This is a genomic window from Leptotrichia sp. oral taxon 218, from assembly GCF_018128225.1.
GTDB lineage: Bacteria > Fusobacteriota > Fusobacteriia > Fusobacteriales > Leptotrichiaceae > Leptotrichia.
This window is the reverse complement of the sequence record NZ_CP072377.1, coordinates 922,744-1,384,116: the sequence shown is the minus strand read 5'-3', so window position 1 is coordinate 1,384,116 and position 461,373 is coordinate 922,744. Positions and strand designations below refer to the sequence as shown.

At 28.7% G+C, this 461,373-nt stretch carries 423 protein-coding genes, 1 other RNA gene, 11 pseudogenes and 1 CRISPR repeat array (1 of these 436 only partly in view); of the genes and pseudogenes, 289 read left to right on the top strand and 146 right to left on the bottom strand.

Annotated elements, in window-relative coordinates; genetic code table 11:
• Positions 1 to 33 precede the first annotated feature (33 nt).
• The 34 genes and pseudogenes from leuD to lgt all read left to right on the top strand — a co-directional run bounded on the left by leuD (position 34) and on the right by lgt (position 34,648).
• Positions 34 to 609 (top strand): 3-isopropylmalate dehydratase small subunit, encoded by a 576-nt coding sequence (gene leuD / locus J5A73_RS06385; protein ID WP_211614088.1) that lies wholly within the window; start codon positions 34 to 36, stop codon positions 607 to 609.
• A 17-nt stretch (positions 610 to 626) separates the two neighbouring features.
• Positions 627 to 1,163: a hypothetical protein gene (locus tag J5A73_RS06380; RefSeq protein ID WP_211614086.1), complete on the top strand. Its 537-nt coding sequence runs from the start codon at positions 627 to 629 to the stop codon at positions 1,161 to 1,163.
• 34 nt (positions 1,164 to 1,197) lie between these two features.
• Positions 1,198 to 2,004, top strand: coding sequence for a DUF2262 domain-containing protein (locus J5A73_RS06375; protein WP_211614084.1), 807 nt, complete (start codon positions 1,198 to 1,200; stop codon positions 2,002 to 2,004).
• A 54-nt stretch (positions 2,005 to 2,058) separates the two neighbouring features.
• Entirely contained in the window at positions 2,059 to 2,331 is a 273-nt protein-coding gene (locus J5A73_RS06370; protein ID WP_211614082.1) for a hypothetical protein, read from the top strand.
• A 363-nt stretch (positions 2,332 to 2,694) separates the two neighbouring features.
• Positions 2,695 to 3,240 (top strand): DUF2262 domain-containing protein, encoded by a 546-nt coding sequence (locus J5A73_RS06365; protein WP_211614080.1) that lies wholly within the window; start codon positions 2,695 to 2,697, stop codon positions 3,238 to 3,240.
• A 79-nt stretch (positions 3,241 to 3,319) separates the two neighbouring features.
• Positions 3,320 to 3,424: pseudogene (locus J5A73_RS06360) on the top strand (type II toxin-antitoxin system mRNA interferase toxin, RelE/StbE family); the annotation flags it as partial.
• A gap of 14 nt (positions 3,425 to 3,438) precedes the next feature.
• Positions 3,439 to 3,885: an OmpA family protein gene (locus J5A73_RS06355; RefSeq protein WP_211614078.1), complete on the top strand. Its 447-nt coding sequence runs from the start codon at positions 3,439 to 3,441 to the stop codon at positions 3,883 to 3,885.
• Between the two features lie 142 nt (positions 3,886 to 4,027).
• Positions 4,028 to 4,468 (top strand): DUF2262 domain-containing protein, encoded by a 441-nt coding sequence (locus J5A73_RS06350; RefSeq protein WP_211617353.1) that lies wholly within the window; start codon positions 4,028 to 4,030, stop codon positions 4,466 to 4,468.
• An 84-nt stretch (positions 4,469 to 4,552) separates the two neighbouring features.
• Positions 4,553 to 4,930 (top strand): type II toxin-antitoxin system RelB/DinJ family antitoxin, encoded by a 378-nt coding sequence (locus J5A73_RS06345; protein WP_249069181.1) that lies wholly within the window; start codon positions 4,553 to 4,555, stop codon positions 4,928 to 4,930.
• Positions 4,931 to 4,933: 3 nt separating this feature from the next.
• Positions 4,934 to 5,209 (top strand): type II toxin-antitoxin system YafQ family toxin, encoded by a 276-nt coding sequence (locus tag J5A73_RS06340; RefSeq protein ID WP_211614076.1) that lies wholly within the window; start codon positions 4,934 to 4,936, stop codon positions 5,207 to 5,209.
• Between the two features lie 13 nt (positions 5,210 to 5,222).
• Positions 5,223 to 5,417, top strand: a complete 195-nt coding sequence (locus tag J5A73_RS10485) for a hypothetical protein (RefSeq protein WP_249069179.1) — start codon at positions 5,223 to 5,225, stop codon at positions 5,415 to 5,417.
• 83 nt (positions 5,418 to 5,500) lie between these two features.
• Positions 5,501 to 5,857: a hypothetical protein gene (locus tag J5A73_RS10480; RefSeq protein WP_249069177.1), complete on the top strand. Its 357-nt coding sequence runs from the start codon at positions 5,501 to 5,503 to the stop codon at positions 5,855 to 5,857.
• 22 nt (positions 5,858 to 5,879) lie between these two features.
• Positions 5,880 to 6,938, top strand: coding sequence for a 3-isopropylmalate dehydrogenase (gene leuB / locus J5A73_RS06330; protein ID WP_211614074.1), 1,059 nt, complete (start codon positions 5,880 to 5,882; stop codon positions 6,936 to 6,938).
• A gap of 130 nt (positions 6,939 to 7,068) precedes the next feature.
• Positions 7,069 to 7,854, top strand: coding sequence for an ABC transporter ATP-binding protein (locus J5A73_RS06325; RefSeq protein ID WP_178938160.1), 786 nt, complete (start codon positions 7,069 to 7,071; stop codon positions 7,852 to 7,854).
• Positions 7,855 to 8,208: 354 nt separating this feature from the next.
• Entirely contained in the window at positions 8,209 to 9,219 is a 1,011-nt protein-coding gene (ilvC, locus tag J5A73_RS06320) for a ketol-acid reductoisomerase (protein ID WP_211614072.1), read from the top strand.
• Positions 9,220 to 9,362: 143 nt separating this feature from the next.
• An RNA gene (rnpB, locus tag J5A73_RS06315) (RNase P RNA component class A) lies at positions 9,363 to 9,706 on the top strand.
• Between the two features lie 119 nt (positions 9,707 to 9,825).
• A complete protein-coding gene (locus J5A73_RS06310; RefSeq protein WP_249069175.1) occupies positions 9,826 to 10,638 on the top strand; it encodes an NAD(+)/NADH kinase in 813 nt (270 codons plus the stop codon).
• A 23-nt stretch (positions 10,639 to 10,661) separates the two neighbouring features.
• Positions 10,662 to 12,326 carry a DNA repair protein RecN gene (recN, locus tag J5A73_RS06305; RefSeq protein ID WP_211614068.1) on the top strand — a complete coding sequence of 555 codons (1,665 nt, stop codon included), beginning with the start codon at positions 10,662 to 10,664 and terminating at the stop codon, positions 12,324 to 12,326.
• A 26-nt stretch (positions 12,327 to 12,352) separates the two neighbouring features.
• Complete coding sequence (locus tag J5A73_RS06300; RefSeq protein ID WP_211614066.1) at positions 12,353 to 12,799, top strand: site-specific integrase; 447 nt, start codon at positions 12,353 to 12,355, stop codon at positions 12,797 to 12,799.
• A gap of 41 nt (positions 12,800 to 12,840) precedes the next feature.
• Positions 12,841 to 13,269 carry a phospholipid phosphatase gene (locus tag J5A73_RS06295; RefSeq protein ID WP_211614064.1) on the top strand — a complete coding sequence of 143 codons (429 nt, stop codon included), beginning with the start codon at positions 12,841 to 12,843 and terminating at the stop codon, positions 13,267 to 13,269.
• A gap of 93 nt (positions 13,270 to 13,362) precedes the next feature.
• Complete coding sequence (locus J5A73_RS06290) at positions 13,363 to 13,812, top strand: CopY/TcrY family copper transport repressor (RefSeq protein WP_211614062.1); 450 nt, start codon at positions 13,363 to 13,365, stop codon at positions 13,810 to 13,812.
• A 29-nt stretch (positions 13,813 to 13,841) separates the two neighbouring features.
• A complete protein-coding gene (locus J5A73_RS06285) occupies positions 13,842 to 16,121 on the top strand; it encodes a heavy metal translocating P-type ATPase (protein WP_211614060.1) in 2,280 nt (759 codons plus the stop codon).
• Between the two features lie 356 nt (positions 16,122 to 16,477).
• A complete protein-coding gene (locus tag J5A73_RS06280) occupies positions 16,478 to 23,482 on the top strand; it encodes an autotransporter-associated N-terminal domain-containing protein (protein ID WP_211614058.1) in 7,005 nt (2,334 codons plus the stop codon).
• 198 nt (positions 23,483 to 23,680) lie between these two features.
• The gene (locus tag J5A73_RS10475; protein WP_249069172.1) at positions 23,681 to 25,066 is read left to right on the top strand and encodes an ATP-dependent DNA helicase; all 1,386 of its coding nucleotides are present in this window, start codon (positions 23,681 to 23,683) and stop codon (positions 25,064 to 25,066) included.
• Positions 25,012 to 26,151 carry an ATP-dependent DNA helicase gene (locus J5A73_RS10470; RefSeq protein ID WP_249069171.1) on the top strand — a complete coding sequence of 380 codons (1,140 nt, stop codon included), beginning with the start codon at positions 25,012 to 25,014 and terminating at the stop codon, positions 26,149 to 26,151. The genes J5A73_RS10475 and J5A73_RS10470 overlap by 55 nt, the downstream gene beginning before the upstream one ends.
• A 26-nt stretch (positions 26,152 to 26,177) precedes the next feature.
• Positions 26,178 to 28,220, top strand: a complete 2,043-nt coding sequence (locus tag J5A73_RS06270; protein WP_211614056.1) for an HD family phosphohydrolase — start codon at positions 26,178 to 26,180, stop codon at positions 28,218 to 28,220.
• Positions 28,221 to 28,348: 128 nt separating this feature from the next.
• A complete protein-coding gene (ybeY, locus tag J5A73_RS06265) occupies positions 28,349 to 28,813 on the top strand; it encodes an rRNA maturation RNase YbeY (protein ID WP_211614054.1) in 465 nt (154 codons plus the stop codon).
• A 31-nt stretch (positions 28,814 to 28,844) separates the two neighbouring features.
• Positions 28,845 to 28,979, top strand: coding sequence for a hypothetical protein (locus J5A73_RS10675; protein ID WP_256438632.1), 135 nt, complete (start codon positions 28,845 to 28,847; stop codon positions 28,977 to 28,979).
• Between the two features lie 20 nt (positions 28,980 to 28,999).
• Positions 29,000 to 29,839 (top strand): diacylglycerol kinase, encoded by an 840-nt coding sequence (locus J5A73_RS06260; protein WP_371813428.1) that lies wholly within the window; start codon positions 29,000 to 29,002, stop codon positions 29,837 to 29,839.
• A 101-nt stretch (positions 29,840 to 29,940) separates the two neighbouring features.
• Positions 29,941 to 30,210 carry a 30S ribosomal protein S16 gene (gene rpsP / locus J5A73_RS06255; RefSeq protein ID WP_211614046.1) on the top strand — a complete coding sequence of 90 codons (270 nt, stop codon included), beginning with the start codon at positions 29,941 to 29,943 and terminating at the stop codon, positions 30,208 to 30,210.
• 40 nt (positions 30,211 to 30,250) lie between these two features.
• A complete protein-coding gene (locus J5A73_RS06250; protein WP_211614044.1) occupies positions 30,251 to 31,528 on the top strand; it encodes a folylpolyglutamate synthase/dihydrofolate synthase family protein in 1,278 nt (425 codons plus the stop codon).
• Positions 31,529 to 31,654: 126 nt separating this feature from the next.
• Entirely contained in the window at positions 31,655 to 32,491 is an 837-nt protein-coding gene (kdsA, locus tag J5A73_RS06245; protein ID WP_211614042.1) for a 3-deoxy-8-phosphooctulonate synthase, read from the top strand.
• Positions 32,492 to 32,518: 27 nt separating this feature from the next.
• Positions 32,519 to 33,610 carry an alanine--glyoxylate aminotransferase family protein gene (locus J5A73_RS06240; protein WP_211614040.1) on the top strand — a complete coding sequence of 364 codons (1,092 nt, stop codon included), beginning with the start codon at positions 32,519 to 32,521 and terminating at the stop codon, positions 33,608 to 33,610.
• A gap of 27 nt (positions 33,611 to 33,637) precedes the next feature.
• Positions 33,638 to 34,648: a prolipoprotein diacylglyceryl transferase gene (gene lgt / locus J5A73_RS06235; RefSeq protein WP_211614037.1), complete on the top strand. Its 1,011-nt coding sequence runs from the start codon at positions 33,638 to 33,640 to the stop codon at positions 34,646 to 34,648.
• A gap of 154 nt (positions 34,649 to 34,802) precedes the next feature.
• On the opposite strand, the gene J5A73_RS06230 is transcribed toward lgt, so the two are convergent.
• Both J5A73_RS06230 and J5A73_RS06225 read right to left on the bottom strand, forming a co-directional pair.
• Positions 34,803 to 35,384 (bottom strand): helix-turn-helix domain-containing protein, encoded by a 582-nt coding sequence (locus tag J5A73_RS06230; protein WP_211614035.1) that lies wholly within the window; start codon positions 35,382 to 35,384, stop codon positions 34,803 to 34,805.
• Positions 35,385 to 35,476: 92 nt separating this feature from the next.
• Positions 35,477 to 36,154: a hemolysin III family protein gene (locus J5A73_RS06225; protein WP_211614033.1), complete on the bottom strand. Its 678-nt coding sequence runs from the start codon at positions 36,152 to 36,154 to the stop codon at positions 35,477 to 35,479.
• A 287-nt stretch (positions 36,155 to 36,441) separates the two neighbouring features.
• On the opposite strand from J5A73_RS06225, the pseudogene J5A73_RS06220 reads away from it, so the two are divergent.
• Positions 36,442 to 37,539, top strand: a pseudogene (locus J5A73_RS06220) (RNA-guided endonuclease TnpB family protein).
• 136 nt (positions 37,540 to 37,675) lie between these two features.
• On the top strand, positions 37,676 to 37,906 hold the full coding sequence (locus J5A73_RS06215) for a hypothetical protein (RefSeq protein ID WP_249069170.1): 231 nt from the start codon (positions 37,676 to 37,678) through the stop codon (positions 37,904 to 37,906).
• Positions 37,907 to 37,973: 67 nt separating this feature from the next.
• Here J5A73_RS06215 and typA read toward each other — a convergent pair whose 3' ends face one another.
• Positions 37,974 to 39,794, bottom strand: coding sequence for a translational GTPase TypA (gene typA / locus J5A73_RS06210; RefSeq protein WP_211614031.1), 1,821 nt, complete (start codon positions 39,792 to 39,794; stop codon positions 37,974 to 37,976).
• A 115-nt stretch (positions 39,795 to 39,909) separates the two neighbouring features.
• Positions 39,910 to 40,983: an aminopeptidase P family protein gene (locus J5A73_RS06205; RefSeq protein ID WP_211617349.1), complete on the bottom strand. Its 1,074-nt coding sequence runs from the start codon at positions 40,981 to 40,983 to the stop codon at positions 39,910 to 39,912.
• Positions 40,984 to 41,164: 181 nt separating this feature from the next.
• Between J5A73_RS06205 and J5A73_RS06200 the strand changes: the two genes are divergently transcribed.
• The 5 genes from J5A73_RS06200 to J5A73_RS06180 all read left to right on the top strand — a co-directional run bounded on the left by J5A73_RS06200 (position 41,165) and on the right by J5A73_RS06180 (position 46,962).
• Positions 41,165 to 42,367: an argininosuccinate synthase gene (locus J5A73_RS06200; protein ID WP_211614022.1), complete on the top strand. Its 1,203-nt coding sequence runs from the start codon at positions 41,165 to 41,167 to the stop codon at positions 42,365 to 42,367.
• Positions 42,368 to 42,551: 184 nt separating this feature from the next.
• The gene (locus tag J5A73_RS06195; protein WP_211614020.1) at positions 42,552 to 43,802 is read left to right on the top strand and encodes a glucose-1-phosphate adenylyltransferase; all 1,251 of its coding nucleotides are present in this window, start codon (positions 42,552 to 42,554) and stop codon (positions 43,800 to 43,802) included.
• Positions 43,803 to 43,884: 82 nt separating this feature from the next.
• On the top strand, positions 43,885 to 45,273 hold the full coding sequence (locus tag J5A73_RS06190) for a glycogen synthase (protein WP_211614018.1): 1,389 nt from the start codon (positions 43,885 to 43,887) through the stop codon (positions 45,271 to 45,273).
• A 142-nt stretch (positions 45,274 to 45,415) separates the two neighbouring features.
• On the top strand, positions 45,416 to 46,180 hold the full coding sequence (locus J5A73_RS06185; RefSeq protein ID WP_211614017.1) for a nitroreductase family protein: 765 nt from the start codon (positions 45,416 to 45,418) through the stop codon (positions 46,178 to 46,180).
• A 203-nt stretch (positions 46,181 to 46,383) separates the two neighbouring features.
• On the top strand, positions 46,384 to 46,962 hold the full coding sequence (locus J5A73_RS06180; protein WP_211614015.1) for a hypothetical protein: 579 nt from the start codon (positions 46,384 to 46,386) through the stop codon (positions 46,960 to 46,962).
• A gap of 83 nt (positions 46,963 to 47,045) precedes the next feature.
• Here the strand turns inward: J5A73_RS06180 and J5A73_RS06175 are convergent, their stop codons facing one another.
• From J5A73_RS06175 to gltS, 8 genes are all read right to left on the bottom strand, one after another.
• A complete protein-coding gene (locus tag J5A73_RS06175; RefSeq protein WP_211614013.1) occupies positions 47,046 to 47,738 on the bottom strand; it encodes a ribonuclease HII in 693 nt (230 codons plus the stop codon).
• Positions 47,739 to 47,741: 3 nt separating this feature from the next.
• Positions 47,742 to 48,677 (bottom strand): RluA family pseudouridine synthase, encoded by a 936-nt coding sequence (locus J5A73_RS06170; protein WP_211614011.1) that lies wholly within the window; start codon positions 48,675 to 48,677, stop codon positions 47,742 to 47,744.
• A gap of 54 nt (positions 48,678 to 48,731) precedes the next feature.
• Positions 48,732 to 49,148, bottom strand: a complete 417-nt coding sequence (locus J5A73_RS06165) for an HD domain-containing protein (RefSeq protein ID WP_211614009.1) — start codon at positions 49,146 to 49,148, stop codon at positions 48,732 to 48,734.
• Positions 49,149 to 49,208: 60 nt separating this feature from the next.
• Entirely contained in the window at positions 49,209 to 50,129 is a 921-nt protein-coding gene (locus J5A73_RS06160; RefSeq protein WP_249069169.1) for a pseudouridylate synthase, read from the bottom strand.
• 29 nt (positions 50,130 to 50,158) lie between these two features.
• The gene (locus J5A73_RS06155) at positions 50,159 to 50,818 is read right to left on the bottom strand and encodes an HAD family hydrolase (protein WP_211614006.1); all 660 of its coding nucleotides are present in this window, start codon (positions 50,816 to 50,818) and stop codon (positions 50,159 to 50,161) included.
• A 140-nt stretch (positions 50,819 to 50,958) separates the two neighbouring features.
• Positions 50,959 to 51,180, bottom strand: a complete 222-nt coding sequence (locus J5A73_RS06150; protein WP_211614004.1) for a DUF896 domain-containing protein — start codon at positions 51,178 to 51,180, stop codon at positions 50,959 to 50,961.
• 79 nt (positions 51,181 to 51,259) lie between these two features.
• Entirely contained in the window at positions 51,260 to 52,150 is an 891-nt protein-coding gene (era, locus tag J5A73_RS06145) for a GTPase Era (RefSeq protein ID WP_211613989.1), read from the bottom strand.
• A 99-nt stretch (positions 52,151 to 52,249) separates the two neighbouring features.
• Entirely contained in the window at positions 52,250 to 53,467 is a 1,218-nt protein-coding gene (gene gltS, locus J5A73_RS06140) for a sodium/glutamate symporter (RefSeq protein ID WP_211613987.1), read from the bottom strand.
• Between the two features lie 168 nt (positions 53,468 to 53,635).
• Between gltS and J5A73_RS06135 the strand changes: the two genes are divergently transcribed.
• The 5 genes and pseudogenes from J5A73_RS06135 to J5A73_RS06120 all read left to right on the top strand — a co-directional run bounded on the left by J5A73_RS06135 (position 53,636) and on the right by J5A73_RS06120 (position 59,043).
• On the top strand, positions 53,636 to 55,096 hold the full coding sequence (locus tag J5A73_RS06135; RefSeq protein WP_211613985.1) for a sucrose-6-phosphate hydrolase: 1,461 nt from the start codon (positions 53,636 to 53,638) through the stop codon (positions 55,094 to 55,096).
• 118 nt (positions 55,097 to 55,214) lie between these two features.
• Positions 55,215 to 56,084: pseudogene (locus tag J5A73_RS06130) on the top strand (transcription antitermination factor NusB); the annotation flags it as partial.
• Between the two features lie 92 nt (positions 56,085 to 56,176).
• The gene (locus tag J5A73_RS10765) at positions 56,177 to 56,542 is read left to right on the top strand and encodes a hypothetical protein (RefSeq protein WP_371813380.1); all 366 of its coding nucleotides are present in this window, start codon (positions 56,177 to 56,179) and stop codon (positions 56,540 to 56,542) included.
• Positions 56,543 to 56,568: 26 nt separating this feature from the next.
• The gene (locus J5A73_RS06125) at positions 56,569 to 58,338 is read left to right on the top strand and encodes an NUDIX domain-containing protein (RefSeq protein ID WP_211613983.1); all 1,770 of its coding nucleotides are present in this window, start codon (positions 56,569 to 56,571) and stop codon (positions 58,336 to 58,338) included.
• Positions 58,339 to 58,341: 3 nt separating this feature from the next.
• Positions 58,342 to 59,043: a M48 family metallopeptidase gene (locus J5A73_RS06120; protein WP_211613981.1), complete on the top strand. Its 702-nt coding sequence runs from the start codon at positions 58,342 to 58,344 to the stop codon at positions 59,041 to 59,043.
• Positions 59,044 to 59,098: 55 nt separating this feature from the next.
• Here J5A73_RS06120 and J5A73_RS06115 read toward each other — a convergent pair whose 3' ends face one another.
• Both J5A73_RS06115 and J5A73_RS06110 read right to left on the bottom strand, forming a co-directional pair.
• Complete coding sequence (locus J5A73_RS06115) at positions 59,099 to 59,479, bottom strand: carbonic anhydrase (RefSeq protein ID WP_249069168.1); 381 nt, start codon at positions 59,477 to 59,479, stop codon at positions 59,099 to 59,101.
• A gap of 256 nt (positions 59,480 to 59,735) precedes the next feature.
• On the bottom strand, positions 59,736 to 60,500 hold the full coding sequence (locus J5A73_RS06110) for a molybdopterin-binding protein (protein WP_211613979.1): 765 nt from the start codon (positions 60,498 to 60,500) through the stop codon (positions 59,736 to 59,738).
• A 185-nt stretch (positions 60,501 to 60,685) separates the two neighbouring features.
• Between J5A73_RS06110 and J5A73_RS06105 the strand changes: the two genes are divergently transcribed.
• The 22 genes from J5A73_RS06105 (at position 60,686) to hpf (ending at position 85,429) form a co-directional block, all read left to right on the top strand.
• Positions 60,686 to 61,603 (top strand): LysR family transcriptional regulator, encoded by a 918-nt coding sequence (locus tag J5A73_RS06105; RefSeq protein ID WP_211613977.1) that lies wholly within the window; start codon positions 60,686 to 60,688, stop codon positions 61,601 to 61,603.
• A 161-nt stretch (positions 61,604 to 61,764) separates the two neighbouring features.
• The gene (gene gmhA / locus J5A73_RS06100) at positions 61,765 to 62,349 is read left to right on the top strand and encodes a D-sedoheptulose 7-phosphate isomerase (protein WP_211613975.1); all 585 of its coding nucleotides are present in this window, start codon (positions 61,765 to 61,767) and stop codon (positions 62,347 to 62,349) included.
• 509 nt (positions 62,350 to 62,858) lie between these two features.
• A complete protein-coding gene (gene argC, locus J5A73_RS06095) occupies positions 62,859 to 63,908 on the top strand; it encodes an N-acetyl-gamma-glutamyl-phosphate reductase (protein WP_211613973.1) in 1,050 nt (349 codons plus the stop codon).
• Between the two features lie 114 nt (positions 63,909 to 64,022).
• The gene (gene argJ, locus J5A73_RS06090) at positions 64,023 to 65,243 is read left to right on the top strand and encodes a bifunctional glutamate N-acetyltransferase/amino-acid acetyltransferase ArgJ (protein ID WP_211613971.1); all 1,221 of its coding nucleotides are present in this window, start codon (positions 64,023 to 64,025) and stop codon (positions 65,241 to 65,243) included.
• Positions 65,244 to 65,385: 142 nt separating this feature from the next.
• A complete protein-coding gene (gene argB, locus J5A73_RS06085) occupies positions 65,386 to 66,276 on the top strand; it encodes an acetylglutamate kinase (protein WP_147003210.1) in 891 nt (296 codons plus the stop codon).
• 115 nt (positions 66,277 to 66,391) lie between these two features.
• Positions 66,392 to 67,585 carry an aspartate aminotransferase family protein gene (locus tag J5A73_RS06080; RefSeq protein WP_211613969.1) on the top strand — a complete coding sequence of 398 codons (1,194 nt, stop codon included), beginning with the start codon at positions 66,392 to 66,394 and terminating at the stop codon, positions 67,583 to 67,585.
• 89 nt (positions 67,586 to 67,674) lie between these two features.
• Positions 67,675 to 68,217: a hypothetical protein gene (locus tag J5A73_RS06075; protein WP_211613967.1), complete on the top strand. Its 543-nt coding sequence runs from the start codon at positions 67,675 to 67,677 to the stop codon at positions 68,215 to 68,217.
• 97 nt (positions 68,218 to 68,314) lie between these two features.
• Positions 68,315 to 69,310, top strand: a complete 996-nt coding sequence (argF, locus tag J5A73_RS06070; RefSeq protein WP_211613965.1) for an ornithine carbamoyltransferase — start codon at positions 68,315 to 68,317, stop codon at positions 69,308 to 69,310.
• 232 nt (positions 69,311 to 69,542) lie between these two features.
• On the top strand, positions 69,543 to 70,421 hold the full coding sequence (gene rapZ, locus J5A73_RS06065) for an RNase adapter RapZ (protein ID WP_211613963.1): 879 nt from the start codon (positions 69,543 to 69,545) through the stop codon (positions 70,419 to 70,421).
• A gap of 93 nt (positions 70,422 to 70,514) precedes the next feature.
• A complete protein-coding gene (gene uvrC, locus J5A73_RS06060) occupies positions 70,515 to 72,296 on the top strand; it encodes an excinuclease ABC subunit UvrC (RefSeq protein WP_211613961.1) in 1,782 nt (593 codons plus the stop codon).
• 92 nt (positions 72,297 to 72,388) lie between these two features.
• Positions 72,389 to 73,450, top strand: a complete 1,062-nt coding sequence (locus J5A73_RS06055; protein ID WP_211613959.1) for a hypothetical protein — start codon at positions 72,389 to 72,391, stop codon at positions 73,448 to 73,450.
• Between the two features lie 46 nt (positions 73,451 to 73,496).
• The gene (locus J5A73_RS06050; RefSeq protein WP_211613957.1) at positions 73,497 to 75,035 is read left to right on the top strand and encodes an ABC transporter ATP-binding protein; all 1,539 of its coding nucleotides are present in this window, start codon (positions 73,497 to 73,499) and stop codon (positions 75,033 to 75,035) included.
• Positions 75,022 to 76,104: an ABC transporter permease gene (locus tag J5A73_RS06045; protein WP_249069167.1), complete on the top strand. Its 1,083-nt coding sequence runs from the start codon at positions 75,022 to 75,024 to the stop codon at positions 76,102 to 76,104. The genes J5A73_RS06050 and J5A73_RS06045 overlap by 14 nt, the downstream gene beginning before the upstream one ends.
• A gap of 58 nt (positions 76,105 to 76,162) precedes the next feature.
• Entirely contained in the window at positions 76,163 to 77,041 is an 879-nt protein-coding gene (locus J5A73_RS06040; RefSeq protein ID WP_211613955.1) for an ABC transporter permease, read from the top strand.
• A 19-nt stretch (positions 77,042 to 77,060) separates the two neighbouring features.
• Positions 77,061 to 77,459: a hypothetical protein gene (locus tag J5A73_RS06035; RefSeq protein WP_211613953.1), complete on the top strand. Its 399-nt coding sequence runs from the start codon at positions 77,061 to 77,063 to the stop codon at positions 77,457 to 77,459.
• A 95-nt stretch (positions 77,460 to 77,554) separates the two neighbouring features.
• Positions 77,555 to 78,034, top strand: coding sequence for a DUF2716 domain-containing protein (locus J5A73_RS06030; RefSeq protein WP_249069166.1), 480 nt, complete (start codon positions 77,555 to 77,557; stop codon positions 78,032 to 78,034).
• Positions 78,035 to 78,111: 77 nt separating this feature from the next.
• Positions 78,112 to 80,937, top strand: a complete 2,826-nt coding sequence (gene uvrA / locus J5A73_RS06025) for an excinuclease ABC subunit UvrA (protein ID WP_211613951.1) — start codon at positions 78,112 to 78,114, stop codon at positions 80,935 to 80,937.
• 140 nt (positions 80,938 to 81,077) lie between these two features.
• A complete protein-coding gene (locus tag J5A73_RS06020; protein WP_211613942.1) occupies positions 81,078 to 81,593 on the top strand; it encodes a DUF1439 domain-containing protein in 516 nt (171 codons plus the stop codon).
• 131 nt (positions 81,594 to 81,724) lie between these two features.
• On the top strand, positions 81,725 to 83,041 hold the full coding sequence (locus J5A73_RS06015) for a TIGR00341 family protein (protein ID WP_211613940.1): 1,317 nt from the start codon (positions 81,725 to 81,727) through the stop codon (positions 83,039 to 83,041).
• Between the two features lie 282 nt (positions 83,042 to 83,323).
• Complete coding sequence (locus J5A73_RS06010; protein WP_211613938.1) at positions 83,324 to 83,833, top strand: DUF1439 domain-containing protein; 510 nt, start codon at positions 83,324 to 83,326, stop codon at positions 83,831 to 83,833.
• Between the two features lie 464 nt (positions 83,834 to 84,297).
• Entirely contained in the window at positions 84,298 to 85,008 is a 711-nt protein-coding gene (locus J5A73_RS06005; RefSeq protein ID WP_249069164.1) for an endonuclease/exonuclease/phosphatase family protein, read from the top strand.
• Positions 85,009 to 85,108: 100 nt separating this feature from the next.
• On the top strand, positions 85,109 to 85,429 hold the full coding sequence (hpf, locus tag J5A73_RS06000; RefSeq protein ID WP_211613927.1) for a ribosome hibernation-promoting factor, HPF/YfiA family: 321 nt from the start codon (positions 85,109 to 85,111) through the stop codon (positions 85,427 to 85,429).
• 101 nt (positions 85,430 to 85,530) lie between these two features.
• On the opposite strand, the gene rnmV is transcribed toward hpf, so the two are convergent.
• The 4 genes from rnmV to deoD form a co-directional block, all read right to left on the bottom strand.
• The gene (gene rnmV / locus J5A73_RS05995; RefSeq protein WP_249069163.1) at positions 85,531 to 86,082 is read right to left on the bottom strand and encodes a ribonuclease M5; all 552 of its coding nucleotides are present in this window, start codon (positions 86,080 to 86,082) and stop codon (positions 85,531 to 85,533) included.
• A gap of 118 nt (positions 86,083 to 86,200) precedes the next feature.
• Entirely contained in the window at positions 86,201 to 87,673 is a 1,473-nt protein-coding gene (locus J5A73_RS05990; RefSeq protein ID WP_211613925.1) for an aminoacyl-histidine dipeptidase, read from the bottom strand.
• A gap of 26 nt (positions 87,674 to 87,699) precedes the next feature.
• The gene (locus J5A73_RS05985) at positions 87,700 to 87,849 is read right to left on the bottom strand and encodes a hypothetical protein (protein WP_211613923.1); all 150 of its coding nucleotides are present in this window, start codon (positions 87,847 to 87,849) and stop codon (positions 87,700 to 87,702) included.
• A gap of 35 nt (positions 87,850 to 87,884) precedes the next feature.
• Positions 87,885 to 88,595 (bottom strand): purine-nucleoside phosphorylase, encoded by a 711-nt coding sequence (gene deoD, locus J5A73_RS05980; RefSeq protein WP_211613921.1) that lies wholly within the window; start codon positions 88,593 to 88,595, stop codon positions 87,885 to 87,887.
• A gap of 520 nt (positions 88,596 to 89,115) precedes the next feature.
• Between deoD and J5A73_RS05975 the strand changes: the two genes are divergently transcribed.
• From J5A73_RS05975 to purD, 11 genes are all read left to right on the top strand, one after another.
• Positions 89,116 to 92,937, top strand: a complete 3,822-nt coding sequence (locus tag J5A73_RS05975; protein ID WP_211613919.1) for a phosphoribosylformylglycinamidine synthase — start codon at positions 89,116 to 89,118, stop codon at positions 92,935 to 92,937.
• A gap of 38 nt (positions 92,938 to 92,975) precedes the next feature.
• Positions 92,976 to 94,049, top strand: coding sequence for a DUF3829 domain-containing protein (locus J5A73_RS05970; RefSeq protein WP_211613917.1), 1,074 nt, complete (start codon positions 92,976 to 92,978; stop codon positions 94,047 to 94,049).
• Between the two features lie 23 nt (positions 94,050 to 94,072).
• On the top strand, positions 94,073 to 94,552 hold the full coding sequence (gene purE, locus J5A73_RS05965) for a 5-(carboxyamino)imidazole ribonucleotide mutase (protein WP_147003913.1): 480 nt from the start codon (positions 94,073 to 94,075) through the stop codon (positions 94,550 to 94,552).
• 158 nt (positions 94,553 to 94,710) lie between these two features.
• Positions 94,711 to 95,427 carry a phosphoribosylaminoimidazolesuccinocarboxamide synthase gene (gene purC / locus J5A73_RS05960; RefSeq protein ID WP_178937971.1) on the top strand — a complete coding sequence of 239 codons (717 nt, stop codon included), beginning with the start codon at positions 94,711 to 94,713 and terminating at the stop codon, positions 95,425 to 95,427.
• Between the two features lie 128 nt (positions 95,428 to 95,555).
• Positions 95,556 to 96,989, top strand: coding sequence for an amidophosphoribosyltransferase (purF, locus tag J5A73_RS05955; RefSeq protein ID WP_249069162.1), 1,434 nt, complete (start codon positions 95,556 to 95,558; stop codon positions 96,987 to 96,989).
• 26 nt (positions 96,990 to 97,015) lie between these two features.
• Positions 97,016 to 97,303: a YciI family protein gene (locus J5A73_RS05950; protein ID WP_147003907.1), complete on the top strand. Its 288-nt coding sequence runs from the start codon at positions 97,016 to 97,018 to the stop codon at positions 97,301 to 97,303.
• A 36-nt stretch (positions 97,304 to 97,339) separates the two neighbouring features.
• On the top strand, positions 97,340 to 98,338 hold the full coding sequence (gene purM, locus J5A73_RS05945; RefSeq protein ID WP_211613915.1) for a phosphoribosylformylglycinamidine cyclo-ligase: 999 nt from the start codon (positions 97,340 to 97,342) through the stop codon (positions 98,336 to 98,338).
• Between the two features lie 40 nt (positions 98,339 to 98,378).
• On the top strand, positions 98,379 to 98,972 hold the full coding sequence (gene purN / locus J5A73_RS05940) for a phosphoribosylglycinamide formyltransferase (RefSeq protein ID WP_211617341.1): 594 nt from the start codon (positions 98,379 to 98,381) through the stop codon (positions 98,970 to 98,972).
• A 110-nt stretch (positions 98,973 to 99,082) separates the two neighbouring features.
• Complete coding sequence (gene purH, locus J5A73_RS05935; RefSeq protein ID WP_211613913.1) at positions 99,083 to 100,606, top strand: bifunctional phosphoribosylaminoimidazolecarboxamide formyltransferase/IMP cyclohydrolase; 1,524 nt, start codon at positions 99,083 to 99,085, stop codon at positions 100,604 to 100,606.
• A gap of 142 nt (positions 100,607 to 100,748) precedes the next feature.
• Positions 100,749 to 101,111 (top strand): PH domain-containing protein, encoded by a 363-nt coding sequence (locus tag J5A73_RS05930; protein WP_211613911.1) that lies wholly within the window; start codon positions 100,749 to 100,751, stop codon positions 101,109 to 101,111.
• 96 nt (positions 101,112 to 101,207) lie between these two features.
• A complete protein-coding gene (gene purD, locus J5A73_RS05925; RefSeq protein WP_211613909.1) occupies positions 101,208 to 102,470 on the top strand; it encodes a phosphoribosylamine--glycine ligase in 1,263 nt (420 codons plus the stop codon).
• A gap of 67 nt (positions 102,471 to 102,537) precedes the next feature.
• Here the strand turns inward: purD and J5A73_RS05920 are convergent, their stop codons facing one another.
• From J5A73_RS05920 to J5A73_RS05895, 6 genes are all read right to left on the bottom strand, one after another.
• Complete coding sequence (locus J5A73_RS05920; RefSeq protein WP_211613907.1) at positions 102,538 to 103,977, bottom strand: LlaJI family restriction endonuclease; 1,440 nt, start codon at positions 103,975 to 103,977, stop codon at positions 102,538 to 102,540.
• Positions 103,978 to 103,988: 11 nt separating this feature from the next.
• Positions 103,989 to 104,234 carry a hypothetical protein gene (locus J5A73_RS05915; RefSeq protein WP_211613905.1) on the bottom strand — a complete coding sequence of 82 codons (246 nt, stop codon included), beginning with the start codon at positions 104,232 to 104,234 and terminating at the stop codon, positions 103,989 to 103,991.
• Between the two features lie 155 nt (positions 104,235 to 104,389).
• The gene (locus J5A73_RS05910) at positions 104,390 to 105,634 is read right to left on the bottom strand and encodes an AAA family ATPase (RefSeq protein WP_211613903.1); all 1,245 of its coding nucleotides are present in this window, start codon (positions 105,632 to 105,634) and stop codon (positions 104,390 to 104,392) included.
• Position 105,635: 1 nt separating this feature from the next.
• Entirely contained in the window at positions 105,636 to 106,706 is a 1,071-nt protein-coding gene (locus J5A73_RS05905) for a DNA cytosine methyltransferase (protein ID WP_211613902.1), read from the bottom strand.
• The gene (locus tag J5A73_RS05900; RefSeq protein WP_211613894.1) at positions 106,696 to 107,766 is read right to left on the bottom strand and encodes a DNA cytosine methyltransferase; all 1,071 of its coding nucleotides are present in this window, start codon (positions 107,764 to 107,766) and stop codon (positions 106,696 to 106,698) included. The genes J5A73_RS05905 and J5A73_RS05900 overlap by 11 nt, the downstream gene beginning before the upstream one ends.
• A gap of 3 nt (positions 107,767 to 107,769) precedes the next feature.
• On the bottom strand, positions 107,770 to 107,976 hold the full coding sequence (locus J5A73_RS05895) for a helix-turn-helix transcriptional regulator (RefSeq protein ID WP_211613892.1): 207 nt from the start codon (positions 107,974 to 107,976) through the stop codon (positions 107,770 to 107,772).
• 207 nt (positions 107,977 to 108,183) lie between these two features.
• Here J5A73_RS05895 and J5A73_RS05890 point away from each other — a divergent pair, with 207 nt between their 5' ends.
• The 24 genes from J5A73_RS05890 (at position 108,184) to groL (ending at position 132,757) form a co-directional block, all read left to right on the top strand.
• Complete coding sequence (locus J5A73_RS05890) at positions 108,184 to 109,194, top strand: hypothetical protein (protein ID WP_211613890.1); 1,011 nt, start codon at positions 108,184 to 108,186, stop codon at positions 109,192 to 109,194.
• Positions 109,195 to 109,321: 127 nt separating this feature from the next.
• The gene (gene mltG / locus J5A73_RS05885) at positions 109,322 to 110,269 is read left to right on the top strand and encodes an endolytic transglycosylase MltG (protein ID WP_211613888.1); all 948 of its coding nucleotides are present in this window, start codon (positions 109,322 to 109,324) and stop codon (positions 110,267 to 110,269) included.
• A 93-nt stretch (positions 110,270 to 110,362) separates the two neighbouring features.
• Positions 110,363 to 111,772, top strand: a complete 1,410-nt coding sequence (tilS, locus tag J5A73_RS05880; RefSeq protein WP_211613886.1) for a tRNA lysidine(34) synthetase TilS — start codon at positions 110,363 to 110,365, stop codon at positions 111,770 to 111,772.
• Positions 111,745 to 114,120: an ATP-dependent zinc metalloprotease FtsH gene (gene ftsH / locus J5A73_RS05875; protein ID WP_211613884.1), complete on the top strand. Its 2,376-nt coding sequence runs from the start codon at positions 111,745 to 111,747 to the stop codon at positions 114,118 to 114,120. The genes tilS and ftsH overlap by 28 nt, the downstream gene beginning before the upstream one ends.
• 116 nt (positions 114,121 to 114,236) lie before the next feature.
• Positions 114,237 to 114,980, top strand: a complete 744-nt coding sequence (locus J5A73_RS05870; RefSeq protein WP_211613876.1) for an ankyrin repeat domain-containing protein — start codon at positions 114,237 to 114,239, stop codon at positions 114,978 to 114,980.
• A 63-nt stretch (positions 114,981 to 115,043) separates the two neighbouring features.
• Entirely contained in the window at positions 115,044 to 116,750 is a 1,707-nt protein-coding gene (gene ptsP / locus J5A73_RS05865; protein ID WP_211613873.1) for a phosphoenolpyruvate--protein phosphotransferase, read from the top strand.
• Positions 116,751 to 116,877: 127 nt separating this feature from the next.
• Positions 116,878 to 117,435 carry a DJ-1 family glyoxalase III gene (locus tag J5A73_RS05860; RefSeq protein ID WP_211613871.1) on the top strand — a complete coding sequence of 186 codons (558 nt, stop codon included), beginning with the start codon at positions 116,878 to 116,880 and terminating at the stop codon, positions 117,433 to 117,435.
• A gap of 268 nt (positions 117,436 to 117,703) precedes the next feature.
• On the top strand, positions 117,704 to 118,639 hold the full coding sequence (gene rsmH, locus J5A73_RS05855) for a 16S rRNA (cytosine(1402)-N(4))-methyltransferase RsmH (protein ID WP_211613869.1): 936 nt from the start codon (positions 117,704 to 117,706) through the stop codon (positions 118,637 to 118,639).
• Positions 118,632 to 119,054, top strand: coding sequence for a cell division protein FtsL (locus J5A73_RS05850; protein WP_211613860.1), 423 nt, complete (start codon positions 118,632 to 118,634; stop codon positions 119,052 to 119,054). The genes rsmH and J5A73_RS05850 overlap by 8 nt, the downstream gene beginning before the upstream one ends.
• Before the next feature lie 204 nt (positions 119,055 to 119,258).
• On the top strand, positions 119,259 to 119,660 hold the full coding sequence (locus J5A73_RS05845) for a hypothetical protein (protein WP_211613858.1): 402 nt from the start codon (positions 119,259 to 119,261) through the stop codon (positions 119,658 to 119,660).
• A gap of 12 nt (positions 119,661 to 119,672) precedes the next feature.
• On the top strand, positions 119,673 to 121,253 hold the full coding sequence (rny, locus tag J5A73_RS05840) for a ribonuclease Y (protein WP_211613856.1): 1,581 nt from the start codon (positions 119,673 to 119,675) through the stop codon (positions 121,251 to 121,253).
• An 84-nt stretch (positions 121,254 to 121,337) separates the two neighbouring features.
• On the top strand, positions 121,338 to 121,814 hold the full coding sequence (locus J5A73_RS05835) for a GNAT family N-acetyltransferase (protein WP_211613854.1): 477 nt from the start codon (positions 121,338 to 121,340) through the stop codon (positions 121,812 to 121,814).
• 18 nt (positions 121,815 to 121,832) lie between these two features.
• A complete protein-coding gene (locus J5A73_RS05830; RefSeq protein ID WP_211613852.1) occupies positions 121,833 to 122,612 on the top strand; it encodes a TIGR00282 family metallophosphoesterase in 780 nt (259 codons plus the stop codon).
• Positions 122,613 to 122,685: 73 nt separating this feature from the next.
• Positions 122,686 to 123,609 carry a 50S ribosomal protein L11 methyltransferase gene (gene prmA, locus J5A73_RS05825; protein ID WP_211613850.1) on the top strand — a complete coding sequence of 308 codons (924 nt, stop codon included), beginning with the start codon at positions 122,686 to 122,688 and terminating at the stop codon, positions 123,607 to 123,609.
• A 73-nt stretch (positions 123,610 to 123,682) separates the two neighbouring features.
• A complete protein-coding gene (locus tag J5A73_RS05820; RefSeq protein ID WP_211613848.1) occupies positions 123,683 to 124,114 on the top strand; it encodes a glycosyltransferase in 432 nt (143 codons plus the stop codon).
• Positions 124,115 to 124,142: 28 nt separating this feature from the next.
• Complete coding sequence (locus J5A73_RS05815) at positions 124,143 to 124,769, top strand: GtrA family protein (protein WP_211613846.1); 627 nt, start codon at positions 124,143 to 124,145, stop codon at positions 124,767 to 124,769.
• Entirely contained in the window at positions 124,757 to 126,538 is a 1,782-nt protein-coding gene (locus J5A73_RS05810) for a DUF6056 family protein (RefSeq protein WP_211613838.1), read from the top strand. The genes J5A73_RS05815 and J5A73_RS05810 overlap by 13 nt, the downstream gene beginning before the upstream one ends.
• Positions 126,535 to 127,242, top strand: coding sequence for a (d)CMP kinase (gene cmk, locus J5A73_RS05805; protein ID WP_211613836.1), 708 nt, complete (start codon positions 126,535 to 126,537; stop codon positions 127,240 to 127,242). The genes J5A73_RS05810 and cmk overlap by 4 nt, the downstream gene beginning before the upstream one ends.
• Positions 127,243 to 127,395: 153 nt before the next feature.
• Positions 127,396 to 127,677 (top strand): HU family DNA-binding protein, encoded by a 282-nt coding sequence (locus tag J5A73_RS05800; RefSeq protein ID WP_211613834.1) that lies wholly within the window; start codon positions 127,396 to 127,398, stop codon positions 127,675 to 127,677.
• Between the two features lie 139 nt (positions 127,678 to 127,816).
• Complete coding sequence (locus tag J5A73_RS05795; protein WP_211613832.1) at positions 127,817 to 129,001, top strand: 3-deoxy-D-manno-octulosonic acid transferase; 1,185 nt, start codon at positions 127,817 to 127,819, stop codon at positions 128,999 to 129,001.
• 15 nt (positions 129,002 to 129,016) lie between these two features.
• On the top strand, positions 129,017 to 129,859 hold the full coding sequence (trmB, locus tag J5A73_RS05790) for a tRNA (guanosine(46)-N7)-methyltransferase TrmB (protein ID WP_211613830.1): 843 nt from the start codon (positions 129,017 to 129,019) through the stop codon (positions 129,857 to 129,859).
• Positions 129,860 to 130,006: 147 nt separating this feature from the next.
• Positions 130,007 to 130,636, top strand: coding sequence for a hypothetical protein (locus tag J5A73_RS05785; protein ID WP_211613828.1), 630 nt, complete (start codon positions 130,007 to 130,009; stop codon positions 130,634 to 130,636).
• 175 nt (positions 130,637 to 130,811) lie between these two features.
• Positions 130,812 to 131,075, top strand: coding sequence for a co-chaperone GroES (locus J5A73_RS05780; RefSeq protein ID WP_211613826.1), 264 nt, complete (start codon positions 130,812 to 130,814; stop codon positions 131,073 to 131,075).
• A 59-nt stretch (positions 131,076 to 131,134) separates the two neighbouring features.
• Positions 131,135 to 132,757 (top strand): chaperonin GroEL, encoded by a 1,623-nt coding sequence (gene groL / locus J5A73_RS05775; protein WP_211613819.1) that lies wholly within the window; start codon positions 131,135 to 131,137, stop codon positions 132,755 to 132,757.
• 77 nt (positions 132,758 to 132,834) lie between these two features.
• Here the strand turns inward: groL and J5A73_RS05770 are convergent, their stop codons facing one another.
• From J5A73_RS05770 to fucO, 4 genes are all read right to left on the bottom strand, one after another.
• Complete coding sequence (locus J5A73_RS05770; RefSeq protein WP_211613812.1) at positions 132,835 to 134,118, bottom strand: hydroxymethylglutaryl-CoA reductase, degradative; 1,284 nt, start codon at positions 134,116 to 134,118, stop codon at positions 132,835 to 132,837.
• Between the two features lies 1 nt (position 134,119).
• Entirely contained in the window at positions 134,120 to 135,298 is a 1,179-nt protein-coding gene (locus J5A73_RS05765; protein WP_211613810.1) for a hydroxymethylglutaryl-CoA synthase, read from the bottom strand.
• Between the two features lie 147 nt (positions 135,299 to 135,445).
• Positions 135,446 to 136,234: a PhzF family phenazine biosynthesis protein gene (locus tag J5A73_RS05760; RefSeq protein ID WP_211613808.1), complete on the bottom strand. Its 789-nt coding sequence runs from the start codon at positions 136,232 to 136,234 to the stop codon at positions 135,446 to 135,448.
• Positions 136,235 to 136,541: 307 nt separating this feature from the next.
• The gene (fucO, locus tag J5A73_RS05755) at positions 136,542 to 137,690 is read right to left on the bottom strand and encodes a lactaldehyde reductase (protein WP_211613806.1); all 1,149 of its coding nucleotides are present in this window, start codon (positions 137,688 to 137,690) and stop codon (positions 136,542 to 136,544) included.
• A gap of 220 nt (positions 137,691 to 137,910) precedes the next feature.
• Between fucO and J5A73_RS05750 the strand changes: the two genes are divergently transcribed.
• From J5A73_RS05750 to J5A73_RS05730, 5 genes are all read left to right on the top strand, one after another.
• Complete coding sequence (locus J5A73_RS05750) at positions 137,911 to 139,041, top strand: hypothetical protein (RefSeq protein WP_211613804.1); 1,131 nt, start codon at positions 137,911 to 137,913, stop codon at positions 139,039 to 139,041.
• Positions 139,042 to 139,115: 74 nt separating this feature from the next.
• Positions 139,116 to 140,057, top strand: a complete 942-nt coding sequence (locus tag J5A73_RS05745; protein WP_211613801.1) for a YafY family protein — start codon at positions 139,116 to 139,118, stop codon at positions 140,055 to 140,057.
• A 24-nt stretch (positions 140,058 to 140,081) separates the two neighbouring features.
• Positions 140,082 to 140,789, top strand: a complete 708-nt coding sequence (locus tag J5A73_RS05740) for a hypothetical protein (RefSeq protein ID WP_018498995.1) — start codon at positions 140,082 to 140,084, stop codon at positions 140,787 to 140,789.
• A 37-nt stretch (positions 140,790 to 140,826) separates the two neighbouring features.
• A complete protein-coding gene (locus J5A73_RS05735) occupies positions 140,827 to 141,519 on the top strand; it encodes a hypothetical protein (RefSeq protein ID WP_211613799.1) in 693 nt (230 codons plus the stop codon).
• A 10-nt stretch (positions 141,520 to 141,529) separates the two neighbouring features.
• Positions 141,530 to 141,988 carry a hypothetical protein gene (locus J5A73_RS05730; protein WP_211613797.1) on the top strand — a complete coding sequence of 153 codons (459 nt, stop codon included), beginning with the start codon at positions 141,530 to 141,532 and terminating at the stop codon, positions 141,986 to 141,988.
• 244 nt (positions 141,989 to 142,232) lie between these two features.
• On the opposite strand, the gene pcp is transcribed toward J5A73_RS05730, so the two are convergent.
• The 3 genes from pcp to J5A73_RS05715 all read right to left on the bottom strand — a co-directional run bounded on the left by pcp (position 142,233) and on the right by J5A73_RS05715 (position 144,623).
• A complete protein-coding gene (gene pcp / locus J5A73_RS05725; protein ID WP_211613795.1) occupies positions 142,233 to 142,874 on the bottom strand; it encodes a pyroglutamyl-peptidase I in 642 nt (213 codons plus the stop codon).
• Positions 142,875 to 143,001: 127 nt separating this feature from the next.
• On the bottom strand, positions 143,002 to 143,943 hold the full coding sequence (locus J5A73_RS05720; protein WP_211613793.1) for a DUF979 domain-containing protein: 942 nt from the start codon (positions 143,941 to 143,943) through the stop codon (positions 143,002 to 143,004).
• Positions 143,943 to 144,623 carry a DUF969 domain-containing protein gene (locus J5A73_RS05715; protein ID WP_147003461.1) on the bottom strand — a complete coding sequence of 227 codons (681 nt, stop codon included), beginning with the start codon at positions 144,621 to 144,623 and terminating at the stop codon, positions 143,943 to 143,945. Before J5A73_RS05715 ends, J5A73_RS05720 begins: the two co-directional genes overlap by 1 nt.
• Before the next feature lie 305 nt (positions 144,624 to 144,928).
• On the opposite strand from J5A73_RS05715, the gene J5A73_RS05710 reads away from it, so the two are divergent.
• The 7 genes from J5A73_RS05710 to J5A73_RS05685 all read left to right on the top strand — a co-directional run bounded on the left by J5A73_RS05710 (position 144,929) and on the right by J5A73_RS05685 (position 154,133).
• Positions 144,929 to 146,506: a type I restriction-modification system subunit M gene (locus J5A73_RS05710; RefSeq protein ID WP_249069161.1), complete on the top strand. Its 1,578-nt coding sequence runs from the start codon at positions 144,929 to 144,931 to the stop codon at positions 146,504 to 146,506.
• A 127-nt stretch (positions 146,507 to 146,633) separates the two neighbouring features.
• On the top strand, positions 146,634 to 147,893 hold the full coding sequence (locus J5A73_RS05705) for a restriction endonuclease subunit S (protein WP_211613788.1): 1,260 nt from the start codon (positions 146,634 to 146,636) through the stop codon (positions 147,891 to 147,893).
• Positions 147,894 to 147,934: 41 nt separating this feature from the next.
• Positions 147,935 to 148,531: a restriction endonuclease subunit S gene (locus tag J5A73_RS05700; protein ID WP_211613786.1), complete on the top strand. Its 597-nt coding sequence runs from the start codon at positions 147,935 to 147,937 to the stop codon at positions 148,529 to 148,531.
• 37 nt (positions 148,532 to 148,568) lie between these two features.
• Complete coding sequence (locus J5A73_RS05695; RefSeq protein WP_211613784.1) at positions 148,569 to 151,595, top strand: type I restriction endonuclease subunit R; 3,027 nt, start codon at positions 148,569 to 148,571, stop codon at positions 151,593 to 151,595.
• A gap of 272 nt (positions 151,596 to 151,867) precedes the next feature.
• Positions 151,868 to 152,965, top strand: coding sequence for an RNA-guided endonuclease TnpB family protein (locus J5A73_RS05690; protein ID WP_211613782.1), 1,098 nt, complete (start codon positions 151,868 to 151,870; stop codon positions 152,963 to 152,965).
• 117 nt (positions 152,966 to 153,082) lie between these two features.
• Complete coding sequence (locus tag J5A73_RS10670; RefSeq protein WP_256438631.1) at positions 153,083 to 153,217, top strand: hypothetical protein; 135 nt, start codon at positions 153,083 to 153,085, stop codon at positions 153,215 to 153,217.
• Positions 153,218 to 153,290: 73 nt separating this feature from the next.
• Positions 153,291 to 154,133 (top strand): aldo/keto reductase, encoded by an 843-nt coding sequence (locus J5A73_RS05685; RefSeq protein WP_211613780.1) that lies wholly within the window; start codon positions 153,291 to 153,293, stop codon positions 154,131 to 154,133.
• A 28-nt stretch (positions 154,134 to 154,161) separates the two neighbouring features.
• Here the strand turns inward: J5A73_RS05685 and J5A73_RS05680 are convergent, their stop codons facing one another.
• Entirely contained in the window at positions 154,162 to 155,019 is an 858-nt protein-coding gene (locus tag J5A73_RS05680; protein WP_249069160.1) for a LysR family transcriptional regulator, read from the bottom strand.
• A 229-nt stretch (positions 155,020 to 155,248) separates the two neighbouring features.
• On the opposite strand from J5A73_RS05680, the gene J5A73_RS05675 reads away from it, so the two are divergent.
• From J5A73_RS05675 to J5A73_RS05665, 3 genes are all read left to right on the top strand, one after another.
• The gene (locus tag J5A73_RS05675) at positions 155,249 to 155,842 is read left to right on the top strand and encodes a TMEM175 family protein (protein ID WP_036099590.1); all 594 of its coding nucleotides are present in this window, start codon (positions 155,249 to 155,251) and stop codon (positions 155,840 to 155,842) included.
• The gene (locus J5A73_RS05670; protein ID WP_156894235.1) at positions 155,763 to 155,948 is read left to right on the top strand and encodes a helix-turn-helix domain-containing protein; all 186 of its coding nucleotides are present in this window, start codon (positions 155,763 to 155,765) and stop codon (positions 155,946 to 155,948) included. Before J5A73_RS05675 ends, J5A73_RS05670 begins: the two co-directional genes overlap by 80 nt.
• Before the next feature lie 156 nt (positions 155,949 to 156,104).
• Positions 156,105 to 157,376, top strand: coding sequence for an RNA-binding domain-containing protein (locus tag J5A73_RS05665; protein ID WP_211613778.1), 1,272 nt, complete (start codon positions 156,105 to 156,107; stop codon positions 157,374 to 157,376).
• Positions 157,377 to 158,124: 748 nt separating this feature from the next.
• On the opposite strand, the gene J5A73_RS05660 is transcribed toward J5A73_RS05665, so the two are convergent.
• The 6 genes from J5A73_RS05660 to J5A73_RS05635 form a co-directional block, all read right to left on the bottom strand.
• On the bottom strand, positions 158,125 to 158,439 hold the full coding sequence (locus tag J5A73_RS05660) for a helix-turn-helix domain-containing protein (RefSeq protein ID WP_211617339.1): 315 nt from the start codon (positions 158,437 to 158,439) through the stop codon (positions 158,125 to 158,127).
• Between the two features lie 146 nt (positions 158,440 to 158,585).
• A complete protein-coding gene (locus tag J5A73_RS05655) occupies positions 158,586 to 158,936 on the bottom strand; it encodes a cupin domain-containing protein (protein ID WP_094080280.1) in 351 nt (116 codons plus the stop codon).
• A gap of 196 nt (positions 158,937 to 159,132) precedes the next feature.
• Positions 159,133 to 162,378 carry a type I restriction endonuclease subunit R gene (locus J5A73_RS05650; protein WP_211613776.1) on the bottom strand — a complete coding sequence of 1,082 codons (3,246 nt, stop codon included), beginning with the start codon at positions 162,376 to 162,378 and terminating at the stop codon, positions 159,133 to 159,135.
• A 12-nt stretch (positions 162,379 to 162,390) separates the two neighbouring features.
• A complete protein-coding gene (locus tag J5A73_RS05645) occupies positions 162,391 to 163,590 on the bottom strand; it encodes a restriction endonuclease subunit S (RefSeq protein ID WP_256438662.1) in 1,200 nt (399 codons plus the stop codon).
• Position 163,591: 1 nt separating this feature from the next.
• Positions 163,592 to 165,331 (bottom strand): class I SAM-dependent DNA methyltransferase, encoded by a 1,740-nt coding sequence (locus J5A73_RS05640; RefSeq protein WP_211613772.1) that lies wholly within the window; start codon positions 165,329 to 165,331, stop codon positions 163,592 to 163,594.
• A gap of 493 nt (positions 165,332 to 165,824) precedes the next feature.
• On the bottom strand, positions 165,825 to 166,898 hold the full coding sequence (locus tag J5A73_RS05635) for a transposase (RefSeq protein ID WP_256438630.1): 1,074 nt from the start codon (positions 166,896 to 166,898) through the stop codon (positions 165,825 to 165,827).
• Positions 166,899 to 166,977: 79 nt separating this feature from the next.
• Here J5A73_RS05635 and J5A73_RS05630 point away from each other — a divergent pair, with 79 nt between their 5' ends.
• The 5 genes from J5A73_RS05630 to J5A73_RS05615 all read left to right on the top strand — a co-directional run bounded on the left by J5A73_RS05630 (position 166,978) and on the right by J5A73_RS05615 (position 169,992).
• Positions 166,978 to 167,487 carry an SDR family NAD(P)-dependent oxidoreductase gene (locus tag J5A73_RS05630; protein ID WP_371813427.1) on the top strand — a complete coding sequence of 170 codons (510 nt, stop codon included), beginning with the start codon at positions 166,978 to 166,980 and terminating at the stop codon, positions 167,485 to 167,487.
• A gap of 5 nt (positions 167,488 to 167,492) precedes the next feature.
• Positions 167,493 to 168,062, top strand: a complete 570-nt coding sequence (locus J5A73_RS10455) for a hypothetical protein (RefSeq protein ID WP_249069501.1) — start codon at positions 167,493 to 167,495, stop codon at positions 168,060 to 168,062.
• Positions 167,968 to 168,165, top strand: a complete 198-nt coding sequence (locus J5A73_RS05625) for an AraC family transcriptional regulator (protein ID WP_249069479.1) — start codon at positions 167,968 to 167,970, stop codon at positions 168,163 to 168,165. The genes J5A73_RS10455 and J5A73_RS05625 overlap by 95 nt, the downstream gene beginning before the upstream one ends.
• Positions 168,166 to 168,257: 92 nt before the next feature.
• Positions 168,258 to 169,511, top strand: coding sequence for an RNA-binding domain-containing protein (locus J5A73_RS05620; RefSeq protein WP_211613768.1), 1,254 nt, complete (start codon positions 168,258 to 168,260; stop codon positions 169,509 to 169,511).
• Between the two features lie 136 nt (positions 169,512 to 169,647).
• A complete protein-coding gene (locus J5A73_RS05615) occupies positions 169,648 to 169,992 on the top strand; it encodes a hypothetical protein (RefSeq protein ID WP_211613766.1) in 345 nt (114 codons plus the stop codon).
• A 139-nt stretch (positions 169,993 to 170,131) separates the two neighbouring features.
• Here J5A73_RS05615 and J5A73_RS05610 read toward each other — a convergent pair whose 3' ends face one another.
• Complete coding sequence (locus J5A73_RS05610) at positions 170,132 to 171,520, bottom strand: MATE family efflux transporter (RefSeq protein ID WP_211613764.1); 1,389 nt, start codon at positions 171,518 to 171,520, stop codon at positions 170,132 to 170,134.
• 320 nt (positions 171,521 to 171,840) lie between these two features.
• Here J5A73_RS05610 and J5A73_RS05605 point away from each other — a divergent pair, with 320 nt between their 5' ends.
• The 5 genes from J5A73_RS05605 (at position 171,841) to J5A73_RS05585 (ending at position 176,213) form a co-directional block, all read left to right on the top strand.
• On the top strand, positions 171,841 to 172,098 hold the full coding sequence (locus J5A73_RS05605; RefSeq protein ID WP_021766441.1) for a type II toxin-antitoxin system Phd/YefM family antitoxin: 258 nt from the start codon (positions 171,841 to 171,843) through the stop codon (positions 172,096 to 172,098).
• A complete protein-coding gene (locus tag J5A73_RS05600) occupies positions 172,098 to 172,355 on the top strand; it encodes a Txe/YoeB family addiction module toxin (RefSeq protein ID WP_211613762.1) in 258 nt (85 codons plus the stop codon). The genes J5A73_RS05605 and J5A73_RS05600 overlap by 1 nt, the downstream gene beginning before the upstream one ends.
• A 350-nt stretch (positions 172,356 to 172,705) precedes the next feature.
• On the top strand, positions 172,706 to 173,854 hold the full coding sequence (locus tag J5A73_RS05595; RefSeq protein WP_211613760.1) for a hypothetical protein: 1,149 nt from the start codon (positions 172,706 to 172,708) through the stop codon (positions 173,852 to 173,854).
• Between the two features lie 22 nt (positions 173,855 to 173,876).
• Entirely contained in the window at positions 173,877 to 175,667 is a 1,791-nt protein-coding gene (locus tag J5A73_RS05590; protein ID WP_211613757.1) for a tetratricopeptide repeat protein, read from the top strand.
• Positions 175,668 to 175,793: 126 nt separating this feature from the next.
• A complete protein-coding gene (locus tag J5A73_RS05585; RefSeq protein ID WP_256438629.1) occupies positions 175,794 to 176,213 on the top strand; it encodes a transposase in 420 nt (139 codons plus the stop codon).
• Between the two features lie 174 nt (positions 176,214 to 176,387).
• On the opposite strand, the gene J5A73_RS05580 is transcribed toward J5A73_RS05585, so the two are convergent.
• Positions 176,388 to 178,622, bottom strand: coding sequence for a P-loop NTPase fold protein (locus J5A73_RS05580; RefSeq protein WP_211613753.1), 2,235 nt, complete (start codon positions 178,620 to 178,622; stop codon positions 176,388 to 176,390).
• Positions 178,623 to 179,160: 538 nt separating this feature from the next.
• Between J5A73_RS05580 and J5A73_RS05575 the strand changes: the two genes are divergently transcribed.
• The 25 genes from J5A73_RS05575 to J5A73_RS05455 all read left to right on the top strand — a co-directional run bounded on the left by J5A73_RS05575 (position 179,161) and on the right by J5A73_RS05455 (position 202,308).
• Positions 179,161 to 180,534: an FAD-dependent oxidoreductase gene (locus tag J5A73_RS05575; protein WP_211613751.1), complete on the top strand. Its 1,374-nt coding sequence runs from the start codon at positions 179,161 to 179,163 to the stop codon at positions 180,532 to 180,534.
• Positions 180,535 to 180,783: 249 nt separating this feature from the next.
• Positions 180,784 to 181,227, top strand: a complete 444-nt coding sequence (locus J5A73_RS05570; protein WP_211613749.1) for a DUF3290 family protein — start codon at positions 180,784 to 180,786, stop codon at positions 181,225 to 181,227.
• Between the two features lie 6 nt (positions 181,228 to 181,233).
• The gene (locus J5A73_RS05565; protein ID WP_249069159.1) at positions 181,234 to 181,911 is read left to right on the top strand and encodes a DUF421 domain-containing protein; all 678 of its coding nucleotides are present in this window, start codon (positions 181,234 to 181,236) and stop codon (positions 181,909 to 181,911) included.
• A gap of 395 nt (positions 181,912 to 182,306) precedes the next feature.
• The gene (gene mgtE / locus J5A73_RS05560; protein ID WP_211613747.1) at positions 182,307 to 183,653 is read left to right on the top strand and encodes a magnesium transporter; all 1,347 of its coding nucleotides are present in this window, start codon (positions 182,307 to 182,309) and stop codon (positions 183,651 to 183,653) included.
• 89 nt (positions 183,654 to 183,742) lie between these two features.
• Entirely contained in the window at positions 183,743 to 185,092 is a 1,350-nt protein-coding gene (mgtE, locus tag J5A73_RS05555; protein ID WP_211613745.1) for a magnesium transporter, read from the top strand.
• A gap of 266 nt (positions 185,093 to 185,358) precedes the next feature.
• Entirely contained in the window at positions 185,359 to 186,279 is a 921-nt protein-coding gene (gene mreC / locus J5A73_RS05550) for a rod shape-determining protein MreC (RefSeq protein WP_211613743.1), read from the top strand.
• A 45-nt stretch (positions 186,280 to 186,324) separates the two neighbouring features.
• The gene (locus J5A73_RS05545; RefSeq protein WP_211613741.1) at positions 186,325 to 186,864 is read left to right on the top strand and encodes a hypothetical protein; all 540 of its coding nucleotides are present in this window, start codon (positions 186,325 to 186,327) and stop codon (positions 186,862 to 186,864) included.
• Positions 186,865 to 186,872: 8 nt separating this feature from the next.
• On the top strand, positions 186,873 to 187,547 hold the full coding sequence (gene recO, locus J5A73_RS05540) for a DNA repair protein RecO (RefSeq protein WP_211613739.1): 675 nt from the start codon (positions 186,873 to 186,875) through the stop codon (positions 187,545 to 187,547).
• Positions 187,537 to 188,001 (top strand): PTS sugar transporter subunit IIA, encoded by a 465-nt coding sequence (locus J5A73_RS05535; RefSeq protein ID WP_211613737.1) that lies wholly within the window; start codon positions 187,537 to 187,539, stop codon positions 187,999 to 188,001. The genes recO and J5A73_RS05535 overlap by 11 nt, the downstream gene beginning before the upstream one ends.
• A gap of 8 nt (positions 188,002 to 188,009) precedes the next feature.
• Positions 188,010 to 188,477, top strand: coding sequence for a transcriptional regulator NrdR (gene nrdR / locus J5A73_RS05530; RefSeq protein WP_211613735.1), 468 nt, complete (start codon positions 188,010 to 188,012; stop codon positions 188,475 to 188,477).
• Between the two features lie 65 nt (positions 188,478 to 188,542).
• Positions 188,543 to 188,806, top strand: a complete 264-nt coding sequence (locus J5A73_RS05525) for a hypothetical protein (RefSeq protein ID WP_211613733.1) — start codon at positions 188,543 to 188,545, stop codon at positions 188,804 to 188,806.
• A 15-nt stretch (positions 188,807 to 188,821) separates the two neighbouring features.
• The gene (locus tag J5A73_RS05520) at positions 188,822 to 189,322 is read left to right on the top strand and encodes a hypothetical protein (RefSeq protein WP_211613731.1); all 501 of its coding nucleotides are present in this window, start codon (positions 188,822 to 188,824) and stop codon (positions 189,320 to 189,322) included.
• 73 nt (positions 189,323 to 189,395) lie between these two features.
• Positions 189,396 to 190,565 (top strand): ABC transporter permease, encoded by a 1,170-nt coding sequence (locus tag J5A73_RS05515; protein ID WP_211613729.1) that lies wholly within the window; start codon positions 189,396 to 189,398, stop codon positions 190,563 to 190,565.
• On the top strand, positions 190,558 to 191,256 hold the full coding sequence (locus J5A73_RS05510) for an ABC transporter ATP-binding protein (RefSeq protein ID WP_211613727.1): 699 nt from the start codon (positions 190,558 to 190,560) through the stop codon (positions 191,254 to 191,256). Before J5A73_RS05515 ends, J5A73_RS05510 begins: the two co-directional genes overlap by 8 nt.
• An 18-nt stretch (positions 191,257 to 191,274) precedes the next feature.
• Positions 191,275 to 192,363 (top strand): DNA polymerase IV, encoded by a 1,089-nt coding sequence (gene dinB / locus J5A73_RS05505; protein ID WP_211613725.1) that lies wholly within the window; start codon positions 191,275 to 191,277, stop codon positions 192,361 to 192,363.
• Positions 192,364 to 192,500: 137 nt separating this feature from the next.
• Positions 192,501 to 192,812, top strand: a complete 312-nt coding sequence (locus J5A73_RS05500; protein WP_211613723.1) for a hypothetical protein — start codon at positions 192,501 to 192,503, stop codon at positions 192,810 to 192,812.
• Positions 192,812 to 194,821 (top strand): V-type ATP synthase subunit I, encoded by a 2,010-nt coding sequence (locus tag J5A73_RS05495; RefSeq protein WP_211613721.1) that lies wholly within the window; start codon positions 192,812 to 192,814, stop codon positions 194,819 to 194,821. The genes J5A73_RS05500 and J5A73_RS05495 overlap by 1 nt, the downstream gene beginning before the upstream one ends.
• Positions 194,822 to 194,916: 95 nt before the next feature.
• Positions 194,917 to 195,396, top strand: a complete 480-nt coding sequence (locus J5A73_RS05490; RefSeq protein ID WP_211613719.1) for a V-type ATP synthase subunit K — start codon at positions 194,917 to 194,919, stop codon at positions 195,394 to 195,396.
• A gap of 48 nt (positions 195,397 to 195,444) precedes the next feature.
• Positions 195,445 to 195,996 carry a V-type ATP synthase subunit E gene (locus tag J5A73_RS05485; RefSeq protein ID WP_211613717.1) on the top strand — a complete coding sequence of 184 codons (552 nt, stop codon included), beginning with the start codon at positions 195,445 to 195,447 and terminating at the stop codon, positions 195,994 to 195,996.
• Between the two features lie 85 nt (positions 195,997 to 196,081).
• Complete coding sequence (locus J5A73_RS05480; RefSeq protein ID WP_211613715.1) at positions 196,082 to 197,074, top strand: V-type ATP synthase subunit C; 993 nt, start codon at positions 196,082 to 196,084, stop codon at positions 197,072 to 197,074.
• Positions 197,067 to 197,375, top strand: a complete 309-nt coding sequence (locus J5A73_RS05475) for a V-type ATP synthase subunit F (protein WP_211613713.1) — start codon at positions 197,067 to 197,069, stop codon at positions 197,373 to 197,375. Before J5A73_RS05480 ends, J5A73_RS05475 begins: the two co-directional genes overlap by 8 nt.
• 58 nt (positions 197,376 to 197,433) lie before the next feature.
• On the top strand, positions 197,434 to 199,206 hold the full coding sequence (locus tag J5A73_RS05470) for a V-type ATP synthase subunit A (protein WP_211613711.1): 1,773 nt from the start codon (positions 197,434 to 197,436) through the stop codon (positions 199,204 to 199,206).
• Positions 199,199 to 200,578, top strand: a complete 1,380-nt coding sequence (locus J5A73_RS05465; protein ID WP_211613709.1) for a V-type ATP synthase subunit B — start codon at positions 199,199 to 199,201, stop codon at positions 200,576 to 200,578. Before J5A73_RS05470 ends, J5A73_RS05465 begins: the two co-directional genes overlap by 8 nt.
• Before the next feature lie 2 nt (positions 200,579 to 200,580).
• Entirely contained in the window at positions 200,581 to 201,222 is a 642-nt protein-coding gene (locus J5A73_RS05460) for a V-type ATP synthase subunit D (RefSeq protein WP_211613707.1), read from the top strand.
• Positions 201,223 to 201,489: 267 nt separating this feature from the next.
• Entirely contained in the window at positions 201,490 to 202,308 is an 819-nt protein-coding gene (locus J5A73_RS05455; RefSeq protein ID WP_211613705.1) for a Cof-type HAD-IIB family hydrolase, read from the top strand.
• Positions 202,309 to 202,318: 10 nt separating this feature from the next.
• Here J5A73_RS05455 and prfB read toward each other — a convergent pair.
• Positions 202,319 to 203,417 (bottom strand): peptide chain release factor 2 gene (gene prfB / locus J5A73_RS05450; protein WP_211613703.1). Its coding sequence is split into 2 segments (ribosomal slippage): positions 202,319 to 203,353 and positions 203,355 to 203,417, totalling 1,098 coding nucleotides; the frame shifts between segments, so codons are not numbered across the junction.
• Positions 203,418 to 203,575: 158 nt separating this feature from the next.
• A complete protein-coding gene (locus tag J5A73_RS05445) occupies positions 203,576 to 204,610 on the bottom strand; it encodes a 2-hydroxyacid dehydrogenase (RefSeq protein WP_211613701.1) in 1,035 nt (344 codons plus the stop codon).
• Between the two features lie 174 nt (positions 204,611 to 204,784).
• Between J5A73_RS05445 and J5A73_RS05440 the strand changes: the two genes are divergently transcribed.
• A complete protein-coding gene (locus J5A73_RS05440; RefSeq protein WP_211613699.1) occupies positions 204,785 to 205,639 on the top strand; it encodes a histidinol-phosphatase in 855 nt (284 codons plus the stop codon).
• 268 nt (positions 205,640 to 205,907) lie between these two features.
• Here J5A73_RS05440 and polA read toward each other — a convergent pair whose 3' ends face one another.
• Positions 205,908 to 208,943, bottom strand: a complete 3,036-nt coding sequence (gene polA, locus J5A73_RS05435) for a DNA polymerase I (RefSeq protein WP_211613697.1) — start codon at positions 208,941 to 208,943, stop codon at positions 205,908 to 205,910.
• A 15-nt stretch (positions 208,944 to 208,958) separates the two neighbouring features.
• On the bottom strand, positions 208,959 to 209,888 hold the full coding sequence (locus J5A73_RS05430) for a bifunctional helix-turn-helix transcriptional regulator/GNAT family N-acetyltransferase (RefSeq protein WP_211613695.1): 930 nt from the start codon (positions 209,886 to 209,888) through the stop codon (positions 208,959 to 208,961).
• 282 nt (positions 209,889 to 210,170) lie between these two features.
• Between J5A73_RS05430 and pnp the strand changes: the two genes are divergently transcribed.
• From pnp to J5A73_RS05405, 5 genes are all read left to right on the top strand, one after another.
• On the top strand, positions 210,171 to 212,294 hold the full coding sequence (gene pnp / locus J5A73_RS05425; protein ID WP_211613693.1) for a polyribonucleotide nucleotidyltransferase: 2,124 nt from the start codon (positions 210,171 to 210,173) through the stop codon (positions 212,292 to 212,294).
• Positions 212,295 to 212,324: 30 nt separating this feature from the next.
• A complete protein-coding gene (gene pgsA, locus J5A73_RS05420; protein WP_211613691.1) occupies positions 212,325 to 212,870 on the top strand; it encodes a CDP-diacylglycerol--glycerol-3-phosphate 3-phosphatidyltransferase in 546 nt (181 codons plus the stop codon).
• 13 nt (positions 212,871 to 212,883) lie between these two features.
• Positions 212,884 to 213,144 (top strand): YggT family protein, encoded by a 261-nt coding sequence (locus J5A73_RS05415; RefSeq protein WP_249069157.1) that lies wholly within the window; start codon positions 212,884 to 212,886, stop codon positions 213,142 to 213,144.
• A 120-nt stretch (positions 213,145 to 213,264) separates the two neighbouring features.
• The gene (locus J5A73_RS05410; protein WP_249069155.1) at positions 213,265 to 213,972 is read left to right on the top strand and encodes a UTRA domain-containing protein; all 708 of its coding nucleotides are present in this window, start codon (positions 213,265 to 213,267) and stop codon (positions 213,970 to 213,972) included.
• A 42-nt stretch (positions 213,973 to 214,014) separates the two neighbouring features.
• Positions 214,015 to 214,299 carry a PepSY domain-containing protein gene (locus tag J5A73_RS05405; protein ID WP_211613689.1) on the top strand — a complete coding sequence of 95 codons (285 nt, stop codon included), beginning with the start codon at positions 214,015 to 214,017 and terminating at the stop codon, positions 214,297 to 214,299.
• A gap of 60 nt (positions 214,300 to 214,359) precedes the next feature.
• On the opposite strand, the gene J5A73_RS05400 is transcribed toward J5A73_RS05405, so the two are convergent.
• Positions 214,360 to 215,307, bottom strand: coding sequence for an ROK family protein (locus J5A73_RS05400; protein WP_211613687.1), 948 nt, complete (start codon positions 215,305 to 215,307; stop codon positions 214,360 to 214,362).
• 370 nt (positions 215,308 to 215,677) lie between these two features.
• Here J5A73_RS05400 and J5A73_RS05395 point away from each other — a divergent pair, with 370 nt between their 5' ends.
• The 7 genes from J5A73_RS05395 to trmD all read left to right on the top strand — a co-directional run bounded on the left by J5A73_RS05395 (position 215,678) and on the right by trmD (position 222,963).
• On the top strand, positions 215,678 to 216,817 hold the full coding sequence (locus J5A73_RS05395) for a S1C family serine protease (protein ID WP_211613685.1): 1,140 nt from the start codon (positions 215,678 to 215,680) through the stop codon (positions 216,815 to 216,817).
• 148 nt (positions 216,818 to 216,965) lie between these two features.
• Complete coding sequence (locus tag J5A73_RS05390; RefSeq protein WP_211613682.1) at positions 216,966 to 219,158, top strand: U32 family peptidase; 2,193 nt, start codon at positions 216,966 to 216,968, stop codon at positions 219,156 to 219,158.
• Positions 219,159 to 219,182: 24 nt separating this feature from the next.
• Positions 219,183 to 220,283 carry an O-antigen ligase gene (locus J5A73_RS05385; protein WP_211613675.1) on the top strand — a complete coding sequence of 367 codons (1,101 nt, stop codon included), beginning with the start codon at positions 219,183 to 219,185 and terminating at the stop codon, positions 220,281 to 220,283.
• Between the two features lie 329 nt (positions 220,284 to 220,612).
• Positions 220,613 to 221,176, top strand: a complete 564-nt coding sequence (locus J5A73_RS05380; protein ID WP_211613673.1) for an RNA methyltransferase — start codon at positions 220,613 to 220,615, stop codon at positions 221,174 to 221,176.
• A 36-nt stretch (positions 221,177 to 221,212) separates the two neighbouring features.
• Entirely contained in the window at positions 221,213 to 221,641 is a 429-nt protein-coding gene (locus J5A73_RS05375; protein ID WP_249069154.1) for a PTS-dependent dihydroxyacetone kinase phosphotransferase subunit DhaM, read from the top strand.
• Positions 221,642 to 221,679: 38 nt separating this feature from the next.
• Complete coding sequence (gene rimM, locus J5A73_RS05370; RefSeq protein ID WP_211613671.1) at positions 221,680 to 222,186, top strand: ribosome maturation factor RimM; 507 nt, start codon at positions 221,680 to 221,682, stop codon at positions 222,184 to 222,186.
• Positions 222,187 to 222,210: 24 nt separating this feature from the next.
• On the top strand, positions 222,211 to 222,963 hold the full coding sequence (trmD, locus tag J5A73_RS05365; protein WP_211613669.1) for a tRNA (guanosine(37)-N1)-methyltransferase TrmD: 753 nt from the start codon (positions 222,211 to 222,213) through the stop codon (positions 222,961 to 222,963).
• Positions 222,964 to 223,025: 62 nt separating this feature from the next.
• On the opposite strand, the gene J5A73_RS05360 is transcribed toward trmD, so the two are convergent.
• The 5 genes and pseudogenes from J5A73_RS05360 to trpS form a co-directional block, all read right to left on the bottom strand.
• A complete protein-coding gene (locus tag J5A73_RS05360) occupies positions 223,026 to 223,697 on the bottom strand; it encodes a hypothetical protein (RefSeq protein ID WP_211613667.1) in 672 nt (223 codons plus the stop codon).
• A gap of 39 nt (positions 223,698 to 223,736) precedes the next feature.
• Positions 223,737 to 223,874 (bottom strand): hypothetical protein, encoded by a 138-nt coding sequence (locus tag J5A73_RS05355; RefSeq protein ID WP_211613666.1) that lies wholly within the window; start codon positions 223,872 to 223,874, stop codon positions 223,737 to 223,739.
• Positions 223,875 to 223,894: 20 nt separating this feature from the next.
• Positions 223,895 to 224,365, bottom strand: coding sequence for a YARHG domain-containing protein (locus J5A73_RS05350; protein WP_211613663.1), 471 nt, complete (start codon positions 224,363 to 224,365; stop codon positions 223,895 to 223,897).
• 333 nt (positions 224,366 to 224,698) lie between these two features.
• A pseudogene (locus tag J5A73_RS10450) lies at positions 224,699 to 224,902 on the bottom strand (helix-turn-helix domain-containing protein); the annotation flags it as partial.
• Positions 224,903 to 225,028: 126 nt separating this feature from the next.
• On the bottom strand, positions 225,029 to 226,006 hold the full coding sequence (gene trpS / locus J5A73_RS05340) for a tryptophan--tRNA ligase (protein WP_211613661.1): 978 nt from the start codon (positions 226,004 to 226,006) through the stop codon (positions 225,029 to 225,031).
• Positions 226,007 to 226,207: 201 nt separating this feature from the next.
• Here trpS and J5A73_RS05335 point away from each other — a divergent pair, with 201 nt between their 5' ends.
• The 27 genes from J5A73_RS05335 to J5A73_RS05210 all read left to right on the top strand — a co-directional run bounded on the left by J5A73_RS05335 (position 226,208) and on the right by J5A73_RS05210 (position 253,880).
• Positions 226,208 to 228,559, top strand: a complete 2,352-nt coding sequence (locus J5A73_RS05335) for a patatin-like phospholipase family protein (protein WP_249069153.1) — start codon at positions 226,208 to 226,210, stop codon at positions 228,557 to 228,559.
• Between the two features lie 41 nt (positions 228,560 to 228,600).
• A complete protein-coding gene (gene cbiD / locus J5A73_RS05330) occupies positions 228,601 to 229,707 on the top strand; it encodes a cobalt-precorrin-5B (C(1))-methyltransferase CbiD (RefSeq protein ID WP_211613659.1) in 1,107 nt (368 codons plus the stop codon).
• Positions 229,708 to 229,767: 60 nt separating this feature from the next.
• Positions 229,768 to 230,394, top strand: a complete 627-nt coding sequence (gene cbiE, locus J5A73_RS05325) for a precorrin-6y C5,15-methyltransferase (decarboxylating) subunit CbiE (protein WP_211613657.1) — start codon at positions 229,768 to 229,770, stop codon at positions 230,392 to 230,394.
• A gap of 77 nt (positions 230,395 to 230,471) precedes the next feature.
• The gene (cbiT, locus tag J5A73_RS05320) at positions 230,472 to 231,038 is read left to right on the top strand and encodes a precorrin-6Y C5,15-methyltransferase (decarboxylating) subunit CbiT (RefSeq protein ID WP_146964998.1); all 567 of its coding nucleotides are present in this window, start codon (positions 230,472 to 230,474) and stop codon (positions 231,036 to 231,038) included.
• A 325-nt stretch (positions 231,039 to 231,363) separates the two neighbouring features.
• Complete coding sequence (locus J5A73_RS05315) at positions 231,364 to 231,627, top strand: NAD(P)-binding domain-containing protein (protein WP_371813426.1); 264 nt, start codon at positions 231,364 to 231,366, stop codon at positions 231,625 to 231,627.
• A 324-nt stretch (positions 231,628 to 231,951) separates the two neighbouring features.
• A complete protein-coding gene (locus J5A73_RS05310) occupies positions 231,952 to 235,068 on the top strand; it encodes an autotransporter domain-containing protein (protein ID WP_211613653.1) in 3,117 nt (1,038 codons plus the stop codon).
• Positions 235,069 to 235,141: 73 nt separating this feature from the next.
• Positions 235,142 to 236,290 carry an N-acetylglucosamine-6-phosphate deacetylase gene (gene nagA / locus J5A73_RS05305; RefSeq protein WP_211613652.1) on the top strand — a complete coding sequence of 383 codons (1,149 nt, stop codon included), beginning with the start codon at positions 235,142 to 235,144 and terminating at the stop codon, positions 236,288 to 236,290.
• Between the two features lie 98 nt (positions 236,291 to 236,388).
• On the top strand, positions 236,389 to 237,381 hold the full coding sequence (locus tag J5A73_RS05300) for a mannose/fructose/sorbose PTS transporter subunit IIB (protein WP_211613651.1): 993 nt from the start codon (positions 236,389 to 236,391) through the stop codon (positions 237,379 to 237,381).
• 26 nt (positions 237,382 to 237,407) lie between these two features.
• The gene (locus tag J5A73_RS05295; RefSeq protein ID WP_211613650.1) at positions 237,408 to 238,229 is read left to right on the top strand and encodes a PTS mannose/fructose/sorbose transporter subunit IIC; all 822 of its coding nucleotides are present in this window, start codon (positions 237,408 to 237,410) and stop codon (positions 238,227 to 238,229) included.
• Positions 238,230 to 238,245: 16 nt separating this feature from the next.
• Positions 238,246 to 239,160, top strand: coding sequence for a PTS system mannose/fructose/sorbose family transporter subunit IID (locus J5A73_RS05290; RefSeq protein ID WP_211613649.1), 915 nt, complete (start codon positions 238,246 to 238,248; stop codon positions 239,158 to 239,160).
• Positions 239,161 to 239,305: 145 nt separating this feature from the next.
• On the top strand, positions 239,306 to 239,674 hold the full coding sequence (locus J5A73_RS05285) for a DUF956 family protein (protein WP_211613648.1): 369 nt from the start codon (positions 239,306 to 239,308) through the stop codon (positions 239,672 to 239,674).
• A gap of 123 nt (positions 239,675 to 239,797) precedes the next feature.
• Positions 239,798 to 240,163 carry a Rid family detoxifying hydrolase gene (locus J5A73_RS05280; RefSeq protein WP_211613647.1) on the top strand — a complete coding sequence of 122 codons (366 nt, stop codon included), beginning with the start codon at positions 239,798 to 239,800 and terminating at the stop codon, positions 240,161 to 240,163.
• 89 nt (positions 240,164 to 240,252) lie between these two features.
• Complete coding sequence (cls, locus tag J5A73_RS05275) at positions 240,253 to 241,863, top strand: cardiolipin synthase (RefSeq protein ID WP_211613646.1); 1,611 nt, start codon at positions 240,253 to 240,255, stop codon at positions 241,861 to 241,863.
• 32 nt (positions 241,864 to 241,895) lie between these two features.
• Positions 241,896 to 242,912, top strand: coding sequence for a tRNA pseudouridine(55) synthase TruB (truB, locus tag J5A73_RS05270; protein WP_211613645.1), 1,017 nt, complete (start codon positions 241,896 to 241,898; stop codon positions 242,910 to 242,912).
• A 17-nt stretch (positions 242,913 to 242,929) separates the two neighbouring features.
• Positions 242,930 to 244,519: a hypothetical protein gene (locus tag J5A73_RS05265; RefSeq protein WP_211613644.1), complete on the top strand. Its 1,590-nt coding sequence runs from the start codon at positions 242,930 to 242,932 to the stop codon at positions 244,517 to 244,519.
• Between the two features lie 40 nt (positions 244,520 to 244,559).
• Positions 244,560 to 245,132, top strand: coding sequence for a crossover junction endodeoxyribonuclease RuvC (gene ruvC, locus J5A73_RS05260; RefSeq protein WP_211613643.1), 573 nt, complete (start codon positions 244,560 to 244,562; stop codon positions 245,130 to 245,132).
• 50 nt (positions 245,133 to 245,182) lie between these two features.
• Complete coding sequence (locus tag J5A73_RS05255) at positions 245,183 to 245,650, top strand: tRNA (cytidine(34)-2'-O)-methyltransferase (RefSeq protein ID WP_211613642.1); 468 nt, start codon at positions 245,183 to 245,185, stop codon at positions 245,648 to 245,650.
• Positions 245,651 to 245,865: 215 nt separating this feature from the next.
• Entirely contained in the window at positions 245,866 to 246,735 is an 870-nt protein-coding gene (thyA, locus tag J5A73_RS05250; protein ID WP_211613641.1) for a thymidylate synthase, read from the top strand.
• Positions 246,736 to 246,753: 18 nt separating this feature from the next.
• Positions 246,754 to 247,251: a dihydrofolate reductase gene (locus tag J5A73_RS05245; protein WP_211613640.1), complete on the top strand. Its 498-nt coding sequence runs from the start codon at positions 246,754 to 246,756 to the stop codon at positions 247,249 to 247,251.
• Positions 247,252 to 247,253: 2 nt separating this feature from the next.
• On the top strand, positions 247,254 to 247,820 hold the full coding sequence (locus J5A73_RS05240) for a TetR/AcrR family transcriptional regulator (protein WP_211613639.1): 567 nt from the start codon (positions 247,254 to 247,256) through the stop codon (positions 247,818 to 247,820).
• Between the two features lie 19 nt (positions 247,821 to 247,839).
• Entirely contained in the window at positions 247,840 to 248,517 is a 678-nt protein-coding gene (locus tag J5A73_RS05235; RefSeq protein ID WP_211613638.1) for a lysophospholipid acyltransferase family protein, read from the top strand.
• Between the two features lie 67 nt (positions 248,518 to 248,584).
• Positions 248,585 to 250,492 (top strand): methionine--tRNA ligase, encoded by a 1,908-nt coding sequence (gene metG, locus J5A73_RS05230; RefSeq protein WP_211613636.1) that lies wholly within the window; start codon positions 248,585 to 248,587, stop codon positions 250,490 to 250,492.
• Positions 250,493 to 250,556: 64 nt separating this feature from the next.
• Positions 250,557 to 251,939, top strand: a complete 1,383-nt coding sequence (locus J5A73_RS05225) for a tetratricopeptide repeat protein (RefSeq protein WP_211613634.1) — start codon at positions 250,557 to 250,559, stop codon at positions 251,937 to 251,939.
• Positions 251,940 to 252,010: 71 nt separating this feature from the next.
• The gene (locus J5A73_RS05220; protein ID WP_211613632.1) at positions 252,011 to 252,526 is read left to right on the top strand and encodes a TlpA disulfide reductase family protein; all 516 of its coding nucleotides are present in this window, start codon (positions 252,011 to 252,013) and stop codon (positions 252,524 to 252,526) included.
• Between the two features lie 111 nt (positions 252,527 to 252,637).
• Positions 252,638 to 252,901 (top strand): 30S ribosomal protein S15, encoded by a 264-nt coding sequence (gene rpsO / locus J5A73_RS05215; protein WP_211613629.1) that lies wholly within the window; start codon positions 252,638 to 252,640, stop codon positions 252,899 to 252,901.
• Positions 252,902 to 253,038: 137 nt separating this feature from the next.
• On the top strand, positions 253,039 to 253,326 hold the full coding sequence (locus tag J5A73_RS10445; protein WP_249069151.1) for a hypothetical protein: 288 nt from the start codon (positions 253,039 to 253,041) through the stop codon (positions 253,324 to 253,326).
• Complete coding sequence (locus J5A73_RS05210; protein ID WP_249069150.1) at positions 253,275 to 253,880, top strand: lysophospholipid acyltransferase family protein; 606 nt, start codon at positions 253,275 to 253,277, stop codon at positions 253,878 to 253,880. The genes J5A73_RS10445 and J5A73_RS05210 overlap by 52 nt, the downstream gene beginning before the upstream one ends.
• A gap of 57 nt (positions 253,881 to 253,937) precedes the next feature.
• Here J5A73_RS05210 and J5A73_RS05205 read toward each other — a convergent pair whose 3' ends face one another.
• From J5A73_RS05205 to udk, 3 genes are all read right to left on the bottom strand, one after another.
• A complete protein-coding gene (locus tag J5A73_RS05205) occupies positions 253,938 to 254,732 on the bottom strand; it encodes a potassium channel family protein (RefSeq protein ID WP_249069149.1) in 795 nt (264 codons plus the stop codon).
• A gap of 87 nt (positions 254,733 to 254,819) precedes the next feature.
• Positions 254,820 to 256,157 (bottom strand): FAD-dependent oxidoreductase, encoded by a 1,338-nt coding sequence (locus tag J5A73_RS05200; protein ID WP_211613627.1) that lies wholly within the window; start codon positions 256,155 to 256,157, stop codon positions 254,820 to 254,822.
• A 31-nt stretch (positions 256,158 to 256,188) separates the two neighbouring features.
• Positions 256,189 to 256,830, bottom strand: a complete 642-nt coding sequence (gene udk / locus J5A73_RS05195; protein WP_211613626.1) for a uridine kinase — start codon at positions 256,828 to 256,830, stop codon at positions 256,189 to 256,191.
• A 210-nt stretch (positions 256,831 to 257,040) separates the two neighbouring features.
• On the opposite strand from udk, the gene J5A73_RS05190 reads away from it, so the two are divergent.
• Together J5A73_RS05190 and J5A73_RS05185 are read left to right on the top strand one after the other, a co-directional pair.
• Complete coding sequence (locus J5A73_RS05190) at positions 257,041 to 259,716, top strand: cation-translocating P-type ATPase (RefSeq protein ID WP_305798692.1); 2,676 nt, start codon at positions 257,041 to 257,043, stop codon at positions 259,714 to 259,716.
• Positions 259,717 to 259,803: 87 nt separating this feature from the next.
• Entirely contained in the window at positions 259,804 to 260,079 is a 276-nt protein-coding gene (locus J5A73_RS05185) for an HU family DNA-binding protein (RefSeq protein ID WP_211613622.1), read from the top strand.
• A gap of 101 nt (positions 260,080 to 260,180) precedes the next feature.
• Here the strand turns inward: J5A73_RS05185 and J5A73_RS05180 are convergent, their stop codons facing one another.
• Both J5A73_RS05180 and J5A73_RS05175 read right to left on the bottom strand, forming a co-directional pair.
• Positions 260,181 to 260,738, bottom strand: a complete 558-nt coding sequence (locus J5A73_RS05180) for a hypothetical protein (RefSeq protein ID WP_211613620.1) — start codon at positions 260,736 to 260,738, stop codon at positions 260,181 to 260,183.
• A gap of 173 nt (positions 260,739 to 260,911) precedes the next feature.
• Positions 260,912 to 261,658 (bottom strand): lipopolysaccharide biosynthesis protein, encoded by a 747-nt coding sequence (locus tag J5A73_RS05175; protein WP_211613618.1) that lies wholly within the window; start codon positions 261,656 to 261,658, stop codon positions 260,912 to 260,914.
• Positions 261,659 to 261,863: 205 nt separating this feature from the next.
• On the opposite strand from J5A73_RS05175, the gene J5A73_RS05170 reads away from it, so the two are divergent.
• Positions 261,864 to 263,105 carry a Fic family protein gene (locus J5A73_RS05170; protein ID WP_211613616.1) on the top strand — a complete coding sequence of 414 codons (1,242 nt, stop codon included), beginning with the start codon at positions 261,864 to 261,866 and terminating at the stop codon, positions 263,103 to 263,105.
• Between the two features lie 127 nt (positions 263,106 to 263,232).
• On the opposite strand, the gene J5A73_RS05165 is transcribed toward J5A73_RS05170, so the two are convergent.
• The 4 genes from J5A73_RS05165 to J5A73_RS05150 all read right to left on the bottom strand — a co-directional run bounded on the left by J5A73_RS05165 (position 263,233) and on the right by J5A73_RS05150 (position 267,297).
• Positions 263,233 to 264,018 carry an ABC transporter ATP-binding protein gene (locus J5A73_RS05165; protein ID WP_211613614.1) on the bottom strand — a complete coding sequence of 262 codons (786 nt, stop codon included), beginning with the start codon at positions 264,016 to 264,018 and terminating at the stop codon, positions 263,233 to 263,235.
• 3 nt (positions 264,019 to 264,021) lie between these two features.
• A complete protein-coding gene (locus J5A73_RS05160) occupies positions 264,022 to 265,158 on the bottom strand; it encodes an ABC transporter permease (RefSeq protein ID WP_211613612.1) in 1,137 nt (378 codons plus the stop codon).
• A 37-nt stretch (positions 265,159 to 265,195) separates the two neighbouring features.
• Entirely contained in the window at positions 265,196 to 266,167 is a 972-nt protein-coding gene (locus tag J5A73_RS05155) for an ABC transporter substrate-binding protein (protein WP_211613610.1), read from the bottom strand.
• Positions 266,168 to 266,328: 161 nt separating this feature from the next.
• The gene (locus J5A73_RS05150; protein WP_211613608.1) at positions 266,329 to 267,297 is read right to left on the bottom strand and encodes an ABC transporter substrate-binding protein; all 969 of its coding nucleotides are present in this window, start codon (positions 267,295 to 267,297) and stop codon (positions 266,329 to 266,331) included.
• 357 nt (positions 267,298 to 267,654) lie between these two features.
• Between J5A73_RS05150 and J5A73_RS05145 the strand changes: the two genes are divergently transcribed.
• The 35 genes and pseudogenes from J5A73_RS05145 (at position 267,655) to J5A73_RS04980 (ending at position 314,718) form a co-directional block, all read left to right on the top strand.
• Positions 267,655 to 274,494, top strand: coding sequence for an autotransporter-associated N-terminal domain-containing protein (locus J5A73_RS05145; protein WP_211613606.1), 6,840 nt, complete (start codon positions 267,655 to 267,657; stop codon positions 274,492 to 274,494).
• 226 nt (positions 274,495 to 274,720) lie between these two features.
• The gene (asnS, locus tag J5A73_RS05140; RefSeq protein WP_211613604.1) at positions 274,721 to 276,109 is read left to right on the top strand and encodes an asparagine--tRNA ligase; all 1,389 of its coding nucleotides are present in this window, start codon (positions 274,721 to 274,723) and stop codon (positions 276,107 to 276,109) included.
• Positions 276,110 to 276,143: 34 nt separating this feature from the next.
• Positions 276,144 to 276,353 carry a hypothetical protein gene (locus J5A73_RS05135; protein WP_211613602.1) on the top strand — a complete coding sequence of 70 codons (210 nt, stop codon included), beginning with the start codon at positions 276,144 to 276,146 and terminating at the stop codon, positions 276,351 to 276,353.
• Between the two features lie 25 nt (positions 276,354 to 276,378).
• The gene (locus tag J5A73_RS05130) at positions 276,379 to 276,816 is read left to right on the top strand and encodes a lipopolysaccharide assembly protein LapB (protein ID WP_211613600.1); all 438 of its coding nucleotides are present in this window, start codon (positions 276,379 to 276,381) and stop codon (positions 276,814 to 276,816) included.
• Between the two features lie 61 nt (positions 276,817 to 276,877).
• On the top strand, positions 276,878 to 277,198 hold the full coding sequence (locus J5A73_RS05125) for a hypothetical protein (protein ID WP_249069147.1): 321 nt from the start codon (positions 276,878 to 276,880) through the stop codon (positions 277,196 to 277,198).
• Positions 277,199 to 277,759: 561 nt separating this feature from the next.
• Positions 277,760 to 278,863: an IS200/IS605 family element RNA-guided endonuclease TnpB gene (tnpB, locus tag J5A73_RS05120; RefSeq protein WP_211613598.1), complete on the top strand. Its 1,104-nt coding sequence runs from the start codon at positions 277,760 to 277,762 to the stop codon at positions 278,861 to 278,863.
• A gap of 121 nt (positions 278,864 to 278,984) precedes the next feature.
• Complete coding sequence (locus J5A73_RS05115) at positions 278,985 to 279,749, top strand: DNA-processing protein DprA (RefSeq protein WP_211617326.1); 765 nt, start codon at positions 278,985 to 278,987, stop codon at positions 279,747 to 279,749.
• A 17-nt stretch (positions 279,750 to 279,766) separates the two neighbouring features.
• Positions 279,767 to 280,417: pseudogene (locus tag J5A73_RS05110) on the top strand (toprim domain-containing protein); the annotation flags it as partial.
• Between the two features lie 564 nt (positions 280,418 to 280,981).
• Positions 280,982 to 282,085, top strand: a pseudogene (tnpB, locus tag J5A73_RS05105) (IS200/IS605 family element RNA-guided endonuclease TnpB).
• 118 nt (positions 282,086 to 282,203) lie between these two features.
• Complete coding sequence (locus J5A73_RS05100; RefSeq protein ID WP_371813425.1) at positions 282,204 to 283,982, top strand: DNA topoisomerase; 1,779 nt, start codon at positions 282,204 to 282,206, stop codon at positions 283,980 to 283,982.
• A gap of 85 nt (positions 283,983 to 284,067) precedes the next feature.
• Positions 284,068 to 285,045: a tyrosine-type recombinase/integrase gene (locus J5A73_RS05095; protein ID WP_249069144.1), complete on the top strand. Its 978-nt coding sequence runs from the start codon at positions 284,068 to 284,070 to the stop codon at positions 285,043 to 285,045.
• 59 nt (positions 285,046 to 285,104) lie between these two features.
• A complete protein-coding gene (locus J5A73_RS05090) occupies positions 285,105 to 285,464 on the top strand; it encodes a DUF4870 domain-containing protein (RefSeq protein WP_211613596.1) in 360 nt (119 codons plus the stop codon).
• Positions 285,465 to 285,881: 417 nt separating this feature from the next.
• A complete protein-coding gene (locus J5A73_RS05085) occupies positions 285,882 to 285,998 on the top strand; it encodes a MarR family transcriptional regulator (RefSeq protein ID WP_211617465.1) in 117 nt (38 codons plus the stop codon).
• A gap of 404 nt (positions 285,999 to 286,402) precedes the next feature.
• Positions 286,403 to 287,650 carry an RNA-guided endonuclease TnpB family protein gene (locus J5A73_RS05080; protein WP_211613594.1) on the top strand — a complete coding sequence of 416 codons (1,248 nt, stop codon included), beginning with the start codon at positions 286,403 to 286,405 and terminating at the stop codon, positions 287,648 to 287,650.
• 100 nt (positions 287,651 to 287,750) lie between these two features.
• The gene (locus tag J5A73_RS05075; protein ID WP_211613592.1) at positions 287,751 to 294,407 is read left to right on the top strand and encodes an autotransporter-associated N-terminal domain-containing protein; all 6,657 of its coding nucleotides are present in this window, start codon (positions 287,751 to 287,753) and stop codon (positions 294,405 to 294,407) included.
• Positions 294,408 to 294,602: 195 nt separating this feature from the next.
• A pseudogene (locus J5A73_RS05070) lies at positions 294,603 to 294,953 on the top strand (sugar phosphate nucleotidyltransferase); the annotation flags it as partial.
• A 559-nt stretch (positions 294,954 to 295,512) separates the two neighbouring features.
• The gene (gene tnpB / locus J5A73_RS05065; protein ID WP_211613590.1) at positions 295,513 to 296,616 is read left to right on the top strand and encodes an IS200/IS605 family element RNA-guided endonuclease TnpB; all 1,104 of its coding nucleotides are present in this window, start codon (positions 295,513 to 295,515) and stop codon (positions 296,614 to 296,616) included.
• A gap of 134 nt (positions 296,617 to 296,750) precedes the next feature.
• Positions 296,751 to 297,263 (top strand): annotated as a pseudogene (locus J5A73_RS10665) (sugar phosphate nucleotidyltransferase); the annotation flags it as partial.
• Entirely contained in the window at positions 297,249 to 297,485 is a 237-nt protein-coding gene (locus tag J5A73_RS10660) for a hypothetical protein (RefSeq protein WP_256438659.1), read from the top strand. The pseudogene J5A73_RS10665 and the gene J5A73_RS10660, both read left to right, overlap by 15 nt.
• Positions 297,486 to 297,500: 15 nt before the next feature.
• Complete coding sequence (locus J5A73_RS05055) at positions 297,501 to 298,505, top strand: SIS domain-containing protein (protein ID WP_211617197.1); 1,005 nt, start codon at positions 297,501 to 297,503, stop codon at positions 298,503 to 298,505.
• Positions 298,506 to 298,583: 78 nt separating this feature from the next.
• Positions 298,584 to 300,032 (top strand): lipopolysaccharide biosynthesis protein, encoded by a 1,449-nt coding sequence (locus tag J5A73_RS05050; RefSeq protein WP_211617195.1) that lies wholly within the window; start codon positions 298,584 to 298,586, stop codon positions 300,030 to 300,032.
• A gap of 18 nt (positions 300,033 to 300,050) precedes the next feature.
• A complete protein-coding gene (locus J5A73_RS05045; RefSeq protein ID WP_211617193.1) occupies positions 300,051 to 300,929 on the top strand; it encodes a glycosyltransferase family A protein in 879 nt (292 codons plus the stop codon).
• A gap of 125 nt (positions 300,930 to 301,054) precedes the next feature.
• On the top strand, positions 301,055 to 302,461 hold the full coding sequence (gene wzy / locus J5A73_RS05040; protein ID WP_211617191.1) for an O-antigen polysaccharide polymerase Wzy: 1,407 nt from the start codon (positions 301,055 to 301,057) through the stop codon (positions 302,459 to 302,461).
• A gap of 83 nt (positions 302,462 to 302,544) precedes the next feature.
• Positions 302,545 to 303,342, top strand: a complete 798-nt coding sequence (locus J5A73_RS05035) for a glycosyltransferase (RefSeq protein WP_371813419.1) — start codon at positions 302,545 to 302,547, stop codon at positions 303,340 to 303,342.
• 228 nt (positions 303,343 to 303,570) lie between these two features.
• Entirely contained in the window at positions 303,571 to 304,521 is a 951-nt protein-coding gene (locus tag J5A73_RS05030; protein ID WP_211617189.1) for a M48 family metallopeptidase, read from the top strand.
• A 74-nt stretch (positions 304,522 to 304,595) separates the two neighbouring features.
• On the top strand, positions 304,596 to 305,744 hold the full coding sequence (locus tag J5A73_RS05025) for a pyridoxal phosphate-dependent aminotransferase (RefSeq protein ID WP_211617187.1): 1,149 nt from the start codon (positions 304,596 to 304,598) through the stop codon (positions 305,742 to 305,744).
• 119 nt (positions 305,745 to 305,863) lie between these two features.
• Positions 305,864 to 307,294 carry a 23S rRNA (uracil(1939)-C(5))-methyltransferase RlmD gene (gene rlmD / locus J5A73_RS05020; RefSeq protein ID WP_211617185.1) on the top strand — a complete coding sequence of 477 codons (1,431 nt, stop codon included), beginning with the start codon at positions 305,864 to 305,866 and terminating at the stop codon, positions 307,292 to 307,294.
• Positions 307,295 to 307,661: 367 nt separating this feature from the next.
• Positions 307,662 to 307,901, top strand: coding sequence for a glutaredoxin domain-containing protein (locus J5A73_RS05015; RefSeq protein WP_211617183.1), 240 nt, complete (start codon positions 307,662 to 307,664; stop codon positions 307,899 to 307,901).
• A gap of 105 nt (positions 307,902 to 308,006) precedes the next feature.
• Complete coding sequence (nrdI, locus tag J5A73_RS05010; protein WP_211617182.1) at positions 308,007 to 308,378, top strand: class Ib ribonucleoside-diphosphate reductase assembly flavoprotein NrdI; 372 nt, start codon at positions 308,007 to 308,009, stop codon at positions 308,376 to 308,378.
• A gap of 90 nt (positions 308,379 to 308,468) precedes the next feature.
• Positions 308,469 to 311,573 carry a ribonucleotide reductase N-terminal alpha domain-containing protein gene (locus tag J5A73_RS05005; RefSeq protein ID WP_211617180.1) on the top strand — a complete coding sequence of 1,035 codons (3,105 nt, stop codon included), beginning with the start codon at positions 308,469 to 308,471 and terminating at the stop codon, positions 311,571 to 311,573.
• Between the two features lie 22 nt (positions 311,574 to 311,595).
• A complete protein-coding gene (locus tag J5A73_RS05000; protein ID WP_211617178.1) occupies positions 311,596 to 312,453 on the top strand; it encodes a Fic family protein in 858 nt (285 codons plus the stop codon).
• 75 nt (positions 312,454 to 312,528) lie between these two features.
• A complete protein-coding gene (locus J5A73_RS04995) occupies positions 312,529 to 312,819 on the top strand; it encodes a type II toxin-antitoxin system RelB/DinJ family antitoxin (RefSeq protein WP_211617176.1) in 291 nt (96 codons plus the stop codon).
• Positions 312,809 to 313,129 (top strand): type II toxin-antitoxin system YafQ family toxin, encoded by a 321-nt coding sequence (locus tag J5A73_RS04990; protein WP_211617174.1) that lies wholly within the window; start codon positions 312,809 to 312,811, stop codon positions 313,127 to 313,129. The genes J5A73_RS04995 and J5A73_RS04990 overlap by 11 nt, the downstream gene beginning before the upstream one ends.
• The gene (gene nrdF / locus J5A73_RS04985; protein WP_211617172.1) at positions 313,102 to 314,109 is read left to right on the top strand and encodes a class 1b ribonucleoside-diphosphate reductase subunit beta; all 1,008 of its coding nucleotides are present in this window, start codon (positions 313,102 to 313,104) and stop codon (positions 314,107 to 314,109) included. The genes J5A73_RS04990 and nrdF overlap by 28 nt, the downstream gene beginning before the upstream one ends.
• Positions 314,110 to 314,232: 123 nt before the next feature.
• Positions 314,233 to 314,718 carry a hypothetical protein gene (locus J5A73_RS04980; RefSeq protein ID WP_211617170.1) on the top strand — a complete coding sequence of 162 codons (486 nt, stop codon included), beginning with the start codon at positions 314,233 to 314,235 and terminating at the stop codon, positions 314,716 to 314,718.
• Between the two features lie 220 nt (positions 314,719 to 314,938).
• Here J5A73_RS04980 and ligA read toward each other — a convergent pair whose 3' ends face one another.
• Positions 314,939 to 316,957 (bottom strand): NAD-dependent DNA ligase LigA, encoded by a 2,019-nt coding sequence (gene ligA, locus J5A73_RS04975; RefSeq protein WP_211617168.1) that lies wholly within the window; start codon positions 316,955 to 316,957, stop codon positions 314,939 to 314,941.
• A 394-nt stretch (positions 316,958 to 317,351) separates the two neighbouring features.
• A CRISPR array of direct repeats spans positions 317,352 to 318,212; the repeat unit is 37 nt; unit sequence GTTGAAGTAGTGTATCCATTAAAACAAGGATTGAAAC.
• Between the two features lie 98 nt (positions 318,213 to 318,310).
• On the opposite strand from ligA, the gene J5A73_RS04970 reads away from it, so the two are divergent.
• The 3 genes from J5A73_RS04970 (at position 318,311) to metH (ending at position 323,117) form a co-directional block, all read left to right on the top strand.
• Positions 318,311 to 318,952: a chromate transporter gene (locus tag J5A73_RS04970; RefSeq protein WP_211617166.1), complete on the top strand. Its 642-nt coding sequence runs from the start codon at positions 318,311 to 318,313 to the stop codon at positions 318,950 to 318,952.
• Positions 318,949 to 319,524, top strand: a complete 576-nt coding sequence (locus J5A73_RS04965) for a chromate transporter (protein ID WP_211617164.1) — start codon at positions 318,949 to 318,951, stop codon at positions 319,522 to 319,524. The genes J5A73_RS04970 and J5A73_RS04965 overlap by 4 nt, the downstream gene beginning before the upstream one ends.
• Positions 319,525 to 319,607: 83 nt before the next feature.
• Entirely contained in the window at positions 319,608 to 323,117 is a 3,510-nt protein-coding gene (gene metH, locus J5A73_RS04960; protein ID WP_211617162.1) for a methionine synthase, read from the top strand.
• Positions 323,118 to 323,235: 118 nt separating this feature from the next.
• On the opposite strand, the gene J5A73_RS04955 is transcribed toward metH, so the two are convergent.
• The 7 genes from J5A73_RS04955 to J5A73_RS10440 form a co-directional block, all read right to left on the bottom strand.
• Positions 323,236 to 324,108 carry a hypothetical protein gene (locus tag J5A73_RS04955; protein WP_249069430.1) on the bottom strand — a complete coding sequence of 291 codons (873 nt, stop codon included), beginning with the start codon at positions 324,106 to 324,108 and terminating at the stop codon, positions 323,236 to 323,238.
• Positions 324,109 to 324,124: 16 nt separating this feature from the next.
• Positions 324,125 to 324,430: a cupin domain-containing protein gene (locus J5A73_RS04950; RefSeq protein ID WP_211617160.1), complete on the bottom strand. Its 306-nt coding sequence runs from the start codon at positions 324,428 to 324,430 to the stop codon at positions 324,125 to 324,127.
• 7 nt (positions 324,431 to 324,437) lie between these two features.
• Positions 324,438 to 325,040 carry a DUF1003 domain-containing protein gene (locus tag J5A73_RS04945; RefSeq protein ID WP_249069429.1) on the bottom strand — a complete coding sequence of 201 codons (603 nt, stop codon included), beginning with the start codon at positions 325,038 to 325,040 and terminating at the stop codon, positions 324,438 to 324,440.
• Between the two features lie 323 nt (positions 325,041 to 325,363).
• The gene (locus tag J5A73_RS04940; RefSeq protein WP_211617157.1) at positions 325,364 to 326,749 is read right to left on the bottom strand and encodes a hypothetical protein; all 1,386 of its coding nucleotides are present in this window, start codon (positions 326,747 to 326,749) and stop codon (positions 325,364 to 325,366) included.
• A 59-nt stretch (positions 326,750 to 326,808) separates the two neighbouring features.
• Complete coding sequence (locus J5A73_RS04935; RefSeq protein WP_211617155.1) at positions 326,809 to 327,807, bottom strand: hypothetical protein; 999 nt, start codon at positions 327,805 to 327,807, stop codon at positions 326,809 to 326,811.
• Positions 327,808 to 327,809: 2 nt separating this feature from the next.
• A complete protein-coding gene (locus tag J5A73_RS04930; protein ID WP_249069423.1) occupies positions 327,810 to 329,033 on the bottom strand; it encodes a hypothetical protein in 1,224 nt (407 codons plus the stop codon).
• An 11-nt stretch (positions 329,034 to 329,044) separates the two neighbouring features.
• On the bottom strand, positions 329,045 to 329,212 hold the full coding sequence (locus J5A73_RS10440; protein WP_249069421.1) for a hypothetical protein: 168 nt from the start codon (positions 329,210 to 329,212) through the stop codon (positions 329,045 to 329,047).
• 166 nt (positions 329,213 to 329,378) lie between these two features.
• Between J5A73_RS10440 and thrC the strand changes: the two genes are divergently transcribed.
• Positions 329,379 to 330,881 (top strand): threonine synthase, encoded by a 1,503-nt coding sequence (gene thrC, locus J5A73_RS04925; protein ID WP_211617153.1) that lies wholly within the window; start codon positions 329,379 to 329,381, stop codon positions 330,879 to 330,881.
• Positions 330,882 to 330,976: 95 nt separating this feature from the next.
• Here thrC and recR read toward each other — a convergent pair whose 3' ends face one another.
• From recR to pfkA, 6 genes are all read right to left on the bottom strand, one after another.
• Positions 330,977 to 331,564 carry a recombination mediator RecR gene (gene recR / locus J5A73_RS04920; protein WP_094080560.1) on the bottom strand — a complete coding sequence of 196 codons (588 nt, stop codon included), beginning with the start codon at positions 331,562 to 331,564 and terminating at the stop codon, positions 330,977 to 330,979.
• A gap of 45 nt (positions 331,565 to 331,609) precedes the next feature.
• Entirely contained in the window at positions 331,610 to 332,200 is a 591-nt protein-coding gene (locus J5A73_RS04915; RefSeq protein ID WP_211617151.1) for a YigZ family protein, read from the bottom strand.
• A 61-nt stretch (positions 332,201 to 332,261) separates the two neighbouring features.
• Positions 332,262 to 333,296 carry a hypothetical protein gene (locus J5A73_RS04910; protein ID WP_211617149.1) on the bottom strand — a complete coding sequence of 345 codons (1,035 nt, stop codon included), beginning with the start codon at positions 333,294 to 333,296 and terminating at the stop codon, positions 332,262 to 332,264.
• Between the two features lie 127 nt (positions 333,297 to 333,423).
• On the bottom strand, positions 333,424 to 334,305 hold the full coding sequence (locus J5A73_RS04905; protein ID WP_211617147.1) for a hypothetical protein: 882 nt from the start codon (positions 334,303 to 334,305) through the stop codon (positions 333,424 to 333,426).
• Positions 334,306 to 334,508: 203 nt separating this feature from the next.
• The gene (gene pykF, locus J5A73_RS04900) at positions 334,509 to 335,933 is read right to left on the bottom strand and encodes a pyruvate kinase PykF (protein ID WP_211617145.1); all 1,425 of its coding nucleotides are present in this window, start codon (positions 335,931 to 335,933) and stop codon (positions 334,509 to 334,511) included.
• 84 nt (positions 335,934 to 336,017) lie between these two features.
• Positions 336,018 to 336,980, bottom strand: coding sequence for a 6-phosphofructokinase (gene pfkA / locus J5A73_RS04895; protein WP_211617143.1), 963 nt, complete (start codon positions 336,978 to 336,980; stop codon positions 336,018 to 336,020).
• 376 nt (positions 336,981 to 337,356) lie between these two features.
• On the opposite strand from pfkA, the gene rplU reads away from it, so the two are divergent.
• From rplU to rpmA, 3 genes are read left to right on the top strand one after another with little or no spacing between them, the layout of a single operon-like run.
• The gene (rplU, locus tag J5A73_RS04890; protein WP_211617141.1) at positions 337,357 to 337,659 is read left to right on the top strand and encodes a 50S ribosomal protein L21; all 303 of its coding nucleotides are present in this window, start codon (positions 337,357 to 337,359) and stop codon (positions 337,657 to 337,659) included.
• 19 nt (positions 337,660 to 337,678) lie between these two features.
• On the top strand, positions 337,679 to 338,008 hold the full coding sequence (locus J5A73_RS04885; protein ID WP_211617139.1) for a ribosomal-processing cysteine protease Prp: 330 nt from the start codon (positions 337,679 to 337,681) through the stop codon (positions 338,006 to 338,008).
• 45 nt (positions 338,009 to 338,053) lie between these two features.
• Positions 338,054 to 338,347 carry a 50S ribosomal protein L27 gene (gene rpmA, locus J5A73_RS04880; protein WP_094080553.1) on the top strand — a complete coding sequence of 98 codons (294 nt, stop codon included), beginning with the start codon at positions 338,054 to 338,056 and terminating at the stop codon, positions 338,345 to 338,347.
• A gap of 97 nt (positions 338,348 to 338,444) precedes the next feature.
• Here rpmA and J5A73_RS04875 read toward each other — a convergent pair whose 3' ends face one another.
• Positions 338,445 to 340,064 (bottom strand): ABC-F family ATP-binding cassette domain-containing protein, encoded by a 1,620-nt coding sequence (locus J5A73_RS04875; protein ID WP_211617137.1) that lies wholly within the window; start codon positions 340,062 to 340,064, stop codon positions 338,445 to 338,447.
• A gap of 361 nt (positions 340,065 to 340,425) precedes the next feature.
• Between J5A73_RS04875 and J5A73_RS04870 the strand changes: the two genes are divergently transcribed.
• The 5 genes from J5A73_RS04870 (at position 340,426) to J5A73_RS04850 (ending at position 344,199) form a co-directional block, all read left to right on the top strand.
• Positions 340,426 to 340,923 (top strand): NUDIX hydrolase, encoded by a 498-nt coding sequence (locus J5A73_RS04870; protein ID WP_211617135.1) that lies wholly within the window; start codon positions 340,426 to 340,428, stop codon positions 340,921 to 340,923.
• A 37-nt stretch (positions 340,924 to 340,960) separates the two neighbouring features.
• A complete protein-coding gene (gene mgtE, locus J5A73_RS04865; RefSeq protein WP_211617133.1) occupies positions 340,961 to 342,520 on the top strand; it encodes a magnesium transporter in 1,560 nt (519 codons plus the stop codon).
• 14 nt (positions 342,521 to 342,534) lie between these two features.
• A complete protein-coding gene (locus J5A73_RS04860; RefSeq protein WP_211617131.1) occupies positions 342,535 to 342,945 on the top strand; it encodes a hypothetical protein in 411 nt (136 codons plus the stop codon).
• Positions 342,946 to 343,183: 238 nt separating this feature from the next.
• On the top strand, positions 343,184 to 343,417 hold the full coding sequence (locus tag J5A73_RS04855; RefSeq protein WP_211617129.1) for a hypothetical protein: 234 nt from the start codon (positions 343,184 to 343,186) through the stop codon (positions 343,415 to 343,417).
• Positions 343,418 to 343,428: 11 nt separating this feature from the next.
• Positions 343,429 to 344,199 (top strand): DUF4272 domain-containing protein, encoded by a 771-nt coding sequence (locus J5A73_RS04850; RefSeq protein WP_211617127.1) that lies wholly within the window; start codon positions 343,429 to 343,431, stop codon positions 344,197 to 344,199.
• A gap of 44 nt (positions 344,200 to 344,243) precedes the next feature.
• Here the strand turns inward: J5A73_RS04850 and J5A73_RS04845 are convergent, their stop codons facing one another.
• The 4 genes from J5A73_RS04845 to J5A73_RS04830 form a co-directional block, all read right to left on the bottom strand.
• Complete coding sequence (locus J5A73_RS04845) at positions 344,244 to 344,573, bottom strand: AzlD domain-containing protein (protein WP_211617125.1); 330 nt, start codon at positions 344,571 to 344,573, stop codon at positions 344,244 to 344,246.
• Complete coding sequence (locus tag J5A73_RS04840) at positions 344,566 to 345,279, bottom strand: AzlC family ABC transporter permease (protein ID WP_211617123.1); 714 nt, start codon at positions 345,277 to 345,279, stop codon at positions 344,566 to 344,568. Before J5A73_RS04840 ends, J5A73_RS04845 begins: the two co-directional genes overlap by 8 nt.
• 362 nt (positions 345,280 to 345,641) lie before the next feature.
• Complete coding sequence (locus J5A73_RS04835; protein ID WP_147003524.1) at positions 345,642 to 345,980, bottom strand: P-II family nitrogen regulator; 339 nt, start codon at positions 345,978 to 345,980, stop codon at positions 345,642 to 345,644.
• A 16-nt stretch (positions 345,981 to 345,996) separates the two neighbouring features.
• On the bottom strand, positions 345,997 to 347,232 hold the full coding sequence (locus J5A73_RS04830) for an ammonium transporter (RefSeq protein WP_211617121.1): 1,236 nt from the start codon (positions 347,230 to 347,232) through the stop codon (positions 345,997 to 345,999).
• Positions 347,233 to 347,482: 250 nt separating this feature from the next.
• On the opposite strand from J5A73_RS04830, the gene J5A73_RS04825 reads away from it, so the two are divergent.
• Entirely contained in the window at positions 347,483 to 348,784 is a 1,302-nt protein-coding gene (locus tag J5A73_RS04825; protein WP_211617119.1) for a dihydroorotase family protein, read from the top strand.
• Positions 348,777 to 349,412, top strand: a complete 636-nt coding sequence (gene pyrE, locus J5A73_RS04820) for an orotate phosphoribosyltransferase (protein WP_211617117.1) — start codon at positions 348,777 to 348,779, stop codon at positions 349,410 to 349,412. Before J5A73_RS04825 ends, pyrE begins: the two co-directional genes overlap by 8 nt.
• A 127-nt stretch (positions 349,413 to 349,539) precedes the next feature.
• On the opposite strand, the gene fabV is transcribed toward pyrE, so the two are convergent.
• Positions 349,540 to 350,733: an enoyl-ACP reductase FabV gene (fabV, locus tag J5A73_RS04815; protein ID WP_211617115.1), complete on the bottom strand. Its 1,194-nt coding sequence runs from the start codon at positions 350,731 to 350,733 to the stop codon at positions 349,540 to 349,542.
• Positions 350,734 to 351,070: 337 nt separating this feature from the next.
• On the opposite strand from fabV, the gene rlmN reads away from it, so the two are divergent.
• Complete coding sequence (gene rlmN, locus J5A73_RS04810; RefSeq protein WP_211617113.1) at positions 351,071 to 352,123, top strand: 23S rRNA (adenine(2503)-C(2))-methyltransferase RlmN; 1,053 nt, start codon at positions 351,071 to 351,073, stop codon at positions 352,121 to 352,123.
• 24 nt (positions 352,124 to 352,147) lie between these two features.
• Positions 352,148 to 354,199 (top strand): transglycosylase domain-containing protein, encoded by a 2,052-nt coding sequence (locus J5A73_RS04805; RefSeq protein WP_211617111.1) that lies wholly within the window; start codon positions 352,148 to 352,150, stop codon positions 354,197 to 354,199.
• Between the two features lie 61 nt (positions 354,200 to 354,260).
• Here the strand turns inward: J5A73_RS04805 and J5A73_RS04800 are convergent, their stop codons facing one another.
• The 5 genes from J5A73_RS04800 to J5A73_RS10735 form a co-directional block, all read right to left on the bottom strand.
• A complete protein-coding gene (locus J5A73_RS04800; protein ID WP_211617315.1) occupies positions 354,261 to 355,649 on the bottom strand; it encodes an NCS2 family permease in 1,389 nt (462 codons plus the stop codon).
• Complete coding sequence (locus J5A73_RS04795; RefSeq protein ID WP_211617109.1) at positions 355,642 to 357,051, bottom strand: hemolysin family protein; 1,410 nt, start codon at positions 357,049 to 357,051, stop codon at positions 355,642 to 355,644. Before J5A73_RS04795 ends, J5A73_RS04800 begins: the two co-directional genes overlap by 8 nt.
• Positions 357,052 to 357,199: 148 nt before the next feature.
• Entirely contained in the window at positions 357,200 to 358,579 is a 1,380-nt protein-coding gene (gene argH / locus J5A73_RS04790) for an argininosuccinate lyase (protein ID WP_211617107.1), read from the bottom strand.
• 307 nt (positions 358,580 to 358,886) lie between these two features.
• Positions 358,887 to 360,005, bottom strand: a complete 1,119-nt coding sequence (locus J5A73_RS04785) for an FAD-dependent oxidoreductase (protein ID WP_371813418.1) — start codon at positions 360,003 to 360,005, stop codon at positions 358,887 to 358,889.
• Positions 360,002 to 360,226, bottom strand: coding sequence for an FAD/NAD(P)-binding oxidoreductase (locus J5A73_RS10735; protein ID WP_305798726.1), 225 nt, complete (start codon positions 360,224 to 360,226; stop codon positions 360,002 to 360,004). The genes J5A73_RS04785 and J5A73_RS10735 overlap by 4 nt, the downstream gene beginning before the upstream one ends.
• A gap of 257 nt (positions 360,227 to 360,483) precedes the next feature.
• On the opposite strand from J5A73_RS10735, the pseudogene lpxC reads away from it, so the two are divergent.
• The 11 genes and pseudogenes from lpxC (at position 360,484) to metA (ending at position 370,999) form a co-directional block, all read left to right on the top strand.
• Positions 360,484 to 361,331, top strand: a pseudogene (gene lpxC / locus J5A73_RS04780) (UDP-3-O-acyl-N-acetylglucosamine deacetylase).
• Between the two features lie 131 nt (positions 361,332 to 361,462).
• Positions 361,463 to 361,888 carry a 3-hydroxyacyl-ACP dehydratase FabZ gene (gene fabZ, locus J5A73_RS04775; RefSeq protein WP_094080535.1) on the top strand — a complete coding sequence of 142 codons (426 nt, stop codon included), beginning with the start codon at positions 361,463 to 361,465 and terminating at the stop codon, positions 361,886 to 361,888.
• Positions 361,889 to 361,919: 31 nt separating this feature from the next.
• Positions 361,920 to 362,699 (top strand): acyl-ACP--UDP-N-acetylglucosamine O-acyltransferase, encoded by a 780-nt coding sequence (lpxA, locus tag J5A73_RS04770; RefSeq protein ID WP_211617105.1) that lies wholly within the window; start codon positions 361,920 to 361,922, stop codon positions 362,697 to 362,699.
• 196 nt (positions 362,700 to 362,895) lie between these two features.
• On the top strand, positions 362,896 to 363,699 hold the full coding sequence (locus tag J5A73_RS04765; protein WP_211617103.1) for an LpxI family protein: 804 nt from the start codon (positions 362,896 to 362,898) through the stop codon (positions 363,697 to 363,699).
• A 60-nt stretch (positions 363,700 to 363,759) separates the two neighbouring features.
• Positions 363,760 to 364,896 carry a lipid-A-disaccharide synthase gene (lpxB, locus tag J5A73_RS04760; RefSeq protein ID WP_211617101.1) on the top strand — a complete coding sequence of 379 codons (1,137 nt, stop codon included), beginning with the start codon at positions 363,760 to 363,762 and terminating at the stop codon, positions 364,894 to 364,896.
• A gap of 43 nt (positions 364,897 to 364,939) precedes the next feature.
• A pseudogene (locus tag J5A73_RS04755) lies at positions 364,940 to 366,226 on the top strand (MATE family efflux transporter); the annotation flags it as partial.
• A 129-nt stretch (positions 366,227 to 366,355) separates the two neighbouring features.
• Positions 366,356 to 366,988, top strand: coding sequence for a glycerol-3-phosphate 1-O-acyltransferase PlsY (gene plsY / locus J5A73_RS04750; protein ID WP_211617313.1), 633 nt, complete (start codon positions 366,356 to 366,358; stop codon positions 366,986 to 366,988).
• A 9-nt stretch (positions 366,989 to 366,997) separates the two neighbouring features.
• Positions 366,998 to 368,032 (top strand): NAD(P)H-dependent glycerol-3-phosphate dehydrogenase, encoded by a 1,035-nt coding sequence (locus tag J5A73_RS04745; protein WP_211617099.1) that lies wholly within the window; start codon positions 366,998 to 367,000, stop codon positions 368,030 to 368,032.
• Between the two features lie 18 nt (positions 368,033 to 368,050).
• Positions 368,051 to 368,875, top strand: coding sequence for an RNA polymerase sigma factor RpoD/SigA (locus J5A73_RS04740; protein ID WP_211617097.1), 825 nt, complete (start codon positions 368,051 to 368,053; stop codon positions 368,873 to 368,875).
• Between the two features lie 22 nt (positions 368,876 to 368,897).
• Complete coding sequence (gene dnaN / locus J5A73_RS04735; protein WP_211617095.1) at positions 368,898 to 370,025, top strand: DNA polymerase III subunit beta; 1,128 nt, start codon at positions 368,898 to 368,900, stop codon at positions 370,023 to 370,025.
• Between the two features lie 50 nt (positions 370,026 to 370,075).
• Entirely contained in the window at positions 370,076 to 370,999 is a 924-nt protein-coding gene (gene metA, locus J5A73_RS04730) for a homoserine O-succinyltransferase (protein WP_211617093.1), read from the top strand.
• A 65-nt stretch (positions 371,000 to 371,064) separates the two neighbouring features.
• On the opposite strand, the gene J5A73_RS04725 is transcribed toward metA, so the two are convergent.
• Complete coding sequence (locus tag J5A73_RS04725) at positions 371,065 to 371,643, bottom strand: YiiX/YebB-like N1pC/P60 family cysteine hydrolase (RefSeq protein ID WP_211617091.1); 579 nt, start codon at positions 371,641 to 371,643, stop codon at positions 371,065 to 371,067.
• Between the two features lie 252 nt (positions 371,644 to 371,895).
• Here J5A73_RS04725 and J5A73_RS04720 point away from each other — a divergent pair, with 252 nt between their 5' ends.
• The 5 genes from J5A73_RS04720 to J5A73_RS04700 all read left to right on the top strand — a co-directional run bounded on the left by J5A73_RS04720 (position 371,896) and on the right by J5A73_RS04700 (position 375,968).
• Positions 371,896 to 372,696: an Mrp/NBP35 family ATP-binding protein gene (locus J5A73_RS04720; protein WP_249069416.1), complete on the top strand. Its 801-nt coding sequence runs from the start codon at positions 371,896 to 371,898 to the stop codon at positions 372,694 to 372,696.
• Between the two features lie 78 nt (positions 372,697 to 372,774).
• A complete protein-coding gene (locus J5A73_RS04715; protein ID WP_211617089.1) occupies positions 372,775 to 373,413 on the top strand; it encodes a response regulator transcription factor in 639 nt (212 codons plus the stop codon).
• A 127-nt stretch (positions 373,414 to 373,540) separates the two neighbouring features.
• Positions 373,541 to 374,179 (top strand): superoxide dismutase, encoded by a 639-nt coding sequence (locus J5A73_RS04710; protein ID WP_211617087.1) that lies wholly within the window; start codon positions 373,541 to 373,543, stop codon positions 374,177 to 374,179.
• A 237-nt stretch (positions 374,180 to 374,416) separates the two neighbouring features.
• Positions 374,417 to 375,514, top strand: coding sequence for an RNA-guided endonuclease TnpB family protein (locus J5A73_RS04705; protein ID WP_211617085.1), 1,098 nt, complete (start codon positions 374,417 to 374,419; stop codon positions 375,512 to 375,514).
• Positions 375,515 to 375,749: 235 nt separating this feature from the next.
• Positions 375,750 to 375,968 carry a DUF1858 domain-containing protein gene (locus tag J5A73_RS04700; protein ID WP_211617083.1) on the top strand — a complete coding sequence of 73 codons (219 nt, stop codon included), beginning with the start codon at positions 375,750 to 375,752 and terminating at the stop codon, positions 375,966 to 375,968.
• A 495-nt stretch (positions 375,969 to 376,463) separates the two neighbouring features.
• Here the strand turns inward: J5A73_RS04700 and htpX are convergent, their stop codons facing one another.
• The 3 genes from htpX to J5A73_RS04685 all read right to left on the bottom strand — a co-directional run bounded on the left by htpX (position 376,464) and on the right by J5A73_RS04685 (position 379,139).
• Complete coding sequence (htpX, locus tag J5A73_RS04695; RefSeq protein ID WP_211617081.1) at positions 376,464 to 377,324, bottom strand: zinc metalloprotease HtpX; 861 nt, start codon at positions 377,322 to 377,324, stop codon at positions 376,464 to 376,466.
• A gap of 143 nt (positions 377,325 to 377,467) precedes the next feature.
• A complete protein-coding gene (locus J5A73_RS04690) occupies positions 377,468 to 378,349 on the bottom strand; it encodes a hypothetical protein (RefSeq protein ID WP_249069414.1) in 882 nt (293 codons plus the stop codon).
• Positions 378,350 to 378,383: 34 nt separating this feature from the next.
• Positions 378,384 to 379,139 carry a ThiF family adenylyltransferase gene (locus J5A73_RS04685; RefSeq protein ID WP_211617079.1) on the bottom strand — a complete coding sequence of 252 codons (756 nt, stop codon included), beginning with the start codon at positions 379,137 to 379,139 and terminating at the stop codon, positions 378,384 to 378,386.
• 385 nt (positions 379,140 to 379,524) lie between these two features.
• Between J5A73_RS04685 and infC the strand changes: the two genes are divergently transcribed.
• The 5 genes from infC to rsmA all read left to right on the top strand — a co-directional run bounded on the left by infC (position 379,525) and on the right by rsmA (position 382,279).
• A complete protein-coding gene (infC, locus tag J5A73_RS04680; RefSeq protein WP_249069413.1) occupies positions 379,525 to 380,058 on the top strand; it encodes a translation initiation factor IF-3 in 534 nt (177 codons plus the stop codon).
• A gap of 45 nt (positions 380,059 to 380,103) precedes the next feature.
• Positions 380,104 to 380,310 carry a 50S ribosomal protein L35 gene (gene rpmI / locus J5A73_RS04675; RefSeq protein ID WP_094080515.1) on the top strand — a complete coding sequence of 69 codons (207 nt, stop codon included), beginning with the start codon at positions 380,104 to 380,106 and terminating at the stop codon, positions 380,308 to 380,310.
• 63 nt (positions 380,311 to 380,373) lie between these two features.
• A complete protein-coding gene (gene rplT / locus J5A73_RS04670) occupies positions 380,374 to 380,718 on the top strand; it encodes a 50S ribosomal protein L20 (RefSeq protein WP_211617077.1) in 345 nt (114 codons plus the stop codon).
• A 121-nt stretch (positions 380,719 to 380,839) separates the two neighbouring features.
• Positions 380,840 to 381,394 (top strand): hypoxanthine phosphoribosyltransferase, encoded by a 555-nt coding sequence (gene hpt / locus J5A73_RS04665; protein ID WP_211617075.1) that lies wholly within the window; start codon positions 380,840 to 380,842, stop codon positions 381,392 to 381,394.
• 39 nt (positions 381,395 to 381,433) lie between these two features.
• Positions 381,434 to 382,279, top strand: a complete 846-nt coding sequence (rsmA, locus tag J5A73_RS04660; protein WP_371813424.1) for a 16S rRNA (adenine(1518)-N(6)/adenine(1519)-N(6))-dimethyltransferase RsmA — start codon at positions 381,434 to 381,436, stop codon at positions 382,277 to 382,279.
• 37 nt (positions 382,280 to 382,316) lie between these two features.
• Here rsmA and J5A73_RS04655 read toward each other — a convergent pair whose 3' ends face one another.
• The 5 genes from J5A73_RS04655 to J5A73_RS04635 all read right to left on the bottom strand — a co-directional run bounded on the left by J5A73_RS04655 (position 382,317) and on the right by J5A73_RS04635 (position 386,023).
• Positions 382,317 to 382,559, bottom strand: a complete 243-nt coding sequence (locus tag J5A73_RS04655) for a DUF4911 domain-containing protein (RefSeq protein WP_211617306.1) — start codon at positions 382,557 to 382,559, stop codon at positions 382,317 to 382,319.
• Positions 382,560 to 382,704: 145 nt separating this feature from the next.
• On the bottom strand, positions 382,705 to 383,610 hold the full coding sequence (locus tag J5A73_RS04650) for an ATP-binding protein (protein ID WP_211617071.1): 906 nt from the start codon (positions 383,608 to 383,610) through the stop codon (positions 382,705 to 382,707).
• Between the two features lie 42 nt (positions 383,611 to 383,652).
• Entirely contained in the window at positions 383,653 to 384,003 is a 351-nt protein-coding gene (locus J5A73_RS04645; RefSeq protein WP_211617069.1) for a pheromone cAD1 o protein, read from the bottom strand.
• A gap of 130 nt (positions 384,004 to 384,133) precedes the next feature.
• Entirely contained in the window at positions 384,134 to 385,045 is a 912-nt protein-coding gene (locus tag J5A73_RS04640; protein ID WP_211617067.1) for a toxin-antitoxin system YwqK family antitoxin, read from the bottom strand.
• A 168-nt stretch (positions 385,046 to 385,213) separates the two neighbouring features.
• On the bottom strand, positions 385,214 to 386,023 hold the full coding sequence (locus tag J5A73_RS04635) for a hypothetical protein (RefSeq protein ID WP_211617065.1): 810 nt from the start codon (positions 386,021 to 386,023) through the stop codon (positions 385,214 to 385,216).
• Between the two features lie 318 nt (positions 386,024 to 386,341).
• On the opposite strand from J5A73_RS04635, the gene J5A73_RS04630 reads away from it, so the two are divergent.
• The 9 genes from J5A73_RS04630 to hisB all read left to right on the top strand — a co-directional run bounded on the left by J5A73_RS04630 (position 386,342) and on the right by hisB (position 400,893).
• A complete protein-coding gene (locus J5A73_RS04630) occupies positions 386,342 to 392,932 on the top strand; it encodes an autotransporter-associated N-terminal domain-containing protein (protein ID WP_211617063.1) in 6,591 nt (2,196 codons plus the stop codon).
• 348 nt (positions 392,933 to 393,280) lie between these two features.
• Positions 393,281 to 394,204, top strand: coding sequence for a cell division protein FtsZ (locus J5A73_RS04625; RefSeq protein ID WP_249069411.1), 924 nt, complete (start codon positions 393,281 to 393,283; stop codon positions 394,202 to 394,204).
• A gap of 314 nt (positions 394,205 to 394,518) precedes the next feature.
• Complete coding sequence (locus J5A73_RS04620) at positions 394,519 to 395,649, top strand: ATP phosphoribosyltransferase regulatory subunit (RefSeq protein WP_211617061.1); 1,131 nt, start codon at positions 394,519 to 394,521, stop codon at positions 395,647 to 395,649.
• 24 nt (positions 395,650 to 395,673) lie between these two features.
• Positions 395,674 to 396,327, top strand: a complete 654-nt coding sequence (gene hisG, locus J5A73_RS04615; RefSeq protein WP_211617059.1) for an ATP phosphoribosyltransferase — start codon at positions 395,674 to 395,676, stop codon at positions 396,325 to 396,327.
• A 43-nt stretch (positions 396,328 to 396,370) separates the two neighbouring features.
• Positions 396,371 to 397,651 carry a histidinol dehydrogenase gene (gene hisD, locus J5A73_RS04610; RefSeq protein ID WP_211617057.1) on the top strand — a complete coding sequence of 427 codons (1,281 nt, stop codon included), beginning with the start codon at positions 396,371 to 396,373 and terminating at the stop codon, positions 397,649 to 397,651.
• Positions 397,652 to 397,829: 178 nt separating this feature from the next.
• Positions 397,830 to 398,558: a hypothetical protein gene (locus J5A73_RS04605; RefSeq protein WP_211617055.1), complete on the top strand. Its 729-nt coding sequence runs from the start codon at positions 397,830 to 397,832 to the stop codon at positions 398,556 to 398,558.
• A gap of 64 nt (positions 398,559 to 398,622) precedes the next feature.
• Entirely contained in the window at positions 398,623 to 399,696 is a 1,074-nt protein-coding gene (gene hisC / locus J5A73_RS04600; protein ID WP_211617053.1) for a histidinol-phosphate transaminase, read from the top strand.
• 107 nt (positions 399,697 to 399,803) lie between these two features.
• Positions 399,804 to 400,007, top strand: coding sequence for a hypothetical protein (locus J5A73_RS04595; protein WP_211617051.1), 204 nt, complete (start codon positions 399,804 to 399,806; stop codon positions 400,005 to 400,007).
• Between the two features lie 295 nt (positions 400,008 to 400,302).
• The gene (hisB, locus tag J5A73_RS04590) at positions 400,303 to 400,893 is read left to right on the top strand and encodes an imidazoleglycerol-phosphate dehydratase HisB (protein ID WP_211617049.1); all 591 of its coding nucleotides are present in this window, start codon (positions 400,303 to 400,305) and stop codon (positions 400,891 to 400,893) included.
• Positions 400,894 to 401,129: 236 nt separating this feature from the next.
• Here hisB and J5A73_RS04585 read toward each other — a convergent pair whose 3' ends face one another.
• Positions 401,130 to 401,798 carry an MIP/aquaporin family protein gene (locus J5A73_RS04585; protein WP_211617047.1) on the bottom strand — a complete coding sequence of 223 codons (669 nt, stop codon included), beginning with the start codon at positions 401,796 to 401,798 and terminating at the stop codon, positions 401,130 to 401,132.
• A gap of 282 nt (positions 401,799 to 402,080) precedes the next feature.
• Between J5A73_RS04585 and J5A73_RS04580 the strand changes: the two genes are divergently transcribed.
• The 11 genes from J5A73_RS04580 to hisIE all read left to right on the top strand — a co-directional run bounded on the left by J5A73_RS04580 (position 402,081) and on the right by hisIE (position 412,208).
• A complete protein-coding gene (locus J5A73_RS04580; RefSeq protein WP_211617045.1) occupies positions 402,081 to 402,791 on the top strand; it encodes a hypothetical protein in 711 nt (236 codons plus the stop codon).
• Positions 402,792 to 402,815: 24 nt separating this feature from the next.
• Positions 402,816 to 403,502: a DNA alkylation repair protein gene (locus J5A73_RS04575; protein WP_211617043.1), complete on the top strand. Its 687-nt coding sequence runs from the start codon at positions 402,816 to 402,818 to the stop codon at positions 403,500 to 403,502.
• A 40-nt stretch (positions 403,503 to 403,542) separates the two neighbouring features.
• Positions 403,543 to 405,861 carry a phospholipase D-like domain-containing protein gene (locus J5A73_RS04570; RefSeq protein WP_211617041.1) on the top strand — a complete coding sequence of 773 codons (2,319 nt, stop codon included), beginning with the start codon at positions 403,543 to 403,545 and terminating at the stop codon, positions 405,859 to 405,861.
• A gap of 67 nt (positions 405,862 to 405,928) precedes the next feature.
• Complete coding sequence (locus J5A73_RS04565) at positions 405,929 to 407,578, top strand: AAA family ATPase (protein ID WP_211617039.1); 1,650 nt, start codon at positions 405,929 to 405,931, stop codon at positions 407,576 to 407,578.
• Between the two features lie 219 nt (positions 407,579 to 407,797).
• Complete coding sequence (hisH, locus tag J5A73_RS04560) at positions 407,798 to 408,433, top strand: imidazole glycerol phosphate synthase subunit HisH (protein WP_211617037.1); 636 nt, start codon at positions 407,798 to 407,800, stop codon at positions 408,431 to 408,433.
• Between the two features lie 27 nt (positions 408,434 to 408,460).
• A complete protein-coding gene (locus tag J5A73_RS04555; protein ID WP_211617035.1) occupies positions 408,461 to 409,153 on the top strand; it encodes a hypothetical protein in 693 nt (230 codons plus the stop codon).
• Positions 409,154 to 409,170: 17 nt separating this feature from the next.
• Entirely contained in the window at positions 409,171 to 409,887 is a 717-nt protein-coding gene (hisA, locus tag J5A73_RS04550; protein WP_211617033.1) for a 1-(5-phosphoribosyl)-5-[(5-phosphoribosylamino)methylideneamino]imidazole-4-carboxamide isomerase, read from the top strand.
• Between the two features lie 150 nt (positions 409,888 to 410,037).
• Complete coding sequence (hisF, locus tag J5A73_RS04545) at positions 410,038 to 410,793, top strand: imidazole glycerol phosphate synthase subunit HisF (protein ID WP_211617031.1); 756 nt, start codon at positions 410,038 to 410,040, stop codon at positions 410,791 to 410,793.
• A gap of 48 nt (positions 410,794 to 410,841) precedes the next feature.
• Positions 410,842 to 411,162, top strand: coding sequence for a nucleotidyltransferase family protein (locus J5A73_RS04540; protein ID WP_218974997.1), 321 nt, complete (start codon positions 410,842 to 410,844; stop codon positions 411,160 to 411,162).
• Positions 411,155 to 411,523 (top strand): DUF86 domain-containing protein, encoded by a 369-nt coding sequence (locus J5A73_RS04535; RefSeq protein ID WP_211617029.1) that lies wholly within the window; start codon positions 411,155 to 411,157, stop codon positions 411,521 to 411,523. Before J5A73_RS04540 ends, J5A73_RS04535 begins: the two co-directional genes overlap by 8 nt.
• Before the next feature lie 28 nt (positions 411,524 to 411,551).
• A complete protein-coding gene (gene hisIE, locus J5A73_RS04530) occupies positions 411,552 to 412,208 on the top strand; it encodes a bifunctional phosphoribosyl-AMP cyclohydrolase/phosphoribosyl-ATP diphosphatase HisIE (RefSeq protein WP_211617027.1) in 657 nt (218 codons plus the stop codon).
• 43 nt (positions 412,209 to 412,251) lie between these two features.
• Here the strand turns inward: hisIE and J5A73_RS04525 are convergent, their stop codons facing one another.
• From J5A73_RS04525 to J5A73_RS04275, 52 genes and pseudogenes are all read right to left on the bottom strand, one after another.
• A complete protein-coding gene (locus tag J5A73_RS04525) occupies positions 412,252 to 413,007 on the bottom strand; it encodes a biotin--[acetyl-CoA-carboxylase] ligase (RefSeq protein WP_211617025.1) in 756 nt (251 codons plus the stop codon).
• Between the two features lie 41 nt (positions 413,008 to 413,048).
• Positions 413,049 to 414,167 carry a sodium ion-translocating decarboxylase subunit beta gene (locus tag J5A73_RS04520; RefSeq protein ID WP_211617023.1) on the bottom strand — a complete coding sequence of 373 codons (1,119 nt, stop codon included), beginning with the start codon at positions 414,165 to 414,167 and terminating at the stop codon, positions 413,049 to 413,051.
• 115 nt (positions 414,168 to 414,282) lie between these two features.
• Complete coding sequence (locus J5A73_RS10435; protein ID WP_249069408.1) at positions 414,283 to 414,477, bottom strand: biotin/lipoyl-containing protein; 195 nt, start codon at positions 414,475 to 414,477, stop codon at positions 414,283 to 414,285.
• 17 nt (positions 414,478 to 414,494) lie between these two features.
• Positions 414,495 to 414,671, bottom strand: coding sequence for a hypothetical protein (locus J5A73_RS10430; RefSeq protein WP_249069406.1), 177 nt, complete (start codon positions 414,669 to 414,671; stop codon positions 414,495 to 414,497).
• 25 nt (positions 414,672 to 414,696) lie between these two features.
• Complete coding sequence (locus J5A73_RS04510; protein WP_211617021.1) at positions 414,697 to 415,065, bottom strand: OadG family protein; 369 nt, start codon at positions 415,063 to 415,065, stop codon at positions 414,697 to 414,699.
• A gap of 56 nt (positions 415,066 to 415,121) precedes the next feature.
• A complete protein-coding gene (locus tag J5A73_RS04505; protein WP_211617019.1) occupies positions 415,122 to 416,561 on the bottom strand; it encodes an oxaloacetate decarboxylase subunit alpha in 1,440 nt (479 codons plus the stop codon).
• Between the two features lie 170 nt (positions 416,562 to 416,731).
• Positions 416,732 to 418,327 carry a phosphoenolpyruvate carboxykinase (ATP) gene (pckA, locus tag J5A73_RS04500; RefSeq protein WP_211617017.1) on the bottom strand — a complete coding sequence of 532 codons (1,596 nt, stop codon included), beginning with the start codon at positions 418,325 to 418,327 and terminating at the stop codon, positions 416,732 to 416,734.
• Positions 418,328 to 418,914: 587 nt separating this feature from the next.
• Positions 418,915 to 420,027, bottom strand: coding sequence for a site-specific integrase (locus J5A73_RS04495; RefSeq protein ID WP_211617015.1), 1,113 nt, complete (start codon positions 420,025 to 420,027; stop codon positions 418,915 to 418,917).
• Positions 420,028 to 420,291: 264 nt separating this feature from the next.
• Complete coding sequence (locus J5A73_RS04490) at positions 420,292 to 423,390, bottom strand: DUF3427 domain-containing protein (protein WP_211617013.1); 3,099 nt, start codon at positions 423,388 to 423,390, stop codon at positions 420,292 to 420,294.
• A gap of 75 nt (positions 423,391 to 423,465) precedes the next feature.
• Positions 423,466 to 424,095, bottom strand: a complete 630-nt coding sequence (locus tag J5A73_RS04485) for a 3'-5' exonuclease (protein WP_211617011.1) — start codon at positions 424,093 to 424,095, stop codon at positions 423,466 to 423,468.
• A 176-nt stretch (positions 424,096 to 424,271) separates the two neighbouring features.
• Complete coding sequence (lepA, locus tag J5A73_RS04480; protein ID WP_211617009.1) at positions 424,272 to 426,068, bottom strand: translation elongation factor 4; 1,797 nt, start codon at positions 426,066 to 426,068, stop codon at positions 424,272 to 424,274.
• 176 nt (positions 426,069 to 426,244) lie between these two features.
• Positions 426,245 to 426,626, bottom strand: a pseudogene (gene mscL, locus J5A73_RS04475) (large conductance mechanosensitive channel protein MscL).
• Positions 426,627 to 426,743: 117 nt separating this feature from the next.
• Positions 426,744 to 427,112, bottom strand: coding sequence for a helicase (locus J5A73_RS04470; protein ID WP_211617007.1), 369 nt, complete (start codon positions 427,110 to 427,112; stop codon positions 426,744 to 426,746).
• A gap of 4 nt (positions 427,113 to 427,116) precedes the next feature.
• The gene (gene murJ, locus J5A73_RS04465) at positions 427,117 to 428,619 is read right to left on the bottom strand and encodes a murein biosynthesis integral membrane protein MurJ (RefSeq protein ID WP_211617005.1); all 1,503 of its coding nucleotides are present in this window, start codon (positions 428,617 to 428,619) and stop codon (positions 427,117 to 427,119) included.
• Between the two features lie 82 nt (positions 428,620 to 428,701).
• A complete protein-coding gene (locus J5A73_RS04460) occupies positions 428,702 to 429,412 on the bottom strand; it encodes a ScpA family protein (protein WP_211617003.1) in 711 nt (236 codons plus the stop codon).
• Between the two features lie 92 nt (positions 429,413 to 429,504).
• Complete coding sequence (locus tag J5A73_RS04455; protein WP_249069404.1) at positions 429,505 to 430,506, bottom strand: bifunctional riboflavin kinase/FAD synthetase; 1,002 nt, start codon at positions 430,504 to 430,506, stop codon at positions 429,505 to 429,507.
• Between the two features lie 110 nt (positions 430,507 to 430,616).
• Complete coding sequence (locus J5A73_RS04450) at positions 430,617 to 431,225, bottom strand: hypothetical protein (RefSeq protein ID WP_211617001.1); 609 nt, start codon at positions 431,223 to 431,225, stop codon at positions 430,617 to 430,619.
• A 16-nt stretch (positions 431,226 to 431,241) separates the two neighbouring features.
• Positions 431,242 to 431,469 (bottom strand): hypothetical protein, encoded by a 228-nt coding sequence (locus tag J5A73_RS04445; RefSeq protein ID WP_211616999.1) that lies wholly within the window; start codon positions 431,467 to 431,469, stop codon positions 431,242 to 431,244.
• Between the two features lie 25 nt (positions 431,470 to 431,494).
• The gene (locus J5A73_RS04440) at positions 431,495 to 433,027 is read right to left on the bottom strand and encodes an NAD(P)H-hydrate dehydratase (protein ID WP_211616997.1); all 1,533 of its coding nucleotides are present in this window, start codon (positions 433,025 to 433,027) and stop codon (positions 431,495 to 431,497) included.
• 127 nt (positions 433,028 to 433,154) lie between these two features.
• A complete protein-coding gene (locus J5A73_RS04435; protein WP_211616995.1) occupies positions 433,155 to 433,913 on the bottom strand; it encodes an SDR family NAD(P)-dependent oxidoreductase in 759 nt (252 codons plus the stop codon).
• 138 nt (positions 433,914 to 434,051) lie between these two features.
• On the bottom strand, positions 434,052 to 434,918 hold the full coding sequence (locus J5A73_RS04430; protein ID WP_249069402.1) for a histidinol-phosphatase: 867 nt from the start codon (positions 434,916 to 434,918) through the stop codon (positions 434,052 to 434,054).
• A 131-nt stretch (positions 434,919 to 435,049) separates the two neighbouring features.
• The gene (locus tag J5A73_RS04425) at positions 435,050 to 436,282 is read right to left on the bottom strand and encodes a chloride channel protein (protein WP_211616991.1); all 1,233 of its coding nucleotides are present in this window, start codon (positions 436,280 to 436,282) and stop codon (positions 435,050 to 435,052) included.
• Between the two features lie 227 nt (positions 436,283 to 436,509).
• Positions 436,510 to 438,030, bottom strand: coding sequence for a glutamate--tRNA ligase (gltX, locus tag J5A73_RS04420; protein ID WP_211616988.1), 1,521 nt, complete (start codon positions 438,028 to 438,030; stop codon positions 436,510 to 436,512).
• A 117-nt stretch (positions 438,031 to 438,147) separates the two neighbouring features.
• Positions 438,148 to 438,699 carry an ankyrin repeat domain-containing protein gene (locus J5A73_RS04415; RefSeq protein WP_211616987.1) on the bottom strand — a complete coding sequence of 184 codons (552 nt, stop codon included), beginning with the start codon at positions 438,697 to 438,699 and terminating at the stop codon, positions 438,148 to 438,150.
• A 275-nt stretch (positions 438,700 to 438,974) separates the two neighbouring features.
• Positions 438,975 to 439,412: a hypothetical protein gene (locus J5A73_RS04410; protein ID WP_249069399.1), complete on the bottom strand. Its 438-nt coding sequence runs from the start codon at positions 439,410 to 439,412 to the stop codon at positions 438,975 to 438,977.
• Between the two features lie 120 nt (positions 439,413 to 439,532).
• Positions 439,533 to 439,808 (bottom strand): hypothetical protein, encoded by a 276-nt coding sequence (locus tag J5A73_RS04405; protein WP_211616985.1) that lies wholly within the window; start codon positions 439,806 to 439,808, stop codon positions 439,533 to 439,535.
• 339 nt (positions 439,809 to 440,147) lie between these two features.
• A complete protein-coding gene (locus J5A73_RS04400) occupies positions 440,148 to 440,687 on the bottom strand; it encodes an ankyrin repeat domain-containing protein (RefSeq protein ID WP_211616983.1) in 540 nt (179 codons plus the stop codon).
• Positions 440,688 to 441,037: 350 nt separating this feature from the next.
• Positions 441,038 to 441,430, bottom strand: coding sequence for a hypothetical protein (locus J5A73_RS04395; protein ID WP_211616980.1), 393 nt, complete (start codon positions 441,428 to 441,430; stop codon positions 441,038 to 441,040).
• 318 nt (positions 441,431 to 441,748) lie between these two features.
• A complete protein-coding gene (locus J5A73_RS04390) occupies positions 441,749 to 442,072 on the bottom strand; it encodes a type II toxin-antitoxin system RelE/ParE family toxin (RefSeq protein WP_211616978.1) in 324 nt (107 codons plus the stop codon).
• Positions 442,072 to 442,299 (bottom strand): DUF6290 family protein, encoded by a 228-nt coding sequence (locus tag J5A73_RS04385; RefSeq protein ID WP_211616976.1) that lies wholly within the window; start codon positions 442,297 to 442,299, stop codon positions 442,072 to 442,074. Before J5A73_RS04385 ends, J5A73_RS04390 begins: the two co-directional genes overlap by 1 nt.
• A 339-nt stretch (positions 442,300 to 442,638) precedes the next feature.
• Positions 442,639 to 443,736, bottom strand: coding sequence for an RNA-guided endonuclease TnpB family protein (locus tag J5A73_RS04380; protein WP_211616974.1), 1,098 nt, complete (start codon positions 443,734 to 443,736; stop codon positions 442,639 to 442,641).
• A gap of 4 nt (positions 443,737 to 443,740) precedes the next feature.
• Positions 443,741 to 444,139: an IS200/IS605 family transposase gene (tnpA, locus tag J5A73_RS04375; protein WP_211615521.1), complete on the bottom strand. Its 399-nt coding sequence runs from the start codon at positions 444,137 to 444,139 to the stop codon at positions 443,741 to 443,743.
• 249 nt (positions 444,140 to 444,388) lie between these two features.
• Complete coding sequence (locus tag J5A73_RS04370) at positions 444,389 to 445,075, bottom strand: helicase (RefSeq protein WP_211616973.1); 687 nt, start codon at positions 445,073 to 445,075, stop codon at positions 444,389 to 444,391.
• Positions 445,076 to 445,180: 105 nt separating this feature from the next.
• Positions 445,181 to 446,110 carry a hypothetical protein gene (locus tag J5A73_RS04365; RefSeq protein ID WP_211616971.1) on the bottom strand — a complete coding sequence of 310 codons (930 nt, stop codon included), beginning with the start codon at positions 446,108 to 446,110 and terminating at the stop codon, positions 445,181 to 445,183.
• A 26-nt stretch (positions 446,111 to 446,136) separates the two neighbouring features.
• A complete protein-coding gene (locus J5A73_RS04360; protein WP_211616969.1) occupies positions 446,137 to 447,789 on the bottom strand; it encodes an AAA family ATPase in 1,653 nt (550 codons plus the stop codon).
• Between the two features lie 378 nt (positions 447,790 to 448,167).
• Complete coding sequence (locus J5A73_RS04355) at positions 448,168 to 448,560, bottom strand: hypothetical protein (RefSeq protein WP_211616967.1); 393 nt, start codon at positions 448,558 to 448,560, stop codon at positions 448,168 to 448,170.
• A 7-nt stretch (positions 448,561 to 448,567) separates the two neighbouring features.
• On the bottom strand, positions 448,568 to 449,251 hold the full coding sequence (locus J5A73_RS04350) for an SMI1/KNR4 family protein (protein WP_211616965.1): 684 nt from the start codon (positions 449,249 to 449,251) through the stop codon (positions 448,568 to 448,570).
• Between the two features lie 194 nt (positions 449,252 to 449,445).
• Positions 449,446 to 449,625, bottom strand: coding sequence for a hypothetical protein (locus J5A73_RS04345; RefSeq protein WP_211616963.1), 180 nt, complete (start codon positions 449,623 to 449,625; stop codon positions 449,446 to 449,448).
• 108 nt (positions 449,626 to 449,733) lie between these two features.
• Complete coding sequence (locus tag J5A73_RS04340; protein ID WP_211616961.1) at positions 449,734 to 450,120, bottom strand: hypothetical protein; 387 nt, start codon at positions 450,118 to 450,120, stop codon at positions 449,734 to 449,736.
• Positions 450,121 to 450,138: 18 nt separating this feature from the next.
• The gene (locus J5A73_RS04335) at positions 450,139 to 451,794 is read right to left on the bottom strand and encodes an AAA family ATPase (protein ID WP_211616959.1); all 1,656 of its coding nucleotides are present in this window, start codon (positions 451,792 to 451,794) and stop codon (positions 450,139 to 450,141) included.
• Between the two features lie 292 nt (positions 451,795 to 452,086).
• Positions 452,087 to 452,845: a hypothetical protein gene (locus tag J5A73_RS04330; protein WP_211616957.1), complete on the bottom strand. Its 759-nt coding sequence runs from the start codon at positions 452,843 to 452,845 to the stop codon at positions 452,087 to 452,089.
• A 1,031-nt stretch (positions 452,846 to 453,876) separates the two neighbouring features.
• Complete coding sequence (locus J5A73_RS04325; RefSeq protein ID WP_211616955.1) at positions 453,877 to 454,107, bottom strand: hypothetical protein; 231 nt, start codon at positions 454,105 to 454,107, stop codon at positions 453,877 to 453,879.
• 105 nt (positions 454,108 to 454,212) lie between these two features.
• Positions 454,213 to 454,785: a hypothetical protein gene (locus J5A73_RS04320; RefSeq protein ID WP_211616953.1), complete on the bottom strand. Its 573-nt coding sequence runs from the start codon at positions 454,783 to 454,785 to the stop codon at positions 454,213 to 454,215.
• Between the two features lies 1 nt (position 454,786).
• Positions 454,787 to 455,476 (bottom strand): hypothetical protein, encoded by a 690-nt coding sequence (locus J5A73_RS04315; RefSeq protein ID WP_211616951.1) that lies wholly within the window; start codon positions 455,474 to 455,476, stop codon positions 454,787 to 454,789.
• Between the two features lie 6 nt (positions 455,477 to 455,482).
• Positions 455,483 to 456,046: a hypothetical protein gene (locus J5A73_RS04310; RefSeq protein WP_211616949.1), complete on the bottom strand. Its 564-nt coding sequence runs from the start codon at positions 456,044 to 456,046 to the stop codon at positions 455,483 to 455,485.
• 1 nt (position 456,047) lies between these two features.
• On the bottom strand, positions 456,048 to 456,338 hold the full coding sequence (locus tag J5A73_RS04305) for a hypothetical protein (protein ID WP_211616947.1): 291 nt from the start codon (positions 456,336 to 456,338) through the stop codon (positions 456,048 to 456,050).
• A 7-nt stretch (positions 456,339 to 456,345) separates the two neighbouring features.
• Positions 456,346 to 456,936 carry a zeta toxin family protein gene (locus J5A73_RS04300; RefSeq protein ID WP_060918192.1) on the bottom strand — a complete coding sequence of 197 codons (591 nt, stop codon included), beginning with the start codon at positions 456,934 to 456,936 and terminating at the stop codon, positions 456,346 to 456,348.
• Positions 456,936 to 457,109: a GNAT family acetyltransferase gene (locus tag J5A73_RS04295; protein ID WP_146960340.1), complete on the bottom strand. Its 174-nt coding sequence runs from the start codon at positions 457,107 to 457,109 to the stop codon at positions 456,936 to 456,938. Before J5A73_RS04295 ends, J5A73_RS04300 begins: the two co-directional genes overlap by 1 nt.
• A 61-nt stretch (positions 457,110 to 457,170) precedes the next feature.
• Positions 457,171 to 457,503, bottom strand: a complete 333-nt coding sequence (locus J5A73_RS04290) for a YjdF family protein (protein WP_249069397.1) — start codon at positions 457,501 to 457,503, stop codon at positions 457,171 to 457,173.
• Positions 457,504 to 457,737: 234 nt separating this feature from the next.
• Entirely contained in the window at positions 457,738 to 458,397 is a 660-nt protein-coding gene (locus tag J5A73_RS04285; protein ID WP_211617296.1) for an NAD(P)H-dependent oxidoreductase, read from the bottom strand.
• Between the two features lie 60 nt (positions 458,398 to 458,457).
• Positions 458,458 to 459,381, bottom strand: coding sequence for a deoxyribonuclease IV (locus J5A73_RS04280; protein ID WP_211616945.1), 924 nt, complete (start codon positions 459,379 to 459,381; stop codon positions 458,458 to 458,460).
• 234 nt (positions 459,382 to 459,615) lie between these two features.
• Entirely contained in the window at positions 459,616 to 460,251 is a 636-nt protein-coding gene (locus tag J5A73_RS04275; protein WP_211616943.1) for a hypothetical protein, read from the bottom strand.
• Between the two features lie 320 nt (positions 460,252 to 460,571).
• Here J5A73_RS04275 and J5A73_RS04270 point away from each other — a divergent pair, with 320 nt between their 5' ends.
• Positions 460,572 to 461,373: the 5' portion of an MATE family efflux transporter gene (locus J5A73_RS04270; protein ID WP_211616941.1), read on the top strand. 551 nt of this gene lie beyond the right edge of the window; 802 of the gene's 1,353 nt are visible here — the first part of the coding sequence; its start codon is at positions 460,572 to 460,574; its stop codon lies beyond the right edge, outside the window.

The window sequence follows — 461,373 nt, the reverse complement described above, 5'->3', positions numbered from 1 at the left end:
TAAAATAAAAATGCAAGATAAGGAGAATAAAATATGAAACCATTTACAAAATATGAAGGAACAATTGTTCCAATAATGAATAACAACATAGATACAGATCAATTAATTCCAAAACAATATTTGAAAAGTGTTGAAAAAACAGGATTTGGAAAACATGTTTTCGATGAGTGGAGATATAACGAAGACGGATCTGACAATATGGATTTTAATTTGAATAAGCCAGAATACAAAAATGGAACAATTTTGATTACTGGAGAAAATTTTGGTTGTGGATCGAGTAGAGAACACGCTGCTTGGGCATTGCAAGACTACGGAATTCATGTAATTGTGGCTGGAGGATATTCAGGAATTTTTTACATGAACTGGTTAAACAATGGGCATCTGCCAATAACTTTGCCAGAAGCAGACAGAATCGAATTATCAAAATTGCCTGGAGATGCGAAAGTTACAGTTGATTTGGAAAATAACAAATTGATTGCGAATGGGAAAGAATATGTTTTTGAGCTGGAAGAAAGTTGGAAACAAAGACTACTTAAGGGACTGGATTCAATTGGATTGACTTTACAGCATGAAGATGAGATTAGGAAGTATGAGGAAAGTCATAAGTAGTTAAAAAAGGAGTAAAAATGAAAAATTGGGAAGTCATAGATGGAGAGCATATTCGTAAAGTGATGTGGATAAATCATGAAATAGAAATGAAATTGTATTGTAATGGTGAAGATGACATTGATGAAGAGGAAATTGATGAAATAAAAGTCGAAGAAATGGTTGAAAAAATTTTAGAAAAGAAAGAATATTGGGATACAAAGTGTAAAGATTTATTTGCTGATGAATTTGTTGACTGGTTTAATGAAGAAAAATGGGTAAAACCAGAATATGCTGAAATTTATTATGAAACAAAGAGTATTGATGAAGTGGAGAAAAAATTACTTAAAATTATTGGAAAAGAAGATACAGAAAAAATTATGAAGAATAATTTTCTTACAAAAGAAGCATTTAAAAAGTTACTTGATAATGAAGATATGGAAATAACAATTGATTTAACTGACGATGATGAAAATAGTTTTTCTATTACTATGTACGAAAGATTGTTTTTTATTGATAAAATATTTTATGCTGAGTGTAATTTTAATGGTGAAATAGACGAGTTTTATATGGATTAATTTTCTTAGATTTTTTCAGAAAGGAAAATCAGATATGGAAATTCAGGATTTTGTTGAAAATACATGTATGGGAAATTTTAAAGAGTGGGACGGAAAAATTATTTGGAAAGGTAAAGAAACATTAGTAAGACTTACGATTTATAAAGAATGTGATAATGTTGAACTTGAAAAAGAAAAAATGCTTAAAATTTTGGAAGAATTGTATCTTAATCAGGATGAATGGAATAAAAAAGTGAAAGATACGATGGTTAAGTATTTTTATGATGTGCTGAATGATGATTTTTTTGATGATGGAGTATTTCCAGAGTATCCAACTTGCTATGATATGTTATTTGAAATTTTAAAAGACGATTTTACAAAAGAAGAAGCAGAAAGAATATGGAAAACAAAAGTATTTCCATTGGATAAGTATAGAAATTATATTTTTGTTGATAATATTCAGATAACAAATGAAGGAAATTTTTATTTTGAAGTAGCTGATGATTATACAGTTGTGGGGGATAACTGGATTTGGTTAAAAGGGAATATTGATAAGGGATTTTTTGCTGCAAGTTTTGATGATCTTTTTGAATTTGTCACTGACTTAGAATTAAATGACGAGTTTTCTTCAATTCTTCGTGAAAAATTTAAAATAGGTTATGCAGATGCTAGTAGTTTTTTTGTATCAAGAAGAGAAGGATTGACAAAACTTTATTATAAGAAGAATCACAAATTAGCGGCAATTGGAAATTATAAATCTGGAAAAAAAGAGGGAATTTGGAAATTCTATGATGAGGATGGGAAATTGACTAAGAAGGTTAGTTATGTTAATGATGTTGCTGAGAAAGAAGTTGTTTGTTGAAAAATTAAAATATAAATTTAAAAAAACATTCTTTATAATAGACCTACTCTTTTATTGTCAATGGCTGCATTTGGAATTGGAATTAAGGGAATTTCGCAAAAAGGTGACTACTGTAATTTTAAAACTACACCTAAAGCATATGAAATTTCGTATACTATTTCTTATGCTGAATATGTTAAGGAATTAGACTATGCTGTTTCAGATTCAAATTCTGATTTTCATTATAAAAATTATAAGGAAGAAAAAATTGATGTTCCGATGATATTTTTTAAATTAACGAAAAAATATGATCTCAAAAAAATATTAATGATTAGACCTGTTCGATAATTATACATTAGAATCTAATAAAATAAATATTCTGAAGCAAGGGGTCTTGACCCCTTGTGTAGATAAAAAACTAAGGTTACCGAACATATTTATTAGAAAATATACTTTAACTCAATTAAAATAGAACTATTAAAAATTATATAACTTTAGGTTTTGAGTAAAATAGTCATAATTTTTGAGTTTAGCTTTGAGGCGGTTATGTATTTGAGAACTGTAAAATAATAGAAAAATTAAAAAAAAAGAAAATGTAATTTTTGTAAAATTTGTTGAATTAAATATTTTGAGTTTTTAGACACATTTTTTTTAAAGAATTAATTTTTTGAATAAAAAAATAAATAATATGAAAAGAAGGAGAATTTAAATTTGAAAAATAAAATTTTAAAAGAGATAAATGTTGAGGAAATAATGGAGGAAATTAAAAAAAATCCAGAAGAAAATAGCGAATTCAAAGTTTTGTGGAATGGTGAGGAAATTGAAGTATACTTGGATTATTATGATTTTGAAAAAGAAGTTGATGAAGTTCGAGAAAAATTAAAGAATTTGAAAATATTGGTTGAAAATGCGAAAGAATGGGACAAGAAAATAAAAGATGCAGCGGGAGAAGATTTTTTTGAAATAATAGAAGGTGATAATTGGCCTAAGTCAGATTTTGAAGAAGAAGATATACCAAATTTAATTAATTATATAGAAAAATATATTGGGAAAGAAGAAGCTGATAATTTGAGAAATGGAAATTTTACAAGAGAAGCATTTAAAAATTTACTTTATGTAAGTTCAATTACGATGGATAATAATGATTGTTTTAATGTTGGATTATTTGATATAGATTATATAATGTTTGGAGGTCATATTTTATTTATTGATGGAAATATAAATGGAGAATTTTATGGTGGAGATATGGCAGGATAAATTTTTAATAAAAATATTGATTTTTACGCTATTTTAGTAATACAATTACATTGTATAGCAAAAGTATTACAAAAAATTTAGGGAATGTCATATTCAACCTGATTGGCTCTTAATTTATAAAATTGAAAAAAATATCTTGGTTTTGATATTGTTGAGAATGGGGACACATTCGGATTTATTTTGAGTTGGAGGAATTTTATGAAAAAAATTATTATTTTTTGTATATTTACAATTGTGAGTATCTCTTTTTCAATGTTAGGAGGACCTTGTAGTACGACAGAGAAAAAATGTGTTTTAAGAGGTTTTAAAGTTGATGGAAAAATAATAAACGAGAATGAAATATCAGAACTCAAAGAAATTGTGAGTGTATTAAATGAATTTGGAGAAAGTGGAACTGTAGATTTTATAGGGCACACTGATTCAAATGGGACAAAAAAATATAATCAAAAATTATCATTGATAAGAGCTAGAAATGTTGCTAGATTGTTTAGAGAATTTGGTTTAAAAGATGCTATTTCAATTGGAAAAATAAGTGGTAAAGGAGAAGAGGATCCAGTTGATTTAAATGAGACAGATCAAGGGAAATATAGTAACAGAAGAGTAGAGATTTTATTTAATAATTTAAAATGGAAAAAATTTGAATAAAAAATATAAAATATAACAAGAAGGAGAATTTGAATTTGAAAAATAAAATTTTAAAAGAGATAAATGTTGAGGAAATAGTGGAGGAAATTAAAAAAATCCAAAAGAAAATAGACGATTCAAAGTTTTTTGGAATGGTAAAAAAATTGAAGTAGATTTAGAATATTACGATTTTGAGAAAGAAATTGATGAAATTAAAGAAAAATTGGAAAATTTGAAAACATTGGTTGAGAATGCTGAAGAGTGGGATAAGAAGATAAAAGATGCGGCAGGAGAATATATTCTTGAAGATGCTCAGTATTGGTGGGAGCCGTCGGCAGATTATGAAGATGAAGATATGCCTGGTTTAATTGAAGATTTAGCTGAAATAGTTGGAAAAGAAGAAGCTGAAAAAATGGTAAATGATGAAGAATTGTCACTAGAAGTATTTAAAAAATTGATTTATGTAGATTCTATAACATTAAATGAAGATGGCAATTTCGATGTTTCGTTGTTTGATATAGATGAATTAATATTTAGCGGACATATAATGTTTGTATATGGAAATATAAATGGAGAATTTTCAGGTGGAGATTTTGCAGGATAAATTTTTAATAAAAAAATTGATTTTTATACCATTTAGTAATATAATTACATTGTATAACAAAAGTATTACAAAGGAGTGGTAAAAATGGCTACAGTAACAGCGAGAGTTGATGAAAATGTGAAAAAGGAAGCGGAAACTTTGTTTAAGAAAATGGGGCTTAATATGAGTACAGCGATGAATTTATTTTTAAAGAAGTGTATTTTGGAGCAAGGGATTCCGTTTGAATTGAAAGTGCCGAATAGAGAAACTAGAAAGATTTTGGATGAAGTTGAAAAAGGTGTTGGATTAAGCAAAACTTTTGGCAGCATAGATGAGTTGACGGAAGATTTAGAAAATAATGAGAAAACACCAAATAAAGAAACTTTAAAGGCAATACAGGAAACTGAAGATATTTTGAGTGGTAAAATTGAAAGAAAAGGGTATAATAGTGCTGAAGAATTATTTGAGGATTTAGGGATTTAGTGGATGAAATTGACAACAAAGACGACCAAAAGGTTTGATAAGGACTTAAAAAAATTAAAGAAAAGAAAATATGATTTAATATTACTGGCACAGGTTATTAATAAATTATCTGATAGTGAAATTTTGCCTGAAAAATATAGAGATCATTATCTTACTGGTGATTATAAAGGATTTAGAGAATGTCATATTCAGCCTGACTGGCTCTTAATTTATAAAATTGATAAAAATATCTTGGTTTTGACATTGTCGAGAACTGGGAAATATTCAGATTTGTTTTAAGTTGGAGGGAGAAATGTACGATAATAAATTATTAGAGATAAATTTTTATAAAAATTCAAAAACTCATAGACTTATGCTACCATATATTGGAAGTGAGTATGAAAAATATAAAGTATTAATAGTTGGTGAAAGCCATTATCTTGGAGAAGATAATGATAGAGAAAAAGTAAAAAATTTTAAAAATGGCTTACAGATAAAAATGAAATAAAATTAATAAAACCAGAATATATAAATACAAGATGCGTAGTAAAAGAACATTGCAATAATAACAACAAACAGCCATTTTTTTCAATGATAAAAAAAGAAATTATTAATGTAGAAAACTTTTGGAATAAAGTTTCTTTTATGAACTTTTTTATTGTTCCTTCAATAAATGGAAGTAGAGGAATAGAAGTTTCAAAAGATATAGAGGAAAAATCTTTAGAAAATTTTGAAAATGTACTTGACGTTATAAAACCTAATTATATATTATTTTTAAGTAAAAAAAGTTATTGTATTTTTGAAAAATCTAATTCAAAATATTTAAAAAATACATTTGGCTTTGGACATCCATCTTCGCCTTGGTGGAGTAGAAAAAGAAAAGATGGCAAAAAATATAAAGAAGAATTTAAAGAAAAAATAGAAGAAATATTTGATAAAAAAATTTAAAAATTAGAAAGGAAGTAAAAAAATGAACTACAAAATTGCATTATTAAAAGGGGACGGAATTGGTCCAGAAATTGTTGATGAAGCGGTAAAAGTTTTGGATAAAATTGGAGAAAAATTTGGACATAAATTTGAGTATACGCAAGGATATTTGGGAGGAGAATCTATTGATAAATATGGGATTCCTTATTCTGAAGAAACTGCGAAAATTTGTAAAGAGAGTGACTCAATTTTGTTGGGATCAGTTGGAGGGCCTAAATGGGATAATGTTGATCCTGATAAAAGACCTGAAAAAGGACTTCTTGCGATAAGAAAAGACTTGGGAGTTTACACAAATTTAAGACCAGCGGTTTTGTTTAAGCAATTGAAAAGTGCTAGTCCATTGAAGGATGAAATAATTGGAGAAGGGCTAGATGTAATGATAGTTAGAGAGCTTACAGGAGGAATTTATTTCGGTCCTAGAGAATATTCTGATGAAAAAGCTATCGACACATTGCCATATACAAAAGGGGAAATTGAAAGAATAGCAAAAAAAGCGTTTGAAATTGCAAAATTAAGAGGGAAAAAAATTACAAGTGTGGATAAACATAATGTTTTAGATACTTCAAAATTGTGGAGAAAAACAGTAAATGAACTTGCAAAAGATTATCCAGAAGTGGAAGTTTCCCACATGTATGTGGATAACGCTGCAATGCAATTAATTGCAAATCCAAGACAATTTGATGTAATTTTGACAGACAATATGTTTGGAGATATTTTATCAGATGAAGCTTCAATGCTTACAGGATCACTTGGAATGTTGCCATCAGCAAGTTTAGGAGACGGAAAAGTTGGACTTTATGAACCAAGCCACGGTTCAGCACCAGACATCGCAGGACAAAACATCGCAAACCCAATCGCAACAATCTTATCAGCAGCAATGATGTTAAGATACGCATTTAACTTGACAAAAGAAGCAGATGCAGTTGAAAAAGCAATCGAAGAAGTGCTAGAAGATGGATTCAGAACAGCTGATATTTATACTGATGGAATGAAAAAAGTTGGAACGGCTGAAATGGGAACTGAAATTGCTAATAGAATATAATTTACTTTTTTGAATTATAAATTTTGACATTAAATTCAAAAAATTTTTAAATTTTCTCAAAATTAATTTTATGTAAATAATTGAAAAATAATTTTTATAAACAATAACAAAAAAGAAAGGATGGTTTTTTATGGAAGAAATTTTACATTACGAAAACATAACTTTCAGACGAGAAGGAAGAGAAATTTTAAAAGGTGTCGACTGGCACATAAATAAAGGAGAAAACTGGGCTTTGTTAGGATTAAATGGTTCTGGGAAATCTACCCTTTTGGGAATGATTCCAGCCTACACTTTTCCAACTTCAGGAGAAGTGCGAGTTTTTGGGCATAAATTTGGAAATTATGCTTGGACAAAAATTCGAGATAGAGTTGGTTTTGTGAGTTCTACTTTGAATAATTTTTTGAGTACATTAAATTCGCAAAAATTAAAAGATATTGTAATTTCTGGGAAATTTAATTCGATTGGAATTTATCAGGAAGTGACGGATGAAGATAGGAAAAAAGCTGAAAAAATAATTGAAGATTTTGGGATAACTTACATTAAGGATAAATATTTTGCAACATTGTCACAAGGTGAGCAAAGACGGACATTACTTGCACGGGCATTTATGAATGAGCCAGATTTATTGATTTTAGACGAACCTTGTTCAGGATTGGATGTAAAATCTCGAGAATATTTGTTGTCTGTTTTGGAAAAAAATTCTAAAAATGAAAATGCGATTCCATTTATTTATGTGACACATCAAATCGAGGAAGTGATTCCAGCGATAACTCATGTGACACTTTTAAAGGATGGTAAAGTTTTTGCAAAAGGTAGAAAAAAAGACATTTTGACAGATGAAGTTTTATCGGAAATGTTTGAGATGCCAGTAAAAGTTGTTTGGGAAAATGATAGACCTTGGTTGATTGTGAAATAATAAAAAAATTGCTGTGTGTATTGTTCGTTTCGAGGGACTCGAACCCACAAGGAGAAAACTCCACAGCTAGTTTAGAAGTAGGAACAATTTATTGACAGCAATTTTTTGTAAATATTTTTCAAAATATAAACTGATAATTATTAAGACTACCAGCAAATCTACTTTAATAATATCATAAAAATTGATAAATATCAAATGAAGTTTTTAGAAAATTATTTTTATTTATTCTTAAAATATAAATATTAAATAAATTTAAAAATATATAAAATATATTGTTATATTAAAAAAAAATATTTGCAAATATTTTCAAAAAGTGTATAATATACACATAAAAAAATTTAGGAGGATTTAAAAATGGCAGGAAACATTTTAGGAACAACAGTTTATTATGACGCTGATTGCGATTTAAGTAAATTGGAAGGTAAAAAAATTACAGTTTTAGGGTATGGATCTCAAGGACATGCTCATTCATTAAACTTAAAAGAAGGTGGATTTGATGTAACTGTTGGACTTAGAAAAGGTTCTAAATCTTGGGATGCAGCTACAGAAGCTGGATTTACAGTTAAAGAAACTGCAGATGCTGTAAAAGGTGCAGATATAGTTATGATCTTAATTCCAGATGAATTACAAGCAGAAGTTTATGCAAAAGACATCGCACCAAACTTAAAAGAAGGAGCATATATTGCATTCGGACACGGATTTAACATTCACTTCAAAAAAATAGTTCCAAGAGAAGATATAAGTGTATTCATGGTTGCACCTAAAGGACCTGGACACTTAGTAAGAAGAACTTTCCAAGAAGGAAGTGGAGTACCTTGTTTAGTAGCAGTAGAAAAAGATCCAGCAGGAGATGCTATGGAAGTTGCTAAAGCTTGGGCATCAGCAATTGGTGGAGGAAGAAGTGGAATTCTTGAAACTACATTCAGACAAGAAACAGAAACTGACTTATTCGGAGAACAAGTAGTATTATGTGGTGGAGTTGTAGAACTTATGAAAGTTGGATTTGAAGTATTGACAGAAGCTGGATATGACCCAGTAAATGCTTACTTTGAATGTATTCACGAAATGAAACTTATCGTAGACTTAATTTACGAAGGTGGACTTGCAACAATGAGAAATTCAATTTCAAATACAGCTGAATACGGAGACTACTTAACTGGACCAAAAATTATTACGCCTGAAACTAAAGAAGCTATGAGAGGTGTTTTAAAAGATATTCAATCAGGAAAATTTGCTGATGACTTCTTAGCTGACTACAAAGCAGGACAACCATTCTTAAAAGAAAAAAGAAAAGAATTTGCTAATCACGGCGTAGAAAAAGTTGGAGCAGAATTAAGAAAACTTATGCCTTGGATTAAAAAATAATTATTTAATCAATTAATTTTGAAAGATAATAAATAATAAAGCACTCTAAATTTAGGGTGTTTTATTTTTTGTAAAAAAAATATTTTGAAAGTACTAAATTTATTGACAAAAAGTGATAAAAAATGATAAAATAATTTTATATAAAGGTTTCGGAGTTGATCGCTTGAAAAAAATTTTTTAAGAGGAAAGTCCGGACTTCACAGGGGAAGGAGACAGTTAACGACTGTTAAGAGAAATCTTAAGGAAAGTGCCACAGAAAATAGACCGCCATTTTAGGTAAGGGTGAAAAGGTAGTGTAAGAGACTACCGGTAATTTAAGCAATTAAATTAGCCTGGTAAACCCCTCCTGAAGCAAGAATAAGTAGAAAAGTGATAAAAGGTTCCCCGCCTTTACTTTGAAGGGTAATTCGCTAAAGTTAATAAGTGATTATTAATTTAGATAAATGATTGACTAATACAGAATCCGGCTTATACCGAGACCTAATTTTTGAAATAGTTTATAAAATAGCTACTCAAAGGAAATATAGTGAAAAAGTGACTATATCTTTGGGTTATTTTTTTAGTTTTTACAGGAAATAAATTTTTAGAAAAAATAGGCGGATGATTATGGAAAAAAAAGAAAATGTAGTAAAAAAAGTAAAAATTGTAAAAAGTGAATATGCGAATGAAAAATTGCTTGAAAATTTTTATAATTATTTGAGAGAAAGTAAAATAGAAGAAGTTGAAGATGTGAAAAATGCAGATTTGATAATTTCGCTAGGTGGAGACGGGACAATGTTGAAAGCCTCAAAAGAAGCTATTGTGTCTGATACTCCAATTCTTGCAATTAATCTTGGTTCGCTTGGATATTTAGTCGAAATAAATCCAGAAAATGCGGTTGAAATGTTAAAAAATTATCAAAAAAATGAGAATTATAAGATAGAAAACCGTTCACTTTTGGAAGTAAAATACAAGGGAAATACATTTTATGCGTTAAATGAGCTTGTTATAACAAAAGGTGGACATGAAGCGCACTTGATTCAAGTGGAAGTTTTCTCAGATGGAGTTTTTGTTAATAAATATCGTGCAGACGGAATTATTGTTGCAACACCAACTGGTTCAACTGCTTATTCTCTGTCAGCTGGTGGCTCAATTGTCCATCCAAATTTAAATGCTTTGACAATAACGCCACTTTCTCCACAAAGTTTGACTGCTAGACCTATTATTATAAATGGTTGTGAAATATTGAGCTTTAAGACATTTTCCAGAGAAGCAGAGGTTCATTTGAATATCGACGGAAATTTGTGGTTTGGAATTAAGCCAGAAGATGAGCTTTTGGCAACTTTATCGAATAAGAAAATAAAGATTATTAAACCTTTGAATAGCGATTATTTTAGTATTTTAAGGGAAAAATTGAAATGGGGAGATTTTGTTTTATAAAATTATCGAATGAAAGGAAAAGGATGTTAAGAGAGTTAAGATTGAATAATTTGGCAATAATAAAAAATTTGGATTTAGAATTTAGTAGAAATTTTGTTGCGCTGACTGGAGAAACTGGAGCTGGAAAATCTATTATTTTGGATGGAATATCGCTTTTAATCGGTGAGAGAAGTCATTTGGAAATGATTAGAAATGGGGAAGACAGTCTTTTTGCCGAAGGAATTTTTGAAATTACTGAAAAACAAAAAAAAAGATTGAATGAACTTGGCTTTGAAATAAATGATGACGAAATTATCGTGACTAGAACTTTTGATAAAAATTCAAAATCTAAAATTACAGTGAACGGGACAAGATTTACATTGTCGAAATTGAAGGAAATGATGGCAAACATAATAGACTTGGTCGGACAGCATGAACATCAGTCACTTTTGAATAGCGAGTTTCATTTAAACTTACTGGACAGGTTTTTGGACATTGAAGGAAAAAATTTGTTAAAAGAAGTTAAGAAAAGTGTGGAAGAAATAAAAAAAATAAACTTAAAAATTGAAGAAATTGAAGAGCAAAGGACAAAACTTTTGGAAAAAAAAGATGTTTTAGAATTTCAGTTTAACGAAATAAATGATTTAGATTTAAAAATAAATGAAGATAACGAATTGGAAGAAGAATATAAAATTTTGTTTAATTCAGGAAAAATTAGTGAAAAGCTGGAAGAGTCTTCACAGTGGTTAAAAGAAGGAGATTTTTCAATTTTGTCGGCTCTTGGGAAAGTGAAAAGAAATTTGGAGCAATTGTCAGATTTGTCAGAAATTTATGGAGAACTTTCAGAAAAAGTGGAATCCATCGTCTATGAAGTAGAAGAAGTTTCATATTCAATTGAAAACTTTATTGGAGATGTGGAAGAAGTTAATGACACGAAACTTGAAAAAGTTGTAAAAAGAATTGACAAAATTAATAAATTAAAATTAAAATATGGAGCAACGATTGAAGAAATTTTGGAATATAAAGATAAAATTTTAAAAGATTTAAATTTTATAAATTTTGAAAATGATGAACTTGAAAATTTAAAAAGTGAAAAGAAAGAACTTATAAAAAAATACTTTGAAGATGGCGAAAAATTGAGCAAAATGCGAGAAAATATAGCTGGTGCGCTTCAAAATACGATTGATATTCAACTTTGTGATTTAAATATGGAAAGTGCTAAATTTCAAGTGTCAATTCAAAAGAATGATGAAATTACACTAAACGGAATAAATAAAGTTGAATTTTTGATTAAGACAAATGTCGGGGAAAATTTTAAGCCACTTGTAAAAATTGCGTCTGGTGGGGAAGTTTCTCGGATAATGTTGGCTCTAAAAACGGTATTTTCAGAAGTTGATAATATTTCGGTACTTATTTTTGATGAGATTGATACAGGAATTTCTGGCGAAACAGTGAGAAAAGTGGCACAAAAATTAAAAGAACTTTCAAAAAATACGCAAATTATCTGTGTCACACATTCCCCACAAATTGCTGGGTCTGCAAATCAGCAGTTTTTGATAAAAAAAGAAATTGAAAATAATTTTACTGAAACTAAAGTGCGAGAACTTGATGAAAACGAGAGAATTCGTGAAATAGCAAGAATAATTTCGGGAGATAATATAACGCAAGTTTCGATTAATCATGCAAAAGAAATAATGGAAATACAATAAAAAATAAAAAAGACGGATATTTAAAAATGGAAAAAGATTTAAAAAAAGAAACAAAATTTGAAAATAAAGAAAAATTAAAGCTAAAAAAAAAGAATGACATTTTGATAAAAGAATTTTTAAATTTTTTGGAATTTGAAAAAGGCGATTCTGAACGAACATTGGTTGGATATAAAAGGGATTTGAGTCAATTTCTTGATTTTTTTTCAAAAGATTTTGACGAAATTTTGGAAGAAGATGTGATTAAATTTGTTGAAAGAATTTCAGAAAAATTAAAAAAAAGTTCGGTTTTGAGAAAAGTGTCAGTTGTAAAATCATTTTATAAATTTTGCTACTTAAATAATTTTGTCACAAGTGACCCAACTTGTACAATTAAAAATTTGAAAAAATTGGATTATTTAAACGATAAAAATAAAAATGAAAACAAAAACGAAAAAAAAATAAAGTTTTTACAAACGAAAAAAAATCTAAATTAAAAAAAATTTATGACGACATAAAATTGGGAGATGATTAAAAGATGAACACAAAAAAAGAAATAAATAAAAATAGAAATGAAAAAGCTAGGATTTTAATGATGTCAATTATCGCATATTTTGCAGTTTTTGTACTAAAAAAAATTGATATTGTATCAAATTATATGGGAATTGTACTTATGATTTTATTATATGTATATGCAAATTACAATCTTATAAATATATTTTTTATAAGCAAAAGAACGACATTTAAAATATATATTTTTCTGTTTTTAGAAGTAATTTACTTTTTTACAGGAACATTTTCATTGTCAAGTATAGCGATATATCTAATTTTACTATGGATTTTAGACTATTCCATTATAAAAGATGAAGGGCGTGAAGAAACTCCTAGAATAAATAGATTTTTTCAAATTTATATAGTGTTTAAAGTAGTTTTTATAATTACAATGATATTTTATATAACAAAATAAAAATTTTGACTTGACAAAAAACGATTACTATTGTAAACTATTAACATAGGTTACAAATGTAGTCGTTTTATATTTAAAAAAGGTGGGATTCTTATGGAAGAAAAGTATCATATAACTGACTCAGAGTGGGAAATAATGAGAGTTGTATGGGCAAATAATGAAGTTACGAGCAACTTTGTTTTTGAAGTGCTGGGAAAAAAGATGAACTGGAAGCGGACGACGGTTAAGACGCTGCTTAATAGACTTTTGGAGCGAAAAATTTTGAAGAAGCGGGAAATTGGAAATAAATATCTTTATTCCACGGAATACACAGAAGAGGAAGTAGCTAAAATTTATATTTTAGGAACTTTTAAAAAGATTTGCAATACAAAAGTTGGAAAAATGATAGCTTATGTGATTGAAAATAGTGAGCTAAGTTTTAACGATTTAGAAATTATTTTAAAAGCGGTGGAAGTAAAAAAAGAAAGTGCAGTTTCAAAAGTTTTGTGCAAATGTTTGAAGGGACAGTGTAATTGTGAAAAAAATGGGCATTTGCATATTTAGAAAATTTTTAAAATAAAGGAGATGGAAAAATGGAAAATTCAGAAAAAACAAAAAAAGTTTACACAGTCACTGGAATGAATTGTGCGGCGTGTGCTTTGACAGTTGAAAAAGCGGTAAATAAATGCGATGGACTTGATGCGACTGTAAATTTGGCAACTGAAAAAATGACTGTGAACTTTGATGAAAATAAATATAATTTTGCAAAAATTAGAGAAATAGTTGAAAAGAGCGGATATGGACTTATTGAGAATCTCTCTGAAGAAGAAAAAGTTAAGATGTATCAGGATAAAATAAAAGAAATGAAAAATAAATTGATTCTTGCAATTATTTTTTCTGTACCGCTACTTTACATTTCGATGGGACATCATATGATGGGAGCGCCAGTTCCAAGATTTTTAAATCACAAGGAACATCCACTAAATTTTGCATTGGCACAATTGGTATTTGTTATACCGATTATATATGCAGGAAGAGATTTTTTCACACACGGAATAAAAAATATTTTTAGAAAATCTCCAAATATGGATTCGCTTATTGCAATGGGTTCAGGAGCAGCTTTGGTTTATAGTTTAATTTCGACAGCTGCAGCGATATTGGATCCCAAAAATGCACATCATTACGCAATGGACTTGCACTATGAGTCAGCTGGGATTATAATAACTTTAATTTCACTAGGAAAATTATTGGAAGCTAGAACGAAAGGTCAAACTTCGTCAGCAATAAAAAAACTGATTGGATTGCAGCCAAAAAAAGCAAAAATTATTGAAAATGGTGTGGAAAAAGAAGTTATGATAGAAAATTTGAATGTTGGAAATATTGTTGTTGTAAAACCGGGAGAAAAAATAGCAGTTGATGGAATTATAACGGAAGGAACTACATCGGTTGATGAATCAATGTTGACTGGAGAAAGTTTGCCAGTTACAAAAAATGTGGGAGATAAAGTTGTTGGCGGAAGTATAAATAAAAATGGAAGCATTAAATTTGAAGCGACAGAAATTGGGAAAAATACAATGTTGTCACAAATAATAAAATTAGTGGAAGAAGCTCAAGGATCAAAAGCACCGATTTCACGAATGGCTGATACTGTCGCTGGATATTTTGTTCCGATAGTTATAGGAATTGCGGTAGTTACTGGACTTGCGTGGTACATTTTTGATGCGGGATTAGTTACATCACTTTCGTTTTTTATTTCAGTTTTAGTAATTGCCTGTCCGTGTGCATTGGGACTTGCTACACCTACATCTATAATGGTTGGAACTGGAAAAGGAGCTGAAAACGGAATACTTATTAAAAGTGGAGAAGCTTTGGAAACAACTCATAAAATAAAAACGGTCGTATTTGATAAAACTGGGACAATTACTGAAGGAAAACCTGTTTTGACGGATTTTGTAACTTTTGGTAAAAATTATTCGGAAAAAGAGCTACAAAAAATTGCGGCTAGTGTGGAAAGAAAATCGGAACATCCGTTGGCACAAGCTGTGGTAAATGGAATTTTGGAAAAAAATGAGTTTTTGGAAAATGAATTTTTTGATTGTGAAAGTTTTCGTGCGATGCCGGGATATGGGATTAGAGTGAAAGTGAAAATTGATGGAGAAGTTAAAGAAGTGCAAATTGGGAATAAAAAATTGATGGATAACAGAAAAATTGATACAGAAATTGCACAGAAAGATTACAATGAGTTTTCTGGCGAAGGAAAGACGCCGATGTATATGTCGATTGAAAAAGAACTTGTGGCGCTTGTGGCAGTTGCCGATGTGATTAAAAAAACAAGTGCTGATGCAATTTTTGAACTTCATAAAATGGGAATAAAGACAATAATGCTCACAGGAGACAATGAAAAAACAGCAAAATTTATTGCAAAACAAGCTGGAATAGATGAAGTGATTTCAGATGTACTGCCACACCAAAAGGCTTCTAAAATTAAGGAGTTACAGGAAAATGGTGAGTTTGTAGCAATGGTGGGAGATGGAATAAATGATTCTCCGGCACTGGCTCAAGCAAATGTTGGAATTGCAATTGGAAGTGGAACGGATGTTGCGATAGAATCGGCGGATATTGTGCTTATTAAAAATGATTTAAAAGATGTGGCAAGAGCTATGAAATTAAGTAAAGCTACGATTATAAATATAAAGCAAAATTTATTCTGGGCCTTTTTTTACAATGTGATTGGAATCCCAATTGCGACAGGAATTTTTTACGCTTTATTTAATGGACCTAAATTAGATCCAATGATTGCAGCTTTTGCGATGTCATTTAGCTCGGTTTCAGTTTTGGCAAATGCATTGCGATTGAAATTTTTAAAATTATAAATAATCATAGTTAATCAAAAAATTAGTAATTAACAAGAGGTTAAGACCTCTTGTTATTTTTTTGCTAAGAATATTAAAATAAATAAAAAAATTATCTTTACTTTATCTAAATAATTGTTGGATTATTGTTTGTTTTTTCTTTATTAAATAAAAAAAAAATTGAAGATAACTAAAAAGTTTTTAAAAAAATTTAAGAAGTTTCTTGTTTTTCTCCAATTCTTAGGTTATAATACTAATAAAAATAAAAACAAATAAAATTGAAAAACTGAAAAATCTATTATCCGCTCGCTCATTTAAAACTATTCTTGATAATTTTTATGGATTTTTTAATTTTTAAGAAAAGAGAGGTAAGAATTATGACAAATGATTTGAGAATTATGAAAAAAGAATTAAAATCGTTTGCAAAAAGAGTTAAAGATTTTAAATATACCGATTCAGCATGTATCACTTTCCTGCTTACTGGGCTAATAATGCTTAGCGGTATTTCATTTAATCTTTACTCAGATGAAATCAAGACACAACAGGAAGCGATAAACACATCAATATTCAAGCTGCAAAAGGACTTTAGGCATGCAAGGCAGGAAAACAATAAACTTTTGAGAAATACGAATTTAGAATTGGTTCAGTTAATGGAACAGGGGGATCATGTAGTAAAATCACCTTGGGGCAGTTTTCAGTTCGGCTCAAACTACATGTATAACGACTGGAAAGGGACTTATAAAGGTCGTGGAGATAAAAGGGAAGCAGTGAAGTATGCCAGGGAAAATGACAAGTTCAGGACTTATGCAGGAGCAAAGCAGGGGACTACTGAGTTGAAAAGGGTTATTGAACCAATTTCAGCGGTACCTGTGGATGCTGCGGTTAGACCTAAAGATATTCATAAAACTGCTTTGAGTATTAATTTACCGAAGATTGGAGCACCACAAAAATCGGATTTGAATGTTCATGTGGAAGATCCTTTGGAAATACCGAGAGTTAATATAAAAGATCCAAATAGAATTATAAATGTAATTTCACCTAATGCTCGTCCATTTTCTGCGTTTAGTTGGGGATGGAGAGATGTAATTAGAGGTACTTATATACATCAATCAAGTTACGGTACTATACCAAATGCTCATGATAGTACATTTGATGATGCAATTACTGAAAATATTAATATAAATGGTGGTACTTATTGGACAGGAGTTGATCCAGACACAAAACAGGCTGCTAATATTACTAAATGGTCAAATGCTACACAATTTACTGCTTCTCCTCTTCCAACAATTCCTTCTAATTTTCCTACTAGTGGATTAATACGATACTTTCCTGATTTTTATAATAGTGATTTTCAAAATAGTAATGGGTTAATTAACAGTCGTCATGCCGCTATAGCAACTAATTATGGTGGACGTTGGACCAATGAAAGACCTGGTGGAGGAACTCCAGGAAATATATTTTATGATTCGACATATTATATAAAGGGAGATTCTAGTAAAGGTTCTGAAGCATTTCATGTAGTAGGAGATGTTCATTTTTCCAATGTAAAAGTTTATTTATATGGTTATGCTGCTTTTATTAATGCTGAATCTTTTCGTGGTGGAATAACAACGATGGATAATGTTAGAATTAAGTTGTTAGAAGATAATAATACAGTATTTAATATACAAGGACCTGGTTATCAAAATGATATTCAAGATGGGTATGAAGGTAAAAAATATGCTACTAAATTTTTTGGAAATGCAGATATTACAGTTGATAGTAAAGGAAATACAATTTATGCTGTCAATAATTATAGTACAGGAACAGAAATTTCAAATACAGGTAAGCTAGTATTTAATGGAGCTTCAAATATTGGATTTTCGTTTTTAACATATGTTCCAGATAAATCAAAATTTATTGATACTATTGTTCCGAATTGGAGGACTAATCCTGGAATAACAGGTGAAAAAGGTGATATTGATGCTTATAAACCTTGGGTAAGAACATCAGTAGATAATCCAATAAAAATGTATGGTGATGAAAATGTGGGTATATTCTTTAGTAAGAGAGCTTATAATGGGAATGGGAATGTAAATGTAGGTTTACACCAAGGAACTTTTGAATTATATATGACTATAGGTGATCAATTAAATTCATCAGGAAATCCTGAACAATTACCTGCTGGTCAGTTAAAAAAAGATGGTTATACATCGACAACTGTAGATGGGAATGTTGGAGTTTTTGCTAAATCGGGTCAAAGAAAAGGAATAGAAATAGTAGGAACTGCTACTGAAAATATTATTCCTACAACTCCTGTAATATGGGACTATACATTGAATAAGTTAATTCCTATGGCTATGAGATCTGGATTGTCTACTCAAGATATCTATTCATTTGATGCTATTCATGATTTAGAAATGGAAAAATTTAATATAACATTTGGAAGATATGCTAAAAATGGATTTATGTTTTTAGCTGATAATGGAACAGTTATTGATATTAAAAATGGTAGTCAAACTGATTTTTCTGATGGGGTGAATGGGGCAACAACCAATCAAGATAATACAGGAACAGGAACAATAGTGGGTTATGCAAATGGTCTTTGGAAAACAGCCGATACTTTATTGAAGAGTGATTCGGGCTATTCACTAGAAGGATTGCCAACAGAAATTAAAGTTGCTCAAAATTTAACAATGGTAAGTGATAAAGGTATTGCATACTATGCGGATAATGGTGGATTAATAAATGTAAATAGTGCGACTACAACAGCGAAAGGTTATGGTTCTGTAATTGGATATGCAAGTGGTACAGGTACATCAGGAACTAGTACTAAAAAAAGTACTGTTAATTTTTCAGGAGCGATTACTGCAGACGATAGTATTTCAAGTCCATTGGCTAAAAAAATTACTGAAAAATATACTAATATTGGTGCTTATGCAAAAAATGGTGGTGTTGTTAATGTAACTGGAAAAGCAACCATAAACGGTATTGGTGGATTTGCAGATAACGGAGAAGTTAATTTATTAAATACAGATAATACAATAAAAACTGTGAAAAATGCTGGATTAGTAGCTAAAAATGGCGGAAAAGTAAATTTCAATGGTGGAACTATTACGATAGACAATGATGCTTCGGTAACAGGTATGACAAATACTAATGCTACGCCATTCTACGCAAAGGCTTCAGGAGGTACATCAGGAACTATAGTTTTCCAAAATAATCCACTAAAATCAAATAAATATGATACAACAATAATCAAAATGTTCGATGGAGTGGTAATAGCTGATGATCCTAGCACTTATTCGAAAACAATCGATGGAACAAGTAGATATCAAGGATTAGAAAATGTAACAGTAGAAGTAAATAGCAATGATGTAATTATGGGAGTTTATGACGATAATGGAAAAGCTACTCGTACTTGGTATAATAGCGCTGATACAGGAACACCAACATTTACTGACGGATTAGAAGGAGCAAACCAATTTGGTAAGATAACATATGCAAATGGTGCAACATTCTATACAGTAGTATTAAAAAATGGTAAATTAGATGTGCAGGCACCAACAGTATCATTAGACAACATAGGTGATAAATACAACGGAATAAAAATGGCAAATGAGCTTGTAACGATAAGTAATGCAACAACAGTATCAGGAAATATAGCTGGAACAAACCTTAAAGGACAAGGATTATCTATGGGAAATATTTCCAAAGCCACACAAGTAGCGGCTGGGATAACACCAACTAACACAACTTCAGGATTCATCAACAAAGGAACGATAAATGTAACAGGTGGTACAACAGCAGCAGGAATAGCTGGAATAAATGTAAGCTATGGAACAATTAATAATGACAAAACTGGAAAAGTAACGGTAGACAATGGTGCAGGACTTTATGCAACAAATGGAAGTAAAATTGTAAATGATGGTACAGTAACTGTAAGCGGAAAAGGAGTAGGAATAGCAGGACTTGGAACAGGACAGACAAAACAAGATTACGGTACTGATGTTGCAGATGGAACTGCTGTGGAAATAGTAAATAACGGTACATTAAATGTAGCAGGAGATGAAGCAATTGGCATTTATGCAGAAAATAATACTGGAACAGCGAGAGCAAATGTAAAAATAGATAACACTTCTCCAATTACAGTTGGAACAAAAGGAGTGGGAATTGCATTGGTGTCAACAGCGCCAACAACTGTTTCTTATGGTGCAGAACAAGGTGGTACGATTACATTGACACCTTCAGGAGCAACTGACATTACAACAGGAGTTCAAGGAACAGGAATTTATGCAGAAGATTCCGATGTTAATTTAGGCAGTGGAGATTATGTAATTGAAACTAAAGAAAAAGGAGTAGGAATTTTCGCATCAGGCAACATAAAAGTAAACGGAACACTTGAGTACAAATACAACGGAAGTTCAACAGGAACAGGAATGGGAGTTGTCTACGACCAAGACAAAGCTCCTACTTTAACAAACTACGCCAATGTAAAACTTATAAATTCTACAAATACAACGGGTGGAATGGTAGGACTTTACACAACAGCGGCAGCGGGTAACAAGTTTGTAAATAATGGAAATGTAGAAGGAAAATCAACAGCGCTTGAATTTGGAATAGTTACAAATGGAGCAGATGTGGAAAATACTGGAAAAATAACATTGGGAGATGCGACAAAACAGGCGGAAGCAAATGTTGGTATTTATGCGAAAGCTAAAAATAAGATAACTAATGGCGAAACAATTACAGTTGGAAACAATGCAATTGGAATTTATGGATACAATGTTGATAACAATGGCACAATTAAAGCGGGAGATGATGGAGTAGCCATTTACACTCAAGATGAAGGAACTATAAATTTAAACGGTGGTTCTACAGTTAAAGTAGGCGAAAATCAAGCAGTAGGTGTCTATGCAGTTGGAACTAACCAAAATCTTAATGCAAATGCAGGCTCTACATTTAACATAGGAAATGATTCATTCGGATTTGTAGATGCAGGAAAAGGAAACATAATAACATCATATGCAAATCCAGTAACTCTTGGAAGCGATGCGATTTATGCTTACCAAAATGACAATACAGGAAAAATAATAAACTACACTCCATTGACATCAGCAGGAGATAGAAACTACGGAATTTATGGAAATGGTGCTACTGAAAATTATGGAACAATAGACTTCTCAAATGGAAATGGTAATGTAGGAATTTATTCAACAAACGGCGGAGTAGCGACAAACTTTGGAACAATTAAGGTTGGACCTTCAAACACAAGTGCAAAAGAATACGGTGTAGGTATGGCAACGGGATACTACGATGAAACAACAAATAAAATTTCAAATGAAGGAACAATCATAAACAGAGGAACAATAGAAGTAAGCAAATCCAACACAATGGGAATGTATGCAGTTGGATCTAACTCGAAGGCGATAAACTATGGAACTATAAACCTATCAGGAAGAGATACAATCGGAATGTACCTTGACAGAGGTGCACATGGTGAAAACTGGGGAACAATTCAAACGACAGTATCAGGACTTAGAGGAGTAAAAGGAATTTATCTTTCAAATGGAAGCTACATCAAGAACTATGGAACAATAAATATAGCAGCTTCAGATATTAAGAGTGCAGGAATCTGGTCAGATATGCAATCACAGGAAAATGCAAAAGAAAATGCAAGTGATAAAAATCCGATAACAGGAGTAAATCAGACAGGAACATCAACACCACTAATGAAAGTAGTTACAGCGGATGACATGAAAGAAATGGGAGGAGTGACAATAAAAGTTCCACCTAGAATGACACCTGTAACAGTGACAGATGCACAAGGAAATGTGATACCAATAGTAAAAGTTGATACAAATGTTTCAACACCAAATCCAGTGTCAGTAACAGTGACATCGCCATCAGGAATAACAATATTGGATTTGGCAGTAAACAACATGCAAAAATTTCCATCAGCTTCAGAAGCAACAAGTCTTGGAATGTATGTGGATACTTCAGGAGTAAACTATACAAATCCGATACAAGGACTTAATAATTTAGTAGGACTTGAAGATATAAGTTTGTATTTTGGATCGGAAGCCTCGAGATATACAACATCTAAAGTGATAGAAATAGGAGATAATATTTTAAAACCTTACAATGCTGCACTAAGAGGATTTGTTACGGCAGGAACAACATTGTATGTAACTTCACCGAGTCTTACTTGGATGACACAACCAACGAAAGACCTATCAACAGGACTTTTGGATAAAGTATACTTAGTAAAAGTTCCGTATACGGCGTTTGTAAAAGATGGAGATGACCAGACATATAACTTCCTTGCAGGACTTGAAAAGAGATATGGAGTCGAAGGATTGGGAACTCAAGAAAAATTGATATTTGACAAGATAAGTAGTTTAACTGGCGGAGAAGGACACATACTGGCTCAAGCATTTGATGAAATGAAAGGTCACCAGTATTCAAATATTCAGCAGAGAACAAAGGAAACAGGAGATATTTTAAGCAACGAATTCAGTTATTTACAAAATGAATGGAAAAATCCTACAAAGAATAATAGCAAAATAAAAGCATTTGGTCGAAGAGGAGAATACAAGACAGATACGGCAGGAGTAGTTGACTATACAAATAATGCCTACGGAGTGGCTTATGTGCATGAAAAAGAAGAAGTGATGCTTGGAAATAAATCAGGATGGTATGCAGGAGCAGTTACAAATAGATATGAATTTAGAGATTTAGGAAAATCAAAAGAAGATCAGACAATGATAAAAGCAGGAATCTTTAAGACAATATCGCCAGCAAGTGACCACAACGGTTCATTGACTTGGACAATTTCAGGGGAAGCGTTTGCAGGAATAAACCATATGAAACGAAGATACTGGATTGTAGACGATACATTTGAAGCAAAATCAAACTACGCAACATATGGAGCTGCACTAAGAAATGAACTTGGAAAAGACTTTAGAACAAGTGAGAGAACAAGCATAAGACCATATGGAGCACTAAATTTGGAATATGGAAGATACACAGGAATAAAGGAATATGGACCAGTGGCATTAGAAATAAAAGGAAATGATTACATTTCAGTACAGCCGGAAGCAGGAGTTTCATTCAACTACAGACAGCCTGTGGGAGCAAGAAGCAGCATAAATGCAAGTTTAGCAGCTGCATATACAAATGAGCTTGGAGAAGTAAACGATGTTAAGAACAAGGCTAAATTGAGAGGAACGGATGGACCATATTATGAATTACGAGGAGATAAGGAAAATCGTAAGGGAAGTGGAAAATTTGATTTGAATTTAGGATTTGAGAACACAAGATTTGGAGTGACAGTAAATGCAGGATACGATACGAAAGGAGAAAATGTAAGAGGAGGTATCGGATTTAGAGTGATTTACTAATTTAGATAAAAAGTAGATTGAGTTCTATTTTAGAAAAATAGCTTAAATTGTTTGTCATAATATTTAACAAGAAAATAACTCTTGTAGATTAAAAAATTTATGGGAGTTATTTTTTTATTTAAAAATTAAAAAAAAAATCAAACTAATTTATTGAAAAAAAAATCTATATATAGTAAAATCTTTAGTATAGGAGGAAAAATGAAAATTTCAGAGTTTATTAGTGAGAGTGCAATTGAGATCCTAAAGTGGAAGGCGCAAAATTTGGAAGAAGATATGATTTTTCGTGGAATACCTGATGAAAATGGGGTTGTTTGTGAAGTACAAAGCGTAGTTATGGGAGATCTTGATTCTGTTGCGACTGTGTTAGGAAAAATGAAAAAAAATGAAGTTATAATAAGAATTTATCCGACAAATTTATTGCCGTCTGATGTCGATGTCAAAATTGCGCAAGTTTATGGGGAAGCTGGGGGAGCGTTTTATATTGTTAATGTTGATGTCAGTGAAATAAATGTGGTTGTTTCCCTGAAAAAATTTGAAAAAATAAATATAGATAGTTTTTTTGATAAAAAAGGTGTTATTGAAAAAAATGTTGCAAACTTTGAATTGCGGCATGAACAATTTGAGATGGCTAAGTGTATTGAAAAAAGTGTGAATGAAAATAGAAAGCTGATAGTCGAAGCGGGGACTGGAACTGGAAAGACAATTGCTTATTTATTGCCGACATTGATGTTTGCGATAGAAAATAATTTAAAAGTAATTGTTTCAACGAATACGATTAATTTACAGGAGCAGCTTTTGAATAAAGATATTCCGTTGATAAAAAAAATCTTGGGAGAAGATTTTACTTATCAAATCGTAAAGGGGCGTGGAAATTATCTTTGCAAGAGAAAGCTGTATAACATTGATATTTCTGAAATAGAAAACGAATCAGAAGAGATAAAAAACGAAAAGAAAATAATAAGAGACTTGATAGAATGGGATAAAAATATTGCAAAAAATGGAGATAAAGGTGAATTAAAATATGAAGTTTCAAGCAAAATTTGGGAAAAAGTGAACAGTGAAGCTGATATGTGTAAAGGTGCAAAATGTCCATATCATTCAAAATGTTATTTTTTTGCAGCTAGAAAAAATATTTCTAATGCGACACTTTTAATCGTAAATCATCATATGTTTTTTGCAGATCTTGCTATACGAAATCAGTCGGGATTTTATACGAACTATTCGATTTTACCAAATTACGATATAGTAGTTTTTGATGAAGCACATAATATCGAAGATACAGCTAGAAATTATTTCACGATAGAAACTTCAAAAATATCTTTTGGAAGACTTATAGGACAAATTTTTAACAGAAAGTCGACAGGAGTGAATAATGCTGGAGTAATTCCCAAATTGTCGGCGTACTTAAATGAAAACTTGGATTTTAATGAATATGAAAAAATCGACGAATTAAAAGAAGATGTCATTTCAGAATTAAATAAATTTTATGATAAAGGAATGGAAATTTTTAATGCTCTTACTGAGTTTTTTTGCAAGGAAAAGATAAAAACGATGTTAAAGCTAAAATTGACAGAAAAAGTTTAATTTCTGATAAAAATTTTAAGAAAATAGTTAAAATGAATGTAAGTTTTAGAGAAAAAAATGGAAATTTGAGTTTAAAAATAAATAAATTTTTAAATGCTGTTAATAAATATAAATTGGAAGATAATGAAGGATATATATTTGAATTTACGAGATATTTTGAAAGATTGAAACAGTTTTTTAAAAAGTTTGAATTTATTTTTGAAGGAGAGGAAGAAGGTTATGTCTATTGGACTGAAATTACAACAAAGCGTTCAAATATCAAATTGTATGCGACACCTTTTGACATATCGAAAGAATTAAATGAAAATTTGATTTCAAAACTTGATAGAATGATATTTACTTCGGCAACTCTTGCTGTTGACAATAAATTTGATTATTACAAAAAAAATATTGGACTAAATGGACTGAATAATGAAAAAGATAAAAAAATCAATGAAAGGATAATAAAATCGCCATTTAATTATGAAAAACAAATGAAAGTTTTTATTCCTGAAGATGCACTTGATCCATCGAACTTGGAGTTTATGCGAGATTTACACGATTTTATTGTAAAAAGCGTGAAAGCGACGAGAGGACATTGCTTTTTGCTGTTTACTTCTTACAGTGCTTTAAATTATTTATTCAATAGTTTAAAAAATTATTTTCCAAAAGAAGATTATACTTTGATTAAGCAAAATGATCATCCTAGACACGAGATGATAAGACTTTTTAAAACTTCTAAAAATCCAGTATTGTTTGGGACAGATAGTTTTTGGGAGGGAGTGGATGTGCAAGGAAATCAGCTAAAAATGGTAATGATAACTAAATTACCATTTAAAGTGCCAAGCGACCCAGTCACGGAAGCTATTATTGAAAATATTAAGAAAAATGGTCAAAATGCATTTATCGAATATCAAGTTCCACAAGCTGTCATAAAATTTAAGCAAGGAATTGGAAGACTTATAAGAAGTAAAACTGATACAGGAAATATAATAATTTTAGATAATAGAGTTATAAAAAAAAGATATGGAAGCTATTTTTTAAAAACTTTGCCTAAAAATATTGTAATAGATAAAAGAAAAGAGTTGATAAAAATAATTAAATAATTTAAGAAAGGAGAAAAAGAAAAAATATGAAAATAAAAATTTTGAGCCGAGAATTTGTATTTGAAATGAAAAAATTGAAAAAGAAAAAAAAAGTTAAGAGAAGTCATTTTGAAAAAAGATTTTTGGGACTTGTTTTGCTTTTTTTCTGCTTTGGTTTTTTTATAGAATATTCAAAGTTAAAAGTTGATTACAAAATTGGAAGCGTGGCATCTTCTGACATCATCGCACCAAAAGATGTGATTTATTTGACGGATTTGGTCGATGATATTCTTCAAGATAGAATACTTCAGACGACAACACCTGAATTTGACAGGATTTCGGGAATGAATAAGCAAACTTTGGTTAATATAAATAAATTTTTTAGGGAAATTAATCTTCTGCAAAATGCTCCAGATGACGAAATACAGAGTTATGTTCACAGAAATAAATATAACTTTACTCCTGAAGATATTAGAAATTTAATAAAAAGAAATGAAAATGTCGAATATACTGGAAATATTGCCGATTATCTCTCAAAAATTTATAGTACAGGAATATTAAAAAAAGAAGATTTGGAAAAAATTGTGAGAAAAAAAGATCTAGAAATAGATTATTTAGATATGAAATTACTTGAAAATTTTGTGAAGCCAAATTTAAAAATTAATGATAAAGAAACTGAAAAAAAAGTAGCAGACAGCATTGATTTTTTGCGAAATAGAGAAATTAAAATTTACAAAGGGGACATTATTTTAAGAAAAGGCGAAATTATTGATGCCAATACTTATTTGAAATTAAAAAAATTAAATCTTGTAAGAACGGAAGATAAAGTAAAAAAAGTGGTTGGATTAGTTTGTACATTTTTAATTGCAACAACTTTACTTTATTATGTTTTGAAAAAAAATTCGAGAAAGGTTGTTGAGTCAAATGTGTATTTTGCAGTCTGTATAACGCTTATTATATTAAATTTAGTATATGTTTATTCATTTAATAAATTTCCGCTTATCGTGTATTTAATTCCATTTTCAACTTTGCCAATTATAGCGACAATTTTAGGAGATAGGATGTTTGCAGCAATAATTACATTTATGGATATGATAATTTTGTCAAGAGAAGAATTTTGGCTATTTATAATGATAGCGATGACTCTTGCGGCAATTTATAAAGCGGACAAATTGGCAAATAGAAGCAATATAATAAAAATTAGTCTATTTTTAGGGATTTTTCAGTCAATAATTACTTTTAGTTATGGAATGGTCAATCAGATGGAAATAACTCTTATAGGAGTTTTAATAATAGAATCTGTCGGTTCTGGTATTTTAACAGGAGTTTTGACTGTGGGACTTCTTCCATATTTTGAAAATACTTTTGATATTTTGACCGATATGAAATTGCTGGAATTAAGCGATTTTTCGCATACTTTGTTAAAACAGCTGCTGCTTAAAGCGTCTGGGACATTTCATCACAGTATAATGGTCGGAGCTCTTGCAGAAAGTGCCGCAGAATCAATTGGTGCAAATGCGACATTTGCCAGAATAGCTTCGTATTATCACGACATCGGAAAGATGAAAAGACCAGAATTTTTTGTGGAAAATCAAGGTGGCGGAATAAATCCACACAATAAGATAAAACCGTCATTAAGTGCATTAATTTTAACTTCTCATACAAAAGACGGCTACATTATGGGAAAAGAAAACAAACTTCCAAAAGAGATATTAAATGTGATATTGGAACATCACGGAACGACTTTGACTCAATATTTTTATTATAAAGCGTTAGAAAATGGAGAAGATGTTGTTGAGAGCAACTTTAGATACAGCGGACCAAAGCCATCGACAAAAGAATCTGGAATAATACTTTTGGCAGATACTGTGGAAGCCGCAACTCGTACGCTTGAAAATAAAAGTAAAGAAAATATTGAGCGTTTTATCAGATATTTAGTAAAAACTAAAATTGAAGATAATCAGCTGTCAGACGCAAATCTTACATTGGGAGAAATTGAAAAAATAATTCAATCATTCGTTGTGACACTAAAAGGTGTGTATCACGAAAGAATTAAATACCCAAAAATGGATGAAAAAATCAAAAAGTAAAGTTAAAGAGAAAAAGATAAAGATAAAGAAGAAGAAAAAAAAAGAAAAAAAAAAGAAAAAAAAGAAAAGATAGTGATAAAGATAAATAAAAAATTAAAAAAAATAAAAAAAAAGAAAAGAGAGAAAAAATGTTAGATGTAGATATAAGTTATGATATACCAGAAATAGATGATTTTTTTGATGAAGAAAAAATAAAAGAATTTGTGAATTATATTTTAAAAGATGAAAAAAAAGAAGAATATGATAAAAACGAGTATTATTTGTCAATTCTAGTTACGACGAATGAAGAAATTCAAAAGATTAACCATGAATACAGAAATAAAGATATGCCAACAGATGTGATTTCTTTTGCATACAATGAAACGGAGAATTTTGGAGAAATAAATATGCTTGGAGATATTGTAATTTCAATTGACAGAGTAAAAGAACAGTCAAGCGAGTATGGACATTCTGACAAAAGAGAGTTTTTTTATGTGTTGTGTCACGGAATGCTTCATTTATTGGGTTATGATCATATTGATCCAGATGATAAAGTTATTATGAGAAAAAGAGAAGAAGAAATTTTAGCTGCATTCAATTATGAAAGAGATTAAGATCTAAAAAATGGGAAGAAGGTGTAATTTTATGGCAGATGAGAGAGAAAACAAAACAACAAAAGATGACGAAAAAAAAGAAAAAAATTTAAATAAAGAAAGTAAAAAAAGTAAAGAAAATAAAAAAAAGAAGAAAATAGAGAAAATAAAGAGAATAAAGAAATAAAAAGAGAGAATAAAGAAAAAATAGAAGAAGAAAAAGTAAAAGAAGAAAAAATAAAAAAAACAGAAAGAAAAAAAGGAATTTTTTCATTTTTTCATAAAAAAGATAGATACAACTGGGACATAAGAAAAGAGCGTGAACACGACAAACGCCTTGTTGAGAGCTTTAATTATGCGATAGAAGGACTAACTTCTGCACTGCAAAATGAAAAGCATATGAAATTTCACATACTTTCTGCAATTTTAATAGTAATTCTTGCAATTTTGACAAATGCGAGTAAAGTTGAAATTTTACTAGTTTCAATATCCGTTGCTTTTGTAATTATTACAGAACTTATAAATACTGCAGTTGAAGCACTTGTAGATTTGATTTCGCCAGAACGCCATCCACTTGCAAAATTAGCCAAAGATGTCGCAGCAGGAGCGGTTTTGGTCGCAGCAATAAATGCGATTTGTGTTGGATATTTACTATTTTATGACAAATTACTCGATATTTTTGATACTCAGAATAGGTTGCACATAATTGCTGGAAGAAAAGGAAATATTTCGATTTTAATTTTAATTTTGGTTTCAATTCTTGTGATAGTCATAAAGTCGTTTTATAACAAAGGAACTCCGCTTGAGGGTGGAATGCCAAGTGGACATAGTGCGATAGCTTTTGCAACTTTTGGAATTTTAATTTTTATGATAAGCGATGTGAGAGTTTTAATTTTGGTGCTATTTATGGCGGGACTTGTTGCTCAAAGTCGTGTAAAAGCTGGAATTCATAGCATAAAGGAAGTTGTTGCAGGTGGAATATTAGGATTTTTGGTCGCATTTGCAATAATGTTTGTTATGATAAAATTTGGAATTTTATATAATTAAAGTTTTTTTAAAAATTATTTTTTTGTAAAGAAAAAATACTTGACATAAATTGATTTTTTTTGTATAATCTTTTTAGTAAATAAAAATTTGGAGGAATATTAATGTTAAAATTAAGATTAACTAGATTAGGAAGAAAAAAAGTACCTTTTTATAGAATAGCTGCAATGGAAAATTTATCTAAAAGAGATGGAAAAGCAGTTGCTTACTTAGGAACTTACAATCCACTTGCTGAAGATGACAAACAAGTTGTTTTAAAAGAAGAAGAAATTTTAAAATATTTAACAAATGGAGCTCAACCAACAGAAACAGTAAGAAGCATTTTAACTAAAGCAGGTGTGTGGGAAAAATTCCAAGAAACTAAGAAAAAATAGTAAAAGAGCGTAAAGCTCTTTTTTTGTATAAAGGAAAAATATGAAAATAGAAAAAATTTTAGAAGAAATTTTTAGTTTAAGAAATAAAAATCGTAGAGAAAATATTGACGATTTAAAAAGAATTTATAAACTTTTGGGAGAACCTTGCAAAGATAAAAAAATAATTCATATTGCTGGAACGAATGGAAAAGGTTCAACGAGTGCTTTTTTAGAAAATATATTTTTTTATTCGGGTCATGCTGTGGGAAAATTTACTTCACCACATATTTTAAAATATAATGAGAGAATTATTTCAAATAAAAAGATGATTTCTGATGAAAAAATACAAGAATATTATGAAATTGTAAAAAAAATTTTAAATAATTTAGAATTAAAAATCAATTTTTTTGAAATCACAACTTTTATTGCACTTTTATTTTTTGAAGAAGAAAATTTGGAATTTATAATTTTGGAAACTGGATTAGGTGGCAGACTTGATGCGACAAATGTTGTAAATTCAACAATTTGTGCCATAACAAATGTGAGTTTTGACCACATGGCAATTCTTGGGAATACGCTGAAAGAAATTGCTTTTGAAAAGGCTGGGATTATAAAAAATGGAGAGATTTGCATTTTTTCACAAAATTTATCTGAACTTGAGAACGAAATAAATAAAAAAACTAAAAAATCTATTAATGTTTTGAAAAAATATAAAAATATTGATATTGAACTTGATAAAAAAAATTTTATAACAACTGTAAAATTTGAAGATGATAAAAAAACTAAAAAATTTGAATTGCCACTTTTTGGTAAATTTCAAGGAAATAATTTTTTGCTCTCTTATGAAATTGCAAAACAGTTTGGAATTTCTGACGAAAATATTCAAAATGGAATTAATCATTTAAAATTATTTGGAAGATTTGAAATTTTTTCAAAAAATCCGTTTGTAATTTTGGATGTGGCGCACAACGAAGATTCTATGAAAGTTTTGTTTGAAAACTTGTCTTTTTTATATAAAAAAAATGAAGTGATTTTTATAACTTCAATATTGAAGACAAAGGATTTTGTGCCAATTTTTGAGAAAATTCAAGAATTTTCAGATAAAATTTTTATAACTTCGCTAAAAGATGTGACTTACGGAATGTCTTCTTGCGAAATAAAAAAAGAAATCGAAAAGTTTGAAAATAAAGAGAATTTTTTAAAAAAAATTATTTTTGAAGACGACATTTTAGATGCTTATAAAAAGGCAAAAAAATTGGAAAAATATAAAGCAATTGTTATTTGTGGTTCGTTTTATGAAATTGCAAAATTTAAAAAATTGTTTGAAAATAAAAATTAAAAGAATTTGAAATTAAAAGAATTTGAAAAAAGTAAAATTTTTATTTTTTAAAAATTAAAAAAAATTAGCAAAAAAATTAATGTTGTGGTAAAATATAAAAGAAGTTTTTTAGAAAGGATAAAAGTTATGTTGATAGATAAAGTAAAAGAAGTAAAAATTACTGATAAAATAACAGTTGGTAATGGAAAAATATTTCTTATTGCGGGACCTTGCGTGATTGAATCTGAAGATTTGGTCATGGAAGTCGCAAAAAAAATGAAAGAAATTACTGACAAATTAGGTATTAACTACATTTTCAAAGCATCTTTTGACAAGGCTAACCGTTCTTCAATTTCATCTTTTCGTGGACCAGGCATAGACAAAGGCTTAGAAATTTTAGCGAGAGTTAAAGAAAAATATGGCGTGGCATTGGCGACGGACATTCACGAACCTTGGCAGTGCAAACAAGCTAAAGAAGTTATTGATTTATTGCAAATTCCGGCATTTTTATGCAGACAGACAGATTTGCTTGTAGCAGCGGCAGAAACTGGAAAAGCTGTAAATATAAAAAAAGGACAGTTTTTGGCACCTTGGGATATGAAAAATGTCGCAAATAAATTTTGTGAAGTTGGAAATGAAAATATAATGCTTTGTGAAAGAGGAGCAACTTTTGGCTACAACAATTTAGTTGTGGATATGCGAGGACTTTTGGAAATGAGGAAATTTGGATTTCCAGTTGTTTTTGATGCGACACATTCGGTACAAATTCCAGGCGGAAAAGGAGATAGCACAGGTGGAAACAGAGAATATGTTTATCCATTAGCTAGAGCAGCTGTTTCTGTCGGAGTTGACGGAATTTTTGCAGAAGTTCATCCTGATCCTGACAAAGGACTTTCAGATGGACCAAATATGTTAAAATTAGAAAATGTGGAAGAAATTTTGACTAACTTATTAAAATATGATAAATTAACAAAAGAATTATAAAAAATAAAATTTAGGAGGAAAATTATTATGAGTTCAAAATTATTATTGACACCAGGACCTACAAATATACCTGAAAGATATTTAGAAATTTTTGGAAAAGACATTATTCATCACAGAACACCTGAGTTCAGAAAATATATGAAAGAAAATAATGAATATTTGAAAAAAATTTTTAAAACAAAAAATGATGTGGCAGTTGTAACTTCGTCAGGAACTGGAGTTATGGAAGCAGCAGTTGTAAACTTTTTCTCAAAAGGAGACAAAGTTTTGGCAATTAATACTGGATATTTTGGGGATAGATTTAGAAAAATTGCAGAAATTTACGGACTTAATGTAATAAATTTGCAATATGAGTTTGGAGAAAGTTATGAATTATCTGATGTAAAAAAAGTTATTTCAGAAAATCCAGATTTAAAAGGAATTTTGATGACTCACAGCGAAACTTCGGTTGGAATTTTAAACGATGTAAAAGCAGTTGGAGATTTAACTAAAAATACTGATATTATTTTGGCAGTTGACACAATTAGTGGACTTGTGGTAAATGACTTTGATTTTGACGGTTGGGGAGTCGATGTCGCAATAGCGGGAAGCCAAAAAGCCTTTTTAATACCACCAGGATTGGCATTTGTTGCAATTAGTGACAAAGCTGAAAAAGCGATGGAAAAATCTGATTTACCAAAATATTATTTTGATTTGAAACAATATAAAAAATATTTTGACGATAATAACGAAACTCCATATACTCCAGCAATCGCTCTAGTTCTGGCACTTAATGCGTCACTAAAAGATTTGGTAAATAAAGGAATTGAAAATATTATTTCTGAAAAACGAAATCTAAGAAAATATATTGAAGAAAAAGCACAAAACTTAGGATTTAATTTACTTGTAAAAGCAGAAGAAAATAGAACAAATACACTTATTTCAATTTATAGGGAAGATATTGTCATAAAATCAATAATTTCGGCTTTGGAAGAAAAAGGATACACAGTTACAGGTGGAAAAGGAAAATATGCACAAAGCCTTATGAGAATTGGAATCTTGGGAGAAATTTCAAAAGAACAAATTGACAACTTTTTTGTAATTTTTGAAGAAGAAGTGAAAAAACAGCTGGGAAAATAGGAACAAGAAAATAGATTGGAGAGATGAATGAAGCCGTATTTATTTAAAATCGGAGGATTTGAACTTAGAATATATAGTCTTATGTATATTTTGGCTTTTTTATGTGGAATATTTATTGGACTTGCTGACGATGTGGCAGAAAAGCGGGGAATTACTGATAGAAAAATTATAGAAGATTTTGCATTTGCAACAATATTATCAGGATTAATTGGTGCTAGAATTTATTATGTAATTTTTAGATTTTCTGATTACATTGGAAATCCACTTTCCATATTTTATGTTTGGCAAGGTGGACTTGCGATTCACGGTGGAATAATAGGTGGATTTATAGGAGCTTATCTGTTTGCCAAAAAAAGAAAAATTAATTTATGGGTTTTAACGGATATGGCAGTTGGAGCGTTACTATTTGGTCAATTTTTAGGTCGTTTTGGAAACTTGGCGAATGGAGAAATTCATGGAGTGCCTACATTTACACCACTTAGCGTTATTTTTTCTGGAAGATTTAACGAATGGTGGACGCAATATCAAGCGATGGGTGCTGATATGCAAGCAAAATTTAAAGAAGTTGTACCTTGGGGAATAACATTTCCACTAGATACACCTGCAGGTTCAGAATTTCCAAATTTGCCATTGCATCCAGCGATGTTATACGAAGGATTTTTAAATTTAATAGGATTTATAATTTTATGGTTTTATTTTAGAAAAAAAGAAAAAAATCCTGGAGTACTGACAATGATTTATTTGATAATGTATGCGCTTATAAGAATGTTTGTAAGCACATTTAGAGCTGAAGATTTGAGATTTCCAGGAACTTCGATAAGAATGCCTTATTTAATAAGCATTATTATGATTATTGGTGCAATAATTGGAATAATATATTTTAGTAAACCTGAAAGAAAATTCGTTCCAATTGAAGAAACAAAGACAAATTCAAGTTCAAATGAAAATGAAGAAACACAAAAAGTTGATTTGAATAACGAAAAAATTTCTGAAAATGATACAGCAAAAGATTCTGATAAAAAAGAAATTAAAATATAAAAAAATAAAAACTATTTTAGAGTTATAAAAAATTTGACTTTAAAATAGTTTTTTCTTTTTTTTGTTATTGCTTTTTTTTAAATTTAAATTTTAATAAAATTTATAAAAAAATTATTAAAGTACTGAGAGAGTTTTTTAGGAATTTTATTTCGTTTTATTTTTTAATCGTTATTTTTGACGCTTTTGTTATTTTTCCTGATTTTTTTCCACGATTATCTATTAGAGCTTCAATGCCATCTTTTTCATATTTTTTTACCCAAGCATAGATTTGCTGATATGAAATACCAAATTTTTTAACAGTTTCGTTGTAGTTATGATAGTTGGCAATACAATATTCCACAATGTTGACTTTTTTTCCTAAATCAATTCTTATATGTTTTTTATGATGGACAATATTTCCATCCAAATCTCTATTTTTTCTATAATCTCGAATCCAATAATTTAATACGCTAACTGAAGAAATGTTATAATTTTTACAAACATCAAATAAAGAACTTTGACCATTCAAATATTCTAAAACAGCTTTTTCACGGAGTTCTTTTGAATAATGTCTGTTTTTTTCTGGAGTAGAAATGCTTTTTTCGCCTAATTCAATGTATTTTTTTTTCCAATCGGTAAGGGCAGATTTTGAAATGCCATATTCGTTGGCAACATTTCTGACGCTCTCATTTTTTTCTAACACTTTTTTTACAAGTTCGATTTTCAGTTCGTTGGATATTTTTGATTTTCTTCCCATTAAATAGTCCTTTCCATTAATTTTTTGAAAAAAAACAACCACTTCACTGAAAGAGTAGTCAATTTTTTAATATAATTTACAAATAAATATATTTAAATTAGATAAAATACAGAAATAAAATGGGCGATACTTCCTAGCATTACAAAAATATGCCAAATCATATGATTAAATTTACATATTTTCCATTGGTAAAAAATAGTGCCTAATGAATATAGAAGACCACCTATTATAAGGAAAATTAATGATACTTTATTTATATGTGTTATTAAACTTCCCCAAGCTATTACAATCATCCATCCCATAAAAAGATATATTAAAGTGGAAAGCAGCTTAAATTTTCCAGTAAAAAAGACTTTAAATAAAATTCCTAAAAAACAAGTTATCCATTGTAAAGCTAAAATAATTTTATTTATAGGAGAATCTACAACAAGACATAAAAAAGGTGTATATGATGCTGCAATTAAAATATAAATTGCAGAGTGATCCAATATTTCAAAAATTTTTTTTGCAATACCTGGATGTAAACCGTGATATATGGATGACATTGTATAAAGTACAATAAGTCCAAATCCAAACAGCATAAACGAGATAATAGCCCATATATTATGTGCCCAGCTAGCTCTTATTGTAAGCGCAAAAAGTGCAATGATTGATAGCCCTGAACCTACAGTGTGACTTACAAAATTTGCTATTTCCTCTCCATGTGTAAATGTTTCGGCGTCTTTATTATTTATTTTTGAAACTTGATTTTTGTTAACCGTTTTTTTCATAAATTTTCCTCTCAAATCAAAGTAAATATAATATTTATATATATTATACATAATAATACCATAAAAGATTTTATTAAGTATTTTTTTTACCTTATAAAATAATTACATTTATAATTAGAATTTTAACAAAAAGATAGCAAGAAGTCGTAGGCTTTCTATAATTGGGAGATGATTTTTTTTTGTAAAAAAAATTGAAAAAATGATACACTTATGATACAATTTTTGTATAAAATATTGAAGAGAAGTCATTAAAAATAATATTCAAAATTAAAAGGAGGTGTAATTTTGTGAAATATAATTTAGCATTCAAATATAGAATTTATCCAAATAAAGATCAAGAATTATTGATAAATAAGACTTTTGGATGTGTTCGTTTTGTTTACAATACGATTTTGTATAATGCGAATAAAATTTATGAAGAAACTGGAAAAAATAAAATAATTACACCTGCCAGTTTGAAGAGTGAAAATCAATTTTTGAAAGAAGTTGACAGTTTGGCACTTTCAAATGCTCAATTGAATGTAAAACGATCGTTTACGAATTTTTTTCAAAAGAGAGCGAAGTTTCCAAAGTTCAAATCTAAAAAGACTAGTGTTAAAAGTTACACGACAAATTGTGTGAATAATTCGATACGAATTGAGGAAAACAAATATTTAGTTTTGCCAAAATTGAAAAAAGTAAAATTGAAATATCATAGAGAAATACCAAAGGATTATAAAATAAAGTCGGTAACATTGACAAACAGTAATGGAAATTACTATGTTTCTGTTTTGACAGAACTTGAAAAAGAAATCCAAAAGGTAGCTAGTAATGATAAAGTAATTGGACTTGATTTTTCAATGTCTGAATTATTTGTCAGTTCTGAAAACCAAAGGGCTGATTATCCAAGATATTTTAGGATATTGTAGAAAAAATTGAAAGAATCACAAAAATCATTGTCAAGAAAAGTGAAATTTTCTAAAAATTGGTATAAACAAAAAATGAAAATATCAAGATTGCATGAGTATATTAAAAATTGCCGAAGAGATTTTTTGCATAAATTATCGAAAAAATTATCTAAAGAGTATAATGCTGTGGTTGTTGAGGATTTGAATATGAAAGGGATGAGCCAGGCATTAAATTTTGGTAAAAGTGTAGGAGATAATGGGTGGGGAATGTTTTTGAGAATGCTTGAGTATAAACTGATGTTTTTAGGGAAACAATTTTTGAAGATAGATAAGTGGTTTCCGTCATCAAAAACTTGTAGTGGATGTGGAAATGTTAAAGAGGAACTGAAATTATCAGAAAGAAGTTATAGATGTGAGTGCTGTGGAATTGAAATTGATAGAGATTATAATGCGGCACTGAATATAAAAAACATTGGAAAAGAGATTTTGAAATATTAGGAAATAAAAAGACAGGGTAGGAACTACCCGAAGAGCTTGGTAAATATATTTGGCTAACAAAAGCAGATACTTCCCAAGAAGCTCCCGCTTCTAAAAGTGGGAGTAGTTCACCAGGGAGAAAAGATGGATTTCTTTATTGAATGAATTAAAACAAAATCATAAATTGGTAGTTACATTGGAAAGTGGTCAAAAAGAAGGTGGATTTGGAACGAAAATTTCTAGTTTCTATGGCACTTCTGACATGAAAGTGCTTAATGTAGGTGCTAAAAAAGAATTTACTGATGAAGTTCCTTATGATGTATTTTTTGAGGAAAATAGACTTACGAAAGAACAAATTGTTGAGGATATTTTAAAAATATTAAAATAAAAAATAAAAAAAGAGAATAAATTTTTTATTCTCTTTTTTGTAAATTTTTTATAAATACAAAATATTTTTAAACTCTGCTTGTTGTCCCATTTTCAAATTTCTTTCTGTCATTGGCTTTCAAATATTTTTTTCTAAGTCTTATTGAATTTGGAGTAATTTCCACAAGTTCGTCAGTTTCGATGTATTCAAGAGCTAATTCAAGAGTAAATTCTTTTGGTGGCGCTAATTTCACGGCGTCGTCACTTCCAGCAGCCCTCATATTTGTAAGTTTTTTACCTTTGCAGACATTTACAACTAAGTCATTTTCTCTTGAATGTTCTCCAACAATCATTCCTTCATAAACTTCTACACCAGGCCCAATAAATAGAGTACCTCTTGCTTGAAGATTATTTAGCGCATAACCTAAACTTGTTCCAGGTTCCATCGCAATTAAAACTCCACGATGTCTACTTGTAACTTCCCCTTTGAAAGGTTCATAGTCAAAGAATGAATGGTTTAAAATTCCAGTTCCTCTTGTTTCAGTCAAAAATTCATTTGTAAATCCGATAAGTCCTCTTGACGGTACTTTAAATTCAAGTCTTGTATAACCGTCAGTTCCTTGATTCATATTTACCATTTCCCCTTTACGAAGTCCAAGTTTTTCAATAACAACTCCGACAAATTCGTCAGCAACATCAATTATAGCAAGTTCAATCGGCTCCATTTTTTTACCATTTTTTTCTTTGTAAATAACTTCTGGTTTTGAAACGGCTACTTCATAACCTTCTCTTCTCATATTTTCCAATAAAATAGATAATTGCAATTCACCTCTACCTTTTACGATAAACGCATCAGGAGAATCCGTCATTTCAAGACGCATACTTACATTGTGATTAACTTCTTTTTGAAGTCTCTCCAAAATATTTCTAGAAGTTACAAATTTTCCATCTTGTCCAGCAAAAGGAGAATCGTTTACTAAAAAGGTCATCGCAAGTGTTGGCTCATCAATGTCAATCAATGGAAGTGGTTTAGGATTTTCTCTATCTGCAACAGTTTCTCCTATATCAATTTTATCAATTCCTGCAATTGTCACAATATCTCCAGCTAGTGCTTCTTCCATTTCAATTTTTTTAAGTCCGTCATATCCATAAATTTTAGAAATTTTTCCATTTACCAAATCTCCGTTTCTCTTAATAAGAGTAACTTCTTCATTTTTAGAAATTTTTCCGTTATAAATTCTTCCAGTTCCAAGTTTTCCGACATATTCATCATATTCTGTATTAGTTATTAGCATTTGAAGTGGTTCAGCTGCGTCTCCTTCAGGATCTTCAACATGTTTCATAATCATGTCGTAAAGTGGTTTCATATCTTTATTTTCATCTTCTAGCTCGATTTTAGCATACCCATTTTTTGCTGAAGCGTAGACAACAGGGAAATCTAGTTGTATGTCGTTTGCTCCAAGTTCAACAAATAAATCGAATACCGAATCCACAACAGCGTCAGGATCAGAATTTGGCCTGTCAATTTTATTTACAACTACAATTGGTCTTAGTCCGTGTTCTAGTGCTTGTTTTAATACATATTTAGTTTGCGGCATAACTCCTTCAAAAGCATCAACTAAAAGCAAAACAGAGTCAACCATTTTTAATATTCTCTGTACTTCTCCACCAAAATCCGCATGTCCTGGTGTATCGACGATATTTATTTTATATCCTTGATAGTGAAATGAAGCATTTTTAGAAAAAATTGTAATTCCTCTTTCTTTTTCCAAATCATCACTATCCATCACTCTTTCATCAACTTTTTCGTGTTCTCCAAATGTTCCAGCCTGTTTTAAAAGTGCATCCACAAGCGTAGTTTTCCCATGGTCGACATGGGCAATAATTGCAATGTTTTTAATCTTATTCATTCTTTTTTTTACTTTTCTCCTTCTATTATTATTTATTAATTTATTAATTTATTATTTTACACTTTTATTATTATATCACATTATTAAATTTTTTTGTATTTTTAATTGACAAAAATTATTCTATAATAATCAATTCTTTTTGACTTTTATTCAAAACTTTGCAACCATCTTTAGTTACAACGACATCATCTTCGATTCTAACTCCGCCAAATCCATCAAAATATAGTCCAGGTTCAACAGTCACAATCATATTTTCTTCAAGTTCTAAGTGCTGAGCTTTAGACAAATACGGCAATTCATGAATTTCAAGTCCAATTCCGTGTCCCAATCCATGTCCAAAATATTCTCCTAAATTTTTGCTTTCAAAAAAATCTCTTACAGCTTTGTCAATTTCATCTGTATACATTCCAGCTTTAATCGTTTTAATTCCAAGAAGTTGTCCATCTAAAACCGTGTTGTAAACTTCTTTATGTCTATTTGTAATATTTTGTCCATAATATACAGTTCTTGTGATGTCAGAAACATATCCGTCGTAATATGCTCCAAAATCCATTGTAATAAATTCATCCTTTTGAATTTTTTTGTCACTTGCAACTCCGTGTGGCATGGCAGATCTTAGTCCACTTGCGACAATTGTATCAAATGATCTGTCAGAAGCTCCCAATTTTCTTTGAGTGTATTCCAAATGAGCTGCAATCTCTTTTTCAGAAACTCCTTCTTTAATTATGCCAAGCACTTCAGTAAAAGCAATATCACTTATTTCAATAGCTTTTTTAATAATTTCAATCTCTTTTTCAGATTTTTTCATTCTTTGCAAAATCAATTCATTTCCCACAGGAGTAAGTTTTGAACTAAAATTTTCTTTTATTGTTTGATAAAGCGCAAATGAAACATTGTTGTCTTCAAATCCCACATTTTTTAATCCCAATTTTTTTACAAATTCTCCAGCTGATGCAATCAAAGTTCTACTTTCTACAAACTCAAATCCCATTTTTGTCACTTGTTCAGTCGCTTGTTTTTTATATCTAAAATCTGAAAAAAAATATTTTTTTTCTTTCGTAACAAGAGCTACTCCCGTAGTTCCAGTAAATCCTGTAAAATATCTAAGATTGTACATATCCGTTAGGAAAAGTCCGTCGATATTTAATTTTTTTAAAATATTTTCTAATTTCTGTGTTTTAATTTCCATATTTTTTGACCTTCTTTCATTAATTTCATTAATTTCATTAATTTCTTTATTATTATATAATTTTATCACAAAAAAACGGAAAAAATCAATAATTTTTTTTAAAATTGGTTATATGTTGTTGACTTTAATTTGTAAATATGATAAATTTTATTTATATAAAAAAATTATAAGGAGAGAAAATATGGCAAAAGAAAAAGTAGTATTAGCCTATTCAGGTGGATTAGATACATCAATTATCATACCTTGGTTAAAAAATAACTATGATTTAGAAGTAATCGCTTGTTGTGTAGATGTGGGACAAGACGAAGATATGAACGCTGTAAAGCAAAAAGCAATTGAATCAGGAGCTTCTAAAGTTTATGTAGAAGATAAAAAAGCAGAATTTGTAAAAGATTACGCATTTCGTGCATTAAGAGCCGGAGCAGTTTATGAAAATAAATATTTACTGGGAACATCTTTTGCAAGACCATTAATTTCAAAAACACTTGTAGAAGTTGCTCATAAAGAAGGAGCAAAATATATTTGTCACGGATGTACAGGAAAGGGAAATGATCAAGTTAGATTTGAAACAGGTGTATTTTCATTAGATCCAACAATTCAAATTATAGCTCCGTGGAGAATTTGGGACATTTCATCAAGAGAAGATGCAATTGATTACGCTCAAAGATTTGACATAAAAATAAATGTTACAAAAGAAAAAATTTATTCAAGAGATCAAAATTTATGGCATATTTCACACGAAGGTGGAGATATTGAAGGTCTTGAAAATGAACACAAGGAAGATATTGTCTATGTGATGACAACACCGCCTGAAAAAGCACCAGATAAACCAACTTATGTAGAAATTACTTTTGAGCAAGGTTGGCCAATTAAAGTTGACGGAGAAGCTTTGGAACCAGTTGACTTGCTTAGAAAATTAAATAAAATTGCAGGAGAAAATGGAGTCGGAGTTATTGATATCGTTGAAAATAGACTTGTTGGAATGAAATCTCGTGGAATTTATGAAACTCCAGGTGGAACACTTCTTATGGAAGCGTTAAAAGATTTGGAAACACTGATTTTTGACAAGGATACATTTGAATTCAAAAAATTAGTTTCAAGAAAATATGCTGATTTGACTTATGCTGGACAATGGTTCACACCGCTTCGTGAAGGACTTGACGCTTTTGTTGAGGAAACTTCAAAAAATGTAAATGGTACAATAAAATTAAAATTATACAAAGGAAGCATAAAAATCGCCGGAAGATTTACTGATTTTGCGCTTTATGACGAAGGAATTTCATCATTTGGAGCAAGCGAATTATATAGCCATAAAGATGCAGAAGGATTTATAAAATTATTCTCACTTCCAAACAGAATAAGAGCTTATAAAAAACATAAATAATTAGATGAAAATTTTAAATAATAAAATAAAAAAAGTCTTTAGTTAAAACTGAAGGCTTTTTTTGTTAAAAATTTTAAAAATTTTAAAAATTATGATAAAAATATAAAAAAATTTGAAAAAATTATTTGATTTTTTTAAAAATGAGGGTATACTTTAGTGTAAGATAAAAATGGAGGTAATAGATATGGAAATTTTAGCTATGATATTAGCTGGTGGAAGAGGTTCTAGACTTGACATCTTATCAGAAAAAAGAGTTAAACCTAGCGTTCCGTTTGCTGGAAAATTTAGAATTATAGATTTTGCACTTAGTAACTGTTCAAATTCAGGAATTTATGATGTTGCACTTCTTACTCAATATTTACCATTGTCATTAAATGAACACATTGGTTCAGGAAGACCATGGGATTTTGACAGAAGAGATTCAAGTATCACAATGTTACAACCGCACGAAAAACTTAGCGGAAACTCTTGGTATAGAGGGACAGCTGACGCAATCAGACAAAATATAGAGTTTATAAAAAATAAAAATCCAAAATATGTATTAATCTTATCAGGAGATCACATTTATAAAATGAATTATAAATGGATGTTAAAAGAACACGAAGAAAATGATGCTGAACTTACAATAGCAGTTCAACCTGTGCCAATAAAAGAAGCAAGTAGATTTGGGATTTTTGAAGTTGATGAAAACAAAAAAATTCTTAATTTTGAAGAAAAACCAGCTGAACCAAAAAGTAATTTAGCTTCAATGGGAATTTATATTTTTAACACAGACACTTTATTAGAATATCTTGAAAGTCTTCCAAATGAAGATTTAGACTTTGGAATGCATGTAATTCCTTCAATGATTCAAAATGACAGAAAAGTTTATGTTCACACTTATGACAGTTATTGGAAAGATGTGGGAACTTATGATTCATACCTTGAAGCAAACTTGGATTTGATTAAGAAATCTGAAGAAGTTGGAATTAACTTATATGACAAAGATTGGAAAATTTACACTAGAAGTGAAGATTTAGCACCAGTTAGAATAGGAATAACAGGAAATGTTCAAAATTCATTGATTTGTAACGGATGTAAAATTGAAGGAAGCGTTCAAAACTCAGTATTAGGACCAGGAGTTACAGTAAGAAAAGGTGCGACAGTTAGAAATAGTATAATTTTCTCAGGAACTTATATAGATGAAAATTCTCACATAGATACTGTAATTGCTGATAAAAATACATATATTGGAAAAAATTCATTTATAGGAAATGGAAATGCTGATATTCCTAACAAAGAAAGACCTGATCTATTATCTTCGGGAATTACCGTTATAGGAAAAGGTGTTCATATACCTGACGGTTCAATTATTGGTAAAAATGTAAGAATACTTAGTGGTGTAAGAGTTGACTCACATAACAGAACTATCGAAACTGGAGAAACAGTAAGATAAAAATATAAAAACGATTTCGGGGATTTCCCCGATTTCTTTATAAAAGAATAAATATATAAATAAGATAAAGGAGTGGTTCAATTTGAAAATAGTTTATTTAGCCTCAGAAGTAGCTCCATTTTACAAATCTGGTGGTCTTGCAGATGTAATGGGTGCACTGCCAAAGAAAATGCAGGAATTAGGACACGAAGTTTCAATAATAATGCCAAAATATGACAAAATTCCGTTAAAATTTTTAGAAAAATTGGAATGGGTGGCAAGACTTGAAAGTCATGGAGATATTTTTAACTTAGTTAGATATCCAGATGATAAAATAAATTATTATTTTATTGAAAATAAAGCATTATTTGAGCGTGGAAGAGTTTATGGAGATTATGACGAAGATATTCAATATGCGATGTTTTCTGAATTGGCACTTAGATTCTTAAAAGAAATAAATTTACAACCAGATATTTTACATTGTAATGACTGGCAAACAGGACCTGTTCCATATTTTTTGAATGTGAGATATAACTACGATCCATTTTATTGGGACATGAGAACAGTTTATTCAATTCATAATTTGATGTATCAAGGAAGATTTTCTAAAAGATCTTTTGAGAGAATGGGATATTATATTAATGACAGAAATGATTTAAACTTTATGGAAATAGGAATTGGCTCTGGAGATGTTGTAAATACAGTTAGTCCGACTTATGCTGAAGAAATAAAATATCCTTATTTTAGTGAAGGACTTGAATGGATTACAAATCACAAGAAAATTTATGGAATTTTGAATGGAATTGATGTCAATGTATTTGATCCTAAAAATACAAAAGGAGTAATTCCTTTTGACAAAGATCACCTTGACAAGAAAAAAGAAAATAAATACAAATTGCAAGAAAAATTAGGACTTCCAAAATCAGATAACGCAATGATTTCAATAGTTACTAGACTTGTTGAAGGAAAAGGTTTAGATTTGGTAAGTGCTGCACTTGAAAATCTATTGCAATATGATGCTGTTCAAATTGTAATTTTAGGTAGTGGAGATAAATTTTATGAAGATTACTATAACCATTTAGCTTGGAAATATCCTGATAAATTTAAAGTTCATTTGGGTTACAATGCAGAACTTGCAAATGAAATTTATGCAGGAAGTGACATGTTTTTAATGCCTTCAAGATATGAGCCATGTGGACTTAGCCAAATGATAGCAATGCGTTTTGGAACTATTCCAATTGTGCGTGAAACAGGTGGATTAAAAGATACAGTTAAACCTTATAATGTATTTACAGACGAAGGAAATGGTTTTTCATTTACAAATTTCAATGCAGATGATATGTTATTTACGATAAAAGTGGCAGAAGGAATCTATTACGATAGACCAGAAATTTGGGAAAAATTAGTTAAAAGAAATATGGAATTAGATTTTTCTTGGGATAAATCGGCTAAAGAATATGTAAAATTGTATGAAGAAGCGAAATCTCATTAATTTGAAAAAATATAAAGGTAGCGGAATTTTTGCGATTCCGTTATTTTTTTAGAAAAAATAATTGATAATCAAAATTTAATATGATATAATTAAATTTAAGAAATAAAAAAATATAAATATAAAGATAAAGGAAGTGTTAAAAATGAATGAAACAATAAAATTATTACAAAATAGACGATCTGTGAGAGAATTTACAGGAGAAAAAATTAAAGATGAAGATTTGAAATTAATCTTAAAAACTGCGCAAAGAGCTGCAAGTTCGGTAAATGGACAGCAAATTTCATTGATTGTTGTAAGAGATAAGGATAAATTGAAAAAAATTTCAGAATTATCTCACAATCAAAAACATATTGAAGAATGTGACGCTTTTATATTTGTGTTAGCTGATTTTTATCGTTCTACATACGCCGCAAATTCTGTGGGAAAAAGAAATGTTGGTCCTAAAACAGCGGATGGAGTTGTTGTAGGTGCTGTTGATGCAGGAATAATGGTAAATGCTATAGAAACTGCTGCAATTTCTTTGGGATATGGAATGACTGTGATTGGAGCTATAAGAAGCTCATTAAAAGAATTTTCCAAAATGCTTGGACTTCCAAAATATGTAATTCCTATAGTTGGAGCAGCACTTGGAGTACCAAAAGATAGACCGCTTTCAAGATTAAAACCTAGAGTGCCGTTTGACTCGTTTGTATTTTTTGATAAATATGACGCTAAAAAAGTGGAAGAAGGGGTAGAAGAGCATGAAAAGGATATGGTTGCTTGGAGAAAAGAAAATAATACTTCACAATTGCCAACTTACAAAGAAATGATTGTAAGAATTTATGAAAATCCGCATAATAAATTAGTAGAATCTCTAAAATCGCAAGGATTTGATGTTTTGGATGAAATTGAAATTGACGAAAAATAGATTTTTAGTGGAATTAAGATTGAGAAATTTTTAAATAAAAACATTAATTCAAAAATTAACTCTTTAGTCAAAAAAAATGTTGTAAATAATTTTGTTTTGTACTATAATGTGTTGTCGAATAAAAATGACAAAAAGAAAAAGTAGTAAAAAATTATTGCAAAGACAAAATGAAAATTACAATTTTGTCAATCGGGAGGAAATTAATGTTAAATTTGAAAAAAATAGCAATGGGACTATTTGTATTAGGACAATTTGGAGTTATATCCAACTCTTTTTCAGCACCCGCACAATCAAATACACAAGTGGTAAAAAGATATGATTCATTGAATACTGCGGCGCAGGACTATGCAAAAGTATTGCAGGAAATTGCGAACTACAGTTCCAGAGAGATGTCAAAATCAATAAATCCAGACATAGATAAATATGTTTCAAAATCAGATAATCCAACTATAAAAAAACAGTGGGATGATGCTACAACAATGCTTTTGGAACCATATGTAGTTTCTGTTTATAAAGTAAACGAAAATGGAAAAGATGGAGAAGTTGTATTTTTGATAAAAGGATACGATGAAAGTGCATTAAATAAATATTTAGGAGATAACGCCAAAAAATATATATTAAAAATTGACGATAGCAAAGATGAAATAGAGCTTGATATAGACGCTTACATCAAATTGGAATACGATTATTTGTCAAAAACACCGAAAGTAAATTTAGCAACTTCTACAGTTAAGTTTGAAAAAGGTTCGGATAATAAATGGCAAGTTGTAGAAGAAAAATAAAAAAAGAAAAAAAAGTAAATTAAAGAAACAAATAAAAAATTAAAAAATCAAGATAACAAACATCTTGATTTTTTTTTATTAAATTAATTATTAAGAATTTTTTTCAAAAATGATTTTCTGTGATATTTACAAGGTCCAATTTCAATCAAAACTTTCCTGTGAGCTTTTGTCCCGTAACCTTTATGCTTTTCAAAGTTATATTCAGGAAATTCTTTAGCTATTTCACACATCATTTTATCTCTTGTGACTTTAGCCACAATTGAAGCTGCAGCAATTGCTAGAGATTTTGAATCTCCTTTTATAACGCATTCTTGTTCACCGCTAAATTCTCGTATTTTGTGATTTCCATCAACAAGCACAATGTCAAAATTTGCTATTTCTTTAACTTTATCAATAGCACGGCGCATAGCAAGAAATGTCGCATTCAATATATTTATTTCGTCAATTTCCATTTCTGAAGCAATTCCAACTCCGACAATACAATTTGAAATTATTGCTTCATACAGTTTTTCTCTTTTCTTTTCAGTTAACTTTTTAGAATCGTTAATTTCCACAATTTCATCAAAATCATTTTTTATAATTACTGCACTTGCCACTACAGGTCCAGCCAGAGGTCCTCTTCCTGCTTCATCAACACCAAGCACAATTTTTCTAAAACTTTCGTCAAATTTTTTTAAATCTTGTTTTTCAAAATCTTCTTTTTTCTTTTTTTCTTTTATAATTTTTTCTCTTTTTGCATTCTTTTCTTCGTTTTCTTCTTTTTTTTCTGTTTTCATAATTTAACCTTCTATAATTTTTTCAAAATTTTCAAATCCACATTTTCTAAGTGCTTTTTTAAAATCTTGTGGTAATTCGCCAAAAATTATCATTTTTTCATTTGAAGTTGGATGATTAAACTCAAGTTTGTATGAATGTAACATCTGTCTTTTTTCAGAATCACTTCTTCCATAAGTTGAATCTCCCAAAATTGGAAATCCCAAATATTTCATATGAACCCTGATTTGATGCGTTCTTCCAGTTTCAATGTTTACTTTTACAAATGAAAATCTTTCGTTTTGAGCTAAAACTTCAAAGTTTGTAATCGCATTTTTTCCATTTGGTGCAGCGACAACTGTCATTTTTTTTCTATCTAATTTATTTCGTCCAATATTTGTCACAATTCGCCCACTTTTTTTATTTATTTTTCCTTTCACAATTGTGAGATATGTTTTTTTTATTTCTTTTGTAGAAAACATATTTGACAATTTTAAATGTGATTTGTCATTTTTAGCGATAATTATAAGTCCGCTTGTGTCCTTGTCAAGTCTGTGGACAATTCCAGGTCTGATTTTTCCGTTAATTCCCGATAAATCTTTAATGTGATACATGATTGCATTTACAAGTGTTCTGCTGTTATGTCCGTGAGCTGGATGAACAACCATTCCAGCACTTTTATTTATAATTGCCAAATCTTCGTCTTCGTAAACTATATTAATTTCAATATTTTCTGGTTTAATTTCAATTTCTTCCAGTTTTGGAATTTCCATTTCAATTTCATCGTTTTCTTCAATTTTATAAGATGCCTTTGTCTTTTTGCTATTTACCAAAATATTTTCATCTTTTATGAGATTTTGGATTCTTGTTCTTGTTAAATCAAATTCTTCGGCAAGAAATTTGTCAATTCGAATTCCAGCTTTTTCACTTGAAATAATTATTATTTCTTTTTGATTTTCCAAATTTTTTCCTTTCTTGAAATAATTTTTAATAATTTTTAGTAAAATTTAAAAATTTTAACTTTTATCATCGCATTCTTGAAAAATTGTCATCTTTTGTGAATAATTTTTTTTGTGATGATTTTCAATCAAAACTGATAAATTCTTATCAATATTTTCCAATTTTTTTGCTCCAATTTTTGGATGATTTTGAAGTTTTGTGAAAAATCCGAATTTATGCAAAACTCTTTTAAAAAATGATGCTTTTCCTTTTCCGCAGTCGTGCAAAAGTGCCAATTTCAAATATATTTTTTCATTTTTTAACTCAGTTTTTTTTATTTTTTTTAGAACTTCCAAAGAGTGAAACTTGTCGTATTCGGACATTTCCAAAAAGACTTTTTTTTCTTTTTCATTAAGAATTTTTATCATTTCAGCCATATAGGCTTTATTAATTTTTGGAAAATAATAATCATAAAATTTTTTAAAAACATTCATTTTATTTATCACACCTTTTTTCAAAAATTTTTTATAATTTTTTAAATTTTTTAAATTTTTTTACAACGCTTTTACAACAACATTTCCAACAATTTTTTTAATTTTTTTAATATTTTTTCCCTTTTTTCCAATAAATTGACCCTTGTCTTTATTTTTTACAAAAAGAACCGTAAAATAATCATTTTTTTCAATTTTTTGGATTTTTTCAAGTTCTTCAAATTCATTTTTTTCTAAAAAGTTTTTTTCATAAAATAAATCTTCAAGTTTTTCAATTTTTTTAAAAATTAGTTTTTCCATTTCATCAAAAAATTCCACTTTTTCAAGAGTCAAATATTTTCCGTCAAGTGGAGTTTTTTTTCCAAACAAAATAAAATTGCTCATAATTCTCACTTGCTGTGGCAAAAATTTATTTCCAGAAAAATACAGTTTTTTATTTTTATACGAAACAAGAACTTCTCTTATTTTTTCTTTTAATTGTTTCCCTTTTTTATTTGTAAACTCTGAAAAGTCTTTTTTCCCAGAAATTTTTTCACAAATCAATTCAATTTTTTCATCATCATTTTTAATAAGTTTTTCTGGATATTCGTAAATATAATACCTTTTTTTAACCATTTCAGGAAATTCTAAAAACGGAACTGTCCTTTTTATTTCTTTTATCTCAAGTCCATTTATTTTTTTTATTTTTAATTGCGAAAAATCCAGAACTTTTTTCAAATTCAAATACAAAACATTTTCTTTTGCACTAACAAAAGCATCTGTTCTCCCCGCCTGTTGAATTCCAGAAAAATTTTTAATTCCATTTTTTAAAAGAAGATTTTTAAATTCCAGTTTTACGCTCCTTTTATTAGGATTTTCATCAAAAGAATCAAATTTTTTTCCGTCATATTCAACAAAAAATAAATATCCAAAATATTTTGTATTTTCAAATTTTCTCAAATCTATATAATTTTTATTTTCTAAATTTTCTGTTTTTAAATCCATTTTTTATAAATTTTTTTTATTTTTAAAAATTATTCTCCTTTTATTTTTTTAATAATATCTTCAGCCAATTCAATTTTACAGCTTTCATCAATTCCCATTTCTCCTTTTATAACTCCAAATCCCCATTTGCAGTAGGCAATGTCAACTTTAGCATTTTTAGCCGTATTTACATCGACAAGCATATCTCCCACAAACAAAATTTTTTCTTTTGGAATTCCAAATTTTTCAGAAAGCCTGTCAACATTATAAGGATTTGGCTTATTGGGATAATTTTTTTCGTCTGAGCCAATTATTTCACAAAATTCCCATTTTTTAAGTTTTTCTTTTGCTACAGAAAGTGCAGTGTTGTGGTCTTTATTCGTAATAATCCCTTTTTTTATTTTATTTTTTTCCAAAAAGTCAAGTATTTTAGGAATTTCTTTATAAGGTTCGACTTTGTAGTCAAAATAGATGTCGTAATATTTTCTGATTGTTTTAGAAAAAAGTTCTTTATCAATGTCATATTTTTCTTTTTCCAAAATATTTTTAGTAAGTCCAGTAACTCCACCACCTGCAAATTTCACGCAATCATTTACAGGATATGTTTTAAGTCCCAATTCTTTCATTGTGCTATTTACAGTCATTGCAATGGAATTTGAAGTATCAAGAAGAGTTCCGTCCATATCGAAAAGTACTAGTTCATATTTCATTTTTTATCCTTTCTTTTATTTATTTATTTTTTCTTTTATTTTATTTGTTTTATTTGTTTGTTTTTATATTTAAATTTTTTTATTTTAGATTTATAAATAATTATTTATTATAATTTTTTTGGATTTATAAAAAAATATTTTTATGCGTCTGGTTCAATAACCTTCCCATCTTTGTCAACAGGATTTCCATTGTCGTCAACTCGCACAACTTTTATGCTGTCAAGATGTCCTCTCATCGAAGTTTTGAATTTTTCAATATAAAGTTTTCTATATTTTTCTCGTTCTTTTTTTTCTTCTTCAGTAAGTTCTCGTTCTCTTGAAATTTTAGTAAATTCGTTAATTTTTTTTATAATATCTTCCATTTTTTATTTTTCTCCTTTTATTTTTATTTTTATTTGTTATTATTTTGTGATTTTTATTTAATTTTATTATTTATTATTTTTATTTTTTTTTTGAGCTGTAACCCATTTCGTCAAGAAATTTACTATTTTTTCTCCATTTTTTCTTAACTTTCACCCAAAGTTTTAAATTTACTTTTAAATCAATGAGATGTTCAATTTCTCTTCTCGCTTCAATTCCAATTTTTTTTAGCAAAGCACCATCTTTTCCAATGATAATCCCTTTTTGGCTATCTCTTTCGACATAAATATTCACATCATATTTTCTTATCGTCGGTTTAGTTTCAACATTTATTATTTCAACTGCCACGCTATGCGGAACTTCGTCTTTTGTATGATGAAGAATTTTTTCTCTTATTGTTTCCACCACAATTTTATTCACAGGTAAATCTGTGTAATAATCTTCAGGATAAAACCACATATCATTAGATAAATAGTTTTCTGCCACATCAAATATTTTGTGAACTCCGATTCCATATTCTGCAGTAAGCGTGATTATTTCGTCAAAATCTCCTAGTTTTTCTCTAATTTCCACTTTTTTTTCTTCAATTTCGGCATCTGTCATTTTGTCAATTTTATTGATAATTGCAACAATTGGCGTATTTACCGCTCTTATATGTTCATTTACAAACATATCTCCAGTTGAGATTTCTTTGGTTCCATCTAGCATAAACATTATTAAATCAACATTTTCCAGCGCTTCTATTGCAATATTTGTCATATGCTCTCCCAAAAGATGTTTTGGCTTGTGAATCCCTGGAGTGTCGACGAAAATAAATTGATTCTCGTTTATATTTACAATTCCTTTTATTTGATCTCTTGTCGTTCCAGCCTTATCTGAAACAATTGCCACTTTTTCATTTACAAGTTTATTTGTAAGAGTAGATTTTCCAACATTTGGTCGACCTACAATTGTTATAAATACTGATTTCAATACTTTTCTCCTTAATTCTACTTTTTAATAATTATATCATTTTTTGAAAAAATTTTCTATAAAAAAAGGTTTCATTTAAGAAACCTTTGTTAAAATTAATTACATAGCCAGTCTTTTTAGCGTAACTTCGAAGAAAGTGATTACACTTATATTTGCGAAATCTATAAAAAGTGAACCAACTATCGGAATTACAAAAAACGCTATTTTTGAATAAATATATTTTTCTGTAATCGCTTTCATATTTGAAATTCCGTTAGGAGTAGCTCCCATTCCAAATCCGCAATGACCAGAAACAATTACAGCTGCATCGTAATTTGAACCCATAGATTTGAATGTCACAAAATTTAGATACAAATAAATAAGTAGAGTTTGAGCTAGTAGAAGTATGATTACAGGACCTGCTAAATCTATTAAATCCCACAATCTAAGTGACATTAATGCCATAGCTAAAAATAAACTTAGGGAAATATCTTCCAAGATGCTAATTTCTTTTGTTGGAGCGTGAAGTGACTCTACATTGTCAGAAATATTTCTAATTATTGCTGCAACAATCATAGGTCCAATATAAACTGGAAATTTCATTGCTGGAAGCAAAAAATTTATGAAAAGTGACAAATATGAACCAATTCCCATGGCAATTAAAATATAGAAAAATGCCATTGAAAATCTTTCTCCATCAAGGTATGGTCTTTGTTTTTTTAGTACTTCTTCGTCTATATCTTTTTCAACATTTTCTTTTGCCATATGTTCAGGAAGCAATTTGTGCTTTTTAATAAGACGACTTGCAATCGGACCACCTAACATTGAACCTACAATAAGTCCATAAGTTGCTGAAGCTATTGCTATTGCCTTTGCTCCTGTATAACCCATTTTTTCGATTTCAGGTGCAACTGCTGCAGAAGTACCATGTCCTCCCGTCATTGCCACAGAACCTGTCATAAGAGCAAGAAGCGGTTTTAATCCAACTAATCCTGAAAGCAAAATTGGTACAACATTTTGTAATATACAAAGTCCAATTGCCACGAATAAAAATATAAGTACCTTTTTTCCACCTTTTTTCAGTAACTTTAAACTTGCGTTAAATCCTACACTTGTAAAAAACATTATCATAAAAAATTTTTGAAGCGTATCGTCAAAACTAATTTCTACAATTTCCGTCTGACGCAAAATAAAAGAGATGATTGAAAATAAAAATCCACCAATAACCGGTGAAGGTATACAGTATTTTTCAAAAAATTTTACTTTTTTTCTCAATTTCATCCCAATAAGTAGTAAAATAACCGATAGACCTATCGTTTGAATCATATCAAGTTTCATTTAATTCCTCCTTTTTTTCTAAATATTAAATTCACATAGTTACATTATACACTAAATATGGCAAATCTGCAAATTTTTAACTCAAAATATTTTTCTTGAAATTTGGAAAAACAAGCAAAATGTGGTAAAATATTAAATATAACTTTATTAGCAAAGGCGGGAAATATTATGGATTTTAAGCAAGTGAAGGAAAATGAAGAAAAAGCTGTTTTAAAAAATAAAAATGTCGTTGATAGTGACTTTTGGCGACAAAAATATCACATTCAAGGAATTGTGGGACTTATAAATGATCCTAATGGATTTTCACAGTTTAACGGAGAATATCATATGTTTTACCAATGGAATCCGCTTAGCACAGAGCATAAAAATAAAACTTGGGCTCACAGTAAAAGCCATGATTTACTGCATTGGGAAAGATGCGAAACTGCATTAAGACCTGATACTTGGTATTCAAAAAATGGAGTTTATTCTGGAAGTGGAATTGTAATTGATGGAAAACTTTATTTATTTTACACTGGAAATGTAAAAGATGCAGAAGGGAATAGAGAATCATACCAATGTATCGCAGTTTCAGAAGATGGAGAGCACTTTGACAGATGGGAGCCAAGCATAGTAAACCAGCCAGATGGATATACAAGACACATAAGAGATCCAAAAATTTGGGAAAAAGACGGAAAATATTATGCAGTTCTTGGAATTCAAAGTGAAAAACTGGAAGGAAAAGTTGTACTTTACTCTTCAGAAAATATAAAAGATTGGAAATTTGAAGGCGAAATTGCTGGAGCAAATCATGGAAAATTAAAAGATTTTGGATTTATGTGGGAATGTCCAGATTATTTTCAATTAAAAGATGAAAAAACTGGAAAAGTCGTTGATTTATTGGTAGCTTTGCCACAAGGATTAGAACCGCAAGGGGATTTATATAACAATAAATATCAGACAGGATATTTTTTTGGAAAATTGGACTACGAAAAACCAGAATTTGAAATTAGCTCGGAATTTGTGGAAATTGACAGAGGACACGATTTTTATGCGCCGCAATCAATGGAAGATGACAAAGGAAGAAGAATTGTTGTCGGATGGATGGGAGTTCCAGAAGATGAAGATTTTCCTACAGTTAAAAATGAATGGATACATTGCTTGACTTTGCCAAGAGAGTTGAAAGTGAGAGATGGAAAACTTTATCAAGAACCAATTTCTGAAATGGTTTCAATAAGAGGGGAGAAAATGGAATTTGAAGGTTTTGTTAAAGGTGAAAAAGAGATTGGAAAAGGGAAAACTTATGAATTAATTGCCAAATTTAATGATATTTCTTCAGACTTTGGATTAAAATTGAGAGTTGGAAAAGACAGTGAAACTGTTGTAAAATTTGACTTTGAAGATAAAAAACTAGTTCTTGACAGAAGTTGCGGTGCACAAGCTGATAAGAGCGTAAGAAAAGTTTTTTTAGGCGATAGAAAAGATTTGGAACTTAGAATTTTTGTTGATAATTCTTCTGTTGAAATTTTTGTAAATAATGGAGAAGAAGTTTTTTCTTCAAGAATTTTCCCTTCAGAAAATGCTGACAAAATCATTGTTTTTGCTGAAAATGAAACGAAAGTAAAACTTGAAAAATGGGAATGGCAATAATAAATAAAAATAAAATTATTATAATATAAAATATGAAGATAAAACAAAAAACACATAAAGATATAAATACAAATATAAATATAAATATAAAACATATAAAGATAAGGAAATAAAAAAATTGATTAATACTGAAAAACATAATATAAAACTTGATATAATAAATCTTTTGGATGATATTTTGCATGAAAAAAAATATAGCAATATTCAGCTTAATTACTATTTTTCTAAAAATAATTATTCAAAAAAAGAAAAATTATTTGTTACAAATATTGTAAATATTGTGATAAAAAATTTAATTTATATCGATTATTTAATTGAAAAATGTACTAAAAATATAAAAAAGAGAAAAATAAAACAACTTTTGAGAATTTCTGTAGCGCAATTATTTTTTATGGATTCTGACAACTCAGGAGTTGTTTTTGAGGCGGGAGAAATTGCTAAAATAATTAATTCACACCAAGTTGGATTTGTAAATGCAACTTTGCAAAATATTTTGAAAAATAAAGAAAAATTTGATCAAGAAATTCCAAAGGATAAAAAAGATGGGATAGTTTATTCATATCCGCAGTGGTTTGTGAATAAACTAAAATCAGATTTTCCAGATGACTATTTAAAAATTATGAAATCTTATAAAAAGAGAAGTTTTCTTTCCGTGAGATATGACAAAAATAAATTTACAAAAGAAGAATTTGAAAATTTGTTAAAAAAAATTGACACTCAAATTTTATTTTCCGTGGAAGAAGTTTATTATTTGTCCAATGCGAATATTTTTGAAACTAAAAATTGTAAAAGTGGAGAAATAGTTGTTCAAGATGCTTCTTCATATTTAGCGGTAAAAAATCTTGAAGTTTCGCAAGATGATGTTGTTTTAGACGCTTGTAGTGCACCTGGTGGAAAATCACTTGCAATTTTACAGCTTTTTAATCCTAAAATTTTGATTTCTACTGACATTCACGAGCATAAAATTAAGATTTTAGAAAATCTGAAAAATAAATATGGATATAAAAATTGGAAAATAGAGTTGAATGACGCCATAAAAATTGAAAATTTAGACAAAAATTTGATAAAATACTTTTGGATGTGCCTTGTAGCGGACTTGGAGTACTTCGTAAAAAACCTGAAAAAATATATGAATTGGAATCGAATAATTTTAAAAGTCTTAAAAAAATTCAAAAGAAAATTTTTGAGAGTGCATTTAATTCACTAAAAGATGGTGGAGAAATTATTTATAGCACTTGCACTTTTTCAAAAAATGAAAATACGAATAATGTTAAATATTTTTTGGAAAAATATAAAAATTTGGAAATTAAAGAAGTTGTAATTCCAGAAAATATTAAGATTCTAAAAGACGAGTTTGGTGGCATTTATATTTCTTATGAAAATGAATATTTGGATGGATTTTATATAGCAAAATTTAAAAAAGTAAAAAAATCTGATGGTGATTAACAAAAGAACAGAAAGGATATGTTAGTATGCAATTTAATTTTAATGACGACATAAAATTTATAATGCAAAAGTTAAATGCAAATGGAAGTGGATTTCTTGTCGGAGGAGCGATACGAGATTTAATCTTGCGTCGTGATCCCGGAGATTATGATTTTGCTACTGATATTGAATATTCAACGCTAAAGGCGATTTTTTCAGATTATTCACCAAAAGAAGTGGGTGCTCATTTTGGAATTTTGATGATTCATTTAAATGGCGTAGATTATGAAATTGCAAAGTTTCGTCGTGAAACTGGAGTTTACAACAGCAGATACCCAAAAGAAATTAAATTTGTAAAAAAAATTGAAGATGACTTATCTCGTCGGGATTTTACGATAAATGCAATGGCATATAGCCAAAAAACTGGGGTTATTGATCTTTTTGGAGGTTTAAAAGACTTAAAAAATAAAACTATTAAATTTGTTGGAAATCCAAAGTTACGAATTGAAGAAGATGCGCTAAGAATTTTGAGAGCTTTTAGATTTATGGCAAAACTTGGGTTTAATCTTGATAAAAAGACAGCTGAAGCGATTTGTGAAAAAAGAAAATTTTTGAATAAAATTTCGCATGAGAGAATTTTTGATGAATTTAGTAAAATTTTGATTGCACCATATGCCATAAAAGCGTTAAAAAAGATGAAATCGCTAAAAGTTTTGGAATTTATAATTCCTGAATTTCGCTATGCTTATAACTTTGACCAAAATAATCCACATCACACCGATGATTTATTTCATCACATAATTAAAGTTGTAAATCTTTGCGATAAAGACTTGATTACAAGATTTGCTGCACTTTTTCACGATCTTGGAAAAATTAACACAAAAAGTATTGATGCAAAAGGGATTTTTCACTTTTATGGACACGAAAAGGAGAGCGCACTTATTGCTGAAGAAGAACTTAGGGAACTTAGAGCGCCAAAAGAGTTTATAAATTCTGTAAAAAAACTAATTTTAAATCATATGTTAATCTATCAAGAGGTTTCTGATAAAACTTTGAAAAAATTGATAATTAATTTTGAAGAAAAAAATTTAAAGCGGCTTTTTGATTTATTTTCTGCCGACTTAAATTCTAAAAATATAAATTCTAAAGAAGAAAATCAAAAAATTCTGGATAATTTTTTGCAAAGAATTGAAAATTTGAAAAAACAGGGAAATATTCCTAGCATTAAAGATTTGGATTTGACGGGAATTGACCTGATAAATTTGAAATTTGAAAATAGAGAAATTGGAAAACTAAAAAATGAATTGTATGAATTGGTTTTATCAGATGAATTAAAAAATGAAAAAGAGGAATTGATAAAATATTTAGCAAAAAAATATGATTTGTGTCAAAATTTTAAATATGAAAATTCTTGCGGTGCGATTGTTTTTAATAATAAAATTAAAAAATTTCTGATTGTGAAGATGTTTAATGGAAATTGGGGATTTCCCAAAGGTCACATCGAAGAATATGAAACTCAAGTTGAAACAGCAAAAAGAGAAGTTTTTGAAGAAACTGGAATTGAAATTAATATTGTTTCTGAAAAAAAATATGAGATAAAATATATTCCGAATGAAACAACAATCAAAAAAGTTACATTTTTTATTGGAATAACGGAAAATGAAGAAGTGACAGTTGACGAGCAGGAAATTGAAGCATATAAATGGTGCTCTTATGAAGAAGCACTAAAAACAATAACTTATCGACTGCAAAAAGAAGTTTTGGAAAATTCTTACAAAATTTTGAAACAGAAAAATTTAGAAAGTTTGGAAAATTAAATTATGAAAACTGAGAAAATATTGGGTTATGAAGTTCATAGAAAAAAAGTTAAAAATATAAATTTGAGAATAAAAGAAAATATGCAAATTTATATTTCCGCTCCAGAAAATTTGCACAGTGATTACATAAAAAACTTTTTGATTTCGAAAGAAAAATGGATAAAAAATGTCTTAAAAAAACTTGAAAAAATAAAAGAAGAACGAAAAGAAAAGGAATATATTACTGGAGAAATTCATAATTTTTTGGGTCAAAAATATGTTTTAATTGTAAAATTGGGAAATATTAATCGAGTGGCTTTAAAAAGTGATAAAAAAAATGAAATTATTTTGACAGTCAACAGCGATGTTTTTGATAATTCGGAAGAAAAAAAGAGAATTTTGGAAAAGTGGTATTTTGAAAATGCTAAAAAAGTTTTTTTAGAATTATTGAAAAAATGGATGGAAATTTTGAATGAAGATGTAAAAAAATTTTCGGTAAAACCATTAAGTAAAAAATGGGGATTTTGTAATTATACAAAAAGATATGTGACTTTAAATGTGGAACTTATAAAGCGAACTCCGTTTGAAATCGAATATGTAATTTTGCATGAACTTGCTCATTTAAAATATCCAAATCACGGAAAAGGATTTTACAATTATGTAGAAAAATATATGCCAAATTATAGAAATGCTGAAAAAATGCTAAATGCAAAGCATCATTATTAATTTAAAAAAAATCCCCTAAAAAATTAAAGGGATTTTTATTTTATTTATTATTTTTTTAACTTTTTTTAAAATCAGCTAAGATTTCAATTTTTCCATCTTCATAAACAAATAAGCCAGTCACAGCTTCGTGTGGTAAATTAAAATGTATTTTTTCTGAAGCTTGAATTATATAGTTTTTTTGAGTTTTGTCGTCTATTGGACATCCTGCGCAGTCACTGTGTCCAGCAATAAAGATGTGGTCAGATTTATGTTTGTTGACAGAAATCAAAACGACTTTATCTTCCACAGATTTTAAATAATCTTCGTGTATAATTTTATTTACAGGTCCAGCGTCTGTAATTGTATCTACATATTTATAGTTATAATTATTTCTTATATATTCATTTAGAAGATGAATAAATCTTCCGTCCATACAGCAAATCAATGTGCAAAACATATTTTCTCCTTTTTTAATTGTATATTTTTAGTGAACTACTTCCACTTGTAGAAGAAGGAGCTTCTTGGGAAGTATCTGCTTTTGCAGATATATTTACCAAGCTCAATGGACAGTCCCTGCCCTGACTATGAATATTATACCATGTAAGAGCTGTTATTTCAAGCTATATTCTGCAATTCATCTCCCACTTATAGAAGAAGGAGACTTCTTGCTAAATATTGTTAAATTTTTGTATTTTTGTAATTATAAGTTTAAATTATTTTATTTCGGTTGCCTGTGGATAAATATCTTTTATTTCGTTTATTATTTTATCAACTTTTTTCCATAGTACATTTTCGTTTTTTCGGTTTCCTTTTACAGCCACTCTTACATGAACACATTTTTCTTTAGCGTAAGGTGCAACTGTTGGATTGGACATTTGAAAATAATCTTTTAATCTGTCGTCAATTTTTCCTTCAGGAACGCCTTTTATTTCTAAAGTTTTCATAAGTAAAGTTGAATTAGAATATTGTTTTAGCAAAGGTAATACATAATTGTCTAACATAACAGTCATTTCTTTTGGCGGACCAGGTAAAATTATTATTTTTTTCCCATCCTTTTCAAAAAAACATCCCGGCGCAAGACCAACTTCATTTTCTAAAAGTACTGATCCTTTTAAAATAGAGGCTTCTTTTTCTGCACCGCTTGCGACTTCAAAAAAACCACGCTCGTTGTATTTTTTTATAATTAAATCATAATATTTTTGTATCATTTCTAAGTCAACATTAAAATAATTGGCGACAACTTCTTTCGTGATGTCATCAATCGTAGGTCCAAGTCCTCCAGTTGTAATGACCAAATCCACTCTGTTAAATGCAATCTTAAGACATTCTTTTAATCTTTCAAAATTATCTCCAACAGTAGTTTGATAATATAAGTCAATTCCTATATCTGTAAATTTTTTGGAAATATATTGTGAATTTGTGTTGACAATATCTCCAACAAGTAGTTCTGTTCCCACGCAAATAATTTCTGCTTTCATTATTTTCTCCCATTTTTTGTTTATTTTATTAAAGTTATTATATCACAATAAATCATTTGGCACAATATTTTCATTTTTTGTAAAAATTGAGTAAAATATTGATAAACAAAAGAAAAAATGCCTGTGGACAAAAAATAAAAAATAAGTTATAATATAAATAAAATATATGATTGGAGAAGGTTTGAATGGATATACATCATTTGAAAATTTTTTTTGAAGCGTGTCGGGAAAAAAGTTTTACAAAAGCAGCAAAAAAACTGTATATTAGTCAATCAGCGGTGTCTATACAAATAAAAAAATTGGAAACAAAATTAGATATACAACTTATTGAAAGAAATTCAAAAAACTTTAAGTTGACATTTGCAGGAAAAGAACTGTATCGAATGTCTAAAGATGTATTTGATAAAATCTTGCGAATGGAAACGGAGATGCAAAGAATTGCTTATTATGGTAAAGGAAAAATTTCGATTGGAGCGACTCACAATATTGGAGAGCCAGTTTTACCTAAAATAATGGTTGAATTTAAGAAAAAATATCCTGAAATAGAATTTGATTTATATATAAAAAATAGAGAATCTCTTATGCGTCATTTGAAAGAAGGAACAGTTGATGTAGCTTTAATGGAAGAATATTTTATTGAAGATAAGGAGCTTAAAATTATTGAAACTGAAGAATATCCATTTGTGGTTGTCGCAGGAGCTCAAATTTCCGATTATGAAGAATTAAAAAATTTAAAATTGTTAAAGCGAGATACGATACTTACGAATAAATATTTGGATTTATTTGAGAAAATTATTGGTTTTAATTTGGAAAATCGAATTGTAATTAACGGAAGTATTGAAACAATGAAAAATATGATAAAAAATGGACTTGGATTTGCAGTGCTCCCGTATTACAGTGTTTATGAAGAAATACTTCGAGGAACATTAAAAATTGTTCACAGTTTTGAGAAATGGGAAGAAAAATTTCAAATTGTGTATATAAAAGAAAATAGTGAAAAAGAAGGAATTGAGAAATTTGTAAATTTTGTGAAAGACTATAAAATTAATGGAAATTATTCTGACGAAAAAATAAATGATTTGATATTTAAAAATTTTGAATAAATAATAAAATTTATCTTATTTATGCTATAAACAGTTAAATTTCTATAAACTTTTTAAAATAAAAAATAAAAATTTTTTAGAAATCTAATATTTGAAATATAATTTTTAAGATAAGTTTTAAAATTTATTTTAAATAAATTTTTAAATTGGAGGTAAAATAAATGTTAAAAGAAAATATAAAAAATTCATATTTAACTGCTTATAAAACTGTCAAAGATTTTGTAGAAAATGATGAAAATATTGAAAAAACTACTAAAATTTCAGAAGAATTGGCAGAAGCTTACAAAACTGGAAAGAAGTCGTTAATTGCTGGAAATGGTGGAAGTAATTGTGACGCTATGCATTTTGCGGAAGAGTTTACAGGAAGATTTAGAAGTGACAGACCTGCTTTGCCGTCGATTAGCATAAGTGACAGTTCGCACATCACCTGTGTTGGAAATGATTTTGGTTTTAATTTCGTTTTTGCAAAAGGAGTGGAAGCCTTTGGTCAAGAAGGAGATTTTTTCTTTGGAATCTCAACTTCAGGAAACTCTCAAAATGTGATTGAAGCGGTGAAAGTAGCAAAGAAAAAAGGTTTAAAAACAGTTGCTCTTTTGGGAAAAGATGGCGGGAAATTAAAAGGTGTGTGTGATTATGAATTTATTATCCCTGGAAAAACTTCTGACAGAATTCAGGAAGTCCATATGATGATTTTACATATAATTATTGAAGGTGTGGAAAGAATTTTGTTTCCAGAAAATTATTAATAATTTTTTTATTTTATTTTTTTGTTTTCTAGTTAATTATAAAAAAATTTTAGAAATATGAATTAAATAAACATATAAATTATTAATATTTTTTTAATTAAAAAAAGACAAAAGACAAAAGACAAAAGACAAAAGATAAAAGATAAAAGATAAATAATATATATTTAACTATATAAAATTTATATATTTAAATCTATTGAAATTAAAAAGAAAATGTGATATATTATTAATATCAAAAAAGTAAATAATAAATTAAAATAATAAAAAATAGGAGTGAAATATTATGAAATTAGTTGTTAGGATAAGGGAAAGTCAAAATAATAAAACAACTTATTTAAGCGATCCTTTGTCGTTGCTGGTTTTTTAATATTTCTTGAAAATTAATATAAGAGTCAGTAATTTTAGGATTATTGGCTCTTTTTCTTATTTTAGTTTGAAAATATTTAAATATTTAAAGAAAAAGACCAGTAAAATGGTTTTTTTTATTTAAAAAAATAGGAGGAAAAAATATGATAAAAGCAGGAATTGTAGGAGCAACAGGTTATGCTGGACAGCAATTATTATGGATTTTAAATAATCACAAAGAGGTTGAAATAGAATTTATTTCATCGCATTCGTTTGCGGGGGAAAATATTGGAGATATTTATAAAAATTATAAGAAATATTTTGAGAAAAAATTGATTTCGATTGAAGAAGTTAAGGAGAATTTGGAGAAAATTGATGTTTTATTTTTAGCTTTGCCTCATGGAATATCGGAAGATATAACAAAATTAGCTTTGGAGAAAGATGTAAAAGTTATAGATTTGGGAGCAGATTTTAGATTAGACGATTCTAAATTATATGAAAAATGGTATAAAGTGAAACATAATTATCCAGAAATCAATCAAAATGCAGTTTACGGACTTCCAGAAATTTATAAGGAAAAAATTAAAAATACGAAGGTTGTGGCTTCGCCTGGATGTTATCCCACTTCTGCTATTTTAGGCGTGGCACCGTTACTAAAAAATGGGCTTGTTGATGCGAAAAAAATTATTGTTGATTCGAAGTCAGGAGTTTCAGGGGCTGGAAGAAGTGCTAAATTGGATTTAATTTATGCTGAAGTTAATGAAAATTTTAAGGCTTATAACATTTTGAAACATAGACACACGCCTGAAATAAAACAAGAGATGGATAAATTATCGAATGGGGATATTAATTTAGTATTTACTCCGCACTTGTTACCAATAAATAGAGGGATTCTTTCGACAATTTATTTGGATGTGAAGGATGAGTTTAAGGAAAGTTTGACGGAAGAAAAAATTTATGAAATTTATAATGAATTTTATAAAAATGAGTATTTTGTGAGAGTTACTGAAAATTTGCCAGAGATAAAAAATGTGAAAAATAGTAATATTTGTGAGATTGGGGTTCGATATGACAAGGAATATGGGAACATTGTTGTCGTATCGGCGATTGATAATTTGATAAAAGGTGCTGGTGGACAAGCAGTTCAGAGTATGAACATTTTATTTGGATTTAATGAAAATGAAGGATTGGAATTTTTGTCGATGTATTTATAAAAATATTTTGTTAATAAGATTTTATTAATAGGTTTTTACAGATAAAAAAGAAAGGAGCGTGTGATTCATAATTTTTATAAAATAATTAAAAATTATTTATCATACAAAAGTTATATGAAAATAATAGAAAATGGAACAATTACTGATGTTAAAGGGATTAAAGCGACTGGAATATCAGCAAAATTGAAAAAAAGTGGAAAAAAAGATATGGCTTTGATTTATAGTGAGGAAAAGGCGGTTTCAGCTGCGGTTTTTACAAAAAATTTGGCAAAGGCTGCACCAATTATTTTGGATATCAAGCATATAAAAAATGAGAATACACAGGCGATTGTAGTAAATAGTGGAAATGCAAATTCTTGCACGGGAGATACTGGACTTGCGAATGCTAAAAAGATGACTAAGCTGGTTGCGAATAAATTGGGATTGAGTGCTGAGGAAGTTTTGGTTCAGTCGACTGGAATTATTGGGGTTCAGCTTGATATGGAAAAAATTGAGAACGGGATTGAAAAAGTTGTGGAAAATTTGTCGGAAGATGGCGGAATTGATGCGGCTACTGCGATTATGACTACTGACACCTTTGTTAAACAAATTTGCTTGGAAATTGAAATTGCTGGGAAAAAGGCGAAAGTGGCTGGAATGTGTAAAGGTTCAGGAATGATTCATCCAAATATGGCGACAATGCTTTCATTTACTGTAACTGATGTAAATATTGAAAAATCTTTGTTGCAAAAAATGTTTTCTGAAATTGCTGACAACACTTTCAATATGATTTCAGTTGACGGAGATACAAGCACAAACGATATGGCTTGCGTTTTGGCGAACGGACTTGCAGGGAATGAAAAAATTGTTGATGAAAATTCAGCTGGATATGAAGAGTTTAAAAAGGCGTTATACAAAGTGAATGAAGAATTGGCTAAATTAATTGCGAAAGATGGAGAAGGTGCAACAAAATTGATTCAAGTTACAACAAATGGAGCAAAAACGCTAAAAGATGCAAAAAAAGTTTCAAAATCAGTTATCACTTCAAGTCTTTTTAAAGCGGCAGTTTTTGGTGGTGATCCAAATTGGGGAAGAATTTTGTGTGCGGTTGGATATTCAGAAGCTGATTTGATGATTGATAAAGTTAATATTTTCTTAAAAGCTGGAAATGATATGGTTCAAGTTGCGAAAAATGGGATGGCACAGGATTTTGATATTCCAAAAGCTGAGAAAATTTTAAAGGCTGAAACTGTTGAAATAATTATTGAATTAAATGATGGAGAGTTTGAAGCGACTGCTTGGGGATGTGACTTGAGTTATGATTATGTGAAAATTAATGCGGAGTATCATACTTAATAATTTTTAAAATAAATTTATGATTTTAAGAATTTTTTGTTAGTAGATTTTTCAAGATAATTTTTTAAAAGAATTATTTATAAAATTAAATTTTTGAAAAACTAAAAAAATAAGAAAAATTTTAATAAAAGAAAGGGAAAATATGATTTCAAATTTAGATAAAGCGAAAATTTTAGTAAAGGCGTTGCCTTTTATAAAAAAATATCATAATAAAACGATTGTTATTAAATATGGCGGAAGTGCGATGGTTAATCCTGTTGCTCGGGAACAGTTCATTCAAGATGTGGTTCTTATGAAATATGTTGGAATAAATCCTGTGATTGTGCACGGTGGAGGGCCTGAAATAAACGAGATGCTTCAAAAAATTGGAAAAGAAAGCAAATTTATTGCAGGAAATCGTGTGACTGATGAAGAAACGATGGAAATTGTGGAAATGGTGCTTTCTGGGAAAGTTAATAAAGGAATTGTGTCAGACATCAATAAATATGGCGGAAAAGCTGTTGGTCTTAGTGGAAAAGATGGAAATATGGTTTTTGTTGAGAAGAAGTTTGTTGAAGTTGATGGAGAAAAGGTTGATATTGGATTTGTCGGAGAGATTAAGGAAATTAATACGGAAGTTATAAAATTATTGGAGTCGAATGATACGATTCCTGTGATTTCTTCAATTGGAGTTGACAAAAATGGTCAGACATACAATATTAATGCAGATTATGTGGCAGGTGCAATTGCTGGAAAATTACAAGCGGATAGATTGATATTTTTGACAGATGTTGATGGAATTTTGCTTGACTATAACAATAAACAGACGCTTATTGATGAAATCGATGTGGAAAAAGTGAACGATTTAATCGAGCGAGGAATTATTAGTGGCGGAATGTTGCCAAAAGTTACAACTTGCTTGAATGCAATTGAAAATGGAGTGGAAAATGTTGTTATTCTAAATGGTAAATTGGAACATTCTGTAATTCTTGAGTTGTTTACAGTCGAAGGGGCTGGAACATTGATTAAGAAAGATGCAAATTTAGAGGATTAAAATTATTTGAAAAAAGAAAATATCTTAAAAGTAAAAATATTTTATAAAAATTTTGAAATTAAAAACTAGAAAATTGTCGAATATTTTCTAAAAAAATTAAGAAAGAAGTGATTGAATGTTATTAAATGTATATAGCCGTTATAATAAAATTTTTGAAAAAGGAAAAGGAACATATATTTACGATAATGAAGGAAATGAATATTTGGATTTTGTGTCGGGAATTTCAGTAAATTGCTTGGGACACGCAAGTCCTGTGATTACAAAGGCTTTGACGGAGCAAAGTCAGAAATTGGTGCATATTTCTAATTTGTATTACAGTCAACCACAATTGGATTTGGCAAATAAACTTACGGAAAATAGTGAAATGGAAAGCGTTTTTTTTACAAACAGTGGAACTGAAGCGATTGAGTTGGCTTTAAAAATTGCTCGAAAATATGGGAATAATTTGTCATACGATGAAAATGGAAATAAAATTGCTGATAAAACAGAAATAATTTATATGAAAAATTCATTTCATGGAAGAAGTACTGGAGCGTTGGCAGTCACAGGTCAGCCGAAATATCAAAAACCGTTTGAGCCATTGATGAAAAATGTTACAGAATGTAATTTTAATGATGTTGAAGATTTAAAAGCAAAAGTAAGCGAAAAAACTGCTGCTATTATTTTGGAACCAATTCAGGGAGAAAGCGGACTTGAAAGTGCTACTCCTGAATTTATGGAAGCTATAAAAGAATTGAGTGAAAAATATAATACACTTGTAATTTTTGACGAAATTCAATGCGGAATGGGAAGAACTGGGAAATTATTTGCCTATGAAAATTTTGATTTAATTCCAGATATAGTTACAATTGCAAAATCACTTGGTGGCGGAGTTCCAATCGGAGCTTGTTTGACAAAAGGAAAGGCAAACGACGTGCTAGTTCCTGGTGACCACGGTTCAACTTACGGAGGAAATCCTTTAGTTTGTGCCGTTGCAAATGCTGTTTTACATGAATTAATTGACAACAAATTAATTGAAAAAAATGTTGTGGAAAAAGGTCAGTATTCTGTGGAAAAATTGAAAAAACTAAAGGAAAAATTTGATTTTATCGAAGAAATTCGTGGAAAAGGACTTCTTTTAGGAATAAAATTTGATGAGAAAAAAGTTTTGGCAAAAGATGTTGTTTTAAAAGCATTAGAAAATGGGTTGTTACTAGTTGGAGCTGGAAATAATGTTGTGAGATTTTTTCCACCATTTAATGTAACAAACGAGGAAATTGACAAAGCTATTTCGATTTTGGAAAAAGTTTTTGAAAAAATTTCTTTTTAGTAATTGCAAATTATAATTGTAAATTAAAAATTATTAAGGTAAAATTATACTGAAAGAATGAAAAAATTTAGAGTTAAAGGGAGATTTTTATGAAAACCTTTAGAAAAATTGCGATACTTTTTCTTTTGGTAAGTTTGATGAATTTTGGTGCGTCGAATATCGAAGGGAAAATTGCTCAGATTAGGAAAGATTTTGAAAGTACTAATGCTGTGAAAAATTATGTTATTAAGGAAGTTGAAGATTCAGAGCAAAGTACAGATGGTGGCGTTGTGAAATATTATTTGCAAAATGGAATTGTTAAAAAAATTGTAGTTGAACATTTTGGAGAAAGTTGGAATAGTTTGACAGAATATTATGTAAAAAATAGAAAAGTTTATTTTATTTTTGATAAGTCTGAAAAATATAATGTGCCATATTATGTGGATTCTAAGTGGTATAAAGACAATAAGCTAAAAAATGGAGAAGTTTTTGATAAAAGAAAATCGAAATTTTCTGAACAACGATACTATTTTGATGAAAATGAAAAATTGATTCGGTATATAGGTGAGAATAAAAAGATTGTTGAGAATGGACAAAAATTGAAAGAAATTGAGAAAGATATATTGAAAGAATATTATAGAATAAAAAATTAATATATAGTTATAAATAAAAATTGGCAAAATTAAATAATAGCAAGGGACAGAATCTTTTGTTTATGATATTATAAAAAATAAAAATTAAGGAGAAATTATGTTAAAAGGAAAATCATTTTTAAAATTATTAGATTTTACAACAGAGGAATTGCAGTATTTACTGGATTTGGCGAAAAAATTGAAGATAGATAAGAAAAATGGGACTGAGAAAAAAATGATGGTTGGAAAAAATATCGCTTTGATTTTTGAGAAAACTTCTACTAGAACGAGATGTGCGTTTGAAGTGGGAGCTTATGACCAAGGGGCAAATGTCACTTACATTGGGCCTTCTGCATCACAAATTGGAGATAAGGAATCTATGGAAGATACTGCAAAAGTTTTGGGAAGATTTTATGATGGAATCGAATATCGAGGTTACGGTCAAGAATTGGTCGAAACTTTGGCTGAACATTCGGGAGTGCCTGTTTGGAATGGACTTACAACTGAGTTTCATCCAACACAGATTTTGGCGGATTTTTTGACAATTACAGAGAAAAAAGGTAAATTGAAAGGAATAAAATTCGCATTTTTAGGCGATGGAAAAAATAATATGGCAAATTCTTTAATGATTGGTGCTGCCAAATTTGGAATGGATTTTAGAATTGTTTGTCCGAAAGAATATTTTCCTGAAGAAAAATTAGTTGAAGAAGCTAAAAAAATTGCTGAAAAAACTGGCGGAAAAATTTTGTTGACAGAAGATAAAATTGAAGGTGTGAAAAATGCCGATGTCGTTTATACTGATGTTTGGGTGTCGATGGGAGAACCAAAAGAAATTTGGAAAGAAAGAATCGATAAATTGCTTCCATACCAGGTAAATGCTGATTTAGTTAAGCATTGTTCAAACGATTACTTATTTATGCACTGTTTACCAGCGTTTCATGATTTAAATACGAAAGTTGCGAAAAATATTGAAAAAGAATATGGTTTGAAAGAAATGGAAGTTACTGATGAAGTTTTCAGAAGTAAAAATTCTGTTGTATTTGATGAAGCAGAAAATCGTATGCATACGATAAAGGCTGTGATGGTGGCAACTTTGGGAGATTGTGAAATATAATTTTGGGGAAATGATTTTCTTTATATTTTGGTTTTGAAATTATTTGTTAAATTATCTATTTAGAAAAAATCTGAATGGATAATTTTTTATTTTTTAATTTTTAGCGCTAGAAAAATTATTCATATTTGATATTAGATGTGGTATAATAGTTAAAATATGTAAATTAATATTTAAAAAATAATAATTTTTTTTTGAAAAAATTTTATTAAAAATTTGAAAGGAAAGTAGAAAAATGGAAGAAATTAAAAAAGAACTTATTATAATAACTGGAATGAGTGGAGCGGGAAAATCAGAAGTGATTAACTTTTTTGAAGATAGAGAATATTTTTGTATAGACAATTTTCCTATAAGTCTTTTTCAATATTTGAATGAAATTTTTCTTAGCAGTGAGAAGAGAAATAAAGTTGCTGTTGTGATAGATGTGCGAAATCAGGAATTTATGGGACAGTTGACGGAACAGATGAAAATATTAGATGAAGAGGAAATATCTCACACAATGATTTATTTGGATGCAAGAAATGATGTGCTGCTTAGCAGATATGAATTATCTCGAAGAAAACATCCGCTTAATTTGTATGATACTTTGCTTTCTAACATAAAGGCAGAGCGAAAAATGCTTAAAAATTTTATGTCTTTGGCGGATTTGGTAATTGACACTAGCACCCTTAAAGTAAAGGATTTACAAAAACTTCTGGAAAAAGAATTTTCGGGAAAATTGAAGAAGATAAGTATAAATTTGACTTCGTTTGGATTTAAATATGGAATACCGCTAGATTTACATTTGATGTTTGATTTAAGATTTCTTCCAAATCCTTATTATATTGATGATTTGAAGAAAAAAACTGGAAATCACATTGATGTTCAAAATTATGTGATGGGATTATCTGAGAGTCAAAAATTTTATGAGATGCTGCTGCAAATGCTTATTTATTTGATACCTTGCTATGAAAAGGAAGGAAAATCGCATCTTCGAATAGGAATAGGATGTTCGGGTGGTCAGCATCGTTCTGTAACTTTTGTGAATAAACTTTTTGACGAACTTACGAAAAGAGTTGATTATAAAATTAGTAAATATCATAGGGAAGTTGGGGAAAAAACTGAGATTGATTAAAGTTTAAAGTTTAAAATTTAAACTTAAAATTTATAAAAAAATGGGGATTATTTGGGAGATAAAAGTTTTTTTGAAAAAGTGGAAAGGTAAAAGATGGAAGAAATTACTTCGCCTGTTAAATATAAGGATATTCCTAAAAATCCTGGAGTTTATCTCATGAAGAATTCTCGTGGGAAAGTAATCTATGTCGGAAAAGCAAAAAATTTGCAAAATAGAGTAAAATCGTATTTTATGAACATTAAGTCGCACAACGCAAAGACGCTGGAACTTGTGAAAAACATAAAAGATATTGAGTTTTTTATTTGTAAAAGTGAAGTGGAAGCGCTTATTTTGGAAAATAACTTGATAAAAAAAAATATGCCTAAATATAATATTTTGTTAAAAGATGAAAAAACTTATCCGTATTTAAAATTTACAAAAGAAAAATTTCCTAAGATAGAAATCGTAAGAAGTACGAGAAAATTAAATGAAAATGCAAAATATTTTGGTCCTTATCCGATGGGAATTTATTTTGCACTAAAATCTTTGATAAAAATATTCCCAATAAGGGATTGTGCTAGAAATATGGATAAGGTGACTAAACCATGTTTAAAATATCATATGAAAACTTGTCTTGCACCTTGTAAATTTAAAGATATTTCTTCTGAATACAATGCAAATGTCAAAAATTTTCAGAATTTTTTAGCTGGAAATAGTGAGAAAGTAATTAAAATGCTGGAAAATAAAATGAATGAACTAAGTCAAAATATGGAATTTGAACGAGCAATTGTCGAGCGAGAAAAGATAATGGCATTAAAAAAAATGCTGCAAACTCAGATTATTGAGTACAGCCGTGAGATTGATGAAGATATATTTGTATTTACAAAAAAAAGGGAAAATATATTTTTGTGCGTATTAAATGTGCGTGACGGGAAAATCATAGGAAAAAATCATATTATTATAAAAGAAGTTGCTGGAAATCAAGAAAGTATTTTTGAGCGTCTAATTATAGCTTATTATGAAAAAAGAAATATTCCAAAAAATATTATTTTTGATGAAAAATATTCGGAAAAAGAAGAGCTTATCAAAGAATGGGCTAAAATTGAGAAGAAAAAAGAAATTAAACTTTATTTTCCAAAAATTCAAAGCCGAAGAAAACAGCTTTTGGAAATGGGATATTTAAATTTGAATGAAGAAGTAGAAAAGTTTTTTAGAAAAAAACAACTTGTGCGAGAAGGACTGCTTAATTTAAAAAGAAAACTTAGATTAAAAAAAATGCCACATCGGATTGAATGTTTTGATATTTCAAATATTCAAGGAGTTGACGCCGTTGCTGCGATGACTGTTGCAATTGATGGAGAAATTGAGCCAAAAGAATATAGACATTTTAAAATTACGGTAAAAGATACGCCTGATGATTTTGCGATGATGAGAGAAGCGATTACGAGAAGATATTCTAAATTAAGTGTGGAAGAGTTGCCAGAGCTGATTTTGATTGATGGGGGAAAAGGTCAGCTGGGAGTTGCGGTGGATGTTTTGGAAAAATTGAAAAAATTTGAATTTTTGGACATAATTAGTATTGCCAAAAGAGAAGAAGAAATTTTTAAAAGTTATGAGAGCGAGCCATATATTTTTGAGAAAAGTGATGAAACTTTGAAAATTTTACAAAGACTTAGGGATGAATCACATAGATTTGGAATTACTCATCACAGAAAATTACGGAGTAAAAGAAATGTTAAAAGCGCACTAGACGGCATTTTGGGAATTGGACCGAAAAGAAAAAAAGAATTGATTAAAAAATTTGGTCTGATAAAAAATATTAAAAATGCAAAAATTGAAGAACTTATGGAAGTTGTTCCAGAAAATGTGGCGATTTTAATTAAAGAAAAATTGTAAATTTTAAAAATTTTAGTGTATTAAAAAAAAAATAAAAAATAAAAAACTTTTATAAATGGTTAATTTAAAAAATTTTAAAAGGAGGAAAAATTTTGAGAAAAAGAATAGTTCTTATGCTTTTAGGTTGTAGTTTAATTAGCTTTTCGATGTTTGATAAAATAAAAAAAGAAATTAAATGGGCTGAAGAAGAAGAGCCGAGATTTAGAAAAGTGAAAGTCTATATTGACGGAGAAGAAAAAATGCGAAAAGTGATTCCTGGAAGATATGAAATAAAATTATTTGAAATAACATATCCTAGCGATTTATTTGGAAAAAATAGATTTTTTAATGAATTTAATACTTTTTTGAAGGGGATTGAACCGATTAAAACAAAAAGCGGAGAACCAAAAGTTGTAAATATAAGAGCGACTAGAAAATATTCACTGCTCTTGGAGCAAAGGTTTTATGAGGAAATGCAGCAAATAAAAGAAGATTTGCTATCTGACGAGGAAAAAATCTTAGAACTTCCGGCGTCTTCACTAGACGATTATTACAGACGACAGTTAATTTCAATGTCAAATAGAATGGGTGCAACTGAATACGCTGGAACCGATCAGGAATTTTTAAATCGTCAAATTTATGTATTGTATCAGCTTTTGGACAAGCCTAAATTTAATCCAAACAATGTCTATTCTGAGCTAGATAAGGAATTTTTGATTGAAGAGCTGAAAAAAAATCAAAAAGAAGTTGTTGAAAATTTTGAAAAATCCAAGGTGGAATATTTTATAAAAGAAAATTATGAAAATTCTGGAATTGGAAAATTGCAAGATGACTCAATTTATAAGTTTGATAAAGATGTTGTGATTTCAGACAAATTGGAAGATCAGGCAATTTTGCCAGAGATGGAAAAAAATGTCTATTTGACAGGGTTTCCTGAAAATATTATAGAAGAACTTGCAAAAAATAATCTAAAATTGAAAAGGACGCCACTACTTTTGGAAAATAGTGATTATCACGGATACATGTTTAATGAAGATAATACAGTCGTATTTATTGGTGGAAAGAAGCCGAAATATTATTACAAAGATTATAAAATTAATGTTGTGAAAAAGCCGATTGAAGTTTCGGATTTGCTAAAAACTGATTCTAATTATTATGTTTCAGATTTTTTCTAGAAAATAAGTAAATTTTGTGATTTAAATAATTTTAACAGGAGGAAAGATGAGCGATTATATTTTGGAAATGAAAAATATTCGGAAGGAATTTTTGGGTGGAAAAATTGTTGCAAATGATGACATTACCTTGAAGATCAAAAAAGGGGAAATTCATGCAATAGTTGGAGAAAATGGAGCTGGAAAGTCAACGCTTATGAAAATATTAAATGGACTTTATGCACCAACTTCAGGTGAGATTTTTTACAAAGGGAAAAAGACTGAAATAATTAGTCCAACAATGGCAGCAAAACTTGGAATTGGAATGGTTTATCAGCATTTTATGCTAGTTGATACTTTAACGGTTGCAGAAAATATGGTGCTTGGATTTGAGCCAAAAAAAGGAGGAATATTTTTTGACTTGAATAAAGCTAGGAAAAAAGTTCGGGAAGTTTCTGAAAAATATGGTTTAAATATTGATCCTGACGCAAAAGTTTCGGATTTATCGGTTGGAATTCAACAGAGAATAGAAATTTTGAAAGTTTTGTTTAAAGGGGCAGAACTTCTAGTATTTGATGAGCCAAGTGCCGTACTTACACCGCAAGAAGTAAAAGAGCTTTATGAAATTATGAGAAATTTGGTAAAAGAAGGAAAAACTATAATCTTTATTTCGCATAAATTGCAGGAAGTGCTGGATTTATCGGATAATATCACGGTTATCAGAAGAGGAAGCGATGTTGGAAAATTTGCAACAAGTGAAGCAACTAAAGAAAAAATTGCAAATCTTATGGTCGGAAGAGTAGTTTTGTTCGAAGTGAAGCGTCCTGAAGTAAAACTTGGAAAAGTGCTTGTAAAAGTTGAACATTTAACTGTGAAAGATAAAAAGGGTGGAAAAGATGGAATTGAAAAAGTTAGCGATGTTTCTTTTGAAATAAGGGAAGGAGAAGTTCTAGGAATTGCAGGAGTTCAAGGAAATGGACAAACTGAGTTAATCGAAGCTCTGGCTGGGCTTGTAAAAATTGATGCTGGGAAATATTCGATAGGAAATAAAAGTTTGGAAGATAAGACGCCAAAGGAAATTAAAGTTTCGGGACTTGCGCACATTCCAGAAGATAGACACAAAAGGGCGGCAATTGACGATTTTAATGTAGAAGAAAATATGGCGCTTGGACTTCAAGATGAATATTCAAAAGGACTTTTGATGAATTATGGAGAAATTGAAGCTAAAACTAAAAAATATATTGAAAAATATGATATTCGTCCAAATAATGGGAAAATAAAATTTGGAGGACTTTCGGGTGGAAATCAGCAAAAAGTCGTGGTTGCACGAGAATTGGAGAGAGAAAATAAGTTTATCATTGCAGCACAGCCAACTCGAGGAGTCGATATTGGTGCGATTGAAATGATACACAACACGATTTTGCAAGAAAAAATTAAAAATAAAGCAATTTTAGTTGTTTCGGCTGAATTGTCGGAAATAATGGCATTAAGCGATAGAATTGCAGTTATGTATTCAGGAAAAATTGTAGGAATTTTGGACAGAAACGAGGCAACAGCGGAAAAAATTGGAATATTAATGGCAGGAGGGAAATTAAATGATGAAAAGTAATGAGATAAAATCAAAAATAATAGATTTTATTCCAACAATAGTTTCAGTTTTTATTGCTCTAATTATTGGAGGAATAATAATGATTTCAAAAGGATTAAATCCATTTGTGGCATATTTTGATATGGTAAAGGCAGCTTTTTATCAGAGTTCACCTCGTTCACCATTTTTTAGTGGACTTGCCAAAACTTTATTTATAGCGACACCGCTTATTTTTTCGGCACTGTCGGCAATGGTAGCTTTTCGTGCAGGGCTTTTTAACATAGGAATGCAAGGGCAAATGATAGCAGGAGGGCTAACTGCAGCATTTTGGGCTGTTGCGTTTAAAAATCAGTTTTTGGGAAATGTTGTAATTGTAATAATTGTTGCTATGATTGCAGGATTTATTTGGGCTGGAATCGCAGGGTTTTTAAAATCTAAATTTGGCGTAAATGAAGTAATTAGTACAATAATGTTAAATTACATAATTGTTGAAATTCAAAATTTCTTGATAAATGGACCACTAAAAGACCCGTTATCGCAAAGTCCACAGACTGTAAAAGTTGTGAAAAATGCAAGACTTCCACTGCTTTTTGCAAAAGTTACAAAACAAAATTTAAATTTTGGATTTATCTTGGCAATCTTATTAATTATTGCACTTTACTACTTTTTCAAATATTCGAAAAAAGGTTATGAGATAAAAGCTGTTGGACAAAGTGAAACAGTCGCTGAAAATGCTGGAATTAATCCAAAGAAGATAATGTTTTTGGCAATGGGAATCGCAGGAATTTGTGCTGGACTTGGTGGAGCGGAAAGAGTTTTAGGTGGAGCATCGCAGTACGCCTATACTGAGTTAATTATGGGAGATTACGGTTTTACTGGACTTGCAGTGGCTCTACTTGGGAAAAATAATCCTTTTGGAATTTTAGTTGCAGGAATTTTTTATGCGGCACTTGAAGTTGGTGGACAGATGTTACAACAAAGATATCAAGTCGATAAAGAAATTGTCTATATTATTCAAGCATTAATTATTATATTTGTAGCATCAGAAAATTTATTTAAGTTTTTTATAAAAAAAAGAAAAAGTAACTAAAAATTTTAAATATTAAAATTTAAATTAAAATTTAATAAGGAAGGAACAGAATAAGAAAATGAAAGAGATATTGAATTTAATACAGCAGACAATAATTATTGCGCCGCCAATTTTAATAACAGCGGTTGGAGCGTGTATTTCAGAACGAAGTGGTGTTGTAAATATTGGTCTTGAAGGAATTATGTTAAGTGGAGCTTTTGCCGCAGCAGTTGTAAATATAGCCACAAGTAATCCATATTTAGGAATTGTGGCAGGAATGGCCGTAGGGGTTTTAATCTCGTTAATTCATGCAGTAATTAGTATAAATTTAAAAGGAAATCAGATTATAAGCGGAGTTGCAATAAATTTATTTGCAGTCGCAGCAACTTCATTTTTAATAAAGGCACTATATAACAGAGCTGGAAGTACTCCAATCGCAAAAAATGCCACAGGAAATCCATCACTTGCTAATCAACCTTTGATGCTAATTATTATTTATGCAGTTGCAATTTTGGCACATTTTTTTCTGTATAAAACAGTTTTAGGACTTAGAATAAGAACAGTCGGAGAACATCCACTCGCAGCAGACACAGTTGGTATAAATGTTTATAAAATAAGATATATAAGTGTGCTTTTATCGGGAGCACTTGCTGGACTTGGTGGAGCATATTTGACGGCAGTGATGCTTCCATCATTTTCAAACAATATGTCAGCAGGTCGTGGATATATCGCATTGGCGGCGATGATTTTTGGAAAATGGAATCCAATCGGAGCAATATTAGCAAGTTTACTATTTGCCTTTGGTCAAGCATTTGCTGATTATGCCAAAGCAACAGGACTTCACATTCCACAAGAATTTTTGACAATGATACCATATATTTTGACAATATTGGCATTAGTTGGATTTGTTGGAAAAGCTAGAGCACCAAAAGCATCAGGATTGCCATATGAAAAATAAAACTCGATAAGGGGAAATTATGAGAAAAATAATTTTTATATTTGTGGTATTTTCTTTGGTTTCTTTTTCAAAGGATTTGGAAATAAAAACAGTCAAATTTTTTAGTGCGTGTGGAGAAAATGATAATGAACATTTAAAAATACTAGAAAAAGAACAAAGAAAAATGGATGAAATATATAATAAACTAATTCAGAAATTTGATAAAAATAGAAAGCGTTATTCTAAATTAAAGCAGAAGTTAATTAATTCTCAAGAAATGTGGAAAAAAAATTCGGGTGAAGAAATGAAAGATTTAACCAAAAATATTAATTTTTATAATTTATGTGCAGCCGAACGATTTCAAGTGAACTCAGAAGTTGATTTAATACAGCAAAGAATACAAGAATTAACAAATGAATATAAAAAATATTTAGATTAAAATAATAATTGAAAAAATCTGTTTCATAGATTGTCAAATAATTTATGGAACAGACTTTTTTGTGTAAAAATTTTTGTGGACTGGAGTACGAAAAAATGGTAATATTAGATGATGAAGAATATGATAAAGTCTGGGATATAGTTTACGATAGATTTAATTTTAATCCTAGTGTTGATAAAAAAGAAATAGCGTTTGAATTTAAAGAACCATATATAGTTTATGATATTAGTTATCATTATGGAAATCTAGAGGAAATTGAAGGGTTTGTAGATTGGGGATTTAAAAAAGAAATTCGCGATAAAATAACAGAAATTTTTTTGAAATGTACTAAGGAAAATGGAGAATTGTATGCATTGAATTGGCAACATTCTTGTTTTAGATATAATCCTCGTATTAAAGATGAGCCTAAAATTATAGAAGTTAAAGATGAACGCTACTGGGGTGGCGGGTATACTGCATGTTTTCCAACATATTGTCCAAATGGAGATTATTATTTTTTTATAGATGTTAATTTTCACTTTGGATATTTAGGGCATCCTTGGCAACAAAAGGTTTGGATATATGGAAAAAATTGATTGAAGAATTTAAAAAAGCTGATTTAGAGGGATTTAAGTTAATTGAGGAGAAAAATTAGAGAGGAACATTGAAGAGAATGAAAGACAACAAAATAAAGATTACTGGAGCTAGAGAGCATAATTTACAAAATATTGATATTGAGATTCCAAAGAATGAGCTGGTTGTAATTACTGGGGTTTCTGGGAGTGGGAAGTCTTCACTTGCGTTTGATACGATTTATTCAGAAGGGCAGAGAAGGTATGTTGAGAGCTTGTCGGCTTATGCGAGAATGTTTATTGGGCAGATGAAGAAACCTGAATTAGATAGTATTGAAGGGCTTTCTCCTGCGATTTCGATTGAACAGAAAAGTGTGTCGAAAAATCCGCGTTCGACTGTTGGTACAACTACTGAAATTTATGACTATATGAGGCTTTTGTGGGCACATATTGGAGAGGCGCATTGTCCGATTTGTCATAGAAAAGTGGAAAAACAGTCGATTCAGGAAATTGTCGATAATTTGATGAGTTCTAGAAAAGAAAAAGATAAAATGATAATTTTATCACCAGTTGTGATTGATAAAAAGGGGACTCATAAAAATTTGTTTTTGAATTTGCAGAAAAGAGGGTTTCAAAGAGTTAGAGTGAATGGCGATATTCTTGATTTGAGTGATGAAATTGTTTTGGATAAGAACAAAAGGCATCATATTGAAGTTGTTGTTGATAGGGTTGTGTTTAAGGCGGATAATAAGGAATTTTTGAGTCGATTGACAGAGGCGATTGAAACTGCGAGTGAGCTTTCTGATGGGAAAATAATTGTGAATATTAATGGAGAAGATAACAAATTTAGTGAGAATTTTTCTTGTCCAGAACATCCAGATGTTGTGTTTCCAGATGTTGTACCAAGACTTTTTTCATTTAACGCACCATATGGAGCTTGTGAAGTTTGTAATGGGCTTGGTTCAAGATTGGAAGTTGACGAGAATAAATTAATTGTTGATGAGAATTTGTCAATTAATGAAGGCGGGATAATTTTTCCAGGAGCGACGACTAAAAAGGGCTGGAACTGGGATTTATTCATAGCGATGGCAAAGGCACATAAAATCGACTTGGATAAAAAGGTTTCTAAATTGACTCGAAAAGAAAAAGATGTGATTTTTTATGGAAGTGATAAGCAATTTAATTTTTCTTGGAGCGGAGACAGTTTTAGCTATAACGGAAAACGAGGATTTGAGGGACTTGTGCACAGTATTGAGCGTCGATACAGGGAAACGGCTTCAGAATCGGCAAAAGAAGAAATTGAAGCAAAATATATGACAGAGAGAACTTGTAAAACTTGTCACGGGAAAAGACTTAAAGATGTTGTATTGGCAATAACGGTTAATGATAAGAGCATTATTGACTTGACTGAAGTGAGTGTTGTTGATGCACTTGATTTTTATGAAAAAATTCAGCTTACGGAAAAACAAATGCAGATTGCAGCTGAAATTTTGAAGGAAATAAAAGAACGGCTAAAATTTATGATAAATGTAGGACTTGATTACTTGAGTCTTGCTAGAATGACGAAAACGCTGTCTGGTGGAGAATCGCAAAGAATTAGACTTGCGACTCAAATTGGAAGTAGGCTTACTGGCGTGATTTATGTGCTTGACGAGCCGAGTATTGGACTTCATCAAAGGGATAATGACAAGTTACTTGCGACTTTGAAGGATTTGCGTGATATTGGGAATAGTTTGATTGTTGTAGAGCATGATGAGGATACGATGAGAGAAGCGGATTATCTGATTGACATAGGTCCAGGTGCTGGAATTAATGGAGGAAAGGTTGTAGCACAAGGAACGCCAAAGCAAGTTATGAGAAATAAAAAATCATTGACAGCGCAATATTTGAACGGAAAAATTAAAATTGAAGTGCCTGAAAAAAGAAGAAAAGCGAGTAAAGAAATTGTTTTGAAAAATGCAAAAGGAAATAATTTGAAAAATGTGACTGCACATATTCCGCTTGAAGTTTTGACGGTTGTAACGGGAGTTTCGGGAAGTGGGAAGTCGACATTGATTAATCAGACATTGTTTCCAGAGCTTCACAACAGGCTGAATAAAGGGAAACTGTATCCACTTGAAAATGGTGGAATTGATGGGCTTGAAAACTTGGAAAAAGTGATTGACATTGACCAGTCGCCAATTGGAAGAACTCCAAGATCTAATACTGCGACATATACAAAAATCTTTGATGATATTCGTGATTTATTTGCACAGACAAACGATGCAAAAGTGCGTGGATACACGAAAGGAAGATTTTCATTTAATGTAAAAGGTGGACGATGTGAAGCGTGTAGCGGTGCTGGAATTAATAAAATTGAAATGAATTTCTTGCCAGATGTTTATGTGGAATGTGAAGTTTGTAAAGGAAAACGATACAATCGAGAAACATTAGAAGTTCAGTACAAAGGAAAAAGTATCGCAGATGTGCTAGAAATGACAGTTGAAGAAGCATACGAATTTTTCAAAAATATTCCATCACTTGAGAGAAAACTGCAAACATTGATGGATGTAGGAATGAATTACATTCAATTAGGACAGCCTGCGACAACTCTTTCAGGAGGGGAAGCTCAACGGATAAAACTTGCAACTGAATTATCAAAAATGTCAAGAGGAAAAACTATTTACATTTTGGACGAACCTACGACAGGACTTCACTTTGAAGACATCAGAAAATTATTAGAAGTGTTAAACAGATTGGTTGATAAAGGGAATACAGTCTTAGTAATTGAGCATAATTTGGATGTAATCAAGGTTGCGGATCACATTCTTGATATAGGACCTGAAGGTGGTTACAAAGGTGGACAGATTATTGCAGAAGGAACTCCTGAAGAAATTGCAGAGAATGAAGGGTCTTGGACTGGGAAATTTTTAAAGAAGTATTTGTAGTATTTAAAAAAGATAATACATATTTTTTTTCATACTATTTTAATTGTTGTGTGATATAATAAACAAAGATAAACATTAAAAAGGAGGTGTAAAAATGGGAAAAAAGAAAAACAGTTTTCTAAAAAAAATTGGCATTAATCATGATTCTAGTATTTGTAGTTGCATTAGGAATAGTTTCTTGCACTTTTTTGGAAAATAAAACTTTAAGTGTTCCAAAGTCTATAATACAAGGAAAAGTGGATAAGAAATTTCCAATTACAAAAAATTTCTTGTTTGCAAAGGTTACTTTGAAAAATCCTAAAGTTGATTTCAAAGGTGATAAAATGTATATTGACGCTGATTATTCAGCTTCGCTTGTTGGAAGTGGAATTAGTGGAAAAATGTATTTGAGTACAAATGTCAGATATGATACAAATAAAGAAGAATTATATCTAGTGGATTTGTCGATTGATAAGATTTTAGATGAAAATGGTAAGGAAGTGGCAGATTCTTCGGAAGCAAAAATGTTGAAATCCTTATTGAGTAACTATATTGAGACTACGCCAGTGTATAAATATGGTGAGGAATATGAAGAGAAAAATAAAGATAGAATAAAAAAACATGTAAAAATTAAAAATATGTACATTAGAGATGGTAAATTATTTGTTCAAACTTAAAAAATATAAAAGTAGTGAAATTTTAGATTTATTTAGAAAAATGGTAATGGTTACAGCTATTTTATATTATTAATTTTAAGTATTATGAAAAATAAATTTTAGAAAATTTAAGATCAAAAGGAGAATATAAAATGGAAAAAATAAAATATGAAAAGTATAGAATTTTAAAACGGAATATTATTGAAGATTCTGATTTTACAAAAGAAACATTATTTATTTTGGTTTGTGCAATGATTATTGCCTCAATTGGATTAAATACAAATTCTGTTGCAGTAATTATTGGAGCAATGTTGATTTCACCTTTGATGTCACCAATTCAATCATTAGGACTTGGACTATCAACTGGAAATTTGAGAAGAATTTATCTTTCTCTTTTTAGGCTAGGAATTTTTGTTTTAATAAGTGTTATTAGTTCAACATTTTATTTTTTGGTAAGTCCAATAAATGATGTAACTCCACAAATTTTATCTAGAACATCTCCTACTTTATGGGATGTATTAATTGCAATTTTTGGTGGAATTGCAGGAGTAATAGGAAAAGCAGAGGAAGATGGTGGAAATGTAGTTCCTGGAGTGGCTATTGCTACAGCGTTAATGCCGCCTCTATGTGTAGTAGGATTTGGAATTGCTCATGGAAATCCTAAAATTTTTCTTGGAGCTGGATATTTATTTATTATAAATGTATTTTTTATAATGATGGCAACACTTGTTGGGTTAAAAATTTATTATGGGGATATTTTTGACGGAAAAAGAAGAATGCCCCTAAGACAGCAAGTAATTTTTTATGTAGGAAGTTTACTTGTAGTACTTCCAAGTATATATACTGCAACTATTTTGGTGCAAGATACGGCAAGAGATAATTCACTAAAAAAATTTATTTCTAAAGAATTGAATAATCACTATGTTTTCGACGATTCAATTGATAAAAAAAATAAAGTGATAACTTTGAAAATTGTTGGAGATAATGTTAAAAATCAAGATATTAAGAATTTAGAAAAAAAATTAGGGAAGTATAATTTGGAAAAATATAGTTTGAATATAAAACAGATTTCAAATGAAAAATATTTGACAGTACAGGATTTATCGAAATATTTGAAAGAAGAACAGATAAAGGATAAATCGGAAGAAATAACAGTACCTAACGCTACTGAAGATAAAATTTCTTTAGAAAGGGATTTAAAGACGATAGAAAATATATTGTATAAAAGTTTTGGAAATAGTATTAGTGAAGTAAAAATTGGGAAATTGGTAGATGCAAATAATAGTGAAAGTTACATTGTTTTAGTTATTGGGAATGAAACAATGACTGATGAAATTGCTGAAAAAATAAAAAATCTTGAATTTGATACGGATAAGAAATATGAAATTATTGTAGAAAAATCAAAATCTATTTCAATGAATGAAGATGAAGAAACATCAAATCAGAAAAAAATACTTGAAAAAAAATAAAAAAATTTATTATTATTATATTTAGAAATTTCATTGAGAGAATATTAACTTTGAAGTTTTTGAAGAAGTATTTGTAATGCAATTAATTTAAATGTTTTGAATTTTTGAATGCCTAAATTTTCTAAAAAAATTTTTATGAAAAAAATGAAATTAGTGATAAAAAATAGTTGAAATAATGAAAAAAATGCTGTATTATAAGAGTAGAAAGATTTTTATAAAAGTGTTATATTCTTAGTAAAAATCTGATGTTAAAGCATTAATTTAGAATGAAAAGAGGTAAGAATGAAAAAAACATTTTTGAGATTGATATTTCTTGTTGTAATTGTAATTGCTGGAGTTATATCTTGCGATTTTTTGGCAAATAAAACATTGAAAGTTCCAGATTCTATGATTACGAAGGAATTGAATAAAAAATTTCCGATTGAAAAGAATTTTTTGCTTGGAAAAGTTGGACTTAAAAGTCCTGAGATAAGTTTTAAGGAAGATAGACTTTATTTTTCGGCTGATTACGATGTTTCACTTTTAGCAGGAAAGGCGAAAGGTTCAATTTTTTTGGACAGTCAAGTGAAATTTGATCCAAAAACAAATAAATTGTATTTAGTGGATTTAGACATTTCTAAAATTACTGATGAAAAAGGTAATAAAGTGGATGACTCAGTTGTGGCGCAATCAATAAAAGCGCTTGTTTCAAATTATTTAGAAACTAACGAAGTTTATACTTTTGACAATGATAAAAAAGTGAAAGTGAAAAATATGTATATAAAAGATGGAAAATTGTTTGTACAAACTTAAAAAAATTAATTTGGAAGTTTTTTATAATCAAAAAAAGTATGAAGAGAAATCTTTGTACTTTTTTTCAAAAAATGTGAAAAAATAAAAAAAATAAGGTATAATTATAGTGAAAAATAGTTAAAATTTTTTATAATATATGTATAAGTCTAATATGAAATAAAATTAAAAAGAATATTAAAAAAAAGATTGCTTTATAAAAAAAATTAAGTTATAATTTCAAAGAATTAAAATTTTATTATTTTTATAATTTTTTTTATATATTGAGAAATTTTTGAAAGGGGTGATGTGAATGGAGAAAAAAAATTTATATAAGTTATGTATTAAAAATATATTGAATTTAAATAAAAAAATTTTAGAAAGGTTTAAAGCAAAAGACAGAATTATCGGGACAAAAATATTGTAAAAAAGTAAAAAAAAATAATTTAAAGAAAGAAAGATAGGAAATAAAAATGGAATTTAGACTTATGACATATAATATTTTTGGAGCAAGATTGACTGATGGACGAGAACTTGCGAAAAGTATAAAAAAATATAAACCTGATTTTATCGGACTTCAGGAAGTTGACAGAAATACGAAAAGAAGTAAATTTCGAGATGTAATTCAGGAAATGGCACAGGAATTGGGGTATAATTATTATTATTTTCAAAAGGCAATGGATTTTGATAATGGAGAATATGGAATTGCGTTTATTTCAAAATATGATGTAAAATTTATATATATTCACGAATTGCCAGGAAATAGCAAGGAAAAAAGACAAGTTTTGGCAGCTAAATTGAACCTAGGAAGATTTAATAAAAAAATTTTGGTTGTGAATACTCATTTAGACAATAAAATGGACAATAAGCACGAAGAATTGAACAATTTATTTTCTGTGATTAATAAATTTAGAGGAGATTTGAAGTTTCTGTGTGGAGATTTTAATCTTTTGCCGACGACAGAACACTATGAAAAAATTAGAGAAACTTGGAATGACAGTTACTTTGAAGGAAAAGATTTACACGGAAACAAAAATGAAGCGAAAAGAGACTTGGAAACGGCGAGAATTGATTATATAATGGTTCAGAAAGATGCTAGTTACAAGGTAAAAGAAAGTTTTTATATCAATGATAATTCTCGAGATTGGACAAAATTATCAGATCACTTGCCTTATATGGCAGTTTTCGAACTAAAGTAAAAAATTTAAAAATATATTTAAAAATTTTTAAAATTTTCTATTGACTTATTGTACTTTTGGGGGTAAAATAATAATGACATAGATGAGAGGGAGTGATTTTATGAAAATCATTATTAGCGGAAAACAACTTAAAGTTACAGATGCAATCAGAAAATATGCGGAAGAAAAAATAAACAAAATTTCTAAATATTCGGACGCTATAACAGAAGTCGATGTTGTTCTGGCTGTGGAAGATACAAAATCTGAAGGACCAGTTCACAAAGCTGATGGTTTAGTTTTTGCAAGTGGAACAAAAATAAAAATCGAAGCTGAAAACAAAGATTTATATGCAGCAATTGATGAGTTATCTGATAGATTGGAAAGACAAGTTAGAAAATACAAAGAAAAACAAAAAGATTACAATAAAAAAGGAACTCGTTAATTTAAATAAAGTTTTAAAATTTTGAAATAAAAAAGTTTATATATAAAAAAGACTGTTTCTTTTTAGAGACAGTCTTTTTTTATTTTAGTAAAAAATAATAATTAATCCAAATTTTTTACTGCTAAATCAAATTGTTCTTTTGTAATGTTAAAAGAATTTAGTGCATTTAAAAGTTGTTTTGAATTATAATATCCTATTTTTAAATGATTTCCCAACTCTGTTCTTCGCTTTTTAGCATTTTCTCCAGAGCAAAGTTCATTTTCTAGTAAGTCTTGTATTGTAAATGTGTAACCGCTGTTTTTATTTTTAACAGTAACTAAATTTTGCAGTGCTTCTAAAATGGCTTTGTCATTTGCATTTTCCACACCAACATTTTTATTTTTAGTTGCATCTTTTCTCGAGATAAAAGCGTGTTTTATATTTGGAATATATTTTTTTAGCGTATCTCGAATTTTTTTTCCAGCATAATCTGGATCGGTAAATAAAATCAGTTCATTTTCTTTAGACAAATTTACAATTTTATTTATTGTTTTTTTTGAGAGAGCAGAAAATCCATTCAATGCTACAATATGAGCGTCAACAACTCTTTTTAGCGCCGTGATGTCATCTCTTCCTTCAACAATTATAATTTCTTTTATTTTGATCTTTTCCATTTTTTATTTTTCTTTCTCTATTTTCTCTATTTTTATTTATTTTTTTTTCTTTAATTCTTTTAGACTTTATATTTTATTTATTTTTTTTATTTAAACTTTAAAATTTAAATTATTTAAATTATTTAATATTATAATCTTTTAAAACAGTCAAAAGCAAATCCCAAGTTTTTCCAACTGAACTTATTTCCATTCTTTCTTCAGGCGTGTGAGCACCATAAATATTTGGTCCAATGGAAGTGATGTCAACATCCATATTTGCGTCAAAAACTCCACATTCAAGACCTGCGTGAATTGCTTTTATTTCAGGTTCAGATTTATTAATTTTTTTAAATGAATTTACCATAAGTTCTCGTATTTTTGAGTCTTTTCTGTATTCCCAAGATGGGTATGGAGCGCTGACTTTCATTTTTACATCGTATTTTTTACAAAGTTCTTCAATTTCTTTAATTAAATTTTCAAGAGAATGATTTACAGAACTTCTTGGCAATGAATGAATTTTTATTTTTAATTCATTGTCAAAATCTTGAGATTTTACAACTCCTAAATTAATTGATGTTTCTACAAGATCTTCGATGTCTTTGCTCATTGAAATTACGCCATTTGGAAATTCATGTAAAAATGAAAGAACTCTGTTTGTGTCAGCAGTTGATATTTTTTTTAAATTTTTGACATTGTCTATTTTTTTAATTTCTAAAACTGGATTTTTATCAATTACGCCAAAATCAGCTAAAATATTTTTAAAAGCTAAATTCGCCAATTCTTCAAGTCTGTGTCCTGGTTCGTCCAATTTTACAGAAATAAGAGAAATTGCTTCACGGGGAATTGCGTTAGTTTTGTCGCCACCGTCAAAATCTATTAATTCCATAAAATATCTTTTATTCAAATGGTAAAGCACTTCATTTAGTATTTTATTAGAATTTCCAAGTCCTAAATGAATTTCAGCGCCAGAATGTCCTCCGTTTAGACCTTTTACTTCGATTGAGAAAATAGTGTCATCACTTTCACAGTCCTTCTTTTGAATATCTAATTCATTTTCAATTCTAGCTCCACCTGCGCTGCTCACATATACTTGACCATATTCTTCGGTGTCAAGGTTAATCAAAGTTTTTCCAGAAAAAAGACTGAAATCCAAATTGTTCACCCCTGACATTCCTTCTTCTTCGTCGGTTGTCAAAATGATTTCAAGCGCTGGATGAGATATTTTGTCACTATCCAAAATTGCAAGAGCCATTGCAACAGCAATTCCGTTGTCAGCCCCTAATGTAGTTCCATTTGCTGTTAAAAATCCATCTTTTACAACAAGTTCAATCCCACAATTTTCAAAGTCAAAGTTGGTATTTTTATTTTTTTCCCAGACCATGTCCATATGTCCTTGTAAAATTAGGGGAGAAAAGTTTTCATAGCCTTTTGTGGCTGCTTTTTTTATTAAAACATTTAGTGCTTTATCTTGTACAACTTCAAGATTTCTCTCTTTTGCAAAATTTACAAGATAATCGCTAATTTTTTTTTCTTTTTTTGAACCTCTCGGTATTTTTGAAATTTCACTAAAATAGTGAAAAACTTTTTGTGGATATAAATTTTCTAATTCCATTTTAAATCCCTACCTTTTTAACTTTATTATAAAATATTTTCCAAAAGCTCTTCTAATTCGCTCATTTCTTTTTGAGTCAAATCGTAGCCACTTTTAAGTTTTTCCAAAAGTTTATTGTCAGAGCCAACTGAACTTTTTTCCAAAATTTTTATGATTAATCTTTTATAAAATTCCAATAATTTTCTCCTCACAATTTTTTTTTATTTTATTTTTATAATTGTATGGCAGTTTCAAGCGCAACTTCAATCATTTCGTTAAAAGTAGTCTGTCTTTCTTCGGCACTTGTAACTTCGTGAGTTATAAACGAATCACTTATTGTAAGCAAAGTTAATGCATTTGCTCCCAATTTAGCCGCAGTTGTATAAAGCTGAGCTGTTTCCATTTCTACACATAAAACTCCAAATTTTGCCCATTTTTTCCAAGCATTTGGGTCATCTCCGTAAAAAGTGTCACTTGTAAATACATTTCCAGCTTTTACATTAAGCCCTTTTTGTTTAGCGATTTCGTGTGCTTTAAAAAGCATTTCGGCGTTTGCAGTCGGTGCATAATCTGCTCCGTTAAATCTAAGTTTGTTAATAGCTGAATCAGTTGAAGCTGACATGGCAAGTACAACATCTCTTATTTTTACATTTTCCTGATAAGAACCAGCAGTTCCAATTCTAATCAAATTTTTTACTCCAAATTCTGCAATCAATTCATATGCATAAATTCCAATTGAAGGAACTCCCATTCCAGTCCCTTGAACAGATACTTTTTTTCCTTTATAAGTCCCTGTAAATCCCAACATTCCACGAACATTGTTATATTGAACGACATTCTCCAAAAAAGTTTCTGCAATATATTTTGCTCTAAGCGGATCTCCTGGTAATAGTATAGTTTCTGCAATATCTCCTTTGTTTGCTCCGATATGTGGTGTAGCCATTGTTTTTACCTCCTAAATTTTTTATTTTTTTATTTACTAAAACAGTATTTCTTTATATTTTACAATATTTAAATTTAAAAATCAAATTATTTAAATAAAATTTTTCTTTAAATTTTGGTTATGAAAAAATAAAAGAATTAAAAGAATATATTAAAATAAATAAATTAAAAAAATAAAAATATTTAGATTATCTAAAGTTTTTTTTTCTTGAAAAATAGTGAAATATCTGTTATACTTTTTATATAGAGGTTTTTTTACAAAAAGTGGATTTCATAACAATTTTTTGCCGAAAAAATTTTAAAAATTAATTTTAATTTGGAGGAAAAAATGAAAAATAATTTTTTTATTAATATGGCAACAATTAAGATAAATTTTATTATCAGACAAATTATTATATTGTCTACTTTGTTATGGAGAAAATATATACTAAAATCTGAGCATTTTTGTTTGCTTGGATTTTTTTTGTAAAAAAATTTTAAAAGTTGTTAATTTAAACAAAAACAAGTAAGGAGAGAAAAAAATGAATTACAGAATCTTTGTTGAAAAAAAAGAAGATTTTAGAGTGGAAGCACAAAATTTATTTAGTGATTTAAAAGAAAATATCGGACTGGATGGACTTTTGGATGTAAGAGTTTTAAACATTTATGATATTTTTAATTTAAGTGAAAATGATTTGCAAAAATTGGAAAAGACTGTATTTTCGGAAGTAAATGTTGATAATGTCTATAAATCATTGGAAGAGAGTCTGGACGCATACAAAAATAAAAATTCAAAAGAAGTGCATTTTTCTGTTGAGTTTTTACCAGGTCAATACGACCAAAGAGCGGATTCTGCAATTCAATGTATAAATTTATTAATTGACCAAGATAACAATATCAATGTAAAAAGTGGAAAATTAATAGTTTTGTACGGCGATATTTCTTCAGAAGAATTCAATGAAATTAAAAAATATTATATAAACGATGTAGAAGCAAGAGAGAAAAATCTGGATATTTTATCTGAAAATGTAGAAACTGCAAATAAAGATAAAGTCATTGTTTATGATGGATTTACTCAAAAAACCGAAGAAGAAATTATTAAAATGAGAAATGATTTAGAATTAGCAATGACTGCAAAAGACTTGCTATTCATTCAGGAATATTTTAAAAATGAAGAAAAAAGAGATCCTACAGAAACTGAAATAAGAGTGCTTGACACTTACTGGTCTGATCACTGTAGACATACTACTTTTGAAACAATTATTGATGATATAAAAGTTGAGAATGAAGTTTATAGAGATTTATTTAATAAAGCAATAAATGAATATGTTGAAAGTAGAAAATATGTTTATGAAGAAAGAGAAGCCAAAAGACCAATGACTTTAATGGATTTGGCAACTGTTTTTGGAAAAGAACAAAGAAAAAATGGATCGCTTCCAGATTTAGAAGTTTCTGATGAAATTAATGCTTGTTCGATTTACATTGATGTTCCTGTGGAAAGAATAAATGAAGATGGGAAAGCAGAAATAACTGAAGAAAAATGGATTTTACAATTTAAAAATGAAACACATAATCACCCTACAGAAATTGAACCATTTGGAGGAGCTGCAACTTGTATAGGTGGAGCAATTAGAGATCCATTATCAGGAAGAACTTTTATTTATCAAGCAGTTAGAATAAGTGGAGCTGGAGATCCAACTGAAAGAATTGAAGACACGATAAAAGGTAAATTACCTCAAAAAGTTATTACAAAAACTGCTGCACATGGATTTTCATCTTATGGAAACCAAATTGGACTTGCGACAACTCATGTAAATGAAATTTATGATGAAGGTTATAAAGCGAAAAGAATGGAATTAGGACTTGTTGTAGGAGCTGCACCAGCTGAAAATATTATTCGTGAAAAACCTGAAGCGGGAGATATCGTAGTACTTTTAGGTGGAAGAACAGGAAGAGACGGAATTGGTGGAGCTACTGGTTCATCTAAAGAACATACTACAGAATCATCAGAAAAATCAAGTGCTGAAGTTCAAAAAGGGAATGCAGTTACTGAAAGAAAAATCCAAAGATTATTTAGAAATAAAAATGTTACGACATTGATTAAAAAATGTAATGATTTTGGTGCCGGAGGAGTTTCAGTTGCGATAGGAGAACTTGCTGACGGATTGGTAATTGACTTGAATGAAATTAGAGTTAAATATATTGGACTTACTGGAACTGAATTGGCGATTTCTGAATCACAAGAAAGAATGGCAGTTGTAATTAGAAAAGAAGATTTAGATAAATTTGTTGAATATGCGACTGAAGAAAACTTAGAGGCTTACAAAGTTGCTGAAATTAATGATTCTAACAGATTGGTTATGACTTACAATGGAGAAACAATTGTTGATATTTCGAGAGATTTTTTGAATACAAACGGAGCGTCTTCAAATATTAATATTGAAATTGAAAATTCTAATAAATTGGTGTTGGATAGAGAAATTGCTGGAAATACATTTAAAGAAAAATTTATTAATAACTTGAAAGACTTGAATGTAACTTCTCAAAGAGGATTGGTTGAAACTTTTGATTCGACAATTGGAGCAAGTACAGTATTAATGCCGTTTGGTGGTAAATATCAATTAACACCAGCTGAAGTTTCTGTACAAAAAGTGTCAGTGATAAATGCTGAAACAGATGTTGCGTCAATGGTTGGATATGGATACAATCCTTACATTGCAAAACAAATTCCATTCCACGGAGGAGCTTATGCGGTAATTGAATCTTTGGCTAAAGTTGTAGCAGCTGGAGGAAATTACAAAAATGTAAGATTTACATTCCAAGAATATTTTGAAAGATTAGGAAATGATGCTAAAAAATGGGGAAGACCATTATCAGCATTATTGGGAGCATTACATATTCAAAAAGAATTTGGATTGCCTTCAATTGGTGGAAAAGATTCGATGAGTGGAACATTTAATGATATTTCAGTTCCGCCAACATTAGTTTCGTTTGCTGTAAGTGTTGTAAATGCTGAAGATGTTGTTTCGAGTGAATTTAAAAAAGCGGGAGATAATATTTACTTGATTACGACTAAATTAGATGAAAATGACTTGCCAGACTTGAAAGAATTGAAAGAAAACTTTGATTTCATCGAAAAAAATATTAAAGATAAGAAGATTGTTGCGTCAGTAGCTGTTAAAAACGGTGGAATTGCTGAAAGTATAGCAAAAATGACATTTGGTAATAAATTAGGTGTAAATGTAAACTTTGCTGAAAATGCGGAAAATGAATGGTTTAAAGTTAATTATGGAGCATTTATAATTGAAACTCCTGAAAAAATTGATTATAAAAATGCTACATTGTTAGGAAAAGTTACCGAAGAAGCAAAAATTGTTATAAATAATGATACAGTGATGGATTTAGATGAATTGATTGCTGAGTGGGAAAAACCGCTTGAAAAAGTGTTTCCAACTAAAAAAGAAGTGGCAGAAGAACATAGAATTGCACATTGTAAAGGTGTTGAATATGAGAAACTTGAAAAAATTGAGCATGAAAATATAATTAGCAATATTTCAAACGCTTATGCGAAACCAAGAGTATTTATTCCAGTATTCCCTGGAACAAACTCAGAATATGACTTGGAAAGAGCGTTTAATAGAGAAGGTGGACTTGCGAAAATAGGTGTATTTAATAACTTGTCACATAACAATATTTTAAGTTCAATTGATAATTTTGTTAAAGAAATTAATAATTCGCAAATATTGATGTTGCCTGGTGGATTTAGTGCGGGAGATGAACCAGATGGATCGGCTAAATTTATGGTTGCTGTATTGAAAAATAAAAAAGTTAAAGAAGCAGTGGAAAATCTATTGAAGAGAGATGGATTAATTTTAGGAATTTGTAATGGATTCCAAGCGTTGATTAAATCAGGATTGTTACCTTACGGAGAAATTCGGGAATTAAATGAAACTTCGCCAACATTGACATTTAATACAATTGACAAACATATGTCGAAAATTGTGCAAACAAAAATTATTACAAATAATTCACCTTGGTTAGCTAATATGAAAGAAGGAGATATTCATTCAGTAGCGATTTCTCACGGAGAAGGAAGAATTGTTATTACAGAAGAAGAATACAAAAAATTATTTAAAAATAATCAAATTGCAACTAAATATGTTGATTTGGATGGAAATTCGACAATGGATTCACAATTTAATCCAAATGGTTCGTATTATGCGATTGAAGGAATGTTGGCATATAATGGTAGAATCTTTGGTAAAATGGGACATTCTGAAAGAAAAGGTAAAAATGTTTATAAAAATATTTATGGAGATAAAGAACAAAATATCTTTAGAAATGGAATTAAATTCTTTAAATAAATAATAAATTTTTAACCGAGAGGAATTTTTATAAAATTATGAATAAAAAACGATTATTCTTAGTGATTATAACTTTTCTGTTTATTATAAGCTGTCAGTCAAATCAGGAAGATGGAATACCAATAGAGCAAATATTACATTTTCCAGAAAAAACTGAAAATAAGAAGATAAATTATTATGATAAAGAATACTCAAAGGAACTAGATATAAGAAATAAAAAAGGTGAGTATAGCCTGATTTTATCAGGTTATGCTTATTCACCAGATAAAGATGCATATTATAATGTTTACAGGTCAAGCTTCTTAGATAGAAATGGTAATTTTGTAAAAGGAACACCTAAGAATATTGAGGATTTTCTTGTATATGAAAAAGTAATGGATGTTGGATTAGGAAAGTTTTATAAAGAGATTGACAATCTTGAAAAAGTACAAAAAAAAGAGCCTAAATTAGCAGATCTCGATAAGTATGTACAGGATTGGATAAATATTCTACGAGAAGAGAGAGCAAAAATAAAAGAAATTAGAAGTTATTATGAAACTGGAGAATATAAAAAAGATGATTATTCAAAAGGCAAAATTTTAAATGATGAATATTTAAAAATTTTATATAAAAGAAAACAAATATTTAGAACACTTAATAAGAAAGTGAAACAAGAAGATTACGAGGAAGAAAAAACAATAATATCAAATTCCATATCTGATGATAATTTATACATGAATTTAAGAAAATTAAATCTATTAATGGGAATTTTTGATGACAGATTATATGACTGGAATGAGATTTCTATTGGAAAAAATGAAAAATTTAATGTTGATATAAAGAATCAGAAGAGATACAGGGCAGAATTAGAGTTAATTTTAATGGAAGTAGAAAAACAATTAAAAAAAACAAAAGAATTAACAACAGATTCTAAAATATATTCAATGTATTTAAAAAAAGATGTGTATATAAAAATACTTGAGCAAGGGGATAAGGGTGTGGAATTATCTAAAAAAATATTGGATAAAATAGATAATAAAAATTATGATAATTTGAATGCACTTGCAGTTGACAATGTTGTAAATACGCTTGAGATGTATATAAATATACGGCAAAATCTAATAGTAAAATAATAAACTTAGAAGGAGGAATTATAATGAAAGTAGCAATATTTTTTGGAAGTCAGTCAGATACTGACAAAATGAGAGGTGCAGCAAATTGTTTGAGAGAATTTGGGATTGAGTTTGAGGCTTATGTATTGTCGGCTCACAGAGTTCCTGAAAAATTGGAAGAAGTTTTGGCTGATGTTGAAAAAAGAGGTGCAGAAGTGATTATTGCTGGAGCTGGACTTGCGGCACATTTACCTGGAGTTATTGCTTCAAAAACAATACTGCCAGTAGTTGGAGTGCCTTTAAATGGTGCACTTGAAGGATTGGATGCACTTTATTCGATTGTTCAAATGCCAAAATCTATTCCAGTAGCAACTGTTGGAATTAATAACTCATACAATTCAGGAATGTTGGCAGTACAAATTCTTGCAATAAAATATCCTGAAATTAGAGAAAAATTGGTTACATTTAGAAAAGAAATGAAAGCTAAATTTATTGCTGATAATGAGAAAAAAGTTGAATTATAATTTGTAATAGACTTATTTGGAAGTTATATGCATTTATGAATAAAAAAATATTTGAAACAAGGGGTATTGACCCCTTGTGGAAATAAAAAAATTCAAGTTATTGAACAATATAATATTTATTTGATATGATTTAAAAATAAAAAATGGAGGAAATAAAAATGGAAAAAAGAGAACAAATTTATGAAGGAAAAGCAAAATCAATTTTTGCAACAGATAATGCGGATGAAATAATTATGTATTTTAAAGATGATGCGACTGCATTTAATGGAGTAAAAAAAGATCAATTGGAAGATAAAGGAATTTTGAATAATAAAATTTCTACATTACTTTATGGATATTTGATTAAACACGGTGTAAAAACTCACTGGATTAAAACTTTGAATGAAAGAGAACAACTTTGTAAAAAAGTGGAAATTGTTCCTTTGGAAGTAATTATTAGAAATAGAGCAACTGGAAGTTTTGTAAAAAGATATGCGGCTGAAGAAGGAAAAATCTTTAAAAGACCTACATTTGAATTGTCTTACAAAAATGATGATTTAGGAGATCCATTATTGAATGATGATCACGCTTTGGCATTAGAATTGGTTACTGAAGAAGAATTGGCTGAAATTAAAAAACAAACTTTCTTGATTAATGATTTGTTGTCTGCATTATTTGATAAAATGAACTTGATTTTAGTGGATTATAAAATTGAGTTTGGAAGAGATAAAGATGGAAATATTTTACTTGCAGATGAAATTAGTCCAGATTCAATGAGACTTTGGGATAAAGATACACTTAAAAAATTGGATAAAGATAGATTTAGACAAGATTTAGGAGACGTAATGGGTGCTTATCGTGAAGTTCTTCGTCGTATGGAAGAAGTTTTAAAATAAATTAAAAAAATAAATTTCTGAAATCATATATTAGCAAGGGGTCTTGACCCCTTGTCATTTAAATAAAATAAAAAATATTGATAAAGTATAAACTAAACTGTTTATAACAAAATGGAGGAAAACTACAAATGATTAAGAGCTTGAATGAAGAATGTGGAGTTTTTGGAGTTTTTGGACACCACGAAGCGGCAAGACTTACTTATTATGGATTGCATAGTTTGCAACATAGAGGACAAGAAGCGGCAGGAATTGTAGTAAGTGACGGTAAGCGTGTGAATGGTCATCGTGGGCCTGGACTTGTGTCGGAAGTATTTAACGATGATAGAATTTTTAACCGTTTGCAAGGAAATTGTGCTATTGGGCATGTTAGATATGCGACTTCTGGAAGTAGCAGCGGTCGTAATATTCAGCCATTTTTGTTCCAATTTTTTGACGGAAGTATCGCTTTGGCACACAACGGAAATTTGATTAATGCGAAAAAATTAAAAAGAGAATTGGAAAAACACGGTGCAATTTTTCATTCTACATCAGATACAGAAGTGTTGGTTCATTTGATTAGAAGAAGTAAAGAAAAAGATTTTTTGAGCCAATTGAAAGATGCGTTAAGACAAGTAAAAGGTGGATTTTCTTTCTTAGTTCAAACTCAGACAGAATTGTACGGTGCAGTTGACCCTTTTGAATTTCGTCCTTTAATTTTAGGAAAAACAAAAAATGGAGCGTATATTTTGGCGAGTGAAACTTGTGCGTTGGAAATTGTTGGAGCGGAATTTGTTAGAAATATTAGATCTGGAGAAGTTGTAATCATTGATAAAGATGGATACAGAATTGAAAAATATACTGACGATACTTCGACTGCGATTGCGGCGATGGAATATGTATATTTTGCAAGACCTGATTCGGATATTTCAGGAATAAATGTACATTCAGCTCGTAAAAGATGCGGAAGAAGATTGGCACAAGAAGCACCTGTTGAAAATGCAGATATTATAATTGGAGTTCCAAATTCGTCATTGTCAGCAGCAAGTGGTTATGCAGAAGAAAGCGGAAAACCTTATGAAATGGGATTAATCAAAAACCAATATGTAGCAAGAACATTTATTCAGCCAACTCAGGAACTTAGAGAACAAGGTGTTAGAATGAAACTTTCTGCTGTAAAAGGTGTTGTAAAAGATAAAGTTGTAGTTATGATTGATGATTCAATAGTTCGTGGAACTACTTCAAGCCGTATTGTTCAGTTATTGAAGGAAGCTGGAGCAAAAGAAGTTCATGTAAGAATTGCATCGCCAGAATTTAAGTTTCCTATTTTTTACGGAATTGATGTGTCAAATTCATCAGAATTGATTTCGGCAAATAAAACTGTTGAAGAAGTGAGAGACTACATTGGTGCAGATTCATTGGCTTTCTTGAGTATTGACGGATTAATTGATTCGATTGGACTTAATTTTGATGCGCCATATACAGGGCTTTGCATGGAATGTTTTAATGGAGATTATCCAGCTGGATTGGGAGATTACGAGGAAGAATTTTATGCTTCGTTGACACCAATTCAAAAGAGGCTTTGAAAGAATTGAAAAAATAAGGTGAAAAAATGTATATAGTAAGTTTAAATTATGTAAAAGCAGTAAGTGAAGTTGAAAAATATTTAGAAGAACATATAAAATTTTTGGAAAAATATTATGAAATGGGAAAATTTATTTGTTCAGGAAGAAAAAATCCTAGAACAGGTGGTGTAATTTTGCTAAATGCAGAAAATTTGGAAGAAGTTAAGAAAATAATTTCAGAAGATCCGTTTAATATAAATGGAATTGCGGAATATGAAATTACAGAATTTTTCCCTACAAAATATGCAGAAGATTTTGCAAACTTTGTAAAATAAAAAATAGAGATTTAATTTAAAACAGGAGGATAAAGAATGTCAATTTCTTATAAAGATTCAGGAGTAGATAAAGAAGAAGGATACAGAAGTGTTGCAAAAATAAAAGAAAGAGTAAAAGCGACTTACAACAAAAATGTTATGAACGAATTGGGAAGTTTTGGAGCTTTGTATAGATTGGGAGAATATAAAAAACCAATTTTAGTGTCTGGAACTGACGGAGTTGGGACAAAATTAAAAGTTGCATTTGAAACAAATAAATATGATACAGTTGGAATTGACTGTGTTGCGATGTGTGTAAATGATATTTTGTGTCACGGAGCACAACCATTATTTTTCTTAGATTACCTAGCTTGTGGAAAATTGGACTCAAATGTTTCTTCTGAAATAATTAAAGGTGTTGTAGAAGGTTGTCTTCAAGGAGATTCAGCTTTAGTAGGTGGAGAAACTGCTGAAATGCCAGGATTTTATGCAGACGGAGAATATGACATTGCAGGATTTGCAGTTGGTGTAGTTGAAGAAGAAAAAATGGTCAATGGAAGCAAAGTTCAAGAAGGAGATGTAATTGTTGCAATTCCTTCAAGTGGAGCTCACAGTAACGGATTCTCATTGTTAAGAAAATTATTCACTGATTTTAGCGAAGAATTCAATGGAAAAACAATTGGAGAACATTTATTGACACCAACAAAAATTTATGTAAAACCAATTCAAAAAGTTATGGAAAAAGTACAAGTGAACGGAATGGCTCACATAACTGGTGGAGGACTTATCGAAAATGTTCCAAGAACTATACCAGACGGACTTTGTGCAAACATCGAAAAAGCGAAAGTAAAAGTTCATCCGTTGTTTAAACACGAAACATTCTCAAGAGTTCCAGAAGAAGAAATGTGGGGAACATTCAACATGGGAGTTGGATTTGTTGTTATCGTAAATAAAAATGATGCTCAAACAGTTATTGATATTTTAGCTGAAAATGGAGAAGAAGCCTATGAATTAGGAACTATTGTTAAAGGTGACGAAAAAATTAATTTGTATTAAAAATAAAGATGATAAAAATAAATTTAAAGAGAGTGAAAAAATGTCTAATAAAAATAAAAAAAGAATAGCAGTTTTAGTTTCTGGCGGAGGGTCGAACTTACAGTCAATTATTGACAACATTGAGCAAGGGAACTTAAATTGTGAAATTTCTTATGTAATTGCAGATAGAAAGTGTCATGGATTGGAAAGAGCAGAAAAACATGGCATAAAAAATATTTTGCTTGACAGAAAAGTATTAAAAGAAAAATTGTCTGATGAAATTAGCAATGTTCTTGAAAATGATGACGAAAAAACAGATTATATAGTATTAGCAGGATATTTGTCGATTTTATCACCAGAATTTATAAAAAAATGGTCAAGAAAAATTATAAATATTCATCCGTCATTGCTTCCAAAATTTGGTGGAAAGGGAATGTATGGAATGAATGTTCACAGAGCAGTTATCGAAGCAAAAGAAACTGAAAGTGGATGTACAATTCATTTTGTTGACACAGGAGTTGACACAGGAGAAATTATTTTGCAGATAAAGGTGCCTGTACTTACTGATGACACGCCGGAAGTTTTGCAGAAGAGAGTACTTGAGAAGGAACATGTTTTACTGATTGAAGGGATTAAGAAGTTGCTTGAAAAGTAGTAATTTTGTAAAAGAAATGTTAGAAGTAGTGATTGATTTTTCTATGTTTATTTTATAAAAAAGAAGGATGTGTACTTTAAAATAGAAAATTTAAGAAAGGAAATTTTAAAATGAAAAAAAGAGCATTAATAAGCGTTTTTGATAAGACGGGAATTTTAGAATTTGCACAGTTTTTAGATAAAAAAGGTGTGGAAATTATTTCGACAGGAGGGACTTACAGATATTTGAAGGAAAATGGTCTTTCTGTAATTGATGTTTCAGAAGTTACTAATTTTAAAGAAATGCTGGATGGGAGAGTAAAAACTTTGCATCCAAATATTCATGGTGGAATTTTGGCGATTAGAGATAATAAAGAACACATGGATACGATTGCAAAAGAAGGAATTGAAACAATTGATTATGTTGTTGTTAATCTTTATCCGTTCTTTAGAGAAGTTCAAACTGACAAAACTTTTGATGAAAAAATTGAATTTATCGATATAGGTGGACCTACAATGCTTCGTTCAGCTGCAAAATCATTTAAAGATGTAACAGTTATTTGCGAAACTGAAGACTATTCAGTAGTTATGGAAGAAATGGAAAAAGATGGACAAGTTTCTTATGAAACTAAAAAAAGATTGGCTGGAAAAGTATTTAACTTGACATCAGCTTATGATGCGGCAATTTCTGCGTTCTTGTTAGAAGAAGATTATCCTAAATATTTGAATGTTTCTTATGAGAAAAAATTTGACTTGAGATACGGGGAAAATCCTCATCAATCTTCAGCTTATTATGTTTCAACTACTGAAAATGGAAGCATGAAAGATATTAAGCAATTGAATGGAAAAGAATTGTCATTTAACAATATTAGAGATATGGATATTGCTTGGAAAGTGGTTGGAGAATTTGATGGTCCAGCAGCTTGTGCAATAAAACACTCAACTCCTTGTGGTGTGGCTGTTGCAGATGATATTTTCACAGCGTACAAAAAAGCTCACGATTGTGACCCAGTATCGATTTTTGGTGGAATTGTGGCACTTAACAGAGAAGTTAATAAAGAAACTGCCGAAGAATTGAAAAAAATCTTCTTGGAAATTGTAATTGCACCTTCATTTACAGATGAAGCGTTGGAAATCTTGAAAACTAAGAAAAACTTGAGAGTTATCGAATGTAAAACTCCAAAACCTCAAGATAAATTCGATTATGTAAAAGTTGATGGTGGAATTTTGGTTCAAGGAACAAATAATAAAATGATTGATGAAATGAATGTTGTTACTGAAAAACAACCTACTGAAAAAGAAAAAGCTGATATGGAATTAGGAATGAAAGTTGTAAAATATGTAAAATCAAATGCGATTGTAGTCGTTAAAGATGGAATGGCAATTGGTGTAGGAACTGGTCAAACTAACAGAATTTGGTCAACAGAACATGCATTGCAACATGCTCAAGAAAAAGTTGGAAAAGACTTGACAGGAGCAGTATTAGCATCAGATGCTTTCTTCCCATTCAGAGATTGCGTAGATACAGCTGCAAAAACAGGAATTAAAGCGATTGTACAACCAGGAGGATCAATTAGAGATAAAGAATCAATTGAGGCTTGTAATGAACACGGAATAACAATGGTATTTACTGGAATTAGACATTTTAAACATTAATTTTTTAGCAGGAAAGGTTATATTAGTTTTCCTGCGTGTTTTAATGTATTTTTTTATATTTGAAAAATTTAAAATAAAATTTAAATATTAATAAATATTTGTATAAACAAATTTTGTGTGTGAAAAAATTTGGGAGAAAAAAATGGAATTAAAAGTGTTGGAATGGACATTTTTTAGAGAGAGCAAAATTTCGAAAGATATAGAAAATATTTTGGTAGATGGCGAAAATGCTATGGTTGCGTATAAGACAATACGGGATTTAGCAATATTTACGAATAAAAGATTGATTGTAAAAGATAAGCAAGGAATAACAGGACTAAAATCTGAAATTTTTTCATTGCCATATAAGTCGATAATTATGTGGTCAATTGAGAATGCTGGGAAAATTGTAGATTTTAATTCTGAAGTTGTGCTTTGGACAAGAATTGGAAAATTTAAAATAAAACTTGGAGTGGATATAGATGTGAAAAAAATAGATTATTTACTTGCAAGTTATATTTTGTAAAAAAAATTTCTTAAAATTTATAAATTTATTAAAAAATTTAAAATATAAATATAAAAAAGTAAATATGAAAAAATAAAAAAAGTTTAGGAGGCTTTAATGAAAGTACTGATTGTAGGAGCAGGTGGAAGAGAACACGCAATTGCTTGGAAAATTTCACAAAATGAAAAAGTTGAAAAAATATTTATTGCACCTGGAAATGCGGGAGCGGAGTTATTGGAAAAAGCTGAAAATGTGAATTTGTCAAACAATATTGAAGAGTATGTAAAATTTGCAAAAAATAATAAAATTGATTTAACATTTGTTGGAAGCGAAGAATTATTGGTAGCTGGTATTGTCGATGAATTTAGAAAAAATGGATTAAAAATATTTGGTCCTGACAAAAAAGCAGCAATTCTTGAAGGAAGTAAAGCATTTTCAAAAGATTTTATGAAAAAATATGGGATAAAAACTGCTGTTTATGAAATTTTTGATAATGCTGAAAAAGCAAAAGAATTTTTGAATAATTGGAGCTATTTTCCAGTAGTTGTAAAAGCAAGTGGACTTGCAGCTGGAAAAGGTGTTATTATCGCTCAAAGTCATGATGAAGCGATTAAAGCTGTTGAAGATATAATGGTTGACGAAAAATTTGGAAGTGCGGGAAATCAAGTTGTAATTGAAGAATTTTTGGACGGAGTGGAAGCGTCAATTTTATCATTTACAGATAGCAAAGTTATCGTGCCACTTTTGTCGGCGAAAGACCACAAAAAAATCGGAGAAAATGAAACTGGATTAAATACAGGTGGAATGGGAGTTATAAGTCCAAATCCGTATGTTACAGATGAAGTTTTTGAAAGTTTTAAAAATGATATTATGAATCCGACTTTAAAAGGTATTCAAGCGGAAGGAATGGATTTTGAAGGAGTAATTTTCTTTGGACTTATGATTACGAAAAAAGGTGTTTATTTGCTGGAATACAACATGAGATTAGGAGATCCTGAAACTCAAGCAGTTTTACCACTTTTGGAAAACGATTTGTTGGAATTGGTAGAATATTCATTTGACAAAAAATTATCGGAATTAAAAGTTTCTTGGAAACCACTTCATTCTTGTTGTGTCGTAGGAGCGGCAAAAGGTTATCCTGAAAGTTATAAAAAAGGCGATGTGATAACTGGAATTGAAAATGCTTCAGATGATGAATTGGTATTTATCGCAGGAGCAAAATTTGAAGACGGGAAGTTCAAAACTAATGGTGGAAGAGTCTTAAATGCAGTTGCATTTGGAAAAACATTGGATGAAGCAAGAAAAAATGCTTATAAATTATTGTCAAAAATTAATTTTGATGGAATGTATTTTAGAAAAGATATTGGAAATATAAAATAAAAGTAAGGTAGAAATTATATACTCCAAAAAAGTAGTTAAAGATTTTAGTCAATAACTACTTTTTATGTTATTTGCTTAAATACTTCTCAAACATCCGAGTTGCAGGAGTTAATACTATTTTTATATCTTTTAATTCTAAACTTTTAGAAAATATTTCAAATTCTACTGTTCCTATTTCTTTTCCTATTTTTTTAAAGTTCGTTTCTTCTGGATTGATTTTTTTATCTGTTGGCATTATAAAAGCATTCTCTTTTATTTTTAAATTATTTCTTTTAATCAAATCTCTATACGCAAGTTCATATAAATATTGTTTAGAAATATCCTCTACTCCAGGATAATTTTTTAATAACTTTTCAGTCAAAATAATATTATAATATTTTGCATCATAAATAGAAATACTTCTATCTTCTTTATCGTATACAATTAAATCTGGAATTAAAGTCTTAGCAGACCGATGCTCTTTAGAATTAGAAACTTTCCATTTAAGTTTAGGAATTACTTCTTTCAAAGTTATGTTTTCAGTATTATCTATTATATCTAATCCTAAATCCTCCAGTTTTTTATCCAGAGAATTTCCCAGAACAATAGCACATACCTTTTCCCACACTAAATTGAAACTGGTTGTTCCGATAAACTTTATTTCTTCATCTTCGTTTGAATTTTCAGTTTCTAAAAAATAATTCTTCATCATATTTAACTGTTTCTGCTTTTTATCGATAAACTGTATGCTCATTTCTTGATTTAATCTTGTCATGATGTACTCTTTATCTCCAAAATAATCAATTTCATCATCTGAAATATTTATAGGTTCATAATCAAGTATATCAAATATTTCCTCAATTTTATTATAGCTTTCTGTAATTATACAACGATGTAGTCTTCTAAAAAAATCTTCTTCATTTGTCTCTTTGTTTACAGAAAAAAAATCTAAATAGAAAGGAACATCGTTTATAAAATAAGCATCTTTTTCATTTATAGTTTTATCCCAGAGAATTTCTCTTTCCCCATTTTCTTCTATTATTGTTTTTTCACTACTGTAAAGTCCATTCACATGATAATCATCGTATAAATCTATCGCTAGAGCTAACAAGTTATAATTTTTATTTTCTTCATTATTTGACAGAAATTGTTTTTGTTCCTTACTTTCATATTTTCTCATAACTTCGATCAATTGTTTTATTATCTTATTGTCTTTATCAAAATTTTCATCAAATTCAGTAATATATTTTGGATAAATAATTAAGCAGACATCTTTTACAGTAATTATACCAACAAATTTAAATTTGTAGTTATCTCCCTCAAATTCCTTATTTAATTGTTCAAAAGATTCTCCGTTATTTAATTCTTCTAATTCTGCATTAGATAAATTTTTAGATATTTTTCTAACAATATTCTTATACGCTAATGTCTTTAAAATTTCTCTTGTTTTATCTTCGGGTAAATCAAATATAGATTGTAATTCAGAGATATTATATAACTTTAATTCTTGTAACTTATTTACTTTCATTTAATCTACCTCTATTCATCATTAGAATCAGTATTTTCAGTTATTTCATTTTCTTGATTTTGATTTTCAACCTTGTTTGTTTGCTCTATAATTTCATTTGCTTTTTCTTTTGGAATCTTAGATAATTCAATTTCATCCTTAAATATTTTTTCACAATTTTTATCAAAAGCATCACATAATTTAGAATAAGTTTCCCAAATTCCATCTTTAAAAATTTTTCTTCTGTGTTGTTTTCCTGCATCTTCATAAAGATACATTAAAACTTTATTTTTTATGGCATTTTTTATTTTATTAGGATCTTCACTTTCTAATATTGATTTTGAAATAAAATATGGTCCTAATAATTTATCTTCTGGAACATGATATTTTGATAAAATTTCATTTATTTTTATTCTAAAGTCATTCCAGTTGGCTAATTCATTTTCATTATTTTAAAAAAGTTGTAAGCATTAAATTCAGATTTACTTTTATCATATGCATCATTAATTCCAATATATTCAAATTCCCATCTTCGTTTAAAAGCTGTATCTAATGGCATGACTCCTTGATCAGCACTGTTCATTGTCGCCCAAATATAAAAGTTAGATGGTAATTTTAATTTAAAATCAGTTTGATTATATGGAAGATTTTCTTCCGCTACACTAATTTCATCATGTTGAATAGTTTCTAAACATTCTGTATTTATATTTTCTGAAATTTTATTTTTTGAAAATAGTAATTTTAAATCTTCAGAAGCAACAATATCATATTCACTGTTTCCATTTTTATCTCTATCTAGTAATTGAAAAAAGTCACCAAAAACAGCTGCAGTATTAGCTCTATTTATTTCTTCTATTATTAATAAAAAATCTTCTGTTGGATTATTTAGAGCTCTTATCAAAAGTTTTGTTAATATTCCAGGAACATATGTATATGTAATTGTTTCATTGTCATTTTTTATTTTTGGAAAAGGCTTAAAAGTTCCAATAAAATTACCATAGTTATAATTTGGATGGAAAGTAACTCTGGAAATATTATTTTTGTCAAAATTTCTTTCTGCCTCTTTGTTTAATTTATAACTTTTTCCTGTTCCAGGAGCACCGAAAAATATTCTTTGGTGAGGTTTATTGATTTTAGTATCAATATTTTCAAAATTTTCAATAGTTGTATTTTCTATATGATTTTTTTCTTCTATATCAATAATAAAAGTATCATTTTCAAATGTATAAATCATTATATTTTCTTCAGAGTTATTATCATACAATTCTTTAAACCAATCTAAATTATATTCTAGGTATAATCCCTTTTTTTTATATTCCTCATAAGCAGAGGGTCTTATTTGAGGCTTGTTACCATTTCCTTCAACAACTAAAAACATTGGTAATTTTTCTTCAGTAATAGGATTTTTTAGAAGTTTTAGCACAGTATTACTAAGAACAACTTTGAATTTTTCATTAATTTTAAAAACTTTGTTTTGTTGATTATTTTTTGCTTTTACAGGTTCACTTTCAATTAAAATATCTTTTTTTATTAATTCATTAAAAAAACTTTCTGGTAAATTATAAGAAGCTTGTCCCCCTCCACCAGTACTTTTTTTTTCTAAAATATATGCTTTTGAAATAGTTTTAAATTTAGTTTCTGATTTTCCTAATATTTTACAATCTGTTATTTTATCCATACTATTTTACAACCCTTTCTAAATAATTATTTATTTTTTTGGCAATCGCTCTCCCTAATAAAGGTGGAACAGCATTCCCAACTTGTGTATATTGACTAGTTTTACTTCCTAAAAATATGAAATTATCAGGAAAACTTTGAATTCTAGCTGATTCTCTAACTGTAGGAACACGATTTTCTTCATAATGAAAATAATTTCTATGACCACAGTCTATAGTAGTACTTGGAAGTTGACTATTCATTCTTTTAAAAGCTGCATTATAATTTCTAACTTTATAATATTTTTCATCTAAATCTTTAATACTCCCACCATCAGGAACCATACTAATTATTTTTATTGTTTTTTCTTGATGAATAGTTTTTTCATTATTTTTTATACTATTATCTCTCGTCTCTTGTCTCATAAATTTTTGATATTCATTTTTTGGATCAAATTTATATTTAGTTTCCTCTTCATTATTGTCTAAACTAGGTAAATCGCTTAAAGCTTCCTTAGTAGAAACAAAATTTATTTTATCCCCTTCAGGAAATTCAAAAAAAGTTCTATCAAATATATTTTTATTTAACCCAACAAAAAAGACTCTTTCTCTACTTTGAGGTACACCATATTCAGAAGCTTTTAAAATTTTAAATTCAACATTATATCCCAAATCAGAAAATCTCTTTATTATATCTTTTTTAAAAAAACCTTTATGTAAATTCAACAATCCTTTTACATTTTCAAGAATAAAAAATTTAGGTTTTATTTGTTCAACAAATCTTACATATTGTAGATACAGATTATTTCTTTCATCTTTATGATCTCTTGTTCCGACCATACTAAATCCTTGACAAGGAGGACCTCCTATTATCCCATCAATTTCCCCATTTTTTTTAATTAAATCTTGTATCATTTCATTTGTAAAATTGTTAATATCAATATTTTGTCCACATTTATTTTTATGGTTTTCATTATATGTTTTTATGGCGTCTTCCCATTTATCAATAGCTAAAATACTTTCAAAATTTTCTTGCTCAAACCCACAACTAAATCCACCAGCCCCACAAAATAAATCTATAATTTTATAACTCATTTTTTTCTCCTAATATTTTCTTTATTTCTTTTGCAATAGAATATACCATCAAAGGTGGAACAGCATTTCCAACTTGTCTAAATTGACTAGTTTTAGAACCACAAAAAATAAAATCATCAGAAAAACTCTGTATTCTAGCTGATTCTCTAACTGTAGGAACTCTGTTAAACAGAGGATGAAAATAGTTCATATGACCTGTATCTATAGTAATACTTATATCATTTTCTTTTAACCTTCTATAAGCAGAAGAATGCCTATTATTTCTTTGTGTGTCCCAAAGTTTGTCTGGTACATCTCTCCAATTTCCACCTTGAGGAACAAATTTCATTCTTTCTTGTACTTTTTCATTAGGGTATCTGATTTCATGATTGTATACTAAATCATTGCTATTTTTTCTCATAAGTTTTTGATATTCACTACCAATTTTTCCTATTTTGTTAGTTTTTTCATAATCATATAAATCAGAAATTGCTTCTTTTACTGTAACTTTTTTTCTTTTTTCTAAAGAATCAAAATTAAAATGAACACCAAATTCCTTTTTTATACCTATAAAAAAAGCTCGAATTCTATTTTGAGGTACACCATAATCAGAAGCAACTAAAATATTATATGAAACATTATATCCCAATTCTTCTCCTATTTTTAATATCTCCTTTTTTGCAAAAGAATCATCTTTTGTTAAAATTTGTCTAACATTTTCAATCAGAAAAGCTTTAGGTTTTAAAACTTTCACAAATCTAATATATTCAAAAAACAACCTGTTTTTTTCTTTTTTTTCTTCATCATTCTGCCACATATTAGCAGAACTAAAACCTTGACAAGGTGGTCCTCCTATTATAATATCCGTTCCAGACGGAAACAAGTCTTTAATTTTATCATCTGTAATTTCTTTAATATCTCCACAAATATTAACAGAATTCTTAAAATTAAGCTCATGTGTTGCGATAGCATCTTTGTCAAAATCAATTCCTCCAATAATCTTAAATCCGGCATTTTTAAATCCCAGACTTAAACCTCCTGCCCCACAAAACAAATCAATAACAGTGCATTCTTTTTTCATTGATCAACCCTTCACACATTCTACAATATCTGATATATCACATTTCAATTCTTGACAAATTCTCAGCAGTACATCAGTTGTAATATTTTTATTTTTTTTCATTTTGTAAAAGGTACTTTTACAAATATGAGTTTTTTCCATTAAATCGCTATTATTCATATCTTTATCAATGAGTAGTTTCCATAATGGCTTGTAACTAAATTTTAACATTTTATCTCCTTTTTAATTATTATAAAATTGTAAGTAACAAATTACAATTTTATTACATTATAACCTTTTTTTTCTGTTTTTACAAACTTTTTATTTTGGTAATTTATTATTTAAAATATATTTAAATTTTTATATTTCAACTTGAACTACCAAAAAATAAAAATATATGCTATAATTAATAAAAATTGAAATAAAAAGGTGAATATCTTGAAAAAAAATAAAATATACAAACTACTTTTATTTTTTATAATTTCAACGATAGCAATTTCGAAGCAAAATTCTGAAATTGATAAACAAAATTTTAAAGATGGTGTTGTAGATGTTGATATTATAATTAATAGAGATGAAAATTATAAAGATAATAATAACAACAATAATAATGAAGATTATCCTGATGATGACTTAAATAATGAACTTGAAGACGGAGATCTTATTTATTTGGATCAGATTCGGGAAGATGAAGAGGATATAAAGAAGGAAAAATCAGATAAATTGAATAGACTGGAAAAATTTATAAAAAAAATTGATTTGAAAGTCAATCCACTACTGAAATTTAAAGTTGACAAAAGTTATGGTGCTTGGTATGTGATAAAGACAAGTGATCCACAAGAAAAAGATTTTCAAAATATAACTTATAATTTTAAAGAGGAACAAAGTGGTTATAGATTGTCCAAAAGCTATTTAGATCCTCAAAGCAATATTTGGTCGGAAGATATAAAAAGAGCTTGGATTGAGGAATCTAAAGGAAATGTCTATTTGGATTTTGAGAAAAAAAACTTTAAATATATTCAAAATCAAATTTTGTTTTTTGACAAAAATTATAGGTATATGATTATCCAGTTTGCTGATGGCGTGACACGAGTTTTGTCTAGGTATCCAAATAATGAGAAAATTTCGCTGGATGGAGAAGAATTAGTCGAATTTGAAGATTTTGTGAAAAATAGAGATGATTTAAAAAATGTTTATTATGATACAAAAATATTTGGCTTGGAGCAAACCGAAGAAAATAAGGAAAAAAAGGATTTACAACGAAGAACTAAAGAATTGGAAGAAAAGTTGAAGACTGATCCATCGAGTGTTTTTCAAATTGATACGAAAGGGTATTGGAAAGCAAAGGAAAAAGATCGAAAAGATCTTAAAAAAAATCCGAAAGATCCAAATAATAAGTTGGATGGAATGAAAGCCATTGAAATAAAAGATGGAAGTGAAATAAAATAAAAAAATTTAAATTAAAAATAGTTATTAAAAAAATTTTTGAAGTAAATGATAAACTTTTATTTTTTAAAAAAATAAAGTTATTGAAAGTTTAAGAAAAATAAAACTTAATGAAATAGGAGAAAAAAATATGAAAAATACAATAAAACTTTTTAATATATTTTTGTCTATATTGTTATTTCTGTTTTTAATATTTTTTTACAGTTTTTTTGTTTCAAAAAGAGAATACAAAAATGTAAATATTGATGTAAAAAGAGGTACTACTTTTAGTCAAATTTATAAAAATCTAAAGTTAAATTACGGTATTTTAGATAGAATATATTTAAAATTAAGTGGAAGAAATAATTTAAAAATAGGTGTTTACCGTTTTGATGGAAAACTTTCCAAATATGAAGTTATAAGAAAAATTAAAAGAAGTGAAATCAGTGGAATAAGACTTACTATTCCTGAAGGTTTTACTTCAAAACAAGTTTTTGAGAGAATGGATGCACTTGGACTTGGAACAGAAGATGAAATTAAAAAAGACCTTGCGGAAATAAATTTTCCATATCCACATAAAGATAACAATTTTGAAGGATATTTTTATCCAGAAACATATATTTTTCCAGAAACTGCTACAACAAAAGAAGTTTTGGAAACTGTATTGAAAGAATTTTTAAGAAGATTTCCACCTGAAAAATATCCAGATAAGCAAAAATTTTATGACAATTTGAAATTGGCTTCGATTGTTGAAGCAGAAGTTCCAGATAAAGAAGATAAGCCAAAAGTTGCAGGATTATTTTTGAAACGGCTACAAATTGGAATGAGATTGGAATCTGACGCAACCTTAAAATATGTTTTGCGAAGACAGGCTAAAAGCGGAGAATTAAAGGCAAATATGTCGCCGTATAACTCTTATAGATTTGCAGGACTTCCACCAACTCCAATTGGAAATCCGCCATATGAAACTTTTGAAGCGGTTGAAAATGCTGAAATAACTGACAATTTATTCTTTTTTACGCACAATGGAAAAACTTATTATTCTAAAACTCACGAAGAACATCTACAAAAAAGAAAAGAAAGTGGACAACTGAAATAATAAAAAAATAAAAGATAAATAAAATAGATAAATACAATATAAAGATTAAAAAAAATAAAAAAATAAAAATTTAAGAAAGTTGGAAAAAATTAAATGAATAGTTTCAAAGAAAAAATAAGAGATTTGAAAAAAAGCGAATTGATAAAAAAAGGAGATAAGATTTTAATCGCTTTTTCAGGTGGACCTGATTCAGTATTTTTGTTTCTTTTATTAAATTTTTTGAAAAAAGAATATGAACTTGAAATTTTTTTACTTTATGTAAATCACAATTTGCGAAATGATGTAAAAAATGATTTGGAATTTATAAAAAATTTTTCTAAAAAGAATAATGTAAAAATTTTTATTGAAAATTTGGATGTTTTGAATTATTGTAAAAAAAATAAAAAATCAGTTGAACTTGGTGCAAGAGAATTGCGATATAAAGTTTTAATTGAGAAGTTAAAAGAGTCAAATTTTGACAAGATTGCAACTGGACACAATTTGGATGACAATGTGGAAACGCTTGTTTTTAGACTTTTAAGAGGAACTTCAATAAAGGGATTAAAGGGAATTCCTGCTAAAAGAGAAAATATTGTAAGACCAATTTTGCAGTTTAAAAAAAGAGAAATTTTGGATTATTTGAAAAGAATTGATCAAGATTACATAGTTGATTATACAAATAAAGAGAGCGACTATTCAAGAAATTACATAAGAAATGAGATTTTTCCAATGTTTTCAAAAATAAATCGAAATTTTAAAAATAAAATAAATGACTTGATTTTGGAAATTAATGAGCGAGAAAATGAATTTGAAAAAATTAGTGAAAAAAACAAAAAACACGAAAAAAAAGATGAATTTGTTAAATTTTTGAGTAAAAATAATGTGGAAATTTCGAGAAAAAAAATTGATCAAATTTTTAATTCTATTTTTGATGATTTTGGAAATTTGAGAAATGATGGAGAAAAAGAGTTTGATTTGGGAAAAAATAAAGTTTTGAAAAAAAGTTATTTTAGTTACGAAATTTTTGAAAAAAATAAAAAAAATTTAGAAAATCAAAAGAAATTTGAAATTATAAAGAAAAATCAAAGTATAGAGTGGTATAATTCGAAGACAATAAGTTTTTTTGAAAATATATTAGAATTTGAGAATTTTTTTGTTGAAAAAAAGGATTTTGAGTACACATTTTTAATTTTCAAGGATAATTTTGTAAATGATAAAAGTAAAATAGTTGTGAGAAATAGGGAAAATGGTGATAGAATTTGGCTTGAGAATTTAGGTCAAAAAAAAATAAAAAAAATTTTAATAGACAAAAAAATATCAAAAAGTGAAAGAGATTTTATTCCGATTGTAGAATTGGTTTTTGAAAATAAAAAAAAAGAAAATATTATCTTAACGGTTTCTGATATAAAATTTTCAAAATTTGTAAAAAAATTTTTTAAAGAAGATATAAAAAATTTTAAAAATAATAATAAAATATTAGTGATTGGGAGGAAAAAATGGCAGACAGAGATAAAAACGACATAAAGAAAAGATTGGAAGAATTAAGAAAAGACAATAATAGAAAAAATAAGCAAGGAAATGAAAATTCGCCTTTTTCTGGATTTTTATTCGTTTTGCTTGTAGTTTTGCTGTCTTTATTTACATTTTTATTTCAAAGAGATATTCAAAGTTATTTTCAAGAGAAAAAAAATGTATCATATTCTGAATTTTTAGACAGAACTAGAAGAGGAGAATTTAGGGAAATTGATGAAAAGGACGACAAATTGGTTGCAAAAGCTAGAGTTGCTGGAAAAGATATTCTTTTTTACACAAAAAAAATTACTGACCGTGTGGGAAATGAGCCACAAATAATTAATGCGGTTGAGTCAAAAAATGTAAAATTAAATTCAATGCCTCCATCAGGTGGTGGATATTTTTTAGCAATACTTTTAAATGCACTTCCGCTTATTATAATGATTGGACTTATGGTTTATTTAGCTAAAAAGATGAGCGGTGGCGGTCAAGGTGGACCTGGAAATATTTTTGGATTTGGAAAATCTCGTGTGAATAAAATTGATAAAAAACCAGATGTAAAATTTGAAGATGTTGCTGGAGTTGACGGTGCAAAAGAAGAATTAAAAGAAGTTGTTGACTTTTTGAAAAATCCTGATAAATATACAAAAGCTGGAGCTAGAGTTCCAAAAGGTGTACTTTTACTTGGAAGACCTGGAACTGGAAAGACATTACTTGCAAAAGCTGTTGCTGGGGAATCTGGAGCTTCGTTTTTTAGCATTTCAGGTTCAGAATTTGTGGAAATGTTTGTCGGAGTTGGAGCTTCTCGTGTGAGAGATTTGTTTGAAAAAGCGAAAGAATCAAGTCCGTCAATAATTTTTATTGATGAAATTGATGCGATTGGAAGAAAAAGAAGCGCTGGAAAAAACAGCGGAAGTAACGATGAAAGAGAACAGACATTAAATCAATTGTTAGTTGAAATGGATGGATTTGATACTGATACGAAAGTTATTGTACTTGCTGCAACAAACCGTGAAGATGTACTAGATTCTGCGCTTTTAAGAGCGGGAAGATTTGATAGAAGAATTACAGTTGATGCACCTGATTTACAAGGAAGAATTGCAATTTTAAAAGTTCATTCGAAAAATAAAAAATTGGCTAGTGATGTAAATTTAGAAGATATTGCAAAAATAACTCCTGGATTTGTTGGAGCAGATTTAGCAAATTTATTAAATGAAGCAGCAATTTTAGCAGCTCGTCGTGCTACTGACACAATTACGATGGCAGATTTAGATGAAGCTGTGGATAAAATCGGAATGGGACTTGGTCAAAAAGGAAAAATTATAAAACCTGAAGAGAAAAAATTACTTGCATATCATGAAGCTGGACATTCTGTAATGACTGAATTAACTGAAGGAGCAGATCCAGTTCACAAAGTGACAATTATTCCAAGAGGTGAAGCTGGAGGATTTATGATGCCGCTTCCAGAAGAGAAATTGGTTACTTCAAGCAAAGAATTACTTGCTGAAATAAAAGTTTTATTTGGTGGAAGAGCTGCAGAAGAGCTTGTGTTAGATGATGTGAGTACAGGTGCTTATTCAGACATTAAAAGAGCTACAAGAATTGCCAGAATGTATGTGGAAAGTGTTGGAATGAGCAAAAAATTTGGACCTATAAATCTTGAAAATCCAGATGATGAGTTTGCGTTTATGACAAATAAAAGTGATGAAACAATGAGAGAAATTGATTTGGAAGTTAGAAAAATCTTAATGGATGAATATTTGAACACATTTAATACATTACAAGAAAATATGCATATATTGGAAGGTGTAGCTCAACTTCTTCTTAAAAAAGAAACAATTACTGGAGATGAAGTTAGAAGAATTATCAAAGGTGAAACTTTTGAGCAAGTTTTGGAATCTGAAGCAAATAAATCTAAAGATTCAGCTGAAAATAATGAAGAACTAAAAGAAAGTTCTGAAAAAAATGAAAAAAATAAAAAAAATGAAAGAGATGTAAGAGATATAAAAGATGATTTCGACGCTAAATTTGGTAACCCAAAAGAAAAGTCTGAAATTGAAAAACTTGAGGAAACTGTAAAAGAGTTGACAAAAGACAGTGAAACTTTGGAAGAAAAATTGAAAAAAGATGATTTTTTGACTGGAAATAAAAATGACAGTGAAAATGAAGAAGAAGATAACAACGATAAAAATAGCAATCAAAATGACACTGATGATGAAGATAAAAATGAAGATAACAGTAGTGATAGTGATGACAATGAAAATGATGATTCAGAAAGTTTTAAAAAAGATGACAAAGGCGATTCTTCAACTGAGAAAAAGAAAAAAAATAATTTCAAATTGCCAAGTTTCATGGAATAAATAATAAAAATTAAACAAAAAAATGGAAAGATAACTTAATGTTATTTTTCTATTTTTTTTAAAAAAAATTTGATTTTTAAAAATCATATGGTATAATTATAAAGTGAGGTATAAGGATGAGACTTTTTTTTCTAAAAAGTATTTTAATAGGAGTTTTGATTACCAATTTTTTTTCATTTTCGTCAATTTACGATTACAAAAGAGAAAATTCACAAAAATTAAATGAAATTAGTGATTCAAAAAAGCAACAAAATCGATTGGCTGCATTATTTAAAGCAATAAGACAACAAAATAACAATTTTGTAAAATTTTCTTTGTTGACTAAAGAAAATATTGAAAGAAGAAAAAAATTAATTGAGCAAAGTACCCCCGGAAATGGTAAATATGGAGTTGCAATAAATTTTTTTGATTTTTTTGGAATGGATAATACTTTGATAGATGTAAATGCTAAAGATGAAAGTGGATATACGCCAATTATTGTGGCAATTGAATCTCAAAATAATGATATTTTGGAATATCTCATAAAAAATGGTGCAAATTTGAGAGAAAAACATCCGCTTTTTAAAAGAAGTGTACTAAATGTAGCATGTTATTATGAAAATGAAAAAGCGGTGGAGATGTTACTTTCAGCCGATCCCAAATTGATAAATGAACAAAGTGGAATTGACGGCTGGACAGCTTTACAAGATGCAACACTCAAAGCCAATATCGATATAGTAAAAATTTTATTAAAAAATGGCGCAAATCCTCAATTAAAAGATTATAGCGGAGGAACAGCGATGGATATGGCAACAGAATTTGGGAAAGGTCAAATTGTTAAATTATTTCGTGATAATATAAAAGCTAATAGAAAATATTAGAAAAATAAATATTATCCAAAAAAAATGTATTTATAATAAAAATTTATATATAAGGAGAAAAACATGAAAAGATTAACAGGAATTGGTGCTTCAGAAGGAGTATCAATAGGAAAAGTATTACTTTTTGTAGAGGAAAAAATGATTATTCCTCAAGAAATAGATGAAAATTCAACTATCGAAGGGGAATTGGCAAAATTGGAAAATGGGTTGAAAAAATCAAAAACTCAATTAATCGCAATTAGAGAAAAAGTAAAAGAAAAAATGGGTGAAGATAAAGCAGCAATTTTTGATGGTCATATTATGCTTTTAGAAGATGAAGATTTGATTGAAGAAGTTGAAGCTAAAATAACAGGTGAAAAATTACCAGCTGCAAGAGCTCTAAGAGAAGGAATTGACGAATATTGTGAAATGATTTCTCAATTGGACGACCCTTATTTGAGAGAAAGAGCGGCAGATTTACAAGATATAGGAAAAAGATGGTTAAAAAACTTATTGGAAATTAAAATTAACGATTTAAGTAATTTGGATCCTGGAACAGTTGTTGTTACTGAAGATTTGACACCATCAGATACAGCTCAATTGGATTTGGCAAATTGTGTTGGATTTATTACAGAAATTGGAGGAAAAACAGCTCATTCGGCTATAATGGCTAGATCTCTTGAATTACCAGCAGTAGTTGGAGTAAAAGGTGTTTTAGGAGAAGTTGAAGATGGAGAAGTAGTCGTAATGGACGGGGAAACAGGGGAAATTTTCCTAGAACCATCTGAAAAATTAGTTGAAGAATATAAAGTAAAACAAGAACAAATTAGATTAGAAAAAGAAGAACTTAAAAAATTAATTCATGAAGAAGCAGTTACATTAGATGGAAGAAAAGTAGATATTTGGGGAAATATCGGAAGTCCTAATGATGTTGATGCAGTGATTGAATCTGGAGCTACAGGAATTGGATTATACAGAACAGAATTCTTGTTTATGAACTCTGACCACTTCCCAACAGAAGAAGAACAATATAAAGCATATAGAGTAGTAGCTGAAAAAATGCAAGGAAAACCTGTTACAATAAGAACAATGGATATAGGTGGAGATAAAGAATTACCTTACTTGGATTTGCCAAAAGAAATGAACCCATTCTTAGGATATAGAGCAATCAGAATTTCATTAGAAAATAAAGATATGTTCAAAACTCAATTGAAAGCTATCTTAAGAGCTTCTCAATATGGTCAAATTAAAATTATGTATCCAATGATAAGTTCTATAAATGAAATTAGAAAAGCTAATGCTATTTTGGAAGAATGTAAAAAAGAATTAGATGAAATTGGTAAAATTTACGATAGAAATATAAAGGTTGGAATTATGGTGGAAACTCCTTCAACTGCAATAGTTGCTTATAAATTTGCAAAAGAAGTTGATTTCTTCTCAATTGGAACTAATGACTTAACTCAATATTTCTTAGCTGTAGATAGAGGAAATGAATTGGTATCTAGTTTGTATAATTCATTTAACCCAGCAGTTTTAGAAGCTATTCAAAAAGTAATTGACGCTGCACATCATGCAGGAATCAGTGTAAGTATGTGTGGAGAGTTTGCAGGGGATAAGAGAGCGACTAAATTACTTTTAGGAATGGGACTTGATTCATTTAGTATGAGCGCTTCATCAGGACTTACAGTTAAAAAGATAATTAGAAACAGTAATTATGTTGACGCACAAAAATATAGAGATTTGATTTTGAAACAAGATACACCAGAAGATGTAATTGAAAAATTAAAATAATAATAATAAAAAAGGGCTATTTTTTAGCTCTTTTTCATTATTTTTTGTAATAAATTAAAAGTAAAAAATTTATTAAATTTAGAAAAATAATAAAAAAAATAAAAAATAAAAAAGTGAGGAAAATACTATGAGTAAAAAAGTTGCAGTTTTTTTGGCAGATGGATTTGAGGAAGTTGAAGCAATCGCTCCGATTGACTTACTTAGAAGAGCTGAAATAGAAGTGGACACAGTTTCATTAACAGATGAAAATTTTGTACAAAGTGCAAGAAAAGTAAAAGTGGTTGCAGATAAAGTTATAAGTGAAATTGATTTTGATAAATATGATATGTTAGTTTTACCGGGAGGACCAGGACACAAAAATTATTTTAAATCGCAGTTGCTTTTAGATAAAGTTTTAGAATTTTCTAAAGATACAAAAAATAAAAAAGTTGGTGCAATTTGCGCAGCTCCATTAATTTTATCAGAATTGGGAATTTTGGAAAATAAAAAAGCTATTTGTTTTCCAGCTTGTGAAAGTAATTTACTCGCAGGAAATCCTATTTTGACTCACGAAAAAGTTGTTGTAGATGGAAATATTGTAACTAGCAGAAGTGCTGGAACTGCTATAGATTTTGCACTTGAAGTTATTTCACAGCTTTTGGGAAATGAAAAATCTAAAGAAGTTAAAGATGAAATAGTTTATTAAAAGAATTGAAAAAATTTTGATATAATTTCATTTAATAAAAAAATCTTGACATAAAACGAAATTTCAAGTACAATTAGTTAAAATTATTGCTATATTTTAAAATTTAATTATATTTTAAAAGTAAAAATTAATGTATTTATTTATTAGTTCAAATAAAAATATAATGGATTTGTAGTATAATACAATAATTATAGAAGTTGCGATAATTTGTAAAGTTTAATTAATTAAATTAATTTAAAAAGTATGAAATTGAGGGAGGAAAAGTTTTATGGAATATCATAAACCTGTGTTATATGATGAAGTCATTGAAAATATTATAACAGATAAAGATGCAGTTTATGTTGACTGTACACTTGGTGGCGGAGGTCATACACAAGGTATTCTTGAAAACTCTTCAAAAAATTCAAAAGTTATTGCAATAGATCAAGATATTGAAGCAATTGAGTTTGCAAAAAAAAGACTGGAAAATTATGATAATTTTAAAGTATTTCAGGACAATTTTAAAAATATAGATACGGTTGTTTATTTGGCAGGATTTGAAAAAGTTGATAGAATACTTATGGATATTGGAGTTTCTTCAAATCAGCTCGATAATGCGAAAAGAGGCTTTTCTTATAGATTTTGTGCAAAACTGGATATGAGAATGGATAAGTCACTAAAATTAAGCGCTTATGATGTTGTAAATACTTTTTCTGAAAAAGAAATAGCTGATATAATTTATAAATATGGAGAAGAACCCAAATCTAGGAAAATTGCTAGAAATATAGTTGAATATCGAAAAAATAAAAAAATTGAAACTACAACTGAATTAGCTGAAATCGTGATAAAATCAATAGGAAAAAGTATGAAAAGGCATCCTGCAAAGAGAACTTTTCAGGCGATAAGAATTTTTGTAAATAAAGAACTAGAAGTTTTGACACAGACTTTGGATAAAGCAGTTAATTTATTGAACGACAGGGGAAGGCTTTTGGTAATTACATTTCATTCGCTGGAGGACAGGATAGTTAAAGAAAAATTTAGAGAATATGAAAACCCTTGCACTTGTCCAAAAGATATACCAATTTGTATTTGTGGGAAAAAAAGTTTGGGAAAGGTTATTACGAGAAAACCTATTGTGGCAAAAGAAGTTGAATTAAAAGAAAATAAAAGAGCACATTCAGCTAAATTAAGAATTTTTGAAAGGAGAGAAAATAGGAATGAGTAATATTTCTAAAGAAAAAAAGATACAAGTATTGGAAGTTCCTAAAATAACTAATACAGCAAGAAAAGTTGCAAATCAAAAAAAAGAAAATAAGATTACAGTTCCTAAAAAAATGAACAAAAGACTTTCAAAAACTGCAGGACTGGATAGAGCAATAATAAGTAAATTTGCTATTTATATTGGAATTGCAGTAGTTGTAGCTTTTATAAAAATTTTGGCGGTAAACAGTGTTAGCACATTAGATAGACAGTATAAGGCAAAAGATAGAGAGTTAAAAGATTTGAGAAGGCAAGTTTCTACTTTGGAAAATAAGTTTTATGACGGAATTGATAGAAAAAAATTAGAGAAAAAAGCATATGAAGATGGATTTGTTCCAAATAATCCAATAAGATATATCAAAGTTGAAGATAAAAAATAATTTAAAAATAAAAAATAAAAAGAAAAAAATAGATAAAAAATAACTAAAAAAAGATATACATTTAATTTGAAATTTTAAATTAAATTTAAATTAGATAAAGTATATCTTTTTTTATATGAAAATTTTCCTAAAAATTGATGTTTCGACTTGAATAACTAAAAAAATTATGATAAAATTAATAAGCGAAGTTTTGGAGGTAGAACTATGAAAAAGTGTTTATGTCTAATAATTTTGTTAATTTTTGCGAGTTGTACATCTTTGAGTGGCTATAACAAAAATATTTCTCAAATTGAAATTAATGAAATTAATAATGAAATAACAAATGTTATAACAAATTTTAAAGAAGATGCAAACTCAAATAGATACGATAAAATAAAAGAGATTTTTTTAACTACATTTAAAAATAATATTATTGTAAAAAAATTACAAGAATACGACCTTTCAAAATTAACATTTATTTTTTCTGAACCAAAAGTAAAATCTAATAATAAAGCAACTAGTGTCATGGCTATAAATTATGGCACAGAAAGTAATTATTTTAATATAACTTGGAAAAAAATGGATGATGGGAGCTGGAAGATTTCAAATGTAGCTGAAAAAAAATAAGAGAGGAGAAAAATGAGTGTAACAATAATAGTATTTGTTTTATTAATTATTCTTTTTTCTATTTTAGTTTTTTTTATAGCTTATTTTTTGATAAGTTCTGTATTTAAAAAGAAATATGGAGAGTTAAGTGAACTTGAACTAAGAATAGTTGATGTCAAAAGAAGACTTGAAACATCGAAAAGAGAAGTTGAAATAGAAATTGAATCTTTTAAAAAAGAAGAAACATTAAAAGTAAAAGAAGAATTGCTAAATGAGAAAAAAATAGCGGACGATGAAATAAAAAAAATTAAAGCAGAGTTGGCTATTAAAGAAGAAAGAATTGCAAAAAAAGAAGAAACATTGGAAACAAAAATGGAGCGTCTGGAAGAAAAAGAAATAAAAAATGAAAAATATAAAGACAGACTTGCAAAAAAAGAAAAAGATTTGGATGAAATGATTGTAAATCAGGAGAAAGAATTGGAGAGAATTTCAGAACTTACTCAAGATGACGCAAGAAAAATTATATTAGAAAAATTAGAAAATGAGTTGGATCACGATAAAGCGGTGTTAATAAGAGATTATGAGCATAATTTAGACAGAGAAAAAGATAGAATTTCTAAAAGAATAATTTCTACTGCAATTGGAAAAGCTGCGGCTGACTATGTTGTAGATTCGACAATTTCTGTAATTCAACTTCCTAGTGAAGAAATGAAAGGTAGAATCATTGGAAGAGAAGGTCGAAATATTAGAGCGATTGAAGCTGCAACTGGCGTAGATTTGATAATTGACGATACACCAGAAGCTGTTGTTCTTTCTTCGTTTGATGGAGTTAGAAGAGAAGTCGCTAGAATTGCTCTTGAAAAGTTGATTTCGGATGGAAGAATTCATCCTACAAAAATTGAAGAAGTTGTGGCAAAAGCGCAGTTAGAAGTGGAAGAAAGTGTATTAGATGCGGCAGAACAGGCAATCTTAGAAGTTGGAATTCCAACTCTTCCAAGAGAAGTCTTAAAAGTATTTGGAAGATTGAAATTTAGAACATCGTTTGGACAGAATATTTTGCAGCACTCAATTGAAGTGGCTCATATTGCAGCAGCACTTGCAGCAGAAATTGGAGCAAATGTAGATGTGGCTAAAAGAGCGGCTCTTCTTCATGACATTGGGAAAGCATTTTCACACGAACAGGAAGGTTCTCATGCATTAAACGGTGGGGAATTTTTGAGAAAATTTTCTAGGGAAAGTGAAATCGTTATAAATGCGGTGGAAGCTCATCACAATGAAGTTGAGCAGTTGAGTATAGAAGCTGTGCTAGTTCAAGCAGCTGACTCGATTTCAGCGTCAAGACCAGGAGCTAGAAGAGAAACTTTGTCCAATTACTTAAAACGGTTAGAGCAGCTGGAAGAAATAGCAAATAGTCATGAAGGAATTGAAAGTTCGTATGCTATTCAGGCTGGAAGAGAACTTAGATTAATTGTTCATCCTGACAATATTGACGATGATAAAGCTACAATTTTGGCAAGGGATGTTGCAAAAGATATCGAAGAAAAAATGCAGTATCCAGGACAGATAAAAGTAACGGTAATAAGAGAAACTAGAGCGGTAGAATATGCAAAATAGATAAATTAAAGACTGAATTAGTTTTCAGTCTTTTTTATAATAAAAATTTATTATAAAAAATTTAAAAAAAGGAGAAATATATTTATGAAAATTAAAATTAGAAAAGCTGATGAGAAAGATATCGCTGGATTAAATTTACTTTTATACCAAGTTCATGGAGTTCATGTAAATGGCAGACCTGATATTTTTAAAAAAGGCGAAAAAAAATTTAGTGACATAGAATTGAAAGAAGTATTAAAAGATGATAAAACGCCAATCTTTGTAGCAACTGATGAAAATGATAATATTTTGGGACATTGTTTTTGTGTATTTCGTGAAGTGAAAAATGATAAAAGTTTGTGCGACAGAAAAGTTTTGTATATTGATGATTTATGTGTGGATAAAAATATTAGAAATAGTGGAATTGGAAAAAAACTGTATGAATATGTGCTAAATTTTGCAAAAGAAAATAATTTCACTAGTGTTACATTGGATGTTTGGAATTTTAATGAGAGTGCGTTTAAATTTTATGAAAAAATAGGATTTTTGCCATTGAAAACATTGATGGAAAAACAAATTTAAATTTGAGAGGAAGATAGAATGAAATTTTTGATAATTGGAGATGTAGTTGGAGAACCTGGAAGAAATACTTTGTTTAAATTTTTGGAAAAAAGAAAGAAAAATTATGATTTTATAATTGTAAATGGAGAAAACTCAGCTGGAGGATTTGGAATAAATATAAAAATAGCTGAACAAATTTTTTCTCGTGGAGCGGATGTAATTACGCTGGGAAATCATAGCTGGGACAAAAAAGAAATTTATCCGTACATAAATAATCATAAAAATTTGATTAGACCGATTAACTTTTCAAAGGAAGCTCCAGGAAATGGATATACGATAGTTGAAAAAAATGGAGTAAAAGTAGCAGTTATCAATGCGCAAGGAAAAGTTTTTATGCCACCGATTGCTTGTCCATTTTTAACAGTGGAAGAAATTTTGCTTGAAATAAAGAAAGAAACGGATATAGTTGTACTTGATTTTCACGCTGAAGCAACTTCGGAAAAACAAGCTATGGGATGGAATTTAACTGGAAAAGTATCTGTTGTGTATGGGACTCACACACATACACAGACTGCTGATGAGAGAATTTTACCAGGAGGAACAGCTTTTATCTCAGATGTTGGAATGACTGGTGGACACGATGGAGTTTTGGGAATGAATAAGAAAGAAAGCATTCAAAAATTTAAAGATGGAATGCCAAACAGATATTCGGTTTGTAAGGAAAATCCTAAAATAAACGGAATTGAAGTGGAAGTAAATGAAAAAACTGGAAAGGCAGTTGCGATTAAAAGAATAAATATGAGTTATGATGAAATTTAAAAAATAAATAAAAATAAAGAATTAAAAAAATAAAAAAATAAAAAAATTTAAAAAAAAGAGGAAATAAAAATAGATGAAATGGATAAAAGTAAAAATTGATTATTTTTCAGACAATTTGAAAGAAACAAAAGCAAGATTAATTAATATTTTTGAAGAAGTTGGGATAAAACAAGTAGAATTTGTCGATTATTTTTCTGATAATTCTTTGGATTACAGCGTAAATTTTAAAAATGAAAATGATATTTGGAGTATGATTGGATATATTATTGACAATCGATTTGTAAAAAGTAAATTAAATATAATTTATAACAATGTCAATGAAATTTCAAAAGATGACGAAAATTTTATGTCAGAAATTTATACTTCACGATGTTCTGATGAAGATTGGCAAGATGAGTGGAAAAAATATTTTCACACAGTGAATATAACACCAAATATCGTAATTAAGCCAAGTTGGGATAATTATGAAGTAAAGGGCAATGAAACTGTGATAGAAATTGATCCAGGACTTGCCTTTGGGACTGGGACACATGAAACGACTTCACTTTGTGTGGAATTTTTGGAAAAATATGCCCAAAATAAGAAAAAACTGCTTGATATTGGATGCGGTTCTGGGATTTTGATGTTGATTGGGAAGAAATTAGGTGTAGAAAAAGTTGTTGGAATTGACATTGATGAGAAAGTAAATGATGTTGTGCTGGAAAATTTTTCTAAAAATGAAATAAGTGAGAATTTTCAAGTAATAATCGGAAATCTTGTAGATGACATAAATGAAAAGTATGATTTAGTTGTTTCAAATATTTTAGTAGATGTTTTGGAAAAATTGCTTGAAGATATAGAAAAAATTTTAGAAAAGGGTGCAACAGTTATTTTTTCTGGGATTTTGAATGAAAAAGAAGAGGCATTTGTGAAAAAGGCTAAAAATTATAATTTGAAACAAATTGATAGACGAGAGAAGAATAATTGGGTATCACTTGTTTTTAAATATGAAAATTAATTGATTTTTATTCTTTATTGAAAAATATTGATATTATTTAATTTTGATAATAATAAAAAAGGAGGAAGTGTAAATGGAAGAAAATATATTAATAATTCCTAGTTTAAATCCAGATAAGAATTTTTTAAATTTATTAGAAGAATTTGAAAATAAGATTGCTGAAGAAAAAATTAATGCGAGTATAGTTGTTGTTAATGATGGAAGTTCTGAAAATTTTAATAATATATTTGAAAAAGTTAAAGATAAAGACATAGTAGTTTTACAACATGCTATAAATTTGGGAAAAGGACGGGCCTTGAAAACAGCGTTTAATTATGTATTAAATGAGGTAAAAAATTTGAAAAGTGTGGTTACTGCTGATTCTGATGGTCAGCATCTGATAGAAGACATAATTTTGTGTTTAAAATGTTCAAATGAAAATCAGAATACACTAATTTTAGGAACAAGAAATTTTAAAAAAAATTTGAAAACAATTGGAAATGGGGGGGGGGAAGGTACCTTTTAGGAGCAAATTAGGGAATAGACTAACAAGTTTGGTTTTTAAGTATCTTTTAGGATTAAAAATATCTGATACTCAAACTGGGCTTAGAGCATTTAGTAAAAATCAAGTAAAGGATTTTTTAAAAGTTAAAGGTGAAAGATTTGAATATGAGACAAATATGTTGATTGATAATAAAAATTTAGGATATAAATTTAAAGAAATTCCAATAAATACAGTTTACATAAAAAATAATAAATCGTCACACTTTAATCCAGTTCGTGATTCGATTACAATATATCTATTATTTTTTAAATATATTGTTGTTTCATTATTATCTTTTATATTAGATATTGCACTATTTGGAATTTTTAAGGCTTTTAAATTTACAATTATAAATGCGACAATAATTGCAAGGATACTTTCTTCAATATTAAATTATACTTTGAATAAAAATAAAGTTTTTAAATCATTTAATAAAAAAAGTTTGATAAAATATTATATTTTGGTAATAATACAGATGTTTATTTCAGGATATTCAGTAAAGTTTTTACATAAAATATTTGTAAATAAAAATGTAATATTTTTAAAAATAATAATAGATTTAATAATTTTTATTGTAAATTATTATATTCAGCGAGAATGGGTATTTAAAAGGAGAGAGAGAGAATGTTTTTATTAATTTTTTTAAGTTTAGTTTTTTTATATTCAAAAATTTCAAGAAGAAAAGTAGAAATCATTGCACCGACAATTTTCTTCTTTATAATGATGGTGTTATATTTTAGTGGAGTGATATTTTCAAGCTTTATTTATGGGAACATCTTTATAATTTTATTGGCAATTGGGGCAATAATATATTTAATATATTATATATTTAAATCAAATATGAGTTGGCTCAAAATTTTAAAAGAGTTTCAGGTTTTAATAATTTTATATATTGTAATGACAATAATGCTTATTGGCTTTAAATCAAGAATTTGGGATGATTTTAGCCATTGGTTGCTAACGGTTAAAAATATGTTTTTATTTAATGAATTATCAAACAATGAAAATTCAACAATTTTTTTTAAGACATATCCACCTGCAACAGCGATAATTCAATATTTTAATAATTATATTCAAAGTATAGTTTTTAAAAATATAAATCTAGAATATAATAGTCAGTTTATAACAAATTATTTTGTATTAATCCTGTTATTGTCCATAGTTAATATGACAAAATTAGATAGTAAAGCAAAAAGAATTCTATATCCTATATTATTTATAATTCCTGCAATATTTAATCAAGAAATATATGTTAGTTTGTATGTAGATGTAATACTTGCAATAATGGGAGTTTATTTAATAATTTTTTATGAATATGCGAAAATTCATAAAATTCATAAAAAATTTGTATTTTTAAATATGTCATTAGCTACATTATTTTTAGTATTAATAAAATCAACAGGAACTGCGATAATAGTATTTTGTTTAATTTATATTATTCTTGATTTGATTTTTATGAAAAATTATAAATTAAATTTTCAAATAATAATAACGATTTTAGTTTCTCTTTTTGTAGGGAAAAAATCTTGGGGATATTATATGTATAAAACAAATGCTGATGCAATATGGAAGACTGAAAAGATAACGTTTGGAGGTATATTAAATGTTTTGAATGGAAAAGGTCAGGAATATCAATATGAAACGATAAATAATTTCTTTAAGGCATTAATAAAAACAAAAATAGGTTTATTTTCATATATTATATTTTTAGTCATCACAATTGGAATATTAATATTTGTGTATTTAAAAAGAAAAAATAATAAAAATTTAAAGTTATTAATTTATAATGTTTTAATTATTGTAATTTATCCGATTTCATTATTGGTTATGTATATCTTTATTTTTAGTCCTGTAGAAGCAGTAAATTTGGCATCGTTTAGCAGATATTTGTCAACTATTGTAATATTTTTGATTCTTTTAGATATATTGTTAACTGCAAAAAGTGAAAAAATTCTGAAATATGGAAAAATAATAATGATATTATTTTTGATTTTATTTTTCAAAAACAGTACAATGAAAAAACTTACAATAAAAAAATTTAAAAATATTAAGAAAATAAAGAAAGAACGACAGGAAATAAAGGAAATACCAGAAGAAATAAGGGAAAATCACAATAATAAAATTTATTTTGTTTCAGATATGAAAAATGATAAAGGTTATTATTATTGGCTATTTAGATATGAGGCTACTCCATTAAAGATACAAGGATTCTATTATAATGATGAAGAAAATTTGTTTGAAACTTTAAAAAATTATGATTATCTTTATTTAAAAGATTTTGATGAGAATTTTTCAAAAAAATATTCGATAATGTTTAAAAATGGTTTAAAACCAAATAATTTTTATAAAATTGAAAAAGAAACTAATAAAATTAAATTAATAAAAATAGAAAGTGAGAAAAAATGATAATTGCAATAGATGGACCTGCTGGGAGCGGAAAAAGTACGATTGCTAAAAAGTTAGCAAATGAACTTGACTTTGTATATTTGGATACTGGAGCAATGTATAGACTTGTTACATTAAAAGCATTAGATGAAAAAGTTTCGTTTGAGTTGTTAAAAAATATTATAAATTTATCTGAAAGTAAAAATAATAATTCTGATTTTGAAATTATTCAAAAGATGAAAAAAATTTTGGAAAATTTGAATATTGATATTAAAAAAAATCGATTTTTTTTGGACGGAATTGATGTGAGTGATGAGATTAGAAAACCTGTAATTTCTGAAAATGTTTCGAATATTGCTAAAATTAAGGAAGTTAGAGAAAAGATGGTCGATTTGCAAAGAAAATTTTCAAATTCTAAAAATGTCATTTTGGATGGTCGTGATATTGGAACGGTTGTTTTTCCAAATGCAGAATTAAAAATATTTTTGGTGGCAGATACAATGGAAAGAGCTAAAAGACGATATAAAGAGTTAATTTTAAAAAATGAAGATGTGACTTTAGATGAAATTTATAAAAATATTGTTGAGCGAGATAAAATTGATTCCACAAGAAAGGAATCGCCTTTAGTAAAAGCACAGGATGCGATTGAAGTTGATACGACTTTTAAAACTATTGAAGAAGTTAAAGATAAAATAAAAAAAATTTTGAAAGATAAAATTAAATAAATTAATTTTTAATTAAAATTTTTAAAAAAATAAAAAAATTAAAAAAAATACTGGACAAATGTTGAAAATAGTGTATAATAACTAAGTAATTTAAAAACACAAAAAAAGTGTGAGTATTAAATTCAATCAAATAAAATTTGGAGGTTTGATAATATGTCAAAAAAAGAATTCGTTGATGCTTATGCAAAAGCAACAGGAGAAACTAAAAAAAGAGCTGAAGAATTAGTAAATCAATTTCTTGAAACAGTGGAAGAATCTTTAGTGAAAGGTGAATCTGTTCAATTTGTTGGATGGGGAACATTTGAAGTAAAAGAAAGAGCAGCAAGAACTGGAATTAACCCTCAAACTAAAAAAGAAATTCAAATACCTGCAAAAAATGTAGTTAAATTTAAAGTAGGTAAAAAATTAGCTGATAATGTAGCAAATGCTAAATAATTTTTTAAAAGGCTATTTTGATGTGACAGCGGTCATTGAAAAATAGTCTTTTCTTAATTTTGAGAAATAAAATATATGAAAGAAGATAAGTATGTTAATAATTTATAATTTAATAAGATTTTTTTTATATTTAGTCATAATGATATTGGCATTGTTTAATAAAAAATTGCTTATATTTTTCAAAACTCGACTATTTCAAAAAATTTCAAATGAAAATTTTTTGGGAAAAGATGAGAAATCTATTTTAATTCATTTGTCATCAGTTGGAGAATTTAATTTATCGGTTGAACTAATCGAAAAAATTTTATTAAGAAATGAAAAAATAGTTATTTCAGTTATGACAGATACAGGATTTTCAGTGATTAATAAAAAATATGGAAATAATAAAAATGTGAAAATTTTGTATTTTCCTCTTGATGATTTTTTTGCTTTAAAAAAAATTTATAAAAAATATAAAATAAAAAAGACAATTATTATAGAAACTGAGATTTGGATTAATCTATATTATTTGGCGGCAAAGTTTGGAGAGTTATTTGTTGTAAATGGCAGACTTACCGATAAAAAAATGAAATCTTACAAAAAGTTTGGCTGGTTTATAAATTCAAGTTTAAATAGAGTTAAAAAAATTTTGGTGCAAAGCGAAAAAGATGCGTCGAGATATAAGAGTTTAAAAATAAAAAATGAAAAAATAAAAGTTTTTAAAAATTTAAAATATTCGATAAAATATGACATTCTTTCTGAAGAAAAGAAAAATAAATATTTTGAAGAAATTTTGGACAAAAATAAAAAAATAATAGTTTGCGGAAGCACGAGAGAAAGTGAAGAAAAAATTTGGCTTGAAGTTTTAAAAAAAATAAATAAAAAAAATGAATATCAGCTTGTGCTGGTTCCTAGACATTTGGAGCGGATAAAAAAAGTGGAAGATGAAATTTTAAAATTGTTTCCACGAGAAAGTTATTCACTACTTTCGGATTTTGAAGTTTGGAAAAATTTAAAAAAAACTGAGATAGTTATTGTGGATAAAATGGGAGTTCTTACAGATTTTTATCAAATGGCGGACTTTGTGTTTGTCGGCGGAACGCTTGTAAATATTGGCGGACATTCGATTTTAGAGCCACTTTTTTATGGAAGAAAGCCGATAATTGGGAAATATTTCCAAAATATTGAAGAGATTGTAAATGATGCAAAAAAACTTAATTTTGTGGAGATTGTGCAAAATGAAGACAAAATTATTGATTATTTAAAAAAAGAAGAAAAAATAAATACAAAAGAATTTTTTGAAAAAAACAACGAAATAGATAAAATAATTAGTGAGATATTTTAATTTGGAGTGTGATTTATGGATAATAAAAAAAAAGAAAATAAATTGAGAGAAAAGCAAATTAAAGCTGACAAAAATAAAAAAATCTTGTCAAAAGAAGAGCTTGAGAGAAGAGAAAAAATAAAAAAAATAAACGATGAATTTAAAATAAAAAATTATGAAAAAAGTCAAATCATAAACGAAAAAGAAATTTGGAAATATTTTTTTGAAAAACCTAAAAAAAATTATAACAAATATATGTGTGAAATGTTGGATTATCCTGAATATTTAATGTATGATAACGAAAAAGTAAATGAGTTTCGTGGAAAATGGAATAAGTTTTTTAAAAATGAAAATGACATATATTTGGAAATCGGTTGTGGAAGTGGGAATTTTACAGTTCAAAATGCGCAAAAATTTCCAGATAGAAACTATATTGCACTTGAATTGAGATTTAAAAGACTTGTTTTGGGAGCAAAAAAAGCAGATAAAAGAAATTTAAAAAATATACTTTTTGTGAGAAAAAGAGGGGAAACAATTTTAGAATTTTTTGGTGAAAAGGAAATTTCGGGAGTTTATATAAATTTTCCAGATCCTTGGGAAGGTGAAGAGAAAAAAAGAGTAATTAGTGAAGATTTGTTCAAAAAATTGGATGTTGTGTTAAAGTCAAAGGGGAAATTATTTTTTAAAACGGATCATGAACAGTATTACAGAGATGTTTTAGAATTAGTTGAAAATCTTAAAAATTATGAGGTTATTTATCACACAGATGATTTGCACAATTCAGAAAAGGCGGATCAAAATATAAAAACAGAATTCGAGCAGATGTTTTTAAGTAAACATAATATGAACATTAAATATATTGAAATTCAAAAAAATTAAAAATAAAGTTTATTTTTCGAAAAGAATTTTGATTGATTTTAACAAAATAAAAAAATTTTCTTGAATATTTGTGAAAATAATAGTATAATAACAGTTAGGAAGGTTTTTAGATAATTTTTGTTAGAGAAAATAAATCTGGAGGTTTTTATGAAAAATAAAAAGAAATTAATTTTAATAAGTAGTTTGATAGTGGGAATACCACTTTTGGCAGTTAGTACAAATGCGATATTGAAACAGGCGAGAGATAATTATTATAAAGAGCAAAAAATAAAGATGGAATTGGAAAAAGCACAGCAAAAAGCGCAAAGGGAACAAGAGTTGGCACAACAAAGAGCACAAAAAGAAAAATTGGCAGCTCAAGAGAGAGAACAGATGGAAAGTAATAAAAAAGATATAAAAATTGTTGATAATAAACCGGAAAAACAAAAAGATGTTGCGCCAAAAGTACAGAAAAAAATGACTTCACAAGAAAAAGATAATGAAAAAGTAAAACAAGTTATAGCAAATGTTAGAAAAGAAGTAAAACCTGTGGTTGCTTATGAACCTGTGTCAAATGTTGTGGCAAAATCTGAACTTACAGCAAAGGATCGTGCAAGAGCTCGAAAAGCGTTAAAAGAAATAAGAGCAGAATATTTTGCAAAAAATAAATCTCAGAAATTGAAAAATAATGAAACGCTTATAGTAAAAACAAGCAACGAAGGTATTGAAACAAAAAAATATTCTAATGCAGAAATTCAAAAAGTTTTAAAAGAAATAAGAGCGAATTATAAGAAATAGGAGTTTTAAAGTACATTTTAAATATTAGTTTAAGATGTACTTTTTATTTTTTAAATAAAATTTTCAATTTTTATAAAAAAAACTTGAAAAATTTTTAAAAATGTATTATTATATATTAGCAGTTAAAGATAAAGAGTGCTAAAAAAAGATATACAATATTTTAGGAGGCAAAAAAATGAAAATTAAACCATTGGGAAAAAGAATTTTGATAAAACAAACTGAACAGGAAGAAGTGACTAAAAGTGGAATTGTACTTCCAGGAACAGCTTCAAAAGAAAAACCTATAATTGGAGAAGTTTTGGCAGTTGGGAAAAAGATTGAAGAAATTTCTGTCGGAGATAAAGTTATTTTTGAAAAATATTCTGGGACTGAAGTTAAAGATGGAGAAGAAACTTATTTAATTTTAGAAAAAGATAATGTACTTGCCATTGTTGAATAAATAGAGGCATTTAATATTTGAATTTTCGATATATAATAAATAATTTGGAGGAAAATAAAATGGGAAAAATAATAAAATTTAATGAAGAAGCAAGAAAATCGCTAGAAGTGGGTGTAGATACACTTGCAGATGCTGTAAAAATAACACTTGGACCAAAAGGAAGAAATGTAGTATTAGATAGAGGCTTTGGAGCACCAATGATTACAAATGACGGTGTTACAATTGCCAAAGAGATCGAATTAAGTGATCCAATCGAAAATCTTGGAGCACAAATTGTAAAAGAAGTTGCAACAAAGTCTAACGATGTGGCAGGAGATGGAACAACTACGGCTACAGTTCTTGCTCAAGCTTTAATAAAAGAAGGACTAAAAATGGTTTCAGCAGGAGCAAATCCAGTATTTATCCGTCGTGGAATGGAACAGGCTTCAAAAAAAGTGATTGAAGAGCTTTCTAAAAAGGCTAAAAAAGTTGAAGCAAATGAAGAAATCGCACAAGTTGGAGCAATTTCAGCGGGAGATAAGGAAATTGGAAAATTGATTGCACAGGCAATGGAAAAAGTTGGGGAAGAAGGCGTAATTACAGTCGAAGAAGCTCGTTCACTTGACACAACTTTAGAAGTAGTAGAAGGAATGCAGTTTGACAATGGTTACTTGTCGCCATATATGGTTTCAGATTCTGAAAGAATGGTCGTTGAAATGGACAATCCTTACATTCTAATAACAGACAAAAAAATCTCAAATATGAAAGAATTGCTTCCAGTTTTGGAAAAGACAGTTGAAACAAGCAGACCGATGCTTATAATTGCTGAAGATGTTGAAGGGGAAGCTCTTGCGACATTAGTTGTAAATAAACTTCGTGGGACATTAAATGTAGCTGCTGTAAAAGCTCCAGCTTTCGGAGATAGAAGAAAAGCTATGTTACAAGATATAGCAATTTTAACAGGTGGAGAAGTTATTTCTGAAGAAAAAGGAATAAAATTGGAAGAAGCTGATATTGCATTGTTAGGACAAGCTAAAAAAGTTAGAATTACTAAAGATAATACAGTAATTGTGGACGGAATGGGTGATAAAGCTGAAATCAGTGCAAGAGTTGGACAAATTAAAAATGCAATTTCGGAAACTTCGTCTGACTATGACAGGGAAAAATTACAGGAAAGACTTGCAAAACTTGCGGGTGGAGTTGCAGTGATAAAAGTTGGTGCTGCGACAGAAACTGAAATGAAAGAGAGAAAACTTAGAATTGAGGATGCATTAAATGCTACAAAAGCGGCAGTTGAAGAAGGAATTGTAGCTGGAGGTGGAACAGTTTTAGTTGAAATTGCAAATGCGATTGAAGACTTTAAATTAGCTGGTGAAGAAGGATTAGGAGTAGAAATTGTTAAAAAAGCTCTATTTGCGCCACTTAGACAAATTGTCGTAAATGCTGGAATTGATGCTGGAGTTGTGCTTGAAAAAGTTAAAAATTCTGAAAATGGAATAGGGTTTGACGCTGCGAAAGAAGAATATGTAGATATGGTAAAAGCTGGAATAATTGATCCAGCCAAAGTAACTCGTTCAGCAATTCAAAACGCTGTTTCAGTATCTTCAGTTTTACTTACAACAGAAGTTGCAGTTGCAAATGAAAAGGAAGAAGCACCAGCTGGTGGAATGCCAGGAGGAATGGGAATGCCGGGAATGATGTAAAAATTTTAAAAATATAAGATTAGGATGTTTAAAGATTAAAAATAAACTACACTCTTTAATTTAGGTGTAGTTTTTTTTTATATATTTCTAATTTCTTCTAAAATATTTTTTATATTCTCAGAATTAATTATAAGTTTTTTTTCTAAAATTGTATTTACAACTAAATCGACTTCACCATCTTTTGCTCCCGAAAATAAAGCTAAAGTCCGTGCCTGTAATTTCATATGTCCTTTTTGAATTCCAGTCGTGACAAGCGCCTTTATAGCGGCAAGATTTTGTGCAAGTCCAACCGAAACTATTATTTTAGCTAATTCTATAGCACTTGGATTTTTTAAAATATCAAAAGCTGCAGTTACACTAGGATTTAAACCGATTGAACCGCCGACACTTGCAACTGGCATAGGAAGTGTTAATTCTCCTTTTAATTTGTTAATTTTTTCATCAAAAGTCCAAGTTGTAAGTCCTTCATATTTTCCATTTTTTGCTGCAAAAGCATGTCCTGCTGCTTCGATTCCACGCCAGTCATTTCCAGTCGCAATAACTACAGCGTCAATTCCATTAAAAATTCCTTTGTTGTGAGTTGCTGCTCTATAAGTATCAATTTTAGCGAATTTAGAAGCTAAATCAATTTTTTTCGCCACATGATTTCCTCCAAGTAATTTGGAGTCTATTTCGCAAGTTGCAGTAACTAAAGATTTTGTCGCATAATTTGATAAAATTCCCATTAGTGCAGTTGAATTTGTAATTTCTTCAAGTAGTGGTTTAATTCCTTCTAACATCGTATTTAAGATGTTTGCACCCATTGCTTCCTTCACATCGACAGTTAAATATACAACAAGAAAATTTTCTAATTTTTTGATTTCCAAACAAATAGCACCTCCACCTCTTTTTACAATTGATGGATAAGCTTCGTTTGCAATTTCTAAAATTTTATTTTCATTTTTCAAAATCAAATTTTTAGCTTTTTCAAAATCAATTATATCGTAAAGCGCAATTTCTCCAATCATTTTTCTATCTAGAGCAATTGTTTTAAAACCTTTGCATTTTGAAATGATTTTTGCGGCATAACTTGCAGCGGCGATTACAGACGGCTCTTCAGTGACCATCGGAACAGCATATTCTTTTCCATCAATTAAAAAGTTTGGTGCGATTCCCATTGGCAACGAAAAAGTTGCAATATTATTTTCGGTTATTTGATTTGCGATTTCTAGCGGCAAATTTTCATTTTCAAGAAGTATTTTTTTTGTATTTTTATCCAAGAAATCATTGTTTTCTAGCATTTCAATTCTTTCAATTCTTTCTTTTTTTTGAAATCCAAGCCAATTTTTTTTCTTTTCCTGTTCCTTTTTATTTTTATCCATTTTAATAACCTCTTTTTTTATAAATTCGTTTATGATTTTCAATTTTTTCCAAATAAAAAAGACTGTTATCTTGTAGTAAGTTAATGCTATTTCCATATTCGTCAAGTTCTATTTGTTCAAAAAACATTTTTTCATATTCAGAAGTGCTAAGTCTTTTTCTTTCGTCAAAATCTTTTATTCTGTCGTTTATCAGCTGATTTTTAAATCCATCAACAAGCGTAATACTAAAAATTTCACAAACTGCACCGCTTCCGTAACTATACATTCCAATTACATCACCTGCTTTTAAATTTTGACAATTTTCAAGTAATGAGAGCAAACTTAAATAAAGAGAACCTGTGTAAATATTCCCAATTCGTTTGCTGTAAACTATTGAAGAATAGAAATTATCTAAAAATATAGCTTTTTTTTCTTTTGTTAAATTTTCAGTTTCAGAAAAAAGTGAATTTAATCCTTTTAATCCAAGTTTTGGAAAAGGTAAATGGAAACAAAAAGCGTTAAAATCAAGTAAATTTTTGTTGTGGCGTTTTTTGTATTCGCAAAAAGTTGTAGTAAGGCAATCCAAATATTGTTTTGAAGAAAAATGTCCATCAACAAATGGAAAGTCGGCATAATTAGGACGCCAAAAATCCATTATATCTCTCGTCTGACAAACACTATCATCATTTAAAACAGCAATTTTAGGATCTTTTTTTATAAGCAGTGCCACGCTTCCTGCACCTTGAGTGGATTCTCCAGCAGTACCAATGCCATATTTAGCGATGTCCGAAGCTATAACTAAAACTTTTGACTCAGGATTTTTTAAAATATGGTTTTTCGCAAAATTTAGTGCAGCAGTTGCGCCGTAACAAGCCTCCTTTATTTCAACACATCTCGCAAAAGGTTGAATTTCAAGTAAATGATGAATAAAAACTCCAGAAGATTTGCTCTGGTCAATTCCCGATTCCGTTCCAACTATTATTAAATCAATACTTTTTTTATCTTCTTTGTTCAAAATTTTTTCTGCAGCACTAGCTCCCAATGTCACAATATCTTGAGTAATTGGAGCAACGCACATCTCACTTTGCAGTAATCCTTTTGTAAACTTATTTTCGTTTTGTTCTCTAGAAACCGCTAAATCTCTGATATCCAAAAAGAAATTCGGCATTGCAAATCCAATTTTATCTATTCCAATTTTCATATAAAATCCACCCTTCTATCGTTATTTAATATTCTAAATTTTAAGTTTTTTTTACTAAATAATTTTATAGTTATTTATTATATTTTACTACAAAAAAAATGAAATATCAAATATAGATAGAATAAAAATTTTTAGAAATAGAATTTTTTAAATAAAAATTTCTGAAACTGCAAATAATACAGCTTTTCCACTCAATGAAACTCGATTTTTTTCTCTATCTAATTTGCAATAGAGAATTCCAGTTCGTTTGGAAGCTTGAAATGCGACAATTTCATTTTTTCCCAATTTATCTGACCAAAGTGGTACAAGATGACAATGTCCAGAGCCACAAACAGGATCTTCGGCAACATCCAATTTTGGTGCAAAGGAACGAGAAATACAATCAAATTCTGATTTTTCATCAGCTTTAGCCGTAATGTGTAAAAGAAGTCCATCAAACAATTTAATTTTTTCCAAATTTGGCTCAAACTTTTCCACAAGTTCCGAATTTTCTAAAACACAAACTAAATCCCTGTCAATAAAGACTTCTAGCGGTTTAACTCCAATCGCATCAATTATTTCTTCCGTAATTTCAACAGATTTTAAGTCGTAAGAAGGAAAATTCAATTCAAATAATTCTCCTTTTTTATGAACAGTTAAATCGCCACTTAATGTGTCAAACACGATTTTATCAATATCTTTTTCATAAAAATTAGTTATCACAAAAGCTGTCGCCAAAGTAGCATGTCCACAAAGGTCGATTTCTCCGCCAGGAGTGAACCAACGCAATCTATATTTCTCATTTTCCTTCACAGCAAAAGCCGTCTCTGACAAATTATTTTCTCTAGTAATCGAAAGCATCAAGTCGTCATCTATCCAAGAATCCATAATACACACAGCAGCAGGATTCCCTTTGAAAAGAGTATCTGTAAAGGCATCTACAATGTATTGTTTCATATTTTTCCTTTCTGTTTTTTTGAAATAAAATTTAAAAAATTAGTTTTAAATACTTCAGAATATTGTATAGTAAAATAGGAAAAAATTCAAGGTTTAAATGAATTTTCGCTTACAATATTATAAATCACAATTGAGGAATTGCAATGGGAGGAAACAGGGATATTATAAAGAAGCCTTGAAAAAACAAGTAAAAGAATTTTTGGAATTTATTAAATAGACTTGAATTTTAAGAAAATTAAATATTCAAATTTAGAAATTAAAATTAATAGAAAACTCCACTCTAAAATGAATGGAGTTTTTTTGTAAATTACAACAATTTTTTATAAAGTTCTTTTATTTCTTCCAAGTTTGTATCTCGTGGATTTCCGCCAGTACAAACATCATTCAAAGCTGATTCAGCGATAAAATCTAAATCTTTTATATCCATTATTCCCTTTAAATTTTCAGGAATATTTACGTCATGTGCCAATTGTCTTACAGCCTCTACTGCTGCTTTTCTATATTCTTCGGGAGCCATTCTTTTAGTATGTTTTATTCCAAAAGCTTTTGCTATTTCTCTAAATTTTTCCCCTGTATATTCAGCATTGTATTCCATTACAGTTGGTAAAATTATAGCGTTTGCAACACCGTGCGGAGTTCCGTAAAATGCTCCTAGAGGATGAGCCATTGAGTGTACAATTCCAAGGCCTACATTTGAGAATCCCATTCCTGCTAAATATGAGGCAAGAGCCATTTTTTCTTTAGCTTCTTCGTCATTTTCCACAGCTTTTCTCAAATATTTTGCTATTAATTCAATTGCTTTTAAATGGAACATGTCAGTCATTTCCCAAGCAGCTTTTGTTGTAAATCCTTCGATTGCATGAGTTAGTGCATCAAGTCCAGTTGCAGCTGTCAATTCTTTTGGCATTGTCATCATCATTCCTGGATCAACTATCGCAACTATTGGCATATCGTGTGGGTCAACACAGACAAATTTTCTATTTTTTTCAACATCAGTTATAACATAATTTATTGTAACTTCGGCAGCTGTTCCAGCTGTAGTTGCAACTGCGATTATTGGAACGCATTTATTTTTTGTATCTGCAACTCCTTCAAGACTTCGAACATCAGAAAATTCAGGATTATTTATAATAATTGCTACAGCTTTGGCACAATCCATAGCAGAACCTCCACCAATTGCAATAATATAATCTGCACCACTTTCTTTAAATTTTTCAACTCCAGCTTTTACATTTTCAATTGTAGGATTTTGTTGAACATCAGAAAATATTAAATATTCCAAATTAGCTTTATCAAGTATATCAGTAATTTTTTTAGCTGCTCCAGCTTTAATTAATCCAGGATCTGTACAAATAAAAGCCTTTTTGAATTTATTTTTTTCCACTTCACCTGGAATAGATTCAATTGCTCCAAATCCATGATAAGATACTTCATTTAAAATGATACGGTTTACCATAACAAGTCACTTCCTTTTATTATAGAAATATTAATTATTTTTTTCTCTTTCTGATATAATTGTATCTCGAAAATTGTTGTTGTCAAGATGAAAAAATGTTGCATTTGATATTGTAGTTATAAAATTTTAAAAAAATAAATTTTTATTCTAAAGGGACAAAATATGTCTCATATAAAAAGTATAATTAGATAACAAAAATAAAGTTGAGGAGATGGGGAAAATGAGTAATGTAAAATTAGTTAAAAATGATGCTTTTTATAACGCTGAGTTTGATACCGATATTTTTTTATATTGGATGATAAAATGGTTAAATGTTGAGACTACAAATAATAGCAGTAAGGTGGCTTTAAAAAATATGGCAAAAAAATTTATTGAGGAAATTTTAGGAGAAAAGTTAACTACAGAAGATATTGAGATACATTTTTCAAATAAAAATTATTATTCTGAAAATGGAAGTTTTATTGATAGAATTTTAGGTGATTGTCCGATTTTGTTAATTTTAAATAGGAATCAAAATGGAAACAGAAAATATATATATTTCAGAGATTTTAGTTATTACGAATATTCAAAAGATTTTAATGAATACAATGGGAAATTAATTAAATTATTAAAAAAATATGAGAATTTAAAAGAAAACGAAGAGAATAATGTAAAAATTGTTCATTTTTCATCTGATTTAATTTCTAGGTATGAAAAGGAAGAAGTAGAAGAAATAAGTATTTTATACGATAAAGAAAAATTTTTAACTTTATTTGAAAATTCAAAAAAATATATAGATGACAGTATTTTTGACAGTTATTATAATCAAATTAATCAGGAAAATAAGAAAAATTTTGGTGTAAGTATTAACGAAAATTTATCTTTATATTTAGTTTTAGAAAGTTATATAAATAAAAAATTTGAAGATTATGATGTATATCGTTGTTTTGATTATATAAAATGGTTGAAACATGAATTTTTTATAGAATGTTTTTGTGTAAATTTAATTGCAGAAGATAAAAAAACAAATAATTATTTTTTGTTAAAATGGTTTAATGATAATAAAATCGAAGAAAAGACAATAAAATTAATTCAGAAAGAATTAAAAGATATATTTCCTAATTTTAAGGAAGTTAATTATGAAGATATTGATTGTGAAAATAATGAAATTCCATTAATGTGTTTTACAGTAAATCTAGATAGTTCATTAAAAGATATAAAAAAAATGGTTGATAAAATAACGGAAAAAATTGAGAAATTTAATAAAATGAAAAATTGTAGAGACATAAGAGAGGAATATGTAGAATATTTTGAAGAGAAGAGATTAAAGAAAAGATTTCGAAGTAATAGAAAAATTAGGAAAAAGTTTTAAATTTTGAAAAAGTGACAAATCAAGGTATAATTAAAACGTTGAGAAGAATTTTTTAGAAAGGCTTAATCTTAATCATGAAAAATGAAAATTCTGAGGAAAAATCGATTAGAATATTAAAAATAATGAAAAGGTTGAATCAAAAAGAGATAGTGAATAGAAGTGATTTAGCTAATGAATTTAAAGTTGATAAAAAAACGATACAACGAGATATAGCTACTTTGAGGAATTATTTTTTTGAAGAAGGTGAATCGGATATAAAATATTCTAGTTCAAAAAAAGGTTATTATCTTGAAAAGAATGACAAGATAGCTTTTACAAACGAAGAACTTTTGGCTATAAGTAAAATTATCCTTGAAAGTCGGGCTTTTAATAAAGAAGAAACTGAAAAATTAATAACGAAACTAGTTAACAATTCCTCAATAAACGATAGAGAGATAATAAAAAATTTGATAAATAGTGAAAAGGTGAATTATATTCCTTTACAACATGGACAGAAACTACTCGAAAGCATTTGGAAATTAGCGCAATGTATAAAAAACCAAGAATGGGTGCATTTAAATTATACAAAAAAAGATAAACAATACAAGGAATATAAAATAAAACCACTGTCAATAATGTTTTCTGAATATTATTTTTATTTAATTGGATATATTGAAAATAAAGAAGAATATCCTGCAATTTTTAGAATTGATAGAATGAAAAAGATAGAAAATACAGGCAAGAAGTTTAAAATCCTAAATTATTCTGACAAATTTAAAGATGGAGAATTTAGAAAATATATACATTTTATGCACTCAGGACCTCTTACAAGAATAGAATTTAAATACAGAGGCTATATCGAGTATGTGCTTGATAAATTTCCAACTGCAGAAATATTGGATGAAAAAATAGTTAAAGAAAATAATCGGGAAACTACAGTTTATACTATAAAAATCGAAGTTTATGGAAGTTTTGGAGCGGAAATGTGGCTACGAAGTCAGGGAGATTACGTTATTGAATACAAAATTTTAAAATAAATTTCTATAAAAAGGAGAAAATTTATGGAAAAAATACCAAAAATAAAAATTATAAGTTTAGGAGAAACAGCTCTAAGCACTATTGAAAAAGAAATAATTACACATGAAAATATAAGCATTATTACAATTAAAAATGACTACAAAGATTTAAAAATAAATTTTCAAGATACAGATGTAATTTTGATAATTTTAAATACATATTTTGAAAATGATAAAAATTTTGCCTTAGAAATAATCAGAAACACTGAAAAAAACGACATTTTTACTGGCATTTACGATATTGAAAATGGCTATACTGACCTATTTGATTCAAAAACAGACTTTATCATAAAATGCAAATCTTCAGAAGATTTAAAAAATGGAATCAACGGAATAACAAAAACTTTAACAGCAAAAGGAATGGTTACTCTTGATTTAGCGGACTTAAAAACTGTATTTCAAAAAACCTCAAAATCTTTCGTAATTTTTGAAAAAGGAAATTTAGAAACTTTTGATGATTTCTTGCAAAACCTAAAACTAAAGCTGGAAACTTTTGATAAAAATAAAACTTATAAAATATTTTTGAATATAACAGCAGGAAAAAATATCGAATTGACTCAGATAAAAGATATTGCTAAAATAATGACTAATATTCTTAATGAGCGGGCATTTCTTTGGGGACTGCAAATATATCCAGAAAATGAAAATTTCATAAATATTATTGCTTACATTGTGGAAGATTCAGTTAAATAAATAAATTAATTAATATTATAGAAAGAAGGGATTTAAAATGGAAAGAAACAATATTTTTAATTTTGCAACGTCAGAGCTGTCACAGGATGCTTTTATATGTTGGTTATGCAACTGGGTAAATTTTGATGATAATGATTTATCCGAAGATGAGAAAAAATTAAAAGAGCTTGCAACTGACTTTATTGAAAAAATGTCAGGTGAAAAACTTGGAGATAGAAAAGTAAATATAAAAAGACAATATCAGAAAATAGATGTATTATTGGAAATTCAAAATAAAACAGAATTTATAGAAAAAATTCCTGTAGTAGACATGTATGTAATAATAGAAGATAAAGTGGGAACAGGTTTACATAGTAATCAGCAGAAAACATATAGAGATATAATATCTGAAAAAAATGAAAAATATAATAGAAGTAGAGCTAAAATAAAAGTAGTTTATTATAAAATATGCGATGAAGATAATATGGAAAGATTAAAAGAGGAGGGTATAGATATAATATTTGAAAGAAAAGATATGCTAGCATTATTAGAAAAATATAAAAATAGTTTTAATAATATTCTAGTTGAAGATTATTATAATTATTTAAACAATATAGAAAAAGATGTAAATTCATATATAGATAAAAAATTAGAAGACTGGAATTCAAACTGTTATATCGGATTTTTTAAAGAATTAAAAAACAAAAAAAAAATTATTAGAGCATGCTATTGGAAGACAAAAAGATTGTAGTTGGGGGTATGTGAATAACTCATCAGGTGGATTTATGGGAATGTGGTGGTTTCCTTTAAAAATGGATGAAATATCTCAAGTAACTAAAAAATTTCAATTATGGCAAAATCAGCTAGAACTTAATAATGACTTGTATCTTCAAATTGAACAATTTTATAAAAAAGAAAAAGAGATATATAATAAGAAAAATATAATTGCTGTAAAATATTCATTGGGAGATAAAGATGATGAAAAATATGATGAAAAAGTGAAAATTTCTTCCGAAATTAGAAATAAAATTTATGAAGAATTAAAAGAAAAATTGAAAGAAAAAGGAATTGAGTTTTACAAAAAGAGATTTGCAGCAGGTCAGTATATGACAGTAGGATATTTAGAATTTGAAAATATTGATGATTGTAAAGATAAAATAAAAATCCTTCAATATGCTTTAAATCTTTTGTTAAAAGGGTGTGTAAAAATTTTTGTGTAAATCTCTAAATAATATATGATAAAATAACTATATAATATTTGGAGGTTTTTGTTATGGCTAAAAAGAAAATTGACAATAAAATTTTGACTTCTTAACAGCAAATGAATAAAATTTAGTTTCTGTTTTTTAAAAGAAAGTTTACCTTTTACAAGTAAAAAATAAATAATAAAACCTGCTTTAGAATTTTTTTAAATAAAAGCAGGTTTTTTATTTTTGATATATCTAAATGTTTAGAAGAATGTTGCTAACAAATAGTTCCGCCAGTTTCTTTAATATCTTTATCATTTTTTACAATAGTTTCAATTGCGGCAATTAAACCTTTTATAATAGTATTTAATTCCATTGATGGTGTATTTTTTTTATTAATAACTTGTTCTGGTAAAAATGGAATATGAATAAATCCAGATTTTTTGTTTTTGTATTTTTTATTTATTAAATAAAGTGTACCGTAAAGAACGTGATTACAGATGAAAGTTCCTGCAGTGTATGAAACTGAAGCTGGAATTTTATTTTTTTGTATGTTTTTTACCATAGCTTTTACAGGAAGATCTACAAAATATGCATTTTCTCCATCTGGAAAAATTGGCTCATCAATAGTTTGGTTTCCTTCGTTGTCAGGTATTCGGAAATCATCAAGATTTATTCCAACTCGTTCAACGGAAATATCAAATCTTCCGCCTGCTTGTCCAATTGACAAGATGACATCTGGATTGTGCTCTTCAATAGCTTTTTCAATTTTTTTAATAGATTTTCCTTTTACTGTCGGAATTTCCAATTTGATAATTTGTGCTCCTGCAATATTATCAGGCAATTTTTTAACTGATTCAATGGCAGGATTTATGGGCTCACCTCCAAAAGGGTCAAAGCCAGTAACTAATATTTTCATAGTATTTTTTATATGATTTTATAAAAATAGATTTAATTTATAATTTCATACTCTCCTTTCTAGATTTTTTTTTAATTTACTTGTTTGTAAAAATTTAGAAATCTCAATAAACATAGTATTTTCAGTTTTATTTTACTCCAAATAACAGCAGCATAAGTATAATATGTGTTACAAGCAGTAATAAAGCCATTGGAGCTTGGACTTTTATAATTCCATATTTATCTTTTATTTCCAAAATTGAAGCAGGGACAATATTAAAGTTTGCTGCCATTGGAGTCATAAGAGTTCCGCAATAGCCGGCGGTCATTCCTAAAGCACCAATAATAGCTGGATTTCCACCATTTTTGATAATAAATGGGATTCCAATTCCTGCAGTTATTACTGAAAATGCAGCAAAGGCATTTCCCATAATCATAGTGAATATAACCATTCCAATAGCATAAATAACGATTCCTACAAAGATATTTCCAGTTGGAACAACAGATGAAATGCTGGCGGCTATTACTTTTCCAACTCCAGCTTTAGTGAATACAGCACCTAATGCAGCAAGAAGCTGTGGCAAAATGGCAGTTGCACCAATTTGCATAAGAAGTTTTGAAGTATCTTCATTTGTTTCGCTAAATTTTGGTTTTATGATAATTGCAGCTGCTAGAAGAGCGACAAGCGAACCTCCACCGATACCTAATGCAGGTGGTATAGCAGTTTTTCCAATTTTAAATTGAAGTATCAGAAAAGCGGCAATTCCAATTAATACAGCTGGGATGAAAATTTTATTTTTTAATTTTTCACTTTGTGCGATTTTGAATTGTGAAGAAATATTTTCAAATTTTCCAATATGTAATTGTTTTGTTACAGTAATTATGGCAAGAATTACAAGAAGTCCGCCAGTAACCTTATATGGAATAGCTTCTCCAAAAATAAATATTATCCCAAGAATAGTCCAAAACAAAAATGTTCCTATTTTTGCCTTTTCATTTTTCAATCCTCTAATTCCAGTACTTATACTGACAAGTCCGCAAAGAATATAAATAATTTGTGTCAAAAGTTTTAAAAGAGCTTTTATTTCCATTATTTTTTACCTCCTTTGCTCAAAATTATTTTTTTATCATAAATATATACTTGAATAAAAGTAAAAATTATTGCAATTATCCCAATTGGTATTGAAGATAGCGCCAATTGCTTCAAAGATACAGCATATCCATTTTCCTTCAGTGTAGTCTGAATCAAAAGAAGTCCTGATGCCCCTACAAATATGTTTTGTGAAAAGAAATTTCCATAATTTTCAATTGCGGCACTTAAACTTTTTAACTCTTCAGTTTGCTTTTCTGTTAAATCCTTATTTTTATGAGTTTTTGCAGCAGCTTCAGACATTGGGTAAATAAGAGGACGTATAAACTGAATGTGTCCACCAATTCTAATTGACAATGCACTCGCAATTGAACGGATTACCATATAAAGTCCTAAGATTCTACCAGCAGTTGCATTTTTTAATTTTTCAATTAAAGCTGCACTTCTTTCTCTAAGTCCATATCTTTCAAGGACTGCAATAACTGGCAAGCTAATCAAAAAAATTGACATAAGCCTATTATCCACAAAAGCCTTTCCAATAATTCCAAGAATTTCAAAAAAATTCATTTTTGCAGCAATTCCAGTAGCTATACCAGCAGTAAGTACCACAGCCAGCACATCTAGCTTCAAAGAAAATCCCACTACAATAATAACAATACCAATAAGTATCCATAAATTCATAAGTATTCCTCCTAATAAAGTTTATTATTTTTTTAAAATTATCATATAATCCTAATATGATTTTACCTTGAAATAGTGAAAATGCAATAGTTTTAGAGAAAAAATAGATTTCTAATTTTATACTGCTTTTTAAGTTTTGAAAAATAGACAATAAAATTAGTTTTAAATATTTTAAAGGATTGCATAGTAAAATGGGGAAAAAAATCAATATTTAAAAAAAGTTTTGTACTGAAAATAAATTTTATGTGAAACTATGGTATAATATTAACAAAAAATAAATTATGAATAGATATAAGGAGAAAGAAGTGGCAAATACAAAAGAATCAAATGAAACGGCACAAAGAGCAGAATTGCATCGTAAAATTTGGGCAATTGCAGATAATGTGCGTGGAGCGGTGGATGGTTGGGATTTTAAGCAATATATTTTGGGAATATTATTTTATAGATTTATTTCAGAAAATATGACAGAATTTTTCAATAAAGCAGAACATGAAGCTGGAGATTTGAAATTTAATTATGCGGATATTTCTGATGAAGAAGCCAAAGAAGATTTTAGAGCTGGTACCGTGGAAGATAAAGGATTTTTTATTTTACCAAGTCAACTTTTTGAAAATGTAGTAAAAACAGCGAGAACCAATGAAAATTTGAATACAGATTTAGTAAATATTTTTAAAGCTATTGAAGCAAGTGCTGTTGGATTTGAGTCGGAAGATGATATTAAAGGATTATTTGAAGATGTCGATACTACGAGTAATCGTTTAGGTGGAACGGTTGCTGAAAAAAATACAAGATTAGCAGATATTTTAACAGGAATTTCTGAAATTAATTTTGGGAGTTTTCAGCATAATGATATAGATGCTTTTGGAGATGCGTATGAATATCTGATTTCAAATTATGCCAGCAATGCTGGTAAGTCAGGAGGAGAATTTTTTACTCCACAAACTGTTTCAAAACTTTTAGCACGGCTTGTGATGGAAGGAAAAGAAAACATAAATAAAGTTTATGATCCGACATGTGGAAGTGGTTCGTTGCTACTACAAATGAAAAAGCAGTTTGAGGAACATATTATTGATGAGGGATTTTTTGGGCAGGAAATAAACATGACTAACTTTAACCTGGCTCGTATGAATATGTTTTTACACAATGTAAACTACAATAATTTTTCAATAAAACGTGGAGATACTTTACTTAATCCGTTGCATAATGATGAAAAGCCTTTTGATGCGATTGTTTCAAATCCGCCGTATTCGATTAAATGGATAGGAGACGGAGATCCGACACTTATTAATGATGAACGATTTGCACCAGTAGGAAAACTTGCACCAAAATCTTATGCAGATTATGCGTTTATAATGCATTCATTAAGTTATTTGTCAAGCAAAGGAAGAGCAGCAATAGTATGTTTTCCAGGTATTTTTTATAGAAAAGGTGCAGAAAAAATTATTCGTAAATATTTAATAGACAACAATTTTGTAGATTGTGTAATACAGCTTCCAGAAAACCTGTTTTTTGGAACATCAATAGCGACTTGTATTTTAGTAATGGCAAAGAATAAGACAGAAAATAAAACATTATTTATTGATGCAAGTAAGGAATTTAAAAAAGAAACGAATAATAATATTTTGAAACCTGAAAATATTGAAAAAATAGTAAATGAATTTAGAGAAAAAACTGATGTAGAATATTTTGCAAGATTGGTTGATAATAGTGAAATAGCTGAGAATGACTATAATTTGTCAGTTTCAACTTATGTGGAAAAGGAAGATACTCGTGAAAAAATAGATATTGATGTGTTGAATAAGGAAATTGATGAAACAGTAAAAAGAATAGATGAATTAAGGACTTCTATAAATGAAATAGTGAAGGAGCTTGAAAGTGAATAAGTAAGTAATATTAAATATTATGGGTGGGAATTTGTAAAATGTGGTAAAAGACTTTTCTGTTGACTACCACTCGACAAAGTAAAATTGAGGGAAAAGGACTAAAAGAGGGAGAGAAATAATGAAATTTATGGAAAAACTTTTAGTGGGGGAAAAGGTTGAGTGGAAGAAACTGGGGGAAGTTGCAAATTGTTTTTCAGGAGGTACTCCAAAAACTAGTAATAGTAGTTTTTATGATGGTGAAATTCCTTGGATACGTTCAGGAGAAATTAATTTTAACGTTATAAAGAAATCTGAAAGAAATATAACTAAAGAAGGATTAGAAAAATCATCTGCAAAAATGATAAAAAAGAACAGTGTAGTTTTAGCAATGACAGGTGCAACTGTCGGGAGAACAGCGGTTGTTGAGATTGAAACAAGCTCTAATCAATCTGTAGCAGCAATTGAAACTAACAACAGGATTATTAATTACAAATACCTATTTTATTTTTTAGCTAAAGAATATAATAATTTAAAAAAATTAGGTCAAGGAGCGTTAACAAGTCTAAATTTAAGTATTATAAAAAATATAAAAATTCCAGTTCCTTCAATAGAAACACAAGAAAAAATTGTAAAAATATTTGATAGTTATACAGAATATGTTACAGAATTACAAGAAAAATTGAAAAAAGAATTACAGGCAAGAAATAAGCAGTATAACTATTATAGAGATATGTTGTTAAGTGAAGATTATTTAAATAAAATTTCAAATAAGATTTTTATGCAATTAGATAATATAATTCATAAAACAAAATTAATTGAAATAGCTAAATTAAGTAGAGGAAAAAGATTAGTAAGAAGTGAATTGCATGAAAATGGTCAATATCCTGTATTTCAAAATAGTTTAACTCCTTTAGGATATTATAACAATAAAAATTTTGATGGAGGAAAGACTTGTATTGTCACAGCTGGAGCAGCAGGAGAGATTTTTTATCAAGATAGGGATTTCTGGGCTGCGGATGATGTACTTGTAATAACAACAGATGATATTTTAAATAAGTATTTATATTATTTTTTGTTAAATAAGCAAAACTTAATAAAATCTAAAGTCAGAAAAGCAAGTGTTCCAAGATTATCAAGAGATGATATTGAAAAAATAGAAGTTTCATTACCTCCAATAGAAATCCAAAATAAAATTGTAAAAATTTTAGATAGGTTTCAGGAACTTCTTTCTGATACAAAAGGACTACTTCCTTTAGAAATAGAGCAAAGAAGAAAACAATATGAATATTATCGAGAAAAACTCTTGACATTTGATGAAGGAGAAGGGTATGCTTTAAGCACAGCACAGCACAGCACAGCACAGCACAGCATAGCACAGCACAGCACAGCACAGCACAGCGACAAATAACAAGTAAATTTTTTGAATTGCTAAAAGAAGCAGCAAAGGTTGTGAGCATTGATATAAATGATAAAGTTGAATGGAAAACATTGAGTGAAGTAGCAAAATATTCAAAAGATAGAATATCATTTGAATATTTAAATGAAAAAAACTACGTTGGAGTAGAAAATTTATTAAAAAATAGATTAGGTAAAATAGATTCAAATAATGTTCCAACAGAAGGAAATTCAGTAAAATTTAATATGGGAGATATTTTAATTGGAAATATAAGACCATATTTGCGTAAAATATGGCTTGCTGATATTGAGGGGGGAACGAATGGAGATGTTTTAGTAATTAGCATAGATAAGAAACATAAAAATAAAATATTATCTAGATATCTTTATCAAATTTTATCGGATGAAAAGTTTTTTGATTATAACATCAAGTATTCAAAAGGAGCTAAAATGCCACGTGGAGATAAAGAAAAAATAATGGAATATAAAATCCCGCTACCTCCATTGCCAGTACAAGAATATATCGTATCAATTTTAGATAAGTTTGATGCTTTAGTCAATGATTTATCACAGGGATTACCAAAAGAAATAGAATTAAGACAGAAACAGTATGAATATTACAGGGAAAAATTATTGAACTTTGAAAAATAGACATTTAAAAGGGGGAAGATAAAGGAAGTGAGTTTAAATGTCGGAAAAAAGTGCGATTTATGAAAGATCAACAATTGCTGAGATGACGAATGGAATTATTTTAGCTAATTATGAAGAAATACTTCAAGTTCAAGATACATATCAAAGTGAAAAAGAACTTGAAGATGGGATGATAAGGGATTTAGAAAGTCAAGGTTATGAAAGATTTTATGGGAAGACATCGGAGGAACTTTATAAAAATTTGAAGATTCAAATTGAAAGATTAAATAAAGTTGCTTTTACAGATAAAGAATGGGAAAGATTTTTAGTGGAATATCTTGATTGTCCAAATGACGGAATGATTGAGAAAACTAGAAAGATTCAGGAAAATTATATCTATGATTTTATTTTTGATGACGGACATTTGAAAAATATAAAAATTATTGATAAAAAAAATATACATAATAATATTTTACAGGTTTGTAATCAAATTAAGCAAAAAGGTAAGCATAAAAATCGTTATGATGTAACGATATTAGTTAATGGATTGCCACTTGTTCATATAGAATTGAAAAAACGTGGAGTAAGTCTTCATGAGGCATTTAGTCAGATTGATAGATACGGCAAGGAAAGCTTCAATGCTGAAAATTCACTTTATAAATTTGTTCAGATTTTTGTAATTTCAAATGGAACTTATACTCGTTATTTTGCAAATACTACGGCACAGAATAAAAATCATTATGAATTTACATGTGAGTGGGCAGATGCGAAAAATAAAGTTATTAGAGATCTTAAAGATTTTACAGCAACATTTTTTGAAAAGCGAACTATTTTAGAAGTTTTGACAAAATATTGTGTTTTTGACTCAAATAATACACTACTTATAATGAGACCTTATCAGATTGCAGCGACAGAACGTATTTTGTGGAAGATAGAATCTAGTTATCAAAATAAGAAATCTGGGAAAATTGAAGCTGGAGGATTTATTTGGCATACTACAGGTTCAGGAAAAACTTTGACTTCTTTTAAAACGGCAAAACTTGCTACAGAGCTTGAATATATTGATAAAGTGTTTTTTGTGGTTGATAGAAAAGACTTAGATTATCAGACAATGAAGGAATATCAGAAATTTCAGCCTGATAGTGTAAATGGTAGTAAAGATACAAAAGAACTTAAACAAAGTATTGAAAAACAGGATAACAAAATAGTTGTTACAACAATTCAAAAATTAAATGAATTTGTCAAAAAAAATCCAAGCCATGAAATTTACGATAAACATTGTGTCATAATTTACGATGAATGTCATCGTTCACAATTTGGAGATGCACAAAAAAATATTAGAAAATCTTTTAAAAATTATTATCAGTTTGGATTTACAGGAACACCAATTTTTCCTGAAAATGCTCTTGGAAGTGATACAACAGCTGGAATTTTTGGAGCTCAATTACATAGTTATGTTATAACAGATGCTATTCGTGATAAAAAAGTTTTAAAATTTAAAGTGGATTATAATGATATTAGGGCAAAATTTAAAGCAGCTGAAACAGAAACAGATGATAAAAAGCTCAAGGAACTTGAAAAAAGAATGTTGTTACATCCTGAGAGAATTTCTAAAATAGTAGAATATATTTTAAAAGTATACAATACAAAAACTCATAGAAATGAATATTATAATATAAAACAGAAACGGCTAAACGGATTTAATGCTATATTTGCTGTTCAAAGTGTAGAAGCGGCAAAACTTTATTATGAAGAATTTCAAAAACAGCAAGAAAATTTGCCTGAAGAAAAAAGACTGAAAGTAGCGACAATTTATAGTTTTGCTGCGAATGAAGAGCGGAATGCGATAGGAGATATTCCTGATGAAAATTTTGAGCCAAGTGCAATGGAATCGACAGCGAAAGAATTTTTGGATAAAGTGATATCTGATTACAACGATTATTTTAAAACAAATTTTTCAACAAATGGAAACGAATTTCAGAATTATTATAAAGATTTGTCTAAAAAGGTTAAGGATAAAAAAATTGATATTTTAATTGTTGTGGGAATGTTTTTGACAGGTTTCGATGCACCAACATTAAATACTTTGTTTGTTGATAAGAATTTGAGATACCACGGATTAATTCAAGCGTTTTCAAGAACAAACCGTATTTTGAATAAAGTTAAAACTTTTGGAAATATTGTATGTTTTAGAGATTTGGAAAAGGCTACAAAAAATGCTATTAAAACTTTTGGAGATGAAAATAGTGTAAATGTAATTCTTGAAAAAAGTTATAACGACTATATAAAGGGATTTAAAGATGAGGAAACAGGAAAATCAGTAAAAGGATATATAGATTTGTGTAATGAAATAGTTAAAAAATTTCCAAAGCCTGTTGAAATTGAAAAAAATCAAGATAAAAAGGAATTTGCAGAATTATTTGGAGAATTGCTTAAAACAGAAAATATACTTAAAAATTTCGATGAATTTGAAAATTTTGAGAAAATTATATCTGATAGACAAATGCAGGATATGAAGAGTGTTTATGTAGATATTTGTGAAGAAATAAGAAATGCTGGAAAAGATGATCAAAATAATAGTAACGAACAAGGAATTGATTTTTCTGATATTGAATTTCAAATTGATTTGCTGAAAACGGATGAAATTAATTTAGATTATATTTTAGAGTTAATTTTAGAAAAGACAAAAGAACATGATGATATTGAAATATTGAAATCTGAAATAAGAAGAATTATACGTACAAGTTTAGGAACTAGAGCTAAAGAGAATTTAGTTATAAATTTTATTAACAAAACAGATTTAAAAAAATTGAAAAATAATGGAGAAATTCTTGACGCTTTTTATAAATATGCAAAAGAAGAAAAGAAGGAAAAAATTGATGAATTAGTTAAAGATGAGAATTTAAAAGAAGATTCTAGAAGATTTATTGAAAAATCTATAAATAAAGGTTTTGTTGATTATGCTGGCTCTGAATTAGATAGTATTCTTCCGCCAACTTCACGAAGAAAAGGGGCAAGAGAGGTTAAAAAACAATCTGTATTAGAGAAAATACGGAAAATGGTAGAAATTTTTATAGGGATTTAAAATAACAAATTCATTGATTATATTAGATATTTATTATTTAAGTTATGATAAATTTAGGGAGAAAATTGCATCAATAGATTGGTGCAATTTATGTTATAAAAAAATTTTTAACAAAAGATAGCAAGAAGTCTCCGACTTCTATAAGTGGGAGATAAATTGCTTTTTTTATAAAAAAATTGAAAAAAGAATACACCTATGATACAATTTTTGTATAAAATATCGAATAGAAATAATTAAAAATAATATTCAAAATCAAAAGGAGGTGTAATTTCATGAAATATAATTTAGCATTCAAATACAGAATTTATCCAAATAAAGATCAAGAATTGTTGATAAACAAGACTTTTGGATGTGTTCGTTTTGTTTACAATATGATTTTGTATATTGCTAATAAAATTTATGAAGAAACTGGAAAAAATAAAATAATTACACCTGCCAGTTTGAAAAGTGAAAATCAATTTTTGAAAGAAGTGGACAGTCTGGCACTTTCAAATGCTCAATTAAATGTAAAACGATCATTTACGAATTTCTTTCAAAAGAGAGCAAAGTTTCCAAGATTCAAATCTAAAAAGAATAATGTTAAAAGTTACACGACAAATTGTGTGAACAATTCGATACGAATTGAGGAAAATAAATATTTGATTTTGCCAAAATTGAAAAAAGTTAAATTAAAATATCATAGAGAAATACCGAAGGATTACAAGATAAAGTCAGTAACATTGACAAACAGTAATGGAAATTACTATGTTTTTATTTTGACGGAATTTGGAAAGGAAATTCAAAAGGTAGCTAGTAATGATAGAGTAATTGGACTTGATTTTTCGATGTCTGAACTATTTATCAGTTCTGAAAACCAAAGGGCTGATTATCCAAAATATTTTAGAATGTTGGAAGAAGAATTGAAAAAATTACAGAAATCATTATCAAGAAAAGTGAAGTTTTCTAAAAATTGGTATAAGCAAAAAGCGAAAATATCAAAATTGCATGAGTATATTAAAAATTGTCGAAGAGATTTTCTACATAAATTGTCGAAAAAATTGTCTGAAACATATAATGCTGTGGTTGTTGAGGATTTGAATATGAAAGGGATGAGCCAGGCATTAAATTTTGGGAAAAGTGTAGGAGATAATGGGTGGGGAATGTTTTTGAGAATGCTTGAGTATAAACTGATGTTTTTAGGGAAACAATTTTTGAAGATAGATAAGTGGTTTCCATCGTCGAAAACTTGCAGTAAATGTGGAAATATTAAAGAGGAGCTGAAATTATCAGAAAGAAGTTATAAATGTGAGTGCTGTGGAATTGAGATTGATAGGGATTATAATGCTGCAGTGAATATAAAAAACATTGGAAAATTGATGTTGGAATATTAGGAAAATTAAAAAAACAGGGCAGGGACTGTCCGAAGAGCTTGGTAAATATATTTGGCTAATAAAAGCAGATACTTCCCAAGAAGCTCCCGCTTCTAAAAGCGGGAGTAGTTCACAAAATTGACAAAAATTCCTATTTGCAAATCAGTTATCACAATTTTTGAAAGAAAAGAAACTGGATTAGGTAAAGAAAGTATGCGTTTTAGTTATAGTGAACTTGCAAAATTGATATTAGACTTCAGAGGAAAAAATTGATAAAATAAGTTCAAGAAAATTAAAAGTACAACTGTAATTAAAAAATGACATATAAAAATTAGGAGGAAATATTATGAAATATGTAACTTTAAACAATGGAGTAAAAATGCCAATATTAGGATTTGGAGTATTTCAAATTGATGATATGAAAGAATGTGAGGAAGCAGTCTATAATGCGTTAAAAGCAGGATATAGATTAATTGATACAGCAGCAGCATACGGAAATGAAGAGGCAGTGGGAAGAGCTATAAAAAGAAGCGGTATACCGAGGGAAGAAATTTTTGTTACAACAAAATTATGGGTAAGTGATGTAAATTATGAAAAGGCAAAATTAGCATTTGAAACATCTTTAAAAAAATTGGATTTGGAATATATTGATTTATATTTGATACATCAGCCATTTAATGATGTTTATGGAGCTTGGAGAGCGATGACAGAGCTGTATAAGGAAGGGAAAATAAAAGCAATTGGTGTAAGTAACTTCTATCCTGCCAGACTGGTTGATTTTATTATAAATAATGAAGTAGTGCCAGCTGTAAATCAGGTGGAAACACATCCTTTCAATCAGCAGGTCAAAGCAAATAAAATAATGAAGGAATATGGGGTTCAAATAGAATCATGGGGACCTTTTGCAGAAGGGAAAAATGGCATATTTGCAAACGGAATTTTATCTGAAATTGGTAAAAAATACAACAAATCTGTGGCTCAGGTAATTTTAAGATGGTTAATTCAGAGAAATATAATTGCAATACCTAAATCAACAAGAAAAGACAGAATTGAAGAAAATTTCAATGTATTTGACTTTGAATTGAACAGTGAGGATATGGGAAAAATATCTGAACTTGATAAAAAGGAAAGTTTATTTTTAAACTATGATGATGTAGAAATAGTAAAATGGCTTAATGGAAGGAAATAATAAAAATAAGAGGGAGATTTCTTCCCTCTTATTTTTTAAGAATCTTTACTAAAACTATCAAATATTTTTTTATTTCATTTTTTATATTTTTCTTACAGACACAGTAGAAAGTCATTTTTGCTTCCTTGTCAGCAATTGGAATTGAAATATTATTTTTAAAATTGTCTTCACGTTCAAGTGTGAAATTTGAACGGAAATGTAGTAAATTTTGCATTTCAGCTAATTCCTGATAAATAATCCTGTCACTTTGGATAAGGAAGTTCATATTAGGCATTTTTTCTAAAACTACATCCTTCCATATTCCGATTGGATTGAATAAGAGCATTCTGTCATCTGTAATATCTGAAAAATGTATTTCCTTCTTTTTAGCCAGTGGATGACTTAGAGGAACTGATAAAAATAATCGTTCAGTTTTATATTTTATGCAGAAAAATTCAGAATTATCAATAGGTTCAGAAAGAATAATCATCTGATAAATGTCATTTTTAAGTTTTTCAAATAACTGAAGATTATTTTCTATTTTATGAAGAATATATTTTTCAGGATAAAATCTTCCAAATAATGAAATCATATCCCACAATGGAGCCGGAGCACATGAACCGATTGAAAAATTATTTTGAACCAGATTATTTTTATTAACTTTTTCTTCCATTTCATCTATAAGATTAAGTATTTTTTCTGCGTACTGGATAACAGTTTTTCCATTTTCATTTAATTCCATCTTATTTTTTTTCCTGTCAAACAGTTCAACCCCTAAAGTTTTTTCCAGCTTTTGTATCGAACGGGAAAGGGCAGGCTGTGAAATATACAATTCTTCAGCAGCTTTTGATAATGTTCCATATGTTGCAAATGCAATAAGCTGTTTAAGTTGTTCCAATTCTATCATATTAATCACCTCATATAATTTTTATTTCTAGTATGCATTTTAATTATAGCACATTTTCTAAACGGTATTGTATTTTTATCTTAAATTTTAGTATTATAACTATATATAAAGATAAGGAAATAAAAATAAGAAAATGAAGGAGATTATATATGAAAAACTAAAAATTTAAATTCCTTACTGATTTATGATATAATTGTATTATTATAAAATCATGGAATGGAGTTTAACTATGAATAAAGAAAGATTGGCAGCTTTTATGGATGCCGTACTTGCAATTATTATGACAATTCTTATATTAGAACTGAAAAAACCTGAAACAGCAACTTTAAAAGCACTTTGGAATCTGAGAGTAGATTTTTTTGCATATACGCTTTCATTTTTCTGGCTTGGAACAATGTGGGTAAATTTGCATAATGAATGGCATAAAATAAAATATATTACACCGTCAATTGTCTGGGTAAATGTAGTACTACTTTTCTTTTCCTCATTTTTTCCATATGTAACTTCTTTTGTCACTTTATATTATAACAGTAGTGTAGCGCAAGGATTTTATGGGGTAATAGTTCTGGCTGTTACATTCTGCAATATAATTTCGTTGTATCTGATAGAAAAGGTAAATAAACATGATAAAGAATCGCAGGAATCATTAAAAACAATGATAAGATGGATAAAAGTTAATATAAGTATAAAAATAATTGGGTTAATAATATCGTGTATATTTTATCCGCCTGCAATGATGATAAGTGTTTATATTACTTTACTTGGAATTGTACTTCCCGCACAATATAAGGCGGCAAAAAGAAGAAAAGGAACTTTTAATTGATGAAATAGCCTATCTGGTTGGATATACGGAACTTTCATCGTTTTATCGTGCATTTAAAGGATGGATAGGGAAAACAGTATTGCAGTATAGAAAAGAAAAAGAATAAATATTAAAATACGTCATAAATTTGGCGTATTTTTTTCGTTGCAAAATGGAACGAAAAATGGAACGAAAATCTTTTCGTTGCAAAAGTGATAAAAATGAAGTATAATTAATTTGTAAAAATATTGTTTTAAGTAGATTATATAAATGGAGGGTTTATATGAGAAAAGAAAGCAAAAAAATAGAATTTAAGGAAAAAATAAGTAAAAGTTATTTGAAAACAGTTTCTGCTTATTCTAATTATAAAGATGGAAAAATAATTTTTGGGATAAACGATAATGGAGAAATTATAGGGCTGGAAAAAGTGACAGAAAATAAACTTAATATAGAAAACACCATTAACGACAGTATAAAACCTAAGCCAGAATATACATTGGATGTTGAAAAAATAGAAGGAAAAAATTGTATTGTTTTAAATGTGAAAAAAGGAGATTTTCCGCCATATTATTACAATGGTAAAGCCTATAAAAGAAATGACACATCAACAGTTGAAGTAGACAGAGTTGAATTGAACAGGCTGATACTACAGGGAAGTAATCTAGATTATGAAACAATTGAAATAGAAAATGAAAAATTAGAATTTAAGTTTTTAGAAAAAAAATTAAAAGAAATAGTAGGAATAAAAGAACTGAACTTGGATATACTAAAAACATTGAATTTATATGAAAATAAGAAATTTAATATAGCTGCTGAACTTTTTGCAGACAATAATAATAGAAAATTTTCTGGAATTGATATAGTAGTTTTAGGTGAAAATATAAATAAAATATTATTAAGGGAAAATATTGAAAGAAAATCCATACTTGAACAATATTCTGACGCAATCAGTACATTTGAAAGATATTATGAATATGAAGAAATAGTGGGAGCTGAGCGTGTAACAAAAGAAAAAATTTCAAAAGAAGCTTTCAGGGAATCTGTTGCAAATGCAATAGTTCATAGATTGTGGGATATAAATGCGAATATAAAAATAGTAATGTCAAATGATAAAATTGAGATTATATCGCCAGGAAGTTTACCTCCAGGAATGTCAGAAGATGAATATATGAGAGGCTATGTTTCAGTTTTGAGAAATCCCATAATAGCAAATATTTTTTATAGACTAGGAATAATTGAAAAATTTGGAACAGGAATAAAAAGAATAAAATATGAATACAGGGAAAATTTTGTAAAACCGTCTTTTGAGATATATGAAAATAGCATAAGAATAACTTTACCAATAATTGAAACAGTTCCAAGTAATTTAGTCAATGGGGAAGTAAAAGTTTTTGAAATTCTTAAGAAGCGTGAAAAATTAAGTAGAAAAGAAATCGAAGAATTAAGTGGCTATAATAAATCAAAAGTTATAAGATCGATAAATGGTTTAATTGAAAAAAGTATTGTTGAACAGTTGGGAAAAGGACGTTCTGTAAAATATCAATTAAAGAAATAAGAGAAAATTATTTTTTTCGTTGCAAAAGTATAAATCGTATTGATTTTTTTCAAAAAGACTATATTATAATATAGAGGTGGTTTTAATGATAGTTACAAATTATTCGAGTCTGAGAAAGGATTTGAAAAAATATTGTGACAAAGTTATTGATGATTGAGAAGCAATAATCATAACAAGAAAAAACGATAAAAATGTAGTACTGATGAGTTTAATAGTTTGATAGAAAATCTTTACATCATGTCAAATAAGAAATACTGCAATAAACTGTTAAAAAGAAAAGAGAAAGCGGGGAATATACAAATGCATGGTATAATTGAAGTAGAATAATGAATTCGGATGAGAGGAATAAAAATGGAGCTGTCCTGTTATGAAAAAAATAGTGAGTCATCTCTATTTTGAAACAGGAAATGAATACAGGGAATAATTATATTAAAAATAACAGAGTTTAATTTGTATATCAAAAATTAACAGCTACAGAACATATTATATGGACAGATAACTCTAAAGTTCTTGCAATTTATGAATTAAGATATTATTTCGATTCTAATGGAAAAATTGTAAGATATGTAGATGAAAAAGGAAATATTCACGAAAATGATTCACAGATGAGAGAAGAAGATAAAGAGATTAGGAGATTTAAATTGAATTTTTTAGGAAATAGGTTATAAGTTTAAAATAAAAGTGATATTAGCTTAAAATTTGTAATATCACTTTATAGGGTGTGTACAAAATTTTGGGTGCAGTATACTTATTTTTTCTTATATTTATTTCCATATTCGTTCATTAAATCAAAAATGGGTTTTAGTTCACTACCTTTCTTTGTAAGAGAATATTCTACTTTTGGTGGAACAACTGGATATACTTTTCTTACAACTATTCCATCACTTTCAAGTTGTCTTAAATTTTCAGTTAAAACTTTTGCACTGATTCCGACTATAGATTTTGTTAATTCATTATATCTTTTTGTACCAGTTAATAAATCCCTCAATATTAGTATTTTCCATTTATTAGCTATTAATGAAGCAGTATATTCAACTGGACATTCTGTATATATTTTTCTCATAAAATCACCTCTTGTATTCATTATATCATCATATGATACTTTAAGTAAGTACAAAAAAAGAGCTGTCTCAAAATTTAAAAATTTTAAATAATTCAAAAATACAGCTCCCACATTATTTTTAAATTTTCTTTTTGAGACAAACCCTATTAATATATAATACCATCATTTTCAGTATATGAAGTTAATGAATTTTCCTTTACTTGAACACATACATAGCTGATACCTTCATCATCTGCGGCTGCAAATTGTCTTTTACCATTAGGGGATATTTTAATTACATTTCCTTTTTTTATTTTAACAACTTCACCATCAATTGTCAGAGTACCTTTACCCTCTGTAATTATATATATTTCCTCATTTTCTTTATGTGAATGAACAAATGGTACGCTTACACCTGCAGGTAAACTGTTAAAACTTACTTCCGCTCCTGTTAATCCTAATGTTTGATGAAATTCTGTTCTTGCTCCATCCGCAATTCCTATTGAATAATTTTTCATATATGATTCCTCCTTTTCTTTTATGTGTTTATTTTATAACATAATGAAACAAATAGCAAGAATGCACTTTTTTGTTATATAGTTACCTTTTGGTATAAATTGTGGAAATACGAAGAAAAATTATTGAATAAAGGCTCTATAATATATATGGGGTGGAAAAAGAAATAAAAAAATAGTATAAATACAAATTCCTTTTTTATGTGTTATTATGCTGCACCATCCAACCATATCCTTGTACTGCCATATCCACGAAATGGTTCATGAGCAGAGATACCTTGGAATCAAATGTTGCTTTATCATAGCTTTCAGGCAAATCATCGTTCAGCGATAGTTCTACCTCATGTTTTAACTTAGCACATGGCTGTTCATCCTTGTACCAATCTACTACAAGAAGACTACTACGATTGTCGACTAGCTTCTTATAAAGGTTCTTAGCTGAGAGTTTTACTTTTTGCTCTTCGGCCTGTGTTAATTTCTTTCCAGCAATCAGCAAATCATAGATTTCCAGCTCTTCTTCTGTAAGACCTTCTATATTTGCACGATTATCTTCCTGACGAAGTTCTTCAAGAAGTTTTACAAGTTGCTCGTAATAATCCTCATTTTTAGTACCACCTGCGTTATAGGAATCAATGATGCGTTTGAAACGTTCTGAGAACTTGTTTCTTGTACAGTTTCTATTAAGCATGTGTTCGAGTGCTTGCTCAATGTATTCCTTAAGGTCGTTAATCTCAATAGCTTTATACTTAGCAACCTTGATTTCTTTTCTCAATAGCTCGACATCAATCTTAGAAAGATCAATAGCCTTTGTGCCTTTTATCATGTATTGTGCAGGTTCCTCACGTACATAATTAACAAACTCTTGACTTGCTGTAACACTGCCATCCAGAATCTGATTCATTTTCTGTCTGGCACGAGCGACTTTTTCATCATCAATAGTGTGATAAAAAAGACCATGCAGATACACAAGCGGTGCAAACTTATCGTTGCTCCAATTCTTCTCAAAGATTTCTGGCTTTGATGCTTCATAGAGATTCGTCAAAGTATTGAGGATAACTTTGAACTCCTCTTTATTATCATCTTTGGCAACGATAGTGTCATAGGCACTTCGTAATAACTCTAGCTTATCAAGAGTATTTGAATCATCAATTATCTTTTCCAAATTAATATCTAAAGATAATAAGAAAGAATCTGCTTCATCGATTGTACCGTCGATATAGCCTATTAGCTGGTCAATATCCTTCGTAGGGAATTCTGTTCCGTCATCACCAGTGGCATATTCTGTTAATGCTTTCTTCATGTATTTAAACACGTTGACATAATCCACGATGATTCCGGCAGGTTTTCCTGGATACACTCTGTTTGCACGAGCAATTGCCTGCATCAGTGTGTGTCCTTTCATCGGCTTGTCCAAGTAGAGTGTAGAAAGATTCTTTACATCAAATCCTGTCAGCCACATCGCACAAACGAATACGAGCTGCAACGAATCATTAGGATCTTTGAATCTATCCTCAATATCTCTGCCATCTGGTGTGATTTCTTTCATCTTTGCACGATGCTCAGATATCTTTAAACCTTGCTTTGCAAACTTGGCTTCTTCATCATTTTCCTCTGAAATGATAACAGCCATTTCAACCTTATTCATATAAGCAAGAATACGAGTGAGCTGTTCACATTTTTCTTTGGTAGAAGCTGTGTTTCGCTCTTTCATGATATACTGCTTTTCTATAGCCCAGTAATGCTGAACCTTATCATACATTTTGACAGCAGTATATTTATCGACAGATACAACCATACCTTTTCCCAGAAAGCCTCGTCTTGGGAAGTGATAGGCAATATCCTGTGCAACCTTGTCCAGTCTGTCATCACGCTTGATGACCTCTAAAATACGAGAAGATGCGTTTTCTAACAGACGTGTTTCATCCTCGTTTAAATTTTCTTCTTCGATAATGTCCACAATGTCATCGTCAAGGAAATCATTCTCAAGCCCAACTTCCGGAACTCGTCTGGAATAGAATAAAGGTACTGTAGAGCCGTCTTCAACAGACTGTGCAAAATTATACTCTGATACATAATCTCCGAACCACTGATTTGTCAGACGTTTTGTGCCAAGGAGTGGCGTTCCGGTAAATGCAACAAAATTAGCATTCGGAAGTGCAGTTCTCATGTTCTCTGCCAAATCCTTATACTGCGTTCTATGTGCTTCATCAACAAGGACAATAATATCGTCACGAGTAGAAAGGACGGGATATTTCTTTGTCTTATCGTATCTGAACTTATGAATCAAAGTAAAGATAAAAGCCTTATTGGTAGTTAGAAAATCTCTTAACTGCTTACTATCCTTAGGCTGGCATTCTTCTTTAGAACCAATAACCTCAGTACGTACGAAGTTCTTATGAATCTGAGTATCCAAATCCTCACGGTCTGTAATAACGAGGAACGAGAAATTACCTTGAATCTTACGCTTCATTTTACGTGTAAACATAACCATAGAATAGGATTTGCCTGAACCCTGTGTATGCCAGAAGACACCAAGCTTTCCATTAAGCTCTTTTCTGTTCTTGACTGATTCCATCAGATTATTAACGCCTAAGTACTGGTGATTCTTTGCAATAATCTTTATTCTCTGATTTTCAAAGAGAATGAAGTTTTCAATATAGTCAATCAATCTATCTTTGTTAAGAAGACCATCTACAAAATATCTGACAGAGCTATCCTTAACATTATCCGTAGCAAGAATTGCTTCTCTGTCCAGTTTTTCTTTTTCGCTATCAACCTTGAGCCATTCAAAAAAATAGTCATAGGTTGCATTAAATGCACCAAGCTTCGTCTCCAAACCATTTGAAAGCACACAAATCTGATTAAATGCAAAGAGATTCGGAATATCTCGGATATAATCTTTCAGATTCTTGTTGTAGGCTTCTTCAATCTTAACAATACTATTTTTCAGTTCAATAAACACAAGGGGCATACCATTGACAAAGATAAGAATATCCGGTCTTCTGTAGTAGACCTTCCCCTGAATCCACATCTGAGATACCGCTGTGAAAGTGTTGTTCTCTGGATGCTCAAAGTCTATCAATTTTACAAAATCAAAATCTTCCTTGCCGTTTCTACGAACTGTGATTTTTATATTATTACGGATTTGCCTATATAATTTGTAGTTGGTATCTACAATGTCCGTTCCTGTATAATCTTGCCTTAACGTCTTTACTATCTCTTTAATTTTATCTTCTTCGATAGTTGGATTGATACGCTTTAGGGAAGACAGCATAACATAGGGAAGAACACATTCCTTCTTAGAAGCTCTTCCTGTGCCATCATTCAAATCATCACGCTTGCTTGGATCAGCATCACAAATGAGGATATCATATTTAAATGGTTCAGCTTTTAATTTTGAAAGTATAGCCTGTTCAATATCGTCTTCAGATATAAAATTACGCATATGAACACCTCCTTAAACTTCAAGTTTTCCGCTCATTAGGCGTGGTAAAAGCAAATCTCTTTGCTTTGTAAGTAAATCATTTTGACAATTCAAGTCATCCATAATATCTATCATAGGCTGAACTTTTTCAGCAAACGCTTCAATCAGTTCAGCTATTGGTAATAGAATTTTCTTGTTTAACAGTACATTTGGTTTTAAATGCAATACGTTTGCTCCATTCGCAAACTGAGAAAAATATTTGGAATAAAATCCGTATCGGCACATGCAATAAAAGAATACATTTGGCACTTTCAGGTTTACTTTAACAAGGTCTGCAGAAATAACAGATGTTCCTGAGAGCTGTGGGATTAGTGCAACAGAACCTACAGTTCTTCTATCCTGTGTCATATCTGTTACGCCAAGGATTAAATCCCCAGCTACGACAATTTGCGAGTCTTTGTATTTGCCATTATATTGCTTTGTACCATCACGTCTAAAACCACCATATGACTGAACATTTTTTAAATTAATTAGGTTAATGCCATCATCACAGTTTATCTCATCTGAAGAATATGAAATGCCTCTATCAAACGAAGCAATGTCACCTAACTGAACATAACTCCAAGATGATGGAATATCCTCGATAAAGTGTTCATTTTCATATCCCGGAAAACGGAATCTAACAAACCATTCCTTATATAGATTCTCTGCCATTTGCTCCAACAACTTGATACGCTTGTTGTTGTTTTCGATTAATAGTTCATATTGATCAAGTATTTTAGCAATCTTCTTTTGTGATGTTATATGCGGAAGCCAAATTCTAATTTTTTTGAATGTTGAATGTGGTAAATCTGGCTGAGCTGAACCAGAAGCTATGCTATTCGCAAAATTTCTTATACTATTAAGACTTAGATACCAGTATAAATAACCTTTATCTAGTTTCTCTTCGCTATTAGGAATAACGCGGAAACAGTTATTATGAACAACACCTTGTTGCTTTCGAAAAACTAATCCAACTTGACCAGTTCTTGTATAAATGATATCATCTTCAGACGCAATAAATCTTTTAGGAGTGTTCTCACTCATAAATATAACCTTTGACTTTGTGGGCATATCAGCAATTCTTAACAAAGCAAGAGGCGTCTCTTCTTTAGACACAAGATAATTGCTTTTTGCATTAATCGCCATTCCTTGCTTTAATTCTACTAAATTACCCAATTGAATATACCTCATCTCACTCACCCAACAATTCCTTCAAATTATTTTCAATGAGTTCTTCAAGTTTTCTTGCCTCGACACTTAAAGAAATAAATGCAGAATTAAGGGAGAGCATTTCTTCCTTAAACTCTTCCTGTGTTAAACCATCGTCTTCAATAACCACACCAACATAACGTCCTGCATTAAGGGAGTAGTCCTGATCGATAATTCCATCCTCTCCATCCATCGGTGCAGCTTTGCAAAGACCTATAACATCAGCATATACACCGTCTGGAAATCTTTCTGTTAACCAGTCAATCTGTGACTGCCAATATACTTTTGTGAGAACTTCTTTGTCATCAGAAGTTTCCGGTGCATTAGCAAGCTCAGTTTTATACTCATCAATCAAATCAACAAGAGCCTGTGTATCTCCATGATAAAGCTTTGTAATAACGCCAAGATTCTTAATCTGCTCATCAGAGAACTTTCTGTGTGCTCTGTCTACCTGTGTGAACACATTTCTTGCATCAATAAATAAGATTTCATTTTTCTTATTACTGTTTGGCTTCTGCTTATCAAAGAACCACAGAGTCGCAGGAAGGGTAACTGATGAAAACATATTAGAAGGAAGAGTTACCATCTGAGAGATGATGCTCTCTTCAATCATTTTCTTTCTGATTTCATATTCTGAACCGGATGCATCAGATGCAGAATTAGCCATAACAAGTGCTGCTTTACCATGCTCATTTAAGGCAGTCGCAAAGTAACCTATCCACAAATAGTTTGCGTTTGGTACAGTTTCTTTCTTATCAGATTTTTTCTTTGTTGATTTGCTCTTGTTTCTTGGCACTCCATATGTATTGAAACGAGCATCGTCAGAAACCTTATCAACAACAACTTCATCTACATTAAAGGGCGGATTCGCCATTACATAATCAAATTGCCCGAATGCATTATATGGATCAGAATAAAATGAGTTAGCTTGCGTAATGTCACCACGAACATTATTAAGAAGAAGGTTCATCTTAGCGAGTTTTACAGTGTCCGGTTCTTTCTCAACACCATAGCAACGGAACTTCATTTGCTCGCTTTCACTGGCGTTGTGATTATGCATGTATCGTGCGGCCTGTACGAACATACCTCCGGAACCGCAGGCCGGATCTAAGAACTTCTTTTCACCCGGCTGTGGATTTAAAACTTCTACCATATATCTAACAACAGTTGCAGGGGTATAGAATGTTCCTCCATCCTTACCTTCTGCAAGTGCGAAGTTACCTAAGAAATATTCATAGATTTCACCGAAGATATCGATTGTACTGTTTTCCGGAATATCTTTGAAAATACGTACGATATTAGAGAGAAGCTCCGGCTCTTCTTCCGGTACTAACTGTGCGTAAACTTCTTTTGGAAGTACACCATTCATTTTAGGATTCTCATCTTCAATGGCTTCCATAGCTTTTTTTACAAGAGTAGCCTTGTTTGCATCGTCCGGTGCATTGTTAATGAAGTCGTAGTAAGCACACTCAGGGAGATAGAAGCCACATTTCTCGATAGAGATTTCTTTGATGGACTTTTCCATACGACTGCCTTTGAGACGATTGTATTCTGCTTTAATTTTTTCCTTGTGTTGTTTATATAAGATATCCGCATATCGAAGGAAAATAAGTCCCAAGATAGGCTGACCATATTTATTTGCAGCTAAATGTGCACTCGCACGAAGCACATCGGCTGAGTGCCATAGCGTATCTTTCAGTTTTTTTAACTCTTTATCTGTCATAGCAGTAATGCTCCTTTATTTTTCAATTTTATAATCAATCCATGCTTCCTCGATTGTTTCATAAGGAATATTGTTCTTAAGGCAAAAAGCATTAATGCTCTTCATTGCTCTTAAGTTTGGCTTTGCATATCCTGATTCTCAATGATTCAATGTAGAAAAAGTCACACCGATCTTATCGGCAAAATCCTGTTGTGTCAGAAATGAGCGCTATCTGATTTTTTTATTTCTTCAGGGAAACTCATACGCATCTCCTTTTCGTTTTTCACTTATTAATATAGTTTTATTATACCACATAAATATGAAATTTCCTAGTACCCAGTCCTTCAAGATATTATTCTTGTTTATAAGTAAAGTAAATTTATTTTTAATAATTAAAAAGATATACTTATGAATATATTGAATGACTTTTAGAGGAGGCAACCGTCTCCTCTATTTATAGTTAATAAAAAAAATTGTATTACAAAATATCCAACCATGTTAGATTAAAATAATATTAATGGTACTTTTTAAGTGGCGGATATAGATAATAATAGAATTCCCAGACAATCATCCTGATTTTACATTCAGGACAGAAAAAGGGATTCATTCCAAAAGTTATGTACATCTGTCTCTGATAGAATGAATATTTTAATACGACAATATTTTTCTTAAGAGGCTGCATAGCCTTTTTAAGTTTATCGGAAATATATATTGAATAAAAGCCGTACCTGTTTACCATTTTAAAGTTTTTAGGAGGCAGGTGAATGAGAATCTGTGAGATAAATTTTTCAGCAGACATTGTAATGAAAGTTTTCTTTTTATTGTTAGCTAAATCATTGAAAAAGAAAGTAACTTTATCATCATCAATTTCAGTAATCTTGTATTCGGCAACAGGAGAACGGTCGAGATATCTTCCAAGATATATGATAATATCCTTTGTGCTGTTGATGTCACTGTCACCGACATTAAAGAAGAATCTTTTGTTTTCTTTGTAAAGTTTTGAAACAGTGTCCAAGGCTTTCATTTTAATTTTACTGTCATTATATTCTCCATTCTGAATAATTTTGAGGACATGATACTTCCATTGACCGGCAATAGTATCCACATTAAAATGTCTCATTTTTCTGAAATCAAAATTTTTAGTAAATCCTCCCAGAGAAACAATGGCATGGATATGTGGATTCCATTTAAGATCCCTTCCGAAGGTATGTATAATTGAAATGAGCCCGTAGTGTACGATGTCAGAGTCAGTGAAATATTTTTTGGAAAATTTTGATATTTTATTTTTTCTCAGATTTTTCTTACTGATATTATGGAAGGTGAACTTAAAGATTTCATTAACGGCGGCAGAAAGCTTTGAGAGTAGGTTTCTGTCATAGAAGAAAAATTGTCTGCATTCTTTAGGTATAGTAAAGAGTACATGCCGATGTTCAATATTCAGAATGAGTTTCATAATATTATGAGACCAGATACTGGAATATTTGAAACCACATGAAGAACAAAGTTTAGACTTACAAGTAAGAGGGAACTTGTGGATAATAGGACAGATAGAGCCTATATACCAATTAAAAAATGGAAAAACAAACAAAAAATGTCATGAATTGTCAATTAAATGTCGTTATTTGCTATTCAACAAATTTTATTTTTCTGATAAAATTATTTCATAAATTGGAAATGAAGGGCGTATTGATGTTCTGATAAATAATGCGGGGTACGGTTCTTATGGTGCGATAGAAGATGTTGAAATAAGTGAAGCGAAAATGCAGTTTGAGGTGAATTTATTTGGGTTAGCTAGATTGGTTCAATTAGTGCTTCCACATATGAGAAAACAAAAATCAGGTAGAATTATAAATGTTTCTTCGATGGGAGGAAGATTGACAACTTATTTTGGAGCATGGTACCATGCAACTAAATATGCACTTGAGGTATTCAGTGATGCGTTACGTATGGAAGTGGCTGATTTTGGAATAGATGTTTCACTTATTGAGCCAGGTGGAATAAAAACTGAATGGGGAATTATTGCTGCAGATAAACTGGCAAATTCTGCAAAAAGTGGAGCGTATGAAAAAGAAGCATTGAAGACAGCCGAAGGGATGAAAAAGCAATATTCAGGAAATATGCTTTCTAACCCACTTTTTTTGCGGCACTTTCTTCAAAAAATGGACTTGAAGGCTTAAAAAGATTGGCAAAATATAAAAAATTAATAGGGCCTGTGCTTTTGGAAATTAAAGAGTTTGAAGAAATAGTTCAAGTGCAGTATTTTTTTGAACAAAGGGAAAAGGAATTGCCACGTTTTGCAGTTTTAAATGAACAGCTTATGCTAATAAATTTATTGAATAAAGGAATTGGTAAGAAAATATCTCCAGTAAGTGTTACAAGTCCTTTTGAGTATGGGGAATTATTGATAAAGGAGATAAATGCTACGATAAATAAAGCAAAGCAAAATGAAATAATTTTTAGTATGAAAGATTTGAAAAAGCCATTTTTGATGGCGAATAATATAATGGTGGAATATTTGGAACCGCAATTGAAACAGAAACTGTCAGAAATGGAACGTGAGACATTTGAAACTTTTTCAGCTTATTCCGAGTGGACAGTTTGGATTGGAAAATGTAGCAGAAGAGTTTGGGATAAGTGGAAGGACTCTTCAAAGAAATCTGTCAGCAGAAAATACCAGTTTCAATCAGCTGGTGAAAGATATTCAGAAAATAATGGCTTTCAATTATTTGGAAGCAAAGGAACTTTCAATTGATGAAATAGCTTATTTGGTTGGATATACGGAACTTTCGTCCTTCTATCGGGCATTTAAAAAATGGACTGGGAAAACGGTTTCGCAGTATCAGAAAGAGAAGTAATAGATATTAAAATACGTTATAAAACCGACGTATTTTTTTTGTCGCATTTTTGACGAAATTATGGTATAATTTTTTCAGGAGGATTTAAAGGTATGAAAGAAAATAGAGAATTAGAATTAAAATTAATAATAACAAATACTTTTTTAAAAACAGTGAGTGCTTTTGCTAATTATGGTTCAGGTAGAATAATTTTTGGAATTGATGATAATGGAAAAGTTGTAGGGATAGATGATTTGGATGAGACGTGTTTAAATCTTGAAAATAAAATAAATGATAATATTGTACCAAAACCTAATTTTAGTTTTATAAAAAATAATAGGGATAGAACTATAACACTTGTAGTTAAAGAGGGACTTGATAAACCGTATTTATACAAAGGAAAAGCCTATAAAAGAAATGATACATCAACTATTGAAGTTGATAGGTTAGAATTGAATAGACTTACTTTGGAAGGAATGAACAGATATTTTGAAGAGTTACGATCAAATGATCAAGATTTAAAATTTGAAGTATTGAAAAAAGAATTAAAGGAAAAACTTGCAATTGAAAATTTCTCTATAGATTTACTTAAAACATTGAGTTTGTATAATGATAAAGAAGGTTATAATAATGCTGCGGCACTTGTAGCAGATAGGAATTCATTTTCAGGAATAGATATTGCGAGATTTGGTAAGGATATAAATGAGATTCTTGACCGAAATACATTTATCAATATGTCTATTTTTTCTCAATTTCATAAAACTATAGAAGTATTTGAAAGATACTATAAGTATGAAGAAATACGGGGGTTTGAAAGAATTGAAAAAGAACTAATACCAGAAAAAGCTTTCAGAGAAGTGATTGCAAATGCGATAATTCATAGAACTTGGGATATAAATTCAAATATAAGAATATCAATGTTTGAGAATAGAATTGAAGTTGTTTCTCCAGGAGGATTACCTTCGGGAATAACTGAAAAAGAATATTTAAACGGACAAATTTCACAACTTAGAAATCCTATTTTAGGAAATGTTTTTTTTAGATTGAAGTATATAGAAATGTTTGGAACAGGAATAAGAAGAATAAATGAAATTTACAGAAATTATAGCACAAAACCTATTTATGAAATTAATGAAAACTCAATAAAAATCACACTTTTTACAATTTTTAATAAAATATTTTTGTCTAAAGATGAAAAAATTGTATTTGAAACATTAAAAGATGGAAATATTTTATCGAATAAAGAAATAACAGAAATAACAGGATTTAAAAAGGACAAAAATTTGAAATTATTGAAATCTTTGGTTGAGAAAAAATATATTGTAACTATTGGAAATGGAAGAGGAACTAAGTATCATAAAAACTAAAAAAACTACAAAAAACCGATGTAAATATTTTTGTCGTATATATAAAGTATAAATTTTTATTAATCAGATTATATTCTAATCAAAAAAAAGAATAGTGATGTAAAATAATATAAAATCGAAAAATATATTAAGAAAGGTGCTGATTTTTATGAAAACAATTGTAATTCTTTTGTCATTAGCTTTAGGAAATTTGAGCTTTTCATTTGGACTTGGTTATCCTCAGATTACAGTTGAAAAGGGATATTGTGAAGGAGGAAAGGTTATAAGAAGGTATACGATGGGAGAAGAGGTACACGGAGGAGGAGGTACGAGAACTGTTATGAATTTCAAATTATGTAGAATTAATGGATTAAGATGTAGAAATATAAGAGTAACAATACTTGGATATTATAAAAATTCAACTTTATCTATGAACGAAGGGGGCAATATAGCAATAGATTATGATAAGAGAATTATATTTTATGATCCAGCAGGTCTTTAATTTTTATGTAAAGTTTATATTTAGTAAAAAATAATTGAAAAATGAAAAAGCTATTTCATAAAATAACCCTTATGAGATAGCTTTTAATTCAATGAAATCTATTTTTAAAAATTTCAAATCTTACAATTTTCTAAATTTTTTATACATCTTGATTCACTTTCGGAATACTCTTCATTTCGCCTTTCAAAACAATCACAGATACAACAAAAGCTATGAAATCTGCTATTGGGAATGCGAACATAATTCCATCAATACCCATAAAATGTGGTAAAATTATTAGTAATGGTAAAAGTGATATAATTTGTCTTACAAGTGACAAAAAGGCTCCTTTTGAGGCCCTTCCAATTGATGTTAAAAACATTGTAATAGCACCTTGAATACCATTTAGGAATATGAAGAATAAAAATACTCGCATATATTTTGTTCCGTATTGAAAGTAGAGTTTGCTTCCGTTACCGAAGACAGAAATTATTTGAACAGGGAAAAGTTCGGCGATTGCAAATGCCACTAAAGAAATAATAAAAGCCACTTTTAGAGATAATTTTAAAATTTCTCGAACCCTTGTATATTTTTTTGCTCCATAATTAAATCCAGCAATAGGCTGTGCTCCTTGCGTTAATCCCAATAAAATCGCTATAAATATGACATTTATTTTCATAACAATTCCAGCAACGGCAATAGGAATTTCACTTCCATAAATAGATTTCGCACCATAAATTTTCAATAAATTATTTGTCACAATTTGAACAATTAGTGCAGAACATTGGAAAATCAAAGGCGATGTTCCCAACATAAACAAAATCCAAATTTCTCGAATTTTTATCTTAAAATCCTTCAATTCAAATTTTACGCTTTTAAATCTGAAAAAATATAATCCTAGCATAATTGCCGAGATAAATTGCCCAATTACAGTCGCCCAAGCGGCACCGTCCATTCCCATATTAAATCCAAACATAAACAGCGGATCAAGAATCGTATTTGTAATAGCTCCAATAACTATCGCAAGCATTGAATAAAAGGAATTTCCATCAGCTCTAACCATAGGATTTGCTCCTATCGAGAATAATAAAAACGGTATTCCAAGAGATGTAATTTGAGTATATTCAATCGCATAATCAAAAATTTGATTAGTAGCCCCAAAGGCCGCCAACATTGGTCTTAAAAAAATATTAATTAATATGCACAAAATGACACCACTTAAAAGTAACATTGTAGCCGCAGTTCCAGCCACGCTTTTTGCCCTTTTCGGACGCTTTCTTCCCAATTCCAAATTAAAATTAGTCGCAGCTCCAACTCCAGTCATAAGTCCAATCGCAAGACAAATTGTCGTAAGCGGAAAAGCCACATTCGTAGCTGCATTCCCAAGAAACCCAATTTTTTGCCCAATAAAAATCTGATCCACAACATTGTAAAGAGCATTAACCAAGTTAGCAATAATAGCAGGAACCGCAAGTGAAATCAGCAATTTTCCAACAGGTTCTGTACCAAATTTAGTTTTTCGCTCATTTATTGCTTTCGTTTTTCCCATTTTTCCTTCCTTTCCAAAATTTTTAAATATGATAAAATTATCTCTAATAAAAGAGAAAAATATTTTTTGTAACAAGAAAACTGAGAAAAAATCCCAGTTTTAAGCCATCATATTAGTATGGTAAAAAATAATATCTTAAGAGTATTTTACTACATTTGGTAAAGGTTTTCAAATTTTTTTATTTAATTCTGAATATTATGGTAGATTTTAGAATAAAAGAATTTATTGTAGAATAAACTGACTTTAAAAATAAAAAAAATTGATATAAAATATGTAGATTTTTTGTCAAAAATATTGTACAATAAGTAGAGGTGATTAGTATGATAGCTACAAATTATTCAAATGTGAGAAATAATTTAAAAAAATATTGTGATAAGGCAACTGATGATTATGAAACAGTCATTATAACAAGAAAAAACGACAAAAATGTGGTACTGATGAGTGAAGAGGAATATAACAATTTGATGGAAAATCTTTACATTATGTCAAATAAGAAATATTATAATGAACTGTTAAAAAGTAAAGCGGAAGCGGAAGCGGGGAATGTACAAATACATGATATAATTGAGGTGGAATAATGAATTTAACATGGACAGATATTGCATGGGGGCAATATGAAGAATGGCAGAAACAGGATAAAAAAATAGTCAAAAAAATAAATGAAATAATAAAAGACATCAAAAGGAATGGCAATGAAAGAATAGGAAAGCCTGAGCCTTTAAAGCATGAACTGAGTGGATACTGGAGCAGAAGAATTACAGATAAGCACAGATTTATATATAAACTGACAGAAACAAGTATAGTAGTTATTGCCTGTGCAAATCATTATGAATAATGGGAATTACGAAAAATAAAGGTATGATTAAAAAACAGACTTCTTTAAAATTGAGAGAAAATCTTAATTTAAGTGGTCTTTTTTTTGTCTTTTTGAAATTTATATAACAAAATTTGTAAATATTATTGTGTAGAGTCATTTTTAAGAAAAATTCTATTTAAAGAAAATTTATGAAAAAAATATGGGAAATATTTGGTTTGAAATTGTAAAAAAGACAGCCAAAAATATTTTAATATATTTTTTACTCTGTCATATATAGATTTCTATTTGAATTATACAATTTTATTTGGTATACTATAAATGTAAAAAATTTTAAAAAATAATATAAATTTGATAAGTGAGGGATTCAAATGAAAAATTCATTTAAATCAAATGATGAATTGAAAGAGGAAGAAGTATTAAAAATGATTGATGATACAAGTAAACTTGTAGCTAAAAAAAATGTTAATATTCTTGCTCAGGGGGCAGTTGCTGCTCAAAGTAGTAATGCACTTGCGAATAAAGTAGAATTTTGGAAGTGGATGGATAGAAATTATGCGGGATCAGGAATTTTTTCTAGTAATAATTCGATGCAGGAATATATTTCACAAGGAGCTGGAAAAGAGGAATGGGTTGTGAAACAACTTCAAGGAAAAGGTTATGAATGGGATTGGATGGCACAGCAAAGAAATAATATAAAAAATTTATTTAATAGATATGATGCTGGAGATGTAGCAAATAGAGCTGCGAGCGATGTTACTGAAATGAATATATTTACAGGAAAATCAACTGAATATCAGATGAAAGCCTATACAGGAAAATCGAACCCTCATTTAAAAAATACACCTACAGATATGACAGTTGTAACAAATGCAGAAAAAGTAAGTGTCGTACAAAAAAATGGTTATGAAAGTGTAGAAAGTTATCAAGATAACCAATTAATAAAAAAATCTACTGATAGTCGTTTAGAGGAAATAAAAAATGGAAGTGCAGAACCAGTTTATAATTTTAAAAATGTTGGTGGAACTATGGCAAAGGCTGGATTGGTAGGTTGTGTAATCGGTATGGGTACAGAAGCTGTTTTTTCTTATAAAGCGTGGAAAAAAGGTCAAATAAGTGACGAAGAATATTTGAAAGAAGTTCTTAAAGCTGGAGGAGATGCTGGGGTTACAGCTGGAGTAACTTCGGGAATTATGATTCCTGTAGCGGCGGCTATTACAGCAGCAGGAGTGTCTACAGTAGTAACTATTCCTATTGCCATTGTAGTAGGGGGAATTGTAAATAAAGTAGTTGCACCTTGTTTTGGAAGAGGGGAATATAGAAAAATTTTATCACAAGCTAAATATTATCAAAATTTAGAAAATGTATACGATAATTTGCTGATAAGTATGGAAAATGCTTCAAATCAGTACTATAATTTTGTTTCAGGTATGAAAAATCAACATAAAGTAAACAATTTAATGAAAGAGAAAAGTTTAGAATTAAATATCGAATTAAAAAAATTATATGATAAAATATAAAAGATAGATAGGAGAATTGAAAATGAATGAGTTAATACCAATAGAAGATATGAATTATCTTGCACAACAATCACAAGGGAAAATAAACATGATTTTATCAGGAATGACAGCATTGATGAATGATACAGAAGATAAAACAGAAAAGATGGAGAAACAAAATTGGTTTCAAAGAATGGTAAAAACTGTAACAGGTAAAAATAGAGCAACAAGAGAAGAAATAAAACAGAATCATGATAAATTAAATGCCTATATGTCACAAGCAATAGCTGAATTATATAATAGAAACTGTATTGATAGTCAAGTAATGATAAGTTTAGGAACACAGTTGAATGAACTTTATGCAGAACACTTGCAATTAAAACAAATGTTGGGAGCTTTTGTAGTAAAATTAAATGAAAAAATAGACAGTGTAGATAATTTTCACATGTTAAATACTGAAATTGAACAAGGTATTTATTCTGATAATGAAAAAATAATTGCAATATGTAAAATAATGTCACAATTTGATAACAGAATAATGGAAGAACCTAGAAAACTTGATATTTTAAGAAGAAGTATGGAAAAACAGGAAATTATTACAGAAGATGAAGTTTTATTGACAGATTATTTAATGGATATTATGAATATTTCAGTAGATGAAATAGGAAAAATATATCTTGAATTATCAACAATTAGAAATGATTTCTTTGCTAATTTGATTTTAGGAGTAATTGAAGACTATCATTTTCTTCCAGATATGCAAAGAAAAATGATGAAAAAGGAAAAAATAATAGGAAACCTTATTCAAAGAGAAGGATTGGATGATACTATTACGTTATCTATAAATGAAGTTTATGATAATTTTATAAATAGTAAAATTGAAGTAAAAGAAGGATTAATACCTATTGAATCAATTCAAAATCAAAGAGGAAATCAAATAAGTTATAATAATAACGATAATTTAGAAATGAAAAGGGCAGAACAATTATTTCTTAATTGTAAATTTGAAGAAGCATTTGAATTATTTAAGAGACTTGCTGAGGGTGGTAATGGAAGAGCAATGTACTTTTTAGGTGAATTTTATGTTCAACCATATGGAAAAATAAAGAAAGATAATGAAAAAGGAAAAGAATGGAGAATAAAAGGTAAGGAAGCAGGAGATGTTTTAGCAGCTTTAAATGTAGCTTATTCTTTACCTAAAGATTCAGATGAAAGAAATAGAATTTTTTTTGAATTATTTGAGGATGTTTTAAAATTAGCTAAAGACGGAGATATTTTTGCTCAGAATGAATTGGCAGATATGTATTTGTATGGCCATGGAATAGAACAGGATGAAGAAGAAGGTGTAAAATGGTTGAAAAAATCGGCTGAGGCGGGATATTGGAGATCAATGAATAGCTTAGGAAATGTATGCTATAACCAAGGAAGTTATGAAGAATCAGTAGAATGGTATAAAAAAAGTTTTGGTAAAGGTTATGATTGGGGAGAATATAATTTAGCAAAATGTTATTATAATGGAAACGGAGTACCTCAAAATTATTTGAAAGCTTTAGAATTATACAAAGAAGTTTATGATTTAGAAAATTCTGCTTCTGGTTCAGCTGCAAATGCAATAGGAATTATACATTACAATGAAAAAAATGATTTAGAAGCTATAGAGTGGTTCAAAAAAGGAATAGAAAAAGCTTACAATTGGGCTTATTATAATTTAGCAGAATGTTATTACAATGGATATGGAGTAAAAAAAGATAAAAATAAAGCTTATGAATTATATAGAAAGGCTGCTGAGTTAGGTATTGAAAAAGCTACATTTATTATTAATAATTGGTATTAAAAAAATTAAGTTATTTAAGTTATTGAACAAAAAAATTTGTTATAGAAAGGAATAAAATTATACCTACAAAAAAATTAGAAAAATTATTGAAAAATTAGGGAATTAGGGTATGCAAAAATTTTTATTATGGCTAAAAAGAAAATTGACAACGAAATTTTTAAAACACTGATTGAGGATTACAATATTAAAGATACTAATGATATTAAGGATATGCTTAAGGATTTGCTTTCGGGTACTATTCAAACTATGCTTGAAGCTGAAATTGAGCATGAACTGGGGTATGCTAAACATTCTATGAAAGATAAGACTACTTCTAATGCTAGAAATGGACATTCCAAGAAAACTGTTAGAAGTGAGTATGGCAATATTGACTTAGATATTCCTAGAGATAGAAATGCTGAGTTTGAGCCTCAAATCATCCCTAAATATCAAAGAGAAATTACTGGCATTGAAGGACAGATTCTTTCTCTTTATGCTAAAGGAATGAGCAACAGAGATATCGAGGACCATCTTAATAATCTTTATGGAATTGATGAGTATACCTAAGCTTAAAGGAAGCAACAAAGAAATGGACTGGAAGAATACCGGGCTGGGGAGAAATATATTCTCAGTTAAGTATTTATTTTGAAGGAAGAATTTAAAAACAGGATGATAAAACTACCATCCTGTACCATATATTATATTTTGAGTTTACACAAAATTATGGACACACTCCTTAAACTATTTAATTTGTAATTCATTTAAAATGTCTTTCCATTCTTCATATTTATCTTTATTTTCTTCTTTCAGTTTTTTCTTGAATTTTTCTATGTCAATATTATTATTTTTTAAACTATCAGTTATCTCTTTAATTGTAGGATTTATTTCTTTCCAATCTAATTCCAATATATTTAAATTTACAATATATTGGATGTTTGCTTTTATGATATTATTTTCTCTTAAAGTCTTAATATATTCAATCAATTTTGTATTTTCATCTTCATTTTTATGGAATCGAAATAAATATTCTTTCAATAAACTATCTAAATTTGGATTTCTTTGATTAAAAATTTCTTCTATATCAACTATAAAATCATATTTTTCTATAGTGTGCCATGTATCACCTTTAAATTCTTTTTCTGCCTCTTTGAGTGCATTGAGTAATGATTCTAAATCATTTTTAAATTTAAAGTTTATAATTCCAAGTTTTATATTGTACATCAAAATGTTGTATTTTGAAATTGAAGAAGTTTCATTATAAATTTCCAGAATAAATTCTAGAATTTTATAGATTTCTTGTTTATTTTTATGTTGATTAAATTTTTCAAATATTTTTTCTTTTGATAGATTATTGTCCTCATTTAATTTAGCAATCTCTCCAAGCTCTTTTAGAGAAATTAGATTTAACCTAAGTAAAAATTTACAAATCAATGTAATTAATGAATATTTATCAATAGAAGAATTATCACAATTATTTGATTTATTATTAATTTTTTCAATAAAAGTTGTTATATCGTCTGGATATAATTTATAATTTAATTCAAATTGAATATACAATTGAATGAAATCATATTTACTTATTCTATTATCTCTTATAAAAAAATCTAAAATTTGTTTTTTTTCATCTTCTGAAAATTTAAAAATTTTAGCAGTTTCTAAATATTCTTCAATTAATATATTTTCACTGTTATTAATAGATTTTCCAGTAATAAAATTTTTAATATTTTGATATTTTGAAAAATAATTTTGCGTTTTAGATTTTTTATAATTTAAAACTTCATTAGCGCATGAGTCAATAAATTGATAGTATCTTTCAAAATTAATTTCTGGGTTATCTTTATAGATAAATATATTGTTTAGAAGTGATTTTATTTTAGGATCTATCTCTAAATTTTCCCAAGATTCAGGTAATAATAATTCAAATATTTCAAATAATACAAATATTTTTTTATAAATTTCTTTATTTTCAATAGTCTTATCTATATTTATATTACTTATATTTTTTACAAGTCTTTCAATATTACGGAATGTTTGCTTCAAGAGATAAGTTTCCTTTTGTTTTTTTTGTTCCTTTTGTTCTCCTTTTTCAACTTCTAAATTGAAAACAACTAGATAATGTTTTTGAATAGCTTGTTCACATTGTTTTATAATTTTTTGTAAATCTTTATCTTTACAAAAATATTCAATTAGTTCTTCTCCATTTACTTTTTGAAGATAAAATTTTTTATCAAAATATTTTTCTAAATAATCTTCCCCTTCTTTTTTTTCTGTATGGTTTTGTATCTTTTTGTTTAATTTGTTATAAGATGATAAAGTAATAAGCCCTATTTTTTTACCTAATTCAATATTTATTTCTCCAATGAAATTAAGTATTTCTTGGATATCTTCTCCTTTTTCAATTCTATCTAAATCATCTAAAACTATAACAATTCTTTTATCTAATTTACACATTTTCTTTACGATTTCTTCTATAGTTTCATTATAATTTTTTTCTATTTGATTTAGTGTTATTCCCTTAATTTCGATACCAAAATATTTTGTTAAATTTGAAATAGATGTATTAAATATTCCACTTTTAATAAATACTTTATTTAATTCAGTCAAAAAAACTTTCCTAAATTCTTCCCTAGTTTGAAAATATGGGGCTTTTATATAAATAAATTCATAATTTCTTTCATATATTCTCATAAATTCTTTTATAAAAAATGTTTTTCCATTTCCCCATTCATCATCTATAATAATGGAATCTAATGTATTATCCAAAATATTCTTTAATTTTTCTAAATCTTGATTTCTACTGTCTATCAAACCTGATTTATCTTGATTATCAGTATCAATTTTTTTATATTTCTTTATATAATTTACTATGAAACCACAAAACAGAGTTATAAATAGAATAAGATAAATAACAATTGGTGGTGGTACAACACCTTTTACTTCGTTATGATATATTGTTTTGTATACTAAATATGCCAAATTTTTTATCTGATTAAATATTTTAAATTTATATATAAATATTTGAAAAAATATTATAGAAAAAGAATATGTTAAATAATTATATAAATATTTTTCTATTTTAAGTTTCTTTTTCAATATTATAATAGTAAAAGGAAGAATTAATAAAAATAAAATTATCCAATTACTGAAAACGATAACATTTTTTTTATCTTTTAAAATTTCGTTTACAAAAAAAGCTATTGGAATATTTATTAAGATCCATTCAAATAGTTTTTTTAATGTAATTTTTATTTTCTTCTGCATAGTTGTTTGTACACACTCCTTTATTTATATTTTTTAATATTTAAGTTCTTTATTTTTCAATATATATTTTATTATAGCATATAATAATGGAAAAAAGAAAATAAGATAAAAAGTAAAAAAAATAATAAAATTTGTAAACACAAATACTCTTGTTTTTTTACAAAAAATGTGGTACTCTTATAATATAAAAATTAATTTTATAATAAATACAATTATGTAATTATAGTTGTATGAAATGGAAAGGATGAAAAAGATGAAAAAATATGATGCAATAATAATTGGATTTGGAAAAGGTGGAAAAACTTTGGCAGGATTTTTGGCTGGGAAAGGTCAAAATGTGGCTTTGGTTGAGAAATCGGATAAGATGTATGGAGGAACTTGTATAAATATTGGATGTATTCCTACGAAAAAGCTTGTTGATAGTACAAAAGTTCTTAAAAATAAAGGGTTAAATGGCATTGAAGAAAAAGAAAGATTTTATGAAGAAAGTATAAATAATAAAAATAAATTGATTGGTGCATTGCGTGGAAAAAATTATGAAATGCTGGCTACAAAGGAAAATATTGATATTTATGATGGATTTGGAAGTTTTGCTTCAAAAAATGTGGTTAATATTGAAAGTAATGGGGAAAATGTTCAGATTGAAGGGGAAAAGATATTTATAAATACAGGTTCGACTACAATAATTCCTGGTATAAAAGGACTTAAAGAAAGTAATCACATTTATACAAGCACTTCAATTATGGAATTAAAGGAACTTCCTAAAAAATTGACCATTTTGGGAGCAGGGTACATTGGACTGGAATTTGCTTCGATGTATGCTGATTTTGGGTCAGAAGTTACAGTGATTGATTTGGCACAAAGACTTATGCCTAGAGAAGATGAAGAAATTGCTGATAGAGCAAGGGCTATATTTGAGGCAAAAGGGATTAAATTTTTACTGGAATCAAAAATTGAGGAAATTATTGATAAAAACGGAAAAGGATATGTGCAAATTTCACAGGGAGCAGACAAGAGCGAAATTGAATCAGACGCAATTCTTGTGGCAATTGGAAGAAAGCCTAATACAGAAGGTCTTAATTTAGAAGCGGCAGGAGTAAAAACCGACGAAAAAGGTGCGGTTGTAGTTGATGAAGCATTGAAAACAACAGCTGATAACATTTGGGCAATGGGAGATGTGAAAGGCGGACTTCAATTTACATATATTTCTCTTGATGACTTTAGAATAATAAGAGATAATCTTTATAGTGGAGGAAACAGAACGATAAACGACAGAAATGTAATTCCATACAGCGTATTTGTAAATCCGCCATTATCAAGAGTTGGAATGACTGAAAGCGAAGCGATTGCCAAAGGATATGAAGTAAAAACAGGAAGACTTGAAGCAATGGCAATTCCAAAAGCAAAAATAGAAGGTGTAACAGATGGACTGCTTAAAGCAGTTATAGATGCAAAAACAGATAAAATACTGGGATGTACTTTACTATGTAACACTTCCCACGAAATGATAAACATTGTTGCAGCGGCCATGAAAGCTGAACAAAAATACACATTCCTAAAAGATATGATATTTACTCATCCGACAATGAGCGAGGCTTTGAATGATTTATTTGGAAGTGTGAAATAAATTGAAAGAGTTGATTTTTCTTATGTTTTAAATTTATTGATGTTTTATAGTTTATTTAAATTATTTTTTATTTTCATAAATTACAATATTGAAATTAAGGGGATTTTAGAAAAAATAACATTTGAAATTGTATAAAAATTTTGATACAATAAATTTAGATTATTTTGTGCTAGTTTTTTTTATTTCTTAAATTATAAAAAATAAAAAGAAAAAGAAGAAAAAAGTAGAAAAGGAGGAGATATTAAAAGTATGGAATTTTATAATTTTAATTATTTAGAAAACCAAAAATTTGTAACGGATAAATTTTTTCTTGTTGTAATTATTTTAGTAATAGCGTTTATATTATTTGCATTTTGGAAATGGTTTAAAGGAAGTATTTCGCTTAGAGATAAACAGCTTAGTTTGCTTGGATTGATGTTTATTTTCTTATTTGCATTATATCATTATGATAATTATAGAGCGAAAAATAATGAAGAAAAAGTTTATAAAAATTCAGCGAGTGTAATTAAAAAATTGTCTGAAAAGTTTAAAGTTAATGAAAATGATATTTTTATAAATACGCCTGAAATAACAGAAGATACTGTTTATAAGATAAAAGATAAATTTTACCAAATTCACTGGGTAGGAAACAATATATTAGTTGAACAAATGACAGTTCCTTATGTGGATGAAGTTAAGATGCTTAAAGAATAATGGCATTTGAATAGAAATAAAAAATATAAAAGAAAGGAAGATGATGTAATTTTGGATTTTATAATTCTTGTTGCAATAAAACTTACAATTGGATTTATTGCATTAGTTTTATTCATGAATTTAAATGGACGAAGTCAATTGGCACCAACATCAACAGAAGATCAAATAGGTAATTATGTCCTTGGGGGAATTATCGGTGGTGTAATTTATAGTCCAAATATATCAATAATTCAATTTTTAATAGTTCTTTTAATATGGGGACTTCTAATGACAGTAACTGATTTTTTAAAAAATACAAATAAAAGCGTAAAAAAAATGATAGATGGACAAGTTGTGTACTTAATAAGAGATGGAAAAATGCTGACAGAAAATTTTGCACAAGCGACACTTTCAATTCCTGATTTTTACACAAAGTTGAGAACAAAAGGTGTTACGCAAATATCAGATATAGAAGAAGCTTTTATGGAATCAAATGGACAACTTATTGTTATAAAAAAAGGTGAAGGCGGTTATTCAAATTTATTGGTTTCTGAAGGGAATATACAAGAGGATAACTTGAAACATATTGGAAAAGATGATAATTGGTTGAAGGAAGAATTGGAAAAATATAACATTACTGATTTTAGTGAACTTTTCATTGTTGAATATAGCGGTGATGGAAAACTTTTTATTGTGAAAAAATAGAAAAATTTTAAGAGAGAAAAATACTTAAATGGCGATATGGTTTGCTAGTTGAGTATTTTTTATTTGCTTTGTTAAAAAATTTTAAATTTATTTGACAATGATTAACTTGTTTGGTAAAATTTTTATGGATGTAAAATTTATTTTTTAGTTTAAATTAAAAATCTAAATTTAAATTTTAAATTTATAAAAATTTATAATTTTGGAGGTGGATGTTTTGAACGAGGAAGTCCCGGAAGAGAGATTTGAAAATTTAAATAATTTAAAATTTATGAATTTATGCAAATATGGATAAAGGGAATATCTTCGTATTGTTATTCTCCTGATTTTATTTGCATATAAAGTTAAAAAGTTAAAAAATTGAAAATGCAAAAGAGAAAGGAGATTGGAGATTAATGATGGAAAACAACATTATTCAAAAACTTATAGATGAAAAAAAATATTTTGAAATTAGAAAATATTTAAATGATTTAAACATTGTGGAAGTTTCAGAACTGCTGAATCAGTTTGAGTCTTCTGAACTAATAATGATTTTTCGGCTACTTTCTAAAAATAGGGCAGCTGATGTATTTTCGTATCTGGACAGTGAACATCAGGAAATGATTATTAAAACTATGACAGATGTGGAAACTAAAAATATATTTGATGAGCTGTATTTTGACGATATTGTCGATATTATCGAAGAAATGCCATCGAATGTAGTAAAAAAAATATTAAAGAATACTGATGCAAAAGACAGACACACAATAAATCTTTTGTTAAAATATCCTGAAAATTCAGCTGGAAGCATTATGACAACTGAATATATGGACTTAAAAAAGGATATGACAGCTTCTTCTGCAATTTTTAAAATTAGGGATGTTATGGAAGATATGGCAAATGTCTATACCTGCTATGTGATTGATGAAGGTAGGAGGCTGGAAGGAGTAATTTCCCTAAAAGAGCTTATTACGAGCGAGGATGATGAGCCAATTCAAAATCTTATGAATAAAAATGTAATAAGTGTTCATGTAAATGATGATCAGGAAAAGGTTGCAGAAATAATAAAAAAATATAATCTTATCGTACTTCCTGTGACTGATGATGAAAATAGACTTTTAGGAATCATTACGATTGATGATGTAATGGATGTTGTGGAACAGGAAGCGACAGAGGATTTTCATAGAATGGCTGGGATTTCGCCTGTGGAGGAGTCTTATTTAAAAACAAGCGCCTTTACAATGGCAAGACAAAGAATTAGCTGGCTTATTGTGCTTATGATTTCTGCTACATTTACTGGAAGAATTATAAGCAAATATGAAGATGTGCTGCAGTCTGTAGTTATACTTTCTTCATTTATTCCAATGCTGATGGACACTGGAGGAAATGCAGGCGCACAGTCTTCGACAATTGTAGTCCGTGCTTTGGCATTGGGGGAAGTTGATACAAAAGATACTTTTAAAATATTAAAAAAAGAATTTCTTATTTCATTTATAGTAGCTGTTGTTTTGGCGGCAATAAATTTTTTAAGAATTATAACTTTGACAAAAACACCTTTAAATGTTGCAATGACAGTTTCAGTAACTTTAATTTTTGTAGTTATAATTTCTAAAATAATAGGTGCTTTTTTACCAGTTATCGCTAAAACTTTTAAAATGGATCCGGCAATAATGGCAGGGCCTTTAATAACAACGATTTTAGATGCGCTTACTCTTACTATTTACTTTAGATTTGCAACTATGTTTTTAAGTAATGTTATAAAGTAAATATTTTTATAAAATTTAAGAATATAAAAATTGATTGTCTAATCGAAGTTATATGGCAACTAATATAAGAAAAATGAGGTGAGAAAAAAATGAAAAAAATAAAAAGAATAATTGAAGATCTTTTGAAAGAAAAAAAATATTTTGAAATAAAAAAAGAATTAGATAAATTAAATGCAGTTGAAATTTCTGATGTGATAAATTTATTTAAACTGCCAGAGCTTGTAATAATGATTTTTAGACTTTTAAAAAAAGATAAAGCGGCGGATGTGTTTTCATATTTGGATAGTGAACATCAGGAAATGATTATTCACGCTTCAACTGATGTTGAAACACGAGAAATATTTGATGAACTGTATTTTGACGATATTGTTGACATTATCGAGGAAATGCCGTCGGATATTGTAAAAAAAATCTTGAAAAATACGGATAGAAAAGATAGACATTTGATAAACCAGCTTCTAAAATATCCAGATAATTCAGCTGGAAGCATTATGACGACTGAATATGTGGATTTTCAGAAAAATATGACAGTTCAAGAGGCGATAGGACAGCTTAAAAAAACTGGGAAAGACAAGGAAAATATTTATACTTGCTATGTTACGGACAAAAAAGGGAAATTGGAAGGTGTGCTTTCACTAAAGGAATTGATTTCTAAAAAGGACAATACTGTAATTGAAAATATTATGAATACAAATTTTGTAAGTGTAAATACACATGATGATCAGGAAAAAGTTGCAGATTTATTTAAAAAGTACGATTTTATCGTTATGCCAGTTGTTGACCATGAAAATAGGCTTTTGGGAATAATTACGGTGGATGATGTTCTGGATGTTGTGGATCAGGAAGTTACGGAAGATTTTCACAAAATGGCTGGAATTACTTCACCTACCGATGATTCCTATTTAAAAACAAGCATCTTTACGATGGCAAAGCAAAGAATCGGATGGCTTGCAGTTCTTATGATTTCCGACACAATTTCTGGAAATATAATACAAGGTTATGAAAAAGTTCTGGCAAAGTCAATAATTTTAACAGCATTTATCCCAATGCTTATGTCAAGCGGAGGAAATGTTGGTTCACAATCTTCAACGGTTGTAATCCGTTCACTTGCACTTGGGGAAATTTCTCCAAAAGATGCCTTTAAAGTAATAAAAAAAGAATTTTCAATTGGAATAATGGTTTCAATAGTTTTGGCGCTGTTAAATTTTATAAGACTTATAACACTTGAAAAAACTAATTTTGTAATTGCTTTTGTCGTTTCATTGACACTTGTATTTACAGTAATTGTATCAAAACTGGTTGGAGCACTGCTTCCGCTTGGAGCAAAAATTGTGAAGGCCGATCCAGCAGTTATGGCAACACCTTTGATAACAACAATTTCAGATGCTGTGACACTTGTAATTTATTTTAATTTTGCTGCGATGTTCTTAAAACTTTAAAAAGTTCTGGAAATCGGGAAAATAAATAATTAAAAAATATAATTAAGTTTACAAAGCAAAAAAAATGTAGTATAATAAAAAAGCAAGTTTATTAGTATAATGCAATATAAAAATAAACATATTTTGAATTAATTAAAATAAAAATTAACTATTGATAAAGTGTGATAAATGTGCTATATTTAGATTGTAAGTATATTGTGAACTTATAAATAAAATTAACATTTTGAAAGTTGGTTTTATTACAAATTTATGAGAGGAAATAAATAATGAAAATAGGTAGAGAGTTTTCTGATAAAAAAAGCACCGGGAGGAATATTTTAATACTGATAGTCATAATAATTATACTATTTGCACTAAAAAATAGAATTTCTAGTTCATTTTCTTTTTTGGACGGAATTTCTAAAGAAATAGATTTTAGGCTTGTGAAAGTGAAAAGTATGTTATATACTCAGACTTTAAAATTAAAATCTAGAGTACAAGACATCAGTTACATTGAAGAATATGTAAAAAATAATAAGACAAGAGATTTTGAGCTACAAAAAAATAAAGTTCAAAATACAGAATTGGCATATTTAAAAGTGGAAAATGAAAATTTGAGAAAAATGCTTGAAATGCGTCAAAAAAATCCCGCTGAGTTTATAGCAGCTGATGTTGCATTAGTGGAAAATGTAGATTATTCAGAGAAGTTTTTTATCAATAAGGGACAAAATCAAGGAATAAAATTAAATTTGCCAGTTATGTACAACGGTTATTTGATTGGAAAAATTTCAAAAGTTGATGCAGAATATTCGGAAGTTACTCTTTTGACAAGTAAAAATTCAAAATTAAGTGTAACTTTAAATGGTACAAATTTACAAATTTTGCGTGGAAATGGAAATGGAACTTTTTCAATTCAAAACTTTAATGAAGGATCAGTTAATGAAAATACATTGTTTAATGTAGAAACTTCTGGAGTGAGTGATGTTTTTCCAAAAGGGATAAAAGTTGGAACATTTAAAGTGACTGAAATGAATGCATTTAAAAAGATAAAAGAAATTAGATTTAAACCAGAATATGATATTTTTCAAATTCAAAATGTAATGGTTTATAAATGGAGCAAAAATGATGCAATTGACAGCCAAATTCAAAATCAGGTAAATTTGGAAAAAGAACAGGATTCAGATAAATCTCACGATTCAATGCAATAAAACCTTAGTTTAACTTTTAAAATAATTTTTGGAGGATTAAAAAAGATGTTTAAAAAACTAACAATTAGTAAATTAGTAATATTGATGACAATTTTTATTTCAGCTTTTTCTTTTTCAAAAGATTTTTGGGAAAAGAGAAATTTTACCGTAAATGTAACTGAAGATGCGACAATTAATGGTCAAAGTAGAAGCAAAAGGTACATTATGAGTTACAATTCAGGAACATTAAAGTTGCAAATTACAGCTCCTAATGTGAATCGAGGTGAGATTTACACATTTAGTGGAAGTACAAAAACTGTTTATTACCCATCTTTAAAACAGACAGTTAAACAAAAAGTTGAAAAAGATGAGGCAAATATTTTGGCAGTGTTTAACAAAATATCAAGAATAAGTGGTAAAAAGACACAGACAAAAAATGGAGATACATTCCATTTTTCAGGAAATTGGTTAACTTCAATTAGCAGCAGAGGATATACAGTAAATTTCAGTGACTATAAATTGTCAAACGGATACTATTTTCCAACAAAAATATCTGTAAAAGATGGCAGTTCGCAAGTGATTTATAGATTATCAAATTTTAAATAAAGGTTTTTATGGAGATTTTTAAAATAAATGGAATAATATTGAAAAAGAAAGAATATGGAGAAAATAACTTATTGGTTACTATTTTTTCCAAAGAAATTGGTAAAATTTTGGCAATGTCATTTGGAGTGACAAAGTCTAAAAAAAGAAGTTTAGCTGCGTATAATCCGATGAATATTGTCGAATTTACCATTTCGAAAAGAAATAATTTTTATTCAATAAAAGAGGCAAATATAACAAAAGTTTTTAAAAATATTTTGAGTGACATTGAAAAACTGGAAATATCGTTATATATTTTGGACTGTATAGACAAAATTTATGATGAAAGTGTTGAAAATGAAAGATTTTTTTTAAAATTAACGGATATTTTGAGTTATATAAACGAAACGGATGAATTAAAGCAAGGTTATAAATATTATATTATTGTGGCGTTCTTGCATAGAATTATGGCAGAACACGGAATTTATGAAATTGGCGAAATAAAATCGCTTTTAAAAAAAGAATTATTTTTAGAATATAAAAAAATATTGACTTTAAATAAAGATTTAAATTTTCAGGAAAAAGTCGAAAAGCATAAAAAAAGTTTAAAAAAAATAATTATTATTTTTGAAAAATATATAAATATGCAGTTGCAAGTGGAACTAAATGTACAAAAATTTATTTTGGAGGGAATTTATGGAAAATAAAAAGATAGCTGATTATATTCAGACAGATACGATTTGTTTGAATTTAAAATCAACCAGTAAAAATTCGGTTATAAAAGAACTTTTTGAAAATTTAAAAGAATGTGGTTTGGTAAAAAATGAAGAATTGGCGCTAAATGATATTTTTTTGCGTGAAAAAATGGGAACTACAGGAATTGGAAGAAAAATTGCTTTGCCGCATGCTAAAACTAAAGCGGTTGATGAGTTGATAGTAACTTTTGGAATTTCTAAAAATGGAATTGAATATGAATCGCTTGATGAAGATAAAGTTAATATTTTCTTTATGTTTTTATGTCCTGAGAATCAAACTCAGGAATATTTAAGAATACTTGCGAGAATTTCTAGGTTTATTAGGGAAGAAAGATTTGTTGATTCTTTATTAAAGGCAAAGACAAACGAAGAAATCGTAAAAATTATAAGAGAAGAAGAAAATTAGGTGAAGTTATGAGATGTCCGTTTTGTGGAAATGAAAATACTAAAGTAGTTGATAGTCGTGCATATTTTGAAGGAAATTCAATCAAAAGACGAAGAGAATGTGAAAAGTGTGGCAAAAGATTTACAACGCATGAAAAAGTTGCGGAGTTGTCGCTAAAAGTGATAAAAAAAAGTGGTGAAAGACAATCTTATTCTCGTGAAAAAGTTTATAATGGTATTATTCGTGCATTTGAAAAAAGATATTGTGATACTGAAAAAATTGAAGAAGTTATAGATAGAATCGAGCGAGAAATTTTAACAGAATATTCTGGTGAGATAAAATCAAATATTTTAGGTGATAAAATACTTTCATATTTAATAGATTTAGATGAGATTGCATATGTTAGGTTTGCTTCTGTCTATAAAAAGTTTGATAGTTTGGACAGTTTTATTTTTGAAATTGAAAAAATTAGAAATGACAAAAAAATAAAAAAATAAAATATAAAAAATCAAAAAGATAAAATAAAATAAAATTATATTATTATTAAGGAGTATAAATATAAATGAAAAGATTAGTTTTTTTGTGGAATATTATTTTTGGTTTAATTGTAGCATATCAACTTTATGATAGTGCGATAAGATATTCAGGTAGAAAAGAAATACAAAAAAATATTGCCTCTGTTGATGTGGATATAAAAAAAGCTATTGAGCAAAAAAATAAAATTATCCAAAATACAAATGATCTTACGAATGAAGATAAATTTGAAAGATATGTGAGAGATAATTTGAATTTTAAGAAAAAAGGAGAAGTTGCTTACAAATATTAAGTAATATTATGAAATATGGGAAATTTATTTGATTCAAAAAGTTTGAGTGAAGAAGTGGAAAAATATAAAATAGAAGATGAAAAGAAAAAATATATTTTTAGAGTCAATACAAAATATATATTTTCATCGTCTATTTTTTTTATAGTAATTATATTTATTGCGTCAAGTTCGTTATATAAAGGAATTACAGGAGTTGAAAAATTATCAGGATTAAAAATTATTTTGATTTTAATTTTGTTTTTATATGTTTTTGTTTCAATATTTTTAATATTTAGCTATAAAATCGTATTTGAAAATGATGCTATTTTTGTAAAAAAATTAAAAATAGAAGTTTCAAATATAGAAAGTGCGACTGTAAAAGTGGCAAAAGTGAGTGCTGCAAAAATTGACAAAGTTTTAGAAATAATAACTTTTGATAATAAAAGAGTACAAATTAGATTAAATATAAAAAATGAAATACTGTTATTAAAATTATTAAAAAATCGAATTGGTGATAAATTGATTTTTAAAATATAAAATAAAAATCAAAAAAATTAAAAAAAAGAAAAAAAGAAAAGTATTTAAAAGAAAGGAAAGTGAGAGAGAAAAAATGGTGGAGTTTTTTATTGCGTTTAGGCACATTGTGGAGAGAAAATTTCAAAGTATATTTTCTACGCTTGGAATTGCAATTGCTGTGACAGTTTTTATTGTGTCGTTGACTGTGTCAAATGGACTTGGAAGAAATATGATTAATTCGCTTCTTACAATGAGTCCACATATTTTGATAAAGCACAAGAAAAAGAATTTTTTTGAAAATTATGGCGAAGTGGTGGAAAATCTGAAAAAGGTGGAAGGTGTAAAGGCTGTTATTCCAAAAATAAATAGTCAGTCAATTATAAAGTCACAGGGATTTGCAAGAGGAGTTTTGGCTTATGGAATTATGCCAGATAATGTGAAAAATGACTTGGATTTGAGAATGATTGCTGGAAATAACAATGTTGAAGAACTTAATTCGATTTTAGTTGGAGAAGAATTGGCAAAGGGAATGGGACTTAAGGTCGGTCAAGAGATAAGCCTTGTTTCAGCGGAAAACAACGAAATAAAATTAATTGTGCGTGGGATTTTTAAAACAGGATTTTTGGAATATGACACAAATCTTGCTATAGTTCCTATGAAAACCATGCAAATATCAGCAGACCAAGGAGAAGTGGCGACAGATATTTGGGTGAAAACGATTAACCCGCAGAAAGTTGAAAATGTTGAGAAAAAAATAATTTCAAATAATGTAATTCCTCATTCAGAATATGGAATTTTGGATTGGAAAATGCTTAATCAAAGTCTTTTAAATGCAGTTAGATTTGAAAAATTCGTTTTAATCGCCATTTTAAGTCTTTTATTGTTAATTGCAAGTTTTGCCGTGTCGGTTATTTTAAATATGGTTGTCAGAGAAAAAATTAAAGATATTGGAATTTTAAAATCAATTGGTTATACAAATAAAAATATTCGTAGAATTTTTATGATAGAAGGACTTTTGCTAGGATTTTTTGGGATGATAATGGGAAGCATACTTTCGCCGATTGTTTTATTTGTGCTAAAAATATTGTTTAAAGTATTTATGAAAAATGGAACTTATTATTTGGAAGAGCTGCCACTTTATATTTCGGCAAAAGAATTAGTTATAATATATGTTGTTACGGTTATAGTTATATTTATTTCAACTATTTTTCCAGCGTCAAGAGCGGCAAAATTAAAACCTGTGGAGGCTTTAAAATATGAATAAAATAATAGAATTAAAAAATGTTAATAAAATTTATAAAACGAAAGTTGAAGAAATTCACATATTAAAAGATATTAGTTTGGCATTTAATAAAGGAGATTTTGTTTCCATTCAAGGAAAATCTGGAAGTGGAAAAACTTCGCTTTTAAATATTTTGGGACTTTTGGATGAGCCAACAAATGGTGAAATTATAATTCATGGTGAAAAGGTTGACTATAAAAATGAAAATATGAAAAATATCATAAGAAATGAAAAAATAGGTTTTGTCTTTCAATTTCACTATTTATTAAATGAGTTTACAGCACTGGAAAATGTCATGATGCCGTCTTTAATAAATAAAAATATGACTCACGATAAAGCCAAAAAAAAAGCAAAAGAACTTTTGTCACTTGTAAATTTGGAAAATCGTACAAAACATAAGCCAATGGAATTATCTGGTGGTGAGAAACAAAGAGTTGCTATAGCTAGAGCTATGATGAATGACCCAGATATAATTTTGGCAGATGAGCCGACAGGAAATCTGGACACGGAAACGAGTAATATAATAAATGAATTATTTATCAAAATAAATAAAGAAAGACAGCAGTCAATAATAATTGTAACTCACAGCTTGGAACTTGCAAATTTGGCAAAATATAAATATAAAATTGAAAATGGTAAATTTAATATGATTTTGCCGACGATAAAATTATAATAAAAACGGTAAAAAATTATGGAAAGTGAGAAAATATATCTTCATTATGATATGGACGCATTTTTTGCTTCAATTGAGCAAAGAGATAATCCAAGTTTGCGTGGAAAAGCAATTGCGGTTGGAAGCGGAGTTGTTACAACGGCAAGTTATGAAGCTAGAAAGTTTGGAGTGAAATCAGCTATGGCGATGGCGAATGCAAAAAGACTGTGTCCACATTTAAAAGTGATTTATCCAAGAAAGAATTTTTATTTTTTGGAAGGAGAAAAAATACAGAATTTAATAAAAAAAGTTATTAAAATATATGAATTTACTTCGGTAGATGAAGGATATTTGGATATAACCCAGTTTATTTTGGCAGAAAATCAAACTAGAGCTCGAAAAATTTCTAAAATAAAGAGATTTATAAAAAAATTTAAAGAATATATCTATAAAAATATGAATTTGACTTGTTCGGTTGGAATAGGATTTAGCAAAGTTAGTGCAAAAATTGCAAGTGACGCCAATAAGCCAAATGGATTTTTTATTTTTGAAGATAAAAATCATTTTGTGAATTATATTTTTGAAAAAGATTTTTCAATAATTCCTGGAATTGGGAAAAAGACGAAAGAAATTTTAAATTTTGATTTTGAAGCAACTAAAGTTTCACAGCTTTATGAGATTTCGAGAAATGAATTAATTAGGAAATTTGGAGCAAGTAGAGGCGAATATATTTATGATGTTATTCGAGGAGAGCATTTTTCCAAAATTAATGTTGACAAAAAAAGAAAATCTTATGGCTATGAAATAACTTTTAACCAAAATGTCAATGAAATTTATGAATTGCAAGAAGAGTTAAGAGCACAAGTTGAAAAAATTTGTCAAAAGTTAAAAGAAAAAAAAGAATTTGTAAAAACAATTACAGTAAAAATAAAATATTCTGATTTTACTGGACACACTCGCTCAAAAACACTTGAAAATACAACAAATGATGAAAAATTAATTTATAAAGTTGCACTTGAAAATTTTAGTCATTTCGTAAAAAAAGATGAAGTAAGACTCATTGGAATTTATGTGAGCAACATTTTTAAAAGGAGCTTTATCCAGTTAAAACTGATTGATGAAACTTGACAAAACATAAAAAAACTGGTAGTATTATAAGAGCAGTTAATGACTTTTTGGTCACAAATTTAAATTAAAACATAATTAATTTAGATATAAAAATGTTTTAATTATTTTTAATTATTTTTAAAGAAGGAGGTCACATCTTGGCAAAAGAAATTTTAGAAAAAATAAAAGATGCTGAAAGAGAAGCAGACAGTATTATTCTAAGCTCAAATGATGCCGCAAAGGATATTTTAAAAAATATCGATGAGAAAATAAAATCCGATAGTGAAAAAATACTTTTGGAAGCATCGAAAGAAGCAGAAAGCATAAAAAAATCTTCAGTGGAAAAAGCCGAAGAAAAAGTTAAGTTTCTTTTAGACAGCGAAGCGGAAAACATAAAAAAAATTCTTGAAATTGACGACGGAAGAATAGACAAAGTCGTTGATTTATTGGCAGAGAGGATTGTAAAATAATGGCAATAGTAAAGATGAGTAAATTTGATTTGGTCATTTTTGGTTCTAAGAGAGCAGAAATACTAAAAAAACTTCAGAGATTTAAAGAAGTCAATTTTGTTGATATAAAATTAAACAATAATGAAGGCGAAGATGAAAGTGGAAGCAAAAATAGAAAAAATGATGAAATCAATGGAAATAAAATTGAAGGTGTAACAAAATATGTGAACAATGAAGAATTGACACATATTGAAGAAAGACTTCATCAAGTGAGAAGTGCAATTTCCTTGATAAAAAAGTATGATGAGAGAAAAACTCGTTTGAGAGATGTCATTAAGGGAAATGAAAATTACACATTTGATGAATTGTATAAAAAAGTTTTGTCGTATGACTGGAAAAAAGTATCTTCTGAATTAAATGATATTGGAGCTCAATATGCCAATATTAAGAGCAGAATTTCTAAAAAATACAGCAAATATGATGAAATTGATTTATGGGAAAGACTTGATGTGAATCCGAAAGAATTAAAAAAATTAAAAAAAGTTAATTCTTATTTGGGAACTGTGCCGTTAAAATTAAAAGGTACATTTATTGAGCAAATTTCAAAATTGAGTAATACTTATTACGAAGAATTAAAAATTGTAAAAGATGAAGTTTATTATCTTGTGATTTCACTTATTGAAAAAAATGAGAGTGAAAAATTGTCGGAAGTATTTAGAAATAGCAGTTTTACTGTAGCAAATCTTGATATAGATGCAGTTCCACAAGATTACAAGGATAATTTACAAAAAGAAATTTCTGAATTAAAAAAAGAAAAAAGAAAATTAAAATCAAAAATCAAATCATATGGTGAAGATTTATCAGATTTAGAAGCAATTTATGAATATTTACAAAATAAAAAATTGAGAATTTCTGAATCTGAAAAATTAGCACAGACAAAAAATACAAATATTATAAATGGTTGGATACCAACGGCAAAAAAAGATGAATTTGAAAAATTAATAAACGAAGAAACAAACGGAAATTATTATGTAAGTTTTGAAGAAGCTAGAAAAGATGATGAAACAGTTCCAATTAAACTAAAAAATGGAAAAGTTTCGGCTAACTTTGAAACTTTGACACAGATGTATGCTTATCCAAGATACAATGAAATTGATCCAACACCGTTATTTACACCATTTTATATCTTGTTTTTTGGTATGATGGGAGCTGATGTTGGGTATGGATTAGTTCTTTTACTTGCAACAGCCATCACTTTAAAAATTGTTAATTTAAATGACAGTATGAAAAAATCAGTTAAATTTTTCTTTTACTTGAGTTTTTCAGTTATCTTTTGGGGATTTTTATACGGTTCATATTTTGGTGCAACAATACCGAATATGTGGCGTCTAGTTGATCCTTCAAGTCAGTATAATAAGCTTCTTATAGGTTCTATTGCATTTGGAGTTGTCCATATTTTTGTAGGACTTGGAATAAAAGCGTATATGTTAATTCGTGATGGAAAATCGCTTGACGCAATTTATGATGTATTATTTTGGTATATGTCACTTGCAGGTGGAATTGTATTTTTAATTTTCAAATTAAAGAATTTATCGCCTGTCGTAACTCAAGTTTCAATGTGGGTAATGATTTTAGGAATGGTTGGAATTGTGCTAACAGGTGGAAGAGAAGCTAAAGGTGTCGGTGCAAAACTAGGTGGTGGACTATACAGCCTTTACGGAATTTCAAGTTATATCGGAGATTTTGTATCTTATTCAAGACTTATGGCGTTAGGACTTTCTGGTGGATTTATCGCTTCAACAATTAATATGATCGCAGGAATGATTGCGGGAAATTGGGCTGGAATGATATTTGTGCCTGTGATTTTAGTATTTGGACATCTATTTAATATGTTTTTATCGTTCTTGGGTGCATATGTTCATACATCAAGACTTATGTATGTAGAATATTTTGGAAAATTTTACGAAGGTGGAGGAAAACCTTTTAAAGATTTTAGAACAGAAACTAAAAAAATAAATTTAAAAGACTAAAAACTAAAAAAATAAAAATAAAAAAAATAAAAGATTTAAAGATTAAAAATTAATTTATAAAATAAAAATAATAAATAATTTTAGGAGGAAGTAAAATGAATTTGAATTTATCACAATTTTTAGCGCAAAATGGAGGTGCTGTATTTGCAACATTAGGAGCAGCATTAGCGACATTATTAGCAGGAATAGGGTCTGCTAAAGGAGTAGGATTAGTTGGGGAAGTAGCGACAGGACTTATGAGTGAAGAACCAGAAAAATTTGGTAAATCACTAGTATTACAATTATTGCCAGGTACGCAAGGATTATATGGTTTCGTTATTGGACTTATGGTTTTAGGAAAAATTACTAAAGATCTTTCTGTTGCAAATGGTTTAGGAATTTTAATGGCTTGTCTTCCAATTGCAATCGCAGGATATGGTTCAGCAATTGCACAAGGTAGAGTAGCAGCTTCAGGAATTAGCTTACTTGCAAAAAATGAAGAACAAAATACAAAAGGTATAATTTATGCGGTAATGGTTGAAACTTACGCACTACTTGCATTCGTAGTATCTATTATGTTGTTAGGTAAATTTTAATTAAATAAAAAAATTAATTAAAAAATTTACAAAAAAAGGAGGCAGACGATGTCTAGCATTGACAATTTGACATCAAAGATTTTAAGTGATGCAAAAGCTGCTGGAGAGCAGATTGTGAGTGAAGCGCAAGAAAAAGCTGATAAAAAATATGAAAAAAGTATGAAACAAGTTTCACAAAAAAAAGAAAAAATTCTTGAATCAGCAAAAAAAGAACAAGTGCTTTTAACTGATAGAATAAAATCAAGTGCAAATTTGAAAATAAGAAATGAAAAATTAAAAGCAAAACAAATAGTAATTGATAAAGTTATAGAAAAGTTAAAAGAAAAATTATCAAATATGAAAAAACAAGATTATATGGCGTATTTAAATAAAAATATTGATAAAAATTCGATTTCTTCAAAAGAATTAATTGTAAAAAAAGAATTTTTGCAAGATGTGAAAAAAGAATTTAAAAACGCTAAAATTAAAGAAAATGAATTTGTAAGTTCAGGATTTATTATTGAAGAAAATGGTGTTCAAAAGAACTATACTTTTGAAGTAAAAATAGATTTTATGAGAGATGAATTGGAAGTTGAAATTTCAAAACTTCTTTTCTCATAAAAAGTAAACTTAGCTATGAATTACTTTAAAATTGAAAATTTAAAATATTTTTGCGGTTTTAAGTAAAATTAAGGGAGAAAAAAATATGGATAGAATGGATTACGGTCAAAGTGTCGTAACTATTAGGGTACTAGAAAAAAGACTCTTAACTAAAAATAGGCTTGAGCGAATGATAGAATCTGAAACTTGCGAAGAGGTTTTAAAATTATTGTCAGAAACTGAGTATTCTCAAAATATGACGGACATTCAAAATAGCAGAGATTATGAAAAAATTTTAAAAAGAGAAACAGAAAGAGTTTTTTCACTAGTTCGCAATATGTCTAAAAATAAAGAAGTTGTTGATATTTTGTCGCTAAAATACGACTATCACAATTTGAAAGTATTGATAAAAAGCAAAGTTTTTGAAAAGGATAACACAAATTTATTGATGAATGCTGGAACAATTGATATAACAAAATTTAAGACAAAATCTGAAACTCAAAGTTTAGATTTGCCAGAAGAAATTTTGGAAGCGATTGCAGAAATAAAAAAAGAGGAAAATCTTACTCCGCAAAAAATTGATATTATTGTAGAAAAATATTATTTCAAAAATTTAGTAAATTTATCAAAAAAAATTGATGTGAAAGTTATAACGGATTATGTCAAAGGACTTATTGATTTTCAAAATATAATAACTTTATTTAGAGTTCAAAAACAAAAAAGAGATGCAAAATTTTTGGACAGCGTAATATTTGATGGCGGAACAATTTCAAAAGATAAAATTGTGGGATCATTGAATGACAGTCCAGAGACAATTTTAAATAAATTTAAAAAAGAAAAATTGGGACCGTATTTAGTAAAAGGTGTCGAAGTTTTTAATGAAACAAAAAGATTATCGGAATTTGAAAAAATATCAGATAATTATTTGATGGAATTAAATAAAGAGTCTAAATACATTGTATTTGGACCTGAACCGTTATTTACATATCTTGTTGCAAAAGAGCGTGAAATCAATGCAATTAGACTTATTATGGTCAGCAAAATTAATAACATAAGTTCAGAGAAAATAAGGGAAAGGCTGCGTGATACATATGCATAAAATAGGTGTTGTTGGAGATAAAGATACAATTTTACCATTTAAAGCACTGGGACTTTGCGTGTATCCTGTAATAACTAAAGAAGAGGCGAGACATTCCATAGATGAGATGGCGAAAAATAACTTTGGTATTATTTTTGTAACTGAGCAGACAGCCGTTTTGGTAAAAGATACGATTGAAAGATATACAGATAAAATAGTGCCGGCCGTTATTGTCATTCCTAATAATCAAGGAACACTTGGATTAGGATTAAGTAAAATAGACGAATATGTAGAAAAAGCAATAGGCTCTAACATATTTTAATTTTTTGAATAGTTAAATTAAAATAGTTTTCAAAATTTGAAGAAAGAAGGTAGATTAGTTGAAAACAGGAAGAATTATTAGAGTATCAGGACCTCTTGTAGTTGCAGAAGGTATGGAAAATGCCAATGTTTATGATGTGGTAAGAGTTTCTGATAGTAAACTTATAGGTGAAATTATTGAAATGAGAGGGGACAAGGCCTCTATTCAAGTATATGAAGAAACAGTAGGAATTGGACCGGGAGAACCTGTTTACACAACAGGAGAACCTTTGAGTGTGGAGTTGGGACCTGGATTATTGGAAGCAATGTTTGATGGGATTCAAAGACCGTTAAAAGAATATCAAAATATTGCTGGAGATTTTTTGACTAAAGGAGTAGAAGTTGCTCCATTAAATAGAACTAAAAAATGGGAATTTGAGCCAGTTTTAAAAGCTGGAGAAAAAGTTCAAGCAGGAGATATTTTAGGAGCTGTTCAAGAGACATCGGTTGTAAGTCATAAAATAATGGTGCCATTTGGAATAAAAGGGACACTAAAATCAATAAAAGCAGGAAATTTCACAGTAACTGAAACAGTTGCAGTAATTGAAACTGAAAAAGGTGATGTAGAAGTTCAAATGATGCAAAAATGGCCAGTTAGAAGAGGTAGAAAATACTCAAAAAAATTAAATCCAGAAGCTCCATTGATAACAGGACAAAGAGTAATTGATACATTTTTTCCTGTAACAAAAGGTGGAACTGCTTGTGTACCAGGACCATTCGGTTCAGGAAAAACAGTTGTGCAGCACCAAATGGCAAAATGGGCGGATGCTCAAATTATCGTCTATGTAGGTTGTGGAGAGCGTGGAAATGAAATGACAGATGTTCTTATGGAATTTCCAGAAATTGTCGACCCTAAAACAGGGGAATCACTTATGAAAAGAACAGTACTTATTGCAAATACTTCAAATATGCCAGTTGCAGCAAGGGAAGCTAGTATTTATACTGGAATTACAATTGCTGAGTACTTTAGGGATATGGGATATTCAGTTGCAATAATGGCGGATTCTACATCAAGATGGGCAGAAGCGCTAAGAGAAATGTCAGGACGTCTTGAAGAAATGCCGGGAGATGAAGGTTATCCAGCGTATCTTGGTTCGAGAGCTGCTGAGTTTTATGAAAGAGCTGGACATGTTGTCTGTTTAGGAAAAGATGGAAGAGAAGGAGCACTAACTGTAATTGGTGCGGTATCGCCTCCAGGTGGAGATATTTCTGAACCAGTATCACAGGCAACTTTGAGAATCGTTAAAGTGTTCTGGGGGCTTGACGCAAACCTAGCTTACAGAAGACATTTCCCAGCAATTAACTGGTTAAATTCTTATACTTTGTATCAAACAAAAGTCGATGGATGGATGGACAAAAATGTAGGACCTGAATTTTCTAAAAATAGATCAAAAGCTATGTCGTTACTTCAAGAAGAATCTAGTTTGCAAGAAATTGTAAGACTTGTAGGAAAAGATACTTTGTCTGAAAAAGATCAATTGAAACTGGAAGTTGCAAAATCAATAAGAGAAGATTATTTGCAGCAAAATGCATTTATGGAATCTGACACTTATACTTCTCTTGAAAAACAAGATAAAATGCTGGAATTAGTTTTGAAATTTTATGATGAAGGAATAAGAGGTCTAGATAATGGAGCTTACTTAAATGAAATTACAGATTTAGCAGTGAGAGAAAGAATTGCCAGAGCAAAATACTTGCCAGAATCTGAATTAAGTAAAATTGACGAAATTTCAAAAGAGTTGACTGAACAAATTGATAATTTAATTAATAAAGGAGGTGCATTAAATGCTTAAAGAATACAAAACTATAAAAGAAATAGTAGGACCACTTATGGTAGTTGAAGGAGTGGAAGGAATTACTTATGAAGAATTGGTAGAAATTCAGACTCAAACTGGAGAACTTCGTCGTGGTAGGGTTTTGGAAGTTAGTGGAGATAAAGCGGTTGTGCAATTATTTGAAAATTCAGCTGGAATTAACTTAAAAGACTCAAAAGTTAGATTTTTGGGAAGACCATTATCCCTTGGAGTTTCTGAAGATATGATAGGGCGTGTATTTGATGGGCTTGGTAGACCAAAAGATAACGGTCCTAAAATTATACCAGAACAGACACTAGATATTAATGGAGTTGCGATAAATCCAGTTGCTCGTGATTATCCGTCAGAATTTATTCAAACTGGAGTTTCAGCTATTGATGGACTAAATACGCTTGTAAGAGGGCAAAAATTACCGATATTCTCTGGTTCAGGACTGCCACATGCTGATTTGGCACTGCAAATTGCAAGACAGGCAAAAGTTTTAGGAAAAGATGAAAAATTTGCGGTTGTATTTGGTGCAATTGGGATTACATTTGAAGAAGCGCAGTTCTTTATTGATGACTTTACAAAAACGGGTGCGATTGACAGAGCAGTGTTATTTATGAACTTGGCAAATGATCCAGCGATTGAAAGACTTGCAACGCCAAAAATGGCATTAACTTGTGCTGAATATTTAGCATTTGAAAAAGGAATGCATGTATTGGTAATACTTACTGACTTAACTAACTATTGTGAAGCGTTAAGAGAAGTTTCGGCTGCGAGAAAAGAAGTTCCAGGTCGTCGTGGTTATCCAGGATACCTTTATACCGATTTATCGACAATTTATGAAAGAGCTGGAAGAATTAAAGGAAGAAAAGGGTCAATTACACAAATTCCTATTTTGACAATGCCTGAAGATGATAAAACTCACCCAATTCCAGATTTGACTGGGTATATTACAGAAGGACAAATTATTTTATCAAGAGATTTGTATAAGCAAAATTTGATGCCACCAATTGATGTTTTACCGTCACTTTCGAGATTGAAAGATAAAGGGATTGGAAAAGGTAAAACTAGAGAAGATCACGCTGATACAATGAATCAGTTATTTGCGGCTTATGCGACTGGAAAAGAAGCTAAAGAACTTGCAGTAATTTTGGGAGAATCAGCACTATCTGAAACAGATAAAGCATTTGTTAGATTTACAAATGCGTTTGAACAGCAATATGTTGCACAAGGATTCGAAAATAATAGATCAATTGAAGACACACTAAATTTAGGATGGGATTTGTTAAAAATATTACCAAGAACAGAGCTTAAGAGAATTAGAGACGAATATTTGGAAAAATATTTACCAAAAGGTGATGAATAATTATGGCAAAATTGAATGTAAATCCTACTAGAATGGAATTGTCAAGACTAAAAGTTCGTCTGAAAACTGCGACAAGTGGACACAAACTTTTAAAAGACAAGCAAGATGAACTTATGCGACAATTCATAGGTTTGGTGAAAGAAAATAGAAAATTGAGATTAAAAGTTGAAGGGAAATTACAGGATTCATTCAAAGATTTTTTGTTAGCTCGTGGAGTTATGTCTGACGAAATGTTAGAAGATGCGATTACTTTTTCACAGCAAGAATTGGGAGTCGATATTGAAACAAAAAATGTGATGAGTGTAAATGTACCTAAAATGACTTTTAATCAGACTGAAAGTGACAAAGTCGCTTATCCTTACGGGTATGCACAAACTTCAGCAGATTTAGATGACGCAATCGAAGGTTTAAGTAAAGTTATGAGAAATTTACTGGAGTTAGCAGAAGTAGAAAAAGCGTGTCAATTGATGGCGGATGAAGTTGAAAAGACAAGACGGCGTGTTAATGCGCTAGAATATATGACAATTCCACAATTAAAAGAAACTATCAGGTTTATCCAAATGAAACTGGATGAGAATGAAAGAGGAAGCATAACAAGACTTATGAAAGTCAAAGATATGATGGCAAAAGATAAAGAAGCATAATTTTATTAAATGCGCTAAAATATTAAAATTATAAAAATAATATTTTAGCGTAATTTTTAAATATAAAAAATAAATATTATCGGACTTATTTTGTAATTTTACAAAAAAATTTTTTAAAATAATTAATTTTAACTTCTTTAATTTAAGAAATTATTTAAATTAATAAATTAATTGACTAAAAAAGAAGAAATAAAAAAATATAAAATACAAAAAATAATAGAATAGAATAAAAAAGAAAAGAAAAAAAGAAAGGAACTAAAAAATAAAATGGTAAAGTTAATAGCGATAGATATGGATGGAACTTTATTAAGTGAAAAAAAACACATTGAAGAACCGCAAAAAAAAGCGATTCACAAAGCGATAGAAGCTGGGGTGAAGGTCGTTCTTTGCACAGGAAGACCGCTTTTTGGAATATTGCCACCTTATAAGGAATTGGAGCTGGAAAAATATAATTTGGATGAATATGTGCTTTTAAACAATGGATGTTCGGTTCATAAGACGACAGATTGGGAATTACTTGCTTTTGAAGAAATAAAGAAAGAAGATGTCGTTTATTTGAATGAGTTAAGAAAAGGATATGATTTGGATTTTACAGTTTCAAATGATAAGGATTATTTTGTGATTGGCGAGAGAGCGAATGAATATACAAAAGAAGATGGTGGTTTAGTTTATGTTGAAGTTCAGCCAATTTCAATTGAAGAAGCGATAAGTGGAAAACATACATTTTTTAAATCAATGTTTTTGGGTAATGAAAATGAGATTGCGAGATTTGTAAAAGATAAAGGGGAATTGATAAATAGCAGATATAATGGCGTATTAAGCCAAAAATATATTTACGAAACATTGCCAAAAGGTGCAAATAAAGGTGTGGCGTTAAAAAAATTAGCAGAAAAGTTAAATATTCCAAGAGAAGAAGTTATGGCAATTGGAGATGGAAATAATGACATTGAAATGTTAAAATTTGCTGGAGTTGGAGTTGCTATGGGAAATGGAACTAAAATGGCTAAAGATGCGGCAAATTATATAACTGACACAAATGAAAATAATGGAGTAGCAAAAGCTATAGAAAAATTTTTGGGGGAATAGTCCCCCAATTTTATTTAGATTTATTAAAGTTTAAAAATTCATTTATAAATAGGTCAATATCTCCGTCCATAACTTTTTCAACATTTCCTTCTTCAGCTTTAGTTCTGTGGTCTTTAACCATTTTATAAGGCTGAAAAACATATGAACGAATTTGACTTCCCCATTCGATTTTAGACTCAGCACCTTTTATATCAGAAATTTCTTTTTCTCGTTTTTCCATCTCTAGTTCAAACAATTTTGCTTTTAATATTTTCATTGCAGTTTCTTTATTTTTTAATTGAGAACGCTCATTTTGGCAAGTTACGACTGTATTTGTGGGAAGATGTGTAATTCTAACTGCTGAATCAGTTGTATTTACATGTTGACCTCCAGCGCCACTTGCACGATAAGTATCAATTTTCAAATCTTCACTGCGAATATCAATTTCCACTTCGTCATCAATTTCAGGAATAACATTTACAGCGGCAAATGAAGTGTGTCTTCGAGCATTTGAATCAAATGGCGAGATTCTGACAAGTCTATGAACTCCTTTTTCTCCTTTTAAATAACCATAAGCATAATTTCCTTTAATATTTAGTGTAATACTTTTAATACCAGCTTCTTCCCCAGCAAGTGAGTCCAAGATTTCAACTTTAAATTTGTGATGATTTGCCCATCTATCGTACATTCTGTAGAGCATTTGTGCCCAATCACATGCCTCAGTTCCACCAGCACCAGCATTTATTGTAAGAATCGCACTGTTCATATCATATTCTTCGTTTAAAAGCAATTTTGTCTTGAAGTTTTTTATTTCTTTATCTAAATCTGATATTTTTGGTTCTAGTTCAGTTTCAAAAGAATTGTCGCCCATTTCAAGAAATTCTATAATTGTATCAATTTCTTCGTAAGAATTTTTTAGAATATCGTATTCTTCCAATAATTTTTTTTTGTTATTTAAATTTTTTAATATTTCTTTACTATCTTTTCTATTCCAAAAATCATTTTCAAAAGTCTTTTTTTCCAAATTATCAATTTCATTTCTTAAATTTTCTGGGTCAAAGATGCCTCCTGATTTCTTCAATATCAATGTTATTTTGTTCTTGCTGTTTTTTTATTTCAAATAAATCCATACTTTTACCTTTCTTTATTATTAGTATTATTATTTTATTTATTTTTATTTTAAATTTTTAATTTTACTAAAAAAAATTATTTTAAAAATAAAAATATTAAAAGAAGCTGCTCTAAAAAAAACAGCCTCTCATTAAATTTTTAAAAAATTAAATAGTAATTATTTTCTTAAACCTTCAACAATTTTACCAGTTTCTTCGTTATACCAAACTTCATTTTTTAGTGGTTCTTCTTTAACATAAGATAAAATATTGTTAAATGTTGCTTCAGCGATGTTATCTAGTGCTTCTTTTGTTAAGAACGCTTGGTGAGAAGTTAGCACAACATTGTTAAATGATAACAATCTAGCTAATAAATCATCTTCTAGCACACTTGCTGATTCATCTTCAAAGAAGTAGCTGCTTTCATTTTCATAAACATCAAGTCCAGCACCACCAATTTTTTTATCTTTTAATCCTTCAACTAATGCTTCTGTATCAATTAATCCACCTCTGGCAGCATTAATGATAATAACACCGTCTTTCATCTTAGCAATAGTATCTTTGTTAATTGTATGTCTTGTTTCAGGGAATAATGGACAATGCAATGAAATTACATCAGATTTTGCAAATACTTCATCTAATGTCACATAAGTGAAATTTTCTTCTTTTGCAGCTTGTTCATTAGGGAATTTATCATAACCAATAACTTTCATTCCTAATCCATTTAAAATTCTTATGAAAATTCTTGCTATTCTACCAGTTCCAATAATTCCAGCAGTTTTTCCGTTTAAGTCCATTCCAGTTAATCCTGCTAGGCTGAAGTTTCCTTCTCTTGTTCTGTTATAAGCTTTGTGAGTTTTTCTGTTTACTGACATAAGTAGAGCTAGTGCATGTTCAGCAACAGCGTATGGAGAGTAAGCTGGAACCCTTAAAACAGTAATTCTGTTTTCACGAGCTGCTTTTAAGTTGATGTTGTTATAACCAGCACATCTTGCTGCAACCACTCTTACTCCATTTTTTGAAAGTATGTTTAATACTTTTTCATTTAAATCATCATTTACAAATGTACAAACAACATCTTGGTATTTTGTAAGCATTACATTTTTTAAACTTAATTTTTCTTCAAAATATGTAATTTGCGCACCAAATTCTTTGTTCCATTTGTTAAAAAACTCAATGTCATATGGTTTTGCATCGAAAACTACAATTTTCATCTTAAATTCCTCCTAAATATTATTATAATATTATTATAGTAAAAAAAGTCAATTAAGTCAAATAATTTTTAGGATTTAATAAAATAAAAAAATTTTTAAAAATATAAAGTTTGAAATAAAAAAATTTTAATGATATAATTAAAATCATAAAAAATATAGAAAGTGAGGATTTTTATGTTAAACGATTATCATATGCACTTTGAATATGGGAGTTATACAGACGAATTTGTAAATCCTTTTTTTGAACAAGCAAAAAAAATGGGACTTAATGAAATTGGAATAACAGAGCATACGCATGGGTTTAAAGAATTTAAGGATTTGTATTATGACGAATTAATTTTGGACGACAGTGAAGTTGGAAATTTTCAGAAAAAATGGCTTGAGCAGAAAACGAAGTTTGTTCACACGCTTGATGAATATAAAGATTACATAGATTCGTTAAAAAAACGGGGATATCCTGTAAAATGGGGAATTGAAGTTTGTAATTTCAAAAATCAAAAAAAAGCTCAGGAAATTTTGTCAAAATATGAATTTGATTATTTAATAGTTTCAATTCATTTTATAAAAGGCTGGGGATTTGATTTTAGCGCATTGAAGCATAAATTTGTAGATGAAAACTTAACTCAAATTTGGCGTGATTACGCAAAAGAAATTGAAGCTGTGGCAAACACTGGATATTACGATATTTTAGGACATCCTTTTAATTTAAGACTGTTTAAAAATATTCCGAATCCGAGTGAAGTTGAAGATTTGCTAAAAAATACAGCGCAAGTTTTGAAAAAAAATAATATGATTGTGGATGTAAATACAGGGACTTCTTATCGTTATCCGATAAAAGAAATTACACCGTACAAAGATTTTATGAAATATGTGAAAGAGTATGATATTCCTGTTATTTTATCGAGTGACGCTCATTATAGTGAACATGTTGGAATGAATATAAAAGAAGCGGCAGAATATGTGAAAAAATTTGGAATAGATGAAATTGTAACATTTGATAAAAGAAAGAGAATTTTGGAAAAAATATAAAAATTATATATTGATATTTTATTTTTTTTAAATTTTATTTAAAAAGTGTCAAAAATTTTTATATGGATACTTATGTAATTTTCAGTGATAAAGAAATTTTTATTATGCTTATCAAAAAATTATGTTTTAATTTTCTAAAATTTATTATCGTTTTTTGTTTTTTTATCTAAGAAAATAAACCTGTTTTGGAGTGAATTTTAAGAGTTCTAAAGCAGGTTTATTTTAATTTTTATTGTATGATTGTATGTAATTTTTTTTTAAAAAAATTTTATTTCAAAAGTCCCCAATTTTTAGCAATATTCCCATTTGCTTTTAGTGGAACTTTTTCAAATTTTACGGTATTTTCCATAATATCTTTAATTTTTTTCATATAAATTTCTTCAAATCCGTCTTTTACTTCAAAAATCAGCTCATCGTGAACTTGCAGCAGCATTTTTATATTTTCATCGTTTTTCAATTCTTCGTGAAGTTTTATCATGACAATTTTTATAACATTTGCCGCAGTCCCTTGAACAACAGTATTTACAGCCATTCTAATCGCCTGTGCCAGAGTATTTTTATTTTGTGAATCAATTCCTTTTATATATCTTCTCGTTCCATAAAAAGTTTCTACAAAATTATGAAGTTTAGCTGTTTCAGTTACGATGTTCAAAAATTTCTGAACTCTTGGATATTCTTCAAAATAAGTTTTTATATATTGTGCGGCATCTCCGACTGAAATATTAAGTTCTTTAGACAGTCCAAAATTAGTTTTTCCGTAAAGAATGCTAAAATTAATGACTTTTGCGATACTTCTCTCTTCTCTTGAAACTTTTTCGTCATCATTTTTTAAAAATATTTTTCTTGCAGTTAAATCATGCAAATCTTTATCTTCTTTGTAGGCAAAAATTAAAGTTTTGTCTTTTGAAAGTTCGGCAAGAACTCTTAACTCAATTTGCGAATAATCAAATGAAATTAAGCTGTATCCGTCTTGTGCGACAAATCCAGTTCTGATTCTCATTCCGTCGTCAGTTCTAGCTGGAATATTTTGTAAATTTGGATTGGCAGAAGACAGTCTTCCAGTCGCAGTTCCATTTTGGTTAAAAGTTGTGTGAATTCGGTCATCTTTATCAGCATATTGCGGAATTGGTTCGATGTAAGTCGAAAGCAGCTTTTTAAATGCTCTGTATTCCAGTAAATTCTTAGCAATCTCTCGTTTTTCATCGCTCAATTCATTATCATCTGCAATTTTTTCTAAGACTTCCACATCGGTCGAATATCGAGTTTTCGTTTTTTTCACAACTGGAATTTGCATTTTTTCGAATAAAATTTCTCCAAGCTGTTGAGACGAATCAATATTAAATTCTTCGTCGTCTGCAATTTTGTGAATATTTAAAATTAATTTATTAATTTTTTCGTTTAATTCATTTTCAAAATTTTTAAAATAATTTTTATCAATTTTAATTCCATTTTCTTCCATTTGTGCAAGTACGGGAATTAACTTGCTTTCCAAATTTTCGTAAACTTCAAGCAGACCGTTATTTTTTAATTCGACTTTTAATATTTTTTCAAGATTATAAATGTAAAATCCACGAATTGCCAGAAATTCAGCTTTTATTTTATCGCTCAATCCATCAAAATTTCTTTTTCGTCGCTCTTTCTGAAATTCAGTTTCAAATGACGAAATTTCAACTTCCAGTTCATTTTTTATGATATTTTCAATTTCATTTTCTCCTTCAGTTTCAAGAACATATGAAGCAATCATAACATCAAAATAATTTTTACTTTTAATTGTGTAGTCAATTTCAGTATTTTTATTTTCATTTCTTAAAGGAGAAAAAGAATAATTTTTTCCAGAAATAATGGCATCGAAATAATTTGAGTGCTTTTTCATATATTCTTTTATATTGTAAGCGATAATTTCTTTTTTATTTAGCTCTTCATAAATTTTAGAAATATTTTTATTATCACAACTTTCTATTTTGTCAAACAAATTATTCTGAACAGTTTTTTCGGCGTTTAAAGCTTTTTCTAAATCGCTATTTAAAAGAATAACATTTTCATTTCCGTCAAAAATTGAAAGTCCAAAGATATTTTCAAAAATCGCAATTTTATTTTCCATTTCTTTTATTATTTCGTGAGCATTGTTCCAATTTGCAATTTTATAGTCTATATTTTTATTGTTTTTATTTTTTTGAAAGATTTCTTTTTTTATTTCTAAAATATTCAAAGTATCCAATTTTTCTGAATTATTTTTATTTGAATAAAAATTTGAAATTCCATTAAAAATTGGATTTTCTTTGTCATATTCAGCTTCTTCTTCCAAAATTCTTTTTTTCTTTTCTTCCATTTCTTCAATTTCTTTTTGGAGTTTTAATTGCATTTTTCTATCTTCTTCACTAATTTCGTCAGAATTTTTCAAATTTTGATTCAAAACTCTTTTTCTTTCTTCTTCTAAATTTTCGCTAAATCTTTTAAATTCCATCTTTTTATAAATTTCAAAAAGTTTTTCAAAATTTTTGTTTTCAAATTTCAATTTATTTTTGTCATATTCAATTTCAAGCTCTCTTTTTACAGTTGCCAGTTCTCTGCTTAAAAAAGCCTTTTCTTTGTCGTTTATAAGATTTTCCTTCTGTTTTCCCTTCAAGTCGTCAATATTTTTGTATAAATTTTCCAAATTTTGATAAGTTGTTATAAGTTTTACACCATTTTTAGGACCAATCCCTGTAACTCCAGGAATTCCATCAGACTTGTCTCCCATAAGTCCGAATAAATCAGGAATTTTATCTGGACTAACTCCTAAATAGTCAATAACATCATCGTCATTTCTTATATATTTAAAGTTTGAGTCTTTTCCATTACCTTTTCCAAGTAGTGCAATATTTATTTTTTCGTTTACAAGCTGAGTCAAATCTTTATCTCCAGTTATAATAAAAGTTTGTATTGGCTCTTCGTCTTTTGAAAAATTTGTCGCAAATGTTGCAATTACATCGTCGGCTTCCTGTCCCTTTTTTTTGTATTTTGGAATGTTATAGCCATCTAAGACTTCCATTATAATATTAAGCTGTGCAACGATTTCTTCTGGCATACTTTCTCTGTTTGCTTTGTATGTTTCAAGCTCATCACTTCTCTCAAGTTCATCTCTTTTTACATCAAGACAAGCAACCAAATAATCTGGACTAAATTCTTTTATAACATTTTCTAATGTGTTGATAAATCCAAATGTAGCTCCTGTTGGAAGACCTTGTGAGTTTTTCATTCCCATAAGTGCAAAGTGGCTTCTGTAAATAATTGCACTTGTATCTAGTATTACTGCTTTTTTCAAGTTAAAACCTCATTTCTAAATTTCCATTTCTAGTTTAATCATTTTAATATTTTTTCTAAGTGGATTATTTTTAAAATCTTCTGTCTTTTTAAATCCAATATTTTCGTAAAATTTTATTTCGTTTTTTAAATCATCTGAAACATAAGTAAAAATTTTCTCAAATTTCTTTTTGTAGCAAAATTCCAAAGTTTTTGTAAGAAGTAATTTTTCTAATTCTTTTGAACGGTAATTTGGGTGCAAAATAAACCATCTAAGTTCGGCTTCTTTATAATCGTTTACCATAATGCAAGAAAATCCTATGATTTCGTTGTTGTATTCGACAATCCAGATTTTATCGCTTTTTTCATCGTAAGTTTTGAAAAAATTTGAAAAAGAATTGACGATATTTGCTTCAAACGACAGTGGGAAATTATATTTTTGGATATAAATTAGGCTATAAATATAAATTAAGTAACTTATATCGCCATAAATTAAAGTATCTCTAATAAAAATATTTTCCAAGTTAATTTTATCGTTGACATTTAAAATCATTTTTATCGAAGACATATCTTTTACAAGTCTTTCTCTGTCGTAAATATCCAAGTTTGAAAAAATTTCTTCAGTTTTTTTTTCAGACATTTCATTAAAAATTTTCAATTTGTTTTTCCCTTCTTTTGTCAAATCGAAATAATGCAGTCTTTTATCCAAAAGTGACAATTTTTTCTTAACCAAATTATCTTTTTGAAATTTTCGCAAAGTTCTATTCACAAAATTACTCTCCAAATGCAAATTTTTGCTAATCTTTTTTGAAGTGCAGTCTCTTAAGTTACTAATTTCGTTTAAAATTCGATATTCATTTAGAGAAAAATCATAATTTACAATATTTTTGTAAAAATTTTTTATAATATTGATGTAATAAAAATTAAAATTTCTCATAGTTTCAATTTTCTTTTTTTCGTATTCCATATAAAATTTTCACCACCCAAAAAAATTATGTTTTAATTATAATTTCTAATGTTTAATATCATAAATTATACTATTATTTTTTATAATATGCAAATTTTTAATTTTGAAAAAATCAAATAAAATATTTTTAAAAAAATTGTAAAAAGAGTTAAAAAATGGTATAATTATTTATATTTTAAGAAGTTTGGGGAGTAAGTAATTGTAAAGATTTTTGTAAATTATGGAAGTTTTTACTATTATTTGCTTCTCTTCTTAAAAAAATAAAAAAATTTAGGAGGAAAAATGTTTGATGAAAAAATTTGCGAATTTAATTTAGGAAGACAAAAAATAAAAATAAGTACAGGAAAAATTGCAAGACAAGCTGGAGGTTCTGTTGTTATAAGTTGTGGAGGAACTGTACTTTTAGTTACAGCCACTCGAAGTAAAGATGTAAAAGAGGGACAAGATTTTTTTCCACTTACTGTGGATTATATCGAAAAATTTTATGCTTCTGGAAAGTTTCCAGGGGGATTTATAAAAAGAGAAACTAAGCCAGGAACTGATGAAATACTGATTTCAAGACTTGTTGATAGACCGATTAGACCACTGTTTCCAGAAGGATTTTTAAATTCAGTGCACATTGTAATTACGGTTATTTCTTACGATGAAATTAATTTTCCAGAAAACTTGGCAACTATTGGAGTTTCGGCGGCACTTGGATTGTCAGATATTCCATTTGCAGGGACAGTTGCTGGAGTTACAGTCGGTTATATTAATGGAGAATATATTTTAAATCCAACATCAGAAGAACTACTAGAAAGTGAAATTCATCTTTCTGTTGCTGGAACTAAAGAAGCTGTTACAATGGTAGAAGCTGGAGCAAGAGAAGTCAGTGAAGAAGTTATGCTTGAAGCTATAATGTTTGGACATGAAAGAATTAAGGAAATCTGTCTTGAACAAGAAAAATTCTTGTCTCAATTTGATGTAAAAAAATATGAATTTGAGAAAAAAGAAGTTCCATCTGAAATAAAAGAATTTATTGATTCATTTGAAAATGAAGTAGAAAATGCGATTATGACTCCTGGAAAACTGGAAAAATATGAAGCAATTGACAATTTGGAAACTGAGTTATTTGAAAAATATTTGGAAAAATTAGAAAACGAGCAAAATGAAAATCTGCAAGATAAAGACTTTTTGAAAGATTTAGAAAAGGATTTTAAAGGATACTATAGAGATGTTGAGAAAAAATTGGTAAGAAATGCTATTTTATATAAAAAATATAGAGCAGATGGAAGAACTACGACACAGATTAGACCGCTTGATGTGGAAATTGATACACTTCCTATACCACATGGTTCAGCTCTATTTACAAGAGGGGAAACACAGGCACTTGTTGTTGCAACGCTTGGAAGTAAGGAAGACGAGCAAATTATTGATGGAATGGAAGATGAAAGCAGAAAAAAATTCTTCTTGCATTACAATTTCCCGCCATATTCAGTTGGAGAAGCAGGATTTATGAGAGCACCTGGTCGGCGTGAATTAGGACACGGAAACTTGGCTGAAAGAGCGTTAAAATATGTTATGCCAGATGAAGAAACATTCCCTTATACAGTGAGATTGGTTTCAGAAATTACAGAATCTAATGGTTCATCTTCACAAGCAACTATTTGCGGTGGTTCACTTGCACTTATGGCAGCTGGTGTTCCGATAAAATCAACGGTTGCAGGAATTGCGATGGGACTTATAAAAGAAGGGGAAACATTTACTGTTTTAACTGACATTCAAGGTTTAGAAGACCACTTGGGAGATATGGACTTTAAAGTTGCTGGAACTAAAAATGGAATTACAGCAATTCAAATGGATATAAAAATTGAAGGAATTACTAGAGAAATAATGGAAATTGCGCTAAAACAGGCTTTGGATGGAAGAATGTTTATAATTGACAAAATGGAATCTGTAATTTCTTGTCCAAGACCAGAAGTTGCTAAAAATGCTCCAAAAATAGAAATATTTAAAATTAATCCTGATAAAATTGCTGGACTTATCGGTCCTGGTGGAAAAAACATAAGAGCGATTATTGATGAAACTGGAGTTTCTATTGATATTGAAGACGATGGAAAAGTTTCAATTTTTGGAAATGATGCTGAAAAAATGGCAAGAGCTTTGGAGCTTGTAAAACTTCAAACACAATCAGTTGAATTAAATGCAATCTATGAGGGAAAAGTTACAAAAATTATGAAGTTTGGTGCTTTTGTAGAAGTTTTACCAGGAAAAGAAGGACTTCTTCATATTTCTGAAATTAGCGATAAAAGAATTGCAAAAACTGAAGATGCGCTAAAAGAAGGGGATATTGTAAGAGTAAAAGTAATTTCAATTGAAAACGAAGATAAATTTAATTTGAGTATCAAAGCATTAAACAATAAATAAAATTTAAATTAAAGTTAAGGAGTGATGTTTATGAATTTACCTAATAAATTGGCAACATTAAGAATAGTTTTAGTTATTCCTTTTGTTATAATTTTGACATTGGCATTAAAATCTGAAAAATCAGGGATTGAAATAACTATGAGAATTTTGGCGACAATTATTTTCGCAGCGGCTTCGATTACGGACTATTACGATGGGAAAATTGCTAGAAAATATAACTTGATCACAAATTTGGGAAAACTTTTGGATCCACTTGCCGATAAAATTCTTGTAATTTCAGCTTTAGTAACACTTACAAAATTTGATGAAATAAGCCTTTGGTTTGTGCTTATAATTATTTTTAGAGAACTTTTGATAACAGGACTTCGTTCGATTGTAGCAGCAGAAGGTATTGTAATTGCAGCGGGAAATTTAGGAAAATGGAAGACATTTATTCAAATGGTTGTTTTAGTGGTTATAATTTTATTTCCATTAAATTTTAAAATAAATAATATTTTACTTTTGATTCCTGTTATTTTGACAGTTATTTCAGGAGGAGAATATCTTTTAAAATGTAAGAAAATTTTAGACAAGTAAGGAGAACTTAAAATTGAATTTTTTTCTAATTGCTGATATAATTAGCGTGTTGTTAGATATTTATGAAACCATTATTGTTTTAAATGTTTTGGGATCTTGGATTGACCCTTTTAGTAATTCAGCTTTTTTTAGAATAATTAAAAAAATTTCTGATCCGTATCTTAAAATATTTAGAGTAAATGTTCCAATTGGAGGAAGAACTTTTGATTTTTCAGCCATTATTGGACTGATGGTTTTAGAATTTGTAAGAAGTCTTTTGGGGATGTCTTTTTAAAAAAATAATTTTTTAGAAAAAATGTTGTAATTTTGGAAGTAGCATAAATATAAATTTTGAAATGGCAATTTTTTTGGTTGCCATTTCTTTGTTAAAAAAACTTTTTTAAGGAGGGAAATTTTGCAAAGAAAATATAAAGAAGTTTATTTGGATATAAAAGAAAAAATTATAGATGGAACTTTTAAATCAGGAGAATATTTAAAAAGTGAAATGGAACTTGCAAAAAGTTATTCGTATTCTAAAGATACGATAAGAAAAGCACTTTCAATGCTTGAATTAGACGGCTACATTCAAAAAATAAAAGGGAAAAATTCTCGTGTTTTAGAATATGGACGATTTAAAAATAGTTTGTCAAATTTGCAAACTTCAAAAGAATTAAATAAAATTGAAAAAATTGACATAAAAACAAATCTTTTAAGTCTTTATGTCATACAAGGTGAAAAAGAAATTATGGAAATTTTTGGAGTGGATGAAAAAGTTGATTTTTATAAGGTTGTAAGAAGCAGAATTTTGGACGGAGAAGCACTTGAATATGAAGTCGCATATTTTGACAGAAGAATTGTGAGATTTTTGAATAAAGAAATTATTCAAGATTCAATTTACAGTTATTTGGAAAATGAACTGCATCTAAAAATTTCACATTCCAGAAGAGAGATAAAATTTCGCAATGCAACTTGCTGTGAGAAAAAATATATGGATTTAGGAAAATGTAATATGGTTGTTGCGATAGAAAATTATGCATATCTTTCAAACGGAACATTATTTCAATATGGAATAACTTCTTACAAACCTGATAAATTCGTGTTTTCAACAGTAGCGAAAAGATAATTTTAAAAATAAAAAATTTTTAAATTAGGAGGAAAATAAAAAATGAAAAGATTTTTAATTTTAGTTATAATATTTTTATCTGTTTTTTCATTAAATTTTTCAAAACCAAGTATTTTTAATAAAAAGGAACTCGCACCGATAAAAGCAAAAGAAATAGTGCTCTCAAAAGTTCCAGGTGCAACATATGCAAATGTTTTGGAATTTGACAAGCAAAATGATTTTTATCAAGGTGAGATAAAATATCGAAATATGACTTATAATTTTAAAATTAATTCTTACAATGGGAAAATTATTGAATGGACAGAAAATGAGATAAAAATAAATTAATAAAAAAACTCAAGTTTCTTTTTAAATAGAAATTTGAGTTTTTTTTTTGGAAAATAAAAATTATTTTTGCATTCCTAAATATGCAGCACCTAAAATTCCAGCGTCATTTCCAAGTTTTGCTGTAACAATTTTTAATGATTCAAGAGTTGAAGGGAAAGCCACTTCTTTTATTTTTTCTTTAACTTTGTCGAATAAGAAATCTCCACTAAGTGCAACTCCACCACCGATTACAACAATTTCAGGATCTAAAATATTTAACAAATTACCAATTCCAAGTGCTAATTTTTCAGCTTCATAGTTAACGATGTCAAGAGCAAATTTGTCGCCTTGTTTTGCGGCATCAAATACATCTTTTGCTTCCAAATCTCGACCTTTTGTCATTTCATACAGTAAATTCCGTTTGTTTATCAAAAGACGGCTTTGAGCTTCACGAATTATTCCAGTAGCCGAAGCGTATGCTTCCCAACAACCTTTTTGACCGCATCCGCAAAGTTTTCCATCATGTTCGATTTTTATGTGTCCAACTTCTCCACCAGCACCATTTAATCCGCTTACAAGTTTTCCATCAACAATGATTCCACCACCAATACCAGTTCCAATTGCAATTCCTAAAACATTTTTGTATCCTTGTCCAGCACCTTGCCACATTTCTCCCAATGTTATGACATTTACATCGTTGTCAGCTTTTACTGGAATTCCAAGATTTTTTTCAAATTCAAGTGCCAAATCTACACCGTTTTCCCAAGGAAAGTTTGCCCAGAATTTTACAATTCTGTTGTTTAAAACAGGCCCTGGAACACCAATTCCGACTGATTTTACATCGTTAAATTTGATGTTACTATTTTCAATTTGCGCCATTAATATTTTTGAGAGTCTTTGCACTGTTTGTGAAAAACCTTCAATTGAATCTGTTTTTACAATTGTTGTAAAGATGATATTTCCATTTTCATCAACTAAACCTAATTTTGTATTTGTTCCACCTAAATCTATTCCAACATAGTAGTTCATATTTTCTTCTCCTTAAATTTTTAATTAATATATTTTATTTATAGTTTACCCTATTTTTTTTGGATTTGCAAGTCTAAAACTAATTGATCTTTTATTTAATTATTTTTAATTATTTTTTGAATAATTTTTTTGTTAAGAAAATATTATTTTTATTTTGAAAATAAAAAATTTAAATAATTTAAAAAAATAAAAAAATTTAAAGAGTTTAAAGAGTTAGATTAAAATTTAAAATCAAATAAAATAAGATAAAAAAAAATAAAAAAATTGTAATTTCTAAGGTAAAAATAGTATAATAAAAATTGAAAAAATTATTGAAAATTAAGAATTATTGAATTATTGAATTATTAAATTGTCGAAAGGAATTAAAAAAATGAAAATTAAAAATATATTGACTGCATCATTTTTAGCCGCAACACTTGCAAGTGGGACAGCAATGGCAAAATCAGAAATTTTATCAGATAAACAAGTTGTTCAAAATACTAATGTAACTGGTGATATGTATAGAGCACAGGATGCATTTGCAGCTGTTTATGACAAAGCAAAAGATTCAATCGTAAATATTAGAACAAAATCTACAATTGTAGTACAGACTTATAATCCATTGGAAGCCTTTTTATTTGGAACTTCGGGAGTAAGACAAGAAAGAAAAGAAACTGGAAGTTTGGGATCTGGGTTTATTATTTCAAGCGATGGATATATTATGACAAATAACCATGTTATTAGTGGTGCCGATGAAATTTATGTAAAAATGTCAGATGGACAAGAATATTTGGCAAAATTGGTGGGAACTTCTCCAGAAGTCGACATTGCAATTTTAAAAGTTTCTACAAACAAAACATTTAAACCACTTAAATTTGCAAATTCAGACAATATAAAAATAGGACATTGGGCTATTGCATTTGGAAATCCTTTGGGATTAAATAGTTCGATGACAGTTGGAGTAATTGGTGCGTCTGGAAGAAGTTCGCTTGGAATTGAACAAGTTGAAAACTTTATTCAGACAGATGCTGCAATTAATCAAGGAAATAGTGGAGGACCGTTACTTAACATTAATGGAGATGTAATTGGAGTAAATACTGCAATTTATTCAACAAATGGAGGAAGTGTTGGACTTAGTTTTGCAATTCCATCAAATCTTGCATCAAATGTAAGAGATTCAATTATAAAATCTGGAAAATATGAAAGACCTTATGTCGGAATTTCTGTACTAGATTTGACACAAGAAATTAAAAAACAGAGAAATATCCCATATTCAACAGGAATAATAGTTCAACAAGTTTATCCAGGTTCTCCAGCTTCAAAATATGGATTAAAAGCAGGAGATGTCATTCTTGAAATAGATGGAAAAACTTTAACTTCTGCGGGAGCATTTATAGGGGAAGTGGCAGCTAAGAAAACAGGAGAAACTATAAACTTAAAAGTTTTCTCAGGTGGAAAAGAAAAAAATATAGCAATGAAATTAGAAGCATTTAGCTATACAAATCAACAGAGAAATACTCAAAGAAGATAATTTAAAAATAAAAAAATAAAAAGATTCTCTCAAAAAATTTGGGAGAATTTTTTTTGAAAAATTAAATATTATATTTTTTATTTATTGGAAAAAGTTAATTAATTTGGTATAATATAAATAAAATAAATTTTTATGGAGAGAAAATGAAGTGATTAAAAAAAATAATAAATTAAATATTTTAGCACCAGCTGGAAATTATGAAAAACTAGTTGCGGCGGTAAAGGCTGGAGCGAATGAAGTTTTTTTTGGTCTGAAAGGATTTAGTGCCAGAAGAAATAATGAAAATTTGGACATGAAAGAAGTGTTTAGTGCGATTGACTATGCACATTTGCACGGTGTTAAAGCGATTATGGCTTTTAATACAATTTTAAAAGACAGTGAAATTAAAAGTATGTATAATAACATAAAAAGAGTGTATGAATATGGTGTTGATGCAGTTATTGTGCAGGATTTAGGATTGGTCAAATTTTTAAAAGAGAATTTTCCAAATTTAAAACTTCATGCAAGTACGCAAATGACGGTTGCTAATCATATTGAAGCCAATAGGTTAAAAGAAATGGGACTTAGCAGAGTTTGTCTTGCAAGGGAATTATCTTTTGAGGAAATTAAAGAAATTAGAAAAAATACTGATATTGAGCTAGAAATTTTTGTGTCAGGATCGCTTTGTATCTCGTATTCAGGAAATTGCTATATAAGTAGCTTTATTGGCGGAAGAAGTGGAAATCGTGGACTTTGCGCTTATTCTTGCAGAAAAAAATTTACTGATGAAAATGGGAAAAGTGCGTATTTTTTGAGTCCAAATGATCAGTTTTTGCAGGAAAAAGAGATTAATTTGTTAAAAGAGATTGGAGTTGATGCGCTAAAAGTTGAAGGACGGAAAAAATCTAGCGAGTATGTCTTTGAAACGGTAAGTTATTACGACAATATTTTAAAGGGAACGCCTAGACCGACAGAAAGTTATAAACTTTTTAACAGAGGATATTCCAAGGGTTATTTTTATTTGGATAACAAACTTATGAATCAAAAGTATTCTTCAAATTTTGGATATTTTTTGGGAGTTAAGCTAGATGAGTCGAATAATTTTAAAATTGACGATGAGTTAATTTTAGGTGACGGAGTTCAATTTGTTGATGAAAATTTTGAGAAGATTTCGGGAGAATATGTCAATAAAATTATTTTTAATGGGAAAAAAGTTCAAAAAGCTAGAAAAAATGACACGATTTCGATTGGAAAACTTCCAAAAGGGACAAAATATATTTATAAAAATTATTCTAAAGAACTCAATGACAAAATTATTCACAATATAAAAGTTTCCAAAAGATTTTCTGCCATTGATGCAGAATTTGTTGCCGAAAAAGGTAAAAAATTGAAACTTACTTTTGAGATTAAAAATTTGAAAAATGAAAAAATAACGGTCACAAAAGAAAGTAATTTTGTTTTGGATGAAATTGCAAAAAAAATGATTTCAAAAGAGCAAATTGCTGAGAAAATTGCGGAACTTGGCGATACATCATTTGAACTTGCAAATGTTAAAATAATTTATGATGGAAATTCGTTTATTCCATTTAGTGAACTTAAAAATTTAAAAAGATTGTGCACACAAGAGCTTTCTAAAGAGCTTTTAGCGTCTTACAAAAGAGTTGCACCTGAAAAGAGAGAATATGAATTTTTGCAAGAAAAAGTTGTGAAAAAACCTATTTTTTCTGCACTTGTTTCAAATAAAGAGCAGGAAAAAGTTTGTCGTAAGCTTGGAATTGCTAAAATTTATAAAAAGCAGTTTGATGTGGCAAAAGAGAAGAATCTTGATAAAATAGAAATAAACACAAATTTGGCATCAAATCTTTATCAAGTTGTGATGGGCGAAAAAAATGGATTAAAAGGGCAATCACTTGATTGGAACTTAAATGTTTTTAACAATTTTACAGTAGAAGTTTTTTCTCGATTTCTAAATTTGGAAACTGTATTTTTGTCGCCTGAACTAAGCTATCGGCAATTGAAAGTTATAAAAACTGACAAAATAAAAAAAGGGCTTGTGATTTATGGTCATTTGAAGGGAATGTATATCGAGCATAAAATTTTTAATGAAAAGTATAAAGAGCTTGAGGGAGAGTTTTATGACAAATATAAAATTGCAAAAAATGATTTAGATAACATTGAGCTTTATTTGAACAAGCCTATGAATTTAATTCCTAAGTTGGATGAAATTTTGGAGCTTGGACTTGATGAGTTAAGACTTGATTTTACTTTTGAGACAGAAGAAGAAATAAAAAAAATTATTGAAAGTTTGACGACAAAAACTGGGAAATATACTCCATATGCTTTTGAACAGGGAGTTTTATAAAAATTAAAAATTTAAGGAGAAAAAGTGGAAATAATAAAAAGACAAAAATATTTAGAAAAATTATATTTATTATTGGGAGCTTCTATTTTTATTCATTATATTTTAGTAATTTTATTTAGCATCTTAATACTGTTTGAAATTTTTATCTCAAAAGAATATAAAAAAATATTGAAAGATAGGGCATTAGTTACAATTGGAGCTGTTTTAGGATTTTCGATAATAATGTCGCTCTTTTATAAAAATATTTTAGGGCTTGTGGCAATTCCAATATTTCTGTGCCTAATTGTTGGAAGATATTATACTTTGGAAGTTGATGTCGAAGTAAAGCAGGAAATTTTACAGATAATTTCAAAATTTTCGGTAATTCCATTTTTGGTTGGAATTGTTGAATTTATTTTGACAAAAGGTAGAATTGGATATTTTGCATTTTTTAATCCGAATTATTTAGGAAGCGTTATGATGATGGGAGCGATTGTGAATTTATATTTATTTTTTGAAAAAAGAAATAAAAAAAATATTTTGTTTTTTTTCTCAAATATGGCGACAATTTTTTTAAGTGGCTCTCGTTCATCGCTAATTGCAGTAATTTTAGGAATTTTTGTTTTACTCTTCTATTTTTTGGATAAAAGATATTTTATCTTTGGAACTTTTGTACTTTTAGTTTATATTTTGGGAGTTTATCTTCATATTTTCCCTTTTCTTCGAATGGATACTTTTGTGGAATATTTTTGGCTGAGAGTGGAAATTGTGCAAATGGCAATTATAGCTTTTAAGAGAACAAATTTTTTGTATGGACACGGAAACTTTTTTTATTACAAGTTCACAAACCATGTCTATCCACATTCGCACAATGCAATTGTAGAGTTTCTTTTAAGTTATGGACTAATTGGAACAATTTTACTTGCGACCGTTTTTTTCAGATATTTATATGAAATTTTGAAAAAAGATAGAAACAATATTTTAAAAATTGCTTTAATAGTTGGAGTAATCTTTCACAATTTGACGGACTTTACAATATTTTGGATTCAGACGGTACTTTTGTTTATAATGATTTCATCGTATGAAGAAGATAATAAAATGATAAAAGGTTATAGAAAAATAAAAAACGAAGAATTAGAGAATTAATTTAAAAAATTAAAGAATTAAAAAATTAAAGAATTATAAGAGACATTGAAAAAACTAAAAAAAACTAAAATTATAAAATTTTTAAAATAAAAAATTTTTAAATAAAAAACTAAAAAAAAGAGAATAAAAAAGAAAATAACAATATTTAAGATAATAAATTAAAAAACTAAAAAAAAACTAAAATTATAAAATTTTTAAAATAAAAAATTTTTAAATAAAAAACTAAAAAAAAAGAATAAAAAAGAAAATAACAATATTTAAGATAATAAATTAAAAAACTAAAAAAAATTAAAATTAAAATTAAAAAAAGAAAGGAAAAAAAATAAAAAATGAGAAATAATATTTATGTAGGATTGGTTCACTATCCTGTATATAATAAAAATAGCGATGTGGTTGCGACTTCGGTTACAAATTTTGATATACACGATATTTCAAGAACTTGTAGAACTTATGATATAAAAAAATATTTTATTATAACACCTGTTGATGCTCAAAAAGAGCTGACAAGTAGAATTATCGGTTTCTGGACTGAAGGTGATGGAATAGAATTTAATAAAAATAGGAACGAAGCGTTTGAAAATACGGAACTTGAAGATTCTGTGCAAAGTTCGGTTGAGACAATTGAAAAACTTGAAGGGAGAAAACCAAAAATTATAACAACTTCTGCGAGAATCTTTTCAAATTCAGTTGATTACGATGTTTTGGGAAAAGAGATGATAGAAGACGAAGCACCATATCTTATTTTATTTGGAACGGGTTGGGGACTTACTGATGAAATTATGGATTTGTCTTATAAAATTTTAAAACCTATTCGTGGAAAAACAAAATATAATCATTTGTGTGTCAGAAGCGCAGTGTCAATAATTTTGGATAGATTACTTGGAGAAAATTAAATATTTTTTAAGGAAGGAAAAATTAAGGGAAAAACTATGGAAAGTAAAAATATGAAAAATAAAAATTTAGTTGGAGTCGTTGTTGCGAGTCATAATAACAAACTTGCTGAAGAAATTATTAATTTTGCAAAAGTTTTAAGACAGGAAGATTTTCCAATTGTGAATGGTGGAGATGTTGAAAGGGAAGTTTATGGTACAAATGTAGAAAATATGAAAAATGCAGTGATTTCCGCTGATAGTGGCGCTGGAGTATTAATTTTTGTGGATATGGGAAGTTCAATTTTTAATGCTATGCAAGTGGTAAAAGAATTGGAAGGGGAAGTTGACGCAAGAATTGTTGATGCTCCAATTGTGGAAGGAGTTTTATCGGCTGTCGCAGCAAATTCTTCGGATATGGATTTGGAAGATTTGAGATTGATTGCTGAAGAAAGTAGAAATTTTACGAAATTAAGAAAAGAACTATAATTAATATAATTTAAGAAAGTGAGAATTTTTTGAAAAAAATGGAAAATTTAATTAATATCGGGACAATTGTGGGAACGCATCATTTACGGGGAAGTGTGAAAATTAATTCGATTTTTGAGGAAATTGAGTTAATTAAGGGTGAGAGAGTTTTGCTTGAAAAAGAAGAAATTAAAAAAATTCTTTGTGTAAAAAATGTGAAACGATTAAATGAAAAAAAAGCAATTTTAGATTTTGAAGAAATAAAAAATATTGACGAAGCTCAGAAATTAAATGGATTTAAATTAAAAATAAGAAGAGATTTGCTGCCAAAAAAGACGGAAGATGAGTTTTACATAAAAGACTTGCTTGGAATAGAAGTTTTTTTAGACAATGAAAAAGTTGGGGAAATTACAGATGTGATGGAAACTGCTGCACATGAAATTTTGATAGTTGAAGATATAAAAACTAAAAAAGAAATTATGATTCCGTTGATTGACGAATTTGTCAAAAAAATAGATTTTGAAAACGGAAGAGTCGAAGTAAATTTGATTGACGGAATGAGATAGAGATAGAAAGTGAGAAATAATACAATGAAATTTAATGTTTTAACTTTATTTCCTGAACTTTTTGAGAAGTATTTATCACAAACTATTTTAAAAAGAGCAGTTGATAAAAATATAATAGATTACGAAATTATTAATATTCGTGATTATGCAAGAAATAAACACAGTCAAATGGACGACATCCCTTTTGGTGGCGGTGCTGGAATGGTTTTAAAGCCAGAAGCCTACTGGAATTATTTCTATGAAAATTTTGAATATTTTAAAAATGAAAATTCAGAATTAAAAAAACCATATGTAATATTTTTATCTCCGCAAGGAAAGCAATTGACGCACAAAAAAGTTACAGAACTTTCTCAAAAAGATGAAATTGTGCTGATTTCAGGTCGTTATGAGGGTCTTGACCAAAGAGTTATTGATAAATTTGTTGACGAAGAAATTTCAATTGGAGATTATGTTTTAAGCAGTGGCGATTTGCCGTCGCTAGTTTTGATGGATTCTGTCATTCGGATAAAAAATGGTGTAATAAAAAAAGAATCTTTTGAAACGGATTCATTTTATAATGGACTTTTAGGGTTTCCGCAATATACAAGACCTGTAGAAATTGATGGAATGGAAGTACCAGAGGTTTTAAGGAGTGGAAATCATGCAAAAATAGATGAGTTTAGGCAGATGAAGTCGATTGAGAAAACTATTCAAAATCGGAAAGATTTATTTGAGAAAAAGTTAGCTGAAGATGAGGAGTTTTTGAAGTTTTATAGAAAAAAGTATAAAAAACTATAAAAAAATTTGAATAAAAAATAGAGAATTTGATATTCTAAATTTGATTCTCTATTTTTAAATTGTTAAAATTTTAATGCTTTAAAACTTTCATAATTAATATTAGTAATCTCTTGATTAGTTATCCATGCACCACTATACTCATAAAATGAACCTTCTACTTGATTAATGACATTATCTGGATCAAAAAATGTAAATTCAGAATTTTTTAATGAATCAAAATGTTCTTTTGTTAAATTAGGAAATTTTATAGTTAGCCACAAATATTCATCTTTAGGATCTCCAGAATTATTTTTCAAAGTATCTGGATTAAAGACACATCTTGTATATTTAATTTTACCAGTTCCTGTATTTTCATCAAAATATGCTTCTCTTGGTCCCCTACAATTAGGCATATAAGGATGACTTGATGCCCATGTTTCATACTCGTTTAATTCGATTGTGCTTTGATATTGTGGTTTCTCTGGAGCTACATCAGTAATCTCTTCATCTTCATCTGCAGTAGTTTCATTATTTTTAGGACCTTCTATTGAAATTCCTGAAAGATCAGTATTTTCTTTTACAGCTTCTGTTTTGTTTTTATTTTTATTTAAGAATAATATTCCTACTATAAAAAATAAAATTACTAGAAATATTAAAAAAAATGTTTTATTCATTTTTTTTGGGGATTTATTTTCTAATTCTTGTATTTTTTTCTTTAATTCTAGAATTTCTTTGTCTTTATTACCATCTGCCATTTTAATTTCCTTTCTAAGATCAATTGTAATTTATCTTTATTAATAATTTTTCTTTATTATTTTCCAATCATGTTTTTTATTTGGTGATTTAGGACAACTATTTCCTTTAGGTGGTTGACCTTGTGTTCCTATTCTTGTTTTACAATAGCTGCATTCATATTTGATTCTTTCATTCATTTTTATTACCTCCTATTAATTTATTCATAACTTTTAACTATATCTATAAATGTTTTTTCATCAGAAGAAAGTGAAATTTGGTTTTCATCGGAAGTATATCCTTTATACCATGATTTTTTTGAAAAATACTTTTTTAAATCTTTATTTTTGAAGATATATCCTTTTTTTGCATATATTGTATTTCTAATAGTTTTTAATTCATCTGATGAATATTGATTTAATATTTCTTCATTTCCATTTAAAACTTTATTCATTATTTCATCAATATTTTCTGAAATGTCTAATTTAGAATTATTATTTTGAGTAGATTCTTCACATAACTTTCCTGTATCAAAACGGTAACATTCGTATGCTGGGGTATAATCTAATTCGCCATACCCTCTTTTTGGATCAAAATCCCAATATGTGTAAGTATTAACTGTAAACAAGATAAATATTGTCATGCTAAAAAATTTCAAATTTTTTCCATTTCTTTTATTCAATGAGAACATAAAATATTGCACACTCCTTCTTTTAGAATAAAGATTATATTATTCTATTATTTTAATATTTTTGATTCAATATATACAATTTTTTATAAAGCAATATTTTAATTTTCTTATAAAAAAGTTGTTTATGTTAGTATTATACCCCCCCCCGAATTATTTTAAACTTATTTTAAAATTAAAATTAATTTAATTTTCAGTGCGGTTTAAAAATTTTAAAATAATAGTCTTTTTGTAAATTAATTAATCAGATAAAGAATTACTATATAAATTAAAATAATCTTATAGTAAAAAAGAATTTAGCAATTTAAACTAAATTCTTTAATTTTTTTATTAAATTTATTCAAACGAAATCACTAATTTCTTTCCAAATGCATCTGCCAATTCTTTTAATGTTTTTAGTGAAGGATTTGCATTTCCGTTTTCGATTTTACTTATATCTCCTTGTGTTATTCCAGTTAAGTCTGCCAATTCCTTTTGTGTGATATTTTTATCCTTTCTTGCTTCAACAATTTCTTTTATAATTTGAAACTCTGCTTCAAGACTTTCGTATTCTTTTCTAAATTTTTCATCTTATAATTATTCGTTTAAAGAATCTCTAAAATATCTACTCATATTTTTCACTTCTTGTTATATATTATATGATATAACATATATTTTTAAGAATTTTTAATAACTTTTTTTCATAATCCCAACTACATCTCTAACTTCATCAACCTTTTTAGTTGCAATTTCTCTTGCTTTTAGCGCACCTTTTTTCAATATTTCGTTTACATAATCCATATTTTGCAAAAGTTCTTCTCTTTTTTTCTGAAATGGAGCAAAGTAATCCATAAATTTGTCAAATAATTCAGTTTTTGCGTGTCCATAACCAAAATTTCCAGCTAAAAATTTTTCTTTTAACGCATTTACTTCTTCTTCAGTCGCAAATAACGAATATAGTTTTGTTATATTGTTATCTGGATTTTTAGGCTCTTCTAATGGTGTAGAATCTGTAACTATGCTCATTATTTGTTTTTTTAGCTGTTTTTTTGATCCAAACATATTTATTACATTTCCGTATGATTTGCTCATTTTATCTCCGTCTGTTCCTGGAACTGTTGCCATATTTTCAACTATTTTTTCTTTTGGCAATTTAAAAACTTCTTTTCCATAAGTTTCGTTAAATTTTATTGCTATGTCCCTTGTTATTTCAACATGTTGCTTTTGATCTTTTCCAACGGGAACTATGTCTGGCGAATAAATTAGAATGTCACTTGCCATAAGTACAGGATAAGTAAATAAACCAACATTTGGTTTTATTCCTTTGGCAGTTTTATCTTTATAAGAATGAGCTCTTTCCAAAAGTCCCATCGGTGTTACATTTGATAAAATCCAAGAAAGTTCTGTGTGCTCAGGCACATCTGATTGTAAAAACAATGTCGATTTTTCAGGGTCAAGTCCCAAAGCTAAATAGTCTAAAATGACATTTATTGTATTATTTTTCAAATCTTCTCCTTTTGGCGAAGATGTAAGTGCATGATAATTTGCCAAAAAATAAAAACCTTCATATTCATTTTGCAATTCCACAAACTGTTTTATTGCGCCAAAATAGTTTCCTATATGCAATACTCCACTGGGTTGAATTCCAGATAAACTTCTTTTCATAAAAACCTCCATAATTATTTTTTATTTTATAAAATATTATAACATTAAAAAATTTTTTTGTAAAATATTTAAAAATAATATTTTTTACATATTTTTGTAATTTATTTTTTTTTGTATTTTGAAAAAGTATTAAAAAATGTTATACTGTTTTTAAGAATAGAAAACAAATTTTAATATTTTTAAAGAAAGGAGATTTTTATTTTGAAAAGAAAAAATATGATTTATTTTTTTATATTTTTTATTTTTCTTATAAATTTAAGTTTTTCTGACGAAAAAGGAATTTTTTTGGAAAATCCGAAAGAAAATCTTGAAAAAATTTCTGACGAAAGTGAGAAAAATATAAAAGATGTTAAAAACATTAGAAAAGATAATTTAGAAAAATTTGAGAAAACAAATTTTTTGAAAAAAGAAGATAAAAATATAAACGAAAGAAGCGAAAGTAAAAAAAGTGAAAATAAAAAAAATGAAATACCTCAAAAAGACAAGAAAATAGGTCTTGCACTTAGCGGTGGAACTGCAAAAGGACTTGCTCACATTGGAATTTTAAAAGTTTTGGACGAGGAAAAAGTGCCTGTGGAATTTGTGACAGGGACGAGTATGGGAAGTATTATTGCGGGAATGTATAGTGTTGGCTACACTCCCAAAGAAATTGAAGAAATTGCAGAAAATATGGACTGGATGAAATTATTTAACGATAAAATTGAGCGACGGAATAAGGGAATTACAAGAAATATGATTGAAGATCAAAATTCAATTGTCTTGCCGCTTGGAAAAAAAGCTATGCCTAAATTGCCAGTCGGCGTAGTTGGAGGAAAAACTGCAAGTCAGCAATTAAATGAACTTTTTTACGGTGCAATTGGAACTGATGACTTTACGAAATTTCCAAGAAAATTTGCAGCTGTTGCGACAGATTTAAATTCTGGAGAAGGAGTTATGATTACAAAGGGTTCGATTGCAACGGCTATTCGTGCGAGTTTGTCGCTCCCTTCAATATTTGCGCCAGTTAGAAGTGGCGATAGACTTTACATTGACGGAGGAGTTGTAAGAAATTTACCTGTACAGGATTTAAAAGTTCTGGGAGCTGATTATACGATTGGAGTTAATGTTGGAGATGGATTTGTAAAAAGAGATGAGAATAAAATGAACTTGATTGATGTAATAACAGATTCATCAACAATTGCGGGTAGACAGGAAGTTGAGCGTCAAATTAGAATGCTTGATTTGTATATGAAACCAGATTTGGAAAAATTTGAGGCGTACGATTTTTCAAAAGTTAAGGAAATTATTGCAGCTGGTGAAAAAATTGCAAGAGATAATATTGATAAAATAAGAGAATTATCAAATCCTAAACTTTATGATGAGCTTGAAGAGAAAAGAAAAGAGTTTAGAAAAACTTGGACTGACGAGTATAATATAACGAGTATCGACATTGAAGGAAATAAAAAATATAAAGATAGTTATTTTAAAAAATTTTTACCGAAAAAACTTGGAAATATGAATCGGCTTGAAATGGAAGAAATTGTGAATGAAATTTATCAAAATGGGAATTTTACAACGGCATATTACGAAGTGAAAAATAATAAACTTGTGATTAATGTTCAAGAAAAACCAAGTGATTATGTAACTTTGAATGGAAATATAAATAATGAAGACAAAGCAACTATTAATTTTGGATTTCAAGGAAATAAAGTTTTAGGAGATATAAATGCTAGATATTCTTCAAATACGACAGTATCAAATGAATATGGGATTAATAATAGCGTAATTTTAGGAATTGGGAAAGACGAAAAAGTGTTAATTCTAGGAAATTTGGATTATAAAAGAGACATGATTTATAATCAAAATTTTGGAAATGGATATTATGATTTTGTAAATAAAAAATTTAGTTTAGAAACTGGAGTTGGATTTCAAATTTCAAAAAATTTATTGCTTTTTACTGGAGGAGGTTATCAAACTTCAAAAGTTGAAAAAAATCAAGATCAGAGAAAAAATGGGAAAAAGAGATTTCCATTTTTTGAGACAAGTTTGACCTACGACACGAGAAATTCAATTGAGTCGCCAACAAAAGGAATCTATTTTACTTCAAAATACACTTTTTCAAATTCAAAAGATGCGAATTTTAATGCATTGTATCAAACAGGAGAAGTAAATATTCCAGTTGGAGAAAAACTGACATTTACACCAAAAGTTTCATATTTAACAGTAAAAGGGAACGACATACCTGAAACATACGAACCTAAATTGGGTGGAATAAAAACAGAAGATAATTCACTTGAATTTTTTGGACTTCCTGCAGATAAAGTCAGAGGAGAAAGCATATTTGTTGGAAGTGTGAAATTGCAGTACAATATTTCTAAAATTTTGTATGCGGATACGATGTATTCACGAGCTTATATTTCAGATGAAGGTTTTGATTTTGGAAGCAGAAAAAGAGAAAGTTATAAATTTGGATTTGGGGTAAAAACACCGCTTGGACCTGGTTATTTTGGAATAGCGAAAGTTCCTGGAGAAACTTTGCGATACATTTTGAATTTTGGGTATAAACCTCAATAATAAAAAATTTGAATTTTAATATAACTTTGGAGAAGTAAAAAATGGAAAATTATGTATATTTTAACGGTAGAAAATTGCGATATGGTTATACTACTGGGAGTTCAGCAACGGCAGCGACTAAAGCAGCATTGTTACTTTTGCTGGGAAAAGTCGAAAAAATCGAAGAAGTTGAAATAGACGTTCCAGCAGGTAAGAGAATAAAAATTGGGATTAAATCTTTTGAAAAGACGAAGGATTATGCGACGGTGACTGTTGTGAAAGATGGGGGAGATGACCCTGATGCGACACATGGTTTGGAGATTGTTTCAAAAGTGAGTTTTAGAAAAGATAATAAAATCAATATTTTTGGAGGAAAAGGAGTTGGAAAAGTTACAAAAGTTGGGCTTCCTGTAGAAATTGGAAAATCAGCAATTAATCCAACACCAATGAAAATGTTGACAAGTATTGTTGAGGAGTTTCTTCCAGAGGGAAAAGGAGTTGATGTTGAAATCAGTGTGCCTTTGGGTGAGGAAGCTGCTAAAAAAACAATGAATGCAAAATTAGGGATTATCGGTGGAATCTCGATTCTTGGAACAATGGGAATTGTGCGACCAATGTCTGAAGAGTCATGGAAAGCCTCTTTGGCAATAGAATTGAAGCAAAATTTGACATATTTTAATACAAAGACAGCGATTTTTCTTTTTGGAAATCGTGGAAAAATGTTTTTGAGCAAGGAATTCCCTAAAAGAGCTGAAGAAGGGGTTGTAATCAGTAACTTTGTTGGATATATGTTTGACAAAGCCTGTGAATATGAAGTTAAGAAAGTTTATTTTATTGGTGAATTGGGAAAATTTGTAAAAGTGGCAGGAGGAATTTTTCACACACATAGCCGAGTTTCTGATGCAAAAATGGAAATTTTAGCTGCAAATGCTCTATTAGTTGGCGAAAAATTGGAAAATGTTTACAAAATTTTAGATTCGAATACGACTGAAGAAGCTTCTGGATATATTGAAAAAAAGGAAGTTTTCAATTTACTAGCTGAAAAGGCAAAGCAAAAATGTGAAGAACATTGCAGAAAAAATGGCTGGGACTTGGAAGTAGAAACGTTGATTTTATCAGCTGAGAAAAAAATTATTGGACAAAGCAAGGACTTTTTTAAAGAGTTCTAGTTTTTTATTTTTAAAGAAAAAAAACATAATAAAAAATTATATTTTTTGAAAAGAGGGAAAATGGAAAAAATACAAATTTTAGGGTTAGGACCTGGAAATTTAGATTACACATTACCAATTGTTTTGAAGAAAATTAAGGAATCGGAAGTAATTGTCGGGGGAAAGCGGCATATTGAAAGTTTGGGAGAGTATGCGAAGAATAAGGAATATTGCTATATTTCAGCTGATTTGCAAAAAGTTCTGGATTTCATAAATGAGAATCGAAATAAAAAGATTTCTGTGATTGTATCTGGAGATACTGGATTTTATAGCCTTTTAACTTTTATGAAAAAATATTTTGAAAGTGAAGAGCTAGAAGTTGTGCCAGGAATTTCATCGGTTCAGTATATGTTTGCAAAAATTTCAGAATATTGGTATGATGCTTGTATTGCCAGTGTTCATGGGAAGGAATTCGATTTTGTGGAAAAATTGAATGAGTATGAAAAAATTGGATTATTGACTGATTTTAAAGAAAATACGCCACAGAAAATTGCTCAAAAATTGTTAGAAAATAATTTTGAGAATGTGAAAATTTTTGTTGGGGAAAATTTGTCTTATGAAAATGAAAAAATTTATCGTTTTAAGGCAAAAGAGTTGGCAAATTATGAAGAGAAATTTGGAATGAATGTTGTGATTTTGAAAAGATAAAAAAGGTTAAAAGTTTTTGTAATAAAAATAAGGTTTTTAACAAAATAAAAAAATTAAATGTAAGAAATGGAGAGAAAATGTATCATATAAAAGATAAGGACTTTATTCGTGGAAAAGTTCCAATGACAAAGGAAGAAATAAGAGCAGTGAGTATTGCGAAAATGGAAATTTCTGATGAAGATGTGTGTATTGATATTGGTGGTGGAACTGGCTCTGTAAGTATTGAAATGGCTAGATTTGCTAAAAATGGGCATGTTTACACGATTGAGCAAAAAGAGGAAGCCGTTGATTTAATAAAACAAAATATGGAAAAATTTGAGATAAAAAATATGACTGTAATTTCTGGAAAAGCACCAGAAGATTTACCACAAGGAATAACTTTTGATAAAGTGTTTATCGGTGGTTCAGGTGGAAATTTATCAGAAATTATTAATTATTCTTATGAAAATTTAAAAGAAGGTGGAATAATCGCTTTGAACTTTATCGTTTTAGAAAACACATTTGAAGCACTTGAATGCTTAAAAAAATCAAAATTTGAGGATATTGATATTTCTCAAATAATTGTGGCAAAAAATAGAAAAGTGAAGGATTTTAACATGATGATGTCGGAAAATCCAATTTATGTGATTTCTGCGAGAAAATAATATAAAAAAACCACTTGTAATATACTAAAAGGTGGTTTTTTTTATGAAAATTCTTTCAAAATAATCATTTTTGCTAATTATATTTTGTTTTATCATAAATTTAAACTTTTAGAAATATAAAATTGTGTCTGTTTATAAAAATATTTTATTATGTTCTAATATTTTTATCTCATTATGTTATTATGAATAATCAAAAATTTAAAATATGATAATTCATAAAATAAATGAAAAAATATTGGCTTAAACTTTTCTAAATTTTATGATGAATGAACATTTAGATTGGTTAAGTGTATTTATTAGTTAAAGTTATGAAGGGAGAAATAAAATAATAGCTAAAATAGGTTGGATAGGATTAGGGCAAATGGGAACTCCTATGGTAGAAAATTTATTAAAAGGTTCTGTTGATGTAACTGTTTACAATAGAAGTTTTGATAAAACTTTACCACTTGTAGAAAAAGGAGCTAAAAACGCAAAAACTGTACCGCTAATTGAAGATACAACTAGAAGTTATTCAGAAGCTTTAGAAGAAGGATATGGAGAACAAGATATGTCGGCTATTTTTGAAATTTTAAGTAAGAAAAATGATTAAGCTAAAATAAGGAGATAAAATATATATTAAAAAATATCAGGAATATTTGCCTGATATTTTTAATTTTAATGAATTAATTATTTATTATTCAAAGATAAAAAAATATATATACTTGCTATTTTTTTAAACCATTAATTATAATTAATTGCTTTTTTCTTTTTTCGTGGTATACTTAAGTGAAAAGAAAAATTATAATGATTACAAAAATATAAAAATTAAAAAAAAAAAGGAGGCGCTACTTTTTATGGTAATTTAACAAAATAGATGAAATTTGTTTGGATTATTGATGTAATCTAATCAATTAAAATTAAGTAGCGGTAAAAAATGAAAAAAATACTATTATTAATTAGTTTGATTACTATGCTATCTAGCTGTGGCGGAGGCGGAGGGGGAAGTGGCTCACAGACATCTCAATCAACACCAACACCACCACATTCAACTCAATCATCTCAAAATCCAGATCAGACTACTGGAAATATTGGAAGTAACGAAAGTTCAAGCATAGGACAAAATACAGGAAACATTGGTGGAACAAATAATGAAAATAATAACGGACAGGCTGTACGACCACAGAATCCTGCACCAGAACCTCAGACACCTACAGTTGATAACCGTTTTCCAAAACCTGTTGATTCAAGAGAAATTACAGGGCAAGGAGTTAAGGTCGGAGTTTTAGATAGTGATTTTTTAAGCGGAAAAAATGCAAAAACAGAAAATTTTCATATAAAGGTAATTAATAGTTTTGGAATAGGAGATACTTTTGATAAAGTAATTGAAGAGGAATTTGGCGACAGAATGACAACACTTGCAAAAAATAATACAAAATCAACTGATAAAAGTGATCATGGTCTTATTGTTGCAACTATTTTAGCTGGAAATAATGGAAAAGGAGCAAAAAAATCAGAAGTATACGGAGCAAGTATTTCAAATGGTCCAGCATACCAAGTTGATATAGAATATTATAGACAAATGTACAATAATGGTGTAAGGATATACAACCAGTCGTTGGGGCACGAAAATGTTCAATTTGATAATCCTCAAGGGATTTATATAGCACCTGATAAAACTAATGAATTTGACTATAAAAAACAATTTCAGCAAACGGTTTACATTCCTGATGGAAGTTACTCTGAGGAACAACTAAAAAATAAAGCAGATGAAATTATAAAATTTTATGAAGAAGCAATAGAAAATGGATCGTTATTTGTATGGGCTGCAGGGAATAAGCCGCTTTATGGTGTAGATTTTGAAGCGGGATTACCATATTATAATAGAAAACTTCAAAAAGGATGGATAGCAGTAGTAGGAGTAAAAGTTAACCCAGATGGAACAATAACTGATTATCCTAGCAGATTGGCACATGCTGGAGGAGCTGCTTACTGGTCTATTGCAGCAAATGGTAATTGCGAACTTCCTGGATGTAATAAACATGGTTCCTCTTTTGCTGCACCTAAAGTAACAGCAACTGCAGTAAAATTAAAAGAAAAGTTCCCTTGGATGACAGGGCATGAAATACAGCAGACAATACTTACTACTGCAGATAGAATACATGATTCAATGAATGAAGATGGTAAACTTAGTTTGAATTTTGGTTGGGGATTACTTAATGAAAAGAAAGCTCTAAAAGGTCCTGCTGAGTTTAATAACATACTTATTGTAGGTCCAAATGCTAATGCAGGGGGATTAAAAGGACAATTCAATGCTAATGTTGGAAATTCGATGACATCCATTTTTGAAAATGATATTACAGGTGATGCAGGATTGAAAAAATCTGGTAATGGAACATTAATTCTAACAGGGAATAACAGTTATACTGGAAATACTACCATAGATGAAGGAAAATTAGAAATATATGGAAATAATACTTCTGATATAACGATAAATTCACAAGGGACACTAGTAACGTATCCGACAGCTATAATAAATAAAAAGGATGATGTTCCAAAAAGTGTTTACAATAATGGAGGAACTTTTGAAAACAGAGGTTCAGGAGCAATTATAACAGGAAATTACATAGCAACAGCTAGTTCTGTAACGAAAGCGGAAATAGGCTCTAAACTTATAGTTAAAGGAGCAGTGAATTTAAATGGAGAGAGTGCAACATTACAAACTTTAAGTAATGGAAGATATATTACAGCAAAACCGTTGTCAATGACTGTGATTGAAGCAGAAAAAGGGATTGAAGGTGATTTTGGGAAAGTGGAAACACCTGAATTAGTTAATGGTGCGACTGAAGTAAAAGGAAATAAATTAAGTGTGAAATTGAGTAGAAAAAATGTGTTAGATTATGTGAAAAAAATAGCAGGAACTGACGAGATGCAAAAAAATACGGCGCAAAATATTGAAACAGCTTTTCAAAAATTAGATGAAAAAATTGAGAATGGAACGGTGAAAAATGTTTCACAGTTTGAGAAAAAAGCTGCAAAATTACAATCACTTTCTTCTACAGCAAGAGCAGCAATTTTAGACAGTTTATCAGGACAAATTTACGCATCAGCTCAAGCGTTGACTTTTGGACATTCACAAACTGTAAATAAAGATTTGTCAAATAGACTTGTAATGCTTGGAACACTTGACAATGTTGGGGATAAATTTGGACTTTGGGTATCAGGTTTTGGTGCAATTGGTAAATTGAAACAAGATGGATATGGAACTGGAGATACAAAAGTACTTGGTGGACAAGTTGGAGTTGATAAACAATTTGGTGAAAATTTAATTTTAGGGACAGCGTTGTCTTATTCAAAAGCCGATGTTAAGTTTGACAGATACGGAGGAAAATCCGATGCAAATAATTTTGGTTTTTCGTTGTATGGAAGATTAGGCAATAAAAATAATCCATTGTATTTGCAAGGTCGTTTGGGAGCAGGATTTGTTGACAGTGATGTTGAAAGGGACATCATTTTAGGTAGTAATGATTATTCCCAAGCAAAGATTAATCACAATGACAAAGTCTATTCAGGGTACTTGGAAACAGGATATGATATAAAAAATAAAAATGGAGATTTTGTCATAACATCATTTGTTGGGTTGACTCATGACACGGTTCAAAGAGGTTCATTTTCTGAAAAAGACAGCCAATTTGGACTTACAGCAGAGAAAAAAACTTATAATCAAACTGCAGCATTAGTAGGACTTAGAGTCGGAAAATCTGTAAATTGGAATAGCGAAAGCAAAACGACTTTCCAGGGATATGTAACACGCCAAAAAGCTTTTAAAGATGAGGATTTGAGCTTTAATGCAAGATATACAGGACTTCCAGGAGCAAAATTCAAAGTAAAAGGTATTGGACTTTCAAAAAATAAAACTTGGGTAGGAGCAGGTGCACTAACGGAAGTAAATAAAAGTTTTGGATGGTATGTAAACTATGATGGCTCTATGGATAGCGGAAAAGGTAAAGGAAGTAACAATGTTTACACGACAGGAGTTAGAATTAATTTTTGATATGTTAAATTAAAAAAAATAATTGTAAGAAGTGAAGGCTTCTTGTTAAAAATTTAGAAAAAAGGAGAAATTTATGATTATAAAAAATGCAAAAATTTTTGACGGAGAAAAATTTATTGAAAAAAATACAGTTCTTTTAGAAAAAACACTTATAAAAAAAGTATTGAATTTTAACGAATTGACTGAAAAAGAATTGGTAGAAAATGAAATAGTTGATATAGAAGGAATGGTATTGTCGCCAGGATTTATTGATTTGCAGATAAATGGATGTGGTGGAGTGCTGTTTAATGATGATATTTCTGAAAAAGGTTTAAAAATAATGAATGAAACTAACAAAAGATTTGGATGCACTTCGTTTTTGCCAACGCTAATCACTTCTCCTGATGAAAAAATTTTAAGTGCGATAAAAACTTTGGAAAGCATAAAAGACTTGGAAGAAATTGGAGTTTTAGGGCTTCATATTGAGGGGCCTTATATAAGTGTGGAAAAAAAAGGGATTCATAGACCTGAGTACATAAGAGTTCTTTCAGATGAAATTGTTCAAAAAATTTCTAACGCTGGAAAAAAAATAACAAGAATTATTACAATTGCGCCTGAAAAAGCTGAAATAAAACATTTGAGAACTTTAAGAAAAGCTGGAATTAAAATAAATATGGGACATTCAAACGCAACTTATGATGAATGTGAAGAAAAAAAAGAGTATTATGACGGAGCAACTCATTTATACAATGCAATGAGTCCACTAGAATCAAGAAATCCAGGAGTTGTGGGATTTTTATTCAATGACGATAAACTTAGCGCTGGAATTATTGTGGATGGGCTTCATTCCAAGTTTTGTGCTGTTGAAATTGCTAAAAAAATTATGAAAGAGAGATTATATTTGGTAACTGACGCAGTTAGTCCAGCTGGAACAACTGATATGAAAGAATTTATGTTTGAAGGAAATAAAGTTTTGTGTGTTGATGGGAAATGGGTTTCACCTAGTGGAACTTTGGGTGGATCAACTCTTGTTATGATTGATGGAGTTAAAAATTTAGTAAAATATGTGAATCAGCCTTTGGAAGAAGCACTAAAAATGGCAACTTCCTATCCAGCTAAATTTATTTCGGTAAACGATAGATATGGTTATATAAAAGAAGGATACATTGCGGACTTGACTTATTTTGATGATAATTTTAATGTAAAAGGGACAATTTCTAAAGGAAAAATTCAAAAATATTAAAAAATTTTTTAGTTTACTGTTGATTTTTTTTAAATTAAAGGTATAATTAAATTGTCGAAAGATTTTTATAAAATTAAAATGAAGAAGGAGGTAAAAAAATGGTAGGAATTATCATTGCCAGTCACGGAGAATTTGCTGCGGGTATTAAGCAGTCTGCTTCAATGATTCTGGGAGAGACAGAAGGTCTTGAATCAGTTGTGTTTATGCCAAGCGAAGGACCTGATGACTTGTATGGAAATATTCAAAAAGCTATTGAGAAATTGGGAACAGAAGAAGTTTTATTCCTAGTTGATTTATGGGGAGGAAGTCCTTTTAATCAATCAAATAGATTTTTTGAAGAAAATCCTGAAAAAAGAGCAATCGTTGCGGGACTTAATTTACCAATGTTACTTGCAGCGTTATCAGAAAGAGAAGATTATGAAACAGCTCATGAAGTGGCTGAAGCCATTATTTCGGAAGCAAAAGATCAAGTAAAGGTGCGTCCTGAAGAATTAGAGCCAAAAGACGAAGGAAAAGTAGCGGCAGCGGCTCAAGATGACACACCAAAAGGTGCGATTCCAGAAGGAACAGTTATTGGAGATGGGAAAATTAAATTTGTATTGGCTCGTATTGACACTCGTTTACTTCATGGACAAGTTGCAACAAGCTGGACAAAAGCAACAAATCCAAACAGAATAATCGTAGTTTCAGATTCGGTTTCGAAAGACAACATGCGTAAAAAACTTATAGAACAGGCTGCACCTCCAGGGGTAAAAGCTCATGTCATTCCGCTAAAAAAATTGGTGGAAGTTTCAAAAGATCCAAGATTCGGAAATACAAAAGCGCTACTTTTATTTGAAAATCCTCAAGATGCGCTAAAAGTAATTGAAGAAGGAGTTCCAATCAAAGAATTGAATATTGGTTCAATGGCTCATTCAGTTGGAAAAATTCAAATTAATAATGTGCTTTCAGTAGATCAAAATGATGTGGAAACATATAAGAGATTAAAAGAATTAGGCGTAAAATTTGATGTCCGTAAAGTAGCGGCAGATAAGCCAGTTGATTTATTTAAATTGATAAAAGAAAAAGAAAGTGAAGGTTTAAAACTTTAAAAATTTAAAATTATTAGGAGGGTATTATGAATTTCGGTATAATATCAATTATATTAATATTGATTGTTGCGTTTTTAGCTGGAATGGAAGGTATTCTTGACCAATTTCAATTCCATCAACCAATTGTTGCATGTTCATTAATTGGAATTGCAACTGGACACCCAACTGAATGTATCATGTTAGGTGGAACATTACAGCTTATGGCTATGGGTTGGGCAAATGTCGGAGCAGCAGTTTCGCCAGATGCGGCTCTAGCTTCAGTGGCTTCAGCAATAATATTTGTAAAAGCTGGAGAATTTAATCAAGGTGGTATAAGTAATGCCATTGGGATTGCAGTAGCTCTTGCAACTGTAGGTTTAGTATTAACAATGTTAGTTCGTACATTATCAGTAGTTATCGTTCACCAAGCTGATCGTGCAGCTGAAAAAGGAAATTTTGCCGGAGTTGAATTTTGGCACATAGTGGCACTTATTTGTCAAGGTTTGCGTATTGCAATTCCTGCAATGTTATTGTTATTTATTCCGTCTTCTGTGGTTCAAGGTGCACTAGGTTCATTGCCAAAATGGTTTACAGATGGAATGACAATAGGTGGAGGATTTGTAGTGGCAGTAGGTTATGCGATGGTAATTAACTTAATGGCTACTAAAGAAGTATGGCCATTCTTCTTCTTAGGATTTGCATTAGCTCCAGTAAAAGAATTAACTTTGATTGCAACAGGAATAATTGGAGTTTGTGCTGCAATTATTTACTTGAATGTAACTCAAAATAATAATGGTGGAGGAGGAAGTGGCGACAGTGGTTCAAAAGCTTCAGGAGATCCATTAGGAGACATACTAAATGACTATTAATTAGGAGGAGAAAAAAATGGCAGAAAAAATAAAATTGACAAAAGCTGATCGTCGTAAAGTTATGCTTCGTTCACAATTTTTGCAAGGATCTTGGAACTATGAAAGAATGCAAAATGGTGGTTGGGCTTTTGCGTTGATACCAGCGTTAAAAAAACTATATCCAAATAAAGAAGATGCGTCAGCAGCATTAAAAAGACATTTGGAATTCTTTAATACACATCCATATATAGCAGCACCAATTTTAGGAGTTACTTTGGCTTTAGAAGAAGAAAAAGCAAATGGAGCAGATATTAATGATGCAGCTATTCAAGGGGTAAAAGTAGGGATGATGGGACCTCTTGCAGGAATAGGAGATCCAGTATTCTGGTTTACTGTTCGTCCAATATTAGGAGCAGTTGCAGCTTCTCTTGCAGTTGCCAGTGGTTCAATTGTAGGACCTTTGTTGTTCTTTGTTTTATGGAATATAATTCGTATAGCATTCTTATGGTATACACAAGAATTTGGTTACCAAAAAGGGACAGAAATTACACAGGATTTGTCAGGTGGAATGTTACAAAAAATAACAAAAGGTGCATCTATTTTAGGGATGTTTGTAATGGGAATTTTGGTTCAAAGATGGATAACAATTAAATTTCCTATGATAGTTGCGAGTGCAAAATTATCTAAAGGTGCGTTTGTCGAATTTCCAAAAGGAATGGTAGATGGAACTCAGTTGCAAAAAATATTGACAGATGTAGCTGCAGGGCTTTCAATTTCACCTGAAAAAGTTACAACTTTGCAGGATAACTTGGATCAGCTTGTTCCAGGACTTGCAGCATTACTTCTTACATTTTTATGTATGTGGCTTTTGAAGAAAAAAGTTAGTCCAATTTTGATAATCTTTGCATTATTTATAGTTGGAATAGTAGGACATTTCATTGGAATATTCTAAAAAAATAAAAAATTATAAAATACAAAAAAATAAAAGGAACTGTTGCTATAAATAGTTCCTTTTTTGAATAATAATCTAGTTAATTTTCTGAATATTATAAAAAAATTATTAAATATTAAATATTAAATATTAAGAAAGGTAAAAGATGGCAATTTCAAAAAATACAAAAGTTTTGTTTAATACGAAGGCAAATTTATTGAGCGGAATGATTGGGAATAAAAGAGGAGATATTTTAGTTGGAGATAGGGCGTTTGAGTTTTATAACGAAAAAAATCCTGAAGATTATTTACAGATCCCTTGGGAAGAGATAATTAGAGTGAGAGCGCAGTTATTTTTTCGGGATAAGTATATTCGTGGATTTTTTGTTGACACAAAAAGTGCAGGAACATTTAATTTTATTGTAAAAAATGCTGGAAAGACTTTAAAAACTATGCGAGATTTTCTTGGAAATGAAAAAATAGTTAGAAATAAACCTGTGTTTTCTATAAAAAATTTGTTTAAAAAGAAAAATTAATTTTTAATTTATTTTATTTGTTTTATGACTGAATTTTTGTTGATAGATATAGAAAAATATGTTAAAATAAGTTATAAATAAATTGTAAGATAAAATTTAGGATATAAAATTAGGAGGACTATTATGAAAAAAATACCTGAAGCAGTAGGACCGTATTCAGCGTTTAGAAAAGCGGGAGATTTTTTATATATTTCGGGACAAATTGCCATTAATCCTGAAAATCAAAAAATAGAAGCAGTTACAGTAGAAGACCAAGCAAAACAAGTTTTGGAAAATATAAAAGCTATTTTGGAAAATAATGGGCTAACTACTCAAAATGTTATAAAAACAACAGTTTTATTAGATGACATCGCTGATTTTGGAGCGGTGAATGAAATTTATGCAAATTATTTTGTAGAGCCATTTCCAGCTCGTTCTGCATTCGCTGTGGATAAATTACCAAAAAATGTTTTAGTAGAAATAGAAGCAATTGCTTATTGCGGAAAATAAATTTTACTTTTATTAAGTAAACCTAAAACAAAATTAGGTTTACTTTTTTTAATTAGGTTAAAAAATTTTTATTGATTGAAGGAGAAATTATGGTCGATTTATTAGGTTTATTTTTAAATTATACAGTTTTTTTTGAGAGAATACATTATTTACTTGTGATAATTTTAATAATTGTAATTTTATTGTCAGACAGATCACCAAATAATATGCTTGCGTGGATATTTACAATTTATATTTTTCCTATTGGAGGAATAATTTTATATTTTCTTTTTGGAATAAATTGGAGAAAAAATAGGATTGTTTCAAATAAAATGAAAGGTGAAGAAAAAAAGATATTTTCCAGATTATTTAATTTCTTGCAAAGAGATACTTCGGAAATTTTCCGCTCAAAAGACTTTTTTTATTATAATAAGGTTGTAGGTAAAAAAAATGAAAATTTTGAGAAAATGACGCCTCAAGAAAGAGAAAAGAAAATAAACAAACAAATTGATGTGATGCTACAAAATATAAATATGAATGAAAGAGAGCAGGAAATTGTAAAAATGCTCTATAAATCTGAAGGGACATTTTTGACTAATAATACGAGCTATAGGTTGTTTTACAATGGAAAAGATGCGTTTGATTCGATTTTGGAAGATATAAAAGGTGCGAAACACAGTATTTATATGGAATATTTTATTTGGAAATCAGACGAACTGGGAGAAAAAATTAAAAATTTACTTGTGAAAAAGGCAAAAGAAGGTGTAAAAATAAAATTGCTTTTTGATGGTGTGGGAGCGTTTAATTTATCAAGAAAATACAAAAAAGAATTGAAAATGGCTGGAATTGAAGCAAGATTTTTTTTAGATGTAAAATTTTCAATAACAAAATTGAATTATAGAAATCATAGAAAAATGACGATTGTTGACAATGAAATTTTACATACTGGCGGAATGAATGTAGGTCAAGAATATATTGACGGTGGGAAGAGGTTTTCTAGCTGGAGAGATACAAATGCGAGATTTATTGGGGAAATAACTGCGCAATATTTAGCAATTTTTGTAACAGATTGGTTAAACAGTGGTGGAAAAAATGACGATTTTTCACGGATTATAAAATCGGAAGCGGTTAAAGAAATAAAAGATCAAGAACCGATTGATAAGCAAAAGTTGAAATATGTCATGCAAGTTTCTTCAAGTGGACCTGATACCGAGTGGACAACATTAAAATACCTGTACTCAAAGATGATTTCTGTCGCAAAAAAAGAGATAATCATACAAAGTCCATATTTTGTGCCTGACACAAGTCTTGTTTCACAGTTAAAAATAATGGCACTCTCAGGAGTTAAAATAAAAATAATGATGACGGGAGTTCCTGATAAAAAAATTCCGTATTGGATTGCAGAAACTTATTTTGAGGAATTAATTGATGTTGGAGTGAAAATCTATCGATATAAAGCTGGATTTTTGCATTGTAAAAATATAATTGTGGATGAAAAGATGTCAACAATGGGAACTTGTAATTTTGATATGCGAAGTTTTGAGATAAATTATGAAGTAAATTCAGTATTTTTTAATGAGGAAATTAGCAAGGATTTGAAAAATCAGTTTTTACGAGATTTGGAGTTGTGTGAAAAATTTGATGAAGCAAAATTAAAAAAAGTCGGATTTTTTAAAAGATTGAGAAATTCTGGATTTAAGTTGATTTCGCCGATTATGTAATTTTTTTATTAATTTAATTTAAAAGGAGTAAAATGAAAAATAATTTTGAAAAAGATGGAATAGTTTTATTAAATAAAGTTAAAGGAGTTAGTTCGTTTGGAGCAATCAATCATTTGAAGAGAATTGTTGGTGCAAGGAAGGTGGGGCATACAGGAACACTTGACCCAATGGCAGAAGGAGTTATAATGGTGTTGATAAATAATGCTACAAAATTTTCAGATGATTTGATGAAAAGAGATAAAGAATATTATGTGGAAATGGAATTAGGTTATGAAACGGACAGTTATGATTTGGAAGGTACGATTGTAAAAGAATTTACTGGAAAAATCGAAATAGATGATGAGAAAATAAAAGAAGTCATAAATAGTTTTTTGGGAAAAATCGAACAGATTCCGCCGATGTATTCCGCAATAAAAATTGATGGAAAAAAATTATATGATTTGGCAAGAAAAGGAATTGAACTTGAAAGAAAACCTAGAAAAGTGGAAGTTAAAAAATTAAGAGAAATAAAAATTTTGAGAAATGAAAAGATAAAAATATCGTTTTTTGTGGAAGTTTCAAGTGGGACTTATATAAGATCACTTGTGCGGGATATAGGTGAAAAATTGGGAGTTTTTGCAACAATGACAAGACTTGTTAGAACAAAAATTGACCAGTTTGTGATAGAAGATGCTGTGACGATTGATGAGTTAGAACAAAAATTTTTAAAATTTGACAAAAACAAAGAAAAAGAATTGGAAAAATTGGAAAAACTGGAAAATCTTGGATATTTTGCGGAAATTGAATATGTTTTGGAATATTTGGGAATTAATGTTTCTGATGAAAAATATAAAAAGTTGAAAAATGGAATGACGGTACTTACTTCCCACAAAAAATTTGAAAATATAAGTAAAAAGTTTGGGACAAAAATTGTAGTTTTGGCAGGACAAAAATATAAAGTTTATGTGAGAGATAGAAGAACTCAAGAGAGAGTTTTTCGTGGAGTTGTAAAAGTTGTGAGAGTTACAGAAGATAGAATTTATTTGAAAAGAGATAAATATTTTTTATAAAAGGAGAATTTTGTTTTATGAAAAAGGCTAGAAAATATGTGTTTGACATTGAAGTATTTCCAAATTATTTTTGTGTCGTGGCAAAGCAGTTAAATGGCAAAGATATTTTTGTCATTGACTCGGACAACTTTAATCAGCAAAAAAAAAGATTGTATGACATTATTTCAAAAAATGTGATGATTTCGTATGCGGGACATGGATTTGATGATTTGATTATAAATGAACTTTTGAGATATAAAAATAGAGTAGCTAAAAGATTTTTATTGAATAAGAATATTAACGATATTCAAAATTTGTATAAAGAAAAATATAAAAAGGGAAAATGTGAGTTTTATTCTTATGACATTGCCGATGAATATAATTTGAAAGTCGGTGTAAAAGGATTTGAGTTTAATTTGGGAGAAAATATTGAAGAACAGGATTTTACGAGTTTTAACAGAAGTATAAAAAAGGGAAATTATGACGAAATAGTTGAAAAAGTTGTGGATTATTGTTTAAAAGATGTCTTGGCTACAGAAAAAATGTATAATTATGTTGCAAAAAATAAAAATAATTGGGAAGAAAAAGAAAACTTATTAGATATTATAACAACTGGAAATTATAAAAATAGCATGAAATTAAAGACTAAAATAAAATACCTTTATTACAACAACGATAAACTTTTATCAATAATTTTAAAAAATAATTTAAATATTGAGCAACCTAAAATAATTCCAAAAAAAATTTTTAAAACAAAAGAAGAAAGTTATTATTTAGAGAACAATGTGTATAAATTGTCAATAAAAGATGACTTTTTGTATAAAAGTCTTTTGGGAAATAAAATATTTAAAAAAAGTGATTTGAATATTTTAGAAAAAATTTCAAAAAGTTTACTTTTGAAATCTTCATATTTGAGAGGAATTACAGGAAAACATGAAAGAATAATTTTAAAAAAATTGAAAAAATATTTGAAAAAAGAGAAAATTAAAGTGCTTGATGCTTCTGAAAATGAAGTTTTTTTGTTAGTTGACAGAGATGTAAAAGAGCTAAAAATTAAAATAGAAAATAAATATGGAGATATTTTGCAAATAAATAAAATAAATAAATTTTTAAAAAATAAAAAGTCATTGCTTTATGAAATTGATAAAAAGATTATCGGTACTAATGAGTTTTATTATGGTGATTTAATTATTCCAAAACAGCATATTTGGATGGTAAAAGTGCTTAAAAATTATTTTTTTGACAAAGAAGAGATTGAAACTGAAATAAAAGAATTATATTTAGAAAATCCTAGCGTATTTTTTCTTTATGCATCTGTCTATGAAAGTGTTTATTCTTGTGACAATAACGGTAAAGTACTTTATGATGATGAAGACAAACTTAAAAAGAATAGAAAATACAGATTTTATTTTTCGAAAACAGGAAACTATAAAGTTGTGATTCAAGAAAAAAATAAATATTATAATAAATTTGGATTTGGAGATATAAATAGTAATTTATATAAAGTAAAAAAAGTAGAAACAAGTGTAAGTGAATTTAAAGATTATGAAGATATAGATTTACACAGTTATATTGATTATGCTAAAAGTTATATAACTAAAAATTTTAGTGAGAATAATAATTCTTAAAAATTTTTAAAATAAAAAATATAAAAAATTAGGAGAGAAAATGAGAGTTTTGGGAATTGATCCAGGGACGGCAATTGTTGGATATTCAATTATTGATAATTCAAAGAAAAAATATGATGTATTGGATTACGGTTGTATTCTTACTGAAAAAGATGAAGATATGCCAATCAGGTTGGAAAAAATTTACGATTCACTGGATGAGATTGTAAAGCGTTACAAACCGACTGATATGGCGATTGAAGATCTGTTTTTTTTCAAAAATCAGAAGACGGTTATAAAAGTTGGTCAGGCAAGAGGAGTGATCACGCTTGTCGGACAAAAAAATAAGTTAAATTTGTTTAGCTATACTCCGCTTCAAGTGAAAATGGGGATTGCGGGATATGGTCGTGCGGATAAAAAGCAAATTCAGCAGATGGTAAAAATGATTTTACATTTGGATGAAATTCCAAAACCTGACGATGCGGCAGATGCTTTGGCGATCGCAATTACTCACATCAATTCGAAAAATGGATTTGGTGGATTTGAGCGGGGAGATAATATCACGAAAAAACTTGCTAAATTAAATACAGACAAAATAAAGTTGTCTGATTATAAAAAATTATTGAATAAATAAAAATATAAAAATTATAAAAAAAATAAATAATAAAAAAGGCGGTAAAAAAAATGAATATAGTTTTATTGAATCCAGAAATTCATGTAAATACAGGAAATATAGGAAGAACTTGTGTTTTGACAAATACAAAATTGCATTTGATTAAACCTTTAGGATTTGAGCTGGATGATAAAAAAATTAGAAGAGCAGGACTTGATTACTGGAAAAATGTTCAGCTTTTTGTCTGGGAAAGTCTGGAAGATTTTTGGAGTAAAAATATTGAAGGTAACGAAAATGCTAAGATTTACATGGCGACTACAAAAACTAAGAACAAATATACAGATGTAAAATTTCAAAAAGATGATTATATAATGTTTGGACCAGAGTCAAGAGGAATTCCAGAAGATTTTTTAAATGCTCACAAAGAACAGAATATCACAATTCCAATGTTGCCGCTGGGTCGTTCGCTAAATTTATCGAATTCAGTTGCGATTGTTTTATATGAAGCATTAAGACAATTAAATTTTGATTTTGAATAAAATAACAAAAAAATTTTTTTTGAGTTATATTGAACTATGTGATATAATAAAAAATAAAAAAAAATAATAATATTAAAAATAAAAATAAAAATAAAAAAAATAATAATTATAATTAATGAAAGGAGAAATATCTTAAATACAAAATGAGTTTATTTTATAAAAAATTATAAAATAAATTTATTGTCAATTTTGTAAATTTAAGAATAAAAAAAAATATGAAACAGTATTTGGATATGGTAAAGTATGTATTAGATAACGGAACAAAAAAAGAAAATCGAACGGGAGTTGACACTATTTCAACATTTGCTTATTTTTACAAAGTTGATTTGAGTTGTGGTTATCCGCTGCTAACTACTAAAAAAATGTATTTTAATTCGATGTTGCATGAATTATTCTGGTATTTGTCGGGCGAGGAACATATAAAAAATTTAAGAAAAAAAACAAAGATTTGGGATGCTTGGGCTGACGAAGAAGGACGGCTTGAAACTGCGTATGGAAGATTTTGGAGAAGATATCCTGTACCAGAAATTTCATTGGACGGAGAAGTTTTTGTGGATGAAAATAATCCCTGGACGACGCGGGAAGAAAATGGACAGCTTGTATTTGACCAGATTCAGTACATTATTGACACATTAAAAGAAATGAAGGTAAATCCTCAAACAAGAAATGGACGAAGAATGATAGTTGTCGCTTGGAATCCAGGAAACGCAACTATCAGTAAATTACCGCCGTGTCATTACACTTTTGCGTTTAATGTTTCAGGAAATAAATTAAATTGCCACTTGACTCAAAGAAGTGGAGATATAGCACTTGGAATTCCATTTAATTTGGCTTGTTATTCACTGCTTACGATGATGATTGCAAAAGAGTGCGGATATGAGCCTGGAGAATTTGCTCATACAATAATTGATGCTCATATTTATGAAAATCATATTGATGGACTTCGTGAACAATTAAAGAGAGAACCGATGAAGTTAGCTAAGATTAAAATTGCTGATAAGCCTTTTGATGAGCTGACATTTGAAGATATTACACTTGAAGATTATGAGAGTCATCCTGCAATAAAATTTGAAGTGGCAGTGTAAATTTTGAAGGAGAAGAAAATGTTTAGTTTGATTGTTGCAGTTGGAAAAAATAACGAAATTGGAAAAGAAAATAAATTGCTTTGGCATGTTCCTGAAGATTTGAAGAATTTTAAGAAAATAACTTCTGGGAAAAAAATTGTGATGGGAAGAAAAACTTTTGAGAGCATTGGTAGACCACTTCCAAATCGTGAAAATATCGTGCTTTCGAAGACAATGAAAAATGATGATAATTCTGTTTTGATTTTTGATGATTTTTCTAAATTAATAGAAAAATTTAAAGATTTAAAAGATTTAGATGAAGAAATTATTATAATCGGCGGTGAAAAAGTTTATAAAAAGTCTTTAGAGCTTGGAATTGTAGATAAAATGTATATAAGTTATATAGATTTTGCAGATGAAAAGGCGGATGCTTATTTTCCTAAAATAGATTTTAAAAATTGGAAAAAAATTTTTGAGAAAAAATATGAAAATTGGAAGTTTTGTATTTTTGATAAAGTTAAAAAGGAGAAAAGTTAGATATGCCAAAGTTGAAGTTTACAAAGGAAGTTATAGTTGATGCGGCTTATGATATTTTGAAAGAAGAAGGATTTGAGAGTATAAGTGCTAGAAAGATTGCAAAAAAGCTGAATTGCTCCACAGCACCAATTTATTTTAATTTTGAGACAGTTGAAAAAGTAAAAGAAGAAGTTATTAATTTATGTGAAAAAAAATTAAATAATTATTTATATGGCAATTATTCACAAAGACAAATATTAAATGCGTCAATTGGATTTGTAATTTTTGCAAGAGAAGAAGGAGAGCTATTTAAAACAATATTTTTAAATATTACAGAAAGATTTAAAAAATTGTATAAAGAGACATTGGACTATCTTTTGACTCAAGAAAGTCTTTTGCTAAGTTTTCCAAATTTAACTTTTGAAGAAGGAAAAGAAATAATAAACAAGTTGTGGTACTTTATATTTGGATATGCAACATTGGTTTGTACAAGTTTTAGCTATGAAGAAAAAAAGAACGAAACTGATAAAGTTATTGAAGAGAAAATAATTGGAATGTCAAAGTATTTTAAAATGGAAAATTTTAAATAAAAAATGGAGAGACAAATTTATGAATAAATACAAATTCTTAGGAACAATTTTACATTTTTTTTACAGAGTTTTAAGTTTTACGACGAGAAAAGAATATTTTTATGCAAAAAATTCAGAAATGATGAATAATCCTAATATAATTGTTTTTTGGCACAGAAAAATTTTTACAGTTTGTAATGCAACAAGAATAATTAAAAAAAAGGCTTCAATAGTCAGTGCTTCAAAAGATGGCGAAATATTGTCAGAAGTTTTAAGAAGAGAAGGAAATGATCTGATTCGAGGCTCATCAAACAGAGACAATATAAAAAGTTTGAAAGAGGCAGTAAGGTATGCTAAAAAAAAATATACATTAGGAATTGCAATTGACGGACCTAGTGGACCAATTTTTGAACCAAAGGCTGGAGCAATTTTTATAGCACAAAAAACAGGAATGCCAATAGTTCCAGTGAGTTCTTATTGCAGCAAAAAGTGGATTTTTAAAAATATGTGGGATAAACTGGAAATTCCAAAGCCGTTTTCTAAATGTGTTCATTATGTTGGAGAAGAATTTTATTTATCAAAAGAAATAAAAATGGAAGATGCAATAAAAATAGTAAAAGAAAAAATACATAGTGCTGGTTACAAGGCATTTGAAATTTATGAAAAAAAATACAATAAAAATTCAAAAACACTTGAATTTAATGAAGAAAAGTTTTAAAATATAAATATAATTAAAACTAAACTAAAAATATATATCAATAAAATTTTAAGGAGGAATAAAAATTATGTCAAAATCTTTTTATATAACAACACCAATTTACTATCCAAACGCAGCACCACATGTTGGAACAGCATACACGACAATCATTTGTGATGTTGTTGCGAGATATAAAAGATTGTTGGGGTACGATGTGACTTTTTTAACTGGAGTCGATGAGCACGGTCAAAAAATTCAGCAAGCAGCTGAAAAAAATGGATTTACACCACAACAGTGGGTTGATAAGATGTCGTTAAATTTTACGACACTTTGGAAAAAATTGAATATTTCAAATACCGATTTTATGAGAACGACACAACAAAGACATATAAATAGCGTAAAAAAAATAATAAAAATTGTAAATGAAAAAGGCGATATTTATCGTGGAGAATACAGTGGAAAATATTGCGTTTCTGAAGAAACTTTTGTCCCTGAAAATCAATTAGTTGATGGAAAATACATGGGAAAAGAAGTTATTGATGTAAAAGAAACATCATATTTTTTCAAATTGTCAAAGTATGAAGACAAACTTTTAAAATATATTGAAGAAAATCCTAATTTTATAAAACCTGAAAGCAAAAAAAATGAAGTAATTGCTTTTATAAAACAAGGGTTGCAAGATTTATCAATTTCAAGAACGGTGTTTGACTGGGGAATTCCGCTAGAATTGGAAGAAGGACATGTAATTTATGTCTGGTTTGACGCTTTGACTAATTATTTGACTGGAGCTAAATATTCGGAAGATAAGGGGAGATTTGAAGATATTTGGATAAATGGAGAAGTAAATCATGTTGTTGGAAAAGATATTTTGAGATTTCATGCTATAATTTGGCCAGCTATGCTTATGTCCGCAGGTATTCCTTTGCCGCAAACAATAGCTGCACATGGATGGTGGACAGTTGAAGGAGAAAAAATGTCAAAATCTCTTGGAAATGTTGTTGATCCAGCAAAAGAAGTGGATAAATATGGACTTGACGCATTTAGATATTACTTGATGAGAGAAGCGACTTTTGGACATGACGCAGATTATTCCAAAAGATCAATGGTTCAAAGAATAAATTCGGATTTGGCAAATGATCTTGGAAATTTACTTAATAGAACGATTGGAATGCAAAAAAAATATTTTAATTTAGAAGTTGTGTTAAATGAAGCCAATGAAGAAATTGATAACGAATTAAAAGATTTGTGGAATAAAACTTTAAAAGAATTAGATAGACATATGAATGAATATCAGTTTTCAGAAGCTCTAAAAGATATTTGGAAATTTATTTCAAGACTTAATAAATACATTGATGAATGTGAACCTTGGAAGTTGGCAAAAGAAGAAGATAAAAAAGACAGACTTTCGACAGTTATGTATAATTTAGTAGAAGGACTTTATAAAATTGCTATAGTTATTTCTCCGTTTATGCCACAGACAGCGCAAAAAATGATTGATCAATTGGGACTTATTGAAGATGTGACAAAAATTAAATTAAAGAAATTTAAAGAATGGGGAATTTATCCGATTGGAAATAAATTAAAAGATCCTGAACCTATTTTCCCACGAATTGATTTGGAAGAAATTGAAGAAGAAGAAAAAGAAGAGTTTAATTCAAACTTAAAAATTGAAAATCCAATAACAATCAATGATTTTAGCAAAGTTGAAATGAAAGTTGTACAAATTGAAAAAGTTTCTAGAGTTGAAAATGCTGATAAACTTTTAAAATTTATCGTGAATACTGGAACTGAAAAGAGACAAATTGTTTCAGGAATTGCAAAATGGTATAAAGAAGAAGAATTGGTTGGAAAAAAAGTTATGGCTGTGTTAAATTTAAAACCAGTAAAATTAAAAGGAGAAATTTCACAGGGAATGCTTTTAACAACTGTGGAGAAAAAACAGACAAAATTGATATTTATTGATGAGAATGTAAAACTTGGAGCGAGTGTTAAATAAAATTTAAGTAAGTTAAAAGATTGTGGGGTTAATATTTAATTTTGAAGGACGGGATTGATAAAATATGAAAAAATGGTTATGTTATTTATTTTTTGTTCCATTTTTGTTTGTATCTTGTTCCAATGACAAGGGATATGATTATTTGGAAAATTCTTTACTTGGAATTTTTTCAAAACAGGAAAATGACGAGTATATAACAAAACAGTTGGAAAAAGCAATAAAATTAAAAAATAAAGAAGCTTTTGCACTGTCACTTATATATTTGGAAGGAAATAGTGAAGAAATTTTTAACAAATATTTGAAAAAAAGTAATGGGTATGCTGAATATTTTAAAGCACTTTTACTAAAAAAACAAAATGGCAGCGAAAATGAAATTTTAGAACTTTTGGAAAGTTCTGCAAAACAAGGATTTAGTAAAGCTTATTATGTGATGGGAGATATTTACGAAAATAAATTAGAATTTACAAAAGCTCAAGAGTATTTTAAAAAAGGTAAAGATGCTGGAGATTTTTTATCTTTGCGTTCATATGAAGCTGGAAAAAATATGATGAGTTATTACAAAAAAATCGAAGCGTTAAATAAAAAAATGGACGAAGGAAATATTTCAAAAGATGAAAAAAAAGAGCTTGGGACTCTTCTTGTGGAAAGAACACAGTATGTTGGGAAAGCCTATGATATTTTAAAAGACTTTTTAGCTGAAAATTATCCGCCTGCACTTTATGCGAAAGCTAAAGTACTGGAAGGTGACGGGAAAAATGATGAAGCGATTAAAATATATCAGGATACCTTATTTAAAAATAAATATTATTTATCAGCTTATGAAATAGCTAAAAAATTGGCAGACGAAAATAAAAGTTATGAAACAGCGCTGCTTCCTTTAGCTGATATAAAAAGTGATGAAATATTGATAAATAGCTACATGGGATATTTATATGAAAATTTGGGTGATTTTAAAGACGCTGAAAAATATTATTTGAAAGCAGTGGATAAAAATGATATAGATACGATGTATTATTTAGGAAAAATGTATGAAACTCAAAATGAACTTAAAAAAGCAAAAAATATGTATACAAAAGCTTATGCGCTTGGTTCTTCAGAAGCTGGAGAAAGACTAGCATTCCTTTATGAAAATGAAGAACAAAGTAAAAATTCAGCTCAATCAGAAACTTTAAAAAATAAAGAAGCAAAAAAAATATTGGAAAGATTGTCTAAAAGTGATATAAGCAGTGCAACAGTAGCTTTGAGTTCTTATTATCCTAAAAATAGCAATAAAGTTAGAATTTTAAATTTAAAAGCCGCTGTGGATCAATATCCTGAAGCGTATTATAATTTGGGAGTTTATTATTTTAATAAGAAAAAAAATAAAAAAGCAAAATTTTATTTTATAGCTGCTAAAAGTACAGGATTTGATATTGGAGAATTTTATGAAGCTTTTTTAAAAAATTAAATTAATATAAAAAATTAAAAAATTACAGAATTACAGAATTATAGAAAGAAATAGAAGAAAAGAGGAAAAAAATGAAAAAATTTATTTTGTTGTTGTCGATACTTTTTGTATTTGTAATATCATGTGGGAAAAGTGCTGAGTTTGTTGTAAAACCACTAGATGGAGTTGATGACTTGGCAGGAGCAACGGTTCCAGAATTCGAATTAAAAGATTTGAATGGTAAAAAAATAAAAAGTACGCAAATTTTTAAAAATGGGAAAAAAACTTTGTTTATAGTTGCAGCTGAATGGTGTCCACACTGTAAAGAAGAAATTCCAGAAGTTCAAAGATTTTATGATAAAAATAAAAATAGGGTAAATTTAGTCGTAGTATTTACAAATTCTAGATCAAGTTTGGGAAAAGTTCAATCGTATATAAAAGATAATGGATACACAATTCCAGCGTATTACGACGAAAGTGGAGAAATTTTGAGAGGATTCAATGTGGAAGGATTTCCATTTAATTTAAAGATCAATGGAAATAAAGTTGAAGAACAATTGGAATTACCAGTGGATGAAGATTCACTTACAAAAACTTTTATGAATTAATTTCTTTACAAAAAAAAAGTTGTATGGTATAATATAGAAGAATTTAGACTATGAATATCAGTTTGCCACTATATTCTTGGTTTAGATAATAAAATTAGGAGGAAATTATAAATGGCATTAACAGCAAAAAAAGAAATTATTGAAAAATTTGGAAAAAACGCTCAAGATACAGGTTCTGCAGAAGTTCAAATAGCTTTATTGACAGACAGAATCAGTCACTTGACAGGACACTTGAAAGTACATCCTAAAGATGTTCACTCAAGAGTAGGATTATTAAAATTAATCGGAAAAAGAAGAAGATTATTAAATTATGTAAAAAATAGAAATGTAGACGATTACAGAAACTTAATCGAAAAATTAGGAATCAGAAAATAGTAAATAAATAAGAGCGTATTAGATATGCTCTTTTTTTTAAAAAAGTAGAAAATATAAATATAAATATAAGAATAAGAATAAATATAAGAATAAAGATAAAAAAATATAAAATAAAAAAATATTAAAAAGGAGAAATTATGTTAAAATTTTTTCTTGTGGCATTTAAAAAAGTTTTGTCAATTTTTCCACTTAAATGGCGATATAAATTTTTTGAAAAAATGGGACTTTTAGCGTATTTTTTAGTAAAAAAAAGGCGAGAATTGACATTGGACAATATAAAAAATGCTTTTCCTCAAAAAAATGAAAAAGAAGTTAAAAGAATTGCAAAAGAGTCATATAAAACGATGGGAAAAATGATAATGACTTCGATTTTTTGGAAGAAATTACAAAAGGGGAAAATACTTCGGTTGAAAATGAAGAGATAATGAAAAAGGCAATAGAAATGGCAAAAGATAAGGCAGTTTTGATTGTTTCATTGCATTTAGGTGGATTTGAAGCGGGAAGTAAAATGGAAAATTTGAGAAAATTTTATGCTGTTTTTAGAAAGCAAAAAAATGAGAAAATTAATGATTTGATGACTGAGTGGCGTGAAAAAGGTGGACTAAATTCAATTCCGCTGCATGAAAGTCAGCTTTTAAGCAAAGCTATAAACGAAAAATCGATAATTGCTTTGGCTTCGGATCACTATGGAAAAGATGTGGAGATTGAATTTTTTGGGAGAAAAACAACGGCGGTTGCTGGACCTGTGCTTTTGTCGATTAAGCATAAAGTTCCATTGGTACTGGCTTATGCGGTATTTGATAAAAATAATAAAATAATTGTAAAAAATAAAAAGATTATTGAGATAGAAAAGCAGAGTAAGTTAAAAGAAACTATGAAATTTAATATGCAAAAAATTTATAATGAGTTTGAAGAAATAATTAGGGAATATCCAGAGCAGTATATGTGGCAGCACAAAAGATGGAGAAAAAAGAAGTAAAAAAAGATTTAAAATGAGAAAAGAATATTTTTATTCAATTCAAAATTTTAAATCTTTTTATTTTTCCCGCTTTGATTTCACAAAATGTATAAAAGTGATAATTTCTTTTTTTTCAGAGTCGCTAAAGTTTTCAGAATTTAAAATATATTTGTCTAAGTCGTCAGTTGGCGCAATGTCATTTTGTTTATTTAAAAAATAAGTTGCGATTGTTCCTGTAATCATTCCGAAAGTTCCAATTCCAATGAGCATTAGAAAAATGGCAACGAATCTTCCAATATGAGTTTTTGGAGAAATATCTCCGTAGCCGACTGTAGTTGCTGTGACAAATGCCCACCAAAGGCTATCGCTATAATTCATCTTTTCTACATAGGAAATGACAAGAGCTGAAATAATAATTCCAAGCCCTGCCATAATTAGCAAATAAATTAAACCATTTAACTTTAAAAATTTTTTTATTTTTTTGTATGTTTTTTTTACAAAAAGATAAAGTTTTGATAATTTTAAATGTTTAAAAACTTTTGCAAATTTTCTAATTTTAAAAATTCTAAATAATCTAAAAATCGAATAATATGGAATTATTGAAATCAAGTCGGGAATGTTATTTTCAATAAAATTAGCTTTGTGCTTAGCAAATATAAATCTTATGATATAATCAATGGCGAAAATCAAATAAATTGAAAAATCAATAAATTCCAAAAGAGGATTTTTTGAAATATGAATATCACCATGTAAATCAAGTAGCGTCGTGGCAAAGCTGTAAATTGCAAGAAAAATAAAGAATATTTGATAATTTATCTTAAATTTTTTATTTTTGTTAATATCGATTTTAATTTTATTTATTTTATTTTTCAAAAAAACTCCTTTAATTTAATTTAACTTAATTTAATTTATTTTATTATGTTTTAATTTATTTTGCTTTATTTTATTTTATCAAAATAATTAATTTATAACTTTTCTATAAACTACAAGAAGTGGATTCCAAACACTTGCATTTGTTGGCGAATAAGCAAAGTCTATTTCGATAAATTTTTCAATCGGTATTTCAAAAGTGATAACAATTGCAATTTGGTCGATAAATTGTGCGACAGCTTCAAAACCCACCATTGCTCCACCAAGAACAATTTTTCTATCTTTATCATAAACAATTTCAGCACTTGCAGGAAATGAATCTGCGAATCCAGAGTTTTTATACATCGCTTTCATTTTGACAACATCGGCATTGTAGCCAAGTTCAGTTGCTTCTTTTAGAGAAAGTCCAGTTTGTGCTAATTTTATATCATAAAATGAAGTGGCAAATGAACGAATCAATCCTTTCCAGCTTATATTTTTTCCAGATAAGTGTTTAGCCAACATCATTCCGTGTTTATTTGCAACATCTCCAAGTGGCTCAAATAAATTTCTGTCAGTTTTATAATACTTATTAAATACACAATCTCCAATTGCGTAGACATCGTCTATATTTGTTTCGAATTTATCATTTATGACGATTTTTCCGCTATCAGTTTTTAATGTTTTAGGTAAAAAATCTATGTTTGGAGTAACTCCGATACTAAATAATGCGATATCAAAGTCAATATTTTCAGATGAGTCTAATTTTACTGATTTTGCAACATTATTTTCAGAATTTACAGCAGTGACACCAGAATTTAATTTTAGATTTATATCTTTTTCTTTAAATTTTTTGTAAATTTTTTCCTTTAGATTTTCTGAAATTGTCGGGAAAATTTCTTTTGCTTTTTCAATGACAGTTACATTAAGTCCATTTTTTTTGAAAGATTCTGCCATTTCAATTCCAACAAATCCAGCTCCAATTACAACTGCATTTTTTAGTTTGTTTTTGTTTTGAGTTAAATATTCTTTAATTTTAAAAGCACTTTCAGCGTGAGATAATGTAAATACATTTTCTAAATTTGGAGAATATCCTTTAATATTTGGGACAAAAGATTTTCCTCCAACTGCGATTACAAGCTTGTCATAAGAAAAAGTTCCGTTAATTTCGTCTCCCTTTACTTCAAGCGTTTTGTTTTCAAAATCAACGCTTTTAACTTCGTGATGAATTTTTACATTAACCCCTCTTTTCATAAAATCTTCAGGAGTTCCGTGCAAAACATTGCTTTTTTTTAATTCATCAGCGATAAAATAAGGAGTTGGACATCCAGCCCAAGCCACATAGCTTGACTTTTCAAACAAAAAAATTTCATCATCAGGATTTGCTTTTTTATATTGAGTGGAAAACATCATTCCGGCAGCTCCGCCACCAATTACAACTATTTTCATAAAATTTCCTCTTTTCTTTTTTTTCTTTTTTTTATTTCTCTTTTAATTTTTTAAATAAATAACGAAGTCGGCTGACAACCATATTTATCCCGACTTTATTGTCTTTTCCTCGTGGAATTATTACATCTGCGTATCTTTTAGATGGTTCAACAAATTCCAAGTGCATAGGTTTTACTGTGTTAATGTACTGGTTTTTTATGCTCTCAAAACTTCTAGCTCGTTCATGCAAATCCCTTTCAATTCTTCGCAAAAGTCTTTCGTCATCATCTGTATCTACAAATATTTTTGCATCAAATAAGTTACGGATCTTTTCAATTGCCAGAACTAAAATTCCCTCTACAATAATCAAATTTGCTGGATTGATATGTTCAGTTTTATCAATTCTATTATGAACTTGAAAATCATAAATAGGTTTTTCAATGGATTGATTATTTTTTAACGCAAGAATGTGAGATTCCAGCAAATCAAAATCTATCGCATTCGGATGGTCATAATTTAGCGTAACCCTTTGTTCGTAAGTCAAGTGGTCATTTCTTTTGTAGTACGAATCCTGTTCGAGAAGAATTGATTTAATTCCCTTTTTTTCTAAACTTTCGATAATTGCACGAGTGACGCTAGTTTTTCCAGATCCAGTTCCTCCTGCAATTCCGACAATAATCGTCTTGTAATCCATAAAAATTATATCCTCCGTTTAATATTTTTTCCTATTTTAAGTATATAATAGATATTAATTTTTTTCAACATAAAATTTTAAAAATTTTTTAAATAAAGAAATAGAGAAAATTAGAGAAATTAAATAAATTAAATAAATTAATATAGAAATAAAACTAATTTTAGTGTATAATATCTACAAAGATTTTAAGAAAGAAGAGGTAAGGTGAATATGTGGTTTACTAAATCATCAAAGGATGTTTTAAAAGAGCTGAATGTTTCGGAAAAGACGGGACTTTCAACTGAAGAAGTAAAAAAGCGGCTGGGAAAATATGAACCTAATAAATTGAAAGGAAAGCCGAAAAAAAGTTTGCTGCAGTTATTTTTGGCACAGCTTCAGGATATGCTTATTTATGTGCTAATTGGCGCAGCTGTCATTAATATTATTGCGCACGGAAAAGATGGAATAGCAGATGCCTTGATAATTTTAGCGGTTGTTCTTATAAATGCAGTAGTTGGAGTTGTACAGGAATCTAAGGCGGAAAAGGCATTGGAAGCGTTACAGCAGATGACAACACCTAAGAGCTTGGTTAGAAGAAATGGCGAAGTTATTGAAGTTAATTCGGAAGAACTGGTGCCAGGAGATATTTTAGTAATTGATGCGGGAAGATATATTCCAGCAGATGTCAGACTTATTGAAAGTGCTAATTTGCAGATTGAAGAGTCGGCACTTACTGGAGAATCTGTTCCAAGTGAAAAGGATGCTAATTTTATTACAACTGATGCAAAAATACCAATTGGAGATAAGGAAAATATGGCATTTATGTCAACTATGGCAACTTACGGAAGAGGAGAAGGAGTTGTAGTTGAAACTGGAATGAATACTGAAATTGGAAAAATTGCACAGATTTTGGATGAAGATAACAATACATTAACTCCGCTTCAGATAAAATTGGAAGAGCTTGGAAAAATTTTGGGATATGGAGCTTTAGCAATTTGTGGAATTATTTTTGTCATAGGGTTGATTCAAGGAAGAGAAGCGGTTGATATGTTTATGACTGCGATAAGTTTGGCTGTGGCGGCAATTCCTGAAGGACTTGTTGCGATTGTTGCGATTGTACTTTCACTTGGGGTAAAGACTATGTCAAGGAAAAATGCGATTGTGAGAAAATTACCAGCGGTTGAAACATTGGGAGCGGTAAATATTGTTTGTTCTGATAAAACTGGGACGCTTACTCAAAATAAGATGACTGTTGTAAAAACTTATACTTTGGATAATTTAAGGGATATTTCCAGTCAAGATGGACAAAAGGCAAATGTTGATGAAACTGAGTTAATTCGTTCGTTTGTGCTTTGCTCGGATGCATCTGTTGAAAATGGACAAGATATTGGAGATCCGACAGAAGTGGCTCTGATTGTCTTGGGAAATAAATTTGATTTGGAAAAAAACGCATTGAATGCTAAATATAAAAGGGTTTCTGAAAATCCATTTGATTCGGACAGAAAACTTATGTCGACACTTAATGAAGAAGGTGGAAAATATAGAGTTCATACAAAAGGTGCGATTGACAACATTCTTACAAGAGCAAATAAAATTCTTGTAAATGGAGAAATTTTACCATTGACTGAAGAAGAAAAAAATAAAATATTGAAAGTTGCTGAAGAAATGTCTGATGATGCATTAAGAGTGCTTGGAGTGGCATTTAAAGATGTTGACAGCCAAATTTTACCTGAAGAGATGGAAAAAGATCTGGTTGTAGTTGGAATTGTTGGAATGATTGATCCGCCTAGAACTGAAGTGAAAGATTCGATTGTGGAAGCTAAAAATGCTGGAATTACTCCGATTATGATAACTGGAGATCATAAGAATACGGCAGTTGCGATTGCAAAAGAGCTTGGAATTGCGACAGATATTAGCCAAAGTTTGACTGGAGCTGAAATTGATGAGATTCCAGATGATAAATTTGCTAAGGAAGTGAATAAATATAGAGTGTTTGCAAGAGTTTCGCCTGAGCATAAAGTTAAGATTGTAAAAGCGTTTAAAGAGCAGGGAAATATTGTGTCAATGACTGGAGATGGAGTAAACGATGCGCCGTCGCTTAAATTTGCCGATATAGGAGTTGCTATGGGAATTACAGGAACTGATGTTTCTAAAGGTGCTAGTGACATGATTTTGACTGATGACAATTTTACTACGATAATTCATGCGATTGAAGAAGGAAGAAATATTTTTAACAACATCAAAAAGACAATTATATTCTTGCTTTCTTGTAATTTGGGAGAAGTTTTGTGTGTGTTTATTGCAACATTATTTGGATGGTCAATACCGTTAGTCGCAACTCAGCTTTTATGGGTAAACCTAATAACTGATACATTACCAGCAATTTCGCTTGGAATGGATCCTGGAGATAAGGAAGTTATGACTAGAAAACCTAGAAATCCGAAGGAGAGTTTCTTTTCTGAAGGTGCGGGAATGAGATCAATTGTTGGTGGAGTGCTGATTGGAGTGCTTACACTTGTGGCATTTTACCTAGGAATTATTCATAGCGGGACTGTGCCTATTTCAGCCGTAAAAGACAGTAATCCTGCAACACGTGAAATTTTAACTTATGGAAGAACAATGGCGTTTATCGTTCTTACATTCTCGCAATTGTTTTATTCATTGTCGATGAGAAATAGTAAAAAGACTATTTTTGAAATTGGATTTTTTGGAAATAAATTCTTAATTGGTTCGATTATTATTGGAATAGTTTTGCAAATTGGCTTGACTTCAATTCCAAGTATTGCACAAATGTTTAAAGTGACTGCGATAGATCCGAGTCATTGGGGAATGGTAATTGGATTGTCACTTGTTCCGTTTGTTGTGAATGAAATTATAAAAGTGATTTCAAGAAGAAAAAATGATTAAAAAATTTTTAAAAAGTTTTTTATAAAACTTGACAAATGCTGAAAATATGGTACTATTATAGTGATAAAAAAAATTGGAGGAATGAAAATGTCAAAAAAAGAATTTGTAGATGCTTATGCTAAAGCAACAGGTGAAACTAAAAAAAGATCAGAAGAATTGGTAAATGCATTTTTGGAAACAGCAAAAGAAATTTTGGTAAAAGGAGATTCAATTCAATTTGTTGGATGGGGAACATTTAAAGTGGAAGAAAAAGCCGCTAGAGAAGGAAGAAATCCAGCAACAGGAGAAAAAATGCAAATTGCTGCCAAAAAAGTTGTAAAATTTAAAGTTGGTAAAAAATTGGCTGATGAAGTCAATAAATAATCAAATTTTATTTTTAAAATTTAAAGTTTAAAATTTAAAATAAAAAAAATAAAACTATCTTAAGAAATTTAGAAATTAATTTTTAAGATAGTTTTTTATTTTTAAAAAAATTTATCAAAAGATATATTTTGTTTTAAAGAAATTAAAAGCGAGAAAATAATGACGAAAAGAAAAGCCACACGAAAAAAATTTTTTTCACTTTTTCTTTTTAAAATAAAAGTAATTATTATTAAAATGAGATTTGTGACTAAATCGAGATAATTTTTTAACTTGTAGACAGAAAATCCTGTCAAAAGAATGATAAAAATTATCATAGTGGCGATTGTTTCATCTTTTGATAAACTTTTTTCTACAATTGGAAATTGCAAAAGCGCTGTTCCTTTAAAACTTTTTGGAAATAAATCATAAAGCAGATGAATTGCAATTCCAAGACTAAGTCCAACCGTCACAAAATCTGTTATGTCATACTTCGTTTTATAACTCAATGTAAGAATTTTATTTTGATGCAGTGCGAATAAAATAATTACAAGTAATGGAGAGTGAGTTAATATATTTCTGTGACTTAATTTTAATTTAAAGTCGTAATCTGGAAATTTGAAGCCGACATAATAAAAAAATGTTAAAACTAATGTCGTTATCGTATGATAAAAAAAATCCATTTCTCTTTTTCTTTTCCCTTTCGTTTTTTTTATTTTTATTTACTTTATTTTATTTTATTTTTTTTTGTTATTTTAATTATTTTATTTTTATTTTTTTAAATATTTAAATTTTTTAATATTTTTCTCAAATCTATTCTTTTTTTAAATTTATTTATTTTATTTATTTTTACAATTTAATTTTTGCTTTTAATATCTTTCCAATCCAATGTATTTGAAAAATCTTTAACAAATGCGGCAAAAATTCCTAAAAATAGTCCGACAAAAAGTGATGCTGCTAAAACTAATTTTTTGTTTAATGACGGTTTTGTAGTTGAGTTAATGTATTTTATAACTGGACTTGAATCGTTTTTTAGAAGTCTATAATACGAAAGTCTTGAAACTAAAGTATCAGTTAAAGGGTCTTTTGTCGTTCTGATATCTGTGTTTTTAGAAATAAATTTATACTGTTCGTCTAATAATTTTAATTGCGCATCCAAATAGCTGTTCTTTTTTTCATTCAAATAATTTTGTGCAAGTATGTGATATTCTTTGGAAAAATTTTCTCCTTCAGATTTGCTTTTTGATGAAAATTTTACTTTTACCATCGGATCGCCAGTTTCAGTTTGTGTAGTAAGTCTAGTTGACATTTCTTTTAAAAATTTATTTTCTGGCAAATTTAAATTTTTTAGCGTTTTTGAGTGACTTTTTATGTAGGAAAAAAACTCAAATGAACTAAGTGAATATTGAGAATTTTCTCCAATTTCTGTCAAAACTTTGTCATTTCCGTATAAGTTTATTTCTGTTTTAAAAGATTTATGCAAAAAAACAAAAGCTGTTGCAAGTACCATTGTTATAACTGTAATTAGTGCAATTAAGTTTTTGTTTTTGTAAATAATTCTAATTATTGTGTTCAAATTTAATGTCTGATTTTCTGTATTCATTTTAATTTCCTTTCTAAAAATAAAATATTTTTTCTCAATTAAGATTTTACCAAAAAAAATGGGATATTACAACAAAAATTTTAAAAACTGTGTATTTTGAATTTTTTAAATAATTTTAGTAATTATAAAAAATAAAAAAATTTTTTATAAAATCTTTACTTTAAAATATAAAAATGATATTATTTATATAATAGGAGTGATTGAAATGTATATAAAATATGAAAAATTAGAAAAATTATATTATAAAAGTAAGAAATTAGATGAAGAATATGAAAAAAGAATAAAAGATAGCTCAACGATTGTTACAAATTTGATGATTTATTCCGAATATAAAAAAAAGCAAGTGCCATTGTTTTTTAAATTTTTGCCGAAACACTTTAAATTGCAGGAAGAAATTTATAAAAATAGTAAAAAAATTGAATTAGAATTTCAAAAGTTGACTTCTTTGATGATGTTTTATACAGTAAATAAATTGTTTGTAAATGAAATTCTTTATACGAACAAAGTTGAAGGGATTCATTCTAGCAAAAAGGCTATTTATTCCGAATTGCAAAATAAAACTGGTAAAAAAAAATTTAGTAAAAAAGAAAAATTAGTTGGAATTGTAAAAAAATATGAAAATATTTTGAAAAATAAAGAAGAAAAAATTGAAAGTTCTGAAGATTTTAGGAAAATATATGAAAAATTGTTTATTGATTTTTTGGAGAGTGAAAATTATAAATTAGATGGAAAAATTTTTAGAAAAGATGGCGTTGAAATAAAAAACGATGCGATGGAAGTAATTCATCGGGGAATTTTAGGAGAGGAAAATATACAAAAAGAAGTTGAAAAAGTAATAAAACTTTTAAACGACAAAGAAATTCCGTCGCTTATAAAAATTTCAATAATTCATTTTTTTGTTGAATATATTCATCCGTTTTATGACGGCAATGGTCGCTTTGGAAGATATTTGCTGTCAATGAACTTGGCTAAATATGTGGGAAAATATACAGCGCTGTCAATTTCATATATGATTGCACAAAATAAAATGAAATATTATAAATCATTCAAAGAAGTTGAGAGTAAATATAATTTGGGAGAAATAACTTTTTTTGTTGAAAATATTTTGGAAAATGTTATTGAAGGACAGAATTCAATTTTGGAATTAATTGAAAAAACGATTGAAAAAGCGGAATATATGGATAAAATTTGTGAAGAAATTGAAAATCAAAGAAAAGATGTGAAAAAAATAGAAATGCAAATATTATATATTTTTATCCAAGATTATTTATTTAACGAATTTGAAAAAATAAAAAATAAAGATATAGCAAAAATTCCGAATTTAAATAAAACTCAACAGACGATAAATAAATATACGAAAGAATTGAAAAAAAAAGGATTTATAAAAAAAGTTTCCAGTCGTCCTTTGAGATATGAAATAGAAAGCTGGATAGCAGAAAAATTTTAAAATTCTAAAATTTTTTCTAAAACTAATAAAAAAGTGGAAATTTATTTTTATTTTATATTATTTCCACTTTTATTTTTATAATTTTAATATTTTCAATTTTTAAAATTTTTTAAAATTCAAAAATTTTTTAAAACACATCTTTATCTGACAATTTTGCGTCTTTTGTCTTAAACATTTCTAGTAGTTTTTCAACAGTAAGTTTTTGCTTTTCAGCACCTTTTATGTCGAAAATAACTTCTCCTGCGTGAAGCATAATAAGACGATTTCCATAAGTTATCGCATCTTGCATGTTGTGAGTTATCATAAGACTTGTGATATTATTTTTTTCGATAATTTCCTTTGTCTTTTCCAAAATTTTATTGGAAGTTTCTGGGTCAAGTGCTGCTGTATGTTCGTCTAATAAAAGTATGTCTGGACGGTTTAGTGTTGCCATTATAAGCGATAAACACTGTCTTTGTCCACCAGATAGAAGTCCTACTTGGGTGTGTAGCTGCTTTTCAAGACCTAAACCGATGTCGGCTAATTGTCCTTTGTAAAAATCAATGTTTTTTGTGTCAAGTCCGAATGTAAAATTAAATCTTTTTCCTTTGTTTTTTGCCATTGACAAATTTTCTAAAACGGTCATTGAAGGCGCTGTTCCCATTGTTGGATTTTGATAAACTTGAGAAATCCATCTAGCTCTTTTGTGCTGTTCTATAGATGTTATATTTTGTCCATTTAAAATAATTTCTCCTGCGTCAGGTATCACTTGTCCATTTAGAACATTTAATAAAGTCGATTTTCCTGCACCGTTACTTCCAATAACTGTTATAAAATCTCCATCATTTATCGTAAAATCCAGTCCTCTAAAAACTTTTTTTTCTGTTCCAAGTTCTGAAAAAAATGTTTTATGTAAATCTTTTATTTCTATCATTTTTTATCTTCCACTTTCTTTTTTCAATTTTTTCTTACCTTTTTTGGCTTTCTTTGCAAATTCATGCCATAAAATTATTGTCAAAATTATAGCTGTAATAATTTTTACATCAGTTGGCTTGATTTCCAAAATTTGGATTAAGCCGTCTGGCAATTTGATTGCTTGAAATAGTGATTTTGTCCAGCTGTTTGACATAAGTGCCAAATTTATTATGAAATAGTACATAAGTGAACCTATTGTAACAATTGAAATTTCGTTTATCAGTTGTGATTTTTTTAATACTCCAAGTCCTAAAATTATTGCAGCAAGACCGATTACGATTGTTCCAACCCCAGATTGTAAATCCGCAACTTTTAAGTTTTGTGCAAAAAGTGCTCCAGATAGTGCGACAACTCCATTTGAAATCATAAGTCCAAATATTTTTAATCTTTTCTGATTGACTCCCAAACTGATTACAAGCTGTTCGTTATTTCCCAGTGCTCTTAACGCAAATCCGAATTTTGAAGTTAAAATATAATCAATTATCATTTTTATGACAAAAGCGATTATAACAGTTAGCATAAGTTTTACATCTTTTGTAAGTGCAACATAGACAATTAATGCAATTGTTGAAACTATGTAAACTCCCATACTCACAAACATATATTTATTTGCTTTGATTTTATAATCGTAAAATCCTTTTAAAATTAATAAAATTACTAATATTATTATAAACGGAATAAAGTTTTTTTCAAATGACACTATTTCGTAAATACTTCTCTCTGGTGAAATAAACACATTTGGCATTCCGACAATTCTGGAATTTATACTGTAAAGTCCAGTCATTACAAGAATTCCCGCAAGAAGTCCATTGATTTTTAAATACACATGTAGCGCTCCTGTAATAAGTCCAGCTATCATTCCACCAATAACAGCTAAAATAAGTCCCATAACTGGACTTGTTATTCCAAAAAATCCTTTTGATGAAAGGGAAAATGCCGCAAAGATAAATCCTCCAAGTGGAAAGGTTCCGTCAACTGACATATCTGGAAAATCAAGTATTTTATAAGTCAAATAGACTCCCATTACCATTATCGAATATATAAATCCTATCTTAAAAGCTTCTGGCAAGCTCTGTAAGAAAATTACTAATTCATTCATTTTTTACTCTCTTTCTTTTTGTATTAATTTTTTTGTTTTATTTACCCATAATTTCAGCGCCTTTAAATAAAGGATTATTTATATCAATTCCAAGCGCTTTTGCAGTTTTTTCGTTGACATAAAGTTTTAATTGTTTTGAAGTTTCAAAAGGAACTTGTGAAACAGGTTTTCCGTTTAAGATTTCAACTGCCATCTGTCCAGTTCTTTTACCTAATTGGTAGTAGTCAATTCCCATTGTAAATAATGCTCCAATTCCAACTGATGAATTTTCAGAAACTACGACTATTTTTTTAGCGCTTATTGCTTCTGATGTGATAAGCTGCATTCCTGAAACTACTAAGTTATCTGTTGGCAAATAAAGTGCGTCAACTTGTGTAAGTAAATTTTTTGTAGCTTGAGCTAATTCTCCAAAATTTGTAATACCTTGTAATACAACTTCTAATTTTTTCTCTTTAGCTCTTTTTTGAATTTCAGCTATTTGAACAAGTGAATTTTGTTCAGACGGATTGTATAAAACTCCTATTTTTTTTACATTTGGATTTAATTTTAAAAGTAGATCTAATTGCTGCGAAACATTGTCAACCTTGTCGCTTGTCCCTGTCACATTTGAATTTAGAATTTTGGCAGAAGCGGGGTCTGTCACGGCAGAAAATAGAACTGGTATGTCAGTTATGTTGTTTGCAAGTTGCTGTGCTGACGGAGTTGCAATTCCAAATACCAAGTCTTTTTTGTCAGCTTTATAGTTATTTGCGATTAATGTTGCAGTTGAAACTTCTCCATTTGCATTTTTTTCATCAAAGTCGGCGTCAATTCCAGCTTGTTTTATCGCATCTTCAAATCCTTTTTTTACCAAGTCAAGCGATGGATGTGTCATAAACTGAGTTACTCCAATTTTGAATTTAGCTTTTTGCTGTGAATTATTTTGAGTTTTTCCATTGGCGGCATCATTTTTATTTCCGCACGAAAGTGCAAAAATTAAACTTACAAGTACCAATAATATCTTTTTCATGTCCTTATTTTTCCTTTCTTAAATTATTATTAATTATTATTTTTTAAATTTCTTGAGTTTACTAATTTTTTTATTTTTATTTTTTTTAAATTTAAAATTTTTAATTTTTTGATTAATTAATTAATTTAATTATTTAATTTAATAAAAAATTTTTATATTTTTTATTTTACCATTTTTGCTTTACTTTTAATATCTTGTGGCAAGTTAATATTTAGCGCTGCAAGTGTTTTTTCATTAATAACGATTTCACTTAATGGCATTTGCTTAAACTGAATTTCACTTGGCTTTTTACCATTTTTCAAAATATCAATTGCCATTTTTCCAGCTTCTTTTCCGATTTCGTAATAACTTACTCCCTGAGTTATCAAAGCTCCTTTTTCTACATGAGCGGCTTCCGCTCCAAATACTATTTTCTTAGCATTTGTAGCTTTTTCTGTAATTAAATTTGCAACTGAAGCGACCAAGTTGTCTGTCGGTAAATAGATTGCATCGGCTTCTCTTGTCAAATTGTCAACTGTCTGTGGAATTTCATTTGCTTGAGTTACACTTTTTTCAACAATTGTAAGTCCTAGTGGCGCTGCTGCTTTTTTTAAGTCTTCCACTTGAACTTTTGAATTTGGCTCAGATGAATTGTAAATTACACCAACTGATTTGATTTTGCCATCCAATCTTTTTAGCAGTTTCATTTGTTCAGCTACATCCATTCTGTCACTGACACCAGTTACATTTGGTTTTAAAATTCCAGCTGATTTTGGATCTGTAATTGCTGCAAAAACAATTGGTATAGAACTTGTTGACTGAACTGCGGTTTGTGCTGTACTTGTCGCTATTGCGTAAATTAAGTCAACTTTTGAACTGGCAAAGTTATTTGCAATAAGATTTGCGTTTGCAGTTTCTCCGTTTGCATTTTTTTCATCAAAATCTGCATCGACTCCAGCTTCTTTAAAGGCATCTTCAAATCCTTTTCTCGCATTATCTAGCGCCGGGTGTGACGCAATTTGTGTAATTCCTATCTTAAATTTTTTGGAACTACCAGTTTTTTCATTCGCTTTGTTTCCGCTTTCTGATGAATTACCGCAACCGATAACCATAAATGTCAAAACGGTAAACAAAATTAACAATTTTTTCATAAAAATTCCTCACTTCCTACTATCCTACATTTTTTTCATCATTAAATAATACCATTTTTCTTTAAAAAAAACAATATTTAAAATAAAAAGAATGGGAAAATTAAAGAGAATAAATTAGAAAAAAATAAAATAAAAGTAGAATATAAGCAAGTAAAGGTGCAAAAGTTAGAGCTTTCTCCATTTTTTAGTAATTTCTTTAAAAAATATTTGATTTTTTCTTTTTTTTTGATATAATAAACAAAAGATAGTAAAATTTGAAATAAAAAATTTGAGAAATTTTGAAGTTAAAATTTTGATATTTTCTTAAATTGAGTTTCAAGTTTTTTAATTTTTAAATATAAAGAAGAGAGGAAAAAAATGACAAATAATTTAAAAGATTTGAAAAAAGAATTAAAATCTTTTGCTAAAAGAGTAAAAGACTTTAAATATACAGATTCAGCGCTTATTTCGTTTTTATTGACGGGAGCGATAGGAACAGGAGGACTTTCTTTTAATCTTTTTTCGGCTGAAGATGAGATAAAAGAACAGACAAAACAGATAAACACATCAATTGTGCAGCTAAGACAAGATTTTAAAAAAGCCAGAACTGAAAATAAAAAACTTCTTCGTAACACAAATTTGGAGTTAATTCAGTTAATGGAACAAGGAGATCATGTAGTAAAATCTCCATGGAGCAGCTGGCAATACGGAATAAACGGAATGTACAACAATTGGCAAGGTCACTACAAAGGTCGTGGAGATAAAACGGCTGATGTGAAATATGAAAGAGATAAGACAATGGGGAAATATAAATATAATACGACTCCAAATACACATGCTCTTTACGGAAATACGACAGAACTTGGATTGAAGAGAGAGCCAAATGCGATGATACCGGTGTCGGCTTCGCTTAAACCAATTGCACCGAAGTTGAAGGCGGTAGATGTTTCAATGTCTGTAGATGTTAGCAATCTACCTAATTTTATTCCTAGAACAGTTAGTTCTCCAAAAGCACCTAATGTCAGTGCTCCATCTGTTAATTTGAATGTTGATTTAACATTAACTGCTAGATCAAGAGGAAGCTGGCAACGGATTACTGCAATGAATGGTAATAATAATAGAGGAGTATTAGGAAATGATACAGATAATAATAATCATAATGGAGTATTTGAAGGGGTTACTATTAAAAGTGGAACAATAAATGTTACAAGAAATTTAGGAAGCAATATAAATTATCAAAAATTAACTTATAGTGTACCTGGTAGCATAACTATAAAAAATACTTCTCCAGGTTTTCCTGTGTATTCATATAATGCTACATTAAATGGATTAGCATATGGTGGTGAAAAATCAGTTTCTGGACTATCTTCAATAACAGAAGATAATGTGAATGGTTTGTTTCAAATTTCTGGTAATTCTGGTACACCTAGTGGTGCATTTCTTTTAAATAATGCGGATGTGAAATATGTTAGTGGTCCTGATGCTGCACATACCGAGGAACTTGTGCATCAAGATATACATGGTGGACTGCAATTTAGTAAAGTGATTACTGAGTTTAATGGTTTAGCTTCCTCAGGACTTGATTTAAGTGAAAGTTTTAAAGATATTTTAGGTATGAAAATAATAGAAGATGGAACGGCTCCGCATGGAGGATATAATATTTTTACGAATACAGGAAATATTGATATAAGCGGTAAATATGCTACTTTTTCAAATAGTTATTCGCATGATGATCATGGAAGAGCAAATGGAATAATTGTAAATCAAGGAAAAATAATTCATAATTCTATGGAAAGTGCTGTATTTATTGTTTCGCCTGACACTACTCATAATTATACACAGCAATTCTTTTATAATGAAGGTAAATTATCTGGGACTGGTGCTAGAATAGGTGATATAACTACAAAAGCAAACAAAACAGCAATGTTTTATTTTGCAAATGATGCATATCGTGGTGGCTATGAATTTCCTCATTCTATTGCTAATGGTTTTCCTATTGTTTCCGATAGACGGATAGCAGTGATAAATAAAGGTAAAATGACTATGGAAGGAGATCAAAGTGTAGGTATTTATTTTAATCCAAGAGAGGTTACTGATCCTAATGTTCCAACTCAATTTTCTCACTCATTAGTTTTTACTAATTTTTCTAAAGCTTTGTCAGCAGGAAAAGGAGCGCCTGGAACTCCAGTACAAGGTACAGCTACCAGTTTAGCTGGTACTGACACAACTGTAACATATGTAGGTGATGCTTTTTGGAATGGCAGTAGTAGAGATAAGATTAATAAACTTGATATAAATGTTGGAACAAATGCAGGTGATGGTGGAAAATGGGCAGATACGAATATGGCAGATGAAGCCATTGTAATGAAAGGTAATAATAGTGCCGGTATCTATGTTCCTGGAACACATAACTGGATAAATGGGGCCTTTGGAGTTGAACTAAAAAATAATGGTGGAAAAGATAGTGGTGGAAACTCATTAGGTTCAGCAGGAATTTATTCAAAATCGGCAATTGACTTACAAGCTCATTATATTCACTTGAATGGAAGTGGTGCAAGTAACGGTAATGGTCAAAATAATGTGGGAGTTTATACGCCAGGAACTGGAACTGCAAATGGTGTAATGGTAAATTTAGGAATTGGTAGAATTAAGATGACTGGTGGTGCAAATAACACAGGAATAGCAGTTGAAAATGGTGGTTCTGTCCATTCAGAAAGTGATATGGTACTTGATGGTGGTACTAATAATACAGCTATTTTTGCTGATAATAAAAATACAACTAGTACAAATGTTCAAAATGATTGGGAAGCAACAGCAAGAAGTATTTCAACAAGCAATACGACAACAGATAATATATTTATTTTTGCAGATAATGGAGCAAGAGTTAAAACTCATGAAACTCTAGGTGGATTGAAAGTTCAAAGTACTGTTTCAGCTGATCCATTAAGTGGTACTTCTACGCCTACGACAGGAGCAGTTTACGCTAAAAGAGGTGCGAAAGTTGATATTTCAAGAAGAACAACAAATTCATTTACAACTTCGACAGATTGGAATGTTGATGTTACTGGTAAACAAGTAGGTAAACTTGTGGCTGGAAAATGGCAAGCTATCGATGAATATACAGGATTTGGATTATATGCTGATGGAAAAGATGCTTCAAATAATCCAACTAAAATAATAGCGGATAATAATAGAATTAAAGTTGTAGATGGTTCAACAGCGGTAGCTTCGACTAATGGAGCAAATGTTTCATTAAAAGGAAGTACAGTACATTATGAAGGTACAGGATATGCGCTTTATACCGATAATGGCGGTACAATTGATATGAGTAAAAATGGAACACAAACTTCAAGACTTGAATTAGGTGGAAAAGCAGTAGGTTACATTAATGATACATATGTTCCTAATAGTCCTGTAAACTTAACAGATGCCACTATTCATGTTTCTTCAAATGATGTAATAATTGCTGATTTGCAAAATAGTGATCCAGCAGCGGGAGGAGTTGTTACATTAAATATTAATAACTCTCCATTAGGTTCAGGTTCATTGCAAGATCAGACATTAGGTACTGGAATAACTGTAACTAATGATCCGGCAGCAACACAATATAAGTATGCTTCAGTTGACAACGGAGTTTTAAATATTAATGCTTCATTAGACAGAGGATTAACAACACCAGCTGGAAATAGTGACAGTGAAGTATTTAGTAAAAGATTGCTTTATCAAAATTCAATTGTTAATGTAGCGTCAACAGGTGGAGTTAAAGCTAACTTAAATACAGCACAAGTTCATGACATTGATTCTAGCTGGAAATCTCCAATTGGAATAGCACTAAGTGCAAGTAGTAAAAGTACAACTAACAATACTACACAAATTAATAACGATGGTAAAATTGAAGTAAATAGAACTGATACAGGTGCTGGTGGAGTTGGACTTTATGTAAATTATGGTAAAATCCACAATCAGTCTAATGGAGTTGTAGAAGTTGAAACAACTAATAAAAATACAGGAGCAGTTGGAATTTTCGGAACAAATAGCACACCAATTGTAAATGATGGAACTGTGACAGTTGGCGGTAAAAAATCATTCGGTATTTTAGGACTTTCTTACAGACTTGATAATGCAGGAGCAATTGTAGATCCTTCGTCAGAACCATTTAAAACAGCTACAACGCCTTTTGGAACAGTTGATGTGACAAATAATAAAACTATCACTATGAGTGATGATTCAGCAATTGGAATTTATGTTTTAAATAACAGTAGCAAAACAACAGTTCCAGTGACAAAAGGAGATGTAAAAGCGACAAATAGTTCAACTGGAACAATTACGATAAATGGAAATAATAGCTCAGTTGGAATGGGAGCAAATAATGGAACTTTAACAAATGATGGTAAAATCACTGTAAATGGAACAAAATCAGCTGGAATGTACGGAACAAACGAATCTGACTTAATAAACAACGGAGAAATCAATGTTGCAGCTACATCCGCTAAAAACGAGTCAATTGGAATGTACATCGACGACCAAAAATCTACAATTGCAAATACAGGAAAAATAAATGTCGGAAAATCTTCTTATGGAATTTTTGGGAAAAAAGTTGATATGACAAGTGGAGAAATTAATGTTGATGACAATGGAGTTGGAGTTTACTCAACTGGTCCTGCTGTAAATCTAACAGGTGGAAAAATTAATGTGGCAAACAATAACGCCGTTGGAGTTTACATCGCTGATGATGCGACTAATCCACAACCTACAACAGTTACAGGAAATGTGGATATGAAAGTTGGAGATACGGATTCATTTGGATATTTGATAACAGCTAAGAATGCCAAGACTGATTTGACAACACATGCGCCAAACGATGTTCACATTGGAGAAAAATCTGTATATATTTATTCAGGAGCGCCAAAAGCGTTGGGTGGAAAAATTGAAAACTACTCTAATATTGTGACTGATAAAAATAACGGATATGGAATTTATTCATCGCAGGATTCAATAAATTATGGAAATATTGACTTGAGATCTGGAGATGGGAATATAGGAATTTACTCAACGCAGGGAGTTGGGAAAAACTATGGAACGATTACAGTTGGGACAAGTAATATAGCTAATAAACAATATGGAATTGGAATGGCGACTGGGTATTATGATGAAACTAAAAAAGCAACATCAAATGTAGGAATGATTGAAAATTATGGAACGATAAATGTTTCTCAGGAAAACAGTGTTGGAATGTATGCCGTTGGAAAAGGATCAACTGCGATTAATAGGGGAACTATTAACCTTGATGGGAAAAATACGACTGGAATGTACATTGACAGAGATGCGGTTGGAGAAAACTACGGAGTAATTCAGACTACACCGACAGCAAATGGAACAGGAATAAAAGGTGTAGTTGTGACAAATGGCGGAATTATTAAAAACTATGGAACGATAAATGTTGCTGGAAATAAGAATATGGGAGTTTATGTGTATAAAGGTTCAGATGGAGCTGCCACTTATGAAGAGTATAAATCTAATACTTCAACAAGACCATTTATTGAAGGAACTGCAACTGACCAGAAAGTGACAGGAAGTGCAGTAGTAAAAGTTCCACCAGCATCATTGCCAAGCGCAGTTTCAATATCAGTAAATGGAGTGGAAGTTACGCCAGTAAAAGTTAATACAAGTGTTCCAGAACCAAAAGCGCCAGAAGTAACTATCACTGACTTAACAGGAGTAACCACATTAAACTTGGCAACAGAGCAGATGGATCACGAACATACACACTCAAATGCTGAAATTTCAAGTCTTGGAATGTATGTAGATACATCAGGAATAAATTACACAAAACCAATTCAAGGATTGAGCAATTTATATGGACTTACTGATATTGACTTGATAATGGGAACAGAAGTAACAAAATACTTAAATGCCAAAGCAATACAGATAGGAGACAACATATTGAAGCCGTATAATGATGCGTTGGCAGGCGTTGTGTCTTCAGGAGTTACATTAAATGTAAATTCAGCTAGTTTGACTTGGATAGCGCAGCCAGTTGAGTCAGGAAATATATCAGCACCGATAAAAACTGTGTATATGGTAAAAATTCCTTATACTGACTTTGCGAGTGAAAATGATACGGATACAGCACATTTCTTGGATGGACTTGAACAGAGATATGGAGTTGAAGATATTCATTCGAGAGAAAAACAGATTTTCAACAAACTTAATAGCTTAGGAAAAGGGGAAAATCATATATTTGCACAAGCTGTAAATGAAATGAAAGGTTATGAGTATTCAAATACGCAGATGAGAATTAATTCGACTGGAAATGCTCTGGATAAAGAGTTCAAATATTTGCACGACGAATGGAGAAATCCTTCTAAACAGAATAACAAGATAAAAGTGTTTGGACAGAAAGACGAATTTAATACAGATACTGCAGGAGTAATTGACTATGACAGCAATGCTTACGGAGTGGCTTATGTTCACGAAGATGAAGCAGTTACGCTTGGAAATTCAACTGGATGGTATGCTGGAGCAGTTTCAAACAGATTTAAGTTTAAAGATTTAGGAAAATCAGCTGAACAGCAGTCAATGATTAAAGCAGGACTGTTTAAGACAATGTCGCCAGTAAAAGACCACAACGGAAGTTTAAGATGGACAATTGCAGGAGATGTGTTTGGCGGAGTAAATAATATGCACCGTAAATTCTGGGTTGTAGACGATGTGTTTGAATCAAAAGCTGACTACTACAGCTATGGAGCGGCACTAAAAACAGATTTAGGTTATGACATAAGATTGTCTGAAAGAACGCATCTAAGACCTTATGGAGCGTTAAAGATGGAATATGGAAGATTCTCAAGCGCAAAAGAAGACAGAGGTCAGATGAACTTGGAAGTAAAAGGAAACGACTACTTCTCAGTTAAACCAGAAGTTGGAGCAGAGTTTAAGTATGTTCAGCCATTAGCGGTTAGAACTCAGTTGTCGGTTGGACTTTCAGCTGCATATGAAAATGAACTTGGAAAACTTAATAGACTTAATCAGGCAAGAGTTCGTTATACGACAGCAGACTGGTATAACTTGAGAAATGAGAAAGAAGACAGACACGGAAATGGTAAGTTTGATTTGAATTTGGGAATTGACAATACTAGATTTGGAGTGACAGTAAACGCAGGATATGACACTAAAGGAGAAAATATTAGAGGTGGACTTGGATTTAGATTGATTTACTAATTTTTGTTACTAAAATATTTGAATGGTGAGATTAATTAAAAAAATAAAAAATAGTGGGACTTTTAGGTTTCACTATTTTTATTAATAAAAAAATCTTGATTTTATGGATAAAGTAAAGTATAATTTTACTATGAAATTTAAAAATCATGATTTAAAACAAATTTATTTGATTAAAAAAAAGATTAAATTGTGATACAATACTAAATAAAAGTTATAAGGAGAAAAAATGTTATTAGAATTGAGAGAACTACAAAAAAATACTTCAAAATATTTGGAGCAGGAAGTTACATTGAATGGATGGGTTAAAAAAATTAGAAGTCAGAAAAATTTTGGATTTATTGAATTAAATGATGGGACTTTTTTTAATGGGATTCAAATTGTGTTTGGAGAGGAACTAGAAAACTTTGCAGAAATTTCGAAACTTACTATTTCTTCGTCTATTAAAGTTACTGGAATTGTTGTAGAATCACAAGGTGCAGGACAAGATTATGAAATTAAGGCAACTGAAATTTCAGTTTATCAAAAGTCTGATTCAGATTATCCGCTTCAAAATAAAAGACATAGCTTTGAGTTTTTGAGAACGATTGCTCATTTAAGACCTAGAACAAACGCTTTTTTTGCAACATTTAGGGTGCGTTCAATTTTGTCTTATGCGATTCACAAATTTTTTCAGGAAAAAAACTTTGTGTATGTTCAAACTCCAATTATTACTGGAAGTGATGCGGAAGGTGCAGGAGAAATGTTTAGACTTACAACAATGGATATTAACAATATTCCTAAAACTGAGAGTGGCGAAGTTGACTATAAACAGGATTTTTTTGGAAAAGAAGCTAATCTTACTGTAAGCGGACAGTTAAATGTGGAAACATTTGCAACAGCTTTTAAAAATACTTACACTTTTGGACCGACATTTAGAGCAGAGCGTTCAAATACTCCTAAACACGCTGCGGAATTTTGGATGATGGAACCTGAAATTGCATTTGCGGATTTGGTTGTAAATATGGACATTATTGAAGAAATGATTAAATATATTGTAAATTATGTGAGAGAAAATGCAGCTGAAGAAATGGAATTTTTTAACAAATGGGTTGACAAAGGTCTATTTGAGCGTCTTGATACTTTGGTAAACAATAAATTTGACAGAATTACTTATACGGAAGCGATTGAAATTTTGAAAAATTCAAAAGAAAAATTTGAGTATGAAGTTGAATGGGGAATTGACTTGCAGACTGAACACGAAAGATATTTGGCGGAAAAACACTTTAAAAAACCTGTATTTGTAACTGATTATCCAAAAGATATAAAAGCGTTTTATATGAAACTTAACGAAGATGGAAAAACTGTAAGAGCAGTTGATTTACTTGCACCAGGAATTGGGGAAATCGTTGGAGGAAGTCAAAGAGAAGACGACTATGATGTACTTTTAGGAAAAATTAACGAAATGGGACTTAAAGAAAAAGATTACTGGTGGTATTTAGATCTTAGAAAATATGGAAGTGTGCCACATTCAGGATTTGGTCTTGGATTTGACAGAATGCTTATGTATATTACTGGTATGACAAATATTAGAGATGTGATACCATTTCCTAGAACTAATAAAAACCTTGAGTTTTAAGAGATTTTTTTAAGAAAAAGGTGAAAATAAAAGAATGAAAAAAATAATATATGGATTAGTTGGAGTTTTGCTCTTTACAACAACAGCTGTCATAGCGGAAGTAGAAAATTCCCAGACATCGACTGCGATTGAAGAAAGTACATTAGAAGAGCCAGAACAACAAGTTGAGCCAGAACAGCATACTTCGATTTCTCCTTCAAAGCCAAAACCGAAAAAAAGGTCAGCACAAAAAAGAAACAGGTGATCAAGTTGGTGTTGATACAGGAACAATGCCAGTCACACAAAGTGAAGATATTTCATCTGAAGAAAAATACAGCTCATATGGAAATTATGAAAATGCTACGCTAAAAAAGGGAAAATCGGCAACATTTAGAATGGCGCAGCTGTACTTTAAAGATGGACTTTATGAAAAAGCTGTGAATCTGGCGTTAAAAGAAGGAGAACCTGATATTTCCTTGATGTACGTCGTTGCAATTGGTTCACGGCTTATGGGAAATTTTGACCGTTCTGTTGAATATTACGACAAAATACTTTCTCAAGGTGAGGCACAACCTGAGGCACTTTTAGGAATCGCCATAGCTTATAAAAGTAAAGGAGATTTTGCAAAGGCGTTGAAATATTTAAATGAATATGAAGACTTGAGTTCAAGTGAAGAGGCTCAAAAGGAGATAAAATATTTGAATGAAGTTCTGGCATTAAATAGTTAATAATTTATGGTTAAAATTAAATAGTTAAACTTGAAACATTCATAAAAAAGGGGGGATTTTTGTGGAATGGATTAGGCTTAAAGAAATTGGAATGAAAAATTCTCACATTAAAAAAATAATGGCAATTTTTCAAAACTACGAAGATTTATTTTTGGAAGAAAATTTTAAATTGTTTAGCGATGATTTGAAAGAAAAGCTGGAAGAGGCGCAAAAAATTAATTTGGAAGAAAGACTAGAGCTTTATAAGCGAAATAAAGTGAGAATAATTAGCGTAAATGATAAAGAGTATCCAAAAAAGCTAAAAGAAATAAAAGATTTTCCTGTATTTTTATATTTAAAAGGAAAAAAATTAAAAGAATATGAAAAAATAAAAATTGATTAAAAATGCGGTCGCACACTCGTGACGCAAGGAATGAGTTAGACCGAGAAGTATAGTCAGCATATATAGAAATATGTATGTAGGGGTAGCAACTTAAAAAAGCTATCCAATACTACTCGAATTGCTGGAAACCCCTAAAGCTAGTATAGCTACAACATAACATCTTAAAATAAGATGCAAGTGTGAACGTTGCGAAAGCAAAAAAAATATACTAGATGACATAAGGTTAAACCCTAAGTGTTAAGACAATGGGCAATCAGCAGCCAAGACCGAAAGGTAAGGTTCAACGACTATTCCTCCTGAGGGAAGTACACGGAAAGCTTCGTGGAAGTGGGTAGACCCAAACAGGTAAAGCTGTGGGATAAGATATAGTCTGTGCTTAATAGAAATATTAAGAAGTTCATAAGAGAACTGCATAGGTGGTAGCGTACTTATGTGAACGACAACCTCTAAAACGACTAAGTCGGTTTTTAGGTTCATATATTTAGAAAAATTTTACTTTTTCATTTACTTACAATATAAAAAATAGTATACTTATGTATAAGTAAATGGAGGTGAAATCAAATGGAAAAAGCATACAAGTTCAGATTTTATCCAACTAAAACTCAAATAGAAAAGTTAAATTGTACTTTTGGTTGTGTTAGATATGTCTATAATCATTTTTTAGGTTTAAAACAAAAGCTGTATAATACAGAGAAAAAGTCTATGTCATATAGTGAGTGTAGTAAAGAATTAACAGTTTTAAAGAAAGATAAAGAATGGTTAAAAGATGTAGACAAATTTTCTTTACAAAATTCTTTAAAAGATTTAGATAAAGCGTATAAAAATTTTTTTAGCGGAAATGGCTATCCAAAGTTTAAATCTAAGAAAGATAATAGAAAATCGTACAGAACTAGTTATACTAATAATAATATAGAGTTTTTAGATAAATGGATAAAAGTACCTAAGTTAGGAAAACTAAAAATAAGAGATAAGATGAAGCCGCAAGGAAGAATAATAAATGCAACAATAACACAAGCACCTAGCGGAAAATATTATGTATCTCTATGTTGTACAGATGTAGAAGTAAAAAAACTAGAGAGCACAAATAAAAATGTTGGAATAGATTTAGGTATAAAGGACTTTGCGATTACCAGTGATGAAACCTTAATAGAAAATCCAAAATATTTACAGAAATCTTTGAAAAAATTAGCTTTATGCCAAAGAAAACTGTCACGAAAACCAAAGGGCAGTTCAAATAGAAATAAGGCTAGAATAAAAGTAGCGAAATGTTATGAAAAAGTAACAAATCAAAGAAAAGACTTTTTGCAGAAATTATCGACAGAACTGATAAGAAAATATGACATTATCTGTATGGAAGACTTGCAAGTAAAAAATATGGTAAGAAATCATAAATTAGCAAGAAATATTGTAGACGTATCATGGAGTGAATTTAGTAGAATACTGAAATATAAAGCGAAGTGGTATGGAAGAACAGTAGTAAGAGTGGATAAATTTTTTGCAAGTAGTCAAATGTGTAACTGTTGCGGATATAAGAATGAAGAAGTAAAAGATTTAAGTGTAAGAGAATGGACTTGTCCAGTATGTGGAGCTGTACATAATAGAGATAAAAATGCAGCCAAAAACATACTAAAAGAAGGGCTAAGGATATTAAGAGAAAGTGCTTAAATATATAAATATATGAACCGTAGGAACTATGGGGATAGCTTGGTAAATTTAGTTGGCTAACAGAAGCAACTACTACCCAAGAACCTCGCGACTTCAGTCGTGAGAGGTTCAGAAAGATAAGATCTTTGTTGATAATAAAAGAAATATCGCTGTTGTTGGCACGAGAAAATTTACAAGTTTTGGGAAGAGTGCGTGTGAGAAAATAGTAAAGGAGCTCTCAAATTATGATGTCACGATAATAAGCGGACTTGCTGGGGGAATTGACTCAATAGCACAAAAAAAAGCGATTGAATGTGAGATGGAGGTCGTGTCTGTCGTGGGAAGCGGAATAGATGTCGTCTACCCTTACGAAAATCGGGATTTGTGGCAAAAAATTAGTGAAATTGGAACTATTGTGAGTGAATATCCACTTGGAACTCAGCCGACAAGATGGACTTTTCCCAGAAGAAATCGAATTATTGCGGGAATGTCAGATGGAATTTTGATTGCGGAAAGCTTTAAATCTGGAGGTTCGCTCATTACGGCAGAACTGGGATTTTCTATGGACAGGGAGATTTTTGCGGTACCTGGATGCATTAATTATCCATCGTTTGAGGGCTGCAATAATTTGATAAGGGATAACAAAGCTAAACTTGTGACTTGTGCTGAAGATATAGCAAAAGAGTTTTTGTGGGACATAAAAAAAGAGAAAAGCAAACTAAAAAAATTGAGTCCAGAAGAGAAAATTGTTTTTGAAGCGATAACGGAAGAGACAAGTTTTGAAGAAATAATTAATAAAACGAATGAAAAAGTGGATAAAGTAAAATTATTTTCAATAATAATGAGTTTAGAAATAAAAGGTTTGATTACTGAAACAAATGGCTCGAAATATATAAGAATTATTTAAAATGGGAGATAAGAAAGTTGGCAAAAAAGTTAGTAATTGTGGAGTCGCCATCAAAGGCGAAAACTATTGAAAAAATACTTGGAAGAGGCTATGAAGTCACAGCGTCTTATGGACATGTGATTGATTTGCCAAAAACAAAATTGGGAATTGACATAGAAAACAATTTTGAACCGCAATACAAGGTTATAAAAGGTAAAGGTGAAATTTTAAAAAAATTAAAGGAAAAGTCGAAAAAGGCAAGTGCCGTGTATCTTGCGTCCGATCAGGATAGAGAAGGTGAAGCAATAGCTTGGCATATCGCAAATTACATAAATCAGCCGGACAAAATTAAAAGAATAGAATTTAATGAAATTACAAAAAATGCCGTGACTAATGCAATAAAAAATCCAAGAGCAATAAACGAAAATCTTGTCCATTCACAACAGGCGAGAAGATTGCTAGATAGAATTGTCGGATATAAAATCAGTCCGCTTTTGTGGAAAATTATAAGCAGAAATGCGAGTGCTGGAAGAGTCCAGTCGGTTGCATTAAAATTAATTTGTGACTTGGAAGACGAAATAAAGGCGTTTATACCGCAAAAATACTGGGAAGTCAGTGCGCTTATTCAAAAAAGCATAAATCTTAATTTGATAAAGATTGCAGGTGAAAAAGTTGACAAAATTTTTGATTAAAAATGCGGTCGCACACTCGTGACGCAAGGAATGAGTTAGACCGAGAAGTATAGTCAGCATATATAGAAATATGTATGTAGGGGTAGCAACTTAAAAAAGCTATCCAATACTACTCGAATTGCTGGAAACCCCTAAAGCTAGTATAGCTACAACATAACATCTTAAAATAAGATGCAAGTGTGAACGTTGCGAAAGCAAAAAAAATATACTAGATGACATAAGGTTAAACCCTAAGTGTTAAGACAATGGGCAATCAGCAGCCAAGACCGAAAGGTAAGGTTCAACGACTATTCCTCCTGAGGGAAGTACACGGAAAGCTTCGTGGAAGTGGGTAGACCCAAACAGGTAGAGCTGTGGGATAAGATATAGTCTGTGCTTAATAGAAATATTAAGAAGTTCATAAGAGAACTGCATAGGTGGTAGCGTACTTATGTGAACGACAACCTCTAAAACGACTAAGTCAGTTTTTAGGTTCATATATTTAGAAAAATTTTACTTTTTCATTTACTTACAGTATAAAAAATAGTATACTTATATATAAGTAAATGGAGGTGAAATCAAATGGAAAAAGCATACAAGTTCAGATTTTATCCAACTAAAACTCAAATAGAAAAGTTAAATTGTACTTTTGGCTGTGTAAGATATGTTTATAACCATTTTTTAGTTTTAAAACAGGAATTATATAACAAAGAGAAAAAATCTATGTCATATAATCAATGCTGTAAAGTATTGACTGTTTTAAAGCAAGAGAAAAAATGGCTAAAAGATGTAGATAAATTTTCTTTACAAAATTCTTTAAAAGATTTAGATAAAGCGTATAAAAATTTTTTTAGCGGAAATGGCTATCCAAAGTTTAAATCTAAGAAAGATAATAGAAAATCGTACAGAACTAGTTATACTAATAATAATATAGAGTTTTTAGATAAATGGATAAAAGTACCTAAATTAGGAAAACTAAAAATAAGAGATAAGATGAAGCCGTAAGGAAGAATAATAAATGCAACAATAACACAAGCACCTAGCGGAAAATATTATGTATCTCTATGTTGTACAGATGTAGAAGTAGAAAAGTTAGAGAGCACAAATAAAAATGTTGGAATAGATTTAGGTATAAAGAACTTTGCGATTACCAGTGATGAAACCTTAATAGAGAATTCAAAATATTTACAGAAATCTTTGAATAAACTAGCCATATTACAAAGAAAACTGTCACGAAAACCAAAGGGCAGTTCAAATAGAAATAAGGCTAGAATAAAAGTAGCGAAATGTTATGAAAAAGTAACAAATCAAAGAAAAGACTTTTTGCAGAAATTATCGACAGAACTGATAAGAAAATATGACATTATCTGTATGGAAGACTTGCAAGTAAAAAATATGGTAAGAAATCATAAATTAGCAAGAAATATTGTAGACGTATCATGGAGTGAATTTAGTAGAATACTGGAATATAAAGCGAAGTGGTATGGAAGAACAGTAGTAAGAGTGGATAAATTTTTTGCAAGTAGTCAAATGTGTAATTATTGTGGATATAAGAATGAAGAAGTAAAAGATTTAAGTGTAAGAGAATGGACTTGTACATTCTGTGGAGCTGTACATAATAGAGATAAAAATGCAGCCAAAAACATACTAAAAGAAGGGCTAAGGATATTAAGAGAAAGTGCTTAAATATATAAATATATGAACCGTAGGAACTATGGGGATAGCTTGGTAAATTTAGTTGGCTAACAGAAGCAACTACTACCCAAGAACCTCGTGACTTCAGTCGTGAGAGGTTCAGGAAAAAATAATAAAAAAATTGAAAAAAGATTTGAAAGATAAAGAGCTTACACTTGATAAAATCGAAGTTAAGAAAAAGTCTCAAAGACCGCCACTTGTCTTTAAAACAAGCACATTGCAACAACTGGCTTCATCATATTTGGGTTACGGCGCAACTAAAACTATGAGAATCGCACAGCAGCTTTATGAAGGACTATCAGTAGATGGTGAAAATAAAGGTCTTATCACATATATGAGAACAGATTCGACAAGAATTTCAAATGATGCGATAAATATGGCAAAAGATTACATAACTCAAAATTACGGCGAAAAATATGTCGGAAAATATGTGACACGAAATTCAAAATCAAATGTCCAAGATGCACACGAAGGAATTAGACCATCTTACATCGAACTTACACCAGATTCGATAAAAGACAATTTGACAAATGAGCAGTATAAATTATACAAATTAATTTGGGAAAGATTTTTGGTTTCTCAGTTTGCTGCGATGAAATATGAGCAGATGCAAATTAATGCGGTAAATGGCGATTACAGATTTCGTGGAACAATTAATAAAGTAATTTTTGACGGATATTACAAAATTTTTAAAGATGAAGATGAAATAAAGACTGGAGATTTTCCTGAATTGAAAGAAAATGATGTCTATCCAATTGAAAAATTGAATATTGACGAAGGAATTACAAAAGCACCGACAAGATTTTCTGAAGCGACTCTTGTGAAAAAACTTGAATCTGAAGGAATTGGAAGACCGTCGACTTACGCTACAATAGTTGAAACTCTAAAGGCAAGAGAATATGTTGAAGTCGTTGATAAGCGATTTTTTCCAACTTATTTAGGTTATGAAGTAAAAGATGAGTTGATTAAAAATTTTAAAAATATCATAAATGTGAAATTTACAGCAAATATGGAAAAAGATCTGGATAAGGTCGAAGAAGGTCTGGTTGAATGGGTTCAGCTTTTATCAGATTTTTATGATTCGCTTGAAAAAGATATTAAAAAATTTGAAACTGAAATTGAAAAGATAAAAAGTAAAAGAATTGTTTCGGATGTGATGGACAGCGAAGGGAAACCGATGGTTTTAAAAACTGGACTTTATGGGAAATATCTTGTGAGTGAGAGCAATGAAAAAGAAACAGTTTCATTAAAAAAAGTTATAATTCCACAAGAGCAGCTGGAAAATGGTCAAATTTTTGTAAAAGAGGAAGTTGAAAAGATTCAAAGTGCTAAAAAAGGGATTTTGACAGATTTTTTTACAAAGGATGGAAGCCGATATTTGCTTAAGGTCGGACGGTTTGGAGAATATTTGGAGAGCGAAAACTATGAAAAAGATGAAATTAGAATGTCATTGCCACCTGAATTGAAGCAAAAATTTAAAAAAGGTGCGATAGTTGAAGTCGACGATGTTCTGCAAATTAGCGAAGAAATGAACAGAATTTTGGAAGAAAATGAAAAAATTGTAAAAGAAGCTGGTGTTTGTCCAATTTGTGGAAAACCATTTGAAATAAAAAATGGACGGTTTGGGAAATTTTTGGCGTGTACAGGTTATCCAGATTGTAAGACGATTAAGAATATAAAAACTGGAAAAATAACAGTTGCTTCTGATACATCTGAAAAAAATGACGAATCAAAAACAAAAGCTAAAACAAAAACAAAATCAGCAACCAAAGCGAAAAAAACAACTAAAACTACAAAAAAAGCAGCCGCTAAAAAGACAAAAGCAAAAACAGCTTCAAAAACTTCTGCGAAAAAAAAGAAAAAATCAGATAAATCAGATAACGATTAAGAATTAAGAATTAAAAATTAAGAATAATATTTAATATTAATTTATTAAAAAATTCGTGAATTTTTTTGAAAGGGGGGAATTTAAAGTGGAAAATGAGAAAAGTGAAGTTCTTCTTTCATATGTCGATAAGTTTTTGTATTATGAAGAAGTGCTGATGGGTAAAAGTTATAATACGATTAGAAGCTATAAAAGAGATTTGCTTCAATTCATGGAATATCTTTTTGAATATGAAAAAATTTTCGACTTTGAGCAAATTGAAATGATGACTTTTAGGTCATTTATCATGTATCTAAATTCTCCTGAAAGAAAAAAAAACAAATCTGATGAAAAAGATGTTTTAGGCAGAAAAAAAGAAATCAAGCCAGTTTCCAAAAGAAGCATAAATCGTAAAATATCGGCACTTAGAACATTTTTTAAATATTTGCAGGAAATTGATGCTGTAAAGACAAATAAAGTTATTTACATAAATATGCCAAAGTTTGAAAAAGAGCTGCCAGATGTGATAAGTCGAAGTGAGTTGCACAAGCTAAGAGATGAGATTGACACGAGCAAAATTCTTGGAGTGAGGGACAGGCTAATAATTGAGCTTCTTTATTCCAGCGGACTTCGTTCAATAGAACTTATAAATTTAAGCGAATATATGGTCGACATTGACGAGCGGGAAATCCGTGTCATTGGAAAAGGCGGAAAAGAAAGATTCACCTTTTTTAGCGAAACTGCAAAAAAGTGGCTTATAAAATATATCACAGAAAAGCAAAATCAGTATAAAAATTACACGCCAGACGCAATAATTGTAAACAGTAAAGGCAGAAAATTGACGACTCGCTCACTCAGAAGAATAATTTCAACTCACGCAAAAAATGCTGGAATAGAAAAGGAAATAACGCCGCATGTATTTCGTCATTCATTTGCAACAGAGCTTTTAAATAAAGGTATAGACATAAAATATCTGCAAGAGCTTCTAGGACACAGTGCACTTTCAACAACGCAGATGTACACTCGCATAAACAAAAATTTACTGCGAGATATTTACATGAATACACATTCTTTGGCAAAGGAATAATTTAAATTGATTTTTTTGGTAATTTATGCTAAAATTTTACAAAATTAGGAGGTAAAAAAATGGGTTTAGATATTAAAAATCAGAGATCAATAGCTGGATTAAGAGCAAACGCTGTAGCATTTTTAGTGAATTTAAGCACTTTTGTTGGAGTTGGACTAATTTTTTCTTTAATCGTGTTAATCTTAGAGCCAGACAATGAATTTGTCAGAAAATATTCAAAACAGACGCTTTCACTAAATGTCATCACAATCGTGGCGTTGCCATTAAATATAATAATGAAAATAGGAACATTTCTATTTATTATAGTTATTGCAATTGTGTTAATATTACAAGCTATAGCAGCGGTATATGCAATTTTAGGAAAAGAGTTTGAAGTACCAAAAGTGGATGCGATAAGTAATTTGTTATTTGTGGATTAAAAATATTATTTAAAAAGGCACTAAAAAGTGTCTTTTTTTATCAAAATATTAATACAATAGATTGATTATTATATAATAATATAATAATATAATAAATAAAAAATATAAATATAAATAGAATATTATGGCAAATGCAAATTTAAGTATTAGAATTGATGTAAAAGTAAGAAAGAAAACATATTTAATCTTAGAACTATGTTTTTTTTTTTTTGATTTGAAAAATCTTAAAAAAAACTTGTATTTTTTAGAATTTTTGGTATAATAGTATTGAAGGAAAGTTTTGAAAGTTTTGAAAGTTTTATCACTCATCACTCAATTTAATGTTATTTTTACAAGGTTAATTTAATATTTTCTAGCTTTCTTAATTTTTTTTATTAAATAGTGCAAGAACACTCGTGACTTTAGTCGTGAGATGAATTGCACGAAAATTTTAGTAAGCATATGGGGAAACTTGTATGTAGACACGGAGCAAAATCGTGCAACAAAGAAACTGAATTGCTGGGAACTCTTAAAGCTAGTATAACCACAACATAATACTTAAGTGAGAATATAGTATAAGTGTGAAGGTAGCGAAAGCAGAAAAAATATACTAGATGGTGCAAGGTTAAATCCTAAACATTATGATAATAGACAATCAGCAGCTAAGCCTGAAAAGGAAAGTTCAACGACTATCCCTCGTGAGGGGAGTACAATACAAGCGATTGGTATTGGAAGTGGTTTCGCCTAAGGTGTTGAGATACACTATGGATAAGATATAGTCTGTGCTTGTTAGAGATAACAAGAAGTTCATAAGAGAACTGCATAAGTAGTAGCGTACTTATGTGAACGACGCTTCCCACTGTTGTGGGGTTTTAAAAACTTTAAAAATATTTAAAAATAAACAGATAAAATGTAGAATACATGGTATAATATCTCTGATGAAAAGGAGGTGATTATATATGTATTTAACATTAAAACAACAGGTAAAACATCTTAGTAAAAAAGAGTTTAGAAATTTAAAATATTTGTGCCATATAGCTAAGAATTTAAAGAATCAGGCTATATACAATGTTAGACAATACTATTTTAAAAATAAAAAGTATTTAAGTTATAATGAAAACTATAAAATACTTAAAAATAGTGAAAATTATAAGAAATTAAATTCTAATATGGCTCAACAAATTCTAAAAGAAGTAGACAGAAGTTTTAAATCATTTTTTGGACTTTTAAAACTTGCTAAGAATGGTCAATATAATTTTAAAGATATAAAATTACCTAAATATCTTGCTAAAGATGGATTTACAACTCTTGTTATAGGTTTTGTTAGATTAAAAGATGGTATGCTGATAGTTCCTTATTCAAATTCGTTTAAGAAAACTCATCAGGAAGTTAAAATTAAGTTACCGCCAGTATTAAAAGACAAGAAAATAAAAGAGATTAGAATAATACCAAAACAACATTCTAGGTACTTTGAAATTCAATACATTTACGAGGTAGAAGAAGTTCAAAGGGAATTAAATAAAGAAAATGCACTAGGAATTGATTTAGGTATAAATAATCTTTGTACTTGTGTTACAAATACAGGAGCTTCATTCATAATAGATGGTAGAAAATTAAAATCAATAAATCAATACTATAACAAGACAAATGCAAAATTGCAAAGCATTAAAGATAAGCAAAAGATTAAGCGGACAACATTAAGACAAAAGAGAATAGCTAGAAAGAGAAATAATCGTATAGAAGATTATCTTTCAAAAGCGGCAAGAATAATTGTAAATTATTGTCTTAATAGTGATATAGGAAGAATAGTTCTAGGATATGACGAGAATTTTCAAAGAAAATCAAATATAGGGAGTATAAATAATCAAAATTTTGTAAATATACCATATGGAAAATTAAGAGATAAACTAATATATCTATGTAAACTATATGGAATGGAATTTAAACTGCAAGAAGAAAGTTATACATCGAAAGCAAGTTTCTTTGATGGAGATGAAATTCCAATATATGATAAAGAAAATTCACAAAAATATATATTCAGTGGAAAAAGGATAAAAAGAGGACTATATCAAACAAGCACAGGTAAACTCATAAATGCAGATTGTAATGGAGCATTAAACATATTAAGGAAAAGTAAAGTTGTGGATTTAAGTATCCTATACAATAGAGGTGAGCTGAACACACCTAAAAGAATAAGGGTAGTGTAAAGCTATCAAACTTCTTAGAAAATTTTTGAATATTTTTAAAGATTTTAGAACCCTGCGACTTTAGTCGTGGGAGGTTCAGAAAAGGAAAAGAGGTAAAGAGATGACAAATAATTTAAAAGATTTGAAAAAAGAATTGAAGTCTTTTGCAAAAAGAGTAAAAGATTTTAAATACACAGATTCAGCGCTTATTACTTTCTTGTTGACAGGAATGATAGGTATTGGTGAAGTTTCGACTAATCTTTTTTCAAAAGAAAATGAAATCGAAGCACAGACAAAAGCTATAAATACATCAATATTTGATCTGAAAAAGGATTTTAAACGGGCAAGACAAGAAAATGACAAATTGCTTAGAAATACAAACTTAGAATTAATTCAATTAATGGAACAAGGAGATCATGTGACAAAATCACCTTGGAGTTCTTGGCAATATGGAGCAAATAGCTTTTATAACGATTGGCAAGGTCGTTATAAAGGGCGTGGAGATAAAGTTAAAGATGTGAAATATACTAGAAGTACAGGAATGGATAAATATCAGTACAAGAAGAGAGGGCAAGTGACTTATGGTGGTTCGACTGAGATATCTTTCCCAATTGAGCCTAATGCAGCAATACCGATTGCGGCGTCTTTGAAACCTATTTCGCCAACAACTAGAAATGTTAATTTGGCGTTGAAAGTGGATCTTAGTGGACTTCCGGCTTTTGAGCCTACTACTGTTATGCCACCAGTTACTCCTTTGATTAAGGCTCCTGAACCTCAATTGAGTATTAATGTAAGTGTTTCAGGTCCTTCAAGAGGTAGTTCTCAATATGACTTTGCTTTTAATGACGGTTATGCGTGGGGTAGTGGTATAGTAGAAAATGTAGCTTTAAATGGTGGAAAAGTTAAAATTAAAAGAACAGGAACAACTCAATATGACTACAGTGTTAGTAATGTAAAAGTTGAAAATATAAGGGGAGTAGCAGCAACCTCAACAGTACCTAGTTTTGCTTATGGAACGACAATTACTTCTTATACAAGTAATGCTAATCATTCAGATAATAATGCTTTTTTTCAAGTAAGAGGAGGAGAAAATGCTCCTTATGGTATAACAATAAATGGTTCAAATATAGAATATGAAGTTACTTCTGGTTATGCAGATTTAAATGAACTTGTTCACCAAGATGTTCATGGTGGTTCGTCAAGTGCTGATGTAATTGATGCAATAAATAAAGCAACTACAGCAGGAGTAACTAATCTTGATTCAAATGTTGTTAATGATATTGTTAATACAGTTGTTTATGAAGTTTCAAAATCTCAACCAGATCAATATAATGTATTTGCTAATGGAGGAACAATAGACATAACAGGACCAAAAGCTATGCTTGTAAACAGTTATAATCATGGTGGTGGAAACGGTGTTGTTATAAATGGCGGAACAGTAAATCTAAGTGGAACAGATGACAACCGTGCCGTATTTTTACTTACACCTCACGCAGATAATACAGATGAACCTATACAATATTATTACAATACAGGAGATATAAATGTTAATTCAAAAAACTCTTCTATATTTTCGTTTCTTCCTGAAACAAAAAGAAATGTAGCAATTATTAATAAAGGTCATATGAATTTAAATAATGAGGGAACTGCAGGAATAATAATTGATAAAAGTGTTGTTGGTCCTGGTAGATATCATTTGCATGGTCATTCGGATGGTAATACAGCTGTTAATTTACACCTTAATTTCAGTAAAGCAAAGAGTGATACAGTAGCTCAAGTTTTGCTTAGTAGTACTGGATATAAGTCTGATGATATGCCAAGTAGTACAAATGACAGTCTTTTTATAAATAAACTAGATGGTAATGGAATTGTTGATAAATTAACTGCTAAAAATAATTCCTTTCCTTTAGTTATTACTGGTAAAAAAAGTGTAGGACTATATACAAAATACGATACTAGTACTGGGACTAATAATGATACTAATGCAAAGACTTTTATAAATGGACAATTTGCAGTAGATATAAAAACTAATGCAAGTAAAGCTGAAGATGGTTCAGCGGGAATTTATTCAGCTTCTAATATTGACTTGCAAGGACATTATATAAAGGTGGAAGGTTCAAATAATGTCGGAGTATATCCTGTAAAAACTTCTGATGCTACTAACTCTCCTATTTATTTTTTAGGAAAAGGTTCAATTGAACTTACAGGTGGTAATAATAATACAGGAATTGTTATAAAACATACTAGTAATCCTGGTGTAAATCCAGCTTCTGGTCAAGTATATTCCGCAAGTGAAATGGTGTTAAATGGCGGAAAAGAAAACATGGCTATCTATGCTGAAGGACACGGTACTAATACTAATGATGTAGTTGTTAAAAGTATTGAAACAGGGACAGATACACAAGACAATATTTTTGTTTTTGCTGATAATGGTGCAAAAGTAAGAGTAGGTTTAAAAACAGGAGGAGCCACTCCTACAGTAGACGGCGGACTTAAAGTAAAAGCTAATTTAAGTACAAATCCTATTTACAATGCCACAACAGGAACTCTTAGTGCAAATGTAGGTGGAGTTTACGCTAAAGGTGCAAATACAGGAGTAGATGTAAGTTTAACTAAAGCAACGACTGACTATAATATTGATATAACAGGAGCAGCTGCTACAAATAATCCTAGTGTCTATGCAGGATTTGGAATATTTGCAAATAATTCAAGAGTAAATGCTGAATACAATAAAGTTAAAGCAACTGATACTGGAGTTGCTGTAGCAGCTACCGATGCAGCTGGTTATATTAAATTAGATCATGGTGAAGTAAATTATAAAGGTTCAGGATATGCTTTATATACTAAAGATGGCGGTAAAATTGATTTAAAAAATGGGAAATTGACATTAGATGGTAAAGCGACTGGATATATTAATCAATGGGGAGCAAATGCTGTTGATTTGACAGGTACTGATATAGATGTTAAATCAGATGATGTAATTTTAATGGATTTAAGAGGTATATCTTCACTAGACTCACTAAACTTAGATAATAAATTTAGAGGTGCTGGAGGATTCTTATCAGGAGCTAACATAACACCAGGAAGTAATGCTTATAAATATAAATATGCGGTAATTGATGGCATCACATTCAATGTTAATTCAGATCTTGATAAGGGAGATGCAACATCAACATCAGATGGTTACATATATGCAAGAAGATTACTTCTACAAAACTCTGAAATCAATGTAAACGCAGGAAAAAATGTAACTGCAAACTTAAGCAGCGCAGATCTTACATCAATAGGTGGTCCACAAATTCCAGTAGGACTTGCAATAGCAGCTTCATCTAAGTCAAAAACAAATAATAAGACAGCTATTAACAACGATGGAAATGTAACAGTAAACAGAACAGACAGTGGAAACGGTGGAGTAGGACTTTATGTAAACTATGGACATATTAATAATAATGCAAGTGGAAAAGTGGAAGTTGAAACTACGAAAAATAATCCACATGCAGTAGGAATTTATGGAACAAACAGTACTCCGATTGTAAATGCTGGAAAAGTGACAGTTGGTGGAGATAAATCATTTGGTATTTTAGGACTTTCTTACAGAATAGATAATTCTGGTACAAGAGTTGATCCAACTACAGAGGCATATTATGATCCTGCTTTAGCAGCTGCTCCAAATAGTAAATACGGTAAAGTAGATATAACAAATGCATCTGGCGGAGAAATCACAATGAATAAAGACACGGCAGTTGGAATTTACGCTTACAACAACAGCTTGGGTATTGGAAACAATAATGAAAGAGGAGCTGGAGATGTTAAGGCGACAAATGCGGCTGGTGGAACAATCACAATGAATGGTGGAAACAACTCGATTGCAATGGGAACTTCACGAGGAACATTGATAAATGCGGGAACAATTAATGTAAATGGAACAGTTTCAGCAGGTATGTATGCCACTGATAAATCTTCAATGGAAAATACAAGCACAGGTGTAATTAATGTTGCAGCAACAAAAGTTGGAAGTGAATCAATTGGTATGTTCACACAGGATGTAAACACACCAATAACAACATCGGGAACAATTAATGTTGGTAAAAATTCATATGGTATTTATGGAAGAAATGTAAATATGAATGGTGGAACAATTAGTGTTGATGATAATGGATTAGGTATTTATTCAACAGGACCAAATGTTGCATTAAATAGCGGAACAATCAATGTTGCCAATAATAATGCGGTAGGAGTATATGTTCAAGATGATAAAGCATCTCCAACACCAATAAATATTATAGGAAATGTAAATATGAATGTAGGAAGCAATCAGTCATTTGGATATAGCCTGATTACAACTAAACCTGTAAATTTAACAACAGGAGCAGGAACTACAGCAACAGTTGGAGATAAATCAGTATATATTTATTCAGCTTCACCAATTCAGGCAGGAAGTTTGATAACTAATAACAGTACTGTAACTACAACAGGAAATAATGGTTATGCAATTTACTCATTGCAGGATGCAGTAAATAACGGAACTCTTAATCTAGGTTCAGGAGTAGGAAATATAGGTCTTTACTCAACAGGTGGAACAATTACAAATACAGGAGCAATTAATGTAGGACCGTCAAATACAATGACAAAAGAATTTGGAATTGGAATGGCAACAGGATATTATAATGATACAACTACGCCACCAAGTATTTCAAATGAAGGAACAATAGTAAACAAAGGAGTAATCAATGTAACAACTCCGAACAGTATAGGAATGTATGCAGTAGGATCAGGTTCAAAAGCGATAAATGAAACAACAGGATTAATTAACTTAAGTGGACCAAATACAATAGGAATGTATATTGATCAAGGAGCGACAGGAATAAACTACGGAACAATAAAAACAGTTGCAACAGGTGCGAAGATGAAAGGTGTAGTATTAGCAAATGGAGGAATACTTAAGAACTACGGAAACATCGAGATAACAGGACCAGATACAATGGGAGTTTATTCAGATGGAACAGGTGTTGTAACTATGCCTTATGCTGAAGATACAGATTCTACAAGAGGAGTGACAGGACATAATAATTCAGATAAAGCAGTATATATAGCTTCAGCGACAGATGAAAAACCAGAAGGAAGCGTAATAATCAAAACTCCGCCAAAGGCAAATCCACAGTCAGTAATGGTAAGAAAACCAGATGGAACATTGGAATCAGTTGCAATAGAAAATGTTGATACGAATAAAGCGACACCAGATGCGACAGTTGTGGAAGTAAGAGCAGGAGACAGCACATTATTAAATGATCCATTTAAAACATTTGACTTAAATACTTTCTCACAAAAAGGACAAACTGGAGAAATCACAAGCCTTGCAATGTATATAGATACATCAGGAATTAACTTCACGCACCCAATTCAAGGGTTACATTACTTGTCAGGATTGACAGATATAAACTTGATTGTGGGAACAGAAGCAACTCAATATTCGAATGCTAAAGCAATTGAAATTGGGGACAACATATTAAAACCATATAACGATGCACTAACAGGAATAACTGGAACACTTAATGTAAATTCGTCAAGTTTGACTTGGCTTGCACAACCAGTAAGAAACGCAGCAGGAAATGCAATTGACAGGGTATACTTAGTAAAAGTTCCATATACAGATTTTGCGAGTGAAAAAGATCCAGATACGAAAAACTTCTTAGACGGATTGGAACAAAGATATGGAGTTGACGATTATGGTGACAGAGGAGAAAGAGAAAGAATAGTATTTAATAAATTAAACGATATAGGAAAAGGTGAAACTCACATCTTTGCACAAGCAGTAAATGAAATGAAAGGTTACCAATATTCAAATACTCAACAAAGAATAAATGAAACAGGAAGTTTACTTGACAAAGAGTTTACTTATCTTCATGATCAATGGAGAAATCCTTCAAAACAAAATAATAAAATAAAAGTATTTGGAATGAGAAATGAATACAACACAGATACAGCAGGAGTGATAGATAATGTAAGCAACTCTTATGGTGTGGCTTATGTTCATGAAGATGAAGCAGTAACAATGGGTAATAGTCAAGGATGGTATGCAGGAGCTGTAAACAATTACTACAAATTTAAAGATTTAGGCGGATCAAGAGAAAATCAGACAATGATAAAAGCAGGAATCTTTAAGACAATGTCACCAGCAGGAGATCATAACGGAAACTTGAGATGGACAATAGCAGGAGATGTGTTTGCAGGTAAAAATGAAATGAAGCGTAGATTCTGGGTAGTTGATGATACATTTAGTGCAAAATCTGACTATTATTCATATGGTGCCGCATTAAAAACTGATATCGGATATGATATAAGAACATCAGAAAGAACTCATATTAGACCATATGGAGCATTAAAAGTGGAATACGGAAGATTTACTGACATAAATGAAAAAGATGGGGAAATCAGATTGAAAGTTGACGGAAACGACTATGTTTCAGTAAAACCGGAAGCAGGAGTGGAATTTAAGTATGTACAGCCATTAGCAGTAAGAACAAACTTATCAGTAGGACTTACAGCGGCATATACAAATGAGCTAGGAAAAATAAACGAATTGAATAAAGCCAAAGTAAGATATACAACAGCTGACTGGTACAACTTGAAGAACGAAAAAGAAGATAGACGAGGAAGCGGTAAATTTGACCTTAATGTAGGAGTAGACAACACAAGATTTGGAGTAACTGCAAACTTAGGATACGATACAAAAGGGGAAAATATAAGAGGTGGACTTGGATTTAGATTGATTTACTAATACACTTTTTCGCTAAAAGTTTAGTTTAAAAAAATAACTCTTGTAGATTGAAAAATCTATATAGAGTTATTTTTTATTTTTTTTAAGTTAATTTATTTTTTAAAAACGATGGAATAACTCGGCAATTTATGGTATACTTAAAGTGCGATTTTAGCAAAAAAATTAGGAGAAAAATTGAAAATGGAAACAGAAAAAATTAATAGAGTTGCCTTGATTATGGCAGGGGGAAGCGGTACGAGATTTTGGCCGCTGTCGACTAGCGAAAAGCCGAAGCAATTTTTGGACTTGGTGTCGGAAAAGACGATGATCAAAGAGACGGTTGACAGAATTTTAAAGCTGATACCGAATGAAAATATATTTATTTCGACAAATATAAATTATTTGGAAATTGTAAAAAAAGAGTTACCACAAATACCTGTAAGAAATATTATTTTTGAGCCAATGGCACGGGATACTGCGGCTTGTATCGGTTATGCTGCGCAGATAATTGATAAAATTGCGGGAAATAGCATTATGGCAGTTCTGCCGTCTGATCATTTGATTAAAAATGCGGTCGCACACTCGTGACGCAAGGAATGAGTTAGACCGAGAAGTATAGTCAGCATATATAGAAATATGTATGTGGAGATAGCAACTTAAAAAAAGCTATCCAATACTACTCGAATTGCTGGGAACCCCTAAAGCTGGTATAACTACAACATAACATCTTAAAATAAGATGCAAGTGTGAACGTTGCGAAAGCAGAAAAAATATACTAGATGACATAAGGTTAAACCCTAAGTGTTGAGATAATGGGCAATCAGCAGCCAAGACCGAAAGGTAAGGTTCAACGACTATTCCTCCTGAGGGAAGTACACCAAAGCTGGTGGAAGTGGGTAGACCCAAACAGGTAGAGCTGTGGGATAAGATATAGTCTGTGCTTAATAGAAATATTAAGAAGTTCATAAGAGAACTGCATAGGTGGTAGCGAACTTATGTGAACGACAACCTCTAAAACGACTAAGTCAGTTTTTAGGTTCATATATTTAGAAAAATTTTACTTTTTCATTTACTTACAATATAAAAAATAGTATACTTATGTATAAGTAAATGGAGGTGAAATCAAATGGAAAAAGCATACAAGTTCAGATTTTATCCAACTAAAACTCAAATAGAAAAGTTAAATTGTACTTTTGGCTGTGTAAGATATGTTTATAACCATTTTTTAGTTTTAAAACAGGAATTATATAACAAAGAGAAAAAATCTATGTCATATAATCAATGCTGTAAAGTATTGACTGTTTTAAAGCAAGAGAAAAAATGGCTAAAAGATGTAGATAAATTTTCTTTACAAAATTCTTTAAAAGATTTAGATAAAGCGTATAAAAATTTTTTTAGCGGAAATGGCTATCCAAAGTTTAAATCTAAGAAAGATAATAGAAAATCGTACAGAATTAGTTATACTAATAATAATATAGAGTTTTTAGATAAATGGATAAAAGTACCTAAGTTAGGAAAACTAAAAATAAGAGATAAGATGAAGCCACAAGGAAGAATAATAAATGCAACAATAACACAAGCACCTAGCGGAAAATATTATGTATCTCTATGTTGTACAGATGTAGAAGTAAAAAAGTTAGAGAGCACAAATAAAAATGTTGGAATAGATTTAGGTATAAAGAACTTTGCGATTACCAGTGATGAAACCTTAATAGAGAATCCAAAATATTTACAGAAGTCTTTGAAAAAACTAGCTTTATGCCAAAGAAAACTGTCACGAAAACCAAAGGGCAGTTCAAATAGAAATAAGGCTAGAATAAAAGTAGCGAAATGTTATGAAAAAGTAACAAATCAAAGAAAAGACTTTTTGCAGAAATTATCGACAGAACTGATAAGAAAATATGACATTATCTGTATGGAAGACTTACAAGTAAAAAATATGGTAAGAAATCATAAATTAGCAAGAAATATTGTAGACGTATCATGGAGTGAATTTAGTAGAATACTGGAATATAAAGCGAAGTGGTATGGAAGAACAGTAGTAAGAGTGGATAAATTTTTTGCAAGTAGTCAAATGTGTAATTATTGTGGATATAAGAATGAAGAAGTAAAAGATTTAAGTGTAAGAGAATGGACTTGTCCAGTATGTGGAGCTGTACATAATAGAGATATAAATGCAGCCAAAAACATACTAAAAGAAGGGCTAAGGATATTAAGAGAAAGTGCTTAAATATATAAATATATGAACCGTAGGAACTATGGGGATAGCTTGGTAAATTTAGTTGGCTAACAGAAGCAACTACTACCCAAGAACCTCGCGACTTCAGTCGTGAGAGGTTCAGTGAAAAGGAGGATGAATTTTTAAAAAGCCTTGAATTTGCATTTGAGGCGGCAAAGGAAGACAGAATTATTACGCTTGGGATAAGACCTTCGTATCCTGAAACGGGATATGGGTATATTGAATATGTGAAAAAAAATAAAAGCTGTGAGAAAAAAGATGGACTTTGCATATACAAAGTTAAGAGATTTAGGGAAAAGCCGAATAAGGAACTTGCGGAAAAATATATTGAGCAGGGGAATTTTTTGTGGAATAGCGGAATGTTTGTCTGGAAGACGGAGTTTATTTTGAGCGAGATAAAAAAACATATGGATTCGCACAAGATTGTTTTGGAGAATATTGAAAAATTGCTCGAAAAAGTTGACTTGCAAGAATTCTATGGAGAAAAGCTGAGCAGTTTTGTCAAAGATGAATTTGAAAATTTTGAGAAAATTTCGATTGATTTTGGTGTTATGGAACATACAAAATTGGTGAGCGTGATTCCTGTAAATATTGGTTGGAACGATGTCGGCAGCTTTAAGTCGCTGGGTGATATTTTTCCAAAGGACGAGAGCGGAAATGTTGTAAAATCTGAGAAATTTGAAGAGATTGAGTCTGAAGGGAATATTGTCATTAATAAAGAAAATGATAAGATAATTGCGACAATTGGTCTGGAAGATATTGTCATTGTAAATACAAAAGATGCACTTTTAGTTTGCCATAAAGATAAAAGTCAAGAAATTAAAAAGATATTGGCTAAAATTGAAAAAAATAAAAGTTAAGGAAGTTTAAGAGAGATGGAAAATAATAATAAAAATAAAATTGATGTTATTAATGTTATTGATGAAGGAAAAAAAGTTTTTGAAATTGAAATAGACGAATTAAAAAAAGTTAGAAATAAAGTTGACGAAAATTTTGAAAAACTTGTGAATATGATTTTTAATTTGGGGAAAAATAAAGTTGTAATTACAGGGATTGGAAAATCTGGAATAATTGGAGAAAAAATAGCTGCAACTTTGGCTTCAACTGGAACAAGTGCTATTTTTGTAAATTCAGCAGAAGCACTTCACGGCGATTTAGGAATGATAAGCTGCGGCGATATTGTCATAGCGATTTCAAATAGTGGAAATTCAGATGAAGTTTTGAGCATTCTGGAGCCGATAAAAAAAATTGGAGCAAAAATTGTCAGCCTTACTGGAAATAAAAGTTCAGCACTTGCAAAACATTCTGAAGTTGTAGTAAATATCGGAGTTGACAAGGAAGCGTGTCCGATTGGTCAAGCGCCGACAAGTTCGACAACTGCAACACTTGTCATGGGAGATGCAATAGCAGCAAGTCTTATGAAACTTAGAAATTTCACAAAAAATGATTTTGCAAAATATCATCCAGGTGGAAGTCTTGGAAAAAGACTTTTGTTACATGTGTCAGATTTAATGCACATTGGCGATGAATTACCTGTAATCGGTGAAAATGAACCGATAGAAACTGTTATTATGACTTTGACTAAGAAAAAGATGGGAGCTGTCTGCATTTCGGAAAATGGGGAAATTAATGGCAAATTAGAAGGGATTATAACAGAAGGGGACATACGACGGGCATTGCAGCACAAAGAAAAATTTTTTGGCTACAAGGCAAAGGATATTATGACAAAATCACCGATTTTTATCAATAAAGAAGCGATGGCGCTAGAAGCGCTAAAACTCATGGAAAATAGAAAAAATGAAATTGGAGTGCTTCCAGTTACAGAAGATGGAAAAGTTATTGGAATTATTAGAGTACACGATTTGGTTGGATTAAAATAGGAAAGAAAAAATAGAAAAAATAAAAAAATAGAAAAGATAGAGAAAAATAGAAAAGATAGAGAAAGAGAAAGGAAATTGATGGATAATAAAAGTTTATTAAAGGGAACGCTTGTCTACACGCTCTCAAATGTTGTCACAAAAATGGGCTCACTCGTATTTTTGCCGATAATCACAAGACTTTTAACCGTTGAAGAATATGGAATTGTCGGAATGTTAGAGCCAATTGCTACGCTTTTTGCGGTGTTTTTGGGACTTGGAATTTATAATGCGCAAATGAAAAAATATGTGGATTTAAAAGATGATCCAAAAGAATTTGGAAGTTTTTTGTTTTCTTCGTTTTTTGTCATAATAGTTTTTAACTTATTAGTTTTTTTATTTTTAATAACTCCATTTTCAAAAAAATTATTTTCATATATAATTGATTTAAACAAAATTGATTACAATTCGCTGATTATTTTAACGATTGTAATAGGGTTTGTAAACGCTTTAAATACACTTGCAATGACGCTTTTTAGAATGAAAAAGATGTATAGAAAAGTGGCATTTGGAAGTTTAATCAAACTTTTTTCAAATTATTTCTTAGCGATATATTTTATAAAATATATGAAATTAGGGGCGCTTGGAAATCAAATTGCAAATTTTTCAGCTGTAGTTTTACTTTTAGTCTATTTTTTTAAAGATTATTTTGGAAAATTTAGTTTTAAATTCAAGAAAAAATATATGGATTATTCGATAAGAAATGGACTTCCATTAATTTTTATTGAATTGACAGACCAAATCGTAAATTTCAGTGACAGAATTGTTTTAGGAAAATTTATTCCAATTGCAATTGTCGGAGCTTACAGTCTTGCATTTACTGGTGGAAGGGCGCTTTCAGTAATAACAGGATCGTTTATAAACAGCTGGACTCCTGAGTTTTATGAAGCAATGAAAACTGATAGAAATAATCCCAAAATTACAAAAAGTCTTGAGACATTTTTGGGAATAATTTCGTTTGCATGTGTAATTGCGCAGCTTTTTGCGCCAGAAGCAATAAAACTTATTTTTCCAAAAAGTTATGCCGCTGCAATTGACTTTATTCCGTATGTTCTTGCGGGAATTGTGATACAGGCGCTTGTTTGTCTGGATTATTTTTTCCATTTTCATGAAGACAGCATGTATATTTTCTATTTTTCAGTTTTTGCGATGGCTTTTAATTTAATTGGAAATTTAATTTTGATTCCAAATTTTAAAAGTTATGGGGTATTTATTGCGCTTTGGACAACAATTTTGGCATTTTTATTGAGAGCAGTTGCCGAAATGGTTGTTATAAAAAGAAAATATCACATTTCTTTTAATTACAAAAAAATGTTTTTTTATTTGATAATTTTATTAAATCCAGCGATTTTTTATCTGTCAAATCACGAAGTCTCATGGATGAAATTTTCATTAAAAATAGTTTATTTGGGAATCATCGCAAAAATACTTATTAATAAAGAAATTGCTGAAAAAATAAAAAATATTTTTAAAAAATTTTTGAAAAGATGAAATAAATAGGAGAAAATTATGAAATTTACAATTTTTACACCGACTTACAACCGAAAAGAATTACTAAAAAAATTATATGTTTCATTGCAAAATCAGACTTTCAAAGATTTTGAATGGCTGATTGTCGACGATGGCTCAAATGATGGAACAAATGAACTTGTAAAAGATTTTTTAAAAGAAAAAAAACTCGATATAAAATATTTTTTTAAAGAAAATGGCGGAAAACAGAGGGCGTATAATTTTGCGCTGGAAAAAGCACAAGGAGAATTGTTTATCTGTCTTGATTCTGACGACAAATACCAAAATTATGGGCTTGAAATTATTTTAAAATATTTAAAAAAATATGAAAACAACAAAAATTTAGCTGGAATGGGCTATCTTTCAACTTATCCAGACGGAAAAATTATAGGAAGCGCTTTTCCAAAAGACGAATTAATCGCATCACAGTTTGAAGTTTATAACAAATACGGCGTAACAGGAGATAAAGGGCTTATATTTTTTACAAAAATTATAAAAAAATTTCCGTTTCCTGTATTTGACGGCGAAAAATTTGTAACTGAAGCTGTCGTTTATAACAGAATTTGCAGAAATTATAAAATGCTTTATGTCAATGAAAAAATTGAAGTCAAAGATTATCAAAAAGATGGATTAACGGCAAAATATAATAATTTGCTGCTAAAAAATCCAAAGGGACAAGCGCTTTATCATAACGAAATAAATTTTGAAAAATTATCTTTTAAGCAAAGGCTTTTAAATAACGCAGTTTATTATAAATTTTGCAGATTTTCAAATTATAGCTACTTAAAATCTTTTAAAGAGTGCAACAGCAAGTTATTTTTTGTTTTGGGAAGTTTTTTAGGATTTATTATGTGGCTGAAAGATAAAAAAAATTTTTAGAAAAGAAAAATTATTAAAATTTATAATAACAGCAAAGGTTCAAGCCATCTTGTCAAATATTAAATTTTATAAATTTTTATAAAGTAATAAAAATAAAATAATAAAAAAAGGAGAAAAATAAAAAAATGAAAAGAGATAAACTGTTATTTTTAATATTTCATATATTTGTAATAGCTTTTGTGTTATTTTTAAAAGTGGCAGTACATTTTGAAAACATAAAGTCAGATATGAAATTTTTAGAAGTTTTGCTTATGTTTGTCTATATTTATGTATTTTTAACAGCAAAAGTTTATTTAGATTGGCTAAATTCCTATATGATTTTTTTGTACACCACATTTTTATTCAATTTTACGAGAATTTTTTTAGATGTTGTAAACTACCGTGAATTTGGCTGGGCAACAAAATTTGCCAATTTTTACTTTTATTACGATGTCCGAATAGAAATTATAACAATATTTTTGTTAGTTTTGCTATTTACACATCTAGGATTTTTTATTGGAATTATGAATGAAGAAATCTATGAATTAAAAAGCAGCGTAACACTTCAAAAAAATCCCATTTTTGAAAATTTAGGAATGTTCTTATTTATAATTTCATTACCCGCTCTAGCTTACAAGATGCTGCTTCAGTTAAAAGTAATTTTAAGTGCTGGATACGAAGCATATTACACAGGAATCTTAAAAAGTGTTGAATATCCCGTTTTTACAAAAGGAAGCGGAACAATAATGACAATCGGATTTTTAATATTTTTAATTTCTATTCCTAAAAAAAAGAAATTTTTATTCGTTTCAGCACTTTATTTAATGGTAAAATTATTGGATTCATTCAAAGGAGCAAGAGCGATTTTCTTAACGCAATTATTATTCGTTATGTGGTATTACGCAAAAGTTTATGGAATAAAGATAAAACCAAAGACAATGGTAAAATTAACGGCTTTTACAGTAATTTTTTCCCAATTTCTGGTCTCATTCAGAAGTAAAAAAATATTCAGTTTCGACTTAATAAATTCAATCTGCAACTTTTTATTCTCACAAGGAGTAAGTTACTTAGTTTTAGGATACACAGTCAATTTCAAAGGCAAAATTGTGGGTGCAGGTCCATATCCTTACATTTTACAAGGACTTTTTGGATTTAAGCCACAGTCAATGGACACGCTTTACATGACAAATTCATTAGCCGACAGATTGACATACGAGCTAGATCCCACAGCGTATTTAAAAGGAGAAGGAATAGGTTCAAACTATATCGCTGAAATGTACGATTTAGGATATATTTGGCTAATTATAATCTCAATTTTATTGGGAATCGCAATCATAAAATATGAAAAATATGTTGTAAAAAACAGATTTTTATTGCTTACAAGCTATTATTTCATCCCAAATTTATTTTACATTCCAAGAGGTTCATTCTTTGGAGATGGATTAATAAAAAATATGGCACTATTAGTGGCAGTTTATGCAATTGTTACAAGTATTGACTACATGTATAAGCAAATTGAGAAAAAAAGGGAATTGGAGAGAATTAAAGTTTAAAAATAAAAAAAATTATAAAATTTTTGATAAAAATATTTAAAAATTTAATATAATTTTATTTAAAAATAAAAATAGGAGAAAAAATGTCAGAAAAAAAAATTATAGATAAAAAAATATATTATGTCTGGATAGGAAATGCAAAAAAACCAGAGATTTTTTACAAATGCTTGGAATCTTGGAAAAAGAATTTGCCAGATTTTGAGATAATTGAGATTAACGAGAAAAATTTTGATATGGAAAAACATCTAAAAAAGAACAGATTTTTTCGTGAGTGTTATGAGAAAAAATTGTGGGCGTATGTTTCAGATTATATGAGAGTTCATTTTATGTATGAGAATTCAGGAATTTATGTGGACACAGATATGGAAATAATAAAAGATTTGACACCAATTTTGGAAGGAAAAATTTCTTTTTTTCAAAATCAAAAAGATAAAATTTCAAAAAAAATGGAATTTTTTATTGGTTACGAAGACAAAAAACACATAAGTGTCGGTATTTTTGGAACAACGAAACATAATAAAATTTTAAAAGAAATAATGGAGTTTTACGAAGCTGACATTTGGAAAAAGCCTATTTGGACGATTCCAAAGATTTTTACTTATGTTTTTGAGAAAAAATATAATTTGAGCGAAAAAAGAGAAAATATTTTAAAAGATGGAGAAATTATAATTTTTCCGAAAGAATATTTTTATCCATACGGTTATCACGAAAAATACACAGAAGATTGCATAAAACCTGAAACTTATGGAATTCATTGGTGGAATGACAGCTGGAGCAGCTTATCTGCAAGTCTTTTTTTGGAAACGAAACATTTGAAAGGAATAAAAAAGATTGTGAAGTTATCTAGGATTGTGGCTAGATATTGGATTAAAAAGAAATAATAGTAATTTAAAAAATTATTATCTTGTATTCTATTAAATCTTATTATATCTTAAGATTATAAAAATTATTAATAACTTTAAAAATTTTTTTTGACTAGTAAAAATAATTTTTTGAGTGCCATGTGTGGCACTTAATTTTTTTATCATAAAATTAGAAATATAAATGAAAATATGTTATAATTAAAAAAATTATAAAAATAATTTTTTTATTTAGAAAGGAAGGAAATATTGGTAAAAAGAACACTAGTAATTTTATTAGCATTTTTAAGTCTTAATGTATTTTCTGATGTTGTAGTAATCACTGATGATAAAAAAGTAGGAGATTATTTTAAGCAAAAAGTTAATAATGCTAAAGTGATAAATATTCAAAGTGAAAAAGGTATAAAAAATGTAAAAAAAGATGAAACAAATCAAGATGCAATAAAAGAAGTAATAGAGTTGTCTAAAAAGGAATTTAATGAAATAAGTAAGGTAAAAATAAATGAAAAATCAAAAAATACTTTTTTGGAAAGTATAAAATATTTTTATAGTGATGAAGAAAAAATGAAAGATTTACTTTTGAGGTCTATAAAAGAAGATAAAAATAATTATTTGGCATATTTTTATTTAGGTTATTATGAGCAATATTTGAACGATAATCCAAAACAAGCGATTGAATATTACAAACAAGCAATAAAGATTAATTCTGAATATCCGATGGCGTATAATAATTTGTCAGATTCCTATGAGGAAATAGGAAATAAAAATGAAACTGAAAAAATTCGAAGACAGCTGACTTCATTATTTCCAGATTTTCCTGAAACATATTATCAGGCAGGAATGAAATATAGAAAAGAAAAAAATTTTTTAAAGTCAACAGAAAGTTTTGAAATAGCTATAAAAAAATATAAAAATTTATCTAATACTAAATTTTATACATATTTAGGTTCAGATTTAAAAAAAGAATACATAATGGATGCAGAATTATATATTATAACTAATTATTTAAATACTAAAAATTTCTTAAAAGCACTAGATTATTTTTCAACTGTTTATCCAAACATGAAACAAAATAAATATGAAAAACTTTCATATATAATAGAGGCTTTGGAAAATTATAATGAAAATGTGATAAAATCTAAAAATATTAATGAATACAAACAAAATTTAGAAAAAATAAAAAAATTTGATTTACAATAAATTTATTTTTTCAAAAATCAAGTCTATTTTATAAAAAATAAAATATAGAAATAAAAAAGAAAGGAAGTAAATAAATGTACATAGATCCAATAATAAAAGGAATAGAAATATCAGATATAAGAAAAATTCACGAAAGATTGTCGGCTTATAAAAATGTTATAAATATGACAATTGGAGAGCCAGATACAGATGCACCGCAAAAGGTGAAAGAAGCAGTTGCGTATCATGCGTTAAATAGTCCTATAAAATATTCGCCAGTAGGTGGGATTCCAGAATTAAGAGAAAAAATTGCAAAATTCTATAATGAAACTTTTGGTGGAAATTATAAAAAAGATAATGTTTTAGTTACAGTTGGTTCAACTGAAGGATTGTCTTCTACGCTTAAAACAATTTTGGCAAAAGGGGATGAAGTTCTTATTCCAACACCAGCATATGTTGGGTATGAGCCATTAATTACAGTTTCACAAGCTAAAACAATTTTTATGGATTTAGAAGAAAATAATTTTGTTTTGACTGAAAAAATCTTGGAAAAATATGTTACAGAAAAAACTAAATTAATAATTTTGACTTATCCAAATAATCCTTCAGGAATAACGCTTCCAGAAGAAGAAATGATAAAAATTGTTGAATTTTTGAAGGATAAAGAAATTTATCTTTTGAGTGATGAAATTTATGCTCAAATTGCATTTGAAAAATTCACTTCGTTTGCAAAATATAGCGATATTTTGAAGGAACAATTGATAGTTGTTAATGGTTTTTCAAAATCACATTCGATGACAGGATACAGATTAGGTTATACGATTGCTAGTGAAAATTTACAGTCACAAGTGAAAAAAATTAGCCAATATACAGTTACAAGTGCTTCGACATTGTCACAATATGGAGCAATTGCAGCATTAGATTACTGTTTAGACACGACTGAATTATCAGAAATTTACAAAAAAAGAGTTTACTATTTTGTGGAAGAATTGGAAAAATTAGGATTTAAGTGCTTGAAGCCTAAAGGGGCATTTTATGTATTTGCGACATATAAAACAATTGATAAGTTTAAAGATGCGGATTCTTTTGATTTTGTCTTGGATTTATTGGAAAAAACAGAATTGGCGATAGTTCCTGGGGTTACATTCCAAGTTGAAGGATATTTGAGATTTTCAATTGTGCATGACTTGCCTGTGTTGGAAGAAGCGATTGCAAGATTGAAAAAATATATTGAATCTAAATAAAAATAGAAATTAATTTTTAAAATTTTGGAAAATTTGTTTGGTAATCTTGTATAAATGATGGGATTACCAAATTTATTTTTAATTAAAGTGAAAAAATTTTATGGAAAAATGGAGATAAAATGGAAAATAAAGAGAAAAAAATTTTAAGAAAAGGTGATGAAATACAGCTGAAAATAGCAGGACTTAATACGAAAGGTCGTGCGTACGGTTTTTATGGAGATGACGAAAATAGGATTTTTCCAAATATAAATGCGGCTGAAGGGCAAATTGTTGAAGGAATTTTTGTGAAGAGAAGAAGAAAGTATGAATTGATTCGATGTGAAATTATTGATTTTGCAGGAAGAAAAAATGCGATTTATGACGAAATTGCTAGACAAAATGGTGGTTGTAACTATCAGTATTATTCATACGATGAGCAACTTGCGATAAAAAATTCTAACATTGAAAAAGAAGTGAAGAAAATTGCAAAATATGATTTTACTTTTGAAGAGCCGGTTAGAAGTGTAGAAGTGGAGAAATATCGAAATAAAATGGAATTTAGTTACGGAAATGCTGTGAAAGATGGGCCTATGATTTTGGGACTTCATAAACAAAACAGTTTTCATGATATTGTTGAAGTAGACGGCTTGAAATTGATGGATGATAACTTTAATAAAATTTATATTTTTTGTAATGAATTTTCAAAAACGACAGGGCTGGATTTTTATCATAGATTGGATCATATTGGCTTTTTTAGGAATTTGGTTATTAGAAAAGCGGATTTTACGAAACAAATTTTAGTAAATATGGTTACGACAACTCAAATTGAAGATGAGAAAAAATTGGAATTTCAAAAAGGTTTAGTTGAAGGATTGTTGGCTTTGGAGCTTGAAAAAGGGTTTAAAATAACAGGAATTTTACATACATTTAATGACAATTTTTCTGATTCGGTTGTTTCTGAAAGAGAGGAAATTCTTTTTGGAAAAAGAGATTTGGAAGAAGAAATTCTAGGATTAAAATTTAAAATTAGTCCGTACAGTTTTTTTCAAACAAATTCAAAAACAGTGGCAAAATTATACGGAAAAGTATTGGATTATTTAGATGAAATTGAAGGGGAAAACATTCATAATTCGGTTGTTTTCGATTTATTCAGTGGAACAGGCACGATTGGGCAAATTGTTTCCAAAAAGGCAAAACAAGTTTATGGAATTGAGCTTGTGGAAGAAGCTGTTGAAAAAGCAAATGAAAATACAAAATTGAATGGTATCGAAAATGCACATTTTATCGCAGGAGATGTTTTTGAAAAATTAGATGAGTTTGATAAAAATGGAATCAAGCCAGATATTATAATTTTGGATCCACCTCGTGCAGGTGTTGGTGAAAAGACGCTTAATAAATTACTGAAATATGATGTGAAGGATATAATTTATGTATCTTGTAATCCAAAAACATTTAATATAGATTTGAAGGTTTTACAGGAAAATGGGTATGAATTAGTGAAAATGGTTACGGTTGATATGTTTCCAGTTACGCCACATATGGAGGTTGTGTCGAGATTGAGAAAGATTTGAAAAAAGATTGAAAAATAAAAAACGAAAAATAAAATAAAAATAAATATTAAAGAGAAAATTTTGATTAATCTTCTCTTTTTTAATTTATTTTTTATGAAAATGCTTAAAAAAGTTATAAACACTTATTCATTAATTAAATTATCTAAAATTCACTTCAAAAATATATAAAATATATATATTAAAAAAAATCTTTATTTAAGACAATCGGCAAACTTCTTAATTTAATTTTAAAAATAATCTTATTGAAAAATTTTAAAAAATAAGATACACTACATATATGTATTTTTTAAAAAACAAAACACAATATATTGTGTTTTTTAGTTTGGAATTAAATATTAAACTTAAAATAAAAAAAGGAGAATAAAAAATGAAAAGAATAATTAAATTTGAAAAAAATGACTGCAATCCGTGTGCGATGGTATCGGAGTTTTTAGATAGAAAAGGTGTAGAATACGAAAGAATAAATGCTTTTGATAATCCTGAAATGGCTATGAAGTTTAAAGTGAGAACAGTTCCAACTGTGATTTTGATGGAAAATGATGCTGAAGTAAAAAGAGTTATGGGATTTAAAATGGAAGAATTAAATGAAATGACTTCGGAATTATAGAGTAACTGAGCAGGTTTATTTTAAAAATTGGGAAATTCTTTAGAAAAGAAATTTTTTGAAAGAAAAAATTAACATAAACCTGAAACAAAATACAAGGAGAATTCTATGATTATATATTATGACTCAAAAACTGGAAATGTTCAAAGATTTATGGAAAAAATAAAAGACGAGAGACCAGATTGGGAAATTATTAAAATTAATCCTGATTTGGAAGCCAAAGAAGATGGACATTTTGTCACATTTACAACAAAAATAGGTGAAGTTCCAGAAACTACAGCTGAATTTTTGAAAAAAAATAGTAAATATATAAAGTCAATTAGTTCCAGCGGAAATATGAACTGGGGAGTATATTTTGCGGTTGCTGCGGACAAAATAAAAGAAGAATATAAAATTCCAGTTTGCATGAAATTTGAATTATCTGGAACAAATAGAGAAGTAAAACATTTTATTGATTATGTTGAAAAATTTAATAAATAAAAAAAATAATTTTATTTGAAAATTTTTATAAAAAAACTTAAAAAACTATAAATTTTACAAAATAAAAAAAGAAAGCGAGAAAAATAAATAATGGTAGATAACAGAGCAAAAAAATGGATTTATCTAAATAATGAAATAATGATAAAAAAGGGTGAAGATTTTCAGCTAGAAAAAGATAAAGAAGCAGTTTATTCATATTTTGTGGACTATGTAAATAAGAATACAGTTTTTTTTCACAACTTGGAAGAAAAAATGAGATATTTAATAAAAAATGATTATTACATTGATTTTTACAAAATGTATTCACATGACGAAATTAAAGATGTTTTTAAACTTGTTTATGACAAAAAATTCAGATTTGCATCATTTATGAGTGCATCAAAATTTTATCAAAGCTATGCGTTAAAAGACGACGCTGAGCACAAATTTTTGGAGAGATATGAAGACAGAATTGCAATTGTTTCGTTATTTTTGGCACAAGGAGATGTGGAAAAAGCAAAAGAATATGCACTTATGTTAATAAATCAAGAATATCAACCAGCAACGCCGACATTTTTAAACTCTGGGAAAAAAAGAGCTGGAGAACTTGTTTCTTGCTTTTTAGATGAAATGGGAGATAATTTGAGCGGAATTGGATACATTTTTGACTCTTCAATGAAACTTTCTTCACTTGGAGGAGGAGTTTCAATTAACTTGTCGAAAATAAGAGCAAGAGGAGAAGCGATAAAAGGTGTTGAAGGAAGAGCATCTGGAGTTTTGCCAATTATGAAGATTTTAGAGGATATTTTTTCTTATGCAAATCAATTGGGACAAAGAGCAGGAGCAGGAGCTGTTTATTTAAATGTTTTCCATTCGGATATAAATGAATTTTTGGACTGTAAAAAAATAAATGTTGATGAAAAAGTGAGAATAAAATCACTTTCAACAGGAGTAATAATTCCAGATAAATTTTTGGAACTTGCCAAAGAAGGTGAAGTTTGCTACACATTTAATCCACACACAGTATTTTTGGAATATGGAAAATATTTAGATGAGATGGATATGAACGAAATGTATGAAAAACTAGTCGATAATCCAAATGTCAAAAAGAAAAAAGTTGATGCAAGAGAAATTTTAGTAAAAATTTCACAATCTCAAAAAGAGAGTGGTTATCCGTATATTTTCTTTAAAGATAATGCGAATAAGGAACATGCTTTGAAAGAGATTGGATCAGTTAAATTCTCAAATTTGTGTGTTGCTCCGTATACAAAAATTTTAACAAAAGAATACGGTTATACAGAAATTGGACAGCATGAAAATGAAAAAGTTCATGTTTGGAATGGAGAAGAATGGAGTAAAACTACAGTTATTAAAACAGGAACTGATCAAAAGTTATTAAAAGTTAGTACAGATAATTTTCAAACTGTGGATGTAACACCATATCACAAATTTTATATTAAAGATGAAAATGAAAAAGTTGTTGAAAAAAGAGCACACGAACTTAAAGTTGGAGACAGACTTATAAAATTTGATTTGCCAAAGTATGAAAATGAAAATCGTGAAATACTTGAAAATGCTTATGCAAATGGATTTTATTCAGGTGATGGTTGCGAATATGATGTGAAAGATAGAAAAAATCTTACAAATAAAATAATTTATTTATATGGAGAAAAAAAAGAACTTTTAGATAAATTTGATGACTTAGAATATAGTAAATCAGAAAATGAAGATAGAATAATTTTAAATTATTGTAAGGGACTGAAAGATAAATTTTTTGTACCTTTTAATTATGAAATTTCAAGTATTGTTAAATGGTTAAGCGGATTGGCAGATGCAGATGGCACTGTTTCAAAAAATAATGGAAATAATTCATTACAAATAGCTTCAACAAATTTAGAATTTCTTTCTAACATTAGATTGTTACTTCAAGAAATTGGTATTCATTCGAAAATAAATAAAATGCGAGATACTGAAATCAGAGAATTACCATTAAATAACGGAACAGACGAATGTGGAGAATTTGAATGTAAGGCATTATATAGACTACTTATAACACATAAAAATTTACAAAAACTTGTGGAGTTAGGATTTGAAACATTTAGATTGAAATTTGATTTGGAACATACTCCAAATAGAGATGCTTGTGCTTTTGAAAAAATAACCGCTGTAGAAGAAATTGATGGAGTTTACGATACATATTGCTTTACTGAAGAAAAAAGACATATGGGAATGTTCAATGGAATGCTTTTAGGGAACTGTACTGAAATTATGCAATTATCAGAAGTTTCAGACATTAACGCTTATTATGAAGAAGATACAATAAGAAGAGGAATATCATGTAATCTAGGTTCACTAAATATCGCAACAGTTATGGAAAACAAAAGAATTAAAGAAGTAACAAAAGCTGCAATTGATTCACTTACAATGGTTTCAGATTTAACAAACATTGATGTTGTTCCGACAATTAAAAAAGCAAATGAAGAATTACATTCTGTAGGACTTGGAGCAATGAATTTACATGGATTTTTAGCTAAAAACTTCATTATGTATGAAAGCCGTGAAGCACTTGATTTTTGTAACATTTTCTTTATGATGGTAAATTTTTATTCGCTTGAAAGATCAATGGAAATTGCAAAAGAGAGAGGCGAAACATTTAAAGATTTTGAAAAATCAGAATATGCGAATGGAAAATATTTTGACAAATATTTGGAAAAAAATTATGAGCCAAAAACTGATAAAGTAAAAGAATTATTTGAAGGAATGTATATTCCGACGACAGAAGATTGGAAAAAATTAAAAGATCAAGTTATGAAATACGGAATTTACAATGCTTATAGACTGGCAATTGCGCCAAATCAGTCAACATCGTATATTATGAATTCGACAGCTTCAGTTATGCCAATAGTTGACACGATAGAAGTGAGAGAATACGGGGATAGTAAAACTTTTTACCCAATGCCATACTTGACAAACGACAACTTCTTCTTTTATAAATCAGCTTACGACATGGATCAAAAAAATGTGTTAAAATTAATGTCAGTAATCCAAAGACATGTGGATCAAGGAATTTCAATAATCCTTCATACAAAGAGCTCTGATACTACAAGAGATATTTCAAAACTTTATATTTATGCGCATAAATTGGGGTTAAAATCGCTTTATTATACTCGGACTAGGAAGGCTACGATTGAGGAGTGTATAAGTTGTTCAGTGTAAAAATAAAATAAGGGGAAAAGTGATGAATAAAATATCTAAAATTGAAATTTTCAAAAACTTTTTAGAAAAAGAAAGACCTTTAAATAAAGGGATTTTGACAAAATTAGAAAGTAATCTTAAAACAAATTTTATTTATAATTCAAATGCGATTGAAGGTAGTACTCTTACTTTGAAAGAAACGGATATTATTCTTCAATATGGGGTTACTGTGAAAGGGAAAAGTTTGAAGGAGCATGAGGAAGTGAAGGGACAGGAATATGCTCTTAATTTTCTGAAGGAAGTTATAAAAACAAATGAATCTTTATCGCTGAGATTGATAAGAGAGTTTCATGCTCTTGTGTTGAATGATGATATTGAGAATAGAGGGAAGTTTAAGAAAAGTAATAATGAAATTTTGGGTGCTGGATTTGAAACGACGCCTCACTATCTTGTTGAAGAGAAGCTGACTGAATTAATTGATGAATTTAATAGTAGTGAAAATAATGATTTGATAATGAAAGTTGCTTGTTTTCATGCTGATTTTGAGAAAATTCATCCGTTTATTGATGGTAATGGACGAACTGGGAGATTACTTCTGAATTTGGAGCTTATGAAGAATGGTTATCCGATTACAGTTATACGAAATGAAGATAGAGATGAATATTATACTGCTTTGGAAACAGCACAAGTTGAATCAAATTACGAGCTGCTTGCTGGTTTTATAGAAAAGAGTGCTGAAAATACTTTTTGGATGTATTACAAATATTTTGATGAAGATACAAAAATGAAGTTTGAAGAATATTTAAAAAAGAATGGAATTAATCCGAAAGAAGTTTATCAAAAGAGATTTGAGGATTATCCAGAAACAGAGAGAGACTTTCCAAGAGATTGGGATAAATAGACATTATGATAAACTAATTGATTGACAAAAGATATACTTTGTATGTATAATAAATATAAAAGAAAGTAATATTTTATGGCAACAGTTAATATAAGTATAAAAATAGATGAAGAAACTAAAAAAGAAGCACAGAAATTATTTAAAGATTTAGGATTAAGCCTTAGTACAACAATTAATATATTTTTAAAACAGGCTATAAGAGAAAAAGGAATTCCCTTTTACATAAGTTCTCTACCTGAAAATTCAGAATTGGTTCAAGCATTTGAAGAAGCTAAACAAATTAAGAAAAATCCTTCAAATTATAAATCGTACAGTAGTCCAGAAGAAATGTTTAAAGATGTCTTGGGAGAAGATTATGAGGGATAAAAAAGAAGAGTATAAATATTCTATTATTCTTACTGGGAAATTTAAAAAACATTTAAAAAATCTAAAAAAACAGAAAAAAGATTTAAAATTATTGGAAAGTATCATCTCAATATTGGCAAAAGGAGAAAAACTTCCTCCTAAAAACAAGGATCATAAATTAGTCAATAATTATGATGGAGCAAGAGAATGTCATATAACTCCAGATTGGTTATTAATCTACGAGATAGTTGAAGATAAATTAATATTGATAAAACAATTTTATCAAGAAAGGAAAACAAAAAAATGGAAAAGAAAATATACAAAGCAGTAAACTGGAATACCCCAGAAAATGATTATGTGGAAACTTTTTGGGAACAAAATATTAGACAATTTTGGATTGATACGGAATATATTCCGTCAAGGGATATTGACAGCTGGAATGCGCTTAAGCCTGAAATGAAACTGGCTTATTTACATGCACTTGGAGGACTTACAATGCTTGATACATTGCAAAGTCATACTGGAATGCCTAAAATTATTGATCACATTGATTCACTGCAAAATCGGTCAGTGCTTTCTTATATGTGCATGATGGAGTCGATTCACGCAAAATCTTATTCGACAATATTTACAACAGTAGCGTCAACTCGTGAAATAAATGAAACATTTAACTGGGTTCAAGAAAATCCGCATTTGCAGTATAAAGCCAATAAAATTGACAATTATTATCAAAAGATGAATAATCCAGAAGCTTCAAGAAGAGATATTGCGATGTCTTTAGCGGCTTCGGTTTACTTGGAAACTTATTTGTTTTACAGCGGGTTCTTTTTACCGCTTTGGCTTGCTGGACAAGGAGAAATGGTCGCAAGTTGTGATATAATTAAGAAAATTATTGCGGATGAGTCAATTCACGGAGTATTTGTCGGACTGCTTTTCCAAGAATTATATAATTCATTTGATGAAGATACTAAAAAAGGAATGAGAGATGAATTAAAGACATTGCTTTACGACTTGTATGAAAATGAATGCAGATATACCGACGAAGTATATGGAGATATTGGACTTACAGGCGATGTTAAAGAATATATTAGATATAATGCCAACAAAGCGCTTATGAATTTGGGATTTGAAGAAGAGTTTGAAGTAAAAAATGTTAATCCGATTGTGTTAAATGGACTTAATGTGGAAACTACTCAACATGACTTTTTCTCTAAAAAATCTACAAATTATGAAAAAGCGTTGGAAGTTGTGCATTTGCATGACGATGACTTTGGATTTGATGACGACGACGATGATGATTTTGATATATAGTTCTAAAAATTTCTAAAAATAAAAAAACATTAAAATTATTGTTTAAAAATTTTTAATTTTTTGGGTTATGTGGTATAATAATACTGAAAATTAAAAATAATTTGAGTTTGGGAGTGGATGGGTATGAAAAAAATTAGAAAAATTGGGATTATGTTTTTAGTTTTGGCAATTTCTATAAGTGTGATAGCTTGTGGAAATCAAAGTAAAAATAAAAAAGTAAATGATTTTTCTTCTAAAACAGAGAAAGAAAGTGAAGAAATATTAAAAGCTTCTTATGGCGACGGAGAAAATCGTGATTTTACAACTGATGGAAAACTTCACGAAGATAAATTTCTTAATAAAAAATTTGGATATACTGATACTTCTGATGAATTCGAAATAAAAAAAGATGAAAAAGGTTATTATGTCATAAGTTACTATTATGACGAAGATAATGAAAATGCTCAAGCAGAAAAGGAAGTAAGAAGATTAAAAGTTTATAAAAATTTTGCGCTTGTAAAAGAAGATGGCGATAACAGTATGGTCTATGCTTATGACACAAAATTACAAAAACTTGTATTTTTAAATTCAAATGGTAAAATTTTTCTGGAAGCAACTGAAATGGAATAAAAAAACAATTTTAGAATAAAAAAATGAGAGTGTTCAGAGTTTTTTATGTAAATTTTTATAAAAAATTGTCAAGTATAGCGATTTTTTAATAAAAAGATAGCAAGAAGTCTCCAACTTCTATAAGTGGGAGTAGTTCACAATATTTGCATATAAAAAATTTTTATACAACTAAAATTTGAGATAAAAATTAGGGAGAATATATTTTTCTCCCTTTTTTATATTATAAAAATTCTTTTTCAAATTCATCTTCGCTTAGTACTCTAATTCCTAAATTTTGAGCTTTTTCTAACTTACTTCCAGCTTTTTCTCCAGCAATTAAAAAATCCAAATTTTTTGAAACGGCAGATAAATAATTTCCACCTTTTTCTAAAATTATATCTTTTATTTCGTTTCGCTTATATTTTTGCAATTTTCCAGTTGCAAGGAAATTTTTTCCTTTTATTGGATTGTCTTTAACTTCTTTTAGTTCATCTTCTTCAAATTTAAATTTTAAGCCAATTTCTTTAAGTTCCGTAATAATTTTCCAGTTATTTTCATTATTTAAAAAAGTATTTACAGCGATTGCAGCTTTATCTCCAATTCCTTTTACTTCCAAAAGTTCTTCAACTGACTTTTCTTTTAAAACATCAATATCTTTAAAAGTTTTACTCAAAAGGTTGGCGTTAAATTTCCCGACAAATGGGATTCCAAGAGCATATAGAACTTTGGAAAAGTCTTGATTTTTACTTTCGTTTATGCTATTTAACAAATTTTCAACACTTTTTTTTCCCATCTTTTCCAAATTTTCTAATTCATTGCGATAATTTTCTAAAAAATAAATATCAACTACAGTTTTAATTTTTTCAAGTTCAATAAATTTTTCCACAATTTTTTCTCCCAGACCTGAAATGTTCATGGCGTCTCTTGACACAAAATAGGAAATTTCTCTTTTAATTTTTTCAGGACAGTGTGGATTTAAGCATTTTAGCGCAACAAGGCCCTCTTCTTTTACAAGTTTTGTGCCACAAGCAGGACAGCTTTCAGGTTCTTTTATTTCTTTTTCAGTCCCTTTTCTGTCATCAAATACGACATTTACGACTTGCGGTATAATTTCTGCTGCTTTTTCGACAATCACATTGTCCCCAATTTTTATATCTTTTCTACGAATTTCATCAAAGTTATGAAGACTAGCTCTTTTTACAACCGACCCTGATAAATTCACAGCTTCCAGTTCCGCAACAGGTGTCACAACTCCCGTTCTTCCCACTTGAAAAGTCACATTCAAAAGTCTTGTTTTAACCTGTTCAGCAGGAAATTTATAAGCGATTGCCCATCGTGGACTTTTTGTCGTGTAGCCCAAAGTTTCATAAAATGAGAAATCATTTATTTTTATAACCAACCCGTCGGTTTCATAATCCAATTTTTCTCTTTTTATTCGCCATTTTTCAATAGATTTTTCAAGAGTTTTAAAGTCGGAATATTTCTCAAAGACTTTAGTTGTCTTAAATCCCAGCTTTTCAATAAATTTAATACTTTCCAAATGTGTTTTAATTCCATAATTTTCCGCATTGACCAAATAATAGAGATAGCAGTCAAGTCCTCTTTTTGAAACAATCGTGGAATCCAGTTGTCTAATTGTTCCAGCAGCAGCATTTCTTGGATTTGCAAAAACTTCTTCCCCATTTTCTTCCCGCTCTTCATTTATTTTATTAAAATTTTTAATCGGCAAAATAATTTCCCCACGAACTTCCAGCGAAATCGGCTCTTTCAATTTTTTTGGAATAGATTCAATTTCCATAATATTTTCCGTCACATCTTCTCCAATTTTTCCGTCACCACGAGTGACTGCTCTCGTTAAGTTCCCATTTTCATAAATAAGGCTGATACTAAGTCCGTCCAATTTCAGTTCCAGAATATATTCAATTTTTTCAGAAAAGTTAATTATTTTTTTTACTCTTTTGTCAAAATCTTCGATTTCAGCGATATTATAAGTATTTGACAAACTTAACATAGGAACTTTATGTTCAACTTTAGAAAATTTATTACTCGCAGTCCCTCCAATTTTTTCAGTCGGAGAATCATCAATTTCTAAAAGAGCGGGATATTCTTTTTCCATCTCTTTTAACTTTCGCAAGAGTCCGTCATATTCCATATCTGAAATAATTGGATTATCTTCGTTGTAATAAAGATTATTATATTTTTCAATTTTGTTTTTCAAATTTGTATAATTTTTTAATATTTCATTATCAAGTGAGTTCATTTTTTCTTTTTCCTTTTCTTTTTTGATTTTTTTTATTTTTAAATTTAGTATATCATTTTTTGAGAAAATTATAAATAAAAATTTTTAAAGAGAGAAATAGAAAATAGAGAAATAGAAAATGAAGTTTTTTATTTATCATAAAAAAATTTAAAAAAAATTTTGAAAAAACAAAAAAATATGGTAAAATAAGTTCGTAGGAAAAGTTCCTACCACTCCAAGAATTAAAAAATAAGGAGAAAAATCAACTCAAAGTCAGTAAATATAAGGTTTAGGAGTTACGGAAAATGATAAAAAAACATCAAAAAATAACAAAATTTAAGCAAAAAAATGTGATTTTAATGTCTGAAAAAATCTCTGTAATACTGATAAATAAAGGATTTTATTGAAAATACGAGTTGAAGTAGTGTATCCATTAAAACAAGGATTGAAACAATTTTTCGCTCAATCTATAAACATATTTCTTAATTTGCGGTTGAAGTAGTGTATCCATTAAAACAAGGATTGAAACCTAAAGATTTATAATATGCTACATCAAAATCTTCAAACCGTTGAAGTAGTGTATCCATTAAAACAAGGATTGAAACCTTCGATTTCCAGTCTTTTCATGTATTTTTTTAATCGTTGAAGTAGTGTATCCATTAAAACAAGGATTGAAACTCATCTTCTATTTTTATTATACGATTCATATACAAAGTGTTGAAGTAGTGTATCCATTAAAACAAGGATTGAAACACAGTCGTTTTGTATACAAAGAAGAAATTTGTATAGGAGTTGAAGTAGTGTATCCATTAAAACAAGGATTGAAACCTTGAAAAGGTACTTCCTCTCCAAGAATTTTTTTAATGTTGAAGTAGTGTATCCATTAAAACAAGGATTGAAACTTCTTATAAGATGGATGTATGTGAAGTTCCGTTAGAGTTGAAGTAGTGTATCCATTAAAACAAGGATTGAAACATTGGAGAGCCTGATACAGATGCACCGCAAGAAGTTAAGGTTGAAGTAGTGTATCCATTAAAACAAGGATTGAAACTATCAGTCAATTTTTTTCGCCATTGGTAGATGTATCTGTTGAAGTAGTGTATCCATTAAAACAAGGATTGAAACTACTATTTAATTTAACGCAACCATTTAAAGTTACATTGTTGAAGTAGTGTATCCATTAAAACAAGGATTGAAACACTTGCACTCTCACGCTCCCTAGATTCTTGTAATTGAATAGTTGAAGTAGTGTATCCATTAAAACAAGGTTTAAAATTATTATTCGAATATTTTTATTAAATTAAAGAAAGTTTAAGAGCTTTCTTTTTTTAATTAATGATAAAATAAAAATATATTGATTTTTAAAATTATATTTTGTATAATAAAATATATGCTTATAAGCAAAGAAAGGAAATTGAAATGGGAACATTATTTAAATTATTTTTTTCATTTGCAAAAATGGGACTTTTCACATTTGGTGGCGGATATGCTATGCTTCCAATGATAAAGTCGGAGATTGTTGAAAAAAATAAATGGGCTACAGAAGACGAAATTATGGATTATTATGCGATAGGACAAGTGACTCCAGGAGTTATTGCGGTAAATACGGCAACATTTGTTGGACATAAAGTGAAAGGTCTTATCGGATCTATATTTGCAACGATGGGAATGATTGTCCCTCCTATTATAGTTATAACTTTGATTGCTTTATTTTTGAAAAACTTTTCTCACCTTATGGTCATAAAATACGCTTTTAATGGAATCCGTGCGTGTGTCTGTGTGCAAGTTTTTCAAGCTATATTTATGATGGCAAAAAAATCACTTCCTGATTTTATCTGTATTGTGATATTTATTCTTGTAATTGTATTTTCAGTTACAAATATATTAGACCCAACTTTACTTGTGGTTTTAGCTGGTGTGACAGGGATTATTATTAAAAATTTCACAAGAAAAAAAGATGGTGGAAAAAGTGACGAAGCTAGTCAGAAAATAGGAAATGGAGGCGGAGAACAATGAATGAAGTGATGAGATTGTTTCATTTATCAATTGAATTTGGAAAAGTTGGACTTTTTTCAGTTGGTGGAGGACTTGCGACTTTGCCGTTTCTTTATCATATGGGACAGAGAACAGGATGGTTTACCGCTAATGATGTGTCAGATATGATAGCGATTTCTCAATCAACACCTGGACCTATGGGAATTAATATGGCAACTTCAGTTGGATTTACAATAGCGGGACTATGGGGAGCAGTGGTTGCACCAGTTGCACTTACAGTGCCATCAATAATAATTATTATTATGATTTCTCACGCATTAAGAAAATTTCAGGATTCAGTTTTAGTGCAGGATATTTTTTATGGATTAAGACCAGCTTCGATTGGACTTATTGTTACAGCTGGAATTAGTGTAGCGAAAGGGTCTTTACTTGATATAGAAAAATACAATTTGTCAAAAAATATTGTCAATTTGTTGGATTACAAATCTATTATTTTGGCAATAGTTATTGCAATACTTACAAAGTTTAAGTTTAATCCAATACTTTTAATTGTATTGTCGGCAATTGCAGGAATAACTTTCAAATTTCAATAAAACAAATAAAAAGAATAAATTAATAAATTAAATTTAAAAATTAAAAATTAGAAATTAATAAAATAAATAAAAGGAGTGATTTAATGGCAACATCACAATATAAAAATTCATATGATTTTTTACAAAATGATTTAAAAAATAGAATTTTGCTGCTAGATGGAGCGATGGGGACAATGATTCAAAAGCAGAATTTGACTGCGGATGATTTTGGCGGTGAAAAATATGAAGGGTGTAACGACTATCTTGTGTTGACAAAACCTGAAATTATTAAAAATATTCATAAAGAATATTTGAAATCTGGAAGTGACATCATCGAAACAAATAGTTTTGGAGCTTTGGACATTGTTCTAAAAGATTATGATTTGGAAGACAGGGCTTTTGAAATGTGCAAAAGAGCGGCAGAGCTTGTAAATGAAACAATTTTAGAGTACAGAAGTGAAAATCCTGATGATACTAGGCATCTTTATGTTGCAGGAGCTTTAGGACCATCTAATAAGTCAATTAGTGTTACTGGAGGAGTCACTTTTGATGAACTTGTCCATACATATTATACAGCTGTTTCAGGGCTTCTAGCTGGAGGAGTGGATTTAATCCTATTTGAGACAATTCAAGATACAAGAAACTTAAAAGCTGCATATTTAGGGCTTAAAAAGGCTATGGAAGAGAATTATACCGTGCCGCTTATGTTGTCATTTACGATTGAAAGCACAGGAACGACACTTGCCGGGCAAACTGCGGATGCTTTTTATTACGCTGTAAATCATATGCATCCATTTTCTGTCGGATTAAACTGTGCGACTGGACCTGAATTTATGACTCAGTTTTTAAAAACATTAAATGATATTTCAAATACTTACATTTCCGTTTATCCAAACGCAGGGCTTCCAAATGAAGATGGAGAATATGAAGAAACTCCAGTAACTTTGGCAAATAAATTAGAACCTTTTTTCAAAAATAAATATTTGAACATTGTGGGCGGATGCTGTGGAACTACGCCGGATTATATCAAAAAAATTAAAGAGAAAACTGTGAATTATGAACCTAGAAATATTGATAAAGATAAAAATTTTAATAATTTATCTGGGCTAATTTCGCTTGAAACACCTAAAGATAGACCGATTTATGTAGGGGAGCGAACAAATGTAATTGGTTCAAGAATTTTCAAAAATCTTATTGCACAGGAAAAATTTGATGAAGCGACTGAAGTTGCAAGACTTCAAATTAAAGGGGACGCCGATGTGATTGATGTCTGTCTTGCAAATCCAGATAGAGATGAAGTTGCTGATATGAAAGCGTTTTTGGAAAAGGTTTCAAAATTTGCAAAAGTGCCGATAATGCTTGACTCGACTGATATAAATGTCGTTGAAAAAGGACTGACTTATCTTCAGGGAAAAGGAATTATTAATTCGATAAACTTGGAAGACGGGGAAGAAAAATTTAAGAAAATGGCTGAGGTTATCAAAGAATTTGGGGCTGCGGTTGTTGTGGGGCTTATTGACGAAGAAGGAATGGCTGTTTCGCTTGAGAAGAAAATTAAGGTGGCAAGACGAAGTTATGAGCTGCTTACAAAAAAATATGGAATTGATGAAAGAGATATAATTTTTGATACGCTTGTTTTCCCGGTTGCGACAGGAGACCAGAAATATATTGGTTCTGCAAGTGCGACAATTGAAGCTATTCGAGAAATAAAAAAAGAAATGCCTAATGTTAAAACAATTTTGGGAGTGAGTAACATTTCATTTGGATTGCCGATTGCGGGAAGAGAAGTGTTAAATACTTATTATATGAATAAAGCCTATGAAGCTGGGCTTGATTTTGCGATTGTAAATACTGAAAAAATTATTCCGATGGATGAAATTTCAGATGAAGAAAAAGAGCTGTCAGAAAATATTTTGTTTCATACAAATGATGAAAATGTTTCAAAATTTGCAAATTTCTATAGAGATAAAAAAGCGACTAAGAAAAAAGTTGATGTAAGTAACTTGACGGTGGAAGAAAAAGTCGCAAATTTGGTTGTTGAAGGAAGTAAAAAGGATTTGACTATTTTATTGGATGAACTTTTAAAAAAATATACTCCAATTGAAATAATAAATGGGCCTTTGATGACTGGAATGGACGAAGTTGGAAGACTTTTTAACAAAAATGACTTAATCGTTGCAGAAGTTTTGCAAAGTGCGGAAGTTATGAAAGCTAGTGTCGCACATTTAGAGCAGTTTATGGAAAAAGACGAGTCTTCTGTGAAAGGTAAAATAATTATGGCAACTGTAAAAGGTGATGTTCACGACATCGGGAAAAATTTGGTTGGAATAATTATTGGAAACAATGGCTACGAAGTAATTGATTTGGGAATTAATACTCCTGCGGAAAAAATTCGAGATGCTGTAGTAAAAGAAAAAGCTAATTTTTTAGGACTTTCAGGACTTTTAGTAAAATCTGCGGCTGAAATGGTGAATACTGTTGCTGTGTTGAGAGAAGCGGGAATTTCTATACCGATTTTCGTTGGAGGAGCTGCTCTTACAGAAAAATTCACAGTTAATAAAATTGAACCAGCTTATGAGAATAACATTGTAATTTATTCAAAAGATGCGATGACAGCACTTTCTGATTTAAATAAAATGATTGACGAAAAGAAATTTGAAGAATTTAGGGAATATTTGCAAAAACGAAGAGATTTACTTTTAATAAAAGATGAAAAAGAACTGCAAAAATTAAAAGTAAAACAAACAGTCAGCGATATTAAAGATAAAGACGGAACTTTTGACTATTCTAAAATTGAAATTCCAAAATATAATTTTGAGAAAATTTATAAGCCTGAAACTTTGAACAAGCAAATTATTACAAATATAAAGGCAAAAGATGTATTTCCGTTTATCAATTTGCAAATGCTTATTGGAAAACATCTGGGTCTTAAATGGATTGTTGGAAAAATGCTTGAAAAACAAGATCCCCGTACAGTAAAAATGTATAATGAAATTAAAGAGATTATTGAACATGGCGATGAATATTTTGATATAACGGCAATTTACAAATATTTTCCTGTTCGAAGAAAATATGGTAAAGAAAAAAACGAATTTTCGTTGGAAATTTTATCCGATGATTTGAGTAAAGTTATCGAAACATTTAATTTTCCAAGACAGAAATACGGTCAATATTTGTCATTAAACGATTATGTAAATCCTGATGGAATAGATTATGTAGGATTTTTTGTTGCAACAGCTGGAGAGAAGTCAAGAATTGTGTCTAACGAATTAAAAGCAAAAGGTGAATTTTATAAAGGACATTTAGTAAATTCGATAGGACTGGAACTTGCAGAAGCGACTTCTGAGTATATTCATCAAATTATGAGAAAAGATGTGGGAATTATTGACAAAGAATTGCAAACAGAAGATATATTAAAAGCGAATTATCAAGGTAACCGTTATTCATTTGGATATCCAGCGTGTCCAGATTTAAGCGACCAGAAAAAATTGTTTAAATTATTAAAACCTGAAATTTATGGAATAAAACTTACTGATGAATTTATGATGTATCCTGAAGCGTCTGTAAGTGCTATCGTATTTTCACAGCCGTTTTGTAAATATTTTAATATGTAATTTTAAATAAAACAATTTTTTGTTATTAAATACTTAACTAATAAAAAAAGGGAAACTTAATTTATATTTTTAAATTTCCCTTATTTTTTATTTTTATGAAAAATATATAATTTGTTAATTATTGATTATTTCCGTTAACATTTTTCATAATACTGTCCCATATTTCTTCACCTTTTTTCATTACATCTTGTCCAATTTGGCTAGATTGAACTTCTTTTATTCCTTTTTCAATACTTTTTAGCATTTCTAACGCTTTTTCAACTGTTACTTGTTTTGAAGAGTATAATTCTTTTCCTTGTTCCAATAGTTTTGGACATTCTTTGTCAAAGTTTGCATCACCTGTTTGAACGCATTGAGCATTTTTAAACATTTCATTTGATTTTTTAACATTTTTAAGTGCTTTTTCACCATTTTTTATACCTTCTTCAGCATCCTTATTTTGAACATTTCGAGTGAAGGCACTAAGTAAATCTTTTGTATTTCTTTCGCTTTCTTCGAACATTTTATTTATTCTATTTTGCTCTCTTCTTACATTATTTTGTATTGCTTCATCATTTCCGTTTTCAGACGAATTATTTAAGTTTTTGCTAGTAGCAGGAGTATTTTGAGTGTCAGAAGAACTGTTGCCATTTTGATTTTGCACAGTTTGTCCGTTTGGTCCTGTTGAAACTTCTGGCATTGAATTTGTAGGCTGCAATTGAGTCTGAGTGTTATTGTCAGTCATCATATTGTTATTTTGAGTAAGTGAATAAATATTGTAAACTCCGCTTATGACAAAAACTACAAAAGAAAAATAAAACAAATAGCAAATAACTTTATCAGTCGAAGTCTTCCCGTCTCTTAATTTTCCTTTTGCTTCATTTTTCCCCATTCCATTTTCTTCAAATTCTTTTAATTTTTTACCATCTTCCACAGTCTTTTTTATATATGGAACTCCTGTTAAAATTGCTACAACTAGCGAAAATATTAGTAACATTATCATCATTACCATAAAAAATCATCTCCCTTTAATTATAAAAAATACAAATCCACACACAATGTGGATTTTTACTTGTATAACTCACTTTATGTTTTTCATTTTTTTTTATTAAAAGCGTATCACCGCTTGATAATTTTACAATTTCAGAATTTTTAAAATAAGTTATTTCAGCATTTCCTTGCACCAAAATCACAAATTCATTTTTATCAGAACTTTGCCAATCGGTAGTTTGACTTTCTGAAACAATTCTTTCAATTTTTATATTTTTATTTTTTTCTAAAATTGTTACGATTTCTTCGTTATTTTCAAATTTTTCAAAATCAAAAATGTTCATATTCACCTCAACTGTCGTGATCTTTTTCTGTTTCTGTAATATCTATAAATTTAAATGCTCTTTCTTCTTTTTTATTTTTATTTTTTATTTTTTTGTTTTCTAATTGAGATACTCTTTGTGCCATTTCATTTTGTTTTTTTATTAATTCATCCAATTTATAGTGCAAATCTTCGATTACAATTTCATTTTTTAGATTTACTTTATAGTCGTTCAAAGATTTTTTCTCATTAAGTTTTTTAGATTTATTTTGATTAATTATAATAAGTGAACAAAATAAAAGCATAACAAAAGACAAAATTGCATTTAAAATTACAAAAGAATAAGAGTCAAACTGTCTATTAAATATAAATATTAAATTTATAAAAAGCCAAATTGCCACAACTGTAATAACTAAATGAATAAATTTTTTACTGCCAATAAATTGTGACAATTTATTTGAAATTTTTAATTTGTCATCTTTTTCTTCTTTTATAACTTTAGAAACTTTTTGTTCTAAAAGCATATGTATTATTTCTTCTCGCTTTAAATCATCGTCAACATTTTTTAACATCTGCTTTAAGGAAACTTCTTTATTTTGTGTATCTTTTAATTTAGTTTTGGCTGTTTTCAATCTTTTATCTCCCTTTCATCTTTTTTTTGTTTTTTTCTTTTTTTATTTAAAATTTTATTTTTTATTTATCTATTTCTTCTTGATTATTATAATAACATTTTAATTAAAAAAATACAAGTATTAAACAAAAAATACATTTAAATTTTTTTACTATAAATTCACTAAAAGCTCTTTTATTAAAATATAAATTTTAAGTATATTATTAATATTTTTTTGTTAATTCAAAGAGCAAGATATGTTATTTTCAAGTGCACCATCTATTTTTATATATTTTAATTTCCCATTTTTGTCAAATTTTTTAAATTCGCTATTTTTATATATAATTATAATTTTTCCAACTCCTTAACTATATCTTCAAGATCTTTAAAAAAAGATGCACTATCATAAACTTTTCTTCTCATTTCACTTTCTCCCCAAAGTTCTTCAATTTTATCTTTGCCAGAATACTCAGACGGCACATTTCCTAAATATTGTAACGAGTTTATTTCGTGTTGTTTATATGCATTACCTGAATATTTTTTTTTCACATATCCAGAAAGTTCTATTTCATAACTGAAATCTAGTTTTTCAACTGATTTAGTTTTACTTTCCTGAAATATAAATTCTTTTTTTACCGTTTGTCCATCGTTATTTTTAACCTCTTTTACTTGAGATAAATTTTTTATTTGGCTAGGATATGTAGAAACTTGATAATTATCCGTAACTTTACAATTTATTTGGACTTCAGCCTCACTTGAATATTTTGTATAAACTCCAACTTTGGATAAATGACCATTTATATATGCAGGGACATGGCTATTATCACAACCAGAAATGTTGTATTTTACGTAGGCTTTTTTAGAATACTCTGAAATTTTCTCTTTTGAATCTCTAAAATTAGGGATAATTTCTTGTGCCTTTTTTAATTTTTCTATTGATTCTCTGTATCCATGTTTAGTTACAGCACCAGAAGTTTGTATAGCACTTTGGTAAAGCTTGTCTGCTTCTTGATAATCAGCTTTTTTTTTGAGTTCTCTAATTTTTATATACAAATTTTTATAATTTTTCTGATATTGTTCATAAGTTTCTTGTGCTGCTTCGTTTAATTTTTGTGCTTCACGGTATTTTTCAGCTTTTTCTTTTATATTGGCATACTCTATGAGTTTATCAGCTTCAGCTTGAGACATTTTTCTTGATATTGATTCATATTTTAAAATTTTATTTTCATCTATTTTTTTAATTTCACTTAATTCTTTAGTATAACCAATCATATTTCTGTAATATTCATCAAGTATTGAAATAATATCTCTATAATATTTACTTTCCAATTCTCCTGTTTTTATACGTTCATCTATAATTTTATAAATTTCGCCTAAAAGTTCATCGCCATCATATTTTGATAAAAAATCAGTAAAATTTGAAGATTGAGAGTAAACATCGAATAGTGCATAAATTTTATAAAGTCCTTCATAACCATCTTGTCTTTCTTCTAAATTACTGCTTCCAGCTTCTGTTTTATAATAATTTACAATATTAGAAAACTTTTCCATAATTTCATTTTTAATATCTGGTTTAATTTTTTCAACTTTGTTTGGATGTTTCTCAAAATAACTTAAAGTAAGATATATGCTTCTTATATATTCTTTATTATCATACGCCTCTTGTGCTTTTTTTAATTCACAAGATACAATGGTAAATAACAGCAATAAAATTAAAAATATTTTTTTCATAAGAACAGATCCTTTCGATTAAAATTTTTTATTTTTTTATTATTTAAACTCAAATACATCTATATTCCTTCTAGAATCATCAAAAATATATTTCCTATTCCTTCTCCCACAGATTTTAAAAAATTCATTCCAGGCTCACTATTATAGATATACTTTGAAGTAGCTAAATTTTTAGAAAAATCCTTTTTAATTTGTTTTCTGATTTTTAGTTCTCCATTTTTTTTATAGTATTCGCAGCTCCATTTATCGGTTTCGATTTCCTTACAACTCATTATTTTCGCTCCGTTGGAATTATATTCTTCATACAAATCTTTTATTTCCATATTTATCATATCGTTATTTTTAGCAATTCCAGTATATTTCAAATTTCCGTTTGGATAATAAACTTTTTGCGTTTGATTTTCAAGAGTTCCATTTTCAAAAGTGTATTCCCTCTCAATTTCCCCGTTTTTTCCAAAGATTTTTATAGTCTTTGGCATTTGATAACTTTGTCCTTTTTTGTTAGTTTGTAAAACTTCCATTTCTGATAAAACTTTTTTGTTGCCATTATAGTAAATAAATTTCCCGTTTTCTTTTCCGCTAGATTTATATTCTGCGGCTAAAATTCCGTTGATATATTGATTTTCTGATTTTAAAAATCCATTTTCATAAATTTTTTGTGAAGCAGTTTTTTTATTTTTATCATATTTTTGGATAATTACTTGATTCTTTTCTTTGTCAATCTCTTTTGCCTCTTCAATATTTCCATCCAGAAAATATTTGTAATAAGAAATGAGGTTTCCATTTTCATAAAAATTTATATTTTTGATGTTATCTTTTATTTTTTGAACTGCAACTCCAGTAAATAATTTATTATTTTCTTTTTCATAAGCGAGATTATTATTTAGTACAATTTGTGTATCATAATCCAATATTTTTTCTGCTTCAATATTTTTTATTTTTGAAAAATTTTCCAATTTTGAAATACCCAAAATATTTTCCAAACTTTGGGATTTCGCTATAATTGGTAAAAAGCAAAATACGCTAACTAAAATTATTTTTTTTATTTTCTTTTTCATAACTATAACCTATCCATCGCATCAATTATTTGATTTAATTCTTTTTCTAAATTAGATTTTTCTAAAATTTTATTTCTCATTTTGGTTTCACCTAAAGGTTTTTCTATTTTATCCTTATCTTTATATTCTTTTGGAATATCTCCTGTATATTGGAGTGAATGTACTTCATTTTTTTCTGAAAGATTATTTGAATATCTTTGTTTTACAAGACCTGATACTTCTATTTCATAGTTAAAACTTATTTTTTCGATTGCTAGACTTTTAATTTTTTGAAATATAAACTCTTTTGTAACCTTTTCACCAGCATTATTTACAATTTCCCTTATTTCTATCAGATTTTCAATATTGCTAGGAAATGTAGAAATATTATAGTTATCAGTAACTCTGCAATTTATTTGAACTTCAGCAGAATTTGCAGAAGTTTTCTTACCAATGACATTTTCCAATTTTTTATCTAGATATTTTTCAACCCAGCTATTGCTACACCCAAAAATATTGTATTTTACATAAATTTTATCTTTATATTTTGAAATCAAACTTACAGAATCTTTATAATTTGGAACAAGTTCATTTGCTCTTTCTAAACCCCAAACTGCGTTTCTATAGTCATTTCTAGTTTTAGCATTTTTAAGGATTGATAAAGCTATACTATATGCGTTTTCTGCTGCTTGCAAATCAGCCTTTTCTTTTAATTCCTTTGTTTTAATTGAGACTTTTTTTGCATCTTGGCGAGTTATTACAAAAAGTTTATCAGCTTCTTCGTAAAATCTCTGTGCTTCTCTATAATTTTTTTTATTTTCACTTGTATTAGCAAATTCGATAAATTTATTAGCTTTATTTTTATTTATCTGCTTACTTATTTGTTCATATTTTAAAGCCATTTCATTAGATATTTTGGGATTTTTTTCCATAGATTCAATAAATTTTAAGATATCTTCATAATAATTATTTATATCATTCGTCACATCTTTAAAATAGTCATAACCATAATATTCATAATTATAATTATTATTTTTTAATCTTTGCGTAATTATTTTTTCAATATTATTCAAAGATTCATCCAAAGGATATTTTTGCTGAAAATCCGAAAAAGCTGAAGAGTTTTTATAAGTATCAAATAATGCATAAATTTTAACCAATTCTTCATAACCTTTCTGTCTTTCGCTCAAATCACCACTCCCTGTCATCACTTTATAATGATTTGTAATATTCAAAAACTTTTCCATAATTTCATTTTTTATTTCAGGCTTAATTTTATTAATTTTTTTGGATTTGTTTCAAAATAATTAAAAACTAATTCTATACTTTTTAGATATTCCTTTTTATTATAAGCTTCTCTGGCATCTTCTAATTCACATGACACAACCATAAATAGCAGAAGTAAAATTAAAAATATTTTTTTCAAATAAAACACATCCTTCCAATAAAATATTCTCTTTTTTAAATTATACCATATTTTCGTTTATATAAAAGCTAAAATTTTATTTTTTTTTGTCCCTTGTCTTGCATATTATAAAAAATAATAGTATAATTATTCCATATAAAAAAATGAAAATGAAAAGAGGTATGTTATGAACTATAAAAGTACGAGAGAAATTAATCCAAGCAATGTGAAAAGTTCCACTTTTGCAGCACTTCATGGACTTTGTGAAGATGGAGGATTATATATTCCAGAAAAATTGCCAGATGTAAAATTGACTTATGATGAATTAAAAGACTTATCTTATCAAGAAATTTCAGAAAAAATTATAAAATTATTTTTTACAGAATTTTCAGACGAAGAAATAAAAACTGCTATAAATAATGCCTACAACAGCACAACTTTTAACGACAAAAACATTGTTCCAGTTCACAAATTAAATGATAAAGTGAGCTTTGGAGAATTATTTCACGGAAGAACATTGGCGTTTAAAGATTTGGCTTTATCACTTTTCCCATATTTACTGCTTTTGAGTAAAGAAAAACAAAAAGAAGACAAAAAAATCTTAATTTTGGCAGCAACTTCTGGAGATACTGGAAAAGCAGCACTTGAAGGATTTAAAGATGTTGATGGAATTGACATTGTCGTTTTTTATCCAAAAAATGGAGTTAGTCCAATGCAAGAAGAACAAATGAGAAAACAGCTTGGAAATAATGTAGAAATCGTTGCAATTAATGGAAATTTTGACGATGCTCAAAGCGCTATAAAAGTGATTTTTTCAAGCGATGAATTTAAAAAATATGCAAATGAACACGATGTTATGTTTTCAAGTGCAAATTCAATAAATATTGGAAGACTATTCCCGCAAGTTATATATTATGTGACAACTTATGTAAATTTAGTAAATGCTGGAACAATTAAAGCTGGGGAAGAATTTAATGTAGTGGTTCCAACTGGAAACTTTGGAAATATTTTAGCAGGGTTTATTGCAAAAAAACTTGGAATACCAATCAAAAAATTTATTTCAGCTTCAAACAAAAACAAAGTTTTAGCTGACTTTTTCCAAACAGGAACATATAACAAAAACAGAGACTTTTATGCAACAAATTCGCCATCAATGGACATTCTTCTTTCATCAAACTTTGAAAGATACTTATATTATGCGTTAAATGAAGACAGCAAGAGAGTAAGTGAATTAATTAAAAACTTGCTTTCAGGTGGAGAATTGTCGGTAAGTGACAAAGAACTAAAAAATATTCAAAATGAATTTTACGGAGAATTTGCAAACGATGAAGAAACTGTAAGTGCAATTAAGGAAATTTATGAAAATTACCACTATTTAATGGATCCTCACACAGCTGTTGCCTATTCAGTTTACGAAAAACTGGATGAAAAATATTTGGACAAAGACATTCACACTGTGATAATGTCAACTGCTCATCCATTTAAGTTCCCAGCTCCAATTGCAAAAGCGTTGGGAATTGACGACACAAAAGAACCTTATGCAATTTTGGATGAAGTTTCAGAAATTACTGGAGTGAAATTTCCCGAAAAATTGACTGAAGTTAGAAATTCTAAAATTAGATTTTCAGATGTGATTGACAAGGCTGATATTCAGAAATTTGTGAAAAATTATATAAAAAATTTGAAATAATTAAATAATTTTATTAAATAATTTGAAAATAAAAAACTGTATATAAATAATTAATAAATAAATTCAAATACAGTTTTTATTTTTATTTTTTTATTTTATTCTATATCAATTCTACCTTCCAGCGATTTTCCAAGCGTTAAAATATCGGTATATTCAATATTTCCGCCAATTGGGATTCCACTTGCAATTTTTGAGACTTTTATATTTTTTCCTTTTAAAATTTTAGTCAAATATAAATTTGTCGTTTCCCCTTCCAAATCTGGATTTAGAGCTAAGATAACTTCCTTGACAGAACCATCTAATCTATTAATTAAATTTTTTAAATTCAAATCTTCAATAGTTATTCCATTTAGCGGATCAATTTTTCCACCTAAAACATGGTAAAGTCCAAAATAAGTGTCCGATTTTTCAAAAGCGATCACATCTCTTACACCTTCTACAACGCAGATAACATTTTTATCCCTTTTATCGTCTGAACAAATTTCACAGATGTCGTTTTCTGACAGATTTCCGCAAATTTTACAGTGTTTAATTCCAGAATGTGAAGTTTTAATCGTATTTAGCATTTCATCAATTTCATTTTCGCTCTTTTCCAGTATATCAAAAGCTATTCTTTGTGCACTTTTTCTTCCAATTCCAGGAAGTTTTGCAAAGACATCTATCAAATCATCTAGTTTTTTCATTTTTTTTACTTTTCTCCTTAATTTTTAAATTTTTTATAATTTTTTTTATAATTTTATCACTAATATATTTTGAAAATTATTCAATTCATTTTCTATTTCAGAAGTTGCTAGTATTTTCATAGTAACTCTGTCGGAGTAGTTTTTTTCCAATATTTCAATTTTATATTCATCTTTTTTGTTATTCAAAAAAAGTTCAATCTCCGAAGTATATTCATAATTATAGTCTATTATAAATGTTGATTTTTGTATATATTCCACAATTTCGGCTTCATTTACAGCAAGTTTAGCTGTCTTGGCATAATTTCTGATAAGTCCTCCAGCTCCCAATTTTATTCCGCCAAAATATCTCGTTGCGACAATTGCCACATTGTAGACATCTAAAATATTTAAAATTTCAGCCATAGGTTTTCCAGCAGTATTTGAAGGTTCTCCGTCGTCGTTGTATTTAAAATATTCCTGTCCATTTTCAATGACACGGTACAAAGGAACATTGTGAGTGGCATTTGGATGCATTTTTTTTATTTTTTCTATGAAATTTTCACCTTCCAAAACTGTAGTAATAGGCTTAATATAACCAATAAATTTAGATTTTTTTTCTTCAAATTCGATTATAGTTTCTTTTTTTACTGTTTTCATTCTAATTCCTTTAGATAATAATTAATTATTATAATTATTAATTTTTTAAGATATTATTTATTTATTTATTTGTTTTTGTTTCAGAATCTCTCAAAAGTTTTGCAACTTTTGTGTCTTTTAATTTTTGTCTATAAGTTTCATAAACTTTTTCATCTTTAATTGTTGCAGAAGCTAGATATAGCAGTGCATAAAGCGTCATTTCTCTATCTTTTGTAAATTCAAATTCTTTATCTTGCGCTTTATTAGAAACATTGTTTATATAGTAATCCAGCGCTTTTAAGATTCCATCATTTGCTGAAATTTTTTCAATGTTGTTAGTTTCCATAATAAGTTCCAAATTTCTGTAAATATCGTCTGTCAAAGAAAATTTTTGTTTATTTTTTTCATCTGAAAAATATTTTAAAATTCTTCTAAATTTTTCCACATTTTTATCAGTTTCTTTTGAAGAATTTCTAATTGTTTTATTGATTTCATCCAGACTTTCTTCAAAATTCATATTTTGATTGTCATTTTCATCGTCATCGTCAGCAATACCATTTATAATTTCGCCAGTATTTTCATCATAAAAAGACCCAAATGGCAAATCATCAGAGCTGTTTGGTAACTTCTCATCTCTGTAATTTTCAATTCCAGAATAGATAAAGTCCAGTAAATCCATAACAGGAGTTCCATTGTAAATTTTCTTTAATTCATTTTTATATCTTTTTTCATCTTTCTCTTTATTAAATACGGTATACAAATTCACTTTATTAAGCAAATTATCAAATTTTTCGTTATATTTTTCCCCTTTTTCCAAGTATTCTTTTGCCTTATTAAAGTCTTTTTCATCAGAAAATATGTACCCACTTGCAATTAAATCGCTAACATAAAAATTTTTATTATCTTGTGCGTAAAGATTTTGTAATTTTTCCATTTTATCATCAAAATCTTCAGAAAAATCATCTTTTATTTCATAATCTAACTCGATAGTTTTATCAATTATTGTTTTATTAACTCCAATTTTAGAAAGTTTATTTTTAATATTTTCAGCTCTTGTATAAGCCAAAGCGTTTAAACTAACTATAAAAAATACTAAAAGTAAAAAATTTTTTTTCATTTTTCCTCCATCTAATTAAATTAATTAAAATTATTTAATTCAAATTTATTTATTAATATTATTTTTTAATTATCTCATAAAAAAATAAAGTTTATTTTGTTTTATTTTATATTGTTTTGTATTATTTTTATTGTAACATTTTATCCAAAAATTTGCTATCTTTTTCAGTTTCTTCTTTAATTTTAGCAGCAATCCAAGTATCTTCCAAGTAAGAAGTATTAATCGCTTTCTTCAAATCATCTTGAATTTGCTCGTTCATCAATACAACATTGGAATAAAGTATAACTTCTGCACGAAGATTGTAATTTTTTACTTCGTCGCTAACTTTTATATTATTTACATTTTTCAAATATTCTGAGACAGCCTTTTCAATTTCACCGTTATCGTAATAATTTCTGATTTTATTCAAAAAATATGTAAGTCGTATAAAATGGTACTCTTCATCTGAAACCCCTATTTTTTCTCTTTCTTTTTCTTCTTTCAACAAATTTATCACTTTTTCAGTTTGAATCTGCTTTTCTTCAAAATTATTTATTGTAAAAAGTTTTGCCAGTTCAATAATAACAGGAGTATTTTTGTAAGTTCTAGAAATTTGGTTCATATAATTTTGGAAAGTTGAAATATCGCCATTATCACGTGAGTAAATCATTTTTGAAAAAATTTTTTCATAGTCATACGGAGTATACTTTATAAACAAATCTAGATAATGCTTATAGTCTTTTCCCAGTCTTTCTCCAAAAATCGTAATTAAATTCTGTGAAATTATATAATTTCTTTCATCTTTAACAAAAAGTTTTTTTAGCTTTTCAATTCTTTGTAAAACAACTTTTTCGTCATCTTCAAAATATTGTGTGTCCCTTATTTCATAATTAAGTTTTATTGTTTCGTCAATAATTTCCTGATTTACTCCAATTTTTGACAAAGTATTTTGAATTTTTTCTTTTTGTGTAAAACCATAAATTTTTATGCTTAACAAAAAGATTGCTAATATTAGAAAAAATTTTTTCATTTTTATCACATCCCAAAAATTTTTTGTGTTTATGTTATTATTATTATATCCTATTTTTTAAAAATTCAAAATTTTTTTATAAATAAATTAAAATTTTTGAAATATAAGAAAATCAATAAATAAAAAGGGAAAAAGTTATAAAACTATTTCCCAAAAATAAATTATTATTTTTAATTTAAAAATTTTTCAAGTTTAAAAGTCAATTATTCTCCAATTCTTTCTACTCTGAATGTATTAGTTGTTCCTTCTTTAGAAATTCCAGTTACTAATACTACTAAATCACCTTTTTTAGCTTCTTCATGATTAGCTGCAATTTCTCTTGCTTTTGCAAAAAAGTCATCAGTTTTATCTAATCCTTTTTCTACGTAAGCTCTAACTCCTCTTACTAATGCCAATTGTCTAGCAGTTTGTTCGTTGTCAGTTAATGCGATTATAGGTACAGTTGGTCCATATTTTCTAATCATCTTAGGAGATCTTCCTGTTTTTGTCCAACATACGATTAATTTAGCATCCAATGATTGTGTAGTACTTACTGCACCACTTGAAATTGCTTCTGTAACAGAAATACCTGTTCCTGGAGTTTCAACTGGTTTGAATTTTTTAAATTCATCTGTTCTTTTTGAAATAGTAGCCATCATTTTAACAGCTTCTACTGGATATTTACCTTTTGCAGATTCTCCTGATAACATAACTGCATCTGTACCATCCAAGATAGCGTTAGCAACATCTCCTGCTTCTGCTCTTGTAGGTCTTGGGTTTCTAATCATTGAATCTAACATTTGAGTTGCTGTAATAACTGGTTTTCCAGCTTTGTTACATTTTCTGATCATCATTTTTTGCATGAAAGGAACTTCTTCTGCAGGAACTTCTACTCCTAAGTCTCCTCTTGCTACCATGATTCCATCACTTAATTCCAAGATTTCATCGAAGTTGTCAACACCTTCTTGGCTTTCAATTTTAGGAATAATTTGAATATTTTTTCCACCGTTGTCATCTAACACTTTTCTTACTTCAGCAATGTCAGAAGCTTTTCTTATAAATGAAGCTGCTACAAAGTCAACACCTTGTTCACAACCAAATTTCAAGTCAGCAATATCTTTTGCAGCTAATGCTGGTAAACCAACTGAAACATCTGGCAAGTTTACACCTTTAGTTTCTCCTAATTCTCCAGTATTTGTAACAACACATTCAACTTCTCCAGCTTCTTTGTTGATAGCTTCAACTTTTAATCCAACTAAACCGTCATCTAATAAAACAGTACTTCCAATTTTTAAGTCATCTATGATTCCAGGATATGAAACTGCGAATTTACTAGCATTTCCGACAAAATCATAATCAGTTGTCATAATTACTTTTTTACCAGTTTCTAGTAATACATCGTTTCCACCTTCTAATTTTCCTGTTCTGATTTCAGGACCTTTAGTATCTAATAAAATCCCTATTTCTTTACCAGTTTTTTTCATAACTTCTCTGATGTTTTTGATTCTTTGTCCGTGTTCAGCAAAATCACCGTGAGAGAAGTTTAATCTCATTACGTTCATTCCGCTTTCTACTAATTTTGTAAGCATTTCTACACTTTCAGTTTTTGGTCCGATTGTACAAACAACTTTTGTCATTTTAATTTTCATTTTGTCTTTTCCTCCTAAAAATATCTTTCATTGTTTCTATATCAATGAATCCCGCAAAATTGCAGGAAAATCATTTACTAAAATTTATAGTGATAACATATTTGCAACTGCATAGTCAGCTGAAGAGGCTTTTGAGTAATTTTCCCAAGCATATGATAATTTATGAGTTGTAACTTCTTCACTTTGGATTCCAACCATTAATCCACCTTTTCCTTCTTCAATTAATTCAACAGCTTTAACAGCTAATCTTGTAGCTAAAATTCTATCAGCTGCTGTTGGAGCTCCACCTCTTTGAATATGACCCAAAATTGTAACTCTTATACTTGTGTCAACTCTTTTTGATAATTCCTCTTTAAGATGAACAACATTTCCAACACCTTCAGCAACAACAATTATGTCATACAACTTACCTTCAGCACGTCTTTTTTTGATTACTTCAGCTAAATCATCAATTGAACTTTCAGTCTCTGGAATCATAACTCCACTTGCACCTCCTGCGATTGCAGAATAAAGCGCTAAATCTCCACAGTTTCTTCCCATTACTTCAACTAAATATGTTCTTTCGTGAGAAGTTGCCGTATCTTTCAATTTTGAAATTGCATCCAATATAATGTTTAATGCTGTATCATAACCAATTGTGTAATCAGTTCCGGCTACATCATTATCAATAGTTCCTGGAATTCCGATTGTTTTGATTCCATGTTCTTCATATAAGTAATGTGCCCCATGGAACGATCCATCTCCACCAATTACAACTAATCCGTCAATTCCATATTTTTTCAAATTAGCCGCCGCTTTTGCCCTAACTTCAGGATCTTTAAATTCAGGCAATCTTGCTGATAATAAAATTGTTCCTCCTTTATCAGCAATTCCACTTACATCCAATAATGTTAATGGAGTAATTTGATCTTCAAGCATACCTTTGTATCCTCTTTTTATGCCATAAACTTCCATTCCTTTGTTAATGGCAGCCTTTGTCACAGCTCTTATCGCTGTATTCATACCTTGTGAGTCTCCCCCACTTGTTAAAATTGCGATTTTTTTCATAATTATGTCTCCTTCTAAAAATTTACTACAATTTTATTAACGAGTTTTTCTATTTACCTTATAATTAATATTATCATTTTTAATTTTGAATGTCAATACTAAAATAATTTTTTCTGTTTTTTTTAATATTTATGGCTTTTTTAGACTTTTAAAAAGTAGAATTAAATATATTTTTGGATTTTTTTGTATAAAAAATTTAAATTTGTATATGAAAATAAAATATGATTAAATTTTTCTGTTTTTTTTTATAAAAAAATATTATTTCAAAAAGTTTGACAAATAGAAGAAAATGTAGTAAAATAACTTTAACGCTTAGAATTGGTGGCTAATGCCAAATATAGCGAGAAAAATAAAAATAATGTGGAGGTGGACTTAAATGTTTGCAGTAATTAAAACAGGTGGAAAACAGTACAAAGTAGAAGTTGGAACTGTGTTAAAAGTGGAAAAATTAGCAGCTGAAGTTAATTCAGAAATCGAAATTAAAGAAGTTCTTATGGTAGGAGAAGGTGACAATGTAACAGTTGGTGCTCCTTTTGTAGAAGGTGCAAAAGTTGTAGCAGTAGTTAAAGAACAAGGAAAAGGTGAGAAAAAAATCAACTTCAAATACAACAAAAAAACTTATTACAGAAAAAAAGGTCACAGACAACAATATACAACTATTGAAATTAAATCAATATAATTAGTTTTTAAAGAGAAAAATGATAAAGATAAAAATAAAGCGAAAAAAAGATAGAATTGTGTATTTTAAAATTAGTGAGCACGCAGGTTATGCTGATCGAGGTGAAGATATTGTGTGTGCAGCAGTTTCATCTGTTTCACAGATGGCTTTAAATGGAATTTTAGAAATTTTGAAGTTAAATGGTAAAATAAAATATGAAATAGATGAGAACGGAAAGTTAATTTGTGATTTACAAAATTCTAATTTAACAGAGGAAGAATTTAAAAAAGTCGACATTTTAACAGAGTCAATGTATTCTTATTTGAGTGATGTCGCAGATGAATACAAAGAATTTGTAAAATTTGAGTAAAAGTAAACAAAAAACTAAACGAGAGAATAAACAAGGAGGTCAGAAATGATATTAAAATTAAACTTACAGTTATTTGCCTCAAAAAAAGGACAAGGTTCAACTAGAAATGGTAGAGATTCAAATCCTAAATATTTAGGAATTAAAAAATATGACGGAGAAGCTGTAAAATCTGGAAATATTATCGTAAGACAAAGAGGAACTAAATTTTACGCAGGAACTAATGCAAAATTAGGAAAAGATTATACTTTATTTGCAGTAGCTGATGGATTTGTAAAATTTGAAAAATTTGGAAAAGGTAAAAAAAGAGTTAGTATTTACCCTGAAAGAGTTGAAGCGTAAATAAATAAAAAAAAATAATAAACTGTCTCATGTGATTAAATTGAGATGGTTTTTTTTATTATAATAAAAAAAGGGGTCAAAACCCCTTATTAAAAAATTATTTATACATTTCTTCCAATTTTTTTTGAACATTTTCATCATTTAAATAATCGTCATATTCCATTTCTTTTTCAAGTATTCCTTTTGGCGTGATTTCAATTATTTTGTTTGCAATTGTTTGAATAAATTCATGGTCATGCGTTGTAAATAAAATTGTTCCAGGAAATCTCTCAAGAGACTTATTTAGCGATGTAATGCTTTCCAAATCTAAATGGTCAGTTGGATTATCTAATAGAAGTACATTTGCGTTTGACAACATCATTTTTGACAGCATACATCTTACTTTTTCTCCTCCAGATAAGACTTTTGCTTTTTTTGTGGCTTCTTCGCCAGAGAATAACATTCTTCCTAAAAACCCTCTCACATATTCTTCATGTTGGTCGCTTGAAAATTGTCTTAGCCAGTCAATTAGAGATAAATCCACACCTTCGAAGTATTCTGAATTGTCTTTTGGAAAATAGCTTTGAGAAGTTGTAACTCCCCATTCAATTTTTCCTTCATCAGGCTCAATTTCTCCAGCTAAAAGTTGGAAAAGAGTAGTTTTGGCGATATCATTATTTGATAAAATTACAACTTTGTCACCAGTATTTATTGTGAATGAAATATTGTCAATTACTTTTTCTCCATCTACAGTTTTTGATAAATTTTCCACTTTTAACATGTTGTTTCCAGCTTCACGCTCAGGTTTAAATTCAATATATGGATACTTACGGTTTGAGATTTGCATATCTTCAAATTGCAGTTTTTCTAGTTGCTTTTTACGGCTAGTCGCTTGTTTTGATTTTGAGGCGTTGGCAGAAAATCGAGCGATAAAGTCCTGTAATTCTTTTTTCTTCTGTTCTAGTTTTTTATTTTGGTTTCTTATTAAATCTTGCATTAATTGATTTGATTCATACCAAAAATCATAGTTTCCAACGAACATCTTAATTTTTCCGTAATCAATGTCGGCAATGTGAGTACAAACTTTGTTTAAAAAGTGTCTATCGTGCGAAACGACTAAAACTGTCGTATTTTCCAAATCCATCAAAAAATCTTCCAGCCATTTTACAGCATGTAAGTCAAGTCCATTTGTAGGCTCATCTAATAATAAAATATCTGGATTTCCAAAAATTGCCTGTGCAAGTAGCACTTTTACTTTTTCAGGTTCTGTCAACTCTTTCATTAGTTTGTGATGTAATTCAGCGTTAATTCCAAGTCCAATTAAAAATTTTTCAGCATTTGTTTCAGCATCCCATCCGTCTAGTTCAGCAAATTCACCTTCTAGTTCAGCTGCTAAATTTCCATCTTCTTCAGTAAATTCTTCTTTTGAGTAAAGCGCTTCTTTTTGCTTCATGATGTCATATAATCTTGCGTGTCCCATCATTACCACATTTAAAACTTCTTCATCTTCGTAGGCAAAGTGATCTTGTTTTAAAAATGACAATCTTTTCCCTTTGTCTATAATAACTTCACCTGAAGTTGACTCCATTTCCCCTGTTAAAACTTTTAAAAATGTAGATTTTCCAGCTCCATTTGGACCAATTATTCCATAGCAGTTTCCTTCTGTAAATTTTATATTTACTTCGTCAAAAAGTTTTCTTGAACCAAATTGAACTGATAAGTTACTTGTAGATATCAAATAAATTCCTCCCTAATAATATTTTATTTTATAATTATTTATATTATATCAAAAAAAGCACTTAAAATAAAGAAAATTTTAAATTTTGCAATAAATTACTTTATTTTTTTTTGAATAACTGGTAAAATAAGAAAGAGAAAAATTTTTGAATAAAAATTTAACTAAAAAAATATTTTTTCAAATTTTAACAAAAAGATAGCAAGAAGTCGTAGGCTTTCTACAAGTGAGAGATGAATTGCTTTTTTTGTAAAAAAATTGAAGATTTGAATTAAAAAATATAAAAATATAAACAAATTTAAATAATTAAGCAATTAAATAAATAAATAAATTAATTAAATTATTAATAGAAAGGAAGATAAAAATGGATAGTAGTTTTAAATTTTTAAAAGGGGAAAAGATGTTGCATCCGACAACAGGAATAACATTGGAATATTTGGCAAAATCTGATGCGGTTTGCATAGTTTTGTTTAATGAAACTAAAGAAAAAGTGATTTTGGTAAAACAATATAGACCTGGACCAAAAGATTATATGGTAGAAGTTTGTGCGGGATTAATAGATCCGGGAGAAAATCCTGATGAGGCAGTTTTTAGGGAACTTCGTGAAGAAACAGGGTATGTTAAAGAAGATTTGACGGATATAAAAAAATTGCCACACGGACTTTATGTGTCTCCAGGATACACGACTGAAAGCTTGCATTTTTACGGTGCAAGATTAAAATCTGACAAGATTAAGCCAAAAGAGCTGTCACTTGATCACGGAGAAGATTTGGAAGTTTTGTGGGTTGATGTGAAAGATATTTTGAATATTACACGAGATATGAAGACTGTACTTGCAGTAACTTATTTTTCAAAATTATAAAAATAAAATTTAATTTTAAAAAAAAGAGAGGTGCTGAATGAAAGATGCAAAAAATAAAGAAAATTTTGAAAAAGATTTTGAAGAAAATTTGGAAAATAAAAAAAATAAAGAAAGTAGTGAAGAGAGTAAAAAAAGTAAAGAAAATTTAGAAAATTTGCAAAATTCAGAAATTTCAGAAGAAGATGTAGAAAAATTAAAAAAAGAAATTAGAGAGCGTATTTCGGACGATGAAGAAGTTGAAGAAGAAGAGGAAGAAAAATTTTCACCTGAAGAAATGGCACAGGAAATTCAGCAAATTGAAACTGAAAAAGAACTGGAAGAGTATTTGGATGACAATCATTCGATTGATGTTGCAGAAAGTTTTGAAAAACTTAAAGACGATGAATTAATAAGAATTTTTGAGCTTATGAGCGATGAGAATAAAGCGGGAATTTTGGAACAGGCAGATGAAGAGCTGCAAACTAGAATAATAGATTTACTTTCAGACGAAGAAGCAATTGATATTTTAGGTTACATGTCGCCAGATGATGTTGCCGATATTTTGGGATTTATTGATATTCAAAAAAGTAAATCGATACTTAATAAAATGAAGCGTTCACAGGCAAATAAAATAAGGGAATTGTTGGGTTATGAAGAAGATACCGCCGGAGGTATCATGACGACTCAGTACATAGCATTTAAAGGAAATCTTGAAGTAAAAGATGTCATGAAAAAATTAAAAGATATTGCTCCAAGAACCGAAGTTATAGAGACAATCTTTGTGACGAGTAAAAAAAAAGAGCTTATAGGTGAAGTCGATTTAAGAGATATTTTAATTTCTTCCGATGATACAAAATTAGTGGATATTATGGACGATAATCCAAAATATGTCTATGTCGAGCAGGATCAGGAAGAAGTGGCAAGGCTAGTATCAAGATATGATTTAAAAGTTGTTCCAGTTACAAATCACAAAAAAATTATTTTGGGAATCATTACGATAGATGACATAATAGATGTAATTCAAGAAGAAAATACAGAAGATATTTTAAAATTAGGAGGAGTTTCGGAAGAAGAAGAAATTTATTCAAGTTTTTGGTTTTCAGTAAAACAGAGACTCCCGTGGCTTGTAATAAACTTGGGGACAGCGTTTTTAGCATCATTTGTGATAAAACTATTTTCGGGAACTGTGGAAAAAGTGGTTATTTTATCGTCAATAATGACTATTATTAGCGGAATGGGCGGAAATGCAGGAACACAAGCGCTTTCAGTGACAATTAGGGCGTTGGCGCTGGGAGAAGTTGATTTTAAAGATACAATAGGAATAATCGCAAAAACTTTTTTGGTTGGAGCAATTAACGGAGCGCTTTTAGGGCTTTTGTGTGGCGCAATAATATGGGCATTTTGTGGAAATTTTTATATGGGACTTATCGTATTTTTAGCGATGGTAGGAAATTTAGTAATTGCTTGTATGATTGGATTTTTAATTCCGATTACATTGAAGGCTATGAAAATTGATCCAGCGATGGCGTCAGCTGTTGTGCTTACGACTGCGACAGATTGTTTTGGATTTTTAATTTTTTTGAGTTTAGCGACAGTGTTTTTGAATAAATTAGTTTAAGAAGGGAGAAAGTTTTGATAATAGTTTATATAATTATATTTTATATATTGTATTTTATTTTTAGAAGAATATCAGAAAAAATAAAATATAAAGCTGAAAAGTTGGAAGAATTAGATGGAGAATTTATTTTTACATTTGTAAGACGAATTAGGAAAAAAGAAATTTATTTTAATATTGATGAAGTTACGATGGCGATACTTACCAAAATGTTCATAAAAAAAGGAAGTTTTCAAACTATGAATTTTAGAATTTTTTTGGTTGACGGATACAATTTAAGACTTAGAAAAAAGCAGGACTGTCTTTTATTCTTAAAAACATGTCGAAATAAAAGAGCAGAACTTTATCAAAAAATTTTGGAAATGATACCGGCAGGAGCTAGTATAATTTCTATATTAGAAAAGGAATTGGATAATTTTGAAAATTAAAAATTAAAATTAATATTTGAGAAAGGGAAGAAGTTACTGTGGGAGTATTAGATTTTTTTAAAAAGAAGCGAAAAGAAAAATTAATTATATGTTTTTCAAAAGATAAGACAGAAGAAGAACTTTTAAAAATTTTTTTGAAGCCTATGCTGATAAAATAAAATCAGTTACAAATGAAACTGATAAAGAAATAACTTCAAAGACAAAAAAGTTTTTTTTGGTTTTAAAAAATGGTAGGAAATTGACTATTCAAGTAAATCCAAGTCCTAAATATATTTTGGAAACAGAGTTTTTGATGGAAATATTTGTAGAAAATTTAAAATTTGAAACTTGCAAAAATTTGAGTGAAAAAGAGATTTCAAAATATACGAGAATGCTTATAACTGTTGAAGCGTTAAATAAAGAAGAAAGAAATGACGAAGAACTTTTAAAGAAAAAATCAAATGAGTTTTTTTCGAATTTCAAAAGTTTTTAATAGCAAAAAAATTGAAGCATTATCATTTTAACAAAAGAAATCTTGTGCGAGATGAAAAAAAATGGGATTTCTCAGATTTTATTCCGCCACTTTCTGAAAAAATGTTTGAAAATTTTGAGCAGACAAAAGAAGATGTTGACAGAATAGAAAGAAATATAAAATTAATGGAAAAAGATAAGTTGCCATTTTATGATAAAATGGAAGTGAATATTTCTGAAAAAAATGTAAAAATAAGAAAAAAATGGGAAATTATAAGAAAAGTTGTAGCAGTTGTCATAACTAGAATTGCGGCTCAGACATTTCTTGAAAAAAAAGAAAATATGCTAAAAAATTTGAGCGAAATAATCGAGATTTTTGAGAGAAAATATCAGTTTAAAGAGATTTTGACAAAGAGAGAAAAGGAATTTCTAGAAAATAAAGTGGAAAATTCTCAATTAAATGTAGAATTTTATTTTAGACTGGAAACGGCACAGACGCTTTTGTGGATTTTGTCTGCTGGTAAATTGCCAAATTTAAATAATTTTTCTGATTTGACGGAGATAATTGAGATTTTAGAAAATGAAAATTTAAAATCATTTGCAAGAAAATGTGAAATTCGTTCCAAAAATCAGATTTTGGATGCGCTTGATTACATGTATCGGCTAAATTGGGCTAATGTAGAAGTAAAATTAAATGGTTATGACAGAATTGTAAATGAAAGTATTTTATATTTTACAAGATTAGGACTTGAATGGGCAGTTCAAAGTGACATACCAATGGAAAAAATAGTGATTCATACATAAAAATAAAAAAATATAAAAAAAGCGAAAAAATCTCGCTTCTTTTTTTATTTTATTAAATAAATTTTCGCTAAATCAAAGAAGAATATCATAACAAGCGACACCGAAACAATAATTCCAAGTCCAAATTTTTTCAGCGACAAAAAAGTGACAACACCCATTCCAATCAATATTTTTACAATGTCATAAGGAGCTGTACCGCCCGAAGTAAAAATATCTGGAAAAACCATAAGTGCTAGTACTGAATATGGCAATGCTTCAAAAAATTTATTCATTATTGGATTTTTTGGAATCTTCACAAACAGTGGCAGCAATCTTAAAGCCACCGTTACCAACGCTGAAATGACAATTACTTTAAAAACCTCCAAATTATTCATTTTCTTTTACCTCATCCTTTCTATGTCTTATCGCATAAATTAAACTTGAACCTATCATAATTAAAATCATCGCCCATCCGCTGCTTACCTTATTTAAAATTGGCAAATACATAAATGCTAGTTTTGCGGCAATTACATAAATTACGACTTCAAAGAATTTTGGCAATTTTTGCAGCGACATTACAAGCAAACTAAAATATATCGAATATAAAATAAAACTTAGGCTTGCACGGAAAACTTCAGGTATCATATTTCCAAAAAGTGAACCTAGAACAGAACTTCCAGCATAGCATAAATACGGAATTGTATTTAGTCCAATAATATACCAAGGTGAATTTTCTTCCTTTATAATCGCATAAGTTATCGTTTCATCAGTAAGTCCAACTCCAACCAGTATTTTTTCAAATAATTTAGTTCCATTTTTTAATTGCCTGAAAATCAATAAATTTAAAAGCAAATATCTCAAATTTATCATAAATACTGAAATTATAACTTCAATTGCTGTAGAATGTTGCACATAAACCATTTTCAAAAGCATTGCTTCCGAGCCGCCAGCATAAATTCCAAATGACATAGCTGCCGTGACAATCGTATACATTCCGTTATTTTTAGCAATCAGCCCAACTGTCAGACCAAACGGAATATATGCAATTCCCATTCCAATTCCAGCTTTTAGTCCTTTTAGATATTTTTCTGTATTAATCATTTTTCCCTTTCTTCTTTCCTTTCTATTTTATTTTATTCTATTCTATTCTATTATTTATTCTATTCTATTATTTATTTTATTTATTATTTTTTTAATTTTTATTGTATTCAAACTTATTTAAAAATAAAATGCTAAAAATTATATAAATTTAGGTTTTGAGTAAAATAGTCATAGTTTTTGAGTTCAACTTTAAACTTTAAAGCAGTTTTATATAAACTAAATAAATTTCATTATTTAAAAATTATATCACAATTTTTTCATTAATTGAACTTTATTTAAATTTATTTAACTTTTTTAATTAAAAAAATAAAAAAAGAAGTTAGTTCATATTCAAGCTAACTCCTTTAATTTTTTTATTTATATTACAATGCGTCTTTTCCTCTCTCTCTCGTTCTAATTCTAATCACATCATCTATTGGCAAAATAAATATTTTTCCATCTCCAACTTCTCCAGTGTAAACGGCATCTATTATAATATCAACTAATTTTTCAACATTAGCATCTTGAGTAATTATTTCGATTTTTAATTTAGCAAGCAATGTCGGCGTAATCTTTTGCCCACGAAAACTTTCTGTGTAACCTTTTTGATTTCCGTGTCCTAAAACTTGGCTTACTGTCATTCCTCTGACTTTGGCTTTTGTCAATGCATCTTTTAAATCTTCTAACTTATCAGAACGAATTATAACTTCTATTTTTTTCATAATTTTTCTCCTTAAATTAAGAATCTAGTCCCATAAATGTTGGGTAAGCAGTTTCTTTATGTTCACTGTCATCCATTCCCACAGCTTCTTCTCTATCTGTAGCTCTAAGCGGTAAAAATACTCCGATAACTTTTATTATCACAAATGTAAAAGCTCCTGCCCAAATAGCTGTTATCAGTATGGCAGCAATTGTTGCACCAAATAAATGAGTTCCGCCGTATAAAAGTCCAAAATTTCCCTTTTCTGGTGTTAAACTTGGCGTTGTAAAAATCGCTGTCGCAATTCCTCCAAAAATTCCACCAACACCGTGACAGCCGAAAGCATCTAATGCATCATCATACTGCAATTTATGTTTTAAACTTGAAATTGCAAAATAGCAAATTGGACTGACTAACAATCCCATTAAAATTGCTGAGCCGTACGAAACATAACCTGCACCTGGCGTAATTGCCACAAGCCCCGCAACTAGACCAGTTGAAGTTCCAACTAATGTAGGAGTTCCGTTACTTAACTTTTCAATAATTACCCAAGAGCATGTTGCCGCAGCAAGTGATAGCATTGTTGTAATAAAAGCGTGAATCGCTATACTATTTGCTTCAAGAGCTGAACCTGCATTAAATCCTAGCCATCCGAATGCCAAAATTCCTGTTCCAAGCAGTACAAAAGGCACATTATGCGGACGATACTCGGTTCTTGTAAATTCTCTTCTCTTTCCAATAATTGTCGCTAAAACAAGTCCAGACACTCCTGATGAGATGTGAACGACATCTCCCCCAGCAAAATCTAATGCTCCCATTTTTGCAAGAAGTCCTCCGCCCCAGACCATGTGAGCTAAAGGATAATAAACAAATATTAGCCAAATTGGAGCAAAAACTAAAAACGGCGCAAACTTTATTCTCCCAGTCACGGCACCTGTTGCAATACTTACCGTAATTATTGAAAACATCATCTGAAATAATGCAAAAACTGCATCTGGAATTTTATATCCTTTTGTACTAGCTGTTTCACTAACTCCACGGAATAAAACATTTCCAAAATTTCCTATAAATTTCCCATTTCCAGAAAATGCTAGGGAATACCCCACTAAAAACCACATCACAACTGCAATAGCAATTGGAAGAATAACCATCATCATCGTATTAATGACATTTTTTCTTCGACCCAGACCTCCGTAAAAGAATGCCAGTCCCGGCATCATAAAAAGCACTAATGCTGATGAAAATAAAATAAAAACTACACTTGCTGTATCCATACTGATACCTCCTTTAAAATATATTTCGACATCTGTGTGTCTTATTCAATAAAGTTATTCTAGCACTTTTTAAATCATTTGTAAAATATATTATTTTTATATTTTTGATATATATTATATATATTTTGAAATGTAAAATTTTATTTTAGCATAATTTTTATTTTTTGTAAAATATTTTATTTTTTTAAAAAATTAAAAATAAAAAGACAAAAATTATTTATTGTGATAAAATATAAAGGGAAAAGTTAAAATGGGAAGGAGAGAAAAGAGAAAGATGTTATTTTTGAAAAATGGTGTTGATGTTTTTGGAAAAAAGATTGAGATTTTGACTTTGGATGACAAGATTTTTAAAATTGGTGAAAAGATTTCAGAAAATGAAGTTGAAGAATTTGAGAAAAAAAATAGTGATAAAAAATTAGAAGTCATTGATTTGAATGGAAAACTTTTAATGCCGGGAGTTATTGATGTTCATACACATATGAGAGAACCAGGAGTTGATTATAAAGAAGATTTTTCAACAGGAAGCAGAGCTTGTGCTAAAGCGGGAATTACAACATTTTACGACATGCCAAATACAATTCCAACGACCACAACCTTAAAAGCGCTGGAAGAAAAAAAGGAATTGGCGGATAAAAAATCTATTGTAAATTATGGATTTCACTTTGGTGGAAGCAAAAATGACAATGTCAAAGAAATAAAAAAAGTTCTTGAAAGTGAAAAAGTAAATACTGTAAAAATATTTATGAATATTTCGACAGGAGAAATGCTTATTGAAGATGACGAAATTTTAAAAAAAGTATTTGAAAATTCTAAATTGGTGTTGGTTCACGCTGAAAATGAGATGATTGACAAAGCATTAAAACTTAATAAAGATTATGGAAATGGACTTTATGTCTGCCATATTCCGTCAAAAGAAGAATTGATTAAAGTTTTGAATGCGAAAAAAGATAAGAATTTTAATAATGAAAAGCATCCTGTTTATGCGGAAGTTACGCCACATCACTTATTTTTGAATGATGAAATTAGAGAAAGTACAGATAGAAATAAAATGCTTTTGAGAATGAAACCAGAACTTAGAACAAAAGCTGACAATGAATTTTTGTGGGAAGCGTTAAATAATGGTGAAATTGATACAATTGGAACAGATCATGCGCCGCATCTAATTTCAGAAAAATTGGAAAAAATAACTTTTGGAATGCCAGGTGTGGAAACTTCACTTACTTTAATGCTTAATGCCTATAATGAGCAAAAAGTGAAATTGGAGACAATCCAAAAACTTATGTGTGAAAATCCTGCAAAAATAATGAAAATTGAAAAAAGAGGAAAACTAAAAGAAGGATATTTTGCAGATATTATAGCTGTTGATTTAGAAAAAGAATGGACAGTTGGAGTTGACGATACGATTGAGTCAAAATGTGGATGGACACCTTATGAAAACTGGAAATTAAAAGGAAAAAATATTTTGACAATAGTTAATGGAAAAGTTGTTTTTGAAAATGGAAAATTTAATGATAATTTAGAAAATGGAAGGGAAGTGGAATTTTATGAGTAAAAATTTAAGTTTGGAAGAGAGAGTGGCAAAGGCGCTTTTTGATGTAAAAGCCGTGAAAATCAATGTAAATGAACCTTTTACATTTGCATCTGGAATAAAAAGTCCAATTTATTGCGACAACAGATTTGTTTTGGGATTTTCTAACGAGAGAGATGTAATTGTTGACGGATTTGTACAAGCAATTGACAATGATGTAGATGTAATTGTGGGAGTTGCAACTGCTGGAATTCCTTGGTCCTCATTTATTGCAGATAGAATGAAAAAACCTCTTGCATATGTCAGAAACAAACCAAAAGATCATGGAGCTGGAAAACAAATTGAAGGTGCTGAAGTTAAAGGTAAAAAAGTTGTTGTAATTGAAGATTTGATTACGACTGGAAAAAGTAGTTTAATTGCCGTAGATGTGCTTCAAAAAGAAGGAGTAGCCGATATGGAAGTAAAATCAATTTTTACTTATGGATTTGACACTGCAAAAGAAAATTATGACAAATTTAACTGCAAATTTAGTTCTCTATCGAATTTTAGTATTTTGATAAATTTACTTAAAAATACGGATTATTTGACAAAGGAAGAAGCAGAAATTGCACTTGAATGGAGCAAAAGTCCAAATACTTGGGGAGTTAAATAAATTTGAATTTTGATTTTAATCAAAATTTTTAAAATTTTTAAAATTAAAAAACGCTGACTATTTATAATTCAAAACTTAATAATAAAGTTAAAATTACAAATTTTCAGCGTAATTTTTTATTTTTAGATTATGGACGAAGTTTTGCTAATTCTTCAATATCAACATCGGCATTGTAGTCAACATTGTCAAAGTCAAATCCATTTAATTGCATGAATTCTTCTCTTGCACCTTTATAGTCACTTATTTCTTTAAAGTTTTCAGGTGTTACTTTGTCCCAAAGTGCTTCTACTTCTGCCTGAACATCTTCTCTCATTTCTAAGTTGTCAGGTCTTAATCTTCTCTCAGAATCAATTACAGGTTTGTTTCCATAGACCATATCTTTTAATAATCTATGTTTTTGCTGTATTGTTCCTTCATGAATTCCTTTTTCTTTCATAACTTTGTAAAGAAGTGCGGCATATAATGGGAATATTGGGATAACGGCACTTGCTTTTGTCATTAATGCTTTACTTAGTGAAACATATGCTTCTCCATTGACTTTTTCTTTTAAATAGTCATTCAAAACATCAGCAGTGTGTTCTAAATCTCTTTTTGCAGCTCCAATTGTTCCATCTTTATAAATTCCGTAAGTCACTTTTGGTCCTAAATATGAATAAGCGATAGTTTTAAAACCGTTTGCTAAAACATTTGCATTTGAAAGAGCTTCTATCCATAATTTCCAGTCTTCTCCACCCATTACTTTTACTGTGCTTTTAATTTCTTCAGGTGTAGCAACTCCCATTGTAGTTTCTTCCAATGTTCCTTTTTCAAAGTTTATTGTAGGACCTGAGATTTCTTCTTTTGTTGATTTTAGTGCAGATCTGTAAGTTTTACCGTCTTTAGGATCAGTTCTTACTCCACTTGCCAAGCTATAAATTACCAAGTCAATTTTTCCGCCAAATTCTTCTTTTATATATTTTATGACTTCATCTTTCATTTCGTTAGAAAAAGCATCTCCAATGAAATTTTTTGCAGGAATTCCTTCTTTTTTTGCAGCTTCGGTAAAAGCGATTGTATTCCACCAACCAGCAGATCCGATTCTTTTTCCTTCCACACCTTTTTCAAATGCAACACCGATTGTTTCAGCTCCTGCACCAAAGGCTAGTGAAATTCTTGTTGAAAGTCCATATCCTGATGATGAACCTATTATTAAAACTTTTTTTGGTCCTGTATATTTATCTTGTGATTTTATATAGTCAATTTGTCTTTTTACAAATTCTTTCGCTCCAATTGGATGATTAGTTAAAGCTAATCCACCTTTTAATCTAGGTTTTATTACCATTGTTTCCTCCTAATTGTTTCTTAAATTTTTTATATTCATTTAAATAATACCATATTTCTCATATTTTTTACAAGAATTATTTTTTTTTCTAATAAATTTTATAATTTTGATAATCAAAATAATTTATTTATTTATTTTAAAATTCAAAAAATTGTATAAATATTTTGAAAAATGTGGTATGATATTATATGATATTAAATGAAAAATTTTTAAATTTTTAAAAATTTAATTTAATAAATTTAATTTAATTTAATTAGAAATAGAAAAATAAAAATAAAAAAATTAAATAATAAAATAATAAAATAATAAAATAAAAGGAGAGAGATAAAATAAAAATATGGAAAAAATTGATATTTTGGGATTAAATTTGGAAGAATTGCAAGAAAAGTTTCTTTCGTTAGGACTTAAGAAATTTAATGCAAATCAAGTATTTGATTGGCTTCATAACAAACTTGAATTTGATTTTGACAAATTTTCAAATGTTTCGAAAAAAGATAGAGAAATTTTACAAAAAAATTTTTTTGTGGAAAAGCTGGAATTTAAAACTCATCAAGTTTCAGAAGATAAGGAAACTGAAAAATTTCTTTTTGAATTAAATGATAAAAAATTTATTGAAAGTGTATTAATTACTCATAAAAACAGATACACATTGTGTGTTTCATCACAAATTGGATGTCTTATGAATTGTGATTTTTGTGCGACGGCGTTAATGGGTTATGAGCGAAATTTATCCGTTTCAGAAATTTTGCTGCAGTATTATTATGTGCAAAAACATCTTTTAAAGCGTGGGAAAAAACTTGGAAATGTCGTTTATATGGGAATGGGAGAGCCTTTTTCAAATTATCGTGCCGTGCTTTCTTCAATAGATATATTAAATTCGCCAAAGGGACAAAATTTTTCTAAAAGAAATTTTACAATTTCGACAAGTGGAGTCGTTCCAGTTATAAAAAAATTTACATTGGACGAATCTCAGATTCATTTGGCGATTTCGCTTCATTCGGTAAGAGATGAAATTAGAAATCAAATTATGCCAATAAACAAAACTTGGAATGTAAGTAAATTAAAAGAGGCACTTTTGGAATATCAGAAAAAGACAAAAAATCGAATTACATTTGAGTATATTTTAATTGATGAATTAAATTCAGAACCAAAAGATGCAAGGGAACTCGCAGATTTTTTGAGTTCATTTAACTGTCTTGTAAATCTTATTCCATATAATCCAGTTGGGGGTAAAATTTATAAGACACCGTCAAAAGCGAAACAAAGAGAATTTTATAAAATATTGAAGGATAAAAATGTTAATGTGACGCTTAGGGAAACGAAAGGTCAAGATATTGCAGCGGCTTGTGGACAATTAAGAGCTGAAAAGCAATTGAAAAGAGAAAAGTAACTTTTTGAAAGGTAGGAATGACAGATGAAAAAGAAAAATACAGAAAAAAAAGAAAAAGTGAAAAAGCCAAAAAAGAAATTTAAACTTAGTACTTTTCTTTTAAAAGTTTTTTTATTTTTTTGTGTAATTGGAATAGGAGCAGGAGCGTATTTAGTTTATACTGTGCAAAAAGAAACGCCAGTTGACTTGATTGACGGATACGCACCAGTTTCTCCATCGGTTATTTATGATATGAATGGAAATCAAATAGATACGATAATGGTTCAAAATCGTGCACCAATTGGAATTGGAGATGTTCCAGATTATGTGCAGAATGCTTTTTTGGCGATAGAAGATAGAAAGTTTAGAAGTCATCATGGACTAGATTTTGTGCGTACAGCTAGAGCAGCATTTTTGACGCTTACTGGTAGACGACGAGAAGGTGGAAGTACAATAACTCAGCAACTTGCAAAAAATGCATTCTTGTCACCTGAACAAACTTTGTCAAGAAAGTTAAAAGAAGCAATTTTAGCGATTGAAATTGAAAGAAAATATACAAAAGATGAAATTTTGGAAAACTATTTGAATACAATTTATTTTGGACAAGGTGCTTATGGAATAAAGAATGCGGCAATCAAATATTTTGACAGAGAACCTAAAAATTTGACACTTGGACAAGCGGCAATTTTAGCCAGTCTTCCAAAATCTCCAACAAAATATTCAAAATTAAAATATGCACTTGAAAGACAAAAAATAGTTTTGCATCAAATGAGAGAATATGGATTTATAACTGATGAGCAATATAACGATGCGATTAATGAAAAAATTGCTTTCAAAAATGGAGACATAAAGAGCCGAAATGAAGAAGAACAAATTTCAACTTCAAATGTTGCACCAGAATTTACAACAATTGTGCTGAGCGAATTAAGAAAAATTTTGAAAATTTCAGAAGAAGATCAAAAATTTTTATTTGACGGATACAAAGTTTATGCAACTGTCGACTTAGACTTGCAAAGAGCGGCATATAAGGCATTTAATAGCAATTACAATTTAAAAACTAAAGCTGAGTTAAACGGAGCGCTATATTCAATTGATCCAAGCAATGGATTTGTAAAAGCGATGGTTGGGGGAAAAGATTATAAAAAAGGAAACTTTAACCGTGCTGTAAGTTCATTGCGACAGCCAGGTTCATCATTTAAACCAATAGTATATTTAGCAGCATTGCAGAAAAAAATGACAATGGCAAGTGTGATGGAAGATTCTCCACTGAAAATCAATAATTGGTCGCCTAAAAACTTTGATGGAAGTTACAGAGACAGCATGACTTTAGACAAGGCGATAGAAATTTCAAATAATATAATTCCTGTAAAATTACTGCAATATGTGGGAATTTCCAAAGCTGAAAAAGTTTGGCGAGATGCTGGAGTTGTCGGTGGAGATTTTCCTAAAAACTTTACATTGGCATTGGGATCAATTTCTACAAGACCTTCAGATATGGCGATGTTTTATGCAGCACTTGCAAATGGAGGTTATCAAGTTGAGCCGCAATATATTTACAAAGTTGAGAATAAATATGGAGAAGTTATTTACGAAGCAAAACCTAAGATGAAAAAAGTTTACGATTCAAAAGATGTAGCAGTTCTTACATATATGTTAGAAAATGCTGTAAATTACGGAACTGGTCAATCAGCAAAAGTATTTAAAAATGGTCAGTTAATTCCAATGGCTGGAAAAACTGGAACGACTTCAGATTATGTGTCAGCTTGGTTCACAGGTTACACGCCAACTCTTGCAACAGTTGTCTATGTTGGAAATGATGACAACAAGTCAATGGGAACTGGAATGACAGGAGGTTCAGCTGCAGCACCAATTTGGAAAAATTATATGCAGTCAGTTGTAGATTTACCAAATTACAATGTCGGAGTATTTGAATTTATCGACGATTACATCAAGAGAAAAGATTTGACAACAAGAGATATTGACTTGGAAAATGGACTGCTTGATACAGATGGTGTAAACAAGAGAACAATGTTATTTAAGGCAGGAACAGAACCGATAGAATATGACAATAAATTTAGAGGTGGAATAAGATTTTAAAATAAAAATTACTCACTTAATAAATAATAAAATAAGTGAGTAATTTTTTTTGATTTTAAAACTAAATAAATAATAATTTTATTATGAATAAAATCGCTAAAATAACCATAACTGTTGAAACAGGTCTTTTATCTTCTTTTTTTGCAAATAAATTATAAAGTAAATTTATTAAAACATATGATAAAATTCCTAATGTCAATCCGTCTCCAATGCTATATGTAAGCGCCATAGTTGTGATTGTGATAAAAGATGGAACACCTTCTAAAACATCGTGCAAGTCAATTTGCTTAACTGAGCTCAACATCAAATATCCTACATAAATTAAAGCCGGAGCAGTTGCACATGCAGGAATTGCGATAAATATTGGCGAAAAGAACATTGAAACTAAAAATAAAACTCCTGTTGTAATTGCTGTCCATCCAGTTCTTCCACCAGCTAGAACACCTGTCGAACTTTCCACATATGTTGTAACTGTTGATACACCAAGTGCGGCTCCTAAAGTTGTGGCAATTGCATCAGCCATCAGAGCACGACCAACATTTGGCACATTTCCTTTTTCATCAAGCATATTTGCCTTAGAACAAACTCCAATAAGAGTTCCAACTGTGTCAAAAAAATCAACGAATAAAAATGTGCAAATTATTACAAAAAAGTTACCAAATGATTTTATATCGTAAAAAAATGAAAAATCCAATTTTCCCATAATCGGTGTCATTGATTTAAATTCAAAGACTCCTTTTGGTAAGAAGATTTTTAGTTCAGCTGCTTCTTTTGGGTTTATTATTGCAAATAGCCAAGCTAGTATTGAACTCACTACAATTCCGTAAAGGATGGAACCTTTAACTCGCTTTTTGTCTAAAATAGCAATTATAAAAAGACCGATAAATGAAATTATCACAGCTGGTGAAAAGTGTCCCATGCTAACTTTAGTCGATTCATTTGCAATCACAAGTCCACTTCCAGAAAATCCTACAAATGCAATAAAAACTCCAATTCCACCTGTAACGGCGTGTTTCATATTTTCAGGAATTGAATTTACAACTGCTTCCCTGATTTTAAACATTGTAAGTAAAATAAATATAATACCTTCAATAAATACAGCAGTTAAAGCCATTTGCCAAGTTGCTCCACCTTTTAGGACAACGGTAAATGCAAAAAAAGCATTTAGTCCCATTCCAGATGCCAGTGCAAAAGGTAAGTTTGCAATTAGTCCCATTATAAAGCAACCAAGTGCCGCTGAAAGACAAGTTGCTGTAACTAGAGCTCCTGCATTCATACCAGTTTTGGACAAAATATCAGGATTTACTGCAATAATGTAAGCCATTGTAAGAAAAGTTGTAACTCCTGCACCAATTTCTTTTTTCATGTCAACATTTTTGTTTGCCAAAAGTGGAAAAATCCTTTTAAGACCTGATAGATTTTCTAATTTTATATCGTTTGAATTATTCATTTTCTTTTTTATCTCCTTTATTCTTTTCAATTTTTTTATTTTTTTTGCTGTTTTCATTATTTCGATGGTTTTCGCCATTTTCACTATTTTCTGCGTTATTCAAAGTCATAATAATTTTTTCAATTTTTTTATTTTTTACCGTCTGCGGTTTAAAAATAACTTTTCCAATTTGTATTGGTTCAATATCTTCAGAGTCTTCTGGAATATATCCCAATTTTTCAATTAAAAAACCACTCAATGTATCATAATATTTGGAATCCAGATTAAAATGAAACTTGTCGTTTAAGTCATTTAAGGAAATTTCACCATTTACCAAATATTTATTTTTTGAAAATGGTAATTTTGTAACTGTTAAATCTTCGTCGTCAAATTCATCTGAGATATTTCCCATAACTTCTTCAATTAAGTCCTCCAAAGTCACAATTCCCGAAAAACCGCCATATTCATCAATTAAAATAGCAATATGTTTTTTTTCCATTTGCATTTCGCTAAATAATTCATTTACATTTTTAGTTTCTGGCACGAAATAAGCTTCTTGAACCAAACTTGCGACATTTACATTTTCAAATCCCTTTTTGTAGGCTTCAATCATTAAATCTTTTGTCATTAAAACTCCGATTATGTTGTCGGCTTCTTCTTCATAAACAGGAATTCTTGAATATCGCTCAATTTCTTTAGTATCAAACAATTCTTTAATTGAAATATTTTTGTCAACTAAAAAAACTTTTGTTCTTGGAATCATAATTTCCCGTGCAATTTTTTCGTCAAAGACAATTATATTTTCAATCATTTCTTTTTCGATTTCATTAATTACACCATGTTCTTTTCCAACTTCCACAAGCGAACGAAGTTCTTCTTTAGAAACTTTTTCTTCAATATTGTCCTCTTTCATTTTTAAAACAGTCAAAACCAAATTTGTCGACAGCGTCAAAAACTTTACAAACGGTGAAAATATTTTTGAAATAAAAACTATAACACCGATGGTACGAAGTGCAATTTTTTCAGAATCTCTAAGTGCAATTCGTTTTGGAATAAGTTCTCCGAAAACAAGAGTTATGTATGAAAGTAAAAAAGTCACTAAAATCATAGAAAACTGACTTGCATAAGGAATTTTAAATTTTTGCAAAAAATCGGAAAAATAGTGCGATAAACCAGTTGCAGCCGATGCAGATGCAAAAAAACTTGCAAGAGTTATTCCAACTTGAATTGTTGACAAAAATTTACTTGGTTCACTAAGTAAATTATTTAACAAAATTGCCTTTTTATTTCCTTCCTCAATTAAAATTTTTATTTTGTTTTTATTGACTGAAACAATTGACATTTCCGCAGCGGAAAAAAAAGCATTGATTCCAGTCAAAATAATTATTATTACTATTTGTAATAATAAGTTGCCCTCGGACATTTTTAATTTCCTCCTAAATTTTTTTGATTAACGATATTATAACATATTTTTTTAAATAAAAAAAGGAAATGAGAAGATAAATAAATTAAATAAAATAAAAATTAATATTTTTTAAAAGGGAGAAACTTAATTCTCCCCAATTTTTTTATTAAATTGTTTCTAAAAATAATTTTGCATTTTTAATTTGCATTTTAACATTTTGAATTGAAGTTCCGCCAAATGAATTTCTTTTATTTACACAGTTTTCGATAGTAATTTCATTTTGAATGTCGTCTTTAAATATTTCAGAAAAATTTTGGAATTCTGAAAGCGTCATATCTTCAATTGCAATTTTTTTATTTTCGCAATAAGAAACAATTTCTCCGACAATTTTGTGTGCCTGTCTAAATGGAACGCCGTGTTTTGCTAAATAATCAGCCACATCAGTTGCATTTAAAAATCCGTATTTCATTGAGTCAAAGATTTTTTCTTTATTTACTGTAACAGTATTCAACATTGAATAAAAAATTTCGATGCAAAGCTTGATGTTGTCAATTGAGTCAAAAATTCCTTCCTTGTCTTCCTGCATATCTTTATTATAAGCAAGTGGAAGAGCTTTCATTGTAGTCAAAATTGCCATCAAATTTCCATAAATTCTTCCAGTTTTTCCACGCACAAGTTCCGCTATGTCAGGATTTTTTTTCTGTGGCATAATCGAAGAGCCAGTCGCAAAAGCGTCATCTAAATTTATAAATGAAAATTCAGATGTGCACCAGATAATTATTTCTTCAGAAAATCTCGACAGATGCATAGAAATTACTGAAATAATCATTCCAAGCTCAATTATAAAATCTCTGTCACTCACAGAATCTAAGCTATTTTCAGTCGGCTTAGAAAATCCAAGCTCTTTTGCAACAAAATGTCTATCTAAGTTAAAAGTCGTTCCAGCAAGTGCTCCAGCTCCAAGCGGCATTTCATCACTTCTTTCTAAAAAGTCATCAATTCTTGTGATGTCTCTTTTAAACATTTGAAAATAAGCCATTAAGTGATGAGAAAACAAGATAGGCTGTGCTCTTTGTAAGTGCGTATAACCTGGAATTATTATGTCTTCATATTTTTCTGACAAATTCAAAATGACATTTTCAAAATTTATAAGAAGTTCTTTAATTTTTTTAGCCTCTTTTCTCACATACATTCTCACATCAAGCGCCACTTGGTCATTTCGACTTCGAGCTGTATGAAGTTTTCCAGCAACAGCGCCAATAATTTCAGTCAATCTTTTTTCAATTGACATATGAATATCTTCATCTTCAATTTTAAACTCAAAAGTTCCATTTTCAATTTCATTTTTTATTAGAAGCAGTCCATTTTCAATTTCTTTTTGTTCTTCAGAAGAGATAATCCCTTGTTTACTGAGCATTCTGCTATGAGCGATACTTCCTTTTATATCTTCTTCATACATTCTTTTATCAAAGGTAATAGACGCATTAAATTTTTCCAATAATTTATTAGTTTCTTTATGAAACCGTCCTTCCCACATTTTTTTCATAATTTTAGTTTTCCTTTCTTTTATTTTTTTTCTTTTAAAATTAAAAAATTATTATTTTAAAAATTGTATTTTTGCTAATATTATAGCAAAAAAAAAGGATATTTAAAAGTGTAAAAAATTTATATAAATTCATAAAATATTATCGGACATTATTTTATAATAAATTAAATTTAAAATAAAACCATTAAAACAGTCAATTAATAAATATATTCAATTTTTTTAATAAAAAAATAAAAAAAGGAAACAAAGTTCCCTTTTATAATTAGCAATATTGTTTTATAATTTTTTTAAAAATTTAAAAATAAATTTATTTTAAACTATTAATTCCAGCAAGATTTATAAAATTCCAAGGTTTGTTGTAATGTGGCTGAAAGAAAAAGTCTAAAAATGCTAAATCATCGATTGTCATTTTGTTTTGAATGCAAACAGATAGCGTGTTTATTGATTGTGTCAAATCGAATTTTGAGTTTAGCTGAGCTCCTAATATCTGTCTTGTTTTTTTGTCAAAAATTACTTTTAGTGTAACAGACTCATAAGTTGGCATAAATTCAGGTCTGTAATTATCGACTGCAGTTACGCTTTCTATATCCAGTCCAAATGATCTTGCACTTTCTTCAGTAAGTCCTGTCGCAGCCATGTTATTTTCATAAATTTTAATTCCTGAAGTTCCTTGTGTTCCTGGATGTTCAAATTTATTTTCAAAAATATTTAGTCCAGCTAGAGTTCCCATTCTGACTGCATTTGTCGCAAGTGGAATATATATTTCCTTTTGAAGTGGATTATAAAAAACTGAGCAGCAGTCTCCAGCAGCCATCACATCTTTATTGCTAGTTCTCATAAATCTGTCAACTTTTATAGCACCGTTTGGAAGCATTTCTAATTGATTTTCAAAAAGTTTTGTATTTGGAACAAAACCTACACACATAATCACTAAATCTGCTTCATATTCATTTTTGTCGGTGATGACTTTTGTTACAATTCCGCTATTGTCATTGTCTCCAATAAATTTTAGCACTTTTTCGTTCGTTGCAATTGTAATTCCATTGTTTTTCAATGTGTTTTCTGCCACATCTGTAAATTCTTTGTCAAAATATTTACTCAAAATTCTTTTTTCAGCGTCAACCAAAACAACTTCTTTTCCATTTTCTTTAAATGCTTCGACCAATTCAACACCGATATAACCTGCACCGACAACGACAACTTTTTTTGCCGACTTACTTTTTTCAATGATTTTATTAGCGTGATTATAATTTTTACAAAGTAAAATGTTTTTTAATTCAATTCCGTCAATTTTTGGAACAATTGGCCAAGAACCTGATGTAATGATTAATTTATCATAAGTTTCCTCAAATTCTTCATTATTTTCCAAATTTTTAACTTTTAGTTTTTTATTTTTTATGTCAATATCTGTGACATCATGTTTCATTCGAGTGTCAACTCCAAGTTCAAACAATTCTTCAGGTGAAGAATAAAAAAGTCCTTTTGGATCTTTGACAACTCCGCCAACATATAGTGCGATTCCACAAGATAAAAAGAAATATTGTCATTTCTTTCAAATACTGTAATTTTAGCATTTGGATTCAATTTTTTTAAGTTTTTTATAGCTGCAGTTCCAGCATGAGTACATCCGATAACGACTACTTTCATGAAAAACCTCTCCTTTATAATTAATATTATTTTTTCGATTAATAAATTATAATATTTATAAAAATATTTTTTTTATTAATTTGTAGTTATTATAATTATACTACAAAATTTTAAAAAAACAATAATAAAAAATATAAAAAAATATAATTGAAAAAATTTTCAAATAATGTTAAGATTAATTTGTAATAATTTTGTTTTTATAAAATTTATAATTTATAAAAAATAAAAAAATAAAATAATGGAGATTTTTAATAATTATGAAAAGAAAAACTATAAAAAATCAAGTTGAGATAAATGGAATTGGACTTCACAAAGGAAAACAGATAAAAATGGTTTTAAAGCCTGCGAGCAAAAAAACTGGAATTGTTTTTGAAAGAGTGGATGTCCGTGATAAGAATAATATCATAAAAGTAAATTACAAAAATTTGTTTGATTTAGAGAGAGGAACGAATATTCAAAATGAAGATGGAGTAAAACTTCACACAATTGAGCATTTTATGTCGGCACTTTCAGTTTGTGGGATTACTGATATTTTTGTGGAAATTGAAGGTAATGAAATGCCAATTTTGGATGGAAGTTCAATTAAGTTTGTGGAAAAGATTAAAAGTGCTGAAGTTTTGGAATTGGAAGAAGAAGAAATAGAACCTTTGATTATAACTGAGCCTGTTATTTTTTCTGATGAAAAAATGGAAAATATGTTTTGGCGCTGCCATATGACGGGTTTAAAATTTCTTACACAATAGATTTTAATCATACATTTTTAAAATCAGAATATTTTGAATTTGAAGTAAATTTGGAAAATTATGAAAAAGAAATTGCAAGTTGCAGAACTTTTGCATTTGACTACGAAATAGACTTTTTGAAAAAAAATAATCTTGCTCTTGGAGGAAGTTTAGACAATGCCATTGTAATTGGAAAAGATGGGCCGTTAAATCCTGAAGGGCTTCGGTTTGAAAATGAATTTGTACGACATAAAATTTTGGATATAATCGGAGATTTATATGTTTTGGGAACTCCAATTAAAGCACATATAATTGCAATAAAAGCTGGACATTTTGTAAATGCGAAACTAACTGAAATGATTGCAAAAAAATTTGAAATATAAAAAAATTTTATATTTTTAAAATAAAAGTTTTAAAATAAAAATTTTTATTAAAAAAACTTGTAATTTATTAAAAAATAAAATATAATATAGATAATTTAAATAAAAAATAATATTTTAGGAGGAAAATTAAGATGGAAACAGTTATGAATATAGAAGATATTATGAAAATATTGCCACATAGATACCCATTTTTATTGGTAGATAGAGTTATAGAAAAAAATGGAACAGATAGTTTGGTTGCAATTAAAAATTTGACAATGAATGAAGAATTTTTTCAAGGACATTTTCCTGGAAAACCTGTTATGCCAGGAGTTTTGCAAATGGAAGCACTTGCACAGGCAGTTGGACTACTTATGTTAGAACCTGGAAAGATACCTTTATTTATGTCAATTGATAAATGTAAATTTAGAAAACCTGTTGTACCTGGAGATCAGTTAAGACTTGAGGTTGAAAAATTAAGTGTAAGAAGAAATATTATTGTAGCAAAAGGGAAATGTTTAGTTGATGGAGCTGTTGTGAGTGAAGGTGAATTAAAATTTGCTGTAACAGATATGTAAAGACAAATAAAAAATGAAGAGGTATTAATTTATGAGTTCAAATAATATACATCCAACGGCAATTGTTGATCCAAATGCTAAACTTGGAGAAAATGTAAAAATTGGTCCGTATTCAATAATTGGTCCTGAAGTTACAATAGGAAATGGAACTGTTGTAGAATCACATGTTGTAATTGAGGGTGAAACTATAATTGGAGAAAATAATTATATTTTTTCTTTTGTATCGATTGGAAAAGTACCACAGGATTTGAAGTTTAATAACGAAAAAACTAGGGTTGTAATTGGAGATAATAATAAAATTAGAGAATTTGTTACGATTCATAGAGGAACGACTGATAAATACGAAACGAGAATTGGGAATGACACGCTTGTTATGGCATATGTTCATATCGCTCACGACTGTATTATTGGAGATCATTGCGTTCTAGCAAATGCAGCTACTTTTGCGGGACATGTGGAAGTTGAAGATTGGGCAGTTGTTGGTGGACTTACAGCAGTTCATCAGTTTACGAGAGTTGGAAGACATGCGATGATTGGTGGATGTTCAGCTGTGAATCAAGATGTGGTTCCTTATATGCTTTCTGAAGGAAATAAGGCGAGAGCAGTTTATATAAATATTGTAGGGCTTAAGAGAAGAGGATTTTCTGAAGAGCAGATAAAAACTTTGAGAGAAGTTTATAAAATCGTTTTCAAGAAAAAATTAAAATTGGAAGAAGCGCTGCAAATTTTGGAAAAAGATTATAAAGATAATGAAGATGTAGTAAAATTGGTCGAATTTATCAGAAAAAGTAAAAGAGGAATTACAAGATAAAATTAACGAAATAAAAATTAATAAAATTTAGTGAAAAATATAGAATTTTTATTAAATAAAATTTAAATAAAATTAAGTAAATATAAATTTTCTCAAAATAAATAATTTAGAAAATTAGCTAAGTGTATTTATTTTGGGTTAATTTTTTTATAAATTTATATTTGCAAAAAAAGATAGGATAGATAGAGGGGAAAATATGGAAAAAGTGGGATTAATTGCCGGAAATGGCAAATTGCCAGAATTATTTTTAAATGCTTGTCAAAAAAAAGGAATTGAAATATTTTGTGTCTATTTATTTGAAAGTGTTGAAGAGAGCGTAAAAAATTATAAAAATTCTGTAAAATACAGTGTAGCACAAGTTGGTAAAATTATTTCTTATTTTAAAAAGAATAATGTTTCACATTTAATAATGCTGGGAAAAGTTGAGAAAAATCTTATTTTTTCCAATTTAAAATTTGACTTGACGGCTACTAAAATTTTACTTTCAACAAAAAATAAAAAAGATAAGAATATATTAAAGGCAATAATTGATTATATTGAAAGTGAAAATATAACAGTTTTATCGCAAAATTATCTTCTTGATGAATTTATGGCAAGTGAAAAAGTTTATACAAAAGCAAGTCCTGATAAAAATGAGAAAAAAACGATAGAAATCGGAATAGAAGCTGCAAAAATGTTGACAAGTATTGATGCTGGACAAACTGTTGTCGTAAAAAATGAGTCTGTCATTGCGCTTGAAGGAGTTGAAGGGACGGATAAGACAATTTTGCGAGGGGGAGAACTTGCTGGGAAGAAATGCATTGTTGTGAAAATGGCTAGAAATGATCAGGATTACAGAATTGACATTCCGACGATTGGACTTGAAACTGTAAAAAAAGTGGTGCAGATAAATGGGCGTGGAATAGTTATTGAAGCGGATAAAATGATGTTTATTGACAAAGAAGAAGTCATTGACTTTGCAAATAAAAATAAGATATTTATAGTGGGAATTAAATTTTAGAAATATTTTTATAAAATTTATTTTGAATTTATTGTTTAAAAAAAGAAAATAGGTAAAATTATGGAAAAAATTAAAAAAGTATTTATTTCTTGTGGCGAAATGTCAGGAGATTTACACGCTTCCTACATTGTGGAAGAGATGAAAAAAAAAGAGAATATTGAATTTTACGGTGTTGTTGGAGATAAATCTATTGCAGCTGGAGTGAAAGTAGTTAATCATATAAAAAATAACGATGTGATGGGTTTTGTGGAAGTTGTGAAAAAATATTGGTATTTTAAGGAAAAAGCGAAAGAATATATTGATTTGATAAAAAAAGAAAAAATAAAAACGGTAATTTTTGTCGATTTTGGTGGCTTTAATTTAAAATTTTTTGATTTGGTAAAAAAAGAGATTCCCGATATAAGAACAATTTATTACATTCCACCAAAAGTCTGGGCCTGGGGGAAAAACAGGATTAAAAAGTTGAAGAAATTTGATGATGTTGTTGTGATTTTTCCTTTTGAAAAAAAATATTTTGATAAGACGCTTGAGAAATTTGGAAGTAATTCAAAAAAAAGTTTGAAAGTTTATTATTTTGGGAATCCATTTGTCGATAAATATAAGTTTAGTGAACATTTGGGAGAAAAAATTTTGCTTTTGCCAGGAAGTCGTGAACAGGAAATTGAAAAATATTTACCTGTGATTTATGAAGTTTTGTCAAGTCCAAAAGTTCAAAATGAAAAATTTATTATGAAATTGGCAGATAGATCTCATATTAAGTATATTGATAGAATAAATAAAAAGTTTAATATGGATTTTAAAAACTTAAAAAATTTAGAAATTTCATTTGAAAAAGTTGAAAAGATTAGAGATGAATGTAAATTTGCAATTGCAACTTCAGGAACGGTTACATTTGAAATGGCTCTTATGGGACTGCCTGTCATAGTTGTCTACAAAACTTCTAAAATAAATGCTTTTATAGCTAGAAAAATTGTTAAAATAAAATATATTACTTTGACTAACTTAAATGCTGGGAAAGAAATTTTTAAAGAATTGTTGCAAGAAGATTTTTCGTCTCAAAAGATTTTGGATGAAATTGAAATAATTGAAAAAAATAAAGAAAAAATTGTACAAAATTTGAAACTGGAAAAAGAAAAATTCGGAAATTCTGGAGTTTTGAAAAAAATTTCAAAATATTTGCTTTCTGAAATTCAATAGTACAATTTATTTATAGTATAATTTTGAAAAAAGAGGAAAAAATATGGGAAAACAAGATGAATTATCAAATAATTCGATATTAAAATTATTTGTAAAATATTTTATTCCAACACTTATAGGTTCGGCTGTAGTTGTTTTATACAATATAGTTGATAGATTTTTTGTTGGAAAAATTAGTGAAAAAGCTCTTGCTGGTGCTGGAATAGCGTTTTATATAGTTATGTTAATGATTGCATTTTCAATGTTAATTGGAGTTGGAGCTGGAACGATTATTTCTCTTAGACTAGGGCAAGGTAAAAAAGGAGAGGCAAAAAAAGTTTTGGGAAATACGATTACGATGTTTGCAATTTTGGGAATTTTTCTATATTTTATATTGCTGTTAAATATAAATACAATTTTAACATATTCAGGAGCAAATAGTGAAACTTTACCATATGCAAAAGCGTATTTACAAATAATTATGTTTGCAATATTGCCACTTTTTTACTCTTATGGATTGACTAATGTCCTAAATTCAATTGGTGCGCCAAATGTTGCCATGTTTTCAATGTTAATTGGAGCTGTTGTAAATATCATTTTGGACTATGTGGCAGTTATGATTTTGCACACAGGAATTGAAGGGACAGCTTATGCAACATTGATTGGAAATGTTTTATCGGCAGTATTTGTTTTATATTTTTTGATATTTGGAAAATTTCCTGTCAAAATTAACTTATTTGGGTTTAAGCTGGAAGAAAAAAGTAAACTGGTTTTGCAGTTTAGTAAATTAAAAATTAATAAAAAAATTGTGATAGATATTTTGTCAATTGGAATGTCGCCATTTTTGCTTCAGGCTGCAAGTTCTCTTGTGGGAGTTATCACAAACAAAATTGTGGATATGAATGGCGGAACTTATGGAGTTGCAATTATGACCATTATAAATTCATATTTGCCACTTATGACGATGAGTGTCTATTCGGTTTCACAGGCAATTCAGCCAATTGTGGGATTTAATTATGGAGCAAAAAATTATGAAAGAGTGAGAAAGTCTTTATTAACAGCGATATGCACAGGAGTTGGATTATCTGCAATATTTTGGGTAATAGTTATGCTTTTTCCAAAAGAGATGGTTTTATTTTTTAATGAAAAAAGTACTATTTCGGCTCTAAAAGAAGGTGAAAAAGCTATGAGAATTTATTTTTCTCTTGTGATTTTATCATCTTTTGGAATCATTATCCCAAATTATTTTCAAGCGACAGGGCGTTCAAAATATTCTGTAATATTAAATTTGTTGAGACAAGTAATTATTTTTTTAATTGTTGTTATAGTTTTTTCAAATTTATTTAAGTTAAATGGTGTCTGGTATGCTCAGCCGTTTACAGATTTTTTATTTTTTGTAATACTTGCTGTGCTTTGGTATAAAGAAAATAAAAAGTTGAAGAAAAAAAATAGAAAAATAATAAAAAAAGAGGTAAAACTTATGAAAGTAATAATACTTATGATAGTTTCTTATTTGCTTGGAAGTATTCCAAATGCACTTTGGATTGGGAAAGTTTTTTGTGGAATAGATGTGCGGGAACATGGAAGTAAAAATACGGGTTCTACAAATGCAGCTCGGGTTTTAGGAGCAAAATGGGGACTTTTGACATTGGCTTTGGATATTTTAAAAGGACTTGTTCCAACATTAATTGCAGTTAGCTTGAGAATGGATTTTTTTCAAAATCTGACAAATATTACAAATTTAGATTTTGTGTTAGTTGGAATTTGTGCGATATTGGGACATATCTTTTCTATATTTTTGAAATTTAAAGGTGGAAAAGCTGTTGCTACGACACTTGGAGTTTTTGTAATACTCGTTCCAAAAGCGATATTATTTGCAGCAATTGTATTTTTTATAGTTTTTGCAATTTTTAGATATGTGTCACTTTCTTCAATTTGTGCAGCAATATCGCTTCCGATATTTATATTTTTAATGTATAGAGATATTTTAATTTATACATTTTTAGGAATTTTAATAGCAATATTAATAATTTTAAAACATAAAAGCAATATCGAAAGATTAAAAAATGGAACTGAATCAAAATTTAGCTTAAAAAATAAAAAAGGAAAGTAGGTAAAAGCAATGTCAGAAGATAAAAAAAATATTTTGGTAATAGGTGGTGGAAGTTGGGGAAGCTGCCTTTCAAAGTTGTTGGTTGAAAATGGACATAAAGTATATTTGTGGGAACACAACGAAGAAGTTAGAAATATTATGAAAACTACAAAGACAAATCCAAATTTCTTAAAAGGGATAAAATTTCCAGATGAGTTAAATATTGTGGATGATTATGGAGAAATTTTGACAAATAAAGATAAATATGGAAAAATAGATATTTTATTACTTGCAACGCCAACACAATTTTTAAGAGGTATTTTAAAAAGATTGAAAAATTTTTTAAATTATAATATAATATTAGTAAATGTTGCGAAAGGATTAGAAATTTCTACTAAAAAGAGAATTTCTGAAATAGTGGATGAAGAATTAGAAAGTAAAAGTTACAGTTATGTTTTATTAGCTGGACCAACTCATGCAGAAGAAGTAGCGCAAAAATTGCCATCGGCGATACTTTCAGTATCAAAAGATGAAAAAGCAGCACAAGTTGTCCAAAAAACATTTAGTAACAATTATTTCAGAGTTTATACAGGAACTGATCTGATGGGAGCAGAACTTGCTGGAGCGTTAAAAAACTGCCTTGCAATAGCAGCTGGAATTGCCGATGGTCTAGGTTACGGAGATAACACAAAAGCCGCACTAATAACTCGTGGATTAAATGAAATGTTTGAAATCGCAAAATATTATAATGCAAATCCCAAAACATTTATGGGACTATCTGGCTTGGGAGATATTATTGTAACTTGTACAAGCAAACATAGTCGAAATCGATATGTGGGAGAAAAATTAGGACATGGCGAAAAAATAGAAGATATAATAAAAAATATGAAAATGGTATCTGAAGGTGCTGAAACAATTAAGGCACTTTATAAAATAATAAAAGAAAATAATTTGAATGCACCTATCTTTACTGCGCTTTACGAAGTTATTTACAAAGGAAAGCCAGTAGCTGATTTGGAGAAGACATTTATGAGTAGAGATTTAAAATCAGAATTTTCAAATTAAAAAAAATGGGAGTGTGAAATGGAAGAAAACAATAATTTAAATTTGATGTCGTTATACTTAAGTGATATTCAAAAGTTTGACTTGCTTTCAAAAGAGGAAGAATATGATTTATTAAGAAGGATAAAAGAAGAAAATGATGAACAGGCAAGACAGTTATTAATATTATCAAATTTAAGATTAGTGATAAGTACCGCCAAAAAATCTCTGGGAAATGGACTTCCATTAATAGATTTAATAAGTGAAGGGAATATTGGATTAATAAAAGCGATAAATAAATTTGATTATGAAAAAGGTCACAGATTTAGTACATATGCAGTTTGGTGGATAAAACAGTCTATTAAAAAAGCGATCATAAATATTGGTCGGGACATTAGAATACCGTCTTATAAATACGAGCAACTATCAAAAGTAAATAAAGTTATGAAAGATTACATGGCGACTCACGGTGAAATGCCATCAACTAGTTATATTGCCAAAAAAATTGACCTAAAAGAAAATAAAGTGGTTTTACTTATGAATGAATTTCAAGATATGATCTCATTAAATGAAGTGGTAGGAGATAATATTTTTTTGGAAGATGTGATTGGTAAAAATGACGATGTTGAAGAAAAAATTATAAAAGAAGATCAATTACTGGAAATGAGAGAATTACTGAATAATGTTCTATCAGAGAGGGAAAAGATAATATTGGAGTACAGATATGGACTTTACAATAATAAAATTTACACTTTGAAAGAAATTGGAGAAATGATGGGAATTACTCGGGAACGAGTTCGGCAAATAGAAAAAAAATCTATAACAAAGTTGAAAGAACATTTAAAAAAATATAAAGATATATTATAAAATTAAAGAGGTGAAATTAATTATGTTAAATATAACGGTTGACAGAAAAGCATTGTTAAAAGCGATTAACATTGTTGAAAAAGCTGTAACAGAAAATAGTATTAGAGAAGTTTTATCTGGAATTTATATTGAAACTTTTGAAAATAGAGCGGTTTTGAGAGGAACTGACTTGGAGTTATCAATAAATACTGAGATTGAAGCTCAAATAGAAGAACATGGAAAAATTGTAATAAAACATGAATTAATCGAAGAGTTTTTGAAACAAATTTCTGATGAAAAAATTGCACTTATAGAAGACGATGGAATGCTGGTTATAAAAACTAGCTCAACAGATGCGAATTTTTCACTTTATTCTGCAGAAAATTATCCAATCCAATCAAAACTTGAATATGGAGTGGAATACATATTTTCAAAAGAAAAATTATTAAATTATATTGAAAATGTAAAAATTTCGGCTTCTACAGATGTTGAAAATTTAGCGGTAAATTGTATTCGTTTAGAAATAGAAGAAAATAAATTAAAATTAATTTCATCGGATTCATATAGACTTACTTATATTGAAGAAGAATTAGAAGAAAATCAAAGAAACAAAGAAGATTTAATTGTAAGTATTCCGTTAAAAACAATTGATGGACTTATAAAAATTATGAAATTGATGGAAGAAAGTGAAATAATGTTAAAATCAGATGGTTCAAAAGTTTATTTTAAATTTTCTAATGTAGAAATTTTGACAAGAACAATAGATTTGCAATTTCCAGATTATAAATCAATTTTAAATAATTCAAAACATGACAAAAAAGTTCTTTTGAATACAAAAGATTTTTTATCAATTTTAAAAAGAGCATCTCTTTTTGTTAAAGAAAATAAAGAATTTAAAAATGGAGCAACTTTTAGATTTGAAAACAATAAATTGACGCTTAAAGGGACAAATGACAATGCTAGAATAAAAGAAGAAATAATAACTATTCAAGAAGGAGAAAATTTGAAAATTTCGTTAAATGTCAGATTTTTGATTGACTACATTTCTACAATACAAGGAAAAGTCACAGTTTTAGAATTGCTAAATGAAAAAAGTTCAGTTATTATAAAAGATGAAAGTAATCCAAATTCGCTTTATTTTACAATGCCGATGTCACTTAGAGAAAGTTAATTTAAATTTTAATAAAAGTAGACATTAATCAGAAAGGGGAATAATATACAATGCCTATAAAAATACCTAATAACTTACCAGCAGTGGAGATTTTAGCGAAAGAGAATATCTTTGTAATGAAAGAAAGTAGAGCATTGTCACAAGATATTCGACCTTTAAAATTTGTAATAGTAAATTTGATGCCAACAAAAATTGAAACTGAAACTCAGCTTTTAAGACTTCTTAGCAACACACCGCTTCAAATTGAAGTTACATTTTTGAAAATGGCTTCATATGTTTCAAAAAATACTTCAAAAGAACATATGGCAAATTTTTATAAAACATTTGACGACATAAAAGATGACTATTTTGACGGCTTAATCATAACGGGAGCTCCTGTGGAAAATTTAGAATTTGAAGAAGTGATTTACTGGAACGAACTTACAAAAATTATGGAATGGAGTAAAAAGCATGTATTTTCTACAATTTCAATTTGCTGGGGAGCACAAGCCACTTTATACTATCATTATGGAATTAAAAAATATAAATTGGAAAAAAAGCTTTTTGGAATTTATCCATTAAAAATAAATGTTTGTCACACAATGCTGCTTCGTGGTTTTGATGAAATTTTTAATATGCCGCAGTCACGACATACGGAAGTAAGAGCTGAAGACATTGAAAAAGTGCCAGAATTGGAAATACTGGAAAATTCTAAAGAATCTGGAGTTAGTATTGTAAGAACTAAAGATAAAAGAGATGTTTTTATTATGGGACATTTAGAATACGATAGAATGACTTTGGCAAAAGAATACGAAAGAGATGTAAAATTGGGTAAAAAAATAGAAGTTCCATTTAACTATTATCCAAACGATGATCCTGAAAAAGTTCCGCCGTTTGTTTGGCGAGGACATGCAAATTTACTTTTTTCAAATTGGGTTAATCATCATGTTTATCAAAATACACCGTATGATTTAAAAGAATTGGAAAATCTTTAACAAAAAAAACTGACCTAGAATTTTAATTTTAAGTCAGTTTTTTTATTTAAAAAAATATTTAGTTATTAAAAAATAACATTTTCAAGAAGATTTGAATTCATAATATCATAAGGCATAACCATTCCACCACCATTTGAGTCAAGATTGATATTTTTTCCAACTCTGAGTCCAGCTTTTTTAAATACAATATAGACAAATTGTGAACAATAAAGTCTTTTGTCAAAGTTTTTATTAAAAGTTATTCCATAAGGTTTTGTGGTTGTTTCATCCATTTCGTGAAAAAGAGCTTTTTTAAAATTATCGTCAATATTTTTTAATCTGAATACAGCAACTTCTCTTTTTAAATTTTGCCAAGTGTAGAGTGGACTTTCACTGTATCCAATTGAATATGTTGGAAATTCCACAATTTTTTTGTGCTCATTTAATATGGCGGCATGTCCCCACATAGTTCGAAAACTTGAACCTTTGGATAGTACAAGAATATCTCCAGGCTGCAATTTATCCATATTTTCAATTATTTCTCTGGGAGAATACCATTTATATTTTTCTGCCGATGATTGTGCAGACAAGACTAAAGAAAATATAAAAAAAATAAAAAAAAGTAAAATTTTTTTATTATAATTTTTTAAAATCTTATTTTTCATAAATAACAATCCTTTCTAATCTAAATTTTTCTAATTTTTTCTAAATCTTTCTAAATTTAATTTAAAATTTTATATAAATATTATATAAAAAACTAAAAAAATAGTCCAGTATTATTTTATAAAAATAAAAAAAATAAATATTAAAAAAAAATACAAATTTTAGAAAAAATAACTTGAGTTTTTATTAAGATTATGGTTTAATAAAGTAGAGAAGGTTTTAACGATAAAATTGAGAAGAGAGGAGGAAAAACTGTGCCAGACAAAAATGCTATTTTGTTGGAAAGAAAGCAGAAAATAGATGCTAAGATGGATAAAATCAAGCATAAAATAGTTGTAATGAGCGGAAAAGGAGGAGTTGGAAAGACTACTACAGCAATAAATCTAGCTTATGGACTATCAATCAAAGGATATAGAGTTGGCGTCCTAGATGCAGATCTACATGGTCCAAATGTCCCAATTATGTTTGGAGTGGAAGGAAAAAAACTTTCTAAAATTTCTGAGCCGCTTAAAGTTTCGGATAATTTGTATATTTCTTCACTAAGTTTTTTCATTCCTGACGATGATCCTGTAATTTGGAAAGGACCTCAAAAAATGACTGCAATAATGGAGTTGTTAGAAGGAATTGAATGGAAAGAGATAGATTTTTTAATCGTCGATTTGCCGCCTGGAACTGGAGATGAAACATTAGCCATTGCACAAAATATAAAAGGGGCAAATGCTTTGGTAGTTTCAACACCACAAAATGTTTCGATTTTAGATTCAAAAAGAGCGCTGAAATTTGCAAAATTGATTAATTTGAATGTTTTGGGAATGATTGAAAATATGAGTGGATTTGTGTGTCCTGACTGTAATAAAGAAGTACATATATTTAAAAAAGGTGGGATAGAAAAAGTTGCAAAAGAAACAAAAACAGAATTTTTAGGTTCTGTACCACTAGATGCCAATATTGTTGAATCAGGTGATAATGGATTGCCGTTTATTTCAAACGATTCATTAGCCTCAAGAAAAATGAACGATATTATTGAAAAAATTATAAAAAAAGTGACAAGCTAACAAAAAATTTCAAATAACATAAAGAAAGCGAGAGACGAAAATGAAAGTACTAGTATTTAACAAAATGAAAAAACGAGAATGGTTGTTGGACAACTATTAAAAGAATTAAGTTTCAATGTAATATTGGCAGAAACAGAAGAACAATTGTTGGATTCTATGAAAAATGAAGCATTGGACATAGCATTTTTAGACACAAATTCATTTGAAGATTTTCAGTATTCAATCGACAGCGTGTTAAAATATAAAAGACAAAGCTATATAATTTTATCAATAGAACAAGATGACAGATATTCAAAGACAGAAGCCTTATTAAACGGAATAGACGACTATGTTTATAATGATTTTAGATTGGAAGAAATTTCTGCAAAATTCAAATCGATTGTTAGAATTCTAAATAAAAAATTAACAGAAGATGAAATGGGAATTTTGACAGCATATGACTTGACATTAAATCCTGCAAATAGAGAAGTAAAAAGAGCTGGAAATGAAATTGAGTTAACAAATAAAGAATTTTTATTATTAGAATATTTTTTGAGAAATAAAAATAGAGTACTTACAAGAACAATGATTTCAGAAAAAATATGGGATATTGACTTTGTTTCTGAAAGTAATATAGTAGATGTGTATGTAAACTTTTTAAGAACAAAAATTGACAAAGGATATGATGAAAAAATCATAAGAACTGTAAGAAGTGTAGGTTATATTGTGAAAGAGTAAAAAAAATCAGTATTTTATTTGTTTAAAAATGTAATAATAACAAATCAATAAAAAATATAAATTTTTATTGATTTTATAAGAATAATATGTTAAAATATATTATATACAAAAAAAGGAAGTGATAATTATGTTTAAGCAAATAGAATTAGCATATGATTTTAACGCATTGGAACCAAATATAGATGCAAAGACAATGGAAATACATTATGGGAAACACCATGCGACATATACAAACAATTTAAATGAAACTCTAAAAAATAATGCGCCTGAGTTTTTGGAAAAACCAATTGAAGAAATTTTAAAAAATTTAGATGCATTGCCAGAAGGAATTAGAGGAGCTGTTAGAAATAACGGTGGAGGATTTTATAACCACAATTTATATTTTGATATAATGGGGCCTAATGCTGGTGGTAAGCCAACAGGAAAATTATTAGAAAAAATTGAAGAAACATTCGGAAGTTTTGAAAATTTTAAAGATGAATTTTCAAAAGCTGCAGCAACAAGATTTGGTTCAGGATGGGCTTGGTTAGTAGTAAACGGAGAAGGTAAATTAAAAGTTACTTCAACAGCAAATCAAGATTGTCCACTTATGTCCAATGTTACACCTTGCAGTTGTTCACAAGGAACACCTATTTTGGCAATTGATGTTTGGGAACATGCATATTATTTAAACTATCAAAATAGAAGACCTGATTATATTTCTGCATTTTTCAATGTAATTAATTGGGATAAAGTTGCTAAAAGATATGAAGATGCAATTAAATAATTAAATAATTAAATAATTAGATAGTTAATAGCAAAAAATATAAATAAATTTATGTGGGATTGAATTGATTTTCGTTCAATCCTTTTTAACAAAAGATAGCAAGAAGTCTTCGGCTTCTACAAGCGGGAGATGAATTGCTTTTTTTTTTGTATAAAATATTGAAGAGAAGTTATAAATAATAAAATTTCTAAAAAAATAATTAAAATAATATTCAAAATCAAAAGGGGGTGTAATTTTATGAAATATAATTTAGCATTCAAATACAGAATTTATCCAAATAAAGAGCAAGAATTGTTGATAAATAAGACTTTTGGATGTGTTCGTTTTGTTTACAATACGATTTTGCATATTGCGAATAAAATTTATGAAGAAACTGGAAAAAATAAAATAATTACACCTGCCAGTTTGAAAAGTGAAAATCAATTTTTGAAAGAAGTGGACAGCTTGGCACTTTCAAATGCTCAATTGAATGTAAAACGATCGTTTACGAATTTTTTTCAAAAGAGAGCGAAGTTTCCAAAGTTCAAATCTAAAAAGACTAGTGTTAAAAGTTACACGACAAATTGTGTGAATAATTCGATACGAATTGAGGAAAACAAATATTTAGTTTTGCCAAAATTGAAAAAAGTAAAATTGAAATATCATAGAGAAATACCAAAGGATTATAAAATAAAGTCGGTAACATTGACAAACAGCAATGGAAGTTATTATGTTTCGGTTTTGACAGAATTTGAAAAAGAAATTCAAAAAATACCAAGTAATGATAAAGTAATTGGACTTGATTTTTCAATGTCTGAATTATTTGTCAGTTCTGAAAACCAAAGAGCTGATTATCCAAAATATTTTAGAATGCTGGAGAAAAAATTGAAAAAATTACAGAAATCATTATCAAGAAAAGTGAGATTTTCTAAAAATTGGTATAAACAAAAAATGAAAATATCAAAATTACATGAGTATATCAAAAATTGTCGAAGAGATTTTTTGCATAAATTATCGAAAAAATTGTCTGAAATATATAATGCTGTGGTTGTCGAAGATTTGAATATGAAAGGGATGAGCCAGGCATTAAATTTTGGAAAAAGTGTCGGAGATAATGGATGGGGAATGTTTTTGAGAATGCTTGAGTATAAATTGATGTTTTTAGGAAAACAATTTTTGAAGATAGATAAGTGGTTTCCGTCATCGAAAACTTGCAGTAAATGTGGAAACATTAAAGAGAAACTGAAATTAACAGAAAGAAGTTATAGATGTGAGTGCTGTGGGATTGAAATTGATAGAGATTACAATGCGGCATTGAATATAAAAAACATTGGAAAATTGATGTTGGAATATTAGGAAAATAAAAGAAGACAGGGCAGGGACTGCCCGAAGAGCTTGGTAAATATATTTGGCTAGCAAAAGCAGATACTTCCCAAGAAGCTCCCGCTTCTGAAAGCGGGAGTAGTTCACTTTCTATCTTTATTTTATACAAAAATTATTTGACTTAATAATTTTTATTTGATATACTATAAAAAAATAATAATTTTAAAAATATTTGAAATTCAAATTATAATTTAAGGAGATGAAAAAAATGGTAACACCAAAAGTAACAAAAGATATGAATATTATGGAAGCTGTAGAAAATTATCCAATTATTGCTCAAGTTCTTATGAGATATGGTCTTGGATGTGTAGGTTGCATAATTTCAAGCGCTGAGACTCTTGGAGAAGGAATTGCAGCTCATGGATTAAATCCTGATATTATTGTTGAAGAAGTAAATGCAATTTTAGAAAAGCAAGATAATATGTAAAAATAATTTTATAAAAAAATTGTCCTAAAAGTTTAACTTTTAAGACAATCTTTTTTTTTACATTATTAATAAAAATCCATAAATAATATTTGTAAGTAAAATAACTCCAATAAAAAATCTGTTTATAAATTTAAATATACTTTGGGAATTAAATGTAAATATCAAAAATATATTTATAATAGAATATATTAAAAATAATAAAGAAAAATTTTTAAATATAAAAAACTTCGAAGTTTTTATAAGCATAAAAACTGGGGGAAGTAAAAATTTAAATGAATTGCTGAAAAAAGTGTAAAGAAATATTACTAAAACTTCAAACAGCAATGTTAAAATCGTCACTCTTTCTGCAAATTTTGTTCTATTTTGATCTAAAAATAGTAGCGATAAAATAGAATAAATTCTTACAAATATTAAAAGTAGCGATAAAAAAGCAAATGTACTAATCATAAACTAAATCTCCATTTTATATTTTTGTTTTAATTGTTTTAAATAATTTTATAATAAGTTTTTTTGTCTTGCCATTTTTTCAAGTTCTCTTATTCTATCTTCAGTTGCAGGGTGAGTTCTAAAAAGATCTTGAAGTTTGCCGATATTTGCAAGTGGGTTTATTATAAACATGTTTGCCGTTGCAGGATTTTGGTTTTCCATTGGAATGGCTTGACTGTAATTTTCCAATTTTATAAGTGCATTTCTTAAATACAACGGATTTCCAGAAAATTCTGCTCCAGCTTCATCAGCCATAAATTCTCTTTTTCTTGAAATCGACATTTGAATAATCATTGCAGCTATTGGCGCAAGTATTGAAACAAGCATAATTAAACCTACATTATTATTTTTTCTTCGATTATCTCCAGAATTTGAAAAATAAGGTAAAAATCTTGTAATATTTGCAATGGCACCTGCAAAAGTTGAAGCAATTGTACTAATTAGAATATCACGATGTTTTATATGACCAAGTTCATGTCCTAAAACCCCTGCAAGTTCGTTGTCGTCCATTATTTCCAAAAGTCCTTGCGTACAGGCAACTGCTGCATTTTGAGGATTTCTTCCAGTTGCAAATGCATTTGGCTGTCTTTCAGGGACGATATATATTTTAGGCATAGGAAGTTCTGCATTTTGCGCTAATCTTTGGACAATTTTATATAATCTTGGATTAGAGGCGCTTGTAACTGGCTGACCACGGTATGCTTTTATGACCATTTTATCGCTGAACCAGTAGCTGTAAAAACTCATTGCGGCAGCAATTAAAAGACCAATTAAAGCACCTTGCTGATTTCCTAAAAGTCCCCCAATAAATGTGAATAAAAAGACTAATGCAAACATCAAAAATCCTGTTTTTAAAGTGTTTATGAACATATTAAATCTTTCCTTTCTGTTTTATTTATCCTTTCTTTCTATTTTTTATTACATCTTATTATAATATATATTTATTTTTTTTTCAATTCAAATAATAAAAAATACGCTTTTAATAAAAAATTTAAAAGCATATTTTTTTAAATTTAAGATTTTAAGATTTTCTCAAAAATAATAGATTTTGTCAGTTTGTAGAGTAAAATCATCAAAAGTAAAGGGAAAACAATGCTCGTAAGTAAAATTATTCCAATTATAATTGGTGCATTTTCCATTATGCTGTGAGAAACATTATTAATTTCTGTTGAAAAATTATTAATTTTTTGTTTTGCACTGTCTATCTGACCAGGAATGTTAAAAATACTTTTGTTTTGGTCTAAAGAGAGCATACTGTCCTTTACATTGTTAAGTTTAGTTAAATTTTGGTTTAGATGGACAATTGCAGGAGTTTTGTATTCTTTTTCGAAATAATTTGAAATCATAGAATTTACAAAAATTGTTCCAGGAATTACTGCATAAATATAAATTAAAACGAAAAAAGCATATTTTGAGATTTTTTTAAATATTTCCGTAACGCTATTTTTGAAAACAGTATATGGCAAATAAGAAACTAGCGAAGTAAATATAAGTATTGTAGCCAATTTTACTCGAAAAATTTCTTGATAAATAGTTTGAATTTTTAAAACTACGACACTTGCTAGAGAAATTTTCCAAATGATATTTATCATATCGGAAACAGGTTGAATTATATCTCCAACTTCAATTTGCATTCCTAAAATCATATTTACATTGACAGTACTTCCTTCGATGACATCTGCCGCTCCTTTTAAAAGCGAAAGAGTTAAAAACAATCTTTGCGACTCTTTATAAGTTTTATCTAAATAAGGTCGAGTCAAGTTTTTAAAAAAATCAAAAACTGTGTGCTCAAAAATTTTATCCATCAATCCGAAAATGCATAAAAGTATTCCTAATACAACTAAAATTATAATAGTTAAATCTTTTTTACTAAATTTTTTATTATTTATTTCCAATTTTATATCACCTCAATATCTATTATGTTTTATTTTATTTTATCTCTAAAATTTTTCTCACGACATAAGAAGCAAGAACAAGTCCAGCAGTTCCTGGCACAAATGCGTTGCTTCCTGGAGTCGATTTTCTTGGCATTTCGTTATTTTTTCTAAATTCTGTCGGCAACTCCTCTTTAAATAATTCAGATTTATTTGGAACAAGTGGAATTTCTTTTGAAAAAACAACAGGAACATCTGTAATTCTTTTCTTTTTCAAAATTCCTCTGATTGTTCTAGCCATTGGACAAACCGAAGTATTCTTTATTTTTGCAATCTCAATCATCTCTGGATGCATTTTGTTTCCAAATCCCATAGAAGATACGATTTTTATTTTGTTTTTTACACAAAATTCAATTAAATTCACCTTGCTTGTAATAACATCAATGGCGTCAACGACAAAATCATATTTTTGATTCTCAAATATTTTTTCTATATCTTCATAAGTATAAATTAATTGTTTAATTAGGTCTACTTCACATTCAGAATTTATATCAGAAATTCTAGCTTTCATAACTTCTGTTTTAGATTTTCCAATTGTACTGTGAAGTGAATGAAGCTGTCTATTTATGTTAGATTCTGAAATTTCATCAAAATCGACCATCGTAATATGACCAACTCCACTTCTCGCAAGAGCTTCAACCGTATAAGAGCCAACACCTCCAACTCCAAATATAATAACTTTTGAATTTTGCAATTTTTTTATATTATCTTCTCCGACTAACATTGAAAATCTTGAAAATACTTGATTCATTTGACCACCTTCCTTTTTTTCTTTTGAATTTTTCTTTATTATATCACAAAATTTTTAAATGTAAAGAACTAAAAAAATAAATATAAAAAAATAAAATTGAGAGTTGTAAAACAAAATATAAAAAAATACTTGCAAAAATATAAAAAGTATGATAGAATTATTTAGTAATATTAAATTAGAAGTAGAAATGTTGTTTCTCACCTTTCCATCATGTATTTTAAAAATTTTGAGATGAGTTAGGTTTATAGTTATTTTTTAAATATATATTTTAATATCAAATTTTTTGATATATGAATTTTAATAACTATTTTGAGCAAGATGTTTCTTATATCTTGTTTTTTATTTGATTAAATTCTAATTTTAAGAAATTTAATAAATTTAGGAGGTGTTCTTTATAAGAGGAACTAATAAATTTGATGAACCTAGAATGAATGAAAGAATCAGAGCAAGGGAAATAAGAGTCATTGGTGATGACGGAGAACAATTTGGAGTTTTGTCTGTTCGTGAGGCTTTGGCAATTGCGGCGGAGAAAGAATTGGATCTAGTTGAAATTTCACCAAATGCAACACCACCTGTTTGTAAAATTATGGATTATGGAAAATTTAAATATGAGAAAACAAAAAAAGAAAAAGAAAATAAGAAAAAGCAAAAAAATATTGTTGTAAAAGAAATTAGAATAAAACCTCATATTGATGAGCATGATAAAGCAACAAAAATTTCTCAAATTAAAAAATTCATTGAAAAAGACCATAAAGTAAAAGTTAGTTTAAGACTTACAGGTAGAGAAAGATTACATGCAGATTCTGCAATCAAAGTGTTGGATGAATTTGCAAGTCATTTTGAGGAACTTGCTGTTGTAGAAAAAAAATATGGAAAAGAACAAGTGCAAAAATTTATTTTATTATCACCAAAAAAATAATAAAATTAAATAAAAGAGCAATTTAATTTTTAAGGAGGAAAAAAAATGCCAAAAATGAAAACACATAAAGGAACAAAAAAAAGAGTAAAAGTTACAGGAAGTGGAAAAATTTCTATTAAACATTCAGGAAAAAGTCATATCTTAACTAAAAAATCTCATAAGAGAAAGAAAAGATTAGGACAAGATGCGATTGTTCCTAAAGGTGCAGAAAGAAAAATCAAAAAAGTTTTAGCTGGACAAGAAGGAAGATAGTTAGTTAAAAAATAATAAGAGATTAAAAATAGGCTGAATTTAAGAAATCAAGGAGGAAAAAAAATGCCAAGAGTAAAAACAGGAATAGTTAGAAGAAAAAGACATAAAAAAGTTTTAAAAGAAGCAAAAGGTTATAGAGGATCAATAAAATCAAATTATAGAAAAGCTAATGAAGCAGTTAAAAAAGCAATGGCTTACGCAACTGAACATAGAAAACAGAAAAAAAGAAAAATGCGTGAATTATGGATTATTAGAATTAATGCCGCTGCCAGATTAAACGGAGTTTCTTATTCAAGATTCATGAACGGGCTTAAAAAAGCTGGTATTGAATTAGATAGAAAAGTTTTAGCTGATTTAGCATTAAACAATCCTGCAGAATTTGCAAAATTGGTAGAAAAAGTTAAATAATAGTTTTAATTTAAAATAAGGGGCATAATTTGCTCCTTTTTCTATATTTAATTTTTATATTTATTAATTAAATAAAATAAAATAAAAAAATAATAACAAAAAAATAAAATTAAGGAGAAAAATGAATAATAATTTTGAATTTGGAATAAAAAAACAGTTGATAACTAAAGAAGAACTTTCAAAAAAAGTAAAAGAACTGGGAGAAAAAATAACTCGTGACTTTAAGAATGAAGATGCTCCGTTAATAGTAATTGGATTGTTAAAAGGGTCAGTGGTATTTATGGCTGATTTGATTAGGGAGATAAAGTTGCCGCTTGAAATTGACTTTATTGAAGCGTCTAGTTATGGCGAAGGAACTCACACTACTAGAGAAGTTAAAATTTTAAAAGATTTGAGAAGTACGATAAGTGGGAAAAATGTGTTAGTCGTGGAAGACATAATTGATTCAGGATTTACATTAAAGAAAATTTTACAAATTTTAGGTAGCAGAAATCCTAAAAAAGTATCACTTTGTACACTTTTAGACAAACCTGAAAGAAGGGAAGTGGAAGTGGAAGTTCAATATGTTGGATTTCAAATTCCGAATGAATTTGTTGTTGGATATGGTTTAGATTTTGATGAAAAATATAGAAATCTTGAATATATTGGAATCGCAGAACCATCAGTTTTTGAATAGTTTATTTTTGAGTATTTTAAAGGAGAAATTTTGAAAAAAATAAAAAAAAATTATAATCATAATCATAATTATAATCATAATCATAATAAAAATTATGTTACTAAAAAAAAATATGGTCAAAACTTTTTAAATGACAGTTCATTATCTGATAAAATTTTAGATATAGCAAGTATTGATAAAAATACAGAAGTCTTGGAAATAGGTCCAGGACTTGGATTTTTGACGAAAAAATTGATAACAAATTCTAAATTTTTGACTTCGTTTGAGATAGATGACGATTTGATTCCAATTTTGAAAAAAAAATTTGGGAAATATGAAAATTTCGATTTGGTTCATAAAGATTTTTTGGAAGTTGATTTATCTGAATTTTTGAGAAATAAGAAAAATGTGAAAGTTGTGGCAAATATCCCTTATTACATAACTTCGCCGATTATAAATAAATTGATTGAATATAGAGAAAATATTTCTGAAATTTATTTAATGGTTCAAAAAGAAGTTGCGGAGAGAATTTCATCTAAGCCACATAGTAAAAATATGAGTTTGCTTACTCATGCAGTGCAGTTTTACGCTGAAGCAGAATATTTATTTACAGTTCCAAAAGAAAAATTTGATCCAATTCCAAAAGTTGATTCAGCTTTTTTAGGAATAAAAATTTTGAAAGATAAAAAATATGAAAGTCAAATTTTAGAAAAAAAATATTTTAAATATTTGAGAGAAGCGTTTTCGAATAAAAGAAAAAGCATTTCTAATAATTTATCGAATTTAGGATTTTCAAAAGATTTTGTAAAAGAATGCTTGAAAAAAGTTGGAAAAACAGAACTAGCTAGAGCAGAAGAATTTTCTGTTCAAGAATTTATTAATTTTATTGAAATTTTGGAAAGTTAGATTTTTTAAAAATTATTAAATATAAAAATGGCTTGGATTAAAGTACTCCGAGCCATTCTCTTTTTTCAAGAACTTCAATGAAAACATCGTGTTCTTTTAATTTTTTCAAAACTTTGTCCATATCATCCAAAAGAAATGAATTTGTAATTATTTTAATTAGTCCTTTTTTATTATCTAAAGTTCTGACATTTCCAAGTCCATCGTATGCTTCCACAATTTTGTTTATAAAGTCAATATTTTCTTTTTTTGTTTGAATAATATATTCACAACTTTTCAAAATTTAAAGATCCTTTCTTCTATTATTTTCTTTTATTTTTCTTTAAAATTTTCTTTTCTTTATTTTTATTATTTTTTTGTTTTATTATTTTTTAAATTTTTTAATTTATATTTTTTAATTTTCAAAAATTTTTATAAAAGTAAAATTTTTAATAATTTTCCAAATATGAATGTTTTCCGTTAGAATCCTTCCATCCCAATATTTTTTCCAAATTGACATTTTGCATTGATTGAACGATTCTTTTTTTTATATCAGGATTAGTTTTTACAAGCTGTGCAATTAATTCTTTTGTTTCACGGCGCTTACTGGAAGTTTTCTCAGCAGCTACTGTGCAACCGCAGTTCATTGGAAGAATTCCATTATTTTTAACCCATTTTATAATTGATTTTTCTTCAACATAAAATAGTGGACGAATTAATTCTATATCGTAGTTATCAGATTTTAACTTTGGTAACATTGTCTCAAATTTTCCCATGTAGAACATGCTCATTAAAGTAGTTTCGATGACATCGTCAAAATGGTGTCCTAGCGCAAGTTTGTTGCAACCAAGCGAAGTGGCTTTTGTGTAAAGACTTCCTCTTCGCATTTTGGCGCACATGTAACATGGATAATCTTTTGCAATTTGTTCAGCAATTTCAAAAATATTGTCATCATAAATTTCACAAGGAATATTTAAATGATTTAAGTTTTTTTTCAAATTTTGTAAATTTATTTCGTTAAAACCAGGATTCATTGAAATAAACACAACTTCAAAATTTGTTTTACTGGCTCTTTTTAACTCTTGAAATAATTTTGAGAGTAAAAGACTGTCTTTTCCACCAGAAACTGCCACAGCAATTTTATCGCCATCTTTTACCATTTCAAACTCTTTTAGTCCACGAATAAATGGCGACCAAAGTTCTGAACGATATTTTTTTTGGATACTTTTTTCGATAATATCAAGTGGCTGAAGTGGAACACTTGGTAAAACTGTTTCACAGACTGCACTCCCAAGTTTTGTCGTTGCTACAGAACTTGTAAAACTAACAGACTTATCTTCATTTTTTAAATCCATTAAATACCTCCTCATTTAAAATTTTTAAAGTTTTAAAATTTACTATTTTTTAAAATCGCCTGTTTGACCATTATTTGCTTTTTCTAATAAGAAATTTACAAGTTCTCTAAAATTTGAATCGCTTATATCATTTATATCTTGTGTACTTACAAATTTTCTTGAAGTTACAAGTGACTGATCTCTAAATGTTGGATTGTCCATTGAGTATAATTTCCCTTGAGCATTTTTTTTATCGTATTGAACTCCGATAACTTTGTTGTTTTTCACTATTAATTTTACAAAAGTCGCATAATTAGTGTCATCTTGCTTTTCAACTGAATAAGTTCCATCTTTTAATTCTGAAAACGCTAGAATGCTTGTAAAAAGCAAAATGAAGAATATTAATTTTTTCATTTTAAACCCTCCTTTAAAATATAAAATATAAAAAATAATTTTAATTATTCTTAAATATATTAAATATATTAACATATTATAACATATTTTAAAAAAAAGGACAAAAAAATTTTATTTCTTATGAAGTTTTTTAATAAAATCCTTGTGTATCAGTTACATAGCCTTGATTGTTGTAAAAGTTCCAGTTTCCGTAAGGTTTGTAGTTTCTTAAAGTTCCTTTTGCTTTTACTTTTCCGTTGCTATAATACTGGGTAAATTCTCCACTTCCATTGGATAATCTTATATCACGCTCTTTTGAGCCATCTCTGTTGAAACCGGTAACTTGGTAAATAACTCCGTTGTTGTAGCTTTCGATTAATCTTTTTGATCCGTTTTCATAGTTCCAAGTCCATTGACCGTTTCTCAAGTTTGAAGCGTAACTTCCTGTCATACGAACTGTTCCATTTGTGTTATATAAAGTCACAGGTCCGTTTAATCTTCCATATTGATAAGTGCTCTCAGCGATTACAGCACCATTTGAAAGTTTTACTTCTTTTCCATTTTTTGAATTATTTACATATTCAACTGAACCTGCAGGTCTTCCAAATTCATCAAAATCGTAAGCAACGCCGTTTAAAACACCGTTTCTATAAGTTTTTATTGATTTTGAATATCCATTTCCATAAAATTCAATTTCTTCTCCGTCTTTATTTCCATTTGTGTAATTTGTAACTTTTAATAAATTTCCATTGTCAAAGTACAAATACATTGCACCGTCTAAAAGTCCATTTTTGTAAGGTCTTATAGTTCTTACTGAACCAATTTCATTGTATTCGATGTAATTTCCTGTGAAAGGCTGTCCAGTTTCTTTTATTGTGGCAGTATTTCCAGAAACATTTACATTTGAAATTGTGCCATAGTATGAAGACATAGCTCTTGCAGAAGCACTTGAATATTCGCTAGTTCTTTTTGCCATGACATTGGTGTTGTAAGCGGCAAATGAGAAACTTCCAAGTGCTAAAAATGAAAGTAAAATAAATATTGATTTCTTAAATTTTAACATTTTTTTCTCCTTTTATTTTTTATTTTTTATTTTTTATTTTATTATCTCTTTTTATTATTTTCTTTATTATTTTAATTAATACATATTTTAATTAATATATTATCCTATAATTTATTATAACAAAAAAAAGTTATAATTAACTTAGAAATTTTTACAAAAACTTAGTTTCTATTCAGAAAGTTTGTAATTATCATCATTATTCTTATTATCATTTTCAAGATTTTTTTTTGAAATAGAATCTTCTTTTTTTAGATTTTTTAAATCCATATAAAGTACATTTAAAAAAATTAAAGTTGCCATTGTAAGTAAAATTAGATTGAATAAACTTGAAAATATAGTTAAAATAAGTTTGAAAATAAATCCTAAACTTAAAATAGAAGTATTTGGAACTATTCCAAAAATAAATTTTATTGGTAAAAATATAAAGTAAAAAAATAAAATTAAAATTATAACTGGTACAAGTAGTCTAATTCGATTTCCTTTACACAAATAAAAATTATATTTTACAGTTTGAATAAAATCTAAATCCCTTAAATAAACTAGATGAACAAAAAATAAGGAATTAAAAAATAAAAACAAAATAAGTAAAATACCAATCATAGAATTATTTACAAAATCCAAAACTACACTGATTCCCATTATATAAAAGTAAACTATAAAACTTTTTTTAATTGTTTTAAAAATTGAAATTTTTTTGTTGCTAATTTCTATAAGACCGCCAACTTTTTGAATACCTACTGAATTTATAATTATTTGCAATAATAATAAAAATATAAGTGTGAAATCACTAATGTTTAATTTCGTACTGTTGATATAAGTTAAAATGATTTGTAGAACTAAATAAGAAACCAAAAAGAATGCAATAAACTTTTTTTCTTTTTTAAAAAGATGTTTAAAAATATCAAAAGAATCGTTAAAATATTCGCTTATTTTAAAATATCTCTTATCTAATTTTTCTTTCAGATTTTCAAAATTCATTTTATTTATCTCCTTTCATATCATATTTAATTTTTAAATATTATACCACACTTTTAAAACTTTTAAAAATATAAATAATATAAATTATAAAAAAAAATAAATTAAAGAAAGAAAGAAGAAAAAAAGAAAAAAATTTTATTTTATAATAAGATAAAAAAAAGTTGAAAAAAAGTTTGGAGTTTGATAAAATGTATAAAATGAAAGTATTATAAAAATAATTCAATAAAAATTTTAGAACAATACTTATTTTATTTTGTTTTAAAAAAATTATAAAATAAAAAATTTACCAAATTTTTAATTAGAAAGGAAAAAATATTTATGGTAGACAGCGATTTAAGACAGCTTCAAAAAGAGCTAAAAGCGTATGCTAAAAGAAACAAAGATTTTAAATACACAGATTCAGCGGTGTATACTTTTTTGCTTACAGGAGTAACTGTTGCAAGTATCAATTCTTATTCGGCAGTGGCAGTAAATGATTCATCACTTGACAACGGAATACATAAAGCAGAAAAGGAAATTAATTATTCCATCACAGCGATGAGAAGTGACTTTAAAAAAGCGAGAAGAGAAAACGAAAAACTTCTAAAAAATTCAAATATGGAACTTATTCAGTTAATGGAACAAGGAGATCATGTGGTAAAATCCCCTTGGAGCAGTTGGCAATATGGAATAAACACTTTCAACAACAACTGGACTGGAAAATATAAGGGTCGTGGCGATAAATTAAAAGAAGAAAAATATAAGAGAAGTAATTCACTTGACAGGTATCAGTATTCTTCAACTTCAAAAAACCTTTACGGAAACACAACAAAACTTTTAATGAAAAGAGAACCAAACGCAGCAATCCCAGTATCAGCTTCATTGACACCAAAAGATCCATTGTTGAAAAATGCAAATTTGGCGTTGGATGTGAAGTTGGGAGCTTTACCGGCGTTTGAGGCTAGAAATGTTAGTGCTCCAGTAACTCCTAATGTTGCTGCACCTAATCCTAATATTAATATTAATTTAGACATTACTTCAGCTTCACGGGGAAGTTCTGAAAGAGTAAGAGCATTTGCTAGTAATGGAAATTCTGTAATGGAAGATGTAGCACTAGATAGTGGAAAGATTACAATTAGAAGAAACGATGATAATTATAGTTATGATGTTCAAAATGTAAAAGTTAATGAAATTAATAAAGTAACTCAATTGGGTATTGTAACAGGAATGCAAAATTTTTCTTATGGAACTTCATATACTAAAGATAATATTATAGCTTCTCCTGGAAATGCCTTTTTTCAAGTAAATGGTGACGGAGAGAGTAATGGAAATTTTCTTCATAAAAATTTTGGAGTTACATTAAATTCGTCAAATATTGATTATTCTGTTAGTAACTTTACTAGTTCAACTACTTATGCTGAACTTGTCCATCAAGATGTGCATGGTGGAATTGGAATGGAAGATGTAAAAAAAGCATTAGATGATTCTAAAATATCATTTGATAAGAATGTTTTTACTGATATTGAAAAAACAAATGCTAATTCATCAAAAGTAGATAAAGATCCTTATTATAATGTTTTTGCTAATACTGGAGATATTACGATAAAAGGTCCAAAAGCAATATTTACACATAGTTATAAACATTCAGATCATAGTGGTGGTGGAACAAGTTTTGAAGCTAATGGTGTTGTTATGAATGCTGGAAATGTAACATTGGAAAAAGATGAAAATATAAAAGAAACTCAACATGCTGTGTTTTTAGTTTCTCCAGATAGTGCGGTAGATCATGGAAATGTCAATAATCAGCATTTTTACAATACTGGTTCAGTAGTTACAAAAACAGATAGTACAGCTATGTTTTTATTTTTACCCTCAAAACATAGACATATAAGTATTACAAATAAAGGAAGTTTAACTACACATGGAAAAAATACAGCAGGAATATTTGTAAATAACGCTAGTGGAGTAGACCTACATCTTAATTTTAGCGACGCAAAAAGTAGTGGAGATCAGGAAAAACTTACTACACACACATACAGTTCAAATAATAGTGATAGTAATAATAATAGAAATAGATATTATAATAAATTGACATCTGAATTCACAGATAAAATTGACGCAAGAAATTCGTCACATCCATTAATTATATATGGAGAATCAAGTGCAGGATTGTATTTACCAAAAAAAGGTTCTTTTGTAACAGGACAATTTGCAGTTGATGTTCAAACTAATGGCAATGCTAATGATAATAATGGTTCAGCAGGAATTTATTCAGCTTCAGATATAGATTTACAAGGACATTATATAAAATTAGGTGGAAGTAATAATGTTGGAGTATATCCTGTAGGCTCTGATGGAAAACCGACTATTGTTTATTTGGGAACAGGTAGTATAGAAATTAAAGGAGAAAATAATACTGGGATTGTAGTAAAAGATAAACAAGGGCGTGTGTATTCTGAGAGTGAAATGGTTTTGAATGATGGAAGTAATAATTCTGCTATTTATGCGCAAGGGCATACAGATGATAATGATGTAGAAGTAAAAAGTATTGAAACAGAAACTGATCCACAAAAAGATAGTATTTTTATTTATACAGCTGAAGGAGCAAAAGTAAAGACAAATGATACAACAGGTGGTCTTAAAATAAAAGGTAAAATTAGCAGTGGAAATCCTGTTTATGACATAACAACAAAAACACTTACTAAAAATGTTGGAGGTGTATATGCAAAAACTGGAAGTGAAGTAGATATTAGACAAACATCAACTAATACTTTTGGACATGGTACTGGCGAATATAACATTGATATAACGGGAGCAAGGGCAAAAGATAAGGCAGGAAAAGATACACAAGTATATGCTGGGTTTGGGTTATTTTCTGATGGTTCAACTATAAAAGCTAATTATAACAAAATTAAAGCTACTGATACAGGAGTAGCAGCAGCTTCAATAAATAATGGTTCTATAGTTTTAGATAATGGAGAAGTAAATTACAGTGGTTCAGGTTATGCTCTTTATACTAATAATGGTGGTACAATAAGTTTACAAAATGGAACTTTGGTATTAAATGGTAATGCAATAGGATATGTTAGAGATGTAAATGGAAGTAATTCTGTAAATTTAACAGGAACTACAATTGATGTGCAATCTGATAATGTAATAGTTGCAGATTTAAAAAATTCAACAGGTTCACCAATTACATTAAATGTAGCAAATATGACTTCTCCTAACACTTTAAAAGAACAGTTGCTTGGAACACCTGCACCAAGTTTTACACCAACAAGTAGTAATTATAAATATAAATATGCTGTAGTTGATGGTGGTATTATAAATATAACAGGAGATATTGATAAATCAGATTCGACAGTTGGTTCAGATAGTGAAGTATTTACAAAAAGATTGCTTTATCAAAATTCATTAATAAATGTTGCAGCACCATTAAAAGCAGAACTTGACACAGCTCAATTAAATTCAATTGATAAATCACTAACAGTTCCTGTAGGAATTGCAATAAGTGCCAGTGAAAATTCTAAGACTAACAATATGACAGGAATTAACAATAGCAGTACAGTAAGTGTTGATAGAACAGATGGAACAGATAAAGGTGGAATTGGACTTTATGCTGATTTTGCAAATGTAAAAGGAATTGTAAATACAGGAACGGTGAATGTGGAAAAAGGAACAGTAAATGGAGCAAATTCAGATGCGATTGGAATTTATGCAACAAATAGTACACCTGTAACAAATAGCGGAGCAGTAAATGTTGGCGGAGAAAAATCAATAGGAATTTTAGGTCTTTCATACAGAATTGATCCAGCAACTGGAAATCCTGTAGATCCTTCAACTGAACCATATTATTTAGCAGGAAAAAATGGAATTGTAAATGTTAAAAATGCTCAGGGTGGAGTAGTTACAATGGACAATGACGCAGCAATTGGAATTTATGTGAAAAATAATAGCACAGGTCTCACTGACGCAAGAACTTTAGCTGACATAAATGCTGTAAATAATGGAACAATTGTGATGAATGGAAGTAATAATGCAATTGGAATGGGTGCGGATAACGGAACTTTGTTAAATGATACGGACGGAATTATTAATGTAAATGGAACAAAGTCAGCTGGAATGTTTGCAACAAATAAATCAAAATTGACTAATGCTGGAACGATTAATGTGGCAGATACTTCACAAGGAAATGAATCAATTGGAATGTATACAGATGATGTAAATACTCCGATAACTACGAGTGGTACAATTAATGTTGGAAAAAGTTCATATGGAATTTATGGGAAAAATGTAAATATGACTGGCGGTGTGATAAATGTCGGAGATAACGGAGTTGGAATTTATTCAAAAGGGGCCTATGCTTTATCTCCAAGCGTTAATTTAACTTCAGGTACGATAAATGTTGGAAATAACAACGCTGTTGGAGTCTATATTGAAGATGGCGCTACATCTTTGACGGATGTCTATGGAAATGTGAATATGACAGTTGGAGCAAATGATTCATTTGGATATTTGATCACGGCGAAAAACGCTCCTGTAAATCTTGTGACAGCGCCATTAACTACCGCAACTGTGGGAGAAAATTCGGTATATATTTATTCGGCAGCACCGTTTACACAAGGTGGATTAATTGAAAATCATACAGATATAACTACGACTGCTAATAATGGCTACGCAATTTATTCTGCACAGAATGTTGACAATTATGGAACTATTGACTTGACAACAAATTCAGGGATTGGAAATGTTGGAATTTATTCATTTGACGGAGCGACTGCTACGAATAGACAAAGTGGTGTGATAAATGTCGGTTCAACTAGTCTTGGAGCAGATAAATATGGAATTGGAATGGCGACAGGATATTATAATAAAACTTCTGGAAATATTTCAAGACAGGGAAATATTGTAAATGAAGGTACAATTAATGTGACAAAAGATGGAAGTATTGGAATGTATGCGGTTGGAAGCGGTTCAAAAGCGATAAATGCTGCAACTGGTGTAATTAACTTAAGCGGAAATAATACGGTTGGAATGTATATTGACCAAAATGCGCAAGGAATCAACTATGGAACAATTCAGACAACTCCAACAGCAAATGGTAAAGGAATTAAAGGGGTTGTCGTAGTAAACGGCGGAACTATTAAAAACTACGGTACGATAAATATTCAAGGTTCGAATAATATGGGAGTTTACTCAGATAATTCAAGCGTAGTTTCAACAGATGCAATAGATACAGATGTCAGTGGAACTAAAGGGAAAAATAGTTCTACAAGAACAGTTGTTCATGGAACGGCAACGGATGTGAAAAATGAAGGAAGCGTGTCGATAAAAACACCACCTGCTTCAGATCCACACAGAGTTACATTAACTGGAATAAATCCAAATGCGATAGCAGTTGTGACAACAGATGCAGCTGCACCTAGTGCAAAACAAGTTCAAATTACAGACAATACATTTAGAACATTGGATTTGTCAACTATTGGAGATAGTTCTTTAGCTGAAGCGTCTAGCCTTGGAATGTATGTTGATACATCTGGAATAAATATAACAAATCCGATTCAAGGACTTGAAAATTTAAAAGGTCTTACTGATATAAATCTGCTTATTGGAACTGAAGCTGCAAATTATACTGGAGCTAAAGCTATAGAAATCCAGGAAAATTTGATAGATCCGTACAATAAAGCATTAAAACAAGTTGTTACAACTGGAACTACTTTAAATGTAAATTCGGCAAGTTTAACTTGGCTTGCGCAACCTGTAAAATCTAAAAAAACAGGATTAATTGACAGATTGTATTTGGTAAAAGTTCCTTACACTGATTTTGCAAGTAGTGATGATCCTGATACATATAATTTCTTAGATGGTTTGGAACAAAGATATGGAGTTGAAGCTGATGGAAGGGAAAAACTTCTGTTTAATAAATTAAATGGTATTGGAAAAGGTGAACCCCATATATTTGCTCAAGCTGTAAATGAAATGAAAGGTTACGAGTATTCAAATACTCAGCAGAGAATTTATGAAACTGGAGGATTGCTGGACAAAGAGTTTAATTATTTGCACAATGACTGGCGAAATCCATCTAAACAAAATAATAAGATAAAAGTGTTTGGACAAAGAGATGAATATAATACAGATACTGCTGGAGTAATTGATTATACAAATAATGCTTATGGAGTGGCTTATGTTCACGAAGATGAAGCAGTTAGACTTGGAAATAGCATTGGATGGTATGCTGGAGCGATAAACAACCATTTTAAATTTAAAGATTTGGGTGGATCAAGAGAAGATCAGACTATGTTGAAAGCTGGATTGTTTAAATCAATGTCACCAGATGATAACGGAAGTTTAAAATTGACAGTTGCGGGAGATGTATTTGCGGCAAGAAATGAAATGAAGCGTAAATTCTGGATAGTTGACGACACTTTTGAAGCAAAATCTAATTATTATTCGTATGGAGCGGCATTAAAAGCAGATTTGGGATATGATATAAGATTAACACAAAGAATGCATTTAAGACCGTATGGAGCATTAAAACTGGAATACGGAAGATTTGATGGAATTAAAGAAAATACAGGTCAAGTTAGATTAGAAGTGGCCGGAAATGATTATTATTCAATAAAACCGGAAATTGGAGCAGAATTCAAGTACATTCAGCCAATAGCTCAAAGAGCTCAACTTTCAGTAGGTTTATCAGCTGCATATGAAAATGAATTAGGTAAAATAAATAAATTAAATCAAGCAAGAGTGAGATATACAAATGCTAATTGGTACAACTTGAGAAATGAAAAAGAAGATAGACACGGAAACGGAAAATTTGACTTAAATATAGGTTTGGACAATACAAGATTAGGTTTAACAGTAAATGCAGGATATGACACAAAAGGAAAAAATATTAGAGGTGGAATAGGATTTAGAGCAATTTACTAGTTTTTTCTAATTAAAAATAAAAATCATACTTTTTTAAAATTATTATTTAATTTATAAAATAAAGTATGATTTTTTTTTGAAAAAAAATTTATAAATAAATCAATTAATTATCCAAATAATATTATCGGACATTATTTTTTATAAAAAAACAAAAAATTAAACATTAATAATTAATATTTAAATAAAACAATACCTAACTTGTAAAAAAATAATAGACAAATACCATATTTTTTTGATAAAATAAAGAAGTATAGCAAATTAAATAATTTAAAAAATTAAAAAATATATTAACTTAACAAATACAGTTTTTTATATAAAAATACAAAAAAGAAAGGAGGTAATATTAAATTGAATAAAGATATTATGGCTACAAAAATTATTGGAGTCGGGGGAATGGGAATTAATTTTGTTAATTATATGATTAAAGAAAAAATTAGAAAAGTTGAATATATAACAATAGATACTAATCTTGAAAATTCTGAATCGAGCATGGCTAATCAAAAAATTTTTTTGGATACAGGACTTGATAAATGTAGTAGAGAGCAAGTTGAAAGAATTGCACTTCAATGTTATGAACAATTTTATGAGCTTTTAAAAGGGACAAATATTTTATTTTTAATTTCTGGAGTTGGTGGAGCAACTGGGAGTGGGATAACACCTGTTATTTTGGAAGTAGCTAGAGAGCTTAAAATATTTACGATAACGATTGTTGCTAGACCGTTTTTTTTAGAAGGATTTGACATAATGAAAATTGCGAGTATTGGGATGAGAAAGATTGAAAAATTGACAGATGGTCTTATTATTATTCCGAATGAAAAACTTTATAATTATGTTGACAAAAGAAAACCATTAAGTTCAGCCTACGGTCAAGCTAATATGCTTATTAAAGAAGGGATTGAATGTATTGTAAATATTTTAGCTGAAGTTGGTTTGATGAATATTGATTTGCTGGATGTAAGAGCTGTGCTTGATAATTCACGAGATACTGTTATTCGTGTGGGAGAGGGATTTGGCGAAACAGCGGTGGAAGGGATTTTGATGCAGATAAAAAAGAAAAATTTATTTGAAGGGGAAATTCGAGATGCAAAAAGAGTTTTGCTTAGTTTTACAACAGGAAATGATGTACCGCTATCAGATATTCAGAAAATTACACAAGGGATTACGGATGTTATAAAATATAAGAACATTAAACTTATTTGGGGAATTATAATAAACCCTAGTTATGAATTTAATAAAAAAATAAAAACCGTTATGATTTCGAGTGAGCAATAGTGATTAATAAAGTAATTAAAGTAATTAAAGAAAAAAATAAATTTTTAAACTTCCAAATAATATGAATTTAAATATTATTATTTTGGAAGTTTTTTGTTTTTCTTGTTTTAAGTAAATTTTTGTGATAAAATAGGCTATATATTAATTTTTTTTTTATGCTAAATAATTTTAAATAACTTTAAATAATTTAAAATAAAAAAAAAAAGATAAGAAGATAAGAGAAAAAAAAAAAAGAAGAAAACAAGAAAGGAAAAGAAAACAAAAGAAAGGAGTATGTGTGATAAATTTAATTATCATGCAGAGAATATAAATAAATGAAAAAATATATTAGTAATATGAGTAAAAAAAATATAGTTCTTTTAAATTTGCGAAAATTATATGATTCTTATGGTTACAAAAAAATTTCATTGCCAAGTTTTGAAGAATATGAACTGTATAATGAAAATAAAGATTTTATTTTGGGAAATATACTTACGATTATGAATCCGAGCGGAGACTTACTTGCACTTAGACCTGATATTACGCTTTCAATTGCAAAAAAAATTTCAAAAGAAAAGACTTCAAAATACGATAAAGTTTATTATCAGGAAAATATTTATACAACTTCTAAATATGCAGGTTACAATGAAAAAGAACAATTGGGAGTTGAGCTTATCGGAAAAGAAACACTATTTTTGAATTTTGAAATTGTGAGTCTTGCACTAAAAAGTTTGGAGATTATGAGTAAAAAAAATATGCTTGTTTTATCTCACGCTGGATTTATTTCTTCAATTTTTGAAAATGTGGAACTTGAATATGAAATAAAAGAAAAAATTTTTGAATATATTAATAATAAAAATTCTCATGATATAAAAATAATTCTTGAAAAAAATAAAAATATTTCAGCTGAATTAAAAAATCTTATTTATGAATTACCAAATTTGTCAGGAAATATAGAAGAAATTGAAAAAAAACTTTCTAAATATGAGTTGAATCCTGAAATTGTGAAAATTTTATCAGAACTTAAAAATTTGTATGATTTAATTATTAAATTTTATGATAAGAAAAAAGTCCTTTTTGATTTTTCGATTATAAAAAATTTGAAATATTATAACGGACTTGTTATGCAAGGATTTATTGATAAAATTCCAAATGCTGTGTTAAGTGGTGGAAGATATGATAAATTGTTTGAAAAATTTGGAGTTGATACTGGAGCGATTGGATTTGCGGTTGTTACGGATAATCTTAATGAATTTTATAAAAATGAAAATCAGAAAGATTTTGATATTTTACTTTTGTATGATGAAAGTAATTTTGAAAAATTGGCTGAGATTGTTGATAATTTGGTAAAAGATGGGAATAGAGTTAGAACTCAAAATATTGCTTGTGATGGCTGTGACTTTGAAACTTTTAATTATGATAAGAAATATATTTTTGAGAATGGCGAATTGAAAATTGAAATATAATTTTTGATGGAAAGGTGTAAAATTATGTTAAATATAGCACTTCCTAAAGGAAGACTTGGGAATAAAGTTTATGAATTGTTTGAAAGCATTGGGTACGATTGTGATGAAATAAAAAGTGACAACAGAAAATTGATTTTTGAAAATTCTGACAAAAAAATCAGATTTCTTTTGGTAAAACCGTCAGATGTAGCGGTTTATGTGGAAAAGGGGAGCGCTGATATTGGAGTTGTTGGGAAGGACATTTTGCTGGAAGATAATCCAGATGTGTATGAACTTTTGGATTTAGGATTTGGAAAATGTAAATTTGGAATTGCAGGACCTGTTAATTTTAAAGAAAATTTTGACAGACCTTTGGTTGTTGCAACGAAATATTTTAATGTTTCAAAAAGATATTTTGATTCAATTAATAGAGATGTGGAATTGATTAAATTAAATGGTTCAATTGAAATTGCACCGATTTTGGAACTTTCTGATGTGATTGTCGATATCGTGGAAACTGGAACGACTTTGAGGGAAAATCATTTGAAAGTATTGAATTTTATTGGTGATATAAGTGCAAGGCTTATTGCGAATAAATCAAGTTATAGATTTAATCACGATAAAATTGAAAATATTGTGAAAAAAATAAAAAATAAAATAGATAAAGAAAAAACAGATAAAACAGAAAATAAAAAATAATAAAAAAATTTTATAAAAAATAAATTTTGATGGAGTGATAAAAATGATAAAGACGATTGAATATTCAGAAAATTTGAATTTGGAAAAAGAACTTGCTAGAAGCCAGTTTTCTTATGACGATGTAAATGAAACTGTGGAAAATATTTTAAAAGATGTAAAAAAACGAGGTGACAAGGCCCTTTTTGAATATACAAAAAAATTTGATAAAGTAGATCTAAAAACATTGGAAGTTTCCGAAGAAGAAATTCAAAAAGCGTTTGATACAATTGATAAAGAACTTTTGGAAGTTATTAAATATTCGCATGATAATATTAAATTATTTCACGAAAAACAAGTTAGAAATAATTTTATTGTAAAAAAAGAAAATGGCGTAAGTTTAGGTCAAATTATTAATCCAATTGAAAAAGTTGGACTTTATGTACCTGGTGGAACTGCCGCTTATCCATCGACTGTTTTGATGAATGCCGTTCCAGCAAAAATTGCAGGTTGTAAGGAAATTATAATGGTCACACCGCCAACTTCAGATGGAACAATTTTACCATCGCTTTTAGTTGCTGCGAAAATCGCTGGAGTTGACAGAATTTTTAAAGTTGGTGGAGCACAATCAATTGCTGCACTTAGTTATGGAACAGAAAGCATTCCAAAAGTATATAAAATTGTAGGACCTGGAAATATTTATGTTGCAATGGCTAAAAAGATGGTTTATGGAGAAGTTTCGATTGATATGATTGCAGGACCAAGTGAAGTTTTAATAATTGCCGATGACAGTGCAAATCCAGTTCATGTAGCAGCAGATTTACTTTCTCAAGCAGAGCACGACAAATTAGCAGCTAGTATTTTGGTTACAACTTCAAAGGAACTTGCTAAAAATGTTATAGAACAATTGGAAATTCAGCTGAAAGAGTTGGAAAGGGAAGAGATTGCAAGAGTTTCGATTGAAACTCAAGGTAGAATTATTGTTACGAAAACGATTGATGAAGCGATAAAAATAAGTAACGAAATTGCTCCAGAACATTTAGAACTAGCGGTTTCTAATCCTTTTGAACTTTTAACAAGAGTAAAAAATGCAGGTTCAATATTTATGGGACATAACACGCCTGAACCACTGGGAGATTATTTGGCAGGACCTAATCATACACTTCCGACAAGTGGAACAGCTAAATTTTCATCGCCATTATCAGTTGATGACTTTATAAAAAAATCTTCATTCATTTATTATTCAAAAAAAGGTCTTGAAGAAGTGAAAGATAAAGTTATAAAATTTGCTGAAAGTGAAGGACTTACAGCTCATGCTCGTTCAGTTTCTAAAAGATTTGAGAAATAAAATTAATTATAAAAAATAAATAATTATATAATTTATTATCTAAATTTAAATAAAGTATTAGTAATAATCGATAATTTAAAAATAAATTATATTATATTGAATTAAATTGTATTAGATTAGATAAGTTAGAAATTAGAGATTAGAGATTAGATTAGATTAGAAAGGAAAAATTTAAAAAATGAAAAAAATATTTTTGGGACTGTTTATTTTAGGAACACTTGGAATGGCTCAGCAAAATTATGAAGTTTATGTGAAAAATGGAGTTAAAATTTCTCAAAGTGAAGCGGATAGAGATAGCAAAGAGATTGATAAAATTATTAATGATAAGATTATTTCAAGATATAACAACGAAGGAAAACTAGTTATAATAGAAAAGTCAAAAAAGCTTTATGATGAATATATGGATGGTTTAATGGATAACATGGTAAAAAACGCTCCAAAAAATCAACAACAGTCATTTAAAGAATTTTTAAGAAGACTTAGTGAAATTATGAAACAAAATGTTTTTGGTGAACTTGATAAAATGGATATTTCTATCAAGGAAATTTCATTTTTGAGTAAAAATAAAGCTAAAATTAGCATATTGGCTAAATATAAAGACATGGATGATCTTGACTCTGACAAAATTATTGATGAAGCATTTAAAAAATCTGGAATTACAGATAAAGATACTGAACATTTTGAAAAAATTAGTAAAGTAAAACTTGATAAATTTTATAAATATTTTGAAGATAGAGTAAAAGAAGAAATAAAAAAAATTGATTATAATGAAGATATTACAGAAATGGAAATTGAAAAAGTCAATGGAAAATGGCAAGTAGATTTTGATTATAATGATTTGATAAATGAGACATTAAAAAATTTGGAAGATAGTTTTGAAAGTATGAAAAATGACATTGACGATTAATAAGGAAATTTATCTGAAATAATAGATAAAGTAAAGAAAAAAATAAAGAGGGAGAAATTGTAAAATGAGCAAATTTTGGAATGATAAAATAAAGGAAATAGAACCTTATGTTCCTGGAGAGCAGCCGAAAGACAAGAAATATATTAAACTTAATACAAATGAAAATCCTTATTCACCGTCAAAAAAAGTTATAGAAAAAATAAAGTCTATGAATTTGGAAGATTTGAAACTTTATCCAGACCCAGATGTTTCAGAACTTAGAAAAGTGATTGCTGAATATTTTTCGCAAAAAATTGATGAAAGAATTACAAAAGAGCAAATTTTTGTGGGAAATGGTTCGGATGAAGTATTAGCACTTATTTTTATGACATTTTTTAACAAGGGTGATAAAGTTTATTATCCTGATATAACTTACAGCTTTTACCCTGTTTATGCAGATTTATTTGATTTAAAAGAAGTAAAAATTCCGTTAAACAAAAATTTTGAAATTGAAATTGATAAATATTTTGGAGTTGATGGACATATAATTATTACAAATCCAAATGCACCGACTTCGATTGCATTAAAATTAGAAGAAGTTGAAGAAATTGTGAAAAAAAATCCTAACCAACTTGTCGTTGTGGATGAGGCTTATATTGATTTTGGAGCAGAAAGTGCTGTGAAATTGGTGAACAAATATGATAATGTTCTCGTTGTGCAGACATTTTCAAAATCTCGTTCGTTTGCGGGAATGCGTTTGGGATATGCGATTGGTTCGGAAAATATAATAGAAGGACTTAATAGGCTAAAATTTTCATTTAATTCGTATACAATTGACAGAATTTCAATTGAAGCTGGGATTGAATCATTTAAAGATGATGATTATTTTGTAAAAATTAATGCTAAAATTATTGAAACACGGGAAAAAACTGTAAAAAAATTGAAAGAATTGGAATTTAAAGTGCTAAATTCAAGTGCTAATTTTATTTTTATTTCTCATAATAAAGTTTTTGCAGGAGATTTGTATAAACAGCTAAAAGATAATGGAATTTTGGTTAGATATTTTGCGAAAGACAGGATTGATAACTATTTGAGGGTTACGATTGGGACTGATGAAGAAATGGAAATTTTTATTGAAAAATTAGAGAAATTGTTGTAAAATAAAAATATAAAATTAATAAAATTTATTATTTTTAAAAAATTTTTTAATGAAATTTTTTGTTAATTATGATATAATTAAACGACAATAAAATAGGAGTGATTAATATGAAAAAAATAGCTTTAAATTCAGTTTTAGTTTTAGGAGTTCTTGGTATGATGCAAGGATGTGCAAGTACTCATACAACTGCAAATTTTAAACAACAAGGGTATCAGACAAGAGAAGAAATGGAAAACAGCGGTAAAAAAAATAAAAATATTACTTGTGTAGTTGACTACGAAAATAAAAGTTGGTGCAAACAAGATAAATAATTTTTATTTTGGCAAAATTTACAGTAACTTATAATACACAAATATAAAAAGTATAATAAGTTACTTGTTTTAAATTTTAAGAGGAGATAGTTATTTCTCCTTTTTTTTTTTAATTAAAGCACAGAAAGTTAAAAAACTTGAAAAAATTTTAAAAATAGAATATACTGTTTATAGTTAGTGAACTACTCCCACTTATAGAAGAAGGAGACTTCTTGCTAAATATTGTTAAAGAATTTAAAAAATTAAAGAAAAAATAAAAAAACAAGAGAAAAGAAAAGAAAGGAAGAATAAAACAATGAGAAAATCTAAAATTGAAAGAAATACATTTGAAACTAAAATAAAAGTTAAATTAAATGTCGATGGAACTGGGAAATATGAAAATAATACGGGAGTGGGATTTTTGGATCACATGCTTGATTTGTTTGCAAAACATGGGAGATTTGACTTGAAGGTTTATTGTGACGGAGATACACAAGTTGATGATCATCACAGTACGGAGGATATTGGGATTGCACTTGGGAAATGTTTTTATGAGGCTTTGGGAGATCTAAAAGGAGTTAAGAGATATGGGAACTTTCTTTTGCCAATGGATGAGTCATTAACATTGGTTGCAGTTGATTTAAGTGGAAGATATTTTTTGAATTTTGATGTAAATATTCCGACTGAGAAAGTTGGAACTTTTGATACAGAATTGGTGGAAGAGTTTTTTATTGGATTTACACGACATTTAAATGCGACATTGCATATAAAGAATATGGCAGGAACGAATTCGCATCATATAATTGAGTCAATTTTTAAAGGAGTTGCTAGGGCCTTGGCAGAAGCTGTGAGTATTGATGAAAAATATAGGAATGAAATTCCGTCAACTAAAGGAGTATTGATTTAATTTCTTTAAAATTATATTTTTTAATATATTTATAAAAATAATTTTATTTTCTGTACGGTAATCCAGTTGATGATTATAGAAGAAAAGAACCTAAATAATCTAAAAAAAACAGAATGATAAAAACTACCATTCTGCATTCTATTATACTTTAAAATTATAAAAATTATTAACAGTTTTAAATAATTTTCTAACAAGTAGAAATGTTCTTTTGAGTGCCACAGTGGCACTCAATTTTTTTATTCTTCTTCTTCAATTCCAGCTGACAATATATTATAACAAATAGCAGCCAAAGTTCCACCAATTAAAGGTGCAACAATAAACACCCAAACTGATGATAATGCATCTCCACCCATAAATAGTGCTGGTCCAAAACTTCTTGCCGGATTTACAGATGTTCCTGTAAAGTGAATTCCAAAAATGTGAATTAAAGTTAATGACAAACCGATTACTAATCCCGCAACTGCTCCGTTTGAAACTTTTGAAGTGACTCCTAAAATTGCGATTACAAACACAAATGTTAAAATGATTTCGATTAGCATTGATTTTCCAATACTTTTCTCAAAAAGTCCATTTGCTCCTAACCCATGTTCTTTTCCAATTAATGACATTAAAACTAGTGCTCCAAATATTCCACCCAAAAATTGAGCGACAACATATCCAACAAAGTCTTTTAAACTCATTCTTCCTGATAATAAAACTCCAACTGAAACTGCAGGATTGATATGACATCCTGAAATATTTCCAATTGAGTAGGCCATCGCTACAATTGATAGTCCAAAAGCAAAAGCTGTTGCCAAGTAAGCGACATTCACTTCGTTACCTTTTGTACCTAAAACTGCTGCAGTTCCACAACCAAATAGAACTAGAACAGCTGTACCGATAAATTCTGCTACATACTTTTTCATTTTAAATTCCCTTCTTTTCTATTTTTTTAGTTTATTTATTATTTTACTCTTATAAAATTTTATTTTAGTTATTTTTTTATTATAATATACTTAATATTTTTAATTTTTTGAATAATATTTTAAATAAAAATTACTTTTTTAAGAGGTTATCTTGAAAACAATAAAAAAAAAGATTATAATATTTATAATTAAAATTATAAAAAGTAAAAAATTAAAAAATTAAAAAATAAAATAAAAATAAACAGAAAGAAAGAAAGAAAGAAAGAAGAGGGAAGAGAAAAAATGAAAAAGATATTATTAGGGTTATTTATTTTAGGAACATTGGGAATGGCACAAGGAAACTATAAGATTAATGTAAAAAATGGAGTTAAATTTTCGCAGAGTGAAATTGATCAAGAAAGTAAAGAAATTGAAAATATTGTCAATAGAGATCTTTTCGAAAAAGTTAATGATGCGTTTCAGAAAAAAATATTAGTAAAAGTAAGAGAGTTTAACAAACAATATATGGATAATTTAATCAATGAATCAATGAAAGAAGTTCCTCAAAATCAGAGACAATCATTTAAAGAATTTATGAGAAATATATCTAATATTATTAATAATACCCTAATAACAAAAGATATTTTTGAAACTGACATAAAATCAATTTCTTTTTCTGGAAAAAATGATGCAAAAGTTAAAATTTTGATTAAAACAAAAAATATAGATTCTACCTTTAATTTTGGTAAATTTTTTGATAACAGTATTAGAAAATCTGGAATTTCTGAAGAAGAATCCAATGATTTAAGAAAAATTGATAAAAATAAACTCGATGCATTCTATAAATATTTAGAAGATGATATAAAAGAATTCGTTAAGAAGTCTAGTTGTGAAGAAGAAAATATAGATGTTAAAGTAAATAAAGTTAATGGAAAATGGCAATTAGAATTGAAAAACGCCAATATTAATGAAGTTTTTGATAATTTAGGAAAGGAGATATTTGATACTAAATAAAAATTTAAAAGGGATGAGATTTAAATGAAAATACAAAAAGAACTATTTGCACTTCAAGATAAAGAATATATGAGATTTTTAAGTAAATTGACACCAAACATATCGGAAAATACAATTATTGGAGTAAGAATTCCTGAAATTAGAAAATTGGCTAAAAAATTGGTAAAGAATAATGAAGATGAAGATTTTTTGAAGGAGTTGCCACATAAATATTACGATGAGAATTTGTTGCATGGAGCAATTATTTCAGAGAGCAAAAATTTTGAGAACTGTATTGAATCGCTTGATAGTTTTTTGCCATTTGTTGATAATTGGGCGGTTTGTGATACGATTTCTCCGAAGATTTTTAAAAAGAATAAAAAAGAACTGATTGAAAAAATAAAGGAATGGTCTCAATCGGATAAAACTTATACTTGTAGGTTTGGTGTAGAAATGTTGATGACGCATTTTTTGGATAAAGACTTTAAAAAGGAATATTTGGAAATGGTGGCGAATATTCATTCTGAAGAGTATTATGTGAAAATGGTAATTGCTTGGTTTTTTGCGACAGCACTTGCGAAACAGTGGGATTATGCGGTGATTTATTTAGAAAATAATAGATTGGATGTTTGGGTACATAATAAGACGATACAGAAGGCTCGAGAAAGTTTGAGGATTTCGATGGAGAAGAAGGGGTATTTGAAAAAATTGAAGAGATGGAAAGAAAACTAATTTAATAAATATTAATTACATAATATGGAAAGGAGAAAAAATGGAAAAAGAGTTAGAATCTGAATCTTTAACTTTATTTGAAAATGAAAATATTGAAAAAACTGAAGCTATAAAAGTTAAAAATACACTTTTTACTATTTTAAATGGTGAGAGAGTTGATTTAGAAATTGAAGAGATTTTTGATAGCAACAGATTTTATGAGATAAAGGCTGTCACATTTTCAGCTGATGAAAGTTTTTTGAATAAATACCTAACTCCGTTTAAAAGTGTTGATTTGGTTATCGGGATACAAGATGTAGATGTCCAAGTTAGAGGATTGAAGGCTTTGGAAAATGAAACCAAGAATTTGATTGAGAGTCAAAAGGCGATTATTAAAAAGAAACAGATTCATTTTTTTGAGAATCTTTCAAGAGAGAATCAGGAAAATATTGTGGAAGAAAAGTGGAAATTGAGAGTGCCAATAAGTTCGACAATTCATAGTAAATTTTATCTTTTGAAAAATGATTCGGAGACGAGATTGATTTTTGGATCGGCTAATCTTTCATTCCAGGCTTTTTCAAACAAAAGGAACCAATTTGAAAACATTGTCATTTTTGATAATTCCCCATTATTTAGTCAGTTTGAAGAATATTTTAATGAAATTACTTTAACTTGTACTAATTTTATTACTAAAGCTATAAGAAAAAAGGCGAAAAGTAAAATTAAAGTTTTAGATGAGAATAATGATGAAAAAAAGGAAGAGAAATTTTCTGTGAGATTTACACAAGATGAAAATTCCAAATTGCAAATAGATATTTCGAAAGATATTGTTAAAGAATTTAATGATGTGATTGTTAAGGAAGAAGACAGTGTTGCTTTACCAATAATTGAGGAAATTAAAACGATTGATGAGAAACAGAAAATAATTGAGAATGAGAAAAAAGAGGAACTTGAAGTTGAAAAATTTGCTTATGAATTGTCGATTAATACCATTTCACGACAGGCTAAAAAGAAAGAAAGTATGGTTGTGGCGCCTGAAACATTTGCGAAAAAGATAAAACCTAAATTGGAAATTAAAATTGCTCCAAAATTAAATCAAGCGACTCCTGAAAGAGAATTATTATTTTCAAAAGATACTGATCGTGGATTTGGGCGTTCGGGATTATATATTGAAGAAAATGGAAACACGAAACCATTTGGGCAAAAAGCTGGGAAAGAAGAAATAAAAACTTCTATTGAAAGTATTGTGAAATTGATTGAGAACTATAGAAAGTATGTAATTGACTATAACGATAATTATGGCTCAAGAATTGTTGAGATAATTTTGTATGCGTTCACTTCGCCTTTTCTTCAGGATATTAGGTTCAAACTGGAATCTGATTCGGAAAAATTAGATGTTCCACAATTTCTATTTATTGGAGGAACTGCTGGTTCAGGAAAAAGTAACTTATTGCAGATTTTACAAAAAATGCTGGGCCTTTCTAAATCAAAGCCTATTTTGTACAATAACATTATTCCGACTGGAAGAACAAAAAAAGCAGATACGATAACACAAATTCAACTATGGATGAATGAAAATAATTTAGCTCCAATTTTAATTGATGAAATTGATGAAGAATTTTTTTCAAACAAAGATAGAGGAAACAACCTGATTGTAAATGTTTCAAATCTTTCTACTTCAAATTTTGATTTTACACCTTGTTTTATTGGGACAACAAATGCTTTGGAATATTCGTTGCCACAACGGGCACAAAGAAGATCATACTATGTGAAAAATGATAAAGTGTTTGATACAGAACTTAAGAAAAAATCTGTAAAAGCGTATACAGAAGTGTTTGAAATTATTAATGATACTCTTTTCCAAGATTTTGTTATTCGATTTGCAGAAAAGTTGACAGATGATAATTTAAGCTGGAAAAATTATTCTCTACACTCTTCTACAGGATTGATAGATTTCCTTTATTGGTCTCGTGAAATTTTTAAGGAATATTTTGAAATTGCTCAAATTGAAATTCCTGCTTGGTTTCCTGAAACTAGATATGATGACACTGTAGAAAATAATCAGTCTTTATGGAGAAAATTATACGAATACAATCATCAAGATTTTAAAATACAAAAAGAAAAAGGTGTATATTTATTCAAATTAAAAAGTTTAGATAGCGAAGAAGGACAAAGCAACAGATTTGGTACAAAAATTCTTCCGTCAACAAAATATTTAAATGCATTATCACAAAAATGTAAAAATGATAATAATTCTTCGGATATTATTGAAATTAAGATAAAGGAATTTCATGATTGGATAGGAGTTCCTTTACCAAAGGAACTGGAACATAAGAAGACGATTCTGGATTTTTTTAAGAAAAAGAAAAGTGAGAATTGATTTTCATTGTAATGTCAGATTTTTTTTGATATAATTTAAGTAATTAAAGGGAAAGTAGGGATTAATTATGAAAAAAAAGAAAAAAGGGCTAGCAATTGGAAATTCTGATTTTAAGGAAATTATACAAGAAAACGGATATTATGTCGATAAAACAAAGTTCATAGAAGATTTGTTGGAAGATTTATCAAAAGTTAAACTTTTTACAAGGCCCAGAAGATTTGGAAAAACTTTAAATTTGTCTATGTTAAAGTATTTTTTTGATGTTAGAAATGCAGAGGAAAATAGAAAATTATTTGATAATTTGTATATTTCAAAAAGTGAGTATATGGAAAATCAAGGAAAAAATCCTGTAATTCTTATAAGTCTGAGAAATGCCGAGGCAGAAAATTGGGAGGATAGTTTTTTTAATATTAAGAATCTCATTTCTAATTTGTACGATAATTTTGAATATATTTCTAGCAATTTAAAAAAAAGAGATTTAGTTGAATTTGAAAATATATGGCTCAAAAAAAATAATGCAGATTGGGAAAATTCATTAAAGAATTTATCAAGATATTTATATGAATATTACGGAAAAAAAGTTATAATTTTAATAGATGAGTATGACACTCCAATGACAAGTGCTTGGAACGAAGGATATTATGAAAAGTCACGAAGATTTTTTAAAAGTTTTTATTCAAATACATTGAAAGATAATGAATATTTACAATTTGCAGTTGTGACTGGAATACTTAGGGTAGCAAAGGAAGGGATTTTTTCTGGATTGAATAATTTGAAAACTTATACAGTTTTGAATAATAAATATTCAGAAAGTTTTGGATTGATTGAAACAGAAGTGAAAAATGCCTTGGAATATTATGGATTAGAGCAAAACATTGAAAAAGTGAGAAAATGGTATAACGGCTATAAGTTTGGGAATATTCAAATTTATAATCCGTGGAGTATAATTAACTATCTCGATGAAAAAGAAATAAACGTTTATTGGATAAATACATCAGATAACAGGCTTATTCATTCAGCAATAGAAAATGCTGATAAAGATCTATTTGATGAATTAAAAGATTTATTCAACAATGGGACAACAGAGCAAATGGTAATGGCTTCATCGAATATGGATAGATTGAAAGATCCACAAGAAGTTTGGCAGTTATTACTTTTTGGAGGGTATTTGACTGTTGAAGAAAAAATTGCTATGAATGAATATGCTTTAAAATTGCCAAATTATGAAGTTAAAACATTTTTTAAAGATATGTTTGTCCAAAATTTAGGAGGTTTTAGCAGATTTAGAGAAATGATAAAAGCATTTAAAAACTTTGAGTTTGACAGATTTGAAGAACTTTTAAATGAAATATTTTTAGTGTCAATGAGTTATCACGATACTTCTAAAACAGAAAAACCGTATCATACTTTTATTTTAGGAATGATGTTGTATCTTGATAATGAGTATACAGTTTTATCAAATAATGAAACTGGCTATGGAAGAAATGATTTAGCTTTAAATCCAATAAATAAAAGAGATGTTGGATATATATTTGAGTTTAAAGTGGCTAAAACTGAAGAAGAGCTTGAAGAAAGAGCAGAAGAAGCATTAAGTCAAATTGAAAATAAAAAATATCCTGTTTTATTAAAGGAATGTGGAGTAAAAGAAATTGTACATATTGGAATGGCATTTTTTGGAAAAAGAGTTAAAGTGAAATATAAAGTTGTGAAAAACTAAAATTTTTTTGAATAGTTGACATTGTATAAAAAATAATGTAAAATTATGTTCCTTGGCAGGGGAGCAAAAAAGGTCTCATAAAAAATGGGGCCTTTTTATTTATGAAAAAATTTTTCTTAATTGCAACAATATATTTTTTTTGATATAATTTAAGTAAGTAAAAAGATTTAAATTTATCAAAAAAATAAAATAAAAGTATAAAGAAAGGAAGTTTAAACTATGATCGCAGTTATTGATTATGGAGTGGGTAATCTTTTTTCTTTGCTATCTTCATTAAATTATGTTGGACTTGATACAAAACTGACTAATAATATTGAAGAGATTAAAAGTGCGAAAGGGATAATTTTGCCAGGAGTGGGGGCTTTTAGAGATGCTGTTTCTAATCTTGAAAAATATGGATTAAAAGATATTTTGGTAGATGAAGCGAAGAATGGGAAGCCTTTTTTAGGAATTTGTCTTGGAATGCAAATGCTTTTTGAGAAAAGTTATGAATACGGTGAATTTGAAGGACTTGGACTTATAAATGGAAGTGTTGAGGAAATAAAAAAACATATTCCAAAAAATTCTGATTTGAAAATACCTCATATGGGATGGAACAACTTGAAAATAAATGATGAATTTAGAAATGATAAAATTTTGAAAAATGTGAATGTTGAAAATGAAGAATATGTGTATTATGTACATTCATATTTTGCAAAAACGGATATGAAAAATATTGTTGCGTATTCAGAATATGGAACAAAAATTCCTGGAATTGTAAAAAATAAAAATGTTTATGGAATGCAGTTTCATCCTGAAAAATCTGGAGATACTGGATTGAAATTATTGAAAAATTGGGGTGAATTGGTGAAATAATTTAATTTTAAGAAAGAGGTAAATTTTATGTATAAAATAAGTAAAAATAGAGCTTTGAATATTTTGGGACTAGAATATGAAAATTTTATTCATAAATTAGCTGAAGGTGAAGGTTCAACTATGACTTTTGCTCAAACTTCAGCAACAATAAATAATATTCCAGTTAGTAATGTTAGACCAAAAGATGTTTTAGTTGTTAAATGTATTCAAAATGGAGTGGATTATGTAATGGATTTATTAAGAAAAGATGATTTTTTCTTTGATAAGCAGACTTTGAAAATGATTAATAGATATGTTGCTTCAAATGATAACTTTGATAACATAGGAGATTTTAGAATATGGCCTATAAAAATTGCAGGAGCTAAACATCGTGGAAGTAATCCTAATGAATTTGATGATATATTTTTCAATATAAGTGAAAAATATAATAGTAACGAAAACTATGATGAAATAAATTTATTTATGGATTTAGCAAAAACTCAATTTTTTGGTAATGGAAATAAAAGAGCAGGTCAACTTATGATGAATGGACTTTTAGTATCAAAAGGTTATTGTCCATTTGTGATAAATTTTAAAGAACCTAAATTTTCAGAAGCACTAGTAAAATGGTACGATGATAATGATAAAAAAACAATATATAATATGATGTCAAAAAAACAAGTTGAGATATTAAAAGATTATTTAACTGATGAGGAATTAAAAAAATTTGAAAAAAACTAAAAAAGGAGAAAATAACAATGATAGAAATTTTTCCAGCGATAGATTTACATAACGGACAGGCAGTTAGATTGAAACAAGGGGATTATAACCAAGTGGAAGTATTTTTTAAAAATCCTGTTGAAGTTTTGGACTTTTTTAATAAAAATAATTCAAAAAATCTTCATATTGTGGATTTGGATGGGGCAAAAGATGGGAATACAAAAAATTATGAGGTCATAAAAGAATTGGTTGAAAAAAGTGATTTTTTTGTTCAAGTTGGTGGTGGAATCCGTGATGAAGAAAGAATAAAAAAATATATTGAATTGGGAGTAAACCGTGTTATTTTAGGAACGATTGCCGTTGAAAATGAAAAATTTTTGAAGGAAATGGTAAAAAAATACGGCGATAAAATTGCAGTTTCTGTAGATGCGAAAGATGAAAAAGTTGCGGTTAAAGGATGGACTGAAACTGTAGAATTGAACTCGGTTGAATTTTGCAAAAAATTATCGAATATAGGTGTGAAAACAATAATTTATACTGATATTTCAAAAGATGGAATGTTAAGCGGAACAAATCTTGAAATTTATAGAAAATTGTCGAAAGTAGTTAATTCAGATATTATTGCTTCAGGTGGAATCACTTTTTTGGATGAAATTAAAGAGCTTAACAAAAATCATATTTATGGAGCAATTGTGGGAAAGGCGATTTATTCAGGAAATCTTGATTTGAAAGAAGTACTTAATATCAGTAAATAATATTTTAAAAATTTTATATAAAATTAAAAATCTAAATATTGTAAATCTGTTTGATAACTAAAAAAATTTAGCAAAGGGGAAAGGCCCCTTATTATAGAAAAATATTAAGTTATTGAACAACATCTATTAAAAGAAAGTTGGTATAAAAAAATGCTTGCAAAGAGAATTATTCCCTGTTTGGATGTGAGAAATGGAAAAGTTGTAAAAGGAGTTAATTTTACTGGTATAAAAGAAGTTGATAGTCCAGTTGAACTTGCTAAATTTTATAATAAATCTGGGGCTGATGAACTTGTTTTTTATGATATTACGGCTTCGGTTGAGGAAAGAGGATTGTTTACAGATATTTTGAAAGAAGTGGCAAGTCAAATATTTATTCCGCTTACTGTTGGCGGTGGAATAAATACGCTGGAAGATTTTGATAGAGTTTTAAAAGCTGGAGCTGATAAAGTGAGTGTCAATTCTGGGGCAATAAGAAATCCAAAATTAATTGAAGAGGCTGCGAAAAAATATGGAGATCAATGTGTAGTTTTGTCAGTTGATGTAAAACGAGTTGATGGGAAATTCAAAGTTTTTACAAAAGGTGGAAGAGAAAATACTGGAATTGATGCGATAGAATGGTTTGTAAATGGTCAGGAAAATGGTGCTGGAGAAGTTGTTGTAAACAGTATTGACACAGACGGAGTTAAAAATGGATTTGACTTAGAATTACTTGAAATTTTATCAAAAAAATTGTCAATTCCAATAGTTGCATCAGGTGGAGCTGGAAATATGGAGCATTTTAGAGAATTATTTAAAATTCCAGGAATTGATGCGGGACTTGCAGCTTCGATTTTTCATTTTAAGGAAGTGGAAATTATGGAGTTAAAAAAGTATTTGAAGAGTAATGGTGTTGATATGAGAATTTGATATTTTTTAATAAGAAAAATTTTGAAAATGAACTAAGAGGAAATTATTATGAAAAAAGAAGAAATTTTAAAAAAATTAAAAGAAATTAATAAAAAGAAATATTCAATTTTAAAATTAGGACTTTTTGGTAGTTTTTCTAAAAATAGTGATACTGCTAATAGTGATATCGATATTCTTGTAAAGATGGAATTTAAAAAGGGAATGTATCAAAATTTTTGTAATTTACACAAAAGACTTGAAGAAATTTTTCAAAAAAAAGTGGATTTAGTTGATGAAAGTATGTTTGAGTATAAATTTAAAAATCCAAAAGTTCAGAAATATAAAGATGAAATAAAAGAAGAAATTTTACGGAGTGTAATTTATGTGTAAAAGAAAGAGAAATATACTTCAGTTTTCTTATGACATTGAAGAATGTATTGATGTTATACAAGAAGAAATTTCTAAAGTTTCTTTTGAAGAGTTTGTTAATGATAGAAAAACAATCGGGTATATTGAAAGACAATTAGAAAAAATTGGAGAAGCTATTTCACAAATTCAAAAGTTAGACAAAAATATTTTAACAGATATATTCTCAGATCATTCTTATTGGGAAAATATAAAAGGAATGAGAAATAGATTAATTCATGAATATTGGGGAACTAGCTTAGAAATGATTTACGAAGTTTCTGTTTTTGAAATGGAAGATTTATTAAAATATATTTACTTATTGAGAGAAAAATTAAAATATTAAAATAAATAATTTTAGAAAAGAGGTAAAAATGAATATAGAGCAAATAAAATTTGATGAAAAAGGACTTGTTCCTGCAATAATACAGGATTATTATACAAAAGAAGTACTGACACTTGCATATATGAATAAAGAAAGTCTTGAAATAACTTTAAGAGATAAGAAAACTTGTTTTTTTAGCAGAAGTAGACAAGAACTTTGGTTAAAAGGGGAAACTTCAGGGAATTATCAGCATGTTGTTTCGGTAAAATATGATTGTGATGCGGATGCTTTGCTTGTGGAAGTAAAAAAAGATGGGCCTGCTTGCCATACTGGTGCTGAAAGTTGCTTTTTTAACTCATTGTTTGAAGCAGAAGATTATAGCAGTTTTACGCCTGAAAAACTTTATGAATTGATAAAAGATAGAAAAATTAATCCAAATGAAAAATCTTACACGACTTATTTATTTGAAAAAGGGCTTGATAAAATTTTGAAAAAAGTTGGAGAAGAATGTACGGAAGTTATAATTGGGGCTAAAAATAATGATAATGATGAATTGAGATATGAAATTGCAGATTTATATTATCACACTTTGGTTTTAATGATTGAGCAAGGGCTTACTATTCAAGATGTGAAAGATGAACTGGCTAAAAGACATGTTGTTGATCATAAAGTTAAACAGGAAAAAATGGGTGGAGAATCTAAATAATAAATTAATAACAAGGGGAGCATAAATCCCCTTGTTAAATTTTTTAAAATATCTTAATTTTTTCAAAAACTTCTCCAACTGAAAAACTTTTAATTACACTTTTTTGTTTTTCATTTTGAGGAATTGAAATTTCAATTTCTCCATCTTTGTTAATATCTTGTGCAATTCCTGAAATAATTTCATTTCCAAACTTTAATTCAATATTTTTATTTTTTAAATAATTTATTTCGTTAATTTGGCTTAAAATTTCTTTCCAAAATCCATTTTCTAAATGTTTAAATAATAATTTAAACTCATAAACAATATTTGTTATAATCTCGTCAATTTCATATTCTTTATTTTTTATTTGAGTCAACGAAATAGCCTTATTTTCCAAAAATTTTGGCAAAATATTATTTACATTTAAACCAATTCCTACAATATAGATATCGTCTGCTTTTTCCATTAAAATTCCACATAATTTTTTGTTTTCTAAATAAACATCATTTGTCCATTTAAATTTATAATCTAAGTTTTCAACTTTTTTCAATCCATTTATTACGGCAAGTCCAGCAAGTAGTGGGAGTTTCAAATAATCTTCCATTTTTATTTCTTTTTTTTCATTTAAAAAGAAACTAAATGTAGCCATTCCTTCAAGTGAAACCCAATCGTTGTTTCTACGAGCTTTACTGTGCGTTTGAATCTCTGCAGAAATAACGTCAAATTCCTCGTGGTTATTATGATCTCTTCTCAAATAATCATTTGTTGAATCAATTACATCAAATTTATATATTTTTACATTTTCTTTATTTTCTTTCATATTATCTTTGTCTCCTTTTCTATTTTTTTATTTATATAAAATTATTTAAATATAATCAAAAGAACTCCTGCAGCAACAGCTGAACCAATTACTCCAGCGATATTTGGTCCCATTGCATGCATTAGCAAAAAATTTCGTGGATTTTCTTTTTGACCTATTTTTTGAACGACTCTTGCTGCCATAGGAACTGCTGAAACTCCAGCTGCACCAATCATTGGATTTACCTTTCCTTTTGAAAATTTGTACATTATTTTTCCAAATAACACGCCTCCAACTGTTCCAAAGGAAAACGCAATTAATCCTAAAATAATAATTTTTATTGTTGTTAGACTTAAAAAGTTTTGTGCATTAGCAGTTGCTCCGACTGTCATTCCCAAAACTATTGTAATACAATATAACAATGCTCCTCTCACATGTTCAACTAAATTTGAAACGATTCCAACTTCTTTTATAAGATTTCCTAACATTAACATTCCGATTAATGGAGCCGATGATGGAACTAAAAGAATTACGATAATTGTGACTGCAATTGGAAAAATTATTTTTTCTTTTTGGCTTACAAATCTAAGTTGAGTCATTTCAACCATTCTTTCTTTTTTTGTTGTAAGTAGTTTTATAATTGGTGGTTGAATAACTGGAACTAAAGCCATATAAGAATAGGCTGCAATAGCAATTGATCCCAATAAATGTGGTGCAAGTTTGGTTGTCAAATAAATAGCAGTTGGTCCATCAGCTCCGCCAATAATTCCAATTGAAGCGGCTTCTTTTCCAGTTAATCCAAGTAAAATTGCTCCAATAAATGCAACAAAAATTCCAAATTGCGCAGCAGCACCTAACAGTAAACTTTTAGGATTGGCAATAAGAGGCCCAAAATCAGTACTTGCTCCTATTGCTAAAAATATTAATGGGGGATAAATTCCAAGTTTTACCCCTTGATACAAATAATACAAAAGTCCACCTTTTTCCATAAGTCCTTCATTTGCAACAGATGGTAAATTTATAAGTAACATTCCAAAAGAGATTGGAAGAAGCAAGTAAGGTTCGTATTGTTTTTTTATTGCCAAATATAATAATATTAAAGCAATTATTATCATAATAATTTGCTTTATAGTTATCATAGATAATCCTGTTGTTCCGTAAAGAATTTTTAGTAGTTCCATATTAAAACATCCCTTTCTTATTCTTACTTTTTTTATCTTTTTATTTTTATCTAAAAGATTTTTTCATAAATTAAATTATTTTTGTAATTATTAATAAAATATAATTTATAAAATTTTATTTTGACAATATTACTAATATATCATCAGAGTTTACACTATTTCCTTTAGATACTTTAATTTCACTAATGGTTCCGTCATTAGGCGAAACAATAGGATTTTCCATTTTCATAGCTTCTAAAATAACAACTTCATCTCCACTTTTCACTTTTTGACCAACTTTAACTTTTACATCGACAATAAGTCCTTGCATAGGAGCTTTTATAAATTCTATATTATTTTTGTCATAATTATTATTAGATAAGTTATTTTCTTTTTTTCTCTGTTCTTCTTTTGTTTATTATTAAAATCATCTGAAGTTAAGATAGATCCTTCTTTTTCAGTAACAGATTCAACTTCAACTTCATAAATTTTTTCTCCAATTTTGATTTTATATAGTTTAATCATATTTGTTTACCCCTTTTATTGTAAATTATTTAATTTCCTTTATATTTCTAACTTTAATATAACAATTTTCATTATCTTCAGATGCGTCAATAAGAGCCGCCATCAAAGCTGCTAACATAGTTTCATCTTTTATTTTTTCCATATTAAATTTTTTATATTTTTCATTTTTCTTTTTATCAAATTCATCCAAATTTTCTAAAATTTCATTATGTTTATTTAGTTTTTTATTAATTTGTATATTATTTTCATCATTTTTACTAGAAAAATATTTAAAAAATGACAATACAAATGAAATTAATAATAATATGAAAAAAACAATTGCCATGCTTACGATAGTAATATAAATTGCATCTTTAAATGACACAACTGAATTTCCAAATAAAATGCTTTTCATCATGAATTATTCCTTTCAAACTAAAATAAATTCAAAATTTTTATAAAATATTATTTTTAAAAAATTACATTAATATTATAAATTTTTGTTTCTTCATTTTTTTTTCTTTCTCTTTCTTTTTCTTTGATTTTTGTTTTTTCTTTAGTTCCCATTTTCTCAAAATATTTTTTTTTCAGATAATCTTTTGCAATTTGTGGAAAACAAGCGTAAGTCAATATATCTTCATCCGATTTTGCCAAATTTCCAATTTCTTTTTTCATCAAATCATATTCATCTTTTATTAAATCGGCAGGTCTTCCAGTAAATATTTTTTCATCTCCAATTATAATTTTTTTTATTTCATCAGAAATCGGCACAGGAGATTTTCCATACATTCCCTTTACATAATCTTTTATTTCTTTCGGAATAATTTTATATCTATTTCCAGTCAAAACATTAAAAACAGCTTGGGTTCCAACCATTTGACTCATAGGAGTAACCAATGGCGGATACCCCAAATCTTTACGAACTTTTGGAATTTCTCTAAGTACATCTTCATATTTATCTTGAGCATTTTGTGCTTTTAATTGAAATAATAAATTTGAGAGCATTCCACCGGGTAGCTGATATTCCACAATATTAGGTTCTATTTCTAATGCTTTAGGATTTAAAATTCCGTTATCAATATATTTTTTTCTAATAGGTTTAAAATATTCTTCGACTTCTTTTAAAAGTTCAAGATTTAATCCTGTGTCATATTCTGTCCCTTGTAAAGCTCTTACAATTGATTCTGTAGGTGGTTGAGAAGTTCCGCCACCAAAAGGTGAAATAGCAGTGTCAATAATATCAACTCCAGCTTCAATAGCTTTTAAAACACTCATTCCCGCCATTCCAGCAGTTGAGTGAGTGTGCAATTCAAGTGGTATATTTAAAATACTTTTTAATTCGCTGACAAGTTTGTAAGCTACATTTGGCAATAAAATTCCTGACATATCTTTTATTGCAATAGAATCTGCACCCATATTTTGCATTTCAAACGCAAGTTTTTTATAATATTCAATCGTATGAACGGGACTTATTGTGTAGCAAATTGCAAGTTGACTGTGTCCTCCATATTTTTTTGTACTTTCAACAACTTTTTTAACATTTCGTATATCATTTAACGCATCAAAAGTCCTAATAATATCAATACCATTTTTTATAGAAAGTTCCACAAATTTTTCAACAATATCATCAGCATAATGCCTGTAACCAAGTAAATTTTGCCCTCTTAAAAGCATTTGCAACTTAGTATTTTTAACTCTTTTTCTAATTTCTCGCAGTCTTTCCCAAGGATCTTCATTCAAAAACCTAATTTCTGCATCATAAGTAGCTCCTCCCCAAACTTCCATCGCATAATATCCAACTTTATCCATAGTTTTTATAATTGGAATCATTTCAGCGGTCGTCATTCTCGTTGCCATAAGTGATTGATGTCCATCTCTTAGAGAAGTTTCTGTTATTTTTACTTTTCCCATAAAAAATCATCCTCATTTTTATCTTTGTCATTATTTATTATTACATTTTATTGTTATCTAATCATTAACAAACTAAAATAAACACAAAAGTGTAAAACAGACAGTTATGTAATATCTAAACATAAAAATTAATCAAAGTAGTTTAAATATTACTAACTGTCTTTTTTTACCTATTTAAAAGATACAGGACCGGCATTTACAATGTGTTCTGGCATATTTGGGTATTTTTTTTCAAAATTCTCTCTAAACATTTTTGCTAATTTTTTTGCAGCAGCATTGTATGCTTCTTTATTAGCCCAAGTATCTATTGGATTTAATAATTCATTTGGAACATTTGGACAATATTGAGGAATTTCTACATTAAAAATATCATCGTGTCGATATTCTACTTCATCCAATTCTCCATTTAGTGCTGCAGTAACCATAGCTCTTGTATATTTTAAGTTCATACGATTTCCAACACCATAAGGACCTCCAGACCATCCTGTATTTATTAAAAATACTTTTGTATTATGCAATTCTATCTTTTTCCCCAACATTTCAGCATAAACCAGTGGATCAAGCGGCATAAATGGTTCACCAAAACAAGTTGAAAATGTTGGCTGTGGTTCTGTAATTCCTCGTTCAGTTCCTGCTAATTTAGAAGTAAATCCTGTCACAAAGTGGTAAATAGCAGCATCTCTTGAAAGTCTTGAAATAGGTGGTAAAACTCCAAAAGCATCCGCTGTCAAAAATATTATAACATTAGGAATTCCACCAATTCCAGGAATTTGTGCATTATTTATATGACTAATAGGATAACCAACTCTTGTATTTTCAGTTAAACTTTTATCGTAAAAATCAAATTCACGAGTTTTAGGATTCATTACAACATTTTCTACCAAACTTCCGAACTTTATCGCATTAAAAATATCAGGTTCATGTTTTTGATCAAGATTTATACATTTTGCATAACATCCACCTTCGAAGTTAAAAATACTATGATCTGACCATCCATGTTCATCGTCACCAATCAATCTACGATTTGGATCTGCAGAAAGTGTAGTTTTACCAGTTCCTGAAAGTCCAAAAAATATTGCAGTTTCCCCCGTTCTAGGATCCATATTGGCAGAGCAGTGCATAGGTAGAACATCAATTTCAGGCATTATAAAGTTCATTATTGAAAATACACTTTTCTTTATTTCTCCCGAATATTCTGTTCCACAAATAATCCCGACTTTTGCTTCGTAATCAATAATTATCGCGGCTGATGAATTTATCCCGTCAATTTTAGCATTACACTTAAATCCAGGAGCAGCAATTATTGTAAAGTCAGCATGTCCATAATCGTTTAATTCTTCTTCGGTTGGTCGAATTAATAATTGATGAATAAATAAATTTTGACTTGCACGTTCATTTATGATTCTAAACTTTTTTCTACAAGTTGGATCGGCCCCAGCCATTCCGTCAAACACAAATATTTCTCTATTTTGTAAATAAGCAATTAATTTATTGTAAATAGATTCAAATTTTTGCTTTTCAATTGGTTTATTCACATCACCCCAAGCGATTTTATCGTGAATTTGCAAAGTATCAACTATATATTTATCTTTAGGCGAACGCCCTGTATATTTTCCAGTTTGTACAACCAAAGCCCCAGTTTCTGATAAAGTTCCTTCCTTTCTTTCTAATGCACGTTCAACAAGTTCAGCAGGTGTTAAATTTCTGTAAATTTTTGCTACATTTACTATTCCCAGTTTTTCTAAATCTTTTGTCAACTTTTTCATAATATTTCCTCCAAACTTTCTTACTGTTTTGGGAAAATCACAAGATAATCATAATTTAATAATTTTATATATCCATCTTAATTTTCTCTAACAATAATATTATCACACATTTTTTCAAAAAGTCAACATTCAATATTAAATAAAATTTAATTTTTATTTTTTTGTTTTTTTAATTTTATAAAATTAATCGAAAAAAATATAAAAAAATTTAAAATTTCAAAAATAAAGCCTTATAATAACGAAAAATAAAAATTTCAACATAAGTATCGACGATGTAAAAAAATCTATTTTAAAATTGATATATGAAGGTCAAAATTTTTATAAAATAAAAAAATTAGTGAAAGATTTTTATAAAAGTATCACTAATTTTTATAAACAGAATAATTATATTTATGTCAAACATAAATAGAATTATTCATAACATATACCATAAAATAAGAGTTATATCAACATTTTAAAAACTCAAAAGTTCTATAAAAGTTCTATTTTTTAGTTTTTTTAAAATATTTTTTCTGTATAAAATTTCAATATTAATATTAATTTTATATTCTTTTATACTTATAGTATAACACTTAAATGTCAATAATTCAACTATTATTATTTAACTTTTTCATAAGCTGCTTATTGGCATCTTTATATAAATGAGAATAAGTATTTATAGTAGTTTGCAGATTGTCGTGTCCTAGGCGTTTGCTGATCGCTGTAATGTCGGCTTGGATAAATAACAAATATGAAGCGTGGGAATGTCTAAAATCGTGAAGTCTTATTTTTTCAACATCAGCTTGAATACTATACTTTTCCAAAATATATCGTAATTGAGATTTTTTTAAATTAAAGATTCTTTGAGATTTTAAATTTTTTTTTGTTAATTCTAACTCAAATTTAGAAAAATATGATTTTAAATCTGAAATAAGAATTTCAGAAAGAAGAACTTTTCTTATTGATCCCAAAGTTTTTGGAGTGGTTACATATTCTTTTTTATTTATTCGAGAAATAGTTTTATTTACATCTATAAATTTTTCTTCCAAATTAATGTCATCAAATGTAAGCGCCAAAACTTCTCCAATTCGTAATCCAGTCCAAAACAAGACTTTAAATATAATAATTGCGTCAGAATATTTACCATTTTTTTCTTTATTTTTTGATTCAAGAAAATTTATAAATTTATTAAAATCATCTACTGACCAGATTTTCATTTCAGATCGATTTTTTTTACTTCCAAATGCCCCTAAATTTTTACAAGGATTTTCATTCAATCCTTGATATTTTGCAGCCCAATTAAACAAACTTTTTAAAGCTGCATAAATATTAGCTTTAGAATTTTCGCTAAATGGCTTTCCGTTTTCACTTTTCTTTTCCAGCATCTCATTTTGCCATTCCCGAATCATATAGGAATTAATCTTACTAATCTCAACATCGCTAAAAAAAGGCAATATATGTAACCTAAAAAAATTTTCTACAGTATTGATAGCTGTAGGTTTATGTCTTTTGCTATAATCCTCAAAATAAAGTTCATACAACGATTGAAATGACATATTTACAGATTTAGCAATTTTTTTCTTAAACTCATATTCATATTCCTGAGCTTCCTTTTTCTTCTTAAACCCAGTCTTTTTGTACTTTTTATTTACACCCTTGTAATCTTTAGCATAAAACATAGCATACCATGTCTTTTTATCTGCATTATAGTAAACTGGCATTTTTTAATCTCCTTATTTTTTTATCTTAAATAATTATACCATATTTTTATCTCTATATAAAATAATCGAAAAATTTATCTCATTTTTTTGATTTTGTGTAGTATCCTTAATTTGAATTGTAAAAATTTTTTTAAAACATTTTTAAAATATAGATTGTAAATTTATTTTTTGAATATTAGAAATTTGTTTTAAAAATAGGACGATAAAAATACCATCCTGTACTAATAATATTTTGAGTTTACACAAAACTCTTAACCTATATAATTATAAATTATACAATTCATATATCAATTCCTGTGGTATTTTCTTTTCTAATTTCCACAAAATCCTCATTGGCTTATCTCCAGAACTTTTATAATAATCAGCTTTTCCCAAATAAATAAATGGATTAGTTTTATTGCCATCCATAAAGGCAAATTTTCTTATAAATATATGCACATTATATCCCAAATTTTTATGATTTATAAACATCTTTCCTACACTTGAAGTATGAGCAGTTTTAGGCTGGCTTATCCACTGAATTATGTCGTCTGCAAAAAGAGAATTGTCGTATTTTAAATTTTCCTGCAAAATATGAGTTTTATCAATTGTTGCAAAAAGGCAAATATCTTTATCTGTATTGGCATAACCTGCTCTCCAGCTTCCTTTTGGAACTTTTGAGTCCAGCAAAATTTGCAGCTCAATTCGTTTATATTCTTTATAGTTTATCAATATATTTTCATTGAATTGACTAATATTGTTATTTTTAAATTCTGATAAACCTAAAATCACAAGTTGTCTTAATCTTTTTAAAAAATTTTTGTCTTCAAAAAAATTATCTTTATACTTTTTAGAAATTTTATAAATTTTTTTGTTTTTAAATTCAGAATTTGATTCAAAATCTAAAATCTCATCTTCTACCAACTCTTTTAAAATTCGATTTATTAAATAAGTATTTTTAAATTCCAAAATATTAAAATAATTTTTATACTTTTTCAAAATATCATTTTCCGTAATATTTTTAATTTTTTTATCTAAAAATAAATCCATAATTAAATAAGTAAACGGCTCAACCAAAGTTAATTTTTTTTCTAAATATGATAAAAATTCGATATTCAAAAAATTTAATTCATCAATTGAATTACTTTCCAAGTTTTTTTGCGCTGTGTAAAAAGAACCATATTTTGAACTTAACTCGATAAATAGTTCAATATTTTTATTGAAATCTAAAATTTCCAAAATTTCTTCATCTTTTTTTCCAATTTCATTTTTAAAGTTATCATATGCTTCTTTTAACATCATTTTAGAACTAAAATTAATTTTTTCTATTTTATCAATTATTCTCTTTTGACAAATTCTGTCCAATTCAACATATGATGCCATCGGAACATTTTCAAAATTAGCTTTTATTTCCTTTATCAATTTTTCTTTTTTGCTATACAAAATATTTTTATTGTTTAACATTTCTTCATAAAAAAATTTTGCAATGATATAATCTTTTTTGTGATTTCCAATAAAATCTATAATCGTTACAAAATCTTTATTTTCACATTTTCTCAGTCCACGACCAATTTGCTGAGTAAAAATTGTGGACGAAAAAGTTGGTCTTAAAAATAAAAGTAAATTTATGTTTGGAATATCAATTCCTTCATTTAAAATATCAACGACACATAAAATTTCAATTTTTTTATTTTTAAAATTTTTTAAGATTTTTTCTCTTTCAAATTTTGAAGTTCTTGAAGTTAAAATTTCTGAAATATATCCATTTTTATTAAAATTTTCATTCATAAAATTAGCATGATTAATATTTTCACAAAAAGCAATACAACTCATATTTTTCCCATCAAAACCAATTTTTTTTATTTTTTCAATTATATAATCAACTCTTTTATTATTCGACAAATTTTTAACCAAAATGTCTTCCTGATATTTTCCATTTTTGTAAGGAATTTTCTCATAATCAAATGTTTCGTCATTGATTCCAAAATAGTGAAAAGGTGCAATTAAATCCTGTTCCATTGCTCGTTTCAAACCCATTTCGCCAACTAAATTATAATCACAAAGTTCTAAAATATCTTTTCCGTCCATTCTTTCAGGTGTCGCAGTAAGGCCCAGAAGAAATTTTGGATTAAAATAGTTTATAATTTTTGTGTAACTTTTGGCACTCGAATGATGAAATTCATCAATTACGATATAATCAAAGTAATTTTTAGAAAATTCAAGATAATTATTTTGAAGTGATTGCACAGTTGCAAAAACAATTTTTTTCTCAATTTCTTTTTTTCCACCAAAAACTCTTCCAATTTTATTTTCTGTAATTTTCATAATCTTTTTACAGACTAAAATCGCATTTTCCAAAAGTTCTTCTCTATGTGCCAAAAACAAAAACTTTTTTTCCTTCTTTTCAAAAAAATTTTTTATATCCATAGCTGCAAGATATGTTTTCCCCGTTCCAGTTGCAGCAACCACAAGTCCTTTTTTATTTCCTAACTTTCTAGTATTTTCTAACTTTTCCAAAAGCTCTTTTTGCATAGTATTAGGCTCAAAATAATTTTTATTATTTTTTATTTTTATATAATCAAAAGTTTTTTGAAGTTTCAAATTATTTTTATAATTTTCATACTCAAAAATAAAATCTTCGCTGAGTTCAATAGCTTTATCACTGTTCCAAAGATTTTTAAACTGTGAAATTGATTTTTTATAAATTTGAAAAAAACTGCTTTCTGTCAATTTAACATTCCATTCTTCTGCAGAATATAAAGCACTTTGACTTATATTTGAAGAACCTATTATACAAGTATGGTATTTATTTTTTTCAAATAAATATGCTTTTGTGTGAAAACTCTCGCTGGAATTATTATAAATTTTTACTTTTATATTTTTATAACTAAGAAGTTTTCTTAGTGATTTTGAATCTGTTATATTTAAATAAACAGAAGTTATAATTTCACCTTTTATTTCTTTTTTCTCAAGTTCGTCCAACACGCTTAAAAGTATTTGAAGACCTGAATATCTTATAAAACTCACAATAAAATAAAACTTTTTGCAGTTTAATAATTCGTTTTTTAAATATATAAAAAAATTTTTAAATTTTGTCTTTTCATTTAAAATAAGTTCATTTAAATTTCCTGTTACATCTTTTTCTTTTTGTTTTAATGGAATTTCAAAATGAGTATTCAATTTATCTTGAACAAAATTTATAGCATCATGATAACCATTATTTTTTATCAATTCCGAAATTTCTTTAGAAAAATATTCAATTAACTCAAACTTTAAATTTTCTTCATAACTTTTTATTTCCAAAATTACTTCGCATTTTTTATTTTTATTTTTTTTATAATCTTCATTTTTAAAATCATCTTTTTTTCGCAAAAGTATACTCATTTTAAAATAATCTCTCTTCTTCAATTTTAATTTAAAATTATTATTTATTTGTTTTTTTATCTAAATTATTATTAATTAATCTTTTTCCAAAAAATTAAATATTCGATTTTTTGCAATTTCATTTTTAGTCATTTTATAAAAAATTCTAAACATAATTAAAACATCGTAATAACTTCCATGAAATTGATTTTCTTCAAACGGAACTTTATAATATTTAGCACATTCAATAAGTTTTGGCCATTTGTAATTTCCACAATTATTTTCAATTTTTAAAATGTCAATATTTTCTTTCATTGTATCAAACTGATTTTTTAGCGAAAAATCAACAAAACTTCTGTCAAAACTTATATTATGAGCAACAAAATGATCAGTATCTTGACAAAACATAAAAAAATTGTCCATATCGCTTTTAAAAGTTAAAGGATACTCTCCTATTTTGTCTTTCAATTTTTTTCTCTCAAAAGCAATTACTTCATCGGTCAATCCATTTACATTAATTGCACCTTCATTCATTTCTTCATCTTCTTCCCTGAAATAAAATCTATTAAATTCCGAAACTTTTGACCATTCACTTTTTTCAAAATCATAATTTACTTTTATCGCTGACATAGATAAGACTGAACTCCCTTTAAATCCATTTGTTTCTACATCAAAAAATATTATGTTTTTATTTAAATCTTTATTATTATTTTTGTTATTGTTCACTTTTTATCTCTTTCTTTCTCTTTCTCTTTCTCTTTCTTTTATTTTATATTTTAATTCTTTATCTATTTTATCTATATAATTTTTTTATTATATTTATTCCATGTTATATATTGTTTTATCTATTTTAAAAATTTTTCTTTAAATTTATTATTCTATTTATTTTTTTTTATTCAAAATTAGTCATTTAATTTTAAAACTGATAAGAATGCTTCTTGCGGAATTTCAACATTTCCAATCGCTTTCATTCGCTTTTTACCTTCTTTTTGTTTTTCTAATAATTTTTTCTTACGAGTAATATCTCCACCGTAACATTTTGCAAGGACATTTTTACGAAGTGCCTTTATTGTTTCTCTTGCAATTATTTTTGTTCCAAGTGCAGCTTGAAGCGGTATTTCAAATTGCTGTCTTGGAATTACATCTTTTAATTTTTCAACAATTGCACGACCTCTGTAATAAGCGTTATCCTTATGTGCAATGAATGAAAAGGCGTCTACAGGATTTCCACTGACTAAAATATCAACTTTTACTAAATCTGATTCTTTGTAGCCAATCATTTCATATTCAAAAGAAGCATAACCTTTTGTTCGAGATTTTAACTTGTCGTAAAAATCAATTACAATTTCTGCAAGTGGCAAGTCATAACTGATCATAGTTCTCGTTTCATCAAGATAATTCATATTGATAAATGTTCCTCTTTTTTCCTGACAAAGTTCCATCACATTTCCAACATAATCTTTTGGAACAATAATTGTACCCTTTACATAAGGCTCTTCAATATATTTTTTCCCTTCTGGAAATTCTGCTGGATTATCTATAACTTGCATTTGCTGCTGTTCCAATGTCACATGATATTTAACTGACGGAGCTGTAGAAATTAAGTCGATGTTAAATTCTCGACGAAGTCTTTCTACAACGATTTCCATATGAAGCAGACCTAAAAATCCACATCTGAATCCAAATCCTAACGCAAGTGAAGTTTCTGGAGCATAAGATAATGAAGCATCATTCAACTGCAATTTTTCCAGTGCCTCTCTTAAATCTTCATAGTCATCTGTTGAAACTGGATAAATTCCAGCAAAAACCATGCTTAGTGCAGGTCTATACCCTTCAAGTGCCGAATCTGTCGGATTTTGAACATGAGTGATTGTATCTCCGACTTGCGTATCTTTGATTGATTTGATTCCAGTAATGATATATCCAACTGAACCAACTGTCAACTCTTTAGTTTCTTTCATCTTTGGCGAGAAAACTCCGACTTCAAGTACATCGAATTCTTTGCCAGTTGACATAATCTTAATTCTGTCACCTTTAGAAATTTTTCCGTCAACAATTCTAATATATGTGATAACTCCTCTGAAATCATCATAATGAGAATCAAATATCAACGCTTTTAAAGGAGCTTTTACATCACCTTTTGGCGCAGGAATATATTTAACTATAGCTTCAAGCAAATCTTCAATTCCAATTCCCGTTTTTCCAGAAACCAAAACTGCTTCATCAGCTGGAAGTCCTATCACATCTTCTATTTCCATTTTAACTTTATCAGGGTCAGCTGACGGCAAATCGATTTTGTTTATTACAGGAAGAATTTCCAAGTCATTTTCTAAAGCTAAGTATACATTTGCTAAAGTTTGCGCTTCTATTCCTTGAGCTGCATCAACTACTAAAAGTGCTCCGTCACAAGCTGCAAGTGAACGAGAAACTTCGTAAATAAAATCCACATGTCCAGGAGTGTCGATTAAATTTAATTCATAAGTTTCGCCATCTTTGGCAACATAATTAAGTGTAACAGCTTGGGCCTTTATTGTAATTCCTTTTTCACGCTCTAAATCCATGCTGTCTAATAATTGATCAACCATTTCTCTTTTTGTCACCGTTCCAGTAAATTCTAGTAATCTATCTGCAATTGTTGATTTTCCGTGATCAATATGTGCAATTATAGAAAAATTTCTTTTGTTTTTTTGATTTAACATTTTACCTCCAATTAAATCTTTTATCTAATATATTTTTTTTGCTTTCTTTGTATTATTTTATCATACTTGTTTTTTAAAAACAACCGTGTATTTGTAAATTTTAAGTACAATAATAAAAAGGAGCCAAATAATATTGACTCCAATTGATTTCACTTATAAGATGATAATTATTTAAATTATTTATTTTTTAATAAATCTCTTATTTCAGTTAATAAAATTTCTTCATTAGTTTTTTTGTGGCTCTGCTGGTGCTTCTTCTTTTTCTGGTTTAATTCTTCTCATTTTGTTTACCGCTTTTACTACTAAAAATATTGAAAATGCAATGATTAAAAAGTTTACGATATTTTGAATGAACATTCCATATTTTACAGTTGCATCCCCTATTTTAAGACTTAACCCTGAAAAGTCAATTCCTCCTATAATAAGTCCAATAATCGGCATAATTATGTCATCTACTAATGAAGTTACAATTTTACCAAAGGCTCCTCCCACAATCACACCGACTGCCAAGTCTAGCACATTTCCTTTTGAAATAAATTCTTTAAATTCTTTAAACAAATTACTTTCCTCGCTTTCTTTACTTTCTTTTTTTGTTTTATTTTTTATATTTATTACAATTTTATATCTGATACTTTTTTATTATAACCAATTTTAAAAAAAATTGCAAATTTTTATTTATTTAGTTTTGTATCTTATATATTTATTTTTTTCTTTTAAAAAATTTGTATCTTTTGCCATAAAAGCTGTTACGACAAATCTTAATTTTCTTATGCTCGGATTTTGGGAAATTACAACGAAATAATTAAGATTGTTTATTTTTTTTTGATAAAAATGCTCTTTTTTAGATTTCGACTGCTTTGTCACAATATCAGGATTTTCAAGCACTTTTTTTATTATCTCCAGCGTTATTTCTGGATGTTTTACCAAAATGTGATTTTCAAATTGAAACTTGTCCATCACAACTTTTTGATGAAGTTTTGCGTCAAATTCGTAACTTTCTATTCTTTTTCCCGTTTTTGTGTATCTCAATTTTTCTTTTATCATAATTTTACCATTTTCTTCTTCTCAAAAATTTTCTTATCAAATCTTTTCTAAAAGTATATATTAAAACAAACCAAATAATCAAATATATTATTGCAAATATAGTTAAATTAACAACAATTCCATATTTATTCTGAAATTTTATCACGCTTGAACCCCAATAAGAAATCATCGAAGTTACAAATGTCACTCCTAAAATTGCAATGTATTTTAAGTTTCTTAATTTTACATATTTTTTGTTTAGCGAAATATATAAAATTATAAAGTTTACCATTGCAGAAAATGAAGTTGCGAATGTCAAACCAACATGTCTATATTGCTTATACAAAAGTGAATCTAAAACTATGTTTATAAATATTGCAGTAAAAGATGAAATAACAGGTGTCTTTCTATCTTTGTACACATAATGGCTTCTTGTAAGAAGATGTATTGTTGAGAAAAATAGAAGTCCCAAAGCATAAAACTGTAATGTTTCTGAAGTAACTTTTACAGCTGCCGCATTAAATTTTCCTCTTTCGTAAACTAATCTTACTATCTCTTTTGCATATCCAAATAAAATTACACTTGATGGAACGATTAGAAAAGATAGCATATATAATCCTTGATGAACAACTCTTCTCACTGTTCTGTTATCATTTTTTACAACAGCTTTTGACAATGTCGGGAAAATTACAACTGCTAGTGAAATTGCAAAAACTCCTATTGGAAGCAAGTATAATCTACTTGCATAATTTAATGCACTTGCTGTTCCAGCTGGAAGTGAAGTTGCAAACCTGTTGTCAACAATTTCATTTATTTGATAGCCAAAAATTCCGACTAATGTTGGAACCATTAAAACAAACATTTCTTTTACATATTCATCTTTTAAGTTTAAAATAAATTTATATTTTTTCATAATTTGAAAAAATTGTGGAAGCATTATCACTAACTGAAAAACTCCTGAAAGCAAATAAGCTACACCAAGTCCATAAATTCCCATTTTATTTTTTAGCATTAAAGTTCCAACTATGATTGTCAAGTTAAATACAATTCCCATCGACGCTGAAACTGCGAATTTTTTGTAATTATTTAATAGTGACGATACGACTCCAGATAGTGCAATAAATAAAAAATAAAAAGCTACGATTTTCAATAAGTTATTCGCTGCATCAAATCTTTTTGGATCGTTAAAACCTGTTGTCACTTTTAAAATTTGTTTAGAAAAGAATATCATAATTACAGAAAGTGTCGATGTAAATGCAACTATTAAGTTTAAAAGTGAAAATACAAAGTCATCTGTTCTCTCTTTTCCCTCTTCTGCCATTCCACGGTTATAAATTGGAATAAATACCGTTCCAAGCGATCCTTCCCCAAATAATGTCGTAAAAAAGTTTGGAATTTTTGTAGCGCTGACATAGGCATCTGTCATTCCAGTCGCTCCAAAAACACTTCCGATAATCATTTCTCTTATAAGTCCTAAAATTCGGCTTAACATATTTATTATCATTACTATAAAACTAGATTTAAACATTTAATTTCCTTTTTTAATAAAATATAAATTTGCATTTTTATGGATAACGCATAATCCTTTTATTTATAATTTATAAAAATTTTTACATAATTTTTGTTACAAAAAAACTATTTTGATCGATAATTATATCAATTTCGCCATTTTTAAACATATCTAAAATACATAAAAACATCGTCACAATCCGTATCTTAGAAAATTTATTTTTTAGTAAATGACTAAACAGTACTTTTTTTTCATTTTTAATACTTTCTGTAATTTCGAAATGGGCCTCCTTTGTCGTATACTCTTCTTCCAAATTTAATTTTATGTTTTCTTGAATATTTTTTTTCACATTTTTTGAATTCAAAATGTTTTTAAAACTTGCAATCAAATTTTCTAAAGTTAGGCTGGAAATATCATATTCCACAGTTTTTTCTCCAAAATTCTGGTTTCCCATTCTCAAATGACTAACATTGTATTCGTTCTCTTTTTCTGCAAATAACTGAGAAATTTCTTTAAACAACTTGTATTCCAAAATCTTTTTTTCTAAATTTTCAACTTTTTCAGTTTTTTTATTTTCATTCAAAACCGAATAAGCCTTTATTTCCACTAAATCTGTAGCCATCACAAGAAATTCCACTTTTATTCGCAAATTTTTTTCCTTTTGGCTGTGAATATATTCTAAATAATCATCAATTATTTGAGAAATATTAATTTTGTGAATATCCATTTTCTTTTTTTCAATCAAGTGAATGAGAAGATCTAAAGGTCCTTCAAAATTATTAATTTTTACATTAATCGTATCTTTAATCATAAATTTTTTATTTCCTTTATTTATATTTATTCTATATTATTTTCTTTTCTCTTTTTTCTTCTTCTGATTTTTTATTTATTTATTTTTTAAATTTATTTTTTAATTTTTTCAACTTTATTTTTCCAATATTTACTATCTTTGTCAATTTGATTTTTTAGTTCATCAATAGATCCGAATTTCACTTCTTTTCTAATATTTTCAAAAATTTCAATCAAAATATATTTTCCATAAATATCTTTATCAAAATCAAAAATATGTGTTTCAACGCTCAAATTATCTTTATCAACAGTAGGATTTCTCCCAATATTCATAACCCCAGTATAAGTTTTAAGAATACCCTTTTCATAAAAATAAATTTTTACTCCGTAAACCCCAAAACTTGGATAAACTCGATTTTCAAATTTTAAATTTGCCGTAGGAAATCCAATCGTCCGACCAAGCTGTTTTCCATGAACGACCTTTCCAAGAATTAAAAGATTATGTCCAAGCAGTTCCTTCACTTTTTCTAAATTTGTTTCTTTTATATATTTTCGTATATTTGTGCTGCTTATAACTTCTGAATTATTATCAAAAACTGCTTCTTGAACTTCCAGCTCGATTCCATTTTTTTTCAAAAGCTCTTTTAAAATCTCTGGATTTCCAGATTTACCTTTTCCAAAAGTAAAATTAAAGCCACACAAAACTTTTTTTGCGTTTAATTTTTCAATCAAAATCTTTTTCACAAAATTTTCTGGCGAAAAATTTCTAACTTTTTCAAATTCTTCGAAATATAAGTAGTCAATTCCTTCATTATTCATAATAAAAGCCTTTTCAGATTGATTTGTTATTCTCGTATGCCTTTTATCTGGATATTCATTAAAAGTATAAACGACTGTTTTATAACCATTTTTTCGTGCATTTTCTACACCTTTTTGAAAAATTTTCCTATGAGCCTTGTGAACTCCATCAAAGTTTCCTAAAATTACAACTGTTCCAGTTTCTTTTAATTCATTCAAACTATCTTTTAAATTAAAGCAACTGATATTTTCATCTCTCTTAAATTCTAAAAACTCAATTATATTGTCCTTATTTTCAGTAACTATTTTTATACTCATTTTTTATTTTCAACTTTCTGCAATAAAATTAAACCAATAAATTTTTTATATAAATATTTACTGGACTTTATAATTTTACATTATTTTAGACGACTTTTCAAGCATTGTTTTTATTTTTTAAAAAATCGGCTATAACTAGACAAATCAAAATTTTCAATATTATCCATAAATTCATCAAAACTACTTGTAACTTTTGTCAATTCAAACGAAAAAAGTATCGTATCATCAGCAAAATAAATACCTTTATCAATTTTATTAAGAAAAAATAAATTTGAAAAAGAGCCGTTATCATCATAATCATTATCCAAATATAAATCATTCCAAACACAAACATAGTTTTGTAAAAAATTTCTTTCATATTGAACATTCAATAAATTTTCCAAACTAATAAGTTTATATAATAAAATCTTTTTGTGAAATAAACTTTCAGATTTCTTTTTTAACTTTTTCATTTTTTCCCAAGTTGTCCCAGCATACTCTTTAATAATTTCACGATATTCTTCAACTTCTTTCAAAGAAAAAGTTTTTAAAATTTGAGAAATTTCTAGTTTTAATCTATTCATAAAATCTATAACTTTTTTATCCCCTTTATCAATTTTTTCATTAAAAATTTCTCTATATATTTTATCAAATATCTCTTTAAATTTTTTTATTTTTTCAAAATCAATAAAATTATCAAAACTTTTCTCTGAATCTTTTAAACGAATAATTCCAAACAAAGTTAAAAAAATTCTTTCAACAAAACTGTACTCCTCCATCATAAAGAAAATCATCAGAAAAATCCATACTTAAAAATGAAGTTTTTACATTGTCTTTAAACAAAATAAATTCATATTCTCGCAATAGTTTTTCATATTTAGTTGGAAACATTTCAAAAAATTTAGAATTAAAATAATCACTCTCACATTCTCGTTTTCTACTATTCTCAAAATCAATAATATTGTAAATATCATTTTTAATCATCAAATTTTTCTCCCCAAATATAAAATCACATTTCAAAAATTTCTTTCATATATTTGGAAATATTTTCAGTGACATGACTTGCATTTACAATATATTGTTTTTTTGTAAGCTCATCTCCAATATATCCGTGCAAAAAAGCTCCAATACAAGCACTTTCAATTAAATTGTAATTTTGTGCGACAAGCGAAGTTATAATTCCAGTAAGACAGTCTCCCATTCCGCCATTTGCCATGTGAGAATTTCCCGTGCTATTTACAAAAAGTTTGTTTCCATCGGTGATTATCGTATTTTTTCCTTTTAGAAGTAAAATTACTTTATATTTTTTTGCAAATTCTTTTGCTTTTGTAAATTTATCTAAAAGAATGTCTTCTGGGGATAATCTTGAAAGTCTTGAAAATTCTACAATATGTGGAGTTAGAATCGCACGATTTTCTATTTTTTCAAATAATTTAGGATTTTCTGAAATTAAATTTAGCGCATCCGCATCCAGCACCAAATTTATCGTTTTATTTTTATTATTTTTTTCATAATTTAATAATTTTTCTAAAATTGTCAATGATTTTTCAGTTTTCCCAATTCCAGGCCCTATTGCAATCACATCTGAATTTAAAATATTATTTTCTATTTTTTGTAATTCATTTTTAAAATCATTTTCAGAAATTGTTCTTGAGCTATTTATATTTAAATGCATAATTTCAGATAAAATATTATTTTTTAAAATATTTTCCGATGTCAAAAGAGTCACAAGCCCAGCTCCCGCTCGAACGCAAGAATTTGAAGCTAGGACACTTGCACCAGAAAATTCTTTGCTTCCTGCATAAATTAATACTTTTCCGAAATCCCCCTTATGAGAATTTACATTTCGAACTTTATGCAAATTTTTTATATCTGATTTTGTCAAGTAATATTCATTTACAAGATTTTTAAAAAAGTTTTGATTTAATCCAATATTTTTTATTACAATTTTTCCAAAATATTTTGAATTTTTTGTGTTCAAAAAAGCCTTTTTATAAGTTACAAATGAAATTGTTTTATCCGCTTTTATGCAAGTCCCCATAATTTCACCATTATCTCCACTTATTCCTGAAGGAATATCGATGGAATAAACTTCTTTTTTATTTGAATACTCATTTACAATTTCTATAATTTTTTTGTAAACTCCTTTAACTTCTGAATTAAGCCCTGTTCCAAAAATCCCTTCGATTATGCACTCACTTTTTAAAATCCAAGTTTTTAATTTTTCTATATTATCTGACATCTCAATTTCAATATTTTTACAAATATCATAATTAATTTTGCAGTCGCAACTTAAATTTTCAAAAGAAACTCCAAATATTTTCACTTTTTTACCTTTTGACCAAAGCTGCCGTGCAATCGCATATCCATCGCCACCGTTATTTCCTTTTCCACAGACAATCAAAAAGTTATCAAGTTTTTCATCAATTTCATTGACAAAATCAATTGCCGCATTTTCCATTAAAACAATACTTGGAATTTTTAAATTATCTATTGCGTAACGATCGATTAATTTAGTTGTTTCATTATTTCCAATTAACATTTTAATATTTTGTTCCTTTCTTTTCTTTATTTTTCTTCTCTTTTTCTTCTTTTTCTCTTTTTTTAGTTTTTAATTAAAAAAAATTTTTTATACAATTTCTTTTAAATATAAAAATCATATTCAAAAATTATTTTTTATGAACCATAAATCCCGTAGCTTGTTGTGTTGCCATTATTGTCACATCTGAAATTTGAACATGTTTTGGCTGATTTGCGACATATAATGCCACATTTGCAATATCTTCAGGTTTTAATGCTTCAATTCCTGAATAAACATCTTTTGCCCGTTCCTTATCTCCGTGAAATCTAACTTCACTAAAATCAGTTTCCACAATTCCTGGCTGCAATGTACTAACTTTAATATTTTTGTCAATTGTATCAATTCTAATTCCATCGCTCAAAAATTTTACTGCCGCTTTTGTTGCACAATAAACTGCTGCTCCTGCATAAGAATAAATTCCAGCTGTCGACCCCATATTAATTATATGCCCTGTATTATTTTCAACCATATTTGGTATAATTTCACGACTTACATACAAAAGACCTTTTACATTAGTATCTATCATTATTTCCATATCCATAATGCTATACTCTTGAAATTTTTCAAGTCCCAAAGCCAATCCTGCATTATTCACCAAAATATCTACTTTTGAAACTTTTTCCAAGATTTTTTTAACAGTTTTTACAACTTTATCATATTTTGTAACATCTAACTCAAAGATATAGACATTTACTCCAAATCTTCTTTCAATATCAGCTTTAATTTCTTCCAACTTTCCAATTCTTCTCGCACACAAAATCAAATCATCGCCATTTTTCCCAAATGCATAAGCAATCGCCTTCCCAATTCCGCTTGACGCTCCTGTTATAAATACATTTCTTGACATTTTTTTCTCCTTTTTTCTCCTTCTGAATTAAATTTTTTTATTATTTATAAAAATTTTTGTATATTTTATAGTAAAAAAATTCAACTGATTTTTATAAAAATTATTTTCAAATATCTAATTTTTATTTAAAAACTAAATCTAAATTTCAAAATCTTCAAATTTTCCGTTTTTCATAATCTTAAGATTTTTAAATCCAATTTCTTTTACAAGTTCCACGCTCTCTTTAAAATAATAATCAATATTTTCCACAGAATGTGCATCTGAAGAAAGCGTAATCGGAATATTTTTTGATAAAATCTTCTTTAATATGAAAGCACTTGGATACGGAGTTTCTGTCCATCCTCTTGAAATCCCCCCCGTATTTATTTCCACAATTAAATCAGTTTTTGAAATTTCATCTAACACTTCATCAACTTTTTTATTATACCATTCTGAATTTTCATCAAAGTATTTTCCGTTACCATTAAATTTTCTCACCAAATCCAGATGCCCCAAAATATCTGGCTTCTGAGTATGAATCATTTCAATTATATTGTCATAATAAGCACAAATTAAAGATTTTTCATCGCCATTGTCATAATTTTCAATTGCATAAGCCAAAATTTCTGGAGTATCATCAACGCAGTAATATTCATCTTTTACTTTATCTTTTACATAGTGAACTGAACCTATTCTATAATCAAGTCCCAAATTTTTATCCAGTTTTGGATTAAATCCAGAATAAAAATCTGCTTCAATTCCAATATAAACCTGAATTTTATCTTTATATTTTTCTTTCAAAAATTTCAGTTCTTCAATATATTTAAGAGTCCCTTCCAAAGACATATTAGGCTCTTTATCAAAATAAACATAAGAATGTCCTGATAATCCAATACTCACAAAATTTTTCTCAATCGCTTCTAAAATATATTCTTCAGCTCTATTCTTCCCATCACAATAAGTTGTGTGCCCGTGCAAGTTTGATGGAAATGATATTTTTTTTAATTGATTTTTCAATGCTATCAAATCCTTTCTTTTCTTTTTTTCTTTTTTTCTAGACTTTATCATATTTTATTATACCATATGAAAGTAGTTGCTCAAAATAAAAATATTTTATAAAAAAAAGCAACTGCTTTTTAAACAGTCACTTTTTATTCTTAAATTTTTTCTTCGTTAAAATAATTTTTCTGCAATCCATAAGTCGATATTTTCCGATTAACCAAATAAGCAAAAATCACAATTATCACAAAAAATGGCAAATTATTAAATCCAAAAACTTCTCCGCCAATAAAAATTGGTGCCAGTAAAGTATTTGTCGCACTTCCAAATACACTGATATAACCTGCAGCTGCAACAAATTCAATCGGCAGACCAAAGAAAATCGCTATCACAACACCCAAGGAAGCTCCAATTGAAAATAATGGTGTCACTTCTCCACCTTGAAATCCAGCAGCCAATGTCAATGTTGTCAATAACAATTTTAATATCCAGTCATATCCAAAAATTTGTTTCCCTGAAAAACTGTTTTCAATTAAATTTGTTCCAAGCCCTGTATATCGACCTTCATGCAATAATAAAAGTATTATGCTAAGAAAAATTCCGATAATAAAAATTCGATAATATGGATTTTTAATTTTTTCTGCAGCAAATTTTTTCAAGAAACTTTGCAAATAAACAAATAAATTTCCAGCAATTCCAAAAATTATTCCTAAAATTGCAAATTTTACAAATGTCATTGGAGTTATTGATAAAGTTGTATTTACAATATGAGTAAACTTTTCCAATCCTAAAAAAGATGAAGTCCAACTGGCAGTAAATGCTGCAACAACAGCTGGAAGCAAAGCATACAACTGCAAATTTCCCAATGCTAAAACTTCTAAACCAAAAAATAACGCTGCAATCGGTGTTTGAAACAATCCGCCAAAACCTGCCGCCATTCCTGTTACCAAAAAGACTTTAGACTTATCAGGAAAATTAAAATACTTATTAAATCTATGAGAAAGTGTCGCTCCCAGCTGCACAGCAACCCCTTCACGCCCAGCACTTCCTCCAAACAAATGCGTAATCCAAGTCGCAACCGTCACAATCGGAATAAGTCTCAAAGGAATCTCCTTTTCAGTCCCATGACCAACTTCAAAAATTAGTCCCATCCCCTTGCCAGTCTTCCCAGCAAATTTTTGATAAATAAAAACAATCAAAAGTCCTGCCAAAGCCAGAAAAGGCACAAAATAATACAAATATTCCTTCCGAATATCTCCAATTAAAAGCAATCCTCTTCCAAAAATCGTATCAATTATTCCAACGATAAGACCAATAATAATGCCTGCTATTATCAATTTTAAATACAGAAAATATGAATGCTGATAACTTTCTTTTATATTTTTTAACATGAATGTGTTTTCCTTTCTTTTTATAGATTTGATATTATAACATCTTAATATTAGCACATATGGTTTAAAAATACAATGATATAAAAAAACTGCAAATGAAAATTAATTCAAATACAGCTTTTTTTCTTTTATCAAACTCTATAAAAAAAGAAATCCAAGTCCAATCCCTCAAATTTCTTTTTTCTTTTCACAATAACCTAAATTTTTCTAACTATAATTTAAAAAAACTATTTAATTTTTTCCAAAGTATTTTGAACTCTCTTCAAAGTTCTCTCTTTCCCAATAATCGCAATTACAGTATATAAATCTGCTCCTCTAGCTTTTCCAGTAACAACTGCTCTAAGTGGCATTAATACTGCTGCTGGTCCTTCACCTAGTTCATCTTGCAATCCGTGTAAAATTTCTTTTGCTTCTTCTTCAGAGATTTCTTCATTTAAAGCATTAATTTTTTCTACAAATAATTCGATAGATTTTTTACCAACTTCTGTTTCCAATGAATTTCTCAATCTTTCAACAGATTTTCTCGCTTTTTTGTTCATTCCTTCTTCAACAACTGGCAATTCAAATTCATCTTCAAAGTAAATTGATGAAATTTCAGGCAATTCTTTCAAAGTATGAGCTCCTTCTCTTGAAATTTCTACAATTCTTCTTAATTTAGAAAATTCTTCATCAGATAAGTTTTCGTCAGCGTAATATCCAGCTTTCACAAAATATGGAATCGCTAATTTAGTCAATTCGTCTAAATCTTTCAATCTCATATGATGATTATTTACCCAACCTAATTTAACCAAATCAAATACAGGGCCTCCAAGCGAGATTTTATCAAACGAAAAATTTTCAATCATTTCTTCAATTGTAAAAATTTCTTTATTTTCTCCAAAGCTCCATCCCATTAAAGCCAAGAAATTTAAAATTCCTTCCTTCAAATATCCTTCTTCTTGGTAATAATTCAATGAAACTGGATTTTTTCTCTTAGAAATTTTAGTTTTATCCGCATTTCTCAAAAGTGGCATGTGATACCATTTTGGCTCATCCCAACCAAACGCTTTGTACAATTGAATATGTTTAGGCGTAGACGAAATCCATTCTTCAGCTCTAATAACATGTGTAATTCCCATTAAATGGTCATCCACGATATTTGCCAAATGATAAGTAGGGAATCCATCAGATTTTAACAATACTTGGTCATCAATTTTACTATTCTCAAATCTAATTTCCCCTCTTAAACCATCATTTACAATTGTTTCTCCTTCATAAGGCATTTTCAATCTAATTGTATAAGGTTCTCCTGCAGCCAATTTAGCTTCAACTTCCTCTTTAGAAAGGTTTCTACAATGACCGTCATATCCAGGTGCTTGTTTCATCGCAGTTTGTCTTTCTCTCAATTTTTGCAATCTTTCAGGTGTACAAAAACAGTAATACGCCTCCCCTTTTTCTACCAATTTTTCAGCATATTCTTTATATATTTCAAATCTTTCAGACTGTCTGTAAGGACCTCTATCCCCACCAACATCTGGACCTTCATCATAATTAAGTCCAAGCCATTTCATCGCATCAAAAATTTGTTGTTCCGAATCTTCAGAAAATCTAGTTCTATCCGTATCTTCAATTCTCAATAAAAAGTCTCCACCATTATGTTTTGCAAATACATAATTAAAAAGACCAATGTAGGCAGTTCCCACATGTGGATCTCCAGTTGGAGACGGTGCTATTCTAACTCTTACTCTTTTGTTATCATTATTTGACATTTTTTCTCTTTTTCTCCTATCTATTTGTTATTCTTTTTATATTATATAATAAAATGAATTATTGTGCAACAACTATTGTGTAAATTCCAATTATACAACAACGGTTATCTAAAAATTCTAATTTTCTTCTTTTAGGTTATATTTTTTTACATAATCTTCCATTATTTTCACTGCTATTGGTCTATTAAACCTTCTCGCAAATTCAATTACTGTTAGTCCCCATTTATCTTTTACTAAAAGAGGAAGTCCTGGTTGAGAAAATATCAGTTGGTATAACGGTAACATTTCTATTTCAGGGGTGCCGATATTAAATAATCCTTTGAATGAAACCGTTTTCTCTTTCTTATATATTGTTGTTATATCTGCACCTTTTTCCAATAATGTTTTACACAATATTATCATTTTTATTATATCTCGTCGTCCATGATAAAATAATGGAAAGAACAAACTCATCCCGTCTTCTCTTACTATTTTAACATCTGCCCCTTTATTTATTAAAAAATTAGCAATTTCATAACGTGCAGTACTATCATTATTTGCTAATGCATCAAATAAGATGCTATCTCTTGATGCTTCTCCAAGTTTTTCATCTCCTTTTTTGAATATTTCTATAACATCCTTTAATGTTCCAAATCTTACTGCTTCCCAAATTGTTGTACATTCTGACATTTTGATATCTCCTTCCTATTATTTTGTAGGTATTTTCATTTGTTGTTTTTGAATTATATTTTGTATATTATTTATATAATCTGGCTTATATTCTAATAATGGTACTGTTTTGTATTCTAATAAAGGTATTGCTGACGAATTAAATTGAGGTAATAACGGAGTTGTTGTATTTTCAAAGTGCGTAAATAATTTTTGTGTAAATAGAATAGTGAAGTGTTGAATTTACTAGATTTTCTATTAATTTGCACAAAATTTTGGACTATCCCTTATTTTACTTATATTTTTTCAAACTTATTTTCATCTTCATAATATCTGCTTGCACTTTTTCTTTTATCATTTTCAACATTAAGAAAATAGTAAATTCTTTTATCTTTATTATGCCAACAAATTTTACTTACTTTTGCCTCAAGCACTGGATATTTAAACAATCTAACTTTATCTCCGATATTGAATTTTGGCTTATTTTTTATTTCATAAATTTCTCTCTTTAGTCGAAACTTTGCCTTTCCTCCTAGTGATTGCACTACTATATATTCTTCTTTTTCTTCTATACATTTCAATATTGTTATTCCGAGATTTTCATTTGATTTTTCCAAATCTTCGAGATAGATATATTTTAATTTATTTGGTACATCTTTTAGTACTCCATAACTTCCTACATATTTTTTTTCATTTATTTCACTTCTCCTTTTTGTATAGAGTAAATTTCTCAAATATTATATAGTTGCTTTGCCATATATTATTTAGAGATTTACACAAAAATTTTTACACACCCTAAAATGGATAAATGTCATATTCAAATATTTCTGAACTGATTTTATATATTTTGTTTTTTAATTCATCAAGTTGATTATTAATTTGATAAACTTCTTCAACTTTTTTTTGTCATTTTCTTCTGATTCAATTAAATAGAAGTAATAAGAAGAGAAACCTTGATCTTTTGGTTCTGGACTTCCCCATTTGCTCCATTTTCTTATTTCATCTTTTATTTTTTTTTTCAATTCTTCTGGAAATATTTCTCTTTCCCCATAAATTACAATATTTAATATGCATAAATAATCTAGCAATGAAATTTTGATCGGTTCATATAAATCTTTTCTTTTTTTCAACTCATTTCTTTTTTTAAGAAAGTTTCTACTGCCTCTTTTAATTCTATGTATTTTTCTAATTTATCCACTTCCTAAACGCCTCCATTTTATTTACTATATTTAAAAAATTCATTTCCACACCTTGCTTTAAACCTCTATTTATAAGCAAATTCCATTTTTTCTATTCAGATTATTAAATATTTCTATAACTATATTTTAACAGAAAGATTTCTTTTTAGCCATAACAAAAACCTCCAAATATTATATAGTTATTTTATCATATATTATTTAGAGATTTACACAAAAGTTTTTACACACCCATTCTAATATATACTTTTATAGCAATGATTATTAAGTACTTTAATTTTCTTCTTTCAAATTATATTTTTTTACATAATCTTCCATCATTTTCACTGCTATTGGCCTATTGGATCTTCTCGCAAATTCAATTACTGTTAGTCCCCATTTGTCCTTTGCTAGAAGAGGAAGTCCTGGTTGAGAAAATATTAGCTGATATAGTGGTAACATTTCCATTTCAGGAGCACCAATATTAAATAATTCCTTGAAAGCAACCGTTTTCTCTTTCTTATATATTGTTGTTATATCTGCACCTTTTTCCAATAATGTCTTACACAAAATTGTTGTTTTTACTATATCTTGCCATCCATGAGAAAATAATGGAAAAAACATACTCATTCCATCTTCTGTTATTATTTTAACATCAGCTCCTTTATTTATTAAAAAATTTGCTATTCTATATCTTTCTTTTGATTTTGTATTACATAATGCTGTAAAAAGCAAACTTTCTCTAGAAGCATTTATTTCATTTTGATCGCCTTCTTTAAATATTTTTAAAAATTCTTCATATGTTCCCATTAATGTTGCTGAATAAATTGTCATAGCTTTTTATCCTTTCTCTATTTTGTAGGTATTTTCATTTGTTGTTTTTGAATTATATTTTGTATATTATTTATATAATCTGGCTTATATTCTAATAATGGTACTGTTTTGTATTCTTTTCTACACCTTGCTTTAAACCTCTATTTATAAGCAACTTTTACTTTTTCTGTTCAGATTATTAAATATTTCTATAACTATATCTTAACAGACAGATTTCTTTTTAGCCATAACAAAAACCTCCAAATATTATATAGTTATTTTATCATATATTATTTAGAGGTTTAAACAAAAATTTTTACACACCCGATAAACTATTATATTTTGAACTTACACAAAATTATGGACACTTTTTACAAATCATTTATTTTTATTTCTAAATAACTTTCTAATTCTTTTGGCAACATTAAAAATGCTTTTTTCCCCAACAGAACTCTTTTATATTCTTCTAAAGTACAGCTCCAGTCTGGCCAATCATAAAAGTCCGGTTCAAACTCTACCCTGTCTTTATATACGGAAGTGAAAAATATCTCTGTTCCTGTTTCAAAGCACTCTATTTCCCCACTCTCCACTCTTTTTATTTCTTCCAGTTCATAATCTACATCTGAAACATATCTCATCTCCCATACAGCTCCAGCTAAATAACGTGAGTAATTAACATCATATTTTTCATCATCTATAACATCACAGTCTGGAGACCATAATTCTCCATTTTTAGCTATCTTATAAAAAAATTTCACTTTCATTAGTTTCCTCCTTCATACATTGGAAAGGCTCTTGTTCCCTTCTTATTTAAAAATCCTTTTATTTTTACTCCACTTGGTGAAGTCCCTTTCCATTCAATACCTTTTCTTGTTTGTTCTATTTTAAATTATTTCCACACCTTATTTTAAACCTCTATTTATAAACAGATTCCACTTTTTCTATTCATATTATTAAATATTTCTATAACTATATTTTAACAGAAAGATTTCTTTTTAGCCATAACAAAAACCTCCAAATATTATATAGTTATTTTATCATATATTATTTAGAGGTTTAAACAAAATTCTGGACACTCTCATTTATTTTATTTTTCCATTTTTGTATGTTTTTCTCTTTTTATCTTTATAAGTTTCTTTTCTATCTGAAATTTCTATAATTAATATTAATAAAATATCATTTTTTATTTCAGCTACGATTCTATAAGAGCCTACTCGATATCTCCATAATCCTTTTAAATTTCCTGTAAGTGCTTTTCCTCTTTGCTTTGGATTTTGTGTACCGATTAAATTTTCTGAAATCCATTTTTTAAGAAGTTTAGCAATTGCTTTATTTGATTTAATTAATTTTTTTAGATCTTTTTCTGCAGATTCAGTAAATTTTACTTCATAAAATTTTTTTTCCATTATAATCCTAGCCTTTTAAAAACTTCTTCAGCAGAAGCATTTTTTTCAGATTTTGAATTTTCCCATCTTCTTAATATTCTTTTTTCATCTTCTTCAGTTATTTCATAATATATTTTGTCTAAAATTAAATTACGGACAAAAGATGACATATTAAGATTATTTATCTTTGAATATTCTTTTAAAAGTTCTAAATCTTCTTTTTCCATTCTCAATGATAATGTAGGCATTTTTTATCCCTCCAATTGTAATATTTATATTACAATTGTACCAAGTATTATTCTATTTGTCAAGATATGAAAAATTTTAAGATAGTAAATCAATATGGATTTTACTCAAGATGTATTTCCGATAAACTCAAAAAAACAATTGAACCTTTTAAGAGAAATGTTGCAGAAATATTCCTTTTATACAAAACTTTTTGAATGCCCCCTTTTTACTATCCTAACTGTAAAGGTGAACTACTCCCGCTTTTAGAAGCGGGAGCTTCTTGGGAAGTATCTGCTTTTGTTAGCCAAATATATTTACCAAGCTCTTCGGACAGTCCCTGCCCTGTTTTTTTTATTTCCCTAATATTCCAACATCAATTTTCCAATGTTTTTTATATTCACTGCAGCATTGTAATCTCTATCAATTTCAATTCCACAGCACTCACATTTATAACTTCTTTCTGATAATTCCAATTTCTCTTTAATATTTCCACATTTACTGCAAGTTTTCGATGACGGAAACCACTTATCTATCTTCAAAAATTGTTTCCCTAAAAACATCAACTTATACTCAAGCATTCTCAAAAACATTCCCCATCCATTATCTCCTACACTTTTCCCAAAATTTAATGCCTGGCTCATCCCTTTCATATTCAAATCCTCAACAACTACAGCATTATACGCTTCAGACAATTTTTTCGATAATTTATGTAAAAAATCTCTTCGACAATTTTTAATATACTCATGTAATTTTGATATTTTTTCTTTTTGCTTATACCAATTTTTAGAAAACTTCACTTTTCTCGATAATGATTTCTGTAATTTTTTCAATTCTTCTTCCAACATTCTAAAATATTTTGGATAATCAGCCCTTTGGTTTTCAGAACTGACAAATAATTCAGGTATTGAGAAATCAAGTCCAATTACTTTATCATTACTAGCTACCTTTTGAATTTCCTTTCCAAATTCCGTCAAAATAGAAACATAATAATTTCCATTACTATTTATCAATGTTACTGACTTTATCTTGTAATCCTTTGGTATTTCTCTATGATATTTCAATTTTACTTTTTTCAATTTCGGCAAAATCAAATATTTGTTTACCTCAATTCGTATCGAATTATTCACACAATTTGTCGTGTAACTTTTAACACTTTTCTTTTTAGATTTGAACTTTGGAAACTTTGCTCTCTTTTGAAAGAAATTCGTAAACGATCGTTTTACATTCAATTGAGCATTTGAAAGTGCTAGACTGTCTACTTCTTTTAGAAATTGATTTTCACTTTTCAAACTGGCAGGTGTAATTATTTTATTTTTTCCAGTTTCTTCATAAAATTTATTCGCAGTATACAAAATCGTATTGTAAACAAAACGAACACATCCAAAAGTCTTATTTATCAATAATTCCTGATCTTTATTTGGATAAATTCTATATTTGAATGCTAAATTATATTTCATAAAATTACACCTCCTTTTGATTTTGAATATATTTTTTAATTATCTCTAACGGTGCACCTCCAACACTTACAACTAAATAACTTCTACTCCAAAAATATTCTTTCCACAATCTTCCCCTTATTTCAGGAAATTCTTTTTTTATCAACCTGCTGGAAGCACTTTTATAAGTATTTACAAACTTAGAAAGTTCAGTATTAGGCATAGCATTAATCAACATATGAATATGATCAACATCATGTTCCCATTCTTTAAGAACAATGTTATACTTCGGACATATTTTTTTAAAAATCTCTTTCAATCTATTAGAAATTTCATCATCAATGACTTCTCTTCGATATTTTATACAAAAAATCATATGATAATTTATATCAAATACTGAATGATAATTACTATTATATGGCATTATTATTACCTACTTTTATATTATTTCACTGAATAAATTATATCATAAATATATCCTTTTTTCAATTTTTTTTTACAAAAAAAGCAATTCATCTCCCGCTTGTAGAAGCCGGAGACTTCTTGCTATCTTTTGTTAAAATGATTGTACGGGAATTTTATCATTATATTTCTACACCTTGCTTTAAACTTCTATTTATAAACAGATTCCACTTCTTCTGTTCAGACTATTAAATATTTTTATAACTCTATTTTAAATTAATCTCAGTAACGGCTTAAATATATTATTCATTTCCACAAATTCTTTATAAGTAATATCTGCCTTGTCATTAAAGATAATGTATATACCCTTTTCAAGTAACTGAACTTCATTCGCTTTCCCTTTGAGTCTTTCCAAAAGCTCTTCCTTTGGTACTTTTATCAGCTTATTATAACTTTCTTCATTGAAGTACATCACTGGAGATAGTGTAAATAATACATCTTGAAGTTCTTTTAACCCTTTTTCCTTTAATTTTAAAATTTCTGATTTATAGCTTTCTTTATAAGCAATTGAGTAACTTGAAGAAACAAAAATATCAGCAACATAAGGATCAAAAATATTTATCACTTTTGGAAGGTCTTCATATATTATTTTCTTATAGTTTATCAACTTGTATGTTATCTTAAATTCATAACGTAACTCATCCCAGACTACATATTTAAGTCCTCTCCACCTATATACACCTTCTATTGAAACACCTTTAGTTTTAATATTCTTAGCATCATAAAAACATACCAGTTCTGTCCCAAAGTCAGGTATTTCTGGAATTTCACTATCTTTCAATCCTAAAGGTGCTCCCAGTTTTGACAGTCCTTCCATAACTTTCTTATGTCTTTCTTCCATTGATTCATTTACGTCTACTTTTCTGTATAAGTGAATTGTTCTTTCTACTTCCTTCATTTCTTTATTTCCTCTCGTAAAATTTATAAAATCAAGATAATGGGGTGCCATCTTAATTTATATTTTAGATTTTGAATTTGCACAAAATTCTGAACACTCTCTCTTCTAAAAATTTTTTTTAAAGTTTTCAAACATTTCCTGAACTTCATTATCATTATAAATATCTTCATAAGCATTAACAATAATTTCAAGTTCTTTCAAAAAGTCTTTTTTAGAAATTATCTCAACATTCATTTCGTCTCTAGAGTTTCTAAATCTTTCTTCTTTTAAATCATTAATATTTTTATATTTCAATAATGCAACATCACTTTTTTCAAGTTTTTCTTTGTATTGAAAACCTACTACACCTCTACTATCATAATATTCTAATTCAATATTTTTATATTCTATTTCAATTTTATTTTTCAAAATATTTATAATAAATTTTTCTAAGTTCGTTTTAGGCAATGTATACTTTTTTTCTTTTTTATTCAAAATTTCTTTTAATTTTCCTTCTTTTAATAAAAATGAATAAAATTTTTTTAATATATTGATATCCCAATAATTGATATATTTCCTATTAAAGTTTATGAAATTATAATTATAAATATTTTCTTTTTTGTTATATTCAATCAGAAAATTTCTTAATTTATCTCTATTTAAAAAATCATTTAAATCAAACTTTATCTTATATTTTTTCAAATTATCTGTATATTGTGTATAATTATACAATTCTTGTTCAATAAAAAGCATAAAATCACTATAATCTGCCATATTTTTTAGATAATATAAATAAAAACTATAAAATAACTCCTCATACGAATAATATACTCTGATTTCCTTAGCTTCATTTAGTTCTGCTATGTACAAAGAACTTTCATTACTAATATAATAACCATAATTTTCAATAATACTTGTTTTAACTTCTCCACTTTTATAAATTTCAGAAATTAAAAAAGCAAAATTTCCTATTTCATTTACTAAATTATTAAAAAAATCATATTTATTCATTCCTAACTCTTCATAAAAATTTTCTTTTATTTTTTTTAAGCTCACTTTATTTCCCACCTTTACTTAAACCTCTATTTAAAAACAACCTTCACTTCTTTCCCATAAAACGCAACCCCAATCTTCAAAATATTCTTTATCCCTCTTGCCTTCAATCTCGTATCATATTTTTTCTCATCAATCTGCTTCAATGCCTTCTCTGCTTTCTCTTCCATACCCTTTTTCGTCTTCGATATTTTAAATTCCATAAGATAAGCCTTCTCATTACTTTTTATCGGAATCATCGCAAGGTCATATCTTCCATATCCGCTTTCATCATTTGAAATAATCTCATATTTCCCCATCAAAAATCCAACAAGCCCTATCATAAACACTTGATATATTTTTTCCATTTCCTTATCCAAGTCAAAATGACTCAGCATATTTATCATTATTTCTCCCAATGTCTTCTCAAATTTTTTAATATTTCCATTTTCAAGTGCTTTTATCAAAATGTTAGTTTTTACTTCTGTTCCAAAAAATCTGTTCAAGAACATATTCCCAAAATATTTCCGTATTTCCTTGTTTGGTATCTTTAAATTATAAATATTTGAATCGGATTCTTTTTCCTGATTTTTAGCTTTTGTCAAATATCCGCTATACAAAAGTAACTGCCATATCTCATCGTCGTTACTTAAAAGACTTTTTATCGTTGTTCCATCTGAAATATATTTTTCAATACTTTCCCCATCAGTAAATCGTTTTAAATCATCATAAACATTTTCTCCAGCATGATCAAGCATATTCTCTAAAAGTGTATTCCCTGAAACATTCGCCCAATATGCCTTGATTTCTCCATTATCAATATAATTTACAATAGACCATGGATTATAAACTTCACTTTCTCCAAATAAATATCCATTATACCATTCTTTAACTTCTTCGATTTTGTATTTCATACCAAAATAATCAAGCATTTCAATTACCTCACCTTCAAGAAGTCCAAAATATTCTGAATATTTTTTATTCAATATTGTATCTACTTTTAAATTATTTAAACCAGAGAATATTCCTTCTTTTATGATTCTAGTTATTCCCGTTAAAACACCATATTTCAAGGAATTATTAGTTTTTAATGCTGAACTGTAAAATGTTTGAAAAAAGTTTATTGCTTCATTGTAGTATCCTTTATCAAAGGCATTTATTATTGGAGCGTCGTATTCATCTATTAAAATTATGACTTTTTCTCCATAATACTTATAAAGACTATCTGCTAAAAATTTTAAAGACATTATATAGTCTGCATCTTCTTTTTCATAAAGTACTTTTTCAAATTTTCTTTTATCCCATTCATTCATTTTTTCTCTAATATACTCAAATTCAACATATAAATCAAAAATAAATAACTTCAATCTCTTTAAACATTCTTTCCAACTATTTCCTTTTAAATCCTTCAATGAAATAAAAATTACAGGATATTTCCCCTGTTCAACCATATATTCACTGTCAAATACTTTCAAATTTTCAAAAAGCTTTTTATTTTCTTCTTTATCTTTTACATCAAAAAAATATTTCAACATTGACATATTCAATGTTTTTCCAAATCGTCGAGGTCTTGTAAATAATGTAACTTTCGACCTGTTCATTAACATTTCATCTATTAGTAAAGTTTTATCTATATAGTAATATCCTTCTTGTATCAACTCTTTAAAATCTTCAATCCCCACAGGAACAGCTTTTTTTCTCATAAAATCACTCCCTCTTTTATTTTTTTATAACTTTCAATATATTAATTATACCATAACTTGATATTTAAAATGAAGTCATTTTAATATTCTGGGATATTTTAAAAACTCCTATATGACTCTTTAATTTGTTTTTTAGAGCATATGAGCATATCAACTTTCCAATACTTTTTTAAATTAATATTTTAAATTAATTTTCACAATCTCTATTTATAAGAATCTTCCACTTTTTTCATATTGAGAGTATAATAATTTTTATTTAAATAGAATAGCGAAGTGCTGAATTTACTAGATTTTCTATTAGTTTGCACAAAAAAGTTTACACATCCTTATTAGATTTTGAATTTTTTTTCTTTTTTTATTTTAGATATGCCCATTTATTTAGATTATATTTAGAATATTTCCAGATGTTATATCATTTTTTATCTCTATAAGACTATGATTATATTTTTTTATTAATTTAACAATATAATCATTAAAATTATTTTCTACTTCTTTTAAAATTTTTCTATCTTTACTATAATAATATATTTTCCCATTATTTTTAGTTGTTATAAAAATATATTCAGAATTATTTTTATAATCTAAAATAAAAAATTTCTCATCAACGATATCATACAATTCGTTTTCTCTCAATTCTTTTTCAAGTGAAAATTGCAATAAAATCCTTTCTCTTACACCAATATCACTATATAATAAGAATTCTTTTTTACCTAATAATCCTCCCAAACTTTTTCCTGCTATACTTAAATATTCCCTGAAATCTCCTTTCACTTCTATATCATATAGTTCCTCTATTCCCCTTTATCTCATCATCATTGTATCCTGTAAATTTCTTCTTACTTTTTTTAAGATATTTTTCAAAAAGGATAAAAATCTCTGAGGTTTCTTTTCTTTCTGAAGATATGTATTCCCTTATTTCCTTTAATCCTATTATGCTTTTTTTAGATGTATCACACTGTACCAGTAATTCTCCTACAGTGGAAAAATCTAGTGTAGGTTTTAATTCAGGATTGTATCTTTCTACTAAATCAACCATATATTCATTAAAATTCATTCCAGTATCCTTTAATATTTCGTCATTCTCATCAAAACAGTATATCTTTAAATCATCATCTGCTGTCCTTATATAAAAATAATAGGTTTCCATTTCTATTGAAAATATAAATGGTTTCTTTTGGAGATCGCCATGTAATACTGTATAATCTTCATCTATAAAGTTAAAATAATTTTTTCTTAAGTAAGACTGTATATTCCAAGTTTGCCTATATAAGATAATAGGATCATCTCCCAGCAAATCTCCATCACATCTTCCAGCATATTTTAAGAACTCCCTGAAATCTCCTTTTACTTCTATATCATATAGCTTTTCAATTTTAGTAATTTCTTCTTCACTGTATCCTATTGCTTTTCTTTCATTTTTTTTTAGATATTCTTTTAGCATATCCATAAATCTTTCATTCATTTTATCTCCTTTCACTTATGGATTTATTTCTGTTGTTCCTTCATAAATAGTTATTCTCATATCAGGATTATTTTTAAAAAAATCAAACATTGAAGAATTACAGTTAGGATACATTCCTGGTTTTGAAATAGATGTATTTTGAATAGCAAGTTTCAGTTTTATTCTTTGATTCGAATAATTATCTTGAATATAACTTAAAAGTTTTTTTCTGCATGATTCAAATTTGATATTTCTGCTTTTCCAACTCCAGAAATACTTGTATAAGTATTTACTGGTTGACTGTCATTAATAATAACTTTATATTTTGTACCATCAATAGAAACTTCTTTTTTTAGCATTTCCACATCTTGCTTTAAACCTCTATTTATAATCAACTTTCACTTTTTCTGTTCAGATTATTAAATATTTCTATAACTATATCTTAACAAACAGAAAACTAGTTTTCGATTTGGTTGTCCAAAGTTTCAAGTACACTCCATAATTTAAATATAAGTCCTAAGAATTTCTCCATATATCTCCTCATCTTCTTTTGTCATTTTTCCATCTATCATATGTTTTGGAAATTCAACAGCAATATACCTAATAGCAAAATTAGTTTTTAATGCTTCTAATAGTTTTTCTTTATAGTCTTCTTTACAATATTTTATAATCAACTGTTTTAATATTTTATGTGCATAAATATACATCATTCCGTAAAATACTTCTGTTTCTTCTTTTGTCATATTTTTTAAATCAGCAATATCGTAAAGTTCTCTAAATTTATATTTTAATATAAAATTTTTTTCTAATTGTTTCAAAAATACTTCTTTTCTTTCTTTTTTATAATATTTCATAATTATATTTTTTAATTGTTCTAATTGCTTATTCATTATAATACCTTTAAACCTCTATTTAAAAACAACCTTCACTTCTTTCCCATAAAACGCAACCCCAATCTTCAAAATATTCTTTATCCCTCTTGCCTTAAGCTTCGTATCATATTTCTTCTCATCAATCTGCTTCAACGCCTTCTGTGCCCTCTCTTCCATCCTCTTTTTCGTCTTCGATATTTTAAATTCCATGAGATACGCCTTCTCATTACTTTTTATTGGAATCATTGCAAGATCGTATCTTCCATATCCACTTTCATCATTTGAAATAATCTCATATTTCCCCATCAAAAATCCAACAAGCCCTATCATAAAAACCTGATAAATCTTTTCCATTTCCTTATCCAAGTCAAAATGACTTAACATATTTATCATTATTTCTCCTAATGTTTTCTCAAATTTCTTAATGTCTCCATTTTCAAGTGCTTTTATCAAAATATTTGTTTTTACTTCTGTTCCAAAAAATCTGTTCAAGAACATATTCCCAAAATATTTCCGTATTTCCTTGTTTGGTATCTTTAAATTATAAATATTTGAATCGGATTCCTTGTCCTGATTTTTAGCTTTTGTCAAATATCCGCTATATAAAAGTAATTGCCATATCTCATCGTCGTTACTTAAAAGACTTTTTATCGTTGTTCCATCTGAAATATATTTTTCGATACTTTCTCCATCAGTAAATTGTTTTAAATCATCATAAACACCTTCCCCAGCATTATCAAGCATATTCTCTAAAAGCGTATTCCCCGAAACATTTGCCCAATATGCCTTGATTTCTCCATTGTCAATATAATTTACAATAGACCATGGATTATACACTTCACTTTCTCCAAATAAATATCCATTATACCATTCTTTAACCTCTTCAATTTTATATTTCATACCAAAGTAATCAAGCATTTCAATTACCTCACTTTCAAGAAGTCCAAAATATTCTGAATATTTTTTGTTCAATATTGTATCTACTTTTAAATTATTTAAACCTGAAAATATTCCTTCCTTTATAATCCTTGTTATGCCTGTCAAAATACCATATTTCAAGGAATTATTAGTCTTTAATGCTGAACTGTAAAATGTTTGAAAAAAGTTTATTGCTTCATTGTAGTATCCTTTATCAAAGGCATTTATTATTGGAGCGTCGTATTCATCAATTAAAATTATGACTTTTTCTCCATAATATTTATTTAAATAATTTGATAAATCTAGGAGTGATGTTTTAAAATTTCTCTCATTTCCTGTTATTTCCCAAATTTTATCAAATTGTCTTTTTTCAACAACATTTAATTTTTCTCTTAAAAAGTTATATTCATTAAAAATTTTATACATAATATCCTTAACGCTTTCAAGACATTCTTCCCAAGTATCTTCTTTTAAATCCTTCAGTGAAACGAAAATTACAGGATATTTCCCTTGTTCGCTCATATATTCACTATTATGTATTTTCAAATTTTCAAAAAGCTTTTTATTTTCTTCTTTATCTTTTACATCAAAAAAATATTTCAACATCGACATATTCAATGTTTTTCCAAATCTTCGTGGTCTTGTAAATAATGTAACTTTTGATTTATTCATTAACATTTCGTCTATTAATAAAGTTTTATCTGCATAATAATATTCATCTTGTATCAACTCTTTAAAATCTTCAATCCCCACAGGAACAGCTTTTTTTCTCATAAAATCACTCCCTCTTTTATTTTTTATAAATTTCAATATATTAATTATACCACAACTTGATATTTAAAATAAAGTCATTTGAACGCTCTGTGATGCTTTCTTTTTAAATTTGAGGATTTGAAATATTTTGAGAATTGGTTTAGGGATATGGACTGGAGAACATTGATAAAAATCTAAAAGAGACTGTCTCAACTTTGATTCTGAATTTGTACAAAATTTTTATGCACTCTGGCATTATATTTTGAGTTTGCATAAAATACTAGACACTCTCTTTTCAATATTCTAATATATTCTATAAATCATTTATTTTTGTTTCTAATTTTTTTCTTTTTTCATTATTTTTATCCTGTTCTTTTTCAAATTGTGTTACAAATTTCCCTTTTTCTCTATATTCAAAATATTCTTTTGGAATTTTATCTTTAAATAACTCAAATATTTTTTCTACAAATTTCTTTTCATAACTCAGTAAATAAGGACTTTTTTTATGAATTATCTTATTTTCAGTAAATATTGTAAATTCTTCATTAATAATTGATATAGGATAGTACCCTTCTTCTTCAAAATAATCAAATTTATCATATAGACTTGAAGGAATTATTTTATCAAAGAAATAAACTTTTTTTATTTCAATATCATCTTTATTAATATAATATAATTCTAATTTTGTTGAATTTTTAAATTTTAAATTATCCCAAACTAATTTTCCATATAAAAACTTCTCTCCATTTTTTAGTGGAATATACTCTCTAGAATAATATTCCTCTATTTTTTTAGATAAAAAAAATTTGAGTACTTCGTCTTTATTATCATAATTTTTTATATATTCAACACCATACGAATTTTCTGGATTTTCATATACCTTAAAATACATAACATATGTATTAAAATTATCATTGTTTAAAACATAATCAAATCCACCCGTTATTTCAGCACCAATTGCTGATTCATCTTTTTTCATACTATGTAATCCCAAATTAATTAATTTATTTGAGTTACAATATACAATACTTTGAAATAAAATAATTAACAATATTATGTATTTTTTCCTCATAAATTACCTCCTATTTTTTTATATTTGATTTTTGTTCTATATAAATTTCTTTTCCGTTAAACTTAATAATTTCAGAATTTTTCTAATTGAAACTTTGATTTTTTATTTTTTCAGAAATTATATTTTCACTATAATTAAGTTCATCTATATTATTTCTTTTTAAAATTAAATATTTAAAATATCTTATTGAAAAAAACAGATTGAATATGATGTACTAGCAATCTAAGTTTGTTTAAAAGTATCATTTTTAAAGCCCATATAACATCTTTTGGTAAAAACTTTAATGCCTTAAATGAAAATTTTGGATTGTAGGGTTATATGGGCGAATTTAATATAACTAAAATTTTTTGTATTAATTATTTGGAATGTATGAAAAATGTGAGAAAAAATGATATTTTTACTTTATATCAGAGATTTTGGGCATATTCTCTTTCTTAATTTATTTATTTATTTGCTAATAAAAGAATACCTATCAAATCTATTAACAAAAAATAAAAAATCATATCTATTTTTATTTTTATTATTTTTTCACTGAAAACAGAAAAAGTAATTATAACAACATTAATAATAAACATATTAATTAATTTATTTATATTTATATTTATTTTCCAAATAAAATGTATATTAATAATCCAAAATTAGCTAACAATATTGTTTCTATTTTTTTTAACATATTTTACTCCTTTTTAATAATTTATTACATCCATAAAATATTATTCAAATCTGTAAACAAATAAATTAAAATTAAATTTATTATAATGCAATAGATAATATATATTAAATATTTTATAATATTTTTTAAAATTAAATTATTTTGCTTATCATAAAAAGGAATAACAAAAAATATTATTATTATTTTTAATATAAACATTATTATTATTGAAAATAATAATTTAAAAAAATTTAAGAATAAATAATAGATTAATAATCCAGAATCTAAAGATAAAATGTAAAAACAGAATAAGACATTTATAATTATAAAATGTAAATCTAAAAAAAATATTAATTTCTTCAAACTATTCAGTCTCATTTTATTCCTCCAAATTAAATAATTCATATATATCTATGATAGTTTTAACTAACTCATTTTCTAGTTCTGTTAATGAAATTCTACCGTTATTTTTATTTGCCCTTTTTTTTAGATTATCATAATTAGCTTGAATATATGCACCTAATTTTAGGTCTCCTAATCTATATCTCAGTTTTTTAGTCGTTTTATCAGTTGGTCCAGTTCCATATTTTTTCCATAAATCAATATCCAATTTATGATCCCTTTTAGCAGCAGATTGTAAATATAGTTCCTAATAATAATTTTTTCATTTCACTTCCTCCTTTTTTCAAGAACAAATTCTCAAAAAATCAATAAATTACTCAAATTTACTGTCAACACAATTATGAGTAAATCCATTTTTTTCTTTAATTTTTGTTAATATTTCTTTTGCATTTTTATAAGATTTTTCTGTCTCATAAGAGTATACCGATATATATTCATTTAAATTAGAAATAGATTTTAATCCACTATATATATTATTCATTGAGTTTTCTATTATTTTCCCCGGACATGTTTTCTCATAATCAAAACGAAAAGGAAGACCATATCCTGTTTTTGCATCTTTAAGAGTTTGAGTATATTTTCCCATTACTACTCCTTCTGGTAACCATAATATAATTTCTTTTCCATCAACATAATATATATTTTTTTCTGTTAACCCCCTATTTACTATATCTTGTAATAATAATTCTATTTTCTGTTTATATTTAGGATTATATATTGCTTGTGGTCCATCTTTCTTATACTGATCTGCATTACCATCAGTATAAGTGGAGGGAATTCCACCATAAGCTACTACAGCCTGTTCATAGGCATATTGAAGATAACCGCACGAATTTAGAAACAATAAAAAGATAAATCCCATAATAAAATACTTTGTCTTTTTCATATTAATTACCTACTCTTCCTTTTAATTTTTTTAAAACATCTTCAATTTCTTTAGTTCTCTTAAAATCTTCTCCTCTGCTGTTATTTAAGTTCGGAGCTGTATTAATATGAAATTCTGTATTGTATCTACCTTTTTCATATTGATTTCCGAAAACATCTTTATTGCTTTCTTCGACTGCTTTATTTAATTCTTTGGAATTAGCTTTTATTGGAGGACTTTTTTTAAATAAATCTATTAAATTTTCTTGATTTTGATAATATTTTTCTCTAATATTTTTTTTATCATCTTCTGTCAATCCTCCATTTTCTGATGCTTTTTTAAATATATCCGTTATTTCTGTACCTAATTTTGCTGATTCATAGATATAAGAACCATGCTTGTCATTTAAAGTTTGTTTTAAAAGTTTGTTTAATTTTTTTGTATAATTTTTATCATTTTTATCCAGCTCATAATTTTCAGCAATTTTTTCTACATCATCTGGAGTTATAGGAATAGAATTCCCATTTTCTTTTTGTGAAGCCCAATCTCTTTTCCATTTTTTTATAGCTTCATCTACATCTCTGCCTTCATTTATAGCATCCTGTTTAGCTTTTTCATATTGATCAATCACTTCTTTATGTTTATCTGGATCCAATATTGTAGGCAGTGGTAATAATGCTCCTGTTTCCTCTCTTCCAACTTTTTTATTCAAAACTTTTTACCAATCTTTCATCAACTCTAAAAAGAAATTTTTAGAAATATCTTTCATATCAGCAATATTGACAACTGCAAAAATATTATCATCAATTTTTTTAATAATTTGATCTAATTTAATTTTCTTACTATTATCTTCGAATTTGTTAAAGTATGTATTTTCATTTATTTTAACTAAATTTTCTTTTTTTGAAAATTCTTCAAAATTTTCAGTATAAATATATAACGGCAAAGGGCGTTCTTCATTTTTGTAATAAAGATAAAACCTTAATGGTTTAACAGAGCTTAAAGAATTGTTAAATAAAAAAATCGGACTTTCTCTTAAATCAAAACCTTCTGGTACTAAAATTTCTTTATTAGTATTTTTAATTCTCATTTTTTTCTTGTTTCCACTAAGAATTAATGAATTTATTTTTTTATTATTTCCATGGTAAGTATTGTTTTTTAGTTCGGGAGTAGGCAATAAACCATCCCCCTGCATTGAAGCTATAACAAAAGCTGTTGTAAGACAGGAATTTAAACAGAAAATACTTACCAAAATCAATAATATAAACTTTAACTTTTTCATCTTAGTTACCTACTCTTTCTCTCAATTTCTTTAACTGTTCATTTATATTTTGAGATTTTTCTCTATTTATTTCAGGTTTTGGCATATTTAAACCCTCATCAGGATTGATATTCCTATATGGATTATTTCTTGGAAAATCTTTGTTCAACTGTTCTGTTAAGGCATTATCCCTTGCATTAAACAAATCCTTATCCATATCTTTTCCATAATCTGGATTTACTCTTGGAACATTCATAAGCATATCCTTTACATTTTTCTTTCTTTGATCAATTAATCTTTCTTGTTCTCTCAAAGCATTTTCATATTTTCTCTCTATTTTCAATCACTTCTATAGCTTCTTTTGACCAATTAAAGTTTTTATCCTTATAAAAAATCTTATTATTCATAACCGAAAAAATATTTTTATACTTTTCAGAATTATCATAAAAATAGATTTCATCAAATTTTAAAATCACTTGTTTTAAATTTTCTAAAGACTCATAATATCTTTTTTCAACTATTTCATCAGCTATATTATGACCACCTTTTTCAACTCTATTTTTTATTCTTTTTTTTGCTATTTCAGGACTATTAACTCCAACATAGAATAATTGTAACTCATAACCTAATTTTTTTGCCTTATCAATAGTTTTTAAAATAGTTTTCCCAGTTAAAGTTGTTTCCTCATTAAATGATTTTCCATGTTTTAAGCAGTCATTTCTTATATTTATCGCCATTTTTGCTGCTTTTATTTGATCAGAATTATTTTTCCAATCTCCGATTTTTCTAACAATTTCATCTGTATTAATTCTTGTACTGTATTTTATATTATTGTCTAAATTTTCAGAATTATACAGAGTTGATTTTCCTGCTCCATTTACTCCCGCAAAAATATATAAAACTTTTTTCATTAAAACACACCTTTTTTTATCAATTCGTCTTGCTTTGTTTCCAAAATTAAATTAAACAATTTATTATAAAAAATTATATCTTCTTCTTTTTCAGAATTTGACATTAATTCATTAATATCTTTTTGATTCAATTTCAATATAAATTCTTTTAAATTTTCTTTTTTTAAATCCACTTTTTCCTCCCAATATTTTTTTATTATTCTCAATATTTTTGACTAATTAAATAATAATTTTTTATTTCCCTTTATGTTTCTGTTTCTTTTTCTCATGTTTCAATAAAAATTTTCTCTGTTTTTCAAGTTCTTTTTCTTTTTTTGTTTTAATTCTTCTTTCTTTTTTATTTTCTTCATACTGTAATTTTAAAATTTCTTCCGATTTTTTCAAAAATTTTTTACTTTGAAGTTCTTTTTTTATTTCTCGTTGTCTCCGTTTTGGATTTTTTACTTTTTCATCAAAATTTGACTTCATCTCATTACTAAATTTTAAAGTATCAAACCTTTCCAATATAAAATCATAAATTTCATATTCTTTAGGTTCTGAACCAAAAGTTACTTTACAAACTGACAAATTATCATTTTCAAAATTTTCAAAAATTCCTACCCAAAACGGATTTTCAAAAAAACTGTCAATTTTCCTGAAATTTTTTTCATAAATTTCAGCCTCCTTTAAAAAATTTATAATAAAGAATGGACAAACCTAAGGAGGCAGGTTACTTACATTACTGCGTCTGGACTACCAACCAGAACTGTGTTTTTATCTTTATTTATATTTATTTATTTTTTAAGATATTTTTTATAATTTTTATTCAATTATTTCCAAAACATCTTTTAACTCTCGTCTTATCTTTTTAGGTTGCTCTTCATCCCTATATCCAAAACTTACCATCACAGAAACTCCATACACATTCAAGTCAAGAAGTCCCATATCTGACAAATATTTTTCCAATTGCTCTTTATTAAATCCTTCAATCGCACAACTGTCAATTCCTAAATAAGCCGCAACTGTCATCATATTTCCAAGTGCAATATAAGTTTGTTTAGAAGCCCAGTCAAAAAGTGTTCTTTCATTTTCCAATAATTTTAAATGTTCTTTCTGAAATTTCGTAAATTTATCTTTCACCGCTTCAAATGCTTCATCAGAAACTTTCTTCAAGTTTTTCCAATTATCTCTAAAATATTCACTATCTCCAGTAACATCTTTTCTTGCCAAAATTATCACAATTTCAGTTGCTCCATTCAAGCTATTCAAAGCTCCCCAAGCAAATTGTCTAAAATCATTTCTCATTTCTTCATTTCTTAAAAGTAAAAATTTCCAAGGCTCCATACCAAATGAACTCGGTGACAATCTCGCACTTTCCAAAATTGTCTTCAAATCTTCATCAGACACTCTTTTTTCTGTACTAAATTTTTTGCAAGCATATCTTTTATTAAATACTTCCAATATTTCTTCATTTTTTGTCATTTCAACCACTTCTTTCTATTATTTTTTTATTTTTAATTCTATATTTATCTCAAAAAAATTTTATTGATTTTTTATCTTCTCCATCACATCTTCATCAAATTTCCCAGCTCTAAGCATTTCAATCTCAAATTTATACGGCGGAACTTTTTTAGCCTTCTTATCATCACTCAAAGCCACATAAGGTGTTTCCAAAATCTTAGGCAAATGAGAAAATTTCTCAAAATGTGCAATTTTATTCAACACTTCAAATCCAATATAACCAAAACCAATATTTTCATGTCTGTCTTTATGTGCTCCAACAGGATTTTTACTATCATTTAAGTGAATTACTGAAATTCTGTCAATTCCAACAATTTTGTCAAACTGCTCAATAACTCCTTCAAAATCATTCACAATATCATACCCAGCATCATGAACATGGCAAGTATCAAAACAAACACTAAGTTTATCTTTCAATTTCACACCATCAATAATTTTCGCAATTTCCTCAAAACTTCTCCCAATTTCCGTACCTTTCCCAGCCATCGTCTCAAGTGCCACAGTTGTTTTCTGATCTTTTGTCAAAACTTCATTCAATCCTTCAATAATTTTATTAATTCCAACTTCTGCACCTTCTCCAATGTGAGCACCTGGATGAAGAACAATCCTTTTTGCCCCAATAGCATCTGTTCTTTCAATCTCTGTTCTCAAAAACTGCACTGCAATCTCAAAAGTTTCAGGCTTTACCGTATTTCCAAGATTTATAATATACGGAGCATGAACAACAATGTCATTTATATCAATACCATTTTCTCCCATAAGTTTAAGCCCAGCTTCAATATTCAATTCTTCAATTGGCTTTCTTCGAGTATTTTGCGGTGCTCCAGTATAAATCATAAAAGTATTTGACCCATAAGAAATAGCTTCTTTCACAGAACCCAGAAACATATCTTTCCCGCTCATTCCCACATGCGATCCGATTTTAAAAATTTCTTTTTTTGACATTTTCTATTTTTCCCTCTCTATATTTTATATTTATTCTAGTTAGTTACAATTTATAACTATCTTATCAATTATATCAATCATATTGTTTATAATTTTACAAAATTAATAATTCAAATAGTTCTCTTTTTTCTTAACTCTAAAAATTTTTTTCGACTATTCATTTTTTTTTTAATATTTTTCCATATTATAATTATATTTTTTTCTAAATCTATTTAACTCTTATAGATTATCTTCCTAATTCTTTATTAATTCTTCTGCAATTTCATCATCTGGAACATATTTTGTTGTAAACTTAGGCTCTCTTTCCGCCGTTTTAAAAAATCTTTGTAAAACATCTTTTGCAATATTGTCGTATATTTTTATATCCAGTTTCTCCGACAATTCCTTTTGCAATTCAAGATAAGACGGCATATCGTCCCCATAAGCATCTTCAAAATCTTCTCGCCCTTCTGGTTCTGCTTTTTCCACTTCCTTTTCTAGCATTTCAAAATTTTCCAAATATTCCCTATTCGCATAATTCCACCAAAAATTAGCACAATTTAAAAGCAGTTCAAACCATTCTACCAAATTCTCAGCGATTCTCCCGCACTCAAGCGGAGAATCAAAACAGACAAATCCAATACTGCCATCTTCCAGCAAAACATAAACCCCAGCTCCACCATCTTCGGCAAAAACCTTTCCATCAATATTAAATTCATAATCTGGATATTCATCTTTCACCGATGACAATTCTTTAAAATCCAATGCAAATAATGCTTCTGTTTTTTCTCTCAAATCTTCATTTTCTAAAATCATTTTAAACAATTCAGCTTGAGTATATTTTTGATTTTTTGTTAATTTTTTTGTATTGTCAAACATAAAATTTTTCATTTTTTTTAATTCCTTCCTTTCTTTTCTTTTTTCTTTTCTCTTCTTTTCTCTTTTTTCTTTTTTATTTTTTTTATTTTCTCTTTTTAATATATAATTTTTTTATTTTTAAAATAATTATATTAATATTATATCAAACGATTTTAAGATATGCAAACATATTTATTTTATAAAAAAAATAATTTTGTTCTGCTATTTCGTAATATAAAAATTATAAATATTTGATTTTTTTTCTTTTAAATGTTATCATATAATTTAGCAACTGAAAAAATATTATTTTAAAAATATAAAAAACCTTATTTTATAGAAAAGGAGAGATTTTTATGTTATTTTCAAAACAATCAGCAGAAGAGCGCCGTGAAATGATTTTAAATGGAAATATTTTAACGACACTTTTATTTTTATCAGTCCCAACTCTTATGGTCGGAATAATACAAGCGCTAATTCCGCTTTCAGACGGACTTTTCTTAAATAATTTAGGCGGTGTGCTTGTTGCAAGTTCAGTTTCATTTAGTCAGCCAATTTTAAATACAATGATAGCTCTCTCGCAAGGACTTGGTGCTGCCGCAATGGCAATGATTGGAAAACTCTATGGTCGTGGAATTATTCGTGCCGTAAAAGAAACGACCTTACAAATTTTTGTATTTAGTTTTTTCGTCGGTTTAGGATTAATTCCTGTCTGTGTAATTTTAGCTTTTTTTATAGCTAAATATACAACTCCAGAAATAAAAAATAATGTGTTTATTTATATCTCACTTTATTCTTTAGTAATTCCATTTAATTTTTTAGCTTCAATTTATAATGCTGCAAAAAATTCTATTGGACGACCAGAAGTTCCATTAATAAGAGTTTTTATCTTACTTATTTTAAAAATTATTTTTAACACAATTTTTCTATATTTTTTCAAGTTAAAAATATTTGGAGCTGTAATAGCAACACTTTGTTCATACATTGCCGTTACAATTTGGATGTATCACGATTTATTTATAAAAAAAGATATTATGCGTATGGAATTAAAAAAGTATAAATTTATTCCACCAATTATAAGAAAGTTACTTCGAATAGGTTTTCCATCAATGATAAGCTATATGTTAATTCAGCTAGGATTTTTTTTGATAAACAAGG

Bases quoted from the DNA above. Each gene is read 5' to 3' on its own strand.
- leuD (WP_211614088.1), top strand. From the start codon at position 34: ATGAAACCATTTACAAAATATGAAGGAACAATTGTTCCAATAATGAAT.
- J5A73_RS06380 (WP_211614086.1), top strand. From the start codon at position 627: ATGAAAAATTGGGAAGTCATAGATGGAGAGCATATTCGTAAAGTGATG.
- J5A73_RS06375 (WP_211614084.1), top strand. From the start codon at position 1,198: ATGGAAATTCAGGATTTTGTTGAAAATACATGTATGGGAAATTTTAAA.
- J5A73_RS06355 (WP_211614078.1), top strand. From the start codon at position 3,439: ATGAAAAAAATTATTATTTTTTGTATATTTACAATTGTGAGTATCTCT.
- J5A73_RS06345 (WP_249069181.1), top strand. From the start codon at position 4,553: ATGGCTACAGTAACAGCGAGAGTTGATGAAAATGTGAAAAAGGAAGCG.
- J5A73_RS06340 (WP_211614076.1), top strand. From the start codon at position 4,934: ATGAAATTGACAACAAAGACGACCAAAAGGTTTGATAAGGACTTAAAA.
- J5A73_RS10485 (WP_249069179.1), top strand. From the start codon at position 5,223: ATGTACGATAATAAATTATTAGAGATAAATTTTTATAAAAATTCAAAA.
- J5A73_RS10480 (WP_249069177.1), top strand. From the start codon at position 5,501: ATGATAAAAAAAGAAATTATTAATGTAGAAAACTTTTGGAATAAAGTT.
- leuB (WP_211614074.1), top strand. From the start codon at position 5,880: ATGAACTACAAAATTGCATTATTAAAAGGGGACGGAATTGGTCCAGAA.
- J5A73_RS06325 (WP_178938160.1), top strand. From the start codon at position 7,069: ATGGAAGAAATTTTACATTACGAAAACATAACTTTCAGACGAGAAGGA.
- ilvC (WP_211614072.1), top strand. From the start codon at position 8,209: ATGGCAGGAAACATTTTAGGAACAACAGTTTATTATGACGCTGATTGC.
- J5A73_RS06310 (WP_249069175.1), top strand. From the start codon at position 9,826: ATGGAAAAAAAAGAAAATGTAGTAAAAAAAGTAAAAATTGTAAAAAGT.
- recN (WP_211614068.1), top strand. From the start codon at position 10,662: ATGTTAAGAGAGTTAAGATTGAATAATTTGGCAATAATAAAAAATTTG.
- J5A73_RS06300 (WP_211614066.1), top strand. From the start codon at position 12,353: ATGGAAAAAGATTTAAAAAAAGAAACAAAATTTGAAAATAAAGAAAAA.
- J5A73_RS06295 (WP_211614064.1), top strand. From the start codon at position 12,841: ATGAACACAAAAAAAGAAATAAATAAAAATAGAAATGAAAAAGCTAGG.
- J5A73_RS06290 (WP_211614062.1), top strand. From the start codon at position 13,363: ATGGAAGAAAAGTATCATATAACTGACTCAGAGTGGGAAATAATGAGA.
- J5A73_RS06285 (WP_211614060.1), top strand. From the start codon at position 13,842: ATGGAAAATTCAGAAAAAACAAAAAAAGTTTACACAGTCACTGGAATG.
- J5A73_RS06280 (WP_211614058.1), top strand. From the start codon at position 16,478: ATGACAAATGATTTGAGAATTATGAAAAAAGAATTAAAATCGTTTGCA.
- J5A73_RS10475 (WP_249069172.1), top strand. From the start codon at position 23,681: ATGAAAATTTCAGAGTTTATTAGTGAGAGTGCAATTGAGATCCTAAAG.
- J5A73_RS06270 (WP_211614056.1), top strand. From the start codon at position 26,178: ATGAAAATAAAAATTTTGAGCCGAGAATTTGTATTTGAAATGAAAAAA.
- ybeY (WP_211614054.1), top strand. From the start codon at position 28,349: ATGTTAGATGTAGATATAAGTTATGATATACCAGAAATAGATGATTTT.
- J5A73_RS10675 (WP_256438632.1), top strand. From the start codon at position 28,845: ATGGCAGATGAGAGAGAAAACAAAACAACAAAAGATGACGAAAAAAAA.
- rpsP (WP_211614046.1), top strand. From the start codon at position 29,941: ATGTTAAAATTAAGATTAACTAGATTAGGAAGAAAAAAAGTACCTTTT.
- J5A73_RS06250 (WP_211614044.1), top strand. From the start codon at position 30,251: ATGAAAATAGAAAAAATTTTAGAAGAAATTTTTAGTTTAAGAAATAAA.
- kdsA (WP_211614042.1), top strand. From the start codon at position 31,655: ATGTTGATAGATAAAGTAAAAGAAGTAAAAATTACTGATAAAATAACA.
- J5A73_RS06240 (WP_211614040.1), top strand. From the start codon at position 32,519: ATGAGTTCAAAATTATTATTGACACCAGGACCTACAAATATACCTGAA.
- lgt (WP_211614037.1), top strand. From the start codon at position 33,638: ATGAAGCCGTATTTATTTAAAATCGGAGGATTTGAACTTAGAATATAT.
- J5A73_RS06230 (WP_211614035.1), bottom strand. From the start codon at position 35,384: ATGGGAAGAAAATCAAAAATATCCAACGAACTGAAAATCGAACTTGTA.
- J5A73_RS06225 (WP_211614033.1), bottom strand. From the start codon at position 36,154: ATGAAAAAAACGGTTAACAAAAATCAAGTTTCAAAAATAAATAATAAA.
- typA (WP_211614031.1), bottom strand. From the start codon at position 39,794: ATGAATAAGATTAAAAACATTGCAATTATTGCCCATGTCGACCATGGG.
- J5A73_RS06205 (WP_211617349.1), bottom strand. From the start codon at position 40,983: ATGGAAATTAAAACACAGAAATTAGAAAATATTTTAAAAAAATTAAAT.
- J5A73_RS06200 (WP_211614022.1), top strand. From the start codon at position 41,165: ATGGCAAAAGAAAAAGTAGTATTAGCCTATTCAGGTGGATTAGATACA.
- J5A73_RS06195 (WP_211614020.1), top strand. From the start codon at position 42,552: ATGGAAATTTTAGCTATGATATTAGCTGGTGGAAGAGGTTCTAGACTT.
- J5A73_RS06185 (WP_211614017.1), top strand. From the start codon at position 45,416: ATGAATGAAACAATAAAATTATTACAAAATAGACGATCTGTGAGAGAA.
- J5A73_RS06180 (WP_211614015.1), top strand. From the start codon at position 46,384: ATGTTAAATTTGAAAAAAATAGCAATGGGACTATTTGTATTAGGACAA.
- J5A73_RS06175 (WP_211614013.1), bottom strand. From the start codon at position 47,738: ATGAAAACAGAAAAAAAAGAAGAAAACGAAGAAAAGAATGCAAAAAGA.
- J5A73_RS06165 (WP_211614009.1), bottom strand. From the start codon at position 49,148: ATGAATGTTTTTAAAAAATTTTATGATTATTATTTTCCAAAAATTAAT.
- J5A73_RS06160 (WP_249069169.1), bottom strand. From the start codon at position 50,129: ATGGATTTAAAAACAGAAAATTTAGAAAATAAAAATTATATAGATTTG.
- J5A73_RS06155 (WP_211614006.1), bottom strand. From the start codon at position 50,818: ATGAAATATGAACTAGTACTTTTCGATATGGACGGAACTCTTCTTGAT.
- J5A73_RS06150 (WP_211614004.1), bottom strand. From the start codon at position 51,180: ATGGAAGATATTATAAAAAAAATTAACGAATTTACTAAAATTTCAAGA.
- gltS (WP_211613987.1), bottom strand. From the start codon at position 53,467: ATGAAACTTGATATGATTCAAACGATAGGTCTATCGGTTATTTTACTA.
- J5A73_RS06135 (WP_211613985.1), top strand. From the start codon at position 53,636: ATGGATTTTAAGCAAGTGAAGGAAAATGAAGAAAAAGCTGTTTTAAAA.
- J5A73_RS06125 (WP_211613983.1), top strand. From the start codon at position 56,569: ATGCAATTTAATTTTAATGACGACATAAAATTTATAATGCAAAAGTTA.
- J5A73_RS06120 (WP_211613981.1), top strand. From the start codon at position 58,342: ATGAAAACTGAGAAAATATTGGGTTATGAAGTTCATAGAAAAAAAGTT.
- J5A73_RS06115 (WP_249069168.1), bottom strand. From the start codon at position 59,479: ATGTTTTGCACATTGATTTGCTGTATGGACGGAAGATTTATTCATCTT.
- J5A73_RS06110 (WP_211613979.1), bottom strand. From the start codon at position 60,500: ATGAAAGCAGAAATTATTTGCGTGGGAACAGAACTACTTGTTGGAGAT.
- J5A73_RS06105 (WP_211613977.1), top strand. From the start codon at position 60,686: ATGGATATACATCATTTGAAAATTTTTTTTGAAGCGTGTCGGGAAAAA.
- gmhA (WP_211613975.1), top strand. From the start codon at position 61,765: ATGTTAAAAGAAAATATAAAAAATTCATATTTAACTGCTTATAAAACT.
- argC (WP_211613973.1), top strand. From the start codon at position 62,859: ATGATAAAAGCAGGAATTGTAGGAGCAACAGGTTATGCTGGACAGCAA.
- argJ (WP_211613971.1), top strand. From the start codon at position 64,023: ATGAAAATAATAGAAAATGGAACAATTACTGATGTTAAAGGGATTAAA.
- argB (WP_147003210.1), top strand. From the start codon at position 65,386: ATGATTTCAAATTTAGATAAAGCGAAAATTTTAGTAAAGGCGTTGCCT.
- J5A73_RS06080 (WP_211613969.1), top strand. From the start codon at position 66,392: ATGTTATTAAATGTATATAGCCGTTATAATAAAATTTTTGAAAAAGGA.
- J5A73_RS06075 (WP_211613967.1), top strand. From the start codon at position 67,675: ATGAAAACCTTTAGAAAAATTGCGATACTTTTTCTTTTGGTAAGTTTG.
- argF (WP_211613965.1), top strand. From the start codon at position 68,315: ATGTTAAAAGGAAAATCATTTTTAAAATTATTAGATTTTACAACAGAG.
- rapZ (WP_211613963.1), top strand. From the start codon at position 69,543: ATGGAAGAAATTAAAAAAGAACTTATTATAATAACTGGAATGAGTGGA.
- uvrC (WP_211613961.1), top strand. From the start codon at position 70,515: ATGGAAGAAATTACTTCGCCTGTTAAATATAAGGATATTCCTAAAAAT.
- J5A73_RS06050 (WP_211613957.1), top strand. From the start codon at position 73,497: ATGAGCGATTATATTTTGGAAATGAAAAATATTCGGAAGGAATTTTTG.
- J5A73_RS06045 (WP_249069167.1), top strand. From the start codon at position 75,022: ATGATGAAAAGTAATGAGATAAAATCAAAAATAATAGATTTTATTCCA.
- J5A73_RS06040 (WP_211613955.1), top strand. From the start codon at position 76,163: ATGAAAGAGATATTGAATTTAATACAGCAGACAATAATTATTGCGCCG.
- J5A73_RS06035 (WP_211613953.1), top strand. From the start codon at position 77,061: ATGAGAAAAATAATTTTTATATTTGTGGTATTTTCTTTGGTTTCTTTT.
- J5A73_RS06030 (WP_249069166.1), top strand. From the start codon at position 77,555: ATGGTAATATTAGATGATGAAGAATATGATAAAGTCTGGGATATAGTT.
- uvrA (WP_211613951.1), top strand. From the start codon at position 78,112: ATGAAAGACAACAAAATAAAGATTACTGGAGCTAGAGAGCATAATTTA.
- J5A73_RS06020 (WP_211613942.1), top strand. From the start codon at position 81,078: ATGATTCTAGTATTTGTAGTTGCATTAGGAATAGTTTCTTGCACTTTT.
- J5A73_RS06015 (WP_211613940.1), top strand. From the start codon at position 81,725: ATGGAAAAAATAAAATATGAAAAGTATAGAATTTTAAAACGGAATATT.
- J5A73_RS06010 (WP_211613938.1), top strand. From the start codon at position 83,324: ATGAAAAAAACATTTTTGAGATTGATATTTCTTGTTGTAATTGTAATT.
- J5A73_RS06005 (WP_249069164.1), top strand. From the start codon at position 84,298: ATGACATATAATATTTTTGGAGCAAGATTGACTGATGGACGAGAACTT.
- hpf (WP_211613927.1), top strand. From the start codon at position 85,109: ATGAAAATCATTATTAGCGGAAAACAACTTAAAGTTACAGATGCAATC.
- rnmV (WP_249069163.1), bottom strand. From the start codon at position 86,082: ATGGAAAAGATCAAAATAAAAGAAATTATAATTGTTGAAGGAAGAGAT.
- J5A73_RS05990 (WP_211613925.1), bottom strand. From the start codon at position 87,673: ATGGAATTAGAAAATTTATATCCACAAAAAGTTTTTCACTATTTTAGT.
- deoD (WP_211613921.1), bottom strand. From the start codon at position 88,595: ATGGCTACACCACATATCGGAGCAAACAAAGGAGATATTGCAGAAACT.
- J5A73_RS05975 (WP_211613919.1), top strand. From the start codon at position 89,116: ATGAATTACAGAATCTTTGTTGAAAAAAAAGAAGATTTTAGAGTGGAA.
- J5A73_RS05970 (WP_211613917.1), top strand. From the start codon at position 92,976: ATGAATAAAAAACGATTATTCTTAGTGATTATAACTTTTCTGTTTATT.
- purE (WP_147003913.1), top strand. From the start codon at position 94,073: ATGAAAGTAGCAATATTTTTTGGAAGTCAGTCAGATACTGACAAAATG.
- purC (WP_178937971.1), top strand. From the start codon at position 94,711: ATGGAAAAAAGAGAACAAATTTATGAAGGAAAAGCAAAATCAATTTTT.
- purF (WP_249069162.1), top strand. From the start codon at position 95,556: ATGATTAAGAGCTTGAATGAAGAATGTGGAGTTTTTGGAGTTTTTGGA.
- J5A73_RS05950 (WP_147003907.1), top strand. From the start codon at position 97,016: ATGTATATAGTAAGTTTAAATTATGTAAAAGCAGTAAGTGAAGTTGAA.
- purM (WP_211613915.1), top strand. From the start codon at position 97,340: ATGTCAATTTCTTATAAAGATTCAGGAGTAGATAAAGAAGAAGGATAC.
- purN (WP_211617341.1), top strand. From the start codon at position 98,379: ATGTCTAATAAAAATAAAAAAAGAATAGCAGTTTTAGTTTCTGGCGGA.
- purH (WP_211613913.1), top strand. From the start codon at position 99,083: ATGAAAAAAAGAGCATTAATAAGCGTTTTTGATAAGACGGGAATTTTA.
- J5A73_RS05930 (WP_211613911.1), top strand. From the start codon at position 100,749: ATGGAATTAAAAGTGTTGGAATGGACATTTTTTAGAGAGAGCAAAATT.
- purD (WP_211613909.1), top strand. From the start codon at position 101,208: ATGAAAGTACTGATTGTAGGAGCAGGTGGAAGAGAACACGCAATTGCT.
- J5A73_RS05920 (WP_211613907.1), bottom strand. From the start codon at position 103,977: ATGAAAGTAAATAAGTTACAAGAATTAAAGTTATATAATATCTCTGAA.
- J5A73_RS05915 (WP_211613905.1), bottom strand. From the start codon at position 104,234: ATGTATCTTTATGAAGATGCAGGAAAACAACACAGAAGAAAAATTTTT.
- J5A73_RS05910 (WP_211613903.1), bottom strand. From the start codon at position 105,634: ATGGATAAAATAACAGATTGTAAAATATTAGGAAAATCAGAAACTAAA.
- J5A73_RS05905 (WP_211613902.1), bottom strand. From the start codon at position 106,706: ATGAGTTATAAAATTATAGATTTATTTTGTGGGGCTGGTGGATTTAGT.
- J5A73_RS05900 (WP_211613894.1), bottom strand. From the start codon at position 107,766: ATGAAAAAAGAATGCACTGTTATTGATTTGTTTTGTGGGGCAGGAGGT.
- J5A73_RS05895 (WP_211613892.1), bottom strand. From the start codon at position 107,976: ATGTTAAAATTTAGTTACAAGCCATTATGGAAACTACTCATTGATAAA.
- mltG (WP_211613888.1), top strand. From the start codon at position 109,322: ATGAAAAATACAATAAAACTTTTTAATATATTTTTGTCTATATTGTTA.
- tilS (WP_211613886.1), top strand. From the start codon at position 110,363: ATGAATAGTTTCAAAGAAAAAATAAGAGATTTGAAAAAAAGCGAATTG.
- ftsH (WP_211613884.1), top strand. From the start codon at position 111,745: ATGGCAGACAGAGATAAAAACGACATAAAGAAAAGATTGGAAGAATTA.
- J5A73_RS05870 (WP_211613876.1), top strand. From the start codon at position 114,237: ATGAGACTTTTTTTTCTAAAAAGTATTTTAATAGGAGTTTTGATTACC.
- ptsP (WP_211613873.1), top strand. From the start codon at position 115,044: ATGAAAAGATTAACAGGAATTGGTGCTTCAGAAGGAGTATCAATAGGA.
- J5A73_RS05860 (WP_211613871.1), top strand. From the start codon at position 116,878: ATGAGTAAAAAAGTTGCAGTTTTTTTGGCAGATGGATTTGAGGAAGTT.
- rsmH (WP_211613869.1), top strand. From the start codon at position 117,704: ATGGAATATCATAAACCTGTGTTATATGATGAAGTCATTGAAAATATT.
- J5A73_RS05850 (WP_211613860.1), top strand. From the start codon at position 118,632: ATGAGTAATATTTCTAAAGAAAAAAAGATACAAGTATTGGAAGTTCCT.
- J5A73_RS05845 (WP_211613858.1), top strand. From the start codon at position 119,259: ATGAAAAAGTGTTTATGTCTAATAATTTTGTTAATTTTTGCGAGTTGT.
- rny (WP_211613856.1), top strand. From the start codon at position 119,673: ATGAGTGTAACAATAATAGTATTTGTTTTATTAATTATTCTTTTTTCT.
- J5A73_RS05835 (WP_211613854.1), top strand. From the start codon at position 121,338: ATGAAAATTAAAATTAGAAAAGCTGATGAGAAAGATATCGCTGGATTA.
- J5A73_RS05830 (WP_211613852.1), top strand. From the start codon at position 121,833: ATGAAATTTTTGATAATTGGAGATGTAGTTGGAGAACCTGGAAGAAAT.
- prmA (WP_211613850.1), top strand. From the start codon at position 122,686: ATGAAATGGATAAAAGTAAAAATTGATTATTTTTCAGACAATTTGAAA.
- J5A73_RS05820 (WP_211613848.1), top strand. From the start codon at position 123,683: ATGGAAGAAAATATATTAATAATTCCTAGTTTAAATCCAGATAAGAAT.
- J5A73_RS05810 (WP_211613838.1), top strand. From the start codon at position 124,757: ATGTTTTTATTAATTTTTTTAAGTTTAGTTTTTTTATATTCAAAAATT.
- cmk (WP_211613836.1), top strand. From the start codon at position 126,535: ATGATAATTGCAATAGATGGACCTGCTGGGAGCGGAAAAAGTACGATT.
- J5A73_RS05800 (WP_211613834.1), top strand. From the start codon at position 127,396: ATGTCAAAAAAAGAATTCGTTGATGCTTATGCAAAAGCAACAGGAGAA.
- J5A73_RS05795 (WP_211613832.1), top strand. From the start codon at position 127,817: ATGATATTGGCATTGTTTAATAAAAAATTGCTTATATTTTTCAAAACT.
- trmB (WP_211613830.1), top strand. From the start codon at position 129,017: ATGGATAATAAAAAAAAAGAAAATAAATTGAGAGAAAAGCAAATTAAA.
- J5A73_RS05785 (WP_211613828.1), top strand. From the start codon at position 130,007: ATGAAAAATAAAAAGAAATTAATTTTAATAAGTAGTTTGATAGTGGGA.
- J5A73_RS05780 (WP_211613826.1), top strand. From the start codon at position 130,812: ATGAAAATTAAACCATTGGGAAAAAGAATTTTGATAAAACAAACTGAA.
- groL (WP_211613819.1), top strand. From the start codon at position 131,135: ATGGGAAAAATAATAAAATTTAATGAAGAAGCAAGAAAATCGCTAGAA.
- J5A73_RS05770 (WP_211613812.1), bottom strand. From the start codon at position 134,118: ATGGATAAAAATAAAAAGGAACAGGAAAAGAAAAAAAATTGGCTTGGA.
- J5A73_RS05765 (WP_211613810.1), bottom strand. From the start codon at position 135,298: ATGAAAATTGGAATAGATAAAATTGGATTTGCAATGCCGAATTTCTTT.
- J5A73_RS05760 (WP_211613808.1), bottom strand. From the start codon at position 136,234: ATGAAACAATACATTGTAGATGCCTTTACAGATACTCTTTTCAAAGGG.
- fucO (WP_211613806.1), bottom strand. From the start codon at position 137,690: ATGGTAAACCGTATCATTTTAAATGAAGTATCTTATCATGGATTTGGA.
- J5A73_RS05750 (WP_211613804.1), top strand. From the start codon at position 137,911: ATGAGTAATGTAAAATTAGTTAAAAATGATGCTTTTTATAACGCTGAG.
- J5A73_RS05745 (WP_211613801.1), top strand. From the start codon at position 139,116: ATGAAAAATGAAAATTCTGAGGAAAAATCGATTAGAATATTAAAAATA.
- J5A73_RS05740 (WP_018498995.1), top strand. From the start codon at position 140,082: ATGGAAAAAATACCAAAAATAAAAATTATAAGTTTAGGAGAAACAGCT.
- J5A73_RS05735 (WP_211613799.1), top strand. From the start codon at position 140,827: ATGGAAAGAAACAATATTTTTAATTTTGCAACGTCAGAGCTGTCACAG.
- pcp (WP_211613795.1), bottom strand. From the start codon at position 142,874: ATGAAAATATTAGTTACTGGCTTTGACCCTTTTGGAGGTGAGCCCATA.
- J5A73_RS05720 (WP_211613793.1), bottom strand. From the start codon at position 143,943: ATGGAAATAAAAGCTCTTTTAAAACTTTTGACACAAATTATTTATATT.
- J5A73_RS05715 (WP_147003461.1), bottom strand. From the start codon at position 144,623: ATGAATTTATGGATACTTATTGGTATTGTTATTATTGTAGTGGGATTT.
- J5A73_RS05705 (WP_211613788.1), top strand. From the start codon at position 146,634: ATGGAAAAACTTTTAGTGGGGGAAAAGGTTGAGTGGAAGAAACTGGGG.
- J5A73_RS05695 (WP_211613784.1), top strand. From the start codon at position 148,569: ATGTCGGAAAAAAGTGCGATTTATGAAAGATCAACAATTGCTGAGATG.
- J5A73_RS05690 (WP_211613782.1), top strand. From the start codon at position 151,868: ATGAAATATAATTTAGCATTCAAATACAGAATTTATCCAAATAAAGAT.
- J5A73_RS05685 (WP_211613780.1), top strand. From the start codon at position 153,291: ATGAAATATGTAACTTTAAACAATGGAGTAAAAATGCCAATATTAGGA.
- J5A73_RS05680 (WP_249069160.1), bottom strand. From the start codon at position 155,019: ATGATAGAATTGGAACAACTTAAACAGCTTATTGCATTTGCAACATAT.
- J5A73_RS05675 (WP_036099590.1), top strand. From the start codon at position 155,249: ATGAATAAAGAAAGATTGGCAGCTTTTATGGATGCCGTACTTGCAATT.
- J5A73_RS05665 (WP_211613778.1), top strand. From the start codon at position 156,105: ATGAGAAAAGAAAGCAAAAAAATAGAATTTAAGGAAAAAATAAGTAAA.
- J5A73_RS05660 (WP_211617339.1), bottom strand. From the start codon at position 158,439: ATGAGAAAAATATATACAGAATGTCCAGTTGAATATACTGCTTCATTA.
- J5A73_RS05655 (WP_094080280.1), bottom strand. From the start codon at position 158,936: ATGAAAAATTATTCAATAGGAATTGCGGATGGAGCAAGAACAGAATTT.
- J5A73_RS05650 (WP_211613776.1), bottom strand. From the start codon at position 162,378: ATGCGTAATTTTATATCTGAAGACGATATTGAACAGGCTATACTTTCA.
- J5A73_RS05645 (WP_256438662.1), bottom strand. From the start codon at position 163,590: ATGAGGTATATTCAATTGGGTAATTTAGTAGAATTAAAGCAAGGAATG.
- J5A73_RS05640 (WP_211613772.1), bottom strand. From the start codon at position 165,331: ATGACAGATAAAGAGTTAAAAAAACTGAAAGATACGCTATGGCACTCA.
- J5A73_RS05620 (WP_211613768.1), top strand. From the start codon at position 168,258: ATGAAAGAAAATAGAGAATTAGAATTAAAATTAATAATAACAAATACT.
- J5A73_RS05610 (WP_211613764.1), bottom strand. From the start codon at position 171,520: ATGGGAAAAACGAAAGCAATAAATGAGCGAAAAACTAAATTTGGTACA.
- J5A73_RS05605 (WP_021766441.1), top strand. From the start codon at position 171,841: ATGATAGCTACAAATTATTCAAATGTGAGAAATAATTTAAAAAAATAT.
- J5A73_RS05600 (WP_211613762.1), top strand. From the start codon at position 172,098: ATGAATTTAACATGGACAGATATTGCATGGGGGCAATATGAAGAATGG.
- J5A73_RS05595 (WP_211613760.1), top strand. From the start codon at position 172,706: ATGAAAAATTCATTTAAATCAAATGATGAATTGAAAGAGGAAGAAGTA.
- J5A73_RS05590 (WP_211613757.1), top strand. From the start codon at position 173,877: ATGAATGAGTTAATACCAATAGAAGATATGAATTATCTTGCACAACAA.
- J5A73_RS05585 (WP_256438629.1), top strand. From the start codon at position 175,794: ATGGCTAAAAAGAAAATTGACAACGAAATTTTTAAAACACTGATTGAG.
- J5A73_RS05575 (WP_211613751.1), top strand. From the start codon at position 179,161: ATGAAAAAATATGATGCAATAATAATTGGATTTGGAAAAGGTGGAAAA.
- J5A73_RS05570 (WP_211613749.1), top strand. From the start codon at position 180,784: ATGGAATTTTATAATTTTAATTATTTAGAAAACCAAAAATTTGTAACG.
- mgtE (WP_211613747.1), top strand. From the start codon at position 182,307: ATGGAAAACAACATTATTCAAAAACTTATAGATGAAAAAAAATATTTT.
- mgtE (WP_211613745.1), top strand. From the start codon at position 183,743: ATGAAAAAAATAAAAAGAATAATTGAAGATCTTTTGAAAGAAAAAAAA.
- mreC (WP_211613743.1), top strand. From the start codon at position 185,359: ATGAAAATAGGTAGAGAGTTTTCTGATAAAAAAAGCACCGGGAGGAAT.
- J5A73_RS05545 (WP_211613741.1), top strand. From the start codon at position 186,325: ATGTTTAAAAAACTAACAATTAGTAAATTAGTAATATTGATGACAATT.
- recO (WP_211613739.1), top strand. From the start codon at position 186,873: ATGGAGATTTTTAAAATAAATGGAATAATATTGAAAAAGAAAGAATAT.
- J5A73_RS05535 (WP_211613737.1), top strand. From the start codon at position 187,537: ATGGAAAATAAAAAGATAGCTGATTATATTCAGACAGATACGATTTGT.
- nrdR (WP_211613735.1), top strand. From the start codon at position 188,010: ATGAGATGTCCGTTTTGTGGAAATGAAAATACTAAAGTAGTTGATAGT.
- J5A73_RS05525 (WP_211613733.1), top strand. From the start codon at position 188,543: ATGAAAAGATTAGTTTTTTTGTGGAATATTATTTTTGGTTTAATTGTA.
- J5A73_RS05520 (WP_211613731.1), top strand. From the start codon at position 188,822: ATGGGAAATTTATTTGATTCAAAAAGTTTGAGTGAAGAAGTGGAAAAA.
- J5A73_RS05515 (WP_211613729.1), top strand. From the start codon at position 189,396: ATGGTGGAGTTTTTTATTGCGTTTAGGCACATTGTGGAGAGAAAATTT.
- J5A73_RS05510 (WP_211613727.1), top strand. From the start codon at position 190,558: ATGAATAAAATAATAGAATTAAAAAATGTTAATAAAATTTATAAAACG.
- dinB (WP_211613725.1), top strand. From the start codon at position 191,275: ATGGAAAGTGAGAAAATATATCTTCATTATGATATGGACGCATTTTTT.
- J5A73_RS05495 (WP_211613721.1), top strand. From the start codon at position 192,812: ATGGCAATAGTAAAGATGAGTAAATTTGATTTGGTCATTTTTGGTTCT.
- J5A73_RS05490 (WP_211613719.1), top strand. From the start codon at position 194,917: ATGAATTTGAATTTATCACAATTTTTAGCGCAAAATGGAGGTGCTGTA.
- J5A73_RS05485 (WP_211613717.1), top strand. From the start codon at position 195,445: ATGTCTAGCATTGACAATTTGACATCAAAGATTTTAAGTGATGCAAAA.
- J5A73_RS05480 (WP_211613715.1), top strand. From the start codon at position 196,082: ATGGATAGAATGGATTACGGTCAAAGTGTCGTAACTATTAGGGTACTA.
- J5A73_RS05475 (WP_211613713.1), top strand. From the start codon at position 197,067: ATGCATAAAATAGGTGTTGTTGGAGATAAAGATACAATTTTACCATTT.
- J5A73_RS05465 (WP_211613709.1), top strand. From the start codon at position 199,199: ATGCTTAAAGAATACAAAACTATAAAAGAAATAGTAGGACCACTTATG.
- J5A73_RS05460 (WP_211613707.1), top strand. From the start codon at position 200,581: ATGGCAAAATTGAATGTAAATCCTACTAGAATGGAATTGTCAAGACTA.
- J5A73_RS05455 (WP_211613705.1), top strand. From the start codon at position 201,490: ATGGTAAAGTTAATAGCGATAGATATGGATGGAACTTTATTAAGTGAA.
- J5A73_RS05445 (WP_211613701.1), bottom strand. From the start codon at position 204,610: ATGAAAATTGTAGTTTTCGATGCAAAACCATATGACATTGAGTTTTTT.
- J5A73_RS05440 (WP_211613699.1), top strand. From the start codon at position 204,785: ATGTTAAACGATTATCATATGCACTTTGAATATGGGAGTTATACAGAC.
- J5A73_RS05430 (WP_211613695.1), bottom strand. From the start codon at position 209,888: ATGGAATACGAAAAAAAGAAAATTGAAACTATGAGAAATTTTAATTTT.
- pnp (WP_211613693.1), top strand. From the start codon at position 210,171: ATGTTTGATGAAAAAATTTGCGAATTTAATTTAGGAAGACAAAAAATA.
- pgsA (WP_211613691.1), top strand. From the start codon at position 212,325: ATGAATTTACCTAATAAATTGGCAACATTAAGAATAGTTTTAGTTATT.
- J5A73_RS05405 (WP_211613689.1), top strand. From the start codon at position 214,015: ATGAAAAGATTTTTAATTTTAGTTATAATATTTTTATCTGTTTTTTCA.
- J5A73_RS05400 (WP_211613687.1), bottom strand. From the start codon at position 215,307: ATGAACTACTATGTTGGAATAGATTTAGGTGGAACAAATACAAAATTA.
- J5A73_RS05395 (WP_211613685.1), top strand. From the start codon at position 215,678: ATGAAAATTAAAAATATATTGACTGCATCATTTTTAGCCGCAACACTT.
- J5A73_RS05380 (WP_211613673.1), top strand. From the start codon at position 220,613: ATGAGAAATAATATTTATGTAGGATTGGTTCACTATCCTGTATATAAT.
- J5A73_RS05375 (WP_249069154.1), top strand. From the start codon at position 221,213: ATGGAAAGTAAAAATATGAAAAATAAAAATTTAGTTGGAGTCGTTGTT.
- rimM (WP_211613671.1), top strand. From the start codon at position 221,680: ATGGAAAATTTAATTAATATCGGGACAATTGTGGGAACGCATCATTTA.
- trmD (WP_211613669.1), top strand. From the start codon at position 222,211: ATGAAATTTAATGTTTTAACTTTATTTCCTGAACTTTTTGAGAAGTAT.
- J5A73_RS05360 (WP_211613667.1), bottom strand. From the start codon at position 223,697: ATGGCAGATGGTAATAAAGACAAAGAAATTCTAGAATTAAAGAAAAAA.
- J5A73_RS05355 (WP_211613666.1), bottom strand. From the start codon at position 223,874: ATGAATGAAAGAATCAAATATGAATGCAGCTATTGTAAAACAAGAATA.
- J5A73_RS05350 (WP_211613663.1), bottom strand. From the start codon at position 224,365: ATGTTCTCATTGAATAAAAGAAATGGAAAAAATTTGAAATTTTTTAGC.
- trpS (WP_211613661.1), bottom strand. From the start codon at position 226,006: ATGAAAAGAAGTTTATCTGGAATTCAACCCAGTGGAGTATTGCATATA.
- cbiD (WP_211613659.1), top strand. From the start codon at position 228,601: ATGGAAAATTATGTATATTTTAACGGTAGAAAATTGCGATATGGTTAT.
- cbiE (WP_211613657.1), top strand. From the start codon at position 229,768: ATGGAAAAAATACAAATTTTAGGGTTAGGACCTGGAAATTTAGATTAC.
- cbiT (WP_146964998.1), top strand. From the start codon at position 230,472: ATGTATCATATAAAAGATAAGGACTTTATTCGTGGAAAAGTTCCAATG.
- J5A73_RS05310 (WP_211613653.1), top strand. From the start codon at position 231,952: ATGAAAAAAATACTATTATTAATTAGTTTGATTACTATGCTATCTAGC.
- nagA (WP_211613652.1), top strand. From the start codon at position 235,142: ATGATTATAAAAAATGCAAAAATTTTTGACGGAGAAAAATTTATTGAA.
- J5A73_RS05300 (WP_211613651.1), top strand. From the start codon at position 236,389: ATGGTAGGAATTATCATTGCCAGTCACGGAGAATTTGCTGCGGGTATT.
- J5A73_RS05295 (WP_211613650.1), top strand. From the start codon at position 237,408: ATGAATTTCGGTATAATATCAATTATATTAATATTGATTGTTGCGTTT.
- J5A73_RS05290 (WP_211613649.1), top strand. From the start codon at position 238,246: ATGGCAGAAAAAATAAAATTGACAAAAGCTGATCGTCGTAAAGTTATG.
- J5A73_RS05285 (WP_211613648.1), top strand. From the start codon at position 239,306: ATGGCAATTTCAAAAAATACAAAAGTTTTGTTTAATACGAAGGCAAAT.
- J5A73_RS05280 (WP_211613647.1), top strand. From the start codon at position 239,798: ATGAAAAAAATACCTGAAGCAGTAGGACCGTATTCAGCGTTTAGAAAA.
- cls (WP_211613646.1), top strand. From the start codon at position 240,253: ATGGTCGATTTATTAGGTTTATTTTTAAATTATACAGTTTTTTTTGAG.
- truB (WP_211613645.1), top strand. From the start codon at position 241,896: ATGAAAAATAATTTTGAAAAAGATGGAATAGTTTTATTAAATAAAGTT.
- J5A73_RS05265 (WP_211613644.1), top strand. From the start codon at position 242,930: ATGAAAAAGGCTAGAAAATATGTGTTTGACATTGAAGTATTTCCAAAT.
- ruvC (WP_211613643.1), top strand. From the start codon at position 244,560: ATGAGAGTTTTGGGAATTGATCCAGGGACGGCAATTGTTGGATATTCA.
- J5A73_RS05255 (WP_211613642.1), top strand. From the start codon at position 245,183: ATGAATATAGTTTTATTGAATCCAGAAATTCATGTAAATACAGGAAAT.
- thyA (WP_211613641.1), top strand. From the start codon at position 245,866: ATGAAACAGTATTTGGATATGGTAAAGTATGTATTAGATAACGGAACA.
- J5A73_RS05245 (WP_211613640.1), top strand. From the start codon at position 246,754: ATGTTTAGTTTGATTGTTGCAGTTGGAAAAAATAACGAAATTGGAAAA.
- J5A73_RS05240 (WP_211613639.1), top strand. From the start codon at position 247,254: ATGCCAAAGTTGAAGTTTACAAAGGAAGTTATAGTTGATGCGGCTTAT.
- J5A73_RS05235 (WP_211613638.1), top strand. From the start codon at position 247,840: ATGAATAAATACAAATTCTTAGGAACAATTTTACATTTTTTTTACAGA.
- metG (WP_211613636.1), top strand. From the start codon at position 248,585: ATGTCAAAATCTTTTTATATAACAACACCAATTTACTATCCAAACGCA.
- J5A73_RS05225 (WP_211613634.1), top strand. From the start codon at position 250,557: ATGAAAAAATGGTTATGTTATTTATTTTTTGTTCCATTTTTGTTTGTA.
- J5A73_RS05220 (WP_211613632.1), top strand. From the start codon at position 252,011: ATGAAAAAATTTATTTTGTTGTTGTCGATACTTTTTGTATTTGTAATA.
- rpsO (WP_211613629.1), top strand. From the start codon at position 252,638: ATGGCATTAACAGCAAAAAAAGAAATTATTGAAAAATTTGGAAAAAAC.
- J5A73_RS10445 (WP_249069151.1), top strand. From the start codon at position 253,039: ATGTTAAAATTTTTTCTTGTGGCATTTAAAAAAGTTTTGTCAATTTTT.
- J5A73_RS05200 (WP_211613627.1), bottom strand. From the start codon at position 256,157: ATGAAAATAGTTGTAATTGGTGGCGGAGCTGCCGGAATGATGTTTTCC.
- udk (WP_211613626.1), bottom strand. From the start codon at position 256,830: ATGGATTACAAGACGATTATTGTCGGAATTGCAGGAGGAACTGGATCT.
- J5A73_RS05190 (WP_305798692.1), top strand. From the start codon at position 257,041: ATGTGGTTTACTAAATCATCAAAGGATGTTTTAAAAGAGCTGAATGTT.
- J5A73_RS05185 (WP_211613622.1), top strand. From the start codon at position 259,804: ATGTCAAAAAAAGAATTTGTAGATGCTTATGCTAAAGCAACAGGTGAA.
- J5A73_RS05180 (WP_211613620.1), bottom strand. From the start codon at position 260,738: ATGGATTTTTTTTATCATACGATAACGACATTAGTTTTAACATTTTTT.
- J5A73_RS05175 (WP_211613618.1), bottom strand. From the start codon at position 261,658: ATGAATACAGAAAATCAGACATTAAATTTGAACACAATAATTAGAATT.
- J5A73_RS05170 (WP_211613616.1), top strand. From the start codon at position 261,864: ATGTATATAAAATATGAAAAATTAGAAAAATTATATTATAAAAGTAAG.
- J5A73_RS05165 (WP_211613614.1), bottom strand. From the start codon at position 264,018: ATGATAGAAATAAAAGATTTACATAAAACATTTTTTTCAGAACTTGGA.
- J5A73_RS05160 (WP_211613612.1), bottom strand. From the start codon at position 265,158: ATGAATGAATTAGTAATTTTCTTACAGAGCTTGCCAGAAGCTTTTAAG.
- J5A73_RS05155 (WP_211613610.1), bottom strand. From the start codon at position 266,167: ATGAAAAAGATATTATTGGTACTTGTAAGTTTAATTTTTGCACTTTCG.
- J5A73_RS05150 (WP_211613608.1), bottom strand. From the start codon at position 267,297: ATGAAAAAATTGTTAATTTTGTTTACCGTTTTGACATTTATGGTTATC.
- J5A73_RS05145 (WP_211613606.1), top strand. From the start codon at position 267,655: ATGACAAATAATTTAAAAGATTTGAAAAAAGAATTAAAATCTTTTGCT.
- asnS (WP_211613604.1), top strand. From the start codon at position 274,721: ATGTTATTAGAATTGAGAGAACTACAAAAAAATACTTCAAAATATTTG.
- J5A73_RS05135 (WP_211613602.1), top strand. From the start codon at position 276,144: ATGAAAAAAATAATATATGGATTAGTTGGAGTTTTGCTCTTTACAACA.
- J5A73_RS05130 (WP_211613600.1), top strand. From the start codon at position 276,379: ATGCCAGTCACACAAAGTGAAGATATTTCATCTGAAGAAAAATACAGC.
- tnpB (WP_211613598.1), top strand. From the start codon at position 277,760: ATGGAAAAAGCATACAAGTTCAGATTTTATCCAACTAAAACTCAAATA.
- J5A73_RS05090 (WP_211613596.1), top strand. From the start codon at position 285,105: ATGGGTTTAGATATTAAAAATCAGAGATCAATAGCTGGATTAAGAGCA.
- J5A73_RS05080 (WP_211613594.1), top strand. From the start codon at position 286,403: ATGTATTTAACATTAAAACAACAGGTAAAACATCTTAGTAAAAAAGAG.
- J5A73_RS05075 (WP_211613592.1), top strand. From the start codon at position 287,751: ATGACAAATAATTTAAAAGATTTGAAAAAAGAATTGAAGTCTTTTGCA.
- tnpB (WP_211613590.1), top strand. From the start codon at position 295,513: ATGGAAAAAGCATACAAGTTCAGATTTTATCCAACTAAAACTCAAATA.
- J5A73_RS05055 (WP_211617197.1), top strand. From the start codon at position 297,501: ATGGAAAATAATAATAAAAATAAAATTGATGTTATTAATGTTATTGAT.
- J5A73_RS05050 (WP_211617195.1), top strand. From the start codon at position 298,584: ATGGATAATAAAAGTTTATTAAAGGGAACGCTTGTCTACACGCTCTCA.
- J5A73_RS05045 (WP_211617193.1), top strand. From the start codon at position 300,051: ATGAAATTTACAATTTTTACACCGACTTACAACCGAAAAGAATTACTA.
- wzy (WP_211617191.1), top strand. From the start codon at position 301,055: ATGAAAAGAGATAAACTGTTATTTTTAATATTTCATATATTTGTAATA.
- J5A73_RS05035 (WP_371813419.1), top strand. From the start codon at position 302,545: ATGTCAGAAAAAAAAATTATAGATAAAAAAATATATTATGTCTGGATA.
- J5A73_RS05025 (WP_211617187.1), top strand. From the start codon at position 304,596: ATGTACATAGATCCAATAATAAAAGGAATAGAAATATCAGATATAAGA.
- rlmD (WP_211617185.1), top strand. From the start codon at position 305,864: ATGGAAAATAAAGAGAAAAAAATTTTAAGAAAAGGTGATGAAATACAG.
- J5A73_RS05015 (WP_211617183.1), top strand. From the start codon at position 307,662: ATGAAAAGAATAATTAAATTTGAAAAAAATGACTGCAATCCGTGTGCG.
- nrdI (WP_211617182.1), top strand. From the start codon at position 308,007: ATGATTATATATTATGACTCAAAAACTGGAAATGTTCAAAGATTTATG.
- J5A73_RS05005 (WP_211617180.1), top strand. From the start codon at position 308,469: ATGGTAGATAACAGAGCAAAAAAATGGATTTATCTAAATAATGAAATA.
- J5A73_RS05000 (WP_211617178.1), top strand. From the start codon at position 311,596: ATGAATAAAATATCTAAAATTGAAATTTTCAAAAACTTTTTAGAAAAA.
- J5A73_RS04995 (WP_211617176.1), top strand. From the start codon at position 312,529: ATGGCAACAGTTAATATAAGTATAAAAATAGATGAAGAAACTAAAAAA.
- J5A73_RS04990 (WP_211617174.1), top strand. From the start codon at position 312,809: ATGAGGGATAAAAAAGAAGAGTATAAATATTCTATTATTCTTACTGGG.
- nrdF (WP_211617172.1), top strand. From the start codon at position 313,102: ATGGAAAAGAAAATATACAAAGCAGTAAACTGGAATACCCCAGAAAAT.
- J5A73_RS04980 (WP_211617170.1), top strand. From the start codon at position 314,233: ATGAAAAAAATTAGAAAAATTGGGATTATGTTTTTAGTTTTGGCAATT.
- ligA (WP_211617168.1), bottom strand. From the start codon at position 316,957: ATGAACTCACTTGATAATGAAATATTAAAAAATTATACAAATTTGAAA.
- J5A73_RS04965 (WP_211617164.1), top strand. From the start codon at position 318,949: ATGAATGAAGTGATGAGATTGTTTCATTTATCAATTGAATTTGGAAAA.
- metH (WP_211617162.1), top strand. From the start codon at position 319,608: ATGGCAACATCACAATATAAAAATTCATATGATTTTTTACAAAATGAT.
- J5A73_RS04955 (WP_249069430.1), bottom strand. From the start codon at position 324,108: ATGGTAATGATGATAATGTTACTAATATTTTCGCTAGTTGTAGCAATT.
- J5A73_RS04950 (WP_211617160.1), bottom strand. From the start codon at position 324,430: ATGAACATTTTTGATTTTGAAAAATTTGAAAATAACGAAGAAATCGTA.
- J5A73_RS04940 (WP_211617157.1), bottom strand. From the start codon at position 326,749: ATGAAAAAAATATTTTTAATTTTATTGCTGTTATTTACCATTGTATCT.
- J5A73_RS04935 (WP_211617155.1), bottom strand. From the start codon at position 327,807: ATGAAAAAGAAAATAAAAAAAATAATTTTAGTTAGCGTATTTTGCTTT.
- J5A73_RS04930 (WP_249069423.1), bottom strand. From the start codon at position 329,033: ATGGAAAAGTTTTTGAATATTACAAATCATTATAAAGTGATGACAGGG.
- thrC (WP_211617153.1), top strand. From the start codon at position 329,379: ATGAACTATAAAAGTACGAGAGAAATTAATCCAAGCAATGTGAAAAGT.
- recR (WP_094080560.1), bottom strand. From the start codon at position 331,564: ATGAAAAAACTAGATGATTTGATAGATGTCTTTGCAAAACTTCCTGGA.
- J5A73_RS04915 (WP_211617151.1), bottom strand. From the start codon at position 332,200: ATGAAAACAGTAAAAAAAGAAACTATAATCGAATTTGAAGAAAAAAAA.
- J5A73_RS04910 (WP_211617149.1), bottom strand. From the start codon at position 333,296: ATGAAAAAAAATTTTTTACTTTTAGTATTTTTTATAGTTAGTTTAAAC.
- J5A73_RS04905 (WP_211617147.1), bottom strand. From the start codon at position 334,305: ATGAAAAAATTTTTTCTAATATTAGCAATCTTTTTGTTAAGCATAAAA.
- pykF (WP_211617145.1), bottom strand. From the start codon at position 335,933: ATGAAAATTAAAATGACAAAAGTTGTTTGTACAATCGGACCAAAAACT.
- pfkA (WP_211617143.1), bottom strand. From the start codon at position 336,980: ATGAAAAAAATCGCAATTTTAACAAGTGGGGGAGACTCACAAGGTATG.
- rplU (WP_211617141.1), top strand. From the start codon at position 337,357: ATGTTTGCAGTAATTAAAACAGGTGGAAAACAGTACAAAGTAGAAGTT.
- J5A73_RS04885 (WP_211617139.1), top strand. From the start codon at position 337,679: ATGATAAAGATAAAAATAAAGCGAAAAAAAGATAGAATTGTGTATTTT.
- rpmA (WP_094080553.1), top strand. From the start codon at position 338,054: ATGATATTAAAATTAAACTTACAGTTATTTGCCTCAAAAAAAGGACAA.
- J5A73_RS04870 (WP_211617135.1), top strand. From the start codon at position 340,426: ATGGATAGTAGTTTTAAATTTTTAAAAGGGGAAAAGATGTTGCATCCG.
- mgtE (WP_211617133.1), top strand. From the start codon at position 340,961: ATGAAAGATGCAAAAAATAAAGAAAATTTTGAAAAAGATTTTGAAGAA.
- J5A73_RS04845 (WP_211617125.1), bottom strand. From the start codon at position 344,573: ATGAATAATTTGGAGGTTTTTAAAGTAATTGTCATTTCAGCGTTGGTA.
- J5A73_RS04840 (WP_211617123.1), bottom strand. From the start codon at position 345,279: ATGATTAATACAGAAAAATATCTAAAAGGACTAAAAGCTGGAATTGGA.
- J5A73_RS04835 (WP_147003524.1), bottom strand. From the start codon at position 345,980: ATGAAAAAAATAGAAGTTATAATTCGTTCTGATAAGTTAGAAGATTTA.
- J5A73_RS04830 (WP_211617121.1), bottom strand. From the start codon at position 347,232: ATGGATACAGCAAGTGTAGTTTTTATTTTATTTTCATCAGCATTAGTG.
- J5A73_RS04825 (WP_211617119.1), top strand. From the start codon at position 347,483: ATGGGAAGGAGAGAAAAGAGAAAGATGTTATTTTTGAAAAATGGTGTT.
- pyrE (WP_211617117.1), top strand. From the start codon at position 348,777: ATGAGTAAAAATTTAAGTTTGGAAGAGAGAGTGGCAAAGGCGCTTTTT.
- fabV (WP_211617115.1), bottom strand. From the start codon at position 350,733: ATGGTAATAAAACCTAGATTAAAAGGTGGATTAGCTTTAACTAATCAT.
- rlmN (WP_211617113.1), top strand. From the start codon at position 351,071: ATGGAAAAAATTGATATTTTGGGATTAAATTTGGAAGAATTGCAAGAA.
- J5A73_RS04805 (WP_211617111.1), top strand. From the start codon at position 352,148: ATGAAAAAGAAAAATACAGAAAAAAAAGAAAAAGTGAAAAAGCCAAAA.
- J5A73_RS04800 (WP_211617315.1), bottom strand. From the start codon at position 355,649: ATGAATAATTCAAACGATATAAAATTAGAAAATCTATCAGGTCTTAAA.
- J5A73_RS04795 (WP_211617109.1), bottom strand. From the start codon at position 357,051: ATGTCCGAGGGCAACTTATTATTACAAATAGTAATAATAATTATTTTG.
- argH (WP_211617107.1), bottom strand. From the start codon at position 358,579: ATGAAAAAAATGTGGGAAGGACGGTTTCATAAAGAAACTAATAAATTA.
- J5A73_RS04785 (WP_371813418.1), bottom strand. From the start codon at position 360,005: ATGAAACATGATGTCACAGATATTGACATAAAAAATAAAAAACTAAAA.
- J5A73_RS10735 (WP_305798726.1), bottom strand. From the start codon at position 360,226: ATGAAAGTAGTCGTTATCGGATGTACTCATGCTGGAACTGCAGCTATA.
- fabZ (WP_094080535.1), top strand. From the start codon at position 361,463: ATGGAAACAGTTATGAATATAGAAGATATTATGAAAATATTGCCACAT.
- lpxA (WP_211617105.1), top strand. From the start codon at position 361,920: ATGAGTTCAAATAATATACATCCAACGGCAATTGTTGATCCAAATGCT.
- J5A73_RS04765 (WP_211617103.1), top strand. From the start codon at position 362,896: ATGGAAAAAGTGGGATTAATTGCCGGAAATGGCAAATTGCCAGAATTA.
- lpxB (WP_211617101.1), top strand. From the start codon at position 363,760: ATGGAAAAAATTAAAAAAGTATTTATTTCTTGTGGCGAAATGTCAGGA.
- plsY (WP_211617313.1), top strand. From the start codon at position 366,356: ATGAAAGTAATAATACTTATGATAGTTTCTTATTTGCTTGGAAGTATT.
- J5A73_RS04745 (WP_211617099.1), top strand. From the start codon at position 366,998: ATGTCAGAAGATAAAAAAAATATTTTGGTAATAGGTGGTGGAAGTTGG.
- J5A73_RS04740 (WP_211617097.1), top strand. From the start codon at position 368,051: ATGGAAGAAAACAATAATTTAAATTTGATGTCGTTATACTTAAGTGAT.
- dnaN (WP_211617095.1), top strand. From the start codon at position 368,898: ATGTTAAATATAACGGTTGACAGAAAAGCATTGTTAAAAGCGATTAAC.
- metA (WP_211617093.1), top strand. From the start codon at position 370,076: ATGCCTATAAAAATACCTAATAACTTACCAGCAGTGGAGATTTTAGCG.
- J5A73_RS04725 (WP_211617091.1), bottom strand. From the start codon at position 371,643: ATGAAAAATAAGATTTTAAAAAATTATAATAAAAAAATTTTACTTTTT.
- J5A73_RS04715 (WP_211617089.1), top strand. From the start codon at position 372,775: ATGGTTGTTGGACAACTATTAAAAGAATTAAGTTTCAATGTAATATTG.
- J5A73_RS04710 (WP_211617087.1), top strand. From the start codon at position 373,541: ATGTTTAAGCAAATAGAATTAGCATATGATTTTAACGCATTGGAACCA.
- J5A73_RS04705 (WP_211617085.1), top strand. From the start codon at position 374,417: ATGAAATATAATTTAGCATTCAAATACAGAATTTATCCAAATAAAGAG.
- J5A73_RS04700 (WP_211617083.1), top strand. From the start codon at position 375,750: ATGGTAACACCAAAAGTAACAAAAGATATGAATATTATGGAAGCTGTA.
- htpX (WP_211617081.1), bottom strand. From the start codon at position 377,324: ATGTTCATAAACACTTTAAAAACAGGATTTTTGATGTTTGCATTAGTC.
- J5A73_RS04685 (WP_211617079.1), bottom strand. From the start codon at position 379,139: ATGAATCAAGTATTTTCAAGATTTTCAATGTTAGTCGGAGAAGATAAT.
- rpmI (WP_094080515.1), top strand. From the start codon at position 380,104: ATGCCAAAAATGAAAACACATAAAGGAACAAAAAAAAGAGTAAAAGTT.
- rplT (WP_211617077.1), top strand. From the start codon at position 380,374: ATGCCAAGAGTAAAAACAGGAATAGTTAGAAGAAAAAGACATAAAAAA.
- hpt (WP_211617075.1), top strand. From the start codon at position 380,840: ATGAATAATAATTTTGAATTTGGAATAAAAAAACAGTTGATAACTAAA.
- J5A73_RS04650 (WP_211617071.1), bottom strand. From the start codon at position 383,610: ATGGATTTAAAAAATGAAGATAAGTCTGTTAGTTTTACAAGTTCTGTA.
- J5A73_RS04645 (WP_211617069.1), bottom strand. From the start codon at position 384,003: ATGAAAAAATTAATATTCTTCATTTTGCTTTTTACAAGCATTCTAGCG.
- J5A73_RS04640 (WP_211617067.1), bottom strand. From the start codon at position 385,045: ATGTTAAAATTTAAGAAATCAATATTTATTTTACTTTCATTTTTAGCA.
- J5A73_RS04635 (WP_211617065.1), bottom strand. From the start codon at position 386,023: ATGAATTTTGAAAATCTGAAAGAAAAATTAGATAAGAGATATTTTAAA.
- J5A73_RS04630 (WP_211617063.1), top strand. From the start codon at position 386,342: ATGGTAGACAGCGATTTAAGACAGCTTCAAAAAGAGCTAAAAGCGTAT.
- J5A73_RS04620 (WP_211617061.1), top strand. From the start codon at position 394,519: ATGAAAAAATATATTAGTAATATGAGTAAAAAAAATATAGTTCTTTTA.
- hisG (WP_211617059.1), top strand. From the start codon at position 395,674: ATGTTAAATATAGCACTTCCTAAAGGAAGACTTGGGAATAAAGTTTAT.
- hisD (WP_211617057.1), top strand. From the start codon at position 396,371: ATGATAAAGACGATTGAATATTCAGAAAATTTGAATTTGGAAAAAGAA.
- J5A73_RS04605 (WP_211617055.1), top strand. From the start codon at position 397,830: ATGAAAAAAATATTTTTGGGACTGTTTATTTTAGGAACACTTGGAATG.
- hisC (WP_211617053.1), top strand. From the start codon at position 398,623: ATGAGCAAATTTTGGAATGATAAAATAAAGGAAATAGAACCTTATGTT.
- J5A73_RS04595 (WP_211617051.1), top strand. From the start codon at position 399,804: ATGAAAAAAATAGCTTTAAATTCAGTTTTAGTTTTAGGAGTTCTTGGT.
- hisB (WP_211617049.1), top strand. From the start codon at position 400,303: ATGAGAAAATCTAAAATTGAAAGAAATACATTTGAAACTAAAATAAAA.
- J5A73_RS04585 (WP_211617047.1), bottom strand. From the start codon at position 401,798: ATGAAAAAGTATGTAGCAGAATTTATCGGTACAGCTGTTCTAGTTCTA.
- J5A73_RS04580 (WP_211617045.1), top strand. From the start codon at position 402,081: ATGAAAAAGATATTATTAGGGTTATTTATTTTAGGAACATTGGGAATG.
- J5A73_RS04575 (WP_211617043.1), top strand. From the start codon at position 402,816: ATGAAAATACAAAAAGAACTATTTGCACTTCAAGATAAAGAATATATG.
- J5A73_RS04570 (WP_211617041.1), top strand. From the start codon at position 403,543: ATGGAAAAAGAGTTAGAATCTGAATCTTTAACTTTATTTGAAAATGAA.
- J5A73_RS04565 (WP_211617039.1), top strand. From the start codon at position 405,929: ATGAAAAAAAAGAAAAAAGGGCTAGCAATTGGAAATTCTGATTTTAAG.
- hisH (WP_211617037.1), top strand. From the start codon at position 407,798: ATGATCGCAGTTATTGATTATGGAGTGGGTAATCTTTTTTCTTTGCTA.
- J5A73_RS04555 (WP_211617035.1), top strand. From the start codon at position 408,461: ATGTATAAAATAAGTAAAAATAGAGCTTTGAATATTTTGGGACTAGAA.
- hisA (WP_211617033.1), top strand. From the start codon at position 409,171: ATGATAGAAATTTTTCCAGCGATAGATTTACATAACGGACAGGCAGTT.
- hisF (WP_211617031.1), top strand. From the start codon at position 410,038: ATGCTTGCAAAGAGAATTATTCCCTGTTTGGATGTGAGAAATGGAAAA.
- J5A73_RS04540 (WP_218974997.1), top strand. From the start codon at position 410,842: ATGAAAAAAGAAGAAATTTTAAAAAAATTAAAAGAAATTAATAAAAAG.
- J5A73_RS04535 (WP_211617029.1), top strand. From the start codon at position 411,155: ATGTGTAAAAGAAAGAGAAATATACTTCAGTTTTCTTATGACATTGAA.
- hisIE (WP_211617027.1), top strand. From the start codon at position 411,552: ATGAATATAGAGCAAATAAAATTTGATGAAAAAGGACTTGTTCCTGCA.
- J5A73_RS04525 (WP_211617025.1), bottom strand. From the start codon at position 413,007: ATGAAAGAAAATAAAGAAAATGTAAAAATATATAAATTTGATGTAATT.
- J5A73_RS04520 (WP_211617023.1), bottom strand. From the start codon at position 414,167: ATGGAACTACTAAAAATTCTTTACGGAACAACAGGATTATCTATGATA.
- J5A73_RS10435 (WP_249069408.1), bottom strand. From the start codon at position 414,477: ATGCAAGGACTTATTGTCGATGTAAAAGTTAAAGTTGGTCAAAAAGTG.
- J5A73_RS10430 (WP_249069406.1), bottom strand. From the start codon at position 414,671: ATGATTAAACTATATAAAATCAAAATTGGAGAAAAAATTTATGAAGTT.
- J5A73_RS04510 (WP_211617021.1), bottom strand. From the start codon at position 415,065: ATGAAAAGCATTTTATTTGGAAATTCAGTTGTGTCATTTAAAGATGCA.
- J5A73_RS04505 (WP_211617019.1), bottom strand. From the start codon at position 416,561: ATGGGAAAAGTAAAAATAACAGAAACTTCTCTAAGAGATGGACATCAA.
- pckA (WP_211617017.1), bottom strand. From the start codon at position 418,327: ATGAAAAAGTTGACAAAAGATTTAGAAAAACTGGGAATAGTAAATGTA.
- J5A73_RS04495 (WP_211617015.1), bottom strand. From the start codon at position 420,027: ATGCCAGTTTACTATAATGCAGATAAAAAGACATGGTATGCTATGTTT.
- J5A73_RS04490 (WP_211617013.1), bottom strand. From the start codon at position 423,390: ATGAGTATACTTTTGCGAAAAAAAGATGATTTTAAAAATGAAGATTAT.
- lepA (WP_211617009.1), bottom strand. From the start codon at position 426,068: ATGTTAAATCAAAAAAACAAAAGAAATTTTTCTATAATTGCACATATT.
- J5A73_RS04470 (WP_211617007.1), bottom strand. From the start codon at position 427,112: ATGATAAAAGAAAAATTGAGATACACAAAAACGGGAAAAAGAATAGAA.
- murJ (WP_211617005.1), bottom strand. From the start codon at position 428,619: ATGTTTAAATCTAGTTTTATAGTAATGATAATAAATATGTTAAGCCGA.
- J5A73_RS04460 (WP_211617003.1), bottom strand. From the start codon at position 429,412: ATGATTAAAGATACGATTAATGTAAAAATTAATAATTTTGAAGGACCT.
- J5A73_RS04455 (WP_249069404.1), bottom strand. From the start codon at position 430,506: ATGAGTATAAAAATAGTTACTGAAAATAAGGACAATATAATTGAGTTT.
- J5A73_RS04445 (WP_211616999.1), bottom strand. From the start codon at position 431,469: ATGATTAAAAATGATATTTACAATATTATTGATTTTGAGAATAGTAGA.
- J5A73_RS04440 (WP_211616997.1), bottom strand. From the start codon at position 433,027: ATGTTAATTGGAAATAATGAAACAACTAAATTAATCGATCGTTACGCA.
- J5A73_RS04435 (WP_211616995.1), bottom strand. From the start codon at position 433,913: ATGTCAAGAAATGTATTTATAACAGGAGCGTCAAGCGGAATTGGGAAG.
- J5A73_RS04425 (WP_211616991.1), bottom strand. From the start codon at position 436,282: ATGTTAAAAAATATAAAAGAAAGTTATCAGCATTCATATTTTCTGTAT.
- gltX (WP_211616988.1), bottom strand. From the start codon at position 438,030: ATGTCAAATAATGATAACAAAAGAGTAAGAGTTAGAATAGCACCGTCT.
- J5A73_RS04415 (WP_211616987.1), bottom strand. From the start codon at position 438,699: ATGTCAGAATGTACAACAATTTGGGAAGCAGTAAGATTTGGAACATTA.
- J5A73_RS04400 (WP_211616983.1), bottom strand. From the start codon at position 440,687: ATGACAATTTATTCAGCAACATTAATGGGAACATATGAAGAATTTTTA.
- J5A73_RS04395 (WP_211616980.1), bottom strand. From the start codon at position 441,430: ATGAAAGTGAAATTTTTTTATAAGATAGCTAAAAATGGAGAATTATGG.
- J5A73_RS04390 (WP_211616978.1), bottom strand. From the start codon at position 442,072: ATGGAAAAAAAATTTTATGAAGTAAAATTTACTGAATCTGCAGAAAAA.
- J5A73_RS04385 (WP_211616976.1), bottom strand. From the start codon at position 442,299: ATGCCTACATTATCATTGAGAATGGAAAAAGAAGATTTAGAACTTTTA.
- J5A73_RS04380 (WP_211616974.1), bottom strand. From the start codon at position 443,736: ATGAAATATAATTTAGCATTCAAATATAGAATTTATCCAAATAAAGAT.
- tnpA (WP_211615521.1), bottom strand. From the start codon at position 444,139: ATGCCATATAATAGTAATTATCATTCAGTATTTGATATAAATTATCAT.
- J5A73_RS04370 (WP_211616973.1), bottom strand. From the start codon at position 445,075: ATGAAGGAAGTAGAAAGAACAATTCACTTATACAGAAAAGTAGACGTA.
- J5A73_RS04360 (WP_211616969.1), bottom strand. From the start codon at position 447,789: ATGAGAAAAAAAGCTGTTCCTGTGGGGATTGAAGATTTTAAAGAGTTG.
- J5A73_RS04350 (WP_211616965.1), bottom strand. From the start codon at position 449,251: ATGAATGAAAGATTTATGGATATGCTAAAAGAATATCTAAAAAAAAAT.
- J5A73_RS04340 (WP_211616961.1), bottom strand. From the start codon at position 450,120: ATGAATAAGCAATTAGAACAATTAAAAAATATAATTATGAAATATTAT.
- J5A73_RS04335 (WP_211616959.1), bottom strand. From the start codon at position 451,794: ATGAGAAAAAAAGCTGTTCCTGTGGGGATTGAAGATTTTAAAGAGTTG.
- J5A73_RS04330 (WP_211616957.1), bottom strand. From the start codon at position 452,845: ATGAGGAAAAAATACATAATATTGTTAATTATTTTATTTCAAAGTATT.
- J5A73_RS04320 (WP_211616953.1), bottom strand. From the start codon at position 454,785: ATGAAAAAGACAAAGTATTTTATTATGGGATTTATCTTTTTATTGTTT.
- J5A73_RS04310 (WP_211616949.1), bottom strand. From the start codon at position 456,046: ATGAAAAAGTTAAAGTTTATATTATTGATTTTGGTAAGTATTTTCTGT.
- J5A73_RS04300 (WP_060918192.1), bottom strand. From the start codon at position 456,936: ATGAAAAAAGTTTTATATATTTTTGCGGGAGTAAATGGAGCAGGAAAA.
- J5A73_RS04285 (WP_211617296.1), bottom strand. From the start codon at position 458,397: ATGACAAAAAATGAAGAAATATTGGAAGTATTTAATAAAAGATATGCT.
- J5A73_RS04280 (WP_211616945.1), bottom strand. From the start codon at position 459,381: ATGTCAAAAAAAGAAATTTTTAAAATCGGATCGCATGTGGGAATGAGC.
- J5A73_RS04275 (WP_211616943.1), bottom strand. From the start codon at position 460,251: ATGAAAAATTTTATGTTTGACAATACAAAAAAATTAACAAAAAATCAA.